This is a genomic window from Azospirillum thiophilum (assembly GCF_001305595.1).
Lineage (GTDB): Bacteria > Pseudomonadota > Alphaproteobacteria > Azospirillales > Azospirillaceae > Azospirillum > Azospirillum thiophilum.
Genome location: NZ_CP012406.1, coordinates 229,693 through 657,500 on the forward strand (window position 1 = coordinate 229,693; position 427,808 = coordinate 657,500).

394 protein-coding genes, 6 tRNA genes and 2 pseudogenes (2 of these 402 only partly in view) are annotated in these 427,808 nt (G+C 68.1%); 186 read left to right on the forward strand and 216 right to left on the reverse strand.

The genetic code is table 11. From position 1 onward, the window contains the following. From AL072_RS29335 to AL072_RS33885, 11 genes are all read right to left on the reverse strand, one after another. A protein-coding gene (locus AL072_RS29335) for a hypothetical protein (RefSeq protein ID WP_045585027.1) crosses the window boundary here: on the reverse strand, positions 1 to 103 show its 5' end (the start). The gene continues 302 nt to the left of window position 1, outside the view; 103 of the gene's 405 nt are visible here — the first part of the coding sequence; the start codon lies at positions 101 to 103; the stop codon falls past the left edge of the window. Between the two features lie 9 nt (positions 104 to 112). Next, positions 113 to 748, reverse strand: a complete 636-nt coding sequence (locus tag AL072_RS29340) for a DUF3164 family protein (RefSeq protein ID WP_045585028.1) — start codon at positions 746 to 748, stop codon at positions 113 to 115. 74 nt (positions 749 to 822) lie between these two features. After that, positions 823 to 1,215 carry a hypothetical protein gene (locus AL072_RS29345; protein WP_052710337.1) on the reverse strand — a complete coding sequence of 131 codons (393 nt, stop codon included), beginning with the start codon at positions 1,213 to 1,215 and terminating at the stop codon, positions 823 to 825. After that, positions 1,212 to 1,670: a helix-turn-helix domain-containing protein gene (locus AL072_RS29350; protein WP_052710338.1), complete on the reverse strand. Its 459-nt coding sequence runs from the start codon at positions 1,668 to 1,670 to the stop codon at positions 1,212 to 1,214. The genes AL072_RS29345 and AL072_RS29350 overlap by 4 nt, the downstream gene beginning before the upstream one ends. After that, the gene (locus tag AL072_RS29355) at positions 1,667 to 2,023 is read right to left on the reverse strand and encodes a hypothetical protein (RefSeq protein ID WP_045585030.1); all 357 of its coding nucleotides are present in this window, start codon (positions 2,021 to 2,023) and stop codon (positions 1,667 to 1,669) included. Before AL072_RS29355 ends, AL072_RS29350 begins: the two co-directional genes overlap by 4 nt. After that, positions 2,020 to 2,373: a hypothetical protein gene (locus AL072_RS29360; protein WP_052710339.1), complete on the reverse strand. Its 354-nt coding sequence runs from the start codon at positions 2,371 to 2,373 to the stop codon at positions 2,020 to 2,022. Before AL072_RS29360 ends, AL072_RS29355 begins: the two co-directional genes overlap by 4 nt. Beyond that, entirely contained in the window at positions 2,370 to 2,888 is a 519-nt protein-coding gene (locus AL072_RS29365) for a hypothetical protein (RefSeq protein WP_045585031.1), read from the reverse strand. The genes AL072_RS29360 and AL072_RS29365 overlap by 4 nt, the downstream gene beginning before the upstream one ends. Before the next feature lie 71 nt (positions 2,889 to 2,959). Further along, a complete protein-coding gene (locus AL072_RS29370; RefSeq protein WP_045585032.1) occupies positions 2,960 to 3,724 on the reverse strand; it encodes an AAA family ATPase in 765 nt (254 codons plus the stop codon). A gap of 76 nt (positions 3,725 to 3,800) precedes the next feature. Beyond that, entirely contained in the window at positions 3,801 to 5,945 is a 2,145-nt protein-coding gene (locus AL072_RS29375) for a Mu transposase C-terminal domain-containing protein (RefSeq protein WP_052710341.1), read from the reverse strand. Between the two features lie 50 nt (positions 5,946 to 5,995). Then, positions 5,996 to 6,469 carry a phage regulatory CII family protein gene (locus tag AL072_RS29380; RefSeq protein ID WP_045585033.1) on the reverse strand — a complete coding sequence of 158 codons (474 nt, stop codon included), beginning with the start codon at positions 6,467 to 6,469 and terminating at the stop codon, positions 5,996 to 5,998. Positions 6,470 to 6,725: 256 nt separating this feature from the next. Beyond that, positions 6,726 to 6,920, reverse strand: coding sequence for a helix-turn-helix domain-containing protein (locus tag AL072_RS33885; RefSeq protein ID WP_158511105.1), 195 nt, complete (start codon positions 6,918 to 6,920; stop codon positions 6,726 to 6,728). A 257-nt stretch (positions 6,921 to 7,177) separates the two neighbouring features. On the opposite strand from AL072_RS33885, the gene AL072_RS34625 reads away from it, so the two are divergent. From AL072_RS34625 to AL072_RS29400, 6 genes are all read left to right on the forward strand, one after another. Next, a complete protein-coding gene (locus tag AL072_RS34625; protein ID WP_144428412.1) occupies positions 7,178 to 7,696 on the forward strand; it encodes a helix-turn-helix domain-containing protein in 519 nt (172 codons plus the stop codon). 267 nt (positions 7,697 to 7,963) lie between these two features. Then, complete coding sequence (locus tag AL072_RS34630) at positions 7,964 to 8,170, forward strand: hypothetical protein (protein ID WP_144428413.1); 207 nt, start codon at positions 7,964 to 7,966, stop codon at positions 8,168 to 8,170. Between the two features lie 55 nt (positions 8,171 to 8,225). Continuing rightward, on the forward strand, positions 8,226 to 8,492 hold the full coding sequence (locus tag AL072_RS34635; protein WP_144428414.1) for a hypothetical protein: 267 nt from the start codon (positions 8,226 to 8,228) through the stop codon (positions 8,490 to 8,492). A gap of 261 nt (positions 8,493 to 8,753) precedes the next feature. Then, positions 8,754 to 9,716 (forward strand): magnesium/cobalt transporter CorA, encoded by a 963-nt coding sequence (gene corA, locus AL072_RS29390; RefSeq protein ID WP_245637080.1) that lies wholly within the window; start codon positions 8,754 to 8,756, stop codon positions 9,714 to 9,716. Positions 9,717 to 9,770: 54 nt separating this feature from the next. Further along, on the forward strand, positions 9,771 to 10,211 hold the full coding sequence (locus AL072_RS29395) for a hypothetical protein (protein WP_045585036.1): 441 nt from the start codon (positions 9,771 to 9,773) through the stop codon (positions 10,209 to 10,211). A gap of 44 nt (positions 10,212 to 10,255) precedes the next feature. Continuing rightward, a complete protein-coding gene (locus AL072_RS29400; protein WP_045585291.1) occupies positions 10,256 to 11,299 on the forward strand; it encodes a 4-(cytidine 5'-diphospho)-2-C-methyl-D-erythritol kinase in 1,044 nt (347 codons plus the stop codon). 4 nt (positions 11,300 to 11,303) lie between these two features. Here AL072_RS29400 and AL072_RS29405 read toward each other — a convergent pair whose 3' ends face one another. The 3 genes from AL072_RS29405 to AL072_RS29415 all read right to left on the reverse strand — a co-directional run bounded on the left by AL072_RS29405 (position 11,304) and on the right by AL072_RS29415 (position 14,079). Continuing rightward, entirely contained in the window at positions 11,304 to 11,618 is a 315-nt protein-coding gene (locus AL072_RS29405; RefSeq protein WP_045585037.1) for a DsrE family protein, read from the reverse strand. Positions 11,619 to 11,623: 5 nt separating this feature from the next. Then, on the reverse strand, positions 11,624 to 12,661 hold the full coding sequence (locus AL072_RS29410) for an ABC transporter substrate-binding protein (RefSeq protein WP_045585292.1): 1,038 nt from the start codon (positions 12,659 to 12,661) through the stop codon (positions 11,624 to 11,626). Positions 12,662 to 12,849: 188 nt separating this feature from the next. Beyond that, on the reverse strand, positions 12,850 to 14,079 hold the full coding sequence (locus tag AL072_RS29415; protein WP_045585038.1) for a Bcr/CflA family multidrug efflux MFS transporter: 1,230 nt from the start codon (positions 14,077 to 14,079) through the stop codon (positions 12,850 to 12,852). A 291-nt stretch (positions 14,080 to 14,370) separates the two neighbouring features. Here AL072_RS29415 and AL072_RS29420 point away from each other — a divergent pair, with 291 nt between their 5' ends. After that, positions 14,371 to 15,375 carry a BMP family lipoprotein gene (locus AL072_RS29420; RefSeq protein ID WP_045585039.1) on the forward strand — a complete coding sequence of 335 codons (1,005 nt, stop codon included), beginning with the start codon at positions 14,371 to 14,373 and terminating at the stop codon, positions 15,373 to 15,375. 31 nt (positions 15,376 to 15,406) lie between these two features. Here the strand turns inward: AL072_RS29420 and AL072_RS29425 are convergent, their stop codons facing one another. Next, positions 15,407 to 16,600 carry a pentapeptide repeat-containing protein gene (locus AL072_RS29425; protein WP_045585040.1) on the reverse strand — a complete coding sequence of 398 codons (1,194 nt, stop codon included), beginning with the start codon at positions 16,598 to 16,600 and terminating at the stop codon, positions 15,407 to 15,409. A gap of 255 nt (positions 16,601 to 16,855) precedes the next feature. On the opposite strand from AL072_RS29425, the gene msrB reads away from it, so the two are divergent. The 3 genes from msrB to AL072_RS29440 all read left to right on the forward strand — a co-directional run bounded on the left by msrB (position 16,856) and on the right by AL072_RS29440 (position 18,876). Beyond that, the gene (gene msrB, locus AL072_RS29430) at positions 16,856 to 17,317 is read left to right on the forward strand and encodes a peptide-methionine (R)-S-oxide reductase MsrB (protein WP_167543417.1); all 462 of its coding nucleotides are present in this window, start codon (positions 16,856 to 16,858) and stop codon (positions 17,315 to 17,317) included. 349 nt (positions 17,318 to 17,666) lie between these two features. Next, entirely contained in the window at positions 17,667 to 18,236 is a 570-nt protein-coding gene (locus AL072_RS29435; RefSeq protein WP_045585041.1) for a hypothetical protein, read from the forward strand. A 10-nt stretch (positions 18,237 to 18,246) separates the two neighbouring features. Further along, entirely contained in the window at positions 18,247 to 18,876 is a 630-nt protein-coding gene (locus tag AL072_RS29440) for a hypothetical protein (protein WP_045585042.1), read from the forward strand. A gap of 55 nt (positions 18,877 to 18,931) precedes the next feature. Here AL072_RS29440 and AL072_RS29445 read toward each other — a convergent pair whose 3' ends face one another. Beyond that, positions 18,932 to 19,627, reverse strand: a complete 696-nt coding sequence (locus AL072_RS29445) for a response regulator (protein ID WP_045585043.1) — start codon at positions 19,625 to 19,627, stop codon at positions 18,932 to 18,934. Positions 19,628 to 19,838: 211 nt separating this feature from the next. On the opposite strand from AL072_RS29445, the gene AL072_RS29450 reads away from it, so the two are divergent. The 5 genes from AL072_RS29450 (at position 19,839) to AL072_RS29470 (ending at position 25,940) form a co-directional block, all read left to right on the forward strand. After that, positions 19,839 to 21,245, forward strand: coding sequence for an aminotransferase-like domain-containing protein (locus AL072_RS29450; RefSeq protein ID WP_045585044.1), 1,407 nt, complete (start codon positions 19,839 to 19,841; stop codon positions 21,243 to 21,245). Positions 21,246 to 21,468: 223 nt separating this feature from the next. After that, on the forward strand, positions 21,469 to 22,200 hold the full coding sequence (locus AL072_RS29455) for an EboA domain-containing protein (RefSeq protein WP_052710343.1): 732 nt from the start codon (positions 21,469 to 21,471) through the stop codon (positions 22,198 to 22,200). Next, positions 22,197 to 23,117 (forward strand): TatD family hydrolase, encoded by a 921-nt coding sequence (locus AL072_RS29460; RefSeq protein WP_045585045.1) that lies wholly within the window; start codon positions 22,197 to 22,199, stop codon positions 23,115 to 23,117. The genes AL072_RS29455 and AL072_RS29460 overlap by 4 nt, the downstream gene beginning before the upstream one ends. Next, positions 23,114 to 24,490 (forward strand): alkaline phosphatase family protein, encoded by a 1,377-nt coding sequence (locus tag AL072_RS29465; RefSeq protein ID WP_045585046.1) that lies wholly within the window; start codon positions 23,114 to 23,116, stop codon positions 24,488 to 24,490. The genes AL072_RS29460 and AL072_RS29465 overlap by 4 nt, the downstream gene beginning before the upstream one ends. Before the next feature lie 124 nt (positions 24,491 to 24,614). After that, the gene (locus AL072_RS29470; protein ID WP_045585047.1) at positions 24,615 to 25,940 is read left to right on the forward strand and encodes a TolC family outer membrane protein; all 1,326 of its coding nucleotides are present in this window, start codon (positions 24,615 to 24,617) and stop codon (positions 25,938 to 25,940) included. Positions 25,941 to 26,001: 61 nt separating this feature from the next. On the opposite strand, the gene AL072_RS29475 is transcribed toward AL072_RS29470, so the two are convergent. The 3 genes from AL072_RS29475 to AL072_RS29485 form a co-directional block, all read right to left on the reverse strand. Beyond that, on the reverse strand, positions 26,002 to 27,147 hold the full coding sequence (locus AL072_RS29475) for a hypothetical protein (protein WP_052710344.1): 1,146 nt from the start codon (positions 27,145 to 27,147) through the stop codon (positions 26,002 to 26,004). Positions 27,148 to 27,178: 31 nt separating this feature from the next. Next, positions 27,179 to 28,291, reverse strand: a complete 1,113-nt coding sequence (locus AL072_RS29480; protein WP_045585048.1) for a ferritin-like domain-containing protein — start codon at positions 28,289 to 28,291, stop codon at positions 27,179 to 27,181. Between the two features lie 62 nt (positions 28,292 to 28,353). Beyond that, positions 28,354 to 30,186: a hypothetical protein gene (locus AL072_RS29485; RefSeq protein ID WP_045585049.1), complete on the reverse strand. Its 1,833-nt coding sequence runs from the start codon at positions 30,184 to 30,186 to the stop codon at positions 28,354 to 28,356. 333 nt (positions 30,187 to 30,519) lie between these two features. Here AL072_RS29485 and AL072_RS29490 point away from each other — a divergent pair, with 333 nt between their 5' ends. The 4 genes from AL072_RS29490 (at position 30,520) to AL072_RS29505 (ending at position 34,767) form a co-directional block, all read left to right on the forward strand. Then, entirely contained in the window at positions 30,520 to 31,776 is a 1,257-nt protein-coding gene (locus tag AL072_RS29490) for a 3-dehydroquinate synthase (protein WP_082109274.1), read from the forward strand. 16 nt (positions 31,777 to 31,792) lie between these two features. After that, a complete protein-coding gene (gene eboE / locus AL072_RS29495; protein WP_045585050.1) occupies positions 31,793 to 32,971 on the forward strand; it encodes a metabolite traffic protein EboE in 1,179 nt (392 codons plus the stop codon). Next, entirely contained in the window at positions 32,947 to 33,846 is a 900-nt protein-coding gene (locus AL072_RS29500) for a UbiA family prenyltransferase (RefSeq protein ID WP_045585051.1), read from the forward strand. The genes eboE and AL072_RS29500 overlap by 25 nt, the downstream gene beginning before the upstream one ends. A 192-nt stretch (positions 33,847 to 34,038) precedes the next feature. Then, positions 34,039 to 34,767 carry a hypothetical protein gene (locus AL072_RS29505; protein ID WP_045585052.1) on the forward strand — a complete coding sequence of 243 codons (729 nt, stop codon included), beginning with the start codon at positions 34,039 to 34,041 and terminating at the stop codon, positions 34,765 to 34,767. A 24-nt stretch (positions 34,768 to 34,791) separates the two neighbouring features. Here AL072_RS29505 and AL072_RS29510 read toward each other — a convergent pair whose 3' ends face one another. Together AL072_RS29510 and AL072_RS29515 are read right to left on the reverse strand one after the other, a co-directional pair. Beyond that, entirely contained in the window at positions 34,792 to 35,442 is a 651-nt protein-coding gene (locus AL072_RS29510; RefSeq protein ID WP_045585053.1) for a response regulator transcription factor, read from the reverse strand. A gap of 180 nt (positions 35,443 to 35,622) precedes the next feature. Next, on the reverse strand, positions 35,623 to 36,666 hold the full coding sequence (locus AL072_RS29515; protein ID WP_045585054.1) for an OmpA family protein: 1,044 nt from the start codon (positions 36,664 to 36,666) through the stop codon (positions 35,623 to 35,625). A 236-nt stretch (positions 36,667 to 36,902) separates the two neighbouring features. Here AL072_RS29515 and AL072_RS29520 point away from each other — a divergent pair, with 236 nt between their 5' ends. Next, a complete protein-coding gene (locus AL072_RS29520; RefSeq protein ID WP_045585055.1) occupies positions 36,903 to 37,982 on the forward strand; it encodes an MBL fold metallo-hydrolase in 1,080 nt (359 codons plus the stop codon). Here AL072_RS29520 and AL072_RS29525 read toward each other — a convergent pair. Then, a complete protein-coding gene (locus tag AL072_RS29525; RefSeq protein WP_045585056.1) occupies positions 37,969 to 38,178 on the reverse strand; it encodes a hypothetical protein in 210 nt (69 codons plus the stop codon). The two genes, AL072_RS29520 and AL072_RS29525, sit on opposite strands and share 14 nt — an antisense overlap. A 331-nt stretch (positions 38,179 to 38,509) precedes the next feature. Here AL072_RS29525 and AL072_RS29530 point away from each other — a divergent pair, with 331 nt between their 5' ends. Further along, on the forward strand, positions 38,510 to 38,788 hold the full coding sequence (locus AL072_RS29530; protein ID WP_045585057.1) for a hypothetical protein: 279 nt from the start codon (positions 38,510 to 38,512) through the stop codon (positions 38,786 to 38,788). Positions 38,789 to 38,884: 96 nt separating this feature from the next. On the opposite strand, the gene AL072_RS29535 is transcribed toward AL072_RS29530, so the two are convergent. The 7 genes from AL072_RS29535 to AL072_RS29565 all read right to left on the reverse strand — a co-directional run bounded on the left by AL072_RS29535 (position 38,885) and on the right by AL072_RS29565 (position 45,716). Further along, the gene (locus AL072_RS29535; protein WP_045585058.1) at positions 38,885 to 39,985 is read right to left on the reverse strand and encodes a branched-chain amino acid ABC transporter substrate-binding protein; all 1,101 of its coding nucleotides are present in this window, start codon (positions 39,983 to 39,985) and stop codon (positions 38,885 to 38,887) included. Between the two features lie 172 nt (positions 39,986 to 40,157). Next, positions 40,158 to 40,517 (reverse strand): DUF6867 family protein, encoded by a 360-nt coding sequence (locus tag AL072_RS29540; RefSeq protein ID WP_045585059.1) that lies wholly within the window; start codon positions 40,515 to 40,517, stop codon positions 40,158 to 40,160. A 1-nt stretch (position 40,518) separates the two neighbouring features. Beyond that, complete coding sequence (locus tag AL072_RS29545) at positions 40,519 to 41,229, reverse strand: ABC transporter ATP-binding protein (protein ID WP_045583517.1); 711 nt, start codon at positions 41,227 to 41,229, stop codon at positions 40,519 to 40,521. A 3-nt stretch (positions 41,230 to 41,232) separates the two neighbouring features. After that, on the reverse strand, positions 41,233 to 42,156 hold the full coding sequence (locus AL072_RS29550; protein WP_045583516.1) for an ABC transporter ATP-binding protein: 924 nt from the start codon (positions 42,154 to 42,156) through the stop codon (positions 41,233 to 41,235). After that, entirely contained in the window at positions 42,153 to 43,646 is a 1,494-nt protein-coding gene (gene livM / locus AL072_RS29555; protein WP_045585060.1) for a high-affinity branched-chain amino acid ABC transporter permease LivM, read from the reverse strand. The genes AL072_RS29550 and livM overlap by 4 nt, the downstream gene beginning before the upstream one ends. A gap of 4 nt (positions 43,647 to 43,650) precedes the next feature. After that, positions 43,651 to 44,556 (reverse strand): ABC transporter permease subunit, encoded by a 906-nt coding sequence (locus tag AL072_RS29560; RefSeq protein ID WP_045585061.1) that lies wholly within the window; start codon positions 44,554 to 44,556, stop codon positions 43,651 to 43,653. A gap of 398 nt (positions 44,557 to 44,954) precedes the next feature. Beyond that, a complete protein-coding gene (locus tag AL072_RS29565) occupies positions 44,955 to 45,716 on the reverse strand; it encodes a hypothetical protein (RefSeq protein ID WP_063840390.1) in 762 nt (253 codons plus the stop codon). 321 nt (positions 45,717 to 46,037) lie between these two features. Here AL072_RS29565 and AL072_RS29570 point away from each other — a divergent pair, with 321 nt between their 5' ends. Further along, positions 46,038 to 47,006 carry an ROK family protein gene (locus tag AL072_RS29570; protein ID WP_045585062.1) on the forward strand — a complete coding sequence of 323 codons (969 nt, stop codon included), beginning with the start codon at positions 46,038 to 46,040 and terminating at the stop codon, positions 47,004 to 47,006. Positions 47,007 to 47,008: 2 nt separating this feature from the next. On the opposite strand, the gene AL072_RS29575 is transcribed toward AL072_RS29570, so the two are convergent. The 5 genes from AL072_RS29575 to AL072_RS29595 form a co-directional block, all read right to left on the reverse strand. Beyond that, complete coding sequence (locus tag AL072_RS29575) at positions 47,009 to 47,407, reverse strand: hypothetical protein (protein ID WP_045585063.1); 399 nt, start codon at positions 47,405 to 47,407, stop codon at positions 47,009 to 47,011. 130 nt (positions 47,408 to 47,537) lie between these two features. Beyond that, complete coding sequence (locus AL072_RS29580; protein ID WP_245637081.1) at positions 47,538 to 49,259, reverse strand: ArnT family glycosyltransferase; 1,722 nt, start codon at positions 49,257 to 49,259, stop codon at positions 47,538 to 47,540. Beyond that, the gene (locus AL072_RS29585) at positions 49,256 to 49,591 is read right to left on the reverse strand and encodes a lipid-A-disaccharide synthase N-terminal domain-containing protein (protein ID WP_045585064.1); all 336 of its coding nucleotides are present in this window, start codon (positions 49,589 to 49,591) and stop codon (positions 49,256 to 49,258) included. The genes AL072_RS29580 and AL072_RS29585 overlap by 4 nt, the downstream gene beginning before the upstream one ends. A gap of 43 nt (positions 49,592 to 49,634) precedes the next feature. Next, positions 49,635 to 50,396, reverse strand: a complete 762-nt coding sequence (locus tag AL072_RS29590; RefSeq protein WP_045585065.1) for a glycosyltransferase family 2 protein — start codon at positions 50,394 to 50,396, stop codon at positions 49,635 to 49,637. Positions 50,397 to 50,511: 115 nt separating this feature from the next. After that, positions 50,512 to 52,227 (reverse strand): Do family serine endopeptidase, encoded by a 1,716-nt coding sequence (locus AL072_RS29595; protein WP_045585066.1) that lies wholly within the window; start codon positions 52,225 to 52,227, stop codon positions 50,512 to 50,514. Positions 52,228 to 52,647: 420 nt separating this feature from the next. Here AL072_RS29595 and AL072_RS36090 point away from each other — a divergent pair, with 420 nt between their 5' ends. Next, the gene (locus tag AL072_RS36090; protein ID WP_082109275.1) at positions 52,648 to 53,487 is read left to right on the forward strand and encodes a helix-turn-helix domain-containing protein; all 840 of its coding nucleotides are present in this window, start codon (positions 52,648 to 52,650) and stop codon (positions 53,485 to 53,487) included. Positions 53,488 to 53,646: 159 nt separating this feature from the next. Beyond that, positions 53,647 to 53,732, forward strand: a tRNA-Tyr gene (locus AL072_RS29605). Between the two features lie 110 nt (positions 53,733 to 53,842). Here the strand turns inward: AL072_RS29605 and AL072_RS29610 are convergent. After that, positions 53,843 to 55,768 (reverse strand): PAS-domain containing protein, encoded by a 1,926-nt coding sequence (locus AL072_RS29610; RefSeq protein ID WP_045585068.1) that lies wholly within the window; start codon positions 55,766 to 55,768, stop codon positions 53,843 to 53,845. Between the two features lie 257 nt (positions 55,769 to 56,025). Here AL072_RS29610 and AL072_RS29615 point away from each other — a divergent pair, with 257 nt between their 5' ends. From AL072_RS29615 to AL072_RS29635, 5 genes are all read left to right on the forward strand, one after another. Then, positions 56,026 to 56,451: a YqaA family protein gene (locus tag AL072_RS29615; protein WP_045585069.1), complete on the forward strand. Its 426-nt coding sequence runs from the start codon at positions 56,026 to 56,028 to the stop codon at positions 56,449 to 56,451. Between the two features lie 243 nt (positions 56,452 to 56,694). After that, positions 56,695 to 58,185 (forward strand): cytochrome c oxidase accessory protein CcoG, encoded by a 1,491-nt coding sequence (gene ccoG, locus AL072_RS29620; protein WP_245637082.1) that lies wholly within the window; start codon positions 56,695 to 56,697, stop codon positions 58,183 to 58,185. A gap of 451 nt (positions 58,186 to 58,636) precedes the next feature. Next, entirely contained in the window at positions 58,637 to 60,163 is a 1,527-nt protein-coding gene (locus AL072_RS29625) for a Vps62-related protein (protein ID WP_082109276.1), read from the forward strand. Positions 60,164 to 60,369: 206 nt separating this feature from the next. Continuing rightward, on the forward strand, positions 60,370 to 60,924 hold the full coding sequence (locus tag AL072_RS29630) for a hypothetical protein (protein WP_045585072.1): 555 nt from the start codon (positions 60,370 to 60,372) through the stop codon (positions 60,922 to 60,924). 201 nt (positions 60,925 to 61,125) lie between these two features. Beyond that, positions 61,126 to 61,308 carry a hypothetical protein gene (locus AL072_RS29635; RefSeq protein ID WP_045585073.1) on the forward strand — a complete coding sequence of 61 codons (183 nt, stop codon included), beginning with the start codon at positions 61,126 to 61,128 and terminating at the stop codon, positions 61,306 to 61,308. Between the two features lie 44 nt (positions 61,309 to 61,352). Here the strand turns inward: AL072_RS29635 and AL072_RS29640 are convergent, their stop codons facing one another. The 3 genes from AL072_RS29640 to AL072_RS29650 form a co-directional block, all read right to left on the reverse strand. Then, a complete protein-coding gene (locus tag AL072_RS29640; RefSeq protein ID WP_045585074.1) occupies positions 61,353 to 62,516 on the reverse strand; it encodes a cytochrome-c peroxidase in 1,164 nt (387 codons plus the stop codon). Between the two features lie 164 nt (positions 62,517 to 62,680). Further along, positions 62,681 to 63,532, reverse strand: a complete 852-nt coding sequence (locus AL072_RS29645; RefSeq protein ID WP_045585075.1) for a uroporphyrinogen-III synthase — start codon at positions 63,530 to 63,532, stop codon at positions 62,681 to 62,683. Between the two features lie 85 nt (positions 63,533 to 63,617). After that, positions 63,618 to 64,238 (reverse strand): class I SAM-dependent methyltransferase, encoded by a 621-nt coding sequence (locus AL072_RS29650; protein ID WP_045585076.1) that lies wholly within the window; start codon positions 64,236 to 64,238, stop codon positions 63,618 to 63,620. 315 nt (positions 64,239 to 64,553) lie between these two features. Between AL072_RS29650 and AL072_RS29655 the strand changes: the two genes are divergently transcribed. Together AL072_RS29655 and AL072_RS29660 are read left to right on the forward strand one after the other, a co-directional pair. Next, positions 64,554 to 66,413, forward strand: a complete 1,860-nt coding sequence (locus AL072_RS29655; RefSeq protein WP_045585077.1) for a sensor histidine kinase — start codon at positions 64,554 to 64,556, stop codon at positions 66,411 to 66,413. After that, positions 66,410 to 67,804: a sigma-54-dependent transcriptional regulator gene (locus AL072_RS29660; protein WP_045585078.1), complete on the forward strand. Its 1,395-nt coding sequence runs from the start codon at positions 66,410 to 66,412 to the stop codon at positions 67,802 to 67,804. Before AL072_RS29655 ends, AL072_RS29660 begins: the two co-directional genes overlap by 4 nt. A 25-nt stretch (positions 67,805 to 67,829) precedes the next feature. Here the strand turns inward: AL072_RS29660 and AL072_RS29665 are convergent, their stop codons facing one another. After that, positions 67,830 to 69,572 (reverse strand): glycosyltransferase family 39 protein, encoded by a 1,743-nt coding sequence (locus AL072_RS29665; protein WP_052710346.1) that lies wholly within the window; start codon positions 69,570 to 69,572, stop codon positions 67,830 to 67,832. A gap of 218 nt (positions 69,573 to 69,790) precedes the next feature. Here AL072_RS29665 and AL072_RS29670 point away from each other — a divergent pair, with 218 nt between their 5' ends. Both AL072_RS29670 and AL072_RS29675 read left to right on the forward strand, forming a co-directional pair. Beyond that, on the forward strand, positions 69,791 to 71,482 hold the full coding sequence (locus tag AL072_RS29670; protein WP_245637083.1) for a methyl-accepting chemotaxis protein: 1,692 nt from the start codon (positions 69,791 to 69,793) through the stop codon (positions 71,480 to 71,482). A 127-nt stretch (positions 71,483 to 71,609) separates the two neighbouring features. Continuing rightward, positions 71,610 to 73,235 carry a 3-(methylthio)propionyl-CoA ligase gene (locus AL072_RS29675; RefSeq protein ID WP_082109278.1) on the forward strand — a complete coding sequence of 542 codons (1,626 nt, stop codon included), beginning with the start codon at positions 71,610 to 71,612 and terminating at the stop codon, positions 73,233 to 73,235. Between the two features lie 131 nt (positions 73,236 to 73,366). Here the strand turns inward: AL072_RS29675 and glpK are convergent, their stop codons facing one another. The 8 genes from glpK to glpD all read right to left on the reverse strand — a co-directional run bounded on the left by glpK (position 73,367) and on the right by glpD (position 82,859). Beyond that, the gene (gene glpK, locus AL072_RS29680) at positions 73,367 to 74,860 is read right to left on the reverse strand and encodes a glycerol kinase GlpK (RefSeq protein WP_045585079.1); all 1,494 of its coding nucleotides are present in this window, start codon (positions 74,858 to 74,860) and stop codon (positions 73,367 to 73,369) included. 227 nt (positions 74,861 to 75,087) lie between these two features. Then, positions 75,088 to 76,863 (reverse strand): ABC transporter substrate-binding protein, encoded by a 1,776-nt coding sequence (locus AL072_RS29685; RefSeq protein WP_045585080.1) that lies wholly within the window; start codon positions 76,861 to 76,863, stop codon positions 75,088 to 75,090. Between the two features lie 92 nt (positions 76,864 to 76,955). Then, a complete protein-coding gene (locus AL072_RS29690; RefSeq protein ID WP_200909985.1) occupies positions 76,956 to 77,234 on the reverse strand; it encodes a DUF2160 domain-containing protein in 279 nt (92 codons plus the stop codon). A gap of 28 nt (positions 77,235 to 77,262) precedes the next feature. Further along, the gene (locus tag AL072_RS29695) at positions 77,263 to 78,132 is read right to left on the reverse strand and encodes a carbohydrate ABC transporter permease (protein ID WP_200909986.1); all 870 of its coding nucleotides are present in this window, start codon (positions 78,130 to 78,132) and stop codon (positions 77,263 to 77,265) included. Then, positions 78,129 to 79,004, reverse strand: coding sequence for a carbohydrate ABC transporter permease (locus tag AL072_RS29700; RefSeq protein ID WP_045585081.1), 876 nt, complete (start codon positions 79,002 to 79,004; stop codon positions 78,129 to 78,131). The genes AL072_RS29695 and AL072_RS29700 overlap by 4 nt, the downstream gene beginning before the upstream one ends. A gap of 12 nt (positions 79,005 to 79,016) precedes the next feature. Then, entirely contained in the window at positions 79,017 to 80,105 is a 1,089-nt protein-coding gene (locus AL072_RS29705) for an ABC transporter ATP-binding protein (RefSeq protein ID WP_045585082.1), read from the reverse strand. Between the two features lie 13 nt (positions 80,106 to 80,118). Then, the gene (locus AL072_RS29710) at positions 80,119 to 81,222 is read right to left on the reverse strand and encodes an ABC transporter ATP-binding protein (protein WP_045585083.1); all 1,104 of its coding nucleotides are present in this window, start codon (positions 81,220 to 81,222) and stop codon (positions 80,119 to 80,121) included. Beyond that, positions 81,219 to 82,859, reverse strand: a complete 1,641-nt coding sequence (gene glpD / locus AL072_RS29715) for a glycerol-3-phosphate dehydrogenase (protein WP_052710373.1) — start codon at positions 82,857 to 82,859, stop codon at positions 81,219 to 81,221. The genes AL072_RS29710 and glpD overlap by 4 nt, the downstream gene beginning before the upstream one ends. A gap of 371 nt (positions 82,860 to 83,230) precedes the next feature. Here glpD and AL072_RS29720 point away from each other — a divergent pair, with 371 nt between their 5' ends. Both AL072_RS29720 and AL072_RS29725 read left to right on the forward strand, forming a co-directional pair. Further along, entirely contained in the window at positions 83,231 to 84,046 is an 816-nt protein-coding gene (locus AL072_RS29720; protein WP_045585085.1) for a DeoR family transcriptional regulator, read from the forward strand. Positions 84,047 to 84,222: 176 nt separating this feature from the next. Beyond that, positions 84,223 to 85,278, forward strand: coding sequence for a GMP reductase (locus AL072_RS29725; protein WP_045585086.1), 1,056 nt, complete (start codon positions 84,223 to 84,225; stop codon positions 85,276 to 85,278). Between the two features lie 35 nt (positions 85,279 to 85,313). Here AL072_RS29725 and AL072_RS29730 read toward each other — a convergent pair whose 3' ends face one another. The 3 genes from AL072_RS29730 to AL072_RS29740 all read right to left on the reverse strand — a co-directional run bounded on the left by AL072_RS29730 (position 85,314) and on the right by AL072_RS29740 (position 88,027). Next, entirely contained in the window at positions 85,314 to 86,501 is a 1,188-nt protein-coding gene (locus tag AL072_RS29730) for a LysM peptidoglycan-binding domain-containing protein (protein ID WP_425388625.1), read from the reverse strand. Positions 86,502 to 86,632: 131 nt separating this feature from the next. Then, a complete protein-coding gene (locus AL072_RS29735; protein WP_052710348.1) occupies positions 86,633 to 87,538 on the reverse strand; it encodes a cytochrome c in 906 nt (301 codons plus the stop codon). A 3-nt stretch (positions 87,539 to 87,541) separates the two neighbouring features. Next, on the reverse strand, positions 87,542 to 88,027 hold the full coding sequence (locus AL072_RS29740) for a c-type cytochrome (protein WP_045585087.1): 486 nt from the start codon (positions 88,025 to 88,027) through the stop codon (positions 87,542 to 87,544). 144 nt (positions 88,028 to 88,171) lie between these two features. On the opposite strand from AL072_RS29740, the gene AL072_RS29745 reads away from it, so the two are divergent. From AL072_RS29745 to AL072_RS29770, 6 genes are all read left to right on the forward strand, one after another. After that, a complete protein-coding gene (locus tag AL072_RS29745; RefSeq protein WP_045585088.1) occupies positions 88,172 to 88,756 on the forward strand; it encodes an LOG family protein in 585 nt (194 codons plus the stop codon). 151 nt (positions 88,757 to 88,907) lie between these two features. Beyond that, a complete protein-coding gene (locus tag AL072_RS29750) occupies positions 88,908 to 90,413 on the forward strand; it encodes a replicative DNA helicase (RefSeq protein WP_052710349.1) in 1,506 nt (501 codons plus the stop codon). A gap of 1 nt (position 90,414) precedes the next feature. Further along, positions 90,415 to 91,563, forward strand: coding sequence for an alanine racemase (alr, locus tag AL072_RS29755; protein WP_045585089.1), 1,149 nt, complete (start codon positions 90,415 to 90,417; stop codon positions 91,561 to 91,563). A gap of 118 nt (positions 91,564 to 91,681) precedes the next feature. Then, positions 91,682 to 92,458: an MlaE family ABC transporter permease gene (locus AL072_RS29760; RefSeq protein ID WP_045585090.1), complete on the forward strand. Its 777-nt coding sequence runs from the start codon at positions 91,682 to 91,684 to the stop codon at positions 92,456 to 92,458. Between the two features lie 11 nt (positions 92,459 to 92,469). Beyond that, positions 92,470 to 93,258: an ABC transporter ATP-binding protein gene (locus AL072_RS29765; RefSeq protein WP_045585306.1), complete on the forward strand. Its 789-nt coding sequence runs from the start codon at positions 92,470 to 92,472 to the stop codon at positions 93,256 to 93,258. 87 nt (positions 93,259 to 93,345) lie between these two features. Then, positions 93,346 to 94,026, forward strand: coding sequence for an endonuclease III domain-containing protein (locus AL072_RS29770; RefSeq protein WP_045585091.1), 681 nt, complete (start codon positions 93,346 to 93,348; stop codon positions 94,024 to 94,026). Between the two features lie 272 nt (positions 94,027 to 94,298). On the opposite strand, the gene AL072_RS29775 is transcribed toward AL072_RS29770, so the two are convergent. The 39 genes and pseudogenes from AL072_RS29775 to AL072_RS29965 all read right to left on the reverse strand — a co-directional run bounded on the left by AL072_RS29775 (position 94,299) and on the right by AL072_RS29965 (position 129,272). Beyond that, positions 94,299 to 94,529, reverse strand: a complete 231-nt coding sequence (locus AL072_RS29775) for a hypothetical protein (protein ID WP_045585092.1) — start codon at positions 94,527 to 94,529, stop codon at positions 94,299 to 94,301. Between the two features lie 95 nt (positions 94,530 to 94,624). Beyond that, the gene (locus tag AL072_RS29780; RefSeq protein ID WP_045585093.1) at positions 94,625 to 95,116 is read right to left on the reverse strand and encodes a lysozyme; all 492 of its coding nucleotides are present in this window, start codon (positions 95,114 to 95,116) and stop codon (positions 94,625 to 94,627) included. Positions 95,117 to 95,278: 162 nt separating this feature from the next. Then, positions 95,279 to 95,794 carry a hypothetical protein gene (locus AL072_RS29785; RefSeq protein ID WP_144428415.1) on the reverse strand — a complete coding sequence of 172 codons (516 nt, stop codon included), beginning with the start codon at positions 95,792 to 95,794 and terminating at the stop codon, positions 95,279 to 95,281. A gap of 72 nt (positions 95,795 to 95,866) precedes the next feature. Then, positions 95,867 to 96,454, reverse strand: coding sequence for a hypothetical protein (locus AL072_RS35405; protein WP_200909987.1), 588 nt, complete (start codon positions 96,452 to 96,454; stop codon positions 95,867 to 95,869). Positions 96,455 to 96,465: 11 nt separating this feature from the next. Beyond that, the gene (locus AL072_RS29795) at positions 96,466 to 97,287 is read right to left on the reverse strand and encodes a glycine-rich protein (RefSeq protein ID WP_052710351.1); all 822 of its coding nucleotides are present in this window, start codon (positions 97,285 to 97,287) and stop codon (positions 96,466 to 96,468) included. Between the two features lie 2 nt (positions 97,288 to 97,289). Then, positions 97,290 to 97,709, reverse strand: coding sequence for a hypothetical protein (locus AL072_RS29800; protein ID WP_045585095.1), 420 nt, complete (start codon positions 97,707 to 97,709; stop codon positions 97,290 to 97,292). A gap of 15 nt (positions 97,710 to 97,724) precedes the next feature. Then, a complete protein-coding gene (locus tag AL072_RS29805; protein WP_144428416.1) occupies positions 97,725 to 99,161 on the reverse strand; it encodes a phage head spike fiber domain-containing protein in 1,437 nt (478 codons plus the stop codon). Next, complete coding sequence (locus tag AL072_RS29810) at positions 99,158 to 100,063, reverse strand: hypothetical protein (protein WP_045585097.1); 906 nt, start codon at positions 100,061 to 100,063, stop codon at positions 99,158 to 99,160. The genes AL072_RS29805 and AL072_RS29810 overlap by 4 nt, the downstream gene beginning before the upstream one ends. Positions 100,064 to 100,065: 2 nt before the next feature. After that, on the reverse strand, positions 100,066 to 101,628 hold the full coding sequence (locus AL072_RS29815) for a hypothetical protein (protein WP_045585098.1): 1,563 nt from the start codon (positions 101,626 to 101,628) through the stop codon (positions 100,066 to 100,068). Next, the gene (locus tag AL072_RS29820) at positions 101,628 to 108,884 is read right to left on the reverse strand and encodes a phage tail length tape measure family protein (protein WP_158511106.1); all 7,257 of its coding nucleotides are present in this window, start codon (positions 108,882 to 108,884) and stop codon (positions 101,628 to 101,630) included. The genes AL072_RS29815 and AL072_RS29820 overlap by 1 nt, the downstream gene beginning before the upstream one ends. 28 nt (positions 108,885 to 108,912) lie before the next feature. Next, on the reverse strand, positions 108,913 to 109,131 hold the full coding sequence (locus AL072_RS29825; protein WP_045585100.1) for a hypothetical protein: 219 nt from the start codon (positions 109,129 to 109,131) through the stop codon (positions 108,913 to 108,915). A 35-nt stretch (positions 109,132 to 109,166) separates the two neighbouring features. Next, positions 109,167 to 109,553 (reverse strand): hypothetical protein, encoded by a 387-nt coding sequence (locus AL072_RS29830; RefSeq protein ID WP_045585101.1) that lies wholly within the window; start codon positions 109,551 to 109,553, stop codon positions 109,167 to 109,169. Between the two features lie 113 nt (positions 109,554 to 109,666). After that, on the reverse strand, positions 109,667 to 110,143 hold the full coding sequence (locus AL072_RS29835) for a hypothetical protein (protein ID WP_045585102.1): 477 nt from the start codon (positions 110,141 to 110,143) through the stop codon (positions 109,667 to 109,669). 41 nt (positions 110,144 to 110,184) lie between these two features. Next, positions 110,185 to 110,574 carry a DUF3168 domain-containing protein gene (locus tag AL072_RS29840; protein ID WP_052710352.1) on the reverse strand — a complete coding sequence of 130 codons (390 nt, stop codon included), beginning with the start codon at positions 110,572 to 110,574 and terminating at the stop codon, positions 110,185 to 110,187. Then, on the reverse strand, positions 110,571 to 111,074 hold the full coding sequence (locus AL072_RS29845; protein WP_144428417.1) for an HK97-gp10 family putative phage morphogenesis protein: 504 nt from the start codon (positions 111,072 to 111,074) through the stop codon (positions 110,571 to 110,573). Before AL072_RS29845 ends, AL072_RS29840 begins: the two co-directional genes overlap by 4 nt. 44 nt (positions 111,075 to 111,118) lie before the next feature. Next, entirely contained in the window at positions 111,119 to 111,445 is a 327-nt protein-coding gene (locus AL072_RS29850) for a phage head closure protein (RefSeq protein WP_052710353.1), read from the reverse strand. Further along, positions 111,442 to 111,966: a hypothetical protein gene (locus tag AL072_RS29855; RefSeq protein WP_045585104.1), complete on the reverse strand. Its 525-nt coding sequence runs from the start codon at positions 111,964 to 111,966 to the stop codon at positions 111,442 to 111,444. The genes AL072_RS29850 and AL072_RS29855 overlap by 4 nt, the downstream gene beginning before the upstream one ends. Beyond that, complete coding sequence (locus AL072_RS29860) at positions 111,963 to 112,538, reverse strand: head-tail connector protein (protein ID WP_045585105.1); 576 nt, start codon at positions 112,536 to 112,538, stop codon at positions 111,963 to 111,965. The genes AL072_RS29855 and AL072_RS29860 overlap by 4 nt, the downstream gene beginning before the upstream one ends. Before the next feature lie 50 nt (positions 112,539 to 112,588). After that, positions 112,589 to 113,047 carry a hypothetical protein gene (locus AL072_RS29865; RefSeq protein ID WP_045585106.1) on the reverse strand — a complete coding sequence of 153 codons (459 nt, stop codon included), beginning with the start codon at positions 113,045 to 113,047 and terminating at the stop codon, positions 112,589 to 112,591. 28 nt (positions 113,048 to 113,075) lie between these two features. Continuing rightward, on the reverse strand, positions 113,076 to 114,419 hold the full coding sequence (locus AL072_RS29870; protein ID WP_045585107.1) for a phage major capsid protein: 1,344 nt from the start codon (positions 114,417 to 114,419) through the stop codon (positions 113,076 to 113,078). 84 nt (positions 114,420 to 114,503) lie between these two features. Beyond that, a complete protein-coding gene (locus AL072_RS29875) occupies positions 114,504 to 115,460 on the reverse strand; it encodes a S49 family peptidase (RefSeq protein ID WP_052710354.1) in 957 nt (318 codons plus the stop codon). 10 nt (positions 115,461 to 115,470) lie between these two features. Then, positions 115,471 to 116,739 carry a phage portal protein gene (locus AL072_RS29880; protein ID WP_158511107.1) on the reverse strand — a complete coding sequence of 423 codons (1,269 nt, stop codon included), beginning with the start codon at positions 116,737 to 116,739 and terminating at the stop codon, positions 115,471 to 115,473. Positions 116,740 to 116,744: 5 nt separating this feature from the next. After that, positions 116,745 to 118,445 carry a terminase large subunit gene (locus AL072_RS29885; protein ID WP_082109283.1) on the reverse strand — a complete coding sequence of 567 codons (1,701 nt, stop codon included), beginning with the start codon at positions 118,443 to 118,445 and terminating at the stop codon, positions 116,745 to 116,747. After that, the gene (locus tag AL072_RS29890; protein ID WP_082109284.1) at positions 118,417 to 118,977 is read right to left on the reverse strand and encodes a P27 family phage terminase small subunit; all 561 of its coding nucleotides are present in this window, start codon (positions 118,975 to 118,977) and stop codon (positions 118,417 to 118,419) included. Before AL072_RS29890 ends, AL072_RS29885 begins: the two co-directional genes overlap by 29 nt. A gap of 89 nt (positions 118,978 to 119,066) precedes the next feature. Then, the gene (locus AL072_RS29895; RefSeq protein ID WP_200909963.1) at positions 119,067 to 119,435 is read right to left on the reverse strand and encodes an HNH endonuclease; all 369 of its coding nucleotides are present in this window, start codon (positions 119,433 to 119,435) and stop codon (positions 119,067 to 119,069) included. Positions 119,436 to 119,586: 151 nt separating this feature from the next. Continuing rightward, a complete protein-coding gene (locus AL072_RS29900; protein WP_144428418.1) occupies positions 119,587 to 120,150 on the reverse strand; it encodes a hypothetical protein in 564 nt (187 codons plus the stop codon). A 310-nt stretch (positions 120,151 to 120,460) separates the two neighbouring features. Next, complete coding sequence (locus tag AL072_RS29905; protein WP_045585109.1) at positions 120,461 to 122,107, reverse strand: DNA primase family protein; 1,647 nt, start codon at positions 122,105 to 122,107, stop codon at positions 120,461 to 120,463. 84 nt (positions 122,108 to 122,191) lie between these two features. Continuing rightward, complete coding sequence (locus AL072_RS29910) at positions 122,192 to 122,761, reverse strand: MT-A70 family methyltransferase (protein ID WP_045585110.1); 570 nt, start codon at positions 122,759 to 122,761, stop codon at positions 122,192 to 122,194. 137 nt (positions 122,762 to 122,898) lie between these two features. Further along, the gene (locus tag AL072_RS34645; RefSeq protein ID WP_144428419.1) at positions 122,899 to 123,228 is read right to left on the reverse strand and encodes a MerR family transcriptional regulator; all 330 of its coding nucleotides are present in this window, start codon (positions 123,226 to 123,228) and stop codon (positions 122,899 to 122,901) included. After that, complete coding sequence (locus AL072_RS29915) at positions 123,228 to 123,497, reverse strand: hypothetical protein (protein ID WP_045585111.1); 270 nt, start codon at positions 123,495 to 123,497, stop codon at positions 123,228 to 123,230. Before AL072_RS29915 ends, AL072_RS34645 begins: the two co-directional genes overlap by 1 nt. After that, complete coding sequence (locus tag AL072_RS29920; protein ID WP_052710357.1) at positions 123,490 to 125,205, reverse strand: bifunctional DNA primase/polymerase; 1,716 nt, start codon at positions 125,203 to 125,205, stop codon at positions 123,490 to 123,492. Before AL072_RS29920 ends, AL072_RS29915 begins: the two co-directional genes overlap by 8 nt. Further along, on the reverse strand, positions 125,202 to 125,597 hold the full coding sequence (locus AL072_RS29925; RefSeq protein ID WP_045585112.1) for a hypothetical protein: 396 nt from the start codon (positions 125,595 to 125,597) through the stop codon (positions 125,202 to 125,204). The genes AL072_RS29920 and AL072_RS29925 overlap by 4 nt, the downstream gene beginning before the upstream one ends. Beyond that, positions 125,594 to 126,034 (reverse strand): ASCH domain-containing protein, encoded by a 441-nt coding sequence (locus AL072_RS29930; RefSeq protein WP_045585113.1) that lies wholly within the window; start codon positions 126,032 to 126,034, stop codon positions 125,594 to 125,596. Before AL072_RS29930 ends, AL072_RS29925 begins: the two co-directional genes overlap by 4 nt. Further along, positions 126,031 to 127,260: pseudogene (locus AL072_RS35870) on the reverse strand (phage Gp37/Gp68 family protein). Before AL072_RS35870 ends, AL072_RS29930 begins: the two are co-directional and overlap by 4 nt. Continuing rightward, a complete protein-coding gene (locus AL072_RS35035) occupies positions 127,181 to 127,774 on the reverse strand; it encodes a hypothetical protein (protein ID WP_045585114.1) in 594 nt (197 codons plus the stop codon). The pseudogene AL072_RS35870 and the gene AL072_RS35035 overlap by 80 nt, the downstream one beginning before the upstream one ends. A gap of 3 nt (positions 127,775 to 127,777) precedes the next feature. Continuing rightward, positions 127,778 to 128,125, reverse strand: coding sequence for a hypothetical protein (locus tag AL072_RS29950; RefSeq protein ID WP_045585115.1), 348 nt, complete (start codon positions 128,123 to 128,125; stop codon positions 127,778 to 127,780). Between the two features lie 2 nt (positions 128,126 to 128,127). Beyond that, entirely contained in the window at positions 128,128 to 128,370 is a 243-nt protein-coding gene (locus AL072_RS34650) for a hypothetical protein (RefSeq protein ID WP_045585116.1), read from the reverse strand. After that, on the reverse strand, positions 128,367 to 128,861 hold the full coding sequence (locus tag AL072_RS29960) for a phage regulatory CII family protein (protein WP_045585117.1): 495 nt from the start codon (positions 128,859 to 128,861) through the stop codon (positions 128,367 to 128,369). The genes AL072_RS34650 and AL072_RS29960 overlap by 4 nt, the downstream gene beginning before the upstream one ends. 171 nt (positions 128,862 to 129,032) lie before the next feature. After that, entirely contained in the window at positions 129,033 to 129,272 is a 240-nt protein-coding gene (locus AL072_RS29965) for a helix-turn-helix transcriptional regulator (protein WP_045585118.1), read from the reverse strand. Between the two features lie 17 nt (positions 129,273 to 129,289). Between AL072_RS29965 and AL072_RS33895 the strand changes: the two genes are divergently transcribed. Next, entirely contained in the window at positions 129,290 to 129,718 is a 429-nt protein-coding gene (locus tag AL072_RS33895; protein WP_158511109.1) for a helix-turn-helix domain-containing protein, read from the forward strand. Positions 129,719 to 130,112: 394 nt separating this feature from the next. On the opposite strand, the gene AL072_RS29970 is transcribed toward AL072_RS33895, so the two are convergent. Then, positions 130,113 to 131,057 (reverse strand): tellurite resistance TerB family protein, encoded by a 945-nt coding sequence (locus AL072_RS29970; protein ID WP_158511110.1) that lies wholly within the window; start codon positions 131,055 to 131,057, stop codon positions 130,113 to 130,115. Between the two features lie 96 nt (positions 131,058 to 131,153). Between AL072_RS29970 and AL072_RS35040 the strand changes: the two genes are divergently transcribed. The 11 genes from AL072_RS35040 to AL072_RS34660 all read left to right on the forward strand — a co-directional run bounded on the left by AL072_RS35040 (position 131,154) and on the right by AL072_RS34660 (position 137,208). Further along, the gene (locus tag AL072_RS35040) at positions 131,154 to 131,363 is read left to right on the forward strand and encodes a hypothetical protein (protein WP_158511111.1); all 210 of its coding nucleotides are present in this window, start codon (positions 131,154 to 131,156) and stop codon (positions 131,361 to 131,363) included. Between the two features lie 14 nt (positions 131,364 to 131,377). After that, positions 131,378 to 131,791, forward strand: a complete 414-nt coding sequence (locus AL072_RS34655) for a hypothetical protein (protein WP_144428420.1) — start codon at positions 131,378 to 131,380, stop codon at positions 131,789 to 131,791. Positions 131,792 to 132,240: 449 nt separating this feature from the next. Continuing rightward, complete coding sequence (locus AL072_RS29980) at positions 132,241 to 132,678, forward strand: hypothetical protein (protein WP_045585121.1); 438 nt, start codon at positions 132,241 to 132,243, stop codon at positions 132,676 to 132,678. Between the two features lie 86 nt (positions 132,679 to 132,764). Beyond that, a complete protein-coding gene (locus AL072_RS29985) occupies positions 132,765 to 133,040 on the forward strand; it encodes a hypothetical protein (RefSeq protein WP_045585122.1) in 276 nt (91 codons plus the stop codon). Between the two features lie 5 nt (positions 133,041 to 133,045). Then, entirely contained in the window at positions 133,046 to 133,222 is a 177-nt protein-coding gene (locus tag AL072_RS35045) for a hypothetical protein (RefSeq protein ID WP_158511112.1), read from the forward strand. Then, the gene (locus AL072_RS29990) at positions 133,223 to 133,405 is read left to right on the forward strand and encodes a hypothetical protein (protein WP_045585123.1); all 183 of its coding nucleotides are present in this window, start codon (positions 133,223 to 133,225) and stop codon (positions 133,403 to 133,405) included. It begins immediately after the preceding gene. After that, a complete protein-coding gene (locus tag AL072_RS29995; RefSeq protein WP_045585124.1) occupies positions 133,395 to 134,315 on the forward strand; it encodes a hypothetical protein in 921 nt (306 codons plus the stop codon). The genes AL072_RS29990 and AL072_RS29995 overlap by 11 nt, the downstream gene beginning before the upstream one ends. Beyond that, complete coding sequence (locus tag AL072_RS30000; protein ID WP_045585125.1) at positions 134,312 to 135,520, forward strand: phosphoadenosine phosphosulfate reductase domain-containing protein; 1,209 nt, start codon at positions 134,312 to 134,314, stop codon at positions 135,518 to 135,520. The genes AL072_RS29995 and AL072_RS30000 overlap by 4 nt, the downstream gene beginning before the upstream one ends. Before the next feature lie 4 nt (positions 135,521 to 135,524). Next, entirely contained in the window at positions 135,525 to 135,788 is a 264-nt protein-coding gene (locus AL072_RS30005) for an excisionase (protein WP_045585126.1), read from the forward strand. A 16-nt stretch (positions 135,789 to 135,804) separates the two neighbouring features. Continuing rightward, a complete protein-coding gene (locus AL072_RS30010; protein WP_052710360.1) occupies positions 135,805 to 136,878 on the forward strand; it encodes a tyrosine-type recombinase/integrase in 1,074 nt (357 codons plus the stop codon). Positions 136,879 to 137,031: 153 nt separating this feature from the next. After that, positions 137,032 to 137,208, forward strand: coding sequence for a DUF1178 family protein (locus AL072_RS34660; protein WP_144428421.1), 177 nt, complete (start codon positions 137,032 to 137,034; stop codon positions 137,206 to 137,208). Positions 137,209 to 137,262: 54 nt separating this feature from the next. On the opposite strand, the gene AL072_RS30015 is transcribed toward AL072_RS34660, so the two are convergent. Next, entirely contained in the window at positions 137,263 to 138,177 is a 915-nt protein-coding gene (locus AL072_RS30015; RefSeq protein ID WP_045585316.1) for a peptidoglycan-binding domain-containing protein, read from the reverse strand. 250 nt (positions 138,178 to 138,427) lie between these two features. On the opposite strand from AL072_RS30015, the gene AL072_RS30020 reads away from it, so the two are divergent. Next, entirely contained in the window at positions 138,428 to 138,703 is a 276-nt protein-coding gene (locus tag AL072_RS30020; protein ID WP_045585128.1) for a hypothetical protein, read from the forward strand. Between the two features lie 4 nt (positions 138,704 to 138,707). Here AL072_RS30020 and AL072_RS30025 read toward each other — a convergent pair whose 3' ends face one another. Further along, a complete protein-coding gene (locus tag AL072_RS30025; RefSeq protein ID WP_045585129.1) occupies positions 138,708 to 139,142 on the reverse strand; it encodes a hypothetical protein in 435 nt (144 codons plus the stop codon). A 70-nt stretch (positions 139,143 to 139,212) separates the two neighbouring features. Between AL072_RS30025 and AL072_RS30030 the strand changes: the two genes are divergently transcribed. Beyond that, positions 139,213 to 139,806, forward strand: a complete 594-nt coding sequence (locus tag AL072_RS30030; RefSeq protein ID WP_045585317.1) for an NAD(P)H-dependent oxidoreductase — start codon at positions 139,213 to 139,215, stop codon at positions 139,804 to 139,806. Between the two features lie 12 nt (positions 139,807 to 139,818). Here AL072_RS30030 and AL072_RS30035 read toward each other — a convergent pair whose 3' ends face one another. Beyond that, the gene (locus tag AL072_RS30035) at positions 139,819 to 141,273 is read right to left on the reverse strand and encodes a GH1 family beta-glucosidase (RefSeq protein ID WP_045585130.1); all 1,455 of its coding nucleotides are present in this window, start codon (positions 141,271 to 141,273) and stop codon (positions 139,819 to 139,821) included. Between the two features lie 232 nt (positions 141,274 to 141,505). On the opposite strand from AL072_RS30035, the gene AL072_RS30040 reads away from it, so the two are divergent. The 6 genes from AL072_RS30040 (at position 141,506) to putA (ending at position 149,293) form a co-directional block, all read left to right on the forward strand. Further along, positions 141,506 to 141,700: a twin transmembrane helix small protein gene (locus AL072_RS30040; RefSeq protein WP_045585131.1), complete on the forward strand. Its 195-nt coding sequence runs from the start codon at positions 141,506 to 141,508 to the stop codon at positions 141,698 to 141,700. A 9-nt stretch (positions 141,701 to 141,709) separates the two neighbouring features. After that, positions 141,710 to 142,279 carry a cob(I)yrinic acid a,c-diamide adenosyltransferase gene (locus AL072_RS30045; protein WP_045585132.1) on the forward strand — a complete coding sequence of 190 codons (570 nt, stop codon included), beginning with the start codon at positions 141,710 to 141,712 and terminating at the stop codon, positions 142,277 to 142,279. A gap of 152 nt (positions 142,280 to 142,431) precedes the next feature. Beyond that, positions 142,432 to 143,181, forward strand: coding sequence for an electron transfer flavoprotein subunit beta/FixA family protein (locus AL072_RS30050; protein ID WP_045585133.1), 750 nt, complete (start codon positions 142,432 to 142,434; stop codon positions 143,179 to 143,181). 16 nt (positions 143,182 to 143,197) lie between these two features. After that, positions 143,198 to 144,145 carry an electron transfer flavoprotein subunit alpha/FixB family protein gene (locus AL072_RS30055; protein ID WP_045585134.1) on the forward strand — a complete coding sequence of 316 codons (948 nt, stop codon included), beginning with the start codon at positions 143,198 to 143,200 and terminating at the stop codon, positions 144,143 to 144,145. A gap of 79 nt (positions 144,146 to 144,224) precedes the next feature. Beyond that, positions 144,225 to 145,103 (forward strand): 3-hydroxybutyryl-CoA dehydrogenase, encoded by an 879-nt coding sequence (locus tag AL072_RS30060; RefSeq protein ID WP_045585135.1) that lies wholly within the window; start codon positions 144,225 to 144,227, stop codon positions 145,101 to 145,103. A 464-nt stretch (positions 145,104 to 145,567) separates the two neighbouring features. Continuing rightward, positions 145,568 to 149,293: a trifunctional transcriptional regulator/proline dehydrogenase/L-glutamate gamma-semialdehyde dehydrogenase gene (gene putA, locus AL072_RS30065; RefSeq protein ID WP_245637055.1), complete on the forward strand. Its 3,726-nt coding sequence runs from the start codon at positions 145,568 to 145,570 to the stop codon at positions 149,291 to 149,293. A gap of 24 nt (positions 149,294 to 149,317) precedes the next feature. Here putA and AL072_RS30070 read toward each other — a convergent pair whose 3' ends face one another. Then, positions 149,318 to 150,163 (reverse strand): helix-turn-helix domain-containing protein, encoded by an 846-nt coding sequence (locus tag AL072_RS30070; protein ID WP_045585136.1) that lies wholly within the window; start codon positions 150,161 to 150,163, stop codon positions 149,318 to 149,320. Positions 150,164 to 150,230: 67 nt separating this feature from the next. Continuing rightward, entirely contained in the window at positions 150,231 to 151,061 is an 831-nt protein-coding gene (locus tag AL072_RS30075) for an alpha/beta fold hydrolase (RefSeq protein ID WP_045585137.1), read from the reverse strand. A gap of 216 nt (positions 151,062 to 151,277) precedes the next feature. Here AL072_RS30075 and AL072_RS30080 point away from each other — a divergent pair, with 216 nt between their 5' ends. Next, on the forward strand, positions 151,278 to 152,429 hold the full coding sequence (locus tag AL072_RS30080) for an MFS transporter (protein WP_045585138.1): 1,152 nt from the start codon (positions 151,278 to 151,280) through the stop codon (positions 152,427 to 152,429). 3 nt (positions 152,430 to 152,432) lie between these two features. Here the strand turns inward: AL072_RS30080 and AL072_RS30085 are convergent, their stop codons facing one another. The 11 genes from AL072_RS30085 to AL072_RS30135 form a co-directional block, all read right to left on the reverse strand. Beyond that, a complete protein-coding gene (locus tag AL072_RS30085) occupies positions 152,433 to 153,740 on the reverse strand; it encodes a family 4 glycosyl hydrolase (RefSeq protein ID WP_045585139.1) in 1,308 nt (435 codons plus the stop codon). Positions 153,741 to 153,832: 92 nt separating this feature from the next. Next, on the reverse strand, positions 153,833 to 154,960 hold the full coding sequence (locus tag AL072_RS30090) for a LacI family DNA-binding transcriptional regulator (RefSeq protein WP_052710361.1): 1,128 nt from the start codon (positions 154,958 to 154,960) through the stop codon (positions 153,833 to 153,835). A 68-nt stretch (positions 154,961 to 155,028) separates the two neighbouring features. Then, a complete protein-coding gene (locus AL072_RS30095) occupies positions 155,029 to 156,063 on the reverse strand; it encodes a M14 family metallopeptidase (protein ID WP_045585140.1) in 1,035 nt (344 codons plus the stop codon). A 77-nt stretch (positions 156,064 to 156,140) separates the two neighbouring features. Next, a complete protein-coding gene (locus tag AL072_RS30100; protein WP_045585141.1) occupies positions 156,141 to 156,485 on the reverse strand; it encodes a RidA family protein in 345 nt (114 codons plus the stop codon). A gap of 48 nt (positions 156,486 to 156,533) precedes the next feature. Then, on the reverse strand, positions 156,534 to 157,337 hold the full coding sequence (locus AL072_RS30105; protein WP_045585142.1) for a transporter substrate-binding domain-containing protein: 804 nt from the start codon (positions 157,335 to 157,337) through the stop codon (positions 156,534 to 156,536). A 69-nt stretch (positions 157,338 to 157,406) separates the two neighbouring features. Then, positions 157,407 to 158,135 carry an amino acid ABC transporter ATP-binding protein gene (locus tag AL072_RS30110; RefSeq protein WP_045585143.1) on the reverse strand — a complete coding sequence of 243 codons (729 nt, stop codon included), beginning with the start codon at positions 158,133 to 158,135 and terminating at the stop codon, positions 157,407 to 157,409. Then, entirely contained in the window at positions 158,122 to 158,772 is a 651-nt protein-coding gene (locus AL072_RS30115; protein ID WP_045585144.1) for an amino acid ABC transporter permease, read from the reverse strand. Before AL072_RS30115 ends, AL072_RS30110 begins: the two co-directional genes overlap by 14 nt. Positions 158,773 to 158,786: 14 nt before the next feature. Further along, the gene (locus tag AL072_RS30120) at positions 158,787 to 159,455 is read right to left on the reverse strand and encodes an amino acid ABC transporter permease (protein ID WP_144428422.1); all 669 of its coding nucleotides are present in this window, start codon (positions 159,453 to 159,455) and stop codon (positions 158,787 to 158,789) included. Positions 159,456 to 159,476: 21 nt separating this feature from the next. Then, the gene (locus tag AL072_RS30125) at positions 159,477 to 160,763 is read right to left on the reverse strand and encodes an alanine racemase (RefSeq protein ID WP_045585145.1); all 1,287 of its coding nucleotides are present in this window, start codon (positions 160,761 to 160,763) and stop codon (positions 159,477 to 159,479) included. A gap of 288 nt (positions 160,764 to 161,051) precedes the next feature. Then, positions 161,052 to 162,296, reverse strand: coding sequence for an ABC transporter substrate-binding protein (locus AL072_RS30130; RefSeq protein WP_045585146.1), 1,245 nt, complete (start codon positions 162,294 to 162,296; stop codon positions 161,052 to 161,054). Positions 162,297 to 162,352: 56 nt separating this feature from the next. Beyond that, entirely contained in the window at positions 162,353 to 163,648 is a 1,296-nt protein-coding gene (locus tag AL072_RS30135; RefSeq protein WP_045585147.1) for a hydroxymethylglutaryl-CoA reductase, degradative, read from the reverse strand. A 242-nt stretch (positions 163,649 to 163,890) separates the two neighbouring features. On the opposite strand from AL072_RS30135, the gene AL072_RS30140 reads away from it, so the two are divergent. From AL072_RS30140 to AL072_RS30150, 3 genes are all read left to right on the forward strand, one after another. Further along, positions 163,891 to 165,255: an aminotransferase-like domain-containing protein gene (locus AL072_RS30140; protein WP_045585148.1), complete on the forward strand. Its 1,365-nt coding sequence runs from the start codon at positions 163,891 to 163,893 to the stop codon at positions 165,253 to 165,255. Between the two features lie 361 nt (positions 165,256 to 165,616). After that, positions 165,617 to 166,981, forward strand: a complete 1,365-nt coding sequence (locus AL072_RS30145) for a GH1 family beta-glucosidase (protein WP_045585149.1) — start codon at positions 165,617 to 165,619, stop codon at positions 166,979 to 166,981. Between the two features lie 101 nt (positions 166,982 to 167,082). Next, complete coding sequence (locus tag AL072_RS30150) at positions 167,083 to 168,909, forward strand: ABC transporter ATP-binding protein/permease (RefSeq protein WP_045585321.1); 1,827 nt, start codon at positions 167,083 to 167,085, stop codon at positions 168,907 to 168,909. Between the two features lie 25 nt (positions 168,910 to 168,934). Here AL072_RS30150 and AL072_RS30155 read toward each other — a convergent pair whose 3' ends face one another. Then, positions 168,935 to 171,370, reverse strand: a complete 2,436-nt coding sequence (locus AL072_RS30155) for a glucose/quinate/shikimate family membrane-bound PQQ-dependent dehydrogenase (protein ID WP_045585150.1) — start codon at positions 171,368 to 171,370, stop codon at positions 168,935 to 168,937. 178 nt (positions 171,371 to 171,548) lie between these two features. Between AL072_RS30155 and AL072_RS30160 the strand changes: the two genes are divergently transcribed. Then, positions 171,549 to 172,037 (forward strand): BON domain-containing protein, encoded by a 489-nt coding sequence (locus AL072_RS30160; protein ID WP_052710362.1) that lies wholly within the window; start codon positions 171,549 to 171,551, stop codon positions 172,035 to 172,037. 177 nt (positions 172,038 to 172,214) lie between these two features. After that, the gene (locus tag AL072_RS30165) at positions 172,215 to 172,424 is read left to right on the forward strand and encodes a hypothetical protein (RefSeq protein ID WP_045585151.1); all 210 of its coding nucleotides are present in this window, start codon (positions 172,215 to 172,217) and stop codon (positions 172,422 to 172,424) included. A gap of 48 nt (positions 172,425 to 172,472) precedes the next feature. Here AL072_RS30165 and AL072_RS30170 read toward each other — a convergent pair whose 3' ends face one another. Continuing rightward, a complete protein-coding gene (locus tag AL072_RS30170; protein ID WP_045585152.1) occupies positions 172,473 to 172,784 on the reverse strand; it encodes a hypothetical protein in 312 nt (103 codons plus the stop codon). A gap of 328 nt (positions 172,785 to 173,112) precedes the next feature. On the opposite strand from AL072_RS30170, the gene AL072_RS30175 reads away from it, so the two are divergent. From AL072_RS30175 to alkB, 5 genes are all read left to right on the forward strand, one after another. Beyond that, a complete protein-coding gene (locus tag AL072_RS30175; RefSeq protein WP_045585323.1) occupies positions 173,113 to 174,384 on the forward strand; it encodes an allantoate amidohydrolase in 1,272 nt (423 codons plus the stop codon). Between the two features lie 13 nt (positions 174,385 to 174,397). Beyond that, positions 174,398 to 175,648, forward strand: coding sequence for a M20/M25/M40 family metallo-hydrolase (locus AL072_RS30180; protein WP_045585153.1), 1,251 nt, complete (start codon positions 174,398 to 174,400; stop codon positions 175,646 to 175,648). Between the two features lie 342 nt (positions 175,649 to 175,990). Further along, complete coding sequence (gene ada, locus AL072_RS30185; protein WP_045585154.1) at positions 175,991 to 177,115, forward strand: bifunctional DNA-binding transcriptional regulator/O6-methylguanine-DNA methyltransferase Ada; 1,125 nt, start codon at positions 175,991 to 175,993, stop codon at positions 177,113 to 177,115. Continuing rightward, a complete protein-coding gene (locus AL072_RS30190) occupies positions 177,112 to 177,819 on the forward strand; it encodes a 2OG-Fe(II) oxygenase (RefSeq protein ID WP_342669617.1) in 708 nt (235 codons plus the stop codon). Before ada ends, AL072_RS30190 begins: the two co-directional genes overlap by 4 nt. Further along, the gene (gene alkB, locus AL072_RS30195; RefSeq protein WP_082109293.1) at positions 177,806 to 178,465 is read left to right on the forward strand and encodes a DNA oxidative demethylase AlkB; all 660 of its coding nucleotides are present in this window, start codon (positions 177,806 to 177,808) and stop codon (positions 178,463 to 178,465) included. The genes AL072_RS30190 and alkB overlap by 14 nt, the downstream gene beginning before the upstream one ends. Positions 178,466 to 178,584: 119 nt before the next feature. Here alkB and AL072_RS30200 read toward each other — a convergent pair whose 3' ends face one another. From AL072_RS30200 to AL072_RS30225, 6 genes are read right to left on the reverse strand one after another with little or no spacing between them, the layout of a single operon-like run. Continuing rightward, a complete protein-coding gene (locus AL072_RS30200; protein WP_045585156.1) occupies positions 178,585 to 180,387 on the reverse strand; it encodes an alpha/beta fold hydrolase in 1,803 nt (600 codons plus the stop codon). Further along, positions 180,384 to 182,906: a glycosyl hydrolase 2 galactose-binding domain-containing protein gene (locus AL072_RS30205; RefSeq protein WP_045585157.1), complete on the reverse strand. Its 2,523-nt coding sequence runs from the start codon at positions 182,904 to 182,906 to the stop codon at positions 180,384 to 180,386. The genes AL072_RS30200 and AL072_RS30205 overlap by 4 nt, the downstream gene beginning before the upstream one ends. A 6-nt stretch (positions 182,907 to 182,912) precedes the next feature. Continuing rightward, positions 182,913 to 183,896, reverse strand: coding sequence for a DUF1839 family protein (locus tag AL072_RS30210; protein WP_245637056.1), 984 nt, complete (start codon positions 183,894 to 183,896; stop codon positions 182,913 to 182,915). Further along, positions 183,860 to 184,786, reverse strand: a complete 927-nt coding sequence (locus AL072_RS30215) for an amino acid--[acyl-carrier-protein] ligase (RefSeq protein ID WP_045585158.1) — start codon at positions 184,784 to 184,786, stop codon at positions 183,860 to 183,862. Before AL072_RS30215 ends, AL072_RS30210 begins: the two co-directional genes overlap by 37 nt. 30 nt (positions 184,787 to 184,816) lie before the next feature. Next, positions 184,817 to 186,037, reverse strand: coding sequence for an acyl-CoA dehydrogenase family protein (locus AL072_RS30220; protein WP_082109294.1), 1,221 nt, complete (start codon positions 186,035 to 186,037; stop codon positions 184,817 to 184,819). Continuing rightward, a complete protein-coding gene (locus AL072_RS30225; protein ID WP_281178709.1) occupies positions 186,034 to 186,372 on the reverse strand; it encodes an acyl carrier protein in 339 nt (112 codons plus the stop codon). Before AL072_RS30225 ends, AL072_RS30220 begins: the two co-directional genes overlap by 4 nt. A 479-nt stretch (positions 186,373 to 186,851) precedes the next feature. Between AL072_RS30225 and AL072_RS30230 the strand changes: the two genes are divergently transcribed. Beyond that, complete coding sequence (locus tag AL072_RS30230) at positions 186,852 to 189,482, forward strand: methyl-accepting chemotaxis protein (protein WP_045585159.1); 2,631 nt, start codon at positions 186,852 to 186,854, stop codon at positions 189,480 to 189,482. A gap of 25 nt (positions 189,483 to 189,507) precedes the next feature. On the opposite strand, the gene AL072_RS30235 is transcribed toward AL072_RS30230, so the two are convergent. Next, positions 189,508 to 190,221, reverse strand: a complete 714-nt coding sequence (locus AL072_RS30235; RefSeq protein ID WP_045585160.1) for a Crp/Fnr family transcriptional regulator — start codon at positions 190,219 to 190,221, stop codon at positions 189,508 to 189,510. Between the two features lie 403 nt (positions 190,222 to 190,624). Here AL072_RS30235 and AL072_RS30240 point away from each other — a divergent pair, with 403 nt between their 5' ends. From AL072_RS30240 to AL072_RS30250, 3 genes are all read left to right on the forward strand, one after another. Beyond that, entirely contained in the window at positions 190,625 to 192,142 is a 1,518-nt protein-coding gene (locus tag AL072_RS30240) for a ribonuclease J (protein WP_245637057.1), read from the forward strand. Between the two features lie 144 nt (positions 192,143 to 192,286). Beyond that, positions 192,287 to 193,306: a purine-nucleoside phosphorylase gene (locus AL072_RS30245; RefSeq protein WP_045585161.1), complete on the forward strand. Its 1,020-nt coding sequence runs from the start codon at positions 192,287 to 192,289 to the stop codon at positions 193,304 to 193,306. 535 nt (positions 193,307 to 193,841) lie between these two features. After that, complete coding sequence (locus tag AL072_RS30250) at positions 193,842 to 195,533, forward strand: methyl-accepting chemotaxis protein (RefSeq protein WP_158511113.1); 1,692 nt, start codon at positions 193,842 to 193,844, stop codon at positions 195,531 to 195,533. A gap of 126 nt (positions 195,534 to 195,659) precedes the next feature. Here the strand turns inward: AL072_RS30250 and AL072_RS30255 are convergent, their stop codons facing one another. The 7 genes from AL072_RS30255 to AL072_RS30285 form a co-directional block, all read right to left on the reverse strand. Next, entirely contained in the window at positions 195,660 to 196,133 is a 474-nt protein-coding gene (locus tag AL072_RS30255) for a MarR family winged helix-turn-helix transcriptional regulator (protein ID WP_045585329.1), read from the reverse strand. 233 nt (positions 196,134 to 196,366) lie between these two features. Beyond that, the gene (locus AL072_RS30260) at positions 196,367 to 197,179 is read right to left on the reverse strand and encodes a class II aldolase/adducin family protein (protein WP_245637058.1); all 813 of its coding nucleotides are present in this window, start codon (positions 197,177 to 197,179) and stop codon (positions 196,367 to 196,369) included. A gap of 23 nt (positions 197,180 to 197,202) precedes the next feature. After that, positions 197,203 to 198,234 (reverse strand): ketopantoate reductase family protein, encoded by a 1,032-nt coding sequence (locus tag AL072_RS30265; RefSeq protein ID WP_045585163.1) that lies wholly within the window; start codon positions 198,232 to 198,234, stop codon positions 197,203 to 197,205. Further along, on the reverse strand, positions 198,231 to 198,980 hold the full coding sequence (locus tag AL072_RS30270; RefSeq protein ID WP_045585164.1) for an ABC transporter ATP-binding protein: 750 nt from the start codon (positions 198,978 to 198,980) through the stop codon (positions 198,231 to 198,233). Before AL072_RS30270 ends, AL072_RS30265 begins: the two co-directional genes overlap by 4 nt. After that, positions 198,977 to 200,803 (reverse strand): branched-chain amino acid ABC transporter ATP-binding protein/permease, encoded by a 1,827-nt coding sequence (locus AL072_RS30275; protein ID WP_052710365.1) that lies wholly within the window; start codon positions 200,801 to 200,803, stop codon positions 198,977 to 198,979. The genes AL072_RS30270 and AL072_RS30275 overlap by 4 nt, the downstream gene beginning before the upstream one ends. A gap of 47 nt (positions 200,804 to 200,850) precedes the next feature. Beyond that, positions 200,851 to 201,888, reverse strand: a complete 1,038-nt coding sequence (locus AL072_RS30280) for a branched-chain amino acid ABC transporter permease (protein WP_045585166.1) — start codon at positions 201,886 to 201,888, stop codon at positions 200,851 to 200,853. A gap of 80 nt (positions 201,889 to 201,968) precedes the next feature. Further along, the gene (locus tag AL072_RS30285) at positions 201,969 to 203,123 is read right to left on the reverse strand and encodes an ABC transporter substrate-binding protein (protein WP_045585167.1); all 1,155 of its coding nucleotides are present in this window, start codon (positions 203,121 to 203,123) and stop codon (positions 201,969 to 201,971) included. A gap of 806 nt (positions 203,124 to 203,929) precedes the next feature. On the opposite strand from AL072_RS30285, the gene AL072_RS30290 reads away from it, so the two are divergent. The 10 genes from AL072_RS30290 to AL072_RS30335 all read left to right on the forward strand — a co-directional run bounded on the left by AL072_RS30290 (position 203,930) and on the right by AL072_RS30335 (position 212,123). After that, positions 203,930 to 205,114 (forward strand): amidase, encoded by a 1,185-nt coding sequence (locus tag AL072_RS30290; protein WP_082109295.1) that lies wholly within the window; start codon positions 203,930 to 203,932, stop codon positions 205,112 to 205,114. A 98-nt stretch (positions 205,115 to 205,212) separates the two neighbouring features. Then, positions 205,213 to 206,379, forward strand: a complete 1,167-nt coding sequence (locus AL072_RS30295; RefSeq protein WP_045585332.1) for an acyl-CoA dehydrogenase family protein — start codon at positions 205,213 to 205,215, stop codon at positions 206,377 to 206,379. 23 nt (positions 206,380 to 206,402) lie between these two features. Beyond that, on the forward strand, positions 206,403 to 206,762 hold the full coding sequence (locus tag AL072_RS30300) for an IacB protein (protein WP_045585168.1): 360 nt from the start codon (positions 206,403 to 206,405) through the stop codon (positions 206,760 to 206,762). Beyond that, entirely contained in the window at positions 206,759 to 207,295 is a 537-nt protein-coding gene (locus tag AL072_RS30305; protein WP_045585169.1) for a nuclear transport factor 2 family protein, read from the forward strand. The genes AL072_RS30300 and AL072_RS30305 overlap by 4 nt, the downstream gene beginning before the upstream one ends. 41 nt (positions 207,296 to 207,336) lie before the next feature. Continuing rightward, complete coding sequence (locus AL072_RS30310) at positions 207,337 to 208,626, forward strand: aromatic ring-hydroxylating oxygenase subunit alpha (protein ID WP_045585170.1); 1,290 nt, start codon at positions 207,337 to 207,339, stop codon at positions 208,624 to 208,626. A gap of 166 nt (positions 208,627 to 208,792) precedes the next feature. Then, positions 208,793 to 209,269: an aromatic-ring-hydroxylating dioxygenase subunit beta gene (locus AL072_RS30315; protein WP_045585171.1), complete on the forward strand. Its 477-nt coding sequence runs from the start codon at positions 208,793 to 208,795 to the stop codon at positions 209,267 to 209,269. A 15-nt stretch (positions 209,270 to 209,284) separates the two neighbouring features. Continuing rightward, positions 209,285 to 210,025, forward strand: a complete 741-nt coding sequence (locus AL072_RS30320; RefSeq protein ID WP_045585172.1) for an SDR family NAD(P)-dependent oxidoreductase — start codon at positions 209,285 to 209,287, stop codon at positions 210,023 to 210,025. Positions 210,026 to 210,042: 17 nt separating this feature from the next. Beyond that, positions 210,043 to 211,002 (forward strand): PDR/VanB family oxidoreductase, encoded by a 960-nt coding sequence (locus tag AL072_RS30325; protein ID WP_045585173.1) that lies wholly within the window; start codon positions 210,043 to 210,045, stop codon positions 211,000 to 211,002. An 11-nt stretch (positions 211,003 to 211,013) separates the two neighbouring features. Then, complete coding sequence (locus AL072_RS30330) at positions 211,014 to 211,520, forward strand: flavin reductase (protein WP_045585174.1); 507 nt, start codon at positions 211,014 to 211,016, stop codon at positions 211,518 to 211,520. Positions 211,521 to 211,553: 33 nt separating this feature from the next. Then, positions 211,554 to 212,123: a hemerythrin domain-containing protein gene (locus AL072_RS30335; RefSeq protein ID WP_045585175.1), complete on the forward strand. Its 570-nt coding sequence runs from the start codon at positions 211,554 to 211,556 to the stop codon at positions 212,121 to 212,123. Between the two features lie 348 nt (positions 212,124 to 212,471). Here AL072_RS30335 and AL072_RS30340 read toward each other — a convergent pair whose 3' ends face one another. Next, a complete protein-coding gene (locus AL072_RS30340) occupies positions 212,472 to 215,651 on the reverse strand; it encodes an efflux RND transporter permease subunit (protein ID WP_045585176.1) in 3,180 nt (1,059 codons plus the stop codon). A gap of 16 nt (positions 215,652 to 215,667) precedes the next feature. Further along, the gene (locus AL072_RS30345; RefSeq protein WP_045585177.1) at positions 215,668 to 216,867 is read right to left on the reverse strand and encodes an efflux RND transporter periplasmic adaptor subunit; all 1,200 of its coding nucleotides are present in this window, start codon (positions 216,865 to 216,867) and stop codon (positions 215,668 to 215,670) included. Positions 216,868 to 217,027: 160 nt separating this feature from the next. On the opposite strand from AL072_RS30345, the gene AL072_RS30350 reads away from it, so the two are divergent. From AL072_RS30350 to AL072_RS30360, 3 genes are all read left to right on the forward strand, one after another. Continuing rightward, complete coding sequence (locus tag AL072_RS30350; protein WP_245637059.1) at positions 217,028 to 217,756, forward strand: TetR/AcrR family transcriptional regulator; 729 nt, start codon at positions 217,028 to 217,030, stop codon at positions 217,754 to 217,756. Positions 217,757 to 217,794: 38 nt separating this feature from the next. Then, positions 217,795 to 218,628, forward strand: a complete 834-nt coding sequence (locus AL072_RS30355; RefSeq protein ID WP_045585179.1) for a universal stress protein — start codon at positions 217,795 to 217,797, stop codon at positions 218,626 to 218,628. Between the two features lie 151 nt (positions 218,629 to 218,779). Beyond that, complete coding sequence (locus AL072_RS30360) at positions 218,780 to 219,469, forward strand: TetR/AcrR family transcriptional regulator (RefSeq protein WP_045585180.1); 690 nt, start codon at positions 218,780 to 218,782, stop codon at positions 219,467 to 219,469. On the opposite strand, the gene AL072_RS30365 is transcribed toward AL072_RS30360, so the two are convergent. Beyond that, positions 219,425 to 220,945, reverse strand: coding sequence for an MFS transporter (locus tag AL072_RS30365; RefSeq protein ID WP_045585333.1), 1,521 nt, complete (start codon positions 220,943 to 220,945; stop codon positions 219,425 to 219,427). The two genes, AL072_RS30360 and AL072_RS30365, sit on opposite strands and share 45 nt — an antisense overlap. Positions 220,946 to 221,299: 354 nt before the next feature. On the opposite strand from AL072_RS30365, the gene AL072_RS30370 reads away from it, so the two are divergent. From AL072_RS30370 to AL072_RS30400, 7 genes are read left to right on the forward strand one after another with little or no spacing between them, the layout of a single operon-like run. Then, entirely contained in the window at positions 221,300 to 221,974 is a 675-nt protein-coding gene (locus AL072_RS30370) for an amino acid ABC transporter permease (RefSeq protein WP_045585181.1), read from the forward strand. A 13-nt stretch (positions 221,975 to 221,987) separates the two neighbouring features. Then, on the forward strand, positions 221,988 to 222,641 hold the full coding sequence (locus AL072_RS30375) for an amino acid ABC transporter permease (RefSeq protein WP_200909964.1): 654 nt from the start codon (positions 221,988 to 221,990) through the stop codon (positions 222,639 to 222,641). Positions 222,642 to 222,687: 46 nt separating this feature from the next. After that, on the forward strand, positions 222,688 to 223,512 hold the full coding sequence (locus AL072_RS30380) for a transporter substrate-binding domain-containing protein (protein WP_045585182.1): 825 nt from the start codon (positions 222,688 to 222,690) through the stop codon (positions 223,510 to 223,512). Between the two features lie 40 nt (positions 223,513 to 223,552). Further along, on the forward strand, positions 223,553 to 224,317 hold the full coding sequence (locus AL072_RS30385) for an amino acid ABC transporter ATP-binding protein (protein ID WP_200909965.1): 765 nt from the start codon (positions 223,553 to 223,555) through the stop codon (positions 224,315 to 224,317). A 32-nt stretch (positions 224,318 to 224,349) separates the two neighbouring features. Then, the gene (locus AL072_RS30390; RefSeq protein ID WP_045585184.1) at positions 224,350 to 225,288 is read left to right on the forward strand and encodes a 2-hydroxyacid dehydrogenase; all 939 of its coding nucleotides are present in this window, start codon (positions 224,350 to 224,352) and stop codon (positions 225,286 to 225,288) included. 12 nt (positions 225,289 to 225,300) lie between these two features. Then, positions 225,301 to 226,365, forward strand: coding sequence for a LacI family DNA-binding transcriptional regulator (locus AL072_RS30395; RefSeq protein WP_045585185.1), 1,065 nt, complete (start codon positions 225,301 to 225,303; stop codon positions 226,363 to 226,365). Then, the gene (locus AL072_RS30400) at positions 226,362 to 227,099 is read left to right on the forward strand and encodes a 2-keto-4-pentenoate hydratase (protein ID WP_045585186.1); all 738 of its coding nucleotides are present in this window, start codon (positions 226,362 to 226,364) and stop codon (positions 227,097 to 227,099) included. Before AL072_RS30395 ends, AL072_RS30400 begins: the two co-directional genes overlap by 4 nt. A 59-nt stretch (positions 227,100 to 227,158) precedes the next feature. On the opposite strand, the gene soxR is transcribed toward AL072_RS30400, so the two are convergent. After that, positions 227,159 to 227,614, reverse strand: a complete 456-nt coding sequence (gene soxR, locus AL072_RS30405) for a redox-sensitive transcriptional activator SoxR (protein ID WP_045585187.1) — start codon at positions 227,612 to 227,614, stop codon at positions 227,159 to 227,161. A 145-nt stretch (positions 227,615 to 227,759) separates the two neighbouring features. On the opposite strand from soxR, the gene AL072_RS30410 reads away from it, so the two are divergent. Continuing rightward, positions 227,760 to 228,962, forward strand: a complete 1,203-nt coding sequence (locus AL072_RS30410) for an HPP family protein (RefSeq protein WP_082109296.1) — start codon at positions 227,760 to 227,762, stop codon at positions 228,960 to 228,962. 461 nt (positions 228,963 to 229,423) lie between these two features. Here the strand turns inward: AL072_RS30410 and AL072_RS30415 are convergent, their stop codons facing one another. Continuing rightward, a complete protein-coding gene (locus AL072_RS30415) occupies positions 229,424 to 230,353 on the reverse strand; it encodes a replication protein RepA (protein WP_045585188.1) in 930 nt (309 codons plus the stop codon). Positions 230,354 to 231,252: 899 nt separating this feature from the next. On the opposite strand from AL072_RS30415, the gene AL072_RS30420 reads away from it, so the two are divergent. From AL072_RS30420 to AL072_RS30430, 3 genes are all read left to right on the forward strand, one after another. Then, entirely contained in the window at positions 231,253 to 231,741 is a 489-nt protein-coding gene (locus AL072_RS30420) for a cation diffusion facilitator family transporter (RefSeq protein WP_045585189.1), read from the forward strand. Between the two features lie 89 nt (positions 231,742 to 231,830). Continuing rightward, the gene (locus tag AL072_RS30425; RefSeq protein WP_045585190.1) at positions 231,831 to 232,844 is read left to right on the forward strand and encodes an AAA family ATPase; all 1,014 of its coding nucleotides are present in this window, start codon (positions 231,831 to 231,833) and stop codon (positions 232,842 to 232,844) included. After that, complete coding sequence (locus AL072_RS30430; protein WP_052710367.1) at positions 232,834 to 233,769, forward strand: ParB/RepB/Spo0J family partition protein; 936 nt, start codon at positions 232,834 to 232,836, stop codon at positions 233,767 to 233,769. The genes AL072_RS30425 and AL072_RS30430 overlap by 11 nt, the downstream gene beginning before the upstream one ends. On the opposite strand, the gene AL072_RS30435 is transcribed toward AL072_RS30430, so the two are convergent. Next, a complete protein-coding gene (locus AL072_RS30435) occupies positions 233,766 to 235,187 on the reverse strand; it encodes an aldehyde dehydrogenase family protein (RefSeq protein ID WP_045585191.1) in 1,422 nt (473 codons plus the stop codon). The genes AL072_RS30430 and AL072_RS30435 overlap by 4 nt on opposite strands. Before the next feature lie 106 nt (positions 235,188 to 235,293). Between AL072_RS30435 and AL072_RS30440 the strand changes: the two genes are divergently transcribed. The 5 genes from AL072_RS30440 to btsR all read left to right on the forward strand — a co-directional run bounded on the left by AL072_RS30440 (position 235,294) and on the right by btsR (position 241,440). Next, positions 235,294 to 236,199: a LysR family transcriptional regulator gene (locus AL072_RS30440; protein WP_045585192.1), complete on the forward strand. Its 906-nt coding sequence runs from the start codon at positions 235,294 to 235,296 to the stop codon at positions 236,197 to 236,199. A gap of 32 nt (positions 236,200 to 236,231) precedes the next feature. Further along, positions 236,232 to 237,764, forward strand: a complete 1,533-nt coding sequence (locus AL072_RS30445) for a malonate--CoA ligase (RefSeq protein WP_082109311.1) — start codon at positions 236,232 to 236,234, stop codon at positions 237,762 to 237,764. 250 nt (positions 237,765 to 238,014) lie between these two features. After that, positions 238,015 to 238,833 carry a polysaccharide deacetylase family protein gene (locus tag AL072_RS30450; RefSeq protein ID WP_045585193.1) on the forward strand — a complete coding sequence of 273 codons (819 nt, stop codon included), beginning with the start codon at positions 238,015 to 238,017 and terminating at the stop codon, positions 238,831 to 238,833. Positions 238,834 to 238,979: 146 nt separating this feature from the next. Continuing rightward, the gene (locus tag AL072_RS30455; protein ID WP_045585194.1) at positions 238,980 to 240,677 is read left to right on the forward strand and encodes a sensor histidine kinase; all 1,698 of its coding nucleotides are present in this window, start codon (positions 238,980 to 238,982) and stop codon (positions 240,675 to 240,677) included. A gap of 40 nt (positions 240,678 to 240,717) precedes the next feature. Beyond that, positions 240,718 to 241,440 (forward strand): two-component system response regulator BtsR, encoded by a 723-nt coding sequence (gene btsR / locus AL072_RS30460; protein ID WP_045585195.1) that lies wholly within the window; start codon positions 240,718 to 240,720, stop codon positions 241,438 to 241,440. Positions 241,441 to 241,460: 20 nt separating this feature from the next. Here the strand turns inward: btsR and AL072_RS30465 are convergent, their stop codons facing one another. Continuing rightward, entirely contained in the window at positions 241,461 to 242,165 is a 705-nt protein-coding gene (locus AL072_RS30465) for an aspartate/glutamate racemase family protein (RefSeq protein WP_245637060.1), read from the reverse strand. A 264-nt stretch (positions 242,166 to 242,429) separates the two neighbouring features. On the opposite strand from AL072_RS30465, the gene AL072_RS30470 reads away from it, so the two are divergent. Beyond that, the gene (locus AL072_RS30470; protein ID WP_052710368.1) at positions 242,430 to 243,380 is read left to right on the forward strand and encodes a YihY/virulence factor BrkB family protein; all 951 of its coding nucleotides are present in this window, start codon (positions 242,430 to 242,432) and stop codon (positions 243,378 to 243,380) included. On the opposite strand, the gene AL072_RS30475 is transcribed toward AL072_RS30470, so the two are convergent. After that, positions 243,328 to 243,531 carry a YbdD/YjiX family protein gene (locus AL072_RS30475; protein WP_045585196.1) on the reverse strand — a complete coding sequence of 68 codons (204 nt, stop codon included), beginning with the start codon at positions 243,529 to 243,531 and terminating at the stop codon, positions 243,328 to 243,330. The genes AL072_RS30470 and AL072_RS30475 overlap by 53 nt on opposite strands. 290 nt (positions 243,532 to 243,821) lie before the next feature. On the opposite strand from AL072_RS30475, the gene AL072_RS30480 reads away from it, so the two are divergent. The 3 genes from AL072_RS30480 to AL072_RS30485 all read left to right on the forward strand — a co-directional run bounded on the left by AL072_RS30480 (position 243,822) and on the right by AL072_RS30485 (position 246,666). Continuing rightward, positions 243,822 to 244,328, forward strand: coding sequence for a hypothetical protein (locus AL072_RS30480; protein ID WP_045585197.1), 507 nt, complete (start codon positions 243,822 to 243,824; stop codon positions 244,326 to 244,328). Between the two features lie 81 nt (positions 244,329 to 244,409). Then, positions 244,410 to 244,565, forward strand: a complete 156-nt coding sequence (locus tag AL072_RS35050) for a hypothetical protein (protein WP_158511114.1) — start codon at positions 244,410 to 244,412, stop codon at positions 244,563 to 244,565. A 295-nt stretch (positions 244,566 to 244,860) separates the two neighbouring features. Continuing rightward, positions 244,861 to 246,666 (forward strand): carbon starvation CstA family protein, encoded by a 1,806-nt coding sequence (locus tag AL072_RS30485; RefSeq protein ID WP_045585198.1) that lies wholly within the window; start codon positions 244,861 to 244,863, stop codon positions 246,664 to 246,666. Between the two features lie 135 nt (positions 246,667 to 246,801). Here AL072_RS30485 and AL072_RS30490 read toward each other — a convergent pair whose 3' ends face one another. Beyond that, positions 246,802 to 248,286 (reverse strand): L-lactate permease, encoded by a 1,485-nt coding sequence (locus AL072_RS30490; RefSeq protein ID WP_045585199.1) that lies wholly within the window; start codon positions 248,284 to 248,286, stop codon positions 246,802 to 246,804. Between the two features lie 171 nt (positions 248,287 to 248,457). Next, the gene (locus AL072_RS30495) at positions 248,458 to 249,384 is read right to left on the reverse strand and encodes a LysR family transcriptional regulator (RefSeq protein WP_045585200.1); all 927 of its coding nucleotides are present in this window, start codon (positions 249,382 to 249,384) and stop codon (positions 248,458 to 248,460) included. A gap of 228 nt (positions 249,385 to 249,612) precedes the next feature. On the opposite strand from AL072_RS30495, the gene AL072_RS30500 reads away from it, so the two are divergent. From AL072_RS30500 to AL072_RS30510, 3 genes are read left to right on the forward strand one after another with little or no spacing between them, the layout of a single operon-like run. Continuing rightward, positions 249,613 to 250,962 carry a CitMHS family transporter gene (locus AL072_RS30500; protein WP_045585201.1) on the forward strand — a complete coding sequence of 450 codons (1,350 nt, stop codon included), beginning with the start codon at positions 249,613 to 249,615 and terminating at the stop codon, positions 250,960 to 250,962. A gap of 31 nt (positions 250,963 to 250,993) precedes the next feature. Then, complete coding sequence (locus tag AL072_RS30505) at positions 250,994 to 252,337, forward strand: acyclic terpene utilization AtuA family protein (RefSeq protein WP_045585202.1); 1,344 nt, start codon at positions 250,994 to 250,996, stop codon at positions 252,335 to 252,337. 1 nt (position 252,338) lies between these two features. Continuing rightward, on the forward strand, positions 252,339 to 252,653 hold the full coding sequence (locus AL072_RS30510; protein WP_045585203.1) for an AtuA-related protein: 315 nt from the start codon (positions 252,339 to 252,341) through the stop codon (positions 252,651 to 252,653). Positions 252,654 to 252,745: 92 nt separating this feature from the next. Here AL072_RS30510 and AL072_RS30515 read toward each other — a convergent pair whose 3' ends face one another. From AL072_RS30515 to cyoA, 18 genes are all read right to left on the reverse strand, one after another. Then, on the reverse strand, positions 252,746 to 254,440 hold the full coding sequence (locus AL072_RS30515; protein WP_045585204.1) for a methyl-accepting chemotaxis protein: 1,695 nt from the start codon (positions 254,438 to 254,440) through the stop codon (positions 252,746 to 252,748). 276 nt (positions 254,441 to 254,716) lie between these two features. Continuing rightward, the gene (locus AL072_RS30520; protein WP_045585205.1) at positions 254,717 to 257,293 is read right to left on the reverse strand and encodes a sensor histidine kinase; all 2,577 of its coding nucleotides are present in this window, start codon (positions 257,291 to 257,293) and stop codon (positions 254,717 to 254,719) included. Beyond that, positions 257,265 to 257,939, reverse strand: a complete 675-nt coding sequence (locus AL072_RS30525; RefSeq protein WP_045585206.1) for a response regulator transcription factor — start codon at positions 257,937 to 257,939, stop codon at positions 257,265 to 257,267. The genes AL072_RS30520 and AL072_RS30525 overlap by 29 nt, the downstream gene beginning before the upstream one ends. A gap of 34 nt (positions 257,940 to 257,973) precedes the next feature. Beyond that, positions 257,974 to 258,807, reverse strand: a complete 834-nt coding sequence (locus AL072_RS30530) for a universal stress protein (RefSeq protein WP_045585207.1) — start codon at positions 258,805 to 258,807, stop codon at positions 257,974 to 257,976. Positions 258,808 to 258,833: 26 nt separating this feature from the next. After that, positions 258,834 to 259,532 (reverse strand): TerC family protein, encoded by a 699-nt coding sequence (locus AL072_RS30535; protein WP_045585208.1) that lies wholly within the window; start codon positions 259,530 to 259,532, stop codon positions 258,834 to 258,836. 69 nt (positions 259,533 to 259,601) lie between these two features. Next, positions 259,602 to 261,095 carry a tripartite tricarboxylate transporter permease gene (locus AL072_RS30540; RefSeq protein ID WP_045585209.1) on the reverse strand — a complete coding sequence of 498 codons (1,494 nt, stop codon included), beginning with the start codon at positions 261,093 to 261,095 and terminating at the stop codon, positions 259,602 to 259,604. 27 nt (positions 261,096 to 261,122) lie between these two features. Then, positions 261,123 to 261,605 carry a tripartite tricarboxylate transporter TctB family protein gene (locus AL072_RS30545; protein WP_045585210.1) on the reverse strand — a complete coding sequence of 161 codons (483 nt, stop codon included), beginning with the start codon at positions 261,603 to 261,605 and terminating at the stop codon, positions 261,123 to 261,125. Between the two features lie 101 nt (positions 261,606 to 261,706). Beyond that, positions 261,707 to 262,696 (reverse strand): Bug family tripartite tricarboxylate transporter substrate binding protein, encoded by a 990-nt coding sequence (locus AL072_RS30550; protein WP_045585211.1) that lies wholly within the window; start codon positions 262,694 to 262,696, stop codon positions 261,707 to 261,709. Positions 262,697 to 262,747: 51 nt separating this feature from the next. Then, positions 262,748 to 263,725: a tripartite tricarboxylate transporter substrate binding protein gene (locus tag AL072_RS30555; RefSeq protein WP_052710369.1), complete on the reverse strand. Its 978-nt coding sequence runs from the start codon at positions 263,723 to 263,725 to the stop codon at positions 262,748 to 262,750. Between the two features lie 21 nt (positions 263,726 to 263,746). Continuing rightward, positions 263,747 to 263,932 carry a hypothetical protein gene (locus AL072_RS30560; RefSeq protein WP_045584737.1) on the reverse strand — a complete coding sequence of 62 codons (186 nt, stop codon included), beginning with the start codon at positions 263,930 to 263,932 and terminating at the stop codon, positions 263,747 to 263,749. Positions 263,933 to 264,067: 135 nt separating this feature from the next. Next, the gene (locus tag AL072_RS30565; RefSeq protein WP_245637061.1) at positions 264,068 to 265,081 is read right to left on the reverse strand and encodes a potassium channel family protein; all 1,014 of its coding nucleotides are present in this window, start codon (positions 265,079 to 265,081) and stop codon (positions 264,068 to 264,070) included. A gap of 156 nt (positions 265,082 to 265,237) precedes the next feature. Continuing rightward, positions 265,238 to 265,804 carry a response regulator transcription factor gene (locus tag AL072_RS30570; protein WP_045584739.1) on the reverse strand — a complete coding sequence of 189 codons (567 nt, stop codon included), beginning with the start codon at positions 265,802 to 265,804 and terminating at the stop codon, positions 265,238 to 265,240. Continuing rightward, a complete protein-coding gene (locus AL072_RS30575) occupies positions 265,791 to 267,068 on the reverse strand; it encodes an ATP-binding protein (protein WP_245637062.1) in 1,278 nt (425 codons plus the stop codon). Before AL072_RS30575 ends, AL072_RS30570 begins: the two co-directional genes overlap by 14 nt. 87 nt (positions 267,069 to 267,155) lie before the next feature. Continuing rightward, a complete protein-coding gene (locus tag AL072_RS30580) occupies positions 267,156 to 267,953 on the reverse strand; it encodes an SURF1 family cytochrome oxidase biogenesis protein (RefSeq protein ID WP_082109238.1) in 798 nt (265 codons plus the stop codon). Next, entirely contained in the window at positions 267,950 to 268,372 is a 423-nt protein-coding gene (gene cyoD / locus AL072_RS30585; protein WP_045584741.1) for a cytochrome o ubiquinol oxidase subunit IV, read from the reverse strand. The genes AL072_RS30580 and cyoD overlap by 4 nt, the downstream gene beginning before the upstream one ends. Next, the gene (cyoC, locus tag AL072_RS30590) at positions 268,369 to 269,028 is read right to left on the reverse strand and encodes a cytochrome o ubiquinol oxidase subunit III (protein ID WP_425388622.1); all 660 of its coding nucleotides are present in this window, start codon (positions 269,026 to 269,028) and stop codon (positions 268,369 to 268,371) included. The genes cyoD and cyoC overlap by 4 nt, the downstream gene beginning before the upstream one ends. Positions 269,029 to 269,032: 4 nt before the next feature. Next, a complete protein-coding gene (gene cyoB, locus AL072_RS30595; RefSeq protein WP_045584742.1) occupies positions 269,033 to 271,030 on the reverse strand; it encodes a cytochrome o ubiquinol oxidase subunit I in 1,998 nt (665 codons plus the stop codon). Between the two features lie 14 nt (positions 271,031 to 271,044). Then, complete coding sequence (gene cyoA, locus AL072_RS30600; protein WP_045584743.1) at positions 271,045 to 272,193, reverse strand: ubiquinol oxidase subunit II; 1,149 nt, start codon at positions 272,191 to 272,193, stop codon at positions 271,045 to 271,047. Positions 272,194 to 272,438: 245 nt separating this feature from the next. Between cyoA and AL072_RS30605 the strand changes: the two genes are divergently transcribed. Then, complete coding sequence (locus AL072_RS30605) at positions 272,439 to 273,749, forward strand: MFS transporter (protein ID WP_045584744.1); 1,311 nt, start codon at positions 272,439 to 272,441, stop codon at positions 273,747 to 273,749. 90 nt (positions 273,750 to 273,839) lie between these two features. Here the strand turns inward: AL072_RS30605 and AL072_RS30610 are convergent, their stop codons facing one another. The 16 genes from AL072_RS30610 to AL072_RS30685 all read right to left on the reverse strand — a co-directional run bounded on the left by AL072_RS30610 (position 273,840) and on the right by AL072_RS30685 (position 288,720). Continuing rightward, on the reverse strand, positions 273,840 to 274,385 hold the full coding sequence (locus AL072_RS30610) for a hypothetical protein (RefSeq protein WP_045584745.1): 546 nt from the start codon (positions 274,383 to 274,385) through the stop codon (positions 273,840 to 273,842). Between the two features lie 10 nt (positions 274,386 to 274,395). Then, positions 274,396 to 275,568, reverse strand: a complete 1,173-nt coding sequence (locus tag AL072_RS30615; protein ID WP_045584746.1) for a zinc-dependent alcohol dehydrogenase — start codon at positions 275,566 to 275,568, stop codon at positions 274,396 to 274,398. A gap of 93 nt (positions 275,569 to 275,661) precedes the next feature. Beyond that, positions 275,662 to 276,255, reverse strand: coding sequence for a hemerythrin domain-containing protein (locus AL072_RS30620; RefSeq protein WP_045584747.1), 594 nt, complete (start codon positions 276,253 to 276,255; stop codon positions 275,662 to 275,664). 70 nt (positions 276,256 to 276,325) lie between these two features. Next, positions 276,326 to 277,786, reverse strand: a complete 1,461-nt coding sequence (locus tag AL072_RS30625) for a glycosyltransferase family 87 protein (protein ID WP_052710307.1) — start codon at positions 277,784 to 277,786, stop codon at positions 276,326 to 276,328. Between the two features lie 149 nt (positions 277,787 to 277,935). Further along, a complete protein-coding gene (locus tag AL072_RS30630) occupies positions 277,936 to 278,376 on the reverse strand; it encodes a hypothetical protein (RefSeq protein WP_045584748.1) in 441 nt (146 codons plus the stop codon). A gap of 68 nt (positions 278,377 to 278,444) precedes the next feature. Further along, positions 278,445 to 279,230 (reverse strand): TetR/AcrR family transcriptional regulator, encoded by a 786-nt coding sequence (locus tag AL072_RS30635; protein WP_045584749.1) that lies wholly within the window; start codon positions 279,228 to 279,230, stop codon positions 278,445 to 278,447. 71 nt (positions 279,231 to 279,301) lie between these two features. Beyond that, positions 279,302 to 279,916 carry an isochorismatase family protein gene (locus tag AL072_RS30640; protein ID WP_045584750.1) on the reverse strand — a complete coding sequence of 205 codons (615 nt, stop codon included), beginning with the start codon at positions 279,914 to 279,916 and terminating at the stop codon, positions 279,302 to 279,304. Beyond that, positions 279,913 to 280,959 carry a 2,5-dihydroxypyridine 5,6-dioxygenase NicX family protein gene (locus tag AL072_RS30645; protein WP_045584751.1) on the reverse strand — a complete coding sequence of 349 codons (1,047 nt, stop codon included), beginning with the start codon at positions 280,957 to 280,959 and terminating at the stop codon, positions 279,913 to 279,915. The genes AL072_RS30640 and AL072_RS30645 overlap by 4 nt, the downstream gene beginning before the upstream one ends. Positions 280,960 to 281,121: 162 nt before the next feature. Further along, the gene (locus AL072_RS30650; RefSeq protein ID WP_045584752.1) at positions 281,122 to 281,940 is read right to left on the reverse strand and encodes an alpha/beta fold hydrolase; all 819 of its coding nucleotides are present in this window, start codon (positions 281,938 to 281,940) and stop codon (positions 281,122 to 281,124) included. A gap of 11 nt (positions 281,941 to 281,951) precedes the next feature. Then, positions 281,952 to 282,707, reverse strand: coding sequence for a maleate cis-trans isomerase family protein (locus AL072_RS30655; protein ID WP_045584753.1), 756 nt, complete (start codon positions 282,705 to 282,707; stop codon positions 281,952 to 281,954). A gap of 12 nt (positions 282,708 to 282,719) precedes the next feature. After that, positions 282,720 to 283,940, reverse strand: coding sequence for an FAD-dependent monooxygenase (locus AL072_RS30660; protein ID WP_045584754.1), 1,221 nt, complete (start codon positions 283,938 to 283,940; stop codon positions 282,720 to 282,722). A 222-nt stretch (positions 283,941 to 284,162) separates the two neighbouring features. Then, complete coding sequence (locus AL072_RS30665; RefSeq protein WP_082109239.1) at positions 284,163 to 284,921, reverse strand: ABC transporter ATP-binding protein; 759 nt, start codon at positions 284,919 to 284,921, stop codon at positions 284,163 to 284,165. Continuing rightward, positions 284,918 to 285,706, reverse strand: a complete 789-nt coding sequence (locus tag AL072_RS30670; RefSeq protein WP_045584755.1) for an ABC transporter ATP-binding protein — start codon at positions 285,704 to 285,706, stop codon at positions 284,918 to 284,920. Before AL072_RS30670 ends, AL072_RS30665 begins: the two co-directional genes overlap by 4 nt. Further along, positions 285,703 to 286,662: a branched-chain amino acid ABC transporter permease gene (locus AL072_RS30675; protein WP_045584756.1), complete on the reverse strand. Its 960-nt coding sequence runs from the start codon at positions 286,660 to 286,662 to the stop codon at positions 285,703 to 285,705. Before AL072_RS30675 ends, AL072_RS30670 begins: the two co-directional genes overlap by 4 nt. 1 nt (position 286,663) lies before the next feature. Continuing rightward, positions 286,664 to 287,536, reverse strand: a complete 873-nt coding sequence (locus AL072_RS30680; protein WP_045584757.1) for a branched-chain amino acid ABC transporter permease — start codon at positions 287,534 to 287,536, stop codon at positions 286,664 to 286,666. A 38-nt stretch (positions 287,537 to 287,574) separates the two neighbouring features. Beyond that, a complete protein-coding gene (locus AL072_RS30685) occupies positions 287,575 to 288,720 on the reverse strand; it encodes an ABC transporter substrate-binding protein (RefSeq protein ID WP_045584758.1) in 1,146 nt (381 codons plus the stop codon). Between the two features lie 731 nt (positions 288,721 to 289,451). Here AL072_RS30685 and AL072_RS30690 point away from each other — a divergent pair. The 4 genes from AL072_RS30690 (at position 289,452) to AL072_RS30705 (ending at position 293,899) form a co-directional block, all read left to right on the forward strand. Then, positions 289,452 to 290,069 carry a metal-dependent hydrolase gene (locus tag AL072_RS30690; protein ID WP_052710308.1) on the forward strand — a complete coding sequence of 206 codons (618 nt, stop codon included), beginning with the start codon at positions 289,452 to 289,454 and terminating at the stop codon, positions 290,067 to 290,069. Between the two features lie 292 nt (positions 290,070 to 290,361). Beyond that, the gene (locus AL072_RS30695) at positions 290,362 to 291,399 is read left to right on the forward strand and encodes an aliphatic amidase (RefSeq protein WP_045584760.1); all 1,038 of its coding nucleotides are present in this window, start codon (positions 290,362 to 290,364) and stop codon (positions 291,397 to 291,399) included. Positions 291,400 to 291,418: 19 nt separating this feature from the next. Next, a complete protein-coding gene (locus AL072_RS30700) occupies positions 291,419 to 292,234 on the forward strand; it encodes a CbbQ/NirQ/NorQ/GpvN family protein (protein ID WP_200909966.1) in 816 nt (271 codons plus the stop codon). Positions 292,235 to 292,240: 6 nt separating this feature from the next. Next, on the forward strand, positions 292,241 to 293,899 hold the full coding sequence (locus tag AL072_RS30705) for a nitric oxide reductase activation protein NorD (protein ID WP_052710309.1): 1,659 nt from the start codon (positions 292,241 to 292,243) through the stop codon (positions 293,897 to 293,899). A 33-nt stretch (positions 293,900 to 293,932) separates the two neighbouring features. Here the strand turns inward: AL072_RS30705 and AL072_RS30710 are convergent, their stop codons facing one another. Further along, the gene (locus AL072_RS30710; protein ID WP_045584762.1) at positions 293,933 to 294,883 is read right to left on the reverse strand and encodes a response regulator transcription factor; all 951 of its coding nucleotides are present in this window, start codon (positions 294,881 to 294,883) and stop codon (positions 293,933 to 293,935) included. After that, positions 294,852 to 298,268 carry a hybrid sensor histidine kinase/response regulator gene (locus AL072_RS30715; RefSeq protein ID WP_045584763.1) on the reverse strand — a complete coding sequence of 1,139 codons (3,417 nt, stop codon included), beginning with the start codon at positions 298,266 to 298,268 and terminating at the stop codon, positions 294,852 to 294,854. The genes AL072_RS30710 and AL072_RS30715 overlap by 32 nt, the downstream gene beginning before the upstream one ends. Positions 298,269 to 298,681: 413 nt before the next feature. Here AL072_RS30715 and urtA point away from each other — a divergent pair, with 413 nt between their 5' ends. From urtA to AL072_RS30755, 8 genes are all read left to right on the forward strand, one after another. Then, positions 298,682 to 299,956 (forward strand): urea ABC transporter substrate-binding protein, encoded by a 1,275-nt coding sequence (urtA, locus tag AL072_RS30720; protein ID WP_045584764.1) that lies wholly within the window; start codon positions 298,682 to 298,684, stop codon positions 299,954 to 299,956. A 222-nt stretch (positions 299,957 to 300,178) separates the two neighbouring features. Continuing rightward, complete coding sequence (gene urtB / locus AL072_RS30725) at positions 300,179 to 301,105, forward strand: urea ABC transporter permease subunit UrtB (protein WP_045584765.1); 927 nt, start codon at positions 300,179 to 300,181, stop codon at positions 301,103 to 301,105. Positions 301,106 to 301,117: 12 nt separating this feature from the next. Continuing rightward, the gene (urtC, locus tag AL072_RS30730; protein WP_082109241.1) at positions 301,118 to 302,296 is read left to right on the forward strand and encodes an urea ABC transporter permease subunit UrtC; all 1,179 of its coding nucleotides are present in this window, start codon (positions 301,118 to 301,120) and stop codon (positions 302,294 to 302,296) included. Positions 302,297 to 302,311: 15 nt separating this feature from the next. Further along, a complete protein-coding gene (gene urtD, locus AL072_RS30735; RefSeq protein ID WP_045584766.1) occupies positions 302,312 to 303,058 on the forward strand; it encodes an urea ABC transporter ATP-binding protein UrtD in 747 nt (248 codons plus the stop codon). A gap of 33 nt (positions 303,059 to 303,091) precedes the next feature. Continuing rightward, positions 303,092 to 303,781, forward strand: coding sequence for an urea ABC transporter ATP-binding subunit UrtE (gene urtE / locus AL072_RS30740; protein ID WP_045584767.1), 690 nt, complete (start codon positions 303,092 to 303,094; stop codon positions 303,779 to 303,781). 57 nt (positions 303,782 to 303,838) lie between these two features. Continuing rightward, positions 303,839 to 306,265 carry a transporter substrate-binding protein gene (locus tag AL072_RS36375; RefSeq protein ID WP_144428426.1) on the forward strand — a complete coding sequence of 809 codons (2,427 nt, stop codon included), beginning with the start codon at positions 303,839 to 303,841 and terminating at the stop codon, positions 306,263 to 306,265. 171 nt (positions 306,266 to 306,436) lie between these two features. Then, the gene (gene fmdA / locus AL072_RS30750; RefSeq protein ID WP_045584768.1) at positions 306,437 to 307,669 is read left to right on the forward strand and encodes a formamidase; all 1,233 of its coding nucleotides are present in this window, start codon (positions 306,437 to 306,439) and stop codon (positions 307,667 to 307,669) included. Positions 307,670 to 307,692: 23 nt separating this feature from the next. After that, positions 307,693 to 308,043, forward strand: coding sequence for an FmdB family zinc ribbon protein (locus AL072_RS30755; RefSeq protein WP_045584769.1), 351 nt, complete (start codon positions 307,693 to 307,695; stop codon positions 308,041 to 308,043). A gap of 124 nt (positions 308,044 to 308,167) precedes the next feature. Here the strand turns inward: AL072_RS30755 and AL072_RS30760 are convergent, their stop codons facing one another. After that, positions 308,168 to 308,854: a hypothetical protein gene (locus AL072_RS30760; protein WP_045584770.1), complete on the reverse strand. Its 687-nt coding sequence runs from the start codon at positions 308,852 to 308,854 to the stop codon at positions 308,168 to 308,170. 174 nt (positions 308,855 to 309,028) lie between these two features. Between AL072_RS30760 and AL072_RS30765 the strand changes: the two genes are divergently transcribed. After that, on the forward strand, positions 309,029 to 309,607 hold the full coding sequence (locus AL072_RS30765; RefSeq protein ID WP_045584771.1) for a TetR/AcrR family transcriptional regulator: 579 nt from the start codon (positions 309,029 to 309,031) through the stop codon (positions 309,605 to 309,607). Positions 309,608 to 309,945: 338 nt separating this feature from the next. Beyond that, positions 309,946 to 310,431, forward strand: a complete 486-nt coding sequence (locus tag AL072_RS30770; RefSeq protein WP_045584772.1) for a hypothetical protein — start codon at positions 309,946 to 309,948, stop codon at positions 310,429 to 310,431. 28 nt (positions 310,432 to 310,459) lie between these two features. On the opposite strand, the gene AL072_RS30775 is transcribed toward AL072_RS30770, so the two are convergent. From AL072_RS30775 to AL072_RS30805, 7 genes are all read right to left on the reverse strand, one after another. Then, positions 310,460 to 311,044, reverse strand: coding sequence for a gamma carbonic anhydrase family protein (locus AL072_RS30775; protein WP_045584773.1), 585 nt, complete (start codon positions 311,042 to 311,044; stop codon positions 310,460 to 310,462). Between the two features lie 31 nt (positions 311,045 to 311,075). Further along, complete coding sequence (locus tag AL072_RS30780; protein ID WP_045584774.1) at positions 311,076 to 312,329, reverse strand: CaiB/BaiF CoA transferase family protein; 1,254 nt, start codon at positions 312,327 to 312,329, stop codon at positions 311,076 to 311,078. Then, entirely contained in the window at positions 312,322 to 313,269 is a 948-nt protein-coding gene (locus AL072_RS30785; RefSeq protein ID WP_045584775.1) for a hydroxymethylglutaryl-CoA lyase, read from the reverse strand. The genes AL072_RS30780 and AL072_RS30785 overlap by 8 nt, the downstream gene beginning before the upstream one ends. Positions 313,270 to 313,355: 86 nt before the next feature. Next, positions 313,356 to 314,639, reverse strand: coding sequence for a TRAP transporter large permease (locus AL072_RS30790; RefSeq protein WP_045584776.1), 1,284 nt, complete (start codon positions 314,637 to 314,639; stop codon positions 313,356 to 313,358). Next, entirely contained in the window at positions 314,636 to 315,226 is a 591-nt protein-coding gene (locus tag AL072_RS30795) for a TRAP transporter small permease (protein WP_052710310.1), read from the reverse strand. The genes AL072_RS30790 and AL072_RS30795 overlap by 4 nt, the downstream gene beginning before the upstream one ends. Positions 315,227 to 315,239: 13 nt before the next feature. Then, on the reverse strand, positions 315,240 to 316,316 hold the full coding sequence (gene dctP / locus AL072_RS30800; RefSeq protein WP_245637063.1) for a TRAP transporter substrate-binding protein DctP: 1,077 nt from the start codon (positions 316,314 to 316,316) through the stop codon (positions 315,240 to 315,242). A gap of 159 nt (positions 316,317 to 316,475) precedes the next feature. Next, the gene (locus AL072_RS30805; RefSeq protein ID WP_045584777.1) at positions 316,476 to 317,429 is read right to left on the reverse strand and encodes a LysR family transcriptional regulator; all 954 of its coding nucleotides are present in this window, start codon (positions 317,427 to 317,429) and stop codon (positions 316,476 to 316,478) included. 292 nt (positions 317,430 to 317,721) lie between these two features. Here AL072_RS30805 and AL072_RS30810 point away from each other — a divergent pair, with 292 nt between their 5' ends. From AL072_RS30810 to AL072_RS33910, 3 genes are read left to right on the forward strand one after another with little or no spacing between them, the layout of a single operon-like run. Beyond that, a complete protein-coding gene (locus tag AL072_RS30810; RefSeq protein ID WP_200909967.1) occupies positions 317,722 to 319,425 on the forward strand; it encodes a Mu transposase C-terminal domain-containing protein in 1,704 nt (567 codons plus the stop codon). Further along, positions 319,422 to 320,348, forward strand: coding sequence for a TniB family NTP-binding protein (locus tag AL072_RS30815; protein ID WP_200909968.1), 927 nt, complete (start codon positions 319,422 to 319,424; stop codon positions 320,346 to 320,348). The genes AL072_RS30810 and AL072_RS30815 overlap by 4 nt, the downstream gene beginning before the upstream one ends. Positions 320,349 to 320,351: 3 nt before the next feature. Beyond that, positions 320,352 to 321,773, forward strand: a complete 1,422-nt coding sequence (locus AL072_RS33910) for a TniQ family protein (RefSeq protein ID WP_082109243.1) — start codon at positions 320,352 to 320,354, stop codon at positions 321,771 to 321,773. Between the two features lie 120 nt (positions 321,774 to 321,893). Here the strand turns inward: AL072_RS33910 and AL072_RS30820 are convergent, their stop codons facing one another. The 11 genes from AL072_RS30820 to AL072_RS30870 all read right to left on the reverse strand — a co-directional run bounded on the left by AL072_RS30820 (position 321,894) and on the right by AL072_RS30870 (position 332,560). Continuing rightward, on the reverse strand, positions 321,894 to 322,940 hold the full coding sequence (locus AL072_RS30820; RefSeq protein WP_200909969.1) for an alpha/beta hydrolase: 1,047 nt from the start codon (positions 322,938 to 322,940) through the stop codon (positions 321,894 to 321,896). 100 nt (positions 322,941 to 323,040) lie between these two features. Then, positions 323,041 to 323,718, reverse strand: a complete 678-nt coding sequence (locus AL072_RS35420) for an aldo-keto reductase family protein (RefSeq protein WP_200909970.1) — start codon at positions 323,716 to 323,718, stop codon at positions 323,041 to 323,043. Between the two features lie 31 nt (positions 323,719 to 323,749). After that, positions 323,750 to 324,919, reverse strand: coding sequence for an aldo/keto reductase (locus tag AL072_RS30830; protein WP_045584781.1), 1,170 nt, complete (start codon positions 324,917 to 324,919; stop codon positions 323,750 to 323,752). A gap of 246 nt (positions 324,920 to 325,165) precedes the next feature. Beyond that, complete coding sequence (locus AL072_RS30835; RefSeq protein WP_045584782.1) at positions 325,166 to 326,830, reverse strand: carboxylesterase/lipase family protein; 1,665 nt, start codon at positions 326,828 to 326,830, stop codon at positions 325,166 to 325,168. Between the two features lie 93 nt (positions 326,831 to 326,923). Then, positions 326,924 to 327,610, reverse strand: coding sequence for a DUF4405 domain-containing protein (locus AL072_RS30840; RefSeq protein WP_045584783.1), 687 nt, complete (start codon positions 327,608 to 327,610; stop codon positions 326,924 to 326,926). 17 nt (positions 327,611 to 327,627) lie between these two features. Beyond that, on the reverse strand, positions 327,628 to 328,113 hold the full coding sequence (locus AL072_RS30845) for a cytochrome P460 family protein (RefSeq protein ID WP_045584784.1): 486 nt from the start codon (positions 328,111 to 328,113) through the stop codon (positions 327,628 to 327,630). 89 nt (positions 328,114 to 328,202) lie between these two features. Continuing rightward, on the reverse strand, positions 328,203 to 328,673 hold the full coding sequence (locus AL072_RS30850) for a (R)-mandelonitrile lyase (protein ID WP_045584785.1): 471 nt from the start codon (positions 328,671 to 328,673) through the stop codon (positions 328,203 to 328,205). 46 nt (positions 328,674 to 328,719) lie between these two features. Next, positions 328,720 to 329,148: a carboxymuconolactone decarboxylase family protein gene (locus AL072_RS30855; RefSeq protein ID WP_200909971.1), complete on the reverse strand. Its 429-nt coding sequence runs from the start codon at positions 329,146 to 329,148 to the stop codon at positions 328,720 to 328,722. Positions 329,149 to 329,254: 106 nt separating this feature from the next. Next, positions 329,255 to 330,277 (reverse strand): alpha/beta hydrolase, encoded by a 1,023-nt coding sequence (locus AL072_RS30860; protein ID WP_200909972.1) that lies wholly within the window; start codon positions 330,275 to 330,277, stop codon positions 329,255 to 329,257. A 161-nt stretch (positions 330,278 to 330,438) separates the two neighbouring features. Continuing rightward, a complete protein-coding gene (locus tag AL072_RS30865) occupies positions 330,439 to 331,521 on the reverse strand; it encodes an alpha/beta hydrolase (RefSeq protein WP_200909973.1) in 1,083 nt (360 codons plus the stop codon). 142 nt (positions 331,522 to 331,663) lie between these two features. After that, positions 331,664 to 332,560 (reverse strand): LysR family transcriptional regulator, encoded by an 897-nt coding sequence (locus tag AL072_RS30870; protein ID WP_045584787.1) that lies wholly within the window; start codon positions 332,558 to 332,560, stop codon positions 331,664 to 331,666. Positions 332,561 to 332,778: 218 nt separating this feature from the next. Here AL072_RS30870 and AL072_RS30875 point away from each other — a divergent pair, with 218 nt between their 5' ends. The 3 genes from AL072_RS30875 to AL072_RS30885 all read left to right on the forward strand — a co-directional run bounded on the left by AL072_RS30875 (position 332,779) and on the right by AL072_RS30885 (position 336,086). Continuing rightward, positions 332,779 to 334,155, forward strand: coding sequence for an MFS transporter (locus AL072_RS30875; RefSeq protein ID WP_200909974.1), 1,377 nt, complete (start codon positions 332,779 to 332,781; stop codon positions 334,153 to 334,155). Between the two features lie 72 nt (positions 334,156 to 334,227). After that, positions 334,228 to 335,205: an aldo/keto reductase gene (locus tag AL072_RS30880; RefSeq protein WP_045584788.1), complete on the forward strand. Its 978-nt coding sequence runs from the start codon at positions 334,228 to 334,230 to the stop codon at positions 335,203 to 335,205. A gap of 23 nt (positions 335,206 to 335,228) precedes the next feature. Beyond that, positions 335,229 to 336,086, forward strand: a complete 858-nt coding sequence (locus AL072_RS30885) for an aldo/keto reductase (protein ID WP_045584789.1) — start codon at positions 335,229 to 335,231, stop codon at positions 336,084 to 336,086. A 113-nt stretch (positions 336,087 to 336,199) separates the two neighbouring features. On the opposite strand, the gene AL072_RS30890 is transcribed toward AL072_RS30885, so the two are convergent. Together AL072_RS30890 and AL072_RS30895 are read right to left on the reverse strand one after the other, a co-directional pair. Continuing rightward, positions 336,200 to 336,670, reverse strand: coding sequence for a hypothetical protein (locus tag AL072_RS30890; RefSeq protein ID WP_200909975.1), 471 nt, complete (start codon positions 336,668 to 336,670; stop codon positions 336,200 to 336,202). A 44-nt stretch (positions 336,671 to 336,714) separates the two neighbouring features. Next, positions 336,715 to 337,400, reverse strand: a pseudogene (locus AL072_RS30895) (IS6 family transposase). A 203-nt stretch (positions 337,401 to 337,603) separates the two neighbouring features. On the opposite strand from AL072_RS30895, the gene AL072_RS30900 reads away from it, so the two are divergent. Genes AL072_RS30900 through AL072_RS30915 form a run of 4 tightly spaced genes read left to right on the forward strand, consistent with a single transcriptional unit; the run spans position 337,604 to position 342,156 of the window. Further along, on the forward strand, positions 337,604 to 338,257 hold the full coding sequence (locus AL072_RS30900) for a hypothetical protein (protein WP_045584791.1): 654 nt from the start codon (positions 337,604 to 337,606) through the stop codon (positions 338,255 to 338,257). Next, on the forward strand, positions 338,254 to 340,185 hold the full coding sequence (locus AL072_RS30905; RefSeq protein WP_045584792.1) for a hypothetical protein: 1,932 nt from the start codon (positions 338,254 to 338,256) through the stop codon (positions 340,183 to 340,185). Before AL072_RS30900 ends, AL072_RS30905 begins: the two co-directional genes overlap by 4 nt. Positions 340,186 to 340,225: 40 nt before the next feature. Then, complete coding sequence (locus tag AL072_RS30910) at positions 340,226 to 341,449, forward strand: hypothetical protein (RefSeq protein WP_045584793.1); 1,224 nt, start codon at positions 340,226 to 340,228, stop codon at positions 341,447 to 341,449. After that, positions 341,434 to 342,156, forward strand: a complete 723-nt coding sequence (locus AL072_RS30915) for a hypothetical protein (protein WP_144428427.1) — start codon at positions 341,434 to 341,436, stop codon at positions 342,154 to 342,156. Before AL072_RS30910 ends, AL072_RS30915 begins: the two co-directional genes overlap by 16 nt. A gap of 211 nt (positions 342,157 to 342,367) precedes the next feature. Here the strand turns inward: AL072_RS30915 and AL072_RS30920 are convergent, their stop codons facing one another. Continuing rightward, positions 342,368 to 343,462 carry a tyrosine-type recombinase/integrase gene (locus AL072_RS30920; RefSeq protein WP_045584795.1) on the reverse strand — a complete coding sequence of 365 codons (1,095 nt, stop codon included), beginning with the start codon at positions 343,460 to 343,462 and terminating at the stop codon, positions 342,368 to 342,370. A gap of 719 nt (positions 343,463 to 344,181) precedes the next feature. On the opposite strand from AL072_RS30920, the gene AL072_RS30925 reads away from it, so the two are divergent. The 3 genes from AL072_RS30925 (at position 344,182) to AL072_RS33925 (ending at position 345,756) form a co-directional block, all read left to right on the forward strand. Continuing rightward, positions 344,182 to 344,574, forward strand: coding sequence for a hypothetical protein (locus tag AL072_RS30925; protein WP_045584796.1), 393 nt, complete (start codon positions 344,182 to 344,184; stop codon positions 344,572 to 344,574). 192 nt (positions 344,575 to 344,766) lie between these two features. Continuing rightward, positions 344,767 to 345,294, forward strand: a complete 528-nt coding sequence (locus AL072_RS35060) for a helix-turn-helix domain-containing protein (protein WP_158511115.1) — start codon at positions 344,767 to 344,769, stop codon at positions 345,292 to 345,294. A 39-nt stretch (positions 345,295 to 345,333) separates the two neighbouring features. Then, the gene (locus AL072_RS33925; protein ID WP_200909976.1) at positions 345,334 to 345,756 is read left to right on the forward strand and encodes a type II toxin-antitoxin system PemK/MazF family toxin; all 423 of its coding nucleotides are present in this window, start codon (positions 345,334 to 345,336) and stop codon (positions 345,754 to 345,756) included. Between the two features lie 202 nt (positions 345,757 to 345,958). Here the strand turns inward: AL072_RS33925 and AL072_RS30935 are convergent, their stop codons facing one another. Continuing rightward, entirely contained in the window at positions 345,959 to 346,873 is a 915-nt protein-coding gene (locus AL072_RS30935) for an SDR family oxidoreductase (protein ID WP_045584797.1), read from the reverse strand. Between the two features lie 350 nt (positions 346,874 to 347,223). Between AL072_RS30935 and AL072_RS30940 the strand changes: the two genes are divergently transcribed. Further along, complete coding sequence (locus tag AL072_RS30940) at positions 347,224 to 348,177, forward strand: AraC family transcriptional regulator (RefSeq protein WP_045584798.1); 954 nt, start codon at positions 347,224 to 347,226, stop codon at positions 348,175 to 348,177. 124 nt (positions 348,178 to 348,301) lie between these two features. Here AL072_RS30940 and AL072_RS30945 read toward each other — a convergent pair whose 3' ends face one another. The 6 genes from AL072_RS30945 to AL072_RS30970 form a co-directional block, all read right to left on the reverse strand. Beyond that, positions 348,302 to 350,140 (reverse strand): IlvD/Edd family dehydratase, encoded by a 1,839-nt coding sequence (locus AL072_RS30945; protein WP_045584799.1) that lies wholly within the window; start codon positions 350,138 to 350,140, stop codon positions 348,302 to 348,304. A gap of 79 nt (positions 350,141 to 350,219) precedes the next feature. Beyond that, entirely contained in the window at positions 350,220 to 351,170 is a 951-nt protein-coding gene (locus AL072_RS30950; protein WP_045584800.1) for a Gfo/Idh/MocA family protein, read from the reverse strand. Positions 351,171 to 351,232: 62 nt separating this feature from the next. Next, positions 351,233 to 352,432 carry a multiple monosaccharide ABC transporter permease gene (mmsB, locus tag AL072_RS30955; protein ID WP_045584801.1) on the reverse strand — a complete coding sequence of 400 codons (1,200 nt, stop codon included), beginning with the start codon at positions 352,430 to 352,432 and terminating at the stop codon, positions 351,233 to 351,235. After that, positions 352,429 to 354,036, reverse strand: a complete 1,608-nt coding sequence (mmsA, locus tag AL072_RS30960; RefSeq protein ID WP_144428428.1) for a multiple monosaccharide ABC transporter ATP-binding protein — start codon at positions 354,034 to 354,036, stop codon at positions 352,429 to 352,431. Before mmsA ends, mmsB begins: the two co-directional genes overlap by 4 nt. Before the next feature lie 82 nt (positions 354,037 to 354,118). Continuing rightward, positions 354,119 to 355,219, reverse strand: a complete 1,101-nt coding sequence (gene chvE, locus AL072_RS30965) for a multiple monosaccharide ABC transporter substrate-binding protein (RefSeq protein ID WP_045584803.1) — start codon at positions 355,217 to 355,219, stop codon at positions 354,119 to 354,121. 151 nt (positions 355,220 to 355,370) lie between these two features. Continuing rightward, entirely contained in the window at positions 355,371 to 356,375 is a 1,005-nt protein-coding gene (locus tag AL072_RS30970) for a LysR family transcriptional regulator (protein ID WP_045584804.1), read from the reverse strand. Positions 356,376 to 356,560: 185 nt separating this feature from the next. On the opposite strand from AL072_RS30970, the gene AL072_RS30975 reads away from it, so the two are divergent. The 18 genes from AL072_RS30975 (at position 356,561) to AL072_RS31060 (ending at position 371,931) form a co-directional block, all read left to right on the forward strand. Further along, entirely contained in the window at positions 356,561 to 357,442 is an 882-nt protein-coding gene (locus AL072_RS30975) for an SMP-30/gluconolactonase/LRE family protein (RefSeq protein WP_045584805.1), read from the forward strand. A 17-nt stretch (positions 357,443 to 357,459) separates the two neighbouring features. Next, positions 357,460 to 358,404, forward strand: coding sequence for a dihydrodipicolinate synthase family protein (locus AL072_RS30980; RefSeq protein WP_245637064.1), 945 nt, complete (start codon positions 357,460 to 357,462; stop codon positions 358,402 to 358,404). Positions 358,405 to 358,567: 163 nt separating this feature from the next. Continuing rightward, a complete protein-coding gene (locus tag AL072_RS30985) occupies positions 358,568 to 360,148 on the forward strand; it encodes an aldehyde dehydrogenase (NADP(+)) (RefSeq protein ID WP_045584806.1) in 1,581 nt (526 codons plus the stop codon). A 163-nt stretch (positions 360,149 to 360,311) separates the two neighbouring features. Next, positions 360,312 to 361,469 (forward strand): porin, encoded by a 1,158-nt coding sequence (locus AL072_RS30990; protein WP_045584807.1) that lies wholly within the window; start codon positions 360,312 to 360,314, stop codon positions 361,467 to 361,469. A gap of 358 nt (positions 361,470 to 361,827) precedes the next feature. Then, the gene (gene ytfQ, locus AL072_RS30995) at positions 361,828 to 362,847 is read left to right on the forward strand and encodes a galactofuranose ABC transporter, galactofuranose-binding protein YtfQ (RefSeq protein ID WP_200909977.1); all 1,020 of its coding nucleotides are present in this window, start codon (positions 361,828 to 361,830) and stop codon (positions 362,845 to 362,847) included. 225 nt (positions 362,848 to 363,072) lie between these two features. Further along, complete coding sequence (gene ytfR / locus AL072_RS31000) at positions 363,073 to 364,620, forward strand: galactofuranose ABC transporter, ATP-binding protein YtfR (RefSeq protein WP_045584809.1); 1,548 nt, start codon at positions 363,073 to 363,075, stop codon at positions 364,618 to 364,620. Next, complete coding sequence (locus tag AL072_RS31005) at positions 364,617 to 365,660, forward strand: ABC transporter permease (RefSeq protein ID WP_045584810.1); 1,044 nt, start codon at positions 364,617 to 364,619, stop codon at positions 365,658 to 365,660. The genes ytfR and AL072_RS31005 overlap by 4 nt, the downstream gene beginning before the upstream one ends. Then, entirely contained in the window at positions 365,657 to 366,643 is a 987-nt protein-coding gene (yjfF, locus tag AL072_RS31010) for a galactofuranose ABC transporter, permease protein YjfF (RefSeq protein ID WP_045584811.1), read from the forward strand. Before AL072_RS31005 ends, yjfF begins: the two co-directional genes overlap by 4 nt. Next, the gene (locus tag AL072_RS31015; RefSeq protein WP_045584812.1) at positions 366,643 to 367,713 is read left to right on the forward strand and encodes an aldose epimerase family protein; all 1,071 of its coding nucleotides are present in this window, start codon (positions 366,643 to 366,645) and stop codon (positions 367,711 to 367,713) included. Before yjfF ends, AL072_RS31015 begins: the two co-directional genes overlap by 1 nt. Positions 367,714 to 367,819: 106 nt before the next feature. Next, positions 367,820 to 367,906, forward strand: a tRNA-Leu gene (locus AL072_RS31020). A gap of 38 nt (positions 367,907 to 367,944) precedes the next feature. Continuing rightward, positions 367,945 to 368,020, forward strand: a tRNA-Ala gene (locus AL072_RS31025). 62 nt (positions 368,021 to 368,082) lie between these two features. Next, a tRNA-Asp gene (locus AL072_RS31030) sits at positions 368,083 to 368,159 on the forward strand. A gap of 4 nt (positions 368,160 to 368,163) precedes the next feature. Then, positions 368,164 to 368,238, forward strand: a tRNA-Gly gene (locus tag AL072_RS31035). Positions 368,239 to 368,269: 31 nt separating this feature from the next. Beyond that, positions 368,270 to 368,344, forward strand: a tRNA-Val gene (locus AL072_RS31040). A gap of 263 nt (positions 368,345 to 368,607) precedes the next feature. Next, a complete protein-coding gene (locus AL072_RS31045; RefSeq protein ID WP_045584813.1) occupies positions 368,608 to 369,576 on the forward strand; it encodes a zinc metalloprotease HtpX in 969 nt (322 codons plus the stop codon). Positions 369,577 to 369,692: 116 nt separating this feature from the next. Next, a complete protein-coding gene (locus AL072_RS31050; RefSeq protein ID WP_045584814.1) occupies positions 369,693 to 370,106 on the forward strand; it encodes a DUF350 domain-containing protein in 414 nt (137 codons plus the stop codon). Between the two features lie 18 nt (positions 370,107 to 370,124). Continuing rightward, a complete protein-coding gene (locus tag AL072_RS31055; protein WP_052710312.1) occupies positions 370,125 to 370,721 on the forward strand; it encodes a DUF1190 domain-containing protein in 597 nt (198 codons plus the stop codon). A 4-nt stretch (positions 370,722 to 370,725) separates the two neighbouring features. Beyond that, positions 370,726 to 371,931, forward strand: coding sequence for a glutathionylspermidine synthase family protein (locus tag AL072_RS31060; protein WP_045584815.1), 1,206 nt, complete (start codon positions 370,726 to 370,728; stop codon positions 371,929 to 371,931). Between the two features lie 11 nt (positions 371,932 to 371,942). Here AL072_RS31060 and AL072_RS31065 read toward each other — a convergent pair whose 3' ends face one another. From AL072_RS31065 to AL072_RS31080, 4 genes are all read right to left on the reverse strand, one after another. After that, positions 371,943 to 372,695 carry an isochorismatase family protein gene (locus AL072_RS31065; protein WP_045584816.1) on the reverse strand — a complete coding sequence of 251 codons (753 nt, stop codon included), beginning with the start codon at positions 372,693 to 372,695 and terminating at the stop codon, positions 371,943 to 371,945. A gap of 17 nt (positions 372,696 to 372,712) precedes the next feature. Next, positions 372,713 to 374,029 (reverse strand): nicotinate phosphoribosyltransferase, encoded by a 1,317-nt coding sequence (locus AL072_RS31070; RefSeq protein ID WP_045584817.1) that lies wholly within the window; start codon positions 374,027 to 374,029, stop codon positions 372,713 to 372,715. Between the two features lie 116 nt (positions 374,030 to 374,145). Next, on the reverse strand, positions 374,146 to 375,315 hold the full coding sequence (locus AL072_RS31075) for a bifunctional nicotinamide-nucleotide adenylyltransferase/Nudix hydroxylase (protein WP_082109247.1): 1,170 nt from the start codon (positions 375,313 to 375,315) through the stop codon (positions 374,146 to 374,148). A gap of 118 nt (positions 375,316 to 375,433) precedes the next feature. Beyond that, a complete protein-coding gene (locus AL072_RS31080; RefSeq protein ID WP_045584818.1) occupies positions 375,434 to 377,044 on the reverse strand; it encodes an ArsB/NhaD family transporter in 1,611 nt (536 codons plus the stop codon). A 773-nt stretch (positions 377,045 to 377,817) separates the two neighbouring features. Between AL072_RS31080 and mdcB the strand changes: the two genes are divergently transcribed. The 16 genes from mdcB to AL072_RS31160 all read left to right on the forward strand — a co-directional run bounded on the left by mdcB (position 377,818) and on the right by AL072_RS31160 (position 392,456). Next, the gene (gene mdcB, locus AL072_RS31085) at positions 377,818 to 378,840 is read left to right on the forward strand and encodes a triphosphoribosyl-dephospho-CoA synthase MdcB (RefSeq protein WP_052710313.1); all 1,023 of its coding nucleotides are present in this window, start codon (positions 377,818 to 377,820) and stop codon (positions 378,838 to 378,840) included. A 135-nt stretch (positions 378,841 to 378,975) separates the two neighbouring features. Then, entirely contained in the window at positions 378,976 to 380,190 is a 1,215-nt protein-coding gene (gene madB / locus AL072_RS31090) for a Na+-transporting malonate decarboxylase, carboxybiotin decarboxylase subunit (protein WP_045584819.1), read from the forward strand. Positions 380,191 to 380,219: 29 nt separating this feature from the next. Beyond that, positions 380,220 to 381,098, forward strand: a complete 879-nt coding sequence (locus AL072_RS31095) for a biotin--[acetyl-CoA-carboxylase] ligase (protein ID WP_063840386.1) — start codon at positions 380,220 to 380,222, stop codon at positions 381,096 to 381,098. Next, positions 381,095 to 382,759: a malonate decarboxylase subunit alpha gene (gene mdcA, locus AL072_RS31100; protein ID WP_045584820.1), complete on the forward strand. Its 1,665-nt coding sequence runs from the start codon at positions 381,095 to 381,097 to the stop codon at positions 382,757 to 382,759. Before AL072_RS31095 ends, mdcA begins: the two co-directional genes overlap by 4 nt. A gap of 12 nt (positions 382,760 to 382,771) precedes the next feature. Continuing rightward, positions 382,772 to 383,086, forward strand: a complete 315-nt coding sequence (gene mdcC / locus AL072_RS31105; RefSeq protein WP_045584821.1) for a malonate decarboxylase acyl carrier protein — start codon at positions 382,772 to 382,774, stop codon at positions 383,084 to 383,086. Positions 383,087 to 383,103: 17 nt separating this feature from the next. Then, positions 383,104 to 384,060, forward strand: coding sequence for a biotin-independent malonate decarboxylase subunit beta (locus AL072_RS31110; protein ID WP_045584822.1), 957 nt, complete (start codon positions 383,104 to 383,106; stop codon positions 384,058 to 384,060). A 16-nt stretch (positions 384,061 to 384,076) separates the two neighbouring features. Then, positions 384,077 to 384,961, forward strand: a complete 885-nt coding sequence (gene mdcE / locus AL072_RS31115) for a biotin-independent malonate decarboxylase subunit gamma (RefSeq protein ID WP_045584823.1) — start codon at positions 384,077 to 384,079, stop codon at positions 384,959 to 384,961. A gap of 36 nt (positions 384,962 to 384,997) precedes the next feature. After that, positions 384,998 to 386,098, forward strand: coding sequence for an AMP-binding protein (locus tag AL072_RS31120; protein ID WP_045584824.1), 1,101 nt, complete (start codon positions 384,998 to 385,000; stop codon positions 386,096 to 386,098). Further along, positions 386,095 to 386,838, forward strand: a complete 744-nt coding sequence (gene mdcG / locus AL072_RS31125) for a malonate decarboxylase holo-[acyl-carrier-protein] synthase (RefSeq protein WP_052710314.1) — start codon at positions 386,095 to 386,097, stop codon at positions 386,836 to 386,838. Before AL072_RS31120 ends, mdcG begins: the two co-directional genes overlap by 4 nt. 72 nt (positions 386,839 to 386,910) lie before the next feature. Beyond that, positions 386,911 to 387,120, forward strand: coding sequence for a biotin/lipoyl-containing protein (locus AL072_RS31130; RefSeq protein WP_045584825.1), 210 nt, complete (start codon positions 386,911 to 386,913; stop codon positions 387,118 to 387,120). A gap of 184 nt (positions 387,121 to 387,304) precedes the next feature. Continuing rightward, complete coding sequence (gene madL / locus AL072_RS31135; RefSeq protein WP_045584826.1) at positions 387,305 to 387,703, forward strand: malonate transporter subunit MadL; 399 nt, start codon at positions 387,305 to 387,307, stop codon at positions 387,701 to 387,703. Positions 387,704 to 387,719: 16 nt separating this feature from the next. After that, complete coding sequence (gene madM, locus AL072_RS31140; protein WP_045584827.1) at positions 387,720 to 388,487, forward strand: malonate transporter subunit MadM; 768 nt, start codon at positions 387,720 to 387,722, stop codon at positions 388,485 to 388,487. Between the two features lie 86 nt (positions 388,488 to 388,573). After that, positions 388,574 to 389,488, forward strand: a complete 915-nt coding sequence (locus AL072_RS31145) for an energy-coupling factor ABC transporter ATP-binding protein (protein ID WP_245637065.1) — start codon at positions 388,574 to 388,576, stop codon at positions 389,486 to 389,488. Beyond that, entirely contained in the window at positions 389,485 to 390,180 is a 696-nt protein-coding gene (locus AL072_RS31150) for a CbiQ family ECF transporter T component (protein WP_052710315.1), read from the forward strand. Before AL072_RS31145 ends, AL072_RS31150 begins: the two co-directional genes overlap by 4 nt. Then, entirely contained in the window at positions 390,177 to 390,752 is a 576-nt protein-coding gene (locus AL072_RS31155; protein ID WP_045584828.1) for a biotin transporter BioY, read from the forward strand. Before AL072_RS31150 ends, AL072_RS31155 begins: the two co-directional genes overlap by 4 nt. A gap of 27 nt (positions 390,753 to 390,779) precedes the next feature. Then, the gene (locus tag AL072_RS31160) at positions 390,780 to 392,456 is read left to right on the forward strand and encodes a methyl-accepting chemotaxis protein (RefSeq protein ID WP_045584829.1); all 1,677 of its coding nucleotides are present in this window, start codon (positions 390,780 to 390,782) and stop codon (positions 392,454 to 392,456) included. Positions 392,457 to 392,468: 12 nt separating this feature from the next. Here the strand turns inward: AL072_RS31160 and AL072_RS31165 are convergent, their stop codons facing one another. The 3 genes from AL072_RS31165 to AL072_RS31175 all read right to left on the reverse strand — a co-directional run bounded on the left by AL072_RS31165 (position 392,469) and on the right by AL072_RS31175 (position 394,999). Beyond that, complete coding sequence (locus AL072_RS31165) at positions 392,469 to 392,885, reverse strand: HutP family protein (protein ID WP_045584830.1); 417 nt, start codon at positions 392,883 to 392,885, stop codon at positions 392,469 to 392,471. Between the two features lie 381 nt (positions 392,886 to 393,266). Next, positions 393,267 to 394,118: an aldo/keto reductase gene (locus tag AL072_RS31170; RefSeq protein WP_045584831.1), complete on the reverse strand. Its 852-nt coding sequence runs from the start codon at positions 394,116 to 394,118 to the stop codon at positions 393,267 to 393,269. Between the two features lie 146 nt (positions 394,119 to 394,264). Continuing rightward, positions 394,265 to 394,999, reverse strand: a complete 735-nt coding sequence (locus AL072_RS31175) for an SDR family oxidoreductase (protein ID WP_045584832.1) — start codon at positions 394,997 to 394,999, stop codon at positions 394,265 to 394,267. Between the two features lie 62 nt (positions 395,000 to 395,061). Here AL072_RS31175 and AL072_RS31180 point away from each other — a divergent pair, with 62 nt between their 5' ends. Together AL072_RS31180 and AL072_RS31185 are read left to right on the forward strand one after the other, a co-directional pair. Beyond that, a complete protein-coding gene (locus tag AL072_RS31180) occupies positions 395,062 to 396,003 on the forward strand; it encodes an AraC family transcriptional regulator (RefSeq protein WP_045584833.1) in 942 nt (313 codons plus the stop codon). Between the two features lie 176 nt (positions 396,004 to 396,179). Then, complete coding sequence (locus AL072_RS31185; protein ID WP_045584834.1) at positions 396,180 to 397,175, forward strand: sensor histidine kinase; 996 nt, start codon at positions 396,180 to 396,182, stop codon at positions 397,173 to 397,175. A gap of 226 nt (positions 397,176 to 397,401) precedes the next feature. On the opposite strand, the gene AL072_RS35885 is transcribed toward AL072_RS31185, so the two are convergent. The 4 genes from AL072_RS35885 to AL072_RS31200 form a co-directional block, all read right to left on the reverse strand. Beyond that, a complete protein-coding gene (locus tag AL072_RS35885) occupies positions 397,402 to 398,202 on the reverse strand; it encodes an ABC transporter ATP-binding protein (protein WP_245637066.1) in 801 nt (266 codons plus the stop codon). Next, positions 398,136 to 399,068: an ABC transporter ATP-binding protein gene (locus AL072_RS35890; protein WP_245637067.1), complete on the reverse strand. Its 933-nt coding sequence runs from the start codon at positions 399,066 to 399,068 to the stop codon at positions 398,136 to 398,138. Before AL072_RS35890 ends, AL072_RS35885 begins: the two co-directional genes overlap by 67 nt. A 25-nt stretch (positions 399,069 to 399,093) precedes the next feature. Then, entirely contained in the window at positions 399,094 to 400,173 is a 1,080-nt protein-coding gene (locus AL072_RS31195; protein WP_045584836.1) for an ABC transporter permease, read from the reverse strand. Positions 400,174 to 400,392: 219 nt separating this feature from the next. Next, the gene (locus tag AL072_RS31200; protein ID WP_045584837.1) at positions 400,393 to 401,784 is read right to left on the reverse strand and encodes a CmpA/NrtA family ABC transporter substrate-binding protein; all 1,392 of its coding nucleotides are present in this window, start codon (positions 401,782 to 401,784) and stop codon (positions 400,393 to 400,395) included. 828 nt (positions 401,785 to 402,612) lie between these two features. Between AL072_RS31200 and nirB the strand changes: the two genes are divergently transcribed. The 4 genes from nirB (at position 402,613) to cobA (ending at position 409,271) form a co-directional block, all read left to right on the forward strand. Next, on the forward strand, positions 402,613 to 405,156 hold the full coding sequence (gene nirB / locus AL072_RS31205) for a nitrite reductase large subunit NirB (protein ID WP_052710316.1): 2,544 nt from the start codon (positions 402,613 to 402,615) through the stop codon (positions 405,154 to 405,156). Positions 405,157 to 405,162: 6 nt separating this feature from the next. Then, positions 405,163 to 405,570 carry a nitrite reductase small subunit NirD gene (gene nirD / locus AL072_RS31210; RefSeq protein ID WP_082109249.1) on the forward strand — a complete coding sequence of 136 codons (408 nt, stop codon included), beginning with the start codon at positions 405,163 to 405,165 and terminating at the stop codon, positions 405,568 to 405,570. Between the two features lie 46 nt (positions 405,571 to 405,616). Further along, positions 405,617 to 408,268, forward strand: coding sequence for a molybdopterin-dependent oxidoreductase (locus AL072_RS31215; protein WP_425388623.1), 2,652 nt, complete (start codon positions 405,617 to 405,619; stop codon positions 408,266 to 408,268). Between the two features lie 247 nt (positions 408,269 to 408,515). Continuing rightward, complete coding sequence (gene cobA / locus AL072_RS31220; RefSeq protein WP_052710317.1) at positions 408,516 to 409,271, forward strand: uroporphyrinogen-III C-methyltransferase; 756 nt, start codon at positions 408,516 to 408,518, stop codon at positions 409,269 to 409,271. Here the strand turns inward: cobA and AL072_RS31225 are convergent. Further along, a complete protein-coding gene (locus AL072_RS31225) occupies positions 409,167 to 409,955 on the reverse strand; it encodes a C40 family peptidase (protein WP_045584840.1) in 789 nt (262 codons plus the stop codon). The genes cobA and AL072_RS31225 overlap by 105 nt on opposite strands. Positions 409,956 to 410,188: 233 nt before the next feature. Between AL072_RS31225 and AL072_RS31230 the strand changes: the two genes are divergently transcribed. Further along, positions 410,189 to 411,262 (forward strand): saccharopine dehydrogenase family protein, encoded by a 1,074-nt coding sequence (locus tag AL072_RS31230; protein WP_045585238.1) that lies wholly within the window; start codon positions 410,189 to 410,191, stop codon positions 411,260 to 411,262. On the opposite strand, the gene AL072_RS31235 is transcribed toward AL072_RS31230, so the two are convergent. Next, positions 411,250 to 413,991: an HAD-IC family P-type ATPase gene (locus AL072_RS31235; protein WP_045584841.1), complete on the reverse strand. Its 2,742-nt coding sequence runs from the start codon at positions 413,989 to 413,991 to the stop codon at positions 411,250 to 411,252. The two genes, AL072_RS31230 and AL072_RS31235, sit on opposite strands and share 13 nt — an antisense overlap. A gap of 172 nt (positions 413,992 to 414,163) precedes the next feature. Between AL072_RS31235 and AL072_RS31240 the strand changes: the two genes are divergently transcribed. The 3 genes from AL072_RS31240 to AL072_RS31250 all read left to right on the forward strand — a co-directional run bounded on the left by AL072_RS31240 (position 414,164) and on the right by AL072_RS31250 (position 421,448). After that, complete coding sequence (locus tag AL072_RS31240) at positions 414,164 to 414,997, forward strand: universal stress protein (RefSeq protein WP_052710318.1); 834 nt, start codon at positions 414,164 to 414,166, stop codon at positions 414,995 to 414,997. Positions 414,998 to 415,028: 31 nt separating this feature from the next. Next, entirely contained in the window at positions 415,029 to 416,924 is a 1,896-nt protein-coding gene (locus AL072_RS31245) for a PHA/PHB synthase family protein (RefSeq protein WP_082109251.1), read from the forward strand. A gap of 138 nt (positions 416,925 to 417,062) precedes the next feature. Continuing rightward, entirely contained in the window at positions 417,063 to 421,448 is a 4,386-nt protein-coding gene (locus tag AL072_RS31250; protein ID WP_200909979.1) for a response regulator, read from the forward strand. 25 nt (positions 421,449 to 421,473) lie between these two features. Here AL072_RS31250 and AL072_RS31255 read toward each other — a convergent pair whose 3' ends face one another. The 6 genes from AL072_RS31255 to AL072_RS31280 all read right to left on the reverse strand — a co-directional run bounded on the left by AL072_RS31255 (position 421,474) and on the right by AL072_RS31280 (position 427,109). Continuing rightward, the gene (locus AL072_RS31255) at positions 421,474 to 421,872 is read right to left on the reverse strand and encodes a hypothetical protein (protein WP_045584843.1); all 399 of its coding nucleotides are present in this window, start codon (positions 421,870 to 421,872) and stop codon (positions 421,474 to 421,476) included. Positions 421,873 to 421,896: 24 nt separating this feature from the next. Continuing rightward, a complete protein-coding gene (locus tag AL072_RS31260; RefSeq protein WP_144428431.1) occupies positions 421,897 to 422,274 on the reverse strand; it encodes a c-type cytochrome in 378 nt (125 codons plus the stop codon). Beyond that, positions 422,271 to 422,726, reverse strand: coding sequence for a c-type cytochrome (locus tag AL072_RS31265; protein WP_045584844.1), 456 nt, complete (start codon positions 422,724 to 422,726; stop codon positions 422,271 to 422,273). Before AL072_RS31265 ends, AL072_RS31260 begins: the two co-directional genes overlap by 4 nt. Next, positions 422,713 to 423,018, reverse strand: coding sequence for a hypothetical protein (locus AL072_RS31270; RefSeq protein WP_045584845.1), 306 nt, complete (start codon positions 423,016 to 423,018; stop codon positions 422,713 to 422,715). The genes AL072_RS31265 and AL072_RS31270 overlap by 14 nt, the downstream gene beginning before the upstream one ends. Before the next feature lie 104 nt (positions 423,019 to 423,122). Further along, positions 423,123 to 423,989 carry a Crp/Fnr family transcriptional regulator gene (locus tag AL072_RS31275; protein WP_060721757.1) on the reverse strand — a complete coding sequence of 289 codons (867 nt, stop codon included), beginning with the start codon at positions 423,987 to 423,989 and terminating at the stop codon, positions 423,123 to 423,125. A gap of 282 nt (positions 423,990 to 424,271) precedes the next feature. Then, positions 424,272 to 427,109 (reverse strand): PAS domain-containing protein, encoded by a 2,838-nt coding sequence (locus tag AL072_RS31280; protein WP_052710320.1) that lies wholly within the window; start codon positions 427,107 to 427,109, stop codon positions 424,272 to 424,274. Between the two features lie 232 nt (positions 427,110 to 427,341). Between AL072_RS31280 and AL072_RS31285 the strand changes: the two genes are divergently transcribed. After that, positions 427,342 to 427,808, forward strand: partial view of a cation:proton antiporter gene (locus tag AL072_RS31285; RefSeq protein ID WP_045584847.1) — the 5' portion only. Its footprint extends 796 nt past the window's final position; the window shows 467 of its 1,263 coding nt (coding positions 1-467); it begins with the start codon at positions 427,342 to 427,344; its stop codon lies off the right edge, out of view.

A 427,808-nucleotide genomic window follows, 5' to 3' on the forward strand; every position in this document is an offset into this window, starting at 1 on the left:
TGACGATCTGATCGACGAGCGTCCGCTCGCCGTCGCCGAAATCGCCGTCGAACGGGTTGTAGTGAAGGGCGGCGGGTTCGCTGAAGGCTATGATGTTGGCCATGACATCACCTCACGCACTGGCAAGGTCGATGGTCACCGCTTCCCACCGCGCTTCGGGCGACGGGCGGCGGTAGAAGCGGACGTAGGTCTTGGTGCCTTCGATCCGGACGCTGTCGGCGATGGCCGTCATGGCCTGTTTCCACCGCTCGTCCTCGATGGCGACGCGGCGCAGGGCGAAGATGGCGTCACGGCTGACCTGACCTTCCTGGTCGACGCGGAAGGCGTGTTCCACTAAGGCGCGGATGTTGTCGTTGGCGCCGGTCGACCAGTCGGCGATGCAGGCGTCGATCAGGTTCTTGGCGATCTGCAGCTCGGGGCCGAAGGTCATGTGGTCGGCGACGGCCACCTGCACCTTCATGGTTCCGTCGAAGCTGGTCAGGGTCATGTTGCCCTTCTGGCCGCCGCGGGTGTCCTGGTACTGCTCGGCCAGCAGGGCCAGGAAGGCGCCGACGTCGTCGAAGGTGTGGACCTTGAAGCGGGCGATCTGGGCCGACAGGTCGTCGGCATAGCCCATCAGCTTGTGGACCAGCTGGTCCTGCAGCTTGTCGGCCGGCTTGACCAGGGCCTCGGGCACCAATCGGCCCTTGGCATCGGCCATGTAGCCGGCGGGGATCGCCGGGGCGGTGGTCGGAGTGGCGGTTTCCATGGACTGCTTACCTCTTGGGGTGGTGGTGTTCCCGCCGGTGGCGGGGTTCTGAGAGGAGGGGGTCGGGGCGTCCGTCACCGGGCGCCTCCGATGCGGGCGGCGACCGGCTGGCCGGCGGCGCGCTGCTGTCCGGTCAGCAGCAGCACGGCTTCGGACAGCAGGCGCATCTGTTCGGTGACGCTCCGGTGCAGCGTGACGCCGGCGGCAACGGCTTGGGCGACATGGACGGCGCCGTCGATGGACACCGGCGGCTGCACGCCGATCCAGCCGCCGCCCTCGGCCGGGGCGACCGTCATGGTGGACAGCTCGCCGCGGTCCGGATCGGACAGCAGGCAGGTGTATCGGCCGTCGCCATGGTCACGGACCGTGACCACGCGGCGGGTCACCGTGTGCAGCGCTTGTCCGGAACCGCCGGGGATGTCGATCTCGACCAGCCCGTCGGCGTAGGGGATGAGGCGGGGCGTCATCGGCTCAGCCTCAGCGAGTGGATGCCGACGGCGCCGGAGCAGTAGACCTCGGTCGTGCGGCAGCGGCCGCAGATGCGGTTTCCCGGCCCTTCGGAGGCGAAATGGCTACCGCAGCACAGGCATTTCCGGACTTTCGTCTCGGCAGCAGCCTCCTGCAGTGCGGCCGACGCGGCGCGCGACGCCGGCTTCCTCGCGGGCTGGTCGCCGCAACTCGCCGCTTCGACGCCGGCGGGCGTCAGGCGCAGGATACCGGGGCTGTTGCCATGCGGTGCCTGTACCACCTCCAGCCATCCGCGAGTGATGCACTCGGACCGCGCGTAGAGGCCGGAGGTTTCGCTGTATCCCAGCCGTTCGGCGAGTTTGCGGGCGGATGGCGTCTGTCCCTCCGCCAACACCTTGGCATAGCCACACAGGAAGACCTGCAGGACGGTTTCGGAGAAGCCGCGCTTGCTCATGCCGCGTCTCCCCCGCCGATCCGGCCGCTGGACGGGCGGTGCTGCTGGACGGCCTTGCGGGCGAAGCCGGCCGCCGTCTGCAGGATGACCGCCAGCCCGACCAGCTCTTCGGCGCTGTAGGACACGAAAGGCCGACCGCTCGACCGGCTGCGGACCGTCTCCGCCGCCTGCCCCAGCCAGACCCCGCGGCGGAAGTCCACCGCGCGCAGCATGCGGGCCAGATCGCTGAAGCGGTCGGCCAGGGCGGCAGTCTGCGCCGCCGCCTGCTGGGAAGGGTTCTTGGCGAGCTGCTGGATCTGGACAGCCAACGCGTCGAGCGACGACGCGACGGCGGTGGGTGCGATGTGGGTCATTTCGCGGTCCTCCTTGGGCAATCGCGGCAGGCGTTGCGCAGCATGCCGGCGAGAAGTGAGCGGGAGCGCCGGGCGGTCAGCTGTTCGCGGGCACAGCGGGTGTCGTCGATGTCCCCCAGCACGGCGCAGGGCTGGGAGACGCCCATCCGCTCGGCTACGGCGGCCTCGACGCGGTCGAGGTTGGCGCCGTAGCGGGCCGACAGGACCAAGCTGACGGTGGCCTTGCCGTAGCCGATGACGGCGCCGGCGGCGGCCAGCCCGTCGCGGTCGGCCCGCTCGGCGAGCGCGATGACGAACGCGGGCGGGGCGCCATTCCAGGCGGCGCGGGCCTTGTCGAGGTGGCCGCTCATTCGGTCACCGCGTCGACCAGGATGGAGAGGTTCGGATCCCAGAGACGGCCACCGCGCAACGCCTGCGGGGCGTCAGGACCGGTGTTCTTTCCCTTCTTGAGCCGGTACCGGCCTTCGGTCGGAAAGGCCCCACCAACGGCCTCGGCCAGAGTGTCGAGGTAGCCATGCCGGCGCAGGGCCGCGACGTAGTTCCAGGTGTTGCTTTCACCAGAGCGCGTCAGGGAGGCCAGTTCCCGCACAGTCCACCCGGAACGCAGAGGCTTCATTGCAGCCCACATGCGTTCGAACGGCTGGGGCACGGGGTCCAGCTTGCCCTTGCGAAACCGCGGGCAGCGGCGCCCCACGTCCTGGACCAGTTCATAAACCGCCGGCTGAACACCGCCGGACTTCTGGCGCGGCTCCTTCATGCGGACCAGACCGGCGGCCATCGCCTTTTCAAGGAATGATTTCGCTGTCCTGACCGACACGCCGGGCACCACCAGATCGCGCTGTATGAACACACGCTTGGCCCGCATCTGCTCCCAGCACAGACGCGGCGACACCAAGCGGAGACGGTACTGTCCACCGCCGTCTGTCTTCGCAGGCATCATCCGAACCGCCTCACCGCCGGAGCGGCGCCGGTGTTGATCCGCTGACCCGCATAGCCCGCGGCGTCGATCTCCTTCAGACCCTCGCCGGCGGCGAAGTCGGCGATTGCGACCAGATTGACCGCGACGCGGCCGGTCGACCGGTAGGTCTGGTCGAGCAGCTGCTGCAGCAGATCGTCGGCGACCGCGACGCGCGGGCAATACAGGGTCGCCAGCTGGCGGGCGTCGTCCATGTCGCAGGGCTCGGCCTGCACGAAGTCGAGGATGCGGCGATGGAACCGCTCGTACCGCTGCAGCTTCTGCGGCAGCCCCTCCTCGCCGATCAGCACGATGGAGGCGGTGCCGGGCGAGGCCATGTCGTGCAGCGCCCGCACCTTGTCGATCATGTCCTTCTTCGCCAGATGGTCGGCTTCGTCGATGATCAGCGGCCGGCGGCTGGTCTCCAGTTCCTCGGCGATCTTGGCCGCCAGCTCGTTGTTCGTCGCATGGGGCGGCATGGCGATGCCCATGGCGTCGACGACGGCGCGGAGCATGGCGCGGGGCGTCCAGAAGTCGTTCGCCTCGACGTAATAGGCCATGTGGTCGCTGGCGCCGACCCATGCGGCGGCGCGGCTCTTGCCGTCACCCGAGCGGCCATGGAAGACGCCAAGGCCGGGGACGTCGGGGCTGCGGCCCTTCAGCTTGATGACCAGCTCTTCCAGCAGCGTCAGGTTTCGCAACGGGGCGAACGATGCGGACTTGCGGGCTCGGTTCACTTTTGACATTGTAAGGACTTCTCGTTTGTTGTGGTTTGAACGGCCCTGCGCGCCCCACGCGTGGGGCCGTTTCCTTTGGTGCCCGTCACTCGACGGCGCGGGCGAAGGCCGCCTTGCGGGCGGCGTCGTTCTTGCGGGCCAGGAACCAGGCCGCGCTTTCGATCGATTGCAGCCATTCCAGTTCGTCCTCGCTGACCTCGGCATCGGCGGCGATCCGCGCCTCGATGTCCTGCGCCCGGCGCCACCAGCGGTCTTCGGGCTTCTCGGCCGCCTGCGCCGGAGCGGCGATGCGGCGGGCGATATCGGCCGTCCGGGCCTGCTCGCCGGCATCCCGCGGCCGTGGGGCGGCCGGAGTGGCGGCGGTGATCGCCCGCTGTGCCGCGATCAGACCGGCCGACGGCTGTACCGCCGGGGCGGACGGTGCGGGCAAGGCCGGCGGCGGGGCGGCGGTCGGAAGGGCTGTGACGGTGGCGGCCGGCTTGCCGATCAGCGCGTCGGCCAGTTCGTGGGGCTTGAACTTCGTCTTGGCGGCGCGGATCGCCGCCTTGCCTGCCTGGATGAAGCGTTTCTGCAGCTCGGCCGCTTCGGCGGCCAGGGCGGCGCGGGACAGGCCGGCCCGCTCCGGGTTCTCGGCGATGCAGAGGAAGGCGAAGGGTTCGGAGTGGTAGACCCACACCCGGCCCATATCCTCCGGATCCAGACGGACGTCGAAGCGGTCCCCGGTCCCGATGTAGGGGATCAGGTCGACCGACCAGAAGTCGGCGTTCTCGACCCGGATGCCCTTCTTCGACACTGTGCGTGTGCCGCCATCGGCCGCCGGCATCAGCAACAGGTCGATCTGGCGTTCATCGGTCAGGCGGGCTTCCCAGCCGGCGCAGCTCTCCGCCAGAGCATGGGGCGTGCGGTCGCCCAACCCCTCATGCGGGTTGTGATGGTAGACGTTTTCGACCCACGCGTCGGCCAGTTGCTGCAGTTCGACGCCGGTCAGCGCCGCCTGGAAGATGTCGGCATCGCTTTCCCCCATGCGGGCCGCGAAGGTTTCGCGTGAGCGGATCGCCTGACGAGTGGCGACGTTGTGGCCGGTGTAACCCGGCAGCAGCGGCATGAAGCCATGCTGGACCGTGCCGATCGCGCGCTCGACGTGCGGCTTCTGTTCCGGTGAATAGGGGTCGCAGGTGGGATGCGCGGCATCGAGCAGGAAATAGGCGCGTTGGGCCTCGCGACTGACAAAGTCGCTGCCGTTGTCGGTCTTGATCGCTTTCGGCATTCCCCATGCCAGCACCGCCCGGCGGATCAGCAGAAACACGGCCGACGTGCGCGGCACCTTGGTCACCAGGATCATCATGCGGCGGGTGTAGACGTCGACCACGACATAGATGCTGTGGCGGCCGTCGGTCAGCATGACGTCGGACGGCGACGCGTCGATCTCCCACAGCTGGTTCGGCCGTTCGATGCCCTCGCTGTAGGAGCCGACCGCGGCGCGGTGCTTGTTCTTCCAGTCGTCGGGGTTGGTCAGCGCAAGGTGCAACTGCCGGTGCTTGTTCTTCCAATCCTGCCAGGCTTCGAGCAGGCGGCGTTCTGACGGCATCGGACGGGTGGAGCCGTCGAACAGCTCGACGTCAGCGCCGAAGCGCTTCAGCAGCAGGGTGCGCACCTGGTGCATGGCGAGATGGGGGTTCTCGACCAGCACGGCGACCATGAAGCCCCTGACGTCCACGACTGCACTGTCGAGCACGCCGGCGCCCTTGCGGTTGCCGTAGCGTCCGGCAAGGGCCGCGGCATCGCCAGTCGACCGCGCGCGGGTCCAGCGTTCCAGAGACGACATGCTGATCGTGGGGCATGCCGACCGCACCCAATCGGGGACGTCGATCTGGCGGGCATTGTAGAAGCCGATGAACTTGTGACGTGCAGGCGTCAGGCTGTCGCCGCTGGCGGCATGGAAGCTGTCGAAAGCGGCGAGGATCGCCAGCTTGTAATCCTGGCGCAGCCGTGCCTCGAGCGTTGCCGGCAGTGCCGGGGTCGCGTCCTTCAGCGGCTTCGGCAGAGCCGGGGTAGCCGTGACGACGGCGTCGGCAGCGCCGCGTCGCGCCAGTTCAATGCGGGCGTCCTCCGGCAGCGAGGAGATGTGGTACTCCCGTCCGCCACCGCGGCCAGACCGCTCGCGATAAGACCAGCACTCATCAGTCGCGCGGAGATTTATTCCGCGCTTGGAAGTCGGCAGCTTCGGCAAGGCTAGAGCTGCGATTTCCGCTGCGGACAACCAGTCTCCCGCCATGGCGGTCAGCCCCGCGTCCGGTCGGTCAACACCGGCCGCAGATGCATGTACTCGCGCAGCATGGCGTCGCCTGCTGACAGCATTTTCCCGGCTTCACCCGCGTCGATGGCTCCATCGGAGTAAGCGGCGGCGAACTCCGCAAACAGCTTGCTCGCGTGTTGAGCGATCTCGGCCACGTTCTTGGGAATGGCCTCTGCGGCCGGCTCGACCGTCACAGCCAACAAGGTGCAACCGGCCTCAACGGCCAACCACTCAGTAACTGCCGGTTGACCGCTGTAGCGCTCCAAAGCCGCTGCGATATCGGCAGGCATATGACAATTGGCGTCTTCTTCGCTGTCGTTGCTGTACCTGAACAACTGGGATCTGGACACCCGCGCTACTTCAGCAGCGCGCTGCAGACCGCCACAGTGTTCGATCAGGTCCGCGACAGCGGCTTTCAGGCTGCCGGGCCGGCGATGCTTGTAAGGAGATTTGGCCATCTCTGTTCCCGTTGTGGATGCGCCTATTGCTCTGCGAGCGTCATCCGAGTTGAGAAATTGGGGCGAAAATGAAACTCTCTGAGGAACTCTTTAAGGACGCCGCTGTACGTCATGTGACGGTGGCGTCTGTCGCTTTGGCTGTGGCTTTGGTCGACGTAAGCCGGCCGTTGTCTGCAGCCTTGATCGATGTCGCTGACGCCCACTTGGGCTGGGCCTCGTCCTCGCTGGCAATCGGGCGGCTGTATCGCCGCCGCTACTAGGCCGCTTTGCGATCTGGCGGCCGAGTGCGACACAGCCGCGTTCCATCTGCCCGGTACCGCTCAGGAAAGAGATCCTGCACCGCGAGGTCGAGCTTTTGAGCCAGCGCGGCTTCGATGCGGGCGGAGGGCAGGTGCAGAGCCTGCGCGACAGCTTGAGGGCAGACGCCAATCTGAAAGGCGATCTGGCGCATGCTGCTGCCCCTACGACGTAACGCAGATACCACCCAATCACGGCGATCAGCAGGGTCCAAGGGAACTACGGGTTTTGCCATTATATCGCCTACGACTATCGATATTTCTACCGTAGTACCACGAGTTTTCGACGGACGACAACGAGAAAAATCAGAGTGGGAAGAGTTCCCAGTTCGCTTCACGCTAGAGGTCGTCCGCAATGGAGATTATTTGTGTGAATTCAATGGCTTCCAAGACACGAACCGGAGAGCGTGAAGTGGGAAGCCAGGATCCCACTTCGGTCGATGAACTGGGATCTCGCATTTCTCTCGTGGTCGGCCTCTATAAAACGAAGACCCAGGCCGCCCGCAGCGCTGGCACCACACTCGAGATGCTAAACCGTTACATCCGCGGCGAGCACAAACTGCCACTAGAAAAAGCGACAGGGTTATGTGAGCCAGTGGGCGTCAGCATGAACTGGTTGGCTTGGGGCATCGGCCCAATGCTGCTCAGCGATTGCACGCCAGCGGCTCCATCCGCCCTGGACAGGATGGATGAGGCATTGCTAGCCAATCTGGTGGAAGGCGTTGACGTCTTCTTGGCAGCAGAAGACCTGCAGCTGCCTCCGCGACACAAGGCGCGGGTTACCGTATTGTTCTACCGATTGTTGGAACGGCGCCGTGCACGGCTGCAAACGGAAGGAAGCGATATTCCTCCCGAACTCCGCATCGGAGGCCATCCAGTCGACATTTCAGCAGACCCGGACCTGTCAGACATTGTTCGCCTTGCTGAGTGAAAAGTCACATAAGATTGCAAGCGCGAAACTTTGAATCAAATAGCCGCGCAAATCTTGCGCATGGCTATCCTCTGGTGGCACACTGCCTGTAACGCTGCAACCTCAGCGGCATACAATGGTATGCTGCCGAGCAGCGGGGGCCAGGGCTGGGAAACCCTGGTCACGGGATTGACACAACCCGTTTGAGGAGCACCATCGACCCGGTCTCGATGAGACCCCTCCCCCCACCGGCCACGCGGCTTGAGTGGGATAGCACGGAGTGTGCCAATGTGTCGTTACCCCGCGGTAGAGGATTTCCCTGAGGCCGCAGAACTTCGCCAGATTTTCGCAATGGCTTTGGCCAATCGTGAGCGGCGTCAGAAGCTGAAAATCATCACCAATGAGGGCGATACACCTGTTCATTTCCCTTCAAAGAGGCTGTTTTTTTATGATATTCAAGCGACAGCTGCAATGAATGACAACGCCAGTCGATAATGATGGCGCTTCGTCAATCCCATTTTGGGACGGCATGTCGATATTGAGAGGCATAATGAAAGACCTGCGAGAAGACGCTTTGCGCTACCCGTCAGCTTCCGCTATTTTTCTTCGAGTTTTTGGTGCTGCAATCAGTGTTATTGGAGTGATTCAGCTAGTCGTTTTGTCCGGCGATTTTATCATTGGTACGATTACGGTTACCGGTGGGTTGATCGTGTTCGCCCTTGGAAGCCTTCGGAAGGCATTGGCCGATATCATCTACGAACTGCGCTCCTTCGCCGACGTACGCACGTCAAACCATCCAGCGAATACCGATGAGTGAGCAGGCGACGCATGGTTTGACGTTCGCGGCCTCCGGATCGCTCAAAACCCTTGGAAATCCACGATCTACGTCCCACGCGGTCCCGGAAAATCCCAGCAGATCCCGGGTTCCCACTACGTCAAACCATAGGTCTCTTCACAGTCGGATTCGTCGACGCTGCCGGGGAACCTCTTTAGAGTGCCGCCTCGCAGCAGCCTCCCGCCGGGTTTTGCATCCATGTCCCTGCCACCGTCTTCCGATTCCGCAACGCCCCGTCATGCCGTGATCGCGAGCGCCGCCTATTGCGACGGCCGGCGCATCGCCGACGTCCCGATCGCGGAGGCCGGAGCCTGGGCGGCGAAGGAGGGCCACTTCGTCTGGATCGGGCTGTGGGAGCCTGACGAGGCGCTGCTGATGGAGGTCAAGCACCAGTTCGGCCTGCACGAGCTGGCGGTGGAGGACGCGCTGCACGCCCACCAGCGTCCGAAGGTCGAGGTCTATGGCGACGGCCTGTTCATGGTCCTGCGCACCGCCAAGCTGGAGAAGGGCGGGCTTGTCATGGGCGAGACCCATCTCTTCGCCGGGCGCGGCTATGTCGTCACCGTGCGCCACGGCGCCTCGACCAGCTATTCGCCGGTGCGGGCACGTGCCGAAAGCGCGCCGCAATTGCTGAAGCATGGCGAGGATTTCGTCGTCTACACGGTGATGGACTATGTGGTCGACTGCTATGTCCCGATTCTCGACCAGATGGCCGGAATGGTCGACGAGCTGGACGCCCAGCTGATCGCCCGCCCGCCCGGCATGGCGGAGATCGAGCGCATCCACCAGCTGCGCCGCGACCTGGAGCGGCTGCGCCGCAACGCCTCGCCGCTGCTGGAGGTCTGTTCGCGGCTGGAGCGCTTCGACCTGCCGATGATCGATCCGGCGATCCGCCCCTATTACCGCGACGTCCAGGACCATGTGATCCGCATCAACGAACAGATCGGCTCGCTGCGCGAGGTGCTGTCCTTCGCCTTTGAAACCAGTATGATCCTGGCCACGGCGCGGCAGAACGACGTGACGCGCAAGCTGGCCGCCTGGGCCGCCATCCTCGCCGTGCCGACGGCCGTCGCCGGCCTGTACGGCATGAACTTCGAGCATATGCCGGAGCTTCACTGGCGGTACGGCTATCCGGCGGTGCTCGCGGTCATCGCCGTCGTCTGCGCCGGGCTGTATGTCCGCTTCCGGCGGACGGGATGGCTGTGACGGCGCCCCACCGGGCAACTGGGCCGGCCGAAGGGCAGGATTGAAGGACGGGACATGACCGACGCGAAGACCACGCTGCACGCCCTGCTGGACGCCTATCTGCGCTGCCCGGCGGAGGCCGCCCGCACCGAGCTGGAGCAGGCGTTGCGCAGCTACCAGACCGATTGGATCCGCGCCCGCGCCGGGGACGATGCCCCGCCGCTGCCGGCCGCGGCGGCGACCCTGGCCCCGGTTCCGGCCGCTTCGGCGGCAAGGCCGGCGGTGCCCAAGCCGCGCTTCCCCATCGCGTCCGCCGACCTGGAGGTGCTGAAGCGTCTGGCCGACGGCTGGCCCGGCACCACGGCCGAGGTGGCGCGCTGGGCCTGGTTCGAGAACCGGGAACTGGTGACCCTCGCCCCCGGACCAGCCGGCCCCGACACCTCCGGCGGCGGGCCGGAACTGCTGCGGCTGACCCCGCTGGGGTGGGCGGCGCTCGGCCGCCTGCCGCCGGACTGACCACCCCCGGACCGCACGGGATCGACCCCAACGAAGTGACGCTCATGACCGGCATTCCCATCGTCGAGGCCGCACCGGCCAAGCTGAACCTGTACCTGCATGTCACCGGCCGGCGCGACGACGGCTATCACGAGTTGGACAGCCTCGTCGCCTTCGCCGCGATCGGCGACACCGTCGCCCTGGCATCGGGCGCGGCGCGGGTGACGCTGCGCGGGGCGGACCTGCCGCCGGCCGGGCCGCGGCTGGCCATCGCCGGGCCCTACGGTCCGGCGCTGATGGGCGGGAGGCCGGCGGACAATCTGGTGATGCGCGCCGCCCACGCGCTGGCCGCCCGGCTGGGGCGCGAGGCCGACGTGATGATCGCGCTCACCAAGCTGCTGCCGGTCGCGTCCGGCATCGGCGGCGGGTCGGCCGACGCGGCGGCCTGCCTGCGGGCGCTGGCCCGGCTGTGGGGGCTGCCGCCCGGCGATCCGGTGCTGTTCGCGGTGGCCGCCGGGCTTGGTGCCGACGTGCCGGTCTGCGTCGCCGGGCGCAGCTGCCATTTCGGCGGCATCGGCGACCTGCTGGACGAGGCACCGGAATTGCCGGAAACCCATGTCGTGCTGGCCAACCCGAACGTCCCGGTGCCGACCCCGGCGGTGTTCAAGGCGCTGGCACAGGCAGGCGGAACGCAAGGCGGCGCCAGCTTCTCCGCCCCCGCCCGCCTCACCCGCCGGCCGGCCGATGCCGGCGACCTCGCGGCGATGCTGCGCGAGCGCGCCAACGACCTGACCGCCCCGGCCCTGACCGTCGAACCGGAGATCGCCGACGTGCTGGCGGCGCTGGAGCGCAGCCCCGGCTGCCTGCTGTCCCGCCTGTCGGGCAGCGGCGCCACCTGCTTCGGCCTCTACGCCACGGCGGCGGCGGCGGAAGAGGCGGCGGCGGCCATTGCCGCCGACGAACCCGGATGGTGGGTCAGGCCGACCCGCCTGCTGCCCACCCCGCCCGGCGCCCCGGCCCTGCCGCGCGGCATCGTCGCCGATGCCGCCGCCGCGGTCCCGCCGCCGGCTGCGGCCTTCCCCGACACCGGCGGATGGGGGGTCGGGTGACGCCTCAGGCCCGCATGTAGCCCCAGCCCTCGGCCTGGGCCTCGGCGATGTCGAGGACGCCGGCCGGGACGACGGTCAGTCCGCCGGCGCTGCGGCCGGTCCGGGCGAGCGTGTTGCCGCAGACGCGCAGCAGCCGGTCGGTCTCCGCGTCCGGGCCGTCGAGCGCCGCCGTCACCGCGCCGGCATTGACGACGATGCGGACCTGCGCGTCGGGCCGGGCCGCCAGCAGGTTGCGGGCGTTGTTGCGCGCCCGCTCCAGCGCGGTCGGGGTGGGGGCGTGGATGACCAGCCGCAGGGGAGCGGTCCCGGAAGACGTCATAGCCGTCACCTGCCCGCTGCGGCGTCGTGGAAGGAAAGATCGAACAGCGCGTCGACATCGACCGGTTCGGTGATCTGGCCCAGGGTCTGCTGGAAGGCCTGCATTTGCCTGGTCGAGTCCAGGATGACGCGCGGGTCGTCGACGAAGGTCGTCGCGTCGGAGGTCAGCGCCGCCCGCATCACCTCGCGTTCGACCAGGCCCTTGCCGATGATCTCGGTCACCAGTTCCGCCGTGCGGTCGGGCCTGGACTTGGCGAAGGCGGTGGCGCGGATGTGCAGCTTGACCAGTTCGGCAACGGCGGCGCGGTTGTTGGCGATGGCGTTCTCGGTCACCGCCAGCACCGCACCGGGCTGCTTGGGGAACATGGTTCCGGCCTTGGCGACGATGGCGGCGTCGGGCAGGCGGGACTGCACCAGCGTCAGGATCGGCTCCAGGATCGAGGCGCCGTCAATGGCCCCGGTCAACAGCGCCTGCTGCAAGGGCTGCTCGCCCATGCCGACGATCTCGACATCGTCGGCACCGATGCGGGCGACCTCCGCCATCCAATAGCGCAGCACGGTGTCCGGCACCGACCCGGCGGGCAGCGAGCCGATCTTGGGCGGCCGGCCGTTGGCGGCACGGAACGCCCTGAACCCCTCGGCCGGGCTGGCGGCCCCGGCGACGGCCTTGGCCAGCGGACCGCGGCCGATCAGCGCCACCTGGTCGATGACGTTGGCGGCGACGACCTTCAGCTTCACGCCCTTCGACCGGGCGATCATCGCCGGGCCGATGCCGACATAGGCGACGTCCAGCGTGCCCGACGCCAGCGCCTGGATCATCGCCGGCCCCGACTGGAAGCTGGTGGTCTGCAAGGCCAGCCCGGCATCCTTCGCCCACCCCTCGCCCGTCAGGACATAGAGCTGGGTCATCGGGATGATCGGGATGTAGCCGACCCGCAATTCGGTCGCGGCAAAGGCCGACAGCGGCAGGGACGCGGACACGGCGAGGCCGCCGAGCGCGGCGGCACCGGCCAGCAGATGGCGGCGGCGGACAAGGCTGGACATGTCGGAACGATCCTTCGGCACCATGGCGGGTCTCCTTTGGCGCGCAAGCCTAGTGCGCCCCGCCGGGAAACTCAATTCACATCCGACAACTTCTCCACTATTCGGAAACAACAATAGTGGATTGGTTTATTGCTCCGCCGGAAGACGGCGAAGCAAGTTAAACGTCCGCCGGAAGACGGCGAAGCAAGTTAAACGTCCGCCGCAAGACGGCGGACAGGCCGGATCAGCCACAGGTTGAGCGCCAGACTGACCAGCGCCGCGCCGCCGATCACCGCGGCCATCGGGATGGCGGTGCCGTTGGCCATCAGCCCGACGCCCCAGCCCGACAGGGCGCCGATGCTGAATTGCAGCATGCCGGCGAGCGCCGACGCGGTGCCGGCCATCTGCGGAAAGGCCTGAAGCGCGCCCGCCATGGAGTTGGCGAAGCAGAACCCGGTCAGCGACATGAACAGGAACAGGCAGCCGACCAGCCCCCACAGGCCGCCCCAGCCGTTGGCGACGCAGACGACCAGCAGAATCCCGCTCGCCGCCGACAGCCAGACGCCGATCCTGAGCATCCTGTCCGACCCGAAACGCATCACCGCCCGGCTGTTCAGCGTGTTGACGATGATCATGCCGACGATGTTCAACCCGAACAGGAAGCCGTAATTCTCCGGCTGCACGCCGAACAGCTCGATATAGACGAAAGGCGAGCCGGAGATGAAGGCGAACATCCCGGCATAGATGAAGGACGAGCCCACCGCATAGCCGAGATAGCGGCGGTCGGTCAGCAGCCTGCGGTAGGACTCCGCCAGCACCATGGGCCGCAGGCTGGTGCGCCGCGTCGTCGGATGGGTCTCCGGCAAGGTGGCCAGCGCCAGCATCGCCACCGCGCCGAACAGCGCCTGGGCCCAGAAGATCCAGCGCCAGTTGGCCCAGACCAGGATCTGGCCGCCGATCAGCGGCGCGATGATCGGAGCCGCCCCCATCACCAGCATCATCATCGACAGCACGCTGGCGGCGCGGTCGCGTGCGAACACGTCGCGGATCATGGCGCGGACCAGCACCGGCCCGGCGCAGGCCCCGACCGCCTGCACGAAGCGCCAGGCCGCCAGATGGGTGACGTCGGTGGTCAACGAACAGCCGACGCAGCCGACGGCATAGAGCAGGATGCCGGTCGCCACCGGCAGCCGCCGGCCGAACCGGTCGCTCAACGCCCCCCACAGCAGCTGCCCGACGCCGAAGCCCAGGAAGAAGGCCGACAGCGTCCATTGCACCTGATCCTGCGGCGCGTGCAGGTCGCGGCCGATCTGCGGCATGCCGGGCAGATACATGTCGGTGCCCATCGGGCCGAACGACATCAGCACGCCGAGCGCCGCGATGAAGAAGGGGCTTTCGGCAGGCGAACGGGCACGGACGGCGGCAAGGCGCGCGAACATCAGCGAATCCGAATGATATTGGGAGGAGGGAAATCGGCCGGACAGGGTCCGCAGCCTGTAAGCTGATCCGTCCGCCGCCGGGCGCAAAGTCCTGTCTCGGCATGGCAGCCTTGACCGGTGCGCGACAGGCGGGACCCGCGACAATCCGGGCCCGCCGCAGGTTTTTGGACGGCGCCCCCGGCGGCGTCGCCGTCTTCCTGGCCGCGGCGCAACATGATTCTGGTTCCAACCGGAAAAGCATGCCTAAAATTGACTCTGCGTCACGGGGTTCACACAGCCGGAGGCCACGCCATGCCCCACCCCACCCGCCGGTCCGTCCTGCTGTTCGGCACTGCCGGAGCCGCGGTCGCCCTGACCGCGCTGCCGCGACATTCATCCGCCGCGACCAAGTTCCGGCCCGGTCTCGTCTATGCGGCCGGACAGAAGTTCGACAAGAGCTTCAACGAGGGGGCCTTCACCGGGGCGGAGCGGTTCACGGCGGCAACCGGCGTCCCGGTCATGGAGTATCTGCCAGCCAGCCCGGCGCAGTTCGAACAGGGGGTCGCCGCCCTGCTGCGGCGCGGGGCGACGGACATCGCCGCCGTCGGTTTCTATTATGCCACCGCGCTGGCCCGGCTGGCGCCGGCGCATCCGGCGGTGCGCTTCACCCTGGTCGATGCGGTGGCTGAGGGGCCGAACATCCGCTGCGTCACCTTCAAGGAGCAGGAGGGCGCCTTCCTGGTCGGGGTTCTGGCGGCGCTGGCGTCGAAGACCGGGACCGTCGGCTTCGTCGGCGCGCTCGACATCCCGCTGATCCGCAAATTCATCGCCGGCTTCGAACAGGGCGCCCGCCATGCCCGCGGCGACATCCGCGTCCTGGTCAATTTCGTCGGCACCACGCCGGCCGCCTTCAACGACCCGACGGCCGGCGGCGAGGTGGCGCGCAGCCAGTTCCAGCGCGGGGCCGACGTGGTCTTCGCCGGGGCCGGGGTGTCGAATTTCGGCATCTTCGCCGCGGCGCATGACGGCCGGCGGCTGGCCATCGGCGTCGACAGCAACCAGAACTACCTGTATCCCGGCACCATCCTGACCTCGATGCTGAAACGGGTCGATCTGGCGGTGGACTCGGGTTTCCGGGCGGCGCAGCGCGGCAGCTGGAGCGCCGGGACGGTGGCCTTGGGCCTGGCCGACGGCGGGGTCGACTATGCGGTGGACGAGAACAACCGCGCGCTGCTGACCCCGGCGATGCTGGAGGCGGCGGAGGCCGCCCGCCGCGGCATCGTCGCCGGCCGCATCCCGGTGGCGGACGGCAGCTGATTCCGGAGTCCGCTTCCCGCGGAGGGGCCGGTCAGGCCGGCGCCTCGCAAGGCTGCCAGCCGCGGGCGGCGGACAGGTCGGCGCCCTTCAGCGTGGCGAAGCTGGTCTTGATCGCCGTCAGGTCGGTGCCGCGCAGCACCACCCCGGCAAGGCTGGCGTCGCGCAGGTCGGCCCCGGTCAACTGCGCCTTGGCGAAGCTGGTCGGCCACAGCCGGCTGCCGTCGCCGCTGATGTCGACCTTGCGGAACTTGGCCCGCCACAGCTTGGCCCCGGCCAGATTGGCGCCCTCCAGGTTGCAGCCGGACAGGTCGGCGCTGGTGAAGTCGGCATCGCGCAGGTCGCTGTAGGACAGGTCGGCCATCATCAGCTTGGCGCCGGAGAAATCGGCCCCGCGCAGCCCGCAGAAGCGCATCACCGCCCCGCACAGCAATTGGTTGGTGAAGTTGTAGCCGCGCAGGTCGACCCGCTGCAGCTCGATGCGCTCCCCGCCCTTGCCCAGCTTGTCGACCCAGATCTGATGGCCGGCGATCAGGTCGGTCATCCGCGCCGCGGTGGTGGTCAGGCCGGTGCCGTCGACGTCGACGCCGTGCCGCTCCAGCGCCGTGCGCAGTTCCTCGTTCAGGCGGGCGCCGCACATCAGCACGCCGTCCAGCGTCGCCTTGCGCATGATCGCCCCGGTCAGATCCGCGCCGATCAGGATGGCGCCGCTGAGGTCGCTGCCGCTGAGATCGGCGCCGGACAGGTCGCTGCCGGAGAAGTCGCACTGCGACATGCGGCAATCGCTCAGCACCGCCTGGGACAGGCTGCAGCCGACGAAGGTGGTGGTGCCGTCGCTGTTGCCGGCCGCCCGCAATTCCCCGGCCTCCAGCACCATGCCGCGGCGCAGGTCGGCGCCCTGGAAATTGGCGTTCACCAGCCGGGCGCCGTCGACCCGCGCGCCGCGCAGGTCGGCACCCTGCAGCTGGGCGCCGGTCAGGTCCGCCCGCGACAGGTCGGTGCCGTAGAGATCGGCCTTCGACAGCACGATGCCGGCCATCCGCGCCCGCGCCAGGCTGGCCCCGGTCAGCTTGGCGCCCGACAGGTTGACGCGGTTGAGGCCGAGCCCGGCCAGGTCGTAGAAGCTGAGATTGGCGCGCCGCCCCCTGCCCGTCGGGTCGCGCAGCAGCCATTGCTGATGCCGCATCAGCGCGTCGCGAACCGCCCGAAGGTAGCGTTCATCCATCATGCGGCGCGTCGTGCCCCGGCAGTGCCGCCCCGGACACGTCGTCCCGGACTGTTGGCTTCCTCGATGTTACCGAAACCGCGGCGAATCCGGAAGGCATGACCCGTCGAACCTTCGCCGAATCCGCAAGATTCTTTTGTTACAGGGTCGCATTCTGTCCGTCATGGGCCCGCCCTACCGTCGCAGCCCCGGCCCGGCCCCATCACATCCGCGCGAGCGGCCCTTCCCCGGCTTGGGTTCCGGGCATGGCCGACCAATATGGTTGGTCTGGACATCGACGATCAGCAGGAGGAGACCGGCGGCATGCCCGAATCGGACAACAAACAGGCGGACGCCAGCGGGCGGGACTGGAAGCGCGCGCTGTCGCCCAACCAGTACAAGGTCCTGCGCGAACACGCGACGGAATATCCCGGCACCAGCCCGCTCAACGGCGAGAAGCGGACCGGCACCTACCGTTGCGCCGGCTGCGGCCAGCCGCTCTATGCCAGCGCAACCAAGTACGAGAGCGGCTCGGGCTGGCCCAGCTTCTGGGAGCCGTTGCCGGGGGCGATCGAGACCACGACCGACCACAAGCTGGCCTATCCGCGCACCGAGGTTCATTGCGCCGCCTGCAAGGGCCATCTCGGCCATGTCTTCGACGACGGGCCGGAGCCGACGGGCAAGCGCTATTGCATGAACGGCGTCGCCATGACCTTCGTCCCCGGCGAAAAGGCCGACTGAACCGAATGGCCATGGCCGGGCGGCGCCGCTTGGATCGGATCGCGTAAAATCGGCATCGATTTGAAGCGTGAATCCGATCGCCAAAACATAAGGCTGGAATTTCGTGCGTTTCATATTGAACGCACGAAACTCCAGGCCCGCCCGGTCCTATTCCTCCAACAAAAGTCGGGTTTCCCCCAGGTCGGCTAAAAATTACAACCCTGGAACGGAGGCCGATGGTATGATCGGCCATGCGCAGTGCCGTGCGGCGGCCATGCGGCGGGGTGTCGCGATGGCATCGCGCCCCGTCCCCGCCCATGGCACGATGCGCCGGCGTTGTCGGCGCCACGTTGCGGCTGGGGGAGGGCGAATGGTCATTTCGGCCGAGTTCCTGGGGATGCTGCTACTGATCGCCAGCGCCGCCGCGCTCGGTCTGTCCATCGTGGTGGATGTCGGCCGCGTCAGCGCCGAGAAGACCCGCGAGGCGATGAACCAGCGCCAGTACGACAAGAAGCGTGCGGCTCTCGCCGAATGGCGGCAGAAGACCGAACGCAAGCGCGTCGACCTGACCACCCTGCAAGCCCGCCTGACCGAGTTCAACGGCCGCCGCCAGAAGGCGCTGACCGAGCTGAAGGCTTTGGAATATTCGAAGATCGAGCTGGTGCATGAGCTGGGCGACCAGGACACCGACGGCGAAGTCTTCTGGGCCCAGCTGGCGGTCGGCCCCAATTTCAACGAGCTGGACCGCAAGGACATCGTTTTTTCCCGCCAGATCTGGGAATACCGCAACGTCGCGCACATCACGGCGCCTTCGGCCGAACAGGCGCACGGCATGGTGCGGACCAGCTTTTCCCAGCGCAACGGCCTGATCTCCTCGCCGGTGGTGCCGCTGGCACTCGCCCCCGATCCCGAGGCCGAGACCGAGGCGTCCGCAGCATGACGGGTGCCGCATGACCGGGATGATGCTGTATTTCGCGCTGGGCCTGATGGTGCTGACCGTCCTGTCCAACCGCTACTGGCGCCGCCAGCTGGCGCTGACGCGCATCGCCATGTCCAAGCTGAAGGAAAAGGTCGACGACGTGACCAAGGAGGTCGCCGACGTCGCCTCCGACTATGCGCAGCTCGCCCATCACCATGCCGAGACGGAAAAGCGCGTGCAGAAGGCGGAGATCGAACTGCAGGCCGCCATCCTGGAGCTGGACAGGAAGAAGGCCTCCGCGCTCGACCGCTATTTCATCTTCGACCGCAACGAGCCGCGCCCCGGCCGCTTCTGGGAGGTCGCGGTGCGCTTCAGCCCGGCCGGCGCCAGCTTCGCGGACCAGCGCGGCTTTCGCGGCTGGACGGGGGTCCGCCGCTATCTGCTGATCGCCGATGGCGACCGCGAGGCGCGCGAACGGGTGGCCGCCCGCTATCCGCGCCGCGCCGGATTCGAGGTTGTGGAGGTCGCCGGCTGCCGGCTGAACGGGCTGACCGTCAACCGCATCTCCGAACTCAGCACCTTCCGCAAGCCCGGCAAGCCCGAGGAGGACGGCGCCCCGGCCCGTCCGCAGCGCCGGACGACCTCCACCGCGCAATCCTGACCGGCTCCGCCGACGGCGAAAGACCGGGCGCAAGGCCGACGACGGAAAAAACGCCTCAGTCGACCGCCGCCTGAAACATGTAGCCCATGCCGTGGACGGTGACGATACGGGCCGGGTCGGCCGGGTCATGCTCCACCACCCGGCGCAGGCGGCGGACCAGCCGGTCGATCGAGCGGTCGTAGGGCACCGAATCGCCGCGCAGGGTCAGGTCCAGCAGATCGTCGCGGCTCAGCACCCGGCCGGGATTCTCGACGAAGGCGGCCAGCAGCTCGAACTCGGCGGAGGTCAGGCGGGCGTCCTCGCCGCCGGGCGCGCGCAGCCGGCGCTTGTCGAGATGCAGTTCCCACCCGTCGAATCGCTTGACCCGGCCGCCGGCCGGCCGAGTCGGGCGGGCGATGCGGCGCAGCAGGCTGCGGGTGCGGGCCAGGATCTCGCGCGGCTCGAACGGCTTGGTGATGTAGTCGTCGGCCCCAAGTTCCAGCCCGATCAGCCGGTCCATCCGGTCGGAGCGCCCGGTGATCAGGATGATGCCGATGTTGGAGACGGCCCGCAATTCCCGCGTCACCGCCAGCCCGTCCTTGCCCGGAAGCCGGATGTCGAGCAGCAGCAGGTCGATCCGCCCGCGCGCCAGCAGCACCGACAGCTGGTCGCCGTCACGCGCCAGCATCACCCGGTAGCCTTCGCCTTCCAGGTAGGCCTTCAGGGTTTCGCGGGTGATGGGATCGTCGTCGACAACCGCAATCGTATGCATCGTCCCCCGCGCAGGACCTCCAAGGGGTGGCGGAATGCCGGCCACGCCAATGTTAAGGAAACTATCGGTTCCGCCGGCCAGTTACAACGGTGATGCGCCGGACCGCGCCCCATCCGTCCCGCCGCTCGATTGTATGGATGTCCCGCGGTTTAAAATAGGGACAATTGCGCCGAACTTGCCAGCACGCCGGGACAATGCCACATTTGTCCCCATGACAAATTGGACCCCGACCCTGGAGGGCCGCCCCGGCCCGCTTTATCGCGTCATCGCCGACGCGCTGGCCGATGACATCGCCGATGGCGTGCTGGCGGTCGGCACGCGGCTGCCAACCCACCGCGACCTCGCATTCCGCCTTGGCGTGACGGTGGGAACGGTGACCCGCGCCTATGCCGAGGCGGAAAAGCGGGGGCTGATCGGCGGCGAGGTCGGGCGCGGCACCTTCGTCCAGGGCCAGCGTGCACCGGCGGCGCTCCCGCTGCCCGGCTGGCCCCCGGCGGTGCAGGCGGCGGCCGGTCCGGTCATCGTCAACATGACCACGGTCCATCCCGAACATGCGGTGGCGGCCCAGGCCCTGGGCCAGGCGCTGACCGCCATCGGGGCTTCCGGCCATCTCGCGGCGCTGATCGGCTACGGCCCCCATGCCGGGTTGCCCGAGCATCGCGCCGCCGCCGCCGCCTGGCTGGAGCGCCAGCACCGGGTGAAGGCGGCGGCCGAGTCGGTCCTGCTGACCACCGGCGCGCAGAACGCGCTGGCGGTGGCGCTCGCCGCGATCGCCCGCCCCGGCGACGTCATCCTGGCGGAGCGGCTGACCAACATCGGCACCAAGGCGCTGGCCGCCACCCAGGGCTACCACCTGGAAGGGGTCGCCATCGACGAGCATGGGCTGGTGCCGGACGCCTTCGACAGCGCCTGCCGCCGGCTGGGGCCGAAGGCGGCCTACCTGGTGCCGACCCTGCAAAACCCGACCGCGGTGGTGATGCCCGAGGCGCGCCGCCACGAGATCGTCCGGATCGCCCGGCGCTATGGCGTGATCCTCATCGAGGACGACGTGTTCGGCTTCATGGTGCCCGACACCCGGCCGCTTCAGACCATCGCCCCCGACATCACCCTCTATGTGTCGAGCGTATCGAAGAGCCTCGCCGCCGGCCTGCGGCTGGGCTTCGTCGTCGCCCCGCCGGAATTGCGCTCGCGCGTCGAGACCACCATCCGCGCCCTGCAATATTCCGCTCCCGCCCTGCCGGCGGAGGTCGTGACGCGCTGGATCCAGGACGGCACCGCCGACCGCATCGTCGCCACCCAGCGCGAGGAGGATCTGGCCCGCCAGCGGCTCGCCCGCTCGATCCTGCCGGCCGAGACGGTCTGCGGCCACCCGGCAGCCCAGCATCTCTGGCTCGTGCTGCCCGAACCATGGCGGCGCGAAGATTTCGTCGGCGAGGCCCGGCGGCGCGGCGTGATCGTCATCGGCGCCGACGCCTTCGCCGTCGGCCGGGCCAGCGCGCCCCACGCCGTGCGCCTCGGCCTGAGCATGCCGCGCAGCCGCGACGAAGCCGCCCGCGGCCTGCGCGCGCTGGCCGACGCGCTGGACGCGCCGGCGGCGGCGATGCTGTCGATCGTGTGAGGCCACGCAAGGGGCGGGAGGGCCGGCGGCGTGTCCCTCTTCCTCCTCTTCTTGCCCGCTTTCTTTCGCTGCCCTCTTTTCTGGCCGCCACCATTGTTTAATTATTGAAACATCGCGAAAAAGTTCATTCGCGCACCGCCATTTTTGACTTTCTTGCCGCACTCCCTCGCGTATATGATTGCAAATACCTGCATTTCATCAACCAAGGCTGCGCGGCGCCACGATGACCTCCTGTCCAGCGGACCGCAGCGTCCTACCGGCCCTCGTCGCCGCACGCGACCCCGACAGCGCCGCCTGGCTCGCGGGCCTGCTGGCCGCCCCACCCCTGCCCGGCACTCCCGCCTTCATGCGCGCCTTCGCGGCGGCCGGCCGCCGGCTGCGCGAAGCCCCGCCGCCGCGGGGCGACGAGGTGACGGCCCTCATGGCGCTCGGCATCGCGGCACCCGCCTTGTGGAGCGGTCCGCGGCTGCTGCGCGCCGCCCTGCTCGCCACCGCCGTCGAGGAAGCGGATGGGGCGGCGGATGGGAAGGCGCCGGCCCGGCTGACCGCGGCCTTCCGCACCTCCGACAGCGAGGAGCGGGCGGCGATCCTCCAGTCGCTGATGCTGCTGCCCGATCCGGCGCGCTTCGCCGCACTGGCCGCCGACGCCTGCCGCTCCAGCGTGCAGCCGGTGTTCGAGGCGATCGCAGGAGACAATCGCTTCCCCGCCGCCCATCTGTCCGAACCGGTCTTCAACCAGATGGTGCTGAAGGCGGTGTTCACCGGCATGCCGCTCGCCCGCGTCGCCGGGCTGGCGGAGCGGACGACCCCCGCCCTGCGCCGTATGGCGGCCGATTTCCGCAGCGAACGCCGCGTCGCCGGCCGCATCGTGCCGGCGGATCTCGACCTCCTGCTCGACGCCGTCTCCGCCGACCATTCAGCCACCTATCCAGCCAATGGGATCTCCACGCCATGAAGCTGTTCGACCCGCACATCCACATGACGTCGCGCACCACCGACGATTACGCCGCCATGCGCCGGGCCGGCATCATCGCGGTGACCGAGCCGGCCTTCTGGCTGGGCCAGCCGCGCACCCATGCCGGCAGCTTCGAGGATTATTTCCTGTCGCTGGTCGGCTGGGAACGGTTCCGCGCCAGCCAGTTCGGCATCCGCCATTTCTGCACGCTGGGCCTCAACCCGAAGGAGGCCAACAACCCCGACATCGTCGATCCGGTGCTGGAACTGGTCGACCTCTATCTGGAGAAGGACGGTGTCGTCGCGGTGGGCGAGATCGGTTATGACGACATGACCCCGGCGGAGGACGACATCCTGTCCCGGCAGGTGGAGATGGCGATCCGCCACCGCCTGCCGATCATGGTCCACACACCACACCGCGACAAGAAGGCCGGCACGCGGCGCACCATCGACCTGCTGCGCGAGGCCGGGGTGCCGCCGCACATGGTGCTGATCGACCACAACAACGAGGAAACGCTGCCGATCACGCTCGACAGCGGCTGCTGGGCCGGCCACACCATCTATCCCGGCAGCAAGATGGACGAGCCGCGCATGGTCGGGCTGGTCCAGACCTATGGCGCCGAGCGGATCATGGTCAACAGCTCGGCCGACTGGGGCATCAGCGACCCGTTGAAGGTGCCGAAGACGGTCGCGGCGATGGAGGAGGCCGGCATTTCCGCCGCGGCCATCGAAACCATCGTCTGGCGCAATCCCATCGCCTTCTACGCCCAGAGCGGCCGTCTCGACCCGGCGGAGCTGGAGGAGACGCTGCCGGTCGACCAGCGCCTGCTGTTCGAGGGCAACACGGTGCTGCGCGGCCAGAAACCGACGGTGGAGCTGCCTGCAACCGCAGCCGACCACGTCGCCGAACCGGCATGACGCTCACGCGCCGGACCCTGGTCCTGAACGTGGTCGGCCTGACCGCCGACCTGTTGCCGCACGCCCCTGCCCTGTCGGCGCTCGCCACGCGCGGCGTCCGGCCGCTGGTGCCGCCGCTGCCGGCGGTGACCTGCACCGTGCAGGCCAGCATGCTGACCGGGCGGACGCCATCGGGCCATGGCTGCGTCGCCAACGGCTGGTACGACCGCGACCTGTCGGAGATCCTGTTCTGGAAGCAGAGCAACCGGCTGGTGTCCGGCGAGACCCTGTGGGAGGAGGCGCGCCGCCGCGACCCGTCCTTCACCGGGGCCAAGCTGTTCTGGTGGTACAACATGTATTCGGGCGCCGACCTCAGCGTCACCCCGCGCCCGGTCTATTGCGCCGACGGCCGCAAGCTGCCCGACATCCACAGCCGGCCGGCCGGGTTGCGTGACGAGTTGATCAAGCGGCTCGGCCCCTTCCCGTTGTTCCGCTTCTGGGGACCGGGGGCCGACATCGTCTCCAGCCGCTGGATCGCCGACTGCGCGGCGGAGGTGGAACGGCGGATGCGCCCCAGCCTGTCGCTGGTCTATCTGCCGCACCTGGATTACGACCTCCAGCGCTTCGGCCCCGACGACCCGCGCATTCCGGCCCAGGTCGCGGCGGTGGACGGGCTGTGCGCCCCGCTGATCGAGCGGGCGGAGCGCGAGGGCATGCGGGTGATCGTGCTGTCGGAATACGGCATCACCAATGTGACCGGCCCCATCGCCATCAACCGCGCACTGCGCGAGGCCGGGCTGATCGCGGTGCGCACCGAACAGGGCGGCGAGTTGCTCGACCCCGGCGCGTCGGAGGCCTTCGCGGTGGCCGACCACCAGATCGCCCACATCCATGTCGCCCGCCCCGAGCAGGTGCCGGAGGTGCGGGATCTCGTCGCCGGGCTGGATGGTGTGGAGCGGGTGCTGGACCGCATCGACCAGCGCGCGGCCGGCATCGACCATCCGCGCTCCGGCGATCTGGTGGCGATCAGCCGGGCCGACCGCTGGTTCAGCTACCCCTATTGGCTGGACGACGCCCGCGCCCCCGACTTCGCCCGCACGGTGGAGATCTTCCGCAAGCCCGGCTACGACCCGGCGGAGCTGTTCATCGATCCGGCGATCCGTTGGCCGAAGCTGGCCATCGGCTGGCGGCTGGCGCGCAAGGCGCTGGGCTTCCGCACCCTGATGGACCTGATCCCGCTGGACGGCGGTCTGGTCAAGGGTTCGCACGGCCGCCCCACAGACCGGGCGGAGGCCGGGCCGCTGCTGATCTCCTCCGAGCCGGCCCTGCTGCCGGACGGCCCGATCCCGGCGGAGGCGGTGAAGGGGCTGATCCTGTCCCACCTGTTCGACTGATGGCAGGAGACATGGCGCCGGCCCCGCATGGCTGCCCGGCCGCAGGGGGACGGGCGGCCCTCCCGTAACAGGCCTCGTCGCCGGAAAAGGCGGCGGGCGCTGTTGTGGGAGGCTTTGCGATACGATGATTCCGGAAACTTGGCGGGCTTGCGGCAGCGCGTTCGCGGCTGGGCTGGCGCTGTTACTGGCGGCGGCACCGGCCGGGGCGATGACCCTGCAGGAGGCGCTGTCGCGCGCCCAGGCGACGAATCCGACGTTGGCGGCGGAGCAGGCCCGCCTGCGCGCAGTGGACGAGCAGATCCCGCAGGCGATGTCCGGCTACCGGCCGACGGTCACCGCCACGCTGGGAATCAGCCGCGACCTGACCGACACGCGCTATGAAGGCATCGGCAGCGAGCGGACGGAGACCAATGCCAAGAGCGCATCGGTCACTGCCAGCCAGCCGCTCTTCGATGCGACCGTAGCCTCGGCCGTGCGCCGGGCCGAACGGCTGGTCGAGGCGGAACGCGCCACCCTGCTGGCGACCGAACAGACCGTGCTGCTGAACGCCGCGACCGCCTATCTCGACGTGGTGAAGAACCAGGAACTGGTGGCACTCAACACCGCCAACGTGGCGCTGCTGCAACGGCAGTTGAAGGCGGCGCAGGATCGCGCCCGGGTCGGCGAATATACCCGCACCGACGTCGCCCAGGCCGACTCCCGGCTGGCCCAGGCGGTGGCGTCGCGGCTGGCGGCGGACGGCACGCTGGAGACGGCGCGCGCCGGCTTCGTCCGCATCGTCGGCAGCCTGCCGGGAACACTGGCGGCGCCCAAGCCGGCCTTCCGCCTGCCCAAGACACTGGAGGAGGCATCGGCGCTGGCCCGCGCCAACAACCCGTCGGTCCTCAGCGCCGCCTATGCGGAGGACGCCCAGCGCCACTATATCGACCGGCAGTTCGGCCAGATGCTGCCCTCCGCCAGCCTGTCGGCCAGCGGATCGCGAAGCTGGGATCCCGGCCGCGACGACGGCATCGACTACACCCGCACCGACAGCCTGACCGCGCGCGTGCAGGTGACAGCCCCGCTCTATCAGGCCGGCCTGCCGGAGTCCCAGGTTCGTGAAGCGAAGCAGACGGCCGGACAGTACCACATGCAGACCCGCGAGCAGGGCAATCAGAGCGTCGAGAGCGCCGTCACCGCCTGGGCGGCGCTGGAAGCGGCGCGGGCCAACATCCACTCCTACCGCGACCAGATCAAGGCGGCCCAGACCGCGCTCGACGGCCTGCGGGAAGAGGCCAAGGTCGGCAGCCGCACCCTGCTGGACGTGCTGGACCAGGAACAGGAACTGCTGACCAGCCGGGTCAATCTGGTCGGCGCCCAGCGCGACGAAACGGTCGCCGCCTTCCAGCTGCTCGCCGCCTGCGGACAGCTGTCGGCGGAGCGGCTGGGGCTGGAAAAGCGGGCGCACTGAGGGGAAAGGTCGAGGGGGCGACCGGAACCCCACCGCCCCCTCCATCGTCCCTTCCCCCGGCTTACTTCACCGGAATGCCGCCCCAGGTGCCGGACACCGGCGCGACCGCCGTGGCGGCCTCGGCCGCCGGAGCCGGCGACTGGAGCGCAGCGCTGGCCGGCGGATTCTCGGCCGGGCGGTTGAACAGCTCGCAGTTCGGGATCTCGCCGACGCACATCTTGCCGATCAGATCCCAGCTCTTCGCCGGATCCGGGCGGACCTGGGCGAAGTTGGCGAAATTCTGGCTGACGATCGGCGCGTCGGGCAGCGGCGCCGCCTGCTTCGGCACGCCGGAGAAATAGAAGGACTGCGGCTTGCGGTAGGGCTCGGTCGAGGCGCCTTCCGACGGCACCGGCTTGCCGGGCTTGTCCGGGGCGACGTTCGGCGGATGGCGGTACGGCTCGTCGGTCAGCCCTTCGGTGTCCGGCACCGCCTTGGCGTTGAAGGCATAGCCGAACAGGATGCCGCCGTTGGCGGTCTGGTCCGGGCTGACGCCGGTCTGGGCCGGGCCGCCATTGGTGCCGACCCAGATCGAATAGCCCTGGATCTGATAGTTCAGCCGGGCGCTGTCGCCGCTGCTGTAGGGCAGATGCTTGATGAAGTCGCGCCGCGGCGGGTGGTTCAGCGGCGAGAAGCTGCAGCAGGGCGGCATGCCCGCCGGCCGGTCCTGCTCATAGGTCAGGAAGAAGGCGCGGTCGCCGAGCGAGACGAAGGAACAGGTGAACTGGTTGCTGCCGGGGAAGATCGGCAGGCAGCGCTTCTCGTAATGCTCCATCATCGCGCCCTTGCCCATCGGGCCGGCGACGGTGCTGTCGTAATAGGTCGAGCCGTAGGAGACCTCGTAATCCTCGCCTTCCTTCAGCGGGGCCGGCGGCTTGCCGTCATAGGGCGGCGGCGCTTCCACATATTTGTTGAAGACCCGGTACATCGTCCAGTTGGTCGACCAGAAGGCCGGGAACAGCGGGTCGGACGGCTCGCCGGCATTGCGCGGGACGACGCAGCCCTTCCACGGGCAATTGCTGACCCAGGACGGGTTGTGGACGCCGAAGGTGGCGTAGATGTTGCCGAAATCGCGGGCCTGGGCGGCCCCGGACAGGGCGGTCAGCCCCAGGACGGCCGCCCCCATGGCGATGGCACCGGCCGTGATGGTGCGGAGGAATCCGGTCATGTCAATGATCCTTGGTGCGTCGGAAATACCGTCAGGGGATGTATTGCCAGGTCGGCGCGGCGCACTTGCCGGTCCCGTCGTTCAGCGGCGTCTGCATCAGGCTCTTCGCCTGGATCTTCAGGTCGAACATCAGCGCGACGGCGTCGTTGATCTTGTCGGGATTGCCGTTGAAGGACTGGTGCAGCGCCTTCAGCAGGTTCGAGTAATAGGTGTTGAAGGATTGCGACTGGATCGCCGCCGCCGAGCCGGGCGGATAATCCTCCTGCTTGGGGTCGTCGGGAATGTCGGCGACGCCGGTCGGGTCGAAGGGGATGGTCTCGTCGGTGAAGACCCAGTCGTCCCCCTGCTTGGCGATCTTGCGGCCCTTGTAGATCTCGTAATAGGTGTAGTAATGGGCCATGTCGCCGGTGTCGTCCTCGGTCGGGGCGGTCGGCGTGCCTTCGCCTTCGACGATGATGCGCTCGATGGCGGCCTGGGCGTCGGCAAGGCACAGGATCGGCTTGATGCCGAACATGCCGTAGACCTGCCCGTCCGGCTTGCCGGAGAAGACGCCATCGCCCAGAGCGGTCAGCGCCTTGGCGATGTCCTCGTAGAACTCGCCGATGGTGCGGTAATTGTCCTGGATGTCGGAGGCCGCCTTCAGCAGCCCGGTGTCCTTGATGTCGACCGGATCGGCCGGCTCCTCGATCACCATGAAGCAATTCTTGATCTGGTCCTTGGAGAAGGGACGCAGATGCACGATGAACTGCGGCTGGCCGGGCTGGGTGCCGATCTCCTTCGGCAGGCCGCCGGGATAGGTCGGAACGAATTTCGGGTCGTCGATCGCCGGATGGCCGCCGACGGCGACCAGGATGTTGGCGGCCTGGCAGAAATGCTCCATCTCCTGCATCGCAACGCCGATGATCATGTTGGCGATGACGCCGTTCTTCGCATCGTCCAGCGAATAGGCGGCCTGGAGATAGACCGGCAGGGTGGCGTGTTCCAGCTCGACCGCGAGCTGGAGATTGTAGCGGATATCCTCGATCGTGGTCGGCCGCTTGGCCCTCACGAACAGGGTTTTCAGGGCTGACTTGGCGATGTCGGTCGCCTTGGTGCCGGCGGCCGGCACCGCGACGGCCTCCGCCTGGCTGGCGTCGGTGGTCATGGCATGAGCTCCATCGAGCGGATTCGGGCTGGGTCGGGCGGATTGCGGGAAGGGCCGGTCCGTCACTTGCGCAGGAAGGGCGGCCTGATCGGCTTGGTGGCCAGCCAGCTCAGCGCCTCCTGCACCTCCGGCGAGACCGCCGTCGACCGCGGCGGCTTGGGCGCCGTCACCTCGCCGCGGACCGGGTCGGCCGCCCATTTCAGGACCGCCTCGCGCTTGGCCGGCGACAGGTCGCGCACGACCGGCATGTAGTTGGGATCCTCGACCGGCAGCGACATGGCGACCTGCAGCGAATAGAGATGCTTGCGGACGCTGTCATAGTCGGACATGTCCAGCACCGGCAGCATCACCGGGTACAGGTTGGCGTACTGGAACAGGATCGGCTCGATGTCCTGTTCCCAGGTCGGCTTCTCCGGTACCGCGTAGGGGCTCCACAGCAGGACGCTGATGAAGTCGAAGGGGTCGTAGTAGGACAGCGGCGTGGCATCGGCGAAGGCCGGGCGGACGCCGTAGACCTGCCCGTCGATGTCGTCGGCCTTGCGCGGCTCGCCGGGATCGCCGCCGGTCAGCACCAGCTCAGCCTTGCCGGCCGCGTCGGTGGTCAGCGTGTCGGGGAAGGTCAGCGCCGCTTCCGGCACCCCGACAGCCGGCGAGCCGCCATAGCCCGACAGCCCGCTCGGATCGAGCGCCACCGCGATCTCGGCGCCCTCCAGCGGCTTGCCGAATTTGGTCGCCCACAGCGTGACCGGCGTGCTGTCGCCCGGGCTCATGCGGAAGACGAACTCGTCGGCCTTCACCACCCGGCCATCGGGCGACTCCTGGCCGAGGATCGTGTTCAGCGTCGGCGAATAGACCGCCAGCGGGTTGGAGCCGACGGCGGCGAGCTGGTCGCCGGTCAGCGCGATGTCGACGATGCCGGCGGTGGTCTCGTACCACTCGTTGCCCGGCGCCACGTCCGCCAGCTTGACGAAGCCCTGCGCACCGCCGAAATAGCCGACCTGCAACGGCTGGTCGACCATCGCCCCGCGCCATTCGCGGAACGGAATGGAGTTGCCCAGGTCGACGCTCAGCCGGCCGGCCGCCTCGTCCACCGCGGCGGTGGCGTAGTAGAAGGGCACCGGGCTGCCGGCATTGCCGTCGCTGGTGACCGGCTGGATGCGGCGGCCGAGCGTGAAGAAGCGAGGCTCGTCCTTGCGGGCGACGCCGATGCTGCCGGTCAGCACGCCGGTGGTGAAGTCGGGCGGGTTGGGCAGATAACGGATGTGGTCCGGCGGATTGACGCCGTAGCCCGCATTGTAGCCGGTGACGTTGAACTTGATCGACAGCAGCCCGTCGGCAGCCGCCTCCTTCAGCGCGGTCAGGAAGGCGGAGGCGGAAACGTCGCCCCATGCCAGATCCTTCAGCACCGACTGGAAGCTGGCGCCGAAATAGGCCGGCGGGTGCGGCGGGTGCTCGAAAGCCTTGCCGGGTGACCAGTTGCGCGCCCACAGGTCGGTGAAGGACGCGACGTCGAAATCGCCGCGCAGCAGTTCCAGCCCGTTGACGCCGGTCAGCCGCACCAGCAGACCCCAGATCGCCGAGACCATCTGCTGGTCGGTATCGAGATCGACCATCTTGGCCGGCGGCCGGTCGTCGGCATCGGTCACCGCCAGACCGAGCACCGGGTCAGCCGCCACCGGCCGACCGTCCGCGGTCACCGCGCCGGTGACCTTGCAGTCCGTCAGCCGCCACACGCCGGTGCCGTAGGGGTTCCAGTAGCCGATCTTCCAGCCGGCGTAATCCTCCGCCGTATAGCGCTTGTCGTCCTTGTACGCATAGTCGTGGTTGTTCACCGTCGAGACGTCGGCGATGAACTTTCCCGTAAAGGTCAGCCGAGGCCCGGTCAGATAGGACATGCGGACATTCCTCCATGCCGGCGCACAAGAGCGCCGCTCGTGAATCAATTCGTCACAGTCATTACAGGATAGAAACCGAGTATACGCATCTGTTCGCTGTCACATTTCTCATGTGACATACGCAGATATTCATTCTTTCATTGCCACACGCCTGCGTCTTCCTGACGCCGCGTGAGCAATAGTCTGTATCAAAGACATCGTGACTTGAACAGATCTATTGCGACCACAAGGATGCGTCGCTAGCTTTCGTCATCGTATAAAGCGTATTTCTGAATCGCACATCGCGAAGATGGACTGTACGCGCACCCCACGGCAAGGCGGAGCAACACGCAGATGCCCATTCCGACCACGCACCCGGCGGACGCCACCACCCGGACCGACGGCTTGCCCGACACCATCCGGATCCACCGCCAGCGCTTCACCGTCGCCTTCGACTATGCCGTCGTCTTCACCCGCGACGCCTTCGATCCGGCGAACGGCGCGCTTGCGGCGGCAATGGGGGCGGCAATGGGGGCCGCAACGGAGGCCGCCATCCAGGACGGCACGCCGCGGCCGCGCTGCGTCGCCTTCGTCGATCTCGGGGTGCTGTCCGGCCATCCCGGCCTGCCCGCCGCGATCTCCGCCCATTTCGCCGGGCGCGGCGACCTGCCCATGCTGGTGCGCGAGCCGGTCGTACTGCCGGGGGGCGAGGCGGTGAAGAACGATCCGGCGCTGATCGGGCAGATGCATGACGTCATCCTCGGCGCCGGCATCGACCGCCATTCCTATGTGGTCGCGGTCGGCGGCGGCGCCTTCCTCGACGCGGTCGGGCTCGCCGCCTCGACCGCGCATCGCGGGGTGCGGCTGGTGCGGGTGCCGACGACGGTGCTGGCGCAGAACGATTCGGGCGTCGGGGTGAAGAGCGCGATCAACCGCAACGGCGCCAAGAACCAGATCGGCACCTTCGCCCCGCCCTGGGCGGTGGTCAACGATTCGGCCTTCCTCGACACGCTGCCGCCGCGCGACCGGCTGGCCGGCATGGCCGAGGCGGTCAAGGTGGCGCTGATCCGCGACGGTGCCTTCTTCGAATGGCTGGAGCGCTCGGCCGACGCGCTCGCCCTGTTCGAGATCCCGGCGGTCGAGCACCTGATCCGCCGCTGCGCCGAGCTGCACATGCGCCAGATCGCCGAAGGCGGCGACCCGTTCGAGCAGGGCAGCGCCCGCCCGCTCGATTTCGGCCACTGGTCGGCCCACAAGCTCGAGACCATCACCCGCAACCTTCTGCGCCACGGCGAGGCGGTGGCGATCGGCATCGCGCTCGACACCCGCTATTCGGTGCTGGCCGGCCTGCTGCCGGAGGGTGAGGATCTGCGCGTCGCGGTGCTGCTGGAGCATCTGGGCTTCCGCCTGTGGCATCCGGCCCTGGCGCGGCGCCGCGAAGACGGCCGGCCGCTGGTGCTGGCCGGGCTGGAGGAGTTCCGCGAGCATCTCGGCGGCCGGCTGACCATCACCCTGCTGGCCGGCATCGGCCGCGGCGTCGAGGTGAACGCGATGGACCCGGCGCTGGTCGAGCGGGCCATCGGCTGGCTCGCCCTGCGGGAGCAAAGCTGATGCGGGAACAGGGCTGATGCGGTTGCCGGACGGCCGCGGGACGCTCGGCTACTGCCTGAACGTCCACCCGACCCAGACGCTGGCGGAGGTGCGCGCCGCCCTGCTGGGGCCGGTGCGGACCATCGCGCGCCGGCTTTGCCCGGCGGAGCCCTTCGCGGTCGGGCTGCGCCTGTCGGCGGAGGCGGCGGCCCGGCCGGACGCCGCGACGGAGCTGGCGGCGATCTTCGCCGGCGAGGGCTTCGCCGCCTACACCATGAACGGCTTCCCCTATGGACCCTTCCACGGCGTGCCGGTGAAGGAGGCGGTCTATGAACCGGACTGGACCACGCCGGACCGGCTGGCCTACACGTTGGACCTCGCCCGCATCATGGCGACGCTGGTGCCGCCGAAGAAGACTGCGACCATCAGCACCGTGCCCGGCGGCTTCGCGCCGCGGACGCGCGGCCGGGAAGCCGCGGTGGCCGACGGGCTGCTCCGTGCCGCCGCCGGGCTGGTCCGGCTGGAGCGGGAAACCGGCCGCCGCGTCGCGCTGGCGCTGGAGCCGGAGCCCTTCTGCCTGCTGGAGACCACCGCCGATGCCGTCGCCTTCTTCGGCGGCCATCTGTTCACCCCGGCGGCGGCGGGACGGCTGGCGGAGCTGACCGGGCTCGATCCGGACGACGCGGCTGCCGCCCTGCCGCGCCATCTCGGCCTCTGCCTCGACGCCTGCCACATGGCGGTGATGTTCGAGGAACCGGAGGCGACGCTTTCCGCCCTGGACACCGCCGGCATCCCGATCCACAAGATGCAGATCAGCGCCGCCCTGCGCATCGCGCGGCTGGACGCCGATGCCCGGCGGCGGGCGGCGGCCTTCCATGACGGCGTCTATCTGCACCAGACCATGGCGCGGAGGGCCGACGGTACGGTGCTGCGCGCGCTCGACCTGCCGCAGGCGCTGGAGCGCGGCACGGCGGCGGACGGCGAGGAATGGCGCATCCATGTCCATGTGCCGCTGTTTGCCGAACCGGCCCCGCCGCTGGCCTCCACCGCCGATTCGCTGGAGCGGCTGCTGTTGCTCCATCGCAACCGGCCCTTCACCTCCCATTTGGAGGTGGAGACCTACACTTGGTCGGTCCTGCCGCCGGAGCTGGGCGGCATCGACGTCACCGCGGGAATCGAGAAGGAATTGCGATGGGTGCTTCAACGGCTTGGCTGATCCGGCCGCGGGCGGCGCTGGTGCTGGGGCGGGTGTCCAACCTGCCGACGGTGGTCAGCGACGCGCTGGCCGGGCTGACGCTGGCGGGGGTCGGCATGTCGGGCGGGCCGCTGCTGGCGCCGCTGCTGGAAGCCTCCCTGGCTCTGGCGCTGTTCTATGTCGGCGGCATGTATCTGAACGACGCCTTCGACGCCGCCATCGATGCGCAGGAGCGGCCCAACCGGCCGATCCCGCGCGGCGACGCGTCCCGCATCGCCGTGTTCGTCGCCGGCTTCCTGCTGCTGGCGCTCGGGCTGGCGCTGGCGGCGCGCAGCGGGGCGGCCGGTGCGCTGAACGGGGCGGCGCTGGCGGCGGCGATCCTGATCTACGATGTGGTGCACAAGCGGACGGCGCTGGCCCCGGCGATCATGGGGGCCTGCCGCTTCTTCGCCTATTCCACCGCCGCCGCCATCGCCGGTGCATCGGCCGGGCCGGCGCTGGTGCTGGGGGCCGCCGGGCTGTTCGCCCATGTCGTCGGCCTGACCTATGCCGCCAGGCAGGAGGCCTACGACCGTCTGGACCGCGCCTGGCCGCTGGCGGTGCTCGCCCTGCCGCTGCTCGGCACGCTGGCCGCCACCTTGTGGCTGCGCGGCGGCGACCTTGCCGGGCTGCTGCTGTGGCTGGCGCTGCTGGGCGCCATGGCGGTTGCGCTGTTCCGCCTGTTCCGCCGCTCGCCGGGCGACGTGCCGAAGGCGGTGGGGCTGCTGATCGCCGCCATCGCGCTCTATGACGCGGTGCTGGTCGCCGCGGCCGGCGGTGCCGGCTGGGCGGTGCTGCTGGCCGCCCTGTGCTTCCCGGCGACGCTCGCCCTGCAACGGGTGGTGCCGGGAACCTGATGCCTCCCCCCGTCGGGGCCATGATGGGAAATTCCTGCCGCCATCACCGGGAACGGCAGGGCCAAAGCTGCCGCCCGGCAAGTCTGCCCCAGCTGTAAAGCCTTTACTCACCAAAGGGTTGCCTTTGGCCCGCATCCTGCAATCCCCTCGATCGCCATTCCTTCCAGGGAAGCGGAACGAGGGGAACGCACCATGGTCAGCCTGTCCAGTTACGCCGATGTCGGCGGCATGGCCCAGAGCCTGCAGCAGTCGATCGACGCCGCGGTCAAGCGCGTCCAGCAGCAGGCGGCCGGCGGGACCAGCGGCGGTGCGGCCGGCAAGGTCCAGGAATACGAGCAGTCGGTCAACAAGTCGGCGCTGAACGCCGCCCCCTTCGCGACCAACATCGGCACGCTGGTCAAGGATACCAGCCGGCTGAACGTCTTCAGCTCGCTGGCGGCCAACGACCCGGCCGACTTTTACAAATTCTCGGTCACCAGTTCCGGCGCGGCGACGCTGGGAACCGTGGGCGACGCCGGGGTGCGGGTGCAGTTGATGGATCGCGGCGGCAAGGTGCTGGCCGACAGCAACAAGGATTCCGGCGCCACCTATGACGCCTTCCAGAAGCTGAAGTCCGGCCAGATGACGCTGGACAAGGGCGACTACACGCTGCGCATCGCCCGCGAGAAGGACGTGCCGGTCAAGGACGCCAAGAGCTACGGCGTCCAACTGCGCATGGGCAATTACAGCAAGGACTACGACACCATCGCCAAGCAGCCGGCCAAGGGCGACAACCCCTTCGGCAACAATGCCAAGCTGCAGGGGCTGGCCTCGATCCTGGGCGCCGGCAGCAGCAGTTCCAACCCGGCCTCAATGCTGCTGGGCGCATCGACCAGCGACTATTACGCCGGCCGCGGCTCGCTGCTGAACGCACTGCTGTAGGCGGCCCGCCTCACACCAGCCATCTCACGCCAGCCGGTCGCGCCCCGATTCCTTGACCAGCAGGACCGCCTGGGTACGGCTGCCGACGCCCAGCGCCTTCAGCACGCCAGTGACATGGGTCTTCACCGTGGACAGGTTCAGCCCCAGCCGCTCGCCGATCTCCTGGTTCGACAGGCCCTGGGCCAGCAGGTCCAGCACCTCCAGCTGACGGCGGGTCAGCCCGTCGAACAGGCCGGGCACGCCGTTGCGCGCCGCCGTACCGGCCGCGGCCGGTGCCCCCGGCATTCCCAGCACCGGCGGCACATAGGATCCGCCAGCCATCACCAGCCGCAGGATGTTCACCACCAGCACGTCGTCGGTCGATTTCGGGATGAAGGCGCGCACGCCGCGCGACAGCACCGCGCGCATCTCGTCCGGCGAGTCGATCATCGAGAAGATGGCGACCGGCACCGGCGCCACGCGCCTGACCAGCGCCTCGACATCGTCCAGCCCGCCGAGCCCGGGCATCCGCAGATCCATGACGATCAGGTCGAACGCGGTCCCCTCATCGAGAATGGCGTTCAATTGACCGAAGCTGGTGGCCGCCACCACCGTGGCCTGCTCGTCCAGTTCACCCACCAGATGGGTCAAGCCGCTGCGGACGATGGAATGATCGTCGGCGATCAGAACCTGCATGTAACGTCTCGAACCGAAGATGCGCGCTGCACCGTCATACGCTGACGCAACGGTCAACGCTACCTCCTTCGCACGCCGACGCACGGCAATCGCAAGGAGGGGTGCCGGAAAGGGTCGAAAGGGTGGGTGTCGACACTTCCCGACCGTCCCTTTCCGGGTCCGCTGCCCGGACGTTACTGATCAGGAGACCCTGATCAGGATTTGGGCGCGGCGGTTCGACGGCTCGCGCACGTTCGGGCCGGTCGGGACCATCAGCTGGCTCTCGCCCACCCCGTCGATCGAGATCATCCCGGCCGGCGTGCCGCGCGCGACCAGCGCCTGGCGCACCGCCTCGGCCCGACGCATCGACAGGCGCTGGTTGTAGGACGGCGAACCGGAAGTGTCGGTATGGCCGATCACCTGGATGCGGACGGCTCGGACCCGCCCGGCGGCGTCGGCCGCATCGCCGATGATCCTGTCGGAGGTCGGCGTGATCGTCGCCTTGTCCCAGTCGAAGAACACCTGATACTCGCTCTGCGGCTGGGCCGCGGCCGGCGGGGCGGCAGGAACCGGGGCGGCGACCGGCGTGACGCGCGCAGGCCCGCCGAAGCTGTAGCGCAGACCGGCCAGGATGGTGTGGTTGCGGTACTCGCCCTTCGACGTCACCGGACCCAGCTCGAACTCCGGATCGACGGTGGCGAAATAGCGATAGTCGAGCGTCAGCGCGACAGTGTCGGTGACGTCGTAGGATGCGCCGACGATCCCCTGATAGGCGAAGACCCAGTCGCGGTCGCTCGCGCCGTTCAGCGTCTGCTTCACCCCCGCCACGCCCGCGCCGACGCCGATATAGGGCGTGATCGGCAGCCCGAGATTGAAGTCGTACAGCAGGTTGCCCATGAAGGCGACCGAGCTCGTCTTGCCGCCCAGCCCGTTCAGCGCCGGCGTGGCGCTGCTGGTGCCGTCGACGCCGTTGCGCCAGCGCCAGGCGGCCTCCAGTTCGGCCCGCAGGCCCATCGCGGAGGCGTAGCCGATCGACAGGTCGCCGATGCCGCCGATCTTGAACTCCTCCTTCAGGCCCAGCCCCGGCGCCGGATAGCTGCTGAGGTCGGCATCCTCGGTCCAGTTCACGCCGGCACCCGCGCCGACATAGAAGCCTTCCGGGGCGGCGGACGCCGCGCTCGAAAGGGCCAGGGAGGGAACGGCGACGGCCAGCGCCGTGCCCAGCAGAATCCCACGCATCGTCATGGTCTTGTTTCCCATCGTTGATGGCGTTTGATGGCGTCGACGGATCGGCGGCGGATCGGGACTGCCCCGGACTGCGGTGAAAGGCGTGACAGACCGGGCTTCGGCTCCGACTATGGAATCCGCCGGCGGCGCTTCCAATCCCAGCCCGGCAAGGCCATCTTTTCTGTTGCAGAATTGCCGCAACGCACCAGCTTACGCTTTCCCTTACGATAACAATGGCTTGGACAGATCCCACGATGCCTTCTACCCCGGACGATGAGACCGACTACCTCCCTTGCGCCACCCCGGATCCCGGCCGCTGGCAGGAGGTGGCGCCCGGCGTGCTGTGGATCCGGCTGTCGCTGCCCTTCCAGCTCGACCACATCAATGTGTGGGCGCTCGACGGCGGCGCGGCCGGCTGGACGCTGGTCGATTGCGGGCTGGGCGATCCGCGCACGCGCGCCGCTTGGGAGCTCCTGTTGCGCGATGCGCTGGGCGGGCGTCCGGTGGAACGGGTCGTCGTCACCCATTTCCACCCCGACCATATCGGCGCAGCCGGCTGGCTGGTGGAGCGGACCGGGGCGTCCTTCGCCGCCTCGCTGACCGAATGGCTGTTCGCCCGGACGCTGTCGGCGGGCAGCGACGCGGCCACCGACGCGGCGGTCGAGCGCTTCTACCGCCGCAGCGGGCTGGAGCCGGAGGCGCTGGCCGCCGTGCTCGGCCGCAAGGGAGCCTATGGCCGTGGCGTGCCGAGCGTCCCGGCAACGCTCACCCGGCTGCGGGTCGGCGACCGGCTGCCGGTGGGGGACCGGCTGTGGACGGTGATTGGCGGCAGCGGCCACACGGCAGAGCCGGTCAGCCTCCACCGCCAAGCCGACGCGGCCGGCCCCGGCCTGCTGATTTCCGGCGATCAGATCCTGCCGCGCATCAGCCCCAACATCAGCGCCTGGCCGACCGAGCCGGAGGCCGACCCGCTCGCCGACTATCTCGCCAGCCTTGCCGGCTGGTCCGCCCTGCCGGCGGAGACGCTGGTGCTGCCCTCCCATGGCCGGCCCTTCCGCGGCCTGCATGCCCGCGCAGGGGAACTGGCCCGCCACCATGCGGAGCGGCTGGCCGAGATCGAGGCGCTGTGCGCCACGCCGCAGACCGCGGCGGCAGTGACGCGGGCACTGTTCCCGAGGCCGCTCGACACCCACCAGACGGTCTTCGCCCTGGGCGAAGCGGTGGCGCACCTCAACCATCTGATCGCCAAGGGGCGGCTGGAACGGCGGGCCGCCGGGCCGGGCGTCGACCTCTACCGCCGGGTCGACGACACGGCGGCCGTCACTGCTCGGTAACGATCTCGAACTGCTGCGGATCAAGCAGGGTCGACACCGACAGGGTCTTCAGCGTCTTCGGGTCGTCGGTCCGCTTCATCTGGGCGTGCTGGGTGCCCATGCCGTCCTTGCGGATGGCGATCACCTCCCAATAGCCGCCGCTGGGGGACAGCTTGCGGTAAATCTGTCCCTCGACCACCTCGCGCTTCCTGCGCATTTTCCGTTCTCCAAAACCCGTCCCGAACCGGCGGCCGTCACGGCCGCCGCGAAGGGCGCCATTGAAGCACAAAACACCCCGGCCGTGGCGAGTGTCCGTTCGGTGACCCTTCGCGGACGCCGCTGCGGCCCCGGACCCCATCGGATGCTTATTGAAGCATCCGATGGGGTCCGGTCTTTTGATTTTTCGTGCGATTCACGCTCCGGACGATTCCGTTTGAACCGATCGCGCTCTATCGCAGCGCAACACGACCGGGGCACTCCGCATGCGTCTTTGCTGCAGTGCGGTTTCGGGCTGGAACAAAGATCGCGGCTGTGGGTTCATAGGGGTCATGAACACCGATCTCGACGTGCTTGCCTTCGCGACCCGCCTGGTTGATGAACTGGGTGAAACCGCGATCCGCATGAGCCGCGTTCGTCTTGTCGAACTCACGGCTGCCAATCAAATCCGCGCCGCCGCCTTCTGGCGGGAGGTGATGCAGATCTCCCAACGGCTGCTGGACGAGCAGTCGGGCCGGCGGCTCTGCCCGGGAGGCGGTCCAGGCCCATCCCCGGCGACCCTTGCGGCGGCGCAACCGACAGTATCCCATGTTCCCCGGCCGATTCCCTGATCCGGCGACGCCGCGAAACCGGTGTCCTGCAGTCCCCAACGCAAAAGGGCCGGCACGTGGTGCCGACCCCTTCCGCGCAACGCTGATGCGTGTCGCTTACTTCACTTCGGCATACTGGCCGTTGTGCCACTTGTACCAGACATAGGCCGGGCTGGTGACGTCGCCCTTGGCGTCGAAACCGATCTTGCCGATGACGGTCTCGTAGCTGCCCTTGCGCAGAACCTCGGAGACCTTGGCGGCGTCCGTCGACTTCGCCTGCTTCACCGCCTCGGCCCAGATCTGGAGCGCGGCGTAGGTGTACAGGGTGTAGCCTTCCGGCTCGTAGCCGGCCTTGCGGAACTTCTCCACCACGGCCTTGGCGTCGGCCTTCTCGCGCGGATCCGGGCCGAAGGTCATCATGGTGTCCTCGCCGGCATCGCCGGTGATGGCCCAGTACTCGTTGGTCACCAGCGCGTCACCCGACACGATGGGGGCCTTCAGGCCCTGGTCCTTCATCTGGCGGGCCAGCAGGCCGGCCTCGGTGTGGTAGCCACCGACATAGACGGCGTCGACGTTCGCTTGCTTCAGCTTCGACACCAGGGCGGAATAGTCCTTCTCACCGGCCGTATAGGCTTCGTAGATGGCTTCCTTCTGGCCGCCGGCATTCAGCGCCTTCTGCGTCTCGTCGGCCAGACCCTTACCGTAGGCCGACTTGTCGTGCAGGATGGCGACGTTCTTGCCCTTGTACTTCTCCAGCAGATACTTGCCGGCGATCATGCCCTGCTGGTCGTCACGGCCGCAGACGCGGAAGACGTTCTTCAGGCCCTGCTCGGTCAGCTTCGGGTTGGTCGAGGCCGGGGAGATCTGCAGCATGCCTTCCTCGGCATAGACCTGGCTCGCCGGAATCGACGAGCCCGAGCAGAAGTGGCCGGCCACGAACTTCACACCGGCCTTGGCCAGCTGGTTGGCGACGGCGACGGCCTGCTTGGGATCGCAGGCGTCGTCGCCGACTTCCAGCTTCAGCTTCTGGCCCAGGACACCGCCGGCGGCATTGATGTCCGCGACAGCCTGCTCCATGCCCTTCTTCATCTGCTCGCCGAAGGTGGCGTACTGGCCGGTGATCGGGCCGGCGGTGGCCACCGCGATGTCGGCCTTGGCGGCCGTGGCGGAGAGCGCGGTCGCCGCGATGGCGGCGAGAAGGGACAGTTTGAATTTCATGGGTGTGCTTGCTCCCTGTTCTATGAGTGGTCCCTGTTGCAACATACCCCCGGCCCTTGCGGGCCTTGCCGCCGGGTCCCCTCCGGCGGTTTCCAGAATACCATACCCCAAGTGGCGCGGCGTGCGACAGTTTCGCGGGCACCAATCAGCCGTACGGTCTATTCCCAATGACTCAGTTTCCGGACTCCGCGCCCGTGCGCTCCCTCCAGGCGAAGGGCCCGGCGGGCTCATACAACCATGGATACTGGTTGACCATGCGCCGGGCGATGGCGATGCGGTGTGCGGTCAGCGTGATCAGCCCGATCACCAGCGTATGGACGATGAAGCCCCATGGTGCCAGCAGCTGCTCGCCGAACAGGCCCCAGGCCAGGAAACGGTCGCCCGCCCCCAGCAGCAGCGAATAGGCAAGCACGCTCGACACCGGCTTCCAGCCCTCCGCCAGCGTCTGGCCGGTCAGCACCCCGCAGCCGCCGAACACCAGCACCGTCAGGAACACGAACACCGGAACCGATGACCCCAGGATCGTCTCCATCTCAATGCCCCCCTTCCAGATAGGCGGCGCGCACCTCCGGGTCGGCCAGAAGCTGCGCCCCCGTCCCCGTCATCGTGATCTTCCCCGTCACCATCACATAGGCCCGGTGCGCCAGCTTCAGCGCGTGGAACGCGTTCTGCTCCACCATGAACACCGTCATCTTCTGCTCCCGGTTGATCTCCTTGATCACCTGGAAGATCTGCTTCACGATCAGCGGCGCCAGACCCAGGCTCGGCTCGTCCAGCAGCAGAAGCCGCGGCTGGCTCATCAGCGCCCGCCCGATCGCCAGCATCTGCTGCTCGCCGCCCGACATCGTGCCGGCCCGCTGGTTGATCCGCTCCTTCAGACGCGGGAACAGCGTCAGAACCCGCTCAAGCTCGCGCTCGAAACTGCCGGGCTGGGCCACGATCGAGCCCATCTGCAGATTCTCCAGCACCGTCATCCGCGGGAAGATGCGCCGCCCCTCCGGGCTTTGCGCGATGCCGCGCCGCACGATCTCGTGGGTGGGCAGGTCGGTGATGTCCTCGCCCTCGAAGAACACCCGGCCCTGGCGTGCCCGCGGGCTGCCGCAGATCGTCATCAGCAGCGTCGACTTGCCGGCCCCGTTGGCCCCGATCAGCGACACGATCTCGCCGGCGCCGATCTCGATGTCGATCCCCTTCAGCGCCTCGATCGCGCCGTAGAAGGTGTGCACGCCCGATACCTTCAGCATGGCTCAGGCTCCCTTCTGCGCGCTGGTCTGGCCCGCGGTGGGCGGCAGGTGCAGGTCGGCCGCCACCTCCGGCGGCAACGCCTCGTCCTCGTCCTCGCCCAGATAGGCGCGGATCACCGCAGGGTCGTTCTTCACATGCTCCGGATCGCCGTCGGAAATCTTCCGGCCATAATCCAGAACCACAACATGGTCGGAAATCCGCATCACCACGCTCATGTCATGCTCGATCAGCAGAACGCCGGTCCGGTGCCCCTGCGGCGTGCGGACGTCGCGGATGAAGGTCAGGATCTCGGCCAGCTCCCCCGACTCGCGCGGGTTCAGCCCGGCCGCCGGCTCGTCCAGGCACAAGAGCACCGGCTCGGTGCACATGGCGCGCGCGATCTCCAGACGCCGCTGGGCGCCATAGGGCAGGTTGCCGGCCTCCCAGTCGGCGAACTCGGTCAGCCGCACCCGCTCCAGCCAGTATTTCGCCAGCTCCACCGCCTCATGCTCGGCCCGGCGGTAGGACGGCAGCCCGAGCAGCCCGCCGATGGCGAAGCTCGACGCCCGCATCAGCTTGTTGTGCTGGGCGACGATCAGGTTCTCCAGCACGCTCATCCCGCCGAACAGCCGGATGTTCTGGAAGGTGCGCGCCACCCCCGCCAGTTGGGCGATGCGGTAGCCCGGCATCCGCTCCAGCAGGAACTCCCTGCCTTCCGGGTGGCGCAGGCACAGCCGCCCCACGGTCGGCGTGTAGAAGCCGGTGACGCAGTTGAACAGCGTCGTCTTGCCGGCGCCGTTCGGGCCGATCAGCGCGGTGATCTCGCCCGCCCGCGCCTCGAACGACACGTCGTTGTTCGCCACCAGGCCGCCGAAGCGCATGGTCAGGTGCTCGACCGTCAGCAGGGGGGCCGTCAACAGGGGCTTTTCAGTCATCGCGGCGCTCATTTCGCGGCTCCCGTCGCGGCGGGCGTCTTGCCGCCATGCAGGAGGATGGTCGGGTCGCGGTGGGCCAGCAGGCCGCGCGGACGCCACAGCATGATCACCACCATGCCGGCGCCGAACGCCAGCATGCGGTAGTCGGCCAGCTCGCGGAACGCCTCGGGCAAACCGATCACCAGCAGCGTCGCCACCACGACGCCGATCTGGCTGCCCATGCCGCCCAGCACGACGATGGCCAGGATGATCGCCGACTCGATGAAGGTGAAGCTCTCCGGGCTGATGAAGCCCTGGCGGGTGGCGAAGAAGGAGCCGGCGAAGCCGCCGAACATCGCGGCGATGGCGAAGGCCGCCAGCTTCATGTTGGTGCGGTTGATGCCGAGCGACGCGCAGGCGATGTCGTCCTCGCGCAGCGCCTCCCACGCCCGGCCCAGCGGCAGCTTGCGCACCCGCAGCGTGAAGACGTTGACCACCAGCGCCAGGGCCAGGATCAGGTAATAGAGGAAGACGATGCGGTGCAGCGGCGAGAATTCCAGCCCGAACATCTCGTGGAAGGCGGCCATGCCGTCGGCGGGCGTGCGCGAGAACTCGGCGATGCCGAAGAAGCTCGGCCGCGGGATGCCGGAGATGCCGTTGGGGCCGCCGGTGAACTGGTACCAGTTGACCAGGATGATGCGGATGATCTCGCCGAAGCCCAGCGTGACGATGGCGAAGTAATCGCCGCGCAGCCGCAGGACGGGGAAGCCCAGCAGCACACCCGAGAATGCGGCCAGCACGCCCGCCAGCGGCAGGCAGAGCCAGAAGCTGAGCCCGAAATAATGGGCGAGCAGGGCGTAGGAATAGGCGCCGACGGCGTAGAAGGCGACATAGCCGAGGTCGAGCAGGCCGGCCAGGCCCACCACGATGTTCAGGCCCCAGCCCAGCATGATGTAGGTCAGCAGCAGGATGCCGATGTCCAGCAGCATGCGGTCGGCCAGCGGCGTCATCGGCAGCACGACGGCGATGGCGACGGCGACCGGGCCGATGTAGCGGCTGGCATGCTGGACGCGGGCGGCGACGCGGTCCATGCGGCGGTCGCGGTCGGCCTGGGACAGCTTGGATCGGCCGGTGGCCACCGTCATGGCGGCACGCAGCGCGATCACGCCGCCGCCCAGCACCAGCACCAGCCGCAGCACCTGGGTCGGCATCGGCAGCACCAGCCCGATGCCGGCGCAAAGGACCGCCAGGACCAGCACCGGCAGCGCCATGCCCTGGCGGATCAGCCCGAGCCCGAGCCGGCCGAGGAAGACCAGGAGCAGCGAGGCGACGACCTCCTCCGGCCGGGCCTCGATGCCCAGCCCGGTGGGGCGGTCGACGGTGCGCAGGCCCACCAGCGGCACGGTGAGCAGAAGTGCGACGAAGGCGGCGAGCGCGGCGTCCTTGATGGTGGCGGCCCAGTCGACGCCGCGGGCCGGCGCCCCGGCCTTGGACGGCGAGAGGGTGTTGGAGGGGGAGGTCATGGGCTTACACCTTCTCGATCTCGGGCCGGCCGAGCAGGCCGGTCGGGCGGAAGATCAGGACGAGGACGAGGATGGAGAAGGTGGCGACGTCCTTCCATTCGGAGCCGACGTAACCGGACCAGAAGGCTTCGATCAGGCCGATGACCACGCCGCCGAGCATGGCGCCGGGCAGCGACCCGACCCCGCCGAGCACGGCGGCGGTGAAGCTCTTCACGCCGGCGAGGAAGCCGATGTAGAAGTCGATGACGCCGTAGATCAGCAGCACCATCATGCCGGCGACGGCGGCGAGCGCGGCGCCCATGACGAAGGTCAGCGAGATGACGCGGTCGACATTGACGCCGAGCAGCCCCGCCATCTTCTTGTCCTGTTCGCAGGCCCTCTGGGCGCGGCCCAGCGAGGTGCGGTTGATCAGGATGGTGAAGCCGACCATCAGGACGAGGGTGATGACGATGGTTGCAAGCCGGACGTAGCTGACCGAGACGGCACCGTCCATCAGGGTGAGGTTGCCGGGCAGGATGGGCTGCAGCGGCTTGGAGCGGGCGCCCTGGAGGATCTGGATGTAATTCTGCAGGAAGATCGACATGCCGATCGCCGAGATCAGCGGCGCCAGCCGGGGCGAGGAGCGCAGCGGCCGGTAGGCGATGCGCTCGACCGTCCAGCCATAGACGCTGGTGAACAGCATCGAGGCCACCAGCATGATCAGCAGCGCCAGCGGCACCCAGGTGATGCCGAGCGCCCCGATCGCCAGGAAGGTGATCAGCGCCACGAAGGCACCGATCATGTAGATCTCGCCATGGGCGAAGTTGATCATCCCGATGATGCCGTACACCATCGTGTAGCCGATCGCGATCAGGCCGTAGATCGCCCCGAGCGACAGGCCGTTGATCAATTGCTGGAGAAAATAGTCCATGTCGTCATCCCACCTTCAGCGCGGCGCAAAGGCAGGGTGCGGCGGCACGGGCACACTCGGCACACCGGTCTCGCAACAGCAGCCCCCTGTCTGGTGCGGCCCGTCCATTCACCAAACGGAATGCCGTATCATCCGGAGTTCCGTCTATCGGTCTGACGGACCATGATTTTTCCTGTTCGGAGGCAGCGTTGCCGCACCGGCTTGGCCGTTCGGCGAGCGCCCCTTCCGACCTTTTCGGTAGTACCAGCCTGACGGATTTTTGCAAGACAGATTTGTGTTGCCCGCATGCGTGACGCATCCGGGGGAGCTCGCGAAATGCGAAACGCCCCGCCCGGCAGCTGCCGGACGGGGCGTTTGTTGCGGACGGCGCGACCGTAACAGCGGACGGGACGTCCGTGTCAGCGGACGACGACAGACTGCTTGGCCGGGACGGCGGCGACCTTCTGCTTCGGCTTGGCCGGAGCGGCGGCCTTGACCGGCTTCGCCTTGGCGGTAGCGGCCTTGGCCGGAGCCGGAGCAGCCGAGGCGACGGCGTAATTGGTGTCCGGACCGCTGACCACCTTGACGTCGCACAGCGGGCGGCTGGCCAGATGCATCAGGCCGGCGCTCTTCTCGTCCGAGGTCAGGGTGCGCAGATCGTCGGCGGTCAGATCCTTGGCGGCGGCCGAGCGGTCGACGAAATTGGCGCAATATTGCGGAATGCCGATGGTGGCGGCACGGCGGCTGACCTCGTTCGCCAGTTCGGTGCGGAACATGTCGAACTGGCGGGTGGCGTTGCCGCCGCCCGACCGCTTGTAGAAGGCGATCAGCGACGCTTCCGAACTGGACAGCAGGGCGCGGTTCTTGATCGAGAAATCCTGGTAGAGGTCGAACGGCTTCTTGTCAGGCACCACCGTGCGGCAGGTCAGGCCGACCACCATCATCTCGGTGTGCAGGCGCATCAGCTGCTCGGCCGCATGCTCGCTGCGATTGTAGCAGGCGGGGGTGGCCGGGCCGCTGGCCGGCCGCGCCTTCGCGGCAGCCGTCTTCGCCGGCGGCTTCGCGGCCTCCTTGGCCGCGGCGGCACCGGCGGGCACAGGCAAGGCGAGCAGCGCGCCGAGGACGGCGGCGCCGGTCAGGGCTTTCAGGGACAGGCGAAGGGCAGCGCGCTGGCGACTCATCAGGGGCTCCGGTGGCGCGGTACGACAGGACGGGGTCGGGCAGGAAACGGCGCCGCCCGACCGTCGCGACCTTCTACCCGAACACCGGGGCCGGTCAATGGGATTTGCCCGCCGCTCGCGATTTGTCCCCCGACCGCGGCGGAGTCGCCACGCACCGGCGCGGCGGCGCCCCTGTCAAGCTGTTCGTCCGGGGAAGGAGCGATGATACCAACGGTCATTGATGATGACCGCCGGTGTCCGCGCGGGACGGCGGGGCGGCTGGACGCGGCCGGGGGGCCGGCGCTATGGATGGACGAACCACCGACAGACAGGTCACGCAGCATGGCACCCACCGGATCGCGATATGGGAGCGGCCACCGCATCGGCATCGATCTGGGCGGCACCAAGACCGAAGGCATCCTGCTCGACCGCCAGGGAAACCAGCTGGCCCGGCATCGGGTTCCCACCCCCCAGGGCGATTACGGCGGCACCGTCGCGGCCATCCGCGATCTGGTGGCGAGGCTGGAGGGGGAGATCGGCGGGAGCGGCAGGGCCACGGTCGGGCTCGGCATCCCCGGCGCCATCTCCCCGGCAACGGGGCTGGTGAAGAACGCCAACTCGACCTGGCTGATCGGCCGGGACTTCGCGGGCGACCTTGCGGCGGCGCTGGGCCGGCCGGTGCGGATCGAGAACGACGCCAACTGCCTGGCGGTGTCGGAAGCCACCGACGGAGCCGGGGCCGGCTGCGGCGTGGTGTTCGCTGCGATCCTCGGCACCGGCTGCGGTGCCGGCATCGTCGTCCATGGCCGGGTGCTGGGCGGACGCAACGTCATCGCCGGGGAGTGGGGGCACAATCCCCTGCCCTGGCCGACCGATGCCGAGCGGCCGGGCCCCGCCTGCTACTGCGGCAAGCATGGCTGCCTGGAAGGCTGGGTGTCCGGTCCAGCGGTGGCCGCCGACCATTTCGCCGCGACCGGCGAGCGGCTCGACGCCGCGGCGATCCTGGGCCGGGCCGGAAGCGATCCGGCCGGCGCCGACCCCGCCTGCGCAGCGACTGCGGACCGGCTGGTCGACCGGCTTGGCCGCGGGCTGGCGGCGGTCGCCAATCTGCTCGACCCCGACGTGATCGTGCTGGGCGGCGGGCTGTCCAACGCGGAGTTCCTGTACGACCGGCTGCCGGCGGCGATGGCGCCCTGGGCCTTCACCGACCGGCTCGACACGCCGGTGCGCCGCGCCCGCCACGGCGATTCCAGCGGCGTGCGCGGGGCGGCGTGGCTATGGCGCCCGGGCGAGATGCCGATGGACGCCTGACCTTACGGACGCTGCACCGTCCGCGGTGTCGGCGGCGGATCGGCGCTGCGCGGTGCGGACACCGCCCGCTTGGCCGCGGTGGGGTCGACCGGCGGCGGAGTCAGCGAGTGGTTGGCGGAATAATGGCGGTTCGTCCGCTTCACGTCGGTGCCGTAGCGTGCCATGCCGGCGCGGTGCTCCCCCGTCTTGCCGAAGGCGCCCCAATGGGACGGCGCCGGGCCGGGGATCGGCTGGGCCTGATCCATGTTGCGCATGTAGGGTCCGGTCGGGACCATCTGGTCGTACACCCAGGGCGCATACTCCTGCTTCTGGGCGTGGGCGGGCACGGACAGCGCCATCGTCGCGAGGAGGACGGCGACAGCGGAGGCGGATGTCTTGGCGGCGGAAGCAACGCGGGTCATCGAACAGGCGCCTTTCGTCCGGATACGGATCGGAAGGACCAGTCGAGCGCAAAGCGTCCGCGTCGTCCAATGCGGAGGCGCGTTACCCATCCCGGAGCCAGGATCGCCCAAGCGGGCGGTTCCCCCGCCCTTACGATGCAGGCAGACGGTAGAGCGTGAGGTGCAGGCGCCTGCCGGTGTTGTAGTTGAATCCGGTCAGATCGGCGAGCGGCAGCGGCACCGCGGTCCCCAGACTGTCGAGGAAGGACGCGGCCTCCCGGTCCTCCACCAGCGCCAGCCCGCAGGCGCGGTCCGCCACCAGATGCACCGCGGCGCCGGGGCCATGGACCAGCTTGGTCGGCGTGCCGAGCAGGAAGACCAGGCTCGGCTCCGAATAGCCGGCCGCGGCGACGACGCTGTCCGGGCAGGGCCGGTTCTGCTCCACCGCGCGGGCGGCCTGCCGGCTGACCCACACCCCGTCGATGTTCGGCAGCACCGCGGCGTAGGTTCCGGCATAGAGCAGCGCCGCCGCAGCCAATCCGGCGGCAAGCCCGGTGCGCAGCTCGGTCCGCAGCAGCGAGCGCAGGGCGAGCGCGAAGAGACCGCCGACCGCCGGCACCAGCGACACCGCGACCGGGTCGATCCGCCGGTCGACCAGCCAGGGGATCAGCGCGACCGCCAGGGTCAGGGCGCCGAATCCGATGACGCCGAGTGCGACCGCCGCGGCGACCAGCCAGCGGCGGGGCCCGGCTTTCCGGGCGGGATCGCGGCTGAACTGGTCGAGCAGGGCCGCCGCCGCCAGCGCGGCGATCGCCGGGAAGACCGGCAGGGTGTAGTGCAGCAGCTTGGTCGGCACCGCCTCGAACACCAGCCAGCTCGGCACGATCCAGGCGATGCAGAAGCGAACAGCCTCCACCCGACGCCGTGCCCACACCCAGGGAACCGCCAGCAGGGCCAGCAGCGACCAGGGGCCGAAGGTGACCCAGAAGGTGCCGAGGTAATAGCCGGGCGGCAGGCCCTTGCCCTCCTGCCCGCCCGACACCTTGCCCAGCATATCGTGGCCGACGGATTCGGCGAAGAAGGCGCCCTTGCTCTTGATCGCGATGGCGACCAGCCAGGGGGCGGCGATGGCGGCGACGATGGCGAGTCCGGCCAGCGGCTTCAGCCGCTTCAGCCATCCGGCCTCGCGATCCCACACCGCCAGCACCAGCACGGTGCTGCCCGACACCAGCAGGACCATCGGCCCCTTGACCAGCACGCCGACGCCGGCGGCGATCCAGAATACCAGCGGCGCGGTCCAGGCCGCCCGCCCGGTGGGGACGGGATCGCGGCGGGTCAGGTAGAGCTGCGCCAGCGCCGCCTGCCCGAGCACCACGGTGGCGAGCAGCACGGCGTCGGTCTTGGCCATCCGCGCCTCGACCCCCAGCACGACGCAGGAGGCCAGCATCAGCCCGGCGACGAAGCCGGCCGGACCGCCGAACAGCCGGGCCGCGGTCCAGGCGCTGGCCAGCACCGCCAGGATGGCGCCCAGGAAGGACGGGATGCGGTAGGTCCAGATGACTTTTTCGTCACCGACGGGGATGCCGCGCAGCGCGTCCGCCGCGGCAGTCGCCGCGCTCTGCAGCCAGTAGATGCCGACCGGCTTCTTGTAGCGCGTCTCGTCCTGGAAGCGGATGTCGACATAATTGCCGCTGTCCAGCATCTGCGACGAGGCCTGGGCGAAACGCGCTTCGTCCCGGTCGAAGGGCGGCAGCACCGTGAAGCCCGGCAGGAAGAGCGCCGCGGCGATCAGCGCCAGCAGCGCATAGGCGTAGAGCGGCAGGGAGGTCGGCGGCAATGCCGTCCGCGGCATGGACGGGACGGGCGGGATCACGATTTGCTCGGAACCGCGCCGGCGGCGGCCTGCGACTTCTTGTGAGTCCAGACGAAATAGACGTTGCGGGCGTAGATCACCAGGCCCATGCCCTGACCCAGCATGAAAACCGGGTCGAAGCGGTAGAAGGCATAGGCGAACAGCAACGCGCCGCCGCCAAGCGAGAAATACCAGAACATCTCCGGCACCACGCTGCGGCGGGCCTTTTCGCTGGCGATCCACTGCACAACGAAGCGCATGGTGAACATGAGCTGGGCGAAGAAGCCGATACCGACCCAGACGAGATCGGTGGTGCTTTGCCCCTGGAACCACGCTGCGGCGCGCTCAAGCATCGTTCGGAATCCTGATACCGGATAGAGTCGGTTGAAAAATCGCTCAGAGACGTTCGGAGACCGGCGACAGCTTGGTCCGCCGCTTCAGCCAGTAGACACCCAACAGATCGACCACGCCGATCAGCCCGCGCCGCCAGTTGTTGTATTTCGACACGCCGCGTTCGCGCGGGCGATGGTTCACCGGCACATAGGCCACCGGATGGCCGTGGGCGTGGAACAGCGCCGGCAGGAAGCGGTGCATCGCCCCGAAGAAGGGCAGATCGAGGAAGGCGTCACGGCGGAACAGCTTCAGCCCGCAGCCGCTGTCGGTGCAGCCGTCCTGCAGGAAGGACTGGCGGACAGCGTTGGCGATCTTCGAGGCCCAGCGCTTGGACAGCGTGTCCTGCCGCCTCATCCGCAGGCCGCCGACCAGAACCGGCGCCCCGGCCTCGCCGGTCGCGACCAAGGCGAACAGGGCCGGGATGTCGGCCGGATCATTCTGGCCATCGCCGTCGAGCGTGACGACGAACTCGCCGCGCGCCGCCTTCACGCCGCTGCGCACCGCGGCGCTCTGGCCGGAGCGGCGGGCATGGCGCAGCACGCGCAGCCGGCCGGCCTCGACCGCCGGCACGAGCCGCGCCTGGGTGTCGTCGTCGGACTGGTCGTCGACGAAGATGACCTCGAAACCGCCAACCGGCTGCAACGCCCGCTCGATCTCTTCGAGCAGCGGCAGCACGTTGTCGGCCTCGTTGAAGACGGGGACAACGACCGACAGCCGCACCGGCTGGCCGTTCTCCGGATAAATGCTCACGGTTTGCCATCCCATTCGCCAAACGGGCGGCAAATTACTCTCGCGGCGCCGCGAACGGTAGCGGAAAAGGATGAGGCCGGAGCGGGGCAGCTCCCCGCTTCCGGCCCCGCTTCCGTTCCACCCGGAAAAATCAGCCCTTCCGGTCGTCCTTCCGGCCGTCCAGCGGCAACGGGACATAGCGCAGGTCGCCGCCGCGGCTGACCAGCATCAGCAGGGTCTTGCGCCCCTGCTCCTTCGCCCGGGCGATGCGGATGTCCAGATCGGCCGGCGTCGCCACCGGCTCCTGACCGGCCTCGACGATGACGTCGCCAAGGTCGAGCCCGCGTTCGGAAGCGGCGCTGTCGCGGTCCACCTCCGTCACCACCAGCCCGTCGATGCCCTCGTCAATGGAGAAGGTCTCGCGCAGGCCCGGCGTCAGCGGGGCGAGCTTCAGGCCGAGCGCGCTCCTGCTCTCCTCCGGTTCGGCGGTGCGGGGGGCGCCGGTCGAGCCGGACAGGGCCAGCTGCTGCGGCTCGTTGCGCAGTTCGCCAACCGTCACCTGCACCGTCTGCGGCTTGCCGGCGCGGAACAGGGTCAGCGGCACGTCGCGGCCGATCTCGGTGGAGGCGACCATGCGGGGCAGCTCGCGCATCTGTTCCAGCGGCTTGCCGGCGAAGCCGGTGATGACGTCGCCCTGGCGCAGGCCGGCGGCGGCGGCGGGGCTGTCGGGCGAGACGCTGGTGACCAGTGCGCCGCCGCCGGCACCGTCGATGCCGAGGCTTTCGGCGATGTCCGGCGTGACCCGCTGGACCTGGACGCCCAGCCAGCCGCGCCGCACCTTGCCGCCGTCCTTCAGCTGGTCGATGATCGGCTTGGCCAGCGAGGACGGGATGGCGAAGCCGATGCCGACCGATCCGCCAGTGGGCGAATAGATCGCGGTGTTGATGCCGATCACCGCGCCGCCGGCATCGTACAGCGGGCCGCCGGAATTGCCGCGGTTGATGGCGGCGTCGGTCTGCAGATACTCGTCGTAAGGGCCCTGCTGGATGTCGCGGGCGCGCGCCGACAGGATGCCGGCGGTCACCGAGCCACCCAGGCCGAAGGGGTTGCCGATGGCGACCACCCAGTCGCCGACCTCCACCGATTCGCTGTCGCCCCAACGGGCGGCGGAAAGCGGCTTGTCGCTCTCGACCTTCAAAAGCGCGAGGTCGGTCGGCGTATCGGAGCCGACCAGCCTGGCCGGCAGCCTGGTGCCGTCATGCAGGGTGACGGAGATCTCGGCGGCGTCGGCCACGACATGGTTGTTGGTGACGATCAACCCGGCGGAATCGATGATGAAGCCGGATCCCAGCGCCATGCTGGGCAGGCCGCCCGGGCGTCCCGGTTCCCCGGGACCGGCGGAGCCGTCGCCGCCCGGGGCGCCGCCCGGGGCGTCGTTCTGGGTACCGCCGCGCTGGCGGTTGCGGAATTCGCGGAAGAACTCCTCCAGCGGCGAGCCGGGCGGCACGTCCATTCCCTCCGGCAGGCGGCCGCCGCCGCCGGGCGTCGCCCCCTGCGGCGCCTGGGTGCTGGAGATGTTGACCACCGTGTCGACCTGCGTCCGGGCAAGGTCGCGGAAGGAGGGCGGCGAATAGCTGCGGCTCGCGTTGGGCGGCGCGTTTGCCGGATTGGCGGCGGGATTGGCGGCCATGCCGGGGGCCGCCGCATCCTGTGCGGCTGCCGGTCCGGAGGGAAGCACCGGCAACAGCACGGCGCCGGAGAGCAGCGCGCAGAGCGCCGCGGCCGGCAGGCCCCGGATGACAGCCGGCAGGCCCCCGAAAACGGGACGGGAGGTCGGAAACGAACGCGGCGCGGGCGCATGCGGCATGGACGGTCTCCGCCGAAACAGTTGGGACCAACGGCGACCGCCGACAGCCGGAGGTCGCAATGCCCGGATCGGGGCTATTTCTGATTGGCAAAACGCGCGACCCCCCGTCCGGGGTCCATCGCCCTTTTGAAAAGACCTGTGAAAAGACGTCCGCCACCACCGGTTTTTAAAACTGCGGACAACCACCACGCGTCGCGCCCGATTGGGACATCGGATACAAAATCACGATTCCGTGCAAAGTTATGCTGGCATTTTTGAGAAGAGTTTCCGATAGTCGTCCATACCGAAAACATCGCCCGCCAGCGTGAAGCCCCGATGCTGCTGACGCACGCGCCCGCGTGGTCCCGCGTCGGAACCGAGCGGTTCGGGTGGACATGCTGACGAATGACTGAAAATTCACTTTGGCAACCGAGCGATATAATGAACGCAGAAACCGGGAGCGAACCGGAGTCTCCCAAGAAGCGTGGCCGCATTCCGCAGTCGGCGTGGCCCCAAATTCTTGAACGTTACCGTAGCGGCGTGACCCTGTCGGCCATTGCGCGTGAATTCGAATGCACGCCCAGCGCGATCTCCTACATCATCAAGAAGGCGGAAGCCGCGGGTGATCAGGGCGGCGACCAGAGCGGTAGCCAGGGTGACGTGCCCCAGGAGGACGTGACGGCGGGCGGCGACGCCGAGGCCGCCGCCCCGGCGGCCGAGACGGCTTCCGAACCCCCGGCTGCCGAACCTGCTCCGGCAGCCGAGGCTCCGGCCGAGCCGCGCCGTGCGGCCGGCCGTGCGACGCGCGGCACGCTGACCCGCGCCCCCAGGTCCGAAGCGGCCCCGACCGCCGACGCGCCGGCCCCGTCCGCGGAGACGCCGGCCCCGGCGCCCGTTCCAGCCCCCACCGAAACGCTGCGCCTCAACCGCCCTGACCCCAACCCGGCTCCGGTTCCGGCCCCCGCTCCGGCTGCGCCTGCAGCATCGCCGGCCACTGCAACAGCCGATGCGGCGGCCCCGCGCGTGGCCGGCCAGCCGACCCCGCCCGTCGACGCGGTGGAAGGCCGGCTGCGCGATACCGCCAAGGCCTGCATCTCGGCCTATCGCGGCTGGCGTCAGCAGCCGAGCGAAGCGACGATCCAGGCGCTGTCCGACACCGTGCACGAGCTGCGCAAGGCCTTGGCCCGCGTTGAGATCGACATGTCGGCCAGCCGGCGCGAGGAACAGGCGATCCGTCCGATCCCGATCCCTGCGCACCGCGCGTCGCGCCGTCCGAACTGACCGGACTTTGAAAGCGGGTTTGTAAAAGCCCTTTTCAAAAAACCTCCGCCCTCTCCTGAGGGGGCGGAGGTTTTTTTATGCCCGTCGAAAACCGCTTTCGGACCGCGCAAAAGGGGCTTGACGGCCACCCGATCGAAAGGCTACTCCTCTGCGCCCGTTGGAAGGGTGGCCGAGTGGTTAAAGGCAGCAGACTGTAAATCTGCCCGCGATAGCGTACGCTGGTTCGAATCCAGCCCCTTCCACCATCGCACTGAGTCCAGCCGCTGCTTCGAACAGCATTGCCGCACGAGGGCGCTGGAGGGCGGTGAAAAATACCCGCCTCTCCCCGATTTTTATAAAGTGGTTTCCAAGACCGTCACAGCGGCTGCGGTTCCGCCGGAGTGACGCGCGGGAAACGCAGGGTGAAGGCAGTGCCGGCAGCAGGCGCACTGTCGAGCCGCAGCCGTCCGCGCAGCGTGCGCGTGACCAGCGTATAGACGATGTTCAGCCCCAGTCCACTGCCGCCGCGGTCGCGGCTGGTGGTGAAGAAGGGTTCGAACACCTTGCCATGCAATTCCGGCGGGATCCCGCGGCCGTCATCGGCATAGACCAGCTCCACCTCGCCATCCGACAGCGTAACGGTGACGGTCAGCCGGCCGCGCTCGCCCGGATCGTAGCCGTGCAGGATCGAGTTGATGACGAAGTTCGTCAGAATCTGCCCGATGGCACCCGGATAGCTGTCGAGCAGCAGGTCTTCCGGGCAATGGACCACCACCGCATGCCCGCCGCGGCGGATGCGCATGCCCAGGCTGCGCAGGACCTCGTGGATGTAGTTGTTCAGTTCGAAGACCCGGCGTTCCTCGCTGGCCTGGTCGACGGCGATCTGCTTGAAGCTCTGGATCAGACGGGTGGCGCGTTCGACGTTCACCAACATCAGCTGCGTCGCCTCTTCGGCCAGATCGATGAACTCGGCGAAATCGCCGCGCCGCAGCACGCCCTCCTCGAACAGCTTGCGCAGCGACCGCGTCTTCTCCGCCAGCAGCGAGGCGCCGGTCAGCGCGATGCCGACCGGCGTGTTGATCTCGTGCGTCACCCCGGCCACCAGCGAGCCGAGCGCCGCCATCTTCTCCGCCTGGATCAGCTGGACCTGCGCCTCCTTCAGGTCGTGGAGCGCGCGTTCGGCCTCCTCCTTGGCAGAGCGGACCGCTTCGGCGGCACGCACGCTCTCGGTGACGTCGGTGTGGGAACCGACGATGCGGAAGATCCGCCCGTCGCTGCCCGGCACCGCGATGGCGCGGGTGTCGAGATAGATCGTCGCCCCGGACCGATGGCGAAAGCGCTGAAGCAGGTGGTGTTCCGCCCGCCGGCCCGTCGCCAGCTCCTCCGCCATGGCCAGCGCCTCGGCGCGGTCGTCGGGATGGATCAGCTCCTCCCAGCGGCGGCGGCTGTTGTCCATCTCCGCCTCGCCATAGCCGAGCAGGCCCCACCATTGCGGGGAGAACCACAGCTCGCCGGTGCGCAGATCCCATTGCGAGATGCCCTCGCGCGCGGCGCGGATCGCCAGCTCGAACAGCTCCCTGCTGGCGGCCAGCTCGCGTTCCGCCTGCTTGCGCTGGGTGATGTCGGTGTAGGTGGTGACGAAGCCGCCGCCGGGCAGCGGCAGGGTCACCGTCTCGATGACGGCACCGTCGGGCCGCACCCGCTCGTTGTAGAAGGGCCAGGAGGCATTGCGGATGTAATCCAGCCGCTGCGCCACCAGTTCCTCCACCTCGCCGCTGCCGTAGCCGCCCTGCTCCGCGATGTGGCGGACCATGATTTCATAGGGCTGGGCATAGCGCGGGAAGTCCGGGTCGATGCAGAGCAGCTCCAGCACCCGCCGGTTCCAGGCGACCAGCCGCAGGTCGCGGTCGAAGGCCATCACGCCCTGGCTGAGACAGTCGAGCACCAGGCTGGTGTTGGCCCACGGCCCGCGCTCGGCTGCTGCCAGCTTGGGGGCCATCGCGGGGGCCATCGTTGCTGCCATCATGGCTGCCGGGTCGTCCCGGCCGGTCGCCACCGCGGTCAGCAGCAATTCCCCCGCATCGCCGGATCCCAGGGCCAGCGTCACCGCAGCGCCTTCCGGCCAGCCGCAGGACACGGGCAGCCCCCGGCGCAGCTCGGCGATCCCCGCCGTTCCGAGCGGACCGCCCAACAAATTCGCGAGCGTTGCATCGGCCGGCGCACCGAACCGGGCAGCAAAGGCGGCATTGGCCCACACCAGACGTTCGTCGGCGCCAAAGCGGGCGAACCCGGTTTCCCCCATGCGCGTGCCTACCCCTCCCCTCCTTCGGGCCTGCGACCGCATGCCGGGAAGCGGGTAGAACCCAAACACCCGGCACGCATCGCGGCTCGTGGGCTCATTCTTGTCCCTTGACGGTTGCCGGGCAAGCGCGATTGCACGGGGCGGCCTTGCCGGAGACCGCCGCCACCGCCCTTGAATTTACGGGAATGCAGTGCCTAATCCTGCGCCGAGGCCGGAGCATGCATGGCCAAGCCGTTGGCCGGGAAAGGATTTGCACGATGTCCGACGTCGCGGCCTATGGCGGCCTGTTCCTGGTGGCGCTGGCGGCCGCGACGATTTTTCCAGCCCAGTCGGAGCTTCTGCTGGCCGGGCTGCACGCGTCGGGCAATTATCACGACGGATTGCTGATCCTGGTGGCGACCGCGGGAAACGTCGCCGGGTCCACGGCCAATTGGGCGCTCGGCCGCTATCTGATGCATTTCCAGGACCGCCGCTGGTTTCCGGTCTCCCGCCGGCTGGTGGAACGGGCGACAGGCTGGTATCGGCGTTTCGGCAAATGGTCGCTGCTGCTGGCCTGGATGCCGGTGATCGGCGATCCGCTGACCCTGGTGGCCGGCATATTGCGGGTCGACCTGCGCCTGTTCCTGCTGCTGGTGACCGTTGGCAAGCTGGCACGGTATATGGCACTGATAGTTGCCATCTGATATGATCAGGTCTCAGCATTGTAAGTAATGCCTCCTGTTCCGACACAATAATGGGCTTGTGAACGGGGCCGCCGCCGCAGTATCTACTGCGCCGGAACGCGGACCCCCCTCGAACCCGCGGAAGGCCTCGACGTCGCAAGGGCTTTTCAGAATATCGACGCTGTTTGACAGAGGTCAAACGCGCCGTACCGGTGGTCGACTATGCTCCGCGCCAACGTGGAACCGGAAATCAGGCCCATCGACATGCCAGAGGGAAGCATCGTTCAGCGAACCCCAGCCCAGACTGCGATCCAGGCCGCCAAGGTTCCGCTGTACGAAAGCCACAAGACGATTCACCCGAAGGCGGTCAAGGGCCTCTACCGGCGCCTGAAGACCATCACCTTTTCCATCCTGCTGGCGCTGTTCTTCATCGCTCCCTGGATCCGGTGGGAGCGCGGGCCGGAGGCGCCGGCCCAGGCCGTCCTGTTCGACCTGACCACACCGCGCTTCTTCGTGTTCTGGATCGAGATCTGGCCGCAGGAGATCTACTACCTCACCGGGATCCTGATCGTGTCGGCGCTGGGCCTGTTCCTGGCGACCGCGTTGGCCGGGCGCGTGTGGTGCGGCTTCGCCTGTCCGCACACGGTGTGGAACGACCTGTTCGTCTGGATCGAGCGTGCCTTCGAGGGCGACCGGGCCGAGCGCATCCGCATGGAGAAGCAGCCCTGGACCGCCCGCAAGATCCTGCGCAAGGCCGGCAAGCATGCGGGATGGATCGCGCTGAGCCTCGTCACCGGTTTCGGCTTCCTCGCCTATTTCACCGACGCCCCGGGGCTGCTGCGCGACTTGGCCACCTTCCAGGCCAGCTACGAGGCGACCTCCTTCTTCGCGATCTTCGCCGGCATGACCTATGTGATGGCCGGCTGGACCCGCGAGCAGATGTGCATGTACATGTGCCCGTGGCCGCGCATCCAGAGCGCCATGCTGGACGAACATTCGCTGGTCGTGACCTATCAGGCCGATCGCGGCGACAACCGCGGACCCAAGCGCAAGTCGCAGAACTGGGACGAGCGGCGGGCCCAGGGCTTCGGCGACTGCATCGACTGCGGCCAATGCGTGCAGGTCTGCCCGATCGGCATCGACGTGCGCACCGGCGAGCAGTCGGACTGCATCAACTGCGGCCTGTGCGTCGACGCCTGCGACAACATCATGATCCAGCAGGGGCTGCCGACCCGGCTGATCGCCTTCGATTCGCTGGCGGCCCAGGACGTCCGCGCGTCCGGCAAGACCTATCAGTGGCGATTGCTGCGCCCGCGCGTCATCGTCTACGCCCTGCTGATGCTGGTCATCGGCGGCGCCATGGCCTGGAGCTTCGCGCTGCGCCCCAGCCTGAACATCACGGTCCTGCGCGACCGCGCCCCGCTGTTCGTGACTCTGTCGGACGGGTCGATCCGCAATGCCTACACCTTCAAGGTCGCCAACAAGACCCGGCAGGACCGTGCCTACACCCTCAGCGTCGCCGGTGTCGCCGGGGCCGAGATCAAGGTGATCGGCGAGGCGGAGGAGGAATCGGCGGCCCACACCGCCACCATCTCGGCCCAGCCGGACAGCGTCGCGACGTACCGCGTCTATGTGACGGCGCCGCGGGCGTCGGTGACGGCGATGTCGCTGCCCCTGACCTTCCAGCTGTCCGACACCGTGAATGCCGCCGATAAGGACAGCCGCGACAGCGTGTTCATGGGACCGACGAACTGACCCCCGCCCATCGTCCCTGATTTGTATCGTCCCTGAGTTATGGCCCGCGGACGGCTGGCGCGCAGCGCAGCCGTCCGCGGGCCATTCTTTTGAAAACGGCAAACAGGCGGACGGCGCCGGTGCGCCTTTCCCCCATTCCGGATGTCGCGTTGGCGCCGGCATGTGCAGGATGCGCCGTGATCGCCACCATGGCATCGCCGAGCACGGTCGGACCCTGGCCGTCGGATCGCCGTCACATCGGGATTTTCCTGCCATTCGCACAGCCGGGAACGCGTTCACGCCGTTCACGCCCCTCCAAATCGGCGCTTGTTGGTAATATGATACACTTAATAGGATTTAAATTCGCTCATGATTCTTTTTTTATTATCAAAAGATTTGTCGGTTGCTTTAATGAAATTATATTACCTTAATATAGACACGCAATAAGCGTGCTTCATCGGAGGGCTGTGCCATGAGCGACAAAAATATTACCGTTCTTCCCGGCCTGAACCGAATCGGATATGGCTACAACGTCTTTGGAAGATACGCAGACAAAGAAAGCTGCACGGTAAATCTCTTTCAAAATACAGATCAACTTGATGTCGTATTCTCATTCAGAGGAAATCAGTACCTATATCCCAAAAATTTTATAAACGTTACGTCAATAAATAGCAGCAATGATAAGTACGTATACGGTAAAAGTGTCTCAGAATACACGTCAAGCCTCAACACGGAAACAGGCCTTTCTGGTAATTATGGCTTCTTCTCCGCCTCTATATCCGTCGATTTCAGCCGAACGACCCGGACGAGTACGAACAATTCCTTTATAACTGTCCGCTGGGTCAACAAGCTGTGGCAGATCGACCTGCCATACGACACCCTTCTTCCTGCTCTCCGTCCCCGCCTGGCGCCGCAATTCGCGAACGACCTGATGCAGATGTCTCCCGACGACCTGTTCATCACCTACGGCACCCATTATGTGGCGAGAGCGTTCATCGGCGGCCGGGCCGACGCGAATTCCGCCATTTCCAGCACGGTTTTCAGCGACACCCAGAAACTCGAGATCGCCGCCACCATGTCCTATGCAGGACTGAGAGGAAGCCTCTCCGTCAAGGACAGGACGACCAACCAAACTGAGATCGACACCTTCAACATGAACTCCCTGAGAACGTCGAGCTGCGTCGGTGGCGATTCGAGTTTGGAAGAGAGTGTTCTCAACGGGCCGGATGATTTCAAGGCATGGTCCGCCACGATCCTTGGCCAACCGGAATTGTGCGATTTCGATGCGCAGAGCCTGAAGGGCATCTGGACATTGTGCTCCGATCCTGCGCGCAGAACGGCCCTTGAAGCCGCCTACAGGAAGTTCATCGCGTATCGGCTGCAGTACCAGATGATCAACACGCTCGAGCCCTGCGGCAACGACCAGGGCAGTGGAGCCAACGGCGATGTCAGCTTCTTCCGGCCTCAGCCCGCCAGCCTCGTGCAGGCGGGTTATTATTGGGTCGGCCATTACGCGCAAGGCAGCTATGGCGACTTGCAGCCGAAGGCCGCGACGATGATCATCAGACCGCACGACAACCAGCCGGGCGCCACCGCCCCGCCGACCGGATGGGTCCAGGTGTGGGGCGACCATGGCTCCGGCCGCGCCAACGACTATTCGCTGTGGGCGCCCATTCCGCCGACGGATTATCGCGCCCTGGGACACCTGGCCCGCTTCAATACCAGCAACTACGATGCCCCGTCCGGGGCCGAGGTGGATCGCTTCGTTTGCGTGCACAAATCGCTGGTGACCGAGGCCGTGGCCGGCGACCCCGTCTGGAACGACAAGGGCAGCGGTTCGGCCGCCGACGGCGCCATCTGGCGGGCCATTCCCGCCGACGCGGATGCCGGGGTCGCCAGCGGAACCTTCTACGCGACGCAGGGGTACGGCACTCCCCCGCAACCCTTGCCCACCGTCTACTGCCTGAAGAGGAGCGCCGTCGACAACGTGAATGCCTGACCGGAAACCGGAGCGCGGCAATCGCCGGAGGGCCGCGCTCCGGACCGTGGCGGATCGGCCTACCGCCTTTCGCCGTTCCGCGCAAAGGGGGACCATCCGCATGGGCAGTTTGCAGCGCCCTCCTTGCGCCTCACCTGACTCAACCGGACCCCAGGCTGGGCAACCGGGACACCGGACCTGCCCGCCGGCAGCGAGGTGAGCGAGCCATGCTTTTCGATTTCGAGCCGTCGGGCATCAACGACACCTACCTGCGCCTGACCCGCGGCGGCCTGTCCTGCATCGTCGCACCGGCCGGCGCCTGGAACGGGCTGTTGCGGGTCAACTACATCGTCGCCGGGGTGGCCGGCGCCGAGCCGCACATGGTTTTCCGCTGCCTGGACGTTGGCTGGGACGACGGCCGCTTCTGCTGGAAAGGGCGGGCGGCGCCGGTGATGACGAGTTCCGCCATGGTCGACATCCTGCTGGAACGCGGGCTGGTGACCGAAGCGGAGGCGGAACGGCTGCTGTTCGGTATCAATGCGCCGGCAGCCGGCGCATCGTCCGACGAGGCACTGATGATCCGCGCGCTGCTCGGCGGCTGCAGCTTCACCCCGGTCTATGAATCGGCACCCCTTGGCGGCGGTCCGCCGCTGGTGACCGGCTTCGCCATGCGCACCCTGTCCGATCCCGGCGCCCATCTGCTGGAGGCGCGCGGCGGGGTGCCGGTGCTGGACGGCGAGGCGCGGGACGCCTTGCGGCGGCAGGTCGGCGCGATTGCCTGACCCTCTCCTCCTTTCGTCGCAGAAAGGACACAGGACGGGGTGCAAAGCGCCGGAAACCGGCCATACGGCCTAGGGACTAAACCTTCGGGCGATAGAAACTGTCACGTTGCCGCGACATTCTTATTGCATCCGCTCACAGGAGCCATACTGCCGCCTATCCGTGCCCCCGATCCCTCTTCCGCGCGAGAAAGCCGACCAGCCATGAACGCCAGACTGTCCCATCGCTGCACCGCCTTGATCGACCGTGCCCGTGCGGCATGGCTCAGCCGACCGCTGGTCCGCCCGCTGGGCACGCGCAAGCCGGCCGGGGGCCGATCCGGGAGTCGCCTCATCACGATGGAACTGCTGGATCTGGAGCTGTACCGGGTCGATATCGGCGGCTGACCAGAAGCCGATCGGTGTAGCGGCCGGCCGGAACCGGCCGGGCCTCACTTCAGCAGGGGCTCGAAGCGCGCGTCGGTCAGCGTCTTCATGAAGGCGACCAGCGCCTTGACCCGGCGGGTGTCCAGCGCCGGCCCGGACTCCAGTTCCTTGCGCGACAGGTTCGCCGCCACCTCGGGCTGCCCCCAGGGCTTGCCGGTTTCCGGATTGACCGCCGCCTTTTCCGTCCGGTTGTTGTAATGGTCGTAGAAGCGGACCACGGTCTCCAGATCCTTGAACACGCCATTGTGCATGTAGGGTCCGGTCACCGCAACGTTGCGCAGGGTCGGGGTCTTGAACTTGCCCTCGAAGGCCGGCCTGGCTGTCGCCGGGTTGTCGTGCAGGCCGCGGTCGGCGAAGCCCGGCTTACCCGTTGCCTCGCGCAGAGTCGGGTTCGGCGGCACGCCGATGTTGTGATATTCGTAATTGGTGAAGATCTCGCCCGCTGCCGCCGGCATCGGCTTCAGCTTGTGGCACTGGTTGCAGTTCGTGAACTGGGTGGAGAAGAACAGGGTCATGCCCAGATCCTCCTCCGGCGTCATCTTGTATTCGCCGCGCAGGTAACGGTCGTATTTCGAATCGAAGGGCGAGAACAGGTCGGTCCGCTCGAAGGCGGCGATGGCGTCGCTCATCGCGTCATAGGCCCGCCCGGCATCGTCCAGCACGCCGGCACCATAGAGCGCCACGAAGGCACGGGCATAGTCCGGATTCTCGGCCAGCCGATCGCGCGCCTGCTCCTTGGAGGCCAGGCCCATCTCGGCCGGGTTCAGCGGCGGGCCGCCGGCCTGGTCCTTCAGCGTCGCGGCGCGGCCGTCGAGGAACTGGCCGCCGACCGGCTTGCCGTCCGCCGTGATGCGGAAGACCGGCGTCAGGGCGGCATAGCTCGCCGTCGGGGCGTTGCGGTCGCCGACCGACTTGCCGTTGTCGCCGACCGACGCCGCCCCGTCCGCCCCGTCGGTGCGCGGATCGGCGAAGCCGAAGGACGGGTTGTGACAGTCGGCACAGGACTGGGTGCGGTTGGCCGACAGGTTGCTGTCGGAGAACAGCGCCTCGCCCAGCTTTTCCCTCGTCGACAGATCCGCCGCGAAGACGGACCCGCCGCCGGCAAGCCCGGCCGACAGGACGGCCAGCGCCAGCACGCGGCGGGAGAAGGGGGAACGGGTGACGGACATGATGACGACGCTCCTGGCAACGGCCGGCCCCGGGACAAGCACCGATCGGGTAGGGATCGGGCATCCGGTGGCCGGCGCCAACACTGCGCGTCGAAGGTTAATCAACACTGAGAATTATTATCAATGAGAACATGTGACGGGCGGGTGGGGCGAAAGGTCGCTCCTCAGCCCGCCCCGTCCGCCAGCAGCTTGCGGATGGCGTTGACCAACGGCTTCATGTGGAAGGTGGTCTCCGGCGAGACGGCGACGGTGCCGCCCGCCGCTTCCACCGCTTCGGCCACCACCGGGCCGACGGCGGCGATGCGGGTGCGGGCGAAGCCTTCGCGGAATGCGTCGCCAAGACCGCAGGCGTCGGCCACCTCGTGCAGGCGACGCACCTGGGGAGAGGCGGTGAAGGCGACGAAATCGATGCGCCCCTCCGCCATCTCGCGGATCGCCGCCTGGACCGCCCCGGTCTCGGAATCGTTGGCGTAGCGATAGGGGGTGACCGCCACCGGCAGGCCGCCGCGCGCCCGCACCGCGTCGAGCAGCGGTTCGTTCGGGTTGTCGGGATAGAGCTGGACGCCGACGCGGCGGCCGGCCAGATCCTCCGTCGCCAGCGCGGCGATGACGCCGTCGGTGGTCGGGGCGGGAGCCGACCTATAGGGGGTGCAGCCGATCTCGCGCAGCGCCTTCACCGGCTTCGGGCCGCGGACGAAGACGCGGGCGCGGCCGATGGCGGCGACGGTGTCGGCCTCCCGGTCGATGGCGCGGGCCACCTTCATCAGGCGGCGCAGCCCCTCGCCGGTCAGCAGCACGATGTCGTCGAACCCCTCGCCCAGCAGCGTCTCCAGCCATTGCCGCGCCGGGGCGGGATCGTCGAGGTCGAGGATCTTCACCATCGGGCAGCGGATGGTCTCGGCCCCATGCTGCTCCATCATGCCGGCGAACAGGTCGAGATCCCGGCTCTCCGGCACCAGAATCCGCTTGCCCGCCAGATCGCCGGCCCCCAGATCGCCGCCCGCAGTGATGGCCATGTCCCGCTCCCGTGATCGCGCCCGAATGACGATGCCCAGACTAGCAGCAGCCGGCAGGCGCGGTCACGCCTGCTATCCCTTGCCGCTATCCGCGCCGGCAATGCAGCAGGCTGAACAGGCCGAAGGGCGGCAGGGTGCGGATGCTTTCGATCGCCAGCCGCGATCCGGTCATCATCGCATCCAGCGTGAAGTCGGGACGCCAGCCCAGCTTCTTCGACAAGGGCGACAGCCAGCCCTCCACCGCGCGCCGGACACCGGGCCGGCGGGCGGCGAAATGATTGACGATGACGATGTCGCCGCCGGGTTTGCAGACGCGCTCCAGCTCCGCCATCGTGCCCTGGGGATCGGGGACGACGGTCATGACATACATGGCGACCACCACGTCGAAGCTGCCGTCGGCGAAGGCCAGCTTGCCGGCATCCATCTCCAACAGCCCTTCGACATGGTCGAGCCGCTCGCGCGCCACCCGCTCCTGCGCCACCTTCAGCATGTCGGTGGACAGATCGATGCCGACAACGCGGTTGTCCTTGCGATAGTCCGACAGCGACAGGCCGGTGCCGACGCCAACCTCCAGGATGCGCAGGCCGCCGCGGCGGTTCAGCCACTCCACCGCCGCGTGGCGGCCCGACGCCAGCAGCACCCCGAACACCCGGTCGTAGAAGCCCGCATAGCGCCGGTAGGCGGCGCGAATGGAATCGGCATCCATGAAACTGTCCCCCCTTCTCAAACCGCCCGATCCGGCCAATTCCCAAAGGTCGAGGCCAGGCTTTCGGCCGCGCACCATAGCCGCCTTTCGGCCAGCATGAAAGTGATGCGAACAACAGGTGCTTGGCATTTTCATCACGAGGACCGGCCATTCACTTTGAGCATCCAGCCATTGCCCATGGCTTTGTCATCGATGCGGTTGGATTTTCATTGATTGAACGTCCATTCAAAATAAATATCTCCACCTCAATTCCGCCGGGATGCGACGGCCAAAAGGCGCTGGACAGCGCCGCCCCGGCGGCTCCATAGACAGGCGATGGCCGACACAGCTTCCTCCCGCCCGCTGCGCCGCCGCCGGGTGGCGTTCCTCGCCGCATTGCTGGCGGCCCTGCTGGTCGCCGTCACCGCGCTGACCTGCTGGGGCGCCTATCGCTGGGCGGAGGCGGAGGCACGGGCGGCGCTGACCCTGAGCGGCGACCAGCGGCTCGGGCTCTATGCCAGCAGCATCCGCAACGCGGTCGGCCGCTACGACTATCTGCCCTTCCTGGTCGCCCGCGACCACGAGATGCTCGATCTGCTGGAGGCGCCGTCCGACTCCCGGCGCGACGCGGCCAACCGGCGGCTGGAGACGGCGAACGCCGTGGCCGGCTCGGCGGCGCTCTATGTGGTCGACCGCAAGGGGCTGGCGCTGGCGGCGAGCAACTGGGCCGACCCGGCGCAGAGCTTCGTCGGCCAGATCTATGATTTCCGCCCCTATTTCCGGCAGGCGGTGGAGAGCGGCAGCGGCCGCTATTTCGGCATCGGCGTCACCACCGGCCTGCCCGGCTATTTCCTGTCGCACGCGGTGCGGCTGGGCGACCGGCTGGTCGGCGTCGCCGTGGTCAAGATCGACCTGGAATCGCTCCAGCGCGACTGGGCGGCCGGCGGCGAGCGGGTGCTGGTGACCGACGAGAACGGCATCGTCTTCCTGTCCAGCCATGCCGATTGGAAATACCGCGCGCTCCGCCCGCTGCCCGACGCGGTGAAGGCGCGGCTGGCACAGACCCGCCAGTACGACCGCAGCGAGCTGGTCCCGCTGGGACTGCATGACGGCCCGGTGATGGAGACCGGCGCCCGGCTGGTCAGCCTGCCCGTCATCGGCATGCCCCTCATTGGTTCGCTTGGCCCTGCGCGTGCGTCCGCCGCCCCATCGCCGGCCCGCCGCGCCTACCTGATGCAGGAGCTGGCGCTGCCGGAATTCGGCTGGACCATCCGCCTGCTGTCCGATCTGGAGCCGGTGCGGGCCGAAGCGGCGGGGGCGGCGGTGCTGACCGGGATGGGCATCCTGCTGCTGGCGGCGGCGGCGGCACTGGGCTGGCAGCGGCGGCAGACCCTGCGGCTCCAGCGCGAGGCGCGGACGATGCTGGAGCGCCGGGTGGAGGAACGCACGGCCGAACTGCTCACCGCCAACCGCGTGCTGCGCGAGGCGCAGGAGGAGCTGGTGCAGGCCGGCAAGCTGGCGGCGCTCGGCCAGATGTCGGCGGCGCTGGCGCACGAGATCAACCAGCCGTTGGCCGCCATCCGCACCTTCGTCGCCTCCACCCGCCTGCTGGCCGAGCGCGGGGAGACGGCGATGGTCCGCGACAACCTCGCCATGATCGGCGATCTGGCCGAACGCATGGCGCAGCTGTCCGGCCACCTCAAGGAGTTCGCCCGCAAGGGGCCGGCGCGGGTGCAGGCGGTGCCGGTCGCCCGCACCATGGACCGCGCGCTGGCCCTGCTCGCCCCCCGGCTGCGCGAAGAGGAGGTGCGGGTCGAACAGGCGATCCCGCCCGACGCGCTGGTCCGCGGCGACGCCGTGCGGCTGGAACAGGTCTTCGTCAACCTGCTGCGCAACGCCGCGGACGCCATGGACCTCTGCGACGACCGCCGCCTGACCCTGACCGCGGTGCGCAACGGCGAGGGCTGGGAGATCCGCATCGGCGACAGCGGCACCGGCATCGCCGAGGCGCACCGGCTCCGGCTGTTCGACCCCTTCTTCACCACCAAGGAGGTCGGGCAGGGGCTCGGCCTCGGCCTGTCGCTGTCCTATGGCATCGTGCGCGATTTCGGCGGCACGCTGAGGGCGGAGAACAACCCCGACGGCGGCGCCTGCTTCGTCGTCCAGCTGCCCGACGCGAAAGGAGGACCGGAATGAAACCCGCCGCCGATGCGACCCCCGTGCTGTTCATCGACGATGAGCCGGCGATGCGCGTCTCGGTCACGCAATGGCTGCAGCTGGCCGGCTTCGCTGCGCAGGGCTTCGAGACGCCGCAGCCGGCGCTGGAGCTGCTGGCGCCGGACTTCCCCGGCGTGCTGGTCTCCGACCTCAGGATGCCGCGGATGGACGGCATGGCGGTGCTGGAACGGGCGTTGGAACGGGACGCCGACCTGCCGGTGATCCTCGTCACCGGCCATGGCGACGTGGCGCTGGCGGTGGAGGCGATGCGGCGCGGCGCCTACGACTTCATCGAGAAGCCGTTCGAGCCCGACCATCTGGTCGCCGTCCTCCGCCGGGCGGCGGAGAAGCGGCGGCTGGTGCTGGAGAATCGCGGGCTGCGCCGGCGGGCGGCGGGCGGCGGGATCGAGGCGCGGCTGATCGGCACTTCGCCCGCCATCGCCGAGTTGCGGCGCGAACTGCTCGACCTCGCCGCCACCAGTGCCAGCGTGCTGATCCATGGCGAGACCGGCAGCGGCAAGGAACTGGTCGCCCGCTGCCTGCATGATTTCGGCCCCCGGGGGGAGAAGGGCGCCTTCGTCGCCGTCAATTGCGGCGCCATCCCCGACAGCATGGCGGAAAGCGAGCTGTTCGGGCACGAGCCCGGCGCCTTCACCGGCGCCACCCAGCGCCGCGCCGGCAAGCTGGAGCATTCCAGCGGCGGCACCCTGTTCCTCGACGAGATCGAGAGCATGCCGCTGTCGCTGCAGGTCAAGATGCTGCGCGCATTGCAGGAGCGCAGCATCGAGCGGCTGGGCTCCAACAAGCCGGTCGCGCTGGACCTGCGGCTGGTCGCCGCGACCAAGACCGACCTGCTCGACCTCAGCGAGGAGGGGCGCTTCCGCGCCGACCTCTATTACAGGCTGAACGTGGCGGAGCTGCACATCCCGCCGCTGCGCGCCCGGGCGGAGGACATCCCGCTGCTGTTCGACTATTTCGCCGCCGGGTTCGCCACCAGCCACGGCCGCGAGCCGCGCCCGCTGGACCCGGCCGATACCGACGCGCTGCTGGCCCATGATTGGCCCGGCAATGTGCGCGAGCTGCGCAATCTGGCCGAACGCCACGTCCTGTCGGTCGGGCGCAGCGGCGTGGCCGGGCTGCTGCGCCGCCGCCCCGTCGGCGGCGAGGCGGCGGCGGCGGTGGCTGTGGCGCCGCGCGCGCTGTCCGATCAGGTCGACGCCTTCGAGAAGCGCGTGATCGAACAGGCGCTGGACCGCTGCAAGGGCGACATCAAGGCGGTGATCGACCTGCTCGACGTCCCCCGCCGGACCCTGAACGAGAAGATGGCCCGCCACGGGCTGGACCGGACGCGCTACCTGCCGCGGGGGTGAAGCCTCCCCACCGCAGCGGGCGGGCTCACCACCAGTGACGGTGCTGGCGCCCGGTGCGCAGCCGCGCCACCTCGACGGTCTCCGCCGGCTCCCCGGGATTGCGCAGATCCTGTTTGCGCAGATCCTTAACCACCGCCAGCAGGGCGCCGTCGCGCTCGACCTCCGCCACCGCCGGACCATTCATCAGCGTGTCGCAATCCTCCTGCGTCGGCGCGACGAAGAAATCGGCGCGCGTCCAGTCGGAAACCCAGCGCATGTTGGCCGGGGCCAGCTTCTCGAAGGCCAGCGGCTCGGCGCAGACGGCGACGCTGTAGGTGCGGTGACGATGGGTGCGCGCCTCTTCCGCCGCGATGACCTCCGACAGATCCTCGACCGCTTCGGGCAGGCTGTTGGCCCAGTAATCGACATCGTAGTTGCGCACCGCGCCAGCGACGCCGCCGACCAGCTCGTTGAAATAGACATATTCGTCGGGATGCAGCGATTCCAGCACAGCTGCCTCGCGGCCCAGGACCAGCGCCAGCGCCAGACCGGCCGGCACGGCCATCGACAGCCCGCGGCCGCTGCGCTGCGACACGCCGACCCTCCAATCGCCGCAGCGGCCGAGCAGCCGGTCCAGCCCGATGCCGCCCAGCACCGCCAGCGGTGGCAGCACGAACAGAAAATGGCGGATCGCGGTGTAGCCGGGCGCATGGGTAAGGGTGAACCAGGCGACCGGGAACAGCGCCGCCAGCGCCACCAGCCCATGACCGACGATCCGGGCCGTCCCGCCCTCCGCCGCCGGCCGGTCCCGGCGCAGGATTACGGGAAGCGTCAGCAGGCCCAGCGCCGCGGCGGCGAGCAGCACCAGCGGCAGCTTGATCCCGAGATACCAGGCCAGATAGCTGCGCGGCACCTCGTACATCCAATATTCGGTGCCGCCCAGCAGGGTGCGGATCGGATAGTGGAAGTGCGAGAAATCGGCCAGCGCCCGCAGCGGGTTCAGCGGCTCCAGCACCGACCAGGGCCAGAAGAGCGCCATCAGCCCATAGGCGACCGGCAGGGCCGGCAGCAGCCGCAGGGCACCGCGGCCCGCCTCGCGCAGCCTTGCGGCCGTGGCGCCCTCCGCGAGCCACCATCCGGCCAGCACCCATCCGGCCAGGGCGGCCACCGCATAGCCGGCGAGCAGCAGAGCCCCCACCCGGATGCCGAGCGCCAGCCCGGCAATGGCGCCGAAGCCCACCACCGTGCCAAGGCGGGGCTTCGGCATCTGCCCAGCCAGCCGCGCCAGCAACGCCACCGCGGCCATCATCAGCACGGCGAAGGGCACGTCCTTGGTGTGGTTGAACATGCCGCCGTACCAGGGGCCGCACAGCGCCAGCAGCAACCCGGCGAGGAGGCCGGCCCGCGGTCCGGCCAGCCGGCGCGCCAGCCCCCAGACCACCGCGATCCCGGCCACCCCGGTCAGCGCGCACAGCAGGTGCCGCGTCTCGTAGGGGTCGAAGGGCAGCAGCGGGGCAAGCGCCACCGCCGCCATGTCGAACAGCCCGCCATAGAGATAGAGGTTCTTGTAGGTGAAGGCCGACCCATCGGCGAAGCCGCTGCGATACCAGTCGATCAGCTTGGCACCGTAGACATGCTGCACCTCCTCGTCATTGGAGATGCCGTAATCCCGGAAGGTGACGGCAACCAGCACCAGCAGCGCCAGCAGGCCCAACCCGGCGGCAATGTCCCATGGATCGCAGCGAAGATCGCAGCGCAGCAGGCGCGAAACGCTGGTCTTTCCCCTCACGCCCACTCTCCCCGCGCCGATCTGCCAAGCCCGGGGCAGAAAGCATCCGGCACCGCCGCTTGTCATGTGAAATCTCTGCAATGGGCCGGCGGGAAGGCCGCGGCCGCCCGATGCCGTATGCGACACCGTGGCGCGCGTCCCTCGACAGGATTCGGTTCACTATTCGCGCGACAAACCCCTGAACTCCAAGGCGGACTTGATACGCTGGAAGGTGGTGGATGATGATCGGACAGTCTCTCTCGATCCGCGTGAAGTTGTCGATCCTGGTCGTGACGGCCAGCCTCGCCTGTCTGGCCATCGCCGGGGCCGGGCTTTACCTCAGCTACAACCGCATGTACCAGGACCGCGTCGACTCCCTGCGCTTCATGGTCGAGGCCGGGCACAACATGGCGGCGCATTTCGAGGGCGAGGCCGCGGCCGGACGCCTGTCGCGCGACGAAGCCCAGGCGCGCTTCAAGGACGCCTTCCTCGCCATCCGCTACGGCGGCGACGAGTATCTGTTCGCCCACACCTACGACAGCGTCGGCTTCGCCCATGTCAACACGGCGCTGATGGGCAAGGACGTGTCCGGCATCAAGGACGCCGCGGGCCAGCCGGTCATCCCGGCCCTGATCGGCATCATCCGGGCGCATGGCGAGGGCACCTATGCCTATGACTGGCCGCGCACCGTCGGCGGCAGCGAAACCGCGGTCAAGCTGGCCTATGTGAAGGGGTTCGAGCCATGGCGGATCCTGATCGGCACCGGCATCTTCATCGACGACCTGTGGGCCGAGTTCCTGTCGCAGCTCTGGACCCTGGTCGGCGTCATCGCGGCGCTGGCCCTGCCGGCCATCGTGCTGTTGACGCTGGTCGGCCACGACATCAGTGCCACCATCCGCTCGCTCGCCGGCCGCATGCGGGCGATGGCCGGCGGCGACCTCACCATCGCCTTCCCCGAAACCGGCCGCGGCGACGAGCTGGGCGACATGTGCCGGGCGACCCAGGTCTTCAAGGAGAACGCGTTGGCCCGGCAGCGGCTGGAGTCCGAACGGGCCGAACAGGCCCGCCGCGCCGACGAGGACAAGCACAGGGCCGTCGCCGACCTCGCCGACCGCTTCGAGCAGGCGGTCGGCGGCGTGATCCATGCCGTGGTCGAGGAAGCCGCCGGCATGGAAAGCCGGGTCAGCGACGTGACCCGCGCCGCCGACCAGACCGGCAGGCTGGCCGGCAACGTCGCCGCGACCACCGAGCAGACCTCCGCCAATGTCCAGACCGTGGCATCCGCGACCGAGCAGTTGACCAGCTCGATCGGCGAGATCAGCCGTCAGGTCGGCCAGTCCTCGCAGATCGCCCGCGAGGCGGTCGACATCGCCGAACGCGCCAACGACAAGGTCGGCGGCCTCGCACGCGGGGTCGGGCGCATCGGCGCGGTGGTCGAGCTGATCAACTCAATCGCCAGCCAGACCAACCTGCTTGCCCTGAACGCCACCATCGAGGCCGCAAGGGCGGGCGAGGCCGGACGCGGCTTCGCCGTGGTGGCGAGCGAGGTGAAGGCGCTGGCGACCCAGACCGCCAAGGCGACCGAGGACATCGCCGCCCAGGTCGCCGACATCCAGTCGATGACCGGCGAGGCCGTCGGGGAGTTGCAGGAGGTCGTCCGCGTCATCGGCCACATCAACGACGTCGCCACCTCCATCGCCTCGGCGGTCGAGCAGCAGGGGGCCGCGACCCGCGAGATCAGCCGCAACATCCAGCAGGCCGCCCAGGGCACCCAGACCGTTTCCGACAGCATCGGCGGCGTCAACGAAGCGGCCAGCCACAGCGGCAAGGTCGCCTACGAGGTCCTGACCTCCGTGCAGCAGCTGTCCAGCCATACCGAGGCGCTGGGCCGGGAGGTGAACCGCTTCCTGACCCAGGTGCGAACCGGTTGAGGATGCCGGGCCTCCGACGTCCACGTCAGTTTATTGACGTTGATTTCCCCCCTTCACCCATGGCGAAATCCCCGGGATCGCCTGCGCGCGGAAGGCGATGATAAGCAAACGAACGGGGAGTGAAACGATGCTGCGTGGAATGATGATGAACGAGCCGCTGCTGGTGACGTCGATCCTGCGTCACGCCGCGCTCTACCACGCCGACACCGAGATCGTGTCGCGCACCACCGAGGGGCCGATCCACCGCTACAGCTATGCCGACGCCTGGGTCCGCGCGCAGAAGCTGGCCAACGCGCTGGCGGCGCTGGGGATGACGCCGGGCGACCGCATCGGCACGCTGGCCTGGAACGGCTTCCGCCATCTGGAATGCTATTACGGCATCGGCGGCTCGGGCATGGTCTGCCACACCATCAACCCGCGCCTGTTCCCCGAACAGATCGCCTACATCGTCAACCACGCCGAAGACCGGCTGCTGTTCACCGACCTGACCTTCGTCCCGCTGCTGGAGGGAATCGCCCACGAGCTGACCGGGCTGAAGGGCATCGTCGTGATGACCGACGCCGCCAACATGCCGAATTCCAGCCTGCCCAACCTACTGTGCTACGAGGATCTGCTGGCCGCCCAGCCCGACGCCTTCGACTGGCCGCTGCTCGACGAGAACACCGCCTGCGGCATGTGCTACACCTCCGGCACCACCGGCAACCCGAAGGGTGTGCTGTACAGCCACCGCTCCGCCTATCTGCATGCCATGGCCGCCTGCATGCCCGACGTGTTCGGCCTGTCGGCGTCGGACGTGGTGCTGCCGGTGGTGCCGATGTTCCACGTCAATGCCTGGGGCACGCCCTATGCGGCACCGCTGGCCGGCGCCAAGCTGGTCTTCCCCGGCGGCAAGCTGGACGGCGCCAGCCTCTACGAGCTGTTCGAGGCGGAGAAGGTCACCAACACCGCCGGCGTGCCGACCGTCTGGCTGGCCCTGCTGAACTGGCTCGACGCCAACAAGAAGACGCTGACGACGATGCGCCGCATCGCCATCGGCGGTTCCGCCTGCCCGCCGGTGATGATCCAGCGCTTCCAGGAGATGGGGGTCGAGGTCCTGCATGCCTGGGGCATGACGGAAACCAGCCCGCTCGGCCTCGCCAACAGGCCGAAGGCCAAGCATGCCGGGCTGGATGCCGACGCCGCGCTGGCGCTCGCCTCCAAGCAGGGGCGGCCGATCTGCGGCGTGCAGTTCCGCGTGGTCGACGGCTCCGGCGCCGACGTGGCCCGCGACGGCACCAGCTTCGGCCGGCTGCTGGTGCGCGGCCCCACCGTCTGCTCCGGCTATTTCGGCGTGACCGAAAGCCCGGCGCACCAGACGGTTCCGGGCTGGTTCGAGACCGGCGACGTGGTGACGATGGACGCCGACGGCTATGTCCAGATCGTCGACCGCACCAAGGACGTCATCAAGTCGGGCGGCGAGTGGATCAGCTCCATCGACCTGGAGAACATCGCCGTCGGTCATCCGGCCGTCCAGGAGGCCGCCGCCGTCGCCGTGCCCGACGAGAAATGGGGCGAGCGCCCGGTGCTGGTCGTCGTCCGCAAACCCGGAGCCGAACTGACACGCGAGGAACTGCTGGCGGTCTTCGAGGGCAAGGTCGCCAAATGGTGCATCCCCGACGACGTGCGCTTCGTCGACGCCCTGCCCCACACCGCGACCGGCAAGCTGCTGAAGAGCGAGATCCGCCACATGCTGGCCGACCCGGCGGAAGGGTGAGGGGTTTGCCCCCTCCCTAACCCTCCCCCGCTCCCGCGGGAGAGGGGACTGCCGCCGCTTCGCAGAAGGCACCCTCTCCCTCGAAGAGGGGGAGAGTCGGGGAGGGGGCAAGCCGCGTCAGCCCAAAAGGCTCAGCGCGGCGACCGCACCCGCGCCACCGCGTCGCGCCAGCCCTCATAGAGGCGGTCGCGCCTGCCCTGCTCCATGCGCGGCTCGAAGCGGCGCTCGCTGCGCCAGGCGTCGGACACCGCGCCCAGCCCGTCGAACACGCCCACCCGCAGGGCCGCGAGGCTGGCGGCGCCCAGCGCCGTGGTCTCGATCACCTTCGGGCGTTCGACCGGCATCGCCAGCAGGTCGGCCAGGAACTGGCAAAGCCAGTCGTTGGCGGCCATGCCGCCGTCGACGCGCAGCGCGTTGATGGTGCCGCCCCAATCGCCGGCCATCGCCTCCATCAGGTCGCGGGTCTGGTAGGCCACCGCCTCCAGCGCGGCGCGGGCGATGTGGGCGGGGCCGACGTCCAGCGTCATGCCGAAGATCGCGGCGCGGGCGTCCGAATCCCAGTGCGGCGCGCCCAGGCCCACGAAGGCCGGGACGAAATAGACGCCGTGGCTGTCGGGCACGCGGGTCGCCATGTCGTCGGTCTGGCTGGCGTGGGTGATGATGCCGATGCCGTCGCGCAGCCATTTGATCGCCGCACCCGCCACGAAGATCGAGCCTTCCTGCGCATAGGCTGTCTTGCCGTTCAGACGGTAAGCGACGGTGGTCAGCAGCCGGTTCTTCGACACCACCGGCGTCTCCCCGGTGTTGATCAGCGCAAAGCAGCCGGTGCCGTAGGTCGATTTCGCCATGCCCGGCGTCAGGCAGGCCTGCCCGAAGGCCGCCGCCTGCTGGTCGCCCGCCACGCCGGCGATCGGGATCGGCCGGCCGAGCAACTCGGGCTCGGTGGCGCCGAAATCGTCGGCACTGTCCAGCACCCGGGGCAGCATGGCGCGCGGCACGCGGAACAGCGCCAGCAGCTCGTCATCCCAATCCTGGACATGGATGTCGAACAGCATGGTGCGGGACGCGTTGGTTGCGTCGGTGGCATGCACCCGGCGGCCGGTGAGATGGTAGATCAGGAAACTGTCGATGGTGCCGAAGCACAGCTCGCCCCGCTCGGCCCGCGCGCGGGCACCCGGCACATGGTCGAGGATCCAGGCGATCTTGGTGGCGGAGAAATAGGCGTCGATCAACAGGCCGGTCTTCGCACGGACCGTCTCGGCATGGCCGGACGCCACCAGATCTTGGCAGAGCGCGGCGGTGCGGCGGTCCTGCCAGACGATGGCGCGGTGGATCGGCTCGCCGGTGGCGCGGTCCCACACCACCGCGGTCTCGCGCTGGTTGGTGATCCCGATGGCGGCGATGGCGGCGGCATCGATCCCGGCCTTCTCCACCGCCTCGCGCGCCACGGTGCGGACATCGCGCAGGATGTCGGCCGGGTCATGCTCGACCCAGCCGTCGCCGGGATAATGCTGCGGAAACTCGCGGCGCGCCTCGGCCAGCGGCCGTCCCCGGCCATCGAACAGGATCGCCCGCGACGAGGTGGTGCCCTGGTCGATGGCGAGGATATGGCCGGCCTTGCTCATGGAAGCGTTCCCCCGTGATTCTTGTGTGCAACCCCCTCTCCCCGCTTACGGCGGACCCATGGTCCGCCTGCCGCGTCAGGGCAAACTTCGTTTGCGCGTGAGCAGGGGGGAGAGGGGATTTAAGGCGGTCGATAAAAAAAGGGGCGGCAGTCGTTCAATAGAATGGCCGCCGCCCCAGGGTCGCCTCCGGCACAACCAGGACAGATACCGAAGGCAGAGCCCGTCGGTTACTGCGCCCGGCCTTCCTTCCAGGCCTTCAGCAGGTCGTCATAGGCGATGGTCTGGCCCTTGGGCTTCTCGTTGTCGAGCTTGGCCTTCGGGGCGCCGGGGGCGGCGAACCATTCCTTGGCGTCCTTCTTCGGGTTCAGCTTGGGCGCGCAGTCGCCGCCGATGTTGGCGCGCTCCATGCGGGCCAGCACCTGCTCCATCTGCTCGGCAAGGTTGTCCATCGCCTGCTGCGGGGTGCGCTCGCCGGTGACGGCCTCGGCGATGTTCTGCCACCACAGCGGCGCCAGCTTCGGATAGTCCGGCACGTTGGTGCCGGTCGGCGACCACGCCACGCGGGCCGGGCTGCGGTAGAACTCGACCAGACCGCCGAGCTTGGGCGCCGCCGCCGTCATCGGCTCCGACTTGATGTCGCTTTCGCGGATCGGGGTCAGGCCGACCAGCGTCTTCTTCAGCGACGCGGTCTTCGACACGGTGAACTGGGCGTAGAGCCATGCCGCCTTGCGGCGCTCGGCCGGCGTGGATTTCAGCAGGGTCCAGGATCCGACATCCTGGTAGCCGAGCTTCATGCCCTGTTCCCAATAGGGACCGTGCGGCGAAGGGGCCATGCGCCATTTCGGCGTGCCGTCGGCGTTGACCACCGGCAGGCCGGGCTTGGTCATGTCGGCGGTGAAGGCGGTGTACCAGAAGATCTGCTGCGCGACCGCACCTTGCGCCGGCACCGGGCCGGATTCGGAGAAGGTCATGCCGGCGGCTTCCGGCGGGGCGTATTTCTTCAGCCAGTCGATGTACTTGACCAGCGAATAGACCGCCGCCGGGCCGTTGGTGTCGCCGCCACGCGCGACGGACGCGCCGGCCGGGCGGCAGCCCTCGACGCGGATGCCCCATTCGTCGACCGGCTTGCCGTTGGGCAGGCCCTTGTCGCCGGCGCCGGCCATCGACAGCCACGCGTCGGTGAAGCGCCAGCCGAGCGACGGGTCCTTCTTGCCGTAATCCATGTGGCCGTAGACGCGGACGCCGTCGATCTCCTTCACGTCGTTGGTGAAGAACTCGGCGATGTCCTCATAGGCCGACCAGTCGAGCGGCACGCCGAGATCATAGCCGTACTTGGCCTTGAACTTCTCCTTCAGGTCCGGGCGGGCGAACCAGTCGGCACGGAACCAGTAGAGATTGGCGAACTGCTGGTCGGGCAGCTGGTAGAGCTTGCCGTCCGGGCCGGTGGTGAAGCTGGTGCCGATGAAGTCCTTGACGTCCAGCGTCGGCAGGGTGACGTCCTTGCCCTCGCCGCTCATGAAGTCGGACAGCGCGACCGCCTGCCCATAGCGGACATGGGTGCCGATCAGGTCGCTGTCGTTGACATAGGCATCGTAGACGTTGCGGCCAGACTGCATCTGGGTCTGCAGCTTCTCGATGACGTCGCCTTCCTGGATCAGGTCGTGCTTGAGCTTGATCCCGGTCAGCTCGCTGAACAGCTTGGCCAGAGTCTTCGATTCATATTCGTGCGTGGTCAGCGTTTCGGAGACGACGTTGATCTCCATGCCCTTGAAGGGCTCGGCCGCCTTCACGAACCATTCCAGCTCCTTCATCTGCTCGTCCTTGGACAGCGTGGAGGGCTGGAGCTCCTCGACGATGCGCTTGGCGACGGCCTCCTGTTCGGGGGTCAGCGCCGCGGCTGGCGCAGCCGAGGCCATCGCCAGCAGGACGCCGATGCCGCCGGCCATCACGGCGCCGGTCAGGCGGCTGCGCAAGGGGCGATGCAGAGACGTGTTCTTGAGCATGATTCCTCCCATTTGATCGTCCTGGTTTCAGGTTTGACGTTTCGTATGACCAGACTTGCGGAAAACAGACCCGCTTTTCCCGTCCCCCCTTCTCAGCCGAAGCGGATGACGGCCGCGACCCACAGCAGCGAGACCGCGGAGGCGCCCCACAGCGACAGGTCGGTCGCGGCGAGCCAGCCCAGATGAAGGAAGGCACTGCCGAGCAGGCCGATGAACAGGCGGTCGCCGCGGGTGGTGCGCATCGGCAGGAAGCCCTTGGCCTCCACCGTCGGCGACACCAGCTCCCACACCGTCATGCCGGCCAGCATCAGGGCGATGCAGACGAAGAAGATTGCGGTCGGCGCGGTCCACGCCATCCAGTCCAGATCCATGACGGCGATCCTCCTCAAACGCGGCCGGTCAGACGCGACCGAGCGCGAAACCCTTGGCGATGTAGTTGCGGACGAACCAGATCACGAGCGCGCCCGGCAGGATGGTCAGCACCCCGGCGGCGGCCAGCAGGCCCCAATCCATGCCCGACGCGCTGACGGTGCGGGTCATGGTGGCGGCGATCGGCTTGGCGTCGACGGAGGTCAGCGTGCGGGCCAGCAGCAGCTCGACCCAGCTGAACATGAAGCAGAAGAAGGCGGTGACGCCGATGCCGGCGCGGATCATCGGCATGAAGACGGTGGTGAAGAAGCGCGGGAAGCTGTAGCCGTCGATGTAGGCCATCTCGTCGATCTCGCGCGGCACGCCCGACATGAAGCCTTCCAGGATCCAGACCGCCAGCGGCACGTTGAACAGGCAGTGGGCCAGCGCCACCGCGATGTGGGTGTCGAACAGCCCGACCGTCTGGTAGAGCTGGAAGAAGGGCAGCAGGAACACGGCCGGCGGCGCCATCTTGTTGGTCAGCAGCCAGAAGAACACATGCTTGTCGCCGATGAAGCGGTAGCGCGAGAAGGCATAGGCCGCCGGCAGCGCCGCCGACAGCGAGATGATGGTGTTCAGCGTCACATAATAGATCGAGTTGATGTAGCCGCTGTACCAGCTGGGATCGGTGAAGATGACGATGTAGTTCCGCAGCGTCGGCGTATGCGGGTACAGCGTCAGCCCCGACAGGATTTCCTCGTTCGTCTTGAAGGACATGTTGACCATCCAGTAGATGGGCAGCATGAGGAAGACGATGTAGCAGACCAGGACCACCGTCCTGCCCGACACCCGCGCCGAGGAGCGGCGGATGTTGGCCGGCGCCGCCAGCGAACCGGGAGCGAGAACCGCGGCCTTGCTCATTTTCTCTCTCCTTCGCCGGTGCGGGTGATGATGGTGTAGAAGACGAAGCTGAACAGCAGAACGATCAGGAAATAGACGATCGAGAAGGCCGCGGCCTTGCCGATGTCGAACTGCCCCACCGCCATCTGCGTCAGATACTGGCTGAGGAAGGTGGTTGAGTTGCCCGGGCCGCCGCCGGTCAGCACGAAGGGCTCGGTGTAGATCATGAAGCTATCCATGAAGCGCAGCAGCACCGCGATGATCAGGACGCCACGCATCTTCGGCAGCTGGATGAAGCGGAACACCGCCCATTTCGACGCGCCGTCGATCTTGGCCGCCTGATAGAAGGCCGGCGGGATCGATTGCAGCCCGGCATAGCACAGCAGCGCGACCAGGCTGGTCCAGTGCCAGACATCCATCACCAGCACGGTCAGCCAGGCATGGGCCGAGTTGCTGGTGTAGTTGTAGTCGATGCCAAGGGCGCGGAAGGTGGCGCCCAGGAGGCCGATGTCGCCGCGCCCGAAGATCTGCCAGATGGTGCCGACGACGTTGAACGGGATCAGCAGCGGCAGCGCCAGCAGCACCAGCGTCAGCGAGGTCTTTGCGCTGCGCCCGCCCGGCATGCCGAGTGCGATCAGGATGCCCAGCGGAATCTCGATCAGCAGTACCGCCAGCGAATAGATGATCTGGCGGACCAGCGCGTCATGCAGCCGCTCGTCGGCCAGCACATTCTCGAACCATTCGGTGCCGACGAAGAAGGTCTGGCCGGGGCCGAAGATCTCCTGCACCGAATAATTGACCACCGTCATCAGCGGCACCACGGCGCTGAAGGCGACGATGACGAAGACCGGGATGATCAGGAACCAAGCCCGGTTGTCCTGGACCTTATCCATGGCGATGGTTCCTCAATTGACCAGATGGCTGTCGCGGTAGAGCTTGGTCCAGCGGCCGGGGAAGCGGACGGCAGCGTCGAGCGCCGGGATTTCCTGCTCCTCGTTCAGCCGGATCTTCAGCGTCTGGCTGCCCATCCGCAGGGTGGCTAGCCGGGAGGTGCCGAGATCGTCGACGCCGGTCACCTGCACCGGGATGGCCCCGGCGCTGCCGCTGCGGGTCAGCTCCAGGAATTCCGGCCGGATGCCCAGCTCGAACCTGCCCCCCACCATGCCCCCTGCCGCCGCCATGGCCCCGGTGCCCAGCGGGATGGCGATGCCCTCGACCAGCGCATGGTCGCCGCCCAGCGTGCAGGGCATCAGGTTGATGCCGGGACTGCCGATGAAGTAGCCGACGAAGGTGTGCAGCGGATTCTCGAACAGCTCCTGCGGGGTGCCGAGCTGGACCATGGCGCCCTCATACATCACCGCGACCTTGTCGGCGAAGGTCAGCGCCTCCACCTGGTCGTGGGTCACATAGATCATGGTCAGGCGGTATTCCTCGTGGATCTGGCGCAGCTTGCGGCGCAGGATCCATTTGGTGTGCGGGTCGATGACGGTCAGCGGCTCGTCGAACAGGATCGCCGCAACATCCGAGCGCACCAGCCCGCGCCCCATCGAGATCTTCTGCTTGGCGTCCGGCGTCAGCCGCTGGGCCCGCTTCTTCAGATCGGCGGTCAGATCCAGCGCCTCGGCCACCTGCCGGACGCGGCGGTCGACGTCCGCCGCCGGAACCTTGCGGTTGCGCAGCGGGAAGGCGAGATTCTCATACACCGTCATGGTGTCGTAGATGACCGGAAACTGGAACACCTGGGCGATGTTGCGCTCTTCCGGCGTGCAGCGGGTGACGTCGAGCCCGTCGAACAGCACCCGCCCCTCGCTGGGAACCAGCAGGCCGGAGATGATGTTCAGCAGCGTGGACTTGCCGCAGCCCGACGGCCCCAGCAGCGCATAGGCCTTGCCGTCCTCCCACTCCTGCGACAGGCGGCGCAGCGCGTAATCCTCCGGCCTGGACGGGTGCGGGTGGTAGGAATGGCCGAGATTGTCGAATTGGATGGTCGCCATTGCTCCCGCCCCCTCACGCGATGTTGCGCAGCGCGCTGCGCCGCCAGTTGGGTGCCGCCACCAGCTTGCCCGCGGTGGAGAAGACGAAGATGCGGTCTGGATCGGCATAGACCTGGATCTCGCTGCCGATCGGGTGGCTGTGCACCCCCTCCTCGCGCGCGATCAGGGTGGTGCCGCCGTGGCGCAGATGGATGAAGGTCTCCGACCCGCTGATCTCCGACAGCGCGACCCGGCCCTTGATCGGCACCAGCCGCTCGCTCCGCCGCAGCACCGTCAGGTGGTTGGCGCGGATGCCGACGCGGCAGGGACCGGCCGGCAGGTTGCGGTCGTGGGCCGACAGCGGCAGGCTGGTGCCGTCGGTCAGCGCCACCCGGTCGTTGGTCAGGATGGCGTCCACCACATTCATCGGCGGATCGCTGAACACCTCGGCGCATTCCAGCGAGGCCGGGGCGTGGAACACCTCGCCGGTCGGGCCGCTCTGCAGCATCCGCCCCTCATGCAGCACCGTGACGGCGCCGCCGAGGACCAGCGCCTCCTGCGGTTCGGTGGTGGCATAGACGACGGTGGTGCGGCCGTCGGCGAAGATCTCGCGCAGTTCGGCGCGCAGTTCCTCGCGCAGCTTGTAGTCCAGGTTGACCAGCGGTTCGTCGAGCAGCAGCAGGCCGGCACCCTTCACCAGGGCACGGGCGATGGCGCAGCGCTGCTGCTGGCCGCCCGACAGCTCGGCCGGCAGCCGTTGCAGGTAGGGCTCGATCCGCAGCATCGCGGCGGTGCGGCGCACCTTGGCGTCGATCTCCGCCCGGTCCTTGCCCTGGCGGCGCAGCGGCGAGGCGATGTTCTCGTACACCGTCATCGCCGGGTAGTTGATGAACTGCTGGTAGACCATCGCAACGTCGCGGTGGCGCACCGACTTGCCGGTGACGTCCGTGCCGTTCTCCAGCACGCGGCCGGCAGTGGGCGCGTCGAGCCCGGCCATCAGCCGCATCAGCGTCGTCTTGCCGGCCAGGGTGCGGCCGAGCAGGACGTTGAAGCTGCCGGGTTGCAACTCCAGCGACAGCGGGTGGAGATGCTGGTCCGCGCCGACGCGCTTGGCCACGCCTTCCAATGTGAGTGTCACCGCAGTCCTCCCATCGACCGGCCCTTTTCCAACTTCAGGCCCGCGGGATCGTCCCCGGCCCCCTGGTTGGTCGCCCCCCGGTTGGTCGTTCCATCGCGCCGCCGGTCGAACCAGTCGGCGATTGCGTCCCGGACGGTCGCATCCAGGTGCAGCCCCAGCTTGGAGCGCCGCCACAGGAAATCGTCGCCGGTCATGGCGAATTCCTCCCGCGCCGCATAATCGAGTTCGGCCTCGTACACGCCGCCGCCGAAATCGGTGCCGAGCCCGTCCAGTCCGCGGGCGTCGCCGAGCAGCCGCTCGACCCGCGTGCCGTAGGCCCGCGCCAGCCGCAGCGCCAGCGCATCGGGAAGCCAGGGCCGGCCGCGCTTCAACCGCGCCAGGAAGGCGGCGAAGTCCGCATCCGCGATGTCGCCGCCGGGCAGCGGAGAGTCGGCGGTCCAGGTGGCGCCACCCTTGCCCAATGCCCGACCCAGCTTCTCGGTCGCCTCCTCGGCCAGCCGGCGGAAGGTGGTGATCTTGCCGCCGAAGATCGACAGCATCGGCGCCTCGCCGGCCGGCTCGTCCATCTCCAGCACATAGTCGCGGGTGACGGCCGACGCGTTGCCGCTGGCGTCGTCGAACAGCGGGCGGACGCCGCTGTAGGTCCACACCACGTCGCTCTCGCGCACCGGCTTGGCGAAATAGCGCGACACCGCCCGGCACAGATAGGCGATCTCCTCGCCGCTGATCGCCACCGCGCCGGGGTCGCCGGCATAATCGAGGTCGGTGGTGCCGATCAGGGTGAAATCGCGCTCGTAGGGGATGGCGAAGACGATGCGGCGGTCGTCGTTCTGGAAGATGTAGGCATGGTCGCCGTCGAACATCCGCGGCACGACGATGTGGCTGCCCTTCACCAGCCGGACCGACTTGTCGACGGTCACGCCGGTCCGCTTGGCGATCATTTCGCGCACCCAGGGGCCGGCGGCGTTCACCAGCGCGCGGGCGAGCACGGTTCGCCGCGCCCCGCTTTCGCAGTCGACCAGCGTCGCCTCCCACAGCCCGTCGCGGCGCACGGCGCTCTCGCAGCGGGTGCGGGTCAGGATTTCCGCCCCGCGCTCCTTCGCATCCATCGCGTTCAGCACGACCAGCCGGCTGTCCTCGACCCAGCAGTCGGAATATTCGAAGGCCCTGGTGAAGCCGCCCGACAGCGGCCGGCCGGCCGGGGAGCTGGTCAGGTCGACGCCGTGCGACCCCGGCAGCAGCTTGCGTTTTCCAAGATGATCGTAAAGGAACAGCCCGATGCGCACCATCCAGGCCGGGCGCATGCTGCTGTCGTGCGGCAGGACGAAGCGCATCGGCCAGATGATGTGCGGAGCGGCCCGCAACAGGACCTCGCGTTCCTGCAGCGCCTCGCGCACCAGCCGGAATTCGTAATATTCGAGATAGCGCAGGCCGCCATGGATCAGCTTGGTGCTGGCCGACGAGGTGGCACCCGCAAGGTCGCCTTGTTCGCACAGCACCACCGACATGCCGCGGCCAACCGCATCGCGGGCGATCCCGGCGCCGTTCACGCCGCCGCCGACGACCAGGAGGTCGGCCAGCATCGGACCGTCCGCACCCGTCCGGGCGTCCGTTCCTGCCGGGCTTGCGTTTGCCATGAGTTCCTCTCCGTACCGCGCCGGTTCCTTGCGAACCCGGCCGCTTTCGTTTTGGAACATACGATGTTCGTTTCCGCCTGAAAAGGAAAATGTTTGTTCAGCGGACGGTGTTTCCAGGCTACGCCGGTTCGGGGGCTTTGGCTATGGGGAATGCGAGTGATGGACGGCATGGTCGTTCGCGGCCGGCACACATGCTTTCGCTAACGAATACGCTTGTCCAACAAACAATATTGACTATACGGTATCTGCCGGCGACGAAGACGGCACCCCGAACACGGCGCCATTCCCGGTTCCTGCTTCGCCCCGGTTTTCGCTTTGACCGCTTGCGCGCATCTGATTGACTGACGCCCCTTCCACCGGAGACCCCCGCCATGGACGCGCGCCTGGACGCCGACCACCGCCAGCAGGAGATCGTGGCCCTGGTCCACGCCAAGGGCATGGTTCAGATCCAGTGGCTGGCCGAGCATTTCGACGTCACGCCGCAGACCATCCGCCGCGACATCGAGTATCTCGCCGGCCAGTCGGCGGTCCGGCGGTTCCGCGGCGGCGTCACCGTGCCGTCGAGCGTGGAGAACATCGCCTATTCCACCCGCCAGACCCTGATGGCCGACGAGAAGCGCCGCATCGCCGAGATGGCCGCCCGCCATGTGCCGGAGGACGCCTCGCTGTTCCTCAACATCGGCACGACGACGGAGGCGGTGGCGCGGGCGCTGCTCGGCCACAAGCGGCTGCGGGTGCTGACCAACAATCTGAACGTCGCCACCATCCTGCACAAGAGCACCGGCTTCGCCCTGTCGATCGCCGGCGGGCAGGTGCGCGAGCGCGACGGCGGCATCATCGGCGAGGCGACGGTGGAGTTCATCCGCCGCTACAAGGTCGACATCGGCATCATCGGCATCAGCGGCATCGATTCCGAAGGCGACCTGCTGGATTACGACGAGCAGGAGGTGCGCGTCGCCCGCGCCATCATCGACAGCTCGCGCCGGGTCTTCCTGGTCACCGACCACACCAAGTTCGGCCGCAACGCCATGATCCGCATGGCCGATGTCGGGGTGCTCGACGCCCTGTTCACCGACCGGCTGCCGCCGCCGGAACTGCTGGAGGTGCTGAACAACGCCGACTGCCAGGTCCATGTCGCCGACGGCAGCGAGACGGCGGCAAGCGAGGGCGAGGAGGCGGAAGAGTAGGCGAAGGAGTAAGGAAGTTCCGGCGCCGCTCTTCCCGATTCGGCGAAACAGCTTCAAACGCCGCCGCCCCCGCAGCGTCCCGATCGCGCTTGCCGAACGGCGGCACCGCCTCCACTCTGTAACGTCGGGCCAGGGTTCAACGGTCGGCCCGCCGAACAGACCGGAGCAGGTGTGCGGTGATCATCGAAAGCGACCTCAAGCTCGACTTCAAGGATGTGCTGATCCGGCCCAAGCGCAGCACGCTGCAAAGCCGCAACGACGTGGACGTCAACCGGACCTTCACCTTCCTGCACACCAAGCGCGACTGGACCGGCTTCCCGCTGATCGCCGCCAACATGGACGTCACCGGCAGCATGGGCATGGCCCGCGCGCTGTCCCGCTTCGGCGCGATGACCGCCCTGCACAAGCATTACAAGGCGGACGAACTGATCGCCTTCTTCCGGGCGGAGGACGAATCGGCCGTCCTGTCCAACGTCTTCTATTCGATGGGCACCACCGACGCCGACTACGACAAGTTCCAGGCGGTGAAGGCCAAGGCGCCGGTGGGGAAGATCTGCCTGGACGTCGCCAACGGCTATACCGAGCGCTTCGTCGAGGTCATCACCCGCCTGCGCCTGGAGAATCCGGACCTCGTCATCATGGCCGGCAACGTCGTCACCGGCGACATGACCGAGGCGCTGCTGCTGGCAGGCGCCGACATCGTCAAGGTCGGCATCGGGCCGGGGTCGGTCTGCACCACCCGCAAGATGACCGGGGTCGGCTATCCCCAGCTGTCGGCCATCATCGAATGCGCCGACGCCGCCCATGGGCTGAAGGGGCAGGTCTGCGGCGACGGCGGTTGCGCCGTGCCGGGCGACATCTCCAAGGCCTATGGCGCCGGGGCCGATTTCGTCATGCTCGGCGGCATGCTGGCCGGCCACGACGAATGCGAGGGCGACATCCGCTACGAGGAGAGCGACGGCGGGCCGGTGCCGGTCGCCATGGTTTTCTACGGCATGTCGTCGGGCACGGCGATGCACAAATATTCAGGCGGCGTCGCCTCCTACCGCGCGGCGGAAGGCAAGACGGTAGAGGTGCCCTATCGCGGCCCGGTGGAGGGCACCATGCAGGAGATCATGGGCGGCGTGCGCAGCATGATGACCTATATCGGCGCCACCCGGCTGAAGGAGGTGCCGAAACGCACCACCTTCGTCCGCGTCGGCGCCCAGTTGAACACCGTGTTCGGAGGCTGACGGGCGGGGCGCCCCGGCGGCGGCCCGGCGGCGCCTCAGTTCACCTGCGGCAACGCGAAGATCTGGCCGGGATAGATCAGGTCGGGGTCGCGGATCTGCTCGCGGTTGGCGGTGTAGATGGTGGTGTAGAGCATGCCGTCGCCATAGGTGCGGCGCGCCAGCCGCCACAGGCTGTTGCCGGGCTGGACGACGACGCTGTGCCCGTCGGTCAGGCCGGCGGGCATGGCGGAGACCTGGACCGGCAGCTCGGCGCGGGCGACCACCTTGCCGGCCTGGGTCACCTGATCCGCCCGCAGGGTGTAGATGCCGGGATCGATCAGCTTTTCCGGGGTCAGGCGCCAGTTGCCCTTGGGGTCGGTGTGGGCGCTGCCGACCAGGATGTTGTCGAGATAGAGCTGCACCGCGCTGTTGGGCGCCGCCCGTCCGCCCAGCGCGACGCGGCCGGCGGGGTCGTAGTCCATCGTCTCCACCGACACGCCGCCCGGCGGCGGGGGCGCCCCGTCGGCCGGCACCGGCGGCGCCTGCAGGACCGAGCTGCCGCCCATGGCCGGAGGTGCCCCAACCAGACCGGCACGCGGGACCGCCACCGCCATGGCCGCGGTTTCCGACACGGCTGAGGTGGTGGTGGACGCCGTCCGGGCCGGCTTGGCCGCGGCCGGTTCCGGTACCATCACCACGACCACCTTGTCGGCGGGGACCGGCGCGTCGGCGCCGGGGCGGGTTTCGGTCAGGGTCAATTCGCGGGCACCGGGCGCCAGCGGCGTGTCGGGCAGCATCACCCATTCGCCGCGCTGGTCAGCCTTGGCGGTGGCGACCGGCTTGCCGCCGTCGGTGACCGTCACCTCCGCGCCGGGCGCCGCACGCCCGGCCATCACCGTCGCGCCGTCCGGCGCCACCCGCACCACGTCGAAGCTGGGGCCGGCGGGCGCCGCCGGAGCGGCTGCCGCCGGCTTGGCGGCGGAGGCGGAAGACGCAGGGGCCGGTGCGGGGGGCGGTGCGGGGGGCGGGACCAGGGCAGCGACCGGGGATGCGGGGACTGCGGGAGCGATCGCCGCCGGCTTGGGCAGCAGCGGCATGTCCCCGGCCATCCCCTTCCCTGCCCCCTGCCCTGCCGGATCACCCGCAGGCCGGCCCGCCGGCCACAGGGCGACCGCCGCGGCCCCACCGATCAGAGCCACGCCCAAAGCTGCGAACAACGCGTTTCGTTTCACCTGAGCACCCATCCGGCGGCCCGCCACGCTGGCGGGATGCCTGACTATAGCAGAAGGACAGAGCGCAAAAGAATGGTGCCGTTGGAGACTTTTCCTCCGCCGGACGTGACGGATTGCCCCTTCCGATCACCAGTCCGAAGGGCTCACTCCTTCGCCGGCACCGTCTTCAGGTAGGCGGCGATCGCGGTGCGGTCCTCCGCCGTCAGTTTCGAGGTGCTGTTGCGCACCACCTCGCCCATGGCGCCGCCGACGACGTCGCCCTCCGGGGTCAGGCCGGTTTCCAGCAGCAGCGTCAGGTCGCCGTCCGACCAGCCGCCGATCCCCTTGCCCTCGGCCGCCGTGATGCCCGGCACCTTGTCGCCGTCCGGACCGTCGGGGTTGCCGGCCAGATAACGGCCGGCCTCCATCCCGCCCAGCAGCGAGCGCGGGGTGTGGCATTCCCCGCAATGGCCGAGCGCGTCGACCAGATAGCGCCCGCGGTTCCAGGCCGGCGGCCGGGCCGGGTCGTCCGGCACCGGGCCGGGGGTCAGGTACAGCCATTGCCAGGCCGGCACCAGGAAGCGCCAGGAGAAGGGCGGCGTCAGGTCGTGCGGCCGGTTGGGCGCCGCGACCGCCGGCCGGCTGAACAGATAGGCCTTCAGGTCCAAGAGGTCGCGGTCGGTCATCCGCGTGTAGCTGGCATAGGGAAAGGCCGGGAACAGGGCGGCGCCATCCGGCCGCACCCCCTCGCGGAAGGCGCGGATGAAGTCGGCATCGCTCCAGCGGCCGATCCCGCTGACCGGGTCCGGCGTGATGTTGGGGGTATAGAAGGTGCCGAAGGGCGTCGCCAGCGCCCGCCCGCCGGCCAGCGGCTCGCCGCCTTCCTTGTCGTTGGTGTGGCAGCCGAGGCAGCCCGCCGCATCGAAGAGATAGGCGCCCCGGCCCGCCGCGTCGCCCGGAGGACCGGCGTCGGCCGCCCGCGCACCGCTGCCACCCGCGAAGCCGCCGCCCGCAAAGGCGAGCAGCGGCAGCACGGCGCGGACCAGGACCCTGATCGGGACGGGCCGCATCGGTCAGTTCTTCTTGACGCGGAAGTCCTCGTGGCAGCTTCCGCAGGTCTTGGAGGTGGCGCCCAGCGCCTGGGCGATCTGCGCGCGGTCGCCGCCCTTGATCGCGGCGTCGAGCTTCTCGGCGGCCGGCTGCACCGCGCTCCAATAGCGCTGCGCCTCGGCCCAGTTCTTCCACAGCTCCGGCTTGGCGGCGCTGTCGGTCACGCCGACGGCGGTTCCTTCGGGGAAGATCGCCTTCAGGTCCATCTTCGACACCGCCAGCACGGCCGCCGCCCCCTTCGCCGCATCCTCGGCGGTGGCGCCCTCATTCTTGACGAACTTGGCGACGGCGCCCATGCCGCCGCCCATCTTCTTCATCGTCTGCTGCCGGTCCTTCACCTGTTCGGCCGGATCGGCGGCGCCGGCGCTGCCTGCCGACATGCCGAACAGCCCGAACATCAGACCGGCGACGGATGCCGCCGCAAGGACATTGACGACGCGGTTGTTCATGTGGTCCCTCCCGATGATGCCATGGTCTTAACGGTGCCTGTGCCGCAGTTGACGCGCGGCCGCGTCCGATATTCCATGGCATTCACCGGATTTTTTGCGGCTGCCGCCCCGTTCGGGACCGGTGGCGAGAAAGGTTGACCCGCGATGAAGAGCCTGTCGTCCGTCTGCGTCTATTGCGGCGCTTCCGCCCGCGTCGCCGATGTCCACAAGGAAGCCGCCCATGCGCTGGGCGACGGGCTGGCACGGCGCGGCATCCGCATGGTGTATGGCGGCGGCCGGGTCGGGCTGATGGGCATCGCCGCCGACGCGGCGCTGGCGGCCGGCGGCGAGGTGGTCGGCATCATCCCCGAACACATCCAGTCGGCGGAGATCGAGCACACCGGCCTGACCGAGCTGCATGTCGTCGACAGCATGCACACCCGCAAGCGCATGATGGTGGAGCGCTCCGACGCCTTCGTCATCCTGCCGGGCGGGCTCGGCACGCTGGACGAGGCGTTCGAGATCCTGACCTGGAAGCAGCTTCAGCTGCATGACAAGCCGATCGTCATCGCCGACGTCGACGGCTATTGGCGCCCGCTGCTGGGACTGATCGACCACATGGTGGCCCAGGGCTTCGCCCGAATCGACCGCTCCGCCCTCTACCGCGTCGCCGACCATGTCGACGGCGTGTTCGCGGCGCTGGGCAGCATGCCCGACGCGGCCCACCCGGCGCAGCCCGGGAAGATGTAGGGCCGGGCTCCAGGACCGGCGCCCCCAAAGGCTCCGGCCGCGGTTATCCCCAAACTTCCCATCCTGTGGATAACTTCTGTGCACAGCTTTTGTGGAGGGTCACCCGCCCTTCACCGAGCGTTCCCGTTCTGTTTCTGCTATTGTGTCCCCCATGAGCAACCAGACCTCATCGCTGTTCGATCCCCGCCCGTCATCCGCGGTCAAGCCGACGGCCGAGTACCGCACCCCTCCCAACAACGAGGAGGCGGAGCAGGCGCTGCTGGGCGCGATCCTGGTCAACAACAAGGCCTATGAGAAGGTCGGCGAGTTCCTGCGGGCCGAGCATTTCTACGACCCGGCCCACCAGCGCATCTTCGCCGCCATCACCAAGATGGTCGACCGCGGCCAGATCGCCAATCCGGTCACGCTGAAGTCGCTGTTCGACAATGATCCCGAACTGGCGGTCGAGGGCGGCAGCGCCTATCTGGCGGATTTGGCGGCCAACGTCGTCACCGTGGTCAATGCCGGGGATTACGGCAAGACCATCCACGACCTGTTCATCCGCCGGCAGCTGATCGAGGTCGGCACCGACATGGTGAACGAGGCGTACCGCCACGACCTCGACATCACCGCGCTCGACCAGATCGGCGAGGCGGAGAAGCAGCTGTTCGACCTCGCCTCGACCGGCGACGTCCAGGGCGGCTTCGTGGCGTTCGGCGAGTCGGTGAAGCACGCCATCACGACGGCGGAGGCGGCCTTCCGCCGCTCCAGCCACGTCACCGGCGTCACCACCGGCCTGATCGACATCGACCGCAAGCTCGGCGGCCTGCATCCGTCGGACCTCGTCATCCTCGCCGGACGCCCGTCGATGGGCAAGACGGCGCTCGCCACCAACATCGCCTTCAACGCCGCCAAGGCGCACATGCGGTCCTCCGGCCAGGAGGGCGGCGTGGTCGGCTTCTTCTCGCTGGAAATGTCGGCGGAACAGCTCGCCACCCGTATCCTCGCCGACGAGGTGCAGGTGCCCGGCGACAAGATCCGCCGCGGCGAGATCCGCGACACCGACTTCCCGAAATTCGTCCAGGCCAGCCAGGATCTGGCCCGCTGCCCCTTCTATGTCGACGACACCCCGGCCCTGTCGGTCTCCGCGGTGCGCACCCGCTGCCGCCGGCTGAAGCGGACCTCGGGCCTCAGCATGGTGGTGGTCGACTATCTCCAGCTGCTGCGCGGCTCGTCGTCGCGCGGGGCGGAGAACCGGGTGCAGGAAATCTCGGAGATCACCCGCGGCCTGAAGGCGATCGCCAAGGAGCTGGACGTGCCGGTGGTGGCACTGTCGCAGCTGAGCCGCGCCGTGGAACTGCGCGAGGACAAGCGGCCCCAACTGGCCGACCTTCGCGAATCGGGCTCGATCGAGCAGGACGCCGACGTCGTCATGTTCGTTTTCCGCGAACAGTATTATCTTGAGCGCGCCGAGCCCTCGCGCCGGCCCGACGAGAGCGACGACAAGTTCAACGACCGCTACCAGCGCTGGCAGCAACGGCTCGGCGAAGTACACAACACCGCCGAGGTGATCATCGCCAAGCAGCGCCATGGTCCGATCGGCACCGTCCGTCTCTACTTCGACGGCCAGTTCACCAAGTTCGGCGACCTCGACCAACACCATCAGGGTGACGAGTAAAGTGCCTGCCCCAGAGCCTGTCCCCCAGCCTGTCCCGTCCGATCCGGCCGCCCGCGCCGGGGCCTTCCTCACCGTGGATCTCGCCGCGGTGGTCGCAAACTGGACCCAGCTGCGCGACCGCGTGGCGCCGGCCGAATGCTCGGCCGTGGTCAAGGCCGACGCCTACGGCCTCGGCGTCGCCCGCGTCGTCCCGGCGCTTGCCGCGGCCGGCTGCCGGACCTTCGTCGTCGCGCAGTTCGAGGAGGCGCTGGCGGTCCGCCGTGCGCTGGAGCCGGTGGCGCCGGACGCGCAGGTCTTCTCGCTCGGCGGGCTGCCGGCCGGCTGCGAGGGCGACTTCATCGCCAACCGCATCCTGCCGGTGCTGAACCATCTGGGCGAGATCGCCGCCTGGGGCGCCTTCGCCGCGTTGCGCGGCGGGGCGCTGCCGGCGGTGATCCACATCGACACCGGCATGAACCGCCTCGGCCTCGGCCCCGACGAGCTGGACGCGCTGGCCGCCGAGCCGGCCCGGCTGGCCGGCATCGACGTGCGCTATTGGATGACGCATCTGGCCTGCGCCGACGAGTTCGACAATCCGATGACCGGGGCGCAGCTCGACCGCTTCCGCTCCGCGCTCGCCCGCCTGCCGAAGGCCAAGGCAAGCTTCGCCAACTCGTCGGGCATCTTCCACGGGCCGGACCATCATTTCGACCTCGCCCGGCCGGGCTGCGCGCTGTACGGCGTCAACCCGACGCCGCACCTGCCCAACCCGATGCGCGGCACGGTGCGGCTGGACGCAAGGCTGCTGCAGGTGCGCAACTGCACCCCGGCGATGACGGTCGGCTACGGCGCCGCCCATGCCGTCACCGGCCCGGCCCGGATCGCCACCATCGGCGTCGGCTATGCCGACGGCTACCTGCGCGCGCTGGGCGGCAAGGGGCAAGTCTTCGTCGATGGTGTCGCCGCCCCCATCGTCGGCCGCATCTCGATGGACCTGATCACCATCGACGTCAGCGGCCTGCCGGAGCAGGTTGCCCATGCCGGCCGCATGGTCGAGCTGATCGGCCCCAGCCGCCCGGTCGACCGGGTGGCGGCGGAGGGCGGCACCATCGGCTACGAGATCCTGACCTCGCTCGGCCGGCGCTACCACCGGGTCTATCTGGGCGGGTGAACCCCGGCCGCGGCAAGGCCACGCCCCTCCATTGCGAAGTCCAAGGATGACCGCGGGCCGCATCGGTGCTATGACCGCATCGCCCAAACGAGACACCAACTAGGATGCGGGCCGACTGATGGTTTTCCTCGCCGCCACCGGCCGGGCCTTCCTGATCTTCCTGGAAGCGACCGGACGCCTCGCCCTGTTCACCGGATCCGCCCTGTCGCACTGCGTGCGCCCGCCGCTCTACCCGCGGCAGATCCTGCGGCAGATGATCGACATCGGCTATTATTCGCTGCCGGTGGTCGGGCTGACGGCGCTGTTCACCGGCATGGTGCTGGCGCTGCAGAGCTACAGCGGCTTCTCCCGCTTCCAGGCGGAGGGCGCCATCGCCACCGTCGTCGTGCTGTCGATCACGCGCGAGCTGGGGCCGGTGCTGGCCGGCCTGATGGTCGCCGGGCGCATCGGCGCCGCCATGGCGGCGGAGATCGGCACCATGCGGGTGACCGAGCAGATCGACGCTCTGTCGACCCTGTCGACCAACCCCTACAAGTATCTGGTGGCACCGCGGCTGATCGCCGGCCTGACCATGGTGCCGCTGCTGGTGGTGGTCGCCGACATCATCGGCGTGTTCGGCGGCTTCCTGGTCGGCGTCTACCGGCTGGACTTCAACGCCGCCAGCTACATCAACCGCACCTGGGAATTCCTCGAACCGATCGACGTCATCTCCGGCCTGGTCAAGGCGGCGATCTTCGGCTTCCTGATCGCGCTGATGGGCTGCTACCACGGCTACCACTCCAAGGGCGGCGCCCAGGGCGTCGGCGCTGCCACCACCAATGCGGTGGTCTCGGCCTCCATCATGATCCTGGTGTGGAACTACCTGATCACCGGCCTCTTCTTCTCGACCAAGTGAGCGCCACCGCCATGACCGTCCCGCCCACCACTCCCCCGAAGATCGCGCTCCAGGGCGTCACCAAGCATTTCGGCCCGAAGAAGGTGCTGAACGGCATCGACCTGGAGGTCGGCAAGGGCGAGTCGCTGGTCGTCATCGGCGGGTCGGGCACCGGCAAGTCGGTGATGCTGAAGAGCATCCTCGGCCTGCTGACGCCGGATTCCGGCTCGATCAAGGTCGATGGGCAGGAGACGACGCGGCTGCGCTCGCGCGACCGCGAGAAGCTGCTGCACAAGTTCGGCATGCTGTTCCAGGGCGCCGCCCTGTTCGACAGCCTGCCAGTGTGGGAGAATGTCGCCTTCGGCCTGATCCAGGGCGAGCATATGCCGCGCGCCAAGGCCAAGGAGATCGCCATCGCCAAGCTGGGCGCCGTCGGCCTCACCCCCGACGTGGCGGAGCTGTCGCCCTCTGAGCTGTCGGGCGGCATGCAGAAGCGCGTCGGCCTCGCCCGCGCCATCGCCGACGAGCCGGAGATCATCTTCTTCGACGAGCCGACGACCGGCCTCGACCCGATCATGGCCGATGTCATCAATGAACTGATCGTGCAGTGCGTGAAGGATCTCGGCGCCACCGCGGTCACCATCACCCACGACATGGCCTCGGCCCGCAAGATCGCCGACCGCATCGCCATGATCTACCAGGGCCGCATCATCTGGACCGGCCACGCCCGCGACATCGACAATTCGGGCAACGCCTATGTCGACCAGTTCGTCCATGGCCGGGCGGACGGGCCGATCAGGATGCAGATCAGGGCACTCTGACGGAACGATCACCGGGATATGCCGGTTATCGGACGGGATGGCGTGAGGCGAGGCGCCTCGGCAGCCCGGTCCCGGAGATTCCGCCCCGTGAGCCTGCAATCCGCGACATCACCGGCCTTCGACATCGACGAGGCCTTCCGCCGCCTGCGGGTCGCGGTCGCTCCCTTTCCCAAGGCGGCGATGTTCGAACTGCGCGACCGCGGCCACGCCTCTCCCTTCGAGCAGCTGGTGGCGAGCCTGATCTCAGCCCGCACGCGGGACGAGACGACGCTGGCGGTCTCCGAGCGGCTGTTCGCCGTCGCCGACACCCCGGCGGCGATGGCGGCCCTGCCGGAGGACCGGCTGGCCGACCTGCTGCACGGCGCAACCTTCCCCGAGCCGAAGGCCCGCGACATCCGCGACCTCTCCCGCCGGATCGTCGAGGAGCATGGCGGCGAGGTGCCCGACACCCCCGATGCGCTGATGCGCTTCCATGGGGTGGGGCCGAAGATCGCGGCACTGACGCTGGCGGTCGGCTTCGGCATCCCGGCCCTGGCGGTCGATGTCCATGTCCACCGCATCGCCAACCGCTGGGGCTATGTCGCCGCCCGCACACCGGAACGGACGATGACGGCGCTGCTGGCGGTGCTGCCCCGGCACTATTGGGTCGAGATCAACGAGCGGCTGGTGCCCTTCGGCAAATGGATATGCACCGGCGAGCGGCCGCGCTGCTCCACCTGCCCGCTGCTGTCGATGTGCGCCCGGGTGGGCGTCACCGGGTCGCGCTGACCCGGCGATTGATGCAGATCCTGGCGAGGCGCCGGGCGACGCGGCTAGAAGGACGGCCGGGATTCCGTTTTCCGAGGCTCCGCGATGATCGTCTATGCCCTGCACTGTGCCTGCGGCCATGATTTCGACCAGTGGTTCGACAACATGGGTTACTAGAATTTAATAACGCAATATCAATTGTTTAGCGTATCCATTCCGATTGGATTTCGAAATTCGCCCGACAGGGCGAGGGAAGAGGCGTGGCGACGCTCAAGCCTCGCCACGCCAACCCCTTACCGCGGGCTGGACGGGTCTTTCGCCAGCGAGGCCACCGCGCCCAGCACGGACAGGCCGATGCCCAGCCACCCCTGACCGGAGGCCGCCCCCTGGGCCGCTGCATCGGCGACGCTGGCCGCCGCCGACACCCAGGGGGACGACACGATCAGGCTCACACCACCCAGGATGCTGGCGAGGCCGGCATAGGTGCTCGGTTCCTTCAGGCGCTGCACGTTGATGGTCTTCATGGGATTTTGCCCCTCCTTGGGCATGAAAAAGGCCGCGCGGCGGGATGCCGGCGGCACGGGAAAAGCGCGTCAGATTGAGAGAGTGGCGGAGCCGGTCAGCCGTTGCCGTCGCAGGTGCAGATGCTGCCCTGTGCCTGGGCCGTCTGGCCGGAGAACAGGGCGGCTTCGGCAGCGCGGCGGGCGACGAGACCGGGCAGCCGAGTCGACACGCCTTTGACCTTGGCATAGACCCACCGCTCGAACTGGATGGACGCTCCGTCGTAATCGCGGGCGTTCAGCAGCTTCAGCAGAGTGGAGCTTTGCAGGTTGCCGGCCCCCAGGTTGAAGACGAAGGAGGAAAGCGCGCCGCGTTGATCGTCGTTTACCGGCACTCTGACCAGCCGGTCGACCTGGGCGGCAGCAACAGCCAGATCGGCCGACAGGAAAGCGTCAGCCTGGGCGGAAGTGATGGTCTGACCCATCTTCACGCCCGCGGTATGACCGTAGCCGATGGTCGGCACCCCGGCCGGGCAGAGGTAGGCAGTCAGGCGCAGTCCTTCGAAGTGCTTCACCAAGGCGATGGTGGCGGGTGACACAGGGTTGGTCATGGTCGAATTCCTTCTCATTGACGGGGCGGAGGGCCAAGCCGGAGGAAGCCGGCGGACATGCCGCCGTTGGCGGCAAGGGCGAGGCGGGCAAGCGTGAGACGGGCGAGGGGTTCATCCCCGCCACACTCAGCCAGGACGCGGGCGGCGAGTTGCTGCGCGGCGTCAGGCGGCGGAGGCATGGTCGACCTCGATGTCAGCCACAGCACGGGGAGCCATGGCACGGAGGGCGGCGACGTCGACCCCCAGCGCCGCCAGCTGGTCGACCAGGGCGATAATGATTCGGGACTTCTCTTCGTCGCGATGCTCGAGCCCGACGAGCTGCGTCCTGATGGCATCCAACTCGCGGGCGAGCGCCACATTCTCAGTCCGCAGCTTCTCTTCCCGCCGGGTCGCGCCTCCGCGCATCGTGGCGTAGGCATCGGCAAGCGGCCGGGCGGCCCGCGGCAGGGCCTGCACGACGGTCGTCAGGACGAGCACGACCGCGGCCAGCCCGGCGAGGAAGGCGATGCCCAGCACCAGTTCCAGGCCGACCACGGCCGGTCCGCCACGTTCCAGCAGGTCAAGCGCACGGTCGAGTTGACCGGCCAACTGATCGATGGGCGGTGGGTCGGTGGCCGCCCACGCCGCGCCATAGGTCACCAGTGCGGAGCCGGCGAGGGTTAAAGCCCGAAGATTCAAGATGCCCTCCACGCATGAAAAAGGCCGCTCGCGGCGGCCGGGTCAGGGTCAGGGTTGGAGTGTTGTCGCGGGCTACTCGGGCCAGACCAGAGGCGGCAGTTCGGCGACCATCTCTTCCGGGGTAAGGGGCGCGCGGTCGCCTGCCAGCACGGCGTCCAGCGCGGCGAAGCACGCCGTCCAGACTGCAGAGCGCCACGCCAGCACGGCCCGCGCCTCGGCATCCCACAGCGGGTTTGGATCGCCGACATAGGACACCGCGGCGGCGGCTGAGGAATAGTTGCGTCCAGCAACCGCTGCGTCGAGATGGCGCTGCACCGCGTCGGCGACCTGCTGCTTGATGGCTGCCCCGGCCGCCGCCGCGCGCGCCGCGATTTCAGCCGGCGTCAGGTCCACAACCTTTGGCCGGACGATGATGGCCTTCGTCGTCGGGTCGGGCGTCTCGTCCCTTTCATCCGACAAGCATTGCGTTGCCGGTTCATAGCGCGGCACTTCGTACAGTATGGGCCAATATCCGAAGCCGACATGTTGGGGAGGGCACGGATCGAGGTGAGATGCGGGATCGGCTAGCACCTCGGCCGACAGCCCAATAAGCTCAACGGGCACGTTGCCTCTGTCGACGATCTGCCGCGTCGAGAGGTCAACTTTGCAGTAAGTGTCCATTTGGGGTCACCTCAGTAGCGCAGCACGATGCGGCCGGCATTGCCAGCCCGGCCGGCAGTACCCGCATAGTCGACATTGGCGGTCACGGCGGCGGCGTCGCCGCGAAGGTTGCTGACAAGCGAGACCAGGGCCGAATTGTACCAGTTGGAGCCGCCGCCGCCGCCGCCGCGCCCAACGCCACTTTGCAGCGCCCCGGAGCCGCCACCGTAGTATCCGCCGCCGCCGGCACCGCCCTGATAGTAGTTGGCGCCCTGATACTGCCCGGATGTCGTGCCGCCGCTGTTGCCATTGGCACCGCCAGCCGATTGCGTGCCACCAAGGCCGCCGTAACTGCCGCCAAGGGTGCCAGCAGCCACGCCATCCCCACCGGTCGCCGGACCACCGGCACCGCCAAGGCCGACATCCCCTATACCGCCGCCGCCGGCAGCAATCGCCAGATCGGTCGATCCTCGCCGGATCACCGCATAACCACCGCCGCCATCGCCGAGATATCCGGGCGCTCCCCCGCCGGGACTGCCCGCAGCGGAGTTGCTACCCGCCGTCGGGATCACCAGCGTCAGCACCTCGCCGGGGGTGACGGGGATGTCCACCTCCATGAAGCCGCCAGGGCCGCCATTGCTGCCGCTGCCGCCAGAGGCACCCCAAAACCGCGCCTTAAGCAGGGTAATGCCGGCCGGGACGGTGAAGAGATAGGTTCCGGTCCCGGTAAGTCCGGCGTCGCCCCCCACACCATACGCAACCCGGTTGCTGAATGGCTGTGCCGTCGCGGCCCGGATCGCGGCTGCGCTGGTACTGGCGCCCAGCGCGACACTCAACGGCTGGAACATCGCCATGGTCAGTAGTCCTTGCGCTGGGCGTTGCAGACGACACCGCCGGCCAGGGCGACGCCAATGGCGGCATAGAGCTTCCAGCCGGCCTGGAGACGCAGCGGATTGGCTTCAGTGATCTGCGTGCCATCGACGTGCTGCACCAGCGTGGCCGAAATGGCGGTCGTCTGGTTGACGGTGGTAGCCGGGATGAGGCAGGTCGCCAGCAGGAAATAGTTGGTCCCGTCGAAGCCGTAGAGCTGCCCCTGGGTCGCCGTGATGGTCGCCCGCGGGATCATGGCGATGTGCGGGTATTCCGAGCCGTTCGCCCCGGCGGTGGACAGCAGAACGGCACCGGCGCCATCGGCGTAGAATGTCTTTGCCGCGGTCAGGACGCAAGCGTCATGCGCGAAGCCTTGGGCAAACACGCCCGTGTTGGTAACGGCCATGGGGGAAACTCCAATTCAGATCGAGAAGAGGGCCGCATGGGTCGCGGCAAGGTTCACAGACGAGGCACCGGCACCGCCACCGGCAAGCCGCCAGTAGGCTCCGTCGTAAGTCACAACATACTTGCGACCATAGGTGACGGCCCCGGCGGCGGGGGCCTTACCGGCATAGTCCAGCAGCGGCCGGGCCTGCGTCGATCCCACAGCCAGCGTCATGTACCCATCCGTTACCGTGACAGAGCCGATAGTGGTGGGGATGTAGGCGGTGGGCACGCTACCGGTTTCGACCTGTGCGCCCCAGGCATAGACGGTGCCACTGCCTGATCCCTGGACCGGGAAGACGTGCGGCACGATGGTGGTGCCACTGTTGTTGGCAATTGCGACGGACACCCGATAAAAGCCACCGGGGATCGGGTCGATGCTGGACGCGACCGGGGAGCCGAACCAAGTGCTGATTGTGCCGGCACTCAGGTTGACGTTCAGGCCGCATTGCGCAGAGCCGTGATTAAGCTGGATGCGGCAAGCGGACGAAGTGCCGGCCTTCAGGAAGGTCGAATACACGCGGGTCGTGGTGTCGGCGGTAACGCTGATCGACTGGTTGACGCCCGCCCCGGTGCCACCGCTGATCATGTCAGCATTCGTGGTGCCATCCGGTGCGGTCGCGGTGTTGGCCGTGACCGCCGCCCCGCCGAATGTCGCCCAGGTCGTGGAAAAGTCGGCGGATTGGAGGCAGGCGTTAGTGCGAGACATAGAGCCGTTCGTGGCACCTGCGATCCATTCGATGCTCGGGTTGCCGGCCAGCGACGCCAACGGGCCTGACAGGGTCTGGGCATTCGCAGTGCCGGCGGTCGGGGTGGAGTAGTAGACTGGGCCGGCACCCTGCGCACCGGCAGCGCCTGTATCGCCCTTGTCACCGGTCCTTACCCACCCCATCGCAACTGCATCCCCGGTGGCAAAACCACCGGGACCGCCGATGCAGGTCACCGCGACCACCTGATACCCGGCGGCCACCGCGACGCCCGTCACTAGCAGATCAACATAAGTCGACCGGTCGCCCACTTTTACCACCCTCGCACGAGCCTTGGTCATGGAGCTGGACGCGCCCAGTTCAGTCAGCACCGCGGCGATGCTCACCCCATCCGCATCGGTGGTCGACAGAACCAAGCTGTAGCTGCCGGTGGCAGGGTTCGGGCTGCTGGCCCGCATCTTTCCCGCCCCCGGATCGCCAACGGCGGTGCCAACGTCCCACGCCATCAGCACCGCCGACAGCCCTGCCGCCGTCGTACCGAGTGCAGTCTGCAACTCTGTCCCAACGGTGGCGACGTCCGCCAGCATCGGTTCCAGGTTCGTGTCCGTGCCACCGGTTCCGGTCAGACCGAAAGGATTGGTGTCGATCTTGAACGGATTCAGATTGTATTGCCTCAGACGAGCCAAGGCTTCGGAAAGCATGCTCATTCTCGCCACTCCACAAGATCAATCGTCGTCGAGGCAAACTGCGGCGGGATGTACTTATGGGCGTGGTCGCCCACCCGCCGGAACAGTCCGCCATAGCGGAAGCATTTTTCCGGACTGGTGACGTCGGGTAGCCAGACGATGGGCTTTTCATTGCCGGCCCGGTGGGCGGCGTCGAAGAGCTTGTCCCGCACCCCTTCATTGACCTGGGCGAGGTCGATGGTCGCCGTCCGCTTGCGAATGCCCGGCTCCGCCCAGGTGCCGCCGCCGGGCGTCTCCGTCAGCTCCGTGTTCGTCTTTACTCCGTCGCCCGAACCGGGGGCATGCCGGGTGATCGTCAGCCCGTCACCAGCCCAGCCCAGCCCGACCCGGTAAACCGTGTCGTCCGTCCCATCCGGCTGGTAGGCACCGCCCCATAGCGACCAGCGGACGACGCGGGCGCGGCACAAGCTGACGTTGGCGTGGATATTCGTGGTGTAGAGCCTGAAGTCCTTGTTCCGCAGCCCGCCGCGCAGCCAGTTCGGCAGGCCGGGCTGAAGGGTCCGGGGATCGTACAGGCCGGGAATCACCCGGCGGTCCCGGCCGTTGGGGTAGCGGGTGTCGGCGACCTTCTCGGTCCGGCCCGCATCGGCAAACGCCTCCATGCGGCAGAAGGATTCCTGCCACAAGTTGACGTGCAATAGACCGGCATAGGCGAGGTCGATCAGATATTCCCACTCGAATTCGATAACGACCGGATTGTCGACCGCACCCAGCCGGGTGGACACCGCCCGATCTTCCAGGGGCGTGGTCAGCAGCGAAGTCAGTGGCGCTGTGCCGGCAAAAGCGGCATTGCTGGTCACCTCGCAGGGGTTCTGATCCCCCTCGTTCGCTACCTCGTTGATGTCGGTGAAGAACCCGGCCATCGTCAGCGCTCCCCATAGAGGGTCGCGCCGCCGCCGCGATCCCGATTCGTCCGGCCATAGAGCACCAGCGGGCCGCCACTCTCGAAGCCGGCGACGTCGTCGAACACCAACACCGCGTCGCCGATCCACAGACCGGGGGCTCCGTCCCGCACCTTCAGCTCGTAGGGCTGCGGCGGCGACTTGGTTTCCACCTCCCAATGCGGCAGCTCGGCCGCCGCATCGGCTGGAAGCGTCAATGCCGTCTCGATGGTGGCAACCTTCGCCCCGGCCCCATAGGCGGCCACGATGGCGTCATCGGTTTCCCCGGCCACCTCGCGCCACGTCTGCGTCCACAGCGCCACGTCGGCGGGATCGGTGGCGTCCGGGGCGGTCTGCGTTACCGGGTTGGGGTTCTCCGCATAGCGCAGGATCGTTTGTTTTGCCGGCGGGGTGTTGGTCCGTGTCAGCGGCTTCAGGCCAGGGGTGGAGCCGCTGACGGTGCTGTACGCCCGCTCCGGCGTAGCGGCATCGGCGCGCGGCAGCCGGGTGATCACCAAGCCGTCCGACAGGGCCACATACCAGCGGCCCCGCGCCACCGACCCAACCAGCTTGTCCAGCACATCCTTATGCGACCGGCCATCGCCGGAGGGCAGATACAGCCCCACCGTGCGCGGGGTGGCATCCATGCCCGACGCGTCGACGCTGGTGACGATCCCGGCCTCCAGGGCGAGGGCAGCGGCCAGATCGCCGATGTAGCGCTTCCAGACACCGCCGAACAGGCGGCCCTTCACCTCGACCCGGAAGTCTTCGAACTTCACTGCGGTGGTGAGGAAGCCGGTCGCCAGATCGACGGCGAATTGTGACGATGACGGCGTGCCGGCAGTCTTCGTCACTGGCACACCGAGCGACCAGCCGCGCGGCACATCGAACACCGGCTTGCCGCCGCCGACCGACCAGCGGTGCAGATCGCCGATGATGCCCAGATACGTGGGCGATGCCATCGGGACATGCCCCAAGGGCACCTCCTTCAGCACGTCCTTCATCTCTGCCGGCCCCTCATAGCCGCCGGTCCCGGCGTATCGATCGGTCTGCACCGGCTCGTCGAAGTCGGTTTGGCGGTCGTAGAGCGGCAGCTTGATGCTGGTACGTTCCGGCACCGGCAGCCCGGCCCGCGCCGTCCAGACAATCACCGCAGTGCTGTAGGCGTCGTCGTCGTCCACCTCCTTTTCGGTGATGGTCTGGATGACATAATCGGTCAGCAAGGGGTTCAGCGGACGCAGACCGAGCGGCACGCGTAGCCAGACCCCCGCAGTGGCGTCGAAGACGTTGGCCCAGCGCGGCAGGGTGTCTGCCGCCCGCACGTTGATCAGGGTAAGATCGTCCCGTTGGGGAGCGGTGCCGCCGGCCGCGCCGGCCGCTTGGATCAGCACGGACGCCCATTGCCCGACCAGCGGGAGCCACGTCACCGACGCGGGCGTGTCGTCGGCGCGGGACTGGTAGCCCTTCGACCCGGCGCACAGGTACCAGACATGGCGATGCTGGTCGGGCCGGTGATAGGTCCCAAGTTCATAGAGGCGAATTTTCATCACATGGCTCCGGCGATGCGGCGAGGCAGGTCCTGCACCTCGCCCTTGATGCCGGTCAGCCCGTCGACGAGGTCGGCCGCGATACTGGCCTGCTGCTGCACCTCGGTCCGGGCCAGCCCCTCGATCTTGTCCGACAGGCTGTCGATCTTGCCGCCCACCGCCGCCATGGCCTTGACCAGGGCGGCCATGCCGTTGGAGCCGCCCAATCCGGACGGCAGGAAGCCGACAACGGAGGGGCCCAGCTCGCCACGGGCGGCGGCCATGGCGGTGGCGATCTGATCGGCGGTCCAGATGCGGGCCGGGCCGGTGGCTTCCAGTTCCGCCCCTCGTTCGCCGACTACTCGCAGGCCGCCGGCATGGAAGCCGCCACTGGCGAAGCCGGGCACTTGGGCGGTGTGCGCCTGGGCTCGCACCGCCGCCTCGAATGCAGCGGCGTGGCCGAGTTGCACCCAGGCGTTCAAGCCGGCATCGATCCCACCCTCGTACCCGGAGGTGCGCACGGCGGCGAGCTGCTGCGCCTCCGTCAGGGCCTCCCAGGCACGCTGGACGTCGTCCGGTGCGCCATAGCGCGCGCCGCCGGCAATCGACGTGACGTTGGTCCCGAAGGCCGCCGCGCGGTCGGGCGAGGACGCCAACCAGATGTTGAAGGCATCGTCAACTTGGCCGCCCCAGCCCATGGAGCGGGCGATGCCGAATTGCTGCGGAGTCGACAGCCCATCCCATGCCGCCTGGACCTGGGCGGGAGCCGAGTAGTGCGGCGCGGTGCTCGATGTGCCGGTCAAACGTTCCAGTGGCTTCAACGCCGCCAGCATCTCGGCTTTGCTCTGGTCCGCGATGCTCTTCAGGTCGGTCAGCGCGCCATAGGTCTTCTGATTGGCGTTGGCCGCCTCCGACCGCCCCTTTTGCAGCTCCTTCAGCGCATCCTGCGCCGCCTCAAGCTGCTGATCGGCGGTGTCGACCCCCAGCGCCGTCTTGTCGCCCAGCTCGGCAAACACCCCCATCACCGTGTCGTACCAAGAGCGGGCGGTGCCGGCGGAGTTGGTCTTTTCGATGCTGACCAGGGTCGGGCCGATCTGGGTCAGGATGGAGCGGGCGGCATCCTTTTCGTCCTTGCTTGCGCTGTCCGACCGCAACGTCGTCAGGGCCGTGCGCCACTGGCGCGCGGCCTCCGCCAACCGTTCCTGCGGACTGATCGGCGCGTCGTCTGAAATCGCGAGACTGTCGCGTGCCTTTTGGAACTGATCGGCAATCTTGGCGACCGCCACAGCGCCGTCCTGAAGCCCCGTGATCAGATCCTGTTCGGCGGCGATCCGCTGATCGTAAGCGCCCAGCAGGTCGGCGTTCGCCAACTCGAACGCCTTGGTGGCCCGCTCGGATGCCTGCACCTGCACAAGGGTGGACACATCATAGCCGCCGTCCTGGGATGCCTTCAGCTCCTTCTTCTGCTGTTCATCCAGGCTGATGAGCTGGGAAGCCCGGTCATTGCCCACCGCAGAGAAGGCCCGTGCGGTCACGCCAGCATCGAACTGCCGGGTGGATTCAGCCGCAGCGTCGTTGAGCTGCTTCAGCGCGGCGGCGGCGGCGGTGACCACTGCCGGAGTGTCGGCAAAATCGCTGACCACCTGCTGAAGGCTGGTGCTGGTGATGGAGCCCGACTTGACCAACCCTTCCATGGCGGAAACCAGGGTGCCGATCACCTTCGCCATCTGGTCGGCGCGGGCGGTGCCTTCCGGCCATAGGGCGGTGACGTCCTTCAGGCTCGTCTTGTAGGCGTCGATCAGGCTGACGGCCGAGTCGTATCCTTCCTCCCCTTTCGACTTCCGGAAGGTCGTGTCCAGGCTGTCGCTGTAGGACGACTGTTCCTTCCCCAGAGCGTTGTTGAAGCCCTGGTTCAGCTTGGCCGCCAGCTCGTCCCCGACAATACCGACCGAAGCGAAGGCTTTGACCAGATCGGTGGCGGTGGCGGACCACTGACCGCGCAGCTGCTCGAGCCTCTGCTCTTCCGGGCTGGTCTCGACGGTGACGCCGGCCACTTCGTCCAGCAGGCGCTTCCTGACCGCGCCAAGCGCCTCCATCTGCTGCATGGCACCGAACAGGCCATCGGGCACGGCCTGCCCGGCGGCGACATAAGCATCCGCCGCCTTCTTCATGTCCGCGGCGAGCTGGTCGAAGTCCTTGCCTATCGGGCTGAACGTGTTGTTTCCGAGGCCGACCACGATGTCGTTCAGTTCGGACACGCGACTGCGGACCAGACCGACGGCGTCGAACTGTATCTGGAGCGCATCGGCCTTCTGGCGGGCCTGCTCCTCCTGCATCTGCCGGGCTGCGGTCGCGGGCGCAATCCCCAGCTCGGCCGCATAGGCATTCGCGCCGTCCAGTGCGCGCTGAAGGACGTCAGGAATTTGCCCGGTGCTGGCGAGCAGCTGCTGCGCCGCGGTGTCCAGCTCGGCCAGAGCCCCGAGCGGATCGTCCTGCGAGCCTGAGAAGATTTTCCACGGCGCGTCCGCGATCTGCGCCACAGTGGCGTTCCGCGGGCCTCCTACAGCCGCCGCGCCAATGAGGGCGTTGGCCTTCTCGCCATTCGGATCGGCGGCGATCACGTCGCGCAGGCGGGTCAGCGTCTCCAATACGCCAGGGTCGATGTTCCCGCTCGCCGTTCCGCCCGGATCACCCGGACCGGCCTCCGAAGGAGCGTCACCGCCAAAAGTGGACTCCAGGAAACCGCCAAGGGTCGCAGCAGCTTCCCGCATGCCGCCAATGGCCGCCGTTCCGATGACGCCAACCATGCCGGCGAGGGCTTGTGTCTCGTGGGCCGGGAGCCCTACAGCCTCGCTCAATGCTTCGTTGATGCCGTCAAGCGCTTCTCCGATAGCGTCAACGAAGCCACCGAAAAAGCCACCGGAGTCATTGCTGTTCCCATTGCTGTCTACGCCGTAGCCGCTGCCCGTGTCGCCCTGAGACGTGCCGCTGCCCGGCGTGTCGCGCTCGCCGCCGGGGCTGTTGTCCGAACCGACGCCGTCGCCCGAATCGTCGAAACCGAGCAACCCGGTGGCCGGGTTCACCCGGCCCCGCATGCCCAGAGCACGACGGACCGCCGATAGTTCGTCCGTGCTGCGCAAATGGATCAGGGTATCATCGCGACCTTGCCCCATTCCGGCGATCATCTGGGCGCTTTCGCGGGCGTTCCAAATCCGTTCGCCGCCGGACAGCCGGACGACTTCAGGCCCTTCTTCGCCAACGACAGCCCAGCCCGATGGAGCCGACAGGGTACCCGTTGCGAAACCCGGCAGCTTCGATCCGGCGGTGATCGTAAATACCGTCTGGGCGGTGTCGATCACGTCCAGCAATGACTTGCCGAACGTGTTCGCGGTATCCACGCCCGACTGGAACTGTTCGAAAAGATCGCTGATGGAACTGCGCAAACCAGCAATCTGACGGTCGAAGCTGTTGGCGAATTCCAGATGAGCCAGTGCCTCTTCAAGGCTGAGGCTGGTTTCATGGGCGAGGGCGTAAGCCACCTCGGGAACGGCCGACTCCATCCCCTTCAACAGCTCAAGCGCGGCTTCTTCGGCGGATTTAGTCTTGGTGTCGATGTAACTGTCACCAGCCTTCGGTGTAAGATTCAGCCGTGCCGAAATATCATTCAGACCCTTGGCGACTTTCACCGCATCGGCATTGAATCTTGTCGGATCACCGTCGTTGTCCTGGGCGTAGGCGCCCAAAGCATATTTGCCATTGGCGCCCAGGGTGATGTGGCTGATGCTGTATTTATCACCACGATCCTTTGCGCCGCTGACCGCCGACAGCAGCGCGCCAGCCGCCATCATCACGCCGCCTACTATCTGGGTGACGCCACCGGGGATCATGGCGACGGCACCGCCAACGCCCATGAGGCCGCCGCCGATCATCTGGCCGGTGGTCGCACCTTTTTGCGTCGCGGTCGCGATGCCGCCGGCAATGCCGCCCACCCCCTGGATAACCTGCCCCCAACTGGGATTCCAACCGCCGATGCCTTCGGCGGCCGGCATGGGGCCGACGAAGCTGGGGGACGGCGCTTCGACCTGTCCGAACACCGGTTGGGACAGCCACGATCCACCGGCACCCTGGACGGCCGGGGCGAAGGACGTGGAGCCGTCCTTATTGCGGATAACCTGTTGCTGTCCGGACCCTCCGAACATGGGCAGGTCCCATAGGCTGGCCGAGTGTTCGAAGCCCAGCTCGTTCTTCAGCGGGTTGATCAACCCCATCTGGAAGCCGCTGCCGACAAGCGACGCCGCGGAAGCCTTCAGGATGTCGCCCAGCTTCAGCGCCTCGCCCTGTCCCTTCACCAGCGCATCGACAACCGATTCGAGCGGGCGCACGACCGCATCGTCAATGGCCTCACCCACGCCCTTCCATGCATCCTGGGCGTGATCGGTGGCAATCTTCCAATCGACCGTCTGGGCGGCAAGCTGGCGGGTCTGTTCGACTGTCCTGCGCTCTTCCTCCGTCAGATCCTTGCTGACGTCGATGCCCTGCTGTCGGATGGCGACTTCGGCCTGATAGAGGGCCAATGAGCGGGCACGGCTGTCGGCCGACGCACCGGTCAGCGATGCTTCGACCTGCTGAAGCTCGAGCCCGTCGCGCTGCTGCTGATTGTATTGCTTCAGCGCGTCGATCTTGGACAGTGACGACGCCTTCTTCGATGCGGCGTCATAGCCGGCCGCCAAGTCGCGGAGCTTCTTCGCAAGCTCGGTGTTACCGGTGGCTTCCGCCGCCTGGGCGGCAGCGAGGGCGGCGGAGGTCGCCTTCGCCACCTGGGCAACCCGTTCCGCCTCCATGCGGGCGGCGATGCCGTCATCGGTGGCAGCGACCACCTGTTGTTGCGCTTCCGCTTCAAGGTCAAGCTGTTTGGTCGCCTGGGCCAGCGACACCGCTTCCTCGCCCGCCTTCTCTGCGACGATCTGACGGGTGCGGGCCTCGACGTCGACGGCGGAGGTGATGGCCTCGCTCTGGGCCTGCCGGCGGGCATCGGCCTCAATGCCGGCGGCGAGCGAATCACGGTAGGCATCGGCCGATGCCACCGCACCGCGGATCGATGCTTCGGTCTGGGCGTTCTGCTGGGCAATCGCCGCCGTCTGGTTGTTCGTGACCGCAGCGCCGGCCTGATCGACCTGGGTCTGTCGTTCGGTGGCGCTGGTGGCGGTGCCGATCAGCTCGATGCGCTTGCCTTCGGTGGCGAGGAAGCGTTCGCGCGCCACTCCTACCATGGTGGCGGCTTTCGCATCGGCGGCGGCCTGCTGCTGGCGCTTATAGGCGTCGACGTCGACGCCCTTCGTCTCCGCCGCCCGCAGGTCGGCAAGCTGCGCCTCGAAGCCGCCAAGCGCCCGCTTGGTCTCGTCCGAAGCCCCGACCATGTCCGGTCCGAAGGCGCGACGCAGCTTCGTCACCTTCTCAGTGACGTCGTCGATCTGGGTGCCGAGCGGACGGGCTGCGCGGGTGATTTCCGCCGCCTCGACCCCAAAGCGGTCACGGTCCTGATTGTTCTTCCTGATGGCGGCCTGTTCGCGCGCACGGGCCTCCGCGGTGCGGCGCTGATTCAGTTCGGCATCCACCTGTTGCAGACGCTGGGAACCGTTGCCGCCCATGCCGGGGGCGCTGAAGCGGCTGTCGACGGGCACGGCATCGTCAGACGCCGTGCCGCCGGTTTCGGCGTCGATGCGGGAGCGGTCCAGATTGCGCGCCTGAATGAGCTGCTGCCGCTCGCGCTCCAACCGGCGGATGGCTTCGGCGTTCGTCTCCGGTGAGGCCGCCTTGCCGACCGCATCGAAGGCTCCGGATACAGCCCGGCCCACGCGCTCCCAGGCTTGGGCGAAGGTGGTGGTGTTATCGGCAAGCCCGCGCACCCGCACGGCCAGCTTGTCGGCGACGAGAACGCGCGCGGCCTCTTCCTGCCCGGTTGCCTTAAGCTGGCGGACATGCTGCATCTCCGCGGCATTCAGGATGCCGTACGAGGATTGCAGTTTCTCAGCGGCGGCGACGGGATCGGCGAACATGCCGGCCAGATCGGCCTGGGCGGCGTCGCTGTCCTGTTTGATCGCGGCGGCATAATCGCGCGACAGCGCGATCAGCTTTTCCATCGACGCGGTGCCGATGTTGCCGGCGCGGATGTAGGCGGCTTCCTGCTGGCGGGCTGCCGCCACCGTGATGGAGCCGCTTTCGGCCGCCCGCTCCGCCAGCCGCTCGAGCTGATCGGCCGACATGCCGACGCGGTCACCCATCAGCCGGGTGGCGGTGGACACCTCCGCCATGGCGCGCTGATGCGATTCCGCCGCGCCGACCACCAGGGCCAGACCGGCCGCGACCGATCCCACGGCGATGGCGGCGACACCGGCCGGCGACGTCAGCAGCGCCATGGCACGACCGACGCCACCCACGGCACCGGTCGCCTGCGGCCCCTGCTGCATCAACACCAGCAGCGGGTTTTGTCCGCCCGCGAGCTGCACCGCCGCATCCTGAAGCTGATAGCTCAGGTTGGTGATTTCGTGGGCGGCAAGCTTGGTGTTCTGGGTAACGACCTGCGTCACGCCGTTCTGTTCGCGCAGAGCGCGCGACAGGCCGGTGTAGCGGTCGTAGGAAATGCGCCCATCGGCCAGAGCTGCGTCCAGATCGGCCTGATCGGCCGCTGCCTTGCGCGCGGCGGCCCCATGGCTGTCCAGCCGGTCTTCCAGCACCCGGAAGGCTGCGGCCTCTTTCTCGGCTTCCTCGCGCAGCTTGCGGGCGGCAATGGTCGCCGGATCGTATTCGTTGGCGAGGCGCTGAAGCTGCTGCTGGTAGGCATCTCCCACCACGATCCCGCCGCGGTGGGCGTTTTCCAGATCGGCAAGCTCCGCCTCATAGCGCTTGGTGGCCGTGGTGACCGGGTCGAACTTGGCTTCCAGCCGGTCCAGTTCCCGGCCCCATGCCTCGATGTCGGCAGCGCGGGACTTGGTGCTGCCGCCTTGCCCGATGATGCCGACGGAACGGTTGATCCGTTCAGCGGCCGACCCGACCCCGGCAGCAGCCGAATCCAAGTCCTTTTTGACCGCTCCCGCCGTGCGGGTGACGCCGCGCGCCGCGGCCTCAAGCCTGTCGAAGGCACGGTCGACCTTCGACAGGTTGCGGTCGATACGGTCGGTCGTGCCCCCGACAACCTGCACCGCCGCCTCCATCTGCTGACGCAGCAAGGCCGTAGAGGCTTCGATAGGGACGGAAAGGCCAGGAAGGTCTTCAGCCATGGGTTCCCCAAAGCAAGGCGCCATCCGGTCAGGGAGGCGCTTTGCCCTTCATCTTGCTGATCAGGAAGGCGGCGATGTCTTCACCCGCTTCCGCCCGGTCGGGCGGAGGATCGTCATCGTCCGGTTCGCGCTTGGCGAAGGGCGAGGTGTCGATCACGAACTTCACCGTGCCCTTCACGGCGAGTTCCAGCAGCGGGATCGGCGTGTCCAGCACGACGTCCGGGGGCCAGTCCTTGCACCCGAGCACGCGCTCGACCAGATCGTCGAGATAGGCTTCGACCGTCAGGAAGCGGCGGCCTCTCTTGCGGTCGTGGCGGGCGCCTCGCCGTTTCCCTGGGCGGCGGCCTCCGCGTCGGCGCGGCGCTCCTCCTCCGTCCGCCCGCCGTTCAGCAGCATCAGGGTGAACTGGTAGAGCACGCGGGCCATGGGCGTGATGCCGTAGTCGAACAGCGCCTGTTCGGCGGCCTCGCCGGTCTTGCCGGACGCGGCGCTGAAGGTCACCAGCAACACGGCATAGTCGATGGAGATGAGGGAGTTCAGCGCGTTCTGAATGCCGCCGGTGGCCTTGCTGATGGCGGCGGCGGCGCGCGGCGTGCAGCGCAGTTCGACGGGGTCGCCGTTGATGATGACGGTGACGACGCCGCGGGCGTAGATCGGAGCGGTGGACATCGGTCGGAGATCCTTCGGTCAGGATGGGAACGGGTGTCAGGGTGGGACATGGACAAGGCCGGCGGCGGCATGGCTCGCCACCGGCCCCAGGCGCAGGGAATGCCCCGCGCGCGTCAGGTGCTGGCCGCCGCCGGCACCGACTGGTAGCTCTCGGTCAGCTCCAGTTTCAGGTTGCGCTTCCAGGTATCGGAGGAGCCGCCGACGCTGCGGCGGGTACTGACGACCAGGGAGCGGAAATAAAAGGTCGTGGGGGTGCCGACGATCAGGCCGTCTTCGTCGCGCGGCGCATCGTCCTTTTCCAGCTTGAAGTTGTAGGCGTTGGGGTCGCCCATCGCGGCTTCCAGCCGCTCACGGCCGGGGTCGCCTTCAAGGTCGGCCAGCATGATGTTCATGCTGCCGGGGTCCACGATCCCCTTGGACTTGTAGACCTTGCCTTCGTCGGCCGCGTTGAACTTGATCACCTCGGCTTCGTCGCCGAACTCGCCGAAATTCTCGACGATGCCGACGCGCAGATAGCTGTCGCCGGTCAGCGACACCGCCTTGGTGCCGACATAGAGCTTCGTTCCAATCACCGATTGGGTGCTGGTCATGGTGGTTTCCCTATGCAGATGGTGGCGGCGGGCCGCCGGGGTTACAGGCGCTCGATGCGCGCCTGAAACTGGATGACGCCGTGACGGATCATGCCGTCCGGCTGGGTGAAGGCGCGGGAATGCAGGAACAGCAGCCGCACCGGCCGGAAGCCGGCGACCGTCAGCGGCCGGTTGTGCAGGGCATCCTTGATCTGCCCCATGATCACCTTGGCTTCCGACAGGCCGGCTTGGTCAGACCAGACATGCAGGGTGGTGACGATCTCTTCCGACTCCACGTCGACCGTGGGGCCGGGGGTGACCACGTCGTCACCGATGGTGACGTAGGGCTTGGGCCGCCCGGTGCGCACCGCGTCCAGCACCGGCACCATGGCGGGCGTGCTGGACAGTCGGACATAGAGGGCGGCTTGCAGGGGATCGGCGGCGGCGCTCATTTGGACGGGTATCCGATCAGTTCGATGATCTGGTCGTCGGTGATCTGTTCGGCCGCCGCGTCTGCCAGCTCCGGCGACCATGTCGCGCTCTCGCCGGCCGCCGCGCGGCGGATGGCCCGGATGACGGCGGCCCGGATACCGGCGATGGCCTTGTTCCGGTTCAGCCGATAGGCCGGCATGAGGAAGGGTTGGGCCGGCGCACCGGGGTGGTGACGCACGCTGCCATCCGGCATGGGGATGTCGTGGGGATGCACTCCGAACTCGACCAGCGATATATGCGCGGCCCGGCCACGGCCCCACGATCCGACCCGCGCCGCCAGTCCGCCCTGGGTGAACTTGACGGCGAAGCGGCGCAGCAAGGTGCCATCGGAATAGGGGTGTCCCGACCCCGGCTTCGGCATCAGGCGCACGGCATCGGCGAAGACGGCGAAGGCGGCATCCGACACCGCTTCCTTCACCTCTTCGGTCACAAGGTCCGGCAGGGTCCGCAGCGTCTTCATGAGCTGCGGCGCTCCCTTCACCCGGCTGCGGCGGCGGGCCATGGTCAGACCGGCACCCCGGCTTCGCATTCGAGCGACAGCCAAGGATCGCGCGTCCCGGCTTCGCCGACGAAGCGGATGTTCATCACCTTGCCGTTCCAGATCAGCCGGCAGGCGGTGGTGACGTCGGTGCGGCGGCGGATCACCACGCCGTAGCTGACCGATGCTTCGGTCTGCTGGGCGTTCTGGCGCTCCCGGCCCGACAGCGGGCGCACGCGCGCCCAGACGGTGGCGACGGCGCTCCATCCCTTGGTGTAGCCGCCGCGCCCGTCCGGGGTTTCCGCTTCAGCCTGGATCGTCACCCGCTGATCCAGTTCGCCCATGCGGATCATCGGACGGCCTCCAGCCAGGCGGTGGACGGCGCACCCAGCAGGCGGCGGGTCCAACCGGACAGCGAACGGACCCGCTCCGCCAGCTCCGGCCGGGCCAGCCGCCACGCGCGTTGATGCCCGATCAGCGGCTGCGGGATCGGCGCGCCGCCGACATAGGGCATGGCGTCATCGAACGGCACCCCGGCCAGGATCACCCGCCGGTAGCCCAGCTTATGCAGGGCGATGCGGACGCCGTAGAGGGCCGACGTGCCGAAGCGCTCCACGTCGGTGGTGACGCAGGCGATTCCAGGCCCGGCGGCAGGCGCCCAGGCGGTGAAGCCGTCCGGCTTGCCCAGCGCCGCGCGCCGGTCCATGAAGCCGGCGAGCTGGTCAGGATGCAGCGAAACCCAATGATCCAGGGCAGCGTCCGCGACGATGCCGGCCCGGTTGATCGCCATCACGTCGCAGGCCAGCGGCCCCAGCGCCTTCAGATCGTCGAAGAGGCAGGCGGCAAAGCCCATGACCAGAAGGGGGCGGGTCATGACCCAACCCCCCATTGGCGGTCGGCACTCAGCAAGGCCGCCACGGTGAAGGGCAGTTCGTTCACGATGTTGCCGATGTTGATGGGCTCCCGGTTGGCATAGAGATGCGCGGCCAGCAGCATCACCGCGGACTTGATGTTGCCGGGCACCTCCGCGGCATCGCCGAAGCCCAGGGTGAAGCGCACCGTCACCGCGGCGAGCTGGGCGCGGGTGCGCGGCCATGCCGCGCCGGGGGCAGGCAGGATCAACGCCGGCCGCTCGGTCACGTCGACCTGATAGGCCGCAGGGTCGAGTGTGCGGGAGACACCGGCGGAATCGACGTAGGAGACGCTGTCGACCGACATCACCGGCCCGTGCGGGATTTCCAGCCGGTGGAGAAAGCCATCCAGCGTCCATTCCCACACCTGGGTGACGATGGCGGCACACAGATGGCTTTCGCACAGCATGCGGGCGGCCACGATCTGCGCTTCGATCAGCGTGTCTTCGTCGGCACCGTCCACGCGCATGTGCAGCTTCTGTTCGGCCAGGGAGACAGGTTCGGCCGCGGGCGGGGTGATCAGCTTCAAACCCATGGGCGTTCACTCCAGAGCGCGGGCGGCGACAAAGCCGCCCGCACGGCCGGTCACGGGACGATTTCCACCAGCGACGCCGCCTTGTTGTCGGCGGCGGTGCCGTAGCGGGGGGCGAAGCCGAAGACCAGCGCCGTCGTGTTCGCATCGGCTCCGGCGGAGGTCACCGTCAGGCGGGCATGGGTGAAGCCGCCGTTGACGTCGAGGTCGGCGGCCCGGCAATTGATGGCCGCTTGCACGTTGTCATCGTCGCCGGCTTCGGTCAGCGGCGTGATGGCCTTGCCCGTGATGTCCTTCGCCCCGGTGCCGGCGGCGTCCTTCGCCTGCTCCAGCTTGGCGCTGACGGTTGCGCCGACCGACAGGAGGCCGGTGGACACCACCGCCTGGATGGCGGCGAAGGTGGACATGTTGACCCATGTGCAGGACGACGCCCCCGGTCCGTGCGAGCGAGGGGGGATGGAGCCGACCACAGCCGCATGGGCAGTGGTCAGGACGGTGGTGTTCACGGTCATGGTGGTTCCTCAGGTGCTGCTGGGGTGGTTACGCGCGGGTCGCCAGCGTGACGAAGTGCGACTTGGAGGTGTCGCCCTTGGCCGGCTGCACCGGCTTGGACAGGTGCGGCTGGCCGCCCAGGCGGAAGGTCCAGCGGAACGCCTGAAGCCCATAGTCGAAGTACAGGTGGATGGAGGTGTCGAAGCGGATGCCGGACGCCTTCTTCGGCATGTAGTAGCCCTTGGGCGACAGCAGTTGCAGATCGCCTTCGGTGCCCAGGCTCTCCGCATGCTCGCTCCAGCGGATCGGCAGCCCCAGCAGGAAGCCGCCCGGCGCTTCCTTCAGGCCGGCGACAGGCGGCGTCCACATCGGGGTGACGCCGATCTGCATCACGACGAGCTGGGGCACGATGTCCCGGTTCGCCATCCAGAACGGAGAATCACCCGGCTGCGTCAGCAGGCGGGTGTACATGTCCAGCACGTTCTCCACGACGATGGTCTTGGCCGCCTGTCCGGCCTTCTTCGCGACCGCGATCTTGGCCGGGCTCTTCATCCAGCCCAGCGGCTTCTGAACGCCGTCGCCATAGATGATCGAATCGCCGATCTTCCAGTTGATGGCGATGGCCGCTTTGTTGGTCAGGCGGTTGGCGAGGCGGGGCGCGTCTTCCAACAGGTCTTCGTCAGCCGTGACGAAGGCGTACAGCGGCTCCAGCGGGACCGAGCGCGGCGCAGCCGGCGGGGCCTTGCTGCCGGTCATCTGGGTGCCTTCCGACCGCCACCGCACTTCGATACCGCCAGCACCCCAGGGGGTCGACTCGTCGGCCAGCAGCTTCACCTCGCGGGCGGAAGTGGGCTCGTCGTCGACCCAGCTCGGGATGTCTTCCATGTCGAAGACCAGTTCCCAGATGCCGTCACGGAACATCGGCGGGACCATGAAGCCGTCGTCCGTCCCGTTGGCGGTCTGGACATTGGTGGGGCCGGCGCCAACCAAGCGCTGATCCACCGACACCATGTTTCCGCCGCCGGGCGTTGCCTGTTTCACCGCCATGGCGAATTCTGCCATGTCGTGGAAGCCATAGGTCAGCGCCGGGTTCGGCTCGTTGGATGAGAAGTCGCCCGCGGCGGAGCGGCCCCGCCCCTCGGTCGCCTCGTTGCCCAACGGGGCGAAGGAACGCTCGCGGTCGAGACGCTTTTCCTCCGCCTCGACAGCGGCTTGCGCCTCCGCCACCTTGGCTTCCAGTGCGTTGATTTCGCCGTCGAGTTTGGCGATATCCGCGTCATCCGCATCGGTACGGCTGGCCTTGGCGCGGAGGGCGTTCAGCTCCGCGAACTTCTTGCGACCTTCCGTCTTCAGATCGGAAACGGCCTGTCGCAGCTCTTTCAGGTTGGGCATGTCAACTACTCCACGGGGACAAGACAAAGGGCCGCCGCGCCGATGCCGGCGGGCGGGATGGACGGGGAGGCGATGTGAGAGGGGTCAGACGAAGGAGAGGATTCTGTCGTCGGCTACCGCATTGCGCGAGCCGCTGCCACCAGAGCGGCCAGCCAACCGGGACAGCGTGTCTTCGAAGGTGGCGACGCCGTCGACCATGCCCAGCGACTTGGCTTCGCTGGAGCCGACGACACGTCCCTCCCCGAAGCCGCCACGCACGTCAGCCGACTTCACCCCGCGACCGCGGGCGACCGCCTTGACGAAGCTGTCGTAATAGTCGTTCACCCGAGCCTGCATGGCTCCGCGCGCCTCTTCGGTCAGCGGCTCATAGGGGTTGCTTTCGGCCTTGAACTTGCCGGCCCGGATCAGCGTCGTCTTGACCCCTGCCTTTTCCAAGGCCTGGGTGTATTCCGTGTGGGCGGAAAAGACGCCGATGGAGCCGACTTCGCCGGAGGGTGTCACGACCAGTTCTTCACACTGCGACAGGAGCCAGTACCCAGCCGATGCCGCCATGGTGTCCGCGATGCCGACGACACGCTTCTTTCCACGGGCATTGAAGATTTCGTCGGCGGCTTCCTGCACCAGATCGACCGAACCGCCTGGGGTGTCTGCGCGGATCAGGATCGTTCCGACCTGTTCATCCGCCAAGGCTTCCCGGAAGCGCGCCCGGAAGCGGTCCAGCGCCGCCATGCCCGATACGTCGGCGAACATGCCGGCGCGTGGCGTGATGACGCCGAACAGCGGCAGAACGGCGATGGCCCCGCTCCGTGCGCTGCCCACCCGCGCGCTGTCCGCCGCCGGTTTGCCCGCCTGGGCCTCCGCGATCCGCTGACGAATGTCTTCCTTCGACAGCCGTCCGCCGGCCGCACGAAACGCCAGCAGGTCGGTGATGACCGCCAGCATGCCGGGCATGATCGCCCAGGGGGTTTCGGACACGGCGCGGATGACGTCGGCATAGCGCAGCTCCGCGGCCATCGCCCCGTCGTCGGTCAGGTCGGACATCGGCATTCCCTCAGTGGGTCGGTGCAGGAAGATCGGCAGGCGCGGGGGCCTGCATGTCGGCCCGAGCGGCCGGCGGCTTGCTGCCGGCCGGGGCCATGTTGAGCGGTTGCAAATAGTCGTCGCCGTTGGCGATGGGGTTCATGTTCTCCATCTTCCGAATGTCGTTGATCGACAGCCAGCCGCCTTGACGGCCCTGGAAGAAGGCTTCGTAGCGGGATTTCAGGTCGCCGCGCAGAAGACCGGACACATTGAACTCGGCAAAGAAGTTGGAGGAGAGGATCAGGTCCGCATTGATCTTGCTTTCCCAGAGTTCCAGCCACGGCAACATGGTATCGGTGACGAAGTCGATGGACTGCTGTTCGACGTTCGACCGCGTCCCGTTGTCCATGATCCCGGCCTTGTGCGGCGGAACGCGCCAGATGCGGGTGATCTCCAACGCCAGATCGCGGCGGGTCTCCAGAAACTGGCTTTTCTGGTTGTCGATCTGCTGCCGGTTCAGCTTGATCCCATGCTCGAGCATGGCGTCACGGTGCTGGTTGCCACCGGTCCGGGCGCGTCGCCACGCCTTCATGTAGTTGTTGCGATCTTCGGCCGCCTTGAACGTGCCGGGAGGGGCTTCCAGCACACCGCCGGATTCCCCTCCGTTCTTGAAGTATCGTGCGCCATAGGCGTGAACGGCGATGGCGGCCCCGATGATATTGCCGCTGGTCTGGGGCACCGGCACCCCGGCCAGCCCGTCGTCGGTGAAAGGCAGCGCCCGCAGGTGCCACATCTCCGACGAATGCAGACGACGGGACTTGCCGGTGTATTGGTCGGCGACGTCGTACCAGACGTCTTTGCCGTTGCGGCGCGGGGCGACCCGCGACGGGTGGTGCGGGATCAACTGGTCGACCGCACCGCGCGGGCCGGGCACGATTTCGGCATAGGCGTTGCGATGCCATACCAGCCACCATTGCATCTGTCCGATGAACTCCCAGGACGTCTGGAAGCCGTTGGGGCGACGTGCCAGCAGGTCCGCCAGCGGATGCTGATCGGATTCTTCCCGCCCGCCGTTCGGCAGCTTGCGGAACACCTTCAGCGGCAGGGACGGCACGGTTTCCGACAGAAGCTTCAGGCAGTCGAGCACGACCGGCACCTGTAATGCCGCGCGGGCCGACACCACCACACCGGAGGTCTCAGCGAAGGCGATTGCGCCGTCGACGGAGGTGTACCAGTGATCGTCGGCCGGGTTGCGCACCGGGGCTTCGTCCTGTTCCTGCCCCAGGATGCGGCGAAACATCGTCATCATGCCAAGGGCACCTCGTAGTCAGCAGGGATCTCGACGCCTTGTCCCCCGCCGTCGAAGACGATGGCGCGGCCCAGCGCCATGACGGCGGCGACGATGCCGTCGATGCGCTCGCCGCTGGTCGCCTTGTTCGGCTTGATGTTGTCGGCGGCATCCCGGTCGATGGCGACGTTCTCAGCCATCCAGTGCAGCACCGGGTGTCCGCCGTGGGCCAGCTCATGTCCCACGACCATGGCTTCGAACCGTTTGGCCGGGGCCGACATGGACGCGAAACCCTGCCCGAACGGCACCATCGGCAGACCGTCCGCCGTCAGGTTGGTGACGAGCTGGGTGGCGTTCCACCGGTCATAGGGGGCTTCGATCAGGCCATAGGCGCCCGCATCCTCGCGGATTGCCATCTCCACCGCGCCATAGTCCACGACGTTGCCGGGGGTCGCTGTCATGGCCCCATCCCGCGCCCAGAGGTCGTACGGCACCCGGTCCCGGCGGGACCGCAGGTCGATATTGCGCTCCGGCACGAAGAAGCGGGGGACGATGAACCACGGATCGTCATCGCCCTGCGGTGGGAACAGCTTCACCCAGGCGGTGATGTCGGTCGTGCTGGACAGGTCCAGCGCGCCGAAGCACGGACGGCCGAACAGAAAGCGGGCCAGCTCCTTCCAGCCGACCGGGCCGGCGCACTGCTGCCAATCCGCCATCGGCAGCCACCGGGTGTCCTGCTGCGTCCACATGTTCAGATGCAGGCGGCGGAACGTGTTCTCATAACCAGGCACACGCTTGGCGTGGGCGCATTCCTGCGCCAGATACTCGAGCGACACGGCGTCGCCCACAGAGGGATTCGCCTTCGCCCAGGTGCGCGGATCGGTCCAGTCGTCCGCCTCATCCGCCATGAACAGGATCGGTAACAGCGACGGATCGTCATCGACGCCGTCACGCACCCGCACGGCCTGCTCATGCACCTCCCAGCAGATGCCCTGACGGCGGGAGCCCGCCGTGGTCATCAGGGCTTCCAACGGCTCTTCGCGGGCACCCACTGCGGTGTGCAGAACGTCCAGCAGATCGCGGTTCGGCTGGGTGTGCAGCTCGTCGAAGATGATGCCGGAGGGGTTCAGCCCGTGCTTCGTCTCCGCGTCGGACGACAGAACGCCATAGCTTGACATCAGGCGGGCACAGATGACGGACCGCTTGAACACCTCGCAGACGCGCGAAAGCGGGGGCGAGGCAAGGACCATGCTGGCGGCCTCGCGGAAGACGATGCTGGCCTGTTCGCGGTCGGCGGCGGCGGAATAGATTTCGGCCGATCGCTCGCCGGCCAGCAGCAGCAGCAGCGCCAGACCGGCGGCGAAGGTGCTCTTGCCGTTCTTGCGGGCGATGAACAGATACGCCCGGCGCACCACCCGCCGGCCGGTGGCTGCCCACTTGAAGCCGAAGATGATGCTGACGACGCGGCGTTGCCAATATTTCAGGTGGAAAGGCTTGCCGGCCAGCCGGCCCTTCGAATGGCGCAGGAAGGTGGGGAAGAAGTCGCACGCCTTCTCGGCCGCCGCCTTGTCGAAGACGAAGCGGGGATCGTTGGCGTAGCGCTCCCACAGGCGGTCCACCACGGCGGCAGCATGGGCCTCCGCGAACGCGATCACCTCCGCCTCGGTGGGCGGGGTGACGGTCACGGCATCACTGGAGCCAGCCGACTGGATCGTCATGATTCGCCTGGGGTTTGGTGGCATCGGAGGAATGCGCCGCCGGGGACGCCGCATCTGGAAGAGGCAACTGGTACTGGCGGGCGGCGCCGAGCTGCGCCGCGGTGCTGATCCGCGCCTTGGTGTTCTGGGTCAGCTGGTCGCTGTACTTCGCCATCAGCCGTGCCTGGGCGTTCATCACGCCCACCTCTGGCCGGGTGCGCACATAGCCGGTCTCGGTCGAGTAGGTGATGCCCTTGCGGTCGATCACCTTCTTGCACCGGAGATACAGGGCGCGGGCCTCGCAGTAGGCACGGAACGTGGTCAGGTCGGACGGTCGCCCCAGGCCGGTGGACAGGAACCGGGGCAGTTCCTCCAACCACACCTCCCGCTCGCCCTTGGTCAGGCTGGCGGGAGGCGCGAACTCCGAAACCGGCTCCGTCGACGCGACGGCAGGCGGGGCCTCCGTCGCCGGGGCCGCCGCTCGCTTGCGCCGTCCGGGGTTGCCGGCAAGGGCGTTCAACGCCTCCGCCTTTGGCTTCCGTCCCCTGGTCACTGCCGCCGCTCAAAAAAAATAATTTCCCAATTTCGCGAACGCGCGCGTTGCCTTGAGACACCGGTCCGTGGGCTGAAAGGTTCCAAGGATCAGACCCCCCCCACCCCTCGGGCCGAGCGGCCGGGGACCGGCTGCCCGGCGCGGGCCGCCGCCCGCTCTGCCGCCTGTTTCGGCCCGTCGTGGCAGGGCTTGCACAGGCTTTGGGTGTTCTCGCGGTTGAAGAACAGCGCGCGGTCGCCCCGGTGCGGCTTAACGTGGTCGACCACGGTCGCGGCGACGGTCAAGCCGTGCTCCGAGCACATGCGGCACAGCGGCTCCACCGACAGCCGCCACGCCCGGATGTCCAGCCACGATTTGACCTTGTACCAGCCGCGCCACGGCTGCGCGTCCTGGCGGGCGCGGTCGTGGCGTTGCCGGTCTTCGGCAGCGTGGGCATCGCAGAAGCGGCCATCGGTCAATCGACCGCAGCCGGGGCGGGCGCAGGGTTTCTTCGGTTTCCAGGGCATGTTGGGCAGGGCCGAAACGCAGTGCGCCCGGCGGGAGAGTTACTCCGGCCGGGCGCACTACCTCAATCTAGCGGAGAGGCTAACAGAAAACCGCCCATGTCCGTCAAGAGGGATTTTTCGGAACACGGAGACGGAAAGTTGCGGCGTAGCCCGCCAGCACCTTCAGCACGGCATCGCGCGTCCGGTCTTCCCGCACGCCCAGGCGCTTGTCCAGCGCGGCAGGCGACGCCTCACCGGTCAGCACCTTGACCGTCACCACGTCGAGGAACAGCGCCTCATGCCGGCCGCGCAGCAGCCCAGCCTTGCCCGACGCCCGCACCGACGCGCGCCAGTCCGCCACCCGTCGCGTCGGAGCCGACAGCGACCAGCCCACCGTCCCACCGGACGGGGCCAACGGCGGCTCGGTGCGGTTGCCGCCATCGACCACCAGCCGCGACGGGTCGATAGCGCGCAGCCCCGACGCCGTCCCGATCTCCGTCGCCAGCCCGCGACCGATGTCCACCGCCGCCGCAAGCTGCGCCACGTCCAGCCGACCGCGGGCGTACATCAGCGCCACCCAGCCACGCCCGCACACCAGCCCCGGCACAGCCGGGTCGCCCCGCTCCGGCAGGTCGCGCAGCCGGCCGGTGACCAGCCCGTCACCGCCATCTTCACCCCTGCCGGACATCACCGCTCCGCCATCCATGGCCGCCGCCCCTCTCGTTGCCCGAATTGCTCCCCGGAATGCCGGGGCTGCCATCTCTCTGAAACCCTTGGAAACTCTCTCTTTAGGGAGGATGGGGAGGATAGGGATAGATATTCGCCAGTGGCTCATACGCGCGCCCGTCCGTGCGCACACGCGCACACGCACACATGAGGGCCACCGCCGAAAATCGCTCTCTGTCCTCCCTTTATCCCTAAACCCAGCATTTCCGCGCCTTTCCCCAAGAGGGTCCGTCCAGCGATTATCCCTCTCGGCCTGATCGCTCCCTCGGTTGTCAAAAATCCGGGGGCGGGGGGGCTGCCGTCTGCGGCAGACCGTCCAGCAGGCAGAGGCCAAGATACTCGTTGATACCGCAACTCTTGATCGTTCTAAGTCCACGATCCTTCATCTTTCGCCCGAACCCGTTTTGTTTGAGCGGTTCCACCGCATTTCTTTCGCACCACTTCGTATAGGCTTCGTACAGCGCGGTCGCGGTCACGCGCTTGCCCTGCATCCGCGCGGTTTCCGCTTCAAGGAAGTCGCCCAGCGGGTCCTGATCCCGCTTGTACTCTTCGACCGCGGCGAGGATCTTCGCAGGCGGGTCAAGCCCCTCTTCCAGCCACAGCCACAGCCCGTCCAGCAGCCATTGGAAGACGCCGTCTTTCTCCGCGACCAACTTGTCGAGAATGTTTGGGTCGCGCTCGTCAGGCGGAATGAACACTTCGAATGGAACGAGGATCACGCGCCGCCAGATGCCGATGTCCTGCCCGCGAATAATCGGCTTGTGGTTCGTCACCATGACGGGCGTGAACTCGGGCCGATACTCGAATGGGTCTTTGTTCAGCTTGCGGGTTTCGATGGGCTCGCCGCCAGTCACTTCCTTGACCAGACCTTCCGACAGCGCCTCGCCCTTGTCCGGTTCGTTCATCAACACCAGCCGCACGCCCGGCAGCTTCGCCAGCGACGGCTTCGGCCCATCCGCCTTCTTGTCCTTGCCGTCGAGAAAAACGGCCACCGGGATGGTGGCGGCATAGTCCCCGAAGATGTGCCGCATGACGTCGACAAGCTTTGACTTGCCGTTCTTGCCCTCTCCATAGAAGATGACAAATATCTGTTCGGACGTGTCACCGGTCAGGCAGTATCCGAAAAGCTTCTGGACGAACGTGCGCACTTCTTCGTCAGGCAGGATGCGATTGATGAACCGATCGAACTGTGGGCACTTCGCGTCGGGGTTGAAGGCCGCGCCGGCAAGCCGGGTGATCAGGTTGGCCTTGCGGAAGCCGCCCAGGCGCATCTGGGCGCGGCTGTCCGGCTTCTGGCGCAGGTCCAGAGTGCCGTTGTCCAGCGTCATCAACCAGGGGTGCCCGTCCATCGCGCGCGTCGGTTTCGCCAGATAGGGCCGGGCCTGTTCCAGCGCACCCTTCACCTTCGGGGTGTCGCCGCTCTTGACCGCGAACGCCTCGAAGGCGCGCAAGCCGCGTTCCCATTCCTTGATCCGCTCCAGCCGCATCTTGCCCTGGATGGCCGGGTCCGGCTCTTCCGTCTCGGTCGGCGGAGCCGGTGGCGGCCCCAGGTCGCGCAGTTCCTTCAACTCGTCGCGCAGCTTCTCAACCATGCGGTGACAGAGCTTGGTTGCCTCGCCCTCGCCCAGCTCATAGGCGAACCGCTTCCCGTCCCAGACTGCCCACCCGTTCTGATCGACAAAGACCAGGGCACGGCCGAACCGCTGAATCAGCCGCTCCCCGTTGCCCTTGTCGGACTTATCATAAGTTGCAAGCTCCCGGTCGGGCGGCGGCTCCCCGTCGTCATCGTCCGGCGGCTGGGCAACGCCGCTGCCACCCGTGCCGGCATCGACCGCGACCGCGCCGTCGATATGCTGTCGCAGGTCTTCCAGGGCGTCGGGCTGGTCAGCCGGCACGATCTTGGCTCCGTCATCGGGCATCGCGCACCTGAAAGCCTCTGGCACGCCCATCGGGCGCCCATGTTTGGAGGGGGGCGGGGGGAGGCGCGGAGGGGTGCCGGCGGGTCATGACGCCACCTCCCTGGCATCCGCCGCCGTGAATTTGTCCGTCTCGTTCCCCCAGGCGTCGAAGCCGGGCCAGGATTGGCGGGCGAACAGCTCGCACGCGGGGCCGCTGGGGATCAGCCGGCGTGCCATGGCGTATTGCTCGTCCGGCTTCCGGCTATGCTCGCGCGTGGCCGCGTCCAGGGCTTCGCCACCGTCCAGCAGGATGCCGCGTTCCGACGCGCAGCCCGGCCCATAGGGCGGGTCGCCGATGGCCCACAGGGTGACATGCTCGGTCGAGACCCGGACGACGTAGCCGGGGCCGAAGGCCAGCTTTCCGCTGGCGGGGGTGCGCTTCACCCAGGGGAAGCCGGTGACGTACCGGAAGCCCCACGCCTCCCCCACGGCGATCGCATCGGGGAGCATGGCCCAGGTGCCCCACAGCCACAGCAGGCAGCCCCGCGGGTTGGCGAGCTGCTGCACCGGCAACGCCTTGATGGCGTCCACCGGCATGCACGGGTAATGCGCCACCGGGTTCTTGGCCTCGCCCTTGGCGGAGCGGTTGTAGAAGCGCCACGGCGGGTCAGCCATGATCAGGCTGTACGCCGCTGGCGCAAGGCTGCCCCAGCGCCACGACGCGGGCTTGCCCGACAGCGATGCGGCCCGAGAGGGAGTGTCGCCCCCAATCGCCGGTAGATCGAACAGGAGGGGGGCGGGGAGGGAGCGCGTCATCCCACAAGCCCACCTGCTCGATCTATCAAGGCGCGCATTTCTGCACACATTTTCTCGGCAGAAGCCGGATCGGCTCGCGCAATGAGGAAGGCTTTATCGTGAGCCAAGCCGCACGTAATCAGAGCTTGCGTTACAGCAAGAACTCTCAGATCACGATCTTGCGGCATGACGAAAAGACGCGCTCCATTTTGTTGGACGGTAGCGACTTTGACGAAGCCTTTCTTTATCCACCACTTCATTGCGTCAGGGTCCACGCCTATTGCTTTTGCAAGCTCAATGCGAGACAGAAAACTTCCTTTATCCCGCAACAATACTCGACCGCCCATTATGCTACCCCCCGTTCTCGGTCTTGGTCGAATTTCGCCGCCGCCCGTTCGGCCACAGCCACGCGCCGGGCGATGCCGGCGGCGAAAGTCTCGGAATCAGCGATCAGCACGACCAGCAGGTCGAAGGCATCCGACCACAGGGCGTTGCAGTCTCGGGCTCGGTCACGGTGCCCCAGCAGCCGGCGGCACCAGCGGTAGACGTCAGCGGCCCGCCGGTCGGTAGAAGCCATGTAGCGGAAGGCCAGCAGGCGGGCGGCAGCGTCATCCATGGCCGCCCCCATTCCGCGCCCGGCGGGGTGGGAAGCGCACAGTCACCCGGCCATCACCGCCCAGCGCCCGCGCGACCCGGCCGCGCATCTCGTCAGACGCGGAGTCCGCGCCGATCACGATCACGTCGCGCACCGCCTCCGGCAGCGCCATGTGCAGCAGCGCCGACACCGGCCCGCCGATCCATACCGGCACGCCCGGATAGGCGTTGCGGGTCTGCGCCCCGATCACCGCCCCGGTACACAGGTGCAGCCGCTCCCCCGACAGCTTGCCCAGGCGCACCGCCGCGCCCTGCCACGCACCGATCAGGCGGCGGGGCGGCAGCACCTCACCCGTGTTGGGATCGGCAACGGTCGCCATCGTCCGGCCGTCCGGCGCAAGGAAGGTCGCCAGGACTGCGCGCACCTCCGGCTTGCCGTCCCGGTCCGGCCATCGCGCCATGCAGGCCAACAGAGCGGGATACCGGCCGATGCACCCCGGCTCCGCCCCGTCCGGGCCATGCAGGTACTCCACCTCCCCGAAGCCGAACCACGGCCCGGCGGTCGCCGGGTCCACACCGTTGGCAGCCAGGAAGGCCGCGGCGGGGGTATCGGTCAGCGACGCGGCGCGGGCATTCCACACCGCCCGGCCGGCGGCCATCTGCACGCCCACCGTGGCAGGCGACGGAGCACCGCCACGCTGACGGCGCTGGGGCTGATAGCGCCGCTGCTGGCGCTCCGGCGGATCAGGGACGTCGCGCGGGTGGTTCCGCCCGGCGGCTATGCCCCCGTCGATGATCTTTTCCAGATGCGCCGTGTCCCACCCGCCTTTGCGCGGGTCGATGCTCCACCCCAGCGCCGCCGCCATCAGGTGCTGGCGGACAAGGTCTTCCGGCAGGGCGTTCGTCACGACCAGCCCGCCCAGCTTGAAGGCGGCCTCGTTCAGCGCGTTGTTCTGGTTGCCCGGCCCGGTCTGCCGGACGGTCTTCACCTCGTCATCCAGCGCGGCGCGGGCATAGGCGGAGATGCGTTCGGTCTTGGTCGAAGGAGCGCGTGCGGCGGACTTCGGCACCGGCTGGCCGATGCGCTTGGCGAGGAAGGCCGGCAACTCGCGACCGTCGAGGCGCAGGCGCAGCCACTCCAAGTCATCCGGCTCCGCCATCAGCAGCCGAATCACCCATTCCGGGGCGGGCGCGACGGGGGTGGAATCCGGGCTGCCGATCCAGGCATACCGGCCGCCGTTCGGGTGGATCGACGGGGCGGCGAGGATGTACCCGCCGGTCGACCGCGTGTCGAGACCCGGCCCCAGCCGCGACCGCGCGCTGTTCTTCACCGGCCGCCCCGGCCAGCGGAACAGCCAGTGCCGGCCGCCGCTGGGGGTATGCTGGCCCAGCGTGTCCGGCAGCGGCTCCCCGAACAGGCCGGACAGGATCTCGAGCGTCTCGAAGCCGTTTTCCGCCGGCTTGTCGCCCACCGCGTCCTTGATGTCGGCGTCCATCACCCAGAAGCCGGACTGTTCGCCGGCCGCCAGCCCGACATTCGCGCGCGGCCAGCGGGTCCAATATTGCTTCACCCAATAGGGCGAGGTCTTGGCGTCGTTGACGCCGTGTTCGAAGAAGTCCTTTTCCTTGTAAGGCAGCTTGTCCCCGGCCACGCACGGGAACACCGCCCAGCCGCGGGCGGCATAGGCCGCCGCCGCCTGGAACAGTTCCGGTCCGGCAACTTCGGTCATGGCCGAACCTCCCCGCCGTCCGTCAGATCGCGGACATGCGCCCACAGGCAGGCATCGGCGATGGACAGGGCCAGAGAGAAGAACCCCCACGAGCTGTGCGCCCGGCCCCCGCGGCTGATCGTCGCCCGCAGGTCGCCCGTGGTGGTTTCCAGCCGGTAGCCCGCCGGCACCATCACCAGGGCGGTGCCGACCAGGGTGATGGGCGGCAGCCGGCTTGCGGCGACGTCGCTGATCTGCCGCCGCAAGGCCAGATGCTGCTGCACGTCGATGCCGATCCGTCTGCCCGCGCGCAGGCACAGGATGGCGGTGTGCAGCGTCTCGCACTCCGCGTGCAGGCTGGTGACGTCCTGGGCCAGCCGCCGCAGGTCGCCCAGGTAGGAAGCGCTGGTCATGGCCGGTTGCCTCCGACCTGGGCGCGGACACGCTCCATCACGTCCGGCGACACCGTGAAGAATCCCAGCGCGCCCTTGCACGGGACCGGCTCCCGGAACGCCACCGGGTTGGCGAGCTGGAAACCGTAATCGCCGAAGAACCACGGGCTGTCGCTGGCGCTGACACAGCCGACGATGTCGACCATGCCGACGATGCAGCCGCCGTAGGGCCGGACCTGTTCCATGGTGACGCGCGGCGCACCGGCACGTTCGGCCAGCGGGCCGAATTCCTGCATCGTCAGCAGGACTTCGGTCGTGCCCCACCACTTGCTCGCGTGGATCAGGACGGAGCCGCGGTAGTTCGTCGGCCAGTCCCGATTTTCAATGTCCTTGCCGCCATGCAGGATTAACCACCACCACGGGGCACGGACGGACAGAGCCTTCTTCGGGACGGTCATGGCCGCACCTCCGGGACTTCGTTCCACGTCCGGCCATCCAGCACCCGGCCGGCGGCCTTCTTGCCGACGCGCTTCAGGACGGCGCGTGCGCCGAACATGTCGAATTGGCGAGGGAAGCCATCGACCTGATGGAAGCGGGGCCGATCAAAATCATAATCGCCGAAGGCGAAGCGGCCGGCGGTTCCAGCAGGGCACAGCCCGGCCGGCTCCCACTCGCCCCACTGCTTGAAGAAGAACGGACGGCCCGCGGAAGTGCATTGCTCTTGCAATGCCCGCACCCATCGACGGCTACTCGGTCGTGCGTTAGGCCCGCTCTCGCCGCCACAGATCACCCATCCCAAGCACCCCCCATATACCCGAAGAGACTTCAGCTCTCCTTCGATACGGCCGACGCGCGAGTAGTGCCCGGTCAGAGCGTTTCCTTTGCCCCCCACCTCACGACATTCAATCGCCGTGAGGTCCACCGGTCCAAGCATCGGCTCGACCGATAGAAAACGCAGAAATCAGCGCACACCGAGCAGCTCGGGCACGCGCTCATCGGCCGCCGCTTGATTTTCCACGGTCGCACCGGTCCAGACATTGGGCAGCGGCCAAAAGGGAAGCCATTGATCGTCACTCCGATGATCGGTGAAGATGTAATGCAGTTCGTTGGAGCGGCGGGTTTGGACGCCCATGTCGAAGACGTGCTTTTCAATACGGCGTGGCGCATCTGGATCGGCCAGATACTGGCGCATCCGATCCGGGCGCTTGGTCAGCAACAGGAAATGGTGATGCTGGCACAGCGCCATCATGGCGAAGACCTGATCGATCCAGTCTTGTTCGACGCTGCCATGGAACAAGTCCGACATGTCGCAGACGAAATACACACGGCTGCGCTTGGCATTGATCGGCGTGCTCAACACCTCCGGCACCCACCGCAGGGTGCCGTTGAACCTCGGCGTGCCGTTCGGGTCCAGATCGGTCAGGCCCGCATAGACGCCGTTGCCCTTGTGACCGAAGCGATGGGCGATGCCGGCGGCATAGCAGTTCCGGCAGGCTTCGCTGAGACGGCTGCATCCCCGGATCGGGTTGAGGCTGGCCGGTATGGCGTTGAGTTGCTGCGCGAGCGCGACCACCCATCCGATGGTGCAATGGTCTCCCATGGCGTCAGCCCTCCGCCCGCTCGCCCGCCCGCAGGCGGTAGGCCACGGCGGCGATGCCGAACACGCACCCGCGCACGGCATCATCCATCGGCTTCGTCGGCTGCCAGTCCTCCGGCTCCAGCAGCCAGGAATCGGACGGCTGTCCCGCCGGGAAATCGCTCCGGCGGTGATAGCCGGCATGGGACAGGTATTCCCCGCCGGCCACGTCCAGCGTGCCGGGCGACAGCTCGTCATCGGCCGCCGCTCCGTCGTCCACCGCCTTCCGCGCGGCGGCCAGCTCGCCCACCACGATGGACAGCGCCTCGATGTCCGATCCGGTCAGCCCCTCCGGCAGCAGCAGCACCGGGCGATGGGCGACCCGCGGCAGGCCGGGCAGAGACCGGACACCGATCCCCGCAACCCAGGTGTGGCCCTGCCCATCCCGTTGCGGCTGGTAGCCGTGATGGGACAGCCGCCGGCCGAAGTTGGCCCGCGTCAGGGGCCGCAGGCGCTTGGAATCGCAGAACGCAGTGTAGACGTTGAACAGATCACGGACACGAACGGAGGCTTCGCGTCCCTCGCATGCACTGCGGAGGAACGCGTTCAACGTGGCGGACATGGGTCAATCCTCCAGGGCTTGGGCCACTCTCGCGGCGTGGGTGGCGGCGGCGCGGGGCATCTGGGCGCCCGGCGCGGCCGGCGGATGAGGACGACGGCCGGCAGACCTGCCGTCGCAGAAAGGAGCGTTGAAGACGGTCAGGGCGGCGACCAGCGCCCGGTTGTCGAAGTCGCCGGACAACCAGGCGGTGGCGACCTGAGCCAACCCGCGCGCGGCGCTGGGGCGGTCGGGAACGGCGAAGATCGCTTCAGCCAGGGCCGCACGATCATCCTCATGGGGCTTGCCGGTCAGCACCCGGCCGCAGGCCAGCGACAGGGCTATGCCGGGATCGAGGTCACGCGGGCCGGTCATGGCTACGGCCCTCCGCGTTCGACCAGCGACAGCGCCGCGGTCAGCGGGTAGGTCTCGGTCCAGCCGCTCGCCCAGCCCCAGCCGCTGACGGTGTCGGGCACATACGGGTTCTGCGACAGCAGCTCGCCCGCCATGCGGGCGGAGGCGCCCTCGCCCCAGGCGGCGAGGAATCGCGCGTCGGCCGGATGATCCATCCGCCCGGACAGCACCAGGGCACAGCCCCCGAGGGTCAGCAGCGCCGTCATGACGCCACCTCGACCGGCCGGAGCGTGGGCAGCCCCGCGACAACGTCGGTTTCCAGCGCCAGCAGCTCGCCGCGCAGGTCGCCCAGCGCGCGCAGGATTTCCCGCGCCTCCTCCGGAGTGATCTGCCGGCCGCCCTCGCCGTTGGGGCAGCGCGCGCGGCGCAGCTCTTCGGCGAGGTCGCCCATCTCGGCCATGGCATCGACCAGCCGGGCCATGGGGTCGCCGGGCACGGTGGCGGCGGCATGGGCCCGGCGCAGTTCCGCCTTGTAGGCGGTCAGGATGGACGGATGCTCGCCCCGCACCACAAGCGCGCGATCCAGCCGCAGAGCCTGGATCAGCGGGATCTTGTGGCCGTCGTCGTCGGGGTCCGACCACATGCGCACCAGCCGGGCGCTTTTGCCGGTGATTTCTTCGACCCCGGAATCACCCAGGCAGGCATGGGCGAGGAAAACCGCGTCCTCAAGGGACAGTGGATCACGGCGCTTGGTCATGTCCGACACTCTCTTTGGGATTGCACATGACGCGAGACGTTCGCGCCGACATAATCACGCCATGCCCGAAGCCCACCGGACGCAGCATCGACACCCGCACGCACAGTCCCGTCAGCCCGAAGCGGGCGGTTCGCTGCGGCGCGCTGCGTCCGGCAGTTGCTGTTACTCTGCTCATGCGGCAACGACCTTCCGGTCAGCCATCGCCGGAGGCGGATCGAAGAACCACGCGTCATCCCACGGCTTGCCGCGTGCCATCGCATGGCATCGGATGCGTTCCATTTCACGGCGTGAGGGGTCGAGCTCCCCGCTTTCCCACCGGCTGATGGTCGCTTGGTCTCGTCCGACGATTTCAGCCATGGCCTTCTGCGAGATGCAGAGAATGGCCGTTCGGATGTGGCGCATCTGGTTCATGCGGGGAGCGTATGCGCATGCGCATTAGTGTGCAAGAGCCAAATGCGTTACCGCATTTGCCATGCGCGTCGCTCGGCTATATGCATGGGCGCATGGTGAACCTTGCGCAGAAAATTGTACGCTTACTAGAGCGCCACCGGCTCACGCAGCTGGAGCTGGCTGAAAAGATTGGTGTCCATCAATCGACTGTGAACAGATGGACTAAGGGCGCGGATATCAAGCCAGAGAACTTGGTTGCGTTGGCGGCATTCGCCGGCCAAACGGTTGATGATTTCCTGTTGTCAGATAGCGTTGAGGCAACCATCACGGACGCAGAAGCAAGCGCTCGGCTAGCTGAAGACCTTCAGGTAATAGGTGTTGTGGACCCTGAAGAGCGCAAGGATCTTGAAGACCTTCTTCGTAAGCGAGCCGCAGCCGCTCGCGGGCGGCTCGGGCGCGCCGACTGATAGCTAATTGAAGCTCCCGTTGCTCATCCTTCGGCAAGCTGTTGAAAGCCTCTATTAACTCGGCCAAGCCCGCTTCGCTCGTCATAATCTTCCTCCAAAATCGTAATCCCATATAGGAACATAATAGGAACGTTGTCTCAACCGCCTCCTGCGGGAATTTGTTAAAACTTCTCCCGGTGTGGGCGAATCAGCCATGAGGGGGAGTTGCGCCTGTTTCTGACAATGCTGCCGAGGTAATGCGTAAGCGCATTTTCTCTCTTGCGCCACGAATGCGCATGCGCATATGGTTGGGCTGTTCGGAAGCCTTGCACGGCCCTCTTGAACGATCCTCCCAACCTGCCCGGCGGACTGGAACGCGGTCCGCCGGGGATTTTTCTGAGGCTGCGATATGCCGTTACTTCGCTGCCAATTCCTGCTGAATACGCATGACGAGTTCAAATTCGGCCGGGTCCTGCACTCCGTCCGCGTCCATCAACTGCATGGCGTAGCGGATCAGCAGGCGCTGCCGAATGCGCGGCGCAGTGTTCAAAGCCGACAGACAATCGCCAAGAACATCCCAACCGGGCTGCTGCCGCCTCAGGTACGGCAACAGGGCTGCGCGATCAGCCTCCGTCATCTCGACGCCGCACAGGTCCGACTGCTCCGCGATGTAATCCAGGATGACTTCCACCTCTTCGGGGTGCAGTTCGCCATCGGCACGGGCCAAGGCGACCAGCACGCGCAGCCCATCGCGCGCCGCCCGGCGCTGGGCCATCCCCGGCTTGTCCGTCGTTCGTACGTCGGGACCGGCGACGCGGTTGCGTGGGGCCGGTTGCTCGAAACGAACCGGGCTGGCGGGCGTTTTGGTCGGGCTGCTGACCGTTGCGACGGTCGGGAACTCCAGTCCCAGCGCTTCGGTGAAGAACCGTCGCGGGTCATGGCACTCGCCATCAAGGTCGATCACCTCGACGATCCGGTCGAAGCGGAAGGACCGGGCCGCGCGGCGTTCATGACAGAACGCCTGCACGTAGGTCCGCTCGCCGTTCGTATAAAGCTCTCGCATCGTGATTCGCCGCCGCGACAGGGTACCCTTGCTGTCCTGATAGTCGATGGCAAAGGTAGACCCGGCCGCATCTTCGGCGATGGCCTGGAACTTGTCGTTCCCAACACAGAAATGCGCGCGGCCATCATGGTCCGACTGGTCAACCAGTGCCAAGTCAACCCCGATGGTCACGAACAAGCCAGTCATGTCCGCATCATCCGGTTCGGTCAGCCCTTCCGGCTGGAAGGACGCGGGCATAACCGGCGGCACAGCTTCTGTTCGCCGGAAGAAACGGCTCAATCCATCGAACACACCCATGTCAGCGCCCCATTCGGTTGTGTAGCGACGCCAATGGTACGCGCGACAGCGGCGGGCCGGAAGACCCACCGCAATCCCAAAGCCATGGAGGCCACCTTGAAGCATCGCCATTCGAAGCGCAGCCCGTCTGACCTGCACGCGACCGCCCGCGCCATGGGCCGCAAAATCGCCGACCTGGGCGCGGCCGGCGACCCCGTCACCGATACCGACCTGCTGACCGATTTCAGCGCCAGCGACCTCGCCAAGCATGCCGAAGCCGCCCGCGGCTATGCCCGCGAGTTGCTGGGCGTGAAGCACGCTGCCTGACGGGGAGCAAACGCATGAGCGAGAACATCACCGGTGCTCCGAATCTGCTTCCCATCTTTGCCCAAGTCGATCAGACGAAGTGGGAGGTTTGGGAAGGCAAGCGATTTGCTTACGAACTTCGCCTTCCGCTGCATTACGCGGAGGAACAGAACCTCAAATTCCGGCTCGATACTGACACCTGGGAAGCGGTTGTTTCGGTCTACCACGCGGACGGACTGTGGAAGCGCGTGACATGGCCGATGCGCCTTCGCGCCAAGCTCTGGCGCATCGGTTGCCATCTAGGGATATGCTCGCAGGTGCGGAAACTTAATGGCTCGGTGCTTCGGTTCCAGGGGCAACCACCAGCTCACCGTCCCGATCAAGCCAACCGGCATCTTGGCCCGCTGCACGGATGGATGCGGCGATTGCTCGCGCTACAACGGCGTTAATTTTTAAATCAACCGTCAGAAATTCACCGTCTCCTTTTGAGACAAACCGAAGAACAACTCCACTCTTTGCTTCTGATATACTTACGCTTGCAACGCTTTTTGCATTGACAGCATCAGCGTCATCGGGCGCAGGAAGAGAATATCTTCTCAATTCCTCACGCCATATCAGCAGTTGGTTTGACGAAATGCCACTCACGGAAACGCTCCATCGGTTGGTGTGGTGCCCCGATGGTAGCGCACGCGGCCGGGGCTGTCATGGCCCCGGCCGCTCCTTAAAGCTGTGCGACAGCGACCAGAGCGGATGCACTGTGTCCCCTCCGGCCGCCGCCGCAACAGGCAGCGGGCGCGGCTGGCGCAATCCAGCCACATAGCGTGTGTCCCAGCCAGTGACCCCCGGCTTCGGCGGAAGTGCCGGGGGTTGCCGGGGCCACGCATTCCGAGACTTCGACATGACCGACACCACCAATGATCCGGTGGACGGCGGAGCTTTGCCCGCCGTGCCGCAGACGAACGACCCCGGCCTTGAAGCGATTTACCGCCTGTGGATCGACATCATCCGCGAAGCGCGCATGCTGGGCGGTCGCGACGCCGCCCGCCGGCTGTGGCGGTCCTCGCCCCTGCCGCCGCTGGACGCCACCAAGTCCAAGAAGAAGGGGGACGAACCGCCGGACTGGGTGGACTCGTTCCTTGCCGACTGCACCGAACCGGCCCCCGGCGCGCGGCTGAAGGTTTCGGCCATGTGGGAAACCTATGTCGCATGGTGCAAGCCGCGCGGCCTGGAACCGATGTCCCAGAACGGCCTGATGCGCCAGATGACCGCGCGCGGCCTGCGGCGGCAGAAGACCAGCTGCATGTATCTGGTGAACCTGCGCCTGCGGGTGCAGTGATGCCGAACCCCAGCAAATCCGCGGCGTGTACACGCGTTCCGCCAGAAGCCCCAGGACGGCCCGCCGAGCCTGCGGCCCGTGGGTCGGTGTGCCGGGAGTGCGGAGCCGTCTACACGGTCACCGATCTGGCGCAGGAATTTTGCAGCCCGTTCTGCCGCGTCGCCTGGAACAACCGGGCGCGGCTGCGCGGCGCGAAGCTCTACGAAGCGGTGATGACGTGGCGCGTCCTGCGCCAGCCCGGCGGCTTCGCCGCGGTCACCGCCCTTGTCTCCGACTTCCTCGACGAAGACCGCGCCGCCGGCCGGCGGTGGCGGCCCCGCACCTTCAACCCCAAGACCGGCCGCCGCGAGCGGCGGAAGTGAGAACCATGACCAAACAGCAGAACCTGCACCGGGCGGGCCTGTCCGCCGTCGCCGATTTGGAACGGCTGATCGACCGGCTGAAAGAAGCCGGCCCGTGCCCGCTGGACGGGCGCAACGCGCTGATGAACCTGCGGCAGCTGACCGAAGGGCTGCTGAACCGCTTCCCGAAGGAGGGCCGCTGAATGACCGTCATCGGCCACTGCACCGCCTGCGGCGAACGCACGCGCATCGATCGCACCACGCGCCTGTGCGACGGCTGCACCGAAGAGGGTGAGCTGTTCGCCGCCCTGCCGTCGCGTGAAGACACCATCGCCCTGATCGGCCGCCACCTCTTCCCGAAGGAGGGCGACCACCATGCCCCGTGAAGCTTTCGTGCAGAAGCGCTTCAGCGCCAAGAACGAAGAGGTGATCCTTCAGGCGAACGACATCATTGCCGATTACCAGCGGCAGGGCTTCACGCTGACGTTGAGGCAGTTGTACTACCAGTTCGTGGCGCGGGCGCTGATCCCGAACACCATGCAGAGCTACAAGCGGCTCGGCCAGATCGTGAACGATGGCCGCATGGCCGGGCTGATCGACTGGGAGGCCATCGAAGACCGCACGCGCAACCTTCAGCGCGTGTCCACATGGACGGATCCGGAAAGCATCATCGACGCCTGCGCGTCGCAGTTCCGGGTGGACCGGTGGGCCGATCAGCCCGCACACGTCGAGGTGTGGATTGAGAAGGAAGCCTTGGTCGGCGTGATCGAACCGGTCTGCACGGATTTCTATGTCCCGTTCTTCGCCTGCCGTGGCTACACCAGCCAGAGCGAACAGTGGCGCGCGGGCCGCCGGCTTCGGCAGAAACACCGGGACGGCAAGCGCGTGGTCGTGCTGCACCTGGGCGACCATGACCCGTCCGGGCTGGACATGACGCGCGACAACGGCGACCGGCTCGGCCTGTTCGCCGGGGATGCTGACATGATCGAAATCCGCCGGCTGGCGCTGAACATGGATCAGGTCCGGCGCTACCGTCCGCCGCCCAATCCCGCGAAGGAGGCCGACAGCCGCTTTGCCGATTACATCAAGCGCCACGGTGACCAGTCGTGGGAGCTGGACGCACTCGACCCCACCGTTATCGACAAGCTGATCCGCGACCAGATTGACGGCCTGATCGACGGCGACGCCTGGGAAGCCGCCATCGCCCGCGAAGACGAGTACCGGGCGCAGCTCGAGCGCACCGCCGACCGCTGGGGCGACGTCCGCGACTTCCTGTATCCGGAGGGCGAGGAATGAGCAAGCTGCAAGCGACCCTCTGGGACAGCGAACGCCTGCACAAGGCCGACGCCATCGACCTGACGGTGCAGAGCCTGCTGGCGCATGGTGCCGATCATGCGCACTGGGGCATCGCCTGGAGCGGTGGCAAGGACAGTTCCGCCACCTTGACCCTGCTGGTGCATCTGCTGGACACCGGCCGTATCCACCGGCCGCGCTCACTGACCGTTTTCTATGCCGACACCCGTCAGGAGCTGCCGCCGCTCGCCATCGCCGCCCAGCGGATCATGGATCAGCTGCGGTCGCGCGGGATCACGGTGCGCGTGGTCACGGCCCCGCTCGAAAAGCGCTTCCTCGTCTACATCCTGGGGCGCGGGGTGCCGCCGCCGAACAACAACACGCTTCGTTGGTGTACCCGCCAGATCAAGGTGGACCCGATGACGGCGGCCATCGAACAGCAGATCAATGCCGTCGACGGCACCTTCCTGATGATCACCGGGGTCCGCCTGGGCGAAAGCGCGGCGCGCGACCAGCGGATTGCCCTTTCCTGCGGCAAGGACGGCGGGGAGTGCGGTCAGGGCTGGTATCAGCAGGTCTTGCCAAACGCCAAGGGCATCCGCGGGCGAATCGCTACGCTGGCCCCGCTGCTGCACTGGCGGGTCTGCCATGTATGGGAATGGCTGATGTTCGATGCCCATGCCGCCGGCTGGGCCACGGCGGATATTGCCGATGCCTACGGCGGGGACGAGGCGGAGGAAATCAACGCCCGCACGGGCTGCACCGGCTGCCCGCTGGCACAGAAGGAACTGGCGCTCGAGTCGAGCCTGAGGTCGGCGAAGTGGGCGTACCTCTCTCCCTTGGAGGGGCTGAAGCCGCTGTACCGCGAGCTGCGCTTGCCGAAACACCGGCTGAAGAAGACCGGGCTGAATGCCGATGGCACCATCGCCACGGCGAAGAACCGGCAGCGCATGGGGCCGCTGACCTTCGAAGCCCGGCTGATGGGTCTAGACCGCATCCTGTCGATCCAGGCAGCCGTGAACGAAGCCGCCGCGCAGATCGGCCGCCCCGTCATCGACATGCTGAACCCCGAGGAAGAAAACCGCATCCGCGAGCTGATTGCGGCCGGCACTTGGCCGAACGGCTGGGATGGGGACGAGCCGACCGGCGATGTCCCACAGGACATGATCTATGGCGATGGGGCGGTGCAGCCCCTGCTGGTGAGGTGAGAGAATGAGCAAGCTGCTGACCCTGGAACAATGGGCGCGCGAAACCTACGGCGATCACTCGCCGGGGATTGACACGCTCCGTCGCTGGGCGCGGGAATCGCGCATCTTTCCCCCTGCCGAAAAGCATGGACGGACGTTCTTCGTGCAACCGACCGCGATCTATATTGACCCCACCAAGCCCATAGCCCGTTCAGCGCCGGCCAAGCCGCGACGCGGATCGCTGGCGGAAAAGATCTTGGAGGAGCGCGGACGTGGGAAGACGGCGTAGCCGGGCGACCCGCGGGTTGCCGGCCAACCTCTACGAGCGGAACGGCTATTTCTCTTGGCGCGACCCCCAAACCGGGAAGGAACACGGTCTAGGCCGAGACCGGAAAAGCGCGGTCGACCAAGCGATTGAGGCCAACCATGTGGTCGATGGATTGCGCGTGAAGCGCCGGTTGGTCGACCGGATCACAGGCGGCAAAGACAGCAGCGTCGACGCATTCTGCGACCTGTTCAGCGGCGTGCTGGACACGCGCTATGCCACCAACCGGATCAGGAAGAACACCTACGACGCCTCGACCCGCTATCTCCGCACCGTCCGCACGGCATGGGAGGGGAAGCGGGTAGAGGCGCTCACGACTCGCGACGTTGCCGACTTCCTCGCCGGGTGGGAAGAGCGCGGTAAGATGCGCATGGCGAAGGCGATGCGGGGTTTCCTGCTGGATTTCTTTGGCGTCGCCGTCTCGAAGGGCTGGACGCAGATCAACCCAGCCACTGCCACCAAGGCCGCCCACGCGGAGGTGCAGCGCGCCCGCCTGACCCTGGAAGACTTCCAGGCCATCCATGCCGTGGCCCTGCGCGATTACTCCGCGTGGTTGGCCCGCGCCATGGAGCTGGCATTGGTCACAGGTCAGAGGCGAGAGGAAATCGCCACGCTTGGTCCGCGCGACGTCAGGGACGGCAAGCTGTGGGTCATTCCGGCCAAGACCGAAAAGCACGGCGTGCGCATCTGCATCCCGCTGGAGCTGCGCCTTCAGGCGATGGGATGGTCGGTGGGCGACGTGATCGCCCGTTGCCGGGACAACGTCCTGTCGAAGCACTTCATCCACCACGCCACCTTCGCCGGCCGGGCCAAGCCCGGCGACCGGGTGCGACCGCACACCATCACCGCTTGGTTCGCCGAAGCCCGCGACAAGACCGGCAGGACGTGGGACGGCACCCCGCCCAGCTTCCATGAAATCCGGTCGCTGGCAGCCCGCCTGTACGACGCCCAGGGCATCAACGCCCAGGCCCTTCTGGGGCACAAGTCGCCGGACATGACCGCCCTGTACCGGGATGTTCGGGGCGCGGAGTGGACTGAGGTGAAATGCTCTTAGGGCAGCGCGGGCAATTCGATATTGCCCGCTAAGTCATTGATGGCGTTAGCGTGAAACAACATGTTTTCCCATGCTTTCACGTCATCTATAGCCGCGCTTACCGAGTTGATTTTCAAGCGTTTTTCGGCGGTTGATGCGGCATACTTCGACAATATGGCCGACTATGACGCCAAGAAGACCGCCGGCATTCCCTGCCCGTCCTGCGGCGGCACCGAGGTCGCCAAGGCGATCATGGCCCCCCGCGTCGGCAAGTCCAAGCCCGCCCCGGCGCCCGCCTGCCCAGCCAGCGGGGGCTGCGGGGGTGGGGGCGGCTGCCCGATGATGATGTGACGACGGCAGTTCCCGTCCCTCCACGGTCGGGGGAGGGGGCCTGCTGAAACCCGCTCAGCGCCGCCGCGCCTCCGCCGTCAGCCGCGGGCCGGGCGTCAGCTCCTCCCGCCGGCGGGGGGAACCGAAGCTCGGCTCGATGCGGCTTTCGCGCGGACGGTCGTCGCCCGCCGGCGCCCGGCTGAGCGGATCGACGCCCCGGCCGCTGCGCCACCAGGCGAAGCCGATGCCGCCCAGCGTCGCGGCGATCAGTCCGGCGACCCCGACGCGCGCGGCGTTGGACTGCCAGACCGACGGGGCAGCGCCGACAGCCGCCGCGTCCTCCACCGGCACCGGCTTGCCGTCGGGCGTGGTGGCCGACACCGCACCGCGCGGAGCCGCCTGCGGCGCCGGGCTTTCGCTGGCGTTCGCCGTGTGGCCGGCGGCCGGACGCCCCGCGGCGGTCGGCGCCGGAGCCGGAGACGCCGCTGGAGCGCCATGGCTGCCCGAGGAAGAGGAAGAGGAAGAGGAAGAGGAAGACGACACCGGCGCGCCGCCGAACTGGGCCATGCCGCCGACGCTCTCGTTGCCGGCATCGACGCGGCCGGTCGGGGCGGCGCGCGGCGCCACCTCCTTGTCGCGGCGGGTCTGGCCGACCTGGCTCTTGGACAGGCTGCCCATGGTCGGCGCCGCCTTCTGCTCGCGCTCGCCCATCATCCTGGAAACGGTGGCCTGGTCGAGGTTGCCGGTGACCGGCAGGCCGGCCGATTTCTGGTAGGTGCGGAGCGCGTTGCGGGTCTCCGGCGTCATCTGGCCCTTGGCCCGGCCGCCGATGTCGTAACCCTTTTCCTTCAGGATGGTCTGCGCCCACTGGATGTCGGCGGTCGATGGCTCCGCCCGCGCGGAGCCGGGCATTCCCATCGCCAGAACCGACACCATCATCACCACCGCCAGCGCGGCGCCGCCATGCACCCGCCGCGAAATCCCAGACATGCCCATCCCCTCCGTCCGTGACGCCAGACCGACCATCGAGCCACGACACCACAGCTCCCGCCGATCGGGGGCAGAGACCGTGTTACCAGATCGGGGCGCTTTCCCGGCGGCGATTTTCGTGCGTCTGCGTTGTCCGCGGCGCAGCGTTGCCGAAAAGGCGCGCTTTCAAAAATGGTGTCCGAAAATGGATCGGGAAAGCCCGGTCGTGGTAGCGTCAATTCGGGGGCGGAAACGAGGGATCGGAAGAGCCATGACCGGGTTCAGGAACGCACGTCCATGGATGCTGCCGGCCGGGCTGGCGGCGCTGACCCTGCTGGCCGGCTGCGGCGGCCCGCCGGCCTACCGCGACTGGACGGCCGGCCAGGACGTCCCGACCATCGCCTTCGACGAATGCAACGAACAGGTGGACAACGCCATGCGCCTGCGCGGCTATCCCCTGCGCCCTCTGCCGGAGACGCCGCAATACGGCTACCGCAAGGAAATCTTCGCCCAATGCATGCGGCGCAAGGGCTATGCGAACGAGTGACGCCTTACCGCCCGCCAGCGAAATGCAGGTAGGCCAGCACCCCGGCCAGCGAACCGATCAGGACCACCGCGAGATAGATGCGGAACGGCAGGGCGACCGCCTCCTTCGCCTTCGGCCGGCGGCCCGACTTCGCCGGCGCGGCCTTCGCCGGGGACCGGAGGCGGCTGCCCGTCGTCGGCCTGCCCTTCGTGGGCCCGCCCTTCGTGGGGTCGTACAGCTCGATCAGGGTCCAGTTGAACTCCATGCCCTCATAGGCCGAGTCGGCATTGTAATCGAGCTGGATCAGCCGGAAATAGGCGCGCGGGTTGACGCCGACCATGCGCTCGAACCGTGCCTTCGCCTGGGACAGTTCCTCCCCCACCTCCAGCGTCTTCCATCCCTTGCCGCGCGCCTTCTGGATGGCGAAGCGGGTCGGCTGGGGCGGGCGCGGAGAGGGCATGTCGCACGGATGGTTCTGGGATGATCGGCCGCAGGGTATCATGAACCGGTTGCCGTGCTATCGTTCCGCGATGCGAATTCAAACGATCCTCGCCCATCCCCTGCCGCAGAGCTTCGCCGCCGCCGTCCATGGCACGGCGGTGTCCGCCCTGCGGGCATCCGGCCACGAGGTGATGGAGACCGATCTCTATTCCGAAGGCTTCGCGCCGGCGCTGACCGTCACGGAACGCGCCAGCTATTTTTCGCCGGACTATGACGCCTCGGCCGTCGCCGAACTCGTCGAGCGGCTGCGCTGGTCGGAAGGGCTGGTGTTCTGCTATCCGCATTGGTGGTTCGACCAGCCGGCGATCCTCAAGGGATACATCGACCGCGTGTGGGGACCGGGCATCGCCTTCCGGCATGATCGGGACGGCGGCCGCATCCTGCCGCTGCTGACCGGGCTCCGCACGGTGGCAGTGCTGACCAGCTTCGGATCGCCCTGGTGGCTGGCGGAACTCTACATGCGCAATCCCGCCCGCCGAATCCTGAAGAAGGGCGTGCTGGCCGCCTGCGCACCGCAGGCGAGGCTGCGCTACCTCGCCCACTACGACATGGACCGGTCCACCGATGTCAGCCGGAAGCGGTTCCTCGGCCGGGTGGACGGCGCGATGCGCCGCCTCGCCTGACCGCTCCGGCCGTCAGGCGAGCGGAACCGCATTGTTGCGGATGACCGAGGCATACCAGTCGTAGCTGGCCTTGGGCTTGCGGGCCAGCGTCTGGCGGTCGACCTGGACCAGCCCGAAATGGCGGCGGTAGCCCTCCGCCCATTCGAAATTGTCCAGCAGCGTCCAGGCCATGTAGCCCTTCAGGTTGCAGCCCTCGTCGATCGACTTGGCGGCGGCCAGCAGATGGTCGCGCAAATAGCCGATGCGGTCGCGGTCCTCCACCCGGCCCGACGGCCCGACGCTGTCGGGATAGTCGGCGCCGTTCTCCGTCACATAGACCGCCGGATTGCCGTAGCTTTCCTGCAATTCGGCCAGGAACTCGCTCAGCCCGTCGGCCTCGACCGGCCAGTCCATGCCGGTCTTGCGCGTGCCCTCCGGCGCCGAGCCGTAGCCGGTGCCGAACAGCCCCTGCGGGTCGGGCTGCTGGTGCATGCGGCTGTAATAGTTGACGCCGAGGAAATCGACCGGTTGCTTGATCCGCGCGAGGTCGTCCGGCTTGGCGATGCGGGCGAACTCGGCCTCCAGCAATTCCGGGAAGCGGCCTTTGAACAGCGGGTCCAGGCAGGACCGGTTCCACACCGCGTCCCACATCAGCGAGGCCGGATAGTTCGAATCGAGTCCGCCGACCGGCCAGGACGGTTGCAGCGACAGCACGGTGCCGAGTTGCCAGCCCTTGCCGCCGGCCTGCCGCAGCGCCGCCAGCGCCGTGCCCTGGGCGAGGTTCTGGTGGTGGATCGCCGCCAGACAGGTGTCGCGCCCGGTCATCCCCGGCGCATGCCCGCCGGTGCCGTGGCCGAAGATGGCGACGACCGACGGCTCGTTCAGCATGACCCAGTTCTTGGCGCGGTCGCCCAGCCGGGCGGTCACCGCCAGGGCATAGTCGGTGAACCAGCCGGCGATGTCGCGGTTGGTCCAGCCGCCCTTGTCCTGCAACGCCTGCGGCAGGTCCCAGTGATAGAGGCAGGGCCAGGGCTGGATGCCGCGGGCCAGCAGCGCGTCGGTCAGCCGGTCGTAGAAGTCCAGCCCCTTGGCGTTGACCGTGCCGGTCCCCTGCGGCAGCACCCGCGGCCAGGCGATGGAGAAGCGGTAGGCCTTCATGCCGGCCCGCGCCATCAGCTCCACATCCTCGGCATAGCGGTTGTAATGGTCGCAGGCGACGTCACCGGTGTCGCCGTTGGCGATCCGGCCGAAGGAATGGCTGAAGCTGTCCCAGATGCTGGGGCCGCGCCCGTCCGCCGCCACCGCGCCCTCGATCTGGTAGCTGGAGGTGGAGACACCCCACAGGAACCCGTCGGGGAAGGCGACCGACTTGACGGCGCCGGGGGCCGCCTGCACGCTTTCTCGGGTCAGCGCCGCCAATGCGCCGGTGCCGGCCGCAACGGCCGCCGTCGCCTTGAAGGCCGTCTTCAGGAAAGTCCGCCGCCGCATCGCCCGCTTCTCCGCATCCGCCGCCGGTCCGGCCGACCGCCGTCCGTCGCCGCGCACTGTATGCAGTCCAACGGTTTTGGCAACGGGGGGATTACCCGAAGTGACGATTCGTCCATACCCCGGCATTCACCCCGATTTGCCGGCCACGGATTTGCCTGGGCCAGATTTGCCCGCACCAGATTTCCCTGAGTCGCCATAGGCGCGGCCGAAATGCTGGGCTATAGTGCTTTCCATGCACGAACTTTTCCCCATCCTGATGGTCATGGCGATGCTGGCGGTTGTCGGCTCGCTGTTCGTCGGCCTCTTCTTCATGGTCCGCGGCGGACAGGGCGATCCTCGCCGCTCCAACAAGGCGATGCGGCTGCGCGTGGCCCTGCAGGGCATTGCGCTGCTGCTGTTCGTTCTCGCCATCCTGACCGGGAGCTGAGGGTCTTTCATGGTTAAGCTGACCAGGATCTACACGCGCGGCGGCGACGCCGGGGAAACCTCGCTGGGCGATGGCAGCCGGGTGCCGAAGGGCGACCGCCGCGTCGCCGCCTACGGCACGGTGGACGAGGCGAACGCCGCCGTCGGGCTGGCCCGCCTGCACAGTGCGGCGCTGCCGGAGGCCGACGCGATGCTCGCCCGCATCCAGAACGACCTGTTCGACCTCGGCGCCGACCTCTGCACGCCGGAGGAGGAGAACCCGAAATACCCGCCGCTGCGCATCGTCCAGGCCCAGGTCGACCGGCTGGAGGCGGAGATCGATGCGATGAACGCCGGGCTGGCGCCGCTGACCTCCTTCATCCTGCCCGGCGGTTCGCCGGCCGCGGCGCATCTGCATCTGGCACGCACCATCGTGCGCCGGGCGGAGCGGCTGATCGCCGATCTGGCACGGCACGAGCCGGTGACCCCGGCGGCGCTGAAATACGTCAACCGGCTGTCGGACCATCTGTTCGTGCTGGGTCGGGTGGTGAACCGCAACGGGGCGGACGACGTGCTGTGGGTTCCGGGCGCCAACCGCTGACCGCAGCATGACGGGGTGAAGGGTGGCGCCGCGCCGCGTGCGTCGGGGCATCATTGACAGTGGTATTGTCAGATCCTATGGTCCGTTCGCAACCACAGCAATTTTCGCGGTGTTCGCCCTAATGGGCGCGCGCTCAGCAGCCAGGGTGAGTTATGAAAGTCCTCGTCCCCGTTAAGCGAGTGGTCGACTACAACGTGAAGATCCGCGTGAAGGCGGATGGCAGCGGCGTCGAGACCGCCAACGTGAAGATGAGCATGAACCCCTTCGACGAGATCGCCGTCGAAGAGGCGGTGCGGCTGAAGGAGGCCGGTACGGCGACCGAGATCGTCGTCGTCTCCGTCGGCCCGACCCAGGCCCAGGAAACCCTGCGCACCGCGCTTGCCATGGGGGCCGACCGCGCCATCCTTGTGCAGACCGACGGGACGACCGAACCGCTGGCCGTCGCCAAGGTGCTGAAGGCGCTGGCCGACAAGGAAGCCCCCGGCCTCGTCATCCTCGGCAAGCAGGCGATCGACGACGACTGCAACCAGACCGGCCAGATGCTGGCGGCGCTGCTCGGCTGGGGCCAGGGCACCTTCGCCTCTAAGATCGTCGCCGGTGAGGGCAAGGTCGCGGTGACGCGCGAGATCGACGGCGGGCTGGAGACGGTCGAGCTGAAGCTGCCGGCGGTGGTGACCGCCGACCTGCGCCTCAACGAGCCGCGCTACGCCTCGCTGCCCAACATCATGAAGGCGAAGAAGAAGCCGTTGGAGACGGTCACGCCCGACGCGCTCGGCGTCGACGTGACGCCTCGGCTGACGACCTTGAAGGTGGTCGAGCCGCCCAAGCGCAAGGCCGGCGTCAAGGTGGCGGATGTCGCCGCCTTGGTCGACAAGCTGAAGACCGAAGCGCGCGTGATCTGAGGGGGATGATCTGACCATGGCCAACATTCTCGTCGTCGCCGAACACGACAACGCGTCGCTGAAGCCCGCCACCCTGAACGCCGTCACCGCCGCTGCGAAGATTGGCGGGGACATCCACATCCTGGTCGCCGGCAAGGGCGCCCAGGCGGCGGCCGACGCCGCCGCCAAGGTCGCGGGCGTGTCGAAGGTGTTGCTGGCCGACGATGCCGCCTACGAGCACCAGCTGCCGGAAGACGTCGCCCCGCTGGTGGTCGCCACCGCCAAGGGCGGCTACGGCCATGTGCTGGCCGGCGCCACCTCGGTCGGCAAGAACCTGCTGCCGCGCGTCGCCGCGCTGCTCGACGTCGCCGCCATTTCCGACATCACCGCCGTGGTCTCCGCCGACACGTTCGAGCGGCCGATCTATGCCGGCAACGCCATCGCCACCGTGCAGTCCGCCGATGCGGTGAAAACCATCACCGTCCGCACCACCGCCTTCGAGGCTGCCGCCGCCGAAGGCGGTTCGGCCGCGGTCGAGAGCGTGTCGGGCACCGGCGCTGCCGGCCTGTCGGGCTTCGTCTCGGCCGAGCTGACCAAGTCGGAGCGGCCGGAGCTGACCGCCGCCCGCGTGGTGGTTTCGGGCGGGCGCGGCATGCAGTCGGGCGAGAATTTCCCGCTGCTGGAGGCGCTCGCCGACAAGCTGGGCGCCGCGGTCGGTGCGTCGCGCGCCGCCGTCGACGCCGGCTTCGTGCCCAACGATTACCAGGTCGGGCAAACCGGCAAGATCGTCGCACCCGACCTGTACATCGCCGTCGGCATCTCGGGTGCGATCCAGCATCTGGCCGGCATGAAGGACAGCAAGGTGATCGTCGCGATCAACAAGGATGAGGAAGCGCCCATCTTCCAGGTCGCCGATTACGGCCTCGTCGCGGACCTGTTCAAGGCCGTGCCGGAGCTGACGGCCGAACTGGACAAGGCTCGCTGATCCGGGACGCCCGCGGGGGCCGGCCGATCCGGCATCCGCGGGCGGACCTTCACACCCACATCCTTCGCGGGACAGCCCCATGACCACGATCAAGAAGATTGGCATCATCGGCGCCGGCCAGATGGGCAGCGGCATCGCCCAGGTCTGCGCCCAGGCCGGCTATGATGTCGTCCTGTCCGACATCAGCGACGCGGTCCTGGAAAAGGCGCTCGCCGGGATCGGCCGGAACTACGACCGGCAAATCCAGAAGGGCAAGCTGGAGGAGGCGGAGAAGACCGCCGCGCTCGCCCGCATCGCCACCGGCACCGACCTGTCGGTGTTCGGCGACAGCGATCTGGTGATCGAGGCGGCGACCGAGAACGAGGCGCTGAAGCGCGACCTGCTGAAGAAGCTGGTCCCGCACCTCAATGCCGAGGCGCTGATCGCGACCAACACCTCATCGATCTCGATCACCCGCCTTGCCGCGGCGACCGACCGTCCGGCCAAGTTCATGGGCATGCATTTCATGAACCCGGTGCCGGTGATGCAGCTGGTCGAACTGATCCGCGGCATCGCGACCGACGAGCCCACCTTCAACGCCATCCGCGAATTGACGCTCGCCATCGGCAAGACCGCCGCGGTGGCCGAGGATTTCCCGGCCTTCATCGTCAACCGCATCCTGCTGCCGATGATCAACGAGGCGGTCTACACCCTCTATGAGGGCGTCGGCGGCGTCGAGGCCATCGACACCGCGCTGAAGCTGGGCGCCAACCACCCGATGGGCCCGCTGGAACTGGCCGACTTCATCGGCCTGGACACCTGCCTCGCCGTCATGCAGGTGCTCTACGAAGGCCTGGCCGACAGCAAGTACCGCCCCTGCCCGCTGCTGGTGAAGTATGTCGAGGCCGGCTGGATCGGCAAGAAATACGGCCGCGGCTTCTACGACTACTCGCAGACGCCGCCGGTCCCGACCCGCTGACGCGGGATGATTCGTCCGACAAGGCCCGCCCCGGGAAACCGGGGCGGGCTTTTTTTATGCCGCCCGTTCACCAAGGCGGCGCAAATATATCCATGCGTGAAATCGGGCATTGTCTCGGTCAAAATATTGAATTTTTGCTGATTTCCAGATTTTCACCATAGTTTTGACGTCTATGCAGAATTTTATATTGCCCGCGGAGCATCTTCCGGAAGGCCTCACCAAAAACATGTCATATGTTCTGATAAAACCCCAGAATTGCCATATTATATTCTGTATAAATACTATTATTCAGAATTTATGATCATAAAATCGGTGAATTACCAGTTGGAAAGCCCGGCCCGGAATCGGTTAGCCTGACGGCCGGGAAGAGGGCTGGCGACAGGCTCGGAGGAGAGCCGGACCGCCCCCGCATTCCCTTACCGCCGCCCCTTCCCCCGAGCACCCCCGAGCCCCAGATGAATCAGATGACCGACCCGACCCTGTCGCCCGCCGTCACCGAACCGTCGCTGGAGACCGGCGCCGGCCCCTTCGCCGCCTTCGCCCCGACGGTCCGGCCGGCAAGCGCGCTGCGCCGGGCGATCACGGCGGCCTATCGCCGGCCGGAACCGGACTGCGTGGCGTGGTTGGTGGAGCAGGCGACGCTGCCGGCCGGGGTAGCGCAAGCGGCGGCCGAGACGGCGCGCACGCTGATCGCGGCGCTGCGCGCCAAGCCGCAGGGGCGCGGGGTCGAGGGGCTGATCCACGAATACAGCCTGTCCAGCCAGGAGGGCGTCGCCCTGATGTGCCTGGCCGAGGCGCTGCTGCGCATCCCCGACCGCGCCACCCGCGACGCGCTGATCCGCGACAAGATCTCCGGCGGCGACTGGCGCGCCCATCTCGGCAACAGCCCGTCGCTGTTCGTCAACGCCGCGACCTGGGGGCTGCTGGTCACCGGCAAGGTCACGGGCGTCCTGAACGACAGCTTCGGCGGCGAGCAGGCGCTGTCGTCGGCGCTGACCAAGCTGATCCTGCGCGGCGGCGAGCCGCTGATCCGCCGCGGCGTCGATTTCGCCATGCGGATGATGGGCGAGCAGTTCGTCACCGGCCAGACCATCGACGAGGCGCTGGCCAACAGCCGCAAGATGGAGGCGGAGGGCTTCCGCTATTCCTACGACATGCTGGGGGAGGCGGCGACCACCGCCGCCGACGCCGACCGCTATTACGCCGATTATGAAACGGCTATCCATGCCATCGGCAAGGCGTCGGCCGGGCGCGGCATCTACAACGGTCCCGGCATCTCGATCAAGTTGTCGGCCCTGCACCCGCGCTATTCCCGCGCCCAGAGCCAGCGGGTGATGGCGGAGCTGCTGCCGCGCGTCACCGACCTGGTCCGGCTGGCCCGGCGCTACGACATCGGGCTGAACATCGACGCCGAGGAGGCCGACCGGCTGGAACTGTCGCTCGACCTGCTGGAATCGCTGTGCTTCGAGCCGGACCTCGCGGGTTGGAACGGCATCGGCTTCGTCGTCCAGGCCTATGGCAAGCGCTGCCCCTACGTCATCGACTTCATCACCGACCTCGCCCGGCGCAGCGGCCACCGGCTGATGGTCCGGCTGGTCAAGGGCGCCTATTGGGACAGCGAGATCAAGCGCGCCCAGGTCGACGGGCTGGAGGATTTCCCGGTCTATACCCGCAAGCTGCACACCGACGTCTCCTATGCCGCCTGCGCCCGCCGGCTGCTGGCGGCGCCCGACGCGGTGTTCCCGCAATTCGCCACCCACAACGCCCAGACGCTGGCCACCATCTACCGGATGGCCGAGCAGATGAACCCGGCCGGCTTCCAGGTCGGCCAGTACGAGTTCCAGTGCCTGCACGGCATGGGCGAGCCGCTCTACAAGGAGGTCGTCGGCCCGCTGCAGCGGCCCTGCCGCGTCTATGCCCCGGTCGGCACCCACGAGACGCTGCTGGCCTATCTGGTCCGCCGCCTGCTGGAGAACGGCGCCAACAGCTCCTTCGTCAACCGCATCGCCGACAAGAGCGTGTCGATCGACGAGCTGGTCGCCGATCCGGTGGAGCAGGCCCGCGCCGCCCTGCCGGTAGGGTCACGCAACCCGCTGATCGCGCTGCCGAACGACCTGTTCGGTGCCGAACGGGCGAATTCCGCCGGGCTGGACCTGTCGAACGAGGACACGCTGGGCGGCCTGTCGGCGGCATTGCGCGACAGCGCCGGCATGGTCTGGAGGGCCGCCCCGCTGCTGGCGGATGGCGAGCGCAACGGCGCCGTCAAGCCGGTGAGGAACCCGGCCGACCATCGTGACGTGGTGGGCCAGTGCATCGATGCGTCCCCGGCCGACATCGCCGATGCCCTCATGTTCGCCGAGGCGGCAGCCCCGGTCTGGGCGGCCACCCCGCCGGCCGAGCGCGCCGCTTGCCTGTTCCGGGCGGCGGACGCGATGCAGGCGCGCATGCCGACCCTGCTGGGGCTGATCATCCGCGAGGCCGGCAAGTCGACCGCCAACGCCATCGCCGAGGTGCGCGAGGCCATCGACTTCCTGCGCTATTACGGCGCCCAGGTCCGCGACCGCTTCGCCAACGAGACCCATCGCCCGCTGGGGCCGGTGGTCTGCATCAGCCCGTGGAACTTCCCGCTCGCCATCTTCTCGGGCCAGGTTGCCGCGGCGCTGGCCGCCGGCAACCCGGTGCTGGCCAAGCCGGCGGAGGAAACCCCGCTGATCGCGGCGGAGGCCGTGCGCATCCTGCGTGCCGCCGGCGTGCCGGCCGGCGCGGTGCAACTGCTGCCCGGCGCCGGCGAGGTCGGGGCGGCGCTGGTCGGCCATGAGGGCACGCGGGCGGTGATGTTCACCGGCTCGACCGAGGTGGCGCGGCTGATCCAGCGGCAACTGGCCGGGCGGCTGTCGCCGCAGGGCACGCCGATCCCGCTGATCGCCGAGACCGGCGGCCAGAACGCCATGATCGTCGACAGCTCCGCCCTGGCGGAACAGGTGGTGGGCGACGTCATCGCGTCGGCCTTCGACAGCGCCGGCCAGCGCTGCTCGGCGCTGCGCATCCTCTGCCTGCAGGAGGATGTGGCCGACCGCACGCTCGCCATGCTGAAGGGGGCGATGCGCGAGCTGCGGCTGGGCAGCCCCGACCGGCTGGCGGTGGATGTCGGGCCGGTCATCACCGCGGAGGCGCGCGACGGCATCCTGCGCCACATCGAGGCGATGCGGGCCAAGGGCCGGCGGGTGGAGTCGCTGCCGCTGCCGGGCGAGGCCGCGCACGGCACCTTCGTCGCGCCAACCATCGTCGAGATCGACGGCATCGCCGACCTGGAGCGCGAGGTGTTCGGCCCGGTGCTGCACGTCCTGCGCTACCGCCGCGACGATCTGGACCGGCTGGTCGACGCCATCAACGGCACCGGCTACGGCCTGACCTTCGGCCTGCACACCCGCATCGACGCCACCGTCGAGCGGGTGTGCAGGCGGATCGAGGCCGGCAACCTCTATGTCAACCGCAACACCATCGGCGCGGTGGTCGGCGTGCAGCCCTTCGGCGGCCACGGCCTGTCCGGCACCGGCCCCAAGGCCGGCGGCCCGCTCTACCTGTCGCGCCTGCTGTCGGCCCGGCCTTCGCTCGACAACGGCATGAGCGGCGGCGAGACGGAGCGGGCGCCGGCCCGCGCCTTCGCCGACTGGCTGGCCGACCAGGGCAAGGCGGAGGCCGCCACCCATGTCCGCACGCTGACGAAGCGGTCGCAGGTCGGCGGCAGCGTCGAGCTGGCCGGCCCGGTCGGCGAGCGCAACATCTACAGCCTGATCCCGCGCGGCCGCATCCTGCTGCTGCCGCAGACGGAGGACGGGCTGTACCGGCTGCTCGGCGCGGCGCTCGCCACCGGCAACGAGGCGGTGGTCGATGCGCAGGCCGGGCTCACCGGGCTCCTGGCCCGCCTGCCGGCGGAACTTGCCGCCCGTGTCCGGGTGACGGCGGACTGGCTCTCCTCCGGCCCGCTGGCCGGCGCGCTGGTGGAGGGCGACGCCGCCCGCCTGCTGGCCACCAACCGCCGCATCGCCGAGTTGCCCGGCCCGCTCGTGTTGACCCAGGGCTTTGCCGATTGCGCGGCGGTGGAGATCGCCTGGCTGATGAACGAGCGCTCGGTCAGCACCAACACCACCGCGGCCGGCGGCAACGCCAGCCTGGTGGCGATGAGCTGAGAGGGATCGGGGAGCCGGCTCCGTTCAGGCAAGCGCCCGGCGGAGCCGGTCCGCCGTTTCGGCATCGGCGGGGAAGAAGGCCTCGATCGCCAGTTCCGACAGGGTGATGTCGACGGCGGTGCCGAACACCGTGGTCGTGCCGAACAGGCTGAGCATGCCGGCGGCGCTGTGCAGGCGCAGCGGAACCACCACGTCGGGATGATGACCGTCCTCGCCGCCGCCGCCCCCTCCGCCATGGTCTTCGCCACCGCCGCCGGCCGGGGCGGGATAGCCCTGCAATTCGTCGCGCAGCGCCGCCAGCACCGGGTCGGCGCTGCCGTCGATCTGGCGGGTCAGCCGGGACAGGACATGCGCGCGCCACTGCGCCCAGTTGCCGATGCGGCCCGCCAGCCCGCCGGGATGCAGGCTGAGCCGCAGGACATTCACCGGCGGGGCCAGCAGTTCAGCCGCCACCCCGTCCAGCAGCGGCGCCACTGCCCGGTTGGCAGCCACCAGGGTCCAATGACGGTCGATGGCCAGCGCCGGGAAGGGCTCGTGGCCGGTCAGCACGAGCTCGACCGCCTTGCGCGCCGCCCGCATCGCCGGGCTGTCCAGGCCGTGCTCGCTGTAGAGCGGGGCGAAGCCGGCGGCGACCAGCAAGGCGTTGCGGTCGCGCAGCGGCACGTCCAGCCTTTCGGCGAGATGGATCAGCATACCGCGGCTCGGCTGCGACCGTCCGGTCTCCAGGAAGCTGACATGGCGGGTCGAAATGTCCGCCTCACAGGCGAGATCGAGCTGGCTGAGGCCGCGGCGGCGGCGCCAGGACCGCAGCAGCGCGCCGACCGGCTGCCCAGCCGGAAGCCGGCCGTGATTGGAGGGAATGGCAGGCATGGGGAGGCTCCGACGCTGTCTTCCGGGTTGGACGAACGGCAATGGGACGGACGGCCATGATCTGCCGCTATCTCTGGACGAAGGCCAGCAATTCCGCGTTGAAGCGGTCTCGGTGGGTGAGGAACAGGCCGTGCGGGGCATCCTCATACAGCGACAGGGTGGCGTTCGGCATCAGCGCCACCGTGCGGCGGGCCAGATCCAGCGGCGTGGTCACGTCGCGGTCGCCATGCACCACCAGCGTCGGCACGGCGATCCCCGGCAGCTCGCGGCGGAAATCGGCCGAGGTGATGGCGCGGTGGCAGTCGAGCAGGGCCTTCAGCGAAGAGTTCAGCGCCATGCCGGTGATCCAGCCCTTCACCTCCGCCGAGGTCCGCTCGTCCAGGAAGGGTCCGACATTGTCGCCCAGCCATTTGGGGAAGTCGCGCAGCAGCTGCTCCGACCGGAAGGCCTCGAAGACCGCCGGGTCGACGCCGTCGGGGTTGTCGGCGGTCCTCGCCAGCAGCGGGGTGATCGTCCCCACCATCACCACGCCGGCAACCCGGCCGGCGCCGTGCCGGGTCAGATAGCGCAAGATCTCCCCGGTCGCCATCGAATGGCCGACCAGCGTGACGCCGCGCAGATCGAGCGCCTCCAGCAGGGCGGCGATGTCGTCGGCCAGCCGGTCGAAGCCGTAACCCGACGGCGATTCCGCCGAGCGGCCATGGCCCCGGCGGTCGAAGGCGACGCAGCGGCAGCCCTGCATCGACAGCGGGAGCATCTGGTAGGCCCAGGCGTCCGAGGTCAGCGACCAGCTCGACACGAAAAGGATGGGCCGGCCCTCCCCCTCGTCCCTGCCCTCTTCGGCTGCCCAATCGCGGTAGAACAGCTCCACGCCGTCGTCGGTGCGGATGACGCCCATGATACGGTCTCCTTGTCCGGTGGCATCCTGGTCCCCCACGATCGCCCGGCTGCGGGACGTGAATCGATTACCTCGCGGGTAATGGCCGTCCCGTCCCGGCTCCCGCGTCCCATCCCCCGCATCATGCGCATGACAGCCATCACCGCCGCACCGCGGTACGGGCGCGCCCGATCCGGTTAAGGTCCTGAACCGTCACCGTTGCCGTTCGGGCCATCCATGCGTCTCATATTCCTTCTCGGGCTGGCGGGCTTCGCCAGTGCCTTCTCCCTGCGCACCACCGATCCGATGCTGACGCTGATCGCCGACGATCTCGGGGTGACGGTGCAGCAGGCGGCGCTGCTGGCGTCGGCCTACACGCTGCCCTATGCGCTGATGCAGGTCGTGCTCGGGCCGGTCGGCGACGCCATCGGCAAGTCGCGGCTGGTCCGGCTGGCGCTGGCGGTGCTGACGGTCGGGCTGGTGCTGTCCACCATCGCCCCGACCTACGGCACGGTGATGGCCGGCCGCATCCTGGCCGGCGCCTTCGCCGGCGGCATCATCCCGGCATCGATGGCGCTGATCGGCGACCGCGTGCCCTATGAGGAGCGCCAGATCGCCATCAGCCGCTTCCTGCTGGCGGTGATCCTGGGACAGATGTCGGGCTCCGCCGTGTCGGGCGCGCTGGCGGAGACCTTCGGCTGGCGCGTGGTGTTCGGCCTGTCCGCCGGACTGACCGCGCTGATCTGCGCCGCGGCGCTGATCGGGCTGTCGCGCGAGGTGGAGACGCGCTCGCCGCTGTCGATCGCGGGGGCGCAGCGGAACTATGCGACGGTGCTGTCCAACCCGGCCTCGCTGATCGTCTTCGCCACCGTCGCGGCCGAAGGGCTGCTGATCTTCGGCATCTTCCCCTTCGTCGCGCCGGTGCTGATCGAGCATGGCGCGGCCGGCGCCTTCCAGGCCGGGCTGACCATCGCCGCCTTCGCCATCGGCGGCGTGGTCTACAGCGCGGTGGTGCGGCGGCTGATCGCCTCGCTCGGCCAGTGGGGCATGATGAAGGCGGGCGGGCTGGCCGCCGGACTGTCCTATCTGGTCATCGCCTTCCCGGTGCCCTGGCCGGTGGTGAGCCTTGCCTTCCTGGTCGCCGGCTTCGGCTTCTACATGCTGCACAACACCATGCAGACCCAGGCGACGGAGCTGGCGCCCGCCGCCCGCGGGTCGGCGCTGGCTCTGTTCGCGTCGAGCTTCTTCATCGGCCAGGGGATCGGGCCGGTGCTGTACGGCTATGTCGCCATCCACACCGGCTTCGCCCCGCTGTTCCTCGGCGTCGGCCTGCTCACCGCCGGGCTGGGCTTCGCCTCGGCCCGGCTGATCCGGCGGGAACAGGCCTGACGATCACAGGCACGACCTGATATAGGGCCGGTTCGCCTCCCACAGCTCGTCCAGGATGGCGGCGGCGGCGGTGCTGGAGGTGATCACCGGGTCGATCAGCAACGCCTGCAGGGCCAGCTCCTTCGAGCCATGCAGCGCCGCCTCCACCGACAATTGCTGCACACCCGCCTGCACCGTCAGCAGCTTGAGGATGCCGTCGGGCAGCCGGCCGAGCGAGACGGGATGGACGCCGGCCGCATCCGCCACCAGGGGCACCTCCACCGCCAGCTCGTCGGGCAGGCCGGGGACGACGCCGCGGTTGATGACGATGCCGGATTCGATGAAGCGCTTCCGGTTGTGCAGCATGCCGTCGATCACCGCCACCGCCCGCTCGCCCCAGGACGGCCGGGTCCAGTCGTCGGGAAGCGGCCGGCTGCCGTCGATGACGCCGTCCATCAGGTCGCGCAGGATGACGCGCCCCTCCTCGTCGTGGCGGAAGTCGAAGCCATGCTCCCCGGCCTCCCAGCCATAGGGCAGGAATTCGCCGGTGTGGTCGTCGCTGGGCGTCACCCACAGGCCGAAGGCGTGGAACAGCCGCCGGGCCAGCGGGGTGAAGGACGGGTCGTGCGCCGCCTCCCTCTCGCGCAGCAGCGGGTAGAGGTCGCGGCCGGTCGCCTTCTCGCGGATCGCGGTCAGCCATTGGAAATGGTTCAGCCCGGCGCCCCAGACATCCACCTCCTTCTCCGCCATGCCCAGGATCTGGCAGATGAACCAGCGCGCCAGGAAGATCCCGTGGCACATCCCCAGCGTCCGGACGCCCGTGCAGCGCGACAGCCCTAGCACGATGCGGCTTTCCGGGTTGGACAGGTTGATGAACAGCGCGTCCGGGCAGATCGCCTCGACGTCGCGGGCGATGTCGACGATCAGCGGCAGGGTGCGCAGCGTGAAGAACAGCCCGCCCGGCCCGCCATTCTCGCCCAGCGTGTGGTGGACGCCGTGCTTCCGCGGCACCTCGAAATCCAGCTTCCACAGCCGGTTGCGCTCGATGGCGACGGCGCACAGCACGAAGCCGGCGCCCTGGAGCGCGGCCTTGCGGTCGGTCGTCGTCTCGATGACGATGCCGGCCCCGCTTCCGCCGCCGCCCTCATTGCCGCCCTGGCGGTTCATCACCCCGGCCAGCGCCGCCATACGGTCGAGCGCGTCCCGGTCGGTGTCGACCAGCGTCAGGGTGCTGCCGGCCAGATCGGCGGAGGAGAACAGGTCCTGGAACAGGCTGAGGCCGAAGGCGGCGCTGCCGGCGCCGATGAACACGATCTTGGTGGTATTCGCCATGGTGCGGTTCCTCCAGAACATGGCGGCTGAACGCCGTCCTTGAGGAACAGGCTACGCCTTTCGTGCAGGGCCGAACAGTGGCGGCGACGGCCTCAACTGCTGCCGCGCCGGGCCAGCGTCAGCTCGACGGCGCGGATCGGCTCCGACGGCATCCCGCCGCGCATCCGCTGCAGGATCATCGATCCGGCCTGACGGCCGAGATCGCGGCTGTCGATCCCGATGGTGGTCAGGCCGGGCGGCAGCTCCTCGGCGATGTCGTTGTGCCCGAAGCCCAGGATGGCGATGTCGTCGGGCAGCCGCATGCCGAGCCGGCGCGCCTCCAGCAGCGCCCCGGTCGCCAGCAGGTCGTTGGCGCAGAACACCGCCTCGATCTGTGCGTTGCGGGACAGCAGGTCGCCGAGCGCCCGGCGGCCGTCCACCATGCTGCTGACCCCGTCGACCGAGAGTTCGGCGACGATGTCGAGCCCGGCCGCCCGGGCGCCCTCGCGGAAGCCGGTAAGGCGAAGGGCGCCGCGTCCGCTGCGGCGGCCGATGAAGGCGACCCGGCGATGGCCGCGCGCGGCGAAATGCTCGGCCGCCAAGCGGCCGCTGTCGATGTTCGAGAAGCCGACCAGCATGTCGATCGGGTCGCGGGGATAGGCCCAGGTCTCCATGATCGGGATCCCGAGCGCCCGCAACGCCCGCCGGTTCTCCTCGATCTCGATGACGCCGGTGAACATGACCGCCGCCGGACGCATCTCGCGCAGCGACTGGATCATCGTCGTCTCCTTGGCATAGGAGTAGGAGGTCTGCCCGATCATCAGCTGGTAGCCCTGCGGCTCCAGCACCTCGCCGCAACCCTGCACGGCGAGGCAGAACTGCTCGCTCTGGAGGTTGGAGACGAAGGCGGCGACGATGTTCGACTGGCCCGACCTCAGCGCGCGGGCATGGGGGTTGGTGGCGTAGCCGGTGCGCTCCACGATCTCCAGGATCCGGCGGCGCTTGGCCTCGGCCACCTTCTCCGGCTGGCGCAGGGCGCGCGAGACGGTGATCGGTGACACCCCGGCGAGCCGGGCGATCTCGACGATGCGCGGCGGGGCCGCTCCCTCGCCGACAGCATCCTCCCCGGCCAGGCCGTCGCCTGATGGGCCGTCTGCTGCCGCAGGCTCCGGCTTCGCCGCCCGGAGGCGGAGGACGTCGTCGATGGTCGGCGGACGCTTCGCCGCACCGGTGTCACTCATGCCGCCCGCCTCCCCATCCGAACCACCGGCCAAACCCCAGGCCGAACCCCAGGCCGAACCCCCACCCGTCACGCCGCGCGCGCCAGGATGCCCGCCTCCTCCACCGGACGAGCCACCTGGATCAGGCAGTCGCCGGCTTCGCTGTCGCTGTGCAGCCGCCGCGAGATGACGATGCCCGCCTCCTGGAAGCGCAGCTCCTCCTCCGGAAGGTCGAGCCGCGTCAGGTCGTGGAACCAGCCGGCGAGGTCGCCGGCGGCGACCCGCGCCCCCACATCGACCGCCGGCTCGAACCAGCCGCGCCGCAGCGCGTAGATCGCCTGCCGGTGGCTGTCAAGCTGCAGCAGCTGCATCGGTGCCGGAGCGGGCGCGGCAACCGAGAGAACCGGCGCATCGGTCAACCCGACGGCGATCAGCAAATTGTCGATCGCACGCGCGGTGTAGGCCATCGTCTCCGGCGTCACCGTGCCGCCGCCGCCGAACTCGCCGCTGATGCCGATGACGCCGGCCCGCGCGGCCGCCGCCATCGAGGTCGGCGCGGTGGCACCGTTCTCCGCCACGAAGCCGTAGGGCATGCCCAGCGACCGCATCAGCTCCAGCGCGCGGCCGAGCCGGTCCGGGGTGCCCTGCCGCTCGATCAGGGCGCAGGGCAAGTGCGCCATGGAGGTGCCGCCGGAATGGATGTCGAACACCAGGTCGTGGCGGGGGAACAGCTCGTGCTCCAGGAAATGGGCCAGCCGGAAGGTGGGCGAACCGGCGGGGTCGCCGGGGAAGGCGCGGTTGAGATTGCCCTCGTCCAGCGGCGACCGGCGCCGCGCCGCCATCACCGCCGGGGCGTTGGCGGCGGGCAGGATCGTCACCTCGCCGCGGATGCGCGCCGGGTCGAGCCGTCGGAACAGCCGGCCCAGCAGCAGCTCGCCCTCATACTCGTCGCCGTGGTTGCCTGCCATCAGCAGCACGCGCGGCCCCGTCCCGTTGCGCACGCGGCAGACCGGAACCTTCACCTGATAGTAGGGGGAGCGGTCCACCGAAAAGGGGATGCTGAGGAAATCCAGCGATTTGCCGTCGGCGGCGAAATCGAGCGCGTGGTAGAGGCCAGTGTGCATTCCAAAAACCTTCTAGCGAAGGGACGTCCGGGCAGCGGTTGCCCGGACGCCGTCTCCGATCCGCCGGATGAACCCGGTTACAGGGCGGCGAGCGCCGTCATCTCGACGCGCAGGTCCGGATCGGCCAGCCGCGCCTCGGTGCAGGCGCGGGCCGGCGGGTTGGCCGGATCGATCCAGGCGTCGTAGACCTCGTTCATGGCGTCGAAGTCGGTGATGTGCGGCAGGAAGACGTTGACGGCGACCAGCTTGGACTTGTCGGTCCCGGCCTCCTCCAGCAGGGCGTCGATCTTGGCCAGCACGTCCCGGGTCTGCTCCTGGATGGAGCCGGTCCGGTTGTTGGCGACCTGGCCCGCGATGTGGACCATGCCGTGGCAGACGACGGCCTGGCTCATGCGCGAACCGACCTGGAACCTCGTGATCATCGAAAAGACCTTTCTCGGATACTGGATCGTGACGTCACATCTGCGGCGTCACATCTGCGGAAGCGTCTGCTTTTCCTTGAACCACTTCATCTGAAGGGCGCCCAGCTTGCCGTTCAGGCGGTTGTAGAACAGGAAGGTGTTGACCCAGTCACGCAGGTCCTGCTCGCCATGGCGCAGCACCACATGGGCCGGCGACTGGCGGATCAGGAACTTCAGCTCGACATCCTTGCCGGGATTGTCCTCGGCGACCTTCAGCGCGATGGCGCTGTTCTCGGCGAAGGTCTCGACCTGACCGGCGAGATAGGCGGCGATGGCGCCGGGCGTGTCCTCGAACCGCACCAGCTTGGCGCCGGGGGCGTTGTCGGTCAGCCAGATGTCGAGGGTGGAGCCCTTGGCGACGCCGATGCTGTGGCCCTTCAGCTCTGCCGGATCGGTGGAGGTCGCCATCGATTTCGGCCCGTAGACGCCGAGATTGACCGCGGCATAGGGCTGGGTGAAGGTCACCTGCTGGGCGCGCTCCGGCGTCGCCCCGGCGGCGGCGACCAGCACGTCGACCTTGTTGGCGAGCAGGCTGGGGATGCGGTTGGCGCCGGTCACCTGGACCAGCTCCAGCTTCACGCCCATGTCGGCGGCCAGCAGCCTGGCCAGATCGATGTCGAGGCCGGCGGCTTCGCCCTTGGCGTCCTTGAAGCCCCAGGGGGCGGCATCCATCAGCACGCCGACGCGCAGCTTGCCGGCGGACAGCACGTTCTGCAGCGCATCCGCCTTGGCGGCGGAGGGCACGGCGGAGAGCGCGACGGTGGCGCAGACCGCCAGGGCGGCGGCGAGGGTGCGGAAGAGTCTCACAGGCATTTTCTCCTCTGTTCAGCTCGTGGTCCGGCCCTTGGTGCGGGCCGGTGATGGGGGCCGGTATGGGGGGCCTCAGCGCACGGAGGCGATGAAGCTCTGCAGTTCGGGCGTGCGCGGATTGGCGAAGAGTTCGGCCGGCGGCCCCTCCTCCCAGACGCGGCCCTGGTGCATGAAGACGATCTTGGAGGCGACATTGCGGGCAAAGCCCATCTCGTGGGTGACGAGGACCATGGTCATGCCCTGGCGCGCCATGTCCTCCATCACCTTCAGCACCTCGCCGACCAGCTCCGGGTCGAGGGCGGAGGTCACCTCGTCGAACAGCATCAGCTGCGGTCCCATGGCGAGGCAGCGCGCGATGGCGACGCGCTGCTGCTGCCCGCCGGAGAGCTGGGCCGGATAGGCGTCGATCTTGTCGGCCAGCCCGACGCGGGCCAGCACGTCCAGCGCCAGCGCCCTCCCCTCCGCCTTGGCGATCCGCTTGTTGAGGACCGGCGCCAGCGTGATGTTGCGCTCCACCGTCAGGTGCGGGAACAGGTTGAAGGCCTGGAAGACGATGCCGACGCGCTGGCGGAAGCCGCGCAGGTCCGGCATGTCGGTGCGCACCGACCGGCCCTCCACCAGGATCTCGCCGCTGTCGACCCGCTCCAGCGCGTTGATGCAGCGCAGCAGGGTCGATTTGCCGGAGCCCGACTTGCCGATGATGGTGACGATCTCGCCTTCTTCGATGTCGAGCGACACCCCTTTGAGCACCTGGGCGGAACCGTAGCTCTTGGTAACGTTTCGGATGTCAACGAGCGCCATTCAGACGGGCCTCCAGGGAACGCGCCCACAGGGTGAGCGGCAGGCAGGCGGCGAAATAGATCGCCGCGACGATCGAATAGACCAGCAGGGGCTGGAAGGTGGCGGCGCTGACCAGCTGGCCGGCGCGGGCGAGTTCGACGAAGCCGACGATGGAGGCGAGCGACGTGCCCTTGATCAGCTGGACGAGGAAGCCGACGGTCGGCGGCAGCGCCATGCGGAAGGCCTGCGGCGCGATGACGTAGCGGAACTGGTGCCAGCCCGACAGGCCGAGGCAGGCCGCCGCCTCCCACTGCTCGTGCTTCACCGCCTCGATGCCGCCGCGCCAGATCTCGCCGAGGAAGGAGGCGGTGTAGACCGTCATGGCGATGCCGACCGCGACCAGCGGCGAGATCTCCACGCCGAGGAAGACCGGCATGCCGAAATAGAAGAACATCAGCAGGCCGAGCAGCGGGACGCCCTGGACCAGCTGGAGGAAGCCGATGGCGATCCAGCGCAGGGCCCGGCTCGCGCTGGTCCGCATCAGGGCGAGGCCCAGCGCCAGCGGACCGCCGAAGGCGAGCGCAATGACGACGAGGACCGCCGTCCATTGCAGGGCGCTGAACAGTGACAGGAAGTCGGCGAGGGAGAAGGAACGCATGGCCGGCGTCTCCGTCAGCGCCGTACCGGCCAGCGGAAGGCGAGATGCCCCACCGCGGCGAACAGCAGTTTGAAGATCATCACCAGGGCGAAATAGATGCCGCAGATCACGGCATAGACCTCGAAGCTGCGGTAGGTGCGCGTCTCGATGAAGCCGCCGGTGTGGAACAGCTCCTCCGCCGAGATCTGCGAGGCGAGCGAGGTGCCGAGCAGCAGCAGCACGAACTGGCTGGTGAAGGCGGGATAGACGCTGCGCAGGGCGGGCGGCAGCACGATGTGGCGGAACACCTGCCAGCGCGAGAGCCCCAGGCACTGGCCGGCCTCGACCTGGCTGCCGGGAATGGACTCCAGCCCGGCGCGGACGATCTCGGTGCAGTAGGCGCCGAAATAGAGGCCGAGCGCGATCGCCGCCGCCTCGAAGGCGTCCATCCGCAGCCCGAAGCCGGGCAGCACGAAGAAGACGACGAACAGCTGGATCAGCGACGGCGTGTTGCGGATCAGCTCGACATAGCCGCGGATCGCCCAGCGCACCGGGCGCGGCCCGCTGCGCACCGCCGACGCCGCGGTGACGCCGATGGCGGTGCCGATCACCGCCGCGACCAGGGTCAGCAGCAGCGTGTGCAGCGTGCCGTCGATCAGCTGGTCCTGGTAGCGCCAGAGCTGTTGGAAATTCAAAGTCTGCATGGGGTGTCTGGCCGCCTTGGGTCAGCCGAAGAAGGTGCGGTAGGCGGTGCGGACCCGGCCCCCGGCATCGAGGCCGAACAGCACCCGCCAGCGGTCGATGCAGGTGCAGGGGTGGGAGATGCCGAACTCGATGATGTCGCCGACAGCCAGATCCAGGCCGGCCGGCACGGCGACGAAGGCGTGCTGGTCGTTCAGCCGGGTCACGCGCAGGTCTCCGGCCGGAAGCGCCGCGCCATCGCGGTGGATCCGCAAAGGCAGCGGCAGATCCTGGTCGAAGGAGGCGTCCCGCATGCCGAAGCCGCAGATGGCCAGCCCCGGTTCCGGCCGGGTCAGCACCTCCGCCCACAGGCGCAGGGCCGGGCGGAAATCGGCCGCAGCCGCGCCGCCGCAGGCGAAGCCCCGGCGGGCGTCGAGCGCGCCGAGCGCGCGTTCATAGACGCCGTGGTCGTGGAAGAAGATGGCGCCGCTGCGCAGCACCAGCGTGGCGTTGCCGTCGGCCGCGGCGACCGGACCCAGGCCGGCAACCACCATGTCGAAGAAGGCGGAGCCGCCGGCGGTGAGCAGCAGCGGCCGTTCCGGCACCAGTGCGCGCACGGCCGCGAAGGCCTCGGCCGTGCGCTGCAGCAGGGCGGCGATGTTTGCTGCGGTTTCGGCCGGATCGGATGTGGCGACGGCCCCCTCGTAGGTGGCGACGCCGTCGAGGACCAGCAGCCCGCGATGACGCAGGACCGCAGCGAGGATCGCCTCGACCGCCGCCCGGTCGCGGGCGCCGCCGCGGCCGGCGCCGACCTCGACCAGGACGGGCAACGGCCGGCCGGCAACGCGCGCCGCAGCGGCGAGGGTCTCGACGGCGGCGGGGGAATCGGCGAAGGCACGCAGGTCGGCCCCGGGATGGACGGCGAGCAGCGCCCCCAGCCGCTCGCCGCTGGCCCGGCCGCCGATCTCATTGGCGAGGATCAGCCGCGTCACGCCGGCGCGCAGCAGGATTGCGGCCTGCTGCAGGTTGGCGACGGTGGCGCCCCAGGCACCGGCTTCCACCAGGGCGCAGGCGATCTGCGGCGCCATCGGCGTCTTGGCATGCGGGGCCAGCGCCACGCCATGACGGCGCGCATAGGCGAAGATCAGGTCGCGGTTGGCGGCGAAGGCGTCCTCGTCGAGCGTCAGCACCGGCAGCGCCATGGTGCCCGCCGCCGGACGCCAGCCCATAGCGCCGACCTCGCGCAGCGGGAACGGCGCGGTTCCCGGCGGCACTCCCCGGATGCCGTCATCCAAACTGCTGTCGAGCAGCGCGTCGAGAAAAATGCTCATGAGGGGAGATCCTGGTCAGCGGAACGGGTTGGAGCGACGACGGGAACGCCGAATGACAACGTTACCATAATGGCATGTTCGGCAAATGACAACGTTGTCATTACAGTTCGATGAAATTTCACCCTGCCGCGGCCCGTCCAGGCGCCTGCAAGGCCCCGGAACGCAGAAAGCCGGAGCGATGCTCCGGCTTCCTCCCCGTCGGGTCTATGGATTCAGTCGCTTCGCCGGGTCTCCGGACCCGCCCACCCATGGGCGGAGCCCGGAGGGACCGCCGTCACTTGCCGGCCATCACTTGGTGACAAGCGGGCAACCGCCCTCGGACAGCGGGCGGAAGGCGTCGGGGCCCGGGATGGTCCTGACCAGCTTGTAGAAGTCCCAGGGGCCTTTCGACTCCTCCGGCTTCTTGACCTCGAAGAACAGCATGTCGTGGATGGCCCGGCCGTCGACCCGGACGCTGCCCTTGCCGAACAGCGGATCGTCGGTCGGCAGGTCGCGCATCTTGGCGGCGACGACCGTGCCGTCGGTGCTGTCGGCCGCCTTGACCGCCTTCAGGTAATGCAGCGCGCCGGCATAGACGCCGGCCTGGTTGCCGGTGGGGCGGCGCCCGTCCATCCGGGCGGCGAAACGGTCGGCGAAGGCGCGGGTGCCGGGGTTCAGGTCCCAATAGAAGGCTTCGGTCAGGTACAGCCCCTGCGCGTCCTTCAGCCCGACGGCGGCGACGTCGCTCAGCTGCATCAGCAGGGCGGCCAACCGCTGGCCGCCGCCGGTGATGCCGAATTCGGTCGCCTGCTTGACCGAGCCGATGGTATCGCCGACCGCGTTGGCGAGCCCGATGATCTGGGCGCCGCTGCCCTGCGCCTGCAACAGGTAGGACGAGAAGTCCGACGCGTTGGGCGGATGGCGGACGCTGCCGACGATCGAGCCACCCAGCGCCTTGACCACCGCCGAGGCGTCACGCTCCAGCGCGTGGCCGAAGGCGTAGTCGGCGGTCAGGAAGAACCAGCGCTTGCCCCCGGCTTCCGTCACCGCCCGCGCCGTGCCGTTGGCGAGCGCCCAGGTGTCGTAGGTCCACTGGATGGTGTTGGCCGAGCATTTCGGCCCGGTCAGCTCGGTGGTGCCGGGACCGGACGCGATGAAGACCGCCTTGGACTTGCGCGTCACCTCGTTCACCGCCAGGGCCACCGACGAGAAGGGCACGTCCAGGATCGCGTCGACATTGTCCTGGTCCAGCCAGCGGCGCGCGGTGGCGGCGCCGATGTCGGGCTTGTTCTGGTGGTCGGCGTGGATGACCTCGATGGTGACGCCGGGCAGCTCCTTGGCGAAATCCTCCGCCGCCAGCTCCGCCGCCACCACCGACCCCCGGCCGGTGCTGTCGGAGGCGAAGCCGCTCATGTCGGTCAGCACCCCCAGCTTCACCCGGTGGGACGCGATCTCGGCCGATGCCGGCGCCGCGCCGATCAGCAGTGCGACGAGGCTCGCCGCGGCCGTGCCGGCCAGCGTCGTGCCGGCCAGCGTGTTCACGGTCTTCAACATACCCTTCCTCCCCTTATGTCTTTCTTTGTGCCCGTTGCCGTCGCGCACCGGCGCCATCAGCCGCCGGTCCCGCGCAGGTCGCCCAGCACAGCCTGGGCGACGTCCTGGCGCACGGTGCCGCGCTCGACCAGGATGGCGGCGACGCGGTCGATCTCGTCGCCGACGGCCCCGGCCATCATCGCGATGTTCTGGGCGTGCAGGGCCATGTGGCCCTTCTGGATGCCGGTGGTCGCCAGCGCCTTCAGCGCCGAGAAGTTCTGCGCCAGCCCGACCGCGGCGATGACGCGGGCGAGGCGTTCGGCACTGGTGACGCCGAGGATCGCCAGGCAGGCCTGCGCCGTCGGGTGCGCCTTGGTGGCGCCGCCGATCAGCCCGACCGCCATCGGCAGCTCGATGGAGCCGCTGAGCTGCCCGTCGGCAGTCACCTCGAAGCGGGTCAGGCTGCCATACTGGCCGCTACGGGCGGCATAGGCGTGGGCGCCGGCCTCCACCGCGCGGGTGTCGTTGCCGGTCGCCAGCACGACGGCGCTGACGCCGTTCATGATCCCCTTGTTGTGGGTGGCGGCGCGGTAGGGATCGGCGGCGGCGAAATGATAGGCGCTGACGATGCCGTCGCGCACAGCCTCGCCGCCGATCTGGTCGAGCGGCCACACCGCATGCGCCCGGGCCAGCCGGCGGTCGGCCAGGTTGGACAGGATGCGCAGATAGACCCGGCCGCCGGTCCATTCGGCGATGTGCGGGGCCAGCCTCTCCGCCATGCTGTTGACCGCGTTGGCGCCCATCGCGTCGCGGGTGTCGACGATCAGGTGCGTCACCAGCATCGGCCCGCCCTGGCTGTCGAGCACCCGCACCTCGACGTCGCGGAAGCCGCCGCCGAAGGACAGCAGCACCGGATCGCAGCCGTCGCAGACCGCCTTGATCTCGTCGCGGCGGCCGAGGATGCGCAGGCGGGCGGCATGGGGATCGGCCACCTCGACCGCCTGGATCTGGGCGATCATCAGCGTGCCGGACATCGAACTGGTGAAGCCGCCGGCGTCGTAGCATTGCCGCGCCGCGTTGCAGACCGCGGCGACGACCGACGATTCCTCCGTCGCCATCGGGATCAGCAGATCCTCGCCGTCGATCTTCATGTTGGTCGCGATCCCCAGCGGGATGTTCATCGACCCGACGACATTCTCGACCAGACGGTCGGCGAGGCCCAGGTCGAGGTTCCCGGTGTCCGACAGCCGCGCGGCGGACGCGGCGTCGAGGCCGGCAAAGTCGGCGACGATCGCCAGCCGCTCGGCCGGCGATTTCTTGTGGAATCCGGAGATGCGGGAATTGCGGGCTGGATTGCGGGTGGGGCTGGTCATTCCTGAACCCTGTGGTGCGCTTCGCGGATGCGTCCCGCCCTCCGGCGCCGCGCATGGCGGCGCGCGAAAAAGGGCGGAACGATGTCGGATGCCGGTCGAACGGGACGGTGCGGGCCGATCCCGCCGATGCCGTTCGTATGCGCAATGATCAGTGATGCGAAGGGACAGAACAAGGGACAGTTTGCCAAAATCTCAGGGACACTGTACCAGCCTGTTCGGTGGGACACCGGAGCGGGAATGCGATGACGCGGGTGGGCAGCATCGTCGACAGGATCGCCGGGCTGATCGGCGACGGCCTGTTGAAGCCGGGGGAGCGCCTGCTGTCGGTGCGGGCCGGCGCCGTCGAGCATGGCGTCTCCAAGAACACGATGGCCGAAGCCTATGACCGGCTGGTGGCGCTGGGCCATGTCGAGGCCAAGCCGGGGGCCGGCTATTACGTCGCCCGAGTCCGCCGCGCGGCGGCCGGCCAGCAGTCGGCCCATGTCGCCGAGGCGGTGGATTTCGTGTCGCTGCTGCGCGAGCAGCTGGTGCAGAGCTACGCCGTGCGGATCGGCGACGGCCGGCCGCCGCCCTCCTGGATGGAGCGCTTCGAGATCGGCGGCCATCCGCGCTTCCTGGCGGCGGCCCGAGGCCTGGGGCCGGAGCACGGCTACGGCTCGCCCTGGGGATTCCTGCCGCTGCGCGAGCGGCTGGCGCTGACGCTGGGCGAACGGTCGATCAAGGCAGCACCCGACCAGATCCTGCTGACCCAGGGCGCCAACCACGCCCTCGACCTCGTCGCCCGCCAGATGTTGGAGCCGGGGGACACCGTGCTGGTCGACAGCCCCGGCTACTATCCGCTGTTCGGCAAGCTCCGGCTGTCGCGCATCGCCATCGTCGGCGTCCAGCGGCGCCATGACGGCCCCGATCTCGACGATTTCGCCGCCAAGGCAGCCGCCCACAAACCGAAACTGTTCTTCACCCAGTCGCTGGCGCACAACCCGACCGGCGGCTCGATCACGCCGGCCGTCGCCCACCGGCTGCTGCGGATCGCCGACCAGCATGGCCTCTACGTCGTCGAGGATGATCCCTTCGCCGACGTCCTGCCCGCCGCCAGCCCCAGGCTCGCCGCGCTCGACCAGCTGGAGCGGGTCATCTATGTCGGCACCTTCTCCAAGACCCTGTCGGCCAGCCTGCGCGTCGGCTATGTCGCGGCGAAACGCCCGCTGATCGACCGGCTGTGCGACGTGAAGATGCTGACCGTGGTCAGCACCTCCGACTATGTCGAGCGGATCGTCTACGCCTTCATCGCGTCGGGCCAGTATCTGCGCCATCTGCGCCGGCTGAAGACGCTGATCGCGGAGCATACGGAAAAGGCGACGCTGGCGCTCACCCGCATCGGGGTCCGGCTGCCGCCGGCCGCCCCCGGCGGCTATTACCTGTGGGGCGAGCTTCCCGGGCACATCGACGAGGTGGAGCTGGTGCGCCAGGCCGCGGAGCAGGGAATCTTCCTGGCGCCCGGCACGCTGTTCCTGCCGGCGCGCACGGCGACCGCGCCGGCGATGCGGATCAACATCGCCTATGCCGACGATCCCCGCTTCACCGCCTTTCTCGGCGAGCGCCTATAAGCCCTCTCCCCCCCCGCTTTCGCGCAAACAAGGTTTGCGCTGTCGCGGCAGGCGGACCGAAGGTCCGCTGAGAGCAGGGAGAGGGTTGGGTGAGGGGGCAGCGCGGGCGAAACGCCCGTGCCAGGGGATTGCCAAGGGGCAGTATGCCCCTTGGCGGCGCGTTTTGCGCGCCGGCCCCCTCACCCTCCCCACGCCTCCGGCGCGGGTCCCCTCCCTCTCCCCGGGGGGAGAGAGGGCAATCCGCTGCTGCCGTTAAACCGACTTCGTTGCCCTGGCGGCGCCTTCTTGTCCCATGGCGCACCGGCGCCGGCTGCGTCATGCTGGGGAAAACGAACCATACCCTTGGGAGGAGGACGACCCGATGGACAGCTTCAGCCAGCCCGTGTCCCTGGCCGACGACGCCAAGCCGCTGAGCTTTCCGCCCGATTTCCGCTGGGGCGCCTCGACCGCCGCCTACCAGATCGAAGGGGCGGCGGACGCCGACGGGCGCGGACCTTGCGTATGGGACAGCTTCACCGCGCAAGGCCGCATCATGGACGGCAGCAGCGCCGCCGTCGCCTGCGACCATTACCACCGCTATGCGGAAGACATCGCGCTGATGAAGGCGGCGGGCTTCGACAGCTACCGCTTCTCCATCGCCTGGCCGCGCATCCTGCCGACCGGCACCGGGGCGGTGGAGACGCGCGGCCTCGATTTTTACGACCGGCTGGTCGATGCGCTGCTGGAGGCGGGGATCACGCCGATGGCCTGCCTCTACCATTGGGATCTGCCGCAGCCGCTGGAGGATGCCGGCGGCTGGCAGGGCCGGGAGATCGTCGGCCCCTTCGCCGACTACGCCCGCATCGTCACCGCCCGGCTGGCCGACCGGGTCAAGCACTGGATGATGCTGAACGAGCCGAACGTCGTCGCCATCTTCGGCTATGGCGTCGGCGAGCATGCCCCCGGCCACCGGCTGGGCGAACAGGGCATCCTGCGGGCGCTACACCACCAGAATCTGGCGCAGGGCGCGGCGCTGCGCGCCATCGCGGCGGAACATTCCGGCCTGACGCTGGGCACCGTGCTGAATTTGCAGCCGGCGGTCGCCGACAGCGACCGGCCGGAGGATGTCGCGGCGGCGGCACGCTGGGACGCGGTGTGGAACCGGGTGGCGCTGGACGGGCTGATGCGGGGTGAAATCCCGGCACTGCTGGCCGACAAGATGGCGGAATTCGTGCTGCCCGGCGACACCGAAGCGATCCGCTACCCGATCGACCTGCTGGGCATCAACTACTACTCGCGCATGACGATGAAGCACGAGGCCGGGCGGCCCTTCGAGGTCGGCTGGGGCGAGGCGCAATGCCGGCGCTGGACCGGCATGGCATGGCCGGTCCAGCCGGAGGGGCTGTACGATCTGCTGGGCGAGCTGCGCACCGGCTACGGCAACCCGGCCGTCTTCATCGCCGAGAACGGCTGCGCCTATGACGACGTGGTGACGCCGGACGGCCAGATCCACGATGCCGAGCGGGTGCTGTTCTACCGCGAGCATCTGGAATCGGTGGCGCAGGCGCTGGCCGACGGCTGCAACGTCAAGGGATATCTGTGCTGGAGCCTGCTGGACAATTTCGAATGGGCCTTCGGCCTGTCGAAACGCTTCGGCATCGTCCGCGTCGATTACGACACGCTGACGCGCACGCCGAAGGACAGCTACCGCTTCCTCGCCGAGGTCGTGAGAAGCGGGAGGCTTTAACCGTTCCTTCGCCCCTGACCCTGTACTTTTGTCACAGCAGGTCCTATTCGTTGGTTATACGGATGGTGAAGAGTCGAGGGCGAAAGCCCGGGATGGGCGGCATGAGCGAAGGCACTGGCGGAAACGGCACGGGCGGCGGCGAGAACGGCGGCGGCCCCGGCTTCGCCCGCCGCTTCCTGGCGCTGGCGGGCGGATACTGGCTGGGGCGGACGCGCGTCACCGTATGGGCGCTGACCGTGGCGCTGGTGGTGCTGACCATCGGGCAGGTGTCCATCCCCGTCCTGATCAACCTGTGGAGCGAGAGGCTGTTCGACGCGCTCGAACAGCGCTCGATGGACCGGTTCCTCACCATGATCGGCGTGGTCGGGCTGATCATCGCCTACAACATCGTCATCGTCGTGCTGCATCTGCGGGTGAAGCGGCGGCTGCAGATGGGGTGGCGCGACTGGCTGACGCGCAAGCTGCTGGAGGACTGGCTGCGCCGCGGCCGGCACCACCAGATCGCCTACATGCCGGGCGAGCACGACAACCCCGACGGCCGCATCGCCGAGGACATCCGCATCACCGCGGAAATGGCCATCGACCTCGGCCATTCGCTGACCTACTGCGTGCTGCTGCTGATCAGCTTCACCAACATCCTGTGGATGCTCTCCGGCACCCTGTCGGTGACGCTGATGGGGACCGAGCTGTCGGTGCCGGGCCATCTGCTGTTCGTCGCGCTGCTCTATGCCGCCATGGGCACGACCATCGCCATGCTGATCGGCCAGCCGCTGGTCAACGCCGTCAACCGCCGCCAGGGCTACGAGGCCGACTTCCGCTTCGCTCTGGCCCGCATCCGCGAGAACGGCCAGACCATCGCCCTGCTGCACGGCGAATCGGCGGAGCGCGGCCATCTGAGCGGCCTGTTCGCCGGGGTGGTGCGGGGCTGGGACCGGCAGACCCGGGCGCTGAGCCACATGATGGTGTTCAGCGCCAGCTATTCAGTGCTGTCGGCCGCCTTCCCGATCCTGGTCGCCGCCCCGCGCTACATCGCCGGCACCATCTCGCTCGGCGTGCTGATGCAGACGGCGCAGGCCTTCCAGCAGACGGTCGGGGCGCTGTCCTGGCCGATCGACAACCTGCCGCGCGTCGCCGAATGGCGGGCGTCGGTGGAACGGGTGCTGAACCTGCACGATGCGCTGGTGCGGCTGGACCGCGACGTCTGCGACGTGGCGGACGGCCATATCCAGGTCGAGCGGTCGGACGAGCACCGCAGCCTGACCTTCCGCGGCGTCGCCATCGAGGAGCCGAACGGCGTCGAGGTGGTGCATCCCTTCGACCTGGAGGTGCGGCCGGGCGACCGCGTGCTGATCGTCGGCGACGCGACGGCCACCATCCGGCTGTTCCGCGCCGTCGCCGGGGTCTGGCCCTGGGGCCGCGGCCGCATCACCCTGCCGGCCCACACCCGCGTCTTCTTCATGCCGGAGCGCCCCTACCTGCCCCATGTCACCCTGCGGGCGGTGCTGGGCTATCCCGGCCCGGCCTCGTCGGTGGAGGACGACCGGGCGGCGGACGCGCTGGTCCGCGTCGGCCTGCCCGATCTGGTCGGGCGGCTGGACGACGTCGACCATTGGGACGGCATGCTGTCGGTGCCCGAGCGCCAGCGGCTCGGCTTCGCCCGCCTGCTGATCCGCCGGCCCGACTGGATCTTCCTTGAGGACGCGACCGACAGCCTCGATCCCCCGGCGGAGGAGGAGCTGCTGACGCTGATGGAAACCGAACTGCCGCACGCGACCCTGCTGACCATCGGACATCATGCCGGGCTGGTCGCCCACCATGGCCGCAAGCTGGTGCTGGAACGCACCAACGGCGCCGTCACCCTGCGCGAGCAGATGCCCGAAGACGCTGAAGCCGCCGAACCGCTGCCGATTACTGAGAGCGCGGCGTAAGGGGGGGCGTAATGCCCCCCGCCCCTCACTTCGGCAACGCATAGGCGATCACCGCATCGCCGCCCTTGGTCCCCAGCGAGCCATGCCCGCCGGCCGCCACCAGCACATATTGTCGGCCGTCCTCACCCTGGTAGGTCATCGGCGTCGCCTGCCCGCCGGCCGGCAAGCGGCTTTCCCACAGCTGCCGGCCGGTGGAGACGTCATAGGCCCGCACATAGTAATCGATGGTGCCCGACAGGAAGGCGACGCCGCCCGCGGTCACGATCGGCCCGCCCAGGTTGGGCACGCCCATGCGGAAGGGCAGCGGGATCGGCGAGGCGTCGAGGGTGGTGCCGTTCTTGTGCTTCCAGACAGTCTTCCCCGTCGTCAGGTCGGCCGCGGCGACATATCCCCAGGGCGGCGCCTGACAGGGCAGCCCCAGCACCGAGACGAATGGCGCCAGCTTCACCGCGAATGGGGCGCCGAAATTCTCGTTCAGCGCCGGCAGGCTGTATTGCGGCCGCTCGTCGCCCTGCACATACTGGGTGCGGTCGTCCTGGCGCGGCACCAGCTGCGAGACGAAGGCGAGATATGTGGGCGTGGTGAAAGCGATCTGGCGCCGGGGATCGACCGCGACGCCGCCCCAGTTGAACACGCCGAAATTGCCGGGATAGACCAGCGAGCCCTGCAGGGACGGCGGGGTGAAGCGCCCCTCGTAGCGCAGCCGCTTCAGCGCGATCCGGCAGGCGAGCTGGTCGAACATCGTCGCCCCCCACATGTCGGCCCCGGTCAGCGGCGGCGGGTCGTAGGACAGGGCTGACACCGGCTGGGTCGGGGCGGTGCGGTCGCCCTCCGCCGCGCCCTGCGGCGCCGGTTTCTCGGTCACCGGCAGCACCGGCCGGCCGGTGCGGCGGTCGAGCACGAACAGCTCGCCCTGCTTGGTCGGCTGGACCAGCGCCGGCACGCTCATGCCATCGACGGTCAGGTCGATCAGGCTGGGCTGCGCCGGCACGTCGTAATCCCACAAATCGTGATGCACGGTCTGGAAGACCCAGCGCACCCGGCCCGTCGCCAGATCGAGCGCCACGACGGAGGAGGAGGAGCGCTCGACCTCCGGGCTGCGGTTGCCGCCCCACTGGTCGGGCGGCTGGTTGCCGAGCGGCACATAGACCATGCCCAGCGCCTCGTCGACGCTGGAGATCGACCAGCTGTTGGGCGAGTTGACGGTGTAGGTCTGCCCCTCCGGGATCGGCGCGGTCTGGTCCGGCTTCGCCGAATCCCAGTTCCACACCAGGGCGCCGCTGTCGACGTCGAAGGCGCGGACGACGCCCGACTGTTCCCTGGTCGAGACATTGTCCAGCACCGTGCCGCCGACGACGATCAGGCCGGCGGTCACCACCGGGGGCGAGGTCGAGTAATAGGCGCCCGGCCGGACGTTCGGCATGTTGGCCCACAGATCGACCTCGCCGTTGCGGCCGAAGCCGGTGCAGATCGAGCCGTCCTTCGGATCCAGCGCCACCAGGCGTCCGTCGGCGGTCGGCATGAACAGCTTGGCGGCACAGCTGCCCCCGGCCGCCGGAGCGGCGGCGGCTTGCGACGCCGGGTGATAGGACAGGCCGCGGCAGGTCAGGTGCTGCAGGGCCAGCTGCGTCGGATCGATCTTCAGGTCGCGCCGCCACACCTCCTTGCCGGTGGTGGCGTCCAGCGCGATCACATGCTGGTGGGGCGAGCATAGATAGAGGCGGTTGCCGATCTTCAGCGGCGTCACCTCGAAGGTGGTTTCCTTGGGGTCGCCGGGCTGGCCGCGCAGGTCGCCGGTGTTGTAGGTCCAGGCGACCTGGAGCCTGTCGACATTCTGCGGCGTGATGCCGGTCAGCGGCGAATAGCGCTGGCCGTAGCCGGTGCGGCCATAGGCGTGCCATTCGCCGTCCGGCACCGCCTCCCCCTGCACCGCCGGATCGGCCCCGGCCGCCGCCATCTGCCCGGCGGGCGGGACGACACCCTCGATCCGGTGCGGGTCGGTGAACCAGGAGGCGACGCCGACCGCCAGCACCACCGCCAAAGACGCGGTCAGCGCAAGGCCGGTTCCGCGGAACACCCCCACCGCATAGGCACCGGGCGCGGGTTCCCCGGCCATCGGCTGGCGCTCGCCCAGGCGGCGCGTCACCCAGGGCGTCAGCAGCAGGGCCCCGACCACGGCGATCACGTCGCCGCGCGCCGACAGCGGCCACCAGTCCAGCCCGGCTTCCCACAGCGCCCAGACCAGCGTGACGGCCACCAGCAGGGCATAGACCGTCAGCGCCGCCGGCGACCGCCTGGCCAGCAGGGCTGCCGTCACCAGGAACGCCAGGCCGGCGAGGGCATAGTACCAGGAGCCGCCCAGCAGGATCAGCCACAGCCCGCCGCCCAGGGCGCCGAGCCCGAGAATCGCCAGCAGGATTGTCATCGCCCAGAGGGCGACGCTTGGTTCGGAATGTTTCATGGCACGTCCTCGACCGAAAGGCTTTCGAACGGAACAGCCGGGCGCGGCCAAGGTTGCGCCATGTTCTGGCCGTTCACTCCATTCGCCGCGCAACGCTGACCTGCCGGGCTGTCGGAACGCAAACGGCACGACTTTTGTTGAGAGGTCAGCCCCCTGATTGCAGAGGACGGAGACCGCCATGCCCATGCACCGTCATCCCTGGAGCGAGGAGTTCGCCAAGATGAGTCCCGAGGCCCGTTACCGCGGGGTCGGCCCGCGCAACTACCGCCGCTCCGACCAGCGCATCCTCGAGGACATCAACGACCGCCTGACCGACGACCACCGCCTCGACGCCTCCGACGTCGGCGTGACGGTGGAGAATGGCGAGGTGACGCTGGGCGGCACCGTCGCCGACCGTGCCGCCCGGCGTCTGGCGGAGGACATCGCGGAGAGCGTCTCCGGCGTCGGCCATGTGCAGAACGACCTGCGCGTTGTCGCCCGGTCCGGGTCCGCCGGGCATGAGGCCGCCCGCTTCGGCGAACGGGTGGAGCCCGCCGCCGCGCAAGGACAGGGCAGCGTGACCGGCCCCGGCGCCCCGGCACGCGACGCCATGGTCGCGGCGCTCGACAACAGCTCGATGGTGCTGGGCAAGCAGCCGCTGCCGGAGGACGACACCCGTCGCCGCTGAACGGCACCCCTTCCACCGTCCCCTTGCGCCGCTCCCCTTGCGCCGCATGCGCTGCTGACCTGCGCCGGTATCCGGAACACCCGATGGCCCGGTTAACTGTTGGTTAACCGGGCGGGACCATTGTCCCGCGGCAAATCAAGTCCCCCTCAAGTCTTCCGGAACAGAGCAGCTGCCATCATGGGCACCAAGACCATCAAGCTTTCCGACAAGGGCGGTTACCGTGACATCGCCCTCGACCAGTTGCCGCGCAACGTCCGCGCCGCGGTGACCGACCTGTCGACCAAGAATCCGGTCGCCGACATCCTCGTCGACCAGTCCGGCATGCTGTACCGCATCCACCTGTCGGCGCCGGCCAACCTGTATGTGGACGTGCTGTCCGTCGCCTGAGGCGACGCAGGACGACAACGTCCAACGAGTCCGAAGGGCGGCTTGCAGTTATTGCAGCCGCCCTTCGTCGTTCCGCCCCTCCAGCCGGGCGAGCGCTCGGTTCAGCAGGCGCGGCGGCAGCATGGCCACGGCGCCGTCCCGCACCGCGCGGGCATCCTCCACATCCAGGCCGGTGGCGGCGGCAAGCTGGCAGTCGTCAAGCCCGCGATCCTCCGCCAGCAGGGTGATCCATCCCGCCAGCGTGCGGGCCTGGAGCAGCTCGGTGCGGTCGTTGAACCATAGGCCGCCATCCCGGTGCACACCGGTGCGGCCGACGGGCGTCGCGTTCTCAAAAGGCATGTCGGGATCGAACGACGTCATGGACGCACCTCCCCTCAGCGGTTTATTTCGCAGACGCAGCAATTCCGGCCGTTTCCCGGCCCTTGTTGCCGGGTTTCATTTATGGATCATCCCGCTTTATTCCAGAGGGTGGTAGCCGTTATTCGGCACTCCCTTCGATAAAACAGCCGGATTTTGCAGCGCGTCATGCGCCGCGTCATCCCGGGCGGCGGCATGATGGCGGCGTAACGGCGCCTTTTGCGCGTTTCTTTGAAACTGTCTTCGCCGGCCGGGGGCTAGGGCGGGGCAACGGCTTGGGCGTATAAGCGATGCCAGAATGCCGTTTCCCTTCCGTCATCCGGACCAGCCGATGCCCGTTCCGTCGCAAGCCGCTCCGCCCACTTCCGCCTCCCCGCTGTCCGGACCGGCCCTTCTCGACCGCATCGACGCGCTGGCGGCGATCAGCGCCGAGGACGGGCGGCTGTCGCGCCTCTACCTGACGCCCGAACACCGCCGCGCCAACGATCTGGTGGCCGGCTGGATGCGCGAGGCCGGGATGGCCGTGCGCGAGGATGCCGTCGGCAACATCGTCGGCCGCTACGAGGGCGACCGGCCCGGCCTGCCGGCGCTGCTGATGGGCTCCCATCTCGACACCGTGCGGGATGCCGGGCGCTACGACGGCATGCTGGGGGTGCTGACCGGCATCGCCGTGGTCGCCGACCTCAACGCCCGCGGCCGCCGCCTGCCCTTCGCCGTCGAGGTGATCGGCTTTGGCGACGAGGAGGGCACCCGCTTCCAGTCGACCCTGATCGGCAGCCGCGCCATCGCCGGCAGCTTCGACCCGGCGGTGCTGGAGACGCGCGACGCCGCCGGCATCCGGCTGGCCGACGCGATGACGGAATTCGGCCTCGACCCCGCCGCCTGGGGGACCGCCGCCTACCGGCCGAACGAGGTGCTGGCCTATGCCGAGCTGCACATCGAACAGGGCCCGGTGCTGGAGGCGCTCGGCCGCCCGGTCGGAATCGTCACCGCCATCGCCGGCGCCACCCGTCTGGCGGTGTCGGTGGAGGGCATGGCCGGCCATGCCGGAACCGTGCCGATGACGCTGCGCCGCGACGCGCTGGCGGCGGCGGCCGAGATGATCCTGGCGGTGGAACAGCTCTGCTCGGGACAGGACCGGCTGGTCGGCACCGTCGGCCGGATCGAGGCGTCGCCCGGCGCCACCAACGTGATCGCCGGCAAGGTCCGCTTCACCATCGACCTGCGCGCCGACCGCGATCCCCTGCGGCTGGAGCGGGTCGGCGCCGTCCGCGCCCGGCTGGAGGCCATCGCCGACGCGCGCGGCGTCGCCATCGCCTTCGAGACCCTGCACGAGAGCCCCGCCGTCGCCTGCCACCCGGCGCTGATGGCCCAGTTTTCCGCCGCGGCATCCGCTGAAGGGCTGGACGCGCCGGAACTGCCGAGCGGCGCCGGCCACGACGCGATGGCGGTTGCGGCGCTGACCGGCATCGCCATGCTGTTCGTGCGCTGCGAGCGCGGCATTTCGCACAATCCGGCCGAACGCATCACCGCCGCCGACGCCGAGGCGGGAGCCCGCGTGCTCGCCCGCTTCGTCGAACATTTCCAGCCCGCAAACTCCTGACGGACCGCCTGCCATGACCGACCTGTCCTCCTCCCTCGCCGCCACGCTCGACGAGGCGGTGAACGCCCGCTTCGACGAGGAGGTCCGCTTCCTGGCGGAACTGGTGAAGGTGCCGTCCGACAACCCGCCGGGCGATTGCGCCCCCCACGCCGTCCGTGCCGCCGAACTGCTGGAGGCGATGGGCTTCGCGGTGGAGCGCCATCCGGTGCCGGCCGACTTGGTGCGGGCCAACGGCATGGTCAGCGCCACCAACCTCGTCGTCCGCCACCGGTTCGGCGACGGCCCGGCCCAAGGCCCGACCGTGGCGCTCAACGCCCATGGCGACGTGGTGCCGCCCGGCGAGGGCTGGTCGAGCGACCCCTACGGCGCCGCGATCCGCGACGGGGTGATGTATGGCCGCGGCGTCGCGGTGTCGAAATCGGACTTCGCCACCTACGCCTTCGCGCTTCGGGCACTGATCGCCTCCGGAGCGCCACTGAAGGGCACGATCGAGCTGCACCTGACCTACGACGAGGAGGCCGGCGGCGAGATCGGGCCGAAATGGCTGCTCGACCAGAGGATTTCCAAGCCGGATTATGCGGTGTCGGCCAGCTTCGCCTATTCGGTGGTGACCGGGCACAATGGCTGCCTGCATCTGGAGGTGCAGGTCGACGGCAAGTCCGCCCATGCCGCCCGTCCCGACACCGGCCACGACGCGCTGGAGGCGGCGACCGGCATCCTGGCCGCGCTCTACGCCCACCGGCCGGAGCTTGCCGAACGCCGCTCCGCCGTCGCCGGCATCACCCACCCGTCGCTGACCGTCGGGCTGATCCAGGGCGGCATCAACACCAACGTGGTGCCCGACCGCGTCACCCTGCGCCTAGACCGCCGCATGATCCCGGAAGAGAACCCGGCGGAGGTCGAGGCAGAACTGCGCGCCCTGATCGAGCGGGCCGCCGCCGGGCGCGAGGGCATCCGCGTCACCATCCGCCGCATCCTGCTGGCCCGTCCCTTCCGGTCGGTCGGCGACGCGCCGCGTCTGGCCGCGCTGTTCGCCCGCCATGCCGAAACGGTGCTGGGGGTGCCGGTCGGCCAGACCGGCATCCCGCTCTACACCGACGCCCGCCATTATTCGGAGGCCGGCATCCCCACCATCCTCTACGGCGCCGGCCCGCGCGACCTGCTGGAGGCCAACGGCCACCGCGCCGACGAGAAGCTGGTGCTGGAAGACCTGCGCAAGGCGACCCGGGTGGTGGCGCGTGCCCTGGCGGAGTTGCTGGGCTGAGAGCCTGCCGGTGCCGGAGGGGATGGGCGGTCGGCTTTCACGCCCGCCCCCGATTGCCCGGCGGCACCGCGACCTCCTCCCGGTGGAGCGGAACCGGCCGTTGCTTCCCCTGGCCGACTGGTTCGAGTGCCGCTTGGCGAGCCCGATCCACGTCGGGCATGCGGTAAGTCTTCTCCTCGATCTCCGTCTCTGCCGCCGCCCCGGAACCGGCTGGTCGCGGACCGGGTCGATGGTCCTATATTTGGATTTGAAAGCAAGAGCCGGAGTGTGAGGCCGGGCGGCAAGCGGCATGGTCGCGATCGAACCACACATGGCGATCGAACCACACAAGGGAGCCACCGGATGGCCAGGACAATGGAGCATGCGAAGGGCAGCCAAGGGCGGTCCGTTGCCGAGGATCCCCGCTGGGCGCGCGTGCTGGCGCGTGACAGGACTGCCGACGGCCAGTTCTGGTATTCCGTGGCGACGACGGGCGTATATTGCCGGCCTTCCTGCCCGTCGCGCCCCGCCAATCCGGAGAATGTCGGCCTCCACGAGACCTTGGAAGCCGCCAGGGCGACCGGTTTCCGGCCGTGCAAGCGGTGCAAACCGGATGGCCCCTCCCTTGACGCCGAGAATGCCGCCATCGTCGCGAAGGCGTGCCGGCTGATCGAGAGCAGCGACGCGCCCCCGTCACTGGCCGACCTTGCCGCCGTGGTCGGGCGCAGCCCCGGCTACCTGCATCGCCTCTTCAAGGCATCCACCGGCCTCACCCCCAAGGATTATGCGGTTGGGCGTCGCGCGGCACGGGTGCGGGACAACCTGACCGCAGACAACACGGTAACGGAGGCGATCTACGACGCCGGGTTCAATTCGAGCGGCCGATTCTACGAGAAATCCACGGAAATGCTCGGCATGACGCCGTCCCGCTATCGCGCGGGTGGCGAGAATGAGGACATCAGGTTCGCGGTCGGTGACTCCTCCCTCGGCGCAATCCTTGTCGCCTCCAGCGCGAAGGGCGTTGCGGCGATCCTCATCGGCGACGATCCCGACGACCTCGCGCGCGATCTCCAGGACCGTTTCCCGAAGGCGCGGCTGATCGGCGGCGATGCGGAGTACGAGGCTTTGGTCGCCAAGGTGGTTGGCTTGGTGGAAGCTCCCGGATTGGGTCTGGACCTTCCCCTCGATGTGCGGGGAACCGCTTTTCAGCAGAGGGTGTGGCAGGCCCTGCGCGAGATACCGGCGGGCGAGACGGCGTCCTACACCGATATCGCACTCAGGATCGGTTTGCCCAAGGCCGTCCGCGCCGTTGCCGGTGCCTGTGCCGCGAACAACATCGCCCTGGCCATCCCCTGTCACCGGGTGGTGAGGAACGACGGCGCGCTGTCCGGCTACGCCTGGGGCGTCGAGCGCAAGAGGACGTTTCTGGAGCGCGAGAAGGCCGCTCCGGGGCCTCGACCGGCCGCCGGCCTCGGGAAGGCGGAATGATGACGGACGCGCGCATGGAAAGGATCGATTGGGCCGGGGTTTCTGCGGAGCTGGATGCCCAAGGCTGGGCGGTGTTCCCACAGCTGTTGACAGCGAGCGAATGCGACGGGATCGCCGGATTGTACGGCGAAGGCGCTGCCTTCCGAAGCCATGTCATCATGGCGCGTCACGGGTTCGGACAAGGGGAGTATCGTTATTTTTCCTATCCCCTGCCCGACCTGATCCAGCGGCTGAGAACCGCGCTCTACTCCCGGCTCTCGCCGATCGCGAACAGGTGGAACGAGCGGATGGGGATCGACGTGCGCTTTCCCGACGACCATTCCGATTTCCTCGAGCGCTGCCATGACTCCGGGCAGACCAGGCCGACGCCGCTTCTGCTGCAATATGGTCCCGGCGACTACAACTGCCTGCACCAGGATCTGTATGGGGAGCATGTTTTCCCCTTGCAGGTCGCAATCCTGCTTTCCAATCCCGGGGACGATTTCGAGGGCGGTGAATTCGTTCTGACGGAGCAGCGGCCGAGAATGCAAACCCGTCCGGCCGTGGTGCCGCTTTCAAAGGGAGATGCGGTGGTGTTCGCCGTCAACAGCCGGCCGCATCGCGGCAGCAAGGGCGACCACCGCGTCATGCTTCGCCATGGCGTAAGCAAACTTCGCAAGGGGCGGCGCCATACGGTCGGGATCATTTTTCATGACGCCGCGTGAGAGGATGAGCGAAACGGACCTTTTCGGCGACGAGGAACGGACCAACCCGCTCGCGCCGGGTGCGGTCCACCTCACGGCATTCGCCCGTCCGGTTGAGAACGACCTGCTGGACGCCATCGCAGGAATTTCCGAGGCTGCACCCTTCAGGCACATGACAACCCCCGGCGGCTGGCGGATGTCCGTGGCAATGACCAACTGCGGCAATGTCGGATGGGTGACGGATCGGACGGGCTATCGCTACGATGCCCGCGATCCTGAAACGGGTCGGCCATGGCCCGAAATGCCCGAGGCCTTCGCCATGCTGGCACGCCAGGCGGCCGGGAAGGCCGGCTTCGAGGGCTTCGACCCGGACGCCTGTCTGGTCAATCGCTATGAGCCGGGCTCACGGCTATCGCTGCATCAGGACCGCAACGAGCGGGACTTCGACTGTCCGATCGTCTCCGTGTCGCTCGGCCTCACCGCCACTTTCCTGTGGGGCGGTCTCAGTCGCTCCGATCGGCCTCGACGGGTGCGCCTCTTGCATGGCGACGTCGTCGTTTGGGGAGGGCCCGCGCGGATGACGTTTCATGGTGTCGATACCCTGAAGGACGGCGAAAGCCCCATCGGCCCCCTCCGCTACAATCTCACGTTCCGGAAGGCCCGGTAGCGGGAGCCGGCCCTGTGCCGTGCAAGTCCGATCGCGTTCCGCAAAATGCGCCAGCCGTCGTCGTGGCCGGCGCTTGCGCCCGGCCGCCGGGAGAGCGGTCCGCCCAACGACCTCTCCCCCTACCCCACCCGTTCCCCCGACGGCAGTCCGGGCGGCAGTCCGGGCGGCAACCCAAGCTCCCAACCGCCCAGGCAGGCCGAGTTCGTGCCGGCCTGGGCGGGGCAGTCGATCGCTGCAAGATGGCGGTCGATCAGCCGGTCCAGCCGGTCGCGCGCCTCCCATACCGTCACGCTGTGGTCGGAATGGTCGAGATAGACCACCTCGATCCCCGGCAGCCCGTCGAGCGCGCGCCCGCCCTCGCCCAGATGCAGGTAGAATTCGGCAAGCGTCATGTCGTCGCTGCCATAGACCACCAGCACCCGCCGCCCTTCGGCCGACAGGCGACGGAACATGCGCAGCGCGTGGCGGGTCAGGCCGGTCCGGATCAGCGCCCGGCGGAGGAAGCGGGCCGCCAGCCGGCCGGTCAATCCCATCAGCCGGGCGCGGTTGCGGAAGCTGGCGCGCAGGCGGGCGGGCTTCAGCGCCTCGCGCAGATACTCCCTGGCGGAACGGTGGGCGACCGTCCGCATCAGCTCGGTCACGGCGGTACCGCCGCCCAGCTCGAACCGGCCGGGGTTCAGCGCGATCTGCCCGACCACGCGGTCGTCGCCCATCCCGGCATGGAGGGCCGGCGTGCCGCCGGCGCACAGGCCGATGACGACGATGCGCTCGTGCCCCTGCCGCTCCAGCCAGTCCAGCGCGGCGCGCACGTCGGCGACGACCTCGCGGTTGTAGAGCAGATTGTCGGGCGCCCCCGGCCGGTCGGGGCTGTCGCCGATGCCGGCCGCGTCGATCCGGAGCGAGGCATGGCCGCGCGCCGCCAGCCGCCGGGCCTGCACCACCGTGGCGCGGCCGGAGCCGACATGGTGGGTGGCGCCGCTGTTTAGGAACAGGATGGCCGGCCGGCCGCCGGCCGGCCCGGCCAGCACCGGCGTGCAGTAGATGCCGAACAGCTCCGGCGCCGTCCCGAAGAAGACCGGGCGCTCGACCGCGGTCGCCGTCATCAGCCCGGCCGGGCGGTCCGGCGGCGGGGTGGCGCCGGCGGCGACGGGGGCAGCGGCGATCCAGGCCAGGACGGGCTCGAATACCGCGGCGGCCCGGGCACGCTGCGGCTGCTGCGTCAGTTCGATCATGCCGCCGAGGCCCATCGGCTCGGCCATGGCACCCAGCGTCCGCCAGCGCGCCGCCAGCCGCACCGCCGCCCTGGCCTCCGGCCGGTCGGCGATCAGGATGCGCGGGGCCGGCACCGCCGGCCGGTCGCAGGGGTCGAGCCCGCCAAGCGCCAGCGCGGTTTCCGGCGTCAGCGGCATGCCGATCACGTTCAGCCAGGACGCGCGCTCCGGCGGCTCCGGGTTACAGGTCGGGCGCAGCACCATGGTCGACAGCGTCTGCAGCTCGCGCACCGCCTTGCGGCCGGAGGTGATCGGCGACAGCAGGACCAGCCGGTCGACGCCCTGCCCCTCCTCCGCCAGTTCGAGCGCTGCCGCGGTGGCGAGCAGCCCGCCCATGCGGAAGCCGACCAGAACCAGTTCGGTGACGCCGGTGTCCTCGCGCAGGCGGCGGACCGCCGCCTTGATCCCGTCCAGCCAGGCGCGCACCCGGTCGGGCTCGCTGTCGTCGCCGGCGGAATCGCCTGATCCGGGAAAGTCGAAGCGCAAGGTGGGCAGGCCGGCCGCCGCCAGTCTTTCCGCGAAGGTTTTCCAAGCGCGATGGGCGCAGAGCTCCTCATAGCCGTAAGGGCCGCACAGGACGACACCCCGCAGCCCGTCCGCCGGATGCAGCCATCCGAAACACCCATCGAACACCACCGGTGTCGCCTTCATGCGTTCCCCCTGTAGCGGACGGGTGCCTGCGCGTTCAGCGCATGGACCTCGCCATCCGGCAGCCAGCCCCCGGCCGGTGCAGTCCCGTCCGTGACCCCAAACCCTGCAATCTCCGCCACATCCCCCGGCCGGCAGCCCTGCCGTGGCAGCAGGCGGACCACCCGTTCGGCGCCGGGCGGCAGATGGAACCACGCTTCCTCCGCCTGGAACCGCTCGTCCTCGACATGGACCGAGCAGGCGAACCGCTTGGTGGAAAGCCGCAACTCCCACTGGTCTTCCTGCCGACCGACCACGGCGGTCAGGCCGGGGTCGACACGGGGCAGCGACCGTCCCATTGGAAAATAATGAGCGTCGTCAATTCGTTCCATGCCCCTTTCGGCCGACAGCAATTGCGCCGTCACCACATCGTGTGGGATTGGCCCGAACCTATAGGTGTAGGTTGTGTCGAAAAAGCGGTCGGACAGCTCCGCCGCGGCAAGGCGGACCGCTCCTCTCGCCGGCAGCGTCACCGGCCGCTCGGCCTTCAGCACCGGGACCGTCCCGTCGCGCCATGCTGTCAGGCGCAACACCGCCTCGACCGGCCGGGGACCGTCATTGACCAGATGGACGGCCAGCCCGTTCACCCCCTCGTCGGTCAGGATGACCCGCTGCGGGCGGAATGCGCGCTTCAGTGCGTGCCAGGCCGGCTTCGGCGTGCCGTCGGCTGCGACCACCCCCCAGCCGGCGCCGGGCCGAAGGTCGCGCCATTGCCAGACCAGCCCGCCGGCGCTGCCCGAGCCGGCCCGGCGCCACTCATCGAACACCGCCTGCATCACCTCGCCGGTCACCGCGCGCGACAGTCGGAGGTAGCGGTCCGGATCCTCGTGGCGCAACCGGCGCGGGTCCACCGCGTACAGCGCCTCCAGGTAATGTTCGCGCACATCCTCGAAGTCCCAGGAGGCGCCGGGATCGCGCGGCACCCCTTCCTTCCAGCGCGGATGATGCAGCGCCGGGACTCCCGTTTGCCCGCCCTCCGGCAGGTTGGAGAAGGCGAGGCATTCGGCGGCGAAGTGCACCCCCGCCCGCCGGGCGTCCTCCAGCGGCCTCATATAGGCGCCGACACCATAGTAATGGGTCACGCCGGCATCGGCGACGAAGGGCAGCGCCCCGCCGCTGGGCGAGTTCGCCACCCGGACCAAATCCGGCCGCAGCCGCGCCGCCGTCTCCTCGATCACCGCGGTCAGCGCCGGCTGGGTCCAGGAGGCGCGCGGCAGGCCCAGCATTGCCGCCTGCTGCTCCATCTCGCTGCCGCCGCACAGCACCGCCAGCGACGGCGATGCCTGGCTGCGGTCGAGCAGCTGCGCGATCTCCGCCCGCAGGCTCTCCAGGAAGGCCGGGTCGGTCGGATAGTCGAAATTGGCGAGCATGGCGTCCTGCCAGACCAGGATGCCCAGCTCGTCGCACAGCTCGAAGAAGGCGTCGCCCTCATACAGCATGGTGCCGCCGACCCGGACCATGTTGGCCCCGGCCTCGCGCATCCGGCGCAGCTCCGGCTCATAGGCGGCGCGGCCGGCCGGCAGCCCGATCAGATCGACCGGCACCCAGCAGCCGCCGCGGCAGAACACGCGCTCGCCATTCACCAGCAGGGCGAAGCCGTTGCCGTCGGGCCCGCGGTCGACGTCGATCGAGCGGAAGCCGACACGCCCCAGATCGACCGTCACCCCGCCGATGCGGGCGGCCACGCTGTGCAGCACCGGCTCGCCATGGGTATGCGGCCACCAGGGCTCGATGCCGGGCAGGGTCATGTCGGCGCGGAAGGCGTCGATGCCGTCAAAGACCAGCGGCGCCACCCGGCCAACGACCTCGACCGAGCCGACCATCCCCGCCGCCATGCCGGGCGATGCACCCTCCACCGTCAGCCGCAGCGACAGCCGGCCGTCGCGGCCGTCGTAACTGCTGCGCAGGTCGGCGGCCAGCACGCGGAAAGGGCCGGTCTGCTCGACCAGTTCCACCGGCCGGTAGGGGCCGACGGCATGGATCGGCGGGCACCAGCCCGGCATATGGCCGAGCAGCGTGGTGCGGACGAAGCGCAGCGCCGCCGGCTCGGCCAGCTTCGGCCGCCAGCGGGCGCGGCCCTTTTTCGCAGCCAGCACCGGGTAGAGCGCATGGAAGCGGATGGCCAGCTCCGCCTCGCCGTCCAGCATCACCGGCACCTCATGGGCCAGGAACATGCTGTCGGAGGTCAGGATGCGCTCGCCATCCAGCCGGACCTCGGCGATGGTGGCGAGGCCGTGGAAGCGCAGGATGCGGGGACCATGCCCGTACAGCCGCGTGCGGTAGAGGACGTCCCGGTCATGCAGCGCGGCTGGTGCCTCGGCCGACCACAGCCCGGCGGCCTGGAGCGCCTGGGCGGCGGTGCCGGGAACCGGCGCCGGGAACCGCTCCCCGCTTTCCTCCCCGCCGGGCGCGCAGGGCGCCATCGTCCACCCCTCGGTGAGGGCGGTGATCCGTTGTCCGGTGACCGATCGGATGCGCGCCATCGCCCGTCACCCGCAGCGGCGGGCCAGACCGCCCAATGCGGTGTCATAGGCACGCTCCAGCCGGTCGAAGCCGTCGCTCAGGTCCGGCGCCTTGCGCCTCGCCACCGTGCGGGCGAGCTGGAACTGCATCGCCTTGGTGCCCTCGGCGACCGACCGGCAGGCCTCTTCCACCTCGGCGGGACCGTCGAGCCAGCGGACATGGGCGCCCAGCAGCTCGAAATTGGCGCCGAGCTGGCGCAGCAGGTTGAAGGCGTAGAGGTGGAAATACTCCATCGGCCGGGCCAGCAGCCGGTCCAGATGCTCCGGGAAGGCGGCGCGGTAGGCCGCCACCGGGTTGCCCGCCGGCCGTCGCGCCAGATGGCGGCGCAGCAGTTCCAGCGACGCTCCCACCAGCGCCCGGCCCTCCAGCGGCGGAGCCGCCGGCTTCACGAACTCCACATAGGGGTACAGCGGCCCGGCCGCGGCGGCCATCAGTCCGTCGTAATCGGCACCCTCCAGCCGGTGGAAGCCGGCATTGTGGAAATAGTCCATCCTCATCGCCGCCGGGTCGATGCGGGTGATGCCGACCGTGGTCTTGACATGGGTGGTGCCATAGGAGGTGCCGCGGGTGTCCGGCAGATGGAAGCCGTCGACCTCCACCAGCACCAGCCGGCCGCGCGCCGCCTGCTCCGCCACATGGGCCTCGACCGCCTCGTAGATCGCCAGCTCCTGCACGCGCAGGCCGTACAGGGTCTCCAGATCCTCCAGCGGCACCTTGAAGAAGGTGAACTGGTCGCCCTCGAAATCCTGGGTGACGGTGAATCCCAGCATCGCCAGCGGCTCCAGCCCACGGGCATGCAGCGCCTCGATCCACAAATCGACGTAGCAGTTGGTCTCCGGCCAGATGCGCTCGCCCCGATGCAGGGAATGGCAGTCGTAGCCGTCGGGGCGGTGCGCGGTCCACATGGCGCCCGTCAGCCCCACAGCAGCTTGCGGACCGGTGCCGGCCATTGCCCGATGTCGAAGCCGTGGTGGCGGAACAGCGCCAGCGCCACCCGCTCCATGCCGAAGCCGACGCAGGCGGTATGGGCCACGCCGCCATCCGCCGTCCGGATGTCCCAGAGATGGCCGAAATGGTCCTGGTGGTAGTTGAAGCTGAGGCAGGCGGTCGGCTTCTCGCTGCTGGTGATCGGGATCAGCAGCTCGAACTTCAGCTTCTGCTCGCGCTGGCTGCTCGACAGCATGGCGCCGGCCCGGCCGAAGAAGGGGTCGTTGGCGACGTCGATCTCCAGCGGCACCTCCAGCGAGGCCATCATCGCGCGCCCGCGCTCCAGCCACAGCTCGCGGAACTCGACGACCTGGTCGGCCGTGCCGATGCGGATGTATTCGCGCATGCGGAACAGCTGCATGCGGGCGGGGTCGATCGACGGCTCATGGCGGAAGCAGTAGGAGAAGACGTCGATCAGCCGGCCCTCGCCGGGCAGCGGGCCGCGCCGGGCGACGGTGGGATAGACCGGATAGCAGGCGGCCGGCGTCATCACCACGTCGGTCGCGACCTGATCCTCGGTCCAGTCCTGCCCCTCCTCCAGCCGGCGCAGCAGGCTGCGGTGCGCCTTCTCGTCGCCGGCGAAGCTGTGGATGGTACCGGCCAGATGGGGAAAGCTCTTCAGATATTCGCTCTCCTCGAAATAGCGGCGGTTCAGCGCCGGGGGGAAGCGCATCACCTCCGCCCCGTCCCGGCCGCCCCAGCGGGTGACCAGCGCGTCGAAACGCTCCACCACCTCCTCGAACGACCCGCTGCGGCCATAGAGGCCGTCGACGCCGGTCGGGATCAGCAGGCCGGCTTCCACCAGCTCGTCGCGATAGGCGGCCTGGGCCGCGGCGGCGTCCAGCATGTTCATTTGCCCACCATGTTCATTCGGCCATCCCGTTCATTCGAAAGGCCCCGACCCGTCGCGCAGGACGAGAAGCTGCGTGGCGACATGCGACATGATGCGGTCGTTGCCGATCATGAGTGCGGCGGAATGGGCGTCGCGCAGGTGGCGGCCCAGGCTGTAGGGGGTGTCGTTGCGGTAGCCGGCCAGCCCGCAGGTGCGGATCGCCGCCTCCACCACCTCGCGCACCAGCTCCGACGTCGTGACCTTCAACGTCGCCATGGCGGTGGCAAAGGGCAGCCCGGTCAGCAGCTCCGGCGAGCCGCAGGCCAACTCGTAGCGGTTGATGGCGGTGAGGATGGTGGCCTTCATCTGCTGGAGCTTCGCCGTCGCCTCGGCCAGCCGGACGGCCGAGGCCGGGGTGGTGCCCGGCTTGCGCCTCGCCTCCGCCCGGACGAAGGCGCGGGCGCGGCTCACCGCGTCGGCGGCGATGCCGAGCCAGCAACTGCTCCACAGGATATGTGTCACCGGCAGCATGGTCCGGGCCGACAGGTCGGCATAGGGCAGCGGCAGGATCTGGTCGATGACGCCCGACGCCTCCAGGCGGTAGCCGTCGGAACAGGTGCCGCGCATCCCCATCGCGTCCCACAGCGTCGTCTTCTCCAGCCGGAAATCCTCCCTGGCCAGCACCACCAGCACCTGATCGGACGAGGGGGCGTCCGGAGTGCGCCGCGCCGTGACCAGGATCGCGTCCGACTGGTCGCCATAGGAGATGACCGAGGCGTTCTTCGCCAGGGTGAAGCGGCCGCCCCCGGCCCCCTGATCGGCTCCCTGGTCCACCTTGACGGCGCAGACGCTGTTGCGGATGTCGCCGCCGGTCTCCGCCTCGGTCGTGGCGGATCCCAGCAGCAGCTGTTCGGCGGCGATGCGCGCCATCAGGCCGCGGTGCCAGCCGTTCCCGCCATGGTGGACCAGACAGGCGACCTGGATCTGGTGCATGGCATGGATCATGCCGGTGGAGCCGCAGCCGCGGGCGAGCGCATGGCAGGCCGCCGCCACCTCGAACAGCGAGGCGCCGCCGCCGCCGAGCTCCGCCGGCACCATGGCGCCGAGCAGCCCCTCGGCGCGCAGGGCGTCGAACGCCTCGGCCGGGAAGCGGCCGTCGCGGTCGACCGCATCGGCATGGCGAGCCGCGATTTCGGCCCCGATGACCCGCGCCCGCTCCGCCACGCCGCCATGAGCGGCCCGGTCGGTCGCCCCGGCCGGGACGGCGCTCACGCCGCTCCCCCATCCGTCAGGCCGCGCATGGCGTCGCGTATCGCGGCGATGCTCTCGAAGGTGCGGCGGTTCAGCAGCCGCTCGGGAAACTCGACGTCGAACTGCTCTTCCAGCCCCAGCATCAGCCCTACGCAGCCGTGGGAGGTGAGGCCGGCGGCGTAGAGGTCGTCATCGACGGCCAGCGTGCCGGCATCGACCGCCAGTCCGCCGCACTCGGCCAGCACGGAGCGGATGTCGTCGATCATCGTATCGCCGTTCCCGCCGGCCGGAGAGCCGCCGAAGGACGAACCGTCGAAGGACGAAGCGGCGAAAGGCGGACTGACATCCTGCGGCATTCTTGCGATCCTCTGGAAACCATTGACCCCAAGCTAGCCACGCCACACCGGTGCTTCCACTCGGCATCGGTATGGCCGCATGGCTATCCATGTGATGAAAACCTTCACCGGTGGGGGTAAGCACAGGGTAGGGTCGGCCGTTGGCCCCGGTTCCGCTCATGCCGACTGTCTGACCCTGGCCGGCCGGTTCCTGTATCCGGGCGCCTTTCACATAGGCGGAATTTTGCCGTCATATGACCGTCGGATTTTCACAGAATGGAAGCTCCGACGCTATCTTTTCGCCACTGCGGAAAAATCGATTGACGGACCGCGGACAGATGGAAACCATGCAAGGGCCGGTGTGACCGATGGTCGCAATGGCTCCGCAATGCTTGCAGTTCCGAAATCACGGTCAACGCGGGCTTGCACCAATCCACCCCGCAACCATACCAGCCGTGCCGCGTCCACCGCGCCACATCCGTTCCGAGGGATCCCACGCCATGGCCATCGCCGCTTCCGCCGCGCCAAACGGCACCCCACCCGGCACCGGCCGGCGCAATCTCGGCGTGCGGGCGAAGCTGCTGCTGGCCTTCGCCGGCATGGCGGCGATGACGGTGGCGGCCAGCGCGGTCGGGCTGATGTCCTTCTCCGCGGTGGAGGCGCCGATGGAGCAGATCGCCGACACCAGCTTGCCGGAGATGGAGCTGGCGACCCGGCTGGCCGGGGAAAGCGGCCGCATCGCGTCGGCCGCCCCCGCGCTCGACGGCGCCGCCAGCCAGGAGGAGCGGGAGCGCATCAAGGCCGAGACGGCCAAGGACGCCCGCGACTTCCTCGCGCTGGTCGACGAGCTGGCCCGGCGCCGGCCGCAGGATCCGCTGCTGGGAGAGGTGCGCGACACCGGCAACGCGCTGATCGGCACGCTCGACCGCGTCAATGACGGGGTCTCCCACCGGCTTTCGCTGCGCGACCGGCGCGAGGCGGCCGGCGGCCGGCTGGCCCAGTCCTACGACGGTTTCCTGAAGACGCTGGCCCCGCTGGTCGACGGCGCCGGCAACGCCCTGCAGGAAAAGGGCATGGCGCTGGACGGCGGCACCGACCGCGACATGGGGGCGCTGTCCGACGCGGTGCGCTCGATGATCGCGCTCTACGACCTGCGCGGCAGCATCGCCGGTGCGCTCGACGCCATGAACCGGTCCGGTACCGCCCCGGACGCCAAGACCATCATCGAGTTGCAGCAGGCCTATCTGGAATCCTCCTCCCAGGTCAGCGCCTCGCTCGGCACGCTGGGCGACCGCGTGGCGCCGGACACCGGTGCCAGGATCGACGCGCTGTTCCTCTTCGGCTACGGCAAGGACAATGTCTTCGACCTGCGCCGCGCTGCGCTGGACGGCACCGGGAACAGCAGCGGCGCGGTCGACCGCCGGCTGGCCGACCGGCTGGCCGATGCGCGGGCGCAGGCAGCCCAGCTGCTCGACGGGCTGAAGGCGCCGCTGCGCAAGGTCCAGAGCGACATCAAGCGCGCCAATTTCGACGTCCGCTCCCAGATCCAGGAGGCGATGCAGGATCTGCTGGGCAGCGGGCTGGAGCGGTTCCGCACATATCTGGAGCTGTCGACCTACGGCACCGCCCTGACCGGCGCGCTGAACGAGGCGGCGCAGGCCCCCGACGCCGCCCGGCTCGATCTGCTGGAGAAGCGCTTCTCCGCCGCGTCGTCGGCGCTCTACGAACGGGTCGGCAAGCTCCGCAGCGATGTCGGCGGCGACGCCGAAGGCAACGAGGTGCTGGCCGCGCTGGCGCGGGCGCTGACCGGCTTCGGCCGGGGCGAGGACGGCATCGTCTCGCTGCGCCGGGCCGAGCTGGCGGCGGCGGCCGACACCGGCCGGGTGCTGGCGGAAAGCCGCCTGCTGGCCCAGAGCTTCGCCGCCACCGTCGACCGCCAGATCGCCGCCATGCGGGACGAGGCCAAGTCCGCCGTCGCCGGCACCGGCGGCACCATCGACGCCGGCCGCCGCATGCTGATCCTGTTCGCCGCCGGCAGCCTGGTCGGCGCGGTGGCGCTGGCCTGGCTGGTCGTCGGCCGCCACATCGTCGCCCGCCTGAGCGCCCTGTCGGATGCCATGCGCGCCATCGCCGCCGGCAACCTCGACGCCGCCATTCCCGCCGCCGGCTCCGACGAGATCGGCGACATGACCCGCGCCCTGACCATCTTCCGCGACACCGCCACCGAGGCGAAGGCCGCCAGCGCCCGCATCGAGGCCGAACGCGGCCGCGCCGCCGGCGAGCGCCGCCGCGCCATGGTCGAGATGGCGGAGAATTTCGAGAGCAGCGTCCGCGGCGTGCTCGACCGCGTCGCCCAGGCCGCCGGCGAGATGCAGGACATGGCCGAGCGGATGACCCGCAGCGCCGACCTCACCGCCGGGGAGGCGACGACCGCCGCCGGCAGCTCCCAGCAGGCGGAAGGCAACGTCAAGGCGGTGGCCGCCGCGACCGAGGAGCTGTCCGCCTCCATCCAGGAGATCGGCTCGCAGGTCCACGCCTCCAGCCGCATCGTCCGCAAGGCCGCCGACGAGGCCGAGCGCACCGACCGCACGGTCGAGGGGCTGGCGCAGACCGCCGGCCGCATCGGCGAGGTGGTCGGGCTGATCCAGTCGATCGCCGGCCAGACCAACCTTCTGGCCCTGAACGCCACCATCGAGGCCGCCCGCGCCGGAGAGGCCGGCAAGGGTTTCGCCGTGGTGGCGTCGGAGGTGAAGGGGCTGGCGACCCAGACCGCCAAGGCGACGGAGGACATCTCCGCCCAGATCGCCGCGATGCAGGCAGTGACGCAGGAGGCGGTGGACGCCATCCGCTCCATCGCCGTCACCATCCGCGAGGTCAACGAGATCTCGGCCACCATCGCCGCCGCTGTGGAACAGCAGAGCGCCGCCACCCGCGAGATCGCCCGCAATGTCGGCGAGGCGGCCGACAGCACCCGCCATGTCCGCGGCAACATCGACAGCGTCGCCGACGCGGCGCGGGAGTCGGGGGAATCGGCCAACCGCGTGCTGTCGGCCTCCTCGACCGTGCAGGGCCAGCTGCGGTCGCTGGCCGGTCAGGTCGATGCGCTGGTCGACGGGATGCGGGCGGCCTGACGCTCCTCCCGCAGAATCGTGCTCCCTACGGCCCGTCCGCCAGCTCCCGCAAGGCATCCAGGCCGCAGCGGAAGCGGTTGGGCCGCAGCTCCTCCAGCACGCCCTGGCGCTTCAACTCGGCCACCACGCGGCTGGCGGTCTCGGTGGTGATGCCCAGCACGGCGCCGACATCCTCCCGCCCGAAGAAGTCGCATTCGCCGCGCTCGTCCACCAGGGTCAGGAACAGGCGGGCGACCCGGGCGCGGGCACTGCCGGTGCCCAGCTCGACCAGGAAGGCGTCGGCCCGCTCGACCGCCTGATGCCAGCGCCGCATCAGCTGCCGGTGCAGGTGCCCGGTTTCGACCGACAGGCGCTGGATCACCGCGACCGGGATGCGGCAGGTCAGCACCGGATGGATGGCGATGGCTGTGTGCCGGTAGGGTTCGCCCAGCGCCGCCTCCAGCCCGGCGGTGTCGCCGGCCCGCAGCAGCCGGACGATGCGCTGGCTGCCGTTGGGCAGATACTGCACCAGCTTCACCAGCCCGCCGCGCACGGTGTAGAGCGCCGACGGCTCGTCGCCGACATGGTAGAGCGCCGCCCCCGGCGCCACGGTGAATTCATCGATGGGCAGATGGATCAGGCCGAAATCGGCCTCGGTCAGGTCGGCGAACAGCGCCGACTCCCGGATGCCGCACCCCCGGCAATTGGCCAGACCCCGCCACGCCGCGGTGATGTCGGTCTTCTTCACGGTCATGTCCATGGTTTGCGGCGGGGCTATGCTGTGGGTACGAACGGTCGCGGACGCCGAGTTTGGCAGCTTTTCGGGCATGTTCCAAACGTCTTCCCACCTCTCCCGCCTTCGCGCCCCGGCCTGGAAGCGGTCTTGCATATCGGCAATGCCCCGCCGATCGTTGCGACTTTTCGCAAGCGCCCTTGACGCCGGCCCGGCTTTGCCCACATAAGACCAGACGAACGAACCGGGCTCTCACGGCTTTACGCCGGCAACCCCGCCCAATCCCCGCTCCCTGCCGTCCGACGGCCGCCCCGTGGCGCCTCCGGCATGGTCCTTTCAACTCCTTATCCGACGAGATCCGCATCGACGAGCGATGCACGCCCGCCCGGCAGCGTCGAATGCCGGCCTATGTGAGACGTACGACAGAGGCATGACGTTTGATTCAAAGCGGCGCCGGATGGCGCCGAACAACCGCGCACGCAACCCGCGTCCGCGCGATGACTTCGACGGCTCCCGCCCGACGGCCAACACGGTCCATGGCGGCGGCCCCATCGGCCCGGTTCCGGGCAAGGACGAGATCCTGTTCCTTCCGCTGGGCGGCTGTTCGCGCATCGGCATGAACATGGCGCTCTACGGTCATGCCGGCAAATGGCTGATCGTCGATGCCGGCGTGGCCTTCATGGGCGACGAGGCGCCGGGCGTCGACAGCCTGATGGCCGATCCGACCTTCATCGAGGAGCGGATGCAGGACGTCGTCGGGCTGGTGGTGACCCACGCCCACGAGGACCATATCGGCGCCATCCACCATCTGTGGCCGCGCCTGCGCTGCCCGATCTATGCCAGCCCCTTCGCCTCGCACATCATCCGCGACCGGCTGAAGGAGAAGGGCGCCCACCGCGCCGCCAAGGTGCAGACCTTCGACATCGGCGACACGCTGCGGATCGGTCCGTTCCGGATCGAGACCATCGCCGTCACCCATTCGATCCCCGAGCCGATGTCGCTGGCGATCCGCACGGCGGCCGGCACGGTTCTGCACACCGGCGACTGGAAGTTCGATCCCGATCCGCTGATCGGCCGGACCACCGATTTCGCCGCGCTGAAGCGCCTGGGCGACGAGGGGCTGCTCGCCATGATGTGCGACAGCACCAACGCCGACGTGCCCGGCGCGACCGGGTCGGAAGCCGATGCGCGGGCCGGCCTGATCGCCGCCTTCGCCGGCCGTCCGGGCGCCATCGCCGTCACCGGCTTCGCCTCCAATGTCGCCCGCATGACCGCGGTGGCCGAGGCCGCGGCGGCGGTCGGCCGGAAGGTCGTGCTGGTCGGCCGCTCCATGCTGCGCATGGAGAAGGCGGCGCAGGCCTGCGGCTATCTCGACCATGTGCCGGACTTCATGGACGTGCGCGAAGCCTCCTGGACCCCGCGCGAGAACCTCGTGTTCCTGTGCACGGGCAGCCAGGGCGAGGAGCGGGCGGCGCTGAGCCGTCTGGCCCGCAACGAGCACCGCGAGCTGTGGCTGGAGGAGGGCGACACCGTCATCTTCTCCGCCCGCACCATCCCCGGCAACGAGGAGGTGCTGGCCGACATCCACGCGCATCTGCGCGGCATGGGCGTCGAGATCGTCACCCCGGCCGACGCGCCGGTCCACGTCTCCGGCCACCCGAAACGCGACGACCTCGCCCGCATGTACGGTCTGGTCCGTCCCCGCTTCGCCGTGCCGGTCCATGGCACAATCGGCCATATGGAGGCCCATGCCCGCCTCGCCCGCTCCTGCGGCGTCGAGCGCGCGCTGGTCCCGGAGGATGGCGACATCCTGCGCATCGCCCATGAGGGCACCCGCGTGATCGGCCGCATCGAACCGAGGCGCCTCGCCAACACCGGCCGCGAGCTGATCCCCTGGATCCCGCCGGTGACGGTGGATGAGGACATGGCGGAGCGCGTCGCTGCCTGACGGCGCGTATCCGGCCCTGACGGCAGACGCCCCGCACCCTCCGGTGCGGGGCGTTTTTCGTTGCGGTGCACATCGATGGGGACGGGCATGGCGCGGCTGTTGCATACTCCGGTGCGTCTTTTCGTCCCATGGAGTGAAGTTTCGATGTCATTGCTCTCCTGCTGCCGCGGTGCCGCGCTGTCGGCCCTGCTCCTGTTCGGACTGAACGGGACGTCCCAGGCTGCGGAGCCGGTCAAGGTCAAGGTCTTCGTCGGCTCGATGTTCGAGATCGGCAAGAACACCGGCGACCGCGCGGGCGAGTTCCAGCACTGGTACGAGCGCTATTGGCAGACGGCCGAGCCGATCGCGGTGAAGGGTGCGCTGAACCCGGTCTATTGCAACACCGACGGCGTGTGCGGCTCGGTGCTGGGCATGGGCAAGGTCAGCTCGTCGGCCTCGATGCAGGCGATCCTGCTGAATCCGCAGCTCGACCTGTCGCAGGCCTATTTCCTGGTCACCGGCGTCGCCGGCACCCCGCCGTCGCGCGGCACCATCGGCGAGGTCAATTGGGCGACCTGGGTCGTCGACTATGACCTCGGCCACCGCTGGGCGCCGGAGGAGAACAAGCCGGGCGAGCCGACCTTCATGCCGCGCAAGGGCTACGAGGCGGTGCGGCTGTTCCCGATGAACCCGGCGCTGGTGTCCTGGGCGATGAAGCTGACCGCCGACACGCCGCTGAAGGACAGCGACTCCGCCCGTGCCTACCGCAAGCGCTATCCGCAGGAAGCCGCGCAGCGTGCTCCTTTCGTGGGCACCGGCACCCACATGACCGGCGACACCTTCTTCCACGGCCCCGGCATGTCGGCGCAGGCGCAATACATCGCCAAGCTCTATGGCGCCGACGACTATGTCATCACCGAGATGGAGGCGGCGGCGATCACGCTGGTGATCAAGCGGCTGCAGGGTTCCGACCGGGTGATGAGCCTGCGCGGCGCGGTCAATTTCGACCAGGGCAACCCGAACGAGACCACGCTCCAGCATCTCGATCCCAAGCCGGGCGAAACCGCCGGCGGCTTCGCCGAGACGGTGGAGAATGTGGAGCTGGTCGGCTCCCGCATGGTCGACCACATCGTCGGCCATTGGGACCGGTGGAAAGACGGCGTGCCGGCGCTGCCCGCCCAATAAACGGCCGCCGGCGCGGGAGATCCGGCGCGGGAGATCCTGGCAGCAGGGCGCGCCGACAGGCGCGGATATCGGCGGCATCGTCCATGACCGATGATTTGGATCGGATCGCGTAAAATCGGCATCGATTTGAAGCGTGACTCCGATCGCCAAACACAGGGCTGGAGCTTCGTGCGTTTCATGGTGAACGCACGAAGCTCCAGGGCACCATCGTGGGCACAGAATCTACTTTTAGTTGCTGAATTGTGAACTCACCGGCCAATTAGGCTGATCCCATTCCAGCAAGTCGTTTATCCACGGGAGTGGCAGGATGGCTGTATTCAAGCGCCGCGGACACTCCCGCACCAGCCTGTCAGCGAATTTGTCGCAACCAGGACCAGTGGATTCAGAATTGTAAGGTTGTGGCGTCTTCTCTAAAATTTCAGAGCTGTCCCTCTGGGGATTATCGCTAACAATTATAAAATTTTACAGAAACGGAGCAGTGATGCGACAATTTATCACTTCGATAATACATCCTCGTATTTCGATACGGCTTCAAATGATTGTGGTTCTTTCGCTGCTGTCACTCGCGGCATTGGCTACTGTCATGTCATTTTCTCAGTATGACGCCATGTATACGGCGCGTGTGGAAAAACTGAAGGCGACGGTGGATTTGGCCACGTCTGTCGCTGCCGACCTCGAAAGTCGTGTGCAGGCCGGCACATTGACGCGGGAAAAGGCGTTGACCAGCTTCAGGGACACGATACGACCGCTGAAGTTCGACAGTGGGAACGGTTATTACTTTGTCTATACCTTCGACGGGACTCAAATTGTATTCGGCCCGGACCCGGCGAGCGAAGGGCAAAACAAAATCAATAAGGTCGATGCCTATGGAAATAAATATGTCGAGTCTCAGATAGCTGCGGCGCGCGCTGGTTCGGGCGTCATCACTTACTGGTTCCCGCGACCCGGAATGAAGGAACCCCTGGCAAAGGTCGCATATATCGCGGGCTTCCCGCAGTGGAACATCTCGATCGGAACCGCCGCTTACATCGATGATCTGGACGCCGACTTTTACGCCGGTTTGGAATGGACTGTCTTTTTGGTTCTTTTGTTTGTCCTGGTGACGGCGGGAGGCGCGCTGTTCGTCGCCACCGGCATCAAACGGCCGATTTCTCTTTTGCAGAAAGCCATGATCGCCTTGGCGAATGGGAATGTCGATGTCTCCGTGGCCGGAACGAAGCGTCATGATGAATTGGGTGAAATGGCCCGGGCGGTCGATGTGTTCCGCACTCATGCGATCGAAAACCGCCGCTTGATCGCCGAGCAGGACGCGGTGCGCGCGGCGGCTGAAGGCGAACGTCGCCGGCTGACCGGGGCATTGGCCGTCAGTCTCGAATCGCAGGTCGGCGGTGTCGTGAAGAATGTGTCCCTCGGCGCTGAAGATGCCGAAGGAGCGGCGAAGTCGCTGTCCGGCTCGGTGGAAGCCATTCGCGCACGCGCCACGTCGGTCAGCACGGCTGCCCAGCAAGCATCGGCCAATGTGAACACCGTGGCTGCGGCGACGGAGGAACTGTCGAACTCGATACTGGAGGTCAATGAGTTGATGGCGCGGTCGACCGCGGTCGTCGGTGAAGCGTCCAGTTTCGCCAAGGATGTCGATGGCAGAATGCAAAATCTGGTGGGTGTCGTGTCCCGTATCGGGGATGTTGCATCCCTGATCAACACCATCGCCTCCCAGACGAATCTGCTCGCGCTCAACGCGACGATCGAAGCGGCGCGTGCCGGTGCGGCGGGCAAGGGCTTCGAAGTCGTGGCGAACGAGGTCAAGAATCTGGCTGCGCAAACCGCGAAGGCGACGGACGATATCCGCGCCCAGATCGCCGAAGTGCAGAGCACAACCGGTCAGGCGGTTTTCGCCATCAACCAGATCACGGATGTCATCCATCAGATCGCCGACTTGTCCAAGACAGTCGCCGCATCCCTGGAGCAGCAGCGGGCCGCGACCGATGAGATTGCCCGCAACGCTCAACAGGCCGCCACGGGAACCCATGAGGTCAGCCAAGCCATGCAGGGGGTCAGCGAGGAGACTCAGTCGACGTTGCAAGCCACCAACCAGACCATGAACGTCGCCCGAGCCCTGTCGGAGCAAGCGCACGTGCTGCAAAATGCCATGCTGATGGTCTTGAAGGAGCTGAAGGCCAGTTCGGACAAGGAGGCGGTGATTGGACTCCGCACGGCGGAACGATGATGCGTCGCCGGTGACGGTGTTGCACCGCGCCGGCCATTGGATTTGGAGTTTCGTCCGTTCAATATGAAACGCACGAAACTCCAGCCTTATGCCAGGGTCAAAAGGTTCTGACTTTTGACCCTGGTTTCACTCCTCCGCCAGATTGGCGTAGAGCTGCTGCAGGGTGGCGTTCAGCTTGCCGATCTGCGATTCCGACAGCCCCTCGAAGCTGCGGGCGAACAGCTTGCCGGTCGCCTCCTGGATGCGCTCGACCAGCGCATGGCCGGCGGGGGTCATCGCCACCTCGGTGACGCGGCCGTCGTCGGCGTTGGTGCCGGTGTCCACCAGCCCTTCGGCCTTCATCCGGTAGACGATGCGGGTCATCGTCGACAGCTTGACGATGGCGTGGGTCGAGATCTCCGAGATGCTCGACGTGCCGTGCGTCTTCAGGATGAACAGCACCCGCCAGGTCGGGATGTCGGTGCCTATCCGCTTCAGCGCGGTCTCCATCTTCTGGGTGTAGATGCCCTGGACGCGGGCCAGCCAGTAGAAGGGAAACTCCTCGACCTGGAACTCGGGATCGGAGGGGATGTAGCGGCGCAGCTTCTTCGTAATGGCCATGATGCCCAATGTCTGTCCAGCGGTCGGCGAGGCCGGGGCCATCTTGTACCAACCGCCGGTTCGGTTGCCAAACGCCTTGCGGTGCCGCGACCCTCTGCCCCCTCCCCGACCCTCCCCCGCTCTCGCGGGAGAGGGGGGTTGAGCGCAGGAACGGTGGCAGTCCCCTCTCCCGCGGAGCGGGGGAGGGTTAGGGAGGGGGCGAAGGCTGCCGACAGGGCATGCGACAGCCCCCTTCACCAGCCCGGCCCGCGCGCCGCCCGCATCTTGCGCACCATGGCGTCGAAGAACTTCACGGCGAAGCCGCTGTCGCGGATCAGCATGGCGGTCAGGTCGCTGCATTTCTGCCGGACCTCGGTCGACAGCTCGACGTCCTCGCCGCGCATGCTGTCGGCCAGCGTCTGGATCTCGGCGGCGCGCTGCACCGTCCACAGCAGGAAGAAGGTCTTGGCGATGCTGGACTCCCCCACCGCGATGCCATGGTTGCGCAGCACCAGGATATGCTTGTTCCCCAGACTCTCCAGCATGCGCGGCTTTTCGTCGGCGAACAGCGTGATGCCCTCGAAGGCATGGTAGCCGACGCGGCCGTAGAGCTGGGCGCCGTAGAAGTCGTTGTGCGAGAAGGCCTGCTTCTTCTGCACGATGGCCGACACCTCGGTGGTGTGGGTGTGGATGACGCAGTGGATGTCGTCGCGCGCCTCGTGGATGGCGCTGTGCAGGGCGAAGCCGGCCGGGTTGGCGTCATAGGGCGACGGCTCCAGCTTCTCGCCGTCCAGCCCGACCTTCAGCAGGTTGGCCGGCGTCACCTCGGTGTAGTTCAGGCCGAAGGGGTTGACCAGATAGTGATGCGCCGGCCCCGGCAGCCGGGCCGAGATGTGGTTGAAGATCGTCTCGGTCCAGCCCATGAAATCGACGAGATGGTAGCAGTCGGCCAGTTGGCAGCGCAGCGCCCATTCCTCCTCGCCGATATGGGCGGGCCGGACGACGCTGTTGTGCCCCATGGCGGGCGCGGGAATGGAAACGGGAACGGCGGCGGTCGCGGTCGTCATGGATTGCGGTCCTCTTCCGGATGTTACAGGCCCGCGGCGGCGCGCAGCGCGCTGTCGCTCTTGAAGCGGGCGAGGATGGCGATGTTGCGGGTCAGCGGCATGGACAGCCCCTGCAGCTCGGCCAGTTCGATGACGGCCTCGCAGATCGCGGACAGCTCCAGCGGCAGCCCCTTCTCGAAATCCTGGAGCATGGAGGTCTTCACCGGCCCCATCCCCGCCCCCATCGCCAGCAGGGACGCCGGGTCCAGCTCGATCCGCGCGCCGTAGGCGGCGGCGGTCAGCAGCGCTTCGGACAGCATCTGCCGGGCGATCTGCGACAGCGACGGGTCGCCGTAGATGTCCTGCAGCGTCGCCCCCGACACCACCGACAGCGGGTTGGAGGAAAGATTGGCGATCACCTTGGTCCACAGCGGGTCGCGCACCCGCCCGCTGGCCTGGGTCTGGATGCCGCAGGCGCTCAGCATGGCGGCGGTGCGGGCCAGCCGGTCGCTGGGACGGTGGTCGATCTCGCCCAGGATCAGCTTCAGCGGGTTGAAGCTGCGGGCGACGCCCGGCGCCATGCGCTCGGCGGTGATGTAGGCGATGGCGCCGATCACCCGGTCGAGCGGCACCAGACCCTTCAATTCCCCGTCGGGATCGACCGAGCGGACGGCGCGGCCCTGGTGGCGCCCGCCCTCTCCCTCGAAATACCACCAGGGGATGCCGTTCACCACCGGGACGACCAGCGTCTGCGGCCCGATCATCGGCCGGGCCGACCGCACCAGCGGCAGCAGATCCTGCGCCTTGGCGCAGAGGAACAGCAGTCCGGGCTGCCCCAGCCCGTCGGCCGGTCCGGCCTCGACCCGCACATGATGCTCGCCCTCGCGGTCGGTCAGGTGCAGCCCGTCCTGCCGGATCACCTCCAGCGTCGTCCCGCGCGCCAGCACGCCGACCCGGTGGCCGGCGCGGGCGATGCGGACCGCCAGCGTGGTGCCGATCGCGCCCGCCCCGGCGATCCCGACATGCCAATGCCCGTGCCCGGCATCCGGATGCTCGCGCCAGTCGGGATCCGTCATGAGGCCAGCATCTCCTGATGCTTGCCGGCCATGCCGAGATAGGCCGCCACCACGCGGGGATCATGGGCCAGTTCCGACGCCGGCCCCTCCATGGCGATGCGCCCCAGCTCCAGCACATAGGCGTAATCGGCGACGCGCAGCGCGGCGCGGGCGTTCTGCTCGATCAGCAGGATCGACACCCCCTTGCGCCGCAGCTCCGAGATGATGCGGAAGACCTCGCGCACGATCAGCGGCGCCAGCCCGAGCGACGGCTCGTCCAGCATCAGCAGCTTCGGCCCGCCCATCAGCGCGCGGGCGAGCGCCAGCATCTGCCGCTCGCCGCCCGACAGGGTGGCCGCCATCTGCCCGCGCCGCTCCTTCAGCCGGGGGAACAGGACGTAGAGCTCCTCCATCGCCGCGTCCTGCTCCCGCCTGGAGCGGGAATGGAAGCGGAAGCCGCCGAGCCGCAGATTGTCTTCCACGCTCATGGTGGCGAACAGCGCGCGCTTTTCCGGCACCAGGCTCATGCCGCGCGCCACCATGTCCTGGATCGACGGCGATGCCCCGTCATGGCCAAGGAAGCTGACCCGGCCGCGCGAGGGCAGCACGCCCATGATGGCGGACAGCAGCGTCGTCTTGCCGGCGCCGTTCGGGCCGATCACCGTGACGATCTGCCCCGCGCCCACCCGCAGGCTGGCGTTGCTCAGTGCCTCGATCTTGCCGTAGGAGACGCAGAGGTCCGAGACCTCCAGCAGCGGCGCGCTCATTCGATCCCTCCCAGATAGGCTTCGAGGACGGCCGGGTTGGTCTGGATCGTCTCGGGCGGTCCCTCGGCGATGCGCTCGCCGAACTCCATGACATAGACGCGGTCGACCAGCCCCATGACGAAGTCCATGTCATGCTCGACCAGCAGGATCGCCATGCCCTCCGACCGCAGCCGGACCAGCAGCTCGGCCAGCGCCTGCTTCTCCAGGAAGCGCAGGCCGGCGGCAGGCTCGTCGAGCAGCAGCAGGCAGGGATCGGCACACAGCGCGCGGGCGATCTCCAGGAGGCGCTGCTGGCCAAGTGCCAGGCTGCCAGCCTCGGCATGCAGATATTGGCCGAGCCCGACGCGGACCAGCTGGCGCCGCGCCTCCGCCAGCAGCCGCGCCTCTTCCGCGCGGTCCAGCCGCAGCGCCGCGGCGGCGACGCCCTTCGACCCGCGCAGATGGGCGCCGATGGCGACATTCTCCAGCACGCTCATGCTGGGCAGCAGCTTGACATGCTGGAAGCTGCGGCTGAGGCCGGCGCCGGCCATGGCGCGGGCGGTGCGGCCGTCGATGCGCTCGCCAAGGAAGCGGATCTCGCCGGAGGTCGGATGGTCGACGCAGGAGAGCTGGTTGAACAGCGTGCTCTTGCCCGCCCCGTTCGGCCCGATCACCGCCAGGATCTCGCCGGCCCGCACGGTGAAGCTGATGTCGCGGTTGGCGACCAGCCCGCCGAAGCGCCGGGTGATGCCCTTGGCCTCCAGCACCACCTCGCCCTTGGCCGGCATGGCGCGGCGGGGCAGCGGCTCGGCGTCGGGAAGATCCACATCGTCCACCGCCCCCGTCGGCCGGTGCCGGCGCCGCTCGAACAGCTTGGCGATCCAGCCGGCGATGCCGCCGGGCAGATGCTGCATCAGCAGCACGATCAGCAGGCCGAAGACGATCGCTTCGAAATTGCCGCTGCGGCCCAGCAGGTGCGGCAGCAGATCCTGCAGCCATTGCTTGGCGAAGGTGACGCCGGCGGCGCCGATCACCGCCCCCCAGACCTGCCCCACCCCGCCGATCAGCGCCATGAACAGGAAGTCGATGCCGGCCTGCAGGCTGAAGGGGGCCGGGCTGACGAAACGCTGGGTGTAGGCATAGAGCCAGCCGGCCAGCCCGGCATAGAGGGCTGCGACCAGGAAGGCGGTCATCTTGGCGCGAAAGCTGTCGACGCCCATCGATTCCGACATGCGCTGTCCGCCGCGCAACGCCCGGATGGCGCGGCCGACGCGGGAGTCCAGCAGGTTCAGCGTCGCCACCACCGCCAGCAGCAGAATGGCCCAGATCAGGTAGAACAGCGCCTCCGCCTTGTCGAAGGCGATGCCGAACAGGCTCAGCGCCGGGATGCCGGACAGGCCGGTGTGACCACCCAGGAATTCCAGATTGCCGAACAGGTAGAACAGCGACAGGCCCCAGGCGATGGTGCCGAGCGGCAGGTAATGGCCCGACAGCCGCAGCGTCACCGCCCCCAGCAGCGTGGCGATGGCGAGCGTCAGCACCAGCCCCACCGCCAGCCCGGCCAGCGGCGACCCCGCCATCCAGGCGAGCGGCCCCGGCAGGTCGGCGGCGGTCACCGTGGCGAGATAGGCCGTCGCATAGGCGCTGACGCCGATGAAGGCGGCCTGACCGAAGCTGGTCATCCCGGCGACGCCGGTCAGCAGGACGAGGCCGAGCGTCGCCAGCGCGAAGATGCCGATGTTGTTGGCCAGCGTGACCTGATATGTCGGCAGCAGCAGCGGGGCGGCGGCCAGCAGCGGCACCAGCGCCAGCAGGATCCAGCCGGACGGCGACAGTTTGGGCATCGACGGGGCGGGCCTCCCGGCGGAAGTTTTTGAAAGAACGCCGGGCTTCATTCCTCGTCCTCCGCGCCATGGTGGGAGAGGGAGCGCCAGACCAGCACCGGAAGGATCAGCGTGAAGACGATGACCTCCTTGTAGCTGCTGGCCCAGAAGGTGGAGAAGGATTCGGCCTGCCCGATCAGCAGGGCGCCGAGCGCCGCCACCGGGTAGCTCGCCAGCCCGCCGATGATGGCGCCGACGAAGCCCTTCAGGCTGATGATGAAGCCGCTGTCGTAATAGATCGTGGTGATCGGCGCGATCAGGATGCCCGACAGGCTGCCGATCAGCGCCGCCAGCGCGAAGCTGGCCTTGCCCGCCAGTTCCGGCGAGATGCCGACCAGCTCGGCCCCCAGCCGGTTGACCGCGGCGGCGCGTAGCGCCTTGCCGTAGAGGCTGCGCTCGAAGAACAGGTAGAGGCCCAGGATCAGCGCCAGCGACACCGCCACCACCCAGATGGTCTGGCTGTTCAGCATCACCATGCCCAGGCGCAGGCCGCCGTCGGAGAAGGGTTCGGTGCGCGCGCCCTCCGGCCCGAACATCAGCAGGCCGACGCCGACCAGCACGACATGCACGGCGATGGAAACGATCAGCAGGACCAGCGGGTGCGCCGCGGCGATCGGCTGGTAGAAGACGCGGTAGAGCGCGAGGCCCAGCGGCACGATCAGGGCCATCGTCACCAGCGCCTGCACGGCGACGCCCATATCTGCCAGCGGCACCAATGTCGTCAGCGCGGTCAGTGCCGCGGCATAGGCCAAACCCAGCGCCGAGCCGAGCCGCACCGCCGGCCGGCCGTCGCGCCGCCAGACGGCGTGGATGTCCATGACCATGGCGGCGGCGGCCAGCGCCAGCAGCAGCCAGCCCAGCCGGACCGGCGTCCCGCCCTGCATCGCCGCCATGGTCAGGGCGGCGAAGGCGACGAATTCACCCTGCGGGATCAGGAGGATGCGGGTCACGGTGAAGACCAGCAGGATCGACAGCGCCAGCAATGCGTAGATGGCGCCGTTGGTGATTCCGTCCTGACCCAGCAGCATGACGATCTGGAAATTCATGACCGGTATCCCTTCGCTCCGGCGGCGGTCCCGTCTCCGTTCCGGGAACGGGCGGGCCGCCGCCGGATCACGTCACAAGGTCACTTCACCAGCGTCCACTTGCCGCCGGACACGGTGATCAGCTCGCGGCCGCGCTCGTCGAAGCCGCTGTGGTCGGCCGGGGTCAGGGTGTAGACGCCCTGGGTCGCCGGCAGCTCCTTCACCTGTTCCAGCGCGTCGCGCAGCGCGCTGCGGAAGCCGGCGGACCCCGGCTCGCCGCCCTTCAGTGCGACCGGGATGGCGCGCTCCAGCAGCAGGCCGGCGTCATAGACGTTGGCGCCGAAGGTGGCGGGCTTGGAACCGTTCAGCTTCTCGTAGGCGGCGACATAGTCGCCGGCGATCTTCTTGGACGGATGGCTGTCGGGCACCTGGTCCAGCACCAGCATCAGGCTGGCGGCCAGGATCGTGCCCTCCACCTTCTTGCCGCCCAGCTTGAGGAAGTCGGGCAGCGCCGCGCCATGGGTCTGGTAGAGCTTGCCGCGATAGCCCTGGTCATACAGCGTCGTCTGCGGCAGCACCGACGAGCTGCCGGGGGCGGCGATCAGCACCGCGTCGGGCGAGGCCGACAGGATCTTCAGCCCCTGCGCCGTCAGCGAGGTGTCCTGGCGCTGGAAGCGCTCGCTGGCCAGCAGCTTGATCCCGCGCTTGGCCGCGCCCGCGCCGAACACCTTCAGCCAGTTGTCGCCGTAGGGATCGGCGGTGCCGATGAAGCCGACCGACTTGATGCCGGTCTTCGCCATATGCTCCAGCAGCGCCTCGGCGATCAGGTCGTCGTTCTGGGTGGTCTTGAACACCCACTTCTTCTGTTCGGTCATCGGCAGCACGACGGCGGCGGTGCCGACCGGGGCCAGCATCGGCACGCCGGCCTCGGCGGCGAACTGGATGACGCCCATCGCGTTGGGCGAGCCCGACGGTCCGATGATGGCGTCGACCTTCTCCTCGGTGATCAGCTTCTTGAAGGCGGCGACGGTGGCGGTCGGGTCGCTGCCGTCGTCGAGCGTGATGTACTGCACCGTCTGGCCGCCGACGCTGGTCGGCAGCAGGGGAACGCTGTTCTTCTGCGGAATGCCGACCAGCGCGATGGGGCCGGTCGAGGAACTCACCACGCCGATCTTCACCTGCGCGTCCGCCTGGGCGGCGGCACCGGCCGCGAACGCCCCGAACAGCAGCGAGACCGCCAGTTTCTTTGCAAACACCGCACCCTCCGTTTCTGTATCGCCCGTCTGTTGTGATCCGCATGGCGGACCTGTCGGGCCGGTCCGGCCGGCGCCCACAAGGGCCGCTCCCGCCGTCCAACCTCTTGTTATGCCGAAAAGAACAAAGCAAAGACCGCGCCAGTGAAAGCGGCGGCGGCGGCGCCTCGATCATGGAAAACATCGACAATGGAAGACGCGAACAGTCGGAGACCGTCCCGCCGGCACAAGACTCGGTGGAAAAATGGGAAAGATCGAAGCGTCCGCACTGTGCCGGCTGGAATATCCGACAACTTTGTTCTTGGAGATTTCGATTGACGCCGCCACTGCGCCCCACCGTCGAAGACCTGCGGTGGTGACGCCGGATGCCGGCCGCCCTTGCCGTCCATTAAGCCAGAGTTCATTGAATCCGCAATCGAATTTTCAAGAAAAACTGCCCATTTTTTAGCACTCAATTGCATGCTTCTCAGGCGAAAAACCACCAAGCGGGATCATCAGGTACTTTGGCATGAGCCTCTGGCCGCAAAGTATGAACCACATGAAAAATCCTTGATTGACAATATCTTGAACGAAGGCTTCCGGCGACGGGAAGCTCGCGCCCCCGCTTTCCACCGACCAAAGCACTGCTCGGATTTTGTGCTTCGCCGCCGAAAATTATTTTCCCAAAGTCAATTGACTATTCACGTTTCTTGGCCTTAGGCTTCGGACATCCCATCCACCCCGAACCGCTCCGATCCCGGCCCCCCAGGACAAGCCCGGCATCGTGCGAGCCGCGGGGAAACCGGCGCGACCGGGGAAGGCCCTTGCCCATGACGATCTTCGTTCAAACGCTGGACATCGCCGCCACTGACGCCAATGCCGACGCCCCCGCCGCAGCGGCCGGCGAAGCCCGGCCCACCGTGGCGATCAAGGACACCATCGACATCGCCGGGACGCCGACCCGCGCCGGCAGCCGGTCGCTGGAGGACGCCCCGCCGGCCGCATTGCATGCCGAGGTGGTGGGCAACCTGCTGGCCGCCGGCTGGCGGATCGCCGGCAAGACCACGATGCACGAGCTGGCCTTCGGCACCACCGGCATCAACCGCTGGGCCGGCACCGCGCCGAACCCGGACTTCCCCGATTTCGTGCCCGGCGGCTCATCCAGCGGATCGGCCGCTGCCGTCGCCGCAGGCATGGTTGACGCTTCGGTAGGCACCGACACCGGCGGATCGGTGCGCATCCCGGCCGCCTGCTGCGGCGTCTTCGGGCTGAAGCCGACCTTCGGCCGGGTCAGCCGCCGGGGCGTGATGCCGGCCCGCAGCACGCTGGACTGCGTCGGCCCCTTCGCCGCCGACATGGACTCCCTGGTCGCCTGCATGGCCGCCATCGACCCGAGCTTCGGCCCGCTGCCGGCACTCGACGACATTGGCGGCAGCGTCACCATCGGCCTGCTGGAGACGGACGCCGATGCCGGGATCGCGGCAGCGGTGCGAACAGCGGTCGGAGCCGCCGGCCTGCCGGTCGAAGCGGTCACGCTGACCGGCATGCGCGCCGCCTTCGAGGCCGGGCTGTCGGTCATCAATGCCGAGACCTGGGCCGCCTGCGCCGCGCTGGTCGAGACCGGCCTTGTCGGCGAGGACGTCGCCGTCCGGCTGCGCAATGCCGCCCGCACCACGGTGGAGGAGGTGGCGCGGGCCGAGGAGGTGCGCGCCGCCTTCACCGCCGAGGTCGACGCGCTGCTGGAGCGTGTCGCGGTCATCGCCCTGCCGACCATGGCCGGCCCGCCGCCGCTGGTGGCCGAGGCCGGCGACACCAGCCGGCTGGTCCGCATGACGACGCTGGTCCGCCCCTTCAACCTGTCCGGCCATCCGGCCATCGCCATCCCGCTCGCTCCCATCGACGGCGCGCCGGCCAGCCTGCAGCTGGTCGCCGCCAAGGGAGCGGACGAGCTGCTGTGTGCGGTCGCAACCCTCATCGCTGGCCACATCGCCGACCGATTGCCCAAAACCGGCTAACCCGCACACCACGCCCTGAAAACCCCGATGCGATGAACGGAGCCGCGCTCCGGCTGCGGACGCGCGCCCTCCCTCCATCGCCTGCCATGGAGATCCCCATGTTGGCTGCTCTGCCGGTGCAGACACCTGACGACGGCCGGAGCTTCGACGACGCTCTGCTTGCCGAACTTCTGAGCGAGATCCGCGGCCGGCGTGCCGAATTCGAACAGCAGCAGTTCCTCTCCCAGGACATCGTCGAACGTTACCGCAAGCTCGGCGTCTACCGCGCCCTGGTCGCCCGGCGCTTCGGCGGCGACGAACGCTCGCCCGCCGAGTTCTGCCGGCTGGTGGAGCGCATCGCCGAGGCCGACGGTTCGGCCGGCTGGGTCGCAAGCTTCGGCATCGGCGCGGTCTACCTGTCGGCGCTGCCGCTCGACACGCTGCGCACGCTCTATGCCCGCGGCCCCGACCTCGTCTTCGCCGGCGGCATCTTCCCGCCGCAGCCGGCGGCCTTCGTCGACGGCGGCCTGAAGGTGAAGGGCCGTTGGAGCTGGGCCAGCGGCTGCATGGGCGCCGACATCATCGGCGTCGGCATCGCCCCGAAGAACAGCGACGGCACCGGAGGCCTGCCGCGCATGGCGGTGATGCCGCGCGCCGCGGTCTCCATCGAACGCAACTGGGACGTCGTCGGCCTGCTCGGCACCGGCAGCCACGACCTCGTGGTCGATGACGTGGTGGTGCCGGAGGAGTGGACCTTCGTGCGCGGCGGCAAGTCGGCGCTAGACGAGCCGCTCTACCGCTACCCGACGCTGGCCTTCGCCGCGCAGGTGCTGTCGGTGGTCTCGCTCGGCATCGCGCGGGCCGCGCTGGACGAGCTGCGCGCGATGGGCTCCCGCGCATCCGTCACCGGCGCGCCGAAGCTGGGCGAGCGTGTCGCCTCCCAGCTGGAGACCGCGAGGCTGGAGGCCGAGCTGCGCGCCGCCCGCTCCTGGTTCTACGGCGCCATCGAGGAGGTGTGGCAGTGCCTGCTGGCCGGGGACGAGCCGGCCCCGGATCAGGTCAGCATGCTGCGCCTGTCGGCCACCCACGCCACCCGCACCGCCGCCGACGTGACGCGCCGGGCGCAGATGCTGACCGGCATGGCCGGCGTCTACGAGCGCTGCCCGATCGCCCGCCATGTCCGCGACGTGCAGATGATCACCCAGCACGCCTTCCTTGGCGACGTCACCTACCAGAATGCCGGGGCCATGCTGTTCGGCCTGTCCCCCCTGCCCGGCTACCTCTGACCCCAAATCCCCGGAGACCTTCCATGAGCGACAAGAAGCCCCTGCGCGTCCTGTTCTGCATCGGCGTCAACCAGAACTTCTTCGACGCGACGGCGGACGAGGCCAAGCAGGTGTGGGGCGCCTTCTCCGCCATGATGCGCGGCATCGGCGAGCTGCCGGGCGTGACGGTGCTGGGCAACATGGACGACGACCAGATCATGGTCGGCCCGTCGGCCAACTGGCCCTGGACCACCTATGTGCTGGCCGACGTGCCGGACATCGAGACGGTCACCGCCGCCTGCAACCTGTTCCGCGTCACGCCGGTCGGCGACGGCACCTTCAAGCTGTGGAAATATTGCCGCGTCGAGGCCCGCGTCGGCCGCGAGCTGGTGATCCCGCAATGACACTGCCCCTCCCCGCCGATTTGGCCGTGCGCCTCGCGCGGTTCGAGGCGGAGGCCGCGGTCCGCGCCTGCATGGTCCGCTACATGGCGCTGTGCGACGCGCTGGGCCCGGCCACGCCGCTGGACGAGCTCGCCGGCCTGTTCACCGTCGACGCGGTGTGGGAGGGCATCGGCGAGAAATACGCCAAGACCTTCGGCCGGATCGCCGGCCGCGCGGCCCTGCGGGAGATGTTCGCCGGATACATGGTCGAACCCTCCCACTTCGCGCTGAACGTCCATTTCCTGACCTCCGAACTGATCCGGACCACAGGCCCGGAAACGGCCGAGGGCACATGGATCATGCTGCAGACCTCGACCTTCGCCAGCGGCGCCTCGCACCTGAACGCCGCCCGGCTGACGGTGGATTTCCGCCTGGAGGATGGCGCGTGGCGCATGAGCCATTTCCGCACCGAAAACCTGTTCAGCCGCCCGGTCGACGGCTGGAACCGCCCCGATCCGGTCCCGGTCCCGGCCCCGATCCCGGCCCCAGAGTGATCCCCCTTCCTCTCCGCCCCCAAGACGGAAAGTCCCAAGCCATGGCCATCGACGTCAAAGCCCCGCCCGCGTCCCCTTCGGCAACCTCCCGCGACCTCGCCGATCTGGTGCGCGCCGACCGCGCCCACACCTCGCTCTACACCGACCCGGCGATCTTCGAGCAGGAGATGGACCGCATCTTCGCCAACTGCTGGGTCTGGGTCGCCCATGTCAGCGAGGTGAAAGAGGCCGGCGACTACAAGTCCACCTATGTCGGCCGCCAGCCGGTTGTGGTGGTGCGCGACCGCAAGCAGAAGATCCATGTCCTGCTGAACCGCTGCCGCCACCGCGCCGCCACGGTCTGCGAGGAGAAGAAGGGCAAGACCAACAGCTTCGTCTGCCCCTACCATGGCTGGAGCTACGGCCTGGACGGCAGTTTGCGCGGCGTGCCGCACCCGGAAAGCTACGGCCAGTGCCTGGACAAGGGCGAGTATCCGCTGAAGAGCCTGCGGGTCGAGGAATATGCCGGCATGGTCTTCGCCACCTTCCGCGAGGACATCGAGCCGCTGGCCGACTGGCTCGGCCCGGCGAAGAAGTGGATGGACCTGTTCATGAGGCAGGGCGGCGGCTATCCGATCAAGGTGGCGGGCGAGCACCGCTTCCGCTTCCCCGGCAACTGGAAGATCCAGCTGGAGAACACCACCGACGGCTATCATTTCCCGGTCGTCCACAAATCCTTCCTGTCCTCGGTCGACGAGCAGACCGAACGCATGCTGGACTTCGTCAACGGTCCCGGCTTCGTCGAGGATCTCGGCAACGGCCACAGCGTCATGGTGATGATCCCCGAACTGGTGGATCTGGAAGACAACCTCGACGCCCCCGTCCCCGCCCGCTTCGCGGAACTGGCCGAGGAGCTGCGCAAGGAGGGGCATGACGAGGCCAAGGTGCGCCGCATCGTCCGCGCCGTCGGTGGCTCGGGCTTCAACCTGAACCTGTTCCCCAACATCGCCTGCTCGATGGCCTTCTTCCGCGTGCTGCGCCCGGTGTCGGTGAACGAGACCGAGATCCACCACGCCGTCATCACCATGGACGGCGGCCCCGCCGCCGCCAACCGCGCGCGGCTGAGGCTGCACGAGCATTTCCAGGGTCCGATGGGCTTCGGCACGCCCGACGATTCCGAAGCGTGGGAGCGCGTGCAGAAGGGCGCCCAGGCCGGCACCGACCTGTGGATCCTGCTGAACCGCGGCCTGCCCGGCGAGCGCATCACCGAGGACGGCCGCGCCGGCGACGTCAGCGCCGAGACCGGCATGCGTGCCGCCTACCAGCAGTGGAAAAAGCTGATGACGGCGTGAGGGGGTGCCCGGGGTGAACCCCCCACCCTAACCCTCCCCCGCTGGGCGGGGGAGGGAACTCCGACGCTCTTCCGCAACAGCACTTGCCCCCTCCCCCGCCCAGCGGGGGAGGGTCGGGGTGGGGGCAAAACGCCGCCCCACCCTGCCTCCCCCGGAGACACACCCCATGAACACCCAACTCCTCACCGAGGTCAGCGCCTTCCTGTGGCAGGAGGCCGACATGCTCGACCACTGCGAGTATCAGGACTGGCTGGCGCAATGGACCGAAGACGGCGTCTACATCGTGCCGATCGATCCGGTGGCGACGGACCTCGCCGACCGGCTCAACTACGCCTATGACGATGCCGGCATGCGCGCCAAGCGCGTCGCCCGCCTGACCAGCGGCGAGTCCGTCTCGACCCAGCCGGCATCGCGCACCGTGCGCTCGCTGTCGCGCTTCCGCATCCTGGCCGACGACGGCGCCACCGTCACCGTGCGCGCCGCCCAGCATCTGCGCGAGTTCCGCAAGGAGACGCTGCGCGACTACACCGCCGACGTCACCTACGAGCTCACCCGCACCGAAGACGGCTTCCGGCTGAAGGGCAAGATCGTCCGGCTGGTGAACTCCACCGATGCGCTGCACAGCATCGGCTACATCCTCTGACAGGGAGGCCATGGGATGGCACAGGTCGCACTCGTCACCGGCGCCGCCCAGGGGCTGGGCCGCGTCATCGCCGAACAGTTCCTGGCTGCCGGCTACCGCGTCGCGCTGACCGACGTCGCCGAAACGGCGGTGCGCGAGGCGGCGGCGGCGCTCGACCCGTCGGGCGAGGCCGTCCTGCCGCTGACGCTCGACGTCACCCGCAAGGACGATTTCGCCACGGCGCTCGACGCCGTGCTGGCGCGCTGGGGTGCGCTGCATGTCGCGGTCAACAATGCGGCGATGACGCCGATGACCCCGGTCATGCAGATCACGCCCGACGAGTTCGACGCGGTGCTGACCGTCAACCTGCGCGGCACCTTCCTCGGCTGCCAAATCTTCGGCGCGCATCTGGCGAAGGCCGGCTACGGCCGGATCGTCAACATCGCCTCGCTGGCCGGGCAGAATGGCGGCACGGCGTCGGGCGCTCACTACGCCTCCTCCAAGGCCGGCATCCTGACGCTGACCAAGATCTTCGCCCGCGAGCTGGCGGCGTCCAACGTCACCGTCAACGCCATCGCCCCCGGCCCGATGGAGCTTCCCTCCGTCCGCGCCTCCGTCCCGCCCGAGCGGCTGGAGACGCTGATCGGGATGATCCCGGTCAAGCGGCTCGGCAACCCGGCCTTCGTGGCGCGGATGGCGGTGGAGCTGGCCTCACCGGACGCCGATTTCACCACCGGCGCCGCCTGGGACATCAACGGCGGCATCTTCATGCGCTGAGTTTAAGGACGATCGCAATGACGCAAGAGACGCTGACGCTGGTGGTCGCCCGCCGGCGGGTCGAAGGCAACGGGGTGCTGTTGCTCGACCTCGTCGACCGCGCCGGCAAGCCGCTGCCGCCCTTCGAGGCCGGGGCGCATGTCGACCTCCATCTGGCGCCGGGGCTGGTCCGGCAATATTCGCTGTGCGGCGATCCGGCCGACCGCGGGCGCTACCGGCTCGGCATCCTGCGCGATCCGGGATCGCGCGGCGGCTCCGTCGCCGCCCATGACGGCCTGGACGAAGGCACGGAGGTCGCGGTCGGGCTGCCGCGCAACCTGTTCCCGCTCGCCGACAGTGCCGCCCATTCGCTGCTGGTCGGCGGCGGCATCGGCATCACGCCGATGATCGCCATGGCCCATGCGCTGGCCGCGGCCGGCCGCAGCTTCGAGCTGCATTACTGCGGCCGCAGCCGCGAGGCCTGCGCCTTCCTGGACGAACTGGCCGGGGCGCCATTCCGCGACCGCGTCGCCCTGCATCTGGACGACGGACCGGCCGGCCAGCGCCTCGACCTTCCCACCCTGCTGGGCGGCAGCCCGGCCGGCACGCACCTCTATGTCTGCGGCCCGACCGGCTTCATGGAGTGGGTGATCGGCGAGGCGACGCGCCTCGGCCTGCCCGACGACCGCATCCACCGCGAATATTTCCAGGCGGAGACCGCGACCGGCGGCGACGCCTTCGAGGTGGTGGCGAACCGCAGCGGCAAGCGCGTGCGGGTGGAGGGGGACGAGACCATCGTCCAGGCGCTCGGCCGGATCGGCATCAAGGTGCAGATGTCCTGCGAACAGGGCGTCTGCGGCACCTGCCTGTGCACGGTGCTGGAGGGCACGCCCGACCACCGGGACGTCTTCCTGACCGACGAGGAGAAGGCCGACAACGACCAGATCCTGCTCTGCTGCTCGCGCGCCAGGACCGGCACGCTCGTTCTGGATATTTGAGGACAATCGCCATGGTCGAGGTTTCCCGCTTCCGCAACGGCATGTCGCTGCTGACCGGCGCCGTCAACATCGTCACCACCGACGGCCCCGGCGGCCCGGCCGGCTTCACCGCCACCGCGGTGTGCAGCGTGACCGACCAGCCGCCGACCCTGCTGGTCTGCCTGAACCAGTCCTCCTTCGTGCACCGGGCCTTCGCCACCAACGGCGTGCTGTGCGTCAACCCGCTGTGCGGCGAGCAGCAGGCGCTGTCGGAGGTCTTCTCCAACCGCGCCCTGTCGGCCGACGAGCGGTTCGCCGCCGCCGACTGGACGGCGCTGGCGACCGGCAGCCCGGCGCTGGCCGGCGCGCTGGTCAATTTCGACTGCCGCATCGTCGACACCCACGCGGTCGGCACGCACAGCGTCTTCTACTGCGAGGTCGTCGACATCCGCCAGCGCGAGGCCGGCGGCACTCTCGGCCTCGTCTACTTCAACCGGGCCTATCACCGGCTGGGCGACGCCGCGCCCGCGCTGTCCTGATCCAATTCACCACAGTCCGGGGACCGACCGAGCATGGACGCCATCCGCATCGTCAAGGACGAGCATTTCGCCATCGCCGCGGTGCTGCACGCCCTGCGCCACCAGATCCGCGCCATCCGCGGCGGGGCGTCCCCGGACTTCCCGCTGCTGCACGCCATCCTCGACTACATCGTCTCCTATCCCGACCATTGGCACCACCCGAAGGAGGACCGCTTCCTGTTCGCCGCCGTCCGCCGCCGGGCGCCGGAGGCCGAGGCGCTGATCGCCCGGCTGGAACGCGAGCACGCGCTGGGATACCCGATGATCGAGATGCTGAAACGTCAGCTCGTCTGCTACGAGGCCGGCGACGAGGGCGCGGCTGAGGATTTCTTCGCCACCGCCGAACGCTACGCCACCCTCGAATACGGCCATCTCCAGACCGAGGAGGAGCAGCTGCTGCCGCTGGCCGAACGGGTGCTGACCGCCGACGATTGGCGGGAGATCGACGCCGCCTTCCGGGAGAACGACAACCCGCTGTTCGGCATCAAGCCGAAGGAGGAGGCCGAGCGGCTCTACCAGCGCATCCTGGAGCTGGCGCCGCCACCCATCGGCTACGGGCGGTAAACGGGCGATCCGGCGAGTCCTTTTGTGGGTTTGGACATGTGGGACATCCCACAAGGCCACCCGCTGCCGGCCCCCCGGTCGGGATTTTCCATCCCATGCTTACCTGTCTCCCACCGCTGTGATAGCAAGAAACAGCCGGCACGGGCGTCGGGCGATCCGGCATCCGGTCCGGTGGATGGAACAGTGAACAGGTCCGGATTCCTGTTTCATAGCGTTTCAAACGTTCCATTCGCCCTCCCCGCGGTCCCGTCCTGCCGCCGGATCCGGGCAAAAAAGAACGCCGGGTCCACGAGGGACCCGGCGCGCATCGGTCGGTGATCAGCCCCGTCGAGCGGACGGGACCGGCCGTCAGTCCCCTGCCGCCGGCTGCGGCATGGAGCCATGGCCGGGGGTGCCATGGCCGGGGCGGCGGCGGACGAACAGGCGATAGACCGCGACGAAGAAGACCGGCACGAACAGCACCGCCAGGACGGTTGCGGAGATCATGCCGCCCATCACGCCGACGCCGATGGCGTTCTGGCTCTCCGACCCGGCGCCGGTGCTGATCGCCAGCGGCAGCACGCCGAGGATGAAGGCCAGCGACGTCATGATGATCGGGCGCAGGCGCTGGCGGCAGGCTTCCGCCGCCGCCTCCTTCAGCTCCATGCCGTCGTCGTAGAGCGACTTGGCGAACTCGACGATCAGGATGGCGTTCTTCGCCGACAGGCCGATGGTGGTCAGCAGGCCGACCTGGAAATAGACGTCGCTCGGCAGGCCGCGCAGCGTCGCCGCGATGACGGCGCCGATGACGCCGAGCGGCACCACCATGATGACCGACACCGGCACCGACCAGCTCTCGTACAGGGCCGCCAGGCAGAGGAAGACGATGATCATCGACAGGGCATAGAGCGCCGGCGCCTGCGAGCCGCTGAGCCGCTCCTCGTAGGACAGGCCGGTCCACTCATAGCCGATGCCCTGCGGCAGCTTCGCCATCATCGCCTCCATCTCGGCCATCGCCTCGCCCGAGCTGATCCCGGGTGCGGCCGAGCCCTGGATGTTGATCGACGAGGCGCCGTTGTAGCGCTCCAGCTTGGGTGAGCCGAAGGTCCACTGCGCCGTGGTGAAGGCGGAGAAGGGCACCATCTGGTCGCTGGCATTGCGCACGTACCAGCGGTCGATGTCGCTCGGCTGCATGCGGTATGGCGCGTCGGCCTGGAGATAGACCTTCTTGACGCGGCCCTGGTCGATGAAGTCGTTGACGTAGGACGAGCCCCAGGCGACCGACAGCGTCGTGTTGATGTCGCTGAGCGACAGGCCCAGCGCACTCGCCTTCTCGCGGTCGATCTCCAGCTTGAACTGCGGCGTGTCCTCCAGCCCGTTGGGGCGGACGCCGACCAGTTTCGGGTTCTGCGCCGCCATGCCCAGCAGCTGGTTGCGCGCCTGCATCAGCCGGTCGTGGCCGAGCCCGCCGCGGTCGACCAGCTGCATGTCGAAGCCGGTGGCGTTGCCCATACCGGGAACCGACGGCGGCAGGAAGGCGAAGACCACCGCGTCCTTCAGCTTCGACAGGGCGCCCATCGCCCGGCCGGCGATGGCCTGCGGCTTCAGCGCCGGGGATTGGCGCTCGCTCCAGTCCTTCAGCCGGACGAAGGCCATGCCGGCATTCTGGCCACGGCCGGAGAAGTTGAAGCCGACGATGGTGAACAGGCCCTCGACGCTGTCCTTCTCCTTCTCCAGGAAATAGGTGGTGACGGCCTTGGCTGTTTCGGCGGTGCGCTGGCTGCTGGCGTTCGGCGGCGCCGACCACAGCACATACAGCTGCCCGCGGTCCTCCGTCGGCAGGAAGGAGGACGGCATCTGCACGAACAGGTAGCCCAGCCCGCCCAGGATCAGGGCGTAGACGATGAAGTAGCGGCCCAGCCGGTTCACCGCCCCACGCACGCCGCGGACATAAACCCGGCTGCCGGCGTCGAAGCCGCGGTTGAACAGGCCGAAGAAGCCGCCACGCGCGTGGCCGTGGCCCCCCTCGTGACCGGCCCCATGGTTCGCCACCGGCTTAAGGATGGTGGCGCACAGCGCCGGGGTCAGCACCAGCGCGACCAGCACCGACAGCGCCATCGCCGACACGATGGTCAGCGAGAACTGGCGGTAGATGGCGCCGGCCGACCCACCGAAGAAGGCCATCGGCACGAACACCGCCGACAGCACCAGCGCGATGCCGACCAGCGCGCCGGTGATCTGGTCCATCGACTTGCGCGTCGCCTCGCGCGGCGACAACCCCTCCTCGCTCATCACACGTTCGACATTCTCGACCACGACGATGGCGTCGTCGACCAGCAGGCCGATCGCCAGCACCATGCCGAACATGGTCAGAACATTGATCGAGAAGCCGAAGGCGGACAGCACGCCGAAGCTGCCGAGCAGCACCACCGGCACCGCGATGGTCGGGATCAGCGTCGCGCGGAAATTCTGCAGGAACAGGTACATCACCACGAAGACCAGGACGATGGCCTCGAACAACGTCTTGATGACCTCGTGGATCGACAGTTGGACGAAGGGGGTGGTGTCGAATGGGTAGATGACCTCGATGCCGGCCGGGAAGAAGGGCTGCAGCTCGGCGACGCGCGCCTTGACCGCGGCGGCGGTGTCGAGCGCGTTGGCGCCGGTCGCCAGCTTGATGCCGACGCCGGCCGCCGGCTTGCCGTTGTAACTGGCGTTGATCTCGTAGGTCTCGGAGCCGATCTCGATCCGCGCCACGTCGCGCAGACGCACCTGCGAGCCGTCCGGGTTGACGCGCAGCAGGATGGCGCCGAACTGCTCGGGCGTCTGCAGGCGCGACTGGGCGGTGATGGTCGCGTTGATCTGCTGGCCCGCCACCGCCGGCGCGCCGCCGAGCTGGCCGGCGGAAACCTGGGCGTTCTGCGTCTTGACCGCGTTGGCGACGTCGGTGGTCGTGAGCTTGAAGTTGTTCAGCGCGTCGGGGTCGAGCCAGAGGCGCATGGCGTGCTGCGGACCGAAGACGGTCACGTCGCCGACGCCCTCGACACGGCTGATCGTGTCCTGCAGGTTGGAGGTCACGTAGTCGGCGATGTCGCCCTGGCTGAGGCGCCCGTCGCCCGACACGAACCCCACCACCAGAAGGAAGTCGTTGCCGGCCTTCGACACCTGCAGGCCGCGCTGCTGGACCTCCTGCGGCAGCAGGGGCGTGGCCAGCTGCAGCTTGTTCTGCACCTGGACCTGGGCGATGTCGGGATTGGCCTCCGGCTCGAAGGTCAGCGTGATGGTCACATTGCCGGAGGAATCGCTGTTGGAGGACATGTAGCGGAAATGGTCGAGCCCGGTCATCTTCTGCTCGATGACCTGGGTGACCGTATCCTCCAGCGTCTTGGCCGACGCGCCGGGATAGCTGGCGGTGATCGACACCGTGGGCGGCGCGATCTTCGGATATTGCTCGACGGGCAGGCGCAGGATCGCCAGCGCCCCCGCCATCATGATGACGATGGCGATGACCCAGGCGAAGACCGGCCGGTCGATGAAGAATTTTGACATGGGAGGATATCCTGGGTCAGCGCGCCGATACGGCCTTTTCAGGCAATGAAGCGAGGGCGTTCTGGGCCGGGACCGGTTTCACCTCGGCACCGGGCTTGACCTTCTGCAGGCCTTCGACCACCACCCGCTCGCCGGCGGCCAGCCCGTCCGAGACCAGCCAGACATTGCCGACCGCGCGCTCGGTCGCGATGGTGCGCTGCGCCGCCTTGTTGTCGGCACCGACCACCCAGACCCGCGCCGACCCGTCCGGCCCGCGGCTGACCGCGGCCTGCGGCACGGTGATGGCGTTCTCCGCCACGCCCTGCTCGACGCGGGCGCGGACGAACAGGCCGGGCAGCAGATCCTTGTTCGGATTGGGGAAGACGGCGCGCAGCTGGACCGAGCTGGTGCCCGCATCGACGGTGACGTCGGAGAATTGCAGTTCGCCCTTCACCGGATAGGCGGCGTCATTGCCGTTGGCGTTGCTGTTCAGGAACAGCGTCACCGGGATCTTGCCGGGCTCGGCCGGACGGATGCGACCGCTCGCCATATCCTCGCGCAGCCTCATCAACTGGGATGCGGTCTGCGTCACGTCGACATAGATCGGGTCGAATTGCTGGACGGTGGCCAGCGCCGTCGACTGGCTGGCAGTGACCAGGGCTCCCTCGGTGACCGCCGACTTGCCGATCCGGCCGGAGATCGGAGCGAACACCTTGGTGTAGTTCAGATTGATGCTGGCGAGGTTGTAGGCGGCCTTGGCCGCCGCCACCTGCGCCTCGTTCTGCTTCAGCGATGCCTGGACATCGTCGAAGTCCTGCTTGCTGACCACGCTGTTCTTCACGAGATCGCCGTAACGGGCGGCCTTGTTGCGGGCGGCCTGCAGATTGGCCTCCGCCTTCTGGACGTCGGCCTGAGCGCTGGCCAGCGATGCCTCATAAGTCGCCGGGTCGATCTGATAAAGCTGGTCGCCGGCCTTGACGTCGCTGCCCTCGCGGAAAAACCGTTTCAGCACGATGCCGCTGACCTGCGGGCGGATCTCCGCCACGCGGTAGGGGGTGGTGCGGCCCGGCAGCTCGGTCGTCACCGTCAGTCGCTGCGGTTCGATGGTGGCCACCGACACCTCGGGCGGGCCGCCCTGGGGCTGACCGGCCGCCTGTTTCTGCTGATTGCAGCCCGCGAGCGCCACGATCAACAGGACCGCCACGGCCGCCGGCATGAATGGATTGGATCTGGACATCTCTTTCCTCGTCTCGGCGCCGCTTGTCTGCGGTCCCGTCTCCCTGTTGAGCCGGGCTTCGGGTGGTCCGGCACATCCCCGTTGCATAGTACTGTCTCATACAGTACAGTGTACTGGACGATACATTCAGAATGCTGCACCGCGCAAGGGGGTTTTGCGAATGCCCGACACGGGGCTGGGACACAAGGCCTGCACGCGCGCCGCTGCCGGAACGGCAGGGCCGACGATGGACGGCACGGCAATGGGAGTACGCGGCTGGACACGGTGCCGTGCCCTGCTGGATGCCGCCGCGGTCCTGTTCGTGGAAAAAGGCTACGCCGCCACCTCCCTCAGCGACGTCCTGCGCGAAGCGGGGGGGTCGCGCACCACGCTGTACAAACATTTCGGCGACAAGGACGGCCTCTTCCGCGCGATGATGGAGGAGCATTGCGCCCGTGTGCTGGACGGGATGGCGTCCGACGCTGCGACCGATGATGCCGGTGGGGTGGCGGACGAGGCCGTCGACCCGGAGGAACGCTTGATCCGCATCGCCCTGCACATCACCGCCTCGCTGACCGAGCCGCAAACGACGGCGATCCTGCGCACGTTGATCTCCGAAGGAAGCCGCGTCCCCGATCTGGTCGAAACCTTCGTCCGCGTCGGGCCGGAGCGCACGCGCGAACGGATGGCCGGCTGCTTTCGCGACCTGGCGGCGGCAGGCCACATCCGTGTCGCCGATCCGGAGATGGCCGCACAAGCCTTCTGCGGCATGGTGACCGGCAACCTGCTGATGGAGCGGCTGATCCTGCCCGGCCGGCCGGTCGACGCAGCGGCGGTCGAATCCTATGTACGCGCCAGCGTCCGCCTTTTCCTGCGCGGCGCCGCTCCGCCGCAGGCATCCCGCCGGTGATTTTCCACTCCCCCACCGCCAAGCAAGAGGCTTGCGAAATGCCCAAGGACATCGTCGTTTTCATCGAAGCGGATGAGGAGCGGGCCGGCCGGCTGGCCTTTGCCGCGGCACTGGCGCGGCGCTGGCAGGCGCATCTGATCGCCACCTTCGTCGCCAACCGGCTGGAACTGACCCCCAGCAGCAGCTTCGCCCGCGGCGGCGGCGTCGAAGCGATGTTGCGCAAACACCATGCAACCGCCCGTATGGCTGCGGCGGAGACACGGACGCTGTTCGACCGCATCGTCGCCGATGCCGATATCAGCGGCGAATGGCGCCTGTCCGATCATGAGGATGGCGAGACGCTGATGCTCCATGCCCGGCATGCCAGCCTTGCCATCGTCGGCCCGCCATTGCGTCCGACACGCCCGGCCCGGATGCTGAGCCTGTCGGAAGACGTCATCTTCGCGTCCGGCCGCCCCACCCTTCTGCTGCCGGCCGGCTGGCCGTCACACCGGATCGGCCGGCGGATCGTCGTCGGCTGGAACGGCAGCCGCGAGGCCGCCACTGCCATCGCTCTCGCCATGCCTTTTCTGACCGAGGCCGACATCGTCCATCTGGTCGTGGTGCCGGAAGCGCGCCCGAATGGCTGGCTCGGTGCCGACCCGGGCGCCGACATGTCCCGCCATCTAGCCCGCAACGGGGTGGAGGTGGTGCTGGAACAGCACCCTGGCACGGACGCCGGCACCGTGCTGCTCGACCATGCGCGGTCGGTCGATGCCGACATGTTGGTGATGGGCGCCTATGGCCGGCCCCGGATCAGCGAGTTCGTCTTCGGCGGTACGACACGCACGGTGCTGGCCAAGGCCCACACACCGATCCTGCTGTCGCGCTGATACCATCGCCGGAGCGGACCCTGCGTCCTTTTTACGCCTTTTGCCGGCTGCCTGTTCCACGCCGGCATTCTGCAGTAGCGTGCGCATCAAGGCGCAAGACGAAAACGAACGAACCGGCCGCATGCGCCGCCGCGCCGGAGGAATACGCAGGATGACCAGCAGCACCCACAAGGACTGCCCCGCCGCCGGGCCAACCACTGCCGGATTGCCCACCGTCGGGCCGCGCGGACTGGCGCGGCGTCAGGCGATCCTGACGGCCGCCCGGCGCCTGTTCATCGCGAAGGGATTCGAAAAGACCACGCTCAGCGACATCATCGCCGAGGCCGGCGGCTCCCGCGCCACGCTGTACGAGCATTTCGGCGACAAGGAAGGCCTGTTCCGTGCGATCATGGAGGAGGACAACGCCATGATCCTCTCCGGCCTGGCCCCGGCCGAGACCGACGACCGCGTCGTCACGCCGGAGGCCGGGTTGACCGCATTCGCCCTGCATCTGGTGACGGCCCTGCTGAATGAAGAAACGACCGGCACCGTCCGCATCCTGATCTCCGAAGGCGACCGCATCCCCGACATCGCCGAAGCCTTCTTTCGCATCGGCCCGGAAAACGCCATCCGGCGGCTGGCGGAATACCTGAAGCGCCTGTCCGATTCAGGCGTCCTGCGGATCGAGGACCCGGCTGCCGCCGCCCAGGCCTTCCTCGGCATGGTCACCGGCAACCTGCTGATCCGGCGCCTGATCCTGCCGGAAAGCGCCCCCGGAATCCCCGACCTCGACCGCTATGTCCGGCAGGCCGTACGGCTATTCCTGAACGGCGCGCGGGCGCCGGAAACGAAGCCGGGCTAAAGCTGGGCGATCACGGTCGGCCTTGGTCAGCGGTTCGGCGATGTCTTCCAGCCCCTTGCCTTCGGCGTCCACGCCATAGACCAGGGCCACCACGCCACCGAACATCATCACGACCGATCCCAACACATAGCCCCAGAACAGCGGATCACGCTCCGTCCCCTCTCCCACCAGCCAGCCGAACAGCAGCGGTCCGGTCGAGCCCACCACTTGGGCGATGGCGAAGAAATAGGAGATCGCCTGTGCCCGCACCTCCAGCGGAAAAATCTCGCTGACCGTCAGATAGGCCGACGAGGCCCCGGCCGATGCGAAGAAAAAGGAGACGCACCAGAAAATAGTGTGCGTGTCGGCCGTCAGCGCCCCTTGACGGAACAGGAAGGCGGAAACCAGCAGCACGCTGCCCGCCAGCAGATAGGTACTGAAGATCATCCGACGCCGCCCCACCGTATCGAACAGCGGCCCCAGAAGCAGCGGACCGATCAGGTTCCCTGCGGCAAACGGGAAAAAATACAGAGCCGTCTGCGGGGAATCGAGGTGGTAGAAATTCTGCAGCACCAGGGCATAAGTGAAGAAGATCGCATTGTATAGAAATGACTGCGTGATCATCATCGTCACGCCCAGGATGGTCCGGGACGGATACTGACGGAAGAAGACATCGACGAGCTGGCTGTACGATACAGATTCCTCAGGAATGATCCGCATCGACCGGCCAGGATCCACTGGTGTCAGAATTTTTCCCTGCGCGCGCACGCTGGCCTCGATGCCGTCGACGATACGCTCCGCCTCCGCCTCCCGCCCGTGCGTCACCATCCAGCGCGGGCTTTCCGGGATGTGCCGGCGCAGTTGGATGATGACGAGCCCAAGCAGAGGGCCGATGAAGAAAGCGATCCGCCAGCCGATGTCTTCCGGGATCAGCGCATGGTCCAACAGGAAGACGCTGCCGAGCGCACCGATCATCGCGCCTCCCCAATAGGTGCCGTTGACAGCGATGTCGACCCGGCCGCGGTAGCGGGCAGGGATCAATTCGTCGATGGCGGAGTTGATCGCCGCATATTCGCCGCCGATTCCCATCCCGGCCACGAAACGCCAAGCATAGAGAAACCATGGCGTCCAGGCGAAACCGGCGATGCCGGACGCAATCAGGTAGAGCGCCAGCGTGGCGATGAACAGCCGCTTACGTCCCCAACGGTCGGTCAACCGGCCAAAGACCAGCGCACCGACCACCTGCCCGATCAGATAGATGGTGCCGGCAAACCCGACCTCCGCACTCGACATGCCCAAGCTGTCCTTGTAGCCCGAGGCGGAGATCAGCTGTATCTCGATACCATCCAGAATCCAGCTGACTCCCAGCCCAATCACTACCAGCCAGTGAAAGCGGGCCCAGGGCAGACGGTCCATCCGGGCTGGAACAAGACTGCTCACCGCGCCGATGTTCGTCCTGGCGGCATCCGTTACGGCGGCGCGTGGTCCGATGGTCATGGCCGGGGGCACTCCAACGGTTTCAGCGGCATTCCGGGGAAAAGCGATGATCTCCGGGTTCCGTTGAAACGGCGGATGGTTGCGGAAGGTTTCGGCGGCTTCGAGCACAGGCCGCAACAGCGAACATCACGAACACAAACTATTGCATGCACGATCATTTTCCATTGCGCTTTTAGATCGATCCAATTACGGTATCCAAAGCAGTTCGCCGGGATGCCGCCATGGCAGCCCGGCGATCCGGAGGACGATCCCTGGCAAGGGCGCAGTCCGGACAACGGCCATGCGGACAATGGCAATTCGCGCGGCGCCCGCCCACCGAACGGGTATGCCCGACGCGGTTGCGGAGGAACGCCCGTGACCTACGACTTTCAATTCGACGCGGTGTTCGCGTCCTGGGACTATCTGCTGGACGGGGCTTGGCTGACGGTCAAGCTGTCGCTCAGCGCCATGGTCATCGGGCTGGCCGTCGCCATCCTCTGCGCGCTCGGCAAGACCTCCGGCCCGAAGCCGGTGCGCTGGCTGATCAACGCCTATATCGAGATCATCCGCAACACTCCCTTCCTGGTGCAGATTTTCCTGATCTTCTTCGGGTTGCCAACTGTCGGTCTGCGGCTGTCGCCCGATGTGGCGGCGCTCATCGCGATGGTGGTCAATGTCGGCGCCTACGCCACCGAGATCATCCGCGCCGGCATCGAATCGATCCACAAGGGTCAGGTCGAGGCCGGCCTGGCGCTGGGTCTGCGTCCACTCCAGGTCTTCCGCTACATCGTGCTGAAGCCGGCATTGCGCACGGTCTACCCGGCGCTGACCAGCCAGTTCATCCTGCTGATGCTGAGTTCCAGCGTGGTGTCGGCCATCTCCGCCGATGAATTGACGTCCGTTGCCAACAACATCCAGTCGCAGACCTTCCGCAGCTTCGAGATCTACATCGTCGTGACCTTCATCTATCTGGTCCTGTCGATGCTGTTCTCGGCGCTGTTCGCCGGTATCTACCGGCTGGCTTTCGCCTACACCGTCGACCGGCGCTGAGGAGGGCGACAGCATGATCCGCGTCTTCGGATACAACGAATTCCTGTTCCTGCTGAGCGCCGTGCAGTGGACGCTGCTGCTGTCGGCCATCGCCTTCGTCGGCGGCGGTATCGTCGGGCTGTTTGTGGCGCTCGGCCGCACCGCCGACGTCAAGCCGGCCCGCTGGCTGGCGACCGGCTACATCCAGATCTTTCAAGGTACGCCGCTGCTGATGCAGCTGTTCCTGGTGTTCTTCGGCGCCACCGTGCTGGGCATCGACATGAGCCCCTGGGTCGCCGCAGCGCTCGGCCTGACGCTGAACACCAGCGCCTTCCTCGGCGAAATCTGGCGCGGCTGCATCCAGTCGGTACCCAAGGGCCAGTGGGAGGCGGCATCGGCGCTCGGCCTGCGCTATCCCGGCCTGATGCGCTACGTCATCCTGCCTCAGGCGGTGAAGGTCGCGGTGCCGCCCACCGTCGGCTATCTGGTGCAGGTGATCAAGGGCACCTCGCTGGCCGCCATCATCGGCTTCGTCGAGCTGACCCGCGCCGGACAGATCGTCAACAACGCCACCTTCCAGCCCTTCCTGGTCTTCGGCGTCGTCGCCGCCATGTATTTCGCGCTGTGCTGGCCGCTGTCGCTGCTGAGTGCCCGGCTCGAAGCACGCTATGCCGCCCCGTCCCGCTGAACCAATCGACAAACCCAAGAAACACCCGATACACGGAGGAAACCCCATGGCCTTCACCGCCACCCGCCGCCTGATCGTCGCCGGCGCCCTGACAACCGCCGCCGCCATTGCCGCTTTCGGCGGCCTTGCCGCGACGGCCCATGCCCAGAGCGTCGAAGACATCAAGGGCAAAGGCAAGCTGACCGTCGGCATGCTCGTCGACTTCCCGCCCTTCGGCATCACCAGCGCCGACGGCAAGCCCGACGGTTATGATGCCGACGTCGCCAAGCTGATGGCCAAGCACATGGGTGTGCCGGTGGAGATCGTGCCGGTGACCGGGCCGAACCGCATCCCCTACCTGCTGACCGGCAAGGTGGACGTGCTGGTCGCCTCGCTCGGCATCACGCCGGAACGGGCCAAGCAGGTCGCCTTCTCCGATCCCTATGCCGCCATCGAGATCGGACTGTTGGCGCCGCAGAAGTCGCCGGTCGCCAAGGCGGAGGACCTGTCGGGCAAGAGCGCCGGCGTCGCCCGGGCCAGCACCCAGGACCAGTCGCTGAGCGCGGTGGCACCGAAGGACGCCCGCATCATGCGCTTCGACGACGATGCCAGCGCGGTGCAGGCCCTGCTGTCCGGCCAAGTCGACGCGCTGGGCGTCAGCAACGTGGTGGCGCAGCAGATCAAGGCGATGGCGCCCCAGGCCAATTACGAGATGAAGTTCGTCCTGAAGAGCCAGGTGCAGGGCGTCGCCATGCGCCAGGGCCAGGACAAGCTGCTGGCCTGGGTCAACGGCTTCCTCGACACCGTGAAGAAGAACGGCGAGTTGAACACCATCCACCAGAAGTGGCTGGGCACCGATCTGCCGGCGGCGGTCACTGCCGGCAAGTCCTGATCTCGGGCAACCGCATTTTCCCCGGTGGAGGGTTGAGACCATGGCAGTGGCGTCTGAGCCGATGAGCACGGATGTCGTCATCCGCATGGAAGGCGTCCAGAAATGGTACGATCAATTCCAGGTGCTGAAGGACATCGACCTGGAAGTCCGCCGGGGTGAGCGCATCGTCATCTGCGGCCCGTCCGGGTCGGGAAAATCGACCCTGATCCGCTGCATCAACCAGCTGGAGCGACATCAGAAGGGCCGCATCACCGTCAACGGCGTCGAACTGGGGCCTCACCACCGCCAGCTCGACGCCGTGCGGCGGGAGGTCGGCATGGTGTTCCAGAGCTTCAACCTGTTCCCGCACCTGACGGTGCTGGAGAACTGCATGCTGGCGCCGCTGAAGGTGCGCGGCGTCGGCAAGGACGAGGCGAAAGCCACCGCCCTCAAGTATCTGGAGCGCGTCCGCATCCCCGAGCAGGCCGACAAGTATCCCGGCCAGCTGTCGGGCGGCCAGCAGCAGCGCGTCGCCATCGCTCGGTCGCTGTGCATGAACCCGAAGGTTATGCTGTTCGACGAGCCGACCTCGGCCCTCGACCCCGAGATGGTGAAGGAGGTGCTGGACACCATGATCGGCCTGGCGGAAGACGGGATGACCATGCTGTGCGTGACGCACGAGATGGGGTTCGCCAAATCGGTCGCCCACCGCGTGATCTTCATGGACCGCGGCGAGATCGTCGAGCAGAACACGCCCGAGGAGTTCTTCACCGCCCCGAAGTCGGAGCGGACCCGGAGTTTCCTCGGTCAGATTCTGTCCCATTGAGGACCCTTCGCCTTATCTGAGGACCCATTGCGATGAAGCCCGAAATCCTGCTGGTCGACCCCATGATGCCCGCCATCGAGCAGGCTCTGGATGCGACCTACACCGTCCACCGCCTGTCCGCCGCTCCGGATCGCGACCGGCTGATCGCAGAGGTCGCCCCGCGGGTGCGGGCCGTCGTCACCGGTGGTGGGACCGGCGTCAAGCCCGCGGTGGTCGATGCGCTGCCCAATCTCGGGATCGTCGCCATCAACGGCGTCGGCACCGACGCGGTCGACCTGGAGCATGCCCGCGGCCGCGGCGTGCGCGTCACCAACACGCCGGGCGTGCTGACCGACGACGTCGCCGATCTGGCCATGGGGCTGGTGATCGCCGCCTCCCGCCGCATGGCAGCGGGCGACCGTTTCGTCCGCGCTGGCCAATGGCCGAAGGGCAAGCTGTCGCTGGCCCGCAAGGTCACCGGCAAGCGGATGGGCATCCTGGGGCTGGGGCGCATCGGTGAGGCCATCGCCAAGCGCGCCGAAGCCTTCGGCATGGGCATCGCCTACACCAACCGCAACCCGCGCAGCGATGTTGCCTACCGTTTCATCGCCTCGCCCGAGGATCTCGCGCGGGAAAGCGACATTCTGGTGGTTGCCGCGTCGGCCGGGCCGGCCTCGCGCAACATGGTCGGGCGCGCCATGCTCGACGCGCTTGGACCGGACGGCATCCTGGTCAACGTCGCCCGCGGCAGCGTGGTGGACGAGCCGGAGCTGCTGGCCGCCTTGACCGAGGGGCGGCTGGGCGGTGCCGGGCTGGACGTCTTCGCCGACGAGCCGAACGTGCCCGAAGGCTTCTTCGCGCTCGACAACGTCGTCCTCCAGCCGCACCAGGCCAGCGCCACGGTGGAAACGCGCACGGCGATGGGCCAGCTGGTGCTCGACAATCTGGAGGCCTTCTTCGCCGGCCGGCCGCTGCCGACCGCCGTGGTATAGGTCACTGCTCCCATGGCCCTGCGATCGGACATTTCTTCCGCCGGAAGCGGCCGCATCACCCTGACGGAGGTCGCCGAGCATGCCGGGGTGTCGCGGTCGACCGTGTCGCTGGTGCTGCGGGGCAGCCCGTTGGTGGCGGCGGACACGCGTGAGCGTGTCCAGGCCGCAATGGCGGCGCTGGGCTACATCTACAACCGTGGCGCCGCAACCCTGCGCGCCGCCCGCACCCAGACCGTCGGGCTGCTGGTCTGCGAGCTGAACAATCCCTTCTATGCCGAGCTGACCGCCGGCATGGACGACGTGCTGGACACCGAAGGGTACGTCGCCTTCATCGCCAACACCGCCGAGCAGCCCGACCGGCAGGACCGCTTCCTGCAACGGATGCGCGAGCACAATGTAGACGGCGTGATCCTCTGCCCCGCCGCCGGCACGCCGCCCGACCTGCCCGACCGGCTGGACCGATGGCGGTTGCCCTGCGTCCAGGCCCTGCGCTTCGTCTCCGCCGAAGGACACGACTATGCCGGGGTCGATTACGGGGTCGGAATGGAGACGGTCATCGACCATCTCGTCGCCTTGGGCCACCGGCGGATCGCCTTGGTCGGCGGCACCTTGGACCATTCCGCCTATGCGGGCCGGCATGCCGGCTTCACCGCGGCGCTGCGGCGCCACGGGCTGCCGGAAGGACCGGTCCTGCGCTGCCCGCTGACCCGGCGCGCGGGAGCGGATGCGGCGGAAGCCCTGCTCGATCGGCCGCAGCCTCCCACCGCCGCGCTGTGCTACAACGACGTGGTGGCGCTCGGCCTGATGCTGGGGCTGGAAGCGCGCGGCCTGCGGGCCGGGCGCGATCTGGCCGTGACCGGTTTCGACGACGTGCCGGAAGCGGCACTCAGCCGCCCGGGGCTGACGACCGTCGCCACGTCGGCAAGGCAGATCGGGCAGGAGGCCGCCCGCCTGCTGCTGCGCCGCATCGCCGATCCGCAGGGCCCGCCCGAGCGGATCATCCTGCCGAGCCGGCTGGTCGTCCGCGAGTCCTGCGGCGCCCTAACCCCTTCCCTCCACCACAGAGAATTGTCATGACCGATACCGTCGAGTCCCTGATCGCGGCGCGCGAGACCCGCCAGTGGCTGACCGGATTGACCACCCCTCCCGCCGACAAGGCGGAGGCCTATGCCGTCCAGGATGCCGTCGCCCGCCGTCTGGGGCCCGTCACCGCGTGGAAAGTCGGCGCCCCCGCCCCCGATGCCGAGCCCTTCCGCGCCCCGATCAACGCCGCCACCGTCTTCGACGGGGCCGACCGCCTGCCGGCCAAGCTCTTCCAGGTCATCGGTGTGGAGGCGGAGATCGCCTACCGCTTCGACCGCGACCTGCCGGCCCGTGAGCAGCCCTACACGCGCGAGGAGGTGCTGGACGCCGTCGCCTCCGTCCATCCGGCCTGGGAGATCGTCGACACCCGCTTCACCGGCTTCGGCAGCCAGGACGGGCTGAGCCACATGGCCGACCAGTTCAACCACGGCGCGCTGGTCGTCGGTCCCGCCATCGCCGACTGGCGTTCGCTCGACCCGCTGAAGGAATCGGTGACGCTGGAGGTGAATGGCGAGACCAAGGTGGAGACGGTCGGCGGCAACAGCGCCGGCGATCCGGTCCGGCTGCTGGTGTGGATGGCCAATGTCGGCGCCCGCAGCTTCGACGGCCTGCATGCCGGCGATGTGGTTACGACCGGCTCCTGTACCGGCACCGTCTTCGTCGAGCCGGGCAGCCGTTCGGTCGCACGCTACGGCACCATGGGCACCATCGAACTGACGGTGGACTGACCCTCCGGAAGGCCCGGGCCGGTCCCAGTCCGGCCCGGCCCTCCATTTGGGGGCGGGCATCAGGCCGGATCCAGCAGCCGCGGTCCGGCACCGCCGTCGCCCAGCTCATCCCACGGATTGCGCAGCGGGCAGTCGCGGATCGACAGGCAGCCGCAGCCGATGCAGCCGTCCAGATTGTCGCGCAGCTTCGCCAGCTTGGTGATGCGGTCGTCCAGCTCAGCCCGCCAGCGCTCCGACATCCGTTGCCAGTCGGCGGTCGTCGGCGAACGGTCCTCCGGCAGGGCGGCGAGCGCATCGGCGATGGAGGCCAGCGAGATGCCGAGCCGCTGCGCCACCTTGACGACCGCCACCCGGCGCAGCACGTCGCGGGAGAAGCGGCGCTGGTTGCCGGGGTTGCGCCAGCTGCGGATCAGGCCCTGCGCCTCGTAGAAATGGATGGTCGACACCGCGACGCCGGACCGGCGCGCCACCTCCCCCACCGTCAGCTCCTTGTCGTACTCCTCCGGCGACAGCATCCCAGCCCCTCCCCGTGCAACCCTCGGTCCCGTCAGTCTGGCGCCTTTTCCGCTTGACCTCAAGTTTTGTTGAGGTTTTAGCCTCGGCCACCTTCGGTGCCCGAGCGGGCGCTCCTCGGATGGATTGCAGGGGGGAATGGGCGGAATGATCTTGGGAAAACTCGCGGCCTTGCGCCGGAACACGGCGGAACGGGCCAAGAGGTGGGGGGAATCCCTGTTCCGGCCGATCCTGCCCGGAGCCACCCTGCGCGACCGCATGATCGCCTGTTGCGGTGCGCTGTTGGGGATCGCGGCGACCGGCCTTCTCTGCCGCAACATGCTGACCTACATGAGCAGCGCGCCGGTGCTTGTGGCGCCGATGGGGGCGTCTGCCGTGCTGCTGTTCGCGGTGCCGGCCAGCCCGCTGGCGCAGCCCTGGTCGATCGTCGGCGGCAATACGCTCTCGGCGGTCGTCGGGGTGCTGGTCGCCAGCATCATCCCCGACCCGATGCTGGCCGGAGCCGCCGCCGTGGCGCTCGCCATCGCCACCATGTCGCTGACCCGCTGCCTTCACCCGCCGGGCGGCGCCGCCGCCCTGACCGCGGTGCTGGGCGGCCCGGCGGTGACCGAGATGGGCATCAAGTTCGCCTTCTTCCCGGTCGCGGTGAATTCGGTCCTGCTTCTCACCGCCGGACTGATGTTCCACCGGCTGTCCGGTCATCGCTATCCGCACAAGGCGGTCAACACCCACCGCACCGGCGATCCACCGCCGCAGCTGCGGCCCGGCATCACCCAGGGCGACGTCGACGACGCGTTGCGCACCCTGGCCGAGACGCTGGACGTGAGCCGCGAGGATCTGGGCGCCCTGCTGGTCAATGCCGAGCTGCACGCGCTGGAAAGGCTGCATGCCGACATCACCTGCCGGGACGTCATGTCCCGCGACGTCGTCACGGTCACGCCGGACACCCATCCCCAGGTCGCCCGCGCCCGTCTGATCGAGCATGGATTCCGCACGCTGCCGGTGGTGGACCGGGAAAATGCGGTCGCCGGTATCGTCGGCCATGAACAGCTGTCGCACGGCGACCTCGGCCGCAACACCGCCCGTGTCGCCGCCGTCATGGTCCCGGCGACGGTGGAAGGGCCGGACACGCCGGTCTTCCGGTTGCTCGGCCGTCTGTCCGACGGACACACGCATGATGTGGTGATCGTCGACCAGAACCGCCGGCTGCTGGGGGTGGTCACCCAGACCGATCTTTTGGTTGTCCTGGCCCGTGCCGCCCTCGCCCTTGCGGTGCAGGATGGCGGGCCGGGAAAGGATGGCGGACTGCCCCGGGCCTATCTGCGCGATGTTTCGGTTGGACGGGCCTAGCCGCGGCACGGGCTCCCCTCCCCTCGGTGCCCGGCGATCGGAGAGGCAATCGGAGGGAGGGCCGGAGGGGGAGTGGAACGTTTGAAACAGTATGAAACAGGTTTTTGGTCCTGTTTCACTGTTCCATTCGCAGGGCCCGCCCCTATCAGCCAGGGCATGCAGCAGACGCGAAAGCCAGGGTTCCCGCTGGAAATCGCCACAGGAACGACGGGTGTTGCAAGGTTGCAGCCGTCCGGTCATGTCCGGGTCCCTCGCCTGATCAGGAAAGCAATTATTCCTATCACAGATTACGGCGGTTGGCTAAGCCGGGAGGGAAGGACGATTGCAACGTCGCCCATACAGGGAGACAGGCGCCTGAACTTTGGTGACGGCCAGCGCAGGCGGTGGAGGGTGTCACCAAAGTTCAGAAGGCGGAGGAGGACGGCGTCACCAAAGTTCAAACGCTTTTCAAGCGATGCAGGTCAAGCGATCCGGGCCATCACCCGTTCGTTGATCGGTGGGCGCGAGGGATGGAGGATAAGCCCCTCCCCCGATTCCTCCACCCGGGCGTCCGGATAGGCGGCGAGCGCGTATTTCAGATTCGGGATGAACTTGGTCTTGAACTGCCGCACCAGGGCATAGCCGGCACCGAACTGGCCATGCAGGGCCGCCCAGGTGATGGGGGTCGGCTTGTCCAGCGAATGCAGGCGGTAGGCCAGCCAGATATAGACGTCGAGCGCCATCGACTTGCCGCTGATCGCCTTCAGCGCCTCTTCCGCCACTGGAACCGGGTGTTCGCGCAAAGCCTTGAAGAAGCTGTCGCTGAGCCGCACCGTGTCGGTGAAGAGGGTGCCCTGGCGGTCGTCGGGCCGCCGCAACTGGATGGCGTCGGCGACGATCGATTCCTTGCTCTGCCGCCGTCCGCCGTCGGCATCGGTGAAGAAGGTCAGATGGCAGGCGGAAAGCCTCGCGGCCTGATCCTCGACATCGCGATAGGCCTTGCCGCAGATCGGAATGTCCATCCGTTTCAGCCAGTCATGCATCGAGCCGCCAAGCTCGACCTCAGGATTCCCGGTCTGGATGGCGCGGGTCTGGAGATAGAGCAGGATCATGCGGGCCCGGCTGCCATAGGGCACGCCGATTCGCCGGGTGACGCCGTTGCGGTCCTCGATCACGCCGGGCTGGATCACCAGCTTTACCTTGTGGCCCGGCCGTTCCCAATGCTGGTCGTCGGGAAGCTGGCGGTGAGGCAGTGCCGTCTGGCAGAATCCGGCATAAGTGATGCCGAGCTTGCTGTTTTCCGCCGCCTGGACCGCTGCCGCGATGTCGATGAGCGGCCGTTCCTCGTCGGAGACGAGGGCAAGCGCGCCATCGCGTCCGTGGGTCTCGATCAAACGGTGAATGCTGCCCATGCTGACCTCCGGACTGCGAGCCCCTGACTGTGGGTTCTGTATGACGACCTTGTGACCGATCATGTCGGATACAACACCCGGGATCGCGCCAAAGGCAATTTGAACTTTGGTGACGCAGGCTAATTGGAACCTATTTGAAACCAACTATTAGATTCGTCACCAAAGTTCAGGGGATAACCGCGAGTCGCGTCACCACAGTTCAAGCAGGGCGTCACTAGAGTTCATGGGGAAAAATGGGCGCCTGTGGACGAATCGCGCCATTCCGGGCGGTGATGGCTTGAACTTTAGTGACGCCGGAAGCGTCGATTCGAGCCGGCGATTCGGTGGGTTACTTGATCCAGCGTCACCAAAGTTCAAGTTTTCGGCGGAGAATCGGGGAGCTTCGGCGGTTTCGCGAGCCACACGCGTGCCGTAGCGTGATGGCCGGTGGGCATGCCCAGGTTCAAGTCATTCGCTTTCGGTGCTTGGAGCACCCGGAATCCTGGATTTGCGGTGGTGACCGCGACGGGGGGGGCCGGAGCGTCACCAAAGTTCAAGGCGCCTGTCGAGTCGATCCCAAGAGGCTTATCGGCGGCCTGGCTGCGGTGGGCGTCACCAAAGTTCAAACCCGCGGGCGGCCGGCGTCACCAAAGTTCATGAGTCCCGCCGAGTCGATGCTGCTGAGGGGCCGCTTGGGAGTGGCTGGGGAGCCGCTGGGGGCGTCACCAAAGTTCAAACCAGTGGCTCTGCCCTGCCCCTGCCGCCCCTTCCCGGCGTCACCAAGGTTCAAGCCATATGGTCGCGATGGAACCGGGCCGCCGCCGGGTTGTGCCCGCACGCAACCGCCGGGAAAGGAGTCGCCATGGCGCAAGACGCTTCGACGGATTCGGCCCTGGGATCGGAGGGAGAGCAGGTGAACGGTGGGTGTCGTCGCCATCGCGGCCAATCTGGCGATCACCGTCACCAGGTTCGGGGCTGCGCCCTTCACCGGCAGCGCTTCCATGCTGAGCGAGGCCGTCCATTCTCTGGTGGACACCGGCAACGAGGCGTCGATGCTGGCCGGGCTGAAGCGGTCGAAGCGACTGCAGGACGAACGTCACCCGTTCGGTTACGCGCGCGAGCTTAACTTCTGGACCTTCAGGGTGGCGCTGGTCATCGCCGCCACCTTCCTCGCCTATGAGACGAAGAGCCTGCTGATCGACGAATCCGCCCTCCCCGATCTGGTTCGCGGCGTGCGTGCGCTGCTACTGGACGAGCCGGCCGTGGATCGGGTGAATGAGGTGCTGACCATTCATCTCGGCCCGGTGGCGGTGATCGTGACCATCAGCCCCGATGTGCGGGACGATGCGACGGCCGGCGCGTCGGAACCGGCGCAGGACGCGCGCTGCATCGGGCAGGCGGCACGGTGATTGTTGTGGCAACTCCCATGGGGCTCCATTGACAAAGTTCCGGCAACTTGCTCAGACTCCGCCGCACCGGACAGGAGGGGGACATCGGAATGCTGTCGATCGTGGGCGACGACATGCGCCAGCTGCGCGAGCGCCGCGGGGAGAACCAGACGCAGTTCGCCGACTGGCTGAACGCGCAACTCGGGCGCAGCTACACCAAGGCGCGGATCAGCCGCTGGGAAAGCGGGGCGGAGCGCATCCCGCAGCAGCTGGTGGATTTCCTGATGCGCCAGCGGACCGACGAGAAGCCGCGGTCGGCCACCTTCCTGGCCATCGCCAACCAGAAGGGCGGCGTCGGGAAGACCGCGACCGCCGTCAACCTCGCCTATGCCCTGACGGACGGCGGCGCCCGGGTGCTGCTGATCGACTGCGATTCGCAGAGCAACGCCACCGTCCATGTCGGCGTCGGCAACGCTGCCATCGTCGCGCTGGAGCAGCAGCGCAAGACACTCTATTACGTCCTGCGCTCCGAAGAGCCGCTGACCTCGGTCATCATGCCGACGACGGAAAGCGGGCTGGACCTCGTCCCTGCCGGGCTATCGCTGGCCGACGCCGACGTCGAGCTGGCGGCGGATTCCACCGGCGGGCTGATCCTGCGGGAGAAGCTGGAGGAGGTGCGCCACGCCTATGATTTCGTGGTGATGGACTGTGCGCCGAACCTGGGGCTGGTGACGGCCAACGCGCTGTCGGCGGCCGAGCTGGTGGTGGTGCCGGTGCAGACGGAGGCGCTGGCCCTGCTGGGCGTCAAGCGGCTGGTCGACACCATCGGCCGCATCCGCCGCCGGGTGAATCCCGGCCTGCGCATCGCCGGCATCATCCCCACCATGTACAACGACCGGCTGACCCAGGACCGTGCCACCCTGCAGGAGCTGCACGAATCCTATGCCGGGCAGGTGCCGGTCTTCCCGCCCATCCCGCGCGCCACCGTCTATGGCAAGGCGGCGGCGGCCGGCATGATCACGCTGGCCGGCGATCCCAAGGCCCCGGGGGCCGAGACCTTCCACGAGGTGGCCCGCCAGATCCGTGACTATGCCCAGCGCCGGGAGACCGCCCATGTCGCGTAAGTTCGAACGCAAGACCCGCGAATTGCTCGGCACCGCTCCGGCTGCGGATGGCGGGATGGCCGGCGGGCTGAGCGGCGGCTTGACGGTGGGCAGCGACCGGCTGTTCGGCACCTCGGCCGGCTTTCCCCATGTGGTGGAGCTCGACCTCGACCGCGTCCACCGCAACCCCGACCAGCCGCGCCGCCATTTCGACGAGGCGGAACTGCGCAGCCTCGCCTCCTCCATCGAGCGGCACGGGTTGCAGAACCCGATCCTGGTGCGCCCCCTGCCCCAGGGCGAGTATCTGCTGATCGGCGGCGAACGGCGGGTGCGTGCCCATGAGATGCTGGGCCGCAGGACGGTCTTCGCCATCCTGACCTCCGGCGATCCGGACGAGATCGGGCTGATCGACAATGTCCAGCGTGTCGACCTGAACGCGGTGGAATACGCCATGGCGCTGGGGCGGCTGATCGACAAGCACGGCTACACCCATGATGAGCTGGCCGCCGTGGTCGGGCGCGACCGTACCGACGTCACCAAGCTGCTGGCGATCCTGACCCTGCCGGACGAGATCAGGGACGAGTATGCGGCGGGCTTCGCCCATGTCTCCCGCTCGGTGATGATCGAGATCGCCGCCGCTCCGGCGGAGCTGCATGCCGGGCTGTGGCAGCGGGCCAAGGAGGGTGCCAGCGTCAAGGCGGTCCGGCAGGCCAAGCGCGACCACGCCCAGGGCGGGCCGCGCGAGACCGTTGCGGACGACGGAGAGGAGGATACCGCTCCGCAGGAGGCGGCGCGGGCGCTGCGGGCCAGCGTGAAGCGCATCCTTCGTGACGTCGCGGTGGTGCGCGAGCAGCGCCGCCACCTCGACCCCGACAACCGCGAGCAGCTGCTGCGGTTGCGGGCGGAGATCGACGCCATCCTGGCCGGGGTGGATGCGGACGTTTAGGCGTCCGCCCCCAGCATCGCCTTCGGCTCCAGGAAGGCTTCCAGGCCGAAGCTGCCATACTCGCGGCCGATGCCGGAGTGCTTGAAGCCGCCGAACGGCGCCTTCGGATCGTGGGCGAGGCTGTTGACCAGCACCCGCCCGGCGACGATCCGCTCGGCCATGCGGCGGGCGCGGGCGGTGTCGCCCGACAGCACATAGGCCTGCAGGCCATAGATGGTGTCGTTGGCGATGGCGACCGCCTCCTCCTCGTCCCCGTAGGCGATGATGGAGAGGACCGGGCCGAAGATCTCGTCGCGCGCGATGGTCATGTCGTTGCGCACGCCGCTGAACAGGGTCGGACGCACGAACCAGCCGGTGGTGCCGTCGGGCCGACCCTCGCCGCCGGCCAGCAGCTCGGCGCCCTCCTCGATGCCGATGCGGATGTAGCGCTGGACACGCTCCCACTGGGTCCGGCTGACCATCGGGCCGACATCGGTGGCGGGATCGCGCGGGTCGCCGGCCCGCACCGCCTCGACCGCCGTCCGGGCCAGCGCTTCGATTTCGGCGAGGCGGCTGCGCGGTGCCAGCAGGCGGGTGCCGGCGATGCAGGCCTGGCCGCTGTTCATGAAGGCGGCATTGACCGCCAGCGGGATCGCTTGCGCCAGATCGGCGTCGTCGAGGATGATCGTCGGCGACTTTCCGCCGAGCTCCAGCGTCACCCGCTTCAGGGTGTCGGCGGCGGCGCGCAGGATCGCCTTGCCGGTCGCGGTCGAGCCGGTGAAGGAGATCTTGGCGACGTCGGGATGGCTGGCGATCTCGGCCCCGACCGGATCGCCCCGGCCGGTGACGATGTTGAACAGGCCCGGCGGCAGGTCGGCGGCATGGAGCGCTTCGGTCACGATCTGTGTCTGGCGCGCGCTCATCTCGCTCGGCTTGATCACCGCGGTGCAGCCGGCGGCGATCGCGGCGGCGAGCTTGCCGCAGATGAAGCCGGCATTGCTGTTCCAGGGCGTGATCAGCCCGGCGATGCCCAGCGGCTCCATGCTGACATGGGAGGTTCCCATCCGCCGGACGAAGGGATAGTCGGCCAGCAGCTCCGCGGTGTCGCTGAAGAGGCTCACCGGGTGGTCGACCATGAAGCCGGCGCGCGAGACCGGCGCGCCGTACTCATCGATCACCGCGTCGAGCAGGTCGGCACGGCGGGCGGCGACGGCATCGCGCAGGCGGTGCAGCATGGCGATCCGCTCCGCCCTGCCGGTGCGGGAAAAGGCGGGAAAGGCGCGCTTGGCTGCGGCGATGGCGGCGCGTGCGTCCTCCGCGTCGGCAAGGCGGACTTGGCCGGTGACCGCGCCGGTCGCCGGGTTGTGCAGGTCGAACAGCTCGGTCCCGTGCGGGGTGACGAAGCGGCCGTCTATATAGATGGTGTCGATGATGCGCATGGGGGCCTTCCAAACCGGAGCGATTGGGCTGGCCTTCCAGGTAGCGCCTGGCCATCGATCGAATAAGATGGACAATCCTGCATGAGGCGGTGAAGGGAGCGGGACAATGGAGACGACCGGGCTGTCCGAACTGGAAGCGGTGCATGCCGTTGCCCGGCATCGCGGCTTCCGCGCCGCGGCGGTCGAACTCGGGGTGTCGCGCTCCGCCCTCAGCCATGCAGTGGCGGCGCTGGAGGCGCGGCTGGGGGTGCGGCTGTTCCACCGGACGACGCGCAGCGTCGCCCCGACCCAGGCGGGCGAGCGGTTCGTCGCCGACACCGCCCCTGCCCTGCGGGACATCCGCGCGGCGCTCGACCGGCTGGCCGGCCAGCGCGCCACCCCGAGCGGGACGCTGCGGATCAACAGCTCGGCCGGGGCGGCGCGGATGATCATGCAGCCGGTCGTCCTGGAGTTTCTGCGCCGTTATCCGGAAATGACCGTCGACATCGTCACCGAAGGACGGCTGGTCGACATCGTGCTGGAGGGATTCGACGCCGGCGTCCGGCTGGCGGAGCTGGTGCCGCAGGACATGATCGCGGTGCCGCTCGGCCCGGAGCTGCGCTTCGCCGTCGTCGGCTCGCCCGGCTATTTCGCCGACAGTTTCATTCCGACGACGCCGGCCGACCTTGCCCGCCACCGCTGCATCCGCAGCCGCATGCCCGGCGGCAGCCTCTATCGCTGGGAGTTCGAGCGCCATGGCGAGGCGGTCGCCATCGACGGAGCCGGGCCGCTGATCCTGGACGATTCCCTGCTGATGCTGGATGCGGCGCGGGCCGGGATCGGGCTGGCCTATGTGACGGAATGGCAGGTCGCCGAGGACCTGGCGGCCGGGCGGCTGGTGCGCGTGCTGGAGGAGTGGACGCCGCCCTTTCCCGGCCTCTGCCTCTATTATTCCGGCCGGCGCCATCTGCCGACGGGGCTGCGGGCGCTGGTCGATCTGGTGCGGGAGATCGGGGCGAAAGCCGGTATATGATGATGAATCCGCTCCGCAGGGACCCGATCGACATGACCGAGAACTTCTTCGACATCCTGGCCGCGCGCTTTCCCGCCGATGCCGACGCGCCCTTCATCGAACTCGAGTCCGGGCGGTCCTACAGCTACCGCGACCTGCTGGACATCAGCGGCCGCTATGCCCGGCTGCTGGCCGGTCTCGGCGTCGTCAAGGGCGACCGTGTCGCCGTGCAGGTGGAGAAGTCGGCGGAGGCGGTCTTCCTCTATCTGGCCTGCCTGCGGGCCGGGGCGGCCTATCTGCCGCTGAACACCGCCTACACCCGGGCGGAGGTCGGCTATTTCCTGGGCGATGCGGAACCGCGGGTGTTCGTCTGCGCCCCGGCCACTGCGGCGGCGCTGGCCGGCACCGCGGCGTCGGCCGGCGTCGGCACTATGCTGACGCTGGGCGCAGGCGGTGACGGCAGCTTGGCGGACCGGGCGGCCGGGCTGGATCCGGACTTCGACAGCGTGCCCTGCGCGTCGGACGATCTGGCGGCGATCCTCTACACCTCCGGCACCACTGGGCGGTCCAAGGGGGCGATGATGAGCCACCGCAACCTGTCCTCCAACGCCGCGACGCTGCATGAATATTGGGGGTTCCGGCCCGGCGACGTGCTGCTGCATGCCCTGCCGATCTTCCACACCCATGGGCTGTTCGTCGCCACCAACTGCGTGCTGATGAACGGCGGCGCCATGCTGTTCCTGGCGAAGTTCGACGCCGACGCCGTGTTCCGCCTGCTGCCGCGGGCGACCGTGATGATGGGGGTTCCGACCTTCTACACCCGCCTGCTGGCCGATGCGCGGCTGACGCGCGAGGCGGCGGCGCACATGCGGCTGTTCGTCTCCGGCTCCGCCCCGCTGCTGGCCGACACCCACCGGGAGTTCGAGGCGCGCACCGGCCACGCCATCCTGGAGCGCTACGGCATGACCGAGACCGGGATGATCACCTCCAACCCGCTCGACGGGGAGCGCATCCCCGGCACGGTCGGCTTCCCCCTGCCCGGGGTGTCGCTGCGGGTGGCCGACGGGGAGACCGGCGGGCCGGTGCCGGACGGCGAGGTCGGCGTGCTGGAGGTGAAGGGGCCGAACGTCTTTTCCGGCTATTGGCGGATGCCGGAGAAGACGGCGCAGGAGTTCCGCCCCGGCGGCTGGTTCATCACCGGCGACGTCGGCCGGATCGACGGGCGCGGCTATGTCCACATCATCGGCCGGGCCAAGGATCTGGTGATCACCGGCGGCTTCAACGTCTACCCCAAGGAGGTCGAGACGGTGATCGACGCCATCGACGGGGTGGTGGAGTCCGCGGTGATCGGCGTCCCGCATCCCGATTTCGGCGAGGCGGTGGCGGCGGTGGTGCGGCGGCCGGATGCCGGGGCTGGGGGCACGGTGCTGGACGAGGCGGCGGTGATCCGCGCCTGCAAGGAGCAGCTCGCCAACTTCAAGGTGCCGAAGTTGGTGGTGTTCGTGGACGAATTGCCGCGCAACGCCATGGGCAAGGTGCAGAAGGCCCTGCTGCGCGAGGCGCACAAGGGGGCGTTCGGGGGATGAGCATGGGGGCGCTGCTGCCCCCACCCTGACCCTCCCCCGCTCTCAGCGGACCTATGGTCCGCCTGTCGCGTCAGCACAAAGCATAGCTTTGTGCGATAGCTGGGCGGGGGAGGGAACCCAGGCGCGCTTCCAGCCTCGCTGAGTTTCCGAGAAACCGCTTGTCCGTGGCCGATGGCCGGCGCAAAGCTCGCGCTCCGTCCGGCCTACCCCGTTCGGGGAGTGCTGGCCCGATCTTTCGCGTGTGCCGTCGATGATCAGTCTCTTCCGCCGTGCCGTCCTGCCGCTCGGGCTGGCGGCCTCGCTGCTCGCCCTGCCCTGCCCGCTTCTGTCGGCCTCCGCCCTCGCCGGGCAGCGCAGCTATGCCGCCACCCATGGCGCGGCGCCCTTCGAGACCCGGCATCTGATCCCCGGATCGGACTTGGCGCTCGGCGACGTCGATCTCCGCCGGCCGGAGACCCATGTGGTGGCGCTGACCATCGATGACGGGCCGGACGACAACGACGCGCGCATCCTCGACATCCTGCGCGAGCATGGGGCCAAGGCGACCTTCTTCTACATCGGCGCCAAGATCCCGGCGCACCGCGACGTCGCCCGGCTGGTCGCCGCGTCCGGCAACGAGGTCGGCAGCCACACCCAGACCCACCCGATGACCACCGACCTGCCGCCGGCACAGCGGGAATGGAATTTGGCCCAGGCGGAGGCGGCGCTGGCCTCGGTCGGGGTGCGGGCAGCCTGGTTCCGGCCACCCTATGGCGATGTCGACGACGCGCTGGCGGCGCTGGCCCGCCACCACGGCATGGCGACGGTGCTGTGGACCGCCGACAGCCAGGACTGGAAGGACACCGGAACCGATATCATCCGCCGCCGGGTGACCGAGCGGCTGGCCCCCGGCGCCGTCGTCCTGATGCACAGCACCAAGGCAGCCTCGGTCGCGGCGCTGCCGGCGATCCTGGAGGAGGGCGGGCGCCGGGGCTACCGCTTCGTCACCATGAGCGAATGGGACGCGGCGATGCGCCAAGCGGTCAGCCCGTCGCTGGCCCTCCTGCACCACCCTGCCCCGCGGCGGTAACGGCCGGGCGTGGAAGTCCCGACCAGGGATGCAAGGATGTCCCATCGAAGGCGGCGGCGGGCTGATGTAGGATACGGGCGAGCGCCGGCCCGATCTCCGCAGTCGTTTCCACAGCCGTTGCCGGGGCCGCTGCCGGGAATGCCGCCATGCCAGTCGAGCCCATCACCCTGATCCTCTCGCTGCTCCAGCAGATGTGCGTCTATCTGGTGATCGCCTATCTGCTGAGCCGGACGCCGCTGTTCCTGCCGCTGACCCATGTGACGGTGCGCTGGCCGCACAAGCTGGCCTGCTATGTGATCTTCTCGATCTTCTGCATCATGGGAACCTATTTCGGTCTCCACATCGACGACAGCATCGCCAACACCCGCGCCATCGGCGCGGTGCTGGGCGGCATCTTCGGCGGGCCGTCGGTCGGGCTGGCGGTGGGGCTGACCGGCGGGATGCACCGCTATTCGCTGGGCGGCATGTCGGCGCTGGCCTGCGCCATCTCGACCATGGCGGAGGGGCTGATCGGCGGGCTGGTCCATCGCCACATGGTGCGCCAGGGGCGGATCGAACCGCTGTTCAACCCGCTGCGCGTCGGTGCGGTCACCTTCGTCGCCGAGGTGGTCCAGATGTTGATCATCCTGGCGGTCGCCCGGCCGTTCGAGGCGGCGGTGCATCTGGTCGAGGTGGTGGCGGCGCCGATGATCGTCGCCAACACGCTGGGGGCGGCGCTGTTCATGCGCATCCTGCTGGAGCGCCGCGTGCTGGACGAGAAGCAGTCCAGTGCCTTCTCCGCCAAGGCGCTGAAGATCGCCGCCCGCTGCGACGGCGTGCTGCGCGGCGGCTTCAACAGCGCCAACAGCACCCGCGTCGCCCGCATCATCTATGAGGAGACCGGCGTCGGCGCCGTCGCCATCACCGACCGCGAGAAGCTGCTGGCCTTCATCGGCATCGGCGACGACCATCATCTGCCCGGCACGCCGATCAGCTCGCGCCAGACCCATCAGGCGATCGCCAACAACCAGGTCATCTATGCCGACGGCAACGAGGTGGCCTACCGCTGTTCGATCAGCCCGACCTGCCGGCTGGGGGCGGCGCTGGTCATCCCGCTGGTCGGCGAGGATGGCGGGGTGATCGGCACCATCAAACTGTACGAGCCGAAGACCAAGATCTTCTCCACCATCAACCGCACGCTCGGCGAAGGTGTCGCCCGGCTGCTGTCCAACCAGATCCTGGCCGGCCGCTACGAACAGCAGAAGGCCCTGCTCGCCCAGTCGGAGATCAAGCTGCTGCATGCGCAGGTCAACCCGCATTTCCTGTTCAACGCGCTGAACACCATCTCCGCCGTCATCCGCAACGACCCGGAACGGGCGCGCCAGCTGGTGCAGAACCTGTCGACCTTCTTCCGCAAGAACCTGAAGCGGCCCAGCGAAACCGCGACGCTGAACGACGAGATCGAGCATGTCAGCGCCTATCTGCAGATCGAGCTGGCCCGCTTCACCGGCCGGCTGAAGGTGGAGATCGACGTGCCGGACGAGCTGCGCCATGCCCGGCTGCCGGCCTTCTCGCTCCAGCCGCTGGTCGAGAACGCCATCAAGCACGGCACCGCCCAGCTTCTGGGCGACGGGGAGGTCCGTATCGCAGCCCGGCGCGAGGGCGGCGACCTGCTGCTGTCGGTGGAGGACAATGCAGGCCTCTACGAGGCGAAGCCGGGCGGCGACGGGCTGGGGATGACCATCGTCGACCGCCGCATCCGCAACCGCTACGGTGAAGCCTTCGGCGTCACGGTCGCCTGCGATCCCGACCGGTCCACCCGCGTCACCCTGCGCCTGCCCCTGGAAGAAACCGTACCCGCATGATGGCTCCACCCATGATGGCCCGACCCTGATGCCCCCTGCCATGATGACCGTCCTGATCGTCGACGACGAGCCGCTGGCGCGCGAGGAGCTGCGCCGGATGCTGGAGGAATCCGCCGACATCCGCATCGCCGGGGAATGCGCCAACGCCATCGAGGCGATCGGCGCCATCAACCGGCAGGCGCCCGACGTGGTCTTCCTCGACATCCAGATGCCGCGGGTCAGCGGGCTGGAGATGCTGGGGATGCTCGACCCCGAGCGCATGCCGCGCATCGTCTTCCTGACCGCCCATGACGAGTATGCCGTCCAGGCCTTCGAGGAGCATGCCTTCGACTACCTGCTGAAGCCGGCCGACCCGGCGCGGCTGGAGAAGACCCTGCAGCGGCTGCGCCGGCAGCAGGCCCCGCAGCAGGATGTCCGCGTCCTGCCGGGAGCGGCCGAGCTGCGCCACATCCCCTGCACCGGCGTCAACCGCATCACCCTGATGAAGCTGGCCGACGTCGAGTATGTGGTTTCCCGCCCGGCCGGCGTCTATGTGGTGGGAGAGGACGGGCAGGAGCGCTTCACCGAGCTGACGCTGCATACCCTGCAGGAAAAGAGCCCGCTGTTCCGCTGCCACCGCCAGCATCTGGTCAATCCGGACCGCATCCGGGAAATCCGCTTCGCCGATGGCGGGCTGGCGGAAATCCTCACCACCGGCGGGCACGGCGTTCCGGTCAGCCGGCGCTTCCTGGGCGCGCTGAAGGAACGGCTGGGGATGGGCTGAGCACCGTCACATCCCGGCCATCACATGCCGGCGGTCGCCAGCTCCACCGCGGCCTCGGCATGGATCGCCGTGGTGTCGAAGAGGGGAGCGGCGCTGTCCTCCGCCCCGACCAGCAGCATGATCTCGGTGCAGCCGAGGATGACCGCCTCGGCCCCACGCTCGACCAGACGGGCGATGACCTCGCGGTAGGCCTGGCGGGAGGCGGGCTCGACGCGGCCCTGGACCAGCTCGTCATAGATGATGCGGTGGACGGTGGCGCGGTCGGCCTCCTCCGGGATCAACACCTCCAGCCCGTGCCGGTCGGCCAGCCTGCCCTTGTAGAAGTCCTGTTCCATGGTGAAGGCGGTGCCGAGCAGCCCGACCCGGCGCAGGCCGGCGGCGCGGATGCGGTCGGCGGTGGGATCGGCGATATGCAGCAGGGGAATGCCGACGGCGGCCTGCACGTCGGCCGCCATCCGGTGCATGGTGTTGGTGCAGATCAGCAGGAAATCGGCGCCGCCGCGCTCCAGCCGGCGGGCGGCGTCGACCATCAGGGCGGTGGCGTCGTCCCAGCGGCCGGCATGCTGCAACGCCTCGATCTCGGCGAAGTCGAAGGACCACATCATGCAGCGCGCCGAGCGCAGGCCGCCCAGCCGGTCGCGGACCTGCTCGTTGACGATGCGGTAATATTCGGCCGAGCTTTCCCAGCTCATGCCCCCGATCAGGCCGATCACCTTCTGCGACACCGGTTGCGCTCCCGTCCTGGGTTGAATGGAACGTTTGAAACCGGGTGAAACAGTGTCCGGCGTTCCGTTCCATTGTTTCATCTCCACCCCGTCGGCCGGCAACGGCCGACGGGGTGGAGGGCCAATTCCTATCATGGACCGGCGAGGACGGGTAGGCGCAGGCGGCAAATTTGTTCCCCCTGGCCGGCGGCCATGACCGAATGGCCGCGCCGGGCGTTATCCCAGCCACGGACCGTAACGTCATGGACCGGAGGGGAGGCGGCGATGGGAGCCTTGCGGCGGGGATGGGGCATCGTAGTCGATGCGGCCTATGGCTGGATCGACCATGACGCCATGAGCATGGCCGCGTCGATCGCCTTCTACACCATCTTTTCGCTGGCGCCGCTGGCGATCTTGGTCATCGCGCTCGCCGGGCTGGTGTTCGGCGACGAGGCGGCGCGGGGCGCGCTGGTCGATCAGCTGTCGACGCTGATCGGACGGGATGCCGGGCAGACGGTGCAGGATCTGATCGCGCGGGCCGGCAACCGCGACACCGGCATCCTGGCGAGCATCGTCGGCCTCTGCACCATCGTCGTCGGCGCCACCACCGTCTTCGTCGAACTCCAGACCGCGCTGAACCGGATCTGGAAGGTGGAGGCGCCGCAGGAATCGACCATCACCTGGCTGGTGCGGGTGCGCCTGAAGGCACTGGCGCTGATCGGCGCCATCGGCTTCCTGCTGATCGTCTCGCTGGTGGTCAGCGCGGCCCTGGCGGCGGTCGGCAGTTGGGCGGCCGGGTGGGCGGGTGGCTATCTGCCGGCGATGCCGTCGCTGCTGTGGTTGCTCGACATGTTGACGTCCTGGACCGTGCTGACCGGCCTGTTCGCGATGATCTACCGCATCCTGCCCGACACCCGCATCCGCTGGACCGACGTCTGGCTGGGGGCGGCGGCCAATGCATTCCTGTTCGCAGTGGGGAAGCTGCTGATCGGCTTCTACATCGCCACCAGCGGCGTGGTGACGGTCTATGGCGCCGCCGGGTCCTTCGTGCTGATCCTGCTGTGGGTCTATTATTCGGCCGTCATCTTCTTGTTCGGGGCGGAACTGACCCGCGCCTATTCGGAACGCAGCGGCAGCCGGTCGCATCCCCCGGCGGTGGGCCACGCCGCCGGCCACCCTTCTGCTACCGGCCGCAGCAGCCGCGCCCAAGCGTCATCAGGATCTGGCGCGCCTTGAAGGCCCGGCGGTCTAGCGGCGGCTCGTCGGGGGCGAGGCGGGCCTGGGCCTCGCGGTAGCGGTCGTAGGAATCGTCGTTGAACAGCCGGCGCAGGTTGGACAGTGCCTTGCGCAGCGGCGTGCGGGGGCAGGGGGCGGGTTGTGTGGTCATGGGAGCGGCCTCCGGGTGAAGCGGTGTCGGCGATGTGGGACGTCCCACACTAGCGCCGCCGGGGCAGGGAAGGGGCCGATTCCCGGCGAGCGGCGGCCTGGAGCGGACGAACGGCGCCCATCGCGGCTTGAGCGGCGCCGCTCGCCCCCCGCCGGTTCAGATCGTCGATATGCCCCGCGTATCGGCGGTATGGTATTTCAGCAACATTGGTGTGAGAAATTGTTTTCTCCCCTTAAAGCAGTCGAATGAGGTAAGTGAATCGGAGAAAGCGCAACCGATGGGAGTGTGCTGTGCTGATTTCCATCCCGCCTCCCTACGAATTCCGTTTCGTCGATTCCGGTCCGTACAATATGTGTGTGACCGACATCTCGATGGATCTCGATCTGCAATGGAACATCTCCGCAGCAGCCGGCTTGCAGGACATGGGCGACGGACGGCACGAACTGGTTCATGGCATCTATGTCTACGACCTGGACCTGGACACCGACTGGATGGTCTTTGATCGCAAGAAGGCGAAGGCGACTTACCATTTCGACGTGAAGCTGGCTGTCCTCGATCTTTTTCACGAGGGAACGAAGCGTCTTCTCGACCGTCTTCAGCCACAGACGATCATTTGCAAGACCGAGGAACCGATGCCGCTGAACGAACTGCCCGAGCGGTTCAAGGCCACGATCTGTTTCCTGGAGAGCCACGGTTATCCGCAGTCCTGCATCTATCAGGCTGACGATTTGCGTTGGCACTGGGGGCACAACCGCCGGCGATCACCAGAAAGGACGATCACCCGCGAACCTGTGTGAACCTCCCTACCCTTGGAGCGTTGTGTGTGGTATCAATCCCACAGGACTACAACTTGGCTTGTAACCGAGAAGGAGGCGGAGATGGCCACAGCACAGCGAAAGCCCCAGGAGGCTCCGCAGAGCCTCATGGATTTCGTCGCTGCTCATGACGGCCGGCTTCCCGAAGATCTGTCGGCTGCGATGCGGCAATCCTCCCGTGAGGCGTTCCAGCGTCTGCGTGAGCGGCTCGGCAAGTAAACGCGGTTTTATCCCATCCTGGATTGGAAGGCCGGTGAGCACCAACGCTCCCGGCCTTTTTTTATTGTGCGTCCGAAGCAGGCAAACTCCAGGCAAATCGACGCTGCCGGGAGGGCAGGGCCGACTCCCGACGAGCAACAACCTGGAGCGGGCGCCCATCGCGGCTTGAGCGGCGCCGCTCGCCCCCCGCCGGCTGCCGCTCGCCACGTCCTGGCTGCCGCTCGCGGCATTCCACCCCACGGGCATCCGGGAACGGCCTAGACCTTTCGGCAGGTCCTTATTCAGGAGAGCCGTCATGGATCACGCCCTAACCTTTGTGATCGCGACACTCTGCATTCTTGCGCTCTGCTACCGCTTTTACGGCGTGTTCTTCGTGCGCAAGGTTCTCCGTGCCGACGATTCGGAAGTCACCCCGTCCCATATCCTGGCCGACGGGAAGAACTATGTGCCCACCAAGAAGTGGGTGAATGCGGGTCAGCATTTCGCGGCGATCGCCGCCGCCGGCCCGCTGGTGGGCCCGGTGCTGGCCGCCCAGTTCGGCTATCTGCCGAGCTTCCTGTGGCTGCTGATCGGCTGCGTCATCGGCGGCGCCGTGCATGACACGGTCGTGCTGTTCGCCTCGATGAAGCACAAGGGCCAGTCGCTTTCCGAAGTCGCCAAGGCCGAGCTCGGCCCGGTGGCCGGCTGGTGTACCGGTCTGGCGATGCTGTTCATCATCACCATCACCATGGCCGGCCTGTCGATGGTCGTCGTCCATGCGCTGGAACGCAACGCCTGGGGCACCTTCGCGGTGTTCATGACGATCCCGATCGCCATCGCGCTCGGCCTCTATGAGCGGGTCACCGGCTCGTCCAAGGGCGCCACCCAGGTCGGCATCGCCGCCATCGCCGCCTCGGTCTTCGCCGGCCCCTACATCCAGGGAACGATGGTCGGCGAGTGGCTGACGCTGCATGCCGAAACCGTGGCGATCGCCCTGCCGGTCTATGCCTTCTTCGCCACCGCCCTGCCGGTGTGGATGCTGCTGACCCCGCGCGGCTACCTGTCGAGCTTCATGAAGATCGGCGTGTTCGGTGCGCTGGTCGTCGGCGTCGTCTTCATCAACCCGGAAATCCGCTTCCCGGCCCTGACCGACTTTATCCATGGCGGCGGCCCGGTGCTGAACGGCCCGGTCTGGCCCTTCATCTCGATCACCATCGCCTGCGGCGCCATCTCCGGCTTCCATGCCTTCATCGGTTCGGGCACCACGCCGAAGCTGATCGACAAGTGGAGCGACATCCGTCCGGTGGCCTTCGGCGGCATGCTGGCGGAATGCGTGGTCGGCGTCATGGCGCTGATCGCCGCCACCTCGCTGCACCCGGCCGATTATTTCGCCATCAACTCCGCGCCGGCCGCCTTCCAGGCCCTGGGCATGAGCGTCGTCGACCTGCCGCGGCTGAGCCAGGAGATCGGCCTCGATCTCTACGGCCGCACCGGCGGTGCGGTGACGCTCGCGGTCGGCATGACCGAGATCTTCACCCGCGTTCCGTGGTTCGGCAACCTCGCCTCCTACTTCTTCCAGTTCGTCGTCATGTTCGAGGCGGTGTTCATCCTGACCGCCGTCGACAGCGGCACCCGCGTCGCCCGCTACCTGCTGCAGGACCTGCTCGGCGACGTCTATGCCCCGATGAAGCGGCTCGACTGGGTCCCCGGCTCGATCCTCGCCAGCGTGCTGGCCTGCCTGGCCTGGGGGTATCTGCTGACCTCGGGCGACATCAACTCGGTCTGGGCGCTGTTCGGTGTGTCGAACCAGCTGATGGCCTCGGTCGGCCTGATCATCGGCGCGACCATCATCCTGCGGCTGGCGCAGAAGCGGGTCTACATGCTGACCTGCCTGATCCCGCTGGCCTACCTGTTCGTCACCGTGAACGTCGCCGGCTACTGGATGATCGCCAACGTCTACCTGAACAAGGCGGCCAAGGGCTACAACCCCTTCAACGCCGGCATCTCGATCATCATGCTGGTGCTGGGCTTCGTGATCCTGGTCGCCGCGCTGAAGAAGTGGCGGGAGCTGTTCCAGGCCCGCGCCGCCATGGCTCCGATGATGGCCACCCCGGCCGAGTAAGGGTCCGGTTTCCCCGATCCCCTGGCTGGGGGAGGTGAAATCAGGAAGCGGGCCATGTGGGACGTCCCACATGGCCCGCTTCGTTTTGTCCGGATCCCGGTCTGCCGGGGGAGTGGGGTGGGCGGGGGAGGGCGGTTACACCGCCTGCCACGCCATCAGGCCGGCAGCCACGACGACGACCGCGAGCAGGGAGAGGACGGAGGCCAGCCCGATCGGCAAGGCCAGCCGGTAGATCGATCCTTCCGCCTTCTCCAGCCCGACGAGGCCGGCGGCGAGCACGATGCGGCCGGGGTTCAGCATGGTGCAGATGCTGCCGGCAACCGTCTGGATCGCCGCGGTCAGGATCGGCGGCAGGCCGCTTCCGGCGGCGAGGCTCAGCTGGATGTGCATCATCAGGGCGTTCGACGCGGTGTTGGAGCCAGTCAGCATTCCCGCCGCCCCGCCGAACACCGGCGTCGCCAGCACGGCGAAATGCCCGGCCACCTCCCGCCACGCCTGACCGAACATCGCCGCGCCGCCGGACGCGGCCATGAAGGCGGCGAACTCGACGAAGACCAGCGTCGCCGCCATCGGCACCAGGGCGGCGCGAAGGGCGCCGCTGGCGACCTCGGCAGCATGGGGGCCGGCCTGCGGGGCGGTTTTCCCCTGGGGCAGCCGGGCGAGCAGGATGGCGGCGATCACCACCAGCCATGTCGCCGGATGGCGCAGCACGGCCAGCGGGGCGAGCCCGCCGAACGGGTCGAGCACCAGCCAGCGCCCGGTCCAGTCGGACAGCGGCGGCAGCAGCCGCGTCGCCATCAGGGCGCCGACCAGCATGACATAGGGCCACAGCCGGGCGAACAGGCCGCGGAGGTCGGCATTGCCGCGCAGCAGCCGCGGCCCTTCCACCAGCACCAGCAGGATGCCCGTCGCCAGCCCGCCGCCCAGTTCCGGCGCGACGAACCGGTTGGTCGCCCAGATCAGCGCGGCCAGCACCAGGACCAGCGCAAGGTCGGCCGCCCGGTCCCGCAGGGTGGAGCGCAGCCCCGCCGCGTGGATCAGGCCCCAGAACACCGGCAGCAGGCAGGGCAGCACGACCGCCATCAGCAGGGCGCTCGCCGTTCCAAGCTCGGCGAAGGACACGCCGACCAGCTCGGCCCCGACCCGGGTGCCGACGCCCATCGCCCCCCAGGGGGCCAGCACCTGGCTGAACAGGCCGAGCGCGGCAGCATGGACCGGCGGCAGCCGCATGGGCCGCAGCATGGCAAGGGCGACCACCAGCCCGACGCCGAAGCCGGTCACCGATTCGGCGAAGGGGCCGACCAGGAAGCAGGCGACCAAGACGGCGCGGCGCCGGTTCTCCTGCGGGACGGCGGCGGCATCCAGGCCACGCGCCTCGAAGGCGCGGTGGAACAGCAGGCCGGCGGCGATGATCGACATCGCATGCCACGCCAGCCACGCCCCTTCGCCCGCCTTGACTGCCGCCACCCCGAGCGCCGTGTCGAACGACGGCTGGACCGCGATCAGCGTGGCGAGCGCCAACGCCATGCCGACCAGTCCGGCATTCAGCAGGCTGACGCGGCGGGAGGCGAGCAGGAGGATCGTGCCGAAGAGCGGCATCATGTGGAAGGCGAGGGCCATGATCGGAAAGGACTGCCACGTAAGGAAGGAGGACGGCGCAGGGCGCGGCCGGAGTATCCGGATACTAGTATATCTTGAGCAGTGCAATCATGGCGTGCCTGCATTCCGGCCAAGCATTCCTGTCGCGCGTTTGGGCCGAATGCCTCTGCCGCGCAGATCGGGGGATGTGCATCAGGGCCGCGGCGGCAGGCTGGAGAAGTGGGGCGGGTTCAGGCCCGCAACCTCGGTCAGCAGCTGGGTGAAGCGCTCGGCGGCCGGCGACAGCGAGCGGTTCGCCTTGCGGATGAAGCCGATCCGGCGCACCAGCCCCGGCGTGCGGATCGGCTCGACGGCGATGCCGTCGCAGTTGGCGGAATCGACCGCGGATTCGGGCAGCACCGATATCCCCAGCCCGGCACGCACCATGCCGACTGCCGTCGACATGTAGTTGGCTTCGCAGGCAAGCCCGATCTCCAGCCCCTCCTTTTCCAACACCCGCTCCAGCAGGGAACGGACGCTGGTGCCGCGGGCGGTGAGGATCAGCGGGAAGGCCGCAACCTCCTTCAGCAGCAGCGGCCGCCGTCCGGCCAGGGGATGGTCGACGGGGAAGAAGGCGCACATGCGGTCGGACAGGAAATCGATCACCTCGACGTCGCGGTCCGGCCCGACCCGGCTGCCGATGCCGAAATCCACCTCCTCCGCCTTGACCAGCTGGATGATCCGCTCGGCGACGACGTCGCTGACCTTCACGTCGATGTTGGGATGATCGGCGGCGAAGCGGCGGATGGCGAGCGGCAGCAGGCCGGCGGCGACCGACGGCAGGGTCGCCACCGATACCGAGCCGCGCCGCAGCCCGGCCAGATCGTGGCCGGCATCCATCACCGCCTCCAGCTCGCTCAGCACGCGCTGGAGCGCCGGGAGCAGGTCGCGGCCGGCCTGGGTCAGCACGACCTGTCGCTTGTTGCGGTCGAACAGGCGGACGCCGAGCGACTCTTCGAGCTGGCGGATCTGCACGGTCAGTGCCGGCTGCGACACATTCACCTCGGCGGCGGCGCGGGTGAAGCTGCCCAGGCGGGCCACCGCGACGAAAGCCTTGATGTGCCTGACCCCTTGCAGCATGGCCGAAATCCCATAAAAAAAACGGAATACCGTAATCCAACAAATTCATTTCTCTAATCTGATTGGCGGTTCGTACCATGTCAATCACGGACGCTGCCATCGGACAGAGACGGAACCGCTTGAGGAAACCGGACACGGTCCGGCAACGGGAGCGGCTTGCCGATCAGGGGCGAAAATGCGTCCGCCCAAGAAGAAAACAATAAGAACATCAAGGTTAGCGGAGGTCCCATGCTTGCCATACTCGGTCTGGCCACCATCGTCGTGCTGCTGGTGGTCATCATGTCCAACCGGATGTCGCCCCTGGTGGCGCTGATCGCCATACCGATCATCGCGGCTCTGATCGGCGGCTTCGGCTTCGGCACGAGCAAGTTCATCATCGACGGCATCCGCGCCATCGCGCCGACCGCCGGCATGTTCGTCTTCGCCATCATCTTCTTCGGCGTCGTCACCGATGCCGGGATGATGGACCCGATCATCGACCGCATCCTGCGGCTGGTCGGCACCAAGCCGGCCCGCATCACCGTCGGCACGACGCTGCTGGCGCTGCTGATCCATCTCGACGGGTCGGGCGCGGTCTGCTTCCTCGTCACCATTCCGGCGATGCTGCCGCTCTATGAGCGGCTCGGCATGGACAAGCGCATCCTGGCGCTGTGCGTGTCGATGGCGGCGGGCGTCAATTTCCTGCCCTGGACCGGGCCGATGATCCGCTCGGCCGCGGCGCTGAAGGTGCCGGTGACGGACATCTTCAATCCGCTGATCGCGGTGCAGGGTGTCGGGCTGGTCTTCATCTTCGCGGTCGCCTATCTGCTCGGCAAGCGCGAGGAACGCCGCCTCGGCCTGTCGGTCGCGGCACTCACCCCCGGCGAGGCGCGCTCGGTTGGCGCCATGGGTGCAGGCAGTGCCGCCGCGGCGGGACCGGCGCCGCGGGTGCTGACGCCCGAACAGCAAAAGATCCGCCGGCCGAAGCTGTTCTGGGTCAATCTGGCGCTCACCCTCTTCATCATGGGCGTGATGATCGAGGGGGCGGTCGACCCGGTGGTGATGTTCATGATCGGCACCGTGCTGGCGCTGATGATCAACTACCCCGACGTCAAGATGCAGAAGGACCGCGTCGACGCGCATGCCAAGGCGGCGCTGATGATGGCGAGCATCCTGTTGGCCGCCGGCGTCTTCACCGGCATCATGGGCGGCACCAAGATGCTGAGCGCCATGGCGCAATCCGCCGTGGCCTTCGTCCCGCCCGACATGGCGCAGCACATCCCCTTCGCGCTGGGCATCCTGTCGATGCCGCTGAGCCTGCTGTTCGACCCGGACTCCTATTATTTCGGCATGATGCCGGTGATCGCGGAGGTCTACAAGACGCTGGGCGGCGATCCGATCCAGATCGCGCAGGCCTCCGTGCTGGGCCAGATGACCGTCGGATTCCCGGTCAGCCCGCTGACCCCCGCCACCTTCCTGGTCGTCGGGCTGTGCGGCATCGGCCTCGGCGAACACCAGAAATTCTCCATTCCCTTCCTCTTCGCGGCGTCGGTGGTGATGACCGTCACCGCTGCGGTCCTGGGCGTCATTCCGTTCTGACCTCCGGGCATCCGCAAGACAGGAGCACATCATGAAAAGCATCCGTATCGGGTCGGGCGCCGGCTATTCGGGCGACCGCATCGAACCGGCGGTCGAGCTGGCCGAACAGGGCGATATCCAGTATCTCGTGTTCGAATGCCTGGCCGAGCGCACCATCGCCATCGCCCAGGGCGCCAAGCGCAAGGATCCGGCCAAAGGCTACGACCCGCTGCTGGAAGCGCGCATGCGGGCGGTGCTGGAGCCCTGCCACAGCCGGGGCATCCGCATCGTCACCAACATGGGGGCGGCCAATCCGGCGGCCGGGGCGGCGAAGATCCGCGAGATCGCGCGCTCGCTCGGGCTGGAGGGGCTGAAGATCGCCGCGGTGTCGGGCGACGATGTGCTGGAGACACTGGTCTCCGGCGGCCACCGCATCGAGGAGACCGGCGCCCCGGTGGCAGAGCTGGCCGACCGGCTGGTCTCCGCCAACGCCTATCTGGGAGCGGCGCCGCTGGTCGAGGCGCTGCGGGCCGGCGCCGACGTGGTGATCACCGGCCGCGTCGCCGATCCCGCCCTGTTCCTCGCCCCGCAGATCTTCGAGTTCGGCTGGTCGATGGAGGACTGGGACCGGCTGGGCAAGGGCACCGCGGTCGGCCATCTGCTGGAATGCGCCGGACAGGTCACCGGCGGCTATTTCGCCGATCCCGGCGTCAAGGACGTCGCCGGGCTGGCCCGGCTGGGCTTTCCGATCGCCGAGGTGGCGGAGGACGGCAGCGCGGTGATCACCAAGGTCGCCGGCTCCGGCGGGGCGGTGACCACCGCGACCTGCAAGGAACAGCTGCTCTACGAGATCCACGACCCGTCAGCCTACGTTACCCCCGACGTGGTCGCCGACTTCTCGCACGTCACCTTCGCCCAGGAGGGGCCGGACCGTGTGCGGGTCGCCGGCGCCAGCGGGAGGAAGCGGCCGGACACGCTGAAGGTCTCGGTCGGCTATCTCGACAGCTACATCGGCGAGGGGCAGATCTCCTATGCCGGGCCGGGGGCGGTCGCCCGCGGGCGGCTGGCGCTGGAGATCGTGCGCGAGCGGCTGGAGTTGACCGGCGTGCGCGCGACCGAGCTGCGCTTCGACCTGATCGGCATCGATTCCATCCATGGTGACGCGCTTTCGACCGCCGGGGAACAGGAGCCCTACGAGGTCCGCGTCCGCGTGGTGGGGCGCGCCGACAGCATGGCCGAGGCGGTGCGCATCGGCAACGAGGTGGAGACGCTCTACACCAACGGCCCGGCCAGCGGCGGCGGCGCCACCAAGTCGGCGAAGGAGGTGGTGGCCATGCTGTCGGCCCTGCTGCCCCGTGCCCTGGCGAAACCTGCCGTCGACCATGTGGAGGCCTGACATGAAACTCCGTGACATCGCCCATTCCCGCACCGGCGACAAGGGCGACATCTCCAACATCTCGGTCATCGTCTTCGACGAGGCCGACTATCCGCTGATCGAGGCCGCGGTCACGCCGGAGCGCGTGAAGGCGCTGTTCGCCGAGGTCGTGCATGGCGAGGTGGTGCGCTACACCGTCCCCAGCATCGGCGCGCTGAACTTCGTGATGCAAAAGGCGCTGGGCGGCGGCGTCACCCGGTCGCTGGCGCTCGACGCCCACGGCAAGTGTTTGGCCTCGGCCCTGCTCGATCTCGACATCCCGGGCCGGGCGGCCTGACCGGCGTCCGAGCGATTGGCTTTCGGTGTCGCGGTGGCCCGCCGATCGGGGGACATGCTTCCTCCGATCGGCGGGCCTTTCCGTTCGCGCCGTCAGCCGGCGCGCACCTGGGTCAGGAAGCGGTGGACCTCGCCGCGCAGACCCTCGGTGCGGACCGAGAGCTCGCGGATGCATTCCAGCACTTCGTAGGCGACTTTGCCGCTCTGTCCGGCGGCGGTGTTCACGCCGCCGATGCTGGTCGACACCTCGTGGCTGCCCTGGGCGGCCTGCTGGATGTTGCGGCTGATCTCGCGGGTCGCGGCCCCCTGCTGCTCGACCGCCGAGGCGATGGAGGTGGCGACGTCGTTGACCCGGCCGATGACGCGGGCGACGCCCTGGATTTCCTGGACGGCCTGCGCGGTCTCGCTCTGGATGTTGGAGACCTGGGCGGCGATGTCCTCGGTCGCCTTGGCGGTCTGGTTGGCCAGCGCCTTGACCTCGCTCGCCACCACGGCGAAGCCCTTGCCGGCCTCCCCGGCGCGGGCGGCCTCGATGGTGGCGTTCAGCGCCAGCAGGTTGGTCTGGCTGGCGATGGAGTTGATCAGCTCGACCACCGCGCCGATGCGCTCCACCGCGCCGGCCAGCCCCTCCACCTTGCTGTTGGCGCGTTCGGCGCTCTCCACCGCCTCGCGGGCGATCTGCGAGGACTGGCCGACCTGACGGCTGATCTCGCCGATGGAGCTGGACAGCTCCTCGGTGGCGGATGCCACGGTCTGGACGTTGGCGGAGGTCTGTTCGGTCGCCGAGGCGGCGGCGCCGGCCAGCTTGCCGGTCTGGTCGGCGGCGCGGGTCATGCCTTGGGCGCGCAGCTCGATCCCCTCCGCCTCCTTGGCGACGTCGTGGATCAGGTTGCCGACCGACTGCTCGAACTGGTCGGCGAGCCGGGCGGTGGCCTGACGCTTCTCAGCCTCGGTTCGGTGCGCCAGTTCGGTCTGCCGGGACTCCAGCTCCGCCTTGGCAACGGCGTTCTCCTTGAAGACCTGCAGCGCCTGGGCCATGCCGCCGATCTCGTTGCGCCGGGCGGCTTCCGGGAAGGTGACGGCGAGGTCGCCGGCGGCGAGCGAGGTCATCTTGTCGCGCAGGCGGTGCAGCGAGCCGACGATGTCGCGGTTGATCAGGAAGGCGATCAGCATCAGGCCGCAGATCAGCGCCGCGGTGATGCCGCCGATCCTGATCAGGAATTCGCGATAGGCGGCATCGATGTCGTCGGTGTAGACGCCGGAACCGACGATCAGGCCGAGCGGCTGGTAACGCTGCACATAGTTGGTCTTCAGCAGCGGAATGTCGGAGCCGAGCTTGGGCCAGACATAGCGGACGATGGCGTCCTCCTGCGTCCGCATCGTGTCGACGATCTCGCGGACGAAGTATTTCCCGGCCTTGTCCTGGAGCTGGGTGCGGTCGGTGCCGACCGCCTTGTGGTTGGACGGGTTGGCGACGGCGACGCCCTTCATGTCGTAGGCGAACAGATAGTCGGCGCCCTTGTGGTATGACATCGCATGCACGGCGTTGCGGAAGCGCGTCAGCGCCTCGTCCCGGCCGATGGCCTTGGACTCGACCTCGGCGTTCAATCCCTTCGCCAGGCCGACGGCCATTTCCACCACGGAGCGGATGGTGTCGATGCGGTCGTCCACCATGCGCTGGTGGGAGACTGTGCTGCTGACGGCGATGACGATCAGCGACGCCAACACGGAAACGGAAACGAGGGCGATCAGCTTCACGCGGATCGTCAGATTTTCAAGCAGCCTCATGCCACGGTCTTTCCTGAGCTGACGGTTTTTTCGGTCGTGCGGCGACGGCTTCCCGGCTCTCGGCGGGCCCTTGTCGGATGGAGTCTGAACAGGAAGTCATCGCGGGAAAATTGCCGCGCCGAAGGGCTGGAGCCGGACGGGATGCCCGGGCGGCCGGACGGCGCACATACTGGGAGTCGCCGCCACGTTAGCCGCGATGCTTTAAAACTTTCTTTGCGTCAGGATATTTCGCGCCTGGAAAACACCCTGTCGTCGGCTTCGGCGGAGCAGGCGGCCTCAGGGCAGTTGGGTCGCTGATTGCCACAGTTTCAGGAAATGCCGGTGCTTCAGCGGGTCGAGGAAGACCAGCAGCGCCGCGCTGAGCGCGATGGGATGGAGCGGTGCAACGGTGCTGGAACGCAGGCCGGAGGCCGAAGCCTCGCGGGTCACGGTGGAGGAGAGGGCGTAGAGGGCGGAGCGGCCGGCGACCACCTCCTGGCCGCGGGTGGACAGCAGGTAATCGATGAAGCGGCCGGCCAGGCCGGGGCGGGGGGCCGATTTCGGAATTACCGCGACGCGCGAGATGACGAGCGTGTAGTCCTCCGGCATCACGATGCCGATGGGCGCTCCCGCCGCCACCCGTGCCCGTGCGTAGGAGCCGAGGACATTGTAGGCGATCAGCGCCTCGCCCCGCTCCACCATGTCGAGGAGGTCGGCGGTGCAGCAGGCCGTCCGCACCTGGGCGTTGCCCATCAGCCCCACCAGCTGCCAGTACTGGCTGAACAGCAGCGCGTCGTGGGAGGCCAGCAGGTAGCCGATGCCGCTGCCGGCCACGTCGTAGGTGGCGACCAGCCGGCCGTAATGGGCGCGGTCCTCGCGCAGCAGCCGGATCAGCGCGTCGCGGGTGCGCGGCACCCGGTCGTCGGGGAGGCGGTTGCGGTCGTAGGCGATCACCGCCGGCTCGAAGGTGAAGCCGAAGGCCTCGTTCCGCCAGTTGGCCCAGCCCGGCAGGAAATGGGTGTCGGCGGGGACATGGGGCTGGGTGTGCCCGTCATTCACCAGCTTGACCTGGAGGTCGGCGGCGGAGCTGATCAGCAGGTCCGGCTTGTCGGTGTCGGCATCCCTGACCGCGCGGGCGTACAGCTCGGAGGTGCCGACGTCGACATACTCGACTGTGACGTCCGGGTTGACGCGCTGGAAGTCGAGGACCAGCGGTTCCATCGCCTGACGGTCGGTCGCCGCATGGATGCGCAGCCGCTCGCGCGCCGTGCCGGGGGCGGGATAGGTGAGGGTGGTCTGGGCCGCCGTCTTCGCCGCCGCTTGCGCCATGGCCTGGGTGGGCGGACAGAGGGTGGCGATGAAGGCCAAGGTCGCCGCCAGCAAGGCCGCCCGGCCGGCGGACGTGCCGGGCGCAGCGCCGGTGGAAACGGGGGCCGGAGCGGGGAGATCGATCCGCGCGACCAGCCCGCCGCCGGGACGGTCGAGCAGCGACAGGGCGGCGCCATGCGCCTCCGCCACCGAATGGACGATGGCCAGCCCCAGCCCGCTGCCGGCGATGCCGGCCGCCGAGCTGCCGCGCCCGAAGCGGGTCAGCACGGTGGCCTTCTCCGCGTCGGGGATGCCGGGGCCGCGGTCGGCCACTTCGATGCGCAGCCCGCGGTCGCCGGGGCGGCGGGCCAGCGACACCTCGATGGCGGCTTCGGCACCGGCATATTTCACCGCATTGTCGACGAGGTTGGTCAGCGCCTCGCGCAGGCTGATGGCGTCGCCGGGGACAAGGCCCGGTTCGGCCTCGGGCTCGATCTCCAGCCGGATCGCGGTTTCCCCGGCGACCGGACGCGCCCGCTGGATCACCTGCTCCAGCAGGGCGCCGACATCGACGTCCGCCGGCTTCAACGCTTCGCTGCGGTGCATCACCATGGCGTGGTTGAGAAGCTGGCTGGTGAGGTGGCTCGCCTCCACGGCGTTGCGGTGGACGCGCTGGGCGATCCGGCGCAGGGCGGCGGGGTCGTCCTCGTCCGCCGCCAGCTCGGCCTGGAGGCGCAGGCTGGCGAGTGGCGTGCGGATCTGGTGCGCGGCGTCGGCCAGGAAGGTCTGCATGGTGTCCAGGTTGGATTTCAGCCGTTCCATCAGCTGGTTGATGGCGTGGACGAGCTGCGACACCTCCTGCGGCGGTGGCATGGCGATGGGGGAGAGGTCGCGGGCGTGCCGGTCGCGCAGCGCGCGTTCCAGCGTGCCGAGCGGGGCCAGCGCCTGCCGGATGCCGAACCACACCAGCCCGGCCACGGCGAGCAGGGCGAAGACGATGGGCAGGAAGGCGTTGGCGAGGATGTCGCGGGCCAGGGCCTGCCGCTCCTCCCGCGTCTGGGCGACGGCGATGGTCACCCAGCCGGCGAGGCCCGGATGCGCGACGAAGCGGTCGAGGGTGGCGATTCGCACTCGGGCGTCGCGGTAGGTGGCGTCGGCGAAGCGCGGGCGCACGCTGGCGCCGGGCCTGGCGGTCACCGGCAGGTCGTCGTAACCGGTGATGGGCGAACCGTCGGGCGCGGCGATGCGGTAGAAAAGGCGGTCGCGTCCGCCCTGCGGCCCGTCCTCCACCCCATCCTGTGCCCCGCCCTGGGCCAGGATGCTGAGCGAGGAATAGGGCAGGTCGACCAGGAAACGGCCATCCTGCACCCGCACCGCGTCGGCGATGGACAGGGCCGACGCTGCCAGCAGCCGGTCGAAGGCGGCGTCGGCGGCCCGCCTGGCATAGGCGTCGACGAACAGGAACAGCCCGCCGGTCAGCACCGCCAGGACGCCGAGCAGCCGGACGAACAGGCGGCGGCGCAGCGAATAGGTGCCGTCAGTCGCCGATGCGGATTTCCGCCACATATCCCAGCCCCCGAACCGTGCGGATCTCCATGGACGATCCCTGCATCTTGCGCCGCAGCCGCGACACGTACAACTCGATGGCGTTCAGCGCGGTGGGCTGGTCCAGGCTGAACAGGCGGTCCATCAGATCCTCCTTCGACATCACGCTGCCGAGCCCGCCGAGGAAGAGTTCCAGCAGGCGGAATTCGCGCCCGCCCAGCTCGACCGGCCGGCCGTCCACCTGCACCGTCTTGGCCGCGGCGTCGAACAGTATGTTGCCGAACTGCGTGCGCGACGACGCCATGCCCTGGGAGCGGCGCAGCAGCGCCCGGCAGCGTGCCTCCAGCTCGCGCAGGTCGAAGGGCTTGACGATGAAGTCGTCGGCGCCGAGGTCGAGCAGGTCGATCTTCACGTCGACCTGCGAGCGGGCGGTCATCATCAGCACCGGGGTGGCGTTGCGGCGCCGGCGCAGTTGGCCAAGCAGCGCCTGCCCGTCGATGCCCGGCAGCATGATGTCGAGCAGGACGAGCTGGTAGGGTTCCCGGCGCAGCAGCTCCTCCGCCTCGTGGCCGTCGGCCACCCAGTCCACCGCGTAGCCCAGCTTGCGCAGGCGGTGGACGATGGCGTCGGCCAGATCCTCGGTGTCCTCGACGACGAGAATGCGCATGGGCTGCCCCTCCGGTCTGGACCTGTCCGACGCCTCAATGGGCCATTAGGATCGGCAGGGTAGGCGGTTCCCGCAGGATGTCGAGCGTCACCCCGCCCCAGACCCGTTCGCGGACCCGGCTGTGGCCGTAGCCGCCCATCACCAGCAGGTCGCAGCCGAGGGTCTCGGCGGTCTCCAGCAATGCCCGGCCGATCCCCTGGCCGGAAACGGCGATGCCCTGGACGGTCGCGGCGATGCCGTGCAGGGCGAGATAGCCGGTCAGGCGGTCCGGGTCGGCCGAGCGACAGTCCTGCGGCGTGTCGGTGGACAGCACCACCACCTTTTCGGCCCGGTGCAGGAAGGGGATCGCCGCGGCGACCGCGCGGGCCGCCGCCGCGCCGCCGTCCCAGGCGACCGCGACCGAGCCGCCCAGCGTCGAGGGCTCCGCCCGCGGCGCCAGCAACAGCGGCCGGCCGGAGCCGAACAGCGCCGCCTCGATCACCGGGCCCATGGCGTTGGTGCCGTCGGACGCCTGGGCGATCACGGTGACGTCGGCCAGACGGGCCTCCTCCGCCACCGTCTCCGCCAGCGGGCCGGTCGCCTGCTGCCAGCTGGCGGCGACGCTGCCGCCGTGCTGGCTGCCGAACTCGTCGAACAGGCGGTGGGCGGCGTCGACGACCTCGGCCTGCTCGGCCTGCCCGATGCGCATCAACTGGTCCACCAGCGCCTTGGGGATGGCGGCGCTTTCGATGGAGGTGCGGATTTCGACCTGGGGCATGACACTCAGCCCCTCCAGCCGGGCGCCGAAGCGTTCGGCGACCAGGAAGGCGGCGGCGACGGCGCGGCGGTCCAGCGGACGGCCGGTGAGGGGGACGAGAACCTTCTTCATGGCATGTTCTCCCTGCGGGGGGCCGGTTACAGAATCCAGGCGGTGTGGCGAAGCACCTCCCGGCTGCCGCGCCAGATCATGTCGATGGCGACGTAGGTGATGATCAGCAGGCCGACCCAGCCGATCCAGCGGTGCTTGTGCAGCAGATGCGCGATCATGTTGGCCGCCGCACCCATCAGCACCACCGACAGGATCAGGCCGATGACCAGGATGGTCGGATGGTCCTTGGCCGCTCCTGCCACCGCCAGCACATTGTCGAGCGACATCGACACGTCGGCCACGACGATCTGCCAGATGGCGGCCCCGACCGTGGCGCCGCCGGCCGCCGCTGCCGCCGCGGTGCCCATGGCGGCACCGGAAACGCCGCCGCCCGGGCCGCCACCCGGGGAGATGTCCGGGGCGTCCATCGCCTCGTCGGGGGCGACCTCGTCGGTGCCGTGGGAGCGCAGCTCGCGGAACATCTTCCAGCACACCCACAGCAGCAGCACGCCGCCGGCCAGCGTCAGCCCGATGATGGCGAGCAGCTGGGCGGTGATCAGGGCGAAGAAGATGCGCAGCCCGATGGCGGCGGCGATGCCCCAGAAGATGACCTTGCGGCGCTGGGCCAGCGGCACCGCGGCGGCGGCCATGCCGACGACGATGGCGTTGTCGCCGGCCAGCACCAGATCGATCGCGACGACCTGCCCCAGCGCGACGAGCTGGGGCCAGAGATCGAGGGAGTCCATGAACCGGGATCCTTATAGATTGCGGGCCAGAATACGGGCCGGAATGCAGGCTGTGGAGCGCGGGGCCGGTCAGGTCGCCGCGGCGCGGCTGCGGCGGCGCATCAGCAGCGGGCCGACCACCAGCAGGACGGCGATGGCGAGCAGCGCCGCCGAGATCGGATGGGTGACGAACACCGTGGGGTCGCCCTGGCTGATGGCGAGCGCCCGGCGGAACTGCTGTTCGGCCAGCGGCCCCAGGATCAGCCCGACGACGCAGGGCGCCACCGGCACGTTCAGCACCCGCATGCCGAAGCCGACCAACCCGATCACCCACAGGATGACCAGATCGACCACGTTGTTGTTCAGCGTGTAGGCGCCGAGCGTCGAGAACACCAGGATGCCGGCATAGAGCCACGGCCGCGGGATCAGCAGCAGCTTCACCCACATGCCCACCAGCGGCAGGTTCAGCAGCAGCAGCAGGACGTTGCCGATATAGAGGCTGGCGATCATGCCCCAGACCAGTTCCGGGTTGCTGTCGAACAGCGTCGGACCGGGTTGCAGGCCGTATTGCTGGAAGGCGGCCAGCATGATCGCCGCGGTGGCCGAGGTCGGCAGGCCGAGCGACAGCAACGGCGCCAACACCCCGGCGGCGGACGCGTTGTTGGCGGCCTCCGGCCCGGCGACCGCCTCGATGGCGCCGTGGCCGAACTCCTCCGGCTTCTTGGCGAGGCGCTTTTCGACCAGATAGGAGAGGAAGGTCGGGATCTCGCTGCCGCCGGCCGGCAGGGCGCCGATGGGGAAGCCCAGCAGGGTGCCGCGCAGCCACGGCTTCCACGAGCGCGACCAGTCCTCCCGGCTCATCCATTTGGAGCCCTTCAGCGCGAAGATCTCCTCGGTCTCGAAGCGGTAGCGCGAGGCGACGTAGAGCGTCTCGCCGACCGCGAACAGGCCGACCGCGACGACCACGGTGTCGATGCCGTCCAGCAGTTCCGGCACGCCGAAGGCGAGGCGGGCCTGCCCGGTCTGCATGTCGATGCCGACCAGCCCCAGCGCCAGCCCGAAGAACAGGCTGCCCAGGCCGCGCGCCAGCGAATTGCCCAGCACCGCGGTGACGGTGGTCAGCGCCAGCACCATCAGCGCGAAATATTCGGCCGGTCCGAACAGCAGCGCCATCTTCACCATCAGCGGCGCGACGAAGGTCAGCGCCGCGGTGGCGATGGTGCCGGCGACGAAGGAGCCGATGGCGGCGGTGGCCAGCGCCTGGGCGCCGCGGCCCTGGCGGGCCATGGCGTGGCCGTCGATGGCGGTGACGATGCTGCCGGATTCGCCCGGCGCGTTCAGCAGGATCGAAGTGGTCGAGCCGCCATACATGGCGCCGTAATAGATGCCGGCGAACATGATGAAGGCGGAGGTCGGCTCCAGATGGTAGGTGACCGGCAGCAGCAGCGCGACGGTGAGCGCCGGGCCGATGCCGGGCAGGACGCCGACCGCCGTGCCCACGGTGACGCCGATGGCCGACCACAGGAGATTGTACGGCGTCAGCGCCACGAGGAAGCCGTGGCCGAGCGCGGCGAGGGTGTCCATGGTTTTGTTTCCTTCCCGGGGCGACGCTTATTCGGCCGGCGCGAACCACTCGCCGACGCTGCCGATGGGCAGGTTGAGGTCGAGGCCGTAATTGAAGACGACGAAGGTGCCGCCGGCGAGCAGCAGCCCGAGCGCGGCGTTCGGCAGGTAGCGCCGGCTGCCGAAGGCCCGCGCCACCGCAACGAACAGCAGGGCGGCGGACGGTATCCAGCCGAGGAATTCGATCAGCAGGAACTGGGCGGCCAGCCCGGCGGCGACGAGCGCCACCGCCCGCAGGTCCAACTCCAGCCCGGTTTCATGGGCGATGTGGCCGGCGAAGGCCTCGCGCAGCAGCGACAGGCCGATCAGCACCAGCCCGCCCGAGATCAGGTAGGGGAAGAGGGCGGGGCCGACGACGCTGCGGCCGGCGGACGGGGTCAGCATGGTTTCGATCGCGATCAGCGCGCCGAGGGCGGACAGGCCGCCGCCGAGCAAGGCTTCGCCGATCCGCAGGCTGCGGGCAGTGGTCATCCGTTCCTCCCGGTTTCTCGTATGGCCGGCGGGCGCCGGGCCCAATTCCCCGCGCCCGCTTCGGCGGCCTTGTCTGTCAGGCCTTTGTTTGGTCGGGCCCCCTACTTGGTCAGACCGATGTCCTTCAACGTGCCTTCGATGCGGGCGCGCTCCTCCTTCAGGAAGGCGGCGAACTGGTCGGCCGGCTGGTACTGGTCGATCCAGCCACGCTGCTTCAGGATGTCCTGCCATTCCGGGCTGGCGACCGCCTTGGCCACCGCCTCCTGAAGCTCCTTCATCTCGGCCGGCTTGGCGCCGGTCTGGGCGAAGACGCCGCGCCAGTTGACGAACTCCAGGTCGACGCCCTGTTCCTTCAGCGTCGGGGTGTCGCTGCCGGCCAGACGCTGCGGTGCCGAGACGGCGATGGCGCGCAGCTTGCCGGCCTGGAACTGCGGCGCGAACTCGTTGTAACCGCCCATGCCGAGCGTCACATGCCCGCCGAGGGCGGAAGCCAGCAGTTCGCCGCCGCCGGCGGTGGCGACATAGTTGACCTTGGCCGGATCGACGCCGACCGTCTTGGCGATCAGCCCGGCGAGGATCTGGTCGCTGCCGCCGGCCGACCCGCCGCCCCAGGACACCGAGCCGGGATCGGCCTTGAACTTCTGCAGCAGGTCGGCGAAGGACTTGATGGGCGAGTCCGCCGGAACGACGATGGCGGTGTATTCGCCGGTCAGCCGGGCCAGCGGCGCCACCTGGTCCAGCGTCACCGCCGACTTGTTCATGACGATGGCGCCCAGCATGATCTGGCCGCCGACCAGGATGGCCGGCGAGCGCTTCTTGGCGGTGACGAACTGCGCCAGCCCGATGGTGCCGCCGGCGCCGGGAATGTTGGCGACCTGGATGCCGGAGGCCAACTTCTGGTTCTGCAGCACCTGCTGGAGGGTGCGGGCATGCTGGTCCCAGCCGCCGCCGGGGCTGGCCGGGGCGATGATCTCCAGCCCCTTCAACTCGGCCAGCGACGGGGTGGCGGTGAGGGCGGCGGCGGCCAGCGCCGCGGCGGTGAAGAGGCCCTTGAAGAGACCCTTGGAGAGGCGGGAATGACGGGAGCCCATGCGAATCCTCCTGGTGGTGTTTTTCGTGGAAACACGCGTGACTTGATGCCGTTACTTGACGAGGCCGAGCTCGGTCAGGACGCCGCCGATCCGGGTGCGCTCCTCCTTCAGGAAGGCGGTGAAGCGGTCGGACGGCAGATAGAGGTCGATCCAGCCGCGCTCCTTGGCGATCTGCTTCCACTCGTCGGTGCGGACCATGGCGCCGACGGCCTCGTCCATCGCCTTCAGTTCCTCCGCCTTCAGGGTTCCCGGCGCCATCACGGCCCGCCAGTTCACCAGCTCGACGTCGACGCCCTGCTCCTTGAAGGTCGGGATGTCGATGCCGGGGACGCGCTGCGGCGCCGAGATGGCGAGCGCCCGCAGCTTGCCGGCCTGGAGCTGCGAGGCCATCTCGTTGTAGCCGCCGGTGGCGACGGTGATGTGCCCGCCCAGGATCGACGCCATCATCTCGCCGCCGGCCCCGGCGGCGATGTAGTTCATCTTGCCGACGTCGCCGCCGACCGCCTTGACGATCAGGCCGTAGAGGATGTGGTCGGGGCTGCCGACGGCGAAGCCGCCCCAGGACACCGAGCCGGGATCGGCCTTGAACTTGGCGATCAGGTCGTCGAGCGTCTTCAGCGGCGAATCCGCGGCGACGACGATGGGCTGGTATTCCCCGGTCAGGCGGCCCAGCGGCGTCACCTGGTCGAGCGTCACCGGCGACTTGTTGATCAGGATCGCGCCGATCATGCCGAGGCCGCTGATCATCATGCCGGGGTTGCGCTTCTTGGCGGTGACGAACTGGCTGAGCCCGATGGTGCCGCCGGCGCCGGGGATGTTGACCACCTGGACGCCGGCCGCGAGCTTGTGGTTCTGCAGCACCTGCTGCATCGCGCGGGCATGCTGGTCGTAGCCGCCGCCGGCATTGGCCGGCGCGATGATCTCAACGGATTTGAGCTCGGTCTGGGCCGAAGCCTGGGTGGTGAAGGCCGCGGCGGCGAACAGCATGGCCGCGGCGAGCGCGCCCCTGGCCGGAATGGCGATTATCATGAGGATCCCTCCCGTCTGGATTTATCGTTGGCCGGATTTGTCGCTGACCGGCTTTATCGCCGGGCAGGCGGGCGGCAGATCCGAGAGCAGGATCGAGCCGCCGGCTCCCGCCCCGTGCGCGGCGCCATGGAAGGCGGGGCGGAGGGTGGGTTGGAAGGCGGGTTCCGGCTCTTCCGCCGCCGGCTTTGCAGCGGGGGTGTCCGCCATGACGTTTCTCCCGGGACTATGGTTCGTTCTGACGATTGTTTACCAAACGAAGCTGTCATGAACCTGTCAGCCGTTGGGTGAGTACGCGAAATATCCGCGGCGCCGGCAACCAGCCGTCAGGGGAGGGCGCGGGCGTTACCTTGCGGGCGGCGGCTGGCAGATGATCAGCAGCAGGTCGTTCGGCTGGATGACGTAGCGGTCGCGTTCGGTGAAGGCGATGTCGCGGCCGTGGCTGTGGACCTGCACGACGATGCCGGCGGGCACCTCCGCCATGGTCCGGCCGATCTCGCCGGGTTCCGCCCGGCGTTCGCTCAGCACCATCCGCCCGCCGGCCGACATCAGGTCGCACAGGAAGGGGGTCGCGTGGCGTGTCTCCACCGCGTCGGCCATCAGATAGCCGCCGATCTTGGGTGGCGACACCACGAGATTGGCACCGCTGAGATTGGCGAGCTTGATGTTCTCCTCCTGCTTGATGCTGGCGACGATCTTGGCGGCGGTGGACAGGTGGCGCACGGTCAGGACCACCAGGATCGTGGTGTCGTCGCGCCCGGTGCTGACGATCACCGCCTTCGCCTGTCCGACGCAGGCCTTGACCAGCGTCTCCTCGCTGGTGGCGTCGCCCAGCAGGCCGATGAGGCCGGCTTCGGCGGCCAGGTGCATGCGGTCCTCGGACTCGTCGATGACGACGATTCGGTCGCCGGGATGGCCCTTGGCGAGGGTTTCCTGCGCGGCGATGAAACCGCTGTGGCCGAAGCCGCACAGCACGATGTGCCCGTTCAGCTGCTTCTGAATCCGGCTCAATCGGAAATCCTCCACGATCCGTTGCACGACGAGTTCGTAGGCGGTGCCAAGGAAGATGAACCAGATGAAGATGCGGATCGGCGTGACCGCGAAGGCGTCGATCAGCCGGGCGGTGTGGCTGACCGGAACGATGTCGCCATAGCCGACGGTGGTCACCGTGATCATGGCGAAATAGAGGATGTCGGGGAAAGTGACGGTGCCGTCGATCTGGTCCTTCAGCCCGTCGCGGTCGAACCAGAACACCGCGACGACCAGCATGAGCAGGACGGCGACGATCGCGACGCGGACGAACAGGGTCTTTTCCGCCGACAGGCCGGAGCGGACATGGAGCAGCCGCCCCTTGCGCAAGGAGGGCTTCGTCCGACGCCTGTCCCGGATATGCGGCTCCGCCGGTTTGCGCATCGACCATCCGTCCCTTCGGGCTCCCCCGCGAGCACCGACCATCTGAACGCGGAGCGGCATGAGTCGGATTTGCGACGCGGTGGAAAAAAGGACGGCCTTACGTCAGGGAACCCGCTTCTTCTCCAGTTTGCGCGCCAGGGTGCGCCGGTGCATCCCCAGCCGGCGCGCGGTCTCGGAGATGTTGAAGTTGGTCTCCACCAGCGTTTCGTGGATGCGTTCCCACTCCAGGTTCTTCAGCGAGGTGGTGCGGGCGGACGGGGCGATGGAGGGGTCGCCTTCGGTGCGGTCGAAGGCCGCCTCGATGTCGTCGGTGTTCGAGGGCTTGGCCAGATAGTGGCATGCGCCCAGCTTGATCGCCTCGACCGCGGTGGCGATGCTGGCGAAGCCGGTCAGCACGACGATGCGCATCTCCTCGTCGGCGTCGTGCAATTCCTTCACGCATTCCAGGCCGGAGCCGGTGGCTAGCTTCAGGTCGACCACGGCATAATCGGGGTCGACTGTCAGCAGAAGCTCGCGCATCTCTTCCAGCCCGGCGCAGCCGTGGACCGCGTAGCCGCGGCGTTCGAAGGACCGCCGCAGCGCCCGGGCGAAGGACGCGTCGTCCTCGACGATCAGCAGGGTGCGGACGCCTCCCTCCGACTCAGTCGTCTCCAGCTCAGTCGTCTCCATCGGAGCCTCCGGGGGACAGGGCGGACAGCGGCAGGGTCAGCGTCACGGTGGCGCCGCCGCCGGCGCGGTTCCTGGCCGAGACGGTGCCGCCCAGTTTGCGCAGCACATTGACCACCAGGAACAGGCCGAGCCCGCTGCCCGGCCGCCTCTTGGTCGAGCGGTAGGGCTTGCCCAGCTCCTCCAGGATGGCGGGATCGAAGCCGGGGCCGACGTCGTTGACCGCCACCACCAGATTATCGCCCTGGCGCAGCGCCGCGACGCCGACCCAGCCGGGCGACGCCTCCAGCGCGTTGTCCAGCACGTTGAACAGCACCTGCTTCAGCGCGAGGTCGGCGATCATCCGCTCCTGGGGGCCGACGGTGTTGTCGTAGTCGAAGCGGGCCGGCGAGCGGGCGGATTTCCAGTCGTCCACCAGCCCGTCGAGGAAGCCCTTCACCGTGGTGCGCACCGTGCCCTCGCCACGCGCCTCGCCGGACGACATCAGGATGCCCGACACGATGGCCTTGCAGCGGTCGATCTGGCTCTGCATCTCCGCCACCTCCTCCGACAAATCGGGGTCGGACATCAGCGCGGGCATGCGGCGCCAGTCGTTGAGGATCACCGACAGGGTGGCGAGCGGCGTGCCCAGCTCGTGCGCGGCGCCCGATGCCAGCAGGCCCATGCGGACGATGTGCGCCTCCTCCATCGAGCGCTGGCGCAGCTCGGCCAGATAGGCGTCGCGGGCGCGCAGATTGCGGTTGATCTGGGTGAGGAAGGGGACCAGCAGGCTCGCCGCCAGGACGAAGCAGATGAACATGCCCTGGATGTGCAGGTTGAACAGCTCGCCTTCGTGGGCGGGGGGCAGCGGAAGCGGGCGGTAGGTGCCGGTCAGCCAGGTGAAGCCGGCGGTCGCCACCAGCACCAGCGCCCAGGCCGACCATGCCTCCAGCAGCACGGCCCCCAGCGCCACCTGAAGCAGGTAGAGCGAGATGAAGGGGTTGGACGCGCCGCCGCTGAGATAGAGCTGCAGGGTCAGCGCCCAGACGTCGATCAGCAGCTCCAGGAACAGCTGGGTGTTGGAGACGGTGGAACTGCGGCGGATCTGGATCAGGCTGGCGAGGTTCAGGGCGACCAGCACCAGGATCACCGCGGCCATCGGCATCAGCGGCAGCCGGATGCCCATCTGCAGGTGGACGATCAGGATCGTCACGATCTGTCCGACGACGGCGAGCCAACGCAGTTGCACGAGCAGGAACAGGTTTTTGCGGTCGGTGGTGTCGAGCACGAAAGACGTCCTGTTCCTCGCCCGGGTCATCAGTCCACCGACTTATATAGACTGTTACCGGCGGGTGGGGAGGTTTAGGCGCCGGCTTCAGGTACGCCGGCGCTTCATCTCGCTGCGGACGACGAACAGGACGGCGGCGATCAGCATCAAATCCAGCGCGAACCAGGTCAGCGCGTAGCCGAGATGGCTGTTGGGGAAGCTGACCACCGTCAGGCCGCCAACGGGAAAGCCGCCGGGGTTGCGGGCCGAATCGGCGTCGATGAAATAGGGGGCGGCCCGTTCCAGGCCGTTGGCGGCGGCGATGGCGGCGACGTCGCGCGAATACCAGCGCCCGGCGGCCGGGTCGTTGGAGCGCAGGAAACCGCCCTTCGGCTCGGTCAGGCGGAGGAGGCCGGTGACGGTCACGTCGCCCTGCGGCTGCCCGGCGGCACGGCGGGCTGGATCGCGCTTCTCGGGGGGGACGAAGCCGCGGTTGACCAGGACGGTGAAGCCGCGGTCGGTGACGAGCGGGGTCAGCACCCAGAAACCGCCGCCGAGATCGCTGACCGCCTGCACCAGCGCCTCGCGGTCGTGGAGGAAGCGTCCGGTGGCGGTCACCCGCCGGTATTCGTCCGAAGAGGTGGAGACGGCGGGCCATTCCTCCGGCCCGGGTGCAGGCACCGGGGCGGCGTGGATGCGGGCCTCCACCCGATCGATCAGGTCGAGCTTCCAGGCGCGGCGTTCGAGCTGCCAGACGCCGAGCGCGGTCAGGCCGGCGATGCCGGCCAGCGCCAGAAGGCCGAAGAGGGCCAGCGCCCAGACCGGGCGGGCCCCCTTCGGCGCGCCGCCCGCGGGAGGTGCGGGCGGCGCTGCGGGTTGCTGGCTCTTGCGGCCGGCGGATGTCACGGCAGCTTGCTCATGTCCGGGGTCATGCCCGGCATCATGTTGTGGTTCAGGTGGTACATGACCCACAGCGAGCCCGCGAACATGATGACGACGACGATCAGGGTGAAGATCATCGCCAGCATCGACCAGCCGCCTTCGACGCGGCCGTTCATGTGGAGGAAATACACCATGTGGACCAGGATCTGGACCACGGCGAGCGCCAGGATGATGACCGTGGTGGTCATGGTGTCCAGCGTGCCGGTCATGACCAGCCAGAACGGGATGACCGTCAGGATCACCGAAAGGACGAAACCGATCATGTAGCTGCCGAAGGTGCCGTGGGCGCCCGCGGGGTGGCCGTGGTCGTCATGCCCGTGGCCGTCATGGCCATGACCGTGGCCCTGATGGGCATGATGATCGCTGTGCGCGTGGGTGCTCATCGCAGCATTCCCATCAGATAGACGTAGGTGAAGACACCGATCCAGATGACGTCCAGGAAGTGCCAGAACATGCTGAGGCACATCAGGCGCCGGCGGTTCGCCGGGATCAGGCCGCGGCGGGAGACCTGCACCATCAGCGTCACCAGCCACACGCTGCCGAAGGTGACGTGCAGCCCGTGGGTGCCGACCAAGGTGAAGAAGGCCGACAGGAAGGCGCTGCGGCCGGGGCCGGCCCCCTGGTGGATCAGGTGGGCGAACTCGTACAGCTCGATCCCGAGGAAGCAGAGGCCGAACAGCAGCGTGATGGCGAGCCACGCCTGTGTCTGTCCGGTCCGGCCCTTCTCCATCGCCAGCATGGCGAAGCCGTAGGTGATGGAGGAGAGCAGCAGCATCGAGGTGTTCAACGCCACCAGCGGCAGGTCGAACAGCTCCTTGGGCGTGGGACCGGCTGCATAGCTGGTGCCAAGGACCCCGTAGGTGGCGAACAGGACCGCGAAGATGAGGCAGTCGCTCATCAGGTAGATCCAGAAGCCCAGCGCGGTGCTGGCGGCCTCGTGGGCGTGCTCGTCCCTGACGTAGAAGACGGGAGGGGTGGCGTCGCGCGGGGCATCGTGCCCCGCGTGGCCGCCATGCATGGCATCAACGGTCGTCGTCATGGCGTTACACCTGTCCGGAGAGCAGACGGGTCCGCTCGTTCTCGGTCGCCACGACCTCCTCCACCGGAATGTGGAAGTCGCGGTTGTAGTTGAAGGTATGGCCGATGGCGACCACCAGCAGGGCGATGAAGCTCACCGCGGCGAGCCACCAGATGTGCCAGACCATGGCGAAGCCGAGCGCCACGCTGATCCCGGCCAGGATGATGCCGGTCCCGGTGTTGCTGGGCATGTGGATCGGGCGGAAGCCGTCGAGCGGACGGGCGTAGCCGCGCTTCTTCATGTCCCACCACGCGTCGTTGTCGTGGATCATGGGGGTGAAGGCGAAGTTGTAGTCCGGCGGCGGCGAGGAGGTCGCCCATTCCAGGGTGCGGCCGTCCCACGGGTCGCCGGAGACGTCGACCAGCTGCTTGCGCTTCAGGATGCTGACGGCGATCTGGATCAGGAAGGACCCGATGCCGAGCGCGATCAGGAAGGCGCCGAAGGCGGCGATCTGGAACCAGATCTGCAGCGACGGGTCGTCGAACACGCGCAGGCGGCGGGTGACGCCCATCAGGCCCAGGACATAGAGCGGCACGAAGGCGAAATAGAAGCCGATCACCCAGAACCAGAAGGACAGCTTGCCCCAGAACGGGTCGAGGCGGAAGCCGAAGGCCTTCGGCCACCAGTAGTAGATGCCGGCGAACAGGCCGAACAGCACGCCGCCGATGATGACGTTGTGGAAGTGGGCGATCAGGAACAGGCTGTTGTGCAGCACGAAGTCGGCCGGCGGCACCGCCAGCAGCACGCCGGTCATGCCGCCGAGCACGAAGGTCAGCATGAAGGCGATGGTCCACATCATCGGCAGCTCGAACCGGATGCGGCCGCGGTACATGGTGAACAGCCAGTTGAAGATCTTCGCACCCGTCGGGATCGAGATGATCATCGTCGTGATGCCGAAGAAGGAGTTCACGCTGGCGCCCGACCCCATGGTGAAGAAGTGGTGCAGCCACACCAGGTAGGACAGGATGGTGATGACGACGGTCGCATAGACCATCGAGGTATAGCCGAACAGCTTCTTGCCGGTGAAGGTGGAGGTCACTTCCGAGAAGATGCCGAAGCAGGGCAGGATCAGGATGTAGACTTCCGGATGGCCCCAGATCCAGATCAGGTTCACGTACATCATGGGGTTGCCGCCCATGTCGTTCGTGAAGAAGTGGGTGCCGGCATAGCGGTCGAGCGACAGCAGCACCAGCACCGCGGTCAGGATCGGGAAGGAGGCGACGATCAGGACGTTGGTGCAGAGCGAGGTCCAGGTGAAGACTGGCATCTTCATCATGGTCATGCCGGGCGCGCGCATCTTGATGATCGTGCAGATCAGGTTGATGCCCGACAGCGTCGTGCCGACGCCCGCCACCTGCAGGGCCCAGATGTAATAATCGACGCCGACGTCCGGGCTGGCCTCCAGCCCCGACAGCGGCGGATAGGCCAGCCAGCCGGTGCGGGCGAACTCGCCGACGAACAGCGAGGTCATGATCAGCACGGCGCCGCCGACGGTCATCCAGAAGCTGAAATTGTTCAGGAACGGGAAGGACACGTCGCGTGCGCCGATCTGCAGCGGCACGACATAGTTCATCAGACCCGTCACGAAGGGCATCGCGACGAAGAAGATCATGATCACACCGTGGGCGGTGAAGACCTGATCGTAATGGTGGGAATTGAGGTAGCCCTCGCTGCCGTTGAAGGCGATGGCCTGCTGGGCGCGCATCATGATGGCGTCGGCGAAGCCGCGCAGCAGCATGATCAGGCCCAGCACCATGTACATGATGCCGATGCGCTTGTGGTCGACGGTGGTGAACCACTCGTGCCACAGGTAGCCCCACAGCTTGAAGTAGCTGAGGGCCGCGACCAGCGCGATGCCGCCGAGCACGACCGCGCAGAAGGTCGCGACGAGGATGGGCTCGTGGTAGGGGAAGGACTCCAGGCTGAGGCGCCCGAAGAGGAAGGTCGTCAGTGTCTCAAGCATGCCGGTGTGCCCGATCAGGGATTGGCCAGCCGCTGCGGCCCGGCCGGGAACCCGGTGGCGGACGCGCTGGTCGGCGTGACGTTGGGGCGCTGCACGGCGCCCGCGTTGGTGGCGCCCGCGACGGACGCAGCCGTGCCGGCGGCGGCCGCTTCGACCACCTCGGCGACGGTGCAGAGGCCGGTCTGGCCGGCGTCAGGGAAGCCGGCCAGCGTGTTGGCCCGCAGCACGCCGTTGGCGGCGGCCATGCCGCCGGCGTTCAGGCCGCCCGCACGGTCGATGGCGGCCATGTCGCTCATGCACATGGTGCCGGGACGCACGCACATGTTGACGACGGCCTGGAACAGCTTGGGATCGACGGCGCCGAAATGCTGGACCGGCACGTTCTCGCTCGGCTTTTCCAGCGCGAGGTAGCCGTTGCGGTCGAGCGAGCCGCCCGCCGACCTCACCTTGGACACCCAGCCGTCGAAGTCGCCGTCGGACAGGCCGAGGAAGGCGAAGCGCATGTGCGAGAAGCCGGCGCCGCTGTAGTTGGACGAGAAACCCTTGAAGGTCCCCGGCTCGTTGATGACGGCGTGAAGCTTCGTCTCCATGCCCGGCATGGCGTAGATCATGCCCGCCAGCGCCGGAACGTAGAAGGAGTTCATCACCGTCGAGGCGGTGATGCTGAAGCGGATCGGCCGGTCGACCGGGGCAGCCATCTCGTTCACCGAGGCGATGCCGTATTCCGGATAGACAAACAGCCACTTCCAGTCGAGCGCCACCACCTGCACGTCCAGCGGCTTGGTGCCGGCCGGGACGGGCTTGCCGGCCGCGATGCGGTCGAGCGGACGGTAGGGGTCGAGCTTGTGGGTGGTGACCCAGGTGATGGCACCCAGGCAGATGATGATCAGCAGCGGGGCGGCCCAGATCACCAGTTCGAGCTGCGTCGAATGGTCCCAGTCCGGTTCGTAGCGGGCCGTGCTATTCGACTGACGGTAACGCCAGGCGAACAGCACGGTTAGCGCCATGACCGGGACGATGATCAGGAGCATCAGCAGGGTGGAGATGACCACGAGGTCACCCTGCTGGCTTGCAACGTCGCCGGACGGGTTCAGCACGACCAGGTTGCAGCCACTCAACGCTGCCATCAGTGGCAGCAGGGCGATTGCGCGATAACGGCTCAAGGCAGGACCTGTATCAAAGGTTTGCTTTGGGGAGACAGCTAGCGACAATGCCCTAGCTGCGACATTGGACAATTTGTCCAATGCGCCCGCCTGCGCGCTTGACAGATCACCGAAGGTTAAGGTGACATATTGTATGATCTGCGGATCATCGCAAGCGAAACTCTATCTCTTTGTTTGACGATCGGATTCACGCTTCAAATCGATTCCGATTTTACGCGATCCGATCTAACGCAGCCGGAGCCGACATGATGACTTCATCGATTGCGGCGGTCGAACGGGATGCGAGGCTGGTGAACGCGCGGCATCACGGGATCAATCCCGGCGAGATCGCCATCGGCGTGATCATCGGCCGAACGTCCGAGTTCTTCGATTTCTTTGTTTACGCCATTGCTTCCGTGATCGTCTTTCCGAAGCTGGTGTTCCCCTATGTCGATCCGCTGACCGGGACGCTCTGGTCCTTCGCCATCTTCGCGCTGGCCTTCGTCGCGCGGCCGATCGGCACCTTCATCTTCATGGCCATCGACCGCAATTACGGGCGCAGCGCCAAGCTGACCATCGCCCTGTTCCTCTTGGGTGGGTCGACCGTCTCGCTGGCCTTCCTGCCAAGCTACGAGGCCATCGGCGTCGCATCGGCCTGGCTGCTGGCTCTGTCGCGGATTGGGCAGGGCGTGGCGCTCGGCGGGACCTGGGACGGGCTGGCCTCGCTCCTGGCGATGAACGCGCCGGAGAAGCGGCGCGGCTGGTATGCCATGATCCCGCAGCTGGGTGCGCCCATCGGTCTGATCGTGGCGAGCGGCTTGTTCGCCTATTTCGTCAACAGCCTGTCGGCGGAGGATTTCTTCGCCTGGGGCTGGCGCTATCCCTTCTTCGTGGCCTTCGCCATCAATGTGGTGGCGCTGTTCGCCCGCCTGCGGCTGGTGCAGACTCCGGAATTCGAGCGACTGTTCCAGAACCGCGAACTGCAGCCCGCCCCGGTGGTCGAGACGCTGCAGATGGAAGGCCGGCGGGTGGTGATCGGTGCCTTCGCGCCGCTGGCGAGCTTTGCCCTGTTCCACATGGTCACCGTGTTCCCGCTGTCCTGGATTTTCCTGTTCGCGCGGGAGGAGACCGGGGTCTTCCTGCTGATCGAGGTGATCGCCGCCGTGTTCGGCACGCTCGCCATCGTCGCCTCCGGCTTCATCGCCGACCGGGTCGGGCGGCGGACGCTGCTGGGCGGCTGCGCCGCCGCCATCGCGGTGTTCAGCGGCTTCGCCCCGCTGCTGCTCGACGGCGGCAAGGTGGGCGAGTTGGTCTTCATGGTGCTGGGCTTCGTGATCCTGGGCCTGTCCTTCGGCCAGTCGTCGGGATCGGTGGCGTCCGGCTTCAGCCAGCAGTACCGCTATACCGGGTCGGCGATGACGTCCGATCTGGCCTGGCTGTTCGGGGCCGGCTTCGCGCCCTTCGTGGCGCTGTTCCTGTCCAGCCAGTTCGGGCTGATCGCGTCGGGCCTCTATCTGCTGTCGGGAGCGGTCTGCACGCTGGTCGCCCTGCGGGTCAACAAGACGCTGTCGTCCTGACATCGGCCAGCTTGTCCGGCAGCCGCGTCCCGCGTGGCGGCTGGGCAGACTGAGCGCCCCCGGCGGGCCGGCCGCCGTCGGGCCGCCGACTCAGCCGGGCGTCTGCCCGGCGGGTTGAAAGCGGAGGATCGCGGGCGTCCGCATGTCCTCGGCGATCGGAGCGTCGCCGGCGGCGCCGCGCATGGCGGAAACCGGACGGGGAAAGCCGCTGCGACCGCTGTAGTCCGGCACCGGCAGGCTGCGGTACCGGGCCTCTTCCCGGTGCAGAGCCTGGGCGCAGACCAGATCCAGCGCCGTCGTCGCCACCACCGCGCCGAAGGCGATTCGGGCATTGTCGGCACGCGGGTTGTCTTTCGATCCAGAGGCCATTCCGGCGGCCAGCGTCGCCATGTCGGCAGCGTCGCCGGCGATGCGGCTCCAGATCCAGGGTTTGGGATCGCCGAGCGCCAGCAGGCCGACACCGGTGACGATCTCACGCACGCCGTAGGCGCGGATCAGGGTGGTCTTGTCCTCCATTCCCATCCAGCGGGCGATGCTGCGGCCGGCCATCAGTTCGGCGACGCCGAGGCCGATGCTGAACCAGCCCAGGCCGCGGGCGAGGGTATCGGCGGGGGATGATCGGTCGTAATAGGCCATGGCGTCACCTTCAGGGCTTGAGGACCACCTTGATGCAGCCGTCCCGCTTGTCGCGGAAGGTCTTGTACATCTCGGGGCCCTGGTCGAGCGGTACGGTGTGGGTGATGACGAAGGACGGGTCGATCTGTCCCTCCTGGATGCGGTTCAGCAAGTCGTCGGTCCAGCGCTTCACATGGGTCTGGCCCATGCGGAAGGTCAGGCCTTTGTTCATCGCCATGCCGAAGGGGATCTTGTCGACCAACCCGCCATAGACGCCGGGGATCGACAGCGTGCCGGCCGGGCGGCAGACATACATCATCTCGCGCAGCACATGCGCCCGGTCGGATTCCAGCATCAGTGCCTGCTTGGCACGGTCCATCATGCTGTCGATGGTGGCGGTGGCGTGCGCCTCCATGCCCACCGCGTCGATGCATTTCTCGGGGCCCTTGCCGCCGGTCAGCTCGTTCAGACGCTCGACGACGCTTTCCTCTTCGAAATCGATGGTGATGGCGCCGCCGGCCTTGGCCATGGCCAGGCGTTCCGGCACGCGGTCGATGGCGATGACCTGCTTGGCGCCCAGGAGCACGGCGCTGCGGATCGTCATCTGCCCGACCGGGCCGCAGCCCCAGATCGCCACGGTGTCGGTCGGCTGGATGTCGCACTGTGCCGCCGCCTGCCAGCCGGTGGGGAAGATGTCGCCCAGGAACAGCACCTGTTCGTCGGTCAGCCCTTCGGGGATCTTGATGTGGGTGCGGTCGGCGAAGGGCACCCGCACATATTCGGCCTGGCCGCCGGCATAGCCGCCGGTCAGGTGGGTGTAGCCGAACAGCCCGGCGGTGGTGTGGCCGAACAGCTTGTCGGCCAACGCCTTGTTGCGGTTGGAGCGTTCGCAGACCGAATAGTTGCCCCGCCTGCACTGGTCGCATTCGCCGCAGAAGATGGTGAAGGGCACCACCACCCGTTCGCCGACCTTCAGCGCACTTTTGGCCTCGGCGCCGACCTCCATCACCTCGCCCATGAATTCATGGCCGACGATGTCGCCCTTCTCCATGCCCGGCATGACATTGTCGTGCAGGTGGAGGTCCGAGCCGCAGATGGCGCAGGTCGACACCCTGACGATGGCGTCGCGTGGATGCTCGATCTCCGGATCCGGAACCGTGTCGCAGCGGATGTCGTTGGCACCGTGCCAGACCAATGCTCTCATGGCGGTTCCCCGATGATGGCGGCGTGAGTTTCATGCACAGCAACAGGACCTGCGGGCGGAGCGTTCCGCCGCCGGTCGCGCCCGGCACCGGGATCAGAGGATCAGCGCCTTTTCGCGGGCGACGCTGCCGGACAGGGTCGCAGTCTCGCGCTCGTCCAGGCAGTTACGCAGGGCGGGGAAGTCGATCTCCTCCTCCTGCCGGATGTGGCCGTCGACGATCCGCTTCAGGTCCAGCGCGACGGCGAGCCAGCGCGGATCGTCCTTCGGCGTCCGTTCCAGCGTGAAGAGATGCATCTTCATCTCGGCATGCTCGCCATAGAGATGCCTGGCATCCTCCTCCTTCCGTGCCTGCTCGTGAAGCATCGGATAGACGACATCCTCCTCGGCCATGGCGTGGGCGGCGAGCCGGCGTTTCAGGCGCAGCAGCAGCTGCGTCCGCCGGATCGGCGCGTCGATGGAGGTCTGGACCATCTCCGCCAGCAGGGCCTGGATGTGGCGGTGGTCATGGATCAGCGCGTCGAAGCCGTCGCGGCCGGTCGACGCGCGGGCCGAACCGGCCAACTGCGCCACCACCGGCGGCAGCAGGCGGCTCGCCACCACGGCCACCACCGCTCCGCCGGCCATCATCGCCAGCCCGCGCGCGGACAGCCAGCCGGTGGTCCCGCCTTCATCCGAATAGCGTGGCATGACAAGCCTCCTTCCAGTCGATTGGATCTTCAGGCCGGAAACAGGCGGCACGGCCGGGCGTTCCGGGTTTTCATACGGCGGGGGCGGAAGGCCGAACGGCGGTCGTCACCAGAAGCAGGAGCACCACCAGGGCGGTGAAGAACAGGTAGGATTGCAGGATGTTGAGCGGCGTGCCGGCGAGGTCGCTCAGCGGTTGGAAGAAGTCGTTGCTCATGATCGCGAAGGCGACGCCAAGCACCAGCAGGTCGCGCAGGCCGTTGGGCAGGCCCATCCTGGCGCGGTCGATCAGGACGAACAGCAGGAAGGCGAAGGCCGGCAGCAGCACGCCGTAATGCGGTACCCACGAGATGGGGGAACCGACGGTGAAGCACAGCCCCGCCACCAGGAAGGAGGCCATCCGGTCGCGCATGCCGCCGCCGATCCGCCAGAACAGCCCGAACAGGACGAACAGGATGCCGGACAGCAGGGTCGCGGCATGGACGAGCGGGTGGTAGGGGGCGAAGGCGCTGCCCCGCCATTCGGTATCGCCGTTGGTGGTCGACAGCAGGTTGGGTCCGTTCTGGAGCAGGCGGTGCAGCAGCCCGTTGACGGTCTGGTTCGAATAATAGCTTTCGCCATGCTGGCCGAGGAAGGAGAGCACGTCGAGATAATGCAGCGACGGGCGGAGCCCGTAGAGGGCGCAGGCCGCCGCGAAGCCGGGTCCGACCACCGCTGCCCAGCCGAGCGCGAAGCGCCATTCCTTCCGAACCAGCGCCCAGACCAGGAAGAGCGACATCTGCGGCTTGATCAGCGTCGATGCGCCGAGCAGGGCGCCGGCTAGCGCGCGCCGGTCGCGCAGGAAGAACAGGGCGGCGAAGACGAAGGCCATGTTCAGCCACACCTGGATCTGGCCGACCGCGAAAGCCTTCACGATCGGGTAGAAGCACAGGGTGGCGACCGCGCCCAGGGCGGCCAGGGTCAGCCGGCCGACGCCGTTGCGGGCCGTCCGGTCGAACCCCATGCGTTCGGCCAGCTCGCGCATCAGCAGCGCCATGCCGGCCGCCGTCGCGACGACCATCAGCAGGTTGATCAGGGCATAGACGCGCAGATGCAGCAGGCCGACCGCGGACATCGCCTCCATCACCAGAAGGGAGGTCAGCGGGTACTGGAACTTCACATGCTGGGTGAAGAAGACCGCATCGTAGACGTTTCCCTGCCCTCGCCCCTGCCCGTGCTCGTGCAGCCAAGTGAAGGCGGTCATCATGGGTTCCCAGGAATCGAGCGGCAACCGCCCCGGCGATCCCGCGAAGATCAGGACCAGGACGTCCCACACCGTGGTATCGCCGCTGCCGCCGTCCAGATAGGGCCGGAACACGACGCCGAGCAGCGTGTCGGCGCACAGGACGAACAGGAAGGCGGAGGCAAGCGCCCAGGCAGCGAAACGGTGGGCGCGTTCCAGGTCGCCGGCACGTCCCGGCGACGCGCCGGCCGCGGCCTTTGCGCCCCTTTCCGCAACCCCGTCCGCGGCGTGCACGAATGGCTTCGATTTCATTTGGCAACCACTCCCTGGCGTTTCTTTTCCGGCTTCGACCGCCGTCGAACCGGAAAACTATGCCAGAGGCCGCAGGCGGGGGAATGTGCCCCTCCCGTGCCGGACAGGAGTAACGCCATTACATGCCATGGCTCCGCAGCGGTAGCCGACTACCCCAGGGTTTCCAGGGTGGGGGCATTGGGGCACAGGCGGCCATGCGCCGCGCAATCGCCGCCATTCGCGCCGCCATTCGCGCCGCCATTCGCCAGGATCCGGGCGCAGGCGCGCGCCTTGCGGCAATGCATGCACACCCGCACCAGATCCTGCATCAGGTCGGCCCGGTCCGCCTCCAGCGCCGCCGCGTCGATGCCGTGCAGGACGAGAGCGGCAGGCAGAAGGGACTGGACATGGTCGGCATGCGCGGCGGCGGTAAGATCGGCCTCCGTCAGGCCGGCATCCTGCAGGACGGCCTTGCGGTCCAGCGGCTCCAGCGCCAGCAGCGCATCCAGCTGGCGGCTGGTGCGCCAGCGGTCGAGCAGGGTGGCGCACCAGCCCTTGCGGACGAAGGCATCCGGAGAGGCGTTCGGAGGGATGGAAGCGGGAAGCGGCATGGCGGGCGTCCTCCAATTAATCACTCGATTAATATTGCCGGAGGATGGCCACGGTGCCTTGATCCAGATCAGCCCTTCGCGGAACCGGGGAGCAAAGAGCCGGCGTTGCCGGGGGCCGGGGCCAGCATGCCGGCGGTGACGAAGCTGGTGATGGCGTTCAGAATTTCGTCGGGATCGTCCAGATTGACGATGCCGGGCGCCATCTCCTCCAGCCGGTGGGTATCGGAGAAGGCGTAGAGGTAGGCGCCGATCATCAGCGTCATCCGCCAGTAGACGTCCTTTCCCGACAGGTGCGGCAGCGCTGCCTGCAACGCCTCGGTGAAGAGGCGGGTGGAGGGCTCGTAAGCCTCGTTGCGCAGCTTGTAGGAGATTTCCGGCGGTTCGGTGTGCAGGCGGGCCTGCAGGCGCATGAAGGTGCGGCCGGCCGCCGTCGCCCGCATCGACAGCGCGGGCATCAGGAAGGCACGCACGATGTCCTCGACCGAGGGCGGCGTGCCGGAGCGGCGCAGGGCGTCCATCCGCTGCACCCGGTCCTCGGCGATCTGGCGGCCGCGGCGCAGGAAGACCTCTTCGAACAGGCCGTATTTGGAGCCGAAATAATAGTTGATCAGCGCCTGCGTCACCTGGGCGGCATCGGCGACGTTGCGCAGGCTGGTCCCGGCATAGCCGAGGTTGGCGAACTCGATCTCGGCGGCGTCGAGGATCTCGTCACGGACGTTGCTGACGCCCTCCGGCCGGCCGGGGCCTGCCCGGCGGCGTTGCGCCGGACGTCCCCGCTTGCCTGCCGTCCGGGATTCGGCTCCGTCATCCGGACCCTTGGCAACCGCCTTCGACTGTGAACTCGTTGATTTCATGGTGTCCGTAGAGGGTTCTTCCCCGTCGCGGACACGTATATCACCGTTGGACAAAGGCGCATCCAGTCCTTTTACAGGTTCAGCACACGGTCCGCGGGCACGACGTCGCCGTATTTCTGGGCGATGTCGAACAGGTTGGCCTCGTGCGGGGCGAGCGCGCGATCACCGACGCAGTCCGACAGCACCACCGGGCGGAAGCCGTGGCCCATGGCGTCCACCACGCTGGCCCGCACGCAGCCCGACGTGGTGCAGCCGGCGACCAGCAGCGTCTCCACCCCCTTCTGCGTCAGCCACGGTGCGAGGCCGGTGCCGAAGAAGGCGGACGGGTTGGTCTTGCGCACCACCAGCTCGCCTGCCGCCGGGGTCAACTGCGGGACGATGGCGCTGGCGGGGGCGGCCTCGGTCAGGGTCAGCATGCCGGGAACCTTGATCGAGAAGATGGTCGCGTCGGACCCGTCGTCGGCATAGACGATCCGGCTGTGGGCGACCGGCCAGTCACGGCTGCGCGCCTCGGCCAGCACCGTCACCGTGCGGTCGATGGCGGCGGGGATGTTGCCGCCGCCGAATATGGCAGGATCGGCGAAGCCGTTGACAAAATCGACGATCAGCAGGCCGATCCGCCCCTGGAGGCCGAGCGACCGGCCGAAGCCCTGGCGCTCGTAGACCGCTTCGGTCTTCTCGCTCATGACACGTTCTCCTCTTCAAGAATGCGGCCCTCTCGGACCATTTCGCGGCCGTCGAGCGCCACCGTGCAGTTGCGCATGGGGATGTCGATGTGGCAGGCGGTGGTGCGCGATCCGCCGCCCTCGTTGTTCGGTCCCATCGAGAACAGGAAGTTGCCGGCGAAGGCGCGGGCGTCCATGCCGATGGTGCCCTCGCGGTCGTAGAGGCCCAGCGTCGACCAGCGCGCCCGCCGTTGCAGGCCCCAGCCGATGTGGGAGACGGCGTAGGCCTCCGGATCGGCGAAGACCTCCATGTAGTCGTTCAGCAGATCGGCATCCATGCCGCCGGCGATCGCGGTGACATAGCCCTTCTCTACCGTCATCTCGATGCGGTCGGTGACGTAGGACTTCATCGGCAGCAGGATGTCGCCGCGCTCCAGCACGACGCGGCCCTCCGCCTTGCCCTCGTTGGGGAAGGTCAGGCCGAAGCCGCTCGGCCAATGGTCCCAGCGGCCGGGCGCGTCGACGAAGCCGTATTCCTGGACGGCCGGGAACTCGCCCAGCGGCATGCGCAGGTCGGTGCCGGCCTTCGAAGTCACCGTCATTTCCTTCGCAGCCGCCATCAGGGCGGCGGCGCGGCCGACGCGCTCCTTGTCCTCCAGGCTGGGGAGCAGGCGGACCAGCACTTCGGGCGGTTCGACGGCCAGCAGGATGCGGGTGCCGCTCTCCAGGATCTCCGCCTGTTCGGGGGAGAAGAGCAGCGTCATCAGGTCCAGCACGATGTCGCTTTCCTTCAGCGCCGCGATGGCGGCGCGGTTCCCGGTCAGCGGCGTGGTGCCGAGATAGGCCAGGCTGTCGCGGCTGTGCGCGTGCTCCGCGTTCATCGGCGGAAGATCGAGCCGGTTCACCACCGCGCCCATCAGCCCGGCGGCGATCCCGGCGGTGCGCAGGGTCTGCGGGTGGGTGCCGGCGCTGGTCAGCAGGGTGACGGTGTTCCCGGGCTTCAGGTTGGACAGGGTGAGGACATGGGTCCAGGCACGGACCATGTCGGCGTCGCTGACGGACATCGTGGGGGTCCTTTCATGTGGGGAGTGATTGGACTGCTTGACCTTTTGCCCCCTCCCTAGCCCTCCCCCGCTGACGCGGGAGAGGGGGACTGCCGCCGATCTGGCGCGTGCTCCCTCTCCCGTGAAACGGGGGAGGGTCGGGGAGGGGCAGAACGCCGTGCTTCAGACCAGCTTGCCGAGGAAATCGCCGAAGGCGCGGTAGAAGCCCTCCTCGTCGTCCCAGGGGATCATGTGGCCGGCATTCTCCACCCGGACTAGACCGATGGCTGGGTTGAGGGCGCGGATTTCCGCCTCCTCCTCCGGCAGGATCACGTCGCCGCGGCCGGCGGCGATCAGCAGGGCGGGGCAGGGGATGCGGGGGAGGTCGACGTGGATATCGTCGGTGCTAAAGCCGTCATAGGCGGTGACGATGGCCCGCTCGTCGCAGGTGTGCAGCCATTCGGCGCGCAGGCGGAGCTGACCGTCGGTCCAGGTCGGACAGAAGGGGCGCATCGCCTCCAGATCGGCGCCCTGCGCCATCAGCCGGATGGAATCGACGTACCAGGGAAGTTGCGCTGGATAGGGACGGCGGCCCGGCCCCGACACCGGCGGATCGACCATGGCGAGGCAGCCCGGTGTGGCACCATGGCGGCTGACCGCGCGCAGGCCGATGCGGGCACCCATGGAATGGCCGACCAGGGCGTAGTCCTCCAGCCCCAGCGCCACCGCAAAGGCGGCGACGTCGGCGGCCATGGCGTCCAGCCCGTAGTCGAGGCAATCGGAGGCCTCCGACAGGCCGCGGCCGCGGATGTCCAGCACATAGGTGTCGAATCCGCGGCCGAAGCGCTCGGCGACGAAGCCCCAGGTCACCGCCGGGCTGGTGATGCCCGGCACGATCACCACGGGGCGGCCGGAGCCGCCATAGCGCAGGTAATGCTGGCGGATGCCGTTGGCGCGGATGTTGGCGCCGTAGAGGAAGCTGCTGTCCGATCCGTTGGTCATGCCGTCCTCCCTCAATATGCGCCGGACAGCAGGGCGCCGGCACCGGGTACTGCCGGCTTCAGGTCCAGTGCCTTCAGCATGGCGTAGGTGGTGGCGACGGCGGCGGTGATCACCGGCTTGCCGGTCATCGCCTCGACCTTCGCGATCACCGGCAGCGATGGCATCTGGACGCAGGCCGACAGCACGATGGCGTCGACGGTGCTCGTGTCCATGCCGGCGACGATTTCCGGCAGGCGTTCCGGGTCGTGGCGGCCGACGGCGATGTTGTCGGGGATCTCCAGCGCCCGCCAGTCGGCGACCTCCACCCCCTCATGCTCGATGTAGTCGATGACGAGTTTCGTCAGCGGCTTCATGTAGGGGGCGACCAGGGCGATCCGCCTGGCGCCGATGACGGGAAGCGCGTCGACCAGCGCGCCGGCGCTGGTGATGACGGGGGCGGGGGCGCCGTTCTCACTGGTGCGGCCTTGCAGGCGCTCCTGCGAGACGCGGTGGTAGCCGCGGCCCATGCTCATGATCGCGACGAGGCAGGCATAGCCCAGCACATCGACGCGGGCGTCGGTCAGCTCAAGCGCGCAGCGGTCGGATTCGGCGTCCATCGCCGCCAACTCCTCCTTGGCAACGGTCTTCATCCGCATGCGGCTGGAATGGAAGGTGAAGCGGGTGCCGTGCGCCAGCGCGTGCGCGGTCAGCATCGCCGGGATCTCGGTCTCCATCGTCGTGTTGGAGCTGGGGACGATCTGGCCGATGCGGTAGGTTTTGGTGGTCATTCGGGCGGTCCCTCAGGCGGCGAGTTCGGAGGTGGCGGCGACGGCCGGGCGGAACTTGCGGGCGTCGTATTCGTAGACCCAGTTGGCCTGGATGCCGGTGGCCTGGGGATTGATCAGGCCGCGCAGCCAATAGACGAGGTCGCGCTTGGCCTGGGCCAGCGGGGAGGGCAGGTGGTAGGTGCGCCCGCGTTCCCGCGCCTCCAACTGCACGCGGCTGGTGCGTGGCAGGCGCTCGCGCTCGTAATCACGCAGGGCGGAGGCGACGTCGTGGCCATGCCCGTCCAGCGAGGCGGCCAGGACATAGGCGTCCTCGATCGCCATGGCGGCTCCCTGCGACAGGAAGGGCAGCATCGGGTGGGCGGCGTCGCCCATCAGCGTGACGCGGCCCTTCGACCAGCCGGTCATCGGGTCGCGGTCGAACAGGCCCCATTTATAGACGGTGTCGACGCGCTGGAAGAGAGTTTCGACATTGCGGTGCCAGCCCTGGAAGGCGTTCAGCAACTCGGTGCGGCTGCTGGGGGCGTTCCAGTTCTCCTCCACCCATTTGCTGGTCTCGGCGACCGCGACGATATTCACCGCCTTGCCGCCGCGGACGTAATAGGTGACGACGTGGCTCTTGGGGCCGAACCAGAAGGACGCCTCGGGCGCCACGAAATCCACCGGGCCGCCAACCGGCACCACGGCGCGATAGCACATGTGCCCGGTGAAGCGCGGCGCTTCCGGCCCGAACAAGGAGGCCCGCACGGCGGAGCGCACGCCATCCGCGCCGACGATCAGGTCGGCCTCGTATTCGCTGCCATCGTCGAAGGTGGCGACGGCGCCGTTGGCATCCTGCCGGACGCCGGTGCAGCCGACGCCGAAGGTCGCGATGCCGTCCGGCACCACCGAAGCGAGGATGGAATGTAGGTCGGCGCGGTGGATGTGGATGAAGGGCGCGTCGTACAGGGTCTGGCAGTCGGTCAGCGGCGTGCGGAAATTCTCCCGAGCCGTCCGCCAATTGCGGCCGGCCAGCGCCCGCGGCAGAAAGCCGGCCTCCAGCATCCTGTCGAGAAGGCCCAGCGTCCTGATGACCTTGACGGCGTTCGGCGTCATCTGGATGCCGGCGCCGATCTCGCCAAAGCCGGCGGCGCGCTCGAACAGGCGCACCTCGAAGCCCCGTTGCAGCAGGCAGCCGGCCAGCGCAACGCCGCCGATGCCGCCGCCGACGATTCCGATACGCGGTTTGGTTCTCACTCTGGCCCTCCAAGGGAATAGCCGATTATTAATCGGTCGGTCGTTTAATTAATGTCGGTCTGGGACGCCGGGGATTTGGCGGCAGGCGGCCACCTCCCTAACCCTCCTCCTCTTCGAGGGAGAGGGGACTGCCGCCGTCCTTCGCTTAACCCTTCAAGTGTCCTGCCCCCTCTCCCGCCAGAGGCGGGGGAGGGATGGGGAGGGGGCCGCCGCCCCCGCCGTTCACCCGCCCAGATAGGCCTTTAGCAACTCCGGATCACCGCGCAGCTCGGCGGAGGGCCGGGCGGTGGTGATGCGGCCGGTCTGGACGACGTAGGCACGGCTGGCGACCGACAGCGCGTTGTGGATGTTCTGTTCGACCAGCAGCACCGTCACGCCATGGGCGTTGATGGCGCGCACCACCTCGAACACCTCGTCGGCCATGCGGGGGCTGAGGCCCAGGCTGGGTTCGTCCAGCATCAACAGGCGGGGTTCCGACATCAGGGCGCGGGCGATGGCCAGCATCTGCTGCTCGCCGCCGCTCAGCGTCCCTGCCATCTGTTTGGCCCGTTCGCGCAACCGTGGGAAACGGTGGAAGGCCATGCCCATGCGGGTACGCACCTCGTCCTTCGAGCGGCAGAGATAGGCGCCGAGCGCGATGTTCTCCTCCACCGTCATGCCGGGCCAGACATGGCGCTCTTCCGGGCAATGGGCGATGCCGGCGGCGACGATCTCTTCCGGCGGGCGGTTGGCGATCGGCTGTCCGTTCCAGAGGATGCTGCCCGACCGCGCCTTCAAGAGGCCGGAGATGGCGCGCAGCGTCGTGCTCTTCCCGGCGCCGTTGGCGCCGATCAGGGCCACCGTCTCGCCGGCATGGACCTCCAGCGAGATGCCGTGCAGCGCAGCGGTGCTGCCGTAGGACACATGCAGATCCTGCACCTGCAGCACCGGCTCGCCGGAAGAGGACGTCCTGACCGGCGCGGTCATCATGTCGATGCTCATGCTGCCGCCTTTCCCAGATAGGCTTCGGCGACCTTCGGGTTGCTCAGGATGGCGCGCGGCTCCCCTTCGGCCAGCATCTGGCCGAAATTGAGGACGACGATGCGGTCGCACACGCCCATCACCAGCTCCATGTTGTGCTCCACGATCAGCAGCGACTGCACCGCGGTGCCGACCAGCGTCTTCAGCGTCTCGCCGAACACGCCGGCCTCGTGGCTGTTCAGGCCGGCGGCCGGCTCGTCCAGCATCAGGAGCGTCGGCTTGGCGGCCAGCGCCACCGCGACCTCCAGCAGGCGCAGCTCGCCGCAGGACAGCAGGCTGGCCTGGACGTTCATCCGGCGGGACAGACCCATTGTCTCGACGATGGCGGATGCGCTTTCCCGCGCCTCCCGCTCCGCCCGGCGGACCGTCTCTCCGGGGAAAAAGGTGGCGAGAAGCGACTGGCGGCCCGCCATGTAATGGCCGGTCAGCACATTCTCGAACACCGTCAGCCGCTTCATCACGTTGGTCTTCTGGAAGCTGCGGATCAGGCCGAGCCGCGCAATGGCGTGCGGCTTGTGGCTGGTGATGTCGGTGCCCTTGAAGAAGACCCGTCCCTCGGTCGGCGTGTAGAAGCCGGTCAGCATGTTGAAGCAGGTGGTCTTGCCGGCGCCGTTGGGGCCGATCAGCCCGACGATCTCGCCGGGGTTCACGGTGAGTGCGACCTGCTTGACCGCGGTGATGCCGCCGAAGCGCATGGTCAGGTTTTCGGCGCGCAGCAGCGGCCCGGCCTGGGGGGAGGCGGTCATACGGTGCGCTCCTCTATGGCGTGGGAGATGGCGGGGCGGTCGCCGCGCTGCTCGCGGCGCTGGGCGATGAAGCCCATCAGGCCGTTGGGCAGGAAGAGGACGATCGCCATCACGATCAGGCCGAACAGCGACAGGCGCAGTTCCTGCAACTCGCGCAGGTATTCCTCCAGCAGCGTCACGATGACGGCCCCCACCACCGGGCCGATCAGCGTGCCCTTGCCGCCCATCAGCACCATTATGATGATCGTCGCCATGAAGGAGAAGCGGAACACCTCGGGCCCGACGAAGGAGATGTAGAAGGCGTAGAAGCCGCCGGCCAACCCGGCCAGGAAGGCGCCCAGGACGAAGGCTTGCATGGCGGTGCCGAAGGGGTTCACGCCGATGGACTGCGCGACGTAGCGGTTCTCTCGCACCGCCACCGCGGCGCGGCCTGCGTTGGAATAGACGAAGCGGTAGGACAGGTAGAAGGTCAGCGCCGTCAGCCCCAGCACGATGGCGAAGAAGGCGCGCTTGTCGGCGATGCCTCCTTGCCCGATGCCGGCCAGACCCATGGGGCCGTTGGTGACGCCGATCCAGTTGTTGGCGATCAGCCGCAGCACCTCGGCGAAGGACAGGGTGACGATCACGAAATAGGGGCCTTGCAGCCGCAGCGTGACGGCGCCGATGGCGAGCCCGAACAGGGCGGCGACCACTCCCGCCGCCGGAACCGCGGCCCACATCGGCCAGCCGGCATTCACCGACAGCAGCGCCGCGGTGTAGGCGCCGGTGCCGAGGAAGGCGGTGTGGCCGAGCGAGAATTCGCCGACATAGCCCACCACAAGGTTCAGGCTGTTGGCGAGGATGGCGTAGAACAGCGCCATGACGGCGAGGTGCAGGATGTACTGGTCGGTGACCGCGAAGGGCAACAGCGCGGCCAGCCCCAGGAAGCCCAGGAGGATGTTGCGTTCGAGCGTCATGTCAGGCCCTCTCCGCCCGGATCGAGAAGAGACCCTGCGGCCGCAGCACCAGGATCAGGATGACCAGGATGAAGCCGATGATGTCGACCATGCCGGTGGCGACGTAGCCGCCCCACAGCGCCTCCGCGACACCCAGCAGCAGGCCGCCGGCGATGGCGCCGGGAAAGCTGCCCATGCCGCCCAGGATCACCACGACGAAGCTCTTCAGGCTGACCAGCCCGCCGACCGACGCCTGGGCCGAATAGATGCTGGCGAGCAGCATGCCCGACAGCGCCGACAGGGTGCAGCCGAGTGCGAAGGTGGCGGCATAGACCTGTCCGGTGCGGATGCCGGCAAGGCTGGCGGCCATCGGATCCTGGAAGGTCGCCCGCATGGCGCTGCCCAGACGGGTGCGGTGGATGATGGCATGGGCGGCGAAGATCAGCGCCACGCCGATGACCATGGCGAGCAGGCGCATCTTGGTGATGGTGACCGGGCCGAGGAAGATCGGCCCTTCGGTGATGGCGCGAACGACCTTCATCGGGGCCGGGCCGACCGCCAGCAGGGTGATGTTCACCAGGAAGATCGACAGGCCGATGGTCAGCAGGATGCCCGGCTCCTCCCCCTGGCCGCGGACGCGCTCGATCAGGAAGCGGTCGACCGCCCAGCCGAAGCCGCCGATGACCAGCGCGACCACCACGAGGCCGGAGAAGAAGTCGAGCCCGAGATGGGTGGTGACGAACCAGCCCACCACCCCGCCCAGCATGTAGAACTCGCCATGGGCGAAGTTCACCACGCGCATCAGCCCGAATATCAGCGTCAGCCCGAGCGCCGACAGCGCGTAGAAGACGCCGACGACCAGCCCGTTCGCCAGGAATTGCAGGAACAGATCCATTGCGGTCTCGCCTCAGTATGGCGTGGCGGAGGACGGCGTCACTGCGGGGCCTCGACGGGCGAGGATGCGATGACCTTCGGCATCCCGCCTTCGATCCGCACCAGCACGGCGTCGAAGCCGTAGGCCTGCCCCTTGGCCGTGAAGCGGTAGACGCCGTTGGGGGCCTCGTAGCTGGTCTTGGCCAGTGCGGAGCGGATCGCTTCCGCATCGGTGCTGCCGGCCCGCGCCACGGCCTGGACGACGATGTTCAGCGCGTTGTAGCCGGCGGCGCCGTACTTGCCCGGCTTCACGTTGTATTTGGCCTGATAGGCCTTCACGAAGTCCTGGTTGCGCGGGGTCTCGACGCTGGAGACGTAGGGGACGGCGGCGTGGATGCCCTCCGCCGCGTCGCCGGTCAGGTTGATGAAGTCGGCGGTGGCCCAGGATCCGACGCCGAACACCTTGCTTTGCAGGCCCATCTCCTGGAACTGCTTGACCAGGATGGAGCCGTCCTGGGTTTCCGCGGCGACGAAGATGCCGTCGGGCTTGGCCGCGCGCAACTTGGTCAGCAGCGTGAAGAAATCGGTGGTGCCGTGGTCGAAATACTCGGTCAGCGCGGTCTTGACGCCGAGCGCCGAGAGGTCGCGGGAGAATTCCTCCACCCCGCCGCGGCCCCAGTCGTCGTTGACGCCGACATAGGCGACGCTCTTCAGCTTCAGGTCGGTGGCGAGGATCTTGGCGAAGGCCTTGGCCATCAGCGCGTCCGTCTCGGCGGCGCGGAAGAACCAGGGGTTGTTCTGCTCGGTCAAGGCGGCGCTCGACGACACGCCGGTGACCAGCGGGATCTTGTATTTTGCCGCCACCGGCATGATCGCGGCGGTGGCGGAACTGCAGAAGGCACCGACCAGGACCGCGACCTTGTCCTTCTGCACCAGCTTTTCGACGGCGTTGACCGAATTGGCCGGGGCGCATTGCCCGTCCTCGATCACCAGTTCCACCGGCTTGCCGAGCACGCCGCCCTTGGCGTTGATCTGTTCGATCGCCAGCCTGGCGCCCTCGACCACCGATTTGCCGTTATAGGCGACGGAGCCGGTCAGCGGCTCGACGAGGCCGATCTTGACGCTGTCCTGCGCATCGGCGGGACCCGCCGCGGCAAGGGTCGCGGTAAGGGCCGTCAGCGCGCATCCCAGAACGTACCGGTTCATCTCAACCCTCCTGTTCGATTGTGGTTTTGGCTGCGGGCGGATTTCGTGGTGTCCACGCATATCGCCCGGCCACCCTGCCCAGCCTTTGTCTCCGTCGTGAGGCCAAGCGTGGCGGTAGCCCCCATTCGGGGTGCTTATGTGTCTGTTTTCATATCGTTGATCGATTTTATTATTCGATCAATTAATTTCTTGGCCAACGTTAATGAGGGCTGATGCCCCCTGTCAATCCTGTTTTTGGGCCGGCTGCCCGTTCAGGTCCCACCGGCTGTTTCGCCATTGCCGGGGCCGAAAGCGATCCGGCAGCCATTCCATGGGCTTACCGCACTGCAAACTGTGGGCCATCAGTGAGGGGGATGCTGAGCGGAGCGATGCGGAGGCGCGCAGGGGTTGCGAGCCGAAGAGTGTAGCGCGGGTATTGGACGAAACGTGAGCAGTCGATGGACTGGACGGCACTCTGCCGATTCAGGAGGCAGATTCTGGCAGGGTTAAGCTGGGCCGTTCCATAGGCTGGCTGAGCAGCCTGAGGGCGTCCGACTGTCGAATGGTGCTGTTCGGCAACCCGCCGTTGATGAACGCATGGAGGTTATGCATTCAGGGAATCCCTCCGTTCTTCCATCTCTATTGTTCTGGAGGCGGAGAGTGTCCTAATATCAGACTCCCCCCAATTTCGGGTTTGGCGCCGATGCCGTCCCGACAGAACCCAGCTTCAGGCCCCGCGGTGACCGACGGTGATGGCGTCTTCTCACATAATCGTCGGTGGCGCCACCTGGTTCTACCTGTCGAGCCGGTATGGCGTGGGATTCGACGTGGTCGCCTTCGGGGCGGCCATTGTGGGAGCGTTGGCGCCGGACATCGACCATCCGAAATCGATGCTGGGTCAGTTGGTGAAGCCGCTGTCCACCGCGATCTCCAACATCTTCGGTCACCGCGGCGTCACCCATTCGGCGCTCGCCATCGCCGGCTGCCTGTGGGTGCTGCATGAGCATGCGGCCTATCAGCACCTGCTGATCCCCTTCATCGTCGGCTATCTCACCCATCTGGCAGGCGACCTGCTGACACCGGCCGGTTTGCCGCTGCTGTGGCCGATCAAGCGGCGGCGCAACTTCGCCCTGCCGATTTTGAAGACCGGCGGCTTTTCCGAACAGCTGGCGGTGACGCTGATGGCGGGATGGATGATTTCCGGCCTGTTTGCCGGGGGCTGGCCGGAATGGCCGCTGCAACGTCCGTGGCGCTCGGTCGTGGCCGCGGCGCAGACCTATCTGGGAGAAGGCGGGACGGAGAAGGCCGCACCCCCGGTCCCGGTCCGCAAACCGTCGGAAGCTACAAGGCAGAGGCCGCTGAAAGGTTAGCGTTTCGTGCGTTTAATATGAAACGCACGAAACGCTAGCCTTATGTTTGGCGATCGGATTCACGCTTCAAATCGATTCCGATTTTACGCGATCCGATCTAAACCGCGGGGCCATACGGGGAATCGCGTATTCCCGATTATCGGCAGCTCTTCGAAGATCGATGAAAGCAAAGGGAAACGGCCGCCGGTCAGGCGGCTCCGGCGGCGTCCGGTTGCGCCGCCCCCCTCGTCCCGTCTTCGCAACCGGCCGGCCGGGTCCCGTCCATACGCCTGCCAAACCCAGGGAGATTGCGATGATCCATGGCGACATCACCAGCAGCAACGACACCGTCGGCGTTGCCGTCGTCAATTACAAGATGCCGCGCCTTCACACCAAGGCGGAGGTGCTGGAGAACGCGCAGAAGATCGCCGATATGCTGATCGGCATGAAGACCGGCCTGCCGGGCCTCGATCTCGTGATCTTCCCCGAATATTCGACCCACGGGATCATGTATGATTCCAAGGAGATGTACGAGACGGCCGCCACCATTCCCGGCGACGAGACCGAGATCTTCGCCACCGCCTGCCGCAAGGCCAAGGTGTGGGGCGTCTTCTCGCTGACCGGCGAACGGCATGAGGAGCACCCGCACAAGGCGCCCTACAACACGCTCATCCTGATGAACGACCAGGGCGAGATCGTGCAGAAATACCGCAAGATCATGCCGTGGGTTCCCATCGAGGGCTGGTATCCTGGCAACTGCACCTATGTGTCGGAGGGCCCGAAGGGCCTGAAGGTCAGCCTGATCATCTGCGACGACGGCAACTATCCGGAAATCTGGCGCGACTGCGCCATGAAGGGGGCCGAGCTGATCGTGCGCTGCCAGGGCTACATGTATCCGGCCAAGGACCAGCAGGTGCTGATGGCCAAGGCGATGGCCTGGGCCAACAACGTCTATGTCGCGGTGGCGAATGCCGCCGGCTTCGACGGGGTCTATTCCTACTTCGGTCATTCGGCGCTGGTCGGTTTCGACGGCCGCACGCTTGGCGAATGCGGCGAGGAGGAGTACGGCATCCAGTACGCCCAGCTGTCCAAGTCGCTGATCCGCGATTTCCGCAGGAACGGCCAGTCGGAAAACCATCTCTTCAAGCTGGTGCACCGCGGCTACACCGGCATGATCAACAGCCATGACGGGGTGAAGGGCGAGGCGGCCTGTCCCTACGACTTCTATCGCCAATGGGTGAGCGACCCGGAGGGAACGCGGGCGATGGTGGAATCCTTCACCCGGCCGACCGTGGGGACACCCGAATGCCCGATCGACGGTATCCCGTCGGAAGAGCCGGCGCACCGCTGACCGGCGGCGCTCCGGATCCATGGCAAAAGGCGGCGGCATGGTGCTCCAGACCTACCGGTTGGACCGGGAACCCTATTACTGCCCGACCGGCGACGAGATCGCGCTGTTCGAGGCGGCCCATGCCGACCGCATGCCGGTGATGCTGAAAGGGCCGACCGGTTGCGGCAAGACCCGCTTCATCGAGCATATGGCCTGGCGGCTTGGCCGGCCGCTGGTCACTGTCGCCTGCAACGAGGATCTGACGGCGTCGGACCTCGTCGGCCGCTACCTGCTGGAGGCGGAGGGAACCGTGTGGCAGGACGGGCCGCTGACGCTGGCGGTCCGCCACGGCGCCATCTGTTATCTGGATGAGATCGTGGAGGCGCGTGCCGACACCACCGTCGTCATCCATCCCCTGACCGACGAGCGCCGGGCGCTTCCGCTCGACAAGCGCAATGAGCTGGTGGCGGCGCATCCCGACTTCCAGCTCGTGATCGCCTACAATCCCGGATACCAGAGCGTGGTGAAGGATCTGAAGGAATCCACCAAGCAGCGCTTCGCAGCCCTGGAGTTCGGCTATCCAGCCGCCGGGATCGAGGCCGACATCGTCGCGCATGAGGCAGGGATCGGACCGGATCTGGCCCGCCAGGTGGTGGCGGTCGGCGAGCGCAGCCGCAACCTGCGCGGCCGTGGGTTGGAGGAGGGGGCGTCCACCCGCATGCTGATCCATGCCGGCCGCCTCATCGCCCGCGGGGTGGCGCCCGAGGCCGCCTGCCGTATGGCCATCGTGCTGCCGCTGACCGACGATCCCGACCTGCGCGATGCGCTGGCGGCGGCGGTCGGCGCCTGCTTCTGACCGGCGATGACGAGCGGGATCGCGCTGGCCGGTGCCGAACGCCGGTTGAAGGCCTATGTCACCGCGCTGTGGGGATTCGATCCGCCGTTGCGGGCGCTGGCGGAGGACGGCGATCCGATGGCGGCGCGGCCCCGCTTCGATGCCCACCTCGTCCGGCTGCCGGCGGTCTGGCCCGGCATGGATGTCTACCGGGCGGCGCTGGCCCATGTCGCGGCGCACCGGGTGTTCTCGCGTCCCTGGCCGGCCAAGGGGCTGAAGCCGCTGCTGACCATCGTGGTGTCGCTGGTCGAGGACGCGCGGGTCGAGCATCTGGCGATGCGCCGCTTTCCCGGTCTGCGCCGGCTGTGGGCACCTTTCCACCGGGTCGAGCCGTCCGGCTCGCTGATGGCTGCCGACCTGATGGAGCGGCTGGCACGGGCGCTGTTCGATGCAGAGCACCACGACGGCAACGCCTGGGTCGACAAGGGTCAACACCTGTTCTTCGAGCGGCCGGATCGTTGGGACGACCCGGCCTTCAGCCTGACCGTCGGCGGCATCCTTGCCAACGAGCTGGGCAAGACGCGGGTGCAGATCAACGCCAAGGGGCACCGCGTCGACCCGCCCTATCGTGATGACAATGCCGGCTTGTGGCTCTACGACACTCCGCCGGAGCCGCCGCGCGACGCCGACGACCCGCTGGAGGCGGCGCGGCCGGAACGGGTGGAGGAAGACCACGCGGATCGGCGCGACGGGTTGCCCGAGCCTGTGCCGGCGCCGGCACCGCTCGCCGTTGCCGAAACCGCGGCCCTGCGGCCGGTGGCGCGCTATCCGGAATGGGATTACCGCATCGGCCTGCACCGGCCCGACTTCGTCCAGCTGGTGGAGTGTGATCCGGTGCCGGCGCCGCCATTGGACATGGCTGCCGATCCGTGGTTGGCGGGCCGCGTGCGCGCCCTGGTCCGTCACGCCGTGGTGGCAAGGCCGGAGCGGTTGCGGCGGCAGAGGGAGGGCGATCGGCTCGACCTCGACGCCTGCATCGGCGCGGCTGCCGCCCAGCGCCACGGCCACGCACCGGACACCCGTGTCTACCAGTGGGTGAGGCGCGAAGGGCGCGACCTGTCGGTCCTGCTGCTGCTCGATACCTCGCACTCCACGAACGATGCGGTCGGTGACGGCACGGTGCTGGAGTTGGAACGCCGGTCGGCGGATCTGCTGGCCGGCGCGCTGGCTGCGGCGGGGGACCGTTTCGCGCTGGCCGGCTTCCGGTCAGACGGCAGGGAAGCGGTACAATGGCTGCCGGTCAAGCGCTTCGGCGATCCCTATGACGAGGCGGCGCGCGGGCGGCTCGCCGGTCTCGACGGGCGCTGGTCGACGCGCATGGGGGCGGCGTTGCGCCATGGTGGCAGGGAGCTTGGCCGCCAGCCGACGCTGCGCCGCCTGCTGCTGCTGGTCACCGACGGCGAGCCGTCCGACATCGACTGCCCCGATCCGCGCCATCTGGTGGAGGACGCCCGCAAGGCGGTGCAGGAACTGTCAGGGCGCGGTATCGACGTGGTCTGCGTGGCGCTGGGCGGTGATCGCCCGACGCTCCACCACATCTTCGGGTTTCGCAACGTGCTGCCCGTCGACCGGGTGGAGCAACTGCCGGAGATCCTGCCGGCGATCTATGTGCGGCTGACCGGGTGACGCCGACAGGGTGACGCGGACGGGGGCAACCTCCTACCGGCCGTTCAGCGCCCGCACCGCCATCGCAGCGGCGGCGGCCCGGTTCTCGACGCCGAGCTTGGCGTAGATCTGCTCCAGATGCTTGTCGACGGTGCGCGGGCTGAGGCCGAGGATTTCGGCGATGTCCCGGTTGGGCTTGCCGTTGGCGACCCACATCAGCACTTCGGCTTCCCGCGTGGTCAGGGACAGCCGGTCCTTCAGCAGGGCGTCATCGCCGGCTCCGCTCTCCTCGGCCAGCTGCAGCAGGAACTCGTCGGGGCCGGTCTGGCCGACCGGGCTCAGGCGCAGGCTCCGGCCGTCCATGCCGGTGGCGATCGTCACGCTGTCGGGCTTGCGCCCCGGACCGCCGGCCTGCCGGTCCGCCAGCCAGCGCCGCGCTTCCTCCGGCAACGAGACGCCGGCTCCACCTGCGGCTCCGCCATCGGTTCCGAACGCCGCCTCCAGCATGCGGGTGGTCTGTGGCGTGCACCACAGCACCTCGCCCTTGTGGTTGGCGGCCAGCAGGGTGCGGCCGGTGACGTCCAGCGCCGCCCGCGTGCTCTGGGCGACGCGGGCGTTGGCCAGATGGGCGTACATGCGGGCGATCAGCGTCTCCGCCACGATCGGCTTGGTGACGTAATCGACGCCGCCGGCGGCGAAGGCCTTCAGGATATGCTCGGTCTCGGTCAGGCCGGTCATGAAGAGCACGGGGACATGGGCGACCTGGCTGTTGCGCTTCAGCTGGCGGCAGGTCTCGAAGCCGTCCAGCCCCGGCATGATGGCGTCCATCAGGATGACGTCGGGCGTCACCTGCTCCAGCAGCGCCAGCGCCTTGCGGCCGTCCAGCGCGACCAGCACGGTCACTCCGGCCTCTTCCAGCGCGTCGGTCAGGAAGCTGAGCGCCTCGGGGGAATCGTCGACGACGAGAACGACGTCACGCGGTTTGGTTACGGCTGCTTTCGTCATGGCTGTCATCGCGGTACACCGCCTCCAGCGCGGCCATATACTGGTTCAGGTCGTAATTGCTGACGAGCGCGCGCATGCGGCCGACGAAGCGCTCCAACTCGGGATGGGCGGCGGCGATCTCCGCCAGCTTGGCTTGCATGCCGCGGACATAGCCGATGCGGCCCAGATGGATCAATTCGGCGATGTGGTGCTGCGGCGGTAGCTCCGACGGGGTGAAGACCGGCGGGCCGGACTCGGCGCCGGCCGGCTCCTCATACACCCAGTCGATGCCGCGCAGCCGGCCGATGCAGGCCAGAAGCTTGGGGATCGACACCGGCTTGGCGACGAAGCCGTCATAGGGGCGATCCGGGACGGCCGAGGAGCGGTCCTCCCGCGTGTCGGCGGACACCAGGATGATGGTGGTCTCGACATGGCCGGCGTCGCGCAGGCGCCGAGCCACCTCCAGCCCGTTCATGCCGGGCATCGAGATGTCGAGCAGCAGGATGTCCGGCCGGTGCAGATCCGCCATGGCGAGGCAGTTCGGTCCATCGGTCGCCTTCACCACGGTGAAACCCAGCTCTCCCAGGATGTCGGCCAGCAGGTTGCGGTGGGCGAGGTCGTCGTCGGTCACCAGTACGGTCAGGCGCGGCCCGCGATAGCCGCGGATCAGGTGATCCGGCTGGGCCGGCGCGGTCGACAGCATGGCCGCCGACATCATCAGCCGAACCCGGAACAGGCTGCCCTTGCCGGGGGTGCTGGTCACGGTGATCTCGCCGCCCATCACCTGGGTCAGCAGCTTGGTGATGGTGAGGCCCAGGCCCATGCCGGGCACCATCGGGTTGGCGGCCGACCCACGCTCGAAAGGCTGGAAGATGCGTTCGCGGTCGTCGGGCGCGATGCCGGGGCCGGTATCCTCCACCTCGAACTCGGCGATCTGGCTGCGGTGGCGCACGCGCAGGCACACCGTGCCGGTGTCGGTGAACTTGATGGCGTTGGACAACAGGTTGATCAGGATCTGGCGGATGCGCCCCTCGTCGGTGAAGACCACCGGCGGCAGTTCCTCCGGCGCCTCGAAGCTGAAGACGATGCCCTTGGCCTCCGCCTGCAGGCGGAACATGCCGACGAGCTGGTCGAGCAGGTCGCCGAACCGCACCTCGGCCCGGTTCAGCTGGAGCCGGCCGCTTTCGATCTTCGACACGTCGAGCAGCCCGTCGAGCAGCCCCGACAGATGCTCCGCGCTGCGCCGGATGACGCGGACGGCGTCGATGCGGTGCGGCGGCATGGCGGGGTCGCGCTCCAGCATCTGCGAATAGCCGAAGATGGCGCTGAGCGGCGTGCGGAATTCATGGCCGATGCCGACCAGATAGCGGCTCTTGGCGAGGTTCGCGGTCTCCGCCGCCTCCTTCGCCTTCTGGAGCTGGGCGTCGGTGCGGTCGTGCGCCTCGATCTCCTGCATCAGCAGCGCGGTCTGCTTCTGCGTCTCCTCCTGCGCCACCTTGCGGCTTTCGCGGGCCAGCACGAACAGCCAGGTGGCGACGCCGGCAACGATCATCAGGATGAAGAAGACCTTCCACAGCGTGCTGCGGATCAGCGCCTGCGCCTCGGCATTGACCGAGGCGACCTCGACATAGACCAGGGACAGCACCGCGCCGATGGCGAGCGCCAGCATGAACAGGACGGCCAGATAATGGCCGAGCCGGGCCTTCAGCGCCGTCGCCGCCCGTGGAGGCAGGATGGCGTCCAGCGCGTGGCGCAACTGCACGCCCACCCGGGCGTCGCTCTTGCAGCCGTCGCCGCAGCGGGCGTCCAGCGAACAGCAGAGCGAGCAGATGGCGCCGGCATAGACCGGGCAAAAGGCCATGTCGTCCGGCTCGAACGCATGCTGGCAGATGCGGCAGCGGATCGCCTCCTCGCCGTTCCAGCCCTCGAAGGGGCGGCGCGCGATGTAATACTCGCCGCGGGTGGCCCAGGCGATGGCCGGAGCGGCGGCGAAGGCGGTGGCGAAGGCGAGGAAGGGTGCGCAGACCTTCAGCGTCGGTCCCAGCGCACCCAGGAAGGCCAGCATCGATAGCAGCGTCGCCAGCAGCATGGCGCCGACACCGACCGGGTTGATGTCGTAGAGGTGGGCGCGCTTGAACTCGACATGGCGCGGGCTGAGTCCGAGCGGCTTGTTCACCACCAGATCGGCCACCAGCGCCCCGATCCAGGAGGCGGCGACGCTGGAATAGAGCCCCAGCACCGGCTCCAGCGTCTTGTAGATGCCGAGTTCCATCAGCATCAGGCCGATGACGACGTTGAACACCACCCAGACCACGCGGCCCGGATGGCTGTGGGTCAGGCGCGAGAAGAAGTTGGACCAGGCGATGGAGCCGGCATAGGTGTTGGTGACGTTGATCTTCAATTGCGACAGGACGACGAACAGCCCGGTCAGGCCCAGAGCCAGCTGCGGAGAGGGCGTCACATACTGGAAGGCGACCAGATACATGCGCGTCGGCTCCGCCGCCAGTTCCAGCGGCACCGCGTTCTGCAGGGCCAGCACCACGAGGAAGGAGCCGAGCAGGAGCTTGATCATGCCGATGACGATCCAGCCCGGTCCCGCCGCCACCAGCGCCACCCACCAGTTCAGCCGCTTGCGGCCCTTGGCATCGGGGTCGTAGGGCAGGAAGCGGATGAAATCGACCTGTTCGCCGATCTGTGCCAGCAGCGAGAACACCACCGACGCCGCGGCACCGAACAGCATCAGGTCGAAACCGCCGGCGCCGGCTTCCGCCGACTGGCCGGTGAAACGGGTCCAGGTGGCGAAGGCGTCACCGTCGTCGAGCGCGATGAACAGGAAGGGCAGCGCGTGCAGGGCCAGCCATAGTGGTTGCGTCCACAGCTGGATGCGGCTGATCACCGTGAAGCCATAGGCGACCAGTGGGATCACCAGGAGCGAACTGACCACATAGCCGGCGGCCAGCGGCAGGCCGAACACCATCTCCAAGGCGGTCGCCATGATCGCCGCCTCGATGGCGAAGAAGATGAAGGTGAAGGAGGCGTAGATCAGCGAGGTGATGGTCGAGCCGATATAGCCGAAACCGGCGCCGCGCGTCAGCAGGTCCATGTCGACGCCGTAGCGGCTGGCGTAATAGCTGATGGGCAGCGCGCTGGCGAAGATCAGGACGGCGGCGGCCAAAATGGCGAAGACCGCATTGGAGAAGCCATAATTCAGCGTGATCGCGCCGCCGATGGCCTCCAGCGCCAGGAAGGAGATCGAGCCGAGCGCCGTGTTGGCGACCCGTGACGGCGACCAACGCCGCGCTTTGCGCGCGGTGAAGCGCAGCGCGTAATCTTCGAGCGTCTGGTTCGCGACCCACCTGTTGTAGGTCCGCCGGACCGCGACGACCCTCTGGCGCTTGCCCTTCACCCCTGTCCGCCCTCCAGTTGTTTGTTTGTTGTGCTGACATTCTCCGGGGTCGTTCAAGGACCTTCTTCCACAGTAATGTCCATCATATCGCAGTCTGGCAAAAAGAATTCCGCAGACCAAGAAAAATGAAAATGCGCGAGTTCTCTGCGAGAGCATATAGCGGCGTCACTCGCTTTTCGGTGGTTGCGAGCAGCATGCCATTCCCGGACTGTTGACAGTTTATAACGATTTGCGGGCTTTCGCCCCTATACGCAAATCCACGTATTGCTGCGCCGCACCGTTCGGCCAACCATCGGCACGTCCTATCGCGGTACGCTCCGCCAACTCCCCAAAAAATCCCGCCTTTCAAAAAGGCCCGGCTCCGTCGCAGGCGACCTTTTTCAGGGCGACAACGGCCAACATCAGGAGGTTTCATGTCCTCGGACAAGATCAATGCGGACAAGATCAACGGTGGCCTGCCTTCGCCGCTCCGCCGCAAGCTCCTCCTCGGCATGGCGGTGCTGCCCGCCGTCGGCCTGCTGCCGCGCGGCGCGCTGGCCCAGGCGCTGCCGACCGATGCGGTGAACACGACGAAGCTGGCGGTCACCGACAGCACGGTGAAGGTCGGCATCCTGCATTCCACCACCGGTACCATGGCGATCTCGGAGACCGGCTCGGTCCAGGCCGAAAAGCTCGCCATCGCCCAGATCAACGAGATGGGCGGCGTGCTGGGCCGCAAGATCGAGGTCATCCAGGAGGACGGTGCCAGCGACTGGCCGACCTTCGCCGAAAAGGCGCGCAAGCTGCTGGTCGAGGACAAGGTGGCGGCGGTGTTCGGCTGCTGGACCTCGGCCTCGCGCAAGGCGGTGCTGCCGGTGTTCGAGCAGTATAACGGCATGCTCTATTATCCCACTTTCTATGAGGGGTTGGAGCAGTCGAAGAACGTCATCTACACCGGCCAGGAAGCGACGCAGCAGATCCTTGCCGGCCTGGACTGGGTGACGAAGGAGAAGGGGGCGAAGACCTTCTTCCTGATCGGCTCCGACTATATCTGGCCGCGCACCTCCAACAAGATCGCCCGCAAGCACATCGAGATGCATGGACAGAAGGTGGTGGGCGAGGAGTATTTCCCGCTCGGCCATACGCAGTTCAACTCCGTCATCAACAAGATCAAGCTGACCAAGCCGGACGTGATCTACGCCTCGGTCGTCGGCGGGTCGAACGTCGCCTTCTACAAGCAGATGAAGGCCGCCGGCATCGACCTGAACAAGCAGACGCTGATGACCATCTCCGTCACCGAGGACGAGATGCTGGGCATCGGCGGCGAGAACATCGCCGGCGCCTATGCCTGCATGAAGTATTTCCAGTCGCTGAAGAATCCCAACAACGAGAAGTTCGTCGCCGCCTTCAAGAAGATGTGGGGCGGGGAAAGCGTGATCGGCGACGTGACACAGGCGGGTTATCTCGGCCCCTGGCTGTGGAAGCTGACGGCGGAGAAGGCCAAGAGCTTCGATGTCGACAAGATCGCTGCCGCATCGGCCGGCATCGAGTTCACCGGGGCGCCGGAAGGCTATGTCCGTGTCCATGAGAACCATCACCTGTGGAGCAAGACCCGCGTCGGCCGTGCCCGCACCGATGGGCAGTTCGAGGTGGTCTACGAGACCGCCGACCTGATCGAGCCGAACCCGTTCCCGAAGGGCTACCAGTAAGGGGCGGGGCCAAGGCATCGGCTTCGATTGCCCCCTCCCTAACCCTCCCCCGCTTATGCAGGGGAGGGGACTGCCGCCGAACGCCGACAAAGTTCCTGTCCCCCTCCCCCGCGAGAGCTCTCGCACAAAGCTGCGCTTTGTGCTGACGCGACAGGCGGACCGAAGGTCTGCTGAGAGCGGGGGAGGGTCGGGGCGGGGGCAAGCGTCACAGGAGTTCCCATCATGTTCGAGGGTTACAGCCTGGCCGAGCTCGGGTCGATCTTTGCGATGCAGGGATTTGCGGGGCTCATTCTGTTTTCCGTCTTCGTGCTGATGGCGCTTGGCCTCGCCATCATCTTCGGGCAGATGGGCGTCATCAACATGGCGCATGGGGAATTCATGATCCTCGGCGCCTATGTGACCTATCTCTGTTCGAACGTCGTTTCCAGCACCGTGCCGGCCCTGTTCCCGGCCTATTTCTTCATCGCCATGGTGCTGGCCTTCATCGCCAGCGGGGCGCTGGGCATGCTGGTCGAATGGGGGATGATCCGCTTCCTCTACCGGCGGCCGCTCGATACGCTGCTGGCGACCTGGGGATTGAGCCTGATCCTCCAGCAGGTCTTCCGCTCGGTCTTCGGTGCGCGCGAGGTCGGCGTGGTGCTGCCCGACTGGCTGATGGGATCGGTCGCCGTCACCGACACCATCGAGGTGCCGATCAACGGCCTGTTCGTGATGGGCCTGACCATCGCCATCACGATCGTCATCTATGCCGTGATGTTCCGCTCGCGCTGGGGCCAGGGCGTGCGGGCGGTGATGCAGAACCGGGTGATGGCCGGCGCCGTCGGCATCAACACCGAAAAGGTCGACCGCTACACCTTCGGTCTCGGCTGCGGCATCGCCGGGGTGGCGGGCAGCGCCTTCACCATGGTCGGCTCGACCGGCCCGACGTCGGGCCAGCTCTACATCGTCGACACCTTCCTGGTGGTGGTGTTCGGCGGCGCCCAGAGCCTGATCGGCACCATCGCGTCGGCCTTCACCATCAGCCAGGCCCAGTCGACGATGGAGTTCTTCCTCAGCGGCTCCACCGCCAAGGTGCTGACCCTGCTGACCGTCGTCGTGATCCTGATGCTGCGCCCGCAGGGCCTGTTCGTCCTCAAAGTCCGCCGCTGAGGAGCCTTTCCCATGACGTCCACGACGCGCACCCCTCAAAGTCCAGCTCAGGGCCGCCTTCTCGGGCGCATCGACGGCGACATCGCAGGCATCCTGCTGCTGGCCGCCTTCCTGGTGATCGTCCTGCCGCTGGGGCTCGACATCTTCCGCCTGAACATGGTCGGGAAGTACCTGACCTATGCCTTCGTGGCGCTCGGCCTCGTGCTGTGCTGGGGCAGCGCCGGCATCCTGTCGCTGGGCCAGGGCATCTTCTTCGGCATCGGCGGCTATTGCATGGCGATGTTCCTGAAGCTCGAGGCCTCCAGCCCGGAAGCCACCAAGATCCAGTCGACCCCCGGCATCCCCGACTTCATGGACTGGAACCAGCTGAAGGCGCTGCCCTGGTTCTGGGAACCGTTCCACAGCCTGACCTTCGCCAGTGTCGCGGTGGTGGCGGTCCCGGCGCTGCTGGCCTTCATCGTCGGGCTGGCGATGTTCAAGCGGCGGGTCGGCGGCGTCTATTTCGCCATCATCACCCAGGCCTTCGCCGCCATCCTGACCATCCTGATCGTCGGCCAGCAGGGCTACACCGGCGGCATCAACGGCATCACCGACCTGCGCACCCTGAAGGGCTGGGACATCCGCACCGACGAGGCGAAGCTGGTGCTGTACTTCGTCAACGCCGCATTGCTGATCGGCTGCATCCTGCTCTGCCTCTATGTCCGCCGGTCCAAGCTGGGGCGCATCCTGGTGGCGCTGCGCGACAAGGAGGACCGGGTTCGCTTCTCCGGCTACGACGTCGCCAACTTCAAGATCTTCGTCTTCTGCTTCGCTGCATCGCTGTCGGCGGTGGGCGGCGCGATGTTCACGCTCCAGGTCGGCTTCATGTCGCCGTCCTTCGTCGGCATCGTGCCGTCGATCGAGATGGTGATCTATTGCGCGGTCGGCGGCCGGCTGTCGCTGCTGGGCGCGGTCTACGGCACGCTGCTGGTCAACTGGGCCAAGACGATGCTGTCGGAGAGCTTTCCGGAACTGTGGCTGTTCGCCATGGGCGCGCTGTTCATCGGCGTGGTGATGGTGTTCCCCAACGGCCTTGCCGGCCTCTACCAGCAGTTCATCGCCCCGCAGCTGCGCCGGCTGACCAGCCGCCCGGCGAGCGGTGCGGCCGCCCCCTCCGCCCCGATCATCCCGCCCCACACCGCCGCCGACTGAGGAGGGAGCAAACCCATGGCGAATCCCACCGATTACCTGCTGGCGGTCGAAGGGCTGACCGTGTCCTTCGACGGCTTCAAGGCGGTCAACGACCTGTCCTTCTACGTCGACAGCAACGAGATCCACGTCATCATCGGCCCCAACGGCGCCGGCAAGACCACGGTGCTCGACCTGATCTGCGGACGGACCAAGGCGTCCGGCGGCTCCATCAAGTTCCGCAACAAGGAACTGACGGCGATGAAGGAGCACCAGATCGTCACCGCCGGGGTCGGGCGCAAGTTCCAGAACCCGTCGATCTACGACGACCTGACCGTGTTCGAGAATCTGGAGATCTCCTATCCCCGCGGTCGCAGCGTGTTCGGCGCGCTCGCCTTCAAGCGCGACGCCGCGGTGCGCGAGCGGGTGGCGGAGATCGCCGAGATGATCTTCCTGGCCGACCATCTCGACCAGCGCGCCGAGTATCTCAGCCACGGCCAGAAGCAGTGGCTGGAGATCGGCATGCTGCTGATCCAGGATCCGGAGCTGCTGATGCTGGACGAGCCGGTTGCCGGCATGAGCGTCAACGAGCGCAGGAAGACCGCCGAGCTGCTGAACCGCATCATCCAGAACCGGTCGGTGCTGGTGATCGAGCACGACATGAAGTTCGTCGAGGACATCGCCCACCGCGTCACCGTCCTGCACCAGGGCAGGATCCTGTCGGAAGGCAGCATGGAGCGGGTGAAGAACGATCCCAAGGTCGTCGAAGTCTATCTGGGCCATTGAGCCTATCCAGGCCATTGAGCGGGGGATCAAGAGATGCTGTCGGTCAATCAACTCCGCGTGTCCTATGGCGAGAGCGAGGTCCTGCACGGGCTGGACTTCGCGGTGGCGCCCAATGAGATCGTCGCCATCATGGGCCGCAACGGCATGGGCAAGACCACGCTGATGAAGTCGCTGATGGGGATCGTGCCGACCCGGTCGGGCGCCATCCGCATCGGCGACACCGAGATCACCGGCCTGAAGAGCTACGAGCGGGTGGCCAAGGGCGTCGCCTATGTCCCGCAGGGCCGCATGATCTTCCCGACCATGACGGTGCAGGAGAACATCGAGACCGGGCTCGGCGTCCATGGCGGCCGCAGCGTTCCCGGCGACCTCTACGAGCTGTTCCCGGTGCTGCTGGAGATGAAGGGCCGGCGCGGCGGCAACCTGTCGGGCGGGCAGCAGCAGCAGCTGGCCATCGCGCGGGCGCTGGCGACCAGGCCGAAGGTGCTGCTGCTGGACGAGCCGACCGAGGGCATCCAGCCGTCGATCATCCGCGAGATGGCCCGCACCCTGCGCCGCATCCGCGACGAGAAGGGGCTCAGCATCATCGTGTCGGAACAGGTGCTGAGCTTTGCGCTCGACATCGCCGACCGGGTGCTGGTGATCGAGAACGGCGAGATCGTCCATGAGGACAGCCGCGATCAGGTCGACGAGGCGAAGGTCGCGCGGCTGCTGTCGGTCTGACCGGCGCCGGCTCCCCCCGTCCCCGTACCCCGCCTCTCCACCACAGAGGGAAGCGCCATGAGCCCTGCCAAGTCCGCATCCACCGCCTGCGCCGTGGTCGCCCTGCTGTCCGCCATGGCGGTGCCGCTGACCGGCTCGACCGGAGTGGCGACCGCCGGCCTCGTCGTTTCCGCGGCGCTGGCCGCCGCCGCCGCCGCCCTGACTCACCGGCGGGATGCCGCGCTCGGTCCGCTCGGCGCCCGCGCCGTGGCGCTGTCCGGTGCGGCTGGCGAAGCTGGCGGCGAAGCTGGCGGCGACCCGGTGCGGGAGCTTGCCGCCGCGCTCGACCGCATCGCCGCCGCCGCCGAGATCCGCGCCGCCCATGAGGCGGAGCGCGAGGCCGAGCGCAAGGCGACGGAGGAGCGCGCGGTGCGGCTGGAGACGCTGACCCGCGCCTTCGAGAACAAGGTCGGCCATCTGGTGCAGACCGTCTCCACGGCGGCCGGCGAGATGACCGGGACGGCGACCGCGATGACCGGCACCGCCGACCGCAGCAACCGGCTGTCGGCGACGATGGCGGCGGCGTCCGGTCAGGCCTCGGTCAACGTCCAGACGGTGGCGACGGCCACCGAGGAGCTGTCGGCCTCGATCCAGGAGATCGGCCGTCAGGTCGCGGTATCGGCCGGCATCGCCGGCAAGGCGGTGGAGGACACGCGGCGCACCGATTCGGTGGTCCAGGGGCTGGCCGAGAGCGCCAACCGGATCGGTCAGGTGGTGTCGATGATCCACGGCATCGCCGGCCAGACCAACCTGCTGGCGCTGAACGCCACCATCGAGGCGGCCCGCGCCGGTGAGGCCGGCAAGGGCTTCGCCGTCGTCGCCACCGAGGTCAAGGCGCTTGCCAACCAGACCGCCAAGGCGACGGAGGACATCTCGACCCAGGTCGGCGCCATCCAGTCGGCGACGGCGGAGGCGGTGGACGCCATCCGCGGCATCGCCGGCACCATCGCCGACATCAACGAGATCGCCGCGACCATCGCCGCCGCCGTCCAGCAGCAGGGCGCCGCCACCGCCGAGATTTCCCGCAGCGTCCAGGAGGCCGCGCGCGGCACCGAGGAGGTCGCCCGCAACATCGCCGGCGTGACCGAGGCGGCGGCCGACACCGGCATGGCGGCTGGGCAGGTGCTCGACGCCGCCGGCGAGGTGTCGCAGCGCGCCGACCAGCTGAGCCAGGAGGTCAACAACTTCCTGGCCGAGGTCAGCCTGCAGGCCGCGCTGCGCCGGCGCACCGCCGCATCGGGGCGGATGACGGGCGGCGGCGCAGCGGTCCGGCGCAGCGTCGCCGGCGGACCGGCGACGGCGGCGGTCAACGGCACCGGGCTGGCGGTCACCGACGACAGCGTGACCATCGGCATCCTGCATTCCGCCACCGGCACCATGGCGCTCAGCGAGGGCGGGTCGATCCAGGCGGAGATGCTGGCGATCCAGCAGATCAACGAGATGGGCGGCGTGCTCGGCCGCCAGATCGTCATCGCGCAGGAGGACGGCGCCAGCGACTGGCCGACCTTCGCCGACCGGACGGCCAAGCTGCTGGCCGGGGACAAGGTGGCGGCGATCTTCGGCTGCTGGACCTCGGCCTCGCGCAAGGCGGTGCTGCCGATGCTGGAACGGCACAACGGCCTGCTCTACTACCCGACCTTCTACGAAGGGCTGGAGCAGTCCCGGCACGTCATCTACACCGGCCAGGAGGCGACCCAGCAGATCCTCGCCGGGCTGGACTGGGTGATGCGGGAGAAGGGGGCCAAATCCTTCTTCCTGATCGGCTCGGACTATATCTGGCCGCGCGCGTCCAACGCCATCGCCCGCCGCCACATCGAGCGCAAGGGCTGCCGCGTCGTCGGCGAGGAGTATGTCGAACTCGGCCACACCCGGTTCGAGGCGATCATCGCCAAGATCAAGGCGAGCAAGCCGGACGTCATCTACCCGATCGTCGTCGGCGGTTCCAACGTCGCCTTCTACAAGCAGCTGAAGGCGGCGGGGATCAACCTCGGCACCCAGATCCTGCTGACCAACAGCGTCACCGAGGACGAGATGCTGGGCATCGGCGGCGATTATATCGCCGGGGCCTTCACCTGTGCCAAATATTTCCAAAGCCTGGAGCTGCCGGCCAACCGCGCCTTCGTCGCCGCCTTCAAGGCGATGTGGGGGGCCGACAGCGTCATCGGCGACGTCACCCACAACGCCTATGTCGGCCCCTGGCTGTGGAAGCTGGCGGTCGAGAAGGCCGGCAGCTTCGACGTGGCCCGCGTCGCCGCCGCGTCGCCCGGCATCGTCTTCTCCGGCGCGCCCGGCGGCGAGACCCGCATCCACGAGAACCATCACCTGTGGACCCGGACCCGCATCGGCCGCGCCCGGCGCGACGGCCAGTTCGACGTCGTGTTCGAGACCCGCGACCTGATCGAGCCGAACCCCTTCCCGGAGGGGTTCCGCGAGCTGGCGGCTTAGGTCTCCCTCCGGTGCCCCCTCCCTAACCCTCCCCCGCTGGCGCGGGAGAGGGGACTGCCGCCGCTTTGCCTAGGGCACCCTCTCCCGCGGAGCGGGGGAGGGTCGGGGAGGGGGCAAGCACATCATCCACCCCCCCGTCACCAATCAGTCCACCAATAAGGAAGAGCAACCATGGCTGACACCCTGATCAAGGCCGACCTGTCGCAGTCTCCCTACGAGAACGACATGATCCACAACCGCTGGCATCCGGACATCCCGATGGCGGTGACGGTCAAGCCGGGCGACGATTTCATCCTGGAATGCTACGACTGGACCGGCGGCCAGATCAAAAACGACGACGATGCCGCCGACGTCCGCGACGTCGACCTCAGCCAGGTGCATTTCCTGTCCGGCCCGGTCGGGGTCGAGGGGGCCGAGCCGGGCGACCTGCTGGTCGTCGACCTGCTCGACATCGGCGCCTTCCCGCAGCAGCAATGGGGCTTCAACGGCTTCTTCTCCAAGCAGAACGGCGGCGGCTTCCTGACCGAGCATTTTCCGCTGGCCCAGAAGTCGATCTGGGACTTCGAGGGCATGTTCACCAAGTCGCGCCACATCCCCGGCGTGCGCTTCGCCGGGCTGATCCATCCCGGCCTGATCGGCTGCCTGCCCTCGCACGACCTGCTGGCCAAGTGGAACAAGCGGGAACAGGCGCTGATCGACACCAACCCGACCCGGGTTCCCGGCCTCGCCAACCCGCCCTATGCGCCGACCGCCCATATGGGCCGGCTGAAGGGCGACGCCCGCGACAAGGCGGCGGCGGAGGGCGCCCGCACCGTGCCGCCGCGCGAGCATGGCGGCAACTGCGACATCAAGGACCTGTCGCGCGGCTCCAAGATCTATTTCCCGGTCTATGTGAAGGGCGCCGGCCTGTCGATGGGCGACCTGCATTTCAGCCAGGGCGACGGTGAGATCACCTTCTGCGGCGCCATCGAGATGGCCGGCTGGGCCCATCTGAAGGTGAACCTGATCAAGGACGGCATGGCCAAGTACGGGATCAGGAACCCGATCTTCAAGCCGAGCCCGATCGTGCCCAACTACAACGATTACCTGATCTTCGAGGGCATCTCGGTCGACGAGGCCGGCGAGCAGCATTACCTGGACGTCCATGTCGCCTACCGCCAGGCCTGCCTGAACGCCATCGAGTATCTGAAGAAGTTCGGCTATTCCGGCGCCCAGGCCTATTCGATCCTCGGCACCGCCCCGGTCCAGGGCCACATCAGCGGCGTGGTCGACGTGCCCAACGCCTGCGCCACCCTGTTCCTGCCGACCCAGATCTTCGACTTCGACATCACGCCGAATGCCGACGGCCCGACCAAGTTCATCAGCGGCGACGTCGACATGCCGATCGCGCAGGACCGCGTGTAACCGGAAGAAGGGGAGGCCGCGCCATGCCGATGTATGATTACGAGTGCCCGACCTGCGGCGACTTCACCGAGATGCGGCCGATGGCCGAATGCAGCCTGCCGCAGCTCTGTCCCCATTGCGAGACGCCGTCGCCGCGGGTGATCCGGGTGGCGCCGGCCTTCTCCGGCGTGTCCGCGGCGACGCGGGCGGCGCACGCCACCAACGAGCGCAGCGCCGACCGGCCGAGCCTGCTGTCGGAGGTCGGGCCGAAGGGCAAGCACGGTCCCGGCTGCGGCTGTTGCGGCGGCGGGAGCAAGAAGGGACGCTCGGTCCTGCGCACCCCCGACGGGGCCAAGGGCTTCCCGACCGCGAGGCCGTGGATGATCAGTCACTGATCGGGCACTGACGGGGCGGCCGGGCGGCGGCCTTGGCGGCGAGTGGAACGTTTGAAACCGGGTGAACCATCGCGGGCGACCCTGTTCAACGTTCCACTCATCGGCGGGCCGGCGGGCCGCCGGTTCAGCCGCGCCGGCCGAAGGCGCCGCGGTCGCCCTTGCGCTCCTTCGCCGTGCCGAGGTTGGGGAAGGGGTCGTCGGGGTTGAGGGTCCAGGGATAGACGCCCTTCGGCCCCTCGGCCTCCGGCTGGGCCAGGATGGCGGCGATGGTCGCCGCATCGGGCGGCACCCGCTCGCGCAGGGCGCCGGGGATGAGGTCGTCGTCGGGGTCTTCGTCCAGGCCGTCGGCGGGGATGCCGGCCGGCGGCGGTTCGGGGAGGGGGGCGGTTCCCTCGCCGGGGTCGGCGAACAGGCCGAGCCTGTCGGCCAGCCAGCGCACGGTCGCGCCATCGCCGGCCGAGACAAGCCGTTCGATCTGCTCCGTCACCAAGCCGCGCAACGACGAGAGCCGCAGGTCGGCCTCGCGGTTCAGCGCCTGCCGCTCCCACCACACCCGCTGGCGGAACGGCTGCGAGCCGTAATAGGCCCGCCACAGGGTCGTGCGGCTGCATCCCATCGCCCGCGACACGCCGAGGAAGGACGCACCGCGCGCCAGCATGCCGGCGGCCATGATCCATTGCTCCTCGTGAAAGCGCGATCCGGGCACCAGCCCGTCCGGCGCGGCCGGCGGTTCCCCGGCCCAGTGGGGGAGGCTGGCGGGGGCGGTGTGGGGGGCGGCGTGGTCGGCGGGGTGCAGGCAATCGGGGGGCATGGCGGGGCTCCATGGGGTGAAGTAAGGTATTATTCCTATAATGCGGAGCGGTTGGCGGCAATATGAGGATGAAAATCTTAGTCGCCGCGCGGTCGGCGGTCTGGACTCCCTCACCCGGGGCGGGGGAGGGAGTCAAGCTGTTGACAGCCTCCCTACCAGTTGGTAGGTTGAGGCATGAGCAACCTGTCGACCCGAGCCGATGACATTCTCCGCTGTGCGCGGTCCCTGATCGCCAGGGGCGGCTACAACAGCTTCAGCTATGCCGACATCTCCAAAGTCGTCGGCATCCGTACCGCCAGCATCCATCATCATTTTCCCGGCAAGGCGGATCTGGTCCGCACCCTCGTCGCGCAGTATCGCGAAGAGGCGGCGGCGGGGATCGCCCAGCTGGAACAGGCCGTCCCCGATCCGTATGACCGGCTTCGCGCCTATCTCGGCTATTGGGAGGGGTGTTTCGCCACCATGGAGGATCCGTTCTGCGTCTGCGCGCTGCTCGCGGGCGAGAGTCCGGTCCTTCCGGAAGAGGTCGCCGTCGAGGTCCGGGCGCATTTCCGGATGCTGTCGGACTGGCTCGCCTCGGTCCTGGGCGAGGGCGCGGCGCAGGGCCGGCTCCGGCTGGCCGGAACCGCGAAGGGCGACGCCGAGCTGCTGATGGCTGCCGTGCATGGCGCGATGCTGGCGGCCCGCGCCTATGGCGATCCCGCGGCCTTCGGTGCCGTAACCCGTCCCCTGCTGGAGCGCATCGCCGTCTGACGGCCGGGCCTTCGTCGGGGGTCCGGCTTGGGTTTCGGTAGACTACCGATTAGTAGATAGAGTGCCCGCCCGGGGCAAGTGCATATTTTGCCCCGTTTGCCCCCACCCCAACCCTCCCCCGCTGGGCGGGGGAGGGGGTAGGCGCTTGTACGGGAGAGTGGCGGCAGTCCCTCCCCCGCCCAGCTCTCGCACAAAGCTCCGCTTTGTGCTGACGCGACAGGCGGACCATAGGTCCGCTGAGAGCGGGGGAGGTTAGGTGGGGGCAACGCCAGCGCATGAACGCCTTCGAGGGGATGACAGGTCTCCCTGGAAATTCGGATCAACAAGGAAATACGCCGATGTTCGGAATCTCTTCGCTTGGCTGGGTCCATACGCTCGGCAGCCTGCCGGCGATCCCCGTGGCCGTCTACATGTTCGCCCGCCATGGCCGGATCGTGCCGCGGTCGGTGCCGGGCGCGGTCTATTTCGTCTGCATGCTGGTCGGCGCCGCGACGGTCTTCCTGGTGGCGCACCAGCCGGCGAGCAACGTCATCGCTGCGGCGACGATCCTGATCCTGCTCGCGGGATATGGGGTCGGCCGGGTTACGGGGCTGGGGCGCGCGGCCCGGTACATCGAAACCATCTGCCTCAGCCTCAGCGCCTTTCTCCTGATGGTGCCGACCGTCAGCGAAATCCTGCGCCGCGTTCCCGACGGGCACCCCCTGGTCACCGACCCGAAGGCGCCGCTGCTGCTCGGCGCCCTGGGCGGGCTGACGGTCCTGCTGGTGGTCGGGCTGGCCGCGCAGATCCTCCATCTGGCGAGGCGGGGCAAGGCTGCGGGCTGACCGGGCGGCCGGATCAGCCCCGGTTTCCTCAGCCCTGCGCCGCCTCGCGGTAGGTGCGGGCGAGGCCGGCATAATGGCGGATGTCGAAGGCGATGAACTCGATTTCGGCATCGGTGACGTCGCGCAGATGCCGGGCCGGGCTGCCGGCCCAGAGCTGGCGGGCCGGAATCCGCTTGCGCGGGGTCAGCACCGCGCCGGCCGCCAGCATGGCGCCGCTCTCCACCGCCGCCCCGTCCAGCACGATGGAGCCGATGCCGATCAGGCAGCCGTCGGCCAGGGTGCAGCCATGCATGCGCACGCCATGGCCGATCACCACGTCGGCGCCGATGACGGTGGGGTACTCGTTCAGCATGACGTGGATGATGGTGCCGTCCTGGATGTTGGTGCGCGGCCCCACCGTGATGCTGTGGTCGTCGCCGCGCAGCACGCAGCCGTACCAGACGCTGGCCCCGGCCCCGATGGCGACGTCGCCCACCACCACCGCGCCCGGCGCGATGAAGGCATCGGCGGCGATGCGCGGCCACACCCCCCGGAAGGGCTGGATGATGGCGCCGGGATGGCGGACGGCCAGGGCCGGGCCGGTCTCGTAGACGGTCTCGTTCTCGGAGGTCATTCGCGTCTTTTCCTTTCCTGATGCCGCCGGGTCAGGAGGCGAGCCGTTCGGCCTCCGCATCCTGGCCCGCGGCTGGGGCGGCGATCACGCCGGCCGCCGCCAGACGGTCGATGTCCGCCGCACTGTAGCCCAGTTCGGCCAGCAGCGCCGCGCTCTGCGCACCGACCGGCGGCAGCGCCATCCGCGGCCCCAGCCGCCGGCCGTCCAGCATCAGCGGCAACAGCGGCACCCGCGTCTCGCCGCCCGTCTCGGTGACGATGGGGACGAGGCCGCCGCTCGCCGTCAGGTGGGGATCGTCGAACAGCTCCTCCGGCCGGTTGATCGGGGCGTAGGGCAGGCCGTTGCGCTCGAACAGATCCGCGATCTCGGCCTTGCTGTAGGCGGCCAGCCGGCGGCGGATCTCCGGCAGCATCCAGTCGCGGGCGAGGCAGCGCCTGGTGTTGCCGTCCAGCCGCGGGTCGGCCAGCAGGTCGTCGAAGCCGAAGGCGGTGCAGAAGGTCCGCCACTGCATGTCGCTGACCGCGCCCAGGAAGATCTGCTCGCCGTCCTTCACCTCGAAGGTGTCATAGATGCTGAAGGCGGCGATGCGCTCGGGGAAGGGCGGCGGCGCCTCGCCGGTCACGGCGAACTGCTGCATGTGCTGGGCCGACAGCAGGACGCAGGTCTCGAACAGGCCGGACTGGATCTCCTGGCCGCGGCCGGTGGCGTCGCGGATGCGCAGCGCCGCCAGGATGCCGATCACCCCGAACATGCCGCCCATGATGTCGTTGACCGAACTGCCGGCGCGCAGCGGCCGGCCGGTGGGGCCGGTCATGTAGGCCAGCCCGGCCATCATCTGCACCACCTCGTCCAGCGCGGTGCGCTTCTCGTAGGGGCCGGGCAGGAAGCCCTTCAGCGACAGGCAGATGATGCGCGGGTTCTTCACCGCGAGGCTGGCATGGTCGAGCCCGTAGCGCGCCATCATGCCGGGGCGGAAATTCTCCAGCACCACGTCGGCGGTATCGACCAGCCGGTGGACGGCGGCCAGCCCCTCGGGATCGTTGAGGTCGACGGCCAGCGACGTCTTGTTGCGGTTGAAGGTGCGGAAGAAGCCGGCGGCGGCCCCCGGCAGGGCGCGCGTCTTGTCGCCGCCCACCGGCTCCACCTTGATGACGTCGGCGCCGAGATCGCCCAGGATCATGCCGCAGCTCGGCCCCATCACCATGTGGGAGAATTCGACGACGCGGATGCCGGCCAGCGGCAGGGTGGGGGTGGGAGTGGGGGTGGGAGTGGGGGCCTCAGGCATGGATGGTGCTCCCGGACGAAGTGCTTGGGGAAAAGTGCTTGGGCAGGCCGGCGGCGGCGATCCTGCCGTGCAGCGGCTGGCCGGGAAGGATGGCGGCGAGCAGGCGCTGCGCCTCGATCAGGGCGTCCAGGTCGATGCCGGTGTCGAAACCCATCGCCTCCAGCATGAAGACCAGATCCTCGGTGGCGACGTTGCCGCTGGCGCCGGGCGCGTGCGGACAGCCGCCGAGCCCGCCGAGCGAGGCGTCGAACTCGCGGATGCCGAGATCGAGCACCGCCAGGCAGTTGGCGAGGCCGAGCCCGCGGGTGTCGTGGAAATGGGCGCCTTGCAGCCGGTCGCCGGCCAGCTCCTTCACCCGTTTGTAGAGGCGGCGGACCTGCGCCGGGTCGGCATAGCCGACGGTGTCGGCCAGCGCCACGCGGTCGGCCCCGGCCTCCAGGCAGGCTTCGCAGAGGCGGACCACCTCGTCCTCCGGCACCGCGCCCTGGATGGTGCAGCCGAAGGCGGTCGAGATGCCGGCGTCGATGCGGGTCGCATGGTTGCCCTCGTCGCGGGCGCGGCAGACGCGGGCCAGCTCCTCAACCGACTCGGCGCGGGTCTTGCGGATGTTGGCCCGGCTGTGCGCCTCGCTGGCCGACAGCGGCAGGACGATGACGTCGGAGCCGGCGGCGAGCGCCGCCTTGGCGCCCCGCAGGTTGGGGGCCAGCGTGTGGACGATGATGTCAGGCAGGGCCCGGGCGCCGGCCACCATTTCGGCGGCATCGGCCATCTGCGGCAGCAGCTTGGGCGGGACGAAGGAGGCGGCCTCGAAGCGGCGGACTCCGGCGCGGTGCTCGGCGGCCAGCCAGCGCAGCTTGTCGGCGGTCGGCACCACGCGGTCGAGGATCTGGAGCCCGTCGCGCAGGCCGACCTCGACGATGGTCACGGGGTCTCTCGTCATGGCAAGCGGTCCTCGTTCGGGGGCGCGGGGGTCGACGCGCCCCCGGTGCAAAGCGGGGAGGGGGGAAACCGGCCGAAGCCGGCGGGTCAGATGCCGAAGCCGGCGGCTTGCGGCAGCCAGAGCGACAGGGCCGGGAACAGCCAGACGATGAAGAGGCCGGCCATCATCAGCAGCACATAGGGCAGGGCGCCGCGCGTCACCTCGCCGAGCGAGGAATTGGTGATGCCCTTGATGACGAACAGGTTCATGCCGACCGGCGGGGTGATCAGCGCCAGCTCCAGGTTGATCATCAGCATCACCCCGTACCAGACCGGGTTGATGCCCAGCGCGGCCATCACCGGCAGGATGATCGGCGTGGTGATCAGGATGATGGCGATGGTCTCCAGGAACATGCCGAGGATGAAGATCGCCGCCATCACCGCCAGGATGAAGCCGCCCTGCGACAGGCCGAGCGCCGTCACCGTCTCCATGATCTGGGCCGGCAGGCGGATGATGGTGATGGCGTGGCCGAACATGCCGGCTGCGGCGATGATCATGAACAGCATCGCGCTGGTCCGCATCGTCTGCACGCCGCAATCCAGCAGGTCGGCGACCGACAGGTTGCGGTAGACCAGCAGCGCCACCGCCAGGGCGTAGACGGCGCCGACCGCCGCGGCCTCGCCCGCCGTGAAGACGCCGAGATAGATGCCGCCCAGGATCAGCGGCGGCATCAGCACCGCCCAGATCGACTTGCGGAAGGCGGCGGCGACGGCGCCGAAGCCGGGCCAGGACTGCGACCGCACGCCGTCCTGCCGCTTGGCCTGGAGCCAGCTGTAGCCGGCGAAGACCACCGCCATCAGCAGGCCGGGGATGATGCCGGCCAGGAACAGCGCGCCGATCGAGGCGTCGGTGACGATGGCATAGAGGATCATCGGCCCGGACGGCGGGATCAGGATGCCCAGCGTTCCCCCGGCGGCGATCAGCCCGTAGGTGTCGCGCTGGCGGTAGCCGTAGCGCTTCATCTGCGGGATGGAGATCGAGCCGATGGTCAGCGCGGTCGCCACCGACGAGCCGGAGATGGTCGAGAAGATGGTGCAGGACAGGATGGTGGCGAAGCTGAGCCCGCCCTTGATGTGGCCGACCAGCGTGTTCGACATCTCATAGAGGTCGTCGACCACCTTGGCCTTGATCATGACATGCGCCATGAAGGCGAACATCGGGATGGTGGCCAGCAGCGGGTTGTTCAGGCTGGCGAACACCGAGTCCGCCATGCTGTCGATGCTGCCCTCGAACAGCGCCAGCACGCCGAGCGAGGTGAGGCCCAGCGCCGCGAAGATCGGCATGCCGCTCATCAGCAGGACCAGCAGCAGGGCGAGGATGGGGAGGGTCATCGGTGGCCTCCGGTCCGGTCGTCCGGCAGATCGCCGGTGAAGCTGCGGATCAGCCGGGCCAGCGCCGTGATGCCGAGCAGGACCGCGCCGGCCGGCAGGGTGGCCTGCGGGATCCACAGCGGCAGTTCGAGCTGGCCCGACGAATAGGCCTCGAACTCGTAGGAGAACAGGGCGGAGTGCCAGCCGGTGCGGAACAGCAGGACGGCGAAGACCAGCACCGCCAGATGCGCCCAGGCGTCGAGCCAGCGCCGGCCGCGCGGCCCGGCGAAGCCCATGATCAGGTCGATGCGGATATGGTGACCGGTCCGCAGCGCCTCCGCCGCGCCGGCCATCACCATGGCGACCACCAGATAGCCGCAGGCCTCGTCGATGCCCTCCAGCGGGTGGCCGACGACATAGCGGGCGACGACGCCGGCGGTGGTCAGCCCCAGCACGATGACGATCAGCAGGACGCTGAGCGCCCCGCCGGTGCGGGACAGGGCGGTGGCGGCGCCGTCGAGCAGGCGCAACGGCAGGGGCACCGCGCCGCCGCCGGCCCGCTTGTTGCCGCTTCGGGGCACCGCGTCGGGGGTGGACATGCTGCTCATGGCGCCGCCCCCGTCACTGGATCTTGGCGATGAGGTCCAGCAGCTTGCGGCCGTCGGCGCCGGTCTCGTCGGCGAAGCCCTCGGCGAAGGCCGGCGCCATGGCGGCCTTGAAGGCGGCATTCTCCTCCGGCGTCGCGACATGGACCTTGACGCCCTTCGATTCCAGCTCGGCCGGGGCGCTGGCGGCGGCCTCCTGTGAGGCCTCGATCGCCCAGCCGGCGGCGTCCTCGCCGGCCTTCTTCAGGGCGGCCTTGTCCTTGTCGGTCAGCTTGCCGTACCAGCCGGGATTGACGTAGCCGTGCAGGTAGGCGGCCAGCACCGGGACCACCGTCATATGGTCCTGCACCTCGTAGTATTTGCGCGACCAGGCGGCGGCGACGTCGGTGATGGCGGCATCGATCACGCCGGTCGCCAGCGCCTGGTAGACCTCGCTGCCGGGGATCGCGACCGGGGTGGCGCCCATCGCCTTCAGCCCGCGGTCGAAGGCCGGGCCGATGCCGCGCATCTTCTGGCCCTGGAAATCCTCCGGCTTCAGCAGCGGCTTGCCCTTGGAGGTGAAGACGCTGGTGTTGGTCTGGAACATCCAGACGACGTTCTTGACGCCCTTCTTCAGCAGGCGCTCCTCGAGGAAGGCCGCCGCCTCGGAGGTCGGCCATTTCTTCCATGCCTCGATCGAGGACATGGTGTAGGGGCCGACGGTGACGTTCATCAGCGGCAGCGTCTTGCCCCACTGGAAATTCAGCGAGAAGGCGCATTCGATGTCGCCCTTGGCGACCGCCAGGATGTTGTCGTTGGCCTTGATCAGGCTGTCCGACCCGAAGACCTGGACGTCGAGATTGCCGTCCGACAGCGCCTCGACCTCCGCCGCCCAGCGGTCGACGACCTTGGCGATGTGGTGGCCCGGCGGCAGCTGGTGGCTGCAGCGCATCCGCGTCGCCGCCTCCGCCCCCGTGGTCGGCAGCGCCGTCAGCGCCATGGCGGAGCCGGCGGCGAGCAGCGCCAGCGCGCCCCTGGCGATGGTGGAGCCGCGGCGGATCGTCTTGTCGGCCGTCTGCTGGGCCGTCTGTTGGGTCGTCGTGTCGGTCGTCATGTCCTGTCCCTCCCGGTGGCTGTCCGTTGCGGTGGTCCGGCCGGCGGATGCGCGGGCCGGACGCCAAGCCCATTCAATCGCGGGCTTTCGGATTGTTTGGTCTTAAAACAGAACAGCATGGCGGGGGGGTGTCGTAAAAATACAAATAAATGAAGGGAGCTATCTGGTTTCCAGATGGCTGTCGCGCCAGCGCCCCGGCCAGCGGCCGGTCGCATGGGCCTCGCGCACCACGTCGACCATCAGCCGCCGCGCCTCCATCACCGCGCGGGAGGCGGTCTTGATGCGCGACGACACCAGATACAGGGTGCGTCCCATCGACGGGTTGACCACCGGCCGGGCGACCAGCTCGCCGGAGGCGATCTCGTCGCCGGCCAGCGCCGCCGACTGGACGGTCACGCCCAGCCCGGCGCCGACCGCGCGTTTCAGCGGGATGGCGGATTCGATCTCCAGATGGACCTTCTCGGCGATGGCGCGCCGCACCGCGGCATCGCTGGCCAGCGCCTGGAGCACGGCGGTCCGCCCCGGCATGATCAGCGGCAGGCGCAGCACGTCGGCGAGGTCGATGGGGCCGCCGTCGCCGATCATCGCGCGGGTGCCGAGGCAGACCAGTTCCTCGTCGAGCAGCGGCACCGCCTCCAGCCGGTCGTCGTTCGGCCGCACCAGGGTCAGGGCGATGTCGGCCTGCCCGGAGAGCATCCAGTCATGCATGATCTCGCTGTGCGCCTCGATCACGCGCAGCTTGACCTCGGTCAGGGTGGCGGCGACGCGGCGGATGAAGGGCAGGCCGATGGCCTCCATGGCGGTGTAGTTGAAGCCGACCATCACCGGCCCGACCGCCGAGCGCGCCAGCGACACCACGTCGAGCTCCGCCTGTTCCAGCGCATGCAGCACGCCGCGCGCATGGGCGTGCAGCCGGTCGCCGGCCTCGGTCCGGCTGACGCCGCGGGGCTGCCGGACCAGCAGCTGGACGCCCAGATCCTGCTCCAGCGACGCGACATGCTGGCTGAGCGCCGACTGGGCGACGTTCAGGAACTCGCTGGCCCGGGAAAAGCTGCCGAGTTCGCAGACGGCGACGAAATAGCGCAGGCGGCGGAAGTCCAGCTTGGCGGACATGGGCGGGGGACGCTCCTGGCGGTGGGCGACGGGATGCCGACTATGCCAGGAGGGGTGGCGCGCGCGTCAATGAGGACGGGGGGATGGGGAACGATGGTGAGGGCGGGCGGGGTGGGAACGTGGGGGCGGTAGGCAATGGGGGGAGGCTGTTTTGCGGCAGGGAGCAGGTGGCTGTTGTCGATTTTCCGGGACCGCTGGACTCAGGTTCAAGCAATTTCAAATCTTCCGTGTTTCCCAGGATCGGTGGAAAATAAACCAGGATCACCGGATTGATGTCCAGGATCACCGGACGATGTCGATACAGACCATCGTCACGGTGGCGGTCATGCCGCAAAGCAAATCCGATCATCAATCCGCCACTGACGAAGAGTGGCACGAGGCGGAGCGCCGGGAGCGCGTCGTTCGGCCGCTGGCGGAGCGCGAGCGTTTGACGCAGGCGGAGGTCGCCGATGCCGCTGCCATATTGGGGCTTAAGCGGAGCCGCATCTATGCGCTCGTGGCGCTCTATCGCGAGAAGCCAGTGACGAGCGCCTTGATTCCGCCGAAGCCGGGTCCGGCCCGAGGGTTCCGTTGCCTGGAGCCGGAGATCGAGAGCGTCATCGAAGCGGCAATCCGCGATTATTACATGACACGCCAGCATCCCACGGTGGCCGGGTTGCGGCGGCACATCGAGCACGAGTGCAAGGCGCGGGGCATTTCGACGCCATCGGTGAAGGCTTTGCGTGTCCGCATTGATCGGCAGGGCCGGAAAGCTCTGGTGAAGGCGCGGGAGGGACCGAAAGCGGCCCGTGACCAGTTCCGCCCCGTCTTCGGAGAGTATGTGTCGGATCACGCGCTTCAGGTCGTTCAGATCGACCACACGCGGGTCGATGTCATGGTCGTCGACGAGATGTACCGACTGCCCCTTGGACGCCCTTGGCTGACGTTGATGATCGACGTCGCAAGCCGGATGGTCGTGGGATTTTATCTGACCCTGGAGGCTCCATCGGCGACCTCCGTCGCCATGGCCATGCGGCACGCCGTGCTACCGAAGGCGGATTGGCTGGCGGAGCGCGGGGTGGCGGCTCCCTGGCCGGTCGCGGGGCTTCCGGAAACCGTGCACATGGACAACGGTAAGGACTTCCATTCGAAGGCTCTGGAGCGCGGCTGTCGGGAGTATGGCATCGAGCAACAGTATCGGCCGCCGGCAACCCCGCATTTCGGGGGCCACATCGAGCGGTTGATCGGGACAATGATGGGCGCCGTCCATCTCCTCCCGGGAACCACCTTCTCGAACATCGACGAGAAGGGCGACTACGACCCGGAGAGGACGGCGGTTATGACGCTGCCGGAGTTGGAAACGTGGCTCGCCATTCAAATCGTGGGCGTCTACCACGCCAGCATCCACAGCGCTCTTCAGCTTCCGCCGATGACGGCGTGGGAGGACACCGTTGCCCGGCGCCCCACCCCGGTGCGTCATCCGGCCGACCCGGAGCGGTTCCTCTTCAATTTCCTGCCGTTCGAGAAGCGGAAGGTGACGCGGGAGGGCATCCGGATCTTCAACATCCACTACTGGGACAGCATTCTGAGCGTATGGGCCGGACAATCGGACGCCCGGATGCCGGTCAAATATGACCCACGCGACTTGTCGCGGGTGTTTCTCCAAGCTCCCGATGGAAAGCACTGGCCGATCCGCTACCGCGATCTGCGCCGGCCGCGCATTACACGCTGGGAGCACCTGGAGGCGATGCGGGTGCTGCGGGAACGGGGACGCCGGTCGGTCGACGAGGCCATGATCTTCGATGCAATCGAGGCCCAACGCATGCTGGTCGCCGAGGCTGCGGCACGAACCAAAGCCGCCCGACAAACGGTGCAGCGTACCGCCTATGCACTCGCCGGGTCTGAGGCGGCGAGCGCAACCCCAGAGCGGAGGGAGCCTTCACCACCCTCGCCCATTGACGACGGCCCGCCGACCGATCAGCCCCTGATGCCCTACGATGTGGAGGAATGGTCATGAGCGAGGTCTTCGAGCACCTTCATCCGGCCTATCGCGAATACGCGTGCCTGGCCGACCATGACCGTATCGAATGGATCCGGGCTGACCGCTGGATCAACCACCGGAGGGCAGAAGCGGCGCTCGGCAAGCTCGAAGACCTGCTCACCTACCCGAAGCGGGACCGCATGCCGTGCCTGCTGCTGTTCGGCGACGTCGGCATGGGCAAGACCAAGATCATCCGCAAGTTCGTGCGGGACCACCCGGCGGTCTTCAACGAGGGAACGGGGGTGACGACGATGCCGGTGGTCGCCTTCCAGATGCCGACGCAGCCGGACGAGGGGGATTTCTACGACGAGCTGCTGACCGCTCTCGGCGTGCCGCAACGGCGAGCGGGAACGGTGCGTGGCGCCCGCAACCTGTGCCGGCGCCTGTTGGGCGAGATGAACGCCCGGGTGCTGATCATCGACGAGGTGCATGCCATGCTGGCCGGCACCTACCGTCAACAGCGGATTTTCCTGAACACGCTGCGGTTCCTGACCAATGATCTGCGCATCCCCTTGGTCTGCGCCGGCACCGACGAAGCCCGGATGGCGCTGCTGACCGATCAGCAGCTTGCCGACCGGTTCGACGCGCTTGAGTTGACGCATTGGCGGGACGATCAGGCATTCCGCGACTTGCTCGCCAGCCTCGCGGCAATCCTGCCGTTGCGGCAACGGTCGTCCCTCAGCAGCGTCTCCGTCAGCCGGCGCGTGCTGTCGATGACGGATGGGATCACGGTGCGCGTCTTCCGGCTGATCGAAACCGTGGCGATCGCGGCGATCCGGAGCGGCCGGGAGATGATCGATGAGGAGAGTTTCACCGCCGAGGATCTGGTGCTTCCGCTGGTTTCCATGACCGTCAAGGCGCAACGCGGCATGGGACGGAAGACTTCGGTGGCGGTGTAGGCGATGACAGTGGGAACCGTCCTTGCTCCGACGATGCTGCCGCTCGCCCCCCGACCGATGGAAGACGAGCTGCTGTCGTCGTGGCTGTCGCGGGTCGCCTGCCGGTACGACCTCGATGGTGGTGCCTTGCGAGGTCTCCTGACCACGCCGGGTGACGATGCGGAAGCCGTCCCGACTATGAATGGTCTGGATTACCGGCCGGCTCACCAGGAAATTGCTGCACTTGCCTCGGCAGCCCGACTTCCCGCCGAACGTCTTTCGACCCTTGCTCTGAAGGCAGCCAACCCGACTTGGCCGCGCCATTGGTTCGCCTGGGACTGGGGTGTTCTGGACCCGACCAACGGAACCGAGCGCTATGCGGATGCTCTGGCTCCGGGGTGGTGCGATCTCTGCCTGAGCGAAGATCACGCCGCCGGCCGACATGCGTACCTGCGTCGTCATTGGGTGTATGCGACGGTTGGCTTTTGTCACCGACACCGCCTGCCGCTGCGCCATCTCTGTCCATTCTGTCAAACGGCCCACACCCTTCGGTTTGTGCCGTCCGATGGCGGAACCCGACTGTGTTGTGGAGACTGCGGCCGCTCGCTTGATGAGTATGCGGCGGCAGGTCCCAAGGATACCGCCAACACGGGTGCCGACAACGACTCCATCGGCCGCGCGTGGAGTGTGGTCATGGCCTTCGAGACGGACCTTTGCCGGGCACTGGACCGCCGGACGCCCAACGCACGATGGATGGGGCGATCGCGCCCGAAGGCGTTCATCGCAGCGACCGAGGATTTGATTGTGGCGCTGATGGCAGGCCAAGGCGCTTACCCTCGCGAACATGCGATCAATGCATTCGACAGCGCCGCCTTTCCGTCGCCTGGAAAGTTCAGATCGAAAGTCGACCTGCAATACTGGGCATGCTGTGTGCCGCCGGCGCGGCGTCGAAGCCTGCTGGCCGCCGTGGTCGCTCTTCTGCTGGATGAGGAAACCAGTGCCCTGCTGTCGGAGCCCCGCTTTGGATCGTATCGGTGGGTCGCCTCCTTGGATTGGCTCTACCGCTGGCTCCGAGCATCTCAGAAGGCATGGCTGGTTGCTCGGAGCGCGGAGTGGCCAGAGCTTCCGCGGCAGCGGTTGGAAAAGATTGTTGATGAGGCGTCTGTGAGGCGGTCGGCCCACCATGGCCGGAAAGCCTCCATTCAGCGGAAGAAGGCCGGGGGGCCAGTTGCGCTCAAGCCGTTTCCTGGAAAGACGCAGGGCACCCCGCCATCCACATCGCAGGCACTCGGGTTGCAGGATGCCGCCCATTACCGGCGTCTGGCGGAAGCGATCCTTTCAAGCCCTGAGTGGTTGGCTGTGCGCCATGCCTCCCCAGCGGTGCGGAGACGCACGTTGCATCGGTTGTCGGAGGCCGCCCTGGCTGCCTCGCCCCACAGCCTGTAGGCGTTCCGGAACCACGTAGTAGCATCGGTTTCCGGTGATAGCCTGCGCTGGTCGATGGCAGGTCATGTTTCGCATCAATATTCAGGATGTCGCACTGCAATTGAATCATACGATTATTTCTTATTTGCTCATCCTGTATTTCATGTGACGCTCCCAAAACCAAACGGCGTCTCTGATCCAACCATCGGCGCTGGTCCCGCGGCCCGTCCCGAAGCCGTGACCGACATTTGGATAGCGGTGGAACTCAACGGGGGTGCCAGACCGATGAAGGGCAGCGACGCGGCTTTCCATGGACGATGGAGGGGCGATGCCATCCTGCTCGCCGACGACTGCAAAGGTGGGAGGTTCATCGGATGATGTGTCAGCGTGCGCCGTATAGGCGATCACCACGGCAGACGGTTTGGGTATGTTGTCGCCGTTGAAGGCTGCAACGCCGTATGACCCAATGAAGGCGGCCATCCGCGCTCCAGCCGAACTGCCCCAAAGGGAATAATCTTCAGTGCCGACCTCCAGCGTCGCCGCATTCCGGACGATGAAGGAGACAGCAGTTGCCAAGTCCTCGGTTGCTATCCTGCCACCTTGGCCCGTGCGATATTTCAGAACGAAGGCGTTGTATCCCCGGCTGTTGATGTCGAGTGCATATGGGAACCCTTCATGGACCGACCCGACATAGGCAAACCCTCCGCCGGGTGCCACGACCGCAAATGGCGCCCCTGGCTTTCCACGAAAAAAGAATAGGCCGGTATTCTCCTTTGCCGGCTGCGCACGCTTTTCCGCTTCCGTGTAAATGTCGTAGAAAATGATCTTTCCACTGTTTGCATCGCGTATCATGTGGTTCAGCGCGCCGACAACGGTGCCCGGCTCGACATGACTGTGGTATGGAAGAAGCGATCCAATATCGTTGACCGACATGCTTCTGTCGTAGGAACGGCCATCCCAGGGAAGGATTTGTCTCGCAAATCCAGAGAACGCCGGATGGTCGAGAATATCCCCGATCGTGCTGTCGGCTTTCAGCAACATCCCCTGAGAGCCGTGATTGCGGACCTTTTGCGGTTCAGTGGTCGTGTCGTCAAGACGCAACGGTTCATTCTCCTGTGCACCCGCAAACAGAGGTGTCAGAATCAACGCCACTGCCATGCAGGTCGATTGAAGTGTCTTGTCTCTCATTCGTCACGTCGCCGCTTGTTGTCTGATCTTCTGAATGACGTCGTTGAGGCAGCGTGGCGCTCGATCCAGCGAGCTTGCCGACCCGGACATTGTCGAGAGATCAGCCGACCACACCCTTGGCACGGCCGCGGCAAAGGTGCGCTGCAAATCGACGGATCGCAGAACCGTGGTGTGCGCCCTGACCTCGACGTCCGGTATAACTCCGCCCTCCCACTTCACAGTCACGGTAACGATGCCTCGGGTAGGTCTTGACCACTTCCAGGATATGATCCGGCTTGCTGTTGAGGATCTGCTGCTTGTTGTCGTCTCCGAAGGTGAAGCCGAACTTGGTTGCGATCACCACTCGATTGCGGATCGGCTCAAACGCTTCGCTGACCAGCTCGTTGTTGGTGAAGGGACCGTAGACCTCGGCGTTGTCGAAGAAGGCGACGCACAGATCGAAGTCGGCATCGGAGTTGTGCCGTCGCTGAGCGCGGTGAATTCGAGCGCACCAATCATCGTCCGATAGAAGCCGGGAGCCTGCGTCATCTGCATCGGTGCCCTCGCCAGGGCGGAGGACACCGGCAGCAAGCCCGCCGCACCAAGAAAAGACACACTGAGAATGATGCGCAGAAAGCGCGCCGGAACAGGATCGAGAGACATTCGTGCCCCGGAAACAGATGTTGAGACCTTGAGATGAACCTGCCCGAGCGCCGCTGAACTGTGAGATCGAGCAGCGCGCTTTTGCCCATGGATGACGAATTGGGTTTCCCATAAAGAACAGGAAGCCCTCGATCATCAGGCGGGGCGATTGGCGCCGCCCAAGACGTTCAACGCCTCGGAGGCGCCTCGACGTCCGAAAATGCGAGAACGGCGTTCGGCAAGCGCTGACCGCGCACCTTGATCGCCGCGACCGCCGCATTCAGTTCGCTGATCTCATCGGGCGCGAAACTGATCGAGGTCGCGCCGATGTTTTCGAGCATGTGCGGCATCTGCGTCGTTCCGGGAATGGGGACGATCCAGGACTTTTGCGCCATCAGCCACGCCAACGCGATCTGGCCCTTCGTCGCCTGTTTCTTCTCGGCCCAGTTGCCCAACAGTCTCACGAGCGCCAGGTTCGCTGGCAGGTTCTCCGGCGAGAAGCGCGACTCGATACCGCGGATGTCGCCTTCGGCAAACCGGGTCCGCTCGTCGATCGCTCCCGTCAGGAAGCCCACACCCAGGGGACTCCATGGCACGAAGCCGATGCCCAGTTCCTCACAGACGGGCAGCACTCGCTCTTCCGGCCCGCGCCACAGCATTGAGTATTCGCTCTGGACCGCCGTGACGGGCAGTTCGGTATGAGCACGGCGCAAGGTGTTGATCCCCATTTCCGAAAGGCCCCAGTTGAGGACCTTGCCTTCCGCCTTGAGACCCTTGATCGCGCCGGCAACATCCTCAATCGGCACCTGCGGATCGACGCGGTGCTGGTAGAGGAGGTCGATACGGTCGGTCCGCAGTCGCTTCAGCATGCCGTCGACCGCGAGCTTGATGTGATCGGGACGGCTGATCAGCCCAGGACCTCTCGCACCCGTCTGCAGGTCGATGTTCCAGCCGAATTTCGAGGTAATCACCACCTGGTCCCGAAACGGTGCGATGGCTTCGCCGAGAATCCGCTCGCATTCATGCGGGCCGTAGGCTTCTGCCGTGTCGAAGAAGGTGACGCCGTGCTCATAGGCCGTTCGGATGATGTTGATCATCTCCGGCCGGGAGGGAACGATCGTCTGGTATGTGCGGTGCATATTCTGAACGCCGAGGCCGACGCTCGAGACCTCCAGCGAGCCGAGCTTGCGGCGGTTTTTGGAACCGCCCGTTTGAGGGGCGGCACTATTGGCTGATTGAGCGAACGCCGTGGACGATGCACCAGCCAGCAACGGCGCAAGGGTCAGGCCGCCACCAACCATCAGAATGTCACGCCGTCCCACGGACCCTTGTGGCTTCTCGGAATTGTCGTTCTGCATAGTAAATCTCCTTACGCAGTTCTTGGACCAAAGCCGTTAGTACTTGTGGTTGGATTCGTTGAACTGTTATTAATTCGCCTTTCCTGTGGGTTCATTTGCACGGCGCAGTACTACCATTCAACGTTACGGCCGATTAGATGAGATACACGGATTGACGATATAAGGTAAGTTAATGAATAGCCGGAGCTTTGCGGCTCCAGCAATTGCAAGCTGACTGCTTCACGCCTGAGCCGTCGTTTGATGTCCTCAGTTGTAGACCAGAAGATTCTTCCAGAAGCTGCATTTGTGATCGGCCGTGAAGACATCGTCGCTGAGGGTGGAGAGCTCCGGGATGTCCTGCGCGAGATAGGTCCGGGCATTCGGCTCGCCTGTGTATTGCGGCCAGACAGTCACGCCCTCGCCGTTAGGATCACCGGTTTTTGCGAAATTCGTCCAGGCCGCCACCAACTGATCGGAAAGCTGTAGTTGCTGCGAATTTAGCTCGTGCCGAACGCCCTTGTCACCGCCACGGAATCCAGGAAAGAGATACTGAAGATCCGCGGTGTGATAGGCGAGCGGTACGAAGTCAGGCAGTTTGGGAAACATGAACGGCGCGGTGCGGTCACGGAACTCATAGACGTAAAGCGGCACCTTTCCCGCTAGAAGATGCGTGCCATGCTGGATACGGCAGACCATGACATCGCTCTGGATCGCGTTCATGCGCAGTTGCGGGCTCAGATAGTCGCCAGAGGGATACTGCGCGAGAATCTTGTCAACGGTTCCGACCGGATAGGACGGAGGCGTGCCGCCCGCACCCGCGTTGCCGCCGAAGACCGTCTTCACATAACCTTCGACATCCGCTTCGGTGATCGCCTTGCCGGAGTGGTAGACCGGGATCGCGGCAAAGAAGTTGCCCTCGTCACGGGTCGAGCCGTTCATGATCGGCATTCGGTTGAAGTTACCCGATTCGATAGCCGAGGCGCCGCCGCTCGGCACGATCTGACCATCGGCAACTGGGGTGACGACATAGGGGCCGAAGGCTTCGGGCGGCCCCGACATCTTCATGAGGGTGTCTACCGGGAGCTTGCGCAGGCAGGCCGCGGTTGCTTCGTCGTCCTCCTGGCCGCAGCCAGCGGCGTTGGCAAAGGCCGTTGCCTTCTTTTCTGCAACCTCCATCGGGGTCGCCGCCAGCCAAGACGCGCTGCTCTGGATGATCGTCTTATGAAACATGTCTTTGGTCAGGGGGGAGATGACGTTGAACGCCGCGCTTGCGCCGCCGGCGGACTGGCCGGCCACAGTGATGTTGTCGGGATCGCCGCCAAAGTTCGCGATATTGTCTTTCACCCAGTGTAGCGCGGATTGCTGGTCCAGCAGACCGTAATTGGCGAACAGATGTCCCTCCTTGTTGAGGGCGGGATGGCCGAAGAAGCCGAGCAGACTGAGCCGGTAGTTGATCGTGACGACGACAACCTTTCCCTGGGCGGCCAGCTTGCTGGCGTCGTAGTCACTTCCGGCGCCGTCGACGAATCCGCCCCCGTGAATCCAGAAAAGGACCGGAAGCCTCTCCTTGCTGGACGAAACATCTTTCGGTGCGATCACGTTGAGGTAGAGGCAATCTTCATTGTTGTTGGCCGGACCCGCAAACACCCCGAGCAACGTGACCTGGGCGCAGGCCGGGCCGAAGGATGTCGCATCCCGCGTTGCCGTCCAGGGAGTGTGTTCCTTCGGTGGCCTCCAGCGCAAATCGCCGACAGGGGGAGCAGCATAGGGGATTCCGAGATACTCGACGACCTCGTTGCGCGCGACACCTTGAACCGGCCCTTTCGTCGTTGCGGTTATGAGGTCCGGTGCTGCTGCCGCGCCTTGCCAGGCGCCGAGCAGCGTTCCTATGGTCAGGGCCATTCCAAACATACGGGATCGGAGTTCAGGCATTTCGCTCTCCAAGAGTCGCGCGCAATTGCCGGGGCAGATAGCCCATCGCAGCACTCGATCAGAATTTTCTGTCACAGGGTGGGGCCAATCGAACTATGTCGTTACGGCCGCCTGCTTCCTGCGATGCAGCCATTTCACGGCGTAGTAGGTCACAAACATATAGAGGCCGGCGACTGCGACGCTGTGAACGAAGAAGCCGGCAACCGACTGCTCGAAATTCCACCAGTCGAGCGTCACCTGCATGGCGAGTTTGGTGCCGATGCCCAACTCAAAAGAACTCCAGATACCGTGAACAGCGGTGGCACCGGCGATCAGCCGCAACACCCAGGTGCGGACCGCATTCGGTTTGGAAATGCCGAACACTGCACGCGTTACACTCATGATCAACGGCCAGCGTAGACCAAGATGGACAGCGACGATGACGAGGGCCCAATAAGCCGCGAGCGTGTGTATCTGTCGCACGGTGAAGCCACCGAAAGACGACATGACACCCGACAAGGCGTCGGAGATCAGAACACTGGTGACAAGCAGCACCACCATCGCCACGAGCAATGCCAGGGTAACGGCGACGTTGAACAGGGGCCGCATTGTCCGTCGGGTCTGCCCAATCGTACCGTAGAAGCGACGGTTGAAAAGGTTGTGGACGATCAGCAGCAGGAACATCGCGGTTCCGGCCAGTTCATGAGCGGTGTTGCCGAGCCACCAATAGGTGAAACCGAAGAGGAGAAGGCCGGCTGCGCTCAGATCGAATGCGAGACGCAACAGAAGGACGGAACTCAAGGCATGCCCCTCCCGATCTATTGCACCGGCGTGCCGTTGAACCGGGGAATGCGGTAAGCAGTATAGAGGAAGTCACTGTCCGCCTGGCTGCGGTGGCACGACTGGCAGCGAGCGGTGTTCTCCTGCATGTTGACCGACTTGTCCGGCCAGAACCACTGAAATTGCCAATCGGCCGTGCGGCGCCGCTCGTCGTAATCGGCTCCAAAACCTTCACCCTTTTCCATGACGAAGTAGCGGTAGAGTTCTCCATCGCGGTGATCGACGAGGACGAAATGGGTGCCCGCCGGGATTGGCCGTCCGCTCTTGACGGCGTCCATTGCTTCAGGCGTCGTCATGATATGCTCCGTCACATTGCCGCGCCGCACGGTCGTGTAATGCACGAGATGGTCGAGATTCTCGGGAAACTTTACCCGGTTGGTTTCGGCGTGCACCTGCCAGCCGATCATAGAGACGGCACCGGCGATGACACTCGCCGCGGCAACGGATTTCACGAATTTCAGCATGAACAACCTCGCTCGGGGTTCGTAGACCGGCAGGCCTTGTGCGATCGGAGCCGGCTCGGCGGATCGCCGCGGCATTTGATGCAGAGCGACTATCGCCGATACTGTTCGTCCGTTACCTTTTCCATCCAGTCGACCGACTTGCCGTCGAGCGCTTCGGAGAAGGCGATATGCGACATGCCGTTGCTTGAGCTGGCGCCGTGCCAGTGCTTCACCCCCGGCGGAATCCACACGATATCGCCTGGCGTAATCTCCTGAATGGAGCCACCCCATTCTTGGACAAGGCCGCTACCCGCCGTAACGATCAGCGTCTGGCCAAGGGGATGGCTATGCCAGGCCGTGCGGGCGCCCGGCTCAAAGGTCACGGTTGCACCACCGATGCGGGCAGGTGCGGATCCCTGAAACCGGGAGTCGACCCGCACAGCGCCGGTAAAGTTCTCGGCAGCGCCAATGGAGGACGGCTGCGATCCAGGAGATGTGACGGTAATCGTGGTTTTTGGCTGGGCCAACGCCGATGAGGCGCAGAGGACAATGGAAATGCTTGCTGCGACGAGGGACTTCATCTCACTCCTTCAATCCGTTGGATTGCGGGCTGGCGTGGCAATCCGATCACCTTTTGAAAACCTCGCGGGCAACGCCAACCGCGGCGATCGCGTTGGGCCATCCCGAGTAAAAGGCGAGTTGGGTGATCGCCTCGACGATCTCCTGTTCGGTCACGCCATTGCGCCGCGCGAGCGCTATGTGGGAACGGAGCTGGTCCGGGCGGTTTAGCGCAATCAGCGCCGCAACTGTAATCAGGCTGCGGTCACGCTTGGCGAGACCAGGCCTCTCCCAGATATCGCCGAACAGTACGTCGTCAGTCAATTCGGCGAGCTTGGGCGCGATGTCACCCATCAGTTGCTGCGCGCGCGACTGTTGCTGGGCGGGCGCCACCACGGAGCTTGCAGGGGGCTGGCTTTGCGCGTTGGCCATGGTCGACACTCCTGCGGTTAGAAGCAGGCTGGCTGCAACAAGCATATTTCTGGTGAGCTTGTTCACTCCGCGTCTCCTCCTCGGTCGGAAAGCGGCGTCCCGCAAGAACCTGGACGCCATTTCGCCATAATTTTCTCGTGATGACTCGCTGCTAACGAGGGATCAAACGGGGTTACGAGCGGCCGGATACAAGGGTGCGGGCGAAGAACGGCGCCAGTTTCCCCATCGCGACTTCCACATATTTGGGAACCCAGTAGGTTTCGATGTGCGTCGCGCCGTCGATCTTGAACAGTTCCTTGTCCTTGGTGCCGGTTGCCTTGGAAAAGGCATCCTCGGTCATGTACAGGCTGTCGGCCTTGCTGCCGGCGATCATCAGCAGCGGCGTGTTGATAAGGTCAATCTGGTCGGTCGCATCCCAGCGCATCAGGTCGAGCAAGCTGCTGGTGGTGTATTTGAAGGTGGAGCCAGGATGGGCGTGGGTCTTCCAGTAATATTCGTAGCCCTGCCGGTACAGATCAAACGGCAGCGCGGCAATCTGCGCGTCCGTCAGGTTGGCATCGCCCGAATAAAGGATCGCCCCACCCGCCGCTTCCTGGGCACGGGCGGCAGACGCCTGCTGCAGACGGTCCTGGATGGTCGCCAGCTGTGAGTCCACATAACCATTGCGACGAACCCGTCCTGAGTTGAACATGCTCAGCGTCGCAATCGACTTGAAGCGCTTATCGGTTTTCGCCGCTGCCAACGAGTAGCCGCCGCCGCCGCAGATCCCCAAAACCCCCAGTCGCGCGGCATCGACCCCCGGATAGCGGGTGATGAAGTCCGCCATACCGTGAATGTCTTCGATCCGGAATGCGGGTTTGTCCACGCTGCGCGGCTGGCCGCCGCTCCCACCCTGGTACGCGGCATCGGCGGTGATCGTGATGTAGCCTTGTTCCGCCAAGCGCTGGGCATACAGGCCAGCGACCTGTTCCTTGACCCCGCCGTTCGGATGCGCGACGACGATCGCAGGGAATTTCTGGTTCGGATCGTAGTTTGCCGGGGTATAGACGTTGGCAACAATATCCAAGCCGTTGAGCCTGTAGTTCACTGGATGGATATTGACCTTGCCCGGCTCGTTCTTCGTGATCGCGCCGTCATAGACCAGAGTAAACGGATTCTGCTTATAGTCGGCGGCAGCAGCAATGGCACTGGTCATTGTCAGAACTCCCAACATTGCTCCTGAGAGAACGAGCGCCGAGGCACCCAGAAACCCACGCCTACCGTCGTTGATTGCTTCATCGGTCATTTCGAACTCCATTCTTTGAATTTCGGGCGGAAGACTGTGTTCATGCAGACGCGAAGACCGGCGCAAGCGGGTCAGTCCAGTTTCTTCTCGGCAAGGAACTGCGAGACGTGGTCCGCGATCTGGACATTGTTCAGGTCTGACATCAGGAAGTGCGTGTTACCGCGAATTCCGATTTGCGGGAGATGCACCAGCCGGGCGTCGCCACCATGCTTGTTGATGGCGTCGACCCAGAGCCGCGCCATGGCGAGCCTCACCCGCCAGTTGTCCTGTCCACGCTCGGTCGTCGGCTCGGCCGGGAAGTTGTCGCCGTAATAAATGATCACCGGGACACGGGTGAGCTTCTCGAAGTCGGCGAGCGACACGGCCTCGGGGGACAGGGTCCCTGCCGCGCTCGGCATCGCCGCGGGCAATTCGCCTGCTGGGAAGATGAAGCCGCTGCCAGGCTCGAAAGCAACGATCGCTTTGACGTTGGGGGACTTGATCGCAGTCAGCCAGCCCGGACCGCCGCCCTGGGAATGAGTGAAGAGGATAGCAGGGCCGATTTTTGCGAACAGCGCCGACATGGCATCCGAGATCACACCGGCATCATATGGCCCGGTGTTCGGTACGACGGACCGGAAGAACTGGTCCAGCGTCTCAGGCGTGCGATCGAACTGCACGTTATCAAAGTAGTTCGGCCATATGCCCAGGCGGAACTGATCGAAGAAGAGCTGGTCGTAGGGCGTCGGCTCGATTGTCGTGCCGACGGTGCTGTTGCCCGCCCGTCCACGGCGCGGCTGATCGACCAGATAGACCGGAAAATGCCGCCGCAGAAAGATGTTCTGGAAACCTTCTCGCCCATCCGCTGTGGTCTCCCAGCTGCGCGCCGACTGGTAGGCGCCATGGAGCATGACGATGGGTAGGCTCTTTGGCGCTTGAGGGACTTGATAGAAAGCATAGAGATGGTCGCCGTGGATACTCTGCCCAGCGGAGGTCGGCGCGTTGTTGCTGTAGGTTCCGGGCGTGTAGGATATCGCTCCGCCGACGGCGAAACTCCCTTGCTCTTGGATGATCAAAGGCTCGGTCTTGCTTGCCTGCTGAGCGATTACAGCGGGGCTTGCAAGGATGCTCACGGTGACCAGCAAAGGTGCGAGCAGACACTTCCATGAGTTCAAGGTCGCAGTCCTTTCCAAGGTTCCGGAGCGACCTGAAGTTAGCATCTCAACCAATTCCTGATTAGGCTGCTAGATGCGGATGCTGTTATAAGCACTCCTAATCAATGGCGTCTGGATGACTGGGTTACATGGATAAGCGGTATCAGCTTCCGCGGTAGCGGAGGCACTCAACCAGGACAGCCATGGCAGATGATGACTGCCGGCGGCTGGGATAGTAAAGGTGATAGCCTGGAAATGGTGGGCACCAATCATCCAACACCCGGATCAGCCGGCCCTCTGCAATGTAGGGAAGGGCATGATCTTCGGGGAGATAGGTGATACCCAAACCGTCCAGGGCAGAACTGATCCTCATGGCCAGACTGTTGAAGACAAGCTGCCCCTCTCCACGCACCTTCGTCTCACGACCGTCTTTTTCCAGTCCCCACGGAAACAATCCACCATATGTGGGAAGCCGCATGTTGATGCAGTTGTGGGCTGTCAGATCCTGCGGGGTTTTCGGCGGAGGATTGCGCTCGAAATAGTCCGGCGAAGCGACGACAGCCATGCGCATGTCCGGACCGATGCGAATTGCAATCATGTCCTTCGCCACCTGCTCACCCAGGCGGACCCCCGCGTCATACCCTTCGGCCACGATATCAACCAAGCCATAGTCGATGATGATCTCGATCTTGATGTTGGGATGGTTCGGAAGGAAGCGTTTCAAGGCCGGTTGAAGGACGGAAATGGCTGCGTGCTCGCCGGCGGTAATACGGATGGTCCCTGCCGGTTGTCCACGCAATGCGCTGAGTGCCGCCAGTTCCAAGTCGATCTCCTCGAACCGGGGAGCGATCGTCTGCAACAAACGCTCCCCCGCTTCAGTGGGCGAGACACTTCGGGTAGTGCGGCTGAGCAGTCGTATCCCGAGCCGTTCCTCCAGTCCCTTGATCGTCTGGCTGAGGGCCGACTGCGACACACCGAGTTTCGCAGCGCCGCGGGTGAAGCTCCGCTCCCTCGCAACGAGAACGAAGGCTGCAAGGTCGTTGTAGTTATCGTGCGCCATTCATTAGACCTACTTATCACCGTATTTGAATTATAGCGCATTATCGCTTGCCGGAGCGAGCGCTACAGTACGAGACAACAAGCCAGACCAAAACCGGAAATGCGTCTCCGCCGCACGCAAGGTGCCGAAGTATGACCGTTAAGAAGATAAATTATGGCCTAGCGCAGGCCATGATACAAAGCCACCCAAGTGATAGCTCGATCATTCGAAACGGAATAATGCTCATCATTCTGGTGAGCTACGCGATGATCGTGCTCGACACCTCCATTATCATTACTGGACTGCCCAAGATCCATGCCGATCTTGGGTTTTCCGATGCCGGTCTCTCTTGGGTGTCCAACGCCTATACACTGACCTTCGGCGGCTTCCTCCTGCTTGGCGCACGGGCCGGCGACATCCTTGGCCGCCGCCGCATGCTTGTGGGCGGCCTCACCATCTTCGCGATCTCGTCGCTCCTCATCGGCCTTGCGCAGACTCCGGACTGGCTGATTGCGGCGCGAGCGGTTCAGGGACTTGGCTCCGCTATCCTGGCGCCGTCGACTCTCGCGCTTTTGCAAACCAACTTTCCGGCCGGCCCCGAGCGGACACGCGCAATCTCCTTCTACGCCTCTGCGGCCGGGGTGTCGGCCAGTATCGGCCTGGTGCTCGGGGGCATTCTTGCCGAATGGCTGTCGTGGCGCGTCGGGTTCTTCATCAACCTGCCGATCGGCATTGGCTTGATCCTCGCCGCTCGCAGGCACATTCGTGAAACTCCGCGGCGGTCCGGGACCTTCGATTTCGCCGGAGCACTGACGTCGACGCTCGGGATGAGCGCGCTGGTTTTTAGCATCGTCAATTCGACGTCTGCGGGCTGGTCCGACCCGTTGACGATCAAGATGCTTGCAGGCGGGGTTGTGCTGCTGGGTGGCTTTGTGCTGATCGAATGGCGAGCGAAGCGACCGATCATGCCCCTGCGACTGTTCGCCAGCCGGGAGCGCTCCGGCGCCTATGCCGCCCGCATGTTGTTCATCGGCGCGAATATGGGATTCTTCTTCTTCTCTACCCAACTGATGCAAGGGGTTCTTGGCTATAGTCCCGCACTGGCCGGACTTGCCTTCATGCCCGCGATGATCGTCAACTTCATGGCCGCATTGGGTGCACCCAGGCTGATTGGGCTGGTTGGCGGCCGTAACGTGTTGGTGGGCAGCATGTTGCTGGGGCTCATCGGCATGGCATGGCTTGCCCAGGCTTCCTCGGGGACGACCTATCTCGGAGGGCTCGCTCTTCCAATGCTGCTGATCGGGGTTGGCCAGGGCGGCGCGCTAGGCCCGCTGACAGCGTCCGGTATCGCCAACATTGCCGTCGAAGATGCAGGAGCGGCTTCCGGCCTTGTCAACGCCGCCCATCAGCTTGGCAGTTCCTTGGGCCTCAGCGTCCAGATCGCCGCCGCCGTCGTCGGTTCAGGAACACTGACGGGCGTCGGACTGCTCTCGCACAGGGTCGAGAATGCCATGGCAACGGCCGCAGCCATGATTGTGCTCGCGTTGGTCATCGCCTTCCGCACCGTTCCGGGCGCCCGATCTGGCGGTGCGCTCACATCGTTCGGCCGGCGGTAGCCTGCCACCGTTGCCCACAGCCCGATACACGACGCTCGGTGCCGGCTGTTGTTTTTCCGAAGGAGCATCAGCATGAAGTTCAGAAAACTTGGAAATTTGAAAGTGTCTGCCCTCGGCCTCGGCTGCATGGGGCTGAGCTACGGCTACGGACCGGCGACAGACCGGCGGGATGCCATCAAGCTTATCCGGTCCGCGCACGAGCGTGGTGTCACTTTCTTCGATACGGCCGAGGCCTATGGCCCCGGCCTCAACGAAGAGGTCGTTGGCGAGGCACTTGAACCCGTCCGCGATCAGGTGGTGATTGCGACCAAGTTCGGCTTTAAGAATGGCCTGCCGTCGGACGGCATGGACAGCCGCCCCGAGCGCATCCGGCACGTGGCCGACGAGGCGCTTCAGCGGCTGCGCACCGACCGGATTGACCTGTTCTACCAGCACCGTGTCGATCCGAACGTGCCGGTGGAGGATGTAGCCGGCACCGTCAAGGAGCTGATCGACGCCGGCAAGGTGAGGCATTTCGGCATGTCCGAGGCGGGGCCCGAGACAATCAGGCGCGCCCATGCGGTGCAGCCGCTCGCCGCGCTCCAGAGCGAATATTCGATGTTCTGGCGCGAGCCGGAGGCGGAAATCCTGCCGCTGCTGGAAGAACTGGGCATCGGCTTCGTGCCGTTCGCGCCGCTCGGCAAGGGGTTCCTGACCGGCAAGCTCGGCCCTAAGACGGTATTCGCCAAGGATGACTTCCGCAGTACCGTTCCCCGCTTTCAGGCCGACGCGCTCACCGCCAACCAGGCGCTGGTCGATCTGGTGACCGCAATCGCCTCGGAAAAGTCGCGAACGCCCGCCCAGATCGCGCTTGCCTGGCTGCTCGCGCAGCGGCCGTGGATCGTACCGATCCCCGGCACCACCAAGTTGCACCGGCTTGAGGAGAACCTCGGTGGTGCCGACGTCGAGCTGACAAGCGACGACCTCACCCGCATCGAACAGGCACTCAACCGCATCCAGCTTCAAGGCGAGCGCTACCCCGCCTCACATCAGCGCTTCATCAACCGCTGAACTGCCCAACAGAAAGACTGGCCATGACCACCAACATCCCCGCTGTGACGCTGAACAACGGCGTCGAGATGCCGAGTCTCGGCTTCGGTGTCTTCCAGGTGCCCGATCCCGCCGAGTGCGAGCGCAGTGTGCGCGATGCGATCGAGGTTGGGTACCGGCTGCTCGACACTGCGACCTCCTATGGAAACGAGGAGGCGGTCGGCAGCGCGATCCGCAACCATGGAATCGACCGCCGCGAGCTGTTCGTCACCACCAAGCTGTGGATCGAGGACGCCAGCTACGAAGGCGCCAAGACTGCCTTCGAGCGCTCGCTCAACAAGCTGCAGCTCGACTATCTCGACCTCTGGCTGATCCATCAGCCCTATGGCGATGTGTATGGTGCCTGGCGCGCGATGGAGGAGCTACACCGCGCCGGCCGCATCCGCGCGATCGGCATCAGCAACTTCTACCCCGACCGGCTCGTGGATTTCGTGCTTCACAACGAGATCACGCCGGCAGTCAACCAGATCGAGATTCACCCCTTCCACAGCCAGGACGATGCGAAGGCGGTCTTGGATGAATACAAGGTCCAGGCCGAAGCATGGGGACCATTCGCGGAAGGAAAGAACGGGCTGTTCTCGAACAAGCTGCTCCAGTCGATCGGTCAGAAGCACGGCAAGACCATCGCGCAGGTCGTGCTGCGTTGGCTGAACCAGCGCGGCATCGTCGCCATCCCCAAGTCGGTGCGCAAGGAGCGCATGGCTGAGAACTTCGCGATCTTCGATTTCGAGTTGGATCAGGATGATATCGCATCGATCACGACGCTCGACCAGAAGGCCAGCAGCTTCTTCGACCATCGCGATCCCGAGAAGGTGAAGTGGCTCGGTACCCGAAAGCTCTGAATCCGGTGCGGGCGTGAGCGACGTGCTCCGCCCGCCCTCATGAGTTCGAGCGGCAGCGGGAGGGCGGATGCGATGCCCGCAGCAAAGTGAAGGCAGCAGCACATGCTGCCCGATCAATTTCTCGGTGGCGAAGCGGGAGCGGCTCCGGCAAGGAGCAGTCCCTGCGCCCGGGCACGGTCCAGCAGGTTCTTGACCGAGGCCGCCGCCCAGCTGTGCCCGCCGCGCGGCGTGGTCTCCCGCATCGCCTCCAGCTGGGCGCCGATGGCTCTGAGTGACAGCGTCGGGTTCGCCCGGGCGATGCCGGCCACCAGCACCATCAGCCGGTCGTCGCTGCGCACTGCAGGCGCCTTGTCGAGCAGCGCCCTCTCCGCCAGCCCTTCCTCGACGAAGGCGCGGACGGCACGGCGCAGCCGTTCGGCGGTCCAATGCCGGCCGGGGGGCAGCTTGGCGTTCACCGCCCGCGTCACCGCCGCCCAGGAGCGGGCCGGGGAGTGGGTCAGCCGGAGCCGCCGCACGGTGGGCAGCCACTCTTCCGCCGTCCGGGTCAACTCCAGCAGATAGAGCTGGCGCTGCGGCTTTGTCACGGCAACTGAGTCGACAAGTAGAACTTGCGCACTTCGCACCTGGTTCATGCCGCGGCGGTGGCGGCCTGCCAGTCGGCCACGGCCTGTGCCCGGAAGGTGCGCAGGGTGCGGCGGGAGACCAGGTGGCGCTGGAGGTTGAAGGTGTTGTAGACGGCGGCATGCAGAGAGACGAAGCGCTGGGCGGAACCCGATGATTTGAACCGCTGCATCTTGCGCTCTCGTCGCCGCACTGGCTGGTGTGAGACCTCGGCGCGGTTGTTTGTTCGCCGTCCTTGTTCATGGTGGGCGGTCAGACCGAGTTGGCGGAAGGCGGCCCCATAGGACCGGAACTTGTCGGTGGTGACCTGGGTGGGTGCGAAACCGTGCTTCTTCAGCAGTTTACGCATCAGCTTGCAGGCTGCGGCCCTATCGCGCCGACGCTGGACGAGCACCTCCAACACCTCGCCTTCGTCATCGACAGCCCGCCACAAGTACATCAGCTTTCCGCTGACCCTGATCACCATCTCGTCCAGATGCCAGCGTGGGCTGGGCTTGGGCCGGAGGCGCCGCAGGTTGCCGGCCCAAACTTCAGGACCCAGCGGCGGACGGTCTCGTAGGACGCCTCCACGCCGCGTTCGGCCAGTAGCTCCTCGACATCCCGGCAACTCAGCGTGAAGCGGAGATAGAGCCACATTGCATGCTGGATGATCGCGGGCGGAAACTGATGGCGGGCATACGAGAGCGGCGACATCCGAGGAGAATAATGTGTAGGTGGGCGAGGTTTGCTGAAATTCGTTCAAGGCCCCTCGACCTTCAACGTCCACCCGCAACGGGTCACTTGCTGGTTGTGATTGACCGAAGAGCGATATCGGATTCAGTATAGTCGCCGACGGGGCTGGCATCGTCAGCCCCTGTGGTCGAGCGTTTCCACCAGTCCGTGCCGGGAATGATACATTGACAGCCGCCGAAGCCCATACGGCCCAGAAGCGGAATGCCGTGCGCATTCTCTTCATTCTCGATCAGTGCGGAAGCGATCCGGGGCGCGATCCGCCGGAGGATGCGGTTGGTGTCATCAAGGCGGAGAAGCGCCTACAGGCCCTAGATTTCTGGGTGCGGAACCCCGACTACTTGGCAGCAGAACTTTTGACGCTGTTCGAGACATCTCGGAACGCGGAGTTTTTTCATGCGGCTGACCAGGTGATGGGAGGCGATGAGCCCGAAATCAGGCGACTCGGTATGCTCCGGTTCCTGTTCGGCGCCTGGGAGCAGATCGATGATGCCATGGCGACGCTGGAGAGCTTAGGCCTGGCCAAGGTTCGAAAATCGGTAAACCGCGAAAAGCGGCAGGTTCAGCGGACGGACTTCTTCCTGCTCAGGAAAGGTCGCGAGTTGGGAACGCAACTGGTGGACGAGGCCCCGCTGCTGCGTTGGTACCGGGACCGCGCCGCCTTGGTCGCGTCGGTCGCCGGCAATGACTCCGGCAACCAGTTGAAAAAGCGCCAATATGTCCAGGCGGAATACCAAGGGGCGAAGTACGGCGACATGATCGTGCCAATCAAGGAACGAGTTCTGGCGCGCTTGGCGAAGCTCCGCGAGGAGGCGGCATGAGCGAGACTTTCCTGGAGGCGGTGGCGCGTCGGAGCGCCCTTTCGGCCGAGACGGTCGAAGCGGTGCTGGAGCGGCACTCGGTGGTACCGTCGCCGTCGCCGCCACCGGCCCGATCCTTGAGGCTGCGCCGGGTGGCGTTTCGTGGCACTAAACGGATCCATGGGGTGGAAGCGCCGATCGATTTCAGTTGGTCCCCCGATGGCGACGGCATCTGGGGGATCACCAGCGCGGACAACGGATCAGGCAAATCGTCGGTCTTTCAAATCGCACTCTGGGCCATCCGCGGCGCGCCGAAATCGGTGACTGATACGGTTCGCGGCTGGCTCGGCCATGTCGAAGTAGATCTGTCGGCCGGCGACAAGCGGTTTCGCGTTGCGTTCGAGGTGACCAACGGAGTGGGAATTGCCGGTACGGTGTCGGTCCTTGGCCCTGACGACACGATCCACCAGCTCCTTCCCTTTGGTTCGGCGGACGCTTTCAAGCGGCTGATGAGCGATCTGATGTTGGACGCTCTGGCCCTCGAGCCGATCGCCGCAGCGCGTGCCCTGGGGAGCGACAGCGCCATCGCTTATTCCGACAAATGGCTGGCGTACACCGGCGCCCTTCTGTTCGACAGCGACAGCGACGCGCTGATCGGCGAGTTTATTACCACGGACCTTACCCAACGCTTGCTGCAGGTGTTCCTGGGACTGCCGTGGGCCACGACTCTCTTCCAGGCCCGTGCACGCCGGCGGGTTGCCGATGCGGAGGCGCTTCAGCGCCGCCGCCAGTTGCAGGCACTTGGTGGGAAATCCATCGAGACGCTGGAGGAGGAACTCGCCAGGATCGATGCACGGATCGCGGAAGGGGCGACGCGCAGCCGGGCCGAAGCTGATTTGCGCGATGCGCGGGAGCGGTACGAGAGCATCGCCGCGGAGATCCGGCGGCTGCGAAACGCTCTTGCCTCCGCGGAGGACGAGGTCGACCGGGCGGATGGCGAACGGCGCCGTGCCCAGCGGGAGTTGCTCGCACTCCAAGAGGAGCAGGCTGCGGCGACCTTCCTGGGGCGGCTGACACCAACCTGCTGCCCCCGGTGCTCCGCGCGTATCACCGAGGACCGCCGGGAGGTGGAGCGTGTGGAGGGCCGGTGTTCGGTTTGCTCAAGCAAGGTCGAAGCGCCCGACCCCGCTGTTGTGGACGCCGAGATCAACGAGGCGCAACAGAGAGTCGAGGAGCTGACACGCGCAGAGCGCAAGGCCAAGCAAGGGACGGTACAGGTCGAAAAAGCCCTGGCAGCCGCGCGGGAAAAGCTGGAGCAGGCCGGCGCTCGGCTGAACGCGTTGTCGTCACAAGGAACGGCTGCCGATGCACAGCTTCTTCACATTGAGCGGGCACGGATTGAAGGAGCTTTGGAGATTGTCCGCAAGATCCTCTCGGCAGATCAGGCAGACGCGGTTGATCTCACAGTGCTCAAGGCGGCTGAGGAGGAAGCGGGAGACCGGGTGGATGAGACCGCCGCCGCGATCTTGAAGCATGCCGGCGATGAGGTTGCCAGACTGGTAGTCGATCTGGGGATGGCGGACGTCGAACGCGTGGTCATCAAGCGAAATGCCAATGTGGACATTCATAAAGGAGGCGGCGTGTCGACATTTCGGGGCCTTTCGGCCGGTGAACGGCTGCGGCTGCGTATTGCCACTGTCATCGCGTTGATCAAGAGTGCTCACCAGTTGGGAGCCGGCCGCCATCCCGGCCTGCTCTTCATCGACTCGCCAACGGCGGAAGAAATGCAGGACGCCAACGTGGAAACCATGCTCGGCACCCTTGCCGAACTTGCGCGGGACGTGCCGGGTATCCAGCTCTTTGTCGCGTGCCGCGGCGTCGAGCGTACGGCTACCGCCGTTCCCGCTGGTCGGATGCTGTCAGCGGAGTCTGGAGCGAAGCTCTGGTAAGAGCCGTGGACATGGGGGGTAACGGGAACTACAACAGCTTATGAGCCCCGTCGAGCAGGAAATACGTCGGCGCGTGATCGCTGACGAGCCGATCCGGCTAAAGGACTTGGGAGAGCACGCCGTGCTTGCCCAGGCGGAGGCTCTTGTACACTCGCGCATGTTCGGTGACGTGGTGGCGGCACTAGCTGCCGACTGGGCGGATCTTGATGATCCTGACGGCGCGTCGGCGCTCATCGCGGATGGGCTCAAGGGCAATCCAGACCGGCTGGTCTTGGCGCATGCGATCGGCGCGCTTGCGGAAAATCCACCCCCCGATTTGCGACGCTTCGTTCAGGCCCTTGAAGTCCGGTCGCGGGACACGAGTTCGGACCCCTTGGCGCGCATCGAGGCTGTTGCGGGGCTGATGAGGCTTGCTCTGCTGGACAGCCGGTGGGCGCGGTTCGCATTGGCCTCAGTGGTGATGCTGGAGGATGTGGAAGGGCCGTGGGCCAACGCGATGCTCTGCCGGCTGGCGGCGTTGGCGTACGAGCAATTCCATGATTCGGAAGCGGTGCAGTTGCTCGAAAAACTGGCCAGCGGCGAGGGCGTTTCTGAGGCGGCGTTCCAGCGCGGCATGGTGTCCTTCGGGCAGGCTTTGGAAGGAGCGACGTTCAACGCGGTGGCCGACGGGTTGCACGAAGCGGCGCGGTGGTTTCAGACATCGGAGGAAGCTGCGGAAGATCGCCGTGACGCCCGCCTTTATCGGTTGTTGACGGACGCCCTTTCCTCGCTTGCCCGGCACGGCGAACCACCCACGGCGGCGGTGATGGAGGAGTTGCGGACCACGGCCGTGGTCCGGGCACTCTGGGACAGGCCGCGCCCTGGGGCGAAGTGGTTGCAGCCGCCACCGGAAGCGGAGTTGGACTGGATTCTGCTGATCGAGAATATGACGAGCGCGGTTTCGCGCGGTCGGTCCTGTACCGGAACCGACGCCGCGGTCGTGCTCGCTGACGCCGTCCGACTCTATCGCTCAATACGGGGGGTGATGCGTGGAGCCTCCAGTGCAGCGAAGCCTTCCGTCCAAGCAGGCCTCGTCCTGGTTCACGGAATGCTGGGTGCGGTCGAACGATGGGCGAGCGGGGGCGGCTTGCCAACTGACGCCGCCGCGATGCTTCAAACGAACATCACGACGATCGCGAGTTCATTGGGCGCTCCACCGGGAAAATCCTTGCGGACGACGTGGCCCGGCCCCGCGACGTCCAAAGCGAGTTGCTGGCCGGTCTGACAGACGCGAACCGCGCGACAATCTTGGCCTTTTTGGCGGATCGCGTGCTCATCGAGGTGGATCTCGATGACGTGGAGCGCGAGTTGTATGTCAAGGTCACGTCCAAGCTGACATTGGCGCGGGATTATGCAGGAGAGGTCCGGGTCCGGTTCAATCGGTTGCTCCTTCTCCTCATCAAGTTCTTGCGATCACGCATGGACTTGTCCTCGTCGCACGGCAAGCTCGCCTATCTCGACGCGTGCGCCCCTGGCGAGGAGCCCAATGAGTTCGAGCTACAATTTGATCTATTCAATTTTCTGTTCGGCATCCTTTCTTGTGACATGGAGCGGCCGAATAAAGTTGCCGGACGATCGGATATCGAGATCCCGCAACGCGGCTTCCGCTTTGTCATAGAAGTCAAAAGAACGACGAGTCCCAAGTGGTCACGTTTTTCTCTTCGAGGTTTCCTACGTCAAGCCGGCGCCTATCAAGCCACGGACAAAAGGCTGGGGGTTCTCGCCGTCCTGGACCTTTCCCGGCGCGATCCCGGTAATCCGCACTTTCTGGATTGCCTGGGGGTGCAGCGACACCGGGTCGCTCCCGGCGACTACCGTTCTGTGGTCGTGCTCAGAATCCCCGGGAATCGACGTTCGCCGTCGGATCAGGCCCAGCCCCGTCGCCGCACCTCAGGAGGCCCAAAAAGGCAACCTGGGAAAGGGCGCAACTGAACCATATGTCAGAGCCGGATGAATACTGGCCCAGCCACGCCGCCTGCCGCCGTGATGGCACTTTCCACGCGGACGGCTCTGCGGACGTCGTGCCCAGGGTGGTCTTTCACCGCCATTCCGTTCGTTCTGCTGCGCCCTATCTCGGCTGCGGTCAGCGGGACAGGCGCTCCAGCAGGAGGCCTCGGCACGGCGTTGCGGCAGCCCGTCTCAGTCAGGCCCCACTCTCTGGCCGCCGACGGAAGAGCCTTTCGGTAACGTTGTTGCGCCAGCGGTCGCGCGAGCGCAGGTAGCGCCGCGCCACCTCAGTGGATTTGTGCCGGGTCTGGCGCATGATGTCGTGCAGCTGGGCCTCTTCCTCGGCCGCCGCTGTGGCGAGACCGGCGCGCAAGCTGTGGCCGGAGAAGCGCGCCGGCTCGGGCAGGCCGGCCTTGACCGCGCCTTCCTTCACCAGTCGGTCCACCGCCTTGTCGGACAGCGGCTTGCCGGTAACCCGGCCGTTCTTCAGCACGCCACAGAACAGCCAGTCCTCGGGCTGGAGCGCGCCACGCATCGACAGCCAGGCGTCGAGGGTGCGCAGCACGCATAGCGCCGGGGTGGTCGCCGCCCAGATGGCCACGCCGTCGCCGCGCCCGTGCTGGTCGGTCTTGGAGCGGCGCACCGTCACTTCGACGCCGCGACCGGGGATGCGGACGACGTCCGCCACCCGAAGCGCCACCAGCTCGCTGCGGCGCAGGGCGGCACCGTAACCGATGAGCAGCATGGCACGATTGCGCACGCCCAGCGCTCCGTCCGGCTGGGCGGCGAGCAGCCGCGGCAGGGCGTCGAGCAGGATGGGGGCGGCCTGTCGCACGGTGCGATTGGCCTGACCGCGGGCGAGACCGTCGAGCACCAGCGCGATGCGCGGGTGCTTGAGGTCGACCGGCACGCCGGCGAGGCGGTGGGCGGTGGCGATGGCGGCGAGGTGGACGCGCAGCGTCGGCACGGTGAGGCGCTCGGCGGCCTTGACCAGGTAGAGGCCGATGATCTCGGCCTCGCCGGTCAGCGGGGCGAAGCCGAGGCGCGCGCACCAGGCGGTGTATTGGGTCCAGGCGGAGCGGTAGGCGCGCAGGGTGCCCGGGCCCCGCGCCCGCGTCGCCCAGGCGGCGGCCTGCCCGGCCAGTTCGCGGAATTCGGCGGCGCGCGCCGGGTCGGCGGGGACGACGAGGCGGCCGAACAGCCCGGTCTCGACGGCGACGCCGGCGTCCGGATCCGGCCAGGCGGCGCCCTCCCCGTCCAGGCGGACGTCGGTCATGGGATCGTCGGACATCGGGGCTCCGGGGCGGCATCGAGGGTGGTTCGCGCGGAGGATGCGGGATCGCGGTGCTGCACGCAAGGGTTCCGTCCGAAAATGCCGCTTGTCGGACGGAATCAAAGTTGCCGCAATCGACCTCGGCCGCAGCGGGCCGCCAACCAGCCTGCCGTGGCGGAAATGCGGTCCTGAAGGGGGTGCCGGGCGGGTCTGAGGGACGGAACCTGTCCACCGATTGCGGTTCGAGTCCAGTGATCCTGGCACTGCCTGTCCAGCGATCCTGGGCCGGAATTCAGCCGTTTTCCGGGATCTCAGGCTTGAGTCCAGCGATCCCGCAAAACCGACAGCTGTGCTTGTCATAACGCCCAAGGCTGTTCGGGTTGTGGATCTGTAACCCGTTGGCAACGCTTGCCTTCGCGTGCCACGGGAATTTATCGCCGGCCCGCCGGCCGGGCCGGAATCAACATCTTGTGCTTGATCCGCCATCGGCCGGCGCCCAAAGGTTGAAATTCGTTTCCCGCTGACCTGGCCTCCCGGTGCTGCTCGCCGGACTCATTCCGCAGCGCTGGGACCGCGCAAAAAGATCAGAACAGGAACAATTTTTTCATATGCTCTGTGCCATCTTGTGTGTGCAGCGGGTGCCGCCGCCCAGAAAAACGCGCTCCGGCAGCCGCTTGCCCCGGAACCCTCCGGAACGGTGGCATCAATCCACCGAACTTTCAGATTGCAAGGACACCATGCGCACGCTTCTTCTCGCCGCCACCCTCCTCGCTACCGTCGCCGTCCCGGCTGTCGCCGCGCCGCGCACCCTCGTCTGCGGTCCCTTCAGCTATACCGATAACAACGGGCAGCCGGCTCAGCTCGGGCCGCTGACCTTCGTGGTCGACCCGGCCGTCCCCGCCGGCCAAGTGATCGAACCGTCCGGCGAGCCGGCAAACGTCAGCGTCGAGATCCCTAACGAGCACCTGATTACCCTCAAGTTCTACAACTCGGCCGTGATGGGCAACACCACCACCTATATCTTGGCCATCAGCAACGACCATGGTGGCGCCACCCTGGCCACCTATTCCAACAGCCAGATCCCCTTTGCCAGGAGCCAGTGCCGCGTTGGCAGTCGCATCGTCTTCTGACGACCGGCCGGAAGTGGCCCGAAGGCACATAGGCGCTCTCGGGCTTTTCCGGACGTTTCCAGTGTGGCCGGACAATCTGTGCACTTCCGTGTGGTGACCCCATGCGCGTTCAAATCAGACCGTTGATCGTTGACAGACGATTATCGTTGATTAATAATGGATAAAATCGTTAGTCATGGGGCATGGATTATCATGTCAACCTCTCTTCTCACCCCGGCTCAGATCCGCGCGGGACGCGCTTTGGTCAACTGGACGCAAGAGCAGCTTGCGGAAAAGGCCGGTGTCAGCTTGAGCACCGTGCGCGATTACGAAAAGGAGCGGCGCGGCGGTATCGTCGGTGGATTGAAACCGCTCCGTGACGCGCTGGAAGGCGCCGGTGTGGTCTTCCTTGACAGCGAGGGTGACTATGGACCCGGAGTGCGAATTTTGGCGCGCATACCGAATTTGCTGCGTTGGCCGAAAAAATTCGGATCGTGGAACGAGCTTTTGATAAACGTCGAATGGCGAGGGAAGGAATACGCCGTCTTCGTAACTCGTGACATATTGGATGACATTGGCCGCCATTCCGAACATCAAACGGAGGGCGCATATTTGCGTTTGTACGAAAAATACCGCGACCACATTCTTCAGGCAGCTGCCCGAGCGATTGATGCCCGGGGCGCAGCGCCAGATGGACGAATTTACCTAAGCCATGATGACTTTCCACCCCACCTCGTTTGATGACAGCCGGATCGAACCCTTCCCATAAGGTTTCCAATATTGACCTTTATCGATGAAGCCGATGCCAAGGAACGGGCAATTGTCATCAAGGCCGCTCCAGCTATCCGGAACCTGTATTGGTGCGATCTATGGACCGACGCCGTGAAGCCAGAGTTCTGGAAGCGGCGGCCGGTGATCGTCATCTCTTACAAAAATATGCTGCACACCCCGTGCTTGGTCGTACCACTCACGACAAAACCGCAGGCGGGAAATCGGTGGGCGCACAAGCTCACGGTTAATTATGTGGATGCGAACATTGAGGCTTGGGCCGTCTGCAATCATCTTCTCACAGTGTCTCCGGCCCGGCTGTCCTCGGTCAAAGGCAAGGTTCCACGGCTTACAGAAGCCGAGTTCCATCCCATTCTCGCCAAGGTGCTAGACTGGCTGCCGAAGCTTCCCCCGGTCCTTGACGGTTCTCACTGAATCGCCCACATTATGGGTGTGGCCCGGTGTGAGCTGGTGTCCACCGATCCGAGGCCGTACGGCTGACGAGATTCAAATGCGAGGGGAGCCGGTGACGGCTCCCCTTCGTCTTTTCAGCAAGTACGCCTCGAAATCCGTTCGGAAATACCCGCTCCCAACGGGTTTCCGGACAAGGCGTGACCACCCAAACGGCGCAACGATGTCACCCGCCGAAATAGCGGTCGTGGTCGAGATCGGTGATCAGCCCCAGCCCGGTCGGCTGCCAGCCCAGCCGGGCGCGCGTCCAGGCGCTGGAGGTCGGGCAGTCCAGCGCGGCGAAATGGGCGAACCAGCCGAAATGGGCGGCGGCCTCCTCGCCGGACTTGGCGACAACCGGCACGCCCAGCCGGCGGCCGATCACCGCGGCGATCTCCCGGAAGGAAACGCCCTCCTCGGCGGCGGCATGGTAGCAGGCTCCGCCCTCGCCCTCACCCCCGCCCTCTGCCCGTTCAAGCGCCAGACGGTAGAGGCGGGCGGCGTCCAGCCGGTGCACGGCGGACCAGCGGTTCAGACCCTCGCCGATATGGGCGGAAACCCCCGTCTCGCGCGCCATGCCGATCAGCAGGGGAACGAAGCCGTGGTCGCCGTCGCCATGCACCGACGGCGGCAGCCGCATCACAGACACCCGCACACCCCGCGCCGCGACCGAGGCGGCGGCCTCCTCCGACGCGACGCGGGGCAGGGCGCCGGGGCCGGAGGGCGGCACCATCTCCTCGGTCGCCAGCCGGACCGAGCCGAGCAGCCCGACCGCGGAGGTCACGATCAGCGGGCGGCCCGACCCGGCGAGCACGTCGCCGAAGGCGTCGATCACGTGGCGGTCGGCCTCGCAACTCTCCTTGTAGCGCGAGAAATCATGGTTGAAGGCGGTGTGGATCACGCCGTCCGCCGCGGCGGCTCCGGCGCGCAGGCTGTCGAGGTCGTCCAGGCCGCCCCGGTGCGGCTCGGCTCCCGCCGCCTCCAGGGCGCTCGCCGCCGCCTCGGTGCGGGCAAGCCCAAGAACCCGGTGGCCGGCGGCGACCAGCTCCGCGACGACTGCCGAGCCGACCAATCCCGTGGCCCCCGTTACGAATACGCGCATCGTCCTCTCCTCATGGTCCTTGCGGTATCGCCGCATCTGCGGCGCTTGGCTGACGGCAGAGCGAAGTCAGGTTGACGGCAGCAGCGGATTGCCTTCTCTCCCCCGGGGAGGGTGAGGGGGCCGGCGCGCGGATCGCGCGCCGCCAAGGGGCATACTGCCCCTTGGCAATCCCCTGGCGCAGTCGTTCCGACCGCGCTGCCCCCTCACCCAACCCTCTCCCCGGGGGGGAGAGGGCTTACAACCAGTCCTGTTAACCTGACCTCGTTGCCCTGGAGCTGACGATACCGATTTGCGCGATACGATCCATGCTGTAACGTCTGGAATACTGTCGTGATCGTCCGGAATGTGCCATGGAACCGCTGTCCGACCCGCTGTCCGATGTGCTGTCGCTGCTGAAGCCGGAAAACCACATGTCCGCCGGGCTGGATGCCGGGGGCGACTGGGCGATCCGCTTTCCCCTGCAGGAGCGCGCGATCAAATGCGGGGCGGTGGTGACGGGGCGCTGCTGGCTGGTGGTGGACGGGCAGCCCGAGCCGCTGCTGCTGGAGCCGGGCGACGGGTTTTTGCTGCCCGGCGGGCGGGCGTTCCGGATGGCCAGCGATCCCGCCGTGCCGCCGGTCGACGTGGCCGGGATCTTCCGGCCGGCGCGGGCGGGCGGCGTGGTCACCTATAACGGCGGCGGCGGATGCCTGGTCGTCAGCAGCCGGTTCCTGGTGGCCGGCGAGCATGCCGGGATCCTGTTGCGGATGCTGCCGCCAGTCCTGCACATCCGCGCGGGCGCCGACGGCGGCGCCATGCGCTGGTCGGTGGAACGGATGATGCTGGAACTGCGGGACGGGCAGCCCGGCGGCGTGCTGACCATCCGCCATCTCGCCCACATGATGCTGATCCAGGCGCTGCGCCAGCATCTGAACGGCGGGGCGGCCGGCGGCGGCGTCGGCTGGCTGTTCGCGCTGGCCGACAAGCGGATGGCGGCGGCCATCGGCGCCCTGCACGGCGACCCGGCGCACCGCTGGACCCTGCAGGAGCTGGCCGGCCGGGTGGGGATGTCGCGCTCCACCTTCGCATTGCGGTTCAAGGAGACGGTGGGCGCCTCGCCGATGGAGTATCTGACGCGCTGGCGCATGCTGCTGGCCGGCGACCGGCTGGCCCGCACCGCCGAGCCGGTGTCGGGCATCGCGCTGTCGCTCGGCTATGACTCGGAAAGCGCCTTCAGCGCCGCCTTCAAGCGGGTGATGGGCTGCTCGCCGCGGCACTATGGCCGCAGGGGCGCCGGGGCATCGGCTGCGGCTTTGGGGGATTGAGAGGGGGGCGCGCGGCGGGGATTCCCGGGGGGGCACGCGGTGCTTCCCCCTCACCCCGACCCTCTCCCCGGGGGGGAGAGGGGGATATCCCGGGGCGGGAGAGGGGGCGGTTGGCGGTCGCGGCTCAGTGGTTGTCGCGCGGGATGCCCATGGTCTGGGCGACGCGCTGGTACTTCACCGCCGGCTTCAGCACCATGCCCTCGTCGAGCTGGTCGACGATGCCGCGCTGGATCTCCTGCCACGGAGTCTGCGACGGCGGGGAGGGGTAGCCGCCCGCCGCCTCCAGCGCGGCGCGGCGGTCGGCCAGCTCCGCCTCGGACAGCAGGATGTCGGCGCTGCCGCGCCGCAGGTCGATGCGCACCCGGTCGCCGCTGCGCAGCAGGGCGAGGCCGCCATTGGCCGCCGCCTCCGGCGACGCGTTGAGGATCGAGGGCGAGCCCGAGGTGCCGGACTGCCGCCCGTCGCCGATGCAGGGCAGCGAATGGACGCCCTGTTTGATCAGCTCGGCGGGGGGGCGCATGTTCACCACCTCCGCCGCACCGGGATATCCCAGCGGGCCGGCGCCGCGGATCACCAGGATGGTGTAGGCGTCGATGCCGAGCGTGGGATCGTCGATGCGGTGATGGTAGTCCTCCGGCCCGTCGAAGACGACGACCTTGCCCTCGAACGCTTCCGGATCCTTGGGATTGGACAGGTAGCGCTCGCGGAACTCCTCGGAGATCACGCTGGTCTTCATGATGGCGGCGTTGAACAGGTTGCCGCGCAGCACGACGAAGCCGGCGTTGATCTTCATCGGCTCGTCGATCGGATAGATCACCCGGGTGTCGAGGGTCTCGGCGGTCCGGCAATTCTCGCCGATGGTCCGGCCGTTGACGTTGGGCGCGTCCTCGCGGATCAGCCCCCGGCGCATCAGCTGCGACACCACCGCCGGGACGCCGCCGGCCCGGTGGAAATCCTCGCCGAGATACTCGCCGGCCGGCTGGAGGTTGACCAGCAGCGGCACCTCAAGCCCGTGGGCCTGCCAGTCGTCCACCGTCAGCGGCACGCCGATGTGCTTGGCGATGGCGTTGATGTGGATCGGCGCGTTGGTCGAGCCGCCGATGGCCGAATTGACGACGATGGCGTTGAGGAAGGCCTCGCGGGTCAGGATGTCCGAGGGCTTGATGTCCTGGCGCACCATCTCGACGATGCGCTTGCCGGTCTCGTAGGCGGCCTGCTGGCGCTCGCGGTAGGGGGCGGGGATCGCGGCCGATCCGGGGAGCTGCATGCCCAGCACCTCCGCCAGCGAATTCATGGTCGAGGCGGTGCCCATCGTGTTGCAGTAGCCGGTGGAAGGGGCCGAGGACGCCACCAGCTCGATGAAGCCCTGATAGTCGATCTCGCCGGCCGCCATCATCTGGCGGGCCTTCCACACGATGGTGCCCGAGCCGGTGCGCTCGCCGCGGAACCAGCCGTTCAGCATCGGGCCGACCGACAGCGCGATGGCCGGGATGTTGACGGTCGCCGCCGCCATCAGGCAGGCCGGCGTGGTCTTGTCGCAGCCGATGGTCAGCACCACGCCGTCGAGCGGATAGCCGTGCAGCACCTCCACGAGGCCGAGATAGGCGAGGTTGCGGTCGATCGAGGCGGTCGGCCGCTTGCCGGTCTCCTGGATCGGGTGGACGGGAAACTCGATGGCGATGCCGCCGGCGGTACGGATTCCCTCGCGCAGCCGCTCGGCCAGCACGATGTGGTGGCGGTTGCACGGGCTGAGGTCGGACCCGGTCTGGGCGATGCCGATGATCGGCGCACCGGATTGCAGCTCCTCCCGGGTCAGGCCGAAATTCAGGTAGCGTTCGAGATACAGCGCCGTCATGTCGGGGTTGGCGGGGTTGTCGAACCACGCGCGCGACCGCAGCCGACGCTCTGGACCGGAAGTCGGGTCGGCGAAGGGGGCGGGGGAGGTGGGGGTCGGATCGGTCATGACGACACCGGTTCTGGTTGGGGCGCGGGGCGGTGGCCGCCGGCGCCGGAGTTTGGGGAAGAAGGCCGCGGCGGCGGCGTCACCAGTCGAAGGCGGCGGTGCTGCGCCAGCGCCCGACCAGACAGGCGTCGGCGACCAGGGACAGCGGGCGGGCGTCGACGTCGCTCGCCCCGTCGGCGATCAGCCGGTGGAAATGGCGGTAGATGCGCTGGTATTCGGTGTCGGGCTCGGCCAGCGCCGGCACGCCGTCCACCGTCAGGCGGGTGCCGCCATGGGTCAGGTCGAGGCGCCCGTCCGCCGTGTCGATGGCGATGGACCAGCTCTGTTCGCCCTGCTGGAGGAAGTCGAAGTCGGCGGTCACCCGGCCGATGGCGGTGCCAGGGGCGCCAGTTGGGGCGGCGGCCATCTCCAGCGTCGCGGCGATGGGGGTGTCGCGGTTGGCGGGGACATGCAGCTCGGCGGCGCGCACGAAGACCGGGGCGGGCAGGATCGCGGTCAGGATCGACAGGGCGTTGATGCCGGGATCGAAGACGCCGAAGCCGCCGGCCGCGAAGATCCAGTCCTGGCCGGGGTGCCAGCGCCGCACATCCTCCTTCCAGGTGATGGCGACGCCGCGGATGTCGGCATCCGCCAGCCGCGCCCGCGTCTCCGCCACCGCCGGGTTGAAGCGGGAATGCCAGGCGGTGAACAGGGTGCGCCCGGCGGTCTGCGCCTCGGCCACCAGATCGTGAAGCTCCGACAGGGTGGCGGCGGGCGGCTTCTCGATCAGGACATGCTTGCCGGCGCGCAGAGCCTCGACCGTCAGCCCGTGGCGGACGGCGGGCGGCGTGCAGAGCGCCACCGCGTCGAGGCCGGGCAGCGCCGCCAGCATCTCCGCCTGGGAGCGGAAGGTGGGAGCGCCGTCGGTGGTGGCGCCATCCGGGCTGACCACGGCGGCAAGCTGGAACAGGCCGGTGGCGGCAATGGCGGGGATATGCTGGTCGCGGGCGATCTTTCCCAGACCGACAAGTCCGAGGGTGGGGAGCGTCATGGCGATATGTCCGGTCGGGGAAGGGAAGGCGCGGCGGGGGAAGCGAAGTCCCGGAAGCCGCGTCAGGCCTTGCCCTTGTTGTAGACGTCGAAGCAGACGGCGGCGAGCAGCACCAGACCCTTGATCACCTGCTGCCAGTCGATGCCGATGCCGACGATCGACATGCCGTTGTTCATCACGCCCATGATGAAGGCGCCGATCACCGCACCCGTCACCCGGCCGACGCCGCCCGAGGCCGAGGCGCCGCCGATGAAGCAGGCGGCGATCACGTCGAGCTCGAACGAGACGCCGGCCTTCGGCGTGGCGGTGTTGAGCCGGGCTGCGAAGATCAGGCCGGCAAGCGCGGCCAGGACGCCCATGTTGACGAAGGTGTAGAAGGAGAGCCGGCGGGTGTCGATGCCCGACAGCTTGGCCGCCTTCTCGTTGCCGCCCAGCGCGTAGACGCGCCGGCCGATGGTGGTGTCGCGGGTGACGAAGGCATAGATGCCGATCAGCAGCGCCATGATGATCAGGACGTTCGGCAGCCCCTTGTAGGAGGCCAGCAGCCAGCCGATGTAGGCGACCACCGCGAACAGCCCGGCGCTCTTCAGCGCGAACAGCGGCAGCGGCTCCTGCTCGATGGAGAAGCGCTGGCGGCGCAGCCGGGCGGCGATGCTGAAGCCGATCATGATCGCCGGCGTCGCGAGGCAGAGCAGCAGCGTCGTGGTGTGGAAGCCGGCGGTGCCGAAGAGGTCGGGGATGAAGCCGGAGCTGAGGCGCTGGAACTCCACCGGGAAGGGGCCGACCGACTGGCCTGCCAGCAGCGCGAGGCTGAGGCCGCGGAACACCAGCATGCCGGCCAGCGTCACGATGAAGGAGGGAATCCGGAAATAGGCGACCCAATAGCCCTGGGCCGCGCCGATGGCGGCGCCGGCCAGCAGGCAGAGGATGGCGGTGGGCACGAAATGCAGGTGGAACTGCACCATCAGGATGGCGGCCAGCGCGCCGATGAAGCCGACGATCGAGCCGACCGACAGGTCGATGTGCCCGGCGACGATCACCAGCAGCATGCCCAGCGCCATGATGACGATGTAGCTGTTCTGGAGAACGAGATTGGTCAGGTTCAGCGGCTGCAGCAGCGTGCCGCCGGTCATGTACTGGAAGAAGGCCACGATCGCCAGCAGCGAGATCAGCATGCCGTAGTCGCGCATGTGGCTTTTCAGGAAGCGGGCCATCGAGGCCTGGCGGGGCTGCTGCGCGGGCAGGTTCAGTTCGGCGCTCATTGCAGGGACTCCCCGGCGGGATTTGCGGCGGCGTTGATGGAGGCGCCGCGCGACGACGACGACATGATGGCGTGCATGATCTTTTCCTGGCTGGCCTCGGCCGCCGGCATCTCGGCGACGAGCGCGCCTTCGTTCATCACATAGATGCGGTCGGCGACGCCGAGCAGCTCCGGCAGTTCCGACGAGATCAGGATGACGCCGCGGCCCTCGGCCACCAGCTGGTTGACGATGGTGTAGATCTCGTACTTGGCGCCGACGTCGATGCCGCGGGTCGGCTCGTCCAGGATCAGCACCTGCGGGTCGGCGAACAGCCATTTGCTGAGCACGACCTTCTGCTGGTTGCCACCGGACAGGTTGACGGTGTGCTGGAACACGTCCGAACAGCGGATGCGCAGGCGGCGGCGGAAGTCGTTGGCCACCTCGATCTCGCGCTCGTGGTGGATGACGCCGCGCTTGGCCACGCCGTCGAGGTTGGCCAGCGTCACGTTGTGGCGGATGTCGTTGTCGAGCACGAGGCCGTAATGCTTGCGGTCCTCGGTGGCATAGGCAAGGCCGCTGTCCATCGCCTTGCGGATGGTCGACAGGTCGACCTCGCGCCCGCCGAGGAAGGCGCGGCCGCGAATGTTGCGGCCCCAGGAGCGGCCGAACAGGCTCATGGCGAATTCGGTGCGGCCTGCCCCCATCAGCCCGGCGATGCCCACCACTTCGCCCCGGCGCACATGCAGGTCGACGTCCTTGACGACGCGGCGGCCGGGATGGATGGGATGGTCGGCGCTCCAGCCCTTCACCTCGAACAGGATGTCCCTGGAGCGGATGTCGTCGGGATTGCCGGTCCGGCGGGGGTAGCGGTCGGCGAGGTCGCGGCCGACCATGCCCTTGATGATGCGGTCCTGGCTGATCGGGCCGTGGTGGCAGTCCAGCGTCTCGACCGTGGTGCCGTCGCGCAGGATGGTGACGCGGTCGGCGACCTTGGCGATCTCGTTCAGCTTGTGCGAGATCAGGATGGAGGAGATGCCCTGCTCCCGGAAGCGCAGCAGCAGGGCCAGCAGGGCGTCGCTGTCGCTCTCGTTCAGGCTGGCGGTCGGCTCGTCCAGGATCAGCAGCTTGACCTGCTTGGACAGCGCCTTGGCGATCTCCACCAGCTGCTGCTTGCCGACGCCGATGTCGGTGATCAGGGTTTCCGGAGACTCGGTCAGGCCGACCGTGCGCAGCAGCTCGCGCGCCCGCGCGGTGGCGGCGACCCAGTCGATCACGCCACGCCCGAAAAATCCCTTGTGGGCCTGCTCGTTGCCGAGGAACAGGTTCTCGGCGATCGACAGCAGCGGGACCAGCGCCAGCTCCTGGTGGATGATGATGATGCCCAGCGTCTCGCTGTCGGCGATGCCGCGGAAGGAGACCGGCTGCCCGCGGAAGCGGATCTCGCCGTCGTAGCTTCCATGCGGATAGACGCCGCTCAGCACCTTCATCAGCGTCGATTTGCCGGCGCCGTTCTCGCCGATCAGCGCGTGGATCTCGCCCTCGCGGACCGAGAGGTTGACGTCGTCGAGCGCCTTGACGCCCGGAAACGTCTTGGTGATGCCGCGCATCTCAAGAATGCTGTCCATGATACCCCGCTGTCGCCCCGGCGGACACGCCGGGTGAGCGCCGGGGGGAGCGGGCCTTGCCCCCCACCCGGCGCCCGCCTGCTCACTTGATCTGCGATTCCTTGTAGTAGCCGCCGTCGACCAGCACCTGCTTCCAGTTGGAGGCGTCGACGCTGACCGGCTTCAGCAGGTATGACGGAACAACCTTCTTGCCGTTGTCGTAGGTCTTGGTGTCGTTGACCTGCGGGGTGCGGCCGGCCAGCAAATCGTCGACCATGCCGACCGTGATCTTCGCCAGCTCGCGGGTGTCCTTGAAGACGGTGGAGCGCTGCTCGCCCGCCAGGATCGACTTGACCGACTGGACCTCGGCATCCTGGCCGGTCACCACCGGCATCGGCTGCCCCGCCGTGCCGTAGCCGACGCCCTTCAGCGACGAGATGATGCCGATGCTGAGCCCGTCATAGGGCGACAGCACCGCGTCCAGCTTCTTGCCGCTGTAATAGGCGCTCAGCAGGTTGTCCATGCGGGACTGGGCGACCGCGCCGTCCCAGCGCAGGGTGGACACCTTGTCCATGCCGACCTGCCCGCTCTGCACCTTCAGCTTGCCGCTGTCGATGTAGGGCTGAAGCACCGACATGGCGCCGTTGTAGAAGAAATAGGCGTTGTTGTCGTCGGGCGAGCCGCCGAACAGCTCGATGTTGAAGGGGCCCTTGCCCTCCTTCAGCCCGAGCGCCTTTTCGATGTAGGCGGCCTGGAGGACGCCGACCTGGAAATTGTCGAAGGTGGCGTAATAATCGACGTTGGCCGAGCCGCGGATCAGGCGGTCGTAGGCGATGACCTTGACACCCTGCTCCGCCGCCTTCTGCAGCACGTCGGTCAGCGTCGTCCCGTCGATGGCGGCGATCACCAGAACCTTGTCGTTCTTGGTGATCATGTTCTCGATCTGGGCGAGCTGGTTGGGGATGTCGTCCTCGGCATATTGCAGGTCGGTCTTGTAGCCCTTCTCCTGGAAATACTTGACCATGTTGTTGCCGTCGTCGATCCAGCGCGCCGACGACTTGGTCGGCATGGCGATGCCGACGGTCGGCTTGCCCTGCGCCATGGCCGGGGCGGCGGCGCCGGTGGCGACCAGCAGGCCGCAGGCCAGCCCGGCGATGCCGGCCATGAGGAACGACGCCTTGAAATGCCCTTTACGAGACGACATGGACCCGAATCCTCCCAGATTCCGCGACGCGCGCTTGGCCGGACCCGCGTTCCGTGTGGCGGACGGCGTGTGGCGCGATGGTTTGTGCCCCTAGCAATCCCCCGAATTGACATAACTGTCAAATACGAATATTCGCCAGATCGATACGGTTTTATGTATCGGCGGGGGTTGGGGCGGCGGTGGCGGTGGTCGGGTCGGGCAGCCCGCGCATCTTGCGTTCCGACGCCGCGCGCACCGCCGACAGCACCGTGCGGGCGCCCGGCGACAGCGGCCGGTCCTTCAGCCAGAAGATGCCGTAGGGCTCGACGCTGAAGCGCTTGTGGAAGGGCATCACCACGCAGCAGCCGCTGGGGGTGAAGACCCGGGCGAGCGCATGGGCGAAGACGGTGATCGAATCGGTCTCCGCCACCATCGCCATCGAGATGACGGGGGAGGCGCTTTCGATCACCCGGTGCGGCAGCCGGGCGCCCTCGGCGCGGAACAGCGCCTCCACCCGGTCGCGCAGCAGGGTGCCGACCGGCTGGAGAATCCAGGTTGCGTCCGACAGGTCGGCGGCGAGCAGCGGCCGGCCGAGCGCCAGCAGCGGGTTGCGGTCATGGCAGATGAAGCACAGCTCCTCGCTGCTGATCTCCTGATACTCGAAGGCGGTGGGGTCGAAATGGCCGGGCAGCCTGCCGATGGCGAAATCCATCACGCCCTGGTGGACCCGCTCGGCCAGCACGTCGCTGGTCTCCACCGCCACCGCGATCTTCAGGCCGGGATGCTCGCGGGTCAGGCTGCTGATCACCGGCACCACCAGCTCCACCGCCGGGGCCATCACCGTGCCGATGGAGACCCGGCCGCTGTGCCCGGCCAGCAGCGCGTTCAGCTCCTCGCCGGTCTCCTGCAACTCGCTGAGGATCATCCGGGCGTGGCGGATCATCAGGCTGCCGTACCAGTTCGGCTCGATGCCGCGGCCATGGCGGTCGAACAGCTCGATCCCCAGCGTCTCCTCCAGGTCGCCCAGCAGTTTGGAGGCGGCGGGCTGCGACATGGTCAGGCTGGCGGCGGCCCGGTGCAGGTTGCGGTGCTCGTCGAGCGCGGCGAAGAGTTGCAGGTGGCGCAGCTTCAGCCGCGCCTTCTGGAACCAGTTGGGGGGAAAGCGGGGGGGAGTCACGGGAAGGCTGTCTCCGAGCGGGAGGCGGCGCCGGGATACGAGATTTGGTATCGCGATTGCCGATCTTCGTATTGGACGATTATCAAGTGGCCCCTTATCGTTTGGGCCGTCAACAAATTTTCAAAACGACTTTAAAAAACGACGGCCGTGACGGCGGCCGATACGACAAGGGGGGGCGGGGAGGCATGCCGCAGGAAGCGCGTTGCGTCTGGCAGGCACGGGCGTTGCTGGGCGAGGGGCCGCTGTGGTCGCCGCGGCAGGAGGCCGTGTGGTTCGTCGACATCCGCGGATCCCGCATCCTGCGCCACGGGCTGGCCGACGGCGCGCAGGCGGAATGGGCGCTCGATGACGCCGCCTGCTGGCTGGTGGAGAGCGCGGATGGGGATGGTTTCGTCGCCGGCCTGCGCTCGCGCCGGGTGGTGCGGCTGCGGCTGGAGCCCGGCCGGGCCGTGGTGGGGGATGAGCTGGCACGGATCGAGCCGGAGCGGCCGGGCAACCGGCTGAACGACGCCAAGGCCGACGCCCAGGGCCGGCTGTGGGTCGGCAGCATGGACGATGCCGAGGAGGCGCCGGCCGGCAGCCTCTACCGCATCGACGGCGACGGCACCGTCACGCGGGTCGACGAGGGTTATACCGTCGCCAACGGCCCGGCGCTGGCGCCGGACGGGCGCATCCTCTACCACACCGACAGCGCGGCGCGGACCGTCTACGCCTTCGATGTCGGGGACGACGGCGGACTGTCGGGCAAGCGCGTCCACATCCGCTTCGCCGAGGCCGACGGCTATCCCGACGGCATGACCTGCGACGCCGAGGGCGGGCTGTGGATCGCCCATTGGGACGGCGGGCGGGTCAGCCGCTTCCATCCCGACGGCCGGCTGGACCGGGCGATCCCGCTGCCGGCCTCCCGCGTCACCTCCTGCGTCTTCGCCGGCCGGGACCTCGACCGGCTGTTCGTCACCACCGCGGCGCACGGCCGGCCGGAGGAGCCGCTGGCCGGCGCGCTGTTCGAGTGCGATCCGGGCGTCCGCGGCCTGCCCTGCGGCCGGTTCGGCGCCCCGCCATTATGAGTCAGGATCCGTTTTCGATGAAGGACCACACCGCCATGCCGCCCAGCGCCCGCCCCTACCGCGGAGTCTTCCCCGTCGTCCCCACCATCTTCACCGCGGCGGGGGACCTGGATCTCGACGGGCAGAAGCGCTGCGTCGATTTCATGATCGATGCCGGCTCGACCGGGCTGTGCATCCTCGCCAACTTCTCCGAACAGTTCGTGCTGACCGACGACGAGCGCAATGTGCTGATGGAGACCATCCTGGCCCATGTCGCCGGCCGGGTGCCGGTGATCGTCACCACCACCCATTTCAGCACCCGCGCCTGCGCCGGGCGCAGCCGCCGCGCCCAGGATCTGGGCGCCGCGATGGTGATGGTGATGCCGCCCTACCATGGTGCCACCATCCGCGTGCCCGAGGCCGGCATCGTCGAGTTCTTCCAAAGGGTGTCCGACGCCATCGACATCCCGATCATGATCCAGGACGCCCCCGTCAGCGGCACCGCGCTGCCGGCGCCGCTGCTGGCCCGGATGGCGCGCGAGATCGCCCAGGTCTCCTATTTCAAGATCGAGGTGCCGCAGGCCGCCGCCAAGCTGCGCACCCTGATCGAGCTGGGCGGCGACGCCATCGAAGGGCCGTGGGACGGCGAGGAGGCGATCACCCTGCTGGCCGACCTCGACGCCGGGGCGACGGGGGCGATGACCGGCGGCGGCTATCCGGACGGCATCCGGCAGATCGTCGACCCGTATCTGGCGGGAGACCGCGAGGCGGCGGTGGCGGCCTATGGGCGCTGGCTGCCGCTGATCAACCACGAGAACCGCCAGTGCGGCATCGCCACCGCCAAGATCCTGATGAAGGAGGGCGGGGTCATCGCGTCCGACGCGATGCGCCACCCGGTGGCCGATCCGCACCCGATCAGCCGCGAAGGCCTGCTGGATGCGGCGCGGCGGCTCGATCCGCTGGTGCTGCGCTGGGGGCGGTGAGGGGTTGCAGCGGTGCCCCCTCCCCATCCCTCCCCCGCTTCGCGGGAGAGGGGGCGGGATGCTTGGCGGGGAGTATGCAACGGAGCGGCGGCAGTCCCCTCTCCCGCAAAGCGGGGGAGGGTTAGGGAGGGGGCAAAACGCCCCCATCAAGGAGAGACACCCCATGACCATCACCGGCGAGATGCTGATCGGTGCCGAGAGCCATCGCGGCGGCCAGGGCGAAGTCCGCGCCGTCGACCCCGCCAGCGGCGCGGCGCTCGACCCCGTCTATGGCGGCGGCGGCGCGGCCGAGGTGGAGCGTGCCTGCGCGCTGGCCTGGGCCGCCTTCGACGCCTTCCGCGAAACCGGGCTGGAGCAGCGCGTCGCCTTCCTGGAAGCCGTCGCCCAGGCCATCCTCGACATTGGCGACGCGCTGATCGTCCGCGCCATGGCCGAGAGCGGGCTGCCGCGGGCGCGGCTGGAGGGCGAGCGCGGCCGCACCGTCGGCCAGCTCCGCCTGTTCGCCCAGGTGGTGCGCGAGGGAAGCTGGATCGAGGCGCGCATCGATCCGGCCATGCCGGGCCGCACCCCGCTGCCGCGCGCCGACATCCGCCAGCGCCATATCCCGCTGGGGCCGGTCGCGGTGTTCGGCGCGTCGAACTTCCCGCTCGCCTTCTCGGTGGCCGGTGGCGACACCGCCTCGGCATTCGCCGCCGGCTGTCCGGTGGTGGTCAAGGGGCACAACGCCCATCCCGGAACCTCCGAACTGGTCGGCCGCGCCATCCGGGCGGCGGTGGCGGATTGCGGCCTGCCCGAGGGCGTGTTCTCGCTGCTGTTCGGCACCGGCACCGAGATCGGCACGGCGCTGGTGGCCGACCCTAGGATCAAGGCGGTCGGCTTCACCGGCTCGCGCCGTGGCGGGCTGGCGCTGATGGAGGTGGCGGCCAGGCGGCCGGAGCCGATCCCGGTCTATGCCGAGATGAGCAGCATCAACCCGGTGTTCCTGATGCCCGCCGCGCTGGCCGCAAGGGCCGAGGCGCTGGGCGCGGGCTTCGTCGCTTCGCTGACCATGGGGGCCGGGCAGTTCTGCACCAATCCCGGCATCCTGCTCGGCATCGAGGGGCCGGACCTCGACCGCTTCGCCGCGGCGGCGGTGGCGGCGCTCGGCGGCAGCACCGCCGCGACCATGCTGACGCCAGGCATCCATGCCGCCTATGACGACGGGGTGACGGCGCTGGCCGGCAGCGGGGCGGTGACCACGCTGGCGCGCGGGCTGGCCTGCAACGGGCCGAACCAGGCGCAGGCGGCCTTCTTCAGCACCACTGCGGAGGCGTTCCTGGCCGACACCCGCTTGCAGGAGGAGGTGTTCGGTGCCGCGTCGCTGCTGATCCGTTGCCCGGACGCGGCGGCGATGGGGACGGTTGCCGAGCGGCTGGAGGGGCAGCTGACCGCGACGCTGCAGATGGAGGCGGCGGACGAGGCCGCGGTGGCGGCGCTGATCCCGGTGCTGGAGCGCAAGGCCGGCCGCATCCTGGCCAACGGCTGGCCGACCGGGGTGGAGGTGTGCCACGCGATGGTGCATGGCGGCCCGTTCCCGGCGACGTCGGACAGCCGCTCGACCTCGGTCGGGACGCTGGCGATCCGGCGCTTCCTGCGCCCGGTCTGCTACCAGGATCTGCCGGCGGGGCTGCTGCCGGAGGCCTTGCACGACGGCAACCCGCTGGGGCTGTGGCGGCGGGTCGACGGGACGCTCGGCCGGGACTGAGGATTTTCACACCGATCCGGTAACGCCGCGTCAGGGGGGAGCGCTGACGCGGACGGGGCCGTGCGCCCGTCTTCCGGGCACGGCCAACAGGGGCGCTCCCACCCAGGACCCTGCCAAGGGACTGATAAAAAACAACAAGCCAACATCACTTGAGGAAACGCAAATGGTCAGATCCACATTGCTGCTTGGCGCAGCCACCCTGTCGCTCGTCTCCGCCATGGCGCTGTCCGCCCCGGCCTTCGCCCAGGCGAAGTTCGACGTCACGCTGGGCGCCGACGTCTATTTCGAGGCCGGCTATGTCGACCAGGACCGCGACAGCGGCCTGCGCAACACCGAGTTCCGCAACCGCTACCGCCTGCTGGTGACGCCGAAGGCCAAGGCCGACAACGGGCTGGAATATGGCGCCCGCCTGCGCCTGCTGGCCGAGAACGGCGCCGGGAATGCCCGCACCACCACCAACGACCGTGCCTTCATCTTCGTCAACGGCAGCTTCGGCGTCTTCCATCTCGGCGTGGAGAACGGCCCGTCCGACGACAGCGGCGTCTTCGCCCCGTCCGACTGGGGAACCGGCGGCGTCGACGGCTCCTTCCCGTCCTGGCTCGGCGACAGCGGCGCCAACGCCCCGATCACCATCGCCAACATCCGCGCCCTGATCTCCGGCAACAGCGCCACCCGCGCCTCCTACTGGACGCCGGAGATCGCCGGCTTCAAGCTCGGCGTCTCCTACCAGCCGGATTCCGAAAGCAGCAACACCGACGTCAACCGCCGCAAGGTCAGCCTGCCGACGGCCAACCGCACCGGCGCCTATCACGACGTCTACGAGGTCGGCGGCACCTATTCCAACAGCGTCGGCGGGGCGACGGTCAATGCCAGCCTGTTCTATCTCGGCGGCAAGGCCAAGGATTCCAGCGTCTCGGCGGCGACCTTCGACGATTTGTCCTCGACCCATGCCGGCCTGTCCGTGGCCTATGGCGGGCTGAAGGTCGGCGGCAGCTATGCCTGGTCGGGCGACAGCGGCTATGCCAAGTCCGGCACCGCCGGCATCGTCAGCCGCGAGAAGCAGGATGTGTGGACGGCCGGCGCGCAATACACCTTCGGGCCGACGACGCTCGGCGTCGGCTATCTGAACGCCCGCGATGCCGGCGACCTGACGGTGCGCGGCCGCACCAAGTTCGAGCTGATCTCCGTCGGCGCCAAATATGTCGTCGCCCCTGGTTTCAGCATCAACCCGGAATACAACCACTTCAAGCTCAGCTCCGACGTCGCCGCCAACAGCGACAAGGGAGACATCTTCCTGATCCAGACCAATTTCGCATTCTGACCGCTTCGCACCGCCGCGGCGTTTCCTCCATCCCGCCGCGGCGGCGCGTCCCGGCGCGCTCTCCCTCGGGTGCGTCGGCCCCGGACCGTCCCGGGCGCTCATTGCAGGGCGTCCTTCCGGGCAACCGGGGTCACCTCGCGGCCGGGCGGCTTCCCGCCGTCCGGCCGTTTCTTTGCGCGGACATATCCTTTTCAGCATCGGACCGGCCAAGAATCATATTGGACAGTTATGGTTCCCGGCACTTAATGTAGACGATACGAACAAATCGGACCGGGCGGCGGTCCCCTTCTTTCCGCGCCCCGTCCAGCGGCCTGCCCCTTTCAAAAAGCACGGCACAATCCTTCAGGGAGTGAAACGGATGTCCAGGAGTTGGGTGAATTCCGCCGCCACCAGGGCCGCCACCAGGGCCGCCACCAGGGCCGCCGCCACCGCCATGGCCGCCGCCGCGGCGCTGCTGATCGGTCTCGGCACCGTCCAGGCCGCCGACGGCAAGAAGCTGGTGGTCGGCTTCTCGCAGATCGGCTCGGAGTCCGGCTGGCGTGCCGCCGAGACCAAGACCGCCAAGGCCGAAGCTGACAAGCGCGGCATCGAGCTGAAGATCTCCGACGCCCAGCAGAAGCAGGAGAACCAGATCAAGGCAGTGCGCTCCTTCGTCGCCCAGGGCGTCGACGCCATCTTCATCGCGCCGGTGGTGGCGACCGGCTGGGATTCGGTGCTGAAGGAGGCCAAGGAGGCGAAGATCCCGGTCATGCTGCTCGACCGCCAGATCGAGACCAAGGACCAGAGCCTCTACATGACCGCCGTCACCTCGGACACCGTGCATGAGGGCCGGGTGGCCGGCGAATGGCTGGCCAAGCAGACCGGCGGCAAGTGCGCGGTGGTGGAACTGCAGGGCACGGTGGGCTCGTCGCCCACCATCAACCGCAAGAAGGGCTTCGACGAGGTCGTCGCCAAGAACCCCGGCATGAAGATCGTCCGCACCCAGTCCGGCGACTTCACCCGCGCCAAGGGCAAGGAGGTGATGGAGAGCTTCATCAAGGCCGAGAACGGCGGCAAGGGCATCTGTGCCGTCTACGCCCACAACGACGACATGGCGGTCGGCGCCATCCAGGCGATCAAGGAAGCCGGGCTGAAGCCGGGTAAGGACATCCTGGTCGTCTCGATCGACGGCGTGCCCGACATCTTCAAGGCGATGGCCGAGGGCGAGGCGAACGCCACGGTGGAGCTGACGCCGAACATGGCCGGCCCGGCCTATGACGCGCTGATCGCCTTCAAGAAGGACGGCAAGGCGCCGCCGAAATGGATCCAGACCCAGTCGGCGCTGTTCACCCCCGACACCGCCAAGGCCGAGTATGAGCGCCGCAAGGACGCCTACTGATCGGGGGGTGAGGGGCCGGGAGAGTTCCCTCTCCCGTCCCGGGAGAGGGAAGGGGCCCGCCGCGAAGCGGTGGGAAGGGTGAGGGGCCAGGCACGAAGCCATGCGGTTCGGGATCCTTGCCCCACCCCTCACCCTCCCCACTTCGTGGGTCCCCTCCCTCTCCCGGGGCGGGAGAGGGCTCTTCGGCGGCCCTAAAATGTTATCGCGCATCCGGCGAGGTCCGTCATGACGGCGTCCACCGCTCCTTCCCCATCGGCGCCGCTGCTGGCGATCCGCGGGCTGTCCAAGGGCTTCCTCGGCGTCCAGGCGCTCGACGGCGTCGATTTCACGCTCCGCCACGGCGAGATCCATGCCCTGCTCGGCGAGAACGGCGCCGGCAAGTCGACGCTGATCAAGACGCTGACCGGCGTCTATCAGCGCGACGCCGGCACCGTCGCGCTGGAGGGGCGGGAGATCGCACCGCGCGGCGTCGAGGAGGCCCAGCGCCTGCACATCGGCACCGTCTATCAGGAGGTGAACCTGCTGCCCAACCTGTCGGTGGCGGAAAACCTGTTCCTGGGGCGCCAGCCGATGCGCTTCGGGCTGGTCGACCGCGGCGCCATGCGGCGGCGGGCGCGGGCGGTGCTGCAGCCCTACGGCCTGTCGCTCGACGTCACGGCTCCGCTCGGCCGCTTCTCGGTGGCGACGCAGCAGATCGTCGCCATCGCGCGGGCGGTCGACATGTCGGCCAAGGTGCTGATCCTCGACGAGCCGACCGCCAGCCTCGACGCGCAGGAGGTGGCGGTGCTGTTCCGGGTGATGCGGTCCTTGCGCGCGCGGGGCATCGGCATCGTCTTCGTCACCCATTTCCTCGATCAGGTCTATGAGGTCTGCGACCGCATCACCGTGCTGCGCAACGGCCGGCTGGTGGGCGAGCGGCGCACGGCCGAGCTGGCGCGCCTGGATCTCGTCGCCATGATGCTGGGGCGGGAGCTGGAGGCGGCGGCCCACCGGATCGAGCGCGGCCCGGAGGAACTGGACAGCCGGCCGCCGCTGGCGAGCTTCAAGGGGTTCGGCAAGGCGCGCAGCGTCGAGCCCTTCGACCTCGACATCCGCCCCGGCGAGGTGGTGGCGCTGGCCGGGCTGCTGGGCTCGGGGCGGACCGAGACGGTGCGGCTGGTCTTCGGCATGGACCGGGCCGACCAGGGCGAGGCGACGGTGGACGGGCGGCCGGCGCGGCTGAAGGGGCCGCGCGACGCGGTGCGGCTCGGCTTCGGCTTCTGCCCGGAGGACCGCAAGAAGGAGGGCATCGTCGGCGAGCTGTCGGTGCGCGAGAACATCATCCTGGCGCTCCAGGCCCGCCAGGGCTGGCTGAAGCCGATCCCGCGCCGCCGGCAGGAGGAGATCGCCGACCGCTTCATCCGCCTGCTCGACATCCGAACACCCGACGCCGAGCGGCCGATCCAGTTCCTGTCGGGCGGCAACCAGCAGAAGGCGCTGCTGGCGCGCTGGCTGGCGACCGAACCGCGGCTGCTGATCCTGGACGAGCCGACCCGCGGCATCGATGTCGGCGCGCATGCCGAGATCATCCGCCTGATCGAGCGGCTGTGCGCCGACGGCATGGCACTGCTGGTGGTCTCGTCGGAGCTGGAGGAGATCGTCGCCTACAGCCGCCGCGTCGTGGTGCTGCGCGACCGCCGCCATGTGGCGGAACTGAGGGGAGGGGAGGTCAGCGTGGAGCGCATCGTCGCCGCCATCGCATCTGAAACGAACGGCGCGGAGGTGCGTCCATGAATTTCTCCGCCGCCGGCGCGGCGCGCAACCTGCCGCAATATGGCGCGCTGATCGCCGTGCTGCTGGCCAACTGGCTGCTGTTTCCCGATTTCTTCGCCATCCGCCTGCAGGACGGCCGGCTGTTCGGCAGCCTGATCGACGTGCTGAACCGCGGCGCCCCGGTGGCGCTGCTCGCCATCGGCATGACCATGGTGATCGCCACCCGCGGCGTCGACCTGTCGGTCGGCGCGGTGATGGCGATCTCCGGCGCGGTCGCCGCCACCATGACCGGGGCGGGATGGGGGCTGCCGGCGGTGCTGGCGGCGTCGCTGGCCGCAGGGCTGCTGTGCGGTCTGTGGAACGGGCTGCTGGTGGCGGTGCTGCGCATCCAGCCGATCATCGCGACCCTGATCCTGATGGTGGCCGGGCGCGGCATCGCCCAGCTGATCACCGAGGGGCAGATCGTCACCTTCACCAGCCCGGCGCTCGCCTTCATCGGCGGCGGATCCTTCCTGACCGTGCCGATGCCGGTGGTCATCGCCGCCGCGGTGCTGGCGGTGACGGCCCTGCTGGTGCGGGCGACCGCGCTGGGGCTGATGATCGAGGCGGTCGGCGTCAACCGGCTGTCGAGCGCCGGGGCCGGCGTCAACACCCCGGTCGTGCTGGTCGCCGTCTATGCCTGGTGCGGGCTGTGCGCCGCGGTCGCCGGGCTGATCGTCACCGCCGACATCCGTGGCGCCGACGCCAACAATGCCGGGCTGTGGCTGGAGCTGGACGCCATCCTGGCGGTGGTGGTCGGCGGCACCTCGCTGCTGGGCGGGCGGTTCGGGCTGCCGCTGTCGGTGGTGGGAGCGCTGATCATCCAGGCGATGAACACCGGCATCCTGCTGAGCGGCTTCAAGCCGGAATTCAACCTGATCGTCAAGGCGGGCGTCCTGATGCTGGTCCTGCTGCTGCAATCGCCGACCCTGACCCTGTTCCTGCCGGCGCCGAAGGCCGGGCCGCGGACCGGGACCGTCAAGCCGCCGGTGGCGCCGACAAGCGGGGGGGTGAAGCCATGACCGGTGCACTCCAGCGCTTCCTTCCCCTGATCGTCACCAGCGCGGTGCTGGTGGTCGGGTTCCTGCTGTGCGCCGCGCAGTTCCCCAACTTCGCCTCCTGGCGGGTGGTGGGCAACCTTCTGACCGACAACGCCTTTCTGGGCATCACCGCGGTCGGCATGACCTTCGTCATCCTGTCCGGCGGGATCGATTTGTCGGTCGGGGCGGTGATCGGCTTCACCACCGTCCTGCTGGCGGTGCTGATCGAACAGGGCGGCTGGCATCCCCTTGCCGCCTTCGCCGTGGCGCTGCTGGCGGCCGGCGGCTTCGGCGCGGCGATGGGCGGGGTGATCCATGTCTTCCGGATGCCGCCCTTCATCGTGACGCTGGCCGGCATGTTCATCGCCCGCGGCCTGGGCTTCGTCCTGACCACCGATTCGGTGCCGATCAACCACCCGCTCTATGGCGAGCTGAACGACATCGCGCTGCGCTTCGGTGCCGGCGGCAAGCTGACCCTGCCGGCGATGCTGATGCTGGGGGTGGTGGCGGGCGCGGTGGTGCTGGCGCACTGGACCCGCTTCGGCGCCAACCTCTATGCGCTGGGCGGCAACCGCCAGTCGGCGGAGCTGATGGGCGTGCCGGTCGGGCGGACGACGGTGGCGGTCTATGCCCTGTCCGGGCTGCTGGCCGGGCTGGCCGGGATCGTCTTCTCGCTCTACACCGGAGCGGGCTATTCGCTGGCGGCGACCGGGGTGGAGCTGGACACCATCACCGCGGTGGTGATCGGCGGCACCCAGCTGACCGGCGGCTACGGCTATGTCGTCGGCACCTTCGTCGGCGTGCTGATCCAGGGGCTGATCCAGACCTACATCACCTTCGACGGCACCTTGAGCAGTTGGTGGACCAAGATCGCCATCGGCGTGCTGCTGTTCGTCTTCATCCTGTTGCAGAAAGGGCTGCTGACGGTCTGGGCCGGCCGCGGCGGCCAACCGGCGGAGGCGTGATGCCCATCGAGAGATTCCTGTTCGACATGGTCGATGGCCAGCCGGTGGAGGGGTTCATCCTGTCCGCCGGCGGGCTGGAGGCGACGGTGATCGCCCATGGTGCCCGGCTGGTGCGGATGATGGTGCCCGACCGTGACGGCAGGACGGCCGACGTCGTGCTCGGCTTCGACCGGCTGGCCGGCTATCTGGCGAGCGACGCCTATTTCGGCGCCACCTGCGGCCGCTACGGCAACCGCATCGGCGGGGCGGCCTTCACGCTCGACGGCGTGCGCCATGCGCTGAGCGTCAACGAGCCGCCCAACCACCTGCATGGCGGCGCCGACGGCTTCGACCGCCGGATCTGGCGGGCGGTGGTGGAGGAGGCGGACAACGCCGTCACCTTCATGCTGGTTTCGCCCGACGGCGACCAGGGCTATCCCGGAACCCTGACCGCCACGACGCGCTACCGGCTGACCGCGGACGGGGTGCTGGATATCGAGATGACGGCGGCCAGCGACCGGCCGACCGTCGTCAATCTCGTCCATCACAGCTATTGGAATCTCGGCGGCCATGGCTCGGGCTCCGGTCTGGGTGACGTGCGCGGCCACCGGCTGGCAGTGCGCGGCGGCTTCATCACCCCGGTCGGCCCCGACCTGATCCCGACCGGGGAGGTGCGGCCGGTCGACGGCACCGCCTTCGACCTGCGCGGCGGCATCGATCTGGGCGGCGTCGATCTGGGGGCGGCGCTGGAGCGGGCCGGCGGCTTCGGCTTCGACCACAACTGGTGCCTGGAGGGTCCGGCCGGCACGCTGCGCCCGGCGGCCTGGCTGGAGCATCCGGCATCGGGCCGCCGGATGGAGCTGGAAACCGACCAGCCCGGGCTTCAGGTCTACAGCGGCGGCTATATCGGTGCCCGGTCCGGCGGGCAGGTGGCGGGGAAGGGCGGACAGACCTACGGCCCCTTCGCCGGTCTGGCGCTGGAGACCCAGCGCTTTCCCGGCAGCCCCAACATCGGCCATTTCCCGTCGGCGCGGCTGGACCCCGGCGAGACCCGCCGGCACACCATGAGGTTGCGGTTCCTGACGGCCTGAGGGGCGGAGAAAAAATTTTCGGCAGAGGTGAATTCTGTGCTTGCCGGCCGCCGTCCATCCCGCTACATAAGCGCTCCCCGCGGCACCCAACGCGGTGCAGGGGGAAGCGCTCGTGGCGGAACTGGTAGACGCGCTAGGTTCAGGTCCTAGTGGCCGCAAGGCCGTGGGGGTTCGACTCCCTCCGAGCGCACCAACACCCCAAGTGTTGGTGTAGGGTAACAGAAGTATAGTGGGGCCATAGCTCAGCTGGGAGAGCGCTACAATGGCATTGTAGAGGTCATCGGTTCGATCCCGATTGGCTCCACCACTTCTGAATATTTAGGTCTTGTCTATCGGGGTGATGCCTTGTATAAGGCGCCGCTCCTCAGCGCGGGTGTAGCTCAGTTGGTTAGAGCGCCGGCCTGTCACGCCGGAGGCCGCGGGTTCAAGTCCCGTCACTCGCGCCACATTGCGGGCGTAGCTCAGGGGTAGAGCACAACCTTGCCAAGGTTGGGGTCGAGGGTTCGAATCCCTTCGCCCGCTCCAGTTTCCGGAGCGGAAGTTTTTGAGAGTTCGGGGTCCTGTAGCTCAGCGGGAGAGCACTACGTTGACATCGTAGGGGTCACTGGTTCAATCCCAGTCGGGACCACCATCCATGAAGGCCGGAACCCCCAAAGGGTTGCCGGCCTTCTCCAGTTTCGGGCCATCGCCGCCGATGCCAACGGCGGTGCGACCCAGGAGAAGCTGGTTGCGCTTCGGCAGCGAGACGCCGATGGGCCGGATCAGGCTGCCATGGCGCCATCCTGTCTTGACCGGCCCGTCTTGACCGGCCCGTCTTGACCGGATGGCGGGCCGTCCCGAAATCTGAGTGCAGTGAAAACCCGGAACAAGCGACAACCCGGAACACAGCCCGCCATGTCCGCGGTACGCCTCAACGACCAGGAGCGTCGCCGTCACAAGCTCCGCAACGCCCTGCAGTCCGTTCTGCTGGTGGGGAGCCTGACCCTGCTCGCGGCTGCCATCGGCTGGGTGCTCTTCGGCCCGGCGGGGCTCCTGTGGGTGGTCATCCTCCTCGGTACGGCGCTGGCCTTCAGCCCCACCGTCTCGCCCCAGGTCATCCTGGGGCTCTACCGGACCCGCCGGCTGGGCCGCGTCGAGCTGCCGGAGGTTCAGGACGCCCTCGCCACGCTCGCGCGGCGGGCCGGGCTGCCCGCCGTCCCCGAACTGCATTACCTCGCGACCCCGGTGCCCAACGCCTTCGCCGTCGGCTCGGCGCGGAGCAGCGCCATCGTCCTGACCGACGGCCTGCTGCGGGCGATGAGCCTGCGCGAGCTCGCCGGCATCCTGGCGCATGAGGTCAGCCATGTCCGGAATCACGACCTGCTGATCATGGGGCTGGCCGACATCATCAGCCGGGTCACCGGAGCAATGGCGACCACGGGGGTCGTCCTGCTGGTCTTCAGCCTGCCGGCGATGCTGATGGAACAGGCGGGGTTTCCCTGGCTGCCGATCCTGCTGCTGCTGGCGGCGCCCACCGTCAACACGCTGATCCAGCTCGGCCTGTCGCGGACGCGGGAGTTCGACGCCGATTTGGACGCGGCGGCGCTCACCGGGGATCCCGCCGGGCTGGCCTCCGCCCTGGCGAAACTCCAGCGTTACGATCCGGGATTCTGGGAGCGCGTGCTGTTCCCCGGCCGGCGCAATCCGCAGCCGTCCGTGCTGCGCACCCACCCGGCCACCGAGGAACGCATCGGGCGTCTTCTCTCGCTCCAGCAGACCATGCCCGTGCAGCCCGGTCCCGGCGCGCTGCCGGTCACGCTTCCCGGCCGGCTTCCGCCGCCCACCCATCGACCGCGCTGGCGGTCGTCGGGGCTCTGGCACTGAGCCTCCCCCCAGGGCTTCGCCAGAAGTGGTAGCCCGCTACCGCTCCGGTCAAGGCTTGCCGGCTGCCCGCAAAAGGTGCAACGCTGTCAGCAGGCAACGCAACGTTGGATGAATGCATGGCGCCGGTTCTCCAGTCCCTGACGACCCTTCCCTCCTATCTGCTGTTCGCGGCGGCGATGCTGGGGTTCCTGCTGCTGTTCATCGTCGCCTACACCGCCGTCACGCCGTACAGCGATCTGGCCCTGGTCCGCCAGGGCAACAGCACCGCGGCGCTCACCCTGGGCGGCGCCATGATCGGCTTCGCCCTGCCGTTGACCAGCGTCGCGTCCCACACGACCAGCATCGTCGATCTGGCGGTCTGGGGGGGCGTCGCGCTGGTGTCGCAACTGCTGGTCTATGTCATCGGCTCGCGGGTGCTGCTGCCGGATTTCCGGGCCGGCGTCGAGGCGGACCGCACCGCCTACGGCATCCTCCTCGCCAGCCTGTCCATCGCGGTCGGGCTGCTGAACTACGGCTCGCTGACCTATTGACGAGAAGAAGGGGTTCCGATGAAGCGCTCGCGCACCGTGGCGGCCCTGCTGCTGGGCGGCATCAGCCCGGTCCTGTTCGCCTGCGGCGAGGATGGCCCGGACGAGGCGACCGTCTATCCCTCCGTCGAGGCCTGCTCGGCCGAGATGACGGCGGACGACTGCACGGCGGCCTTCGCCGCGGCCGGCGAGGAGCACCGGGCGAACGCCCCCCGCTTCGCCAGCCGGGAGGCCTGCGAGGCGGAGATGGGGGACGGCGCCTGCACACCGGCGGGCGACGGCGGGGGAAGCGGCCAGGGAAGCAGCATGGGCAACGTCTTCGTCCCGGCGCTGGTCGGCTTCATGATCGGCCGCAGCCTGACCGGCAGCCACGCGCAGCCGGTCTATTTCGACCGCCAGGGCTATGCCCGCAGCGGCAGCAGCCGGATCGCCCAGGTGCCGCTGCCGCCGCAGCGCCGCGACGAGATCCGGGCGGGCTCGGGCGGCGCTGCCTCCAGCTCCGGCTCCTACTACCGGCCGGGTTCGGCCAACGCGGGCAAATCCTTCACGGTCCCCACGACCGGGCGCAGCGCGGGGTTCGGCTCGACCGGCTCGTCGCGCGGCTTTTCGGGAAGCTGAGGCGATGGAGCGCGTGCCCACGGCGCCCCGCCCGCACTGGCAGGACAGGCTCGAGGAGATCGGCTTCCCCTTCCACACCGACGCCGACGGCACCGCCTATTGGGACGAAAGCGCCCATTGGCGCTTCTCCCTCGCCGAAATCGAGACGCTGGAGGCCGCCGCCGAGGAGGTCTACCGCCTGTGCGAGCAGGCCGTCGGCCATGTCGTGACGCGGGGGCTGTACGAGGCGGTCGGCATTCCGCGCTGGGCCGCCCCGGCGATCGAGGCGAGCTGGGCCGAGCGCGACGGGCTGGACATGGCGCTCTATGCCCGGTTCGATTTCGCCTGGGACGGCAAGGGCGGGCCGCCGAAGGCGCTGGAGCTGAACGCGGAAACGCCGACCTCGCTCTACGAGACCGCGGTCGCCCAATGGTGCTGGCTCCAGGACACGCATCCGGAGGACGACCAGTTCAACAGCCTGGAAGAGGCGCTGGTCGAACGCTGGCAGGCGCGGATGCGGGCCTTCCCCGGTCTGGCGTCGCAGACGGACGCGGTGCATTTCGCCTGCCTGATGCCGCACCCGGAGGACGAGGCGACCATCGCCTATCTCCAGACCCTGGCGCTGCGCGCCGGCATGACCACCAAGGCGATGCCGATCCAGGCGATCCGCTACGACGACGCCTCCGGCCGCTTCCTCGATGAATCCGGCCTGCCGGTCCGGCACCTGATGAAGCTGTACCCGTGGGACTGGATGATCCGCGAGACCACCGGCCGCGAGCTGGTGGCCGCCGCGGCGCAGGCGCGGATCCGGGTGATCGAGCCGGCCTGGAAGATGGTGATGGCCTCCAAGGGGCTGTTCGCACTGCTGTGGGAACTGAACCCCGGCCATCCCAACCTGTTGCACACCGCGCTCGACCGCAGCGGCTTTGCGGCCGGCAGCAGGGTGGTGGCCAAGCCGCTGCTCGGCCGCGAGGGCAGCAATGTCAGCATCGCCACCCTCGATGCCGCAGGATTTCCGGTTGGGCAGCCGGTCGCCGAGACGGACGGGCCCTATGTCGATGACGGCTGGGTCTATCAGGCCTTCACGCCGCTGGCCGAGGCCGACGGCAACCATGCGGTGTTCGGCGTCTGGATCGCCGGCGGCAGCCCTTGCGGCCTGGGCATCCGCGAGGACCGCGCGCTGATCACCGGCAACGCCAGCCGGTTCGTTCCGCACCGGATCGCCGGCTGAGGCTGCCCCGGTCAGGGGGTCGGGAACAGTAGCTCGTCGGCGATGATCGCGCCGCTCGCCTGCATCAGATACAGCCCGATGTGGTGGGCGACCATCTGCGGATGAGCCGCGCCGTCGGGCAGGCCGAGCGCCTGCGCCGTCCCGAGCGGCAGGTCGTAGGTTGCGCAGCCCGGCTCGTGGACCACGATGTCGCGCAGCGGTCCGGTCATGCCGTGGTTGCGCGCCGACAGCAGGGCCTGCACCGCCTGGAGCACGCAGATGTCGGTACAGATGCCGTCCACCACCAGGATCTCGATGCCGTTGGCGGCGATCCACTCGAACAGCCGGTTGCGGCCGGTCGCTAGGTCGGTGGTGCCGACGACGCCGTTGATGCAGTCCTTGCGCATCAGCGTGACGCCGGGGGCACCGTCGAGCCAGGCGAGTTCGTCGACGAGGTTTTCCTCGCCGGTGCCGGCCTCGCAATGGGGCGGGTAGGGGTGTTCGGGCTTGCCCGGCTCATGGGTGTCGAGGAACACCGCGATGGGATGGCCGGCGGCGATGAACAGCCGGTTGGTGCGGTCGATCTCGGCGATCATGCGGGCGACCTGGGCGTTGGCGACCGGCGGGGCGAGGTTGCCGCCGCCGACGGCGGCGAAGCCCTTCACCGGATCGACGTCGAGCTTGCCGACCCTGCCGCCCGCCAGCGCGTAGCAGGCCCTGCGCACCGGCATGACGGCGGAAATCGCCTCCAGCGCGGCGGCCGGGCCGGTTCGGGTGTCGGTCATGATGCTTCTCCTGCGGTTCAGACCAGCACCGGGACGTTCGCGACGCCCTCGGTGCCGAAGATGGCGCGGTAGCGGGCGATCTCGGACGCCGGGCCGGTGGCCTTCTCGTAATTGTCGCTGAGCTTGACCGCATCCTTCCAGGCGCCGTCGACCTCGACCGCGGTCACCTTGCAGACCAGACTCAGCGGATCGAGCCCCTGGCCGTTGCGTGGGTGGCAATCCCGGAAATCCGACGTCAGCAGGGTGCCCCAGCCATAGCCGTCGCGGATGCGGCCGCGGAAGGTCCGGTGCAGCCGCAGGATGGTCTCGACGTCCAGCCCGTCGCTGAACAGCACGCGCTTTTCCCGGGGGTCGCGGCCGAGCTTTTCCAGCCAGCCGATGTACTCCTCGCCCGCCGCCACCGGATCCTTGCTGTCCACCCGCATGCCGGTCCAGTCCGCCACCCAGTCCGGCGCGTTCTTCAGGAACTGGGTCGAGCCGAAGGTGTCGGGCAGGAACACCAGCATGGCGCCGCCATAGGTCTCCTGCCACAGCCGCAGCACGTCATATTGCGCCGCGCGCAGGTCCTCCCCGCGGCAGGCCAGCGCGGCGACGGTGGTCGGCAGCTCGTGCGCGTTGGTGCCGATGGCCTCCAGGTCGTGCTTCATCGCAAGATGGGTGTTGGAGGTGCCGATGAAGCGCGGGCCGAGTTCGGCCGCCATCGTCTCGACGACATATTCCTGCCAGAGGAAGCTGTGGCGCCGCCGGGTGCCGAAATCCGAGAGGCTGAGATCGGCCAGCGGGCGCAGCATCTCGATCTTGTCCCAGAGCCGGACCTTGGCGCGGGCATAGAGGATGTCGAGTTCCGTCTCGGTCATGCCGGCCAGCGCGGCGCGGGTCTTCAGCTCGTTGACGATGCTGAGCGCGTAGATCTCCCACATGGTCGTCTCCGGCCATGTTCCTTCGAAATCCAGGCGCCACTGGCCGTCCTCCTCGGACAGCCGGTAGTCGGGCAGGGCAAAGCCGTCCGCGAGCCACGCGACGAACTCGGGCCGGAAGATGCCGCGCTGGCCGTAGAAGGTGTTGCCCTGGAGCCAGACCGCCTCGGAGCGCTTCAGCCGCAGCGACCGCACATTGTCGAGCTGGCGGCGCAGCTCGGTCTCGTCGACGATGCGGGCCAGCTTCACCGATTTCGTGCGGTTGATCAGGCTGAAGCGCACCTTCACCTCGCGGAAGTGCCGCCAGATGAATTGCAGCATCGCCAGCTTGTACCAGTCCGTGTCCAGCAGCGAGCGGACGATGAAATCGGTCGCGAAATTGTGGTTGTGGGCGCGGCCGCTGAAATTGACGAGCATGATGGCAAAGCTCCTTTGCCCACTGCCACCGGTCTGTCCGGCGGGCTTGGGAGGCAGGGTAGGTCGCGGGTTCGTTCGTGTAAATGGCGAATGGAGAGGGCTTCCGGATGGTCCGATCAACTGCCGGACTGGGCGATCAGTGTTTGGATGATGTGGAAATGATCTTCGAACATGTGTTCGGGATCGATCTCCGCGATCGGCATCCAGCGGGCCGACTTGGCGTCGTCGCCGCCGCGCACCTTGGGAAACCCCTCCTCGGTCGCCTTGAGCTGGATGAGGAAGGCCTGGGTCACCGTGCGCCCGCGCGACGAGCGGTGGGGATGGTCGAAGATCCGGCTGGCGCGGATGCCGCCCTCCAGGAAGCCGGCCGGCACCTTGAGCCTGGTTTCCTCGCGCAACTCCCGGATCATCGCGTCCCTGATCCGCTCATGCTGGCCGACGAAGCCGCCGGGCAGGGCCAGCAGGCCGCGTCCGGGCAGCGCCCGGCGCTCGACCAGCAGGACATGGCCGGACAGCACGACCACGGCGTCCGTGGTGAGGAAGGTCGGGGGGTAGGGCGCGGCGGCCCAGCCGGCCTTGTATCTGGCGATGTAGGCGCTTTCCTCCGCCAGCCGCCGGTAGTCCGCGCTGCGGGCGAAGTCCGCCAGGAAGGCGGCGACGTTCGCCGGCAGCGCGTCCCTCCACGCCTCCAGCGCCGCCGCGGCGTCGGAGAAATAGGCGTCGCGGATCGGCGTGGCCGAAATCCCGCCGACGGTCGCGCAGTCCACCGCGCCCCATTGCGGGAACATGCGCAATGAATGGCTGCCGTGGTCCCTGGAATGGCCGATCAGGCCGACCGCGGGCTCCGTGCCGCCGGCGGGACGGTGGTGCCGCGCGACGACCTCATGGACGACGCCATGGACGGCTGCCTGGACATCGCGGATCCATTCCAGGTCGTTGTAGCGGTCGATCAGGGGCAGGATCGTGAGGCGCCCATGCTCCTCCGGCGGGACGGCGCCGAGGATGCAGGCGCGCACCTCCTCGAAGCGGAAGGGGTTGCGGTGGCTGCGCGCCTGACGCGACGAGCCGACCAGCAGGATCAGATGCCGCCCCAGCGCCAGCGCCTGCCGCATCACGGCGAGATGGCCGAGATGGAAGGGGCGGAAGCGGCCGATGAAGACCATGAAATCATAGGCCGTGCCGGGGCGCGCAATGGGGGCTGCCATGGGGGCCGCGATGGGGGTTGCGGTCTTCTTCGGCGGCGGCAGCGGGCCGGACCCGCGTCCGGTGCTCTCGGTCGGGGACATGCTCAGCAAGCTCCTTGCCGAAGGACTGCCGCGGTCTGTCCGTGGCAACACGGACGATAGGGCCGCGGCAGGGGGTTCTCAAGGCCCCTGCGCCAACCCTTCGCGGGTAGAAACCTGTTCAGTCCGGCTGTTCCACCGTCGCCGGCAGGGCGCGCAGCGGGCGGCGGGCGAGGTGCCGGGCGGCGGCCAGCGTGGCGAGCAGGGCAAGGGCGGCCGCCCCGATCACGTTGGTCCTGACCGGCCCGACATAGACGTAGCAGGCGAGATAGACGGCCGCGATCAGCACCGTCATCGCCATCACCGGCACGCCGAACGTCAGGAAGGCGACGAAGGGCATGTGATGGCCGTCCTTTTCCAGGATGCCGACGGTCGTCACGTTGGCGCTCGCCCCGATCAGCGTCCCGTTGCCCCCCAGGCAGGCCCCCAGCGCCAGCGACCACCACAGCATGTTTGTCATCAGGCCGATGTCCGCCGCGGCCATTCCGGTCTCCTCGAACTCGGCCGAGAAGCCCGCCACCAGAACCCGCACGATCGTCACCGCCGCGATGGTGTAGGGGATGTTGTCGACCACCGCCGACGCGACCGCGCTGAACAGCAGGATCAGCAGCCCGGCCATCAGCAGCTTCGCCTGGAGCCCGAGCCCGAGCCCCGCCGACACCGCCTCCACCAGATCCTGCAGCCGGGCGGCGGCGCTGGCGATCAGCCCGGTGTGCTCGGCCGCGCTGATGGCCATGAACAGGAAGATGAAGAAGCCAAGCGTCAGCCACTCGATGCCGCGCTCGAAGCAATGGGCGAAGGCGTGGTCCGCCGCCTTCGCGCCGAGTCGCCGCCGCAGGATCGCATGGCGTCCCAGCATGGCCAGCACCGCGCCGCCGAAGGCGATGACGCCGACCGGCAGGTGGGTCAGGCTGTGGGTGAAGAAGCCCAGAAAGGTCAGCCCGACCATGCCCAGCGTCCAGACCAGCACCTCGGGGTCGCGCAGCTCCACCTCCTCGCCGGCCGCCTCGTCGGCATGGGATCCGGCGAGGTCGCGGCGGTACCAGACGGCGGACAGCGCGCAGAGCGCCACGATCATGACGATGATCGGCACGGCCAGGAAGGCGATGAAGTCCATGAAGGTCAGGCCGCTGGCCACGCCGACGATGACGTTGGGCGGGTCGCCGATCAGCGTGGCGGTGCCGCCGATGTTCGCCGCCATGATCATCGGCATCGCCAGCGCCCACACCGACAGGCGCAGGCTCCTCGCCGCCTTGGAGACGACCGGCGCCAGGAACAGAACCGTGGTGACGTTGTCGGCGAAGGCGGAGAGCAGGGCGGTGGCGGTGATGACGATGTTGGCGAGCACGCCGGGCCGCCCCCCGGCCCAGCGCACCATGCGGGCGTTCAGCCAGTCGAACACCCGCGTCTCGATCAGGATCGAGACGATGGCCATCATGCTGCCGAGCAGGAAGATCACGTTCCAGTCGACCGCCTGGGCGGCCACCGTGAAATCCATGATCTTCAGGGGCGTCGCCGCCGAGATGACCAGCATCGTCCCGACGATCGCGGCGGCTGCCAGGGTCTTGTGGCAGACCTCGGCGATCAGCAGCCCGAACAGCGCGACGAGCAGCAGCCCGACGGTCGCCTGGGCGCCGCCGCCGGTGGCGTAGGCGACATGTCCGGCCTCGGCCGCAAGGGTGGGGGAGGGCAGCAGAAGGACCGGAAACGCCGCCGCCGTGGCTGCTTTCATGATGCAACCTTTCTTTGTTTTTCGAATCCGACGGGATGTGTTCGCGCCATCCCGGCAAAGAGGGGAAGGCGACGGGCCGATCATCCGCAACCGGAACAACTGGAGGGCGGGAAACGAAACGATCTTATATATCAGTCGGTGAAACGTTACTGGGTTGCCGGTACTTTGTCGATATTGTCGATTGCGACATTTTGGCGGCTCAGGCGGCGACGATTACCGGGCGGCAACGTCCCGCGATGATCGTGCCGGCGATGCTTTCGACGCTGTAAGATTGCAGACCGGGCAGTGAAATTTGCTGCCTGCGCCGTCGACCCCGAAGATTGCCGCGGTCCCGCGACACCATCGGTCAGAGACTGACAAGTTGAATCCACCATCAGTCGAGACCGGAACAGATGTCGTTGAATGGATGCGGCATGCCGCCGCAGGTCGCCGGCTATGTGCTTAGAAATCAATCGGGTTATGGCTATTATTCGCTCAATCGACCCTTGAGGTACGACTTTGGTCCATTGACTTGCCCGATCGGCCATGTCATTCGTTCGTCAGCCAATCTTCGAGGTCGCGAGGTTGGCAAAGAGAAAAGTGATCGACCAAATCGGACTCCGGCCCGCCTCGCATCGATTGAAATGATGGAGGGCTCGCCGGGTATTCACCAAGTGATACAGTGACTGCGTGACGGTGATCTCCCAACGACCCGTGTCGGATGACATGGACGTCGTTATTGGGTTCGTCTGCGGAGCGTGTCTCCTGTGGACGATGCCTGATGGATTGCCATCATGTATTTGTCACCTCTTGCCGGCCTTGCCGCACACAGAACCTCCCCGCACCGGCATGACGAGACGGCATCCGCCGCCTGGACCATCGGTTCGGCCTGCCTGACCGGCATTCTCCTCGAGGTTTCCGTCCATCCCAAGCCCGGCCTCGTCACGCCGCGCTCGATGGGATCGCATGCCGACATGGATCTGCAGACGTTCATGCTGACGTCCGCGGCCATCGCTCCCTGTTTCCATCGCTGCGCCGCCATCGGCCTCGCCCATTCCGGGGCGGCCCATTCCGGATCCGCACCGGCCGTGCTGCCGCTGATCCGCGCCGTCGGCCGCGATTATGACCGGCGCCTGTTCGCCGCTTCCAACGGCGTCAACACCCAGCGCGGGGCGCTCTTCGCGCTCGGCCTCACCGCCGCCGCCGCCGGCCTGTCCCATGACGGCCTGTCCCATGACGGCCTTTCCGATGACGGCCACCGCCCCTGTTCGCCCGACCGCCTGTTCGCTGCCGCCGCCGCCATCACCCGCGGCATCGTCGAACGCGAACTGGAGGGCTGCGACCGCGAGCGCCTGACCGCCGGCGAGATTCTCTATGCCCGGCACGGGGCCACCGGCATCCGCGGCGAGGCCGAGGCCGGTTTCCCGACCGTCGCCAAGCACGGTCTGCCGGCCCTGCGCGCCGCCCTGGCGCAGGAAGCCGGGCTCAACCGCGCCCTTCTCCATGCGCTCGTCGCCATCGTCGCCGAGGCCGAGGATACCACCGTGCTGTGGCGCGGCGGACCCGATGGCCTCGCCTTCGTCCGCGAGCGCGCCGCCGCCGTGCGCGATCTCGGCGGTGCGCTCACCGGGAGCGGCCTCGCCGGGATCGACCGCTTCGCCGACGACTGTGTCGCCCGCCGGCTCAGCCCCGGCGGCGCCGCCGACCTGCTGGCGGTCACCGCCGCCGTCCATCTGCTCGAAGCGGAGAGCTTCCCGGCTTCGGCCACCTCCCGCTTCGACCCGCCCCCCGCCCCTGTTCCCGGAGAAAATCCATGAACGTCGTCACCTACGCGCTGATGGCCTACGGCCTCACCGCGGTGATCGCCTACGCCGTCATCGGGGTGATCGTTCTGCTCAACAAAACCATGGCTGGTTCAGCCGAATAAGCCGTGCGCTGAGGAGATCACCCCCATGCTACAGCAGCTTTTCACCATCTTTCCCGGCATCGGCACGCTGTTCGTCCAGGACCCGACGATCGCCTTCGCCCGCCTCGCCCTGATCGCCTTCGGCTTCCTGCTGGCCTATCTCGGCTTCAAGCGCACGCTGGAGCCGCTCATCATGGTGCCGATGGGCATCGCGATGATGTGCGTCAACGCCGGCGTCATGTTCCTGCAGGCTGAGAAGATCGGCACGCTGATGCTGGATCCGATGATCTCGGACCCGATCCAGCTCGTCAACGACATGCAGATCTATTTCCTGCAGCCGATCTACAACTTCGCCTTCTCCAATTCCCTGGTCGCCTGCATGCTGTTCTTCGGCATCGGCACCATGGCGGACATCTCCTTCATCCTCGCCCGTCCGTGGGCGGCGATGACCTGCGCGATCTTCGCCGAGATGGGCACCTTCGTTACGCTGGTGATCGGCTATTACTGCGGCCTGACCCCCGGTGAAGCGGCCGCGGTCGGTTCGATCGGCGGCGCCGACGGCCCGATGGTGCTGTTCGCCTCGCTGATCATGGCCAAGGAACTCTTCGTTCCGATCTCGATCATCGCCTATCTCTACCTGTCGCTGACCTATGCCGGCTATCCGTACCTGATGAAGCTGCTGGTTCCGGCCAAGTACCGGGCCATCGACGTCGAGATGAGCTTCCCGGAAGTCTCGTCGAAGTCGAAGTTCATCTTCACCATCGTTGCCGCCGCCCTGCTCTGCCTGCTGCTGCCGGTCGCAGCACCGCTGATCATGTCCTTCTTCCTCGGCGTCGCCATCAAGGAAGCGGAGATCGAGCCGTACCAGGAGCTGCTGGAAAAGACGATCACCTACTCGTCGACCCTGATGCTCGGCCTGGTGCTCGGCGTGCTCTGCGAAGCCTCGACCCTGCTGGACAGCCGCGTCGCCATCCTGCTCGTCCTCGGCATCACCGCGCTGCTGGTGTCCGGCATCGGCGGCCTGCTCGGCGGCTGGGTCGTGTGGATGTTCAACAAGAACGGCTTCAACCCGCTGGTCGGCATCGCCGGCGTGTCCTGTGTGCCGACCACCGCGAAGCTCGCCCAGAAGGTCGCCGCCGAGGACAACCCCTACGCGATGGTCCTTCCGGTCGCCATGGGCGCCAACGTCTGCGGCCTGATCGTCTCGGCCATCGCCGTCGGCATCTTCGCCTCGACCATCGGCCTCGTCGCCGCGCACTGACCCGGCTTCCGGCTTCGGAGATCGATCCCATGCCAACCGTTCCCTTCCAGGATCCTGGTGCCACGCGGCTTTCCGCGATCGAGCGGAGCGACGGCATCGGCCGGATCGTCATCGAGGCCGACCGGCTCGACAGCACCAACCGCCGGCTGGTCGAGATCGGCCGGACCGGCGCCCCGCACGGAACGGTCCTGATCGCCCGCGACCAGACCGCCGGCTGCGGCAAGGGCGAGCGGGGATGGTTCTCCACCCCCGACGGCAGCCTCTGCCTGTCGGTCCTGGTCAGGACCGGGCGCGGCCTGCGGGAGGCGGCCCAGTTGCCGCTGCTGGCCGCGGTCGCACTGCGCGAGGCGATCCTCGCGGCGACCGGGGTCGAGGCCGGCGTCAAATGGCCGAACGACCTGCTGGCCGGCGGCCGCAAGATCTGCGGCATCCTCGCCGAGGCGGCCTGCGACGGTGAGGGCGACCTCGATTTCGCGGTGATCGGCATGGGGATCAACCTCGCCATCCCCGACGCCGGCTTCCCGGCGGAGCTGCGGGACAGGGCGGTGTCCCTGGCGACGCTGGCGGGCCGTCCGGTCGACCGCGGCGCCTTCGTGGAAGCCCTGTGCGCGGCCTTCGACCGCTGGGTGAGGCTCTGGGAACGGCACGGGCTGTCCGCCTTCGCCGCGACCTGGACCGACCACGCCCTCCATCTCGGACGGGTCGTCAGGCTGGACGACGGCGACGAGGAAATCTGCGCCACCCTCATCGGCCTCGCGGGCGACGGGGCGCTGCGCATCCGCGACGCCGCCGGAACCGTCCGCGACGTCCATTCCGGCGAAATCCATTCCGGGGAAATCGGCACGGCTCCGCCCGTGGCCCCGATCCCCTCGCACCTTCACAAGACCCACATGGGGGCATTCTCATGAAGACCGAACAACGGTGGGACAAGCTCGCAGCCGACACCCGCCAGCGCATGGAGGCCGCCGCGCCCTATATCGGCGCCGGCAAGCGGGTGAAGCCGGAGGACACCGTCGCCCTGCTGAAGGCGGTGATCCGCTCCGGCGACCGCGTCAACATCGAAGGCAACAACCAGAAGCAGGCCGACTTCCTCGCCGACTGCCTGAACAAGGTCGATCCGGCCGAGATCCACGACCTGCACATGGTCCAGTCCTGCGTGCCGCTGGCCTCGCACCTGGACATGTTCGAGCGCGGCATCGCCAAGAAGCTGGACTTCGCCTTCGGCGGGCCGCAGTCGGGCCGCGTCGCCAAGTTCATCCGCGAAGGCAAGATCCAGCTCGGCGCCATCCACACCTATCTCGAGCTGTTCGGCCGCTATTTCCTCGACCTGACGCCGCGCGTCTCGCTGATCTGCGCCTATGAGGCCGACCGCGAGGGCAACCTCTACACCGGCTTCAACACCGAGGACACGCCGGTCATCGTCGAGGCGACCAAGTTCCGCCAGGGCATCGTCATCGCCCAGGTGAACAGGATCGTCGACAAGCTGCCGCGCGTCGACATCCCGGCCGGCTGGGTCGACGCGGTGGTCGAGAGCCCGAAGCCCTTCTTCATCGAGCCGCTGTTCACCCGCGATCCCGGCCTCGTCACCGACAACCACATCCTGCTCGGCATGCTGGCCCTGAAGGGCATCTACGCCGAGTACAAGGTCAAGCGGATCAACCACGGCATCGGCTTCCTCACCTCGGCCATCGAGCTGATCCTGCCGACCTACGGCGCCGAACTGGGCCTCAAGGGCGAGGTCTGCACCCACATGGTGCTGAACCCGCACCCGACGATGATCCCGGCGATCGAGGACGGCTGGGTCGACACCATCCACTGCTTCGGCGGCGAGCTGGGCATGGAGGAGTATGTCAAGGCGCGCTCCGACATCTTCTTCACCGGGCCGGACGGCTCGCTGCGCTCCAACCGCGCCTTCGCCCAGACCGCCGGCCACTACGCGCTCGACATGTTCATCGGCGGCACGCTGCAGATCGACCCGTGGGGCAACTCCTCCACCGCGACGGCCAACCGCGTCTCCGGCTTCGGCGGCGCGCCGAACATGGGCTGCGACGCCAAGGGCCGCCGCCATGTGACCGAGAGCTGGCTGAAATGCGGCCAGGAAGTCCCGCACATGGCCGACCAGATCGGCGACATGCCGCGCGGCAAGCGTCTGGTCGTCCAGGGCGCCGAGACCTTCGGCGAGGCCCGCGCCCCGACCTTCGTCGAGAAGCTCGACGCCTGGCAGCTGGCCGAGAATGCCGGCCTCGAGCTGCCGCCGGTGATGATCTACGGCGACGACGTCACCCACATCGTCACCGAGGAAGGCGTCGCCTACCTCAACCGCGCGCCTGACATGGCCGCCCGCATGGCCGCCATCCGCGCCGCCGCCGGCTACACCGAGGTCGGCATGAAGGCCGATCCGGCCGAGACCAGGCGCCTGCGCGAGGCGAACATCTTCAAGACCCCGGAAGACCTCGGCATCGACCGCAACCGCGCCAACCGCGACCTGCTCGCGGCCCGCTCGATGCGTGACCTCGTCGACATCTCGGGCGGCCTCTACAACCCGCCGGCCCGCTTCCGCAACTGGTGATCGGAGTCCCTCATGTCTCTGGAAACAATCGAATTCACCGTCGACGGGGATGGCCGGTCGGTCTCCCTTCCCGGCCGGGCCCATTGCGGCGTGGTCGGCTCCGGCGACCTTGAAGTGCTGCTCGAACCCAAGGCCGCCGGCAGCGCCGTGTCGGTGCGGATCGTGACCCCGGTCAAGGGCTTCGACGCCCTGTGGAAGCGCGTGGTCGAGCATTTCATCGCCGAGACCGGGCTGGCCGGCCTGTCCATCGAGATCAACGACAACAACGCCTCGCCCGCCATCGTCGCCCTGCGCCTGCGTCAGGCGCTGGCCGAGGCGCGGGCCTGAAGCCGGGAGTTCAGAGCATGCCCAACTGGAGCAGACTCCAGACGAATTCCTTCCTGGAATGCAACGCGCGCGACCGCGCCGTCGGCCTCGTCGACGAGGGGAGCTTCGTCGAGCTCGGCGGTCCGTTCGACCGCCTGGTCAGCCCCCACCTCGTCGCGCTCGGCGAAGCGGTGGAGAACGATGACGGCATCGTCACCGGCGTCGGCCGCATCGGCGCCCGCCCGGTCTTCGTCATCTCGCAGGAAGGCCGCTTCATCGGCGGGTCGGTCGGCGAGGTCGGCGGCGCCAAGATGGTCGGCATCATCGACATGGCGATCGAGTTCAACGACCGCCTCGTCGCCGAATATCCCGACCTGCCGGCGTCGGCGCGGCCGCTGGTCGCCATCTCCTTCGAGACCGGCGGCGTCCGCCTGCACGAGGCCAATGCCGGCCTGCTCGCCCATGCCGAGGTGATGGACGCCCTGCAGCGCGCCCGCCACAAGGTGCCGGTCGTGGCGCTGATCGGCTCGCGCATCGGCTGCTTCGGCGGCATGGGCTTCGTCGCCGCCGCCACCGACGCCATCGTGATGAGCGAGTTCGGCCGCCTCGGCCTGACCGGCCCGGAGGTGATCGAGCAGGAGATGGGCAAGGACGAGTTCGACGCCTCGAACCGCGCCCTGGTGTACCGCACCACCGGTGGCCGTCACAAATACGTGATGGGCGACGCCAATTTCCTGGTGGACGACAGCGTCGCCGCCTTCCGCGCCCAGCTCGCCGAGCTGTGCGCCCTGCCGGTCGCGTCCTTCGAGGCGATGCGCCGGATCGGGTCGCCGGAGCTGGTCGAGAAGCAGCTGCGCGGCGTCGCGCTGGCCGCGGAGCTGAAGCCGGACGACGCGCGCGACGTCTGGCGCCATGCCGGCAACAACGACCCCGTCGGTCTGGCCGACGGCCCGCTCGCGGACTTCCGCAAGTCCGTCCGCCGTCTGGCCCTGTGATCGGGAGAAAGACCCCATGGAAACACTTTTGGGACAAGGCCGCGCGGCCATCGACCTGATCGTCGACGCCGGCAGCTTCACCGAGGGCACCGTCGGCGCCCGGACCTTCGAAGACCCGGATTTCGGCCCCGGCGCGGTGGTCGGCACCGCCCTGCTGGAGGGGGAGACGGTCACCGTCATCGCCTCTGACGCCGAGGCCTTCAACGAGAAGTTCCCGGTCGTCTATTCGGGCATCATCGGCCTGGAGGAAGGCTACAAGATGGCGCAGGCCGTCTATGCCACCCTTGCCGCCGATGCCGAGAAGGAAGCGGCCAAGAAGCGCGCGATCGTGCTGATCGTCGACACCCCGGGCAACGGTCCGGGCAAGGTCGAGGAGATCTTCGGCATGAACAAGGCGACCGGCGCCTATCAGCTGGCGCTGGCCGAGGCGCGGCTCGCCGGCCATCCGATCGTCGCCATGGTGGTGGGACGCGCCATCTCCGGCGCCTTCCTCTGCCACGGCCTCCAGGCCGACCGCATCCTGTCGCTGACCTCCGAATTCCAGACGATGATCCACGTCATGCCGATCACCTCGGTGTCGCGGATCATCAAGAAGGACGTCGAGCTGCTGGAGGAACTGGCGAAGGCGAACCCGGTGTTCGCCGCCGGCCCGGCCTTCTTCTTCAAGCTCGGCGGGGTGGAGCAGCTGGTCGAGACCATCGACGGCATGCGCCCGGCCATCGCCGCCCAGATCGCCGACATCCGCAAGGCCAAGTCCGATGCCAAGGCGCTGACCGGTCCGCGCGGCCGCGGCGCCCTCGGCGCCGAGCGGGGCGGACGCACGGTGCGCCCGACGGTCCAGGCGCTGCTGCGCACGGAGTTCGCCGCCGTCGAGGACCGCTTCCGTCCGCAGGCCGGCTGACGACGCGCAACGGGGCGTAGAGGAAAGGGGTGTGTCATGTCCGAGATCTTCGAACACTATGCGGCGGTCGCCGACGCCTTCTCGACCGTGCCGACCTTCGCCGAGATGCCGCGCCGCACGCTGGCGGAAAAGGGCATCGCCGGTCCGACGGCCGCGCACATCGTCGAGGAGGTGCACACCCCCTTCAACCTCGCCTACCTGACCTTCACGACGGGATCGTCGGCGTTCCAGAACATCGTCGGCGTCGCCCACAGCGAGCTCGAGGCGCGCTGCGACGCGACCCGCCGGGTGATGGAGGCGATCGGGGCGAAGCCGGGCGACCGGATGCTCGTCACCTACCCGCCGCTGGTCAACGTCTTCTCCCGTCTGGCGCTGGAGCGCTGCGGCATCGAATGGTTCTTTCTCGACCGGTCGAGCCGCGGCGCCTTCATCACCGCCTTCTGCCGGCAGCGTCCGGACATCGTGCTGGGGGAATCCTCCTTCATCCGGGCCAGCATCGGCGAGGCGCTGTCTCTCGGCCTCGCCGCCGACCTCCCGGAACACTGCCGCATCGTCGTGGCGGGCACGCCGCTGGATCTCGACCTTCTGAGCCGGGTCGAGCCCTTCGGCTGGCCGGTCCACGACCTCTACGGCTGCCAGGAGTTCGGCTGGCTCACCCTCGACGGCCATCCGGTGCGCGACGATCTCACGCTCGCACCGTCGCCGGCCGGCGAGGGGTGGGCGGAACTGGTGGTCGGCGGTTTGCCGACGGGCGACAGCTTCCCGATCTCGGAGACCGGCCATGCCTGCTCCCCGACCGGGCGGATCATCACCTATCGCCGCCGCCGCACCCATCCGGAATACGAGGTCTTCGTCCGGGCCACGACGCTTGCCAGCCGCGAGACCGTCGAGCGGGCCGCCCGCACCATCCTGCGCATCAAGAGCCGGGTGGTGAAGGTGGATGCCGAGCTTCAGACCTCGGCCCCGGCCACGGTCCTGCATCTCGTTCCCGGCATCGGTCAGGGCATCGGCCGGGAAACGGAGCCCTTCGAGGTGCGCGGCCCGGTCGCCACCCGTGCCTTCGACGATCTCGTCCGCGCCCAGACCGACGTCCAGGCGATGGCCAAGACCGATCCGACCTGGACGAAGACGCGATGACAGCCGCACCACTCACCCCATCGACCCTGCCGGCGCTGACCCGGCACGTCATGATCGACATCGGGCCGGCCCATCGCCGTCCCGTCGCCGATGCGCTCCGCGACGGCCTGTTGCCGATGCATCGCCGCCCCGATGTGGCGGAGCGCATCCATGACGTCTTTCTCGCAACGGCGATTCCCGGAATCGTCTGCGCGCCCAAGGCGCCGTTGCCGGCAGGGTCGATCCAGATCGGCGTGTCCTTCCCCTTCCGCGAGGACGGGGTGCGGGTGCGCTCCGCCGTGACGCTGCCCTGCGGCGGCGTCGGCGCGGTCCATACGCCGTGGGAGGTCGCCGGCCGCATCGCGGCGGGCGCCTTCCCGGAAGCGGATGAACTGCTGGAGCTGGCCGAGCTCGGCCGCGCCCACGGGATCGCCGTCGGCCTGTTCGGATCGGCGGCGCTCCAGGCGCTGACCGGCCTGCCCTACCTGGAGCCGTGCTCCGACATCGACGCGGTCGTCATCGCCCGCTCGACCGCCGGACTGCGCTCCTTCCATGCCGCGCTTGCGGGGTTCGCAAGCCGGCACGACCGATCCTGCGACGTCGAGGTCGCCACCCCCGGCGGCCTCGGCATCAAGCTCAAAGAACTCGTGTCGGACGTCACCGCGGTCGCAGGCCGCGGCATGGACGGCGTCCGTCTCGTCGACCGGCGCCGGGTGCTCGACGAGATCGACACGATGCCCCCGATCGGCCCGGCGCCGTGAACCAGGGCCGCGAGGCCCCTCATCCAACCAACCAGGGCCGCAAGGCCCGTATTCAGCCAAGGAAAAGACACCATGGAACTCAAGTCGAAGATGCCGTCGAAGATCGAAGCCATCAAGGTCGCGGTCGGCGACGCCGTGACCAAGGGCACCGAGCTGGCGGTGCTGGAAGCGATGAAGATGAAGAACCCGCTGATCTCCCCGGTCGACGGCACCGTGAAGTCGATCGCCGTCGCGGTCGGCGACCGCGTCAAGCCGGGCGCCCTGCTGATGGTCGTCGAGTGAGCTGAGCAAAGCGCTTCCGGGGCCTGCTTCGGCACGTCCCGGAAGCCCGGCTTCCATCGAACAGTTCTGACAGAATTGGCGAGCGGTGAAGTCGATGTGGTTTCACAGAAAATAAACCACCCTTGAATGTCGGCCACCATCCCTTCGGGGCCCATGCCGCCATTCTCTTCGAGGAATACGCCAAATGATCATCTACGGTGTGATGGTCCTGGGCCTGTGCATGTTCATCGGAACATCCATCGGCCTTACTCTCGGTATTCTGCTCGGAATTCCCGGCGACATCGGCGGTGTCGGCTTCGCCATGCTTCTGCTCGTCTTCATGACGCCGTGGATGAAGAAGAAGGGCTGGCTGCCCAAGGCGTCGGAAGACGGCATCATGTTCTGGAACGCCATGTACATCCCCGTCGTCATCGCCATGGCGGCGACCCAGAACGTCGCGGCGGCCCTGTCGGGCGGCTGGATCGCCTTCCTCGCCGGGATTCTCTCCGTCGTCGCCTGCTTCGTGCTGATCCGCCCGCTCGCGGCGCTCGCAGGATCCTCGACCTCAACCTTCGGCGACGACGCCGAGCCCAAGAAAGCCTAGTCGGGGAGCAATCGCCATGAGCAACGTATTCCTAACCTCCCTGATCGGCGACCGTCCGCTGATCTTCGCCTTCGTGGTCGTCGGCATCCTGACCTGGCTCTGCTACGCCTTTTCCAAGAACATCACCAAGGGCCGCATCCACGGGTCGGCGGTGGCGATCATCATCGGCCTGATCCTCGCCTATGTCGGCGGCATCTCCACCGGCGGCAAGAAGGGCATCGCCGACCTCTCGATGTTCGCCGGCTTCGCCCTGATGGGCGGCGCCATGCTGCGCGACTTCTGCATCGTCTCGACCGCCTACGGCGTCAATCTGGAAGAGTTGAAGAAGGCCGGCCTGGGCGGCGTCCTGTCGCTGGTCATCGGGACCAGCATCGCCTTCGTGATCGGCGTCGCCGTCGCCTATGGCTTCGGCTACCGCGACACCGCCTCGCTGACCACCATCGGCGCCGGGGCGGTGACCTTCATCGTCGGCCCGGTGACCGGCACGGCGGTCGGCGCCTCCTCCACCGTCATCGCCCTGTCCGTCGCCGCCGGCGTCGTGAAGTCCATCGCGGTGATGATCCTGACGCCGTTCCTGGCCAAGCCCTTCGGCCTGACCAACCCGGCCTCGGCGATGGTCTATGGCGGACTGATGGGAACCACCAGCGGCGTCGCCGCCGGCCTTGCCGCCACCGACTCGCGCCTCGTCCCCTACGGCGCGCTGACCGCGACCTTCTACACCGGCTTCGGCTGCCTGGTCTGCCCGTCGATCGGCTTCATCGCGATGAAGGCGATCTTCGGCTGAGATCCCGGTCCCGAGAGTTCCGTTCCTGAGAGTTGCCGACCCGCGGCGGTTGGCGTGATCCGACGCCAACCGGGAGGAAAGTCACCATGAGCCTGATGCATCGATTGCCGGACCTGCTGCGCCGCCTGCCCAAAGCCTTCGGCGAAGGCGTCGGCCGGACCGCGATTGCCGCCGGTGGCGGCGGGAGTGGCGGCGGTTCGGTCCTGCTCAGCCGCGGATCGATCCGCCATGTGGCCTTCTACCCGGTGCCGCCGCTGAAGACGGCCGCGGCCGTCCCGGTCACCGATGACATGCCCGCCGCCGAAACGCCTTGCGAGCCCGGTTCCGCCGGCCAGACCATCGTCTTCTCGGACGTCCGGCTGGACCGCGGCGGCATGAGGACGCTTGCCGGGATCGATCTGGTGCTCGGCGAGCGCCGCATCGGCCTGCTCGGCCTCAACGGCTCGGGCAAGTCGAGCCTGCTGAAACTGATGGTGGGATTGCTCGCGCCGACGTCGGGCAGCGTCAGCATCGACGGGCTTTCGCCCACGGACGATGCCGCGGCGGTCCGGAGGCGCACCGGCTTCCTGTTCCAGAGCGCCGACAACCAGATCGTCTATCCCATCGTGCGGGAGGATCTGGCCTTCGGCCTGGAGGGGAGCGCGGAGGAGGCCGCCGCCGCCATCGCCGGGGCGCTCGGCCGGCTCGGCATCGGCAGGCTGGCCGACCGGCGCATCCACGAGCTTTCAGGCGGCGAGCGCCAGCTGGTCGCGCTGGCCGGCGTCCTGGCGCGCGGCCCGCGCACCATCCTGTTCGACGAGCCGACCTCGCAGCTCGACCTCGCCAACCGCAACCGGCTGTGCGGCGTTCTCGACGGCCTGCCGCAACAGGCGGTCGTCGTCACCCATGACCTCGACCTCGTCGCCGGGTTCGACCGGGTGCTGGTGGTCGGCGACGGGCGCATCGTCGCCGACGGCGATCCGGCAGACGCGGTCGCCTTCTATCGGCGGAGGTACGGATGAGCGGAATTTCCGGCACATTTTCCGGCACATCCCGCGGCAAGCCGGCGGGACTGTCGGGAGCCGTCGCCGCGCTGTGCATCCTCGCCGGCCTGGGCACGCTGCTGGCCTGGATCGACCGCTTCGAGCTGCTGGCGATGGCCGCGGTCGCCGCCGCCGCCGGGCTGGCCGTCGCCGACGGCTCGGTCCGGGACGCCTTCCGGCAGGTCAGGGCCGCGCTGCTGGTCGTCGCGGTCACCGCGCTGTTCGATGCGGCGACGGGGGATGGGCTCAGCGGCCTCCGGCTCTTCCTGCGCTTTTCGGCGCTGGTCTGTGCCGCCCAGATCGTCACGACGCTGTGGAGCTGGGCCGAGCTCTGCGCCGCGCTGGCCGCGCTGCTGCGCCCGCTGGAGCGCATCGGCCTGCTCGACGCCGGGCGGTGCGCCTTCACCCTGATGCTCGCGGTCCGCTTCGTGCCGGTGATGGCGGAGGAGATCGCGGAGATCCGCGAGGCCCAGGCGCTGCGCGGGCGCAACCGTTCCGTTCTTGCCCTTGCCCTTGCCCTGACGGTGCCGCTCGGGCTGCGCATCCTGCTGCGTGCCGGGGAGATCGCCGAGGCGGTCGACCTGCGCTCGACATCCCCGGCGGGCACCGACCGCCGCGACGGGCGCAGGTCCGTCGCGGCGCAACCCCTTTCCTCGCGAGCCGTCTCATGACCAGCGTCGCCCCCTCCCTCGGTTTCCGTGACCTGACCCTGGCGGCGCTGGGCGCCGGACTGGTGGTGGCGCTCGGCGCCACGCCGCCGATTCCGCTCGGCATCCTGCCGGTTCCGATAACCTTGCAGACCTTCGGCGTGATGCTGGCCGGCCTGCTGCTCGGCCCGCGCCGGGGGGCGACGGCGATGGCGGTGTTCGTCGCGCTGGTCGCCATCGGGCTGCCCGTCCTTGCCGGCGGCCGCGGCGGCTTCGGCGTGCTCGTCGGGCCGACCGCCGGGTTTCTCTACGGCTGGATCCCGGCCGCCTTCCTCATCGGCGTCCTCGCCCGCAGCTTCGCGGGGATCGGCAACCCGGTGACGCGCGGCCTGGGCAACCTCGCCGCCTGCCTGCTCGGCGGGGTGATCGTCATCCACGCCTGCGGGGTGGCCTGGCTCTCGCTGGTCATCGGGCTGGGCTGGTGGAAGGCCCTGTCCGGAACGGTGCTGTTCGTGCCCGGCGACATCGTCAAGGCCATCCTCGCGGCCATCGTGTGCCACCGGATCGAGAGCGTCATCACGCTCGACCGCCGCTGAGCGGTGCTCTTATCGGGATCATTCGACATGAAGCATCTGTCCGTGTTCTGGCGACTCGCCGCGATCATCGGGATCTCGGCGGTCGCCTTCTGTGCCGTTTCGGTCGGCGAAATCATGAGCCTGCGCCAGACCATCCTGGCGGAGCGCCAGGAAAAGCTGCGCGACATGGTCGGCAGCGTCCTCAAGATGGTCGGAACCTATGACGAGGACGTGGCGGCCGGCCGCCTGACGACGGAGCAGGCACAGGATCTCGCCAAGCGTGCCCTGCGGTCGATGCGGTGGGGGGACGGCGACTATTACGGCGTCTACCGGTTCGACGGCGTCACCCTCGTCCACAGCAATCCGCGGAACGAGGGCGTCAATCGGATGGATTACACCGATTCGAGCGGCCGGCGGCTGGTCCATGACATGATCGGGATCGCCCGGCAGGGCAGCGGCTTCACCGAATATGCGGTTCCGCGCAGCGGCGGCACCGAAGCGCTGCCCAAGCTGAGCTATGTCGGCGGCTATGCGCCGTGGCAATGGGCGATCCAGGCCGGCGTCTATGTCGACGACGTGGATGCGGCGGTGCGCAAGCGGGCCGTCGACCTCGCCGGCACCGGCCTGGTGGCGCTTGTGCTGACCGGCGTCGGCGCGGTCCTTCTCGGGCGCGGCATCACCCGGCCCCTGTCCGCCCTGTGCGGCACGCTGGACAGGCTGGCCCACGGCGACCGGACGGCGCCGGTCCCCTTCACCGACCATCACAACGAGATCGGGCGCATCGCCCGGGCGGTGGAGGTGCTGAAGACGAGCGCGCAGGAGGCCGATCGGCTGCGCGGGGAGCAGGAGGACGCCAAGCGGCAGGCCGTCGAGCGGCAGCGGGAGGAGATGGAGCGTGTCGCCCGGGAGTTCGAGGCGAGCGTCGGCGCCATCTCCCGCACCCTGAGCGCCGCCGCGTCGGAGATGCAGGACACCGCGCAGGCGATGTCGCTCACCTCCGGCAGCGCCAGCGAACAGGCGACCGCGGTGGCGGCGGCGGCGACGCAGGCGACGACGAACGTGCAGACGGTCGCCTCGGCGTCCGAGGAGCTGACCGCCTCCATCGGCGAGATCGGCCAGCAGGTCGCCCGGTCGGCGCAGATCGCCGGCAAGGCGGTCGAGGAGACCCGCCGCACTGACGCGACGGTCGAGGAGCTGTCGGCCGCCGCCGGCAAGATCGGCGAGATCATCGGCCTGATCCAGTCCATCGCCTCGCAGACCGACCTGCTGGCCCTGAACGCGACCATCGAGGCCGCCCGCGCCGGCGTGCACGGCAAGGGCTTCGCCGTGGTCGCGAACGAGGTCAAGGCGCTGGCCCGTCAGGCCTCCCAGGCGAGCGGCGACATCGCCCAGCGGATCGCCGCCGTCCAGGGGATCTCGAAGGATGTGGTGGGCGCCATCCGCGGCATCGGCGGCACCATCGCCGAGCTGAACGGCATCGCGTCGACCATCGCGTCGGCGGTCGAGGAACAGGCCGCCGCGACCCACGAAATCGCCCGGAACGTCAGCCAGGCCGCCCAGGGCACGGGCGAGGTGTCGGCCAACATCGCCGGCGTCACCCAGTCGTCGGCCAGGGTCGGCGATGCGGCCGGCTCGGTTCTCGCCGCGGCCCGGACCCTGGCCCAGCAATCCGACAGGCTTCAGGGGGAGGTCGACGGCTTCCTGGCCTCCATCCGCCGGGGGTAGGAGGCGGGCCGGTCAGATGTGCATGACGCCGAAGCCGACCCGCTCATGGTTGGTTTCCGGGTGGAAGGCGGATTCGCCATAGGCGGCGACGACGAGCCAGCGGCCATCCGTCGCGATGGCGACCTTCACCTTCAGGCTCGATTCGGCGGCGACGTCCGAGCTGAGGCCCTTCAGGCACTCCAGCCCGGCATGGATCACGGCATGGATCTCGTTGTGGTGGTGGTGAATGAGGTTCGTCTGCAAGGCACATCCGACGATCGACTTGACGAATGTCCGGGTTACATCGGACCTTGATCCGGAAACCATGGTGAAGCCCAGCTTGATCTTCGTGTTCTTTGCAATGTGCTCCTTGAATATGTCCTCTTCCTCCCGGGAACTGATTGCCGCAAGAATAGCAATCTTGCCGAGACGGTCGGGGTGGATGTCCATTCAAGAAACTCCCTCATAAAGTGCGTTCGTCAAAAGTCATGGACGAGAGCCGGCTTATAGCCGAAAACAAGTCCATGGTTCCATGGTGTAAATATTTCAATCGGGAAAAATTCACGTCCAGAGTCTTATTGTGAGGGAAGTGTATTGTCGATTGTCTGATGGAGTTTCCAGGATTTCCCAAGGGAAAAAATGTGAAACTCTGATCTTTTAAAATAAATAAATCGGGAATTCTGCGAGCCCGCGAGCGCATGTCCCTGCCGCCGGCATGATACGAGCCGGAACGCTGCGGCATGCGGTCCATAGGGGTGGCGGCAGGCATGCAGGCACGCAGGCGCACGGCGGGGCGGGGCGGGGTGTGGGGGCGGGAGGCCGCCCCTCCCCTCAGATCATCGCCAGCGGCTGCTTGCGGCGCGGCGGCGGGAAGGCCCGGTCGATCTCCGCCAGATCCCCGGCGGTCAGGCTCAGGCGCAGGGCCGCGGCATTCTCGACGGCATGGGCGGCGGTGCCTGCCTTGGGGATGGCGATCACGCCCTGCTGCCGCACTGCCCAGGCCAGCGCCACCTGCGCCGGGCTGGCGTCATGGCGCTTCGCCACCGCCAGCAGCGCCGGGGAGCGCAGCAGGCCGCCGCCCTGGCCGATCGGGGAATAGGCCATCACCGGCATGCGCGCGGTGTGCTGGAAGGGCAGCAAATCATATTCGATGCCGCGGTGTTCGGGATTGTAGAGCACCTGATTGACGGCGCAGCCTTGCAGGTCGGCGACCTCGGCCAGTTCCTCCAGGTCGTCGACGTCAAAGTTGGAGACGCCCCAGCGGGCGATCTTGCCGGCGGCGCGCAGGGTTTCGAACGCCTCCACCGTCTCGGCCAGCGGCACGCCGCCGCGCCAGTGCAGCAGATAGAGGTCGATGCGGTCGATGCCGAGCCGCTTCAGGCTGCGCTCGCACGCCTTCACCGTGCCGGTGCGCGACGCGTTGCTGGGCAGCACCTTGGTCACGATGAACAGCCCGTCGCGCCGGCCGGCGATCGCCTCGCCCACCAGCGACTCCGAGGCGCCGTCGCCATACATCTCGGCGGTGTCGATCAGGGTCAGGCCATGGTCGATGCCGGCCCGGAGCGCGGCGATCTCGGCGGCGCGGTTGCCCCGCCCCTCCGCCATCATCCCCTCCGCCATCATCCAGGTGCCCTGGCCGAGAGCCGGGACGTCGGTGCCGTCCGGCAGGGTCACGCGCTTCATCTCCTGTCCCCCGTCTGTCCTGAAGGTCGAAAGACGATAAGCTGGCCCCGCGGGGCCGGCTTGTCGATGGTGCTTCGGTGGGGTTTCCGGATGGCGGTGCTCCCCGATACCGGATGGCGCGTAGGGGCGGACAGGGATACGGACAGTCAGTCCTGCGCCGTCGGCCGGATCACGATGCTGCCGACATCGACATCGTCCGGCTGCTCGATCGCATAGGCGATGCCGCGGGCGATCGCCTCCGGCGGGATCGCGATATCGGCGGCACGCTTTGCAATCGCCTCCCTCATCGCGGCATCGGTCATGGAGCTTGCGAAATCGGTTGCAACGAAGCCCGGGGAAACCTCGGTCACCCTCAGATGCGGCCCCGCTTCCTGCCGCAGGGCTTCGGTGACGGTGCGCACCGCGTTCTTCGTCGCGGCATAGACCCCCATCGTCGGAAGGATCTTGAGGCCGGCGGTCGAAACGATGTTGATGATGTGGCCGGACCGCTGACGCTGGAAGACCGGCAGCACGGCAGCGATCCCATAGAGCGTGCCGCGCAGATTGACGTCGATCATGGCGTCCCAATCCTCGACACGGAGCGCGTCGAAGCGGGAGATCGGTCCGATCCCCGCGCTGTTTATCCAGACGTCGAGCCTGCCGCCCCGGGTGACGGCAAGCTCGACGAGTTCGTCGAGATCGTCGCGCCGGCGAACGTCGGTCACCTTGTGGACGGCCGTCCCGCCGGCGGCGGCGATCCCGCCCGACAGGTCGGCCAGCACGCTTTCCCGGCGGGCGCCCAGGACGACGACCGCACCCCGGTCAGCCAGCAGCGTCGCGGTGGCGCGGCCTATGCCGCTGCTTGCGCCGGTGATGACGACGACCTTGCCTTCGATACCCATTGTCCTTCTCCTCCGCATGCACAGTTCAGGGATGCTGCAGGATTGTCTGTGGGAGAGGGTCCGTGATTTTGTCGCAATCGTCTCGGGAGGCGGCCGATCCCCTGTCGGACGTCCTCGACGTCCTCGGCCCCAGGATCAGCCGCCTGACGCGGCTGGAAGCCGCGAACGACTGGTCGCTGGAATTTCCGGCGCTCGACCGGCTGAAGTTCGTAGCACTGCTGAAGGGCACGAGCTGGTTGATCCTTCCGGATCATGCCCCCCGGCTGATGGGCGCCGGGGATGTCTGTCTCATCGGACGCACGCCCTATGCGGTCGCCAGCGATCCGGCGTTGCCCCGCACCGATGGCCGGAGCCTCTTCGGCAGTCCCGGCCGCGACGCCGTGCAGCTTGGCGGCAGCGATATGATCTCGATCGGCGGCAGTGTCTCCTTCGCCGAGGGGAACGCCGATTTCCTGCTCGACATGCTGCCGGATTTCCTGCTGATCCCGCGATCCTCCCCCGGATCGGGTTCGGTGGCGACGATCCTCGCCCTGCTGGGGGACGAGATGGCGCAGGCTCGCCTGGGCCGCGGCATCGTGACCGCCCGCCTTGCCGAAGTGCTGCTGGTCGAGGCGGTCCGGGCCCATGCCGACGGTGGCGAGGCGGCCGGGATGGGCTGGCTCGGCGCGCTGTCCGATCCCCGGCTCGGCCGGGTGCTGCGCGCCGTCCATGACGATATCGCGCGACCTTGGACCGTGGCGCAGCTCGCCTCCGTTGCCAACATGTCGCGCGCCGCCTTCTCCGCGCACTTCACCCGCCGCGTGGGGCAGGCGCCGCTCGCCTATGTGCGGGCCTGGCGCCTTACCCTCGCCCGCGCAGCGTTGGGACGGGGTGACGCCGATGTCGCCAGCATCGCGAGCAAAGTCGGATACACCTCGCAGAGCGCTTTCGGCCATGCCTTCCGCCGCTCGTTCGGGATCTCTCCAAGGGCCTGCCGTCAAGGCAGGCCGCTTGCCGACAGATGATGAGCGGACCGATGGTCAGGGCGCGGTTTGCGGCAGGAGGGGACATAGGGCGAGATGGCCGGAACAAATGTGCCCAACTCTTCGGGGGGGGAGGGGTAATTCGCCGACATCCTTCCTACCCTTTCCCTGTTGAAGAAAGACGTTAGCCGGTGCGGCTACTCCGGAGCACACTCAGTATGCCCACTCATATCGTATGGGATGTTGACCATCTGCGGGCTGCCATAGAGGGGGCTGAGGTCGGCTTGTGGTCGTGGAACGTCGATTCCGATGAAATTTCATTGGATGATCGATCACTCAATCTATGGGGGCATCCCTCGAGCCCGCATGTGACCTTCGAGGAGTTGTCCTCGCATATCCACCCTGCGGATCGGAATAGGGTGAGGGCGGCATTTGCGGCGACGCGCCGAACTCTGGGCAGCTTTGAGGTCGACTTTCGCCTCAAGTTAGACAACGAGATTCGCTGGATTTCGGCTCGGGGCCAGGGCGACGACAAAGGCATAGCCCTCCGCGTGATGTTCGGGGTTTTCCTCGATGTGACTCAGCGCAAGCAGACCGAGGAAGCCAATGAGTTGCTTGCAGGCGAAATGAGTCATCGGGTGCGGAACCTGTTGCAGATCGCATCGACACTGACCCACATCGCCGCGTCGTCGGCGACGACGGTCGAGGGCATGGCCGCTGATCTCGGAAACCGCCTAATGGCCTTGGGGCGCGCCCACAGTCTCGTGCGCCCCACGGAGGGGAGCAGGGCGCGGACAGTGTTACTTGGCGACCTGTTCTCAATCCTGCTTAGCCCTTACGACTTAGAGACCATAGGCGCACGACGTATTCGCGTCTCGCTGCCGAGGCTTGGCGTCGGAGAAAAGGCTATTACACCACTGGCCTTGGTCGTCCATGAATTGGCGACTAATTCGCTCAAATACGGCGCGCTCTCCGTACCAAATGGCGCGGTGGATGTGTCGGCAAGCACTCATGGCGATGAAGTAGAGTTGTCTATCCTTTGGGTCGAGAGAGGCGGCCCCCCTGTTGTGGCCCCCACCGCGAGTTCGGGCTTCGGAAGCAGGATGATTCATCACGCGGTGTCTGACGACCTTGGCGGCTCCATTGCCTTCGACTGGCCTCAGGAGGGCGTGGTCGTCACGCTGCGGGTTGACGAACATCGCCTCTCATGTTGAGCGCCGAATGACCGCAATGGGTCAACAGCAGAAGCGTCATGACCCTGTCCGTCAAGGGGCGGCAAAGCGGACCCCCCGATCCGGCGGGATCGGAGGGTCGTGAAAAGGACTGCCGGACGGCGGCCGAGCTCACGCCGATGCCGTGCCCTCACGTCCCGGACGGTTGCGCACCGTCATGCAGTGACCCCAAGCTCCGCCGACCGCGGGGAGACGCGGGAGAGGGCGGTCAGGCCGCCTTCTTCGGTGCTCCGGCGTGGCCGCCCTCCAGGAAGTTCAGCAGCTCCGCCCGGTACTCGTAATAGCGCGGGTGCTCCAGCAGGGACTGACGGGTGCGCGGGTGCGGGATGTCGACCTCCAGGATATGGCCGATCTTCGCGTTCGGGCCGTTGGTCATCATCACCACCCGGTCGGCCAGCAGCAGCGCCTCGTCGACGTCGTGGGTGACGCAGACCGCCGTGACCTTGGTGCGCGCCCACACCTCCATCAGCACCTCCTGCAACTCCCAGCGGGTCAGGCTGTCGAGCATGCCGAACGGCTCGTCCAGCAGCAGCAGCTTGGGCGACAGGGCGAAGGCGCGGGCGATGCCGACCCGCTGCTTCATGCCGTTGGACAGCTCCGACGCCTTGCGGTCCATGGCATGGCCGAGCCCCACGCGGGCGAGGTAATAGCGGGCGACGTCGGCGCGCTCGCCCTTGCCGGCATGGGGGAAGACGCGGTCGACGCCGAGCATGACGTTCTCAAAGGCGGTCAGCCAGGGGAACAGGCTGGGGGCCTGGAACACCACGGCGCGGTCGGGGCCGGCACCGTCGACCTCGCGGCCGTCCAGCACGATGCCGCCGCTGGTGACGTCGGCCAGCCCGGCGACCATCGACAGCACGGTGGATTTGCCGCAGCCGGAATGGCCGATCAGCGACACGAACTCGCCCTTGCGCATCTTCAGGTCGAAGCCGTCGACCACGGTCAGTGGACCCTTGGGCGTGGCGAAGGTCTTGGTGAGGCGGGTGAATTCGAGATAGCGGTCCTCCATCCCGCGCCCGCCCAGCGCCTCGATATAGGCCTTGGGCGGGGGGCGGCGGTGTTGGGCTTCAGGTCGGGCAGGGCAAGCTCTTCGCCGCCGCCGCCGGTGGCGCGGGCGACGCCGGCCTCCATCAGGTAGGCGGTGACGGCGGCGCGCAGGCGCTTGAAATCCTCGTCATGGTTGACGGCGGTGCGGTCGCGCGGGCGGGCCAGGTCGACGGAAAAGGCGGGGCCGAGCGTGGCGTTCGGGCCGGGGGTCAGCGGGATGATGCGGTCGGCCAGCAGGATCGCCTCGTCCACATCGTTGGTGATGAGGATGACGGTCTTGCGGTCCTTGCGCCAGATCGCCTCGATCTCGTCCTGCAGCTTGGCGCGGGTCAGCGCGTCGAGCGCCGACAGCGGCTCGTCCAGCAGCAGCATCTCCGGGCTCATGGCGAGCGCGCGGGCGAAGCCGACGCGCTGGCGCATGCCGCCCGACAGCTCCTTCGGCCTGCGGTCGGCGGCATGGCCCAACCCCACCGTCTCCACCGCCCGGCGGGTCAGCACGCCGCGCTCCGACCCGATCCTGTCCTTGTGGACGGCATCGACGGCGAGCGCGACATTCTCCTTCACGCTGAGCCAGGGCATCAGCGAATAGGACTGGAAGACCAGCCCGCGCTCCGGGCCGGGGCCGCTGACCGGCTTGCCGCGGTAGAGAAGCTCGCCGGCATCGGGCATCGCCAGCCCGGCGATCAGGTTGATCAGCGTCGACTTGCCGGAACCGGAAAAGCCGACGATGGCGACGAACTCCCCCTCTTCGACCGACAGGTCGATGTCGCGCAGGATCTTGGCGTCGCCGTAGGATTTCGAGACGCCCTTCAGCTCCAGGATCGCCATGGTCGTTGCTCCTATGATGTCGGGGTCAGCGGGCGGGGCCGTGGCTGACGGCGGACTGGAGCGCCAGCATCACGCGGTCGAGCAGGAAGCCGATCAGGCCGATGGTGAAGACCGCCACCATGATCCGGGCCAGCGAGCTGGAGGAGCCGTTCTGGAACTCGTCCCAGACGAATTTGCCGAGGCCGGGATTCTGGGCCAGCATCTCCGCCGCGATCAGCACCATCCAGCCCACGCCCAGCGACAGCCGCAGCCCGGTGAAGATGTAGGGCAGCGCCGAGGGCAGCACGAGGCGGCGGACCATGGTGACGCCCGAGAGCCGGAGCACCTTGCCGACATTCATCAGGTCGCGGTCGATCGAGGACACGCCGACCGCGGTGTTGATCAGCGTCGGCCACAGCGAGCACAGCGTCACCGTGATGGCCGAGGTCAGGAAGGATTTCTCGAACAGCGGGTCGTTGCCCGACACGGTGGCGCTGACCACCATGGTCACCAGCGGCAGCCAGGCCAGCGGCGACACCGGCTTGAAGATCTGGATCAGCGGGTTGAGCGCGGCATTGACGGTCGGCGACAGGCCGCTGGCGACGCCGAGCGGCACCGCGACCAGCGCGCCCAGCAGGAAGCCGATGAAGACCGTCTTCAGGCTGGTGAGGATCTGGTCGAGATAGGTCGGCTTGCCGGCATAGGGCCGGGTCTTGACCTCCGCCGCCGGATCCTTGGCCAGGATTTCGGCGTTGCGCTTGGCCTGGCGCTCGTAGAAGGCGGCTTCCTTGGCGCGTTCGGCCTTGTGGTCGGCATAGAGGTTGGTCGCCTGCTCCCACACCTGGGCCGGGCCGGGGATGGCGCCGAGGCTGGTCTGCACCTGCGGGGCGGCCCAGCCCCAGGCGGCGAGGAACAGCAGGATGGCGGTCAGCGGGATGCCGATCTGGCGCCACAGCTCGACGCCCTGCCGGCGCGGATTCTCGCCGGCGGCGAGCCGCAGCAGCGGCGCCAGCCAGCCGAGCCCGACGGCGGTCAGGGCGGAGGCGATGCGGTTCAGGGAATGGGCGCGGCGGGCCTTGCGCTCGGCGCGGGCGAGGTCGGCGGAACTGTCGGTCAGGCTGGTCATGGTGGAGTGTCCCTTCGGCAGGATCCCTTCTCCCCCCTGGGGAGAAGGTTAGGATGAGGGGGTTCGGCGCAGCCGAAGAGATCTTCGAAGCGGATCCCCCTCACCCCGACCCTCTCCCCGCTTTCGGCGGACCGGAGGTCCGCCTGTCGCGTCAGCGCAAACTTCGTTTGCGCGTGAGCGGGGGGAGAGGGAGGATTGGGCGGGTGGGGGCAATGCTGCTTACCCCCCCACCACCTGACCGCCCTCGACCTTCTGTTCGCCCTTCAGGCCGATGGGCTGCTTGGCGAGGTAGTCGTTCGGCTTGCGGCCGTCATAGGGGATGCCGTCGATGAAGCCGGTGTCGACCGGCTTGTAGCCGTCGCTCTTCCACGGGAAATCGGCTTCCTTCGACTTGCCGTCCTCGACCAGAAGCTTCGCGGCCTGGAGGTAGATGTCCGGCTTGTAGACCTTGCGCGCGGTCTCGTCGTACCAGGCGTCGGGCCTGGGCTCGGAGATCTGGCCCCAGCGGCGCATCTGGGTCAGATACCACACGGCGTCGGAATAGAAGGGGTAGGTCGCGTTGTAGCGGAAGAAGACGTTGAAGTCGGGAACCTCGCGCTTGTCGCCCTTCTCATATTCGAAGGTGCCGGTCATCGAATTGGCGATCACCGCGGCGTCGGCCCCGACATACTCGGACTTGGCGAGGATCTTCACCGCCTCGGCGCGGTTGGCGTTGTTGTTCTCGTCCAGCCACTGGGCGGCGCGGATCAGCGCCTTGACGACGGCCAGATGGGTCTTGGGATTCTTGCTAGCCCACTCGTCGGTGACGCCGAACACCTTCTCGGGGTTGTTCTTCCAGATCTCGGTGTCGGTGATCACCGGCACGCCGATGCCCTTCATCACCGCCTGCTGGTTCCACGGCTCGCCGACGCTGTAGCCGTAGATGGTGCCGGCCTCCAGCGTCGCCGGCATCTGCGGCGGCGGAGTGACGGAGAGCAGCGCGTCGGCGCCGATCTGGCCCGACACGTCGGTCGGGCTGTAATAGCCGGGGTTGATGCCGCCGGCCGCCAGCCAGTAGCGCAGCTCGTAATTGTGGGTCGAGACCGGGAAGACCATGCCCATGTTGAAGGGCTTGCCCTCGGCCTTGTACTGGGCGATCACCGGCTTCAGCGCATCGGCCTTGATCGGGTGGACCGGCTTGCCGTCGGCCCCCGTCGGAACGTTGGCCTTCATCTTCCGCCAGACGTCGTTCGACAGCGTGATGCCGTTGCCGTTCAGGTCCATCGAGAAGGCGGTGACGATGTGCGCCTTGGTGCCGAAGCCGATGGTGGCGCCCAGCGGCTGCCCGGCCAGCATGTGGGCGCCGTCCAGCTCGCCGGAGATGACGCGGTCGAGCAGCACCTTCCAGTTCGCCTGCGGCTCCAGCGTGACGGACAGCCCCTCATCCTCGAAGAAGCCCTTTTCGGCGGCGATGGCGAGCGGCGCCATGTCGGTCAGCTTGATGAAGCCGAGCTTCAGCTGGTCCTTTTCCACGTCGAGCGGGGCGGCGAGGGCGGAGGCAGCCGCGGTCAGGGCGATTGTGGCGGCGGCGGAGGCGAGAAGCTGGCGGAGGGTGCGGGAGGTCTGGGCCACGTCGGTTGCTCCATCTCTGGTAGTCGGCTCCGAGAGCCGGCGCTGATAACCGGACCAGCGGGCGGGTGGGGCGACACCGGTGTCGATTTTCTGGGCAAGTCCCGGACTGGCTGTTCTTTGGGCAGATGGCTTTGCGGGCATCTCGGCCGTCGAACGGGTCCAGCGGGATCGACCTGAAAGCCTTGGAAAAGGCCTGTCGATACCGGGTCGGCAACACTGCCGGGGCTGGCCCATCATTGGACGCTTGGGATGCACGCACCGTCGTTGGCGCGTCTCTGGTCCCGTCCTTCGCAAACCTCATGCCAAAGGATGGGTTTTGCCGAAAAATGGGCCGGAGAGCTTGATTCCTCTGGGCAAGACCCGGCGGAAGGTATGAGGCGCCGGCCATGTCCCCACCGCGCCTGCCGCTTTTTGCGGCGCACACAAGACAGTGTGACCATCCCATAGGCAATACCTTGGGATGGTATGAAAACAGGCACCTTGGTATGGGGGCGGTGGAGGGGCCGGACCCGGCGGAATCGTTGGGTCCGGGCGGGACGGCGGGGATTTTGCGGCGATTGGCACGCGGATTGCGAAGGGAGCGGCGAGACAGCAGCGGGCACCGGCAACGTCGCCGGTGCCCGCGACACCGGCCGACGCCGCGCGACGATGCGCGGGATCGGCCCTGGTTCGACGACGAACCGCCCGGACAACGGCGTCCGAACAGGTCTGCAGCCTGACCGTCGCGAGACTTCGCGGGGGCGGAGTCGCGGCCCGTTCGGACGCCTTTCTTTTTGGCCCCGTGCCTGACCCTGCGGCAGGCCGGACTGGAGACGAGGCAGACGCGCCATGGACATGCATCTCTCATCGAACAACGGGCCCGCCGTCGAACCTGATGCCGCCCAACCTGATGCCATCGCACCTGAGGGGGCCGCACTGCGCATCCCCGGCCCCGCGAAGGAGCGGCTGGTGGTGGTCGGCAACGGCATGGCCGGCATGAAGACGGTGGAGGAACTGCTGGCCAAGGCGCCCGGCCGCTTCGAGATCACCGTCTTCGGGGCCGAGCCGCACCCGAACTACAACCGCATCATGCTGTCGCCGGTGCTGGCGGGGGAGAAGAGTTTCGACCAGATCGTGCTGAACAGCCGCGAGTGGTACGACGCCAACGGCATCGCGCTGCTGACCGGCGAGGCGGTGGAGGGGATCGACCGCGAGGCAAAGACTGTCGTTTCGCAGTCCGGCCGCGTCGTTCCCTATGACAGGCTGCTGATCGCCACCGGCTCGATGCCCTTCATCATCCCGGTGCCGGGCTCGACCCTGCCGGGCGTCGTCGGCTTCCGCGACCTGGCCGATGTCGACGCCATGCTGGCGGCGGCGGCGAAGGGCGGCCGTGCCGTGGTGATCGGCGGCGGCCTGCTGGGGCTGGAGGCTGCCAACGGGCTGCGGGTCAAGGGGATGGACGTCACCGTCATCCACCTGATGCCGACGCTGATGGAACGCCAGCTCGACCCGTCGGCCGGCATGCTGCTGCAACGCGAGCTGGAGCGCCGCGGCATCGCGGTGCTGACCGGGGCGGATACCGCGGAAATCGTCGGGGACGAACAGGTCCGCGCGGTGCGGCTGAAGGATGGGCGCGAGCTGCCGGCCGATATCGTCGTCATGGCGGTCGGCATCCGCCCGAACATGGCGCTGGGCAGGGCGGCCGGGCTGGAGTGCGGGCGCGGCATCCGCGTCGACGACCGCATGCGCACCAGCGACCCGTCGATCTTCGCGGTCGGCGAATGCGTCGAGCATCGCGGCCTGACCTATGGCCTCGTTGCCCCGCTGTTCGAGATGGCGAAGGTGCTGGCCCACGACCTCGCCGGCGGAGAGGATGGCGCCTACACCGGCTCCGTCACCTCGACCAAGCTGAAGGTGACGGGGGTCGACGTGTTCTCGGCCGGCGATTTCTCGGGCGGGGAGGGGACCGAGGAGATCCTGTTCCGCGACGCCTCCCGCGGCGTCTACAAGCGCCTCGTGCTGAAGGACAACCGGCTGCTGGGCGCCGTGCTGTACGGCGACACCAGGGACGGCGCCTGGTACGTCTCGCTGCTGAAGGACGGCGCGGACGTGTCGGCCGAGCGCGACACCATGATCTTCGGGCAGGGGTTTGGGGGGGCCGATGGCGGAGACCCCAACGCCGCGGTTGCCGCGCTGCCCGACAGTGCGGAGATCTGCGGCTGCAACGGGGTGTGCAAGGGCACCATCGTCAAGGCGATCACCGAAAAGGGCCTGACCAGCCTGGACGAGGTCAAGGCGCACACCAAGGCCTCGGCCTCCTGCGGCGGCTGTTCGGGCACGGTCGAGGCGCTGCTGGCGGCGACGCTGGGCGACGGCTTCAAGGCCGCGCCGACGGTCAAGCCGATGTGCAAATGCACCCACCACAGCCATGACGCGGTGCGGGCATCCATCGTGGAGCGCGGGCTGAAGACGATGGCCGAGGTGTTCCAGGCGATGGACTGGACGACGGCCGACGGCTGCGCGTCGTGCCGGCCGGCGCTGAACTATTACCTGCTGTGTGCGTGGCCGGGCGAGTACAAGGACGACTACCAGTCGCGCTACATCAACGAGCGCGCCCACGCCAACATCCAGAAGGACGGCACCTATTCGGTGGTGCCGCGCATGTGGGGTGGCCTGACCAGTGCTTCGGAGCTGCGCGCCATCGCCGACGTGGTCGACAAGTTCGCCATCCCGACAGTGAAGGTCACCGGCGGCCAGCGCATCGACCTGTTCGGGGTGAAGAAGGAGGATCTGCCGGCGGTGTGGGCCGATCTGAACGCGGCCGGGATGGTGTCGGGCCACGCCTACGCCAAGGGGCTGCGCACGGTGAAGACCTGCGTCGGGTCGGAATGGTGCCGCTTCGGCACGCAGGATTCGACCGGGCTGGGCGTGAAGCTGGAGCGGATGACCTGGGGCACCTGGACCCCGCACAAGGTCAAGCTGGCGGTGTCCGGCTGCCCGCGCAACTGCGCCGAGGCGACCATCAAGGATCTGGGCGTGGTCTGCATCGACAGCGGCTACGAGCTGCATGTCGGTGGCAACGGCGGCCTGCATGTCCGCGCCTGCGACCTGCTGGTCCGGGTGGCGACGGAAGAGGAGGTGCTGGAATACACCGGCGCCTTTATGCAGCTCTACCGCGAGGAGGCCCGCTACCTGGAGCGCACCGCGCCGTGGGTCGAGCGGGTCGGGCTCGACCACATCAAGGCGGCGCTGGTCGGGGATGCGGAGCGGCGGCGGGCGTTGAACGCGCGCTTCCTGTTCTCGCAGAGCTTCTCGCAGGACGACCCGTGGGCCGAGCGCGCCGCCCAGGGCGTCGACCGTCACGAATTCAAACTGCTCGCCGACGTGGGGTAAGGGATCATGGACAGCATCATCATGGAAACCGCCGCTCCCGAAACCGCCATCTCGGAGATCGCTTGGACCCATGTCGGCAGCATCGACGACATCCCCGTGCTGGGCTCGCGCGTCGTCCGCACGGCGCAGGGCGACATCGCCCTGTTCCGCACGGCGGCCGACGAGATCTTCGCGCTGGAGGATTCCTGCCCGCACAAGAACGGGCCGCTGTCCCAGGGCATCGTCCATGGCCGCCGCGTCACCTGCCCGCTGCACGGCTGGGTGATCGAGCTGGCGACCGGCGAGGCCGTCGCCCCCGACGAGGGCCGCACCGGCCATGTCCCGGTGCGGGTCGAGGGGCGCGGCGTCTCGCTGGCGCTCGGCGAGGCGAAGCTGTCGCGCGGCGGCTGCCGCAAGGCCTGCGGCCATGTTTGACGGGCCCGATCCCATTGGGGGGCCTGCTTCCGGGGCCGAACGGGAGGTGAGGACGACCTGTCCCTATTGCGGGGTCGGGTGCGGGGTTGTCGCGCGGGTGGCGGCGGATGGCGCCGTCAGCGTGCGCGGCGATTCCGGCCATCCGGCCAACCGGGGCCGGCTCTGCTCCAAGGGGTCGGCGCTGGCCGAGACGCTGGTGCCGGACGGCCGCCTGCTGCATCCGGAGATCGACGGGCAGCGGGTCGGCTGGGACGAGGCGCTGGACGCGGTGGCCCGGCGCTTCTCCGACACCATCGCCACGCATGGGCCGGAGTCGGTGGCCTTCTACGTCTCGGGCCAGCTGCTGACCGAGGATTACTATGCCGCCAACAAGCTGATGAAGGGCTTCATCGGCTCGGCGAACATCGACACCAACTCGCGCCTGTGCATGGCCTCGTCGGTGGTCGGGCACAAGCGGGGGCTGGGCGCCGACGCGGTGCCGGGGGCCTACGAGGATTTCGAGTGCGCCGATCTGGTGGTGCTGGTCGGCTCCAACCTCGCCTGGTGCCATCCGGTCCTGAACCAGCGGCTGCTGGCGGCGCGGGCGGAGCGGGGAACCCGCATCGTCGTGGTCGATCCAAGGCGGACCGATTGCGTCGATGCCGCCGACCGCCATCTGGCGCTGCAGGCGGGGACCGACGCGGTGCTGTTCAACGGGCTGCTGGCCTGGCTGGATGACCATGGCCATCGCGATGCCGGCTTCGTCGCCGCCCATGCCGACGGGGCGGAGGAGGCGCTGGCCGCCGCCCGCGCCGATGCGCCGGACGTGGCGACGGTCGCCCGCCGCTGCGGGCTGGCGGAGGCCGAGGTCGCAGCCTTCTATGCCGAGTTCGCCGCGACCGGCCGGGTCGTCACCGTCTATTCCCAGGGCGTCAACCAGTCGTCGCAGGGCAGCGACACCGTCAACGCCATCCTGAACGTTCATTTTTTGACAGGGCGCATCGGACATCCCGGCTGCGGCCCCTTCTCGGTCACCGGTCAGCCGAACGCCATGGGCGGACGCGAGGTCGGCGGGCTCGCCAACCAGCTCGCCGCCCATATGGGGTTCACGGCAGAGGAGGTCGAGCGGGTCGGACGTTTCTGGAAAGCGCCGTGCATTGCCGACAGGCCGGGGTTGAAGGCCGTCGATCTGTTCCGCGCCATCGAGGCCGGAACGGTGAAGGCGGTGTGGATCATGGCGACCAACCCGGCGGTCAGCATGCCCGACGCCGGCCGTGTCCGCCGGGCGCTGGAGCGGTGCGAAACGGTGGTGGTCTCCGACTGCATCGGCGACACCGACACCGGCCGCCTCGCCCATATCCGCCTGCCGGCGCTGGGCTGGAGCGAGAAGGACGGCACCGTCACCAACTCCGACCGGACGATTTCGCGGCAGAGGGCTTTCCGCGACGGGGCGGGGGAGGCGCGGGCCGACTGGTGGATCGTCACCCAGGTCGCCCGCCGGATGGGCTTCGCCGACGCCTTTCCGTACGAGAGCGCAGCCGAGCTGTTCCGCGAGCATGCCGCCCTGTCGGCCTTCGAGAATGACGGGGCGCGGGCCTTCGACATCGGCGCGCTCCAGGGGCTGGACGATGCCGGTTACGAGGCGCTGGCGCCCTTCCCCTGGCCCTGGCGTGCCGGGGAGGAGCCGAAGATGCGCCTGTTCGGCGACGGCCGTTTCTTCACCGGGCATGGCCGCGCCCAGATGCTGCCGGTCACCGCGAAGCCGCTGCCGCGCAGCCTGCCGGACGGGGCGCTGCTGCTCAACACGGGCCGGCTGCGCGACCAGTGGCACACCATGACCCGCACCGGCCTGTCGCCGCGCCTGTCGGCCCATGTGCCGGAACCGCGGCTGGACATCCACCCGGCCGACGCCGCGGCGCGCGGGCTGGCCGATGGCGGGTTTGCCCGCATCGTCACCGGGACGGGCGAGGCGCTGGCCCGTGTCCGCCTCACCGATGCCCAGGGCGCGGGCACGATGTTCCTGCCGATGCACTGGACCGACCGTTTCACCGGCGCCTGCGTCGTCGGCCGGCTGATCGACGACGAGGCGGTCGACCCGCTCTCCGGCCAGCCCGATCTGAAGCGGATGCCGGCGACCGTCCAGCCCTGGCGTCCCGACTGGACCGCCTTCCTGCTGAGCCGGCGTGCGCTGGAGCCGGGCCATGGCGGTTATTGGGGCGGCTACTGGGCGCGGCGCGCGGTGGCCGGCGGCCATCTGGTCGAGATGGCGGGCATCGGCGCGATTCCGGAGATCGGCGGCTGGCTGCCGGGGCTCGATCCGGCCGGGGCGGCGGTGGAGTATCGCGACGGCGCCCGCGGCAGTCTGCGGATGGCGTGGCTGGAGGGCGACCGGCTGGAGGCCTGCCTGTTCGTCGCCGCCGACGGGCGGCTGCCGCCGCGCGGCTGGCTCGCCGGGCTGCTGGAGGCGGGCGGGCTGGACGACGGTGCGCGGGCTGGGCTGCTCGCCGGCCGGGCGCCGGGGGCGCAGGCCGACGAGGGACGCATCGTCTGCGCCTGCTTCGGTGTCGGCATCAACCGGCTGATGGGCGCGATCCGCGACGGCCGGCTGACCAGCGTGGCGGAGATCGGCGCCGCGCTGAAGGCCGGCACCAATTGCGGATCCTGCGTGCCTGAACTCAAGGAGGTGCTTCGTCATGCCCATCGGCACGAAGTGGCGTGAAGCTGTGATACTCCCTCTCCCCCCCGGGGAGAGGGTCGGGGTGAGGGGGACGCGCGGTGAAGCCTTCTGGGATTGGCTGCGCCCCGCATTTTCAGTGTTCGCTCGTCTTTCAGAGACGTTTTCCCCCTCACCCCAACCCTCTCCCCGGGGGGGAGAGGGGGAAAACGGCGGGGGAGGGTCAGGGTGGGGGCAGCACGGGTCCGGCACCGTCACCCTCGTCGGCGCCGGGCCCGGCGATCCCGACCTGTTGACCGTCGCGGCGGTCAAGGCGCTGGCCGCTGCCGAGGTGGTGCTCTACGACGCGCTGGTCGGTGACGGCATCCTCGACCTCGCCCACCCGAAGGCCGAGCGGATCTGCGTCGGCAAGCGCTCCGGCCGGCATTCGCTGCCGCAGGGTGAGATCAACGCGCTGATCGCCTTCCATGCCCGGCGCGGCAAGCGCGTCGTCCGGCTGAAGGGCGGCGACCCGATGGTGTTCGGCCGGGCCGGCGAGGAGATCGCGCATCTCGACAGCCTCGGCATCCCGGTGCGGGTGGTGCCGGGGATCACCGCGGCGCTGGGCTGCGCGGCCTCGGCCGGGCTGTCGCTGACCATGCGCGGGGTGTCGCGCGCCGTCACCTTCGTCACCGCCCATGGCCGCGATGGCGAGCGCTTCGAGCCGGATTGGGCGCGGCTGGCCGATCCGCAGGGCACGCTGGCGATCTATATGGGGCGCGAGCAGGCCCGCGCGGTCGGGCAGGGGCTGACCGGGGCCGGGCTGCCCGCCGCCACGCCGGTGCTGGCGGTCGAGAACGGTTGCCGGCCCGACGAGCGGCGCCAGTGGACGACGCTGGGCGAGATGGCGGAGCAGGGGGTGGCCGCCGGCAAGGGGCCGACCCTGCTGCTGGTGGGCGAGGCGCTACGCCCGCGTCAGGTCGGGACGGCGGACGCCCTGGCCGGGACGGCGGACGCCATTGATCTCCGCGCGCTTGGCGACCTCGGCCAGCGGTTCGATCACGACTGACATGGTGAAGACGGTGGCGTGCAGCAGGTGCGCCCCGTCCAGCATCAGCCCGACATGGCCGGGGAAGAAGACGATGTCGCCGCGTTCATAGGCGACGTCCCGACCGTCGTCGGAGACCCAGGCGCCCAGCCGGTCGTCCTTGCGCTGCATGCCGCTGCTGTGGTGTGAGACGATGCCCGCCGCCGCCATCGCGGTCAGCACCAGCCCGGAACAGTCGATGCCGAAGCTGCTGCGCCCGCCCCAGACATAGGGCGTCTCCAGGAAGCGCAGCGCGGTGGCGATGTGGTCGGGCGCGGGAGGCGCCTCGACCGGCTCCAGCCAGCCGGCGAACAGCCACAGCCCGTCGCCGACGCCGGCCCAGCCGTTTTCCGCCATGCCGTCCAGCGTCACCAGCGACCCGAAGCTGAGCGTCGCCACCGGCGGCGCCCGGTGGGTCGGCGCCGGGTGCAGGTCGGCGCGCAGCGCCCGCACGCGGTGGGTCGGGGCCACCGGCGCGGCATGGCGGGTGCCGGGCGGCAGCCAGCCGACATGCCCGTCGAACCCGTTCTCGGCGCGCAGCCAGCCGTCACGCTCCTCCAGGATGCGGAATCGCTCGCCGCGGATCATCTCGCTGGTCTGGGGAACGCCGTCGCGCGGCTCCTCCAGCAGGACGGCGTGCGGGGCGGTCAGTTGGCGGTCAGTCATGGCGGTCGGTCGCGGTTGGGGAAAACCGGCTCGGACCATAGCTTTCGCCCCGCCGGCTTGCGAGGGATAAAGCGGGTCCGTCATTTCAACGGACATTCCGTCGTTCCGCCGGAAAACTCCGGCCCCACCGGCGCATTGGGCGGTTCTGCCCGGCGGCCCCGGCCGACATGTTTTGTGTGCGAGCGAACTCGCCAAGGCAGGAACGGCTGAACAGGGAAGCGGGAGAGATGGCGATGATGAAGGTACTGGTTCTGGGCGCCGGCAAGATCGGCTCGATGATCGGCACGCTGCTGGCGGAGACCGGCGATTTCGCCGTCACCATCGGCGACCGCGACGAGGCGCTGCTGCAGCGCGCCGAACGGGCCGGGCTGCGGGTGATGCGCGTCGACGTGGAGGATCCGCAGTCGCTGCGCGCCGCCATGCACGGCCAGCGCGCGGTGCTGAGCGCCTGCCCCTTCACCCTGACCCCGGTCATCGCAACCGCCGCGGTCGCCGCTGGTGCGCATTACCTCGACCTGACCGAGGATGTCGCCGCCACCCGCAAGGTGAAGGCGCAGGCCGATACCGCCGATACGGCGCTGATCCCGCAATGCGGGCTGGCGCCGGGCTTCATCTCCATCGTCGGCCATGACCTTGCCCGCCGCTTCGACGAGCTGCACAACCTGCACCTGCGCGTCGGCGCCCTGCCGCAATATCCGACCAACGCCCTGAAATACAATCTGACCTGGAGCACCGACGGGCTGATCAACGAGTACTGCAACCCGTGCGAGGCCATCGTCGACGGCCGCCCGCGCGAGGTCATGCCGCTGGAGGGCGACGAGCGCTTCGCCCTGGACGGCGTCGATTACGAGGCGTTCAACACCTCGGGCGGGCTGGGCTCGCTGTGCGAGACGCTGGCCGGCAAGGTGCGCAATCTCGATTACAAGACGGTGCGCTATCCCGGCCATCGCGACATCGTCCGCCTGCTGATCCGCGACCTGCGGCTCGGCGAGCGGCGCCACCTGCTGAAGGACGTGCTGGAAACCGCGGTGCCGCTGACGCTGCAGGACGTCGTGCTGGTGGTGGCGACCGCCACCGGCATGCAGGACGGCGAGCTGCGGCAGGAGACCTTCGCCACCAAGATCTACAGCAAGCCCATTGCCGGCCGGACCTGGAGCGCCATCCAGGTCACCACCGCCGCCGGCATCTGCGCCGTGCTCGACCTGCTGCGCGAGGGCTCGATCCCGCAGGCCGGCTTCGTCCGCCAGGAACAGGTGCCGCTGGACGCCTTCCTCGCCAACCGCTTCGGGCGGCATTACCGGGGCTGAGGTTCCGTCAGGCGCTTTTCCAGCTCGACCAGCAGGAACAGGGCGGCGCCCGCCGCGATCATCGCCGCCCAGTCGGCGGCGCCGACGGCGGCGGTGCCGAACAGGGACTGGAGCGGCGGGGCATAGGTGAAGGCCAGTTGCAGCAGCGCCATCAGCGCGATGGACAGCCAGACCGGGCGGCTGCCGGCGATGGCGGACAGCAAGCCGGCCCCGCCCCCGCCCCCGGCCCCGCCATGCAGGCCGCGGGCATTCAGCAGGAAGAAGATCTCGCCGACCACCAGGGCGTTGACCGCCATGGTCCGCGCCGTCTCGATGCCGTCGCCCTGGAGCCGGTGGAAATAGAAGAAGCCGAAGCTGCACGCCACCAGCAGCACCAGCGCCAGCAGCATCCGCCGCAGCATCCGGCCGGTCAGGATCGGCTCGTGGCGCGGGCGGGGCGGGCGGGCCATCACCCCCGGCTCCGGCGCCTCGAAGGCCAGCGCCAGCCCCAGCGTCACCGCGGTCACCATGTTGACCCACAGGATCTGCACCGGGGTGATCGGCAGGATCGTGCCGGACAGCACCGCCGCCAGGATGACCGCCGCCTGGGCGCCGTTGGTCGGCAGCATGAACAGGATGGTCTTGCGCAGATTGTCGTAGACGGTGCGGCCCTCCTCCACCGCATGGACGATGGAGGCGAAATTGTCGTCGGCCAGCACCATCGCCGCCGCCTCCTTCGCCGCCTCGGTGCCGTCGCGGCCCATGGCGACGCCGACGTCGGCACGCTTCAGCGCCGGGGCGTCGTTGACGCCGTCGCCGGTCATGGCGATGGTGCGGCCGTCCGCCTGGAGCGCGGCGATCAGGCGCAGCTTGTGTTCCGGCGTGGTGCGGGCGAAGACGCTGTTGGCGCGGGCGGCGGCGGCGAAGCCGTCATCGTCGAGCCGGTCCAGCGCCGGCCCGCTGGTGACGCCGTCGCCCAGCCCGAAGGTCCGGCCGATGGCGGCGGCGGTGGCGGCGTGGTCGCCGGTGATCATCTTCACCGTGATGCCGGCATCGCGGCAGGCGGCGACGGCGCGCAGCGCCTCCTCCCGCGGCGGGTCGATCAGGCCGCACAGGCCGAGCAGCTCCAGCCCCTCCTCGCGCAGGTCGTCCAGATTCAGTTCGGACAGGTCGATCGGGGTGCGGCGCATCGCCAGCGCCAGCACCCGCTGGCCCCGGCCGGCCAGTTCGGCGGTGAGCGCGGTCCAACGCCCGCGGTCGAGCGGGGCGCTGCCGCCGGCCCGGCGCTCGCGCTCGCAGAGATCCAGCACCCGTTCGGGCGCGCCCTTCACCAGCAGGAGGCCATGGCCGGCATGGTCGTGGTGCAGGGTGGCCATGAACTGGCGTTCGGATTCGAAGGGGATGGCGTCGCGGCGCGGGCAGCGCCCAAGCTCGACCGCCGGGTCGAGCCCGGCCTTCATCGCCAGCGCCAGCAGGGCGCCGTCGGTGGGATCGCCGGTCATCCGCCATGTGCCCCCGGCATCGCGGTGCAGGGCGGCGTCGTTGCACAGCAGGGCGGCGCGCGCCAGCGCGGCCAGCACCGTTTCCTGCGCCGGGTCGACGAGGCGGTTGCCCTCGCTGAACTCCCCTTCGGGGGCGTAGCCGCTGCCGCCGACCGTATAGCTGCCGTCGGCGGTGACGACGCTCTGCGCCACCAGCTCGTTGCGGGTCAGGGTGCCGGTCTTGTCGGTGCAGATGGTGCCGACCGAGCCCAGCGTCTCCACCGCCGGCAAATGGCGGATGATGGCGTTGCGCCGGGCCATCCGGGTCACGCCGACCGCCAGCGTGATGGTCATCACCGCCGGCAGCCCTTCCGGGATCGCCGCCACCGCCAGCCCGACCGCGGCCAGCAGCATGTCCTGCCACGGCTCGCCATGCACCAGCCGGCCGAAGGCGAAGGTCAGCGCCGCCAGCAGCAGGATCCCGCCGGTCAGCCAGCGCCCGAAGCGCGCCATCTGCACCAGCAGCGGCGTCGCCACCTGGGCGACGGAGGCCAGCAGATGGCCGATCCGCCCGATCTCCGTCGCGTCGCCGGTCGCCACCACGATGCCCGTGCCCTGGCCCTGGGCGACGATGGTCCCGGCATAGGCCATGCCGGCGCGGTCGCCGAGCGCCGCATCGGCGGCGACCGCCGCCGTCGCCTTGGCGGCGGGGACGGATTCGCCGGTCAAGGCAGCTTCCTGCACCAGCAGGCCCTTGGCGCGGACGAGCCGCAGGTCGGCCGGCACCCGGTCGCCCGACGCCAGGAAGACGCGGTCGCCCGGCACCAGCGCCTCGGCCTCCAGTGTCACCGCATGGCCGTCGCGCAGCACCACCGCATGGGGCGACAGCATGTTGCGGATCGCCTCCATCGCCTGTTCGGCCTTGCCCTCCTGGAGGTAGCCGATCAGCGCGTTGACCAGCACGACGCCGAAGATCACCCCGGCATCGGTCCAGTGCCGCAGCGCCAGCGCCACCGCGCCCGACGCCAGCAGGACATAGATCAGCAGATTGTGGAACTGGGCCAGGAAACGCAGCCAGGCCGGCCGCCGCCGGGGCGGGGTCAGGCGGTTGGGGCCGAAGCGGCCGAGCCGGGCCGCCGCCTCCGCCCCGTCCAGCCCCCCGGCCGGGCTGCCGAGCCGGCCGGCGACCGCGTCCGCGTCCAGCGCGTGCCATGCGGCGGTATCGGCTGGAGGCGCTTCCGATGGGCCGGTGTCTGCCAGCGGTGCCATGGTTCTGTCTCCCCGGTTGCCGATGCCCATTACAACAGCGGCCGGGCGGGTGCGTCCTTAATCTGGCTCAATTCTTAACCGACGTTAAGGCCGCCCCGCCGCCCGGCCGCCAGGATGGCGGTACGGACCGGCGGACGACCCCGGCCGGAGCGGTGGATGGGAGGACGCGGTCATGGATATCCGCAAGATGCTGGTGCTGACCGGCGACGATCCCGCCTCCTGCCCGGCGCTGTCGGTTGCGCTCGCGCTCGGCCGCCTGCTCGGGGCCGGGGTGACGGCGCTGCACAGTTCGGTCTGGCGCGAGCCCTCCTGGGTCGCGGATGCGGCAACCCGGGCGCCGCAGGGGCAGGGGCAGGGGCAGGGGAAGGGGGGGCGGAGGCCGGCGGCGGAGGCGTTGGACGCGGCCTTCCAGGAGCGTTGCGCCGCCGCCGGCATCGCCGGCACCTGGCTGGAGGACCGCGGCGACCCGGTCGAACGGCTGGCCGCCCACAGCCTCTATGCCGACCTCGTGGTGGCGGAGCGCGGCAACCCGGCGGTCATCGACGGCACCCTGACGGCGCCGGAGGCGGGGCGGCTGGCCCTGACGGTCGCCCCGTCGCTGCTGATCGTCCCGCCCGGCTACGGCCGCGAGTTCGCGCCCGGCCGGGTGCTGGTGGCGTGGAACCGGCGGCGCGAGGCGGCGCGGGCGATCCGCGGCGCGCTGCCGCTGCTGTGCCGGGCGCGGCAGCCGGTGCTGCTGTCGGTCTATCCGCCCGGATGGGATGACCGGCCGGACCAGCGCATCGCCGACCATCTCGCCGCGCACGGGGTGCAGGCCGACGTGCGCATCAACTTCGCCGCCGAGTTCGAGGCGCCCGGCGCCATCCTGGCCCAGGCGCATGCGCTGGACGCCGACCTGATCGTCATGGGCGCCTACGGCCATTCGCGCTCGTTCGAAACGGTGCTGGGCGGCGTCACCCGCCACATGCTGGAGAATGCCGACCTGCCGGTCTGGACCTGCCACTGACGCGCACATCCTCATCCCAAGGAGAAGAGCCATGGCGATGGCCGAGCTCGAAACCGTCCCGGCGGCCACCCTTGCCGCCGTACCGTCCGCCGCAATTCCGCCGGCCGCAATTCCGCCCGCCCGCCCGCCGTCCGAACCGGCCGGCCATGGCGCAGGCGAGCTGCGCAGCCCGGCCTACGGCTTTCCCTATCTGCCCTTCAGCGGCGAGATCCTCGACCGGCTGGTCCATGCCTGGCAGGGACGCTTCACCCTGTCGGTGTCGCCGGCGGCGGTGGCGCTGGCCTTCGCCGACTGGGCGATGCATCTGGGCAACGCGCCGGGCAAGCAGGCGATGCTGGCCGACAAGGCGATGCGCAAGCTGGTGCGGCTGGCGGTCTATGCCGGCGCCGCGGCGATCGACCGCGACACCCCGCCCTGCATCGAGCCGCTGCCGGGAGACCGCCGCTTCGCCGATCCGGACTGGCGGCTGTTCCCCTATGCGCTCCATGCCCAGTCCTTCCTGCTGGCGCAGCAGTGGCTGCACAACGCGACCACCGGCGTCCCCGGCCTGTCGCAGGCGGACGCCCGCATCGTGCCCTTCGTCGCCCGCCAGATCCTGGACGTCTTCGCCCCGTCCAACACCCCCTTCACCAACCCGGAGATCCTGCGCGCCGCCATCGCCACCGGCGGGATGAACTTCGCCCAAGGCATGGCGAACTGGGCGGAGGACGTGCTGCGGCTGGCGACCGGGCGGCGGGCCGTGGGGGTGGACAGGTTCCAGGTCGGCCGCGACGTGGCGGTGACGCCGGGCAGCGTCGTCTTCCGCAACGAGCTGATGGAGCTGATCCAGTACGCCCCCGCCACCCCGTCGGTCCATGCCGAGCCGGTGCTGATCGTGCCGGCCTGGATCATGAAATATTATATCCTCGACCTGTCGCCGGAGAATTCGCTGGTCCGCCATCTGGTCGGGCGCGGCTTCACCGTCTTCATGGTCTCCTGGCGCAATCCGGGACCGGAGATGCGGGACACCGGCTTCGACGATTACCGGCGGCTGGGGGTGATGGCGGCGCTCGACGCCATAGACGCGATCTGTGGAACCGGAGGAGCGCCGCCGCCGGTGCATGCCTGCGGCTATTGCCTGGGCGGCACGCTGCTGGCCATCGCGGCGGCGGCGATGGCGCGCGACGGCGACGCGCGGCTGAAGACGGTGACGCTGCTGGCCGCCCAGACCGACTTCACGGAAGCCGGCGAGCTGATGCTGTACATCAACGAAAGCCAGGTCGCCTATCTGGAGGACGTCATGTGGCAGTCGGGGTATCTCGACACCGGGCAGATGTCGGGCGCCTTCCAGATGCTGCGGTCGAACGACCTGATCTGGTCGCAGGCGGTTCGGCAGTATCTGCGCGGCGAGCGGCCGGAGATCACCGACCTGATGGCGTGGAACGCCGACGGCACGCGGTTGCCCTTCCGGATGCATTCCGAATACATGCGCCGGCTGCTGCTGGGCAACGAGCTGTCGGAAGGGCGCTACCGGGTGGAGGGGCGGCCGGTGGCGCTGTCCGACATCCGGGCGCCGATCTTCGCCGTCGGCACGCTGCGCGACCATGTCGCGCCCTGGCGCTCGGTCTACAAGATCAATTTGCAGATCGATACGCAGAGCGTGTTCCTGCTGACCGACGGCGGCCACAATGCCGGCATCGTCGCCGGCCCCGACCGTCCCGACCGCCGTTACCGCATGGGCATGCGCGGGCCGGACGACCGTTACGTCGACCCCGACCTGTGGCTGGAGTCCACGCCCGCCCGCAGCGGCTCGTGGTGGCCGGCCTGGACCGGCTGGCTGGAAAGCCGGTCCGCGGCGGCGACGGTGGAGGCGCGCGCCGTCGGCGCGGCGGAGCGCGGCTACCCGCCGCTGTGCCCGGCACCGGGGCGGTATGTGCTGGAGGGGTGAGCGTTCCGGGCAGGGGGGCGGCGGTCTTTCTGCGCCATTGGGCGATCGGGGTATGGCAAATCTCCGGCTTGCGCCATCCGGGGCGGTCCATACACTCCGCACGACTACGAATTTGGGTCGGACAAGGCGGCGCGGCGAGTGGATCCCAGCACACAAGCACAGAATGACGGTGTAGCCGGCGACGGTCCGGCCGCCGCGGCGGTGATCGGGGCGCCGGACGGCGCCGGTCCGGGGTTTCTCGCCGGCGGGGGGGAACTCGGCGCATTGATGCGCGCCCATGACTGGGAGGCGACGCCGCTCGGCCCGCCCGACGGCTGGCCACAGAGCCTGAAGACCGCGGTGCGGATCATGCTGACGTCCCGGCAGCCGATCTGGATCGGCTGGGGACGGGAGCTGACCTATCTCTACAACGATCCCTACAAGTCGATCATCGGTGGCAAGCATCCCCGGGCGCTCGGCCTGCCGACCTCCACGGTCTGGAGCGAGATCTGGGCCGACATCGATCCGCTGCTGACGACGGCCATGACGGGGGTGGAGGGAACCTACGTCGAAGACCAGCTCCTCATCATGGAGCGCAACGGCTATCCGGAGGAGACCTACTACACCTTCTCCTACAGCCCGATTCCCGACGATGACGGCAGCCCGGGCGGGATCATCTGCGCCAACACCGACGTCACGGAACGGATCATCGGCGAACGCCAGCTCGCCCTGCTGCGCGAGTTGGCCGCGCGCACCTCGCGTGCCCAGACCTGGCAGGAGGTCTGCGGCCGGAGCGCCGAGGCGCTGGCGACCGACCCGAAGGACGTGGCGTTCGCCCTGATCTATCTGGCGGAACCGGGCAGCGCCGAGTTCGCGCTCGCCGCCGCCACCGGCATCGCCGCCGGACATCCCGCCGCCCCGGAGATGCTGGCGGCGGATGCGCCGGTATGGCCGCTGGTCGATCCGGCCACCGGCCCCGCGCATATCCCCGACCTGCGCGCCCTGGCCGCAGGCCCCCTGCCGGACAGCGTGTGGAACCGCCCGGCGACGCAGGCGGTCGTGCTGCCGCTGCCGGCCAGCGGCGAAACCGGCCGGTCGGGCCTGCTGGTCGTCGGGCTCAACCCGTACCGCCTGTTCGACGACGGGTATCGCCGCTTCCTGGGTCTGATCGCCGGGCAGGTCGCCGCCGCCATCGCCAATGCCGAGAGCTATGAGGCGGAGCGCCGCCGGGCCGAGGCGCTTGCCGAGATCGACCGCGCCAAGACCGCCTTCTTCTCCAACGCCAGCCACGAGTTCCGCACGCCGCTGACCCTGATGCTGGGTCCGCTGGAGGAGATGCTGCACGGGCCGGCCCCGCAGGCCGGCCGCTCCGTCACCGTTTCCCGCGACGAGCTGGAGATGGTGCAGCGCAACGGCCAGCGGCTGTTGCGGCTGGTCAACGCGCTGCTCGACTTCTCGCGGATCGAGGCGGGACGGATGCGCGCCAGCTTCGCGCCCGTCGATCTTGCCGCCTATACCGCCGATCTGGCGAGCAGCTTCCGCTCGGCGATGGACAAGGCCGGGCTCGCCTACCGGATCGACTGCCCGGCCCTGCCCGAACCGGTCTGGATCGATCGCGACCTGTGGGAGAAGATCGTTCTCAACCTGATCTCCAACGCCTTCAAATATACCCTGCGGGGCGAGGTCGCGGTGACGCTGGAGGCCACCCGCGGGGCTGCCGTGCTGAAGGTCCGCGACACCGGGACCGGCATCCCCGAAGCCGAGCTGGACCGCGTGTTCGACCGCTTCCACCGGATCGACGGGCAGGTCGGGCGCACCCATGAGGGAACCGGGATCGGGCTGGCGCTGGTCAAGGATCTGACCGCGGTCCATGGCGGCGCCGTCCGGGTCGAGAGCCGCGTCGGCGAGGGGACGGTCTTCACGGTCTCCCTGCCGTTCGGCAGGGCGCATCTGGCGGCGGCCGATACCGATACCGATGGCGGGACGGCGCAGGCGCCCACCGCCACCCGCGCCGAACTCTTCGTCTCCGAGGCGCTGCGCTGGCTGCCCGAAGCGGAAGCGGCGGCGCCCGCCGGCAGGCCGGCGGATGCGGCAGCTGCTGCGGCTGCGGCGGCATCCGACCGGGCGCAGGGCGAGACCATCGTGCTCGCCGACGACAATGCCGACATGCGCGGCTATGTCGAACGGCTGCTGGCCGGGGCCGGCTACCGGGTGGTGGCGGTTGGCGACGGGCGGTCCGCCGTGGCCGCCGTCCGCGCCGTCCGGCCCGACCTCGTGCTGTCCGACGTGATGATGCCCCACCTCGACGGGTTCGGCGTGATCGACGCCCTGCGCCGCGACCCCGACACCCGCGACCTGCCGATCATCCTGCTGTCGGCGCGCGCCGGCGAGGAGTCGGCCATCGACGGGTTGCAGGCCGGAGCGGACGATTACGTGGCCAAGCCCTTCAGCGCCCGCGAACTGATCGCGCGGGTGGAGGGGTCGCTGCGTCTGGCCCGGCTGCGCCGGGAAACCAGCGCCATGCTGCGCGCGGCGAACGAGGAGCTGGAGCGGCGGGTGGCCGAGCGGACGCGCGAGCTCAACCAGGTCTGGCGCAATTCCCGCGACCTGCTGGCCGTGATGGGAACCGACGGCCTCTACCGGGCGGTCAACCCGGCCTGGACCGAGATTCTCGGCTATCGGCCGGACGAGATGGTCGGGTGCAGCTTCCGGCAGTTCGTCTGGCCGGAGGATCTGGAATGGACCCAGGGCGGGCACGAGGATGCGGTCACGCGCACCCTGACCAACTTCGAGAACCGCTTCCGGCACAGGGACGGCACGCCGCGCTGGATTTCCTGGCACAGCTCGGTGGAAGGCGATCTGGTCTATGCCTACGGCCGCCACGTCACGGCGGAGAAGGAGCAGGCGGATGCGTTGCGCCAGACCGAGGAACAGCTGCGCCGGGCCCAGAAGATGGAGGCGGTCGGGCAGCTCACCGGCGGCGTCGCCCACGACTTCAACAATCTTCTCCAGGTGATCGGCGGCAACCTGCAACTGCTCGCCAACGAGGTGGGCGGCAACCCGCGGGCGGCGGACCGGGTGCGCAACGCGCTGAGCGGCGTGTCGCGCGGCGCCAAGCTCGCCTCGTCCCTGCTGGCCTTCGCCCGGCGCCAGCCTCTGGAGCCGCGGGTGGTCAATCTGGGCCGGCTGATCCGCGGCCTCGATGACATGCTGCGCCGGGCGCTGGGTGAGGAGATCAGGATCGAGGTGATCAGCGGCGGCGGGCTGTGGAACACGGTCGTCGATCCGACCCAGGTGGAGAACGCCGTGCTCAACCTGGCCATCAACGCCCGCGACGCGATGAACGGCAACGGCCAGCTGACGATCGAGGCCGGCAATGCCGAGCTGGACGAGGCCTATGCCGCCCGGCACAGCGACGTGCAGGCCGGCCAGTATGTGATGCTGGCGGTGACCGACACCGGCAGCGGCATGCCGCCCGAGGTGCAGGAGCGGGCGTTCGACCCCTTCTTCACCACCAAGCCGGAGGGGCACGGCACCGGCCTCGGGCTCAGCATGGTCTATGGCTTCGTCAAGCAGTCGGGCGGGCACATCAAGATCTACAGCGAGATGGGGCACGGAACGACGATCCGCCTCTATCTGCCGCGCACGCAGGACGTCGAGGATCTGCCGGTCGCGGTGGACAGCGCGCCGGTCGGCGGCGGCAGCGAGACCGTGCTGGTGGTGGAGGACGACGAGGAGGTCCGCCAGACGGTGATCGCCATGCTGGCCGACCTCGACTACCGCGTGCTGCAGGCGCGCGACGCGCAGAGCGCGCTGGCGATCCTGGAGAGCGGCGTTCCGATCGACCTGCTGTTCACCGACGTGGTGATGCCCGGACCGCTGCGCAGCCCGGAGCTGGCGCGCAAGGCGCTGGAGCGCCTGCCCAACCTGGCCGTCCTGTTCACCTCCGGCTACACGCAGAACGCGATCGTCCATGGCGGCCGGCTGGACCCCGGCGTGGAGCTGCTGAGCAAGCCCTATAGCCGCGACGTCCTCGCCCGCAAGATCCGGCAGGTGCTGAACGGCCGCAAGCCGGAGCCGGAGCCGGCGCCTCCCGCCCGCACCGTGCCGGGGACGGCTCCCGCCGGGGTGTCGGGGGATGCATCAGGCGAGGCGCTGATCGGAAGCCTGACGGTTCTCCTGGTCGAGGACGATGCCCTGATCCGCATGTCGGTCGCCGAGATTCTGGCCGACCTCGGCCATCGGGTGCTGGAGGCCGAAGGGGTGGAGGAGGCGCTGCGCATCGTCGGGGCGGGGGAGGGCTTCGACCTGCTGTTCACCGACCTGACCCTGCCCGACGGGCGCGGGGAGGATCTGGCGGCGGAGCTGAGGCGGCGCATGCCGGGACTTCCGGTGGTGTTCGCGTCCGGCCGGATGGTGCTGAACGATGCGGAGATCGCGGCGTTCGGCGGGAAGGCCTTCCATTTGCAGAAGCCCTATGACCTGCCGGCCCTGGAACGCGCGATCCTCGCGGCGACGGCACCAGCGACGGCAAGGGGGCGGTGACAGGGCGCGGCGGTGACGGCCCGGCCTACCGGTCGCGCAGCAAGGCGGCCAGCCTTGCCGCGCGCGCCGCGTCCGGCAGGGCGAGCAGGTTGCGGGTCTCTTCGCGCACCAGCAGGGCGCCGGCGGCCGGCAGGAGCGCGCGTTTCAGCGCATGCAGGGCCGGCGACGGAGCCACCAGCATCAGGGAGCCGAACAGGCCGAGCGCCGCCGCCTCGTTGAGGATGCCGGCCACGCCGGGCACCGAGTCCCCGCCGCCGCCGCCCTCGCCGCAGCGGCACGGCAGCGGTTCGATGGCACCGGGCATGGCGGTACCGGGCATGGCTGCGCCCGGCATGGCGGCCCGGCGGCGGTACAGCCGGGCGCCGGAGCTGTCGGCCAGCACGATCCAGAGGTCGCCATGTCTGATGTGGCCGTGTCTGCGCATCGGACGCCCTTCCCGCCCGCATCCTCACCGGCCGGCCAGCCGGTTCAGATAGGCGACCACGTCGTCGATCTCGGCCCGCGTCAGCGACAGGTCGGGCATCGGCGGGTGGGGGTCGTTCAGCCAGGCCCGGACCCAGCCGGGGCCGCGGCCGGGATCGCGGGCAATGCCGGCCAGCGCCGGGGCGGCGTCGCTGCCGCTCCGGCGGCCTTCCACCATGTGGCAGGAGGCGCACCATTGCTCCGCGATGCGCCGGCCCGCCTCCGCGTCGGCGGCAGCCGCCGGGCCGGCCGCCGCAACCATCGCCGCAAGCATTGCCGCGATCGTCGCCGCAAGGATGGCGGCGGCCGGCGGTGGAACGGTCCGAAGGCGCGGCGGCTGTCCTGCCGGCATCGGGGGGCTCATGGTTGGTCTTCCTTCAGGGTCAGGAGGTAGGCGACGATGTCGTCGGTTTCCCCGCGTGTCAGCCGGATGTTGGGCATCAGCGGATGGGACGTGCGCAGGTAGCTGCGCAGCGCCAGTTCGGTCATCGCGGGATCCTGCATCCGCTCGACGAGATCGGGGCCGGCCAGATCGGAGCCGGCCGGATCGGGACCGGCCGGATCGGGACCGGAAAGACCGTCGGGGCCGGTCGTCCGGCCGGGCGCCACGATATGGCAGTCACCGCACAGCGCCAGCGCCAGCGACCGGCCGTCGACCGCGCTCGCCGATCCGTCCGGCGTGCGCGGCCCGGCCGCCGCCGCGCCCAGGGCGAGGGGCAGGCCGGCAGCCAGCAGGGTCGCCAGCAGGAGGGTCGGCGCCCGTCGCATCGCCGGCCGATCCGGCATCCGGTCCTGCCGGCGCTCAGGGCCGCGCATCGCGGGTCTTCCCATGGTGTGTGGCCGCATGCTCCCCGCCCCCATGCTCCTTCAGGAAGTGGCAGAGCGTCAGCGTCAGCACGGCGACGCGCTCCCGCTGTCCATGCGCCCGGGCCGCGGCGATGTCGTCCTCGATCATCCGGCGGATTTCGCGCCGGCCGTCCCTGGTGGCGTCCAGGTAATTGCCCAACTCGGCGGCGACGATCTCGGGCAGATGCTCATGCTCCGCGATCGCGTCGATCTCCTCACGGGTCAGCCCGCTCAGTCCGATGCAGTCCTCGATGGTGATCATGGCCGTGCCCTCCCTTTCGGGACAGTTTATGCCGCGGGCGGCGGCGCCCATTAACCTGCATCAAGAGAAGGCCGGGGGAGGTCCGAAAGGGTCCGACCCACCCCCTATGCGACTGCCCAGGGGGCGGGGGGCGGCAGGGCGCCCACCGGCCGGTCGGGGTCAAGCTGGGCGATCTCCGCCAGCCGGTCGGGGTCGAGCAGGACGAGGCGCCCCTTCTGGAAATCCAGCAGATCCATCGCGCGCATCTGCTTCAGCGTTCGGCAGACATGGACGGAGGTCAGGCCGGTCGCGTCGGCGATGTGGATCTGGCTGATCGGCAGATGCACTGCGGGCACGGCAATGTCGTCCATGATGCCATCCCGGATGCCATCATGGACCCCATGAGGGGCGCTGTCCGGCAGGGCCTCCAGCGCGGTGACGCGGCGGTGCAGGTCGAGCAGAAGGTTGGCCACCCGTCCCAGTGCCGGCTGCTGGCCCACCGCCCCCAGATGGTTCCAGGCCGACAGCACCTCCCGCGTCAGCGTGCCGGCATAGCTCATGGCGAGCTGCGGCGATGCGGTGCAGACGCGGAAGAACAGGGAATGGCGGATCCTGCACAGGGCGACGTCGGTGATCGCCTCGGCGCTGCAGGTCATCCCGGCCGCCTCGCTGCCCTCGAACCCAAGCAGGTCGCCGGGAAGGGCGAAGCGGATGATCTGGCGCTGGCCGTTCTCGAACAGTTTGTAAGTGGCGATCCAGCCGCTCTTCAGGATGAAGACGGACTGGACCGGCTCGCCCTGCCGGAACAGCATCGTCCCGGCCCGGCACAGCTGGACGCGCGGCCCGTGGGGGAACAGCCGCTCCAGATCCCGCCGGTCCAGCAGGCGGCACAGGCTGGCCGCGCGTGTCGGGCAGCGGTCGCAGGCGATCGGCGCGCCCGCCGGGACCGCCGGACACGAAGGCATGAAGGAGATCGGCGTGGACCCGTCCATGGCGGCCTCCTCCTGTACGGCAGCCCTGTGGAGCGACGCTGTGGAGCGACGTGGGGCAGCATCCGGAGCCGGTCTGGCGAAGCCGGAAACACTAAATCCGATTTAAGTCTTCGAAGAGTTCGAGGTCAACCGACAAAAAGGGTTAGTTTATGGAAGACAATGGCCAATCCTTTGAAGAATCGATCAAATGCCCATAGATCGCTGGTGGCGGTCACTATTTTCATGACGTGCGAAGGGCGGCCGGGACGGTAGGGAAAATGCTTTATATATAGACACTAAAATTCAAGCGGGCGAAGAATCCGGGCGGCATTCCGGTCCAGGCGGGGCGTGGCGGCCCGGGCTGTGTTGCGGCCGGCCGGCTTCGGTCAGGACCCGGTCCAGCACCCCGACCAGATGCTCGATGCGGTAGGGCTTGGGCAGCACCAGCACGCCGGTCGCCCGCGCGACCTCCTCGCTGTAGCCGGTGGCGAGCACCACCGGAAGTCCGGGGTGGAGGCGCCGGGCGGCTTGGGCCAGATCGACGCCGCTCATCGCGCCGGGCATCACCACGTCGCTGAACAGCAGGTCGAAACCGCCGGCGGCAAGCAGTGCCAGCGCCTCGTCGGCCATGGCGGCGCGGGTGACGGTGAAGCCGGCATCCTCCAGCGCGGTCGCGACGGTCAGGGCGACGATCGGGTCGTCCTCCACCACCAGGACGCGGCCGCCATGGCGGGACGCGGCGCTCTCCACCGTCGCCGCCCCGGCCTCTGCCGCCGGGGCGGTGGCGGAGCGGCGGATCAGCAGCCCGACGGTGGTGCCGCGCCCCTCCTCGCTGTCGATCCAGGCGATGCCGCCGGAATGGCGGGCGAAGCCATAGACCTGCGACAGGCCCAGGCCGCTGCCCTGGCCGGTCTCCTTGGTGGTGAAGAAGGGGTCGAAGGCGCGCGCCCGCACGTCGGCCGGCATGCCGGTGCCGGTGTCGCTCACCGTCAGCTGCACGAAATCGCCGGACAGCCCGTCCGGCACCTGCGGGTCGCCGGGCATCACGCTCCTGTTTACCGCCCGGATGACCAGCGAGCCGCCGCCCGGCAGCGCGTCGCGCGCGTTCACCACGAGGTTCAGCAGGGCCAGCTCCAGCTGCGTCGGATCGACCTCCACCGGCCACACGCCGGCCGCCAGCTCGATCTCCAGCCGGATGTCGGCGCGCAGGGCGCGGTTCAGCAACTCCGACATGCCGAGCACGCGGTCGCGCAGGTCGACCGGCTCCGGCCGCAACGCCTGACGGCGGGCGAAGGCCATCAGTTGCTGCACCAGCTTGGCGCCGCGGTCCACCGCCTGCCTGCCGGCATCGACCAGCGGCTGGATGCGCGGGTTGCCCGCCCGCCTCTCGATCATGTGCAGGCAGCCGGACAGCGCCTGCAGAAGGTTGTTGAAGTCATGGGCGACGCCGCCGGTCATCCGGCCCAGGGCCTCGGTCTTCTGGGTCTGGAGCAGCGTCACCTGCACGCGCTCGCGTTCGGCCACCTCCTCGGCGACGCGGGCCTCCAGCGTGGCGTTGAGCTGTTGCAGCGTCTGCTCCGCCCGCTTGGCCTCGGTGACGTCGCTGCCTTCCACGAACAGGCCGGCGACCTGACCGGCCTCGTCCCTGATCGGCTGGTAGACGAAGGTGAGGAAGCGTTCCTCCAGCGGTCCGCCCGGACGGCGCTGGAAACGGATCGGCATGCCGTGCCCGACGAAGGGCTCGCCGTCGGCATAGACGCGGTCGAGCAGCTCGAAGAATCCCTGGCCCTGCACCTCCGGCAATGCATCGCGGGCAGGGCGGCCGGCCAGATCGCGGCGCCCGACGAGTTGGAGATAGGCGTCGTTGGTCATTTCGAACACATGGTCCGGCCCGCGCAGCACGCACATGAAGCCGGGCGCCTGCCGGAACAGGGCGCGCAGCCGGTCCCCCTCTGCCGCCAGCCGGGCATTGGCCGCCTCCACCGCGGCGCGTTCGTGCATCAGCGCCCGGTTGGCGGCCCGCAACGCGGTCTCCGCCACCGCGCGCTCCACCGCGGCCCAGGTCCGTTCCGCCACATCCTCGGCCAGTGCGGCGTCGGCGTCGGTCCAATGGCGGGGCCGGGCCGCGTGCAGATAGAGAATGGCCGTCAGCTGCCCCGCCTCCAGCAGCGGCACCGCCAGCAGCGACCGCACCCCGATGGCGGCGAAAGCCGCGGCTATGCCGCCGCCGGCGGTGCGCGGGTCGTCCGTCATATCGTCGAGCCGCAGGGTGCGCCCGGCCCGCAGCCCGGCGATGATCACGGGGCCGAAGGCGTCCAGCGGCCGGATCCGGCCGGCGAGGCTGGCCACCGTCCCGTCCGTCCAGTCGCATTCGACCGACAGCATGGTCCCGGTCGGGTCGACGCGGCCGTAGCCGGCCCGCGCCACCTCCAGATGGCGGCCGATCGCCCCGGAGGCGGCGGCGGTGATGCCGACCGGATCGTTCAGCCCGCGCAGCCGCTCCGCCAGATCGAGCTGGAAGGTCAGCCGCCGTTCGGCCAGGACGCGGCCGGTGTTTTCGGTGCAGGCGCAGAACATGCCGGCGACGCGGTCGGTCTCGTCACGCACCGGGCTGTAGGAGAAGGTGAAATAGGTCTCCTCCCGGTAGCCGTGCCGCTCCATCACCAGCAGCATGTCCTCGTGGTAGGTCGCCTCGCCGGCCAGCGCCCGTGCCACGAAGGGCGCCAAATCCTCCCAGATGTCGGCCCATACCTCGGCGAAGGGGCGGCCCAGCGCCTCCGGCTTGCCGCCCAGCATCGGGCGGTAGCTGTCGTTGTGGAGGAAGGTCAGCTCCGGCCCCCACACCGTGAACATCGGGAAGCTGGAGGTCAGCATCAGGGTGACGACGGTGCGCAGCGACTGCGGCCAGCCCGCCGCCGGGCCGAGCGGCGTTGCCGACCAGTCCATCGCGCGCATCCGCTCGCCCATCGCCCCGCCGCCGGTGAACAGGTCCGGCGGCCCGCCTGTAAAAGGGCCTCCCGGCGAATCTTTGCCCGGCTGCCCGGCATGCCGCAGCCGGGCGGCGTCCTGCCAGATCGGATCGGCGCTCATGCAGGTGGTGCCGCAGCCGATGCCGGGCCGCGGCGTGGAACGGTCGGACAAAAGATCCGGATTTTCATGAGAAGCATGGCGCGAAGATAAGCAATCGCCAGATGGGAGGCAATGCGATCCCCCTAGCCATTTTGGAGTAGTTTGGGCGCCTCCTCATGCGGTCGCGATCTTCAAGGTCGCGGCGATGTTGTCGATATCGTCGCCGTTGCCGCGGCTTTGTTGCCGGGGGCCGGCCGCGATGCCGGGTATTACCGGCTTTCGCATCGTTTTTCGGGGGTGACCCGTGAGCCCGTTCGACCTGTCCGCCATCCTGCTGACCCTGGCGGCGACCTTCGGCTTCATCAACCACCGCTGGTTGAAGCTGCCCGGCACCATCGCCCTGTTCCTCGAAGGGCTGGTGCTGGCGCTCCTGCTCAGCGGTGCCGACCGCCTCGCCGCCAGCCTGGGCGCCGGCAACTGGCTGCGCAGCCTGGTCGGCCAGATCAGCCTGCCGGGGATCCTGCTGGACGGCATTCTCAGCCTGCTGCTCTATGCCGCCGCGGTGAACGAGGATCTGTGCGCCCTGTTGAAGCGGAAATGGACGGTGCTGGCACTGGCGACGGTCGGCGTCGTGCTCTTCACCGGGGTCATGGGCGCCGGGCTGTGGATTGCCTACTGGGTGGCCGGCATCGGCGTCCCGCTGGTCTGGTGCCTGGTGCTGGGGGCGGCCATCGCGCCGACCGACCCGGTCGCGGTGCACAGCATCCTCGG

Bases quoted from the DNA above. Each gene is read 5' to 3' on its own strand.
- AL072_RS30530 (WP_045585207.1), bottom strand. From the start codon at position 258,807: ATGAAGAAGGTTCTCGTCCCCCTCACCGGCCGTCCGCTGGACCGCCGC.
- AL072_RS30355 (WP_045585179.1), top strand. From the start codon at position 217,795: ATGCCCAAGGACATCGTCGTTTTCATCGAAGCGGATGAGGAGCGGGCC.
- AL072_RS30790 (WP_045584776.1), bottom strand. From the start codon at position 314,639: ATGACCCTCCCCATCCTCGCCCTGCTGCTGGTCCTGCTGATGAGCGGC.
- AL072_RS29530 (WP_045585057.1), top strand. From the start codon at position 38,510: ATGAACACCGATCTCGACGTGCTTGCCTTCGCGACCCGCCTGGTTGAT.
- AL072_RS30815 (WP_200909968.1), top strand. From the start codon at position 319,422: ATGAGCGAGGTCTTCGAGCACCTTCATCCGGCCTATCGCGAATACGCG.
- AL072_RS29635 (WP_045585073.1), top strand. From the start codon at position 61,126: ATGAACGCCAGACTGTCCCATCGCTGCACCGCCTTGATCGACCGTGCC.
- AL072_RS30550 (WP_045585211.1), bottom strand. From the start codon at position 262,696: ATGGGCTCCCGTCATTCCCGCCTCTCCAAGGGTCTCTTCAAGGGCCTC.
- AL072_RS29340 (WP_045585028.1), bottom strand. From the start codon at position 748: ATGGAAACCGCCACTCCGACCACCGCCCCGGCGATCCCCGCCGGCTAC.
- AL072_RS30695 (WP_045584760.1), top strand. From the start codon at position 290,362: ATGATCCATGGCGACATCACCAGCAGCAACGACACCGTCGGCGTTGCC.
- AL072_RS30535 (WP_045585208.1), bottom strand. From the start codon at position 259,532: ATGGACTCCCTCGATCTCTGGCCCCAGCTCGTCGCGCTGGGGCAGGTC.
- AL072_RS35420 (WP_200909970.1), bottom strand. From the start codon at position 323,718: ATGATCGAGGGCTTCCTGTTCTTTATGGGAAACCCAATTCGTCATCCA.
- AL072_RS29925 (WP_045585112.1), bottom strand. From the start codon at position 125,597: ATGACCAGCGCTTCCTACCTGGGCGACCTGCGGCGGCTGGCCCAGGAC.
- AL072_RS30045 (WP_045585132.1), top strand. From the start codon at position 141,710: ATGGTTAAGCTGACCAGGATCTACACGCGCGGCGGCGACGCCGGGGAA.
- AL072_RS30640 (WP_045584750.1), bottom strand. From the start codon at position 279,916: ATGAGCGAGAAGACCGAAGCGGTCTACGAGCGCCAGGGCTTCGGCCGG.
- AL072_RS30055 (WP_045585134.1), top strand. From the start codon at position 143,198: ATGGCCAACATTCTCGTCGTCGCCGAACACGACAACGCGTCGCTGAAG.
- AL072_RS34650 (WP_045585116.1), bottom strand. From the start codon at position 128,370: ATGACGGCGCTGCTGACCCTCGGGGGCTGTGCCCTGGTGCTGTCCGGG.
- AL072_RS30180 (WP_045585153.1), top strand. From the start codon at position 174,398: ATGACCGACCTGTCCTCCTCCCTCGCCGCCACGCTCGACGAGGCGGTG.
- AL072_RS30830 (WP_045584781.1), bottom strand. From the start codon at position 324,919: ATGCAGAACGACAATTCCGAGAAGCCACAAGGGTCCGTGGGACGGCGT.
- mmsB (WP_045584801.1), bottom strand. From the start codon at position 352,432: ATGAGCGCCGAACTGAACCTGCCCGCGCAGCAGCCCCGCCAGGCCTCG.
- AL072_RS29765 (WP_045585306.1), top strand. From the start codon at position 92,470: ATGACCGTCCCGCCCACCACTCCCCCGAAGATCGCGCTCCAGGGCGTC.
- ada (WP_045585154.1), top strand. From the start codon at position 175,991: ATGGCCAGGACAATGGAGCATGCGAAGGGCAGCCAAGGGCGGTCCGTT.
- AL072_RS29995 (WP_045585124.1), top strand. From the start codon at position 133,395: ATGCCCCGTGAAGCTTTCGTGCAGAAGCGCTTCAGCGCCAAGAACGAA.
- AL072_RS30820 (WP_200909969.1), bottom strand. From the start codon at position 322,940: ATGAGAGACAAGACACTTCAATCGACCTGCATGGCAGTGGCGTTGATT.
- AL072_RS31275 (WP_060721757.1), bottom strand. From the start codon at position 423,989: ATGGACGGGTCCACGCCGATCTCCTTCATGCCTTCGTGTCCGGCGGTC.
- AL072_RS29905 (WP_045585109.1), bottom strand. From the start codon at position 122,107: ATGCCCGATGACGGAGCCAAGATCGTGCCGGCTGACCAGCCCGACGCC.
- AL072_RS30910 (WP_045584793.1), top strand. From the start codon at position 340,226: ATGAGCCCCGTCGAGCAGGAAATACGTCGGCGCGTGATCGCTGACGAG.
- AL072_RS29355 (WP_045585030.1), bottom strand. From the start codon at position 2,023: ATGACCCACATCGCACCCACCGCCGTCGCGTCGTCGCTCGACGCGTTG.
- AL072_RS29670 (WP_245637083.1), top strand. From the start codon at position 69,791: ATGATGATCGGACAGTCTCTCTCGATCCGCGTGAAGTTGTCGATCCTG.
- madB (WP_045584819.1), top strand. From the start codon at position 378,976: ATGCTACAGCAGCTTTTCACCATCTTTCCCGGCATCGGCACGCTGTTC.
- AL072_RS29965 (WP_045585118.1), bottom strand. From the start codon at position 129,272: ATGAACCAGATGCGCCACATCCGAACGGCCATTCTCTGCATCTCGCAG.
- AL072_RS36090 (WP_082109275.1), top strand. From the start codon at position 52,648: ATGAACGCAGAAACCGGGAGCGAACCGGAGTCTCCCAAGAAGCGTGGC.
- urtC (WP_082109241.1), top strand. From the start codon at position 301,118: ATGACGTCCACGACGCGCACCCCTCAAAGTCCAGCTCAGGGCCGCCTT.
- mdcG (WP_052710314.1), top strand. From the start codon at position 386,095: ATGACAGCCGCACCACTCACCCCATCGACCCTGCCGGCGCTGACCCGG.
- AL072_RS29840 (WP_052710352.1), bottom strand. From the start codon at position 110,574: ATGAGCGCCGCCGCCGATCCCCTGCAAGCCGCCCTCTATGTCCGACTG.
- AL072_RS30760 (WP_045584770.1), bottom strand. From the start codon at position 308,854: ATGCCCCCCGATTGCCTGCACCCCGCCGACCACGCCGCCCCCCACACC.
- AL072_RS29485 (WP_045585049.1), bottom strand. From the start codon at position 30,186: ATGTCCTATCTGACCGGGCCTCGGCTGACCTTTACGGGAAAGTTCATC.
- AL072_RS30845 (WP_045584784.1), bottom strand. From the start codon at position 328,113: ATGCTGAAATTCGTGAAATCCGTTGCCGCGGCGAGTGTCATCGCCGGT.
- AL072_RS30015 (WP_045585316.1), bottom strand. From the start codon at position 138,177: ATGTCTGGGATTTCGCGGCGGGTGCATGGCGGCGCCGCGCTGGCGGTG.
- AL072_RS31150 (WP_052710315.1), top strand. From the start codon at position 389,485: ATGAGCGGAATTTCCGGCACATTTTCCGGCACATCCCGCGGCAAGCCG.
- AL072_RS30150 (WP_045585321.1), top strand. From the start codon at position 167,083: ATGAGCGAAGGCACTGGCGGAAACGGCACGGGCGGCGGCGAGAACGGC.
- AL072_RS30340 (WP_045585176.1), bottom strand. From the start codon at position 215,651: ATGTCAAAATTCTTCATCGACCGGCCGGTCTTCGCCTGGGTCATCGCC.
- AL072_RS29920 (WP_052710357.1), bottom strand. From the start codon at position 125,205: ATGACCGAAGTTGCCGGACCGGAACTGTTCCAGGCGGCGGCGGCCTAT.
- AL072_RS29695 (WP_200909986.1), bottom strand. From the start codon at position 78,132: ATGAGCAAGGCCGCGGTTCTCGCTCCCGGTTCGCTGGCGGCGCCGGCC.
- AL072_RS29745 (WP_045585088.1), top strand. From the start codon at position 88,172: ATGAAGAGCCTGTCGTCCGTCTGCGTCTATTGCGGCGCTTCCGCCCGC.
- AL072_RS30105 (WP_045585142.1), bottom strand. From the start codon at position 157,337: ATGCCTGTGAGACTCTTCCGCACCCTCGCCGCCGCCCTGGCGGTCTGC.
- AL072_RS29970 (WP_158511110.1), bottom strand. From the start codon at position 131,057: ATGGGTGTGTTCGATGGATTGAGCCGTTTCTTCCGGCGAACAGAAGCT.
- AL072_RS31240 (WP_052710318.1), top strand. From the start codon at position 414,164: ATGGATATCCGCAAGATGCTGGTGCTGACCGGCGACGATCCCGCCTCC.
- AL072_RS30445 (WP_082109311.1), top strand. From the start codon at position 236,232: ATGACCGAGAACTTCTTCGACATCCTGGCCGCGCGCTTTCCCGCCGAT.
- AL072_RS30270 (WP_045585164.1), bottom strand. From the start codon at position 198,980: ATGAGCGCGCCGCTGCTGGAGGTCTCGGACCTCTGCGTCTCCTACGGC.
- AL072_RS29730 (WP_425388625.1), bottom strand. From the start codon at position 86,501: ATGGGTGCTCAGGTGAAACGAAACGCGTTGTTCGCAGCTTTGGGCGTG.
- eboE (WP_045585050.1), top strand. From the start codon at position 31,793: ATGCGGTTGCCGGACGGCCGCGGGACGCTCGGCTACTGCCTGAACGTC.
- putA (WP_245637055.1), top strand. From the start codon at position 145,568: ATGACCGACCCGACCCTGTCGCCCGCCGTCACCGAACCGTCGCTGGAG.
- AL072_RS33910 (WP_082109243.1), top strand. From the start codon at position 320,352: ATGACAGTGGGAACCGTCCTTGCTCCGACGATGCTGCCGCTCGCCCCC.
- AL072_RS30440 (WP_045585192.1), top strand. From the start codon at position 235,294: ATGGAGACGACCGGGCTGTCCGAACTGGAAGCGGTGCATGCCGTTGCC.
- AL072_RS30330 (WP_045585174.1), top strand. From the start codon at position 211,014: ATGGTCGAGGTTTCCCGCTTCCGCAACGGCATGTCGCTGCTGACCGGC.
- AL072_RS29855 (WP_045585104.1), bottom strand. From the start codon at position 111,966: ATGACCCGCCCCCTTCTGGTCATGGGCTTTGCCGCCTGCCTCTTCGAC.
- AL072_RS30880 (WP_045584788.1), top strand. From the start codon at position 334,228: ATGAAGTTCAGAAAACTTGGAAATTTGAAAGTGTCTGCCCTCGGCCTC.
- madL (WP_045584826.1), top strand. From the start codon at position 387,305: ATGATCATCTACGGTGTGATGGTCCTGGGCCTGTGCATGTTCATCGGA.
- soxR (WP_045585187.1), bottom strand. From the start codon at position 227,614: ATGCTGTCGCCGGAGGAGTACGACAAGGAGCTGACGGTGGGGGAGGTG.
- AL072_RS29360 (WP_052710339.1), bottom strand. From the start codon at position 2,373: ATGAGCGGCCACCTCGACAAGGCCCGCGCCGCCTGGAATGGCGCCCCG.
- AL072_RS30410 (WP_082109296.1), top strand. From the start codon at position 227,760: ATGATCTTGGGAAAACTCGCGGCCTTGCGCCGGAACACGGCGGAACGG.
- AL072_RS29990 (WP_045585123.1), top strand. From the start codon at position 133,223: ATGACCGTCATCGGCCACTGCACCGCCTGCGGCGAACGCACGCGCATC.
- yjfF (WP_045584811.1), top strand. From the start codon at position 365,657: ATGACCGGTGCACTCCAGCGCTTCCTTCCCCTGATCGTCACCAGCGCG.
- AL072_RS29800 (WP_045585095.1), bottom strand. From the start codon at position 97,709: ATGGCCGTTACCAACACGGGCGTGTTTGCCCAAGGCTTCGCGCATGAC.
- AL072_RS31005 (WP_045584810.1), top strand. From the start codon at position 364,617: ATGAATTTCTCCGCCGCCGGCGCGGCGCGCAACCTGCCGCAATATGGC.
- AL072_RS31165 (WP_045584830.1), bottom strand. From the start codon at position 392,885: ATGGACATCCACCCCGACCGTCTCGGCAAGATTGCTATTCTTGCGGCA.
- AL072_RS30390 (WP_045585184.1), top strand. From the start codon at position 224,350: ATGAAGCCCGAAATCCTGCTGGTCGACCCCATGATGCCCGCCATCGAG.
- AL072_RS29365 (WP_045585031.1), bottom strand. From the start codon at position 2,888: ATGCGGGCCAAGCGTGTGTTCATACAGCGCGATCTGGTGGTGCCCGGC.
- AL072_RS34655 (WP_144428420.1), top strand. From the start codon at position 131,378: ATGAGCGAGAACATCACCGGTGCTCCGAATCTGCTTCCCATCTTTGCC.
- AL072_RS29900 (WP_144428418.1), bottom strand. From the start codon at position 120,150: ATGTCCGGCAGGGGTGAAGATGGCGGTGACGGGCTGGTCACCGGCCGG.
- alkB (WP_082109293.1), top strand. From the start codon at position 177,806: ATGACGCCGCGTGAGAGGATGAGCGAAACGGACCTTTTCGGCGACGAG.
- AL072_RS30245 (WP_045585161.1), top strand. From the start codon at position 192,287: ATGTCATTGCTCTCCTGCTGCCGCGGTGCCGCGCTGTCGGCCCTGCTC.
- AL072_RS30925 (WP_045584796.1), top strand. From the start codon at position 344,182: ATGCGCACGCTTCTTCTCGCCGCCACCCTCCTCGCTACCGTCGCCGTC.
- AL072_RS30130 (WP_045585146.1), bottom strand. From the start codon at position 162,296: ATGTTGAAGACCGTGAACACGCTGGCCGGCACGACGCTGGCCGGCACG.
- AL072_RS30075 (WP_045585137.1), bottom strand. From the start codon at position 151,061: ATGGGCGTCATCCGCACCGACGACGGCGTGGAGCTGTTCTACCGCGAT.
- AL072_RS31185 (WP_045584834.1), top strand. From the start codon at position 396,180: ATGCCCACTCATATCGTATGGGATGTTGACCATCTGCGGGCTGCCATA.
- AL072_RS30120 (WP_144428422.1), bottom strand. From the start codon at position 159,455: ATGCAGACTTTGAATTTCCAACAGCTCTGGCGCTACCAGGACCAGCTG.
- AL072_RS31120 (WP_045584824.1), top strand. From the start codon at position 384,998: ATGTCCGAGATCTTCGAACACTATGCGGCGGTCGCCGACGCCTTCTCG.
- livM (WP_045585060.1), bottom strand. From the start codon at position 43,646: ATGACCTCCCCCTCCAACACCCTCTCGCCGTCCAAGGCCGGGGCGCCG.
- AL072_RS30275 (WP_052710365.1), bottom strand. From the start codon at position 200,803: ATGCCCAAACTGTCGCCGTCCGGCTGGATCCTGCTGGCGCTGGTGCCG.
- AL072_RS30380 (WP_045585182.1), top strand. From the start codon at position 222,688: ATGGCCTTCACCGCCACCCGCCGCCTGATCGTCGCCGGCGCCCTGACA.
- AL072_RS31130 (WP_045584825.1), top strand. From the start codon at position 386,911: ATGGAACTCAAGTCGAAGATGCCGTCGAAGATCGAAGCCATCAAGGTC.
- AL072_RS35885 (WP_245637066.1), bottom strand. From the start codon at position 398,202: ATGGAGGACCGCTATCTCGAATTCACCCGCCTCACCAAGACCTTCGCC.
- AL072_RS30115 (WP_045585144.1), bottom strand. From the start codon at position 158,772: ATGCGTTCCTTCTCCCTCGCCGACTTCCTGTCACTGTTCAGCGCCCTG.
- AL072_RS30515 (WP_045585204.1), bottom strand. From the start codon at position 254,440: ATGAGGCTGCTTGAAAATCTGACGATCCGCGTGAAGCTGATCGCCCTC.
- nirB (WP_052710316.1), top strand. From the start codon at position 402,613: ATGGACATGCATCTCTCATCGAACAACGGGCCCGCCGTCGAACCTGAT.
- AL072_RS30570 (WP_045584739.1), bottom strand. From the start codon at position 265,804: ATGGAGACGACTGAGCTGGAGACGACTGAGTCGGAGGGAGGCGTCCGC.
- AL072_RS30705 (WP_052710309.1), top strand. From the start codon at position 292,241: ATGACGAGCGGGATCGCGCTGGCCGGTGCCGAACGCCGGTTGAAGGCC.
- AL072_RS29475 (WP_052710344.1), bottom strand. From the start codon at position 27,147: ATGACCGGATTCCTCCGCACCATCACGGCCGGTGCCATCGCCATGGGG.
- AL072_RS30290 (WP_082109295.1), top strand. From the start codon at position 203,930: ATGACGATCTTCGTTCAAACGCTGGACATCGCCGCCACTGACGCCAAT.
- AL072_RS29420 (WP_045585039.1), top strand. From the start codon at position 14,371: ATGCCCCACCCCACCCGCCGGTCCGTCCTGCTGTTCGGCACTGCCGGA.
- AL072_RS31050 (WP_045584814.1), top strand. From the start codon at position 369,693: ATGGCGCCGGTTCTCCAGTCCCTGACGACCCTTCCCTCCTATCTGCTG.
- AL072_RS29870 (WP_045585107.1), bottom strand. From the start codon at position 114,419: ATGCCCAACCTGAAAGAGCTGCGACAGGCCGTTTCCGATCTGAAGACG.
- msrB (WP_167543417.1), top strand. From the start codon at position 16,856: ATGGTTGGTCTGGACATCGACGATCAGCAGGAGGAGACCGGCGGCATG.
- AL072_RS29880 (WP_158511107.1), bottom strand. From the start codon at position 116,739: ATGTTTCGCCGCATCCTGGGGCAGGAACAGGACGAAGCCCCGGTGCGC.
- mdcE (WP_045584823.1), top strand. From the start codon at position 384,077: ATGGAAACACTTTTGGGACAAGGCCGCGCGGCCATCGACCTGATCGTC.
- AL072_RS30795 (WP_052710310.1), bottom strand. From the start codon at position 315,226: ATGAGCAGCATGTCCACCCCCGACGCGGTGCCCCGAAGCGGCAACAAG.
- AL072_RS30210 (WP_245637056.1), bottom strand. From the start codon at position 183,896: ATGGCCGGCACCGGTCCGCAAGCTGCTGTGGGGCTGACGGGCGCCATG.
- AL072_RS30685 (WP_045584758.1), bottom strand. From the start codon at position 288,720: ATGAACCGGTACGTTCTGGGATGCGCGCTGACGGCCCTTACCGCGACC.
- cyoB (WP_045584742.1), bottom strand. From the start codon at position 271,030: ATGCTTGAGACACTGACGACCTTCCTCTTCGGGCGCCTCAGCCTGGAG.
- AL072_RS29760 (WP_045585090.1), top strand. From the start codon at position 91,682: ATGGTTTTCCTCGCCGCCACCGGCCGGGCCTTCCTGATCTTCCTGGAA.
- AL072_RS30755 (WP_045584769.1), top strand. From the start codon at position 307,693: ATGCCGATGTATGATTACGAGTGCCCGACCTGCGGCGACTTCACCGAG.
- AL072_RS30670 (WP_045584755.1), bottom strand. From the start codon at position 285,706: ATGACCGCCTCCCCCCAGGCCGGGCCGCTGCTGCGCGCCGAAAACCTG.
- cyoD (WP_045584741.1), bottom strand. From the start codon at position 268,372: ATGAGCACCCACGCGCACAGCGATCATCATGCCCATCAGGGCCACGGT.
- AL072_RS29565 (WP_063840390.1), bottom strand. From the start codon at position 45,716: ATGAGTCGCCAGCGCGCTGCCCTTCGCCTGTCCCTGAAAGCCCTGACC.
- AL072_RS35035 (WP_045585114.1), bottom strand. From the start codon at position 127,774: ATGTCCGCCACGTTGAACGCGTTCCTCCGCAGTGCATGCGAGGGACGC.
- dctP (WP_245637063.1), bottom strand. From the start codon at position 316,316: ATGACGACCGACACGACGACCCAACAGACGGCCCAGCAGACGGCCGAC.
- AL072_RS29860 (WP_045585105.1), bottom strand. From the start codon at position 112,538: ATGGGTTTGAAGCTGATCACCCCGCCCGCGGCCGAACCTGTCTCCCTG.
- mdcC (WP_045584821.1), top strand. From the start codon at position 382,772: ATGTCTCTGGAAACAATCGAATTCACCGTCGACGGGGATGGCCGGTCG.
- AL072_RS30025 (WP_045585129.1), bottom strand. From the start codon at position 139,142: ATGCCCTCTCCGCGCCCGCCCCAGCCGACCCGCTTCGCCATCCAGAAG.
- AL072_RS31170 (WP_045584831.1), bottom strand. From the start codon at position 394,118: ATGAAGCGCGTGACCCTGCCGGACGGCACCGACGTCCCGGCTCTCGGC.
- AL072_RS30680 (WP_045584757.1), bottom strand. From the start codon at position 287,536: ATGGATCTGTTCCTGCAATTCCTGGCGAACGGGCTGGTCGTCGGCGTC.
- urtD (WP_045584766.1), top strand. From the start codon at position 302,312: ATGGCGAATCCCACCGATTACCTGCTGGCGGTCGAAGGGCTGACCGTG.
- AL072_RS29535 (WP_045585058.1), bottom strand. From the start codon at position 39,985: ATGAAATTCAAACTGTCCCTTCTCGCCGCCATCGCGGCGACCGCGCTC.
- AL072_RS29630 (WP_045585072.1), top strand. From the start codon at position 60,370: ATGCTTTTCGATTTCGAGCCGTCGGGCATCAACGACACCTACCTGCGC.
- AL072_RS30035 (WP_045585130.1), bottom strand. From the start codon at position 141,273: ATGCGGCGGCGGACTTTCCTGAAGACGGCCTTCAAGGCGACGGCGGCC.
- nirD (WP_082109249.1), top strand. From the start codon at position 405,163: ATGGACAGCATCATCATGGAAACCGCCGCTCCCGAAACCGCCATCTCG.
- AL072_RS30040 (WP_045585131.1), top strand. From the start codon at position 141,506: ATGCACGAACTTTTCCCCATCCTGATGGTCATGGCGATGCTGGCGGTT.
- AL072_RS30140 (WP_045585148.1), top strand. From the start codon at position 163,891: ATGACGCGGGTGGGCAGCATCGTCGACAGGATCGCCGGGCTGATCGGC.
- AL072_RS29735 (WP_052710348.1), bottom strand. From the start codon at position 87,538: ATGCGGCCCGTCCCGATCAGGGTCCTGGTCCGCGCCGTGCTGCCGCTG.
- chvE (WP_045584803.1), bottom strand. From the start codon at position 355,219: ATGTCGTCTCGTAAAGGGCATTTCAAGGCGTCGTTCCTCATGGCCGGC.
- ccoG (WP_245637082.1), top strand. From the start codon at position 56,695: ATGCCAGAGGGAAGCATCGTTCAGCGAACCCCAGCCCAGACTGCGATC.
- AL072_RS30030 (WP_045585317.1), top strand. From the start codon at position 139,213: ATGCGAATTCAAACGATCCTCGCCCATCCCCTGCCGCAGAGCTTCGCC.
- AL072_RS30325 (WP_045585173.1), top strand. From the start codon at position 210,043: ATGACGCAAGAGACGCTGACGCTGGTGGTCGCCCGCCGGCGGGTCGAA.
- AL072_RS30700 (WP_200909966.1), top strand. From the start codon at position 291,419: ATGGCAAAAGGCGGCGGCATGGTGCTCCAGACCTACCGGTTGGACCGG.
- AL072_RS30100 (WP_045585141.1), bottom strand. From the start codon at position 156,485: ATGATCACGAGGTTCCAGGTCGGTTCGCGCATGAGCCAGGCCGTCGTC.
- mmsA (WP_144428428.1), bottom strand. From the start codon at position 354,036: ATGGACAGCATTCTTGAGATGCGCGGCATCACCAAGACGTTTCCGGGC.
- AL072_RS29930 (WP_045585113.1), bottom strand. From the start codon at position 126,034: ATGACCGTCCCGAAGAAGGCTCTGTCCGTCCGTGCCCCGTGGTGGTGG.
- AL072_RS29850 (WP_052710353.1), bottom strand. From the start codon at position 111,445: ATGATCCGCATGGGCGAACTGGATCAGCGGGTGACGATCCAGGCTGAA.
- fmdA (WP_045584768.1), top strand. From the start codon at position 306,437: ATGGCTGACACCCTGATCAAGGCCGACCTGTCGCAGTCTCCCTACGAG.
- AL072_RS30810 (WP_200909967.1), top strand. From the start codon at position 317,722: ATGTCGATACAGACCATCGTCACGGTGGCGGTCATGCCGCAAAGCAAA.
- AL072_RS30620 (WP_045584747.1), bottom strand. From the start codon at position 276,255: ATGCCACGCTATTCGGATGAAGGCGGGACCACCGGCTGGCTGTCCGCG.
- AL072_RS34645 (WP_144428419.1), bottom strand. From the start codon at position 123,228: ATGGGCGGTCGAGTATTGTTGCGGGATAAAGGAAGTTTTCTGTCTCGC.
- AL072_RS29480 (WP_045585048.1), bottom strand. From the start codon at position 28,291: ATGACCACCGACGCCAGCCAGGCGGAGGCCGTCGCGGTGCCGGCCGCC.
- AL072_RS31160 (WP_045584829.1), top strand. From the start codon at position 390,780: ATGAAGCATCTGTCCGTGTTCTGGCGACTCGCCGCGATCATCGGGATC.
- AL072_RS30675 (WP_045584756.1), bottom strand. From the start codon at position 286,662: ATGACGCTCGAACGCAACATCCTCCTGGGCTTCCTGGGGCTGGCCGCG.
- AL072_RS31095 (WP_063840386.1), top strand. From the start codon at position 380,220: ATGCCAACCGTTCCCTTCCAGGATCCTGGTGCCACGCGGCTTTCCGCG.
- AL072_RS30230 (WP_045585159.1), top strand. From the start codon at position 186,852: ATGGCCATCGCCGCTTCCGCCGCGCCAAACGGCACCCCACCCGGCACC.
- AL072_RS30080 (WP_045585138.1), top strand. From the start codon at position 151,278: ATGCGTCTCATATTCCTTCTCGGGCTGGCGGGCTTCGCCAGTGCCTTC.
- AL072_RS30560 (WP_045584737.1), bottom strand. From the start codon at position 263,932: ATGGCGGACACCCCCGCTGCAAAGCCGGCGGCGGAAGAGCCGGAACCC.
- AL072_RS31245 (WP_082109251.1), top strand. From the start codon at position 415,029: ATGGCGATGGCCGAGCTCGAAACCGTCCCGGCGGCCACCCTTGCCGCC.
- AL072_RS30605 (WP_045584744.1), top strand. From the start codon at position 272,439: ATGATGACTTCATCGATTGCGGCGGTCGAACGGGATGCGAGGCTGGTG.
- AL072_RS30365 (WP_045585333.1), bottom strand. From the start codon at position 220,945: ATGACCATCGGACCACGCGCCGCCGTAACGGATGCCGCCAGGACGAAC.
- AL072_RS29805 (WP_144428416.1), bottom strand. From the start codon at position 99,161: ATGAGCATGCTTTCCGAAGCCTTGGCTCGTCTGAGGCAATACAATCTG.
- AL072_RS29380 (WP_045585033.1), bottom strand. From the start codon at position 6,469: ATGGCCAAATCTCCTTACAAGCATCGCCGGCCCGGCAGCCTGAAAGCC.
- AL072_RS31080 (WP_045584818.1), bottom strand. From the start codon at position 377,044: ATGAAAGCAGCCACGGCGGCGGCGTTTCCGGTCCTTCTGCTGCCCTCC.
- AL072_RS29690 (WP_200909985.1), bottom strand. From the start codon at position 77,234: ATGGATCTGGACTGGATGGCGTGGACCGCGCCGACCGCAATCTTCTTC.
- AL072_RS29575 (WP_045585063.1), bottom strand. From the start codon at position 47,407: ATGACCCGCGTTGCTTCCGCCGCCAAGACATCCGCCTCCGCTGTCGCC.
- AL072_RS30320 (WP_045585172.1), top strand. From the start codon at position 209,285: ATGGCACAGGTCGCACTCGTCACCGGCGCCGCCCAGGGGCTGGGCCGC.
- cyoC (WP_425388622.1), bottom strand. From the start codon at position 269,028: ATGACGACGACCGTTGATGCCATGCATGGCGGCCACGCGGGGCACGAT.
- btsR (WP_045585195.1), top strand. From the start codon at position 240,718: ATGATGACCGTCCTGATCGTCGACGACGAGCCGCTGGCGCGCGAGGAG.
- AL072_RS30125 (WP_045585145.1), bottom strand. From the start codon at position 160,763: ATGAGCATTTTTCTCGACGCGCTGCTCGACAGCAGTTTGGATGACGGC.
- AL072_RS30215 (WP_045585158.1), bottom strand. From the start codon at position 184,786: ATGAACATGCTGGACGCCGCCGCGGCCCAGGCCGCCTATCGCGACGAG.
- AL072_RS29460 (WP_045585045.1), top strand. From the start codon at position 22,197: ATGAAGCTGTTCGACCCGCACATCCACATGACGTCGCGCACCACCGAC.
- ytfQ (WP_200909977.1), top strand. From the start codon at position 361,828: ATGTCCAGGAGTTGGGTGAATTCCGCCGCCACCAGGGCCGCCACCAGG.
- AL072_RS30200 (WP_045585156.1), bottom strand. From the start codon at position 180,387: ATGAAGGCGACACCGGTGGTGTTCGATGGGTGTTTCGGATGGCTGCAT.
- AL072_RS29500 (WP_045585051.1), top strand. From the start codon at position 32,947: ATGGGTGCTTCAACGGCTTGGCTGATCCGGCCGCGGGCGGCGCTGGTG.
- AL072_RS29980 (WP_045585121.1), top strand. From the start codon at position 132,241: ATGACCGACACCACCAATGATCCGGTGGACGGCGGAGCTTTGCCCGCC.
- AL072_RS31255 (WP_045584843.1), bottom strand. From the start codon at position 421,872: ATGCGCAGACACGGCCACATCAGACATGGCGACCTCTGGATCGTGCTG.
- AL072_RS30400 (WP_045585186.1), top strand. From the start codon at position 226,362: ATGACCGATACCGTCGAGTCCCTGATCGCGGCGCGCGAGACCCGCCAG.
- AL072_RS29410 (WP_045585292.1), bottom strand. From the start codon at position 12,661: ATGTCCAGCCTTGTCCGCCGCCGCCATCTGCTGGCCGGTGCCGCCGCG.
- AL072_RS30785 (WP_045584775.1), bottom strand. From the start codon at position 313,269: ATGACGAGAGACCCCGTGACCATCGTCGAGGTCGGCCTGCGCGACGGG.
- AL072_RS29815 (WP_045585098.1), bottom strand. From the start codon at position 101,628: ATGAAAATTCGCCTCTATGAACTTGGGACCTATCACCGGCCCGACCAG.
- mdcA (WP_045584820.1), top strand. From the start codon at position 381,095: ATGAAGACCGAACAACGGTGGGACAAGCTCGCAGCCGACACCCGCCAG.
- AL072_RS29520 (WP_045585055.1), top strand. From the start codon at position 36,903: ATGCCTTCTACCCCGGACGATGAGACCGACTACCTCCCTTGCGCCACC.
- AL072_RS29345 (WP_052710337.1), bottom strand. From the start codon at position 1,215: ATGACGCCCCGCCTCATCCCCTACGCCGACGGGCTGGTCGAGATCGAC.
- AL072_RS30510 (WP_045585203.1), top strand. From the start codon at position 252,339: ATGAAACTCCGTGACATCGCCCATTCCCGCACCGGCGACAAGGGCGAC.
- AL072_RS29675 (WP_082109278.1), top strand. From the start codon at position 71,610: ATGCTGCGTGGAATGATGATGAACGAGCCGCTGCTGGTGACGTCGATC.
- AL072_RS30350 (WP_245637059.1), top strand. From the start codon at position 217,028: ATGCCCGACACGGGGCTGGGACACAAGGCCTGCACGCGCGCCGCTGCC.
- AL072_RS30980 (WP_245637064.1), top strand. From the start codon at position 357,460: ATGAAGGACCACACCGCCATGCCGCCCAGCGCCCGCCCCTACCGCGGA.
- AL072_RS30990 (WP_045584807.1), top strand. From the start codon at position 360,312: ATGGTCAGATCCACATTGCTGCTTGGCGCAGCCACCCTGTCGCTCGTC.
- AL072_RS31155 (WP_045584828.1), top strand. From the start codon at position 390,177: ATGACCAGCGTCGCCCCCTCCCTCGGTTTCCGTGACCTGACCCTGGCG.
- AL072_RS30310 (WP_045585170.1), top strand. From the start codon at position 207,337: ATGGCCATCGACGTCAAAGCCCCGCCCGCGTCCCCTTCGGCAACCTCC.
- AL072_RS30145 (WP_045585149.1), top strand. From the start codon at position 165,617: ATGGACAGCTTCAGCCAGCCCGTGTCCCTGGCCGACGACGCCAAGCCG.
- AL072_RS29400 (WP_045585291.1), top strand. From the start codon at position 10,256: ATGACCGGCATTCCCATCGTCGAGGCCGCACCGGCCAAGCTGAACCTG.
- AL072_RS29465 (WP_045585046.1), top strand. From the start codon at position 23,114: ATGACGCTCACGCGCCGGACCCTGGTCCTGAACGTGGTCGGCCTGACC.
- AL072_RS30625 (WP_052710307.1), bottom strand. From the start codon at position 277,786: ATGAAATCGAAGCCATTCGTGCACGCCGCGGACGGGGTTGCGGAAAGG.
- AL072_RS30875 (WP_200909974.1), top strand. From the start codon at position 332,779: ATGCTCATCATTCTGGTGAGCTACGCGATGATCGTGCTCGACACCTCC.
- AL072_RS29615 (WP_045585069.1), top strand. From the start codon at position 56,026: ATGTCCGACGTCGCGGCCTATGGCGGCCTGTTCCTGGTGGCGCTGGCG.
- AL072_RS29415 (WP_045585038.1), bottom strand. From the start codon at position 14,079: ATGTTCGCGCGCCTTGCCGCCGTCCGTGCCCGTTCGCCTGCCGAAAGC.
- AL072_RS30945 (WP_045584799.1), bottom strand. From the start codon at position 350,140: ATGACCGATCCGACCCCCACCTCCCCCGCCCCCTTCGCCGACCCGACT.
- AL072_RS30415 (WP_045585188.1), bottom strand. From the start codon at position 230,353: ATGGGCAGCATTCACCGTTTGATCGAGACCCACGGACGCGATGGCGCG.
- AL072_RS35045 (WP_158511112.1), top strand. From the start codon at position 133,046: ATGACCAAACAGCAGAACCTGCACCGGGCGGGCCTGTCCGCCGTCGCC.
- AL072_RS29830 (WP_045585101.1), bottom strand. From the start codon at position 109,553: ATGTCCACCGCTCCGATCTACGCCCGCGGCGTCGTCACCGTCATCATC.
- AL072_RS30050 (WP_045585133.1), top strand. From the start codon at position 142,432: ATGAAAGTCCTCGTCCCCGTTAAGCGAGTGGTCGACTACAACGTGAAG.
- AL072_RS31110 (WP_045584822.1), top strand. From the start codon at position 383,104: ATGCCCAACTGGAGCAGACTCCAGACGAATTCCTTCCTGGAATGCAAC.
- AL072_RS31265 (WP_045584844.1), bottom strand. From the start codon at position 422,726: ATGCGCGGCCCTGAGCGCCGGCAGGACCGGATGCCGGATCGGCCGGCG.
- AL072_RS29455 (WP_052710343.1), top strand. From the start codon at position 21,469: ATGACCTCCTGTCCAGCGGACCGCAGCGTCCTACCGGCCCTCGTCGCC.
- AL072_RS34660 (WP_144428421.1), top strand. From the start codon at position 137,032: ATGGCCGACTATGACGCCAAGAAGACCGCCGGCATTCCCTGCCCGTCC.
- AL072_RS29425 (WP_045585040.1), bottom strand. From the start codon at position 16,600: ATGATGGATGAACGCTACCTTCGGGCGGTTCGCGACGCGCTGATGCGG.
- AL072_RS29610 (WP_045585068.1), bottom strand. From the start codon at position 55,768: ATGGGGGAAACCGGGTTCGCCCGCTTTGGCGCCGACGAACGTCTGGTG.
- AL072_RS29865 (WP_045585106.1), bottom strand. From the start codon at position 113,047: ATGACCGTGAACACCACCGTCCTGACCACTGCCCATGCGGCTGTGGTC.
- AL072_RS30940 (WP_045584798.1), top strand. From the start codon at position 347,224: ATGGAACCGCTGTCCGACCCGCTGTCCGATGTGCTGTCGCTGCTGAAG.
- AL072_RS30975 (WP_045584805.1), top strand. From the start codon at position 356,561: ATGCCGCAGGAAGCGCGTTGCGTCTGGCAGGCACGGGCGTTGCTGGGC.
- AL072_RS30110 (WP_045585143.1), bottom strand. From the start codon at position 158,135: ATGGCGCTCGTTGACATCCGAAACGTTACCAAGAGCTACGGTTCCGCC.
- AL072_RS30475 (WP_045585196.1), bottom strand. From the start codon at position 243,531: ATGACCACACAACCCGCCCCCTGCCCCCGCACGCCGCTGCGCAAGGCA.
- AL072_RS30265 (WP_045585163.1), bottom strand. From the start codon at position 198,234: ATGACGGATCCCGACTGGCGCGAGCATCCGGATGCCGGGCACGGGCAT.
- AL072_RS30615 (WP_045584746.1), bottom strand. From the start codon at position 275,568: ATGAGAGCATTGGTCTGGCACGGTGCCAACGACATCCGCTGCGACACG.
- AL072_RS29560 (WP_045585061.1), bottom strand. From the start codon at position 44,556: ATGGACTATTTTCTCCAGCAATTGATCAACGGCCTGTCGCTCGGGGCG.
- AL072_RS30240 (WP_245637057.1), top strand. From the start codon at position 190,625: ATGACGTTTGATTCAAAGCGGCGCCGGATGGCGCCGAACAACCGCGCA.
- urtA (WP_045584764.1), top strand. From the start codon at position 298,682: ATGTCCTCGGACAAGATCAATGCGGACAAGATCAACGGTGGCCTGCCT.
- AL072_RS29595 (WP_045585066.1), bottom strand. From the start codon at position 52,227: ATGCCGCATGCGCCCGCGCCGCGTTCGTTTCCGACCTCCCGTCCCGTT.
- AL072_RS29645 (WP_045585075.1), bottom strand. From the start codon at position 63,532: ATGGCCATCACTGCGGGCGGCGATCTGGGGGCCGGCGATCTGGCGGGC.
- AL072_RS31070 (WP_045584817.1), bottom strand. From the start codon at position 374,029: ATGCTCGTCAATTTCAGCGGCCGCGCCCACAACCACAATTTCGCGACC.
- AL072_RS30085 (WP_045585139.1), bottom strand. From the start codon at position 153,740: ATGGCGAATACCACCAAGATCGTGTTCATCGGCGCCGGCAGCGCCGCC.
- AL072_RS29820 (WP_158511106.1), bottom strand. From the start codon at position 108,884: ATGGCTGAAGACCTTCCTGGCCTTTCCGTCCCTATCGAAGCCTCTACG.
- AL072_RS36375 (WP_144428426.1), top strand. From the start codon at position 303,839: ATGAGCCCTGCCAAGTCCGCATCCACCGCCTGCGCCGTGGTCGCCCTG.
- AL072_RS31075 (WP_082109247.1), bottom strand. From the start codon at position 375,315: ATGTCCCCGACCGAGAGCACCGGACGCGGGTCCGGCCCGCTGCCGCCG.
- AL072_RS29750 (WP_052710349.1), top strand. From the start codon at position 88,908: ATGAGCAACCAGACCTCATCGCTGTTCGATCCCCGCCCGTCATCCGCG.
- AL072_RS30950 (WP_045584800.1), bottom strand. From the start codon at position 351,170: ATGACGCTCCCCACCCTCGGACTTGTCGGTCTGGGAAAGATCGCCCGC.
- AL072_RS31195 (WP_045584836.1), bottom strand. From the start codon at position 400,173: ATGACCAGCCTGACCGACAGTTCCGCCGACCTCGCCCGCGCCGAGCGC.
- AL072_RS30775 (WP_045584773.1), bottom strand. From the start codon at position 311,044: ATGACCTCCGAGAACGAGACCGTCTACGAGACCGGCCCGGCCCTGGCC.
- AL072_RS29445 (WP_045585043.1), bottom strand. From the start codon at position 19,627: ATGCATACGATTGCGGTTGTCGACGACGATCCCATCACCCGCGAAACC.
- AL072_RS29585 (WP_045585064.1), bottom strand. From the start codon at position 49,591: ATGCTTGAGCGCGCCGCAGCGTGGTTCCAGGGGCAAAGCACCACCGAT.
- AL072_RS30090 (WP_052710361.1), bottom strand. From the start codon at position 154,960: ATGAGTGACACCGGTGCGGCGAAGCGTCCGCCGACCATCGACGACGTC.
- glpD (WP_052710373.1), bottom strand. From the start codon at position 82,859: ATGGCAAACGCAAGCCCGGCAGGAACGGACGCCCGGACGGGTGCGGAC.
- AL072_RS29740 (WP_045585087.1), bottom strand. From the start codon at position 88,027: ATGAACAACCGCGTCGTCAATGTCCTTGCGGCGGCATCCGTCGCCGGT.
- AL072_RS30425 (WP_045585190.1), top strand. From the start codon at position 231,831: ATGCTGTCGATCGTGGGCGACGACATGCGCCAGCTGCGCGAGCGCCGC.
- AL072_RS30175 (WP_045585323.1), top strand. From the start codon at position 173,113: ATGCCCGTTCCGTCGCAAGCCGCTCCGCCCACTTCCGCCTCCCCGCTG.
- AL072_RS30500 (WP_045585201.1), top strand. From the start codon at position 249,613: ATGCTTGCCATACTCGGTCTGGCCACCATCGTCGTGCTGCTGGTGGTC.
- AL072_RS30190 (WP_342669617.1), top strand. From the start codon at position 177,112: ATGATGACGGACGCGCGCATGGAAAGGATCGATTGGGCCGGGGTTTCT.
- AL072_RS30160 (WP_052710362.1), top strand. From the start codon at position 171,549: ATGCCCATGCACCGTCATCCCTGGAGCGAGGAGTTCGCCAAGATGAGT.
- AL072_RS29660 (WP_045585078.1), top strand. From the start codon at position 66,410: ATGAAACCCGCCGCCGATGCGACCCCCGTGCTGTTCATCGACGATGAG.
- AL072_RS33895 (WP_158511109.1), top strand. From the start codon at position 129,290: ATGCGCATTAGTGTGCAAGAGCCAAATGCGTTACCGCATTTGCCATGC.
- AL072_RS30470 (WP_052710368.1), top strand. From the start codon at position 242,430: ATGGGAGCCTTGCGGCGGGGATGGGGCATCGTAGTCGATGCGGCCTAT.
- AL072_RS29440 (WP_045585042.1), top strand. From the start codon at position 18,247: ATGACCGGGATGATGCTGTATTTCGCGCTGGGCCTGATGGTGCTGACC.
- AL072_RS30300 (WP_045585168.1), top strand. From the start codon at position 206,403: ATGAGCGACAAGAAGCCCCTGCGCGTCCTGTTCTGCATCGGCGTCAAC.
- AL072_RS30315 (WP_045585171.1), top strand. From the start codon at position 208,793: ATGAACACCCAACTCCTCACCGAGGTCAGCGCCTTCCTGTGGCAGGAG.
- AL072_RS30060 (WP_045585135.1), top strand. From the start codon at position 144,225: ATGACCACGATCAAGAAGATTGGCATCATCGGCGCCGGCCAGATGGGC.
- urtE (WP_045584767.1), top strand. From the start codon at position 303,092: ATGCTGTCGGTCAATCAACTCCGCGTGTCCTATGGCGAGAGCGAGGTC.
- AL072_RS29705 (WP_045585082.1), bottom strand. From the start codon at position 80,105: ATGGCGACCATCCAATTCGACAATCTCGGCCATTCCTACCACCCGCAC.
- AL072_RS29685 (WP_045585080.1), bottom strand. From the start codon at position 76,863: ATGCTCAAGAACACGTCTCTGCATCGCCCCTTGCGCAGCCGCCTGACC.
- AL072_RS29570 (WP_045585062.1), top strand. From the start codon at position 46,038: ATGGCACCCACCGGATCGCGATATGGGAGCGGCCACCGCATCGGCATC.
- AL072_RS30835 (WP_045584782.1), bottom strand. From the start codon at position 326,830: ATGCCTGAACTCCGATCCCGTATGTTTGGAATGGCCCTGACCATAGGA.
- AL072_RS30805 (WP_045584777.1), bottom strand. From the start codon at position 317,429: ATGTCCGCCAAGCTGGACTTCCGCCGCCTGCGCTATTTCGTCGCCGTC.
- AL072_RS29775 (WP_045585092.1), bottom strand. From the start codon at position 94,529: ATGAAGACCATCAACGTGCAGCGCCTGAAGGAACCGAGCACCTATGCC.
- AL072_RS29490 (WP_082109274.1), top strand. From the start codon at position 30,520: ATGCCCATTCCGACCACGCACCCGGCGGACGCCACCACCCGGACCGAC.
- AL072_RS29640 (WP_045585074.1), bottom strand. From the start codon at position 62,516: ATGTCCGTCACCCGTTCCCCCTTCTCCCGCCGCGTGCTGGCGCTGGCC.
- AL072_RS29545 (WP_045583517.1), bottom strand. From the start codon at position 41,229: ATGCTGAAGGTATCGGGCGTGCACACCTTCTACGGCGCGATCGAGGCG.
- AL072_RS30505 (WP_045585202.1), top strand. From the start codon at position 250,994: ATGAAAAGCATCCGTATCGGGTCGGGCGCCGGCTATTCGGGCGACCGC.
- AL072_RS30490 (WP_045585199.1), bottom strand. From the start codon at position 248,286: ATGGCCCTCGCCTTCCACATGATGCCGCTCTTCGGCACGATCCTCCTG.
- AL072_RS29810 (WP_045585097.1), bottom strand. From the start codon at position 100,063: ATGGCCGGGTTCTTCACCGACATCAACGAGGTAGCGAACGAGGGGGAT.
- AL072_RS29370 (WP_045585032.1), bottom strand. From the start codon at position 3,724: ATGTCAAAAGTGAACCGAGCCCGCAAGTCCGCATCGTTCGCCCCGTTG.
- AL072_RS30360 (WP_045585180.1), top strand. From the start codon at position 218,780: ATGACCAGCAGCACCCACAAGGACTGCCCCGCCGCCGGGCCAACCACT.
- AL072_RS30225 (WP_281178709.1), bottom strand. From the start codon at position 186,372: ATGCCGCAGGATGTCAGTCCGCCTTTCGCCGCTTCGTCCTTCGACGGT.
- AL072_RS29845 (WP_144428417.1), bottom strand. From the start codon at position 111,074: ATGAAGACGCTGCGGACCCTGCCGGACCTTGTGACCGAAGAGGTGAAG.
- AL072_RS30255 (WP_045585329.1), bottom strand. From the start codon at position 196,133: ATGGCCATTACGAAGAAGCTGCGCCGCTACATCCCCTCCGATCCCGAG.
- AL072_RS29720 (WP_045585085.1), top strand. From the start codon at position 83,231: ATGGACGCGCGCCTGGACGCCGACCACCGCCAGCAGGAGATCGTGGCC.
- AL072_RS30375 (WP_200909964.1), top strand. From the start codon at position 221,988: ATGATCCGCGTCTTCGGATACAACGAATTCCTGTTCCTGCTGAGCGCC.
- AL072_RS30135 (WP_045585147.1), bottom strand. From the start codon at position 163,648: ATGACCAGCCCCACCCGCAATCCAGCCCGCAATTCCCGCATCTCCGGA.
- AL072_RS34635 (WP_144428414.1), top strand. From the start codon at position 8,226: ATGAAAGACCTGCGAGAAGACGCTTTGCGCTACCCGTCAGCTTCCGCT.
- AL072_RS30780 (WP_045584774.1), bottom strand. From the start codon at position 312,329: ATGCCTGAGGCCCCCACTCCCACCCCCACTCCCACCCCCACCCTGCCG.
- AL072_RS35050 (WP_158511114.1), top strand. From the start codon at position 244,410: ATGGCCACAGCACAGCGAAAGCCCCAGGAGGCTCCGCAGAGCCTCATG.
- AL072_RS30435 (WP_045585191.1), bottom strand. From the start codon at position 235,187: ATGCGCATCATCGACACCATCTATATAGACGGCCGCTTCGTCACCCCG.
- ytfR (WP_045584809.1), top strand. From the start codon at position 363,073: ATGACGGCGTCCACCGCTCCTTCCCCATCGGCGCCGCTGCTGGCGATC.
- AL072_RS31145 (WP_245637065.1), top strand. From the start codon at position 388,574: ATGAGCCTGATGCATCGATTGCCGGACCTGCTGCGCCGCCTGCCCAAA.
- AL072_RS30710 (WP_045584762.1), bottom strand. From the start codon at position 294,883: ATGACGAAAGCAGCCGTAACCAAACCGCGTGACGTCGTTCTCGTCGTC.
- AL072_RS30630 (WP_045584748.1), bottom strand. From the start codon at position 278,376: ATGCCGCTTCCCGCTTCCATCCCTCCGAACGCCTCTCCGGATGCCTTC.
- AL072_RS29395 (WP_045585036.1), top strand. From the start codon at position 9,771: ATGACCGACGCGAAGACCACGCTGCACGCCCTGCTGGACGCCTATCTG.
- AL072_RS34630 (WP_144428413.1), top strand. From the start codon at position 7,964: ATGTGTCGTTACCCCGCGGTAGAGGATTTCCCTGAGGCCGCAGAACTT.
- AL072_RS29650 (WP_045585076.1), bottom strand. From the start codon at position 64,238: ATGGATGCCGATTCCATTCGCGCCGCCTACCGGCGCTATGCGGGCTTC.
- AL072_RS29405 (WP_045585037.1), bottom strand. From the start codon at position 11,618: ATGACGTCTTCCGGGACCGCTCCCCTGCGGCTGGTCATCCACGCCCCC.
- AL072_RS30155 (WP_045585150.1), bottom strand. From the start codon at position 171,370: ATGAAACATTCCGAACCAAGCGTCGCCCTCTGGGCGATGACAATCCTG.
- AL072_RS35060 (WP_158511115.1), top strand. From the start codon at position 344,767: ATGTCAACCTCTCTTCTCACCCCGGCTCAGATCCGCGCGGGACGCGCT.
- AL072_RS31065 (WP_045584816.1), bottom strand. From the start codon at position 372,695: ATGACCGACACCCGAACCGGCCCGGCCGCCGCGCTGGAGGCGATTTCC.
- AL072_RS30485 (WP_045585198.1), top strand. From the start codon at position 244,861: ATGGATCACGCCCTAACCTTTGTGATCGCGACACTCTGCATTCTTGCG.
- AL072_RS35890 (WP_245637067.1), bottom strand. From the start codon at position 399,068: ATGGCGATCCTGGAGCTGAAGGGCGTCTCGAAATCCTACGGCGACGCC.
- AL072_RS30095 (WP_045585140.1), bottom strand. From the start codon at position 156,063: ATGCACACTGGCCTCTACCACGCGCTCGATTTCGCCGCCGACGGCAAA.
- AL072_RS29515 (WP_045585054.1), bottom strand. From the start codon at position 36,666: ATGACGATGCGTGGGATTCTGCTGGGCACGGCGCTGGCCGTCGCCGTT.
- AL072_RS29875 (WP_052710354.1), bottom strand. From the start codon at position 115,460: ATGTCCGACCTGACCGACGACGGGGCGATGGCCGCGGAGCTGCGCTAT.
- AL072_RS30170 (WP_045585152.1), bottom strand. From the start codon at position 172,784: ATGACGTCGTTCGATCCCGACATGCCTTTTGAGAACGCGACGCCCGTC.
- AL072_RS30395 (WP_045585185.1), top strand. From the start codon at position 225,301: ATGGCCCTGCGATCGGACATTTCTTCCGCCGGAAGCGGCCGCATCACC.
- AL072_RS29795 (WP_052710351.1), bottom strand. From the start codon at position 97,287: ATGGCGATGTTCCAGCCGTTGAGTGTCGCGCTGGGCGCCAGTACCAGC.
- AL072_RS31045 (WP_045584813.1), top strand. From the start codon at position 368,608: ATGTCCGCGGTACGCCTCAACGACCAGGAGCGTCGCCGTCACAAGCTC.
- AL072_RS30495 (WP_045585200.1), bottom strand. From the start codon at position 249,384: ATGCTGCAAGGGGTCAGGCACATCAAGGCTTTCGTCGCGGTGGCCCGC.
- AL072_RS30000 (WP_045585125.1), top strand. From the start codon at position 134,312: ATGAGCAAGCTGCAAGCGACCCTCTGGGACAGCGAACGCCTGCACAAG.
- AL072_RS30205 (WP_045585157.1), bottom strand. From the start codon at position 182,906: ATGGCGCGCATCCGATCGGTCACCGGACAACGGATCACCGCCCTCACC.
- AL072_RS30935 (WP_045584797.1), bottom strand. From the start codon at position 346,873: ATGCGCGTATTCGTAACGGGGGCCACGGGATTGGTCGGCTCGGCAGTC.
- AL072_RS33885 (WP_158511105.1), bottom strand. From the start codon at position 6,920: ATGCGCCAGATCGCCTTTCAGATTGGCGTCTGCCCTCAAGCTGTCGCG.
- AL072_RS31015 (WP_045584812.1), top strand. From the start codon at position 366,643: ATGCCCATCGAGAGATTCCTGTTCGACATGGTCGATGGCCAGCCGGTG.
- AL072_RS30525 (WP_045585206.1), bottom strand. From the start codon at position 257,939: ATGCGCATTCTCGTCGTCGAGGACACCGAGGATCTGGCCGACGCCATC.
- AL072_RS30005 (WP_045585126.1), top strand. From the start codon at position 135,525: ATGAGCAAGCTGCTGACCCTGGAACAATGGGCGCGCGAAACCTACGGC.
- AL072_RS30455 (WP_045585194.1), top strand. From the start codon at position 238,980: ATGCCAGTCGAGCCCATCACCCTGATCCTCTCGCTGCTCCAGCAGATG.
- AL072_RS29625 (WP_082109276.1), top strand. From the start codon at position 58,637: ATGAGCGACAAAAATATTACCGTTCTTCCCGGCCTGAACCGAATCGGA.
- AL072_RS30655 (WP_045584753.1), bottom strand. From the start codon at position 282,707: ATGACCACCAAAACCTACCGCATCGGCCAGATCGTCCCCAGCTCCAAC.
- AL072_RS29350 (WP_052710338.1), bottom strand. From the start codon at position 1,670: ATGAGCAAGCGCGGCTTCTCCGAAACCGTCCTGCAGGTCTTCCTGTGT.
- AL072_RS30385 (WP_200909965.1), top strand. From the start codon at position 223,553: ATGGCAGTGGCGTCTGAGCCGATGAGCACGGATGTCGTCATCCGCATG.
- AL072_RS30540 (WP_045585209.1), bottom strand. From the start codon at position 261,095: ATGGACACCCTCGCCGCGCTCGGCCACGGCTTCCTCGTGGCGCTGACG.
- AL072_RS29505 (WP_045585052.1), top strand. From the start codon at position 34,039: ATGGTCAGCCTGTCCAGTTACGCCGATGTCGGCGGCATGGCCCAGAGC.
- AL072_RS29510 (WP_045585053.1), bottom strand. From the start codon at position 35,442: ATGCAGGTTCTGATCGCCGACGATCATTCCATCGTCCGCAGCGGCTTG.
- AL072_RS30250 (WP_158511113.1), top strand. From the start codon at position 193,842: ATGATTGTGGTTCTTTCGCTGCTGTCACTCGCGGCATTGGCTACTGTC.
- AL072_RS29435 (WP_045585041.1), top strand. From the start codon at position 17,667: ATGGTCATTTCGGCCGAGTTCCTGGGGATGCTGCTACTGATCGCCAGC.
- AL072_RS30610 (WP_045584745.1), bottom strand. From the start codon at position 274,385: ATGGCCTATTACGACCGATCATCCCCCGCCGATACCCTCGCCCGCGGC.
- AL072_RS31175 (WP_045584832.1), bottom strand. From the start codon at position 394,999: ATGGGTATCGAAGGCAAGGTCGTCGTCATCACCGGCGCAAGCAGCGGC.
- AL072_RS29525 (WP_045585056.1), bottom strand. From the start codon at position 38,178: ATGCGCAGGAAGCGCGAGGTGGTCGAGGGACAGATTTACCGCAAGCTG.
- AL072_RS30770 (WP_045584772.1), top strand. From the start codon at position 309,946: ATGTTCGGAATCTCTTCGCTTGGCTGGGTCCATACGCTCGGCAGCCTG.
- AL072_RS31270 (WP_045584845.1), bottom strand. From the start codon at position 423,018: ATGATCACCATCGAGGACTGCATCGGACTGAGCGGGCTGACCCGTGAG.
- AL072_RS30860 (WP_200909972.1), bottom strand. From the start codon at position 330,277: ATGACCAGTGCCATTGCTGCTGCCGCCGACTATAAGCAGAATCCGTTT.
- madM (WP_045584827.1), top strand. From the start codon at position 387,720: ATGAGCAACGTATTCCTAACCTCCCTGATCGGCGACCGTCCGCTGATC.
- urtB (WP_045584765.1), top strand. From the start codon at position 300,179: ATGTTCGAGGGTTACAGCCTGGCCGAGCTCGGGTCGATCTTTGCGATG.
- AL072_RS30690 (WP_052710308.1), top strand. From the start codon at position 289,452: ATGGCGTCTTCTCACATAATCGTCGGTGGCGCCACCTGGTTCTACCTG.
- AL072_RS30555 (WP_052710369.1), bottom strand. From the start codon at position 263,725: ATGATAATCGCCATTCCGGCCAGGGGCGCGCTCGCCGCGGCCATGCTG.
- mdcB (WP_052710313.1), top strand. From the start codon at position 377,818: ATGTATTTGTCACCTCTTGCCGGCCTTGCCGCACACAGAACCTCCCCG.
- AL072_RS29550 (WP_045583516.1), bottom strand. From the start codon at position 42,156: ATGAGCGCCGCGATGACTGAAAAGCCCCTGTTGACGGCCCCCCTGCTG.
- AL072_RS31235 (WP_045584841.1), bottom strand. From the start codon at position 413,991: ATGGCACCGCTGGCAGACACCGGCCCATCGGAAGCGCCTCCAGCCGAT.
- AL072_RS29450 (WP_045585044.1), top strand. From the start codon at position 19,839: ATGACAAATTGGACCCCGACCCTGGAGGGCCGCCCCGGCCCGCTTTAT.
- AL072_RS29835 (WP_045585102.1), bottom strand. From the start codon at position 110,143: ATGACCAGCACCCAATCGGTGATTGGAACGAAGCTCTATGTCGGCACC.
- AL072_RS30850 (WP_045584785.1), bottom strand. From the start codon at position 328,673: ATGAAGTCCCTCGTCGCAGCAAGCATTTCCATTGTCCTCTGCGCCTCA.
- AL072_RS30905 (WP_045584792.1), top strand. From the start codon at position 338,254: ATGAGCGAGACTTTCCTGGAGGCGGTGGCGCGTCGGAGCGCCCTTTCG.
- AL072_RS30305 (WP_045585169.1), top strand. From the start codon at position 206,759: ATGACACTGCCCCTCCCCGCCGATTTGGCCGTGCGCCTCGCGCGGTTC.
- AL072_RS30165 (WP_045585151.1), top strand. From the start codon at position 172,215: ATGGGCACCAAGACCATCAAGCTTTCCGACAAGGGCGGTTACCGTGAC.
- AL072_RS31060 (WP_045584815.1), top strand. From the start codon at position 370,726: ATGGAGCGCGTGCCCACGGCGCCCCGCCCGCACTGGCAGGACAGGCTC.
- AL072_RS30635 (WP_045584749.1), bottom strand. From the start codon at position 279,230: ATGAAATCAACGAGTTCACAGTCGAAGGCGGTTGCCAAGGGTCCGGAT.
- AL072_RS29960 (WP_045585117.1), bottom strand. From the start codon at position 128,861: ATGACCAAGCGCCGTGATCCACTGTCCCTTGAGGACGCGGTTTTCCTC.
- AL072_RS29885 (WP_082109283.1), bottom strand. From the start codon at position 118,445: ATGACGATCCAGTCGGCTGGCTCCAGTGATGCCGTGACCGTCACCCCG.
- AL072_RS29700 (WP_045585081.1), bottom strand. From the start codon at position 79,004: ATGGATAAGGTCCAGGACAACCGGGCTTGGTTCCTGATCATCCCGGTC.
- AL072_RS30070 (WP_045585136.1), bottom strand. From the start codon at position 150,163: ATGCCTGCCATTCCCTCCAATCACGGCCGGCTTCCGGCTGGGCAGCCG.
- AL072_RS30520 (WP_045585205.1), bottom strand. From the start codon at position 257,293: ATGTGGCGGAAATCCGCATCGGCGACTGACGGCACCTATTCGCTGCGC.
- AL072_RS30345 (WP_045585177.1), bottom strand. From the start codon at position 216,867: ATGTCCAGATCCAATCCATTCATGCCGGCGGCCGTGGCGGTCCTGTTG.
- AL072_RS30650 (WP_045584752.1), bottom strand. From the start codon at position 281,940: ATGACCAACGGATCGGACAGCAGCTTCCTCTACGGCGCCAACATCCGC.
- AL072_RS30450 (WP_045585193.1), top strand. From the start codon at position 238,015: ATGATCAGTCTCTTCCGCCGTGCCGTCCTGCCGCTCGGGCTGGCGGCC.
- AL072_RS30260 (WP_245637058.1), bottom strand. From the start codon at position 197,179: ATGACGACCGCGACCGCCGCCGTTCCCGTTTCCATTCCCGCGCCCGCC.
- AL072_RS31055 (WP_052710312.1), top strand. From the start codon at position 370,125: ATGAAGCGCTCGCGCACCGTGGCGGCCCTGCTGCTGGGCGGCATCAGC.
- AL072_RS31260 (WP_144428431.1), bottom strand. From the start codon at position 422,274: ATGAGCCCCCCGATGCCGGCAGGACAGCCGCCGCGCCTTCGGACCGTT.
- AL072_RS29655 (WP_045585077.1), top strand. From the start codon at position 64,554: ATGGCCGACACAGCTTCCTCCCGCCCGCTGCGCCGCCGCCGGGTGGCG.
- AL072_RS31225 (WP_045584840.1), bottom strand. From the start codon at position 409,955: ATGACTGACCGCCAACTGACCGCCCCGCACGCCGTCCTGCTGGAGGAG.
- AL072_RS30335 (WP_045585175.1), top strand. From the start codon at position 211,554: ATGGACGCCATCCGCATCGTCAAGGACGAGCATTTCGCCATCGCCGCG.
- AL072_RS30235 (WP_045585160.1), bottom strand. From the start codon at position 190,221: ATGGACATGACCGTGAAGAAGACCGACATCACCGCGGCGTGGCGGGGT.
- AL072_RS30885 (WP_045584789.1), top strand. From the start codon at position 335,229: ATGACCACCAACATCCCCGCTGTGACGCTGAACAACGGCGTCGAGATG.
- AL072_RS30920 (WP_045584795.1), bottom strand. From the start codon at position 343,462: ATGTCCGACGATCCCATGACCGACGTCCGCCTGGACGGGGAGGGCGCC.
- AL072_RS30645 (WP_045584751.1), bottom strand. From the start codon at position 280,959: ATGTCCGTCAGCGACGCCGACATGGTCCGTGCCTGGACCCATGTCCTC.
- AL072_RS30545 (WP_045585210.1), bottom strand. From the start codon at position 261,605: ATGACCACTGCCCGCAGCCTGCGGATCGGCGAAGCCTTGCTCGGCGGC.
- AL072_RS29470 (WP_045585047.1), top strand. From the start codon at position 24,615: ATGATTCCGGAAACTTGGCGGGCTTGCGGCAGCGCGTTCGCGGCTGGG.
- AL072_RS30765 (WP_045584771.1), top strand. From the start codon at position 309,029: ATGAGCAACCTGTCGACCCGAGCCGATGACATTCTCCGCTGTGCGCGG.
- AL072_RS30430 (WP_052710367.1), top strand. From the start codon at position 232,834: ATGTCGCGTAAGTTCGAACGCAAGACCCGCGAATTGCTCGGCACCGCT.
- AL072_RS29590 (WP_045585065.1), bottom strand. From the start codon at position 50,396: ATGGGATGGCAAACCGTGAGCATTTATCCGGAGAACGGCCAGCCGGTG.
- AL072_RS31230 (WP_045585238.1), top strand. From the start codon at position 410,189: ATGATGAAGGTACTGGTTCTGGGCGCCGGCAAGATCGGCTCGATGATC.
- AL072_RS29540 (WP_045585059.1), bottom strand. From the start codon at position 40,517: ATGGAGACGATCCTGGGGTCATCGGTTCCGGTGTTCGTGTTCCTGACG.
- AL072_RS29950 (WP_045585115.1), bottom strand. From the start codon at position 128,125: ATGACCGGCCCGCGTGACCTCGATCCCGGCATAGCCCTGTCGCTGGCC.
- AL072_RS29915 (WP_045585111.1), bottom strand. From the start codon at position 123,497: ATGGATGACGCTGCCGCCCGCCTGCTGGCCTTCCGCTACATGGCTTCT.
- glpK (WP_045585079.1), bottom strand. From the start codon at position 74,860: ATGAGCAAGGCCGGCCATATCCTCGCCATCGACCAGGGCACCACCTCG.
- AL072_RS29780 (WP_045585093.1), bottom strand. From the start codon at position 95,116: ATGACCAACCCTGTGTCACCCGCCACCATCGCCTTGGTGAAGCACTTC.
- AL072_RS35405 (WP_200909987.1), bottom strand. From the start codon at position 96,454: ATGGACACTTACTGCAAAGTTGACCTCTCGACGCGGCAGATCGTCGAC.
- AL072_RS30985 (WP_045584806.1), top strand. From the start codon at position 358,568: ATGACCATCACCGGCGAGATGCTGATCGGTGCCGAGAGCCATCGCGGC.
- AL072_RS30020 (WP_045585128.1), top strand. From the start codon at position 138,428: ATGACCGGGTTCAGGAACGCACGTCCATGGATGCTGCCGGCCGGGCTG.
- AL072_RS29910 (WP_045585110.1), bottom strand. From the start codon at position 122,761: ATGGCTGACCCGCCGTGGCGCTTCTACAACCGCTCCGCCAAGGGCGAG.
- AL072_RS30870 (WP_045584787.1), bottom strand. From the start codon at position 332,560: ATGGCGCACGATAACTACAACGACCTTGCAGCCTTCGTTCTCGTTGCG.
- AL072_RS30280 (WP_045585166.1), bottom strand. From the start codon at position 201,888: ATGAATTTCCAGATCGTCATGCTGCTGGGTCAGGACGGAATCACCAAC.
- AL072_RS30665 (WP_082109239.1), bottom strand. From the start codon at position 284,921: ATGAGCATCGACATGATGACCGCGCCGGTCAGGACGTCCTCTTCCGGC.
- AL072_RS30295 (WP_045585332.1), top strand. From the start codon at position 205,213: ATGTTGGCTGCTCTGCCGGTGCAGACACCTGACGACGGCCGGAGCTTC.